This is a genomic window from Massilia sp. UMI-21 (assembly GCA_015277795.1).
In the GTDB taxonomy this organism is placed as follows: domain Bacteria; phylum Pseudomonadota; class Gammaproteobacteria; order Burkholderiales; family Burkholderiaceae_D; genus Telluria.
Genome location: CP063848.1, coordinates 173,015 through 634,387, shown reverse-complemented (window position 1 = coordinate 634,387; position 461,373 = coordinate 173,015). Strand labels below are relative to the sequence as shown.

The window sequence follows — 461,373 nt, the reverse complement described above, 5'->3', positions numbered from 1 at the left end:
CCGGTCATCGGCGGCACGGAAACCATCCTGGTGGTCGAAGACGACCTTGCGGTCCAGGCGACCGTGGTCGACATGCTGCAGGGCCTGGGATACCGCGTGCTGAAGGCCAACGATGGCCAGAGTGCGCTCACCATCCTGCAGAGCGGCATTCCGGTCGACATGCTGTTCACCGACGTCGTGATGCCCGGCCCCGTGCGCAGCATCGAAGTGGCGCGCCAGGCCAAGCAGATGCTGCCGGCGATCGAAGTCCTGTTCACCTCGGGCTATACCCAGAACGCGATCGTCCACGGCGGACGCCTGGACCCAGGCGTCGAACTGATCAGCAAGCCTTACCGCCGTGACGAGCTGGCGCGCAAGATCCGCCAGCTATTTGCGGCGCACAAGGAAGACGCCGCCACCGCCCAGGCGCCGGCGCCGGCACCGGCCCCTGAAGCAGCGCAAGCGCCGCTGTCCATCGCGGCAGCGCCGATGTCGATCCTGGTGGTCGAGGACAACACCGACGCGCGCACTATGCTGTCCGAACTGCTGCTGATTCTCGGTCATGCCGTCGAAGGCGTCGGCAGCGCGGAGGAAGCGCTCGACCTGCTGGCGCACAAGCAGTTCGACATCCTGCTGACCGACCATTCGCTGCCGGGCATGTCCGGGCTGGAACTCGCCCGCAGGGTCCAGGCGCGTGCGGATGGCATGAAGATCATTTTCTCGTCCGGCTACGGCGCCGTGGGTGCGGGCGAGCTCGACATGAAGCCCGCCTTCCTGCCCAAGCCGTTTACCCTGGCCGCGCTGCAGGCGGTGCTGGACGATGTCGTGCACGAAGGCGCGGCCCGGGGCAGGCCGCAGGCCGATCACCAGAGCTGATCAGAAGTGGAAATCCGCCCGCACCATCGGCGTGCTGGCGCGCTGCCCTGCCCCGCCCGTGGTCCCACGTGCGTTGCCGAACTTGTTGTTCCAGAACTGGTAGCCGACGCCGACGCGGATCTTCTTCGGCGCATAGCCGAAGCGCGGGCCGATGTCGTACATGAAGGCCATGTCGAGGTTGGTCTCGGCGCTGGTCGGGGCGCCGGTTTCGTCCAGGCCCTTGGCGGCGATGAAGTTCAGGTAGCCTTCGAAGGACCAGCCTTCGGCCACCGGGATGCCCCAGCTGGCGCCGAACATCGGGTGGGTGTCGTAGGTGTAGCGTCCGCGCACGTTCGAGATCGGCGGGAAGGGGCCGCTCGGGGCGTTCGATTCGCGCAGCCACAGGATGCTGGTGTTCAGGAAGCCCGGCACGTCCCACATCAGCGTCGGGCCCGCCACCAGCATGCGCTTGCGCGAGTTGTAGGCGACGTCGTTCTTGTGGTTGATGTCGAAGCCGAGCGTCAGGCCCAGGCCCTTGACCTTGCCGAAGCGGATCTCCTGGCCGCGCAGCGCGCCGATGTCGAGCGTGTGGCGGTACACCAGGTAGCCTTCCAGCGCGCCGCTGTTGCTGCCGAGCGAGCGCGGGTCATTGCTGTCGGACTTGAGCACATCCAGGTTCAGGTAGTTGCTGCCGTACTTGTAGCCGCTGGCGTGGGTGAAGCCCACCACGTGCTTCTTGATGTGCTCCGGGTTGAACGGTTCGGCGAAGCGGGTGCCGTAGCGGTAGCTGACGGCGTTGTCGCTCCAGTCCAGCGCCATGGCCGGTGCGGCGCAGCACAGCAGGGCCGCGCAGGCCGCGCTCCTCCATGCCAGCGTGGATGTGATCTGTCCTTTGTTCATGTGCTAATCCCTGAATGGTTGTCGTGAGGGCCGGCGCGCGCATCGCCCGGTCCGCGTTCCACATACAGTTCCACTTTGTGTTCGCGCCCATCGTCGACGAGCGCGATCGTGTTCCCCTGCTGCGGCGCCCCGTCGAGCACGAGCAGCGCGCCGACGGTGGCCGGCCGCAATGTTACCCGGTAATCGGTCCTGCCGTAACGGTAACGGAAGCCGATGCTGTCCCAGCCGAGCGGCAACAGCGGCGCCAGCGCCAGGCGGTCGACCGCGCGCCGGATGCCGAGCAGCCCCTCGGTCAGCAAGGCATGGGTCCAGCCCGCCGCCGCTGCCGCCTGCGCGCCAGGCAGCTCGTCCGTCGTGCGGCAAGGCGCGCCGCCACGGCGCAGCGGATTCAGGGTGGCGGCCAGTTCCCAGGCGCGCGTGGCCGCCCCGGCGCCGGCCAGGGCAAGCGCCAGCCAGGCCGCCGTGCGCCCATCCTGTACGCCGGCGCCGTCGAGCGCGCCCAGCACCGCGTCGACCCGCTCCGGGCTGGCGGCGGCCATGGCCGCCCAGGCCTGGGTGGCGGGGTCCGGGTGGCCGCTGCCATGCATGCTTCCAGACAGGCCTCCATACGCGCTGCCATCCCAGCCGTATTCCTCGGCCTGCGCCTTGAGCGCCAGCGCGGCGCCGCGGCAGGTGGTGGCGAAGCCGAAATCGGCGCGGCGGTCGGCCACGTCGGCAAAGCGCTGCAGCACCGTGGCCAGCAGGAAGGCCAGGCCCACGTGTTCGGGGCGAGCCTCCTCGTCCTCTTCCTCGTGCAGGCGGGCATCGTGCAACGGCAGGCCGTGCATCCCGAAGCGCAGGCAGCCGCGCAGGCCGTGCACGCAATACTGGTACAGGTCGTCGCGCGCCAGCCGGGTGCCGCTCGACGGGTCGCCGCCGGCCGGCTCGCGCAGGATGCCGTAGTCGCCGCTGGCGCCGACATAGGCGCACAGCGCGTACGGCAGCCACAGGAAGTCTTCGACCGCGGCGCCGGCGGCGCCGATGTCTGCCCGGGCCGCCCGCAGCAGGGCGGCGCGCAGCAGGTCCGGACTGCCGTGCAGCGCGGCCAGTGCGCCCTGCAGCTGCTCTGCCGGGCTGCCGCCCATGCTGCCGGCCACCGCCGCGTAGGGCAGCCAGCCGTTGGCGAACAGGTCGAACGCGGGCTCGGGGGTGGACACGCGCACGCCGCCGAGCAAGGCGTCCCAGCCGGCGTGCACCTGGCGCAGCGCGCGCGCCGCCGCTTTCGCGCCGCCATGCTGCTGTACCGCGCGGCTCGCGGCCAGCGCGTCCGGGCCGGCCACGCCGAGCAGGAACACCAGTTCGGTCTCCATGCCCGGCTGCAGCTCCACCACGGTTTGCAGGGCCGCGCAGGGGTCCAGCGCGGCGCCGAGCGTGCCCGCCAGGCCCTGGCGCTCCAGCGCGGCCGGCCGCGCCAGGCTACGGTGACGGCCGACGAACTCGCGCCGGTCGGCGGTGTAGGCAGGCTGGGGCGCATCCAGGTGGAAGAAACCGAGCTGGTCGCCGAAGCCGGCGCCGAAGGCGTTGCGGGCCAGCAGTGCGCCGCTGGCGACGTCGATGGCGGTCACGATGTGCGGGCCCGACCTCGCTTCCATGTCATCCATCCACCACTGCACGTAGCCGGTCACCGCCAGGCGGCGCGGCGCGCTGGAGAGATTGCGCAGCTTGAGCACCGCATACTTGAGCGGGTCGCCGGGCGCCACGAAGCAGCGCAGTTCGGAGCCGATGCCGTGCGCCGCGTGCTCGAACAGCGTGTAGCCGAAGCCGTGACGGGTGCGGTAGGGCTCGCCGGAAGGCATCGGCCAGGGGGTCGGCGACCAGGCCGCGCCGCTGTCCTCGTCGCGCAGGTAAAAGGCTTCGCCCTGCGGCGCCGTCAGGCGCAGGCCGCGCCGGCCGCGCCAGGTGCTGCCCGGACCGTCGTGCGGCAGCAAGGCGCCGAATCCGCCGTTGGCCAGTGGATTGTCGGGTAGATGCGCGCAGGGTGCCGGCGTGCCCCCGCTGCTTCGGACCACCGCTTCGCGGCCGTCCTGCGAGAACCCGGCGTCGCCGTCCTCGAACTGCAGCGCTTCGTCTTCGGCCGGCGCGGCCTCCACCGTCCAGGCGGGCGCCTGCTCCGGCGGCGAGAACGGCGGGGGCAGCGCGGCTTGCATCGGCGCCGCGCGGCGCAGCTGGTCGGCCAGGCTGCCACGTTCTTCCAGCAGCAAGACATGCGCCGCCGCGAGCAGCAGGATGCGGTCTTCCTGCGGCAGCTCGGCCAGCAGGTGCAGGTGGATGCCGCCGGGGGTGTCCAGCGCTTCCGGCGCCAGCAGCAGCGCCTGGTCGCGGATCTCGCGGTTCTCGCACAGCAGCACCAGTTCGGCGTCGAAGCCGCGTGCGCGCCAGTAGGCATGCGCCTGCAGGACGTCGTGCGCCAGGCTGCTGTCCGGACCGGGCTGCAGCACCAGCAGCGGGCGGCTGCAGTCCACGCCGTAGGCGGCCAGGGAGGCGCGGCCGCGCACGTTGCGCTCGATGATGCCCGGGTCCGCGCGCAAGCCCGGCCTGGGGTCGAGCAGGCAAGCGGCCAGGCGGTTGTAGCGCTGGGCCTGGGCATCGCCCAGGCCGGCCGCGCGCAGGAAAGCCTGGCCATGCGTCCATGCCGCCTCGACCGCCTGCTGCACCACCTGCGGATCGGCGTGCCGTGCCGCCAGCTGGCGCGCGCCGGCCGGCGTGGTGGCGGCGCCCATGGCCAGGTCGAGCGTGATTTCCTGGCGTGGCGCCAGCGTGATGACGCGGCGGACCGCCAGCGCCGCCACCGCGGGCGTTTCTTCCAGCGGCGCCAGCGGGCCGGCCGGATCGGCGCAGGTGCTGCTGAACAGCGGCGCACTCGCCGCGCCGCTACCCAGCAGCGCCATCTGGAAAAAGACCACCGGCGCGCCCGGTCCCAGCTGGCACAGGATCGACTGCGAGGCCTCGTCAGTGCGCACCGAGATGCCGGGCAGGTTCGGCACGTTCGGCGCTGCGGCCTGCGCCAGCACCACATGGCCGGTTACTTCCAGGGTGCGCGGCTGGTCGAGGGTGTTGCGCAGACGAATGCGCCGCAGCTCGGCGTCGTCCTCGGGCGCCACCACCACTTCGGTCGCGATCGCCATGCCGCGCTCCTCGCGCCGGAAGCTGGCGCGCCCCTCGGCGAAGACCGCCTCGTAGCGGGCCGGCTCGCCAACCACCGGCGCCAGCGTGGCCGACCACAGCTCGCCGGAAGCGACATCGCGCAGCACGCAGGCCAGGCCGCCGTGCGCACCGAGTGGATCCGGCTGCCAGCGGGTCAGCGGTACGCCGTTCCAGCGGCTGTAGCCGGCGCCGTCGCTGTCCACCATCACGTGGTAGCCACCGTTCGACAGCAGCTGCAGTTCCAGGGCGCCGGCGGCCGCGCCGGCGTAGTCGATGACCCGCCCGTGCGCGGGACCGGCGCGCCCGGCCGCGCCCTCGCAGGCGTGCGAGGTCGAGGCGCCGCTGCTTGGTGGCGCTTCCTGCAGCAGCGGCAGCGCCGCGCGCAGTTCGGCGTCGCGGACGAAGCGGCGCTGCATCGGCGCATCGTGCAGCAGCTGCAGCAGCGCCAGCAGGCCCATGCCCTGGTGGCGGGTGGCGACCAGGCGCACCACCTGCCGGTCTTCGCCATGCGGCAGCCGCGCCGGCGTGTGGTCGACCGCATCGACAAAGCCGTAGTCGCCGGCCAGCCCTTCCTGCGCCATGCGCTCCAGGTTGGCCAGCGCGGGGCCTGGCGCCACCGGCAGCGCCAGCAGCGCCGCGTAGGGAGCCGCCACCAGCTCGTCCTCGTTTCCGCGCCCGAGGCTCGCCGCGGGAATGCCGAAACGGCCGAACTGGAAGCGCAGCTGGGCGTCGACCGCGTTGCAGGCCGACTCCGAAAAACCCCAGGGAATGGCATGGCGCTCGCCATGGGCCACCTGGGCGCGCACGGCGGCGCGGCCGGCATGGTCGAGCAGGGTGTCGCGCCAGGACGGCATCAGGAGTTGCGGCGCCAGGTAGTCCGACAGCGCGCCGCTGCGCGACAGCAGCAACTGCTCGCCGCCGGCGATGCGCATCGGCCGCCCGAGCGCCCACCAGTGGCGCTGTGCGAGCTGGCCCTGGGCCACGGCCAGGTAGGCGGCCATGCGCGCTTCCGACGCCAGCAGGTCGCAGCTGCCGGCGTCGAGGCGCCGCTCGCGCACCTGATACCCTGCCGCCAGCAGGCCGGTGCCGCGGTCGAGCAGCGCGCCGAAGTCCATGGCGCCCAGGCTGCGCGCCTGCCCCGCCAGCCGGCCGGCTTCGGCCAGCAGCCCTTGCGCGAGCAGGCGCCCGTCACGCACCAGGCGCGCCAGGTCGTGGTGCGCGCCCTCGGGCGCGTCGAGCGCGGCCAGTTCGCGCAGCGTCGGGATACGCGTCAGGCTGGCGTCGAGCACGTATTCCTGCTCGGCCCGCATCCAGGGCGCCAGCGCCAGCAGGCCATCCTGCAGCGCATGGCATTGCGCGGCCAGGCATGCCGCCCAGTCGCGCAGGGCGGGATCAAGCTGCTCCGGCAGGCCGGATACCAAGCCATCGGCCGCCTCGGCGGCATGGCGCAAGCATTCGCACAATCCCGGCAGCGTGTCGGCCGCGCGGCAGTGCTGGGGGTCGAGCGTGGCCCACACGGCCGCCACCAGCGCACGCACGGCATGCGGCTGGTGCCGGGCCAGTTCGTCCACTACCTGCAGCGCCGCGCGGATGCCGTCCAGGTCTTGCGGCCCGGCGACCGCGGTGTCGGGCAGCTCGTCGAGGCCGGCCGCCAGCAAACGCATGCCGAGCGCCATCCAGCCGCTGTCCGCGGTGGCGACAGCGGCCGGCTCGATCGGCGCCAGCGTGGCGTTGTCGTAGGCGCACAGGAAATGACCGTTCCAGCGTTCCAGCAGCGCCATCGACGCCAGCGCGGCGTCCAGGCGCCGCAGCAGCTCTCCAGGGCCGATAAACCCGAAGTCGCGCGCCGCCAGCGTGGAGAGCAGGTAGATCGCCATGCCGCCCGGCGTGCTGCGCGCGTCCGCCAGCGGATGCGGATGCTCCTGCACGCTTTCGGGCGGCAGCCAGTTGTTGGCCGGACCGGCATGGTCTTCGAAGAAGCGCCAGCTGCGGCGCGCCAGCCGCGCCAGGGTGGCCTGGCGTCCCGCCGGCAGCCGCGGCGCCAGGCCACGCTGGCGTAGCGGCAGGCTGGTCCACCAGGCCAGCAGCGGCGACAGGAACCAGACCAGCAGCACCGGCGCGGCCGTGAACAGCGAATAAGGATTGGCAAAGGTCAGCAGCAGCGCCGTGGACACAGCGATGGTCGGCGCAAACCACATCGTCAGCCAGTTGTTCGCCACCACCCGCGCAGGCCGGGCCAGGCCCTTCGGGCGCCACTCGAGCCGGCGCCGGCGCGAGACCCGGCTGCGCCAGAGCGCGCGCACCAGCGCATCGAGCTGGCACCAGGCCGCGTGCGGCAGGAAGCTGGTGGCCAGCGCGGCGCGCACCAGCGGCGCGCGCGCGCCACGCGCCCAGCTGTCCAGATGCTGGCGCCAGGGCGCGTCGTGCGGACGGTCGGCCAGCGCCACCAGGCTGCCCACGAGGGCCGGCAGGAACAACACCGACAGCACCGCGGCAGTCCAGAAGGCGGGCGCCGTCAGCGCCGTCCAGCACAGCACCAGCAGCGTCACCAGCGCCGGCGCCGCCAGGCTGTCGCGCAGGGCGTCGAACAGTTGCCAGCGCGCGGCGGCCGGCATGGGATTGGTTTCATGGGGCTGGACCCGGCGCCGCACCCAGCCCGCCACCTGCCAGGCCGCGCGCACCGCGCGATGGCGGCGCAGCGCATGTTCGCCGTAACTGCCGGGGATCGCTTCCTCGAGCCTGACCTCGTCGTCACCGGCCGCATGCAGGCAGCCCTCCTCGACCGTGCCCGGCGCCGGCGCCGCGTCCTCCGGCAGGCGGCCGCGCAGCACCCGTTCGTAGGCGTCGACGTCGTAGATGGCCGCCCAGCCGAACATGCCCTTGGCATCGCCGCCGCGCCGGCCCATGCGCGCGGCCCAGGTGCCCCGGCCTTCGCCCCACAGGCGCTGGTAGCGGCCGGCATGCAGGCCCGGCAGCGCGCTCCGGACGTCCGGGCGCAGCATGGCATGGCCTTCGGCGATGTGGGTGCCGCCGGCATCCAGGGCCGGCTGGTTGAGAGGATGCGCCATCGCGCCGGCCAGCAGGCGCGCCGCGTCGCGCGGCAGGTCGGTGGCCGCGTCCAGGGCGATCACGTAGCGCATTTCGGCCAGCCCGGCCGCATTGCCCGCGATGGCGGCGAAGCGCTCGCGCCCGGTCCCTGCCAGCAGGGCGTTGAGGTCGGCCAACTGGCCGCGCCGCCGCCCGTGCCCGATCCAGGCATGCTCGCCCTCGCTCCACGCGCGCGCGCGCTGCAACAAGACGAAGGGCTCGACGCGCTTGCGCTGCGTGACGGGCTGGCCGTCCTCGTCGAGCGTGTCGACGTCGTGCTCGCGCGCATGGCGGCGGTTGAGCGCCTCGATGGCGGCAACGGCATGCGCCACCAGCGCGGCGTCGCCCGGCATCTCTTCGGCCGGCGCATCGTGCAGGTCGGCGAGCAGGCAGAAACGCAGCTGCGGATCGCGATTGGCCAGGTAGCGCACCTCCAGGTCGCGGCACAGTGCATCGACCTGGCCGGCATGCGCCAGGCACGCCGATACCGCCACCAGGGTTTGTGCCTCGCGCGCAATGCCGTCGCCGAAATCCATGCGTGGCGTGGGGGCCGGTGGCGCCAGCCAGGCCGTCATCATGTCGACCAGGGCGCGCGCCAGGCTGCTCCCGCCGAGCAGCGCCAGCAGGCCGACGCCGAGCTGCAAGACCAGGCCGGCGCCCTGCTGGCGGGCGACCAGCACCAGCGCCGCCGCGAACAGCAGGGTGAGCAGCGCCAGCGCGGCGATGTCCGCCGCCAGCGGCGCATGCCGCAGGCGGCGCTTGAGCCGTGTCGCGAACGCGGGCCTGGGCTGCAGCCGCGCTTCGAGCGCCTGCAGGCCCGGGCCGGCCAGGTAGTAGCCGATATGGCGGCGGCGCGCGTCGAGTCCGCCTTCGGCGGGGGCGCGGTGGACCGCGGCCAGCGCCAGCGCCTCTTGCGCCACGTCCGCCTCGAGCCGCCCGCTGCCCAGCGCCAGCGTCTCGACCGCACGGCGGTACAGGTCGCGCGTGGGGCCGTCCATGCGCGGGTAGCTGCCATCCGGATCGGCGCGCAGGATGGCGTCGACGGCGCTGGCCTCCTCGGCCAGCGCGCGCCAGTCGATGCCGCCGAGCAGGCGCAGGCTGGCCAGCATGTTCGCCGCCAGCGTGCCGTCGGCCGCCATGGTGTCGCGCTCGCGCTGGACCTGGCGGCCGATACCGGAGCCTTCGTCCAGCAGGCGCGCATCGATCCAGGCCAGGGCCTGCGCCACGGCGCCGCCCTGGCCTTGCAGGCGGCGCGCCAGTTCGGCCACGAAGCTGCTGCCCAGGGGTTCCACCTCGCGCGCCATGTCCGCCACCAGCAAGACCAGGTCGCCCGAGCGATGGGCGGCGGTGTCGATCATGCGCTTGGCCCAGCCGGCGGCCAGGATGCGTTCTTCGCAGGCGCGGGCGCCGCGCACGGCGATGTGGCGCAAGGCGTCGAGCAGCGCGATGCGCAGCGCCGCCGGGAACAGGCGCAGCTCGGCCAGCTGCAAATGGGCAGCGTCCTGGGACGCGGCAAGCACACGCGCCAGGCCGGCGCGATCGATGCGTCCTTCGTCCTGGGCGACGGCCTCGCACGCCAGCGCCAGGATGCGCGCCTGGCCATTCGGTGCCGCCGGCGGCAGTACGCCGCGATCGTGCAACAGTTGGCCGCGCACCTGGCGCAGCTGGGCGTCGAGCAAAGGCGTGTTGTCCAGGATGGCGTCGGCGGCGGGCGGAAGCTCGCTGCCGCGCCGGCGCGCGCTGTCGAGCGCATCGCATGCGGCGTCGAGGGCGCCGTCCAGTTCGGACAGCAGTGTCCGCAGGCCAGGCGCACCGTCAGCAGCGGCAGCGGCAGTAGCAGCGGCAGCGCCAGGTTCAGCCTTCGGGTTCTTCTCTTGATTCAACAGGGACCTCGACACAGGGGCACGCGCTGTCGACCGCCGGCGCGCGTTGCGCCTGAAGCTGGTCGATGGAAAGGGAAACGCAGGGCGCGCACGGCCACCGCCATGCTAGAAGAAGCCGGCGGCAGCTACTGTGCGGTGACGTACACAGGCGCCAGATGCGTACCTGTGTTGCAAGAACGGATCAGCCGGCCAGCGCCAGCCCGCCGGCGACGTGCCACGCCTGGGCGTGACCCAGGCGGCGCAGCAGGCGTGCGGCGCGTGCGCTGCGGTTGCCGCTGCGGCACAGGAACACCAGCGGTCGCGGCTCGTGCAGCCATTGCGCGGCCCGGCCGGCCAGTTGCGACAGCGGCACGTGCTGCGCCGCGCGTCCGCGCAGCTGGGCGGTGGCGGCGGCATGCTCGGGCAGTTCGCGCACATCGACCAGCAAGGCGTCCGGGTGCGTCGCCAGGTAGGCGGCGGCCGATGTCGCATCGAGGTCGATGCCCTCTTCCGGCCGCGGGTCGACGCCCGGGCGCGAGACCGCCGGTTCGCCGACACGGTGGCAGCATAGGGCGGCACTGAGAGCGGCACTGAGAGCGGCACCAAGGACGGCATCGTCCGGCGCGGCGCCGAACACGAAACGCACGGCCTCCGGGGCCAGCACGCCCTGTTCGGGACGGCCCAGCAGATAGCTGTCGCCGGATCTGGCCAGCACGTCGCCGCCGAGCGCGATGGCGTCGACGGAGTTGCCGGCGAAGCGCAGTTGCAGCCCCCCGGCCGGCCAGCCCGGCGTCGTGCCCAGGATGTCGCACAGCGCATCGGCGCCGCCGGCGCCGTGGCTGGTGTCGAAGCAGGTCAGCAGGCGGCAGCCGCGCGCGCACAGGTCGGCGGCGATGCGCGGCGCCAGGTCGGGCGGAGGGTCGATCGCGATGCAATGGCGGCCGTCGTCGTCGAACAGCAGCCAGCCGCTGGCGCCCTGCGATTCGAGCTGCTGCAGGCGCGCCGCCGGGGGCGCCCCGGCGCCGGCCAGCGCCAGCGCGCGGCCGCAGTGCAGGATGCGTGCGCAGGCGGCGTCGATGAAGGCGTCGTCGGCGAGCGGACCGAACGAAAGACGCACCGCCGACGCGCTGCGTACGGGCGGCACGCCCATCGCATCCAGCACATAGCTCGGCGCCGCCTTGGCGGCCGAGCAGGCCGAACCGGCGCTGACGCGCACGCCGGCGGCGTCGAACAGGTCGAGCAGCTCCTTGCTGCCCAGGCCCGGCACCGAGAAATTCAGCGTGGTCGGCAAGACCTGCTCGAGCGGGGCGTTGAACACCAGTTCCGGGAAGGCGGCGCGCAGCGCCGCGGCAAGCCGGTCGCGGCAGGCCCGCAGCTGGGCGGGTGTGCGGAAGGTGCCGCCTTCTTCCAGCGCGCCGAGCACGGCGCCGAGGGCGGCGATGCCGGCCATGTTCTCCGTGCCGGAACGCTGCCCGGCTTCCTGGCCGCCGCCGCACATCAGCGCCGTGTAGGGCGCCCCTTCGCGCACGTACAGCAGGCCGATGCCCTTCGGCGCATACAGCTTGTGGCCGGAGAACGGCGCGTAGTCGATGCGGGTGGACGCCAGGTCCAGGGGCAGCTTGCCGAGCGCCTGCACGCAATCGACCATCCACAGCGCCGGACTGTCCGACTCGGCCAGCACGCGCGCGATGCCGTCCAGATCGGACACGACACCGGTTTCGTTGTTGGCGGCCATGGTGCACACAAAAGCGGCGCGCGGCGCCAGTTCGCGCAGCACATCCAGGCGGTGGCGGCCGTCGCCGTCGACCGGCAGCATGCGCAGTTCCAGCCCGGTGCCCAGCAGGCGGTTCCAGTGCGCCAGGCTTTCCGGCACCGCCTTGTGTTCGGTGGCGCCGACCAGCAGCAGCTCGCCGCAGGCTTCGCCGCGCCGGCGCCGCTCGCGCAGCGCGCACAGCGCCGACAGGACGGCGGTCTGGATGCCTTCGGTGGCGCCGCTGGTGAACATGATCCTTCCCTTGCCAGCGCCCAGCACGCGGCGCGCCCTGGCGCGCGTACCGTCCAGCAGCGCCCTGGCGCGCAGGCCGGCGGCATGGCTGCTGCTCGGGTTCCCGAAACCGTCGCGCATGGCCGCCATGGCCGCGTCGATCGCGGCCGGCAAGACCGGCGAAGTGGCGTTGGCGTCGAGGTAAAGTTCGTTGTTCATCATCATTAATTACAAAAAGGTAATTCTCGTGTGAGGATCGTGTTATTGTTGATGAGTATGTTACGGAGTCGTGCTGGAGAAGACTTACTCATTTGTGCGCTTTATGGCGCATTAATAGCATATTCATTCTCAATATATTGATATAGGGAAAATGAACTCACTCGACAAGTTTGATTGCGCTATTCTTGCGGCATTGCAGGCAGATGCCACCCTTTCCATTTCCGGCCTCAGCGAGAAGGTCGGCTTATCCAGTACGCCGTGCTGGAAACGCGTCAAGCGCCTCGAGGAAGAGGGCTATATCGAAAGCCGGGTCAGCATCGTCAACCGCGAGAAGGTCGGCTTGCCGGTGACCGTGTTCGTCAGCGTGCGCACCACCGAGCATGACGAAAAGTGGCTGGCGCGCTTCGCCGCGGCCGTGGTGGCGCTGCCGGAAGTGCTCGAATTCCACCGCATGAGCGGCGACGTCGACTACCTGCTCAAGGTGGTCACCACCGACATCGCCGGCTACGACCGCTTCTACAAGAAGCTGATCAAGGCGGCGCGTCTCACCGGCGTGTCGTCGGCGTTCTCGATGGAGCAGATCAAATGCACCACCGCGCTGCCGCTGGAGCTGATCTCGCACGGGGTCCCCGCCTGACTCATTATGGAGCGCCTGAAAAGCCCCCAGGGCGTAGCCATGGGGGTTCTTCAGGCGCTCCATTCGTGCGATGATGGCGTCCGTTCTGAACATAACGGAGACTCAGGGTATGCCATCCAAACTGCACCTGGCGCCGCTCGCGCTGGCCGCGCTGCTCGCGCTTGACACCACCCATGCCAATGCCGCCGAACAGGTCGTGACAATCGGCGTCAGCGGTCCGCTGTCGGGTTCGAATGCCTTTGCCGGCAAGGACAACGAGAACGGCGTGCGCCTCGCCATCGAAGAACTCAACGCCCAGAAAATCCAGGTGGGCGGCAAGCAGCTGCGCTTCGAGCTGCAGTCCGAAGACGACCAGGGCGACCCGAAACAGGGCGTGAACGTGGCCCAGAAGTTCGCCGACGCCAAGGTGAAGTATGTGCTCGGCCCGTACAACTCGGGCGTGGCGATTCCCGCTTCGCGCGTCTACAACGACAACGGCATCCTGATGTCGACCGTCGGCACCAACCCCAAGATCACCCAGTCCGGCTACCCGACCGTGTTCCGGATCGTCGCCAGCGACACCCAGGTGGGCGGCTCGATGGCGGCCTACGCCGCCAAGGAACTGAAGGTCAGGAACGTCGGCGTGATCGACGACCGCACCGCTTTCGGCCAGGGCATCGCGATGGAATTCAAACGCCAGGCGCGCGCCAACGGCTTCAAGGTCGCCGGCCACGAATACACCACCGACAAGGCCACCGACTTCGCCGCCATCCTCACCGCGCTCAAGGCCAAGCGCGTGGATGCGGTGTTCTTCGGCGGCTATGCGCCGCAGGCCGCCCCGATGGCGCGCCAGATGAAGGCGCTCGGCCTGAACGTGCCCCTGCTGGGCGGCGACACCTTGTGCAGCCCCGAGATGGCCAAGCTCGGCGGCCCGGCCGTCGGCGAGAACGTGCGCTGTGCCCAGGCCGGCGCCATCGTCGCCAAGCAGCCGGGCGGCCCGGCCTTCATCGACGCCTACAAGGCCAGGTTCAAGCGCGACCCCGACGTGTACGCGCCTTCGTTCTACGACCAGACCAAGTTCATCGCGCAGGCCATGAAGACGGCCAATTCGGTCGACCCCGCCAAGGTGGGCGCGGCCATGCACAAGATCAGCTACCAGGGCGTGGTGGGCAACTACGGCTATGACCCGAAGGGAAACCTGAAGAAGACCACGGTCACCGTCTACACGTTCAAGAACGGCGTCCTGACGCCGCTCGCCAGCTATTGATTCGCAAGGAAACACCATGAAAGCACGCTTCAAGCTTGCGCGACCGGCGAGCGCGGTCCTGGCCGCGGCCGCGCTGCTGGCCTGCGGGCCGGCAGCCGCCGCCCAGCCGGACGCCCCCAAGCCGGCCGCGGCGGCCGCCACCCGGGAAAGCCGCCAGCTCAACCAGCTGGCCGACGAATACTACGAATCGCTGGCCCGTTTCGAACCGGTCTGGGCCACCGAGAACGGCGACAGCCGCTTCAACGACAAGCTCGGCCTGTCGATCTCGCCGAAAGTGCGCGAGCAGCAGTTCGCGCTGTACCGCAGCTACCTCAAGCGCTTGTCGAACATCCCGCGCGAGCGCCTCGGAGGGCGCGACCAGACCAGCTACGACATCCTGAAATTCGAGCTGGACAGCGCGCTGCGCCTCGCGGCCTTCCCGGAACACCTGCTCCCGATCGACCAGATGGTCAGCATGCCGGTGATCCTGGCGAACTACGCGAGCGGCCAGGGCGCGCAGCCCCTGGCCACGCCACGCGACTACCGCGCCTACCTGAGCCGCCTGGCCCAGCTGGTGCCCCACATCGACCAGTCGATCGCCAACATGCGCGAGGGGATCAAGCGCGGCGTGGTGCAGCCGCGCGAGCCGATGCTCTCAAGCCTGCCCCAGTTCCAGCAGCTGGTGGCGGACAAGGCGCAGGACAGCATCTTCTACACGCCGATCAGGAACATGCCGGAGAAATTCTCCGCCGCCGAGAAGCGCAGCCTGCAGCAGGCCTACCGCAAGACGATCGACAACAAACTCAATCCGGCGCTCAAGCGCCTGGCGCGCTTCCTGGAAAAGGAATACCTGCCCAAGACCCGCGGCAGCGCCGGCTGGAACGCCCTGCCGAACGGCGCCGCCTGGTACGACGCCCGGGTGGCGGCGATGACCACCACAAGCTTGAGCCCGCAGCAGATCCACGAGATCGGTCTGAAGGAAGTGGCGCGCATCCAGGACGAGTATGCCGTCATCGGTCCGAAGATGGGCTACACCGGCCCGGCCGCCGGCCTGCCGCGCTGGGTGTCGGAACAGCCGAAGTTCAAGCCGTTTACCTCCGACCAGCAGGTGATCGAGGTCTACCGCGACCTGGACGCCAAGGTGCGCGCCAAGCTGCCGGCCCTGTTCACGTTGAAGCCGAAGGCGCCGCTCGACCTGCGCCTGGAGCCGGAACTGACGCGCGCCTCCGCCTCGGACCACTACACCCCGCCGGCCGCCGACGGCTCGCGTCCGGGCGTGTTCTGGTCGGTGGTGAACGACCCGAAGCAATACGGCAGCACCGGCATGGTCACGCTGTTCCTGCATGAAGGCCAGCCGGGCCACCACTTCCACATCGCGCTGGTGCAGGAACTGGGCCTGCCGAACTTCCGCAAGTTCGGCGGCAACAACGCCTTCACCGAGGGCTGGGCGCTGTACGCCGAGACCCTGGGCAAGGAGATGGGCCTGTTCGAGAAGCCGGAAGATTATTTCGGCCACCTGAACGACGAAATGCTGCGCGCGGCGCGCCTGGTGGTCGACACCGGCCTGCATGCCAAGGGCTGGAGCCGCGAGAAGGCCATCGCCTATTTCCAGGACACGCTGGGCTACTCGGAAGCCGAGGCGCGCGCGCAGATCGAACGCTACATGGTGTGGCCGGCCCAGGCGCTGGGCTACAAGATCGGCTCGCTCAAGATCCTGGAACTGCGCAAGCGCGCCCAGGATGCGCTGGGCGACAAGTTCAGCCTGCCGGCATTCCACCAGATCGTGCTGGGCGAAGGCACGCTGCCGCTGGCGGTGCTGGAGGCCAAGGTGGATCGCTGGATCGCCGCGACGAAGTAAGCCGTTGTACGCAAACGCAAGGCCGGTATGGCGGGGGCCGCGCCGCGCGCGCCCTGCTCCGTCCCTGTGTTTGCGCCCCCTTCATTCGATACCGACTTAAAAGGAAAACCATGCTGCCATCCCGCCCTCTCGTCAAGACCCTGCTGGCCGCCGCGCTGGCCACTGCACTCGCGCTGCCGGTCGCCGCCGCCGAACCGGCCTGGGTCGCCGAAAGCAACGACAACGCCAAGGTGCTGCTCAAGGTGATGGCGAAATATTCGCCCGAGAGTGCCAGCACCCTGGGCGTGGATGGCTACGACGAGCAGATCACGGATATGTCGCGCGACCAGTTCGAGGCCAGCAACCGCGACCTGCGCGCGGCCGTCGCCGAGCTGGAAAAGCGCCTGCGCGTGGAAACCGATTCGAAGGTGAAGCAGGACCTGCAGATCCTGATCGACAAGGCCAACGACAGCATCAGGACCAGCGCCCTGCAGCGCAAATACTTCATGCCCTTCGACGACCTGACCGGCATGATCTTCGGCGTCGTGCGCGCCACGCTCGATCCGCGCATTCCGAAGGAGCGCCAGCAGACCTTGCTGGTGCGGCTCGACAAGTACGCGGGCCTGGCCAAGGGGTATCGTCCGGTGACGGAACTGGCCCACGAGCGCCTGCAGGAACGCCTGAAGGCGAACAAGAACCTGCTCGGGCCCTACAAGGGTGAAGTCGAGCAGGCGCTGAACGATGGTCCGACGCTGCTCAAGGGCATGCGCGAGCTGCTGGCCAAGAGCGAATTGAAAGGCTGGGAGAGCCGTTTCGACACGCTGGAAAAGCAGCTCACCGCCTACAACGCGCGCCTGAAGACCGAGATGCTGCCGCGCGCCCGCACCGACCACCGCCTGCCGCCCGAGGTCTACGCCGACAACCTCAAGAACTTCGGTGTCGACATCGCGCCGCAGGAGATGATCTCGAAGGCCCTGACCTCGTTCGCGGAAATCCGCAACCAGATGCAGATCACCGCGAACCTGATCGCGAAAGAGCGCGGCTTCAAGGACGCCGACTACCGCGCCGTGATGAACGAACTCAAAAAGCAGCAGATCCCGCTCGAACAGGTGATGCCGCTGTACGCCCAGCGCCTGGCGGCGATCGAATCGGCGGTGCGCGAGCAGGACATCGTGACGCTCCCCGAGCGCAAGGCAGTGATCCGCCTGGCCACGATGGCCGAGAACGCGGCCCAGCCGGCGCCGCACATGAGCCCTCCGCGCCTGATCGGCAATACGGGCGAATACGGCGAGTTCGTGCTCACCACCGGCATGCCGCCCGACGCCAGCGGCAAGCGCCTGGTCTTCGACGACTTCACCCACCAGGCGGGCACCTGGACGATCACGGCGCACGAAGCGCGTCCCGGCCACGAGCTGCAGTTCGCGAAGATGATCGAAACGGGCGTGTCGACCGCACGCGCCGTGTTCGCCTTCAACAGCGTCAACGTCGAAGGCTGGGCCCTGTACGCGGAAGCGGAAATGCAGCCCTACGAGCCGCTCGACGGCCAGCTGTTCGCGCTGCAGGCGCGCGCGATGCGCGCCGCGCGGGCCTTCCTCGATCCGATGGTGAGCCTGGGCGAGATCACGCCGGAAGGCGTGAAAACCTTCCTGATGCGCGACGTCGGCCTGTCCGAAGGCATGGCGACGCAGGAGATGCAGCGCTATACCTTCCGCGCGCCGGGCCAGGCGACTTCCTATTTCTACGGCTACCAGCGCCTGATGGAGACGCGCCAGGCGGCCGAGGTGGCGCTGCGCGGCAAATTCGACCGCCAGAAGTTCAATGACTTCGTGCTGGCCCAGGGCCTGGTGCCGCCGAAGCTGCTGCGCAAGGCGGTGATGGAAGAGTTCGTGCCGGCGCAGGGGAAATAAGCACGTCGCCGGCGGGCTCTCCGCATCCGCGCCGGCGTCACCGGTAAGCCAGCCTGCGCCGGATCGCCACCATCGTCCCCCGTCCGCGCCGTCCGTAGATATGGATGCCGGCGCGGATGCTGGCGGCGCGCTCGCGCATGCCCTTCAGGCCCAGCGACGCCGCATCGTGCAGGCGTTCGCGCGGGATGCCGCCGCCGTTGTCGCAGATCCTGACCAGCAGGGTGGCGTTGCGCATCGCGACCTGGATCAGGACGTGCGTGGCGCCCGCGTGGCGCAAGACGTTGGTCAGGGCCTCCTGGCACATGCGCAGCAGCTCCCCGGCGACAAACGGCGGCTGCTCGACATAATTGGTGGCCTCATGCAGGACGGTACAGGCGATGCCGGTGCGGCGCTGCAGCTCGGCGGCCTGCCAGCGCAGCGCCGCCACCAGGCCGCCTTCCTCGAGTTCGGGCGGGCGCAGCAGGGCCGAGATGTCCTGCACCGATGCAATCGCCAGGTCCACGCTCGACAACACCGCGTCCAGCTCGCCCATGATGTCCGTGGCGGACGGCGGCCGCTCCGCTTGCGCCACCCGGTCCTGCAACAGGCGCAGGTCGATCTTGGCCGCCGTCAGTATCTGCCCGAGCTGGTCGTGCACCTCGCGCGCCAGCCTGCGCCGCTCGTCGTCGCGCACCCGCTGGACCGTGTCGAGCAGGTTGCGCAGCTCCTGTTGCGACTGCCGCAGGCGCAGCAGCTCGCCCTGGCGCCAGACCGCATCGCGCCGCAGCCGCACCAGGCGCACATTGGCTTCGATGCGCGCCACCAGGTCCTTGGCGCTGAACGGCTTGACCACGAAATCGTCGGCCCCCTCCCCCAGCGCCGCGACCCGCGCCGCCTCGTCGGCCTGGCCGGACAGCATGATGACCGGGACGGTGCTGAGCAGCTCGTTCCCGCGCATCATGCGCAGCAGCGTGATGCCGTCCAGGTCCGGCATGACCTTGTCGATCAGGATCACATCGGGCTGGATCGACGTGGCCAGCTCGAAGCCGGCGCGCGCGCTTTGCGCCGCATGGAGGGCGAAGCCGGCCCGTTCCAGGATGCGCTTGACGTGGGCGACCAGCAGCGCCTCGTCGTCGATCAGCAGTACCCGGGTCTTGCCGGCGTCGGCCTCGCCCTGGCCGGCGGCCGGCGCGCTGTCCCGCGTCAAGGCCTGGGCCAGCTTGTGCACGGCCAGTTCCAGCAGCGCCGCCAGCGAGGGCGGATGCTCGGCCTGCCGTAGCGTGAGCAGCGCCAGGCCGCGCGGGGCCTGCGCACCCTGGCCGCCAAACGCCACCGCCGCCAGCGCGGAGGCGCGCGCGCCGATCCAGGCCGGGCGCGCCGGGCCGATGGCGACGATGCGCGCTTCGCCGTCATGGCCGGCATGCTGGCCAGGCTCGACGCCGCAGATCTGCCGCAGATCGGCCGCGCGCTCGGGCGGCGGCTGCCGGCATCCGGCGTGCAGCAGCAGGCCCAGGCTCCGGTCTTCGCGGAGCAGGTAGATGGCAAGCGCCTCGACCTCGTCGCGCAGCGAGGCCAGCAATTCGCTGCCCAGGGCGGACAGGTCGTTCGGGACGGCCAGGTGCTCGACCACGCTGGCAAAGGCCAGCATCCGGCGCGCTACCAGCGCCTGTTCGCGTTTGCCCTCGGCCTCGGAGCTCATGGTGCCTTCCCCAATCCGGCAAGCGCTTCGGACAGCACCTGGGCCAGGACGGTCTTGCCATACGGTTTGTTCAGGAAGCGGGTTTCCGGCCCCAACTCATCCTGGTGTTGCATGGCTTCGAAGGTATAGCCGGAGCTCAGCAAGATACGCAGCCCGGGCCGCATGGCGCGTGCGCGCCGGGCAAGTTCGATGCCGGAAACACCGGGCATCACGACATCCGTGAACAGCAGGTCGAAGGCTGCGCCCTGCGCCAGCAGCGCCAGCGCCTGCTCGGCCCTGGAAGCCTCGGTGACCTCGCATCCCAACTCGCGCAACAGGCCGAAGATATGCGCGCGCACGATCGGATCGTCCTCGACCAGGAGAATGGCGCAGCCGGCCGGCGGCACTGCGCCGGCGCCGGGCGCGGGCACGGGCAGCGCCTCGGGTTCGGCGTGGGCGCGCGGCAGGTACAGCTTGACCTGGGTGCCGATCCCCGGCTCCGAGTAGATCGTCACGTCGCCATTCGACTGCTTGACGAAGCCATACACCATGCTCAGGCCGAGCCCGCTGCCGGAAGCTTCGTCCTTGGTCGTGAAGAAGGGTTCGAACACATGGTCCATCACGTCCTGGGCAATGCCGAGGCCATTGTCCGCGACCGCGATCACGACATACTCGCCGGGCGGCAGCGGCTTGTTCAGCTCGGTCTTCTGTTCTTCCATCTCGACCAGCATCAGCTGGATGGTCAGGTTTCCGCCGTCGGGCATGGCATCGCGCGCATTGATGCACAGGTTCACGATGGCGGCCTCGAGTTGCGCACGGTCGGCATACACGCGCCAGCCGCGCGCCACTTCCAGCAGTTGCAGGTCGATATTCTCGGGCAGGCTGCGCGCGATCAGGGGCCGGATCGACGCGAGCGCTTCGCCGACGTCCAGGATCTGTGGCGTCAGCGGCTGCCTGCGTCCGAATGCCAGCAGTCGGCGGGTCAGCTCGGCCCCGCGCTCGCCGGCCATCTGGATCATGTGGGCGATCTCGCGCAGCTCGGGCTGCGTTGCCAGCGCCTCCATCAGTTCTTCGGCACTGCCCAGGATGACGGTCAGCCAGTTGTTGAAGTCGTGCGCCAGGCCGCCGGTGAGCCGGCCGAGCGATTCGAGCTTCTGGATCTGCAGCAGGCGCTGTTCCAGCGCGATGCGCTCGCTCAGGTCGGTCACCACCGACAGGATGGCGCGCGGCGTGCCGTTCTCGCGGCGCACCAGGATCCAGTGCACGTGGACCACGAACTTGCGGCCATCGGCCGCCGAATGCACCATCCGGCCCGAATAGTCGCCCTGCCGCATCAGCACCTGCAAGGCGTGCTGGAAATCGGACGGCGCGCACTGGGCGTACAGGGTCTCGTCCACCGGGCGGCCGATGACCTCCTCGCTGCTCCAGCCGTAGCGCGCCGCCGCCGCCTGGTTCCAGTACAGCACCCGGTTGTCGAGGTCGCGCACCAGGATGGCATCGGTGGCGTAGTCGAGCATTTCGGCCTGCATGCGCAGGCGCGCCTCCTGCTGTTTCTGCTCGGTGAGGTCGGCGATGCTGCCGACCATCCGCTGCGGCGCGCCCTGCTCGTCGATGACCATGAAGCAGCGATGCAGCACATGGCGCTCGACGCCCCCGGGCAGGCGCAGCCGGTATTCGGCCGCCCAGTTTTCGCGCCCGGCGGCCACGCTGGCGCGCAGGCTGGCGCCGACACGCTCGCGGTCGTCGGGATGGATGCAGGCTTCCCAGTCCGCCAGGCGGGCCATCCGCGCCAGCACGCTGCCGAGCGGCTCGACTGCGCTGCGGCTGCACCACAGGGCATCGTCGGCCATGCTCCAGTCCCAGACCACGTCGTTGGTGGCGCGCGTGACGTAGCGCAGCCGCTGCTCGCTCAGCGCCAGGGAATCGGCCATGGACTTGAGCTCGTACGAGCGCAGCACGATTTCCGCTTCCAGCCGGGTGGTCTTGCCGCGCGAGGGATCGGTGGCGGACGGCTTGTGCTCCAGCACGTAATCGGTCACGTCTTCGACCCGGTGGATGATGAACATGACGCGTCCATCCGAATCGAGGACGGGCGAGTTGATCGGGCTCCAGTAGCGCAGCTCGAATCCTCCGCCCGGCCGGCGGATCGGATAGCGCTGCACCGCCATCACGTCGGGCACCCGGGTCTGCCTGACCCGCTGCAGCGACGCGTTCAGTGCCGCGACCGCGCTGCCCTCCTCGCTCTCGGGATCGTCGGGGAACACGTCGAACATGGCGCGTCCGATGATCTGCTCGCGCGTGACCATGGTCGCCTCGAGATAGGCGTTGCTCGCCGCCACGATCTGGAAGGAGCCGGGCGCCAGCACCAGGTAGAGTCCCGGCGCCGACTCGAACAGCAGGCGGAATTGTTCCTGCGCCTGCCCGGCATCGTTGCGCGGGGCGCCGCCGCCGCCGCCGGCCGGCCCGAACCCGAACATCGCATCGCCGCCGCCGCCGGCGGCCCGGCCGGACGCGGCGGCCACGAGCAGGTCGGCAATCAGGCCAAGTTCGCCGCTGGCGGCCGGGTCGCGCGCCTGCTTGCCGGCGACGGCCAGCACGCAGACAGCCTTGCCGGTCCCGTACGCGAAGCGGCGCCGCAGCGCCCGGTAGCTGCGCAGGCCGGCGCGCTCCGCCAGGTCGCGGCAGCCGGGCGGCAACACGCTGGTGCGCAGGTCGGGCAGGTCGCACTCGTCATCGTTGACCTGGGCTTCGAGCGCTTCGAGCACCGCGCCGACGGCCGCGCAGTCCGCCGTGCAAAAGCGTTGCGGCGCCGCGCCGTCGGGCAGGTGCAGGCTGACCATCGCCCAGTCATCCCCGGATGCGATCAAGGCCAGCCGCGCGGCTTTCTCCATGCTGGCTGCGTCGTTCGCCATGCTTGCCCGCCTTCCTAAAAGCTTTGCGTAATTGTCAACTAATTATCCCAAGATAGCACAAGGCCTCGCGTACGCACGTCCCGACACGATGCGCTCAGGCGCGCACCTTGGCCAGGATGTCGAGCAGCATGCCGGCGCTCACCGGTTTGGTGAGGTAATAGTCCATGCCTGCCTGGGCCGTGGAGGCGCTGAGATCGTCGGCGCAGGCCGTCAAGGCGGCAATGCAGGCCTGCTGTCCCCAGGGCCGTGCGCGCATGCGCAGCGCGGTCTGGCGGCCATCCATGCGCGGCATCATGACGTCGAGGATCACCAACTGCGGACTCAGCAGGTCGCCGAGGGCAAGCGCCTCGATGCCCGAATAGGCGACATGCACGCTGCAGTCGAACAGCGTCAGCAAGGACGCCAGGGTGTCGGCGGCGTCGACATTGTCATCGACCACCAGCACGCGGGGCGTCGGCTCTCGCAGGGTCATGTTATCCAAGATTGTGTGCTGTCAGAACACAGCATGAGGAAAAAAGACCGTGCAGCTTACCGGGGGTCCGGAGACAAGCGAAGTCGGATGGATTGTGACTTTCTTGTCGTAAAAGCAGGCTTCGCCGGCGTCACATGCGAGCGGCGACGGGCGGGACGCATGCGGCATTGTCCTACACGGTGTCACACAAGCTGCGGCACGCTGTCGCTACTTTGCCCATCGCGCACCGCAGTAAAACCCCCTATCATCGCGAGCAGCCGCAGCACCCGGCTCTTCCGTTTCACCGCTTAGTTCACTCAGGCAATTCTGCCGCCGGAACCATCCGCACATCCTTCGTTCAATACCGCCGTCGAACCGGGCGGCATGCACTTCGTTTCAAAATTATGATGAGCTTATGCTTGCTAATATTGTCCAACACGACACTTTTACAAGGCGTCCACCGTCAATGATCCGTGTTGTCATCGCCGACGATCACCAGCTGGTGCGTGAAGGCGTCAAGAAGGTCTTGTCTGTCGACCCGGACATCGTCCTGGTCGGAGAGGCTGCGGACCTGGCATCGACGCTCGCCGTGCTGGACACCCTCGAGGTCGATCTGCTGCTGCTCGATCTTACCCTCAGCCCCGTCCACGAACTGGACGCGCTGCGCACGGTCGTCGAGCGCTTTCCCGGCCTGCGGGTCCTGGTGCTGAGCTCACATAGCGAGGAGCGGTTCGGCATCCCCGTCCTGAAACTCGGCGCGGCAGGCTATATCCCGAAATCACTCACCGTCGACCTGGTATTGAAGGCCATCCATAAAGTACATGGAGGCGGGCGTTACCTGAGCGAGAGCCTGGCGGACATCCTGGCCCAGGAAGTGTCTTCACCCCATCCCCGCTACGCCTACGAGCGCCTGACCGAGCGCGAATTGCAGGTGACGCGCCTGCTGGCGCTGGGCCATCCGGTCAAGCAGGTGGCGGCCAGGCTCGATATCAGCATCAGCTCCGTCAATACCTACCGCAGCCGCATCTTCGACAAGCTGCAGCTCAGGAGCAATGCCGAGCTCATCCGCTATGCCATCCATCACCGCCTGGTGAGCTGAATGTGCCGGGTTCTCCTGCGCGTCCGCCGGCCCGGCAGCGGCAGGCCTTGTCGCACACGCTGCCACGTCCCGGTAGCGATTTGCACGATCAAATGTTCAAGGTGAAAGCGCTAGAATCAACGGTCTTCGCTTCTGCAATGAGCCTCACTTAACCTTCTCTCGGCTGTTGCAATGACCGCACGCACACTAGAACACCCCGCCATCCTCCTCATCGACGACGAGTCATTCTCCGAAGAAATTGTTTCTCACAGCTTAAGAGCCTGCGGGGCGCATACCTTTCGTTTCACGCACGAACCGGCAGTGGCCGTCGACCTGGCCAAGGAAATTGCGGCCACGGTGGTCCTGGTCGACATGCGCATGCCGTCGATGGACGGTTTCGAAGTGACCCGCCGGCTGCGCGCGGACAAGGAAACCGAACATGTCGCCGTGATCATCCTGTCCTCGGACGAGAATCCGGACAGAAAAGCCGAAGCCTTCGATGTCGGCGCCAGCGACTACCTCGTCAAGTGGCCGGACCCGCGCGAACTGATCGCACGGGTACGCTACCACAGCAATTCCTGCCTTGCGCGCCGCCAGCTCGATGCCGCCTTTGCCAGCCTGCGCCAAAGCCAGGAAGACCTGGCAGCCAGTCAGTCGGCCCTGCTCCAGTCGCAAAAAATGGAAGCGATCGGCCAATTGACTGGCGGGGTGGCGCATGACTTCAACAACGTGCTGCAGATCATCGGCGGCAATCTGCAGCTGTTGAAGCTGAGCGACGGACTCAAGGAGGTGGGCAAGATCCGCGTCGACACGGCGCTGACCGGCGTCAGGCGGGGCGCCAAGCTGGCCTCGCACCTGCTGGCGTTCGCGCGCCAGCAGCCGCTCCAGGCCATCGTCACCAATCCCGGGCACCTGCTGCGTGAAATGGATGACATGACGCGCCGGATGTTCGGACCAAGCCCAAGCGTTGTCACGGAGATTGCCCCCGGCCTGGGCAGCATCCTGGTCGACCCGAACCAGCTCCACAATGTCTTGCTGAACCTGGCCATCAACGCGCGCGATGCCATGGCAGGCAGAGGCACCCTGACGATCCGCGCCGCCAACCTGGGGCCGGACGATGATTTGCCGCCCGTCGTCGCCGCCGGAGACTGGGTGATGATCGACGTCGCCGACAATGGCAAGGGCATGGCGCCGGACGTGATGGCGCGCGTCTTCGAGCCGTTTTTCACGACCAAGCCGACCGGCCAGGGCACCGGCCTGGGCTTGTCGATGGCGTATGGCTTCGTCAAGCAGTCGGGTGGCGAAATCGTGTTGTCCAGCGTGCCGGGACAGGGAACCAGCGTCAAGATCTACCTGCCGCGCAGCGACGCCGAGCCGGTCGTGCAAGAGCCGCCGGTCGTCAGCCGGCTGGAGGGCGGGCCGGAAACCATCCTGGTGGTCGAAGACGAAGAGCACGTGCGCAATACCACCTGCGGCAGCCTGTCGATCCTTGGCTACCAGGTGTTGCAAGCGCCCAGCGCCTCGGCGGCGCTCGACATCATCAAGAGCGGCCAGGACATCGACCTGGTGTTCACCGACGTCATCATGCCGGGGCCGGTCAGCAGCCTGCAACTGGGCGAGGCGGTGCGCGCCTACCTGCCGCACGCGCAGATTCTCTACACCTCGGGCTACGCCGAAGGTGTGCTGACCCACGAGGGCAGGCTGCAGCCGAACGTCAGCCTGTTGCCGAAACCGTATGATTTCGGCACCCTCAGCGCGCGCATTCGCCAGCTGCTCCGGGCCCGGACCAGCTGAGCGGGCATCAAGCGATCATGAACACCGGATAGCGCCGCCACTCCGGTTCGCGGTAACGTTCGCAGTTGGCAAAGATAAAGTCCAGCACCGCTTCCTGATTCGACAGCAGTGCCGGATTCGCCTCCTTCCACGCCGCGAACTTCGCCGCCAGCGCCGGCTCGGTATTCAGCAATTCGGATGCATGGTCTTCGAACACGTAGTCCGAATAGGCTTCCTTCTTCTCCAGCACGCTGTTGAAGAAGCCCCAGCGGAAGAAGCTGTCGTGGCCCAGCGGCTCGAGCGTCTCGACGGCGTAGCGCGCATTGTCCTGGTCGAGCGGCACGATGAAGTCGCCCTTGCGCAGCGCTACCTGGCCGCGGCGCCTTTCCAGCACCACCTCGTCGTGGAACATGTGGCCCTCGTAGGCGCTCGGGCGCGAAGCGACCGACACGATGTGGTAGTAGTCCACCTCTTCCATGCGGTCGCTTTCCACCTGCTGCATGCGCACCCCGTTCCACTGCAGGCGCTCGATCGCCTCACGCCACTGCTGCGGCACCACGTAGGCGCGCGGCGCCGCCACGTGGATGTCGGCCGGGAAGCGGTTGTACCAGGCGATGTCGCGCTCCCACGGGCGCGTACGGTCGTAGCACAGGCGCGTGTAGCTCCCCAGCACGCTCGGTTTGTACACGGCTTCGTAGCCCTTGAAGCGGAAGGTGTCGGGATCCGCTTCGTCCATGGCCCAGTGGATCGGCCACTCGGCGCGCGTGCGGCCCGCTTGCCTGGCGGAGCGGCGCAGGGCCTGGATCTGGTCCGCATTGCGCACCGTGAAGTCGAGCGCGGTCTCGACCAGCGCGCGCATCGATGCGTAGCGGTCCTTGAACGGCTTGAGCATGTGGGTCTCGGGCATGAAGCCGATCGTGTGGTGCAGGGCCGCGTAGCCGGTCGAGAAGCGCGCGGTCTCGAGGAAGTCGGCGATGCCGTGGTCCGGGCTGTCCTTGACCGGATTCACATACGGGCAGGTCGGCCAGCCGCGCGCTTCCATGCCCGCGTACATCGCCGGCAGCATGATGTCGCGCAGGAAGGCGCCCAGGTCACCGCCCAGCTTGTCCGGCTGGGTGTGGATCAGGGTCATGGTGTAGCTGTAGTCGGCGCCGTTGGAGGTATGGGTGTCGACCATCACGTCCGGATCCCAGGCCGTGAACAGCTTGTTGAACACCTGCGCGGTGAGGCTGTCGCACTTGACGAAGTCGCGGTTCAGGTCGAGGTGGCGGCTCATGCCGCGGAAACCGAACTGCTCCGGCCCGTCCTGGTTCACCCGCGACGTGTCGGCGCGATTCAGGCTGCCGTCGACGTTGTACAGGGGGACGAACAGGAACACGGTCCGGCCCAGGGCCGCCAGGCGCTCGGGCTGGGTGCAGAAGTCGCGCACCAGCGCCATGCAGCTGTCCACGCCTTCCGGTTCGCCCGGATGGATGCCGTTGTTGTTGAAGAAGACCGGGCGCCCGGCGCGCTTGATCGCATCGATGTCGAACACGCCGTCGCTGCTCACCACGCCCGCGTGGATCGGCACGCCGGCATCGGACACGCCTACCTGTTCAAAGCGCAGCACCTGCGGATAGGCGCGCGCGAGCTGTTCGTACCAGGCGATGCACTGCGCGTGGGTGGTGGTCTGGTTCAGGTTGCCCTTCTCGTAGGGCGTCAGCAATTGGTCAGCCATGTGTACTCGTTTGTGCTCATGTGTGGGTTGTCATTCAAAATCAGGATACCGTGAGCGGCGCATGCAGCGGCAGCGTGATCGCCACCACGGTGCCGCCGCCCGGGCTGGAGCGCACGTCCATCACGCCGTGCACGGCGTAGACGCGCTCGCGCATGCCGATGATGCCGATGCCTTCCGAGGCGCTGGCCGGGTCGAAACCGTTGCCGTCGTCGGCCACCACGATGCGCAGGGTCTGCGCGGCTTCGTCCAGCACCAGGCGCACCTGGGCCGAGGTCGCGCTGGCGTGCTTCATGACGTTCGACAGCGCTTCCTGCACGATGCGGTAGGCGGAGATCGCCAGTTCGTTCGACAGGCGCGAGAAGTCGCCCTCGCTGTGGAACTCGAAGCTGCATCCGGCGCTGCCGTCGTAGTGGCGCACCATCTCTTCCACCGCGCCGTGCAGTCCCAGCATGTCGAGCACCTCCGGGCGCAGGCGCCGCACCAGGCGCCGGCCGTTGGCGTACAGGTCGAGCGCGAGCTTGGTGATGGCCTGTGACTTGCGCCCGATTTCCTCCACTTCCGGGGTCGGCGGCGCCTTGGCGGCCAGCGCGCCGATGGCCTGCGCTTCCAGGCGCGCGGCGATCAGGGACGCGTTCAGTTCGTCGTGGATCTCGACCGCGATGCTCTTGCGCTCGTCTTCGATGATCGAGTTCACCTTCTGGATCAGCTTGCGCTTGTCGGCGTCGGCGCGCAGCGCTTCGTTGCGCGAGGCCAGCAGATCGCGGGTGCGCTCGGCCACCTTGTTCTCGAGGTCGCGCTTGGATTCGTCGAGCGCCAGCGACATCTGGCCGATGGAGGCCTGCAGCTCACCCACCTCGCCGCCCGAATTGACCGGCAGCTGGACGCGGTAGTCGCCGTTGCGGATCCGGCTCAGCGCGCCGATCGCCTCGCGCAGCGGCACCGTGAGCGAGCGCGCCAGCACCCAGGCCAGCACGCCGCTGACCGCCAGCGCCAGCGCCGCCATGCCCAGCTCGAAGCGAAAGCGCCGGGTCTGCTTGGCCATCATGTTCGAGGGCGACATCGTCACCCGCACCCAGCCGACGATCTCGGTGGTGAGCGTGGGCGGACGCAGGTCGCTCGAGGCCGAGACGTGCGGCGTGCCGTTGTCGGTGAACAGGTTGATCCACACCACCTGCTTCTTGATCGGCGCCTCGTAATGGTGCGGCTGGGCGTCGATCGCCGACTCGGAATCGACGCGCACCGCCTGGGTGCCGTCCATGCCGACCACCTCGATGCGGTAGATGCTGCTGTCGGACTGCACCAGGCCGTTGATGGTCAGGCGCAGGTCGGACAGGTTGCCCGAGATGACGTTGTATTCGCTGGTCTCGGCCAGCGCGCGCGCCAGGATGCGCCCGCGTTCGGACAGTTCCTCGGCCACCTGGGCCCGGTGCGAGTAGTACGAGTACCACACGAAGGAGGTGAACAGGAAGGTCACCGGCAGCATGGTGATGAGGGTCATGCGCCGGCCGATGCTCCAGCCGCGCCAGAATCGCAGCTTCATGGCGTGGGTGGCACGGGCGTCGGTGGCGGCGCGGCGGGGCGTGCGGGCTGGGGTGCCGGCGCGCGCGCCGGCTGGCGCGCCGGCAGGTGCGCGAAGTTGCGGGCCTCGCCCGTCACCCGCAGATCGAGCGAACGGGCCACCCCTTCGTTCACCACGGTGCGGAAGTAACGCGGAAACTGCGGCGGCGCCAGCTCGCCGGTGACCACGAAGTTGGCCGCGATCTCGGCCACTTGCGTGTTGATGTCCTCGATCTCGGAATAGGTCGTGGCCAGCGCGCCGACCTTGACCATGTCGGCCGAGAAGCCGATCACGCCCTGCTTGCGGCGATAGGTCGAGAGCAGGATGTTGCGCACGTTCTCCGGGTTGTAGACGTCGCCGTCGGGCAGCGCCAGCAGCACCTCGGCACGCGTCATCTGGTTGAGCGTGTGGTTGATGTCGTCGCCGGGGGCGAAGAACTGCACGTCGACGTCGGCATCCAGGGCCGGCCGCAGGAAAGCCGTCTCGCGGCCCAGGATGGCGCCGACGCGCGGCGGGCGCCCGTACAGCAGCGCGGCCAGGCGCAACTGGTCGGCCGGCGCCGGCTCGGCATACACGGCGGTGTGGCGCAGCGCGCGCCCCGGCGGCAACTTGCTGGTCAGCGCGCGCCACACCTGGCTCGAGGTGAAGGCCGAGATGACCACGCAGTCGCAGCGGCGCGAGATGGCGTCGCGCAGCGCGGCCGGGCCGATCGCGACGTACAGCATGCGGTGGCGCTGGGCCAGTTCGGTGCGGAAGGCCGCGAAGGTCGGCAGCAGGCGCTTGTACAGGTCTTCGGCGATGCGCCGGGTGACTTCGCTGTCGTCGCCGGTGATGATCTGCGAGCGGAAGCCGGTCACCTCCTCGTCCCTGCCTGCCTGGGCCTGGGCCGCGGCGCAGAGGGAAAAGCCGAGCGCGAGCGCGGCCACGGCCGCGCGCAGGGTCCGCGGGTAGCTCATCGAAGGATCAAGGCTCGATCAGGCCGTGCTTCACGGCCAGCAGGGTGATGTTGGCCTGGCGGTGCACGCCCAGTTTTTCCTTGATCGACTGGCTGATGTTGCTGATGGTCTTGGTCGACAGATCGAGTTTCTCGGCGATCTCGGCGTTGGTCAGGCCTTCGGCCATCAGCTTGAAGATCTCGAGCCCGCGCTCGTCGAGCTGCGACTGCGGCGTCACGTCGCCGCGCACCGCCATGCTGGCCAGGCGCGAGGCGATCTGCGGCAGGAAATACAGCTTGCCGTCGTGCGCGTGGCGCACCGCCGTCACCAGGTCGGACGGATCGCAATCCTTGGTGACGAAGGCATGCGCGCCCATGCGGTAGGTTTCCTTGATCAGGCTATCCTGGTCAAACTGGCTCAGGAAGATGATCTTGGCGCGCGGGTCGTCCTTCAGGATGCTCTGCGCGGCGTCCAGGCCGGTCAGCTCGGTCCCGAAGCGCATGTCGAGGATCACGACATCGGGCTGCTGCGCCGCATACAGCGCCACCGCCTCGCTCGGGGTCTTGGCCTGCCCCACCACCTGCATGCCGGCCGCTTCCAGCGACATGGCGAACCCGGTCATGACGATCGGGTGGTCGTCCGCAAGCATCACGCGGATCGGTTTTTTCTGTTCGGACACCAATTTCACTCCTGTAGATCACCCGCCCATGAGAGGCTTCCTCGCCCTTGCGGCGTTCGCTTGCCAATCTCTGGCAGCACGCTATGCCAAGCGACAGAACGCATGCGGGTTGCAAGAGGATTATTTCATACAAAGCGCCATGACGCGAGTACCCATCCATTCCCTGCTTTTCACGCATGGCGACCAGCACGTGGAAGCAGAATTACCAAGAAAGCGCTTTACACATTGCTAGGCTCTAGCATATATTGATTCCATCAGCTGATAGATGCACATCTTTCCTTAAGCACCAAGTTTTGCGACCCCGTCGCCGGACGTCATAAGAAGAGGAGATCGCCATGCACTTCACGCAACTCAACGATGGGACCGGCGGCAAGGCCGGAAAGTTCGCAATCGTGGCCGGCCTGCACGTGCTGGTGGCCATCGGCCTCATCAACGTGATGAACACCAGGAGCATCACCCTGCCGAAGCTGATCGACGACGCCACGGTCTGGATCGAGCCGGAGGCGCCGCCGCCCCCGCCGCCGCCGCAGCCCCCGCAACCCCGTCAGCAGGTGGCCCCGCCCCGGATCGTGGTGCCGCCACTGGAGGTCGAGCTGCCGCCGCCCCCGGTCGAAGCTCCGGTGCAGGCCACCATCGAGCCGGCGCCGGTGCCGGAACAGGCCCTTCCCCTCGCCCCCGAGGCGCCTCCCACGGCGCCGGTCTCCAACAGCAGGCCGGGGCAGATGCACAGCGCGGTCCTGGCCAACGCCGACGGCTGCGCCAAGCCGGACTACCCGATGCACGCGGCGCGCAACGGCGACAGCGGCACCGTGACGCTGGCGCTGCTGGTCGGCGCCGACGGCCGGGTGCGGGATGCGCGGGTCCAGAAGTCGAGCGGCCACCGCGAACTGGACCGCGCCGCGCTCAATGCCCTGAGCCTGTGCCAGTTCAAGCCGGCCATGAACAACGGCGTCGCCGCAGCCGGATGGGGGCAGATCGCCTACGTCTGGACGCTTGAATAAATCATCTCCGTTCCCTTTTTGCCCGCCTTTCATCGCGGGCTTTTTTTCGCCCAACACAAACCACAACAACAACAGGAAACGAGGAGACAAGGAATGCTGATCGCTGGAATACCGACGCCGCCGCGGCGCGTCCGAGGTCCGGCCGCGCTGGCGGCCGGCCTGCTTGCCATGCTTGTGCTGGCGCTGCTGGCCTGGCGCGCCACCGGCGGCGCGCCATCCGCGCCGTCGGTGCCGCCTGCCCCGCCGGCGCTGGACCGGATGCTGCGCCACGCCGCCGTGCTGGCCGCGGCGCCGCGTCCGATCGCCACCGCCGCCAACGCCCGGGCGCGCGACTACATCCTGGCGCAGTTGCGCGGCATCGGCCTGGCGCCGACGGTCCAGACCAGCACCGTCCAGAAGTCCACCATCCGTTACTGGGGCGGCACCGACGTGACGCTCGGCGTGGTGCACAACATCGTGCTGCGCCTGCCCGGCAGCGCGCCCGACCGCCGCAAGCGCCCCGCCCTCCTGCTGGCCACCCATTACGACAGCGGCAAGTTCACGCTGGGCGCGGCGCGCGGCGCGGCGCAGGTGGCGGCCATGATCGAAACCGCCAGGGCGCTGCAGTCCGGTCCGGCCCACGCGAACGACATCGTCATGCTGTTCCTCGACGGCGAGGACGTCGGCGCGCTCGGCGCCAAGGGCTTCGTCGAGCAGCATCCGCTGGCGCAGACCATCGGGCTGACGCTGAAGTTCGATGCGAGCGGCAGCGCCGGACCGCTGGTGCTCCACGACGCCGCCAACGCCGGCAGCAGCACGCTGCGCGGCCGCACGCAGGCGCTGCCCGGCATGGACGGGTCGTCGCTGATGGCGCGGCTGGCCAGGCTGACGCCGGACACGCCGCGCATCGGCCCCCTGTCCGGCATCGAGGCGCCGGTCCTGCTGTTCGTGAACAGCGGCAGGCGCTTCGATGGCGCAGGGACGCTGGACAGTATCGAACGCCTCGATCCGGCCATGCTGGCCCAGCTGGGCGCGAGCATGCTGCGCCTGGCGCGCCACTATGGCGACGCGCCGCTGGCGCGCGGCGCCCGCCAGGCCCATGCCTGGTTCCAGCTGCCCCTGTTGGGCGCGGTCCAGCATCCGGCCATCCTGTGCTGGGGCCTGGCGGCGCTGAGCTGCCTGATGCTGGCGCGCGGCTACCATCAGGCACTGGACGACGCCGGCCCGAGCGTGGCGCCGCTGCTGCAGGGCTTCTTCGGCGTCGCGCTGCTCCTGCTGGGCGCCCGGATGCTGCTGTGGGAACGGCGCGATGAACTGGCCGCGCTGACGCGGATGCAGGACAACGCGGCCGCGATCGTGTTCCTGGTCGCGGGAGGCTGCCTGTTCATCGCCACGCTGTACCTGCTGCGCCGCCTGATCGGCGCCACGCCGGTATTCCTGGGCACGATGGCCTGGCTGAGCCTGGCGCTGGTCGTGGCGCTGCTGGCGGCGCCGGACGCCGCCTGGCTGCTGGCCTGGCCGCTGGCGGCGGCGCTGGCCGCCTTCCACGCCTTGCAGAGGCCGCGCAGTCCGCCGACACGCTTCTTGATCCTCGCGGCCGGCATCACGCCGGCGCTGCTGCTGTTCGTGCCCGCCTTGCGCGCCAGCTGGGCCGCGCTGGCGCCGTACGCCATGTACGTGCCGACGCTGGCGATCGCCCTCATGATGCTGTGCTTCGCCAGCCTGCTCCTGCTGCTGCCGCTCGGGCGCGTGGTCGGCGCGGCCCTGGTACTGGCGCTGGCCGCCTGCGCGGCACTGCCGGGGCAGGCATCCGGGCCGCAGGAACCGGAGCGGCCGCGGGTGGAGCCGAACCGCCTGGTCTATTTCAAGGACATGAACAGCTGGCGCGCCTACTGGCTGCTGCCGCCGCAACCCCTGGACGCGTGGTCGAAGCAGCTGTTCCCGCACCTGGAAAAGCCGGCCATCCATGTCGACGTCTTCGGCTGGCACAGTCCGCGCCAGTGGTATGCGATCGCGCCGCGCGAGGACCGCATCGCCTTTCCCGATGCCCTCATGCTGCGCAATCCCCGCCTGGCCAAGCCCTCGCCGCAGCCCGGGTTGCGGCGGGTGGAATTCACGCTGCGCTCGAAGAACCGCGCGCCGCACATCCGGATGTGGGTGGCCGGCACCAAGCCGCAGCACTCCACCCTCGACGGCCGGGTGCTGACGTCGAAGGAAAGCCCGTGGTCGCTGTCGCTGTACGGGATGGAAGACCAGCTGCTGCGCTTCGCCATCGACGCGCCGGACGACGACCCGCTGGCGGTGATCGTCGAAGAGCGCATGCCCGGCCTGCCGGAGCACCTGCTGCCGCCGGGCGCTCCGCCGCGCATGCCGGGCACGGGCATGACGGTGTCCGCGGATGTGTTGCGGTTCAACTGAACAGTTGGCATACAATGTTTGGCGCGCACCATGCGCCATCCATTCCAACTACCGCAGCAGGAAACCATGCACAAGATCGTCTCCTCCCTGGTCATCACCGCCCTCGCGGGCAGCCTGGCGCTGGCCTACCCGGCCCACGCCGCTGGCGTCCCCACTGCCGGCAAACAGGCCGCCACCGTCAAGGAAGCGCCGCTGCGCGCCCACCTCGCCTTTCTGTCTTCCGACGCCGTCGAAGGACGCGGCACCGGCCAGCGCGGCGGCGAGCTGACCGTCACCTATCTGGAAACCCAGGCCGCCGCGATCGGCCTGCAGCCTGCCAACAAGGGCAGCTTCCGCCAGCCGGTCAAGATCGCCGGCGTGCGCTCGCTGCCGCAGAAGAGCAGCATCGGCCTGTTCGCCGGCGGCCAGCAGCTGCCTGCGCAGTTCGGCGCCGACTGGGTCTGGGGTCCGGGAGATGCCAAGGCCGAGCACACGCTCGACGCCGAACTGGTCTTCGTGGGCTATGGCATCAATGCGCCGGACGAAGGCTGGGACGACTTCAAGGGCCAGGACGTCAAGGGCAAGGTGCTGGTCATGATGGTCAACGATCCGAAACCGACCGCCAGCGAACCGGCACGCTTCAACGGCGACGGCCTGACCTACTACGGCCGCTGGACGTACAAGCTGGAAGAAGCGGCGCGCCAGGGCGCGGCCGGCGTCCTGCTGATCCACACCGACGCCTCGGCCTCCTACGGCTGGAGCGTGGTGCAGAACAGCTGGGCCAATGCCGAACGCTTCCAGCTGGCAGAAGGCGAGCTGGGCACCGGCCTGCAGGGCTGGCTGACCGACGCCACCGCGCGCAAGCTGTTCGCAGCGGGCGGCCAGGACCTCGACCAGCTGCGCGCCGCCGCCGAGGACAAGCACTTCAAGCCGGTGACGCTGAACGCCCGCGTCAAGGGCGAGGCGCGCGCCGACGTGCGTACCCTGAACGAGTTCAACGTGGCCGGCGTGGTGCCGGGCACCGACCCCAAGCTGAAGGATGAAGTCGTCATCTACAGCGCGCACTGGGACCACATGGGCAAGCAGGGTAGCGAGGGCGACACCATCTTCAACGGCGCCGTCGACAATGCGTCCGGCACCGCCGCCCTGCTGGCGATGGCGCAGGAGGCCGTGCGCAACCCGGCCAAGCGCAGCCAGATGTTCCTGTGGGTCGCGGCCGAAGAGCAAGGCCTGCTGGGCAGCGCGGCCTATGCGAGCAAGCCGCTGTGGCCGATCGAGAAGACCGTCGCCAACCTGAACCTGGACAGCCTGAATTTCGTCGGCCTGGTCACGGACGTGAACACCCCGGGCAGCGAACGCACCGACCTGGGCGCGATGGCTGCCGCCACCGCCAAGCGCATGGGCCTGGGCATCGCCCCGCGCAAGCCCGACCTCGGCGGCGGCTACTTCCGCAGCGACCACTTCAGCTTCGCCAAGGCCGGCGTGCCGGCGTTCTCGGTGGGCGCCGGCCACGGCTGGGTGAAGGACGTGGAAGCCAACAATGCCAAGCAGAAGGCCTACCGCGCGCGTTACCACCAGGTGACCGACGAATACGATCCCAACTGGGACCTGTCGGGCATGGTGCAGCAGGCGCAGTTCACGCTGAACCTGGGCCGCGTGGTGGCGGATGCGCCGCAGGCGCCGCAGTGGAAGGCGGGCGACCCGTTCGGCAAGGCGCGTACCGCCGCCAAGTAAGCAGGCCTGCCTGTCGCATGGCGGACGGCGTTTTCGCCGTCCGCTTTTCGCCGCATCTACATCAGGCAGTAATCGACCGGCGCCAGCGCCGGCGGGATGTCCTCGTCGCCCAGCGCGCTGCGCAGGTCGATCTCGATCGTGCGGCAGATGGCGTCGAGCGGCAGGTCGTTGGCTTCCATGCCGAACGGCTCTTCGAGCTCGTCGCCGAGCGCATCGAGGCCGAAGAAGGTATAGGCCACGATCGCCACCACCACCGGCGTCATGAAGCCGATCGTGTCGACCAGGCCGAAAGGCAGCAAAAAGCAGTACAGGTAGGCGGTGCGGTGCAGCAGCACCGAATACGAGAACGGGATCGGCGTGTTCTTGATGCGCTCGCACGCGGCGGCGGCGGCCGTCATCGCGGTGAGGTTGGCGTCGATGTTGGCGGCCAGGCAGGGATCGATGCGGCCCTCCCGCACGCATTGGCCAAGGTCCTGGCCCATCTTCCGCATCAGGTAATCCGGCTGGTTGTGCTGCCGTGCCATCTGTTCGCGCTCGTCGGACACCAGGTAGCGGGCCAGGGCCGGATCGGCTGGGCGCTGGCGCAGCATGTCGCGCAGGGCGTAGCAGAAGGCGATCGCGCGCAGGGTCATGCGGACCCGCACATCCTCCAGGCCATTGCCGGCCAGGGCCGGCCCGTCGCCATGAATCAGGCCCGTGCACTGGCGCGCCAGGCTGCGGCTGCGCAGCACCAGTTCGCCCCACAGCTTGCGCCCTTCCCAGAAGCGGTCGTAGGCCGAATTGTTGCGGAAACCGAGGAAGACCGCGAGCGGCAGGCCGATCAGGGAGAAGGGGATGGCGGTCACCGTGATCTTCAGGCCGCCCAGGACCCCGTGGGTCCAGGTGACCAGGATGGCGATCGCCACGTTGACGGCGAGCGTGGGCAGGATGCGCGGCAGGACCGAGCCGCGCAGCAGCAGGAACAGCTTGAGGCCGGACGGCCTGTCTCGGATGATCACGATCTTGGCGGCTGGATGAACGATGCCGGCACGCGCCGGCACTCGCCTGGTAGTTAGCTAGTATTTAGCTGGTACTTGGTATGCCCCGAGTTAATCATCAGTATGTTGCCCAGTCAAGTCCGCCTGGCTGCGTCAGTCCAGCCAGGACAGTGCTGGCCAGGGAAACACGCCGTAGCGCGGCAGCGGCGTCCCCTTCGGCTTGCCCTGCCGCCGCGTCCAGCCCATCAGCGCCAGGCCGGCGCCCAGCAGGCCGAAGGTGGCCGGCTCGCTGATCGCGGTGGCCGGCGGCGTCAGCGCCTGCACTTCCTGCTGGCTCAGCGCCGTGTCGTAGATGCGCAGGTAGTCGACGGCGCCGGGATTGGCCTCGCCCGAGTGGGCGCCGTTATTGTCGCGGAAGAAGTAGGCGACGTTGCGACCGAAGTCGGCGATGCCGCCGGCGTCGGCCACGCTCAGCACCAGTTCGCCGTTCTGGTACACCTTGAACATCTGGTTGGCATCGCGGGTGAGGGTGACGCGGCTGTCGATGTTCTCGGTCAGGTAGCCGCCGCTGCCGCTGGCGCCGCTGGCGCCGAACAGGCGAAACGCGTGGCCCTGCACATACAGGCCGTTATCGCCGCTCAGGTTCGTGAAATTGACGATCCGGCCGTAGTTGCCGAAGCGGTCGAAGTGGAAGGCCATGTCGATCGTGTACACGCCGCCCAGTTGCGCATCGAGCTTCAGGCCCTGGTTGGCGCCGAACACGTACCGGTTCTGCACCACGCTGCCGCCGAGGGCGGTCAGCGCGGTGCCGGTTACGGAATCGTTCAGTGAACCGTCCAGCTTGAACTCGTGGATCAGCGCCGCATGGCTGCTGGAGGCCGCGCACAGCAGCGCTGCCGCGATCAGGGAGTGAAATTTCATTTCGTTTTAACCTTCTTTTTGAAATTTTATTTCATCCCTGACCACACAGGGATGGCTTTACTGGATCACGCCGCAGGCGATCCGCGCGCCTCCGCCGCCCAAGGGCGCCGGGTGGTCGGCGTGGTTGTCGCCGCCGGCATGGACCATCAGGGCCTTGCCCTTGACGTCCGCCAGCTTCAGGCGCGGCGCCAGCACCGGATTGGTGGCGGCGCCCTTCTCGTTCACCGTCAGCGCCGGCAGGTCGCCGAGGTGGCCTTCGCCCCAGGGCAGCCCGTGCTTGCCGGTCTTGGCCGGGTCGAGGTGGCCGCCGGCGGCGCCCGCAGGGACGGTCTTGCCGTCTTTCTGGTTCGGTCCGCAGCTGCCGTTCTCGTGCACGTGGAAGCCGTGCAGGCCGGCCGGCAGGCCGTTCAGGGCCGGGGTGAACACGAGGCCGTAGCGGGTTTCGCTGATGGTGACGGTGCCGGCATCGGCGCCCTCCCCCTTCTCGGTCGCCATTTTCATGGTGACCTTCATGTCGGCAGCATTGGCAAGGGCGCAGGTGGCGCCCAGCAGGACAGCGCCCATCCATCGAATGTTCATGGCAAAACCTCCTTCGCGATCCGGTTGAGATAATAGAAAACCAGGCAAGTGTATTCCATCCCCCCGGATGGGGGGTGTTCCGTAAGCGCGGCGGGGATGCGGCCGCTGCCGGCGCTACATGCGCGAGATGACGGGACGCAGGATGCCCAGGAGCCCCGCTTCCGAGGTGCAGCCGAACTTCTCGTAGACGGCCTTCACGCAGTCGCGCAGCACGGCGTCGCTGACGTCCATGCGGCTCCTGGCCGCTTCGCGTCCGCCGCCCAGTCCCATCCAGAACGCCACTTCCATCTGCTGCGGCGACAGCTCGACGCTGCCCAGGGCGCGCCAGATCCGCAGCGGCATCGGGACCACGAACTTCAGGAAGATGCCGACCGTGCGGCTGTGGATCGCGTCGCAGGAACCGGCGCTCATCCACTGGGCGCGCGCTTCCAGCACGCCGCCGGCCAGTTCCAGCGTGCCCGCCGGCAGGCGCCAGGGGTAGCGTTCGCCGTACACCACCGATTCCACCAGGCGCAGGCAGAACGGCGGCAGCGTGCGGCGGTCGAACACCTGCTGCTCCTGCGACGCCAGCTGGTCGAGCAGCGCGCCGGCCGAATCGCTCAGGAACAGGATGTCGCCGTTGGTGGTGGCCAGCAGCATGGCCTCGTCCTCGATCACCCCTTGCAGTCCATTGCCGGCGCTGGCCGCGTTGCGCAGCGCATGGTCGAAGTAGTTGGCGACGCGTCCCAGGTCTTCCTGGTCGTCGGTATCGAAGGGAGGGCCGTCGTCGCGCAGCAGGGTCAGCGTGCCGACCGGGCTCGCGGCCGGACCGAGGCAGGTCTCGAGCACGTGGCGGGCGCGTGCCCGCGCCTCGCCCGGGGCCACGCCAAAGTCCTTCGCGTCACCATAGAAGTATCCGTTCGGCGGCGGCAGCACGCCCAGCACGTTCGCCTCGTGCATGTCTTGCGGCGCGCGTTCGGCGTGCAGGAACAGTTGGGACGCGCTGTTGGGGATCAGCTCGCGCACCAGTTCCAGCGCATCGGGGATGAGGGTCATCAGGTGCAGGCCGCCGGAACACAGGATTCGCAGGCGCGCCCACTGGCGGCTGTTTTTTTTACGGGACACGGGGGGACGGATGATGTCGGGAGTTTAACAATATTGCTGATTAGTAGCAATAAAGTCAAGACAACAAAGCCCGCTCCCGATCAGCTGACATCGGCGACAGTCGCGCTATCCGGTTCCTGCGCCACCGCGGGCGGCGTCGCGGCCTCGGCCGGCCGGCACTGCGGCAGCCGGGCCAGGATGTCGGCCAGCGCCCGGAACTCCACCGGCTTTACCAGGTGGTGGTCGAAGCCGGCCTGCTTCGACAAATCGCGGTCGCGCGCCTGGCCGTAGCCGGTGAGCGCGATGAAACTGGCCTGCGGATGGTCGCGGCGCAGGCGGCGCGCGAGTTCGTAGCCGGTCATGTCGGGCAGGCCGATGTCGAGGATGAAGGCATGGGTGCCGGCGATCTCGCCGGCGGCGAGCGTGCGCATGGCGCCGTCGAACACGTGCACGGTATGCCCCTGCTCGCGCAGCAGCACCGCCAGCGACTGGGCCGCATCGACGTTGTCGTCGACGATGGTGAGCGCGCACGGCGCCACCGGCTGCGCGCGTTCCGGCAAGCGCCCCGGCGCGGCCATGCCGCCCTGGCCGGCGATCTCGCCGGCCAGGGGAAGCAGCACCGATACCGACGAGCCGAGGTTGGGCCCGTCGCTGTGCGCCTCGACCTGGCCACCGTGCATCTGGACGATGGTCTTGACCAGCGCCAGGCCGATCCCGAGGCCGCCCTGCGAACGGTCGGGGGTGCGCTCGGCCTGGGTGAACAGGTCGAACACGTGCGGCAGCAGCCTGGCGTCGATGCCGGTGCCGTTGTCGATGACGGTCATGCGCGCCTGCTCAGGGCCGGCCTCCAGGCGCAGCACGATCCGGCCGCCCGGCGGCGTATACTTGGCCGCGTTGTTCAGCAGGTTGACCAGCACCTGCACCAGGCGCGTGCGGTCGCCCGCCACCAGGACCGGCCGCCCCGGCGCTTCCACCGCCAGCGCATGGTTCCTGGCCTCGATGTGCGGGCGCGCCTGCTCGACGGCGGAGCGCAGCACGGCGTTCAGCTCGAGCGTGTCGGTCTCGAGCTTGACCAGGCCGCGCGTGACGCGCGAGACGTCCAGCAGGTCGTCCACCAGTTCGGTCATGTGGCGCACCTGGCGCGCGATGATGTTGCCGGCCTTGAGACGCAGGCTCTCGTCCACGGTGGGCATGCGCAGCAATTGCGCCGCATTGGTGATCGGCGCCAGCGGGTTGCGCAGCTCGTGCGCCAGCATGGCCAGGAACTCGTCCTTCATCTTGCTGTGGCGCTCGGCCTCGGCGCGCGCGGCGCGCTCGCTGGCCAGGATGCCTTCGCGCTCGCTGGCCGCGCGCTGCGCCAGCTCGTACAGGCGCGCGTTGTCGATCGCCACCGCGGCCTGCGCCACGAAGCCGCTGATCAGCTGCTCGGTGCGTTCGTCGAACATCTTCGCCTGCGAGTGGCCGAAGAACAGCCCGCCCAGCACCTCGCCGGAGCGCGAGCTGACCGAGACCGCCAGGTAGCTGCGCACCGGCAGGTGGCCCTTGGGCATGCCGTGGTGCGGCCCCATCCTGCCGTAGCGCGGATCCTTGGTGATGTCGTCGCTGCGCACCGGCGGGCCGCCCTCGAAGGTGGGGCTGAAGATGGCGGTGGGACGCGGATGGCCGAAGTTCTCGAAGGCTTCCCGCGGCGCGCCGCTGAGGGTGTACAGCAGGTAGGCGTCGCCGTTGGCGTCCTTGCCGTTGTAGAAGAAGGCGCCGAACTCGGCCCCGGTCAGTTCGGTGGCGGCGTCGGTGACCGACTGCAGCAGCGTGTCGATGTCGAGGGTGGAAGCGAGCACGCTGCCGGCGCGGTTGAGCAGTTCGAGGATGCGCGTTTCCTCGCGCAGCGCCTCTTCGGCGCGGATGCGGCGCAGCGCTTCCCAGGTGCGGCGCGCCAGGTCTTCGGCCAGGGTGCGCTCGTCGTCGGTCCAGCGGTAGGGATGGTCCTTGTACAGGAAGCCGGCGCCGTGCAGGCGGTCGCCATCCTTCAGGGGGATGACCACCACCGAATGGATGCCGAGCATCACGCAGGGCTTGGCGACGGCCGCGCATTCGGGGTCGCTCGATACGTCGTTGATGCAGATGGTGGCGCCGGCGCGCAGCTGGTCGAGCTGCGCGGGCGACAGCATGTCGATCGGCAGCGTACCCTGCGCGCCGCCGGTCTCGACGCCGTCCTTCCACTCTTCCTTCACCGTGAAGGTGCGCTTCTGCTCGTCGAGCTCGACGTAGGCGACGTTCGAGTTGGCGAAATATTCGCTGGCGAGGCCGATGGTGGCCTTGAGCATCGGCCCGAAGGCGGTTTCGCGGCGCAGGGTGTCGGCCAGCTTGACCTGGTAGGCCCGCCGGCGTTCGCCCAGCACCGCCTTGGTGATTTCGGCGAAGGTCACCAGCACGCCCTCGACCCGGCCGGACTCGCCGTAGATCGGGCTGTGCGAGTCGCTGAAATAGCAGGTCTCGTAGTAGCCGTAGCGGTTGATGGTCAGCGGCAGCGCGTCGGAACCGAGCGAACGGCCCCGGCGTACCTGCTCCCACATCGGGCCGATGCTGGACCAGACCTCGGCCCAGGTGACGCGCGAATCGTTGCCGAGCGCATTCACCCGCTTGTCGCCGAGGATCGGAACATAGGCGTCGTTGTAGAACTGGACGTGGGCATCGCCCCATGCCAGGTAGGCCGGCAGACGCAGGTCGAGCACGGTGCGCACCGCGCTTTTCAGGCTCTGCGGCCAGCCGGCGACCGGACCGACGGCGGTGGCCTCCCAGGGAAAGGCGCGCATTTGTCGCTCCATCTCCGTCATGGGGGCGGAGGCGCTGGAGGCGTCCGGCGTCGCGTCAAATGGCCAAGGCATATTGCTCAGTGGGCAGAAATGTGAAAAGTCCAATAACTCAGCAGTGGATCATAGCAGTCATCGCGGGCGACGGGCGTACGGATGAGTTAACTGAGCAACATAGCGGCGTGGACGAAAAAAAACCGGCCCCTTGCGGGGCCGGTTTCAGGTGCTGCGTTGCGCTGAAGCTCGCCCGATTAGAACGAGTAGCGTGCGCCGACGTACAGGCGGCGCGGGTCGAGGAAGGTGTTCGACTGGCCGAACTTGTACTTGCCGGTCGAGTTGACCAGGGCCTGGGCCGCGGTACCCGACTGCTTGTCCAGCACGTTGAACAGGTCGAGGAAGAGTTCGACCTTCTGGCTGCCGGCCAGCTTGTAGGTGTACTTCAGGCGCATGTCCAAGGTGTAGTACGACGGGCCGGTCTGGCTGCCGATCGAACCCGCCTTGATCCAGGTATCGGTCACGCCGCCAAACACGTACTCGTCGTCCATCTCCGGCAGGTAGCGTCCGGACACCAGCTGCGAACGGGTGTACAGCAGACCGCTGTTCCAGTTGAACACGCCGCTCAGCTCGAGGCCGTTGTCGAAGTAGTAGGTGCCGTAGCCCTTGAACTGGTGTTTGATGTTGCCAGGCTGCGGGCCATAGGCATTCGGCGCACGCGGATCCAGCGCGACCCAGTCGCCCTGGAAGTCGGCATTACTATCCGAGTTGGTGTTGCCCTTGGCTTCGTTCCAGGTGTACGACACCGAACCCATCCAGTTGTTGCGCTTGGCCTTGGTCAGGCTGACCTCGACGCCCTGGTAGTCGCGCTTGCCGCCAGCCAGCGTGCCCAGCACGTAGTTCGAGTTCGGCTTCGACGAGTAACCGAAGTACGAATACGGCAGGTAGAACGGGGAGCCCGGACCGGCATGGCTTGCCACGGTGTTGTCCGGATCCGAGTACAGCGCCAGGTCGTAGTCTTCCAGGATGTCGCGGGTACGGCGCTTGGTGTAGGCGATCGACGCAGTCCAGTCGCGGCCGATGTTGGTCGCGTAGCCGAGCATGAACTCGTCGGTGTACGGCGTCTTGGTGGTCGGCGCGAACACGGCATCCGGCTGCTTCTCGCCGCCGCGGGTGCGGAAGGTCAGCCAGCGGTCGCCCACGTAAACCTGCTCTTCCAGCACCGGACCGGTCAGGTTGCCGGCGAAGTCGGACATGTTGGTGCGGATCGGGTCATAGTAACGGCCCAGGAAGCCCCAGATCTTGCTGCGGCCGTCGCCGGTCGGGTCATACACGACGTTCAGGCGCGGCGCGAGTTTCCACTCGAACTTGGCCGACTCGTTGCCCTTCGAATCCTTGTGGGTCCACTCTTCCGCACGCACGCCGACGCCGATGGTCAGGTCGCCCTTGGTCCAGGTATCCTGCAGGTAGGCAGCCTTGCCGGTCGCTTCCACAGTGTATGGCGAGGCTTGCGCTTCGCGGATGCGGTACAGGTTGACCTGGCCGCCCGGGTTGCCGGTGGTGCTGCCGAACTGCAGCGCGCGGATTTCCGCATCGGTGAGCGCGCCGTCGCGGTTGCTGTCGAGCAGGTTGTAGAAATAGGCGCGGTCGCCGGCCGCGGCGCCGTTGATTGCGCTGATGATACGCGGGACGTCGCCGGCGACGACCGGACGGCTGGTCCAGCCAGAGGCGACGGCGTCGGTGAACGAGACCTTGCCCTGGGCGACGTTCATCGAGGTGTACAGCGCCTTTTCCGCACCCGCATAGCGCGAGTCTTCGAAGTACTCGTTCTTCGAGGTCAGGAAGCCGCCCTTGATGGTGTGGGTGCCCGAGTTGGCGGTCTCCCAGAAGTATTCGGCGTTCAGGCCGATTTCATCGCGGTTGCGCTCCGAGATGAAGTCGGTGCCGTTGCCGCCCAGCTGCACCTGGGACAGCGACGGCGATGGCGGCGGACGGAAGGTGATGGTGTTGCGGATCGCGTCGCTGGCTGCGAAATCCGACAATTCGCCTTCGTGGCGGAACGCGTACGCGGTCACGCGCAGGTTCTCCATGTCGCGCGAGTACTGGAGGTTGTAGTTGTTGCCGCCCTGCTTGCGACGGGTGTCGCGGTTGTTCAGGGTGGTCGCGGTGGTGGTGCCGGTGGTCTCGGTCGGGTCATTGAAGAACGAAGCCACCAGGCGGTCGTTCTCGGTCGCCTGCCAGGTCATCTTGAAGAAGCCCAGGCGGTCGTCGCGGTTGACGGTACGCATGAATTCGCCGGTGTCGGAGTTGACCACATCGGTTTCACGGGCCTTCTTCTGGTACGAACCGAAGAACCACAGCTTGTCCTTGATGATCGGACCGCCCAGGGTCACTGCCGCGTCGTAGGTCGAGAAGCCCGACGAGGTGGTGTTCTTGTAGTCGGCGACCAGGTTGTCGTTCTGGAAGTAGTAGTTGACCGAGCCGTGGTACTCGTTGCTACCCGACTTGGTGATCACTTTCGAGACCAGGCCCGAACCACCTGCGTATTCGGCCGGGATGCCGCCGGTCAGGATCTGCTGTTCCTGGATGATTTCCGAGTTGATGTTCGAACCAAAGGTACCGGTGCTCGGGTCGGTCACGTCGACGCCGTCCAGGATGTAGACGTTGTCCGACGAGGAGCCGGTGGCGCCGCCGATGTCCGAATAGTTCACGCCCGATTTCGACGCCGGGTTGCCGCCCGACGAAGGCTTGACGCCCGGAACCAGCTGCAGGTAGCTCTGGTAGTTACGGCCGGTCGGCAGCGATTCCACCACGCCCAGGTTCAGCACGGTGCCGACAGTAGCCGAGGTGGTGTCGACGCGCACCAGGCGCGAACCGGTCACGACCACTTGCTGGGCGCCCGGCGCGGCAGCATCGCCGCCGATCGAGTAGGTCAGGCTCGGGTTCTGGTTGGATACAACCGCGACGTCGGTGGCGGTATAGGCCGTGTAGCCCGGGGCCAGCACTTCGATCTTGTAGTCGGTTGCCGGATCCAGACCGGCGACGCGGACGGTACCGTCTGCCTCGGTGACAGCCGTCTTGGTGACCAAGCTGCTTGGCGAGCTGATGCGCACGGTGGCGCCGGCGACAGGCTTGCCGCCGTTACCGGTGATGGCAATACGCAGGCCACCGGTTTCTGCCGCCAGGGCAGCGCCCATGAAGCACATGCCGATTGCCACGGAAATGGCGGAACGGCGCAGCATGGTCGCTTTGGACTGTGGTTTTACTGTATGCAACATAAATCTCCCGATTAAATCTAATAATGAATTTTTATAAATCAGAGCAGTGCAACATCAAGACAGCGGTACGTCGGCTGGATTAGCTAACGGACAAGTATTCCAGACAGATGAAAGTTCACCTCTTCTCACATTTGAATCAGTCAAAGTTCAGTAATTCTGACCGTTTTGTCAGGAAAACTTGGCTAACATAAGAACATTCCGAACAGCATTGTGTCAATCGCAAGATTTCCCTGGAGTAGCATGCATACAACACACAGGAACGGGGTTTGCAGTTAGGGAAATGCACTGCTGCTCATGCGTGGCAGGTAGCGATGGCCGGGTGCGCGTCCATCGAAGCAAGCCCCGGGGAGGAAGACGACATCGATCGGCTAACATCCGTGCCTTCCACCATGGTTTCAGCGAACGTAATTTTCCCAAACCCGTGTGTGACGGGCCGAATCTGCAGGATGCAATGATCGTATGGACGGAAGAGTAGGATGGTCCTTTTGAGGTGCACGCAAGGTGGCAAGCTGGCCTGCCGCGCGAAAAAAACAGCACCCCGCAGGGTGCCGCTCTCACCTTTAGCGTAGTGGCGTGGACGATTACTCGTCGTTGTCATGATGTCGTTTGACCGAAGCCGCAGCATTGTGCTGATCTTCCATCGCCTCCGGTTCAGGAAAAAAAAACGGCACCCCTTCGGGTGCCGTTCTCATTTGCAGCTAGCAGCTACAACGATTACTCGTCGTCACCATGATGCTGTTCGACCGAGGCCGCAGCATTCTGCTGGTCTTCCATCGCCTGCAGTTCGGCAGCCATGTTGGCCTTCTCCTGCTGCAGCAGTGCCTGGCGCTCTTCCGCCTCCCACACTTCCTTCTCCTTGCGGGCGCGGTGGAATGCCAGGCCGGTACCGCCAGGGATCAGGCGGCCGACGATGACGTTTTCCTTCAGGCCGCGCAGACCGTCGCGCTTGCCCATGATCGCCGCTTCGGTCAGGACGCGGGTGGTTTCCTGGAACGATGCGGCCGAGATGAACGAGTCGGTCGACAGCGATGCTTTGGTAATACCCAGCAGCACGTTTTCGTAGGTTGCCGGCAGTTTGCCAGCAGCCGTGACCTTGTCGTTCTCTTCCAGCAGCTCCGAACGCTCCACCTGCTCGCCGACGATGTAGTCGGTGTCGCCGGCTTCGACGATCTGCACACGACGCAGCATCTGGCGAACGATCACCTCGATGTGCTTGTCGTTGATCTTCACGCCCTGCAGACGGTACACGTCCTGCACTTCGTCCACGATGTAGCGGGCCAGCGCTTCGATACCCAGCAGGCGCAGGATGTCCTGCGGGTCGGCCGGACCGTCGACGATCATCTCGCCCTTGTTCACGACTTGACCATCGTGGACCAGCACCTGCTTGTCCTTGGTGATCAGGAACTCGTGCTTGTTGCCGTCCATGTCGGTGATTTCCAGGCGCTGCTTGCCCTTGGTCTCTTTACCGAACGCCACGGTACCGGTGACTTCCGCCAGCATGCCGGCGTCTTTCGGCGAACGTGCTTCGAACAGTTCGGCAACGCGCGGCAGACCACCGGTAATGTCGCGGGTCTTCTGCGATTCGGTCGGGATACGTGCCAGCACTTCACCCACGGTTGCCTGCTGGCCGTCCTTGACCATGATCAGCGCGCCGACCTGGAAACCGATCGCCACGGCGTGCTCGGTGCCGGCGATCTTGACTTCCTGGCCTTCTTCGTTCAGCAGCTTGACCTGCGGACGCAGGACCTTGCCCGAACCGCGGCGCTTCGGATCGATCGCGACCAGGGTCGACAGGCCGGTCACTTCGTCGACCTGGCGAGCGACGGTGACGCCCTCTTCCACGTTTTCGAACTTGATGGTACCTGCGTACTCGGTAATGATCGGACGGGTCAGCGGATCCCAGGTCGCCAGGGCGGTGCCGGCTTTCACCAGCTGGCCATCCTTGACGATCAGGGTCGCGCCGTACGGCACCTTGTGGCGCTCGCGCTCACGGCCGTGGTCGTCGGTGATCAGGACTTCGCCCGAACGCGAGATGACGATCTGCGCGCCCTTGCCGTTGGTCACGTAACGCATGGTCGCGGTGAAGCGAACCGTGCCGTTCGACTTGGCTTCGACCGACGATGCCACTGCCGCACGCGACGCCGCACCACCGATGTGGAAGGTACGCATGGTCAGCTGGGTACCCGGCTCACCGATCGACTGTGCCGCCACGACGCCGACTGCTTCGCCGCTGTTGACCAGCATGCCGCGACCCAGGTCACGGCCGTAGCACATTGCGCACAGGCCGAAGCGGGTGTCGCAGTTCAGCGGGGTGCGGACCTTCACTTCGTCGATGCCGAGACGTTCGATCTCTTCGACCATGTCTTCGTCCAGCAGGGTGCCGGCTTCGAACACGGTTTCCTGGGTTTCCGGATTGACGACATCGTTGCCGGTCACGCGGCCGAGGATACGGTCGCGCAGCGGCTCGATGACTTCACCACCTTCGACCATCGCCTTCATGTGCGTGCCGTTGTTGGTGCCGCAATCGTCCTCGGTCACGACCAGATCCTGGGTCACGTCGACCAGGCGGCGGGTCAGGTAACCCGAGTTCGCGGTCTTCAGTGCCGTATCCGCCAGACCCTTACGGGCGCCGTGGGTCGAGATGAAGTACTGCAGAACGTTCAGGCCTTCGCGGAAGTTCGCGGTAATCGGCGTTTCGATAATCGAACCGTCCGGCTTGGCCATCAGGCCTCGCATACCGGCCAGCTGGCGGATCTGGGCTGCCGAACCACGGGCGCCCGAGTCGGCCATCATGTAAATCGCGTTGAACGATTCCTGGGTGCCTTCGGTGCCGTCACGCTTGGTGACCGGCTCCACTTTCAGCTGGTCCATCATCGCCTTGCCGACTTCGTCCGAGGTCTTGCCCCAGATGTCGACCACCTTGTTGTAACGCTCGCCGGCGGTGACCAGACCCGAGGCGTACTGCTGCTCGATCTGCTTCACTTCGGCTTCGGCGGTGGCGATCATGCCCTTCTTGACGTCCGGGATCAGCATGTCGTCGACCGCGATCGAGATGCCGGCGCGGGTCGCCAGGCGGAAGCCCGACTGCATCAGCTTGTCCGCGAAGACGACGGTCGCACGCAGGCCGCACTTGCGGAACGACGTGTTGATCAGCTTCGAGATTTCCTTCTTCTTCAGCGCGCGGTTCAGCACCGAGAACGGCAGGCCTTTCGGCAGGATCTCGGACAGGATCGCACGGCCGACGGTGGTCTCGTAGCGGGTGACGGTGCGCTCGAACTCGTCGCCGCCGGCCACGCGTGGGTATTCCACGATACGCACGGTGATGCGGGTCGCCAGTTCGACTTCCTTGTTGTCGTACGCGCGGATGACTTCCGACACGTCCGGGAACAGCATGCCTTCGCCCTTGGCGTTGATCGCTTCGCGGGTCGCGTAGTACAGACCCAGCACGATATCCTGCGACGGCACGATCGACGGCTCGCCGTTCGACGGGAACAGGATGTTGTTCGATGCCAGCATCAGGGTGCGCGCTTCCATCTGCGCTTCGATCGACAGCGGCACGTGGACTGCCATCTGGTCACCGTCGAAGTCGGCGTTGAACGCCGCGCAGACCAGCGGGTGCAGCTGGATGGCCTTGCCTTCGATCAGGACCGGCTCGAACGCCTGGATACCGAGACGGTGCAGGGTCGGCGCACGGTTCAGCATGACCGGGTGCTCTTTGATGACCTCTTCCAGGATGTCCCAGACCACCGGTTCCTGGATTTCGACCAGCTTCTTGGCTGCCTTGATGGTGGTCGCGAGACCCATCAGTTCGAGCTTGTTGAAGATGAACGGCTTGAACAGTTCCAGGGCCATCAGCTTCGGCAGGCCGCACTGGTGCAGTTTGAGCTGCGGACCGACCACGATGACCGAACGGCCCGAGTAGTCGACGCGCTTGCCCAGCAGGTTCTGACGGAAACGGCCGCCCTTACCCTTGATCATTTCAGCCAGCGACTTCAGCGGACGCTTGTTGGCGCCGGTCATCGCTTTGCCGCGACGGCCGTTGTCCAGCAGCGAGTCCACTGCTTCCTGCAGCATGCGCTTTTCGTTACGCGTAATGATTTCCGGCGCGCGCAGTTCCATCAGGCGCTTCAGGCGGTTATTACGGTTGATGACGCGGCGGTACAGGTCGTTCAGGTCGGAGGTGGCGAAACGGCCGCCATCCAGCGGGACGAGCGGACGCAGCTCCGGCGGCAGGACCGGGAGCACTTCCATGATCATCCACTCGGGCTTGATGCCCGAGCGCTGGAACGCCTCGAGCACCTTCAGGCGCTTGGCGTATTTCTTGATCTTGGCTTCGGACTTCGATTCCTTCAGCTCCACGCGCAGGGCTTCGGCATCGCGGTGGATGTCGATCGAGCGCAGCAGCTCACGGATGCCTTCGGCGCCCATGAATGCGGTGAAGTCGTCGCCGTACTCTTCGTACTTGGCGGCGTAGTCGTCTTCCGACATGATCTGGCACTTCTTCAGCGGGGTCATGCCCGGATCGGTCACGACGTATGCTTCGAAGTACAGCACGCGTTCGATGTCGCGCAGGGTCATGTCCAGGACCATGCCCAGACGCGACGGCAGCGACTTCAGGAACCAGATGTGGGCGGTCGGCGAGGCCAGCTCGATGTGGCCCATGCGCTCACGGCGCACCTTGGCCAGCGTGACTTCGACGCCGCACTTCTCGCAGATGACGCCGCGGTGCTTCAGGCGCTTGTACTTGCCGCACAGGCATTCGTAGTCCTTGATCGGGCCAAAGATCTTGGCGCAGAACAGACCGTCGCGCTCAGGCTTGAAGGTGCGGTAGTTGATGGTTTCCGGCTTCTTGACTTCGCCGAACGACCAGGAACGGATTTTTTCAGGCGAGGCGAGGCCGATCTTGATGGCGTCGAAACTCTCGTTCGTCTGAACTTGCTTGAATAGATCGAGCAGTGCTTTCATGTATCACTCCAGGTGATTGAATTCTTTACTGAGTACTACTGCCGCCGCTTCTCACCGATTTTCGCCGGTGCTTGCTGAACCGTATCCCTTGAAAGCGTCATCCCGGCGCAGGCCGGGATCCAGTTTCTACGGCTGTTTCACCGTAGTGGGCCCCGGCCTGCGCCGGGGCGACGACTTCGCAGTCGCGGACCAGCCCGAAGGCTGGCGGCCATGCTGGCCCTGCTTAGTTGCGCTCGAGATCGATGTCGATACCCAGCGAACGGATTTCCTTCACCAGCACGTTGAACGATTCCGGCATGCCGGCATCGATCACGTGGTCGCCCTTGACCAGGTTCTCGTAGACCTTGGTACGGCCGTTCACGTCGTCCGACTTCACGGTCAGCATTTCCTGCAGCACGTAGGACGCACCGTAGGCTTCCAGTGCCCACACCTCCATCTCACCGAAGCGCTGGCCACCGAACTGGGCTTTACCACCCAGCGGCTGCTGCGTCACCAGCGAGTACGGGCCGGTCGAACGGGCGTGCATCTTGTCGTCGACCAGGTGGTGCAGCTTGAGCATGTGCATGAAGCCGACGGTGACCTTGCGCTCGAACGCTTCGCCGGTACGGCCGTCGAACATGGCGACCTGGTTCTTCGACGGCGTCATGCCCAGGTGGGCAGCGATGTCGTCCGGGAACGCCAGGTCCAGCATGCGGCGGATGTCGTCTTCGTGGGCGCCGTCGAACACCGGGGTCGCGAACGGAACGCCGTTCTTGAGGTTGTGCGCCAGGCTCAGGATTTCTTCATCGCTGAAGCTGTCCAGGTCTTCCTTGCGACCGGTTTCGTTGTAGATCTTGCCCAGGAACACGCGCAGGTCTTGTGCCTTCGCTTGCGCCGCCAGCATCTCGCCGATGCGCCAGCCCAGACCCTTGGCCGCCCAACCGAGGTGGGTTTCCAGGATCTGACCGACGTTCATACGCGACGGAACGCCCAGCGGGTTCAGCACGACGTCGGCCGGACGGCCATCCGCCATGAACGGCATGTCTTCCACCGGCACGATACGCGAGACCACACCCTTGTTACCGTGGCGGCCCGCCATCTTGTCGCCCGACTGCAGGCGGCGCTTGACGGCCAGGTAGACCTTGACCATCTTCTGCACGCCAGGCTGCAGCTCGTCGCCTTGCGTCAGCTTCTTGCGCTTCTCTTCGAAGGCCAGGTCGAACTGGTGGCGCTTCTCGTTGATCGATTCCTTGATCGCTTCGAGTGCGTTGGCGGTGTCGTCGTCGGCCGGGCGGATGTCGAACCAGTGGAACTTGTCCAGGTCCGCCAGGTACTCGGCGGTGATCGCGGCACCCTTGGCCAGCTTCTTCGGACCGCCGTTGACGATCTTACCGATCAGCATGCGCTCCAGACGCTGGAAGGCGTCGCCTTCCACGATACGCATCTGGTCGTTCAGGTCCAGGCGGTAGCGCTTGAGCTCGTCGTCGATGATCTGCTGGGCGCGCTTGTCGCGCTGGATGCCTTCGCGGGTGAACACCTGCACGTCGATGACGGTGCCGACCATGCCCGAAGGCACGCGCAGCGAGGTGTCTTTCACGTCGGACGCTTTTTCGCCGAAGATCGCGCGCAGCAGCTTTTCTTCCGGGGTCAGCTGGGTCTCGCCTTTCGGGGTGACCTTACCGACCAGCACGTCGCCGGCTTGCACTTCGGCGCCGATGTACACGATGCCCGATTCGTCCAGGCGCGCCAGCTGGTTTTCGGCCAGGTTCGAGATGTCGCGGGTGATTTCTTCCGCGCCCAGCTTGGTGTCACGGGCGACCACCGACAGTTCCTCGATGTGGATCGAGGTGTAGCGGTCGTCCTTGACCACGTTTTCCGAGATCAGGATCGAGTCTTCGAAGTTCAGGCCGTTCCACGGCATGAAGGCCACCAGCATGTTCTGGCCCAGAGCCAGTTCGCCCAGGTCGGTCGAGGCGCCGTCGGCGATGACGTCGCCGCGTGCCACGCGATCGCCCACTTGCACGATCGGACGCTGGTTGATGTTGGTGTTCTGGTTCGAACGGGTGTACTTGATCAGGTTGTAGATGTCCACGCCGACTTCGCCGGCTTGCGCCTCGTCGTCGTTCACGCGAATCACCACACGGCCGGCGTCGATGTAGTCGACCACGCCGCCGCGCAGGGCCTGCACGGTGGTGCCCGAGTCGACCGCGACGGTGCGCTCGATGCCGGTGCCGACGACGGCTTTTTCCGGACGCAGGCAAGGCACGGCCTGGCGCTGCATGTTGGCGCCCATCAGTGCACGGTTCGCGTCATCGTGCTCGAGGAACGGAATCAGCGACGCTGCGACCGACACGATCTGGCCCGGGGCCACGTCCATGTACTGGATGCGTTCCGGCGAGACCAGGATCGTTTCGCCTGCTTCACGCGCCGACACCAGTTCGTCGACCAGCTGGCCCTGCTCATTGATCGCGGCGTTCGCCTGCGCAATGATGTAGCGGCCTTCTTCGATCGCCGACAGGTATTCGATCTTGTCGGTAACCTTGCTGTCGTCGACCTTGCGGTACGGGGTTTCCAGGAAGCCGTATTCGTTCAGGCGGGCATACAGTGCCAGCGAGTTGATCAGGCCGATGTTCGGGCCTTCAGGCGTTTCGATCGGGCACACGCGGCCGTAGTGGGTCGGGTGCACGTCGCGCACCTCGAAGCCGGCGCGTTCGCGGGTCAGGCCGCCCGGTCCCAGTGCCGAGACGCGGCGCTTGTGGGTGACTTCCGACAGCGGGTTGGTCTGGTCCATGAACTGCGACAGCTGCGACGAACCGAAGAATTCGCGGATCGCGGCCGAGATCGGCTTGCTGTTGATCAGGTCGTGCGGCATCAGGTTGTCCGCTTCGGCCTGGCCGAGGCGTTCCTTGACGGCGCGTTCCACGCGCACCAGGCCGGCACGGAACTGGTTTTCGGCCAGTTCGCCGACGCAACGCACACGGCGGTTACCCAGGTGATCGATGTCGTCGACTTCGCCGCGGCCATTGCGCAGCTCGACCAGGATCTTGATCACGGCCAGGATGTCTTCGTTCGACAGGGTCATGTCGCCCACGAGTTCGTCACGGCCGATGCGGCGGTTGAACTTCATGCGGCCGACAGCCGACAGGTCGTAGCGTTCCGGCATGTAGAACAGGCCGTTGAACAGGGCTTCCACCGACTCTTCGGTCGGCGGTTCGCCAGGACGCATCATGCGGTAGATCGCCACGCGTGCGGCGGTCTGGTCGGCGGTGTCGTCGGTGCGCAGGGTCTGCGAGATGTAGGCGCCCTGGTCCAGGTCGTTGGTGTACAGCGTCTGGATGTCGGTCACGCTGGCGTCGCGCAGCTTGCCCAGCAGTTCTTCGGTCAGCTCGTCGTTGGCGACGGCGATGACTTCGCCGGTGTCCTGGTCGACGATGTTCTTGGCCAGCACGCGGCCCAGCAGGTAGTCTTCCGGCACCGAGATGCTCTTGATGCCGGCGGCTTCGATGTCACGGACGTGCTTGGCGTTGATACGCTTGTCCTTGGTGACGATGGTCTTGCCCGACTTCGGATCGACGATGTCGAAGCGCGCGACTTCGCCGCGCAGGCGTTCGGACACGAACTCCAGCTCGCCGCCTTCCTGGCGCAGGGTGAAATTGTCGAACACGAAGAAGTTCGCCAGGATCTGCTCCGGCGTCATGCCGATGGCCTTCAGCAGGATCGTGACCGGCATCTTGCGGCGGCGGTCGACGCGGAAGAACAGGATGTCCTTCGGATCGAATTCGAAGTCCAGCCACGAGCCGCGGTAAGGAATGATACGGGCCGAGAACAGCAGCTTGCCCGACGAGTGCGTCTTGCCGCGGTCGTGTTCGAAGAACACGCCCGGCGAGCGGTGCAGCTGGGAGACGATGACGCGTTCGGTACCGTTGATGACGAACGAACCGTTCGTGGTCATCAGCGGCAGTTCGCCCATGTACACTTCCTGCTCTTTCATTTCCTTCACGACCGGCTTGGTCGGCGATTCCTTGTCCAGGATCACCAGACGCACCTTGGCGCGCAGCGGCGACGCGAAGGTCAGGCCGCGCTGCTGGCACTCTTTCACGTCAAACGCAGGGTCGCCCAGCACATAGGAGAGGAACTCGAGGCGCGCAAAACCGTTGTGCGACACGATGGGGAAGATGGAGCTGAAGGCGGACTGCAGGCCTTCGTTCTTGCGCACGGAGGAAACGGCGTCCGCTTGCAGGAAATTCTCGTAGGATTCGAGCTGGGTAGCCAGAAGATAAGGAACGTTGTGAACGTTGGCGCGCTTCGCGAACGACTTGCGAATGCGCTTCTTCTCAGTAAATGAGTAGTGCATGGACACTCCGTGAGTGACAGAAAGGATGAGAATTCAGGAATTGCCAGTGGTGGTCGCACCACACGCAAGGCCTGAAGCCTCTGCTTTCCCGCCAAGTGATTAAGACAGCCGTACTGCTGTGTTACGATATTTCCGACGCTGGTGATGCGGGTACTGCTTTGTTGCCTGCCAGCCCTGGGAAGAAACGTTTGCCGCAGGGACGACAAAAGAGCCAAAGCCGCATCCCCTCCCTTTCGGCAGGTTCCGCAAGCTTTGACTCCCGCGCTGGGCGCTTCTTCAGCGCCCAATGCATATGTATTACTTCAGCTCGGCCTTGGCGCCAGCTTCTTCCAGCTTCTTCTTGGCGGCTTCAGCGTCAGCTTTCGGCAGGGCTTCTTTCACGGTCTTCGGTGCGCCGTCGACGACGTCTTTGGCTTCCTTCAGGCCCAGGCCGGTGATTTCGCGGACTGCCTTGATGACGCCGACCTTGTTGGCGCCGACTTCGGTCAGGACCACGTTGAACTCGGTCTGCTCTTCAGCAGCAGCTGCGCCGCCAGCGGCGCCGCCAGCTGCCGGTGCTGCCATTGCAGCTGCCGACACGCCGAACTTCTCTTCGAAAGCCTTGACCAGGTCGTTCAGTTCCATGACCGACATTGCGCCAACTGCGTCCAGGAACTCTTCTTTGCTAATTGCCATTTGAAACTCCAAATATTGTGTGTGTGTAGTACAGGTTTGGTTCTACTTGAACAGAAAGACGCGAAGCGATTACGCTTCGGCGGCTTCCGCTGCCGGAGCAGCGGCGCCTTCGCCTTTTTGTGCTGCGACTGCAGCCAGAACTCGTGCGAAGCCCGACACCGGTGCCTGCATGACGCCCAGCAGCTGGGCGATGAGGACTTCACGGCTCGGGATGCTTGCCAGCGCGGTCACGCCGGCGACATCCAGTGCCTTACCAGCGTAGTTACCAGCTTTCACGACCAGCTTGTCGTTGGTTTTAGCGAAGTCGTTGATGACTTTCGCTGCTGCAACGGCGTCGTCCGAGATCGAGTAGATCAGCGGACCGGTCATGGAATCAGCCAGCGCGGCAAACTGCGTACCCTCAACCGAGCGACGAGCCAGCGTGTTCTTCAGAACACGCAGGTAGACGCCCTGGGCACGTGCGGTTGCACGGAGTTTGGTCAAGTGAGCAACCTGGATGCCACGGTACTCAGCCACGACGATGGTCTGCGCGCTTGCAACTTTCGCGCTTACCTCTTCGACGACGGCCTTTTTGTCATTCAGATTAAGACCCACGGTCAATCTCCTTAAATGATGCGGACAACATGTCTGCATCGGTTCGAACACGGCGTCCGAAGTTAAGAAGTCAATCTAACGCGGATGAACTCACGCAGCGTGGACTACAAAACTTGTTCGGGTACACCATCTGCGTTGGGTGGCTTATTAACCTCCGGCTCAACCTCTGCCTTCGGCCCAACGGTCTTTGATTGCCTGCCGGAGCGGTGCTTTGCTCCGACAGCCCAAAGATGCGCCTCGCGATGTTCAGCGAGGACTCAATTCAATACTTACTGAGCAGCGGCGATCGAAGCGTGATCGACACGGACGCCAGCGCCCATGGTCGACGACAGGGCGACCTTACGCAGGTACACGCCCTTCGAGGTTGCCGGCTTGGCCTTGTTCAGGGCGTCGATCAGCGCGACCAGGTTGGTCTTGAGCTGTTCGTCCGAGAACGACTTGCGGCCGATGGTAGCGTGGACGATACCCGACTTGTCGGTACGGTACTGGACCTGACCAGCCTTGGCGTTCTTGACGGCGGTAGCGACGTCCGGGGTCACGGTGCCGACCTTCGGGTTCGGCATCAGGCCGCGCGGGCCCAGGATCTGGCCCAGGGTACCGACGATACGCATGGTGTCCGGCGAAGCGATCACGATGTCGAACGGCATGTCGCCGGCCTTGACGCGCTCGGCCAGGTCTTCCATACCGACGATGTCGGCGCCTGCTGCTTTAGCGGCTTCGGCCTTGTCGCCCGAGGCGAACACGGCGACGCGCACGGTCTTGCCGGTGCCTGCTGGCAGCACGACCGAACCGCGGACGACCTGGTCCGACTTCTTCGGGTCCACGCCCAGTTGAACGGCGACGTCGATCGACTCGTTGAACTTGGCGGTGGCGAATTCCTTGATGATCGACACAGCGTTGTCGAACGCGTAGACCTTGTTACGGTCCACTTTTTCTTTCATTGCTTTAACGCGCTTGGACAGCTTAGCCATTACAGACCCTCCACCGTGATGCCCATCGAACGTGCCGAACCGGCGATGATACGCACTGCGGCGTCCATGTCGGCTGCGGTCAGGTCCGGCTGCTTGGTTTTTGCGATTTCTTCAGCCTGGGCACGGGTCAGCGAGCCAACCTTGTCGGTATGTGGCTTCGGCGAACCCTTGGTGATGCCAGCGGCTTTCTTGATCAGGTAGGTTGCCGGCGGGGTCTTCATCACGAAGGTGAAGGACTTGTCGGCGAACGCGGTGATCACGACCGGAATCGGCATGCCCGGCTCGAAACCCTGGGTCTGGGCGTTGAACGCCTTGCAGAATTCCATGATGTTCAGGCCGCGCTGACCCAGTGCTGGGCCGATCGGTGGGGATGGGTTTGCCTTACCGGCTGCGACTTGCAGCTTGATAAAGCCAATAATCTTCTTTGCCATGTCTGGCTCCTAAGTTGGCATTGAGTAGTAGCGCCCCACCGCACCTACTCTCGGCGGGGCTCCTCTTTCCGGATTCCGCCTTGCTGCTGCGACGCTCCGATTCGGCGTTTTAGACTTTCTCTACCTGCCCGAACTCCAGCTCCACCGGAGTCGCGCGGCCGAAGATGGTGACAGAAACACGCACCTTCGATTTTTCGTAGTTGACTTCCTCGACGTTGCCGTTGAAGTCGGTGAACGGGCCTTCCTTGATGCGGACCTGCTCGCCCACTTCGTACAGGACCTTGGGACGCGGCTTCTCGACGCCTTCCTGGACCTGCTGCATGATCTTGTCGATCTCGCGCGCCGGGATCGGCGTCGGCTTGTTCGACTTGCCACCGATGAAACCGGTGACCTTGCTGGTGTTCTTGACCAGGTGCCAGGTCTCGTCGGTCATTTCCATTTCGACCAGGACATAGCCCGGGAAGAAACGGCGCTCGGAGACGGCCTTGGTGCCGTTGCGCATTTCGACGACTTCCTCGGTCGGCACCAGGATCTGGCCGAACTGTTCCTGCATGCCGGCGCGCTCGATGCGCTCGGTCAGAGCGCGCATGACGCTCTTTTCCATGCCGGAGTACACATGGACGACGTACCAGCGCTTGTTGTTAACCGGGACACTCACGGGAGCCGCACCAGCGTCTTGCGCCGGAGCGCCGGCCGCCGGGTCTTGGCCCGGCGCTTCTTGATTGACGTTCTCGCTCATCAGTTTTTCCATCCCAGGACCAGGTCGTACAACAGGAATTCGAGAACCTTATCCGTGCCCCACAGGAAGATTGCCGTCACGACCACGAAGGCAAACACGATGCCGGTGATCTGGGTGGCTTCCCGACGGGTCGGCCAAACAACCTTCTTGGTTTCACGCACCGATTCCTTGGCAAAGCTCAGGAAATCGCGACCGGTTGCGGAAGTCCACAAAAGCAGGACGGCAAAAACTAAACCAGCCACGAGGGCGCCGGCGGCGACCAAGGCTGGTTTGTTCTGGCCTTTCAGGTAAAAGAACCCGACAACGCCTGCAATCGTGGCAACTACCGCCAGTGCGACCTTGAACTTGTCATTCGAGGTGCTGACAGTTTGCACGGATTGATTAGACATCTTCTTTACTTTCGGTGCCTACGCACCAGAATTCGGTGGCAGGGGCGGAGGGAATCGAACCCGCGACCTTCGGTTTTGGAGACCGACGCTCTGCCAATTGAGCTACACCCCTACGAAAACTTCTCGCTGAATCCAGCATTATACGGCATGTAGGCACATGCTGACAATGCTGTTTGAGGGAAACGGAGACTTCCGTCTCCCTCTTGCATCACTGATTAGGCGATGATCTTGGCAACCACGCCGGCGCCGACGGTACGGCCACCTTCGCGGATTGCGAAGCGCAGACCTTCTTCCATCGCGATCGGAGCGATCAGCTTGACGGTGATCGACACGTTGTCGCCTGGCATGACCATTTCTTTGTCGGCCGGCAGCACGATCGAACCGGTCACGTCAGTCGTACGGAAGTAGAACTGCGGACGGTAGTTGTTGAAGAACGGGGTGTGACGGCCGCCTTCGTCTTTCGACAGGACGTACACTTCGCCGGTGAAATCGGTGTGCGGCTTGATCGAGCCCGGCTTGGCCAGGACCTGGCCACGCTGGACGTCTTCACGCTTGGTGCCGCGCAGCAGCAGACCGACGTTGTCGCCAGCTTGACCCTGGTCCAGCAGCTTGCGGAACATTTCCACGCCGGTGCAGGTGGTCTTGACGGTGTCGACGATACCGACGATTTCGATCTCTTCGCCGACCTTGATGATGCCGCGCTCGACACGACCGGTCACCACGGTACCGCGGCCCGAGATCGAGAACACGTCTTCCACCGGCATCAGGAAGGCGCCGTCAACGGCACGTTCCGGGGTCGGGATGTAGGTGTCCAGGGCTTCAGCCAGCTTGATGATGCACTCTTCGCCCATTTCGCCAGCTGCGCCTTCCAGCGCCATACGTGCCGAACCCTTGATGATTGGCAGGTCGTCGCCTGGGAACTCGTACTTCGAGAGGAGCTCGCGGACTTCCATTTCGACCAGTTCCAGCAGTTCTGCGTCGTCGACCAGGTCGCACTTGTTCAGGAACACGATGATGTACGGAACGCCAACCTGACGCGCCAGCAGGATGTGCTCGCGGGTCTGTGGCATCGGGCCGTCAGCGGCCGAGCACACCAGGATCGCGCCGTCCATCTGCGCGGCACCGGTAATCATGTTCTTGATGTAGTCGGCGTGGCCTGGGCAGTCAACGTGTGCGTAGTGACGGTTTTCGGTTTCGTACTCGACGTGCGCGGTGTTGATGGTGATGCCGCGTGCCTTCTCTTCCGGAGCCGCGTCGATCTGGTCGTAGGCCTTGGCTTCGCCGCCGAACTTCTTCGACAGGACGGTTGCGATTGCAGCCGTCAGGGTGGTTTTACCGTGGTCAACGTGACCGATGGTGCCGACGTTGACGTGCGGCTTGGTCCGTTCGAATTTACCTTTTGCCATTTGAGACTCCTAAGATCTAACGATTTTTTTGAGAATTACCAGGCACGACTGACGGACAAGCGCTGCGGACTGCCGTACAAAATTCTGGTGCCCTTGACGTGGATTGAACACGTGGCCTCTCCCTTACCAAGGGAGTGCTCTACCACTGAGCTACAAGGGCTTATTTTTGCGGCTAGAAAAGACACCGCACTTAACTGGAGCGGGTGAAGGGAATCGAACCCTCGTCGTAAGCTTGGAAGGCTTCTGCTCTACCATTGAGCTACACCCGCGAGGTACAACTTCTTTCAATTCGCTTCACGACTCTTCTTTTTGGTGGTGGGGGCTGGATTCGAACCAGCGTACTCAGAGAGGGCAGATTTACAGTCTGCTGCCTTTAACCACTCGGCCACCCCACCGCGAAGAACCGCAGAGTATGAAGCAAGCTCAACGTGTTGTCAACTAAGTTTCTGCAGACTTTGTCTGCTTCGCATAGCAGCGTTGCTTCGGGGCGTGATTGTAACGGGAGGAATGCAAAACCACAAGGGTGATTTTGCGCGAATTGCAGGGAATGGGGAAATCGCGGGTGTTCACGGCGCCAGCGCCGCCAATACTTGCCCCTTGAGCGCCTTGATCAGGGCGGTTTCATCGGGCGGCACGCCTTCCGGCGCCGTCATGCTGCGGTCCGCATAGAACAGCCCCAGCTGCACCTTGCCCACCACCAGCGGCAGCACGATGAAACTGCGCGCGTCCGGCAGCAACTGGCGGTGCCAGTCGGGCAGCAGGTCGCGGATCTTGGGGCTCGACGCGTCCGAGATCATCAGGTCGGCGTCGTTCTCCATGGCCAGGTGGAACAGGTCGCGATTCGATGCCAGCGGAAAAGCGAAGCCGGCCTGGAGTTCGGCGCCGTCCTCGCCCAGCGCCAGGCGCGCACGGTATTGCCCGCTCTTCGCGTCTTTCAGGCAAATGGTGGCGAAGCGGCAGCCCAGCGCGCCGTACAAGGTCTCGAGCACCGCCAGCACCACCTCGTTGACCTTGCTGCCCGAGGCGCGCAGTTGGGTCACGTCCTGCACCCCTGCCAGCAGCAGCTCGCGCGCATTCTTCGGCTTGCCGCTCGGATGGGCCCCCTCCTGCTCCTCCTCGCCGGCATCCAGGGTGGCCAGCAACAAGACGTTCGGCAAGCCCTGGCCTTCGCGCGGCGCGCTCTTGGGCGTGGCCTGCATGTTCATGCTCTCGAGCAGGCCACGCATGCCTTCCTGTACCGATGCCATCAGCTCGTCCATGCGTGCGCGGTCCAGGTCGAGCGCTTCGCCGTAGCGCCCGAGCAGCGCCTGCGCCGCGGGCGTGCCGTCCGGCTCGTGGGTCTCGGCAAGCAGGCGCGCCATATCCAGGCCGAAAGCCGCCACCTGGCGCATCCACTCGCCGCGATTGGCCGCCACCCGCAGGCTGGCGGGCCCCAGCGTAGCCTGGGCGCGCACGATCACGTCCGGGATCTTCCATTCGGTCAGTACCGCCTGCGACAATGCGTCGTAGCTGCAGCCCAGGATCATCTGCGAGGCCTGCCCTACCGTATGCTTGCCGCCCGCAACGAGTGCGCCGATCTCGCGGTAGCGCTCGTGTTCGTGGCTGGCCACGAGCAGCGGGGCCAGGTTCTTGAACAGCGCGCAGATCGCGGCTTCCTCGGCGCCCTGGTAAAAGCTGTGGCGGGCCATCTCGCGTCCCACCAGGCTGGCGCACAGGGCGGCTTCGAGCTCCATGCGCACGCTGCCCGCGTGTTCCGAACTGTCGAGCGCGTCGACCAGCAGCATCGCCAGCGCGGTGGTCTTCACGTTGTCGAAGCCGAGCAGCGAGATCGCGCGCGAGATGGTGGTGACGGGCGTTCCCCCGGCGGTGCGGTAGCGGATGGTGTTGGACAGGCGCAGGATGCGCTGGGTGAGCGCCGGATCCGACACCACGTAGTAGGCCAGGTCGTGGGTGCCCTGGTCCTCGCTCGAGGCCATCTCGACCACGCGCGCGATCGAGGCCCCCAGGGCAAACATCTCGTCGTCGCCGCACACCTTGTGCATCAGGGCCGCGCGCACGCGGCGGGTCGCGCCTTCCGGCGGAATCGAATCAAACATTGCTGCCTTTGCGGATCATCTTGATGGGGCCCTGGCCGGCTTGACCGGACGCCCCTGCGCATTGCGCTCGTATCTTTTCAGTACCTGGTGGTGCAGCGCCGACAGGGCGCCCAGCTTCGGGTTGCCCGGATCGAGCTTGCGCACGTTGTCGATCAGGCCGACCGCCTGCTGGCCGAGCTTGTCGTCCCAGCCCTCGTGCTCGAGGCAGCGCAGGGTCGCCAGCGCCGCGTTGAAGGCCACCGCCGGATTGTTCGGCAGCTTGGCCGCCGCCTCCAGCATCATGCCGACCGCCCCCTTGTAGTCGCCGCTGCGGGCGCGCGCCGCGCCGTCGGCCACCAGGTCGACCACATGCTGGCGGCTTTCCTGCGCCAGCGTGCGCGCCAGGTCGGGAAAACCCGCGCCTTCCAGCACGTTCATGGCGCGCAGCACCCCGGCGTCGTTCTGGGCATTGCGCATCACCTCGCGCACCAGTTCGGCGCCGCCCTCTTCCATGTTGTTTTCCAGGCAGGTGCGCGCCAGCTCCAGCTTGAGGTCGCTGGAGAGCGCCGGCGCATCGGCGGAAGCCGCCAGCGCGGTGCCCAGCGATTCGCTCAGGCGGGCGTCGTTGCCGGTGTATTCGTGCAGCAGGGCCGACGAGATCGCGCTGCACAGCACGGTATTCGGCCGCCCGCCCATCGAGCGGTCGAGGTCGCGGATGACCGAGGCCGCGGCCACCGGGTCGCCCTTTTTCACCAGCGTGCGTACCAGCTTGACATGGTCTTCGGGGTCGCGGAACTCGGAATACTTGGCCTTCGCGACCACCTGCTTGAGCGCTTTTTCGGCGGCCTCGGTGTCGCCGGCCTCGAAAGCGGTCTCGCCCAGCGTGCGCAGGCGCCGCACGGCATGCGGCGACACCGCCACCGCATCGGCCAGCACCGCCTGCGACTTGCCCAGGTCGCCCACCGCCGCATGGGTGCGCGCCAGCCAGTCGTAGGCGTCGACGAAGTTGCGGTTGCTATCGACCAGCTCTTCCAGCATTCCCTTGGCTTCGTCGAACTGCTTGCGCAGGAACAGGGTCTTGGCCAGGCCCAGGCGCGCCCAGGCGATCGCCTTGAGCTCGATGAGCTTGCGGTAGATCGGTTCGGCCTGGTCCGGCTCCCCAAGGAAGACGTGCAGCTCGGCGCGCAGGCGCATGAAGTCGACCGCGTAGCGCGGGTGCAGGCGCTCGCCCTCGGTACAGGCCGCGATCGCCTCGCGCTGGTCGCCCGCTTCCATCAGGGTATAGACCGGCATGAAGGCATGGCGCCGGTCGAGGGCGCGCGCGATCCGGTCCAGCAGGCGGTCGGCGGTGAAGGGCTTGAGGATGTAGTCGGTCGGCGCCAGCTCGGCGGCGCTGACGACCTTGCTGTGGTTGCCTTCGGCGGTGACCATGAAGAACATGGTCGACAGCGGCATGAGCTTGTGGTGGCGCAGGTCCTCGAGCAGCTGCTGGCCGTCCTGGCCGCCCTCGAGGTCGTACTCGCACAACACCATGTCGAAGCTGCGCAGCCCGAGGTGCTTGACCGCCAGGTTCGACGAACCGGCGTGCTCGATACGCGTCAGGCCACACATGTTGAGCATGCTGTGGATGTTGGCACGCATGCCCGAGTGGGGCTCGATGATCAGGGCCGTGAGGCCTTCCAGTTCGTTCATGGGATTCTTGTCTGGCCTGCGTTGGGCGTGGCGCAGCCGCTGCATTGGCGCGCTGCATTGGTCCAGTATATTACGGCTGGGGAACGAAATAGTTAAATTGGGTAGAGAGGCAGCGCAAAAGCGTCAGCCACCGGAGGTTGCTGACGAGAAAAAACCACAACTCAGGAGGCGAAGGCGGCCTGGCGCAGCGGTACGCGGCGGCCGTTGAGGCATTCGGTCTTGCTGTCGCCGACCACGATGTTCTGGTAGCGCACTTCGTACTTGCCCGCGCTGAGCTTGTCGATCAGGAAAGTGGCGCCCGGCTGCACGTAAGCATGACGCACGTTCGAGCGGCGGTCCAGGTCGTAGAGCTTGACGAAAACCGGCGAGGCGTTGGCGCTGTTGTCGATCATGACCTGCATTTCCTCGCCGCTGTTGCCGACCGGATAGCCAGGCAGGTAGCCGGATTCAAGCGGCCAAGGGTCGCCGCTGGGAGCAGTCAGGGTTTGCAGGTCGGTGCCGCAATCGGGCGCGCGTGCCGGCACCACCAGCTGGGTCACGGCCAGCGCCTTGATCTCGGGCGGCGGTGCCTTGCCTTCGCCGCCGAAGCGGCGCGCCCAGCCTTCGGTGCTGGCATCGGTGCCGAGCTCGTCGGGCCGGACGGCCGGCGGCGCATGGTTCGGGATCGGATCGGGCTTGCCGGCCCAGGCCAGGGCCGCCGGCAGCTTGGCGCGCGGCGGTTCCACCAGGTACACGGCGGCGGCCGCGCCGGCCACGAAGCAGGCTGCCAGGCCCAGCCACCAGCGCGGATCGCGCATCAGGCGCGAACGCGGACGCGCATGGGTATCCTGGGCGCGCGGCTCCCAGGCGTCGGGACGGCCCGTGCGGCCAGCATGTCCACTGCTTTCTTCGGCGCCGGTGCTTTCCAGCCATTCCACCTCCCACTCCTCCGACGCGATCCATTCGTCGTGCTCCTTGCGGCGCAGCGGGTCGGACAGGGTGTTGTAGGCGGTATTGACGATCGCCATGATGCGGGCGGCCTTTTCGTCGCCCGGATTCTTGTCGGGATGGTACTTCTGGCTGAGGGCCTTGTACGCCGCACGAATGACTTCCGCCGGCGCGCCGCGCGCGACCTTCAGGTTGTCATAGTGGGTATGGATCTTGGCCATGTTTTCAAGGGTGCGCGCTTGCCAATCGTTAACCCTGCGTCGTCGATCCTGGACACTCCGGGCTGTACAGCTTAGCCGGATTTGTATCCAGAACGCAAGATGTCAAAAATTCTACAGGCGGTGGGTCCGGTCGGCCCGCACGATAGCAATCGGCAAGTCCACGTCCTGTCCCACCACCAGCACCTTGAACAACTCGCCCATCTCGGCGGGCGACAGCAGTTTTTGAACAGCGCGCGACTGGGGCAGGAAGCGCAGCGCATCTTCCGGGCTGGTCTCGAGCAGCAGCTCGCCGATGCCGCAGCCCAGCAGGAAGGACGCCTGGTTCATGTAAGCCAGCACCGGCAGCCCGGCTTCCTGCGCGGCCAGCGCCATCGCCGTGAAATCCACGTGCGCGGTGATGTCCTGCAGGCCCGGCAGGTAGAACGGGTCCGGGTGGGCATGGTGACGATAGTGGCACATCAGGGTGCCGCCCATGCGCTGGTCGAGGTAGTACTCGTGCGCCGGGAAGCCGTAGTCGAACAGGAAGGCGGCCCCGCGCCCGCCCTGCATCATGCCGGCCAGCGAGGCCATGAAGCCTGCGGCCACCGGGTGGATTTCGGTAACGTAACCGTCCGGCAGCGCCTCGGCGTCCGGCACCTGGCGCGCCAGGTGCCGCGCCAGCGCGGGCGGCAGCTCGTGCTGCACGAAGGCGAAGGCGCCGTTTTCCACGGTGACCATCTGGCGCAGCCAGCGGCCGTCGCGGCGGATCACGAGTTCGACCGGCATCGCGTCAAGCACCTCGTTGGCCAGCACCACGCCGCTGAAGGTCTCGGGCATGGCGTCCAGCCAGCGGACCTGCGGCAGGTCGCGCAGGGCTTCCTGCTGGCGCGCGCGCAGCTCGCCCGACAGTTCGATGATGGTGTACGAGCGCAGCTGCACCCCCATCCCCGCCAGCGCGCCGATGACGTCGCGCGCCAGCTTGCCGGTGCCGGCGCCGAATTCGATGATGTCGGGCGCGCTTTGGGCGATAATAGCGGCTGCCGCGCGCGCTACTGCCGCCCCGAACAGGGGCGAGATTTCGGGCGCGGTGGTGAAGTCGCCGCTCGCACCGAGCTTGGACGCGCCGCCGCTGTAGTACCCGAGCCGCGGGGCATACAGCGCCAGTTCCATGAACCGTGAAAACGCCATCGCCCCGCCGAGTGCTTCGATCTCGGCGGCGATCAGGTGTTGCAGGGATTGGGACGCAGCAAGGGCGTCGGGGGTGGGTGCGGGCAGGGACATGCCGGCATTGTAGCGAAACGCTGCACCACCGGTGGGACAGGCGGCACAATCGCGGCACAATCGCAGCACAATCGCAGCACACTCACCGGCACTCGACCAGCACAGCTCCTGAGCATACAACCTAGCCATGACGGATTTTGCCCCTACTTCCCCGAAAGTCGCGCTCGTGACCGGCGCCGGCCGCCGCCTGGGACGCGCGATCGCGCTCGGCCTGGCCGCTGCCGGCTGGGACGTCGCCGTGCACTACCGCCATTCCGAACGCGAGGCGGAAGACACCGCGGCAGCCATTCGCGCCCTCGGCCGGCGCGCCGCGCTGTTCCCTTGCGACCTGCTCGATGAAGCGGCGGTGCGCGCCCTGCCCGGCCGGGTAGCGGCCGAACTGGGCCTGATCAACTGCGTGGTGAATAATGCATCGTTGTTCGAATACGACAGCGCCACCACGTTTTCGCCGGCCTTGCTGGGCAGCCATATGGGGGCGAACCTCACGGCGCCGCTGCTGCTGGCGCAGGCCCTGCATGCCGTCACGCCGGCCGGAAGCCAGTCGGTGGTGATCAACTTGTTGGACCAGAAACTGTACAATCTCAACCCGGATTTTCTGTCGTACACGCTGTCGAAGGCGGCGCTGCACGCGGCCACCACGATGCTGGCACAGGCGCTGGCGCCCACCGTGCGCGTGGTCGGCGTGGCGCCCGGCATCACGATGGTGTCGGGCGAGCAGAGCGAGGAAGGCTTTGCCAAGGCGCACCGGATGACGCCGCTGGGCCGCTCCTCGACCCCGCAGGACATTGCCGACGCGGTGGTGTATGCCGCCGGCGCGCGCGCGCTGACCGGCACCACCCTGCTGGTCGACGGCGGCCAGCACCTGGCGCCCTCGCAGCGCGACGTGATGTTCCTGACCGAACTACCCTAAACCATTCATAAGGCTCTACCCATGTTATCCGCCCTGATCCACCCTAGCTTGCGCGATTGCCGCCGGCTGTTCCTGCGCAACTACGAAGTGATGATCAACATCGGCGTGCATGACTTCGAGAAGCGGGCGGAACAGCGTGTCATGATCAACGTCGACCTCTACATCCCGCTCGAACAGTCCACCCCGAAGGCCGACCAGCTGTCGGAAGTGGTCGACTACGACTTCATGCGCGACACCATCGCCAAGCGCATTTCCAAGGGTCACATCCATCTGCAGGAAACCCTGTGCGACGACGTGGTCAAGGCGATGCTGACCCACCCGCGCGTGCGCGCCGCACGCGTGTCGACCATGAAGCCGGACGTCTATGCGGATTGCGAGGGCGTGGGCGTGGAAGTGTTCCAGGTGAAGGAAGAAGCATGAGCGAAGCGGATCTCGACCAGCTGAACGCGGATGCCGCCAGGAAGGCGGACAAGATCGCGTACGAGAACAACAAGCTGCACAAGCGCCTGTGCCGCCTGGTGGGCCAGGCGATCGGCGACTTCAACATGATCGAGGATGGCGACAAGCTGATGGTCTGCCTGTCGGGCGGCAAGGACAGCTATGCCCTGCTGGACATCCTGATGACCCTGCGCGAGCGCGCGCCGATCCATTTCGACATCGTCGCGGTCAACCTCGACCAGAAACAGCCGAACTTCCCGGCCGACATCCTGCCGGCCTACCTGGAAAAACTCGGCGTGCCGTACCACATCGAGAACCAGGACACCTACAGCATCGTCAAGCGCCTGATCCCGGAAGGCAAGACCACCTGCTCGCTGTGCTCGCGCCTGCGGCGCGGCATCCTGTACCGCGTGGCGGACGAGCTCGGCTGCAACAAGATCGCCCTCGGCCACCACCGCGACGACATCCTCGAAACCTTCTTCCTGAACATGTTCTTCGGCGGGAAGCTGAAGGGCATGCCGGCAAAATTGGTCTCGGACGACGGCAAGCACATGGTGATCCGCCCGCTGGCCTACGTGAAGGAAGCCGACACCGAGCGCTATGCGGAAGTAAAAGGCTTCCCGATCATCCCGTGCGACCTGTGCGGCTCGCAGGAAAACCTGCAGCGCAAGCAGATCAAGGCGATGCTGCGCGACTGGGAAAAGAAGCACCCGGGCCGCGTGGAAAACGTGTTCTCGTCGCTGAGCACCGTGGTGCCCTCGCACCTGCAGGACCGCAACCTGTTCGGTTTCGTCGACCTGAGGACCGACGGCCTGCCGAACCCGCTGGGCGACATCGCTTTCGACGAGGAGCCATGCTCGACCCCCGCAAGCAACACGATCTCGCTGACGCAGCTCTGATCCGGCTTTCCCGAAGCGGCGCAGGCATTGCCCGTACAATGCCCGCATGATCAGCGCTCACGCATCGTTTCGCAGCATGGACCCGGCCGCGCTGGACGCCGCCTTGCAGGATACTCGGCGCCGCACGCTCATCCTGTTCGATGCCTTTGCCGCCGCCGGCTACGCCGAGGCGGCGCGCGTTCCCCGTCTTCCCATCCTGAACCCGCCGCTGTGGGAGCTCGGCCATACCGCCTGGTTCGCCGAGTGGTACGTGCTGCGCGAGGCCTGGGGCAGCGCAGCGGGCGAGGCCCGCGGTGCTTCCCTGTTGGCGCAGGGCGACGCCTGGTTCGATTCGAACACGGTGTCGCACGCCGCGCGCTGGACCCTGGCCCTGCCCGCCCCGGGCGCGCTCAAGGCGTATTGCCGCGCCGTGCTGGACCGCATTCGCGAACGCCTGGCGCGGACCGGCGCCGACGATGGCGCGCTCTACCCCTATCGCTTGGCGCTGGCGCACGAGGACATGCATGGCGAAGCCCTGCTGTACACCCTGCAGACCCTGGGCCTGGCCGCGCCCGCGCCGGCGCCGCCGGTCGAGGCCATGCCTTCCGGCGAACTCGCTTTCGAGGGCGGCAGCTTCCTGCTCGGGGAGAGACAGTCCGGTTTCGCGTTCGACAACGAAGGGCCGCCCTTGCCCTGCCGCGTGGCGCCGTTCGCCATCGATGCGGGCCTGGTGACGAATGCCGCCTACCTGGCCTTCGTGCGCGACGGCGGCTACGTCCAGCCCGCATTCTGGAGCGATGAAGGCCTGGCCTGGCTGCGCTCGACAGGGCGCGCCGCGCCGCGCTACTGGCAGCAGGACGACCAGGACTGGGGCGCCAGTCGCTTCGGCAGCCGGATCGCCCTGGACCCGGGTGAACCGGTGCGCCACGTGAGCCTGCACGAGGCGCAGGCCTATTGCCGCTGGGCCGGCAGGCGCCTGCCGCTGGAGCAGGAATGGGAATGGGCGGCGCGCGCCGGCCAGTCGGGCTTTGCCTGGGGCGGCTTGTGGGAATGGACGGCCTCGCCCTTCCTGCCCCGTCCGGGATTTCGCGCCGATCGCTACCGCGAATACTCGGCGCCCTGGTTCGGCGGCCGCCAGACCCTGCGCGGCGCCTCCTTCGCCACGCCGCCGCGCATGCGCTCGCCGGTCTTCCGCAATTTCTTCCCGCCCGCGCGCGACGACATCTTCGCCGGCTTTCGCACCTGCGCGGCCTGACGCGGCGCCGGCCCAGCCGACCGATGCCCCGACGGCGCGTGCTATTCTGCGCGCATTCGTCAACCACCCACTGCACCGAGAGGATTCCATGAGACTGTCCACCCGCCTGTTCCACTGCCTGTCGCTCAGCATCGCCATGCTCGCCAGCGGCGCCGCGCTGGCCGAACCGAGCGCGGTCTACCTCGTGCGCCACGGCGAAAAGGCAAGCGTGGGCCAGGACCCGGAGCTGACCGCCCAGGGCCAGGCGCGGGCACAGGCGATCGCCACCATCCTGTCGAAGACCGGGATCTCGGCGGTCTTCAGCAGCCCGACCCAACGCACCCGCCAGACCGCCCAGCCGCTGGCCCGGCACATCGGACTCGAGGTGCAGTTGTACGACCCGCGCGCACCGAAGGCGCTGGTGGAGAAGGTGAAGGCCTTGTCCGGACCGGTGCTGGTGGTGGGCCATTCGAACACCCTGCCGGAGCTGGTCCGCCTGTTCGGCGGCGCACCCGGCGCCGACATCGGCGACGACGAATACGACCGCCTGTACCAGCTCAGCCCGGGCGCCGGCGGCGCGGTCCGCACCGTCCTGCTGAGCACCCCAACCGCCCCCTGAGCGGCGCCTCAGCCGCCGTCATGCGTCCGACCATCTTCATCAGCATCGCGTCCTACCAGGACCCGATGCTGTTCTTCACCCTGAACGACGCGCTGGCCAAGGCCGCCCGCCCGGAGCTGCTGGCGCTGGGCGTGGTCGACCAGCATCTCCAGGACCAGCGCACGGAAATCGCGGCCCTGCCCTTCGCGCGCCAGGTACGCTACCTGCACCTGCACCCGCAGGACACGCTGGGCGTGAGCTGGGCACGCAGCATCGCTTGCTCGCTGTATGACGGCGAAGCCTTCCTGCTGCAGGTCGATTCGCACACCCTGTTCGAACCGGGCTGGGACGAGCAGCTGCGCAAGCTGCATGCGAAGCTGGGCGCACGCTCGGCCAAGCCGATCGTCAGCACCTATCCCTACCGCTTCGACATGGTCGACGGCAGGCCCCAGTACAGCCCGGGCGACGGCCGCACGGCGCTGGTGCTGCGTCCGCATCCGGAAAAGGGGCTGGCGCCGGACGACGCGGTGCTGCGCTTCATGGCGCGCCACCTGTTCACCAGCGAACCGGTGCCGGGCTGCCACCTGTCGGCCGGCTTCCTGTTCGCGGCAGGCAGCTTTGTGGAAGAAGTGCCCTACGACCCCTGGCTGTATTTCCATGGCGAGGAGCAGAGCCTGGCGGTGCGCGCGTTTACCCGCGGCTGGGACATCTTCCATCCGCTGACCACGCCGGTCTACCACCTGTACAAGAACGAGGGCACTACCTACGCCACCCACCACTGGCATGGCGAGCACGACGCGCGGCGTGCCTTTGAATCAGGCTACCTGATCGAGCGGGCCAAGCAGCGCCTGAACCGGCTGCTGATGGGCGACGGCCTGCCCGGCGCCTATGGCCTGGGCAGCGTCCGTACGCTGGCGCAGTACCGCGAACTGAGCGGCATCGACTACGCCAACCAGACCATCAGCGACCCGTTCGACGGGCAGCTCCGCTAGGCGAGCCGCCACGGCCAGCGAGCCCTTAGGGAGCGACGTTGGCGCGCAGCACCGGATACAGCCTGAAGCGCTCGTCCCACGACGCGTGGCGCTGGTAGAAGAAATCCAGGCGCGCCTGCGGGTTGGCGGCGAAGGCGGGATCGGTCTCGACGCGGCGCTTGAACGCCGCGGCGAGTGCCGGGTCGGCCGCCATCTGCTCGCGCGCCACGTCCTCGGCCACGTACTCTTCCATGTACTCCTTGCGCTCGAAGGCATTGTTGAAGAAGCCCCAGGCCAGCAGCGAGTCCGGCGCCTGCGGCTCCAGCATCGCCACCACCAGGCGCGCCTTCGGCTGGTTGACCGGCACGAACAGCGATCCCGGCAGCACGGCGCGCGGCTCGGCCTTCCAGGCGCCGTCGACGCTCAAGCGCTGGTGCGATTCGAAGGAGCTGGCGCCGAAGTTCGCCTTGTCGGCGCGGAAGGTTTCCACCGGCGCCTGCGCAATCGCCTTGCCCAGCCTGCGGAAGGCGATGCCGTGCAGCGCCAGCTTGGGCGCCACGATGCCGGCCCAGGCGGCCGGCACGATGTAGCCGGCGCGCGGGGCCGTCACCACCAGGTCCGGCACCACTTCCTCGCGCAGCGGCACGCGCCACACCTGCGGCTTGCTTTCGTCGTAGCGGGTCATCAGGATGCCCGACACGTCGGACGGCGTGCGGGTGTACGCATAGCCCTGGAAGTCGACCATCTCGGTCTTGTCGGTGGTGCGGTAGGTCAGCGCGACCGGGGCGCCCGCCAGTTGCGAGGCGCGCATGTCCGCCGCCTGGGCGGCCTGCTGCCATTGCTTGCCGTTTCGCGCGACCTGTTCCAGGATCGAGATCACGGTGTTGTGGGTCACGCGCACGCGGGTCGGATAGTCCTTCCACGAATGGGTCTCGACCAGCAGCGCCATGCGGTTACGCAGCGGGAAGTAGCCGGTCGAGAAGCGCGGGTCCGAGACGCCGTCGATGAAGCCCGACTGCGGATCGTCGGTCTTGGCGAAGGACATATAGTAGGACTGCGGCATCGACCCCTGCCTGGCGATGTCGGCGATCACCTTGCTGCGCAGGGCCAGGCCGGCCTTGCGGAATTCCGGGTCGCCCGAGTACACCGGCTCGACCTGGATCGAGACGTCGTGCTGGAACTTGGCGCCGTCGGTGACGTGCAGGTCGACATAGGTCAGCGGGTCCCAGGCATCGACCAGCTTGAGCATGGCCTGCATCTCGGGCGCGTCGGCCTTCAGGTAGTCGCGGTTGAGGTTGAAGTTCTGGGCAGTGACACGCCAGCCCATCTCGACCGGGCCGCGCTGGTTCGGGCGGTTCCACTTGCCGAAGCGCTCGTGGCCGTCGACGTTGAACACCGGGACGAACACCAGCACCTGCTTGCCGAGTGCGCCTTTGGCGAGCTTGCCTTGCAAGGTTTCGCGCAGGGCCAGGAAACCGGCGTCCTTGCCGTCGATCTCGCCGGCGTGGATGCCGCCCTGGATCAGGGTCACCGGCAGGCCCTGCTTCCTGGCGAGCTGCGGCGTGACGGCGCCGGTATCCGAGACCACCAGCGCCATCATCGGACGGTTTTCCGGCGTGAGGCCGAACTGGATGCACTTTACCTGCTTCGGATAGGCCTTGGCAAAGTCGCCGCACAGCTGGATGACTTCATCGTAGCGGCCGGTGGCCTGGAAGCCCGAGCGTTCGGACACGGTGGTGAGTTCAGGGGCAGCGTGGGCCAGGGGAACGGCGGCCAGCAGGGCCAGCAGCAAGGCGGAACGGATCATCAGGAAAACTCCGGCAATCGATCGGGTGGCAAAGCCGACGATTATAGTCCCGTTTCCGTAATGAAAAGAGCACGGCGGTAGGCACGGCGGTAGGCACGGCGGTAGGCACGGCGGTAGGGGCGGCCGTGCCCTTCCGATCGCAGGCGCAGCTTAAGGTCGCGGCCTGGTGTAGATCGACACTTCCTGCGCCGGATGACGCACGATCTCCATCGGTACCTGGCGCGCGCGGGTGGCCGGCGGGCAGGCGCCGGTCTCGCGGTAGGTCAGGGCCGCGGCCAGCAGGCCTTCGCTGCGGTCGCCGATCGGACGCGACAGGTCGTCGGCCACCTGGCAGGTCGGCGCCAGGCCGTCCGAGAAGTCGCCGAAGCCCTTGTCGTTCACGCCCTTGAACTCGATCGAGAAATAAGTGGTGCCGCAGTTCGGCACCGGCGTGAAGCCATAGGGCTTGCCGCAGGTCGTGCTGCCGATCACGTCGACCTGGATGTCGGCGCCGCGCAGGCCGTTGATCACCGCTTCGCTGGCCGAGCAGCTGCCCTGGGTGGTGAGCACGGTGACGCGCTTCAGGCCCAGGTAAGGCAGCGCCGTGCCGGCGCGCACCGGGTTCGGCGAGCTGAAGCCGTAAGCCGTGCTGCGGAAAGGAATGGCCGGCTGCTGCGGCGTCTTGTCGTTGAACTGCGGCCGCTCGAAGATCTTGCCGGCGGTCTGCGCCGGGCCGGCGATCATGTAGGACAGCTCGCTGGCGATGTAGAGCAGGCCGCCGCCGTTGTAGCGCATGTCGAGCACCAGGTCGCTGACCGCGGCCTGCTTGAAGGTACTGAAGGCATCCACCAGCTCTTTTTCCGATACCGCATTGTGGGTCTCGAAGCTCAGGTAGCCGACCTTGCCGGTCGGGGTATCGAGCACCTGCACATTCTTGACCGGGTCGATGCTCACGTCCGCCCCCGTCATCGTCACGTCGAAGGTGGTGCCGCCGCGCTGCAGGGTGAACTGGTGCGGCGTGCCCGCGGTGTCCGGGAACAGGCCGTCATTGATTCGCTCGACCTGGCTGGCGCTGCCGCCGTTGACGAAGTCGACACCGTCCACCTTGAGCAGCATGTCGCCACGGCGCAGGCCGGCGGCGTCGGCCGGCGAGCCCGGCTCCACCAGCGTGACCAGCCAGGTACGCGGCACGGTCGCGCTGTTGCGCTTCCAGGTCACGCCATAGCCCAGGTCGATGCCCGAGTTCTGCAGCTTTTCCCACTCCTCGGTGGCGTAGGTGAAGTGGTATTTGTCCTTCGGCTGGCCGGACGCGGTCAGGGCCGGCGTCTTGAGCACGTCGAAGTAGTCGATGGGATTGGTGAAATCCGCCATCCTGTAGGTGTTGGGGATCTCGTTGTACCAGAGGTAGTACTCGTTCGACCACGCGCGCAGGAATTTCAGCTCGTCGAGCAGCGTGCCCTGCCGGTCCGGGAACGGCTGCCCATTGAGATCGAGTCCGGTGCGCGGCTTGGCGCACAGGTTCCAGTAGGTGCCGAAGGCGTCGCCCAGCAGGTTCGGATTGAGGTCTTCCGGCGTCGCCGTGCCGCCCGGCGTGGTGGGCGTGGTGGGCTGCTGCGCGATCTGGCCGGGCCTGGTGCCGGCGCCCGGCGAACCGCCGCCGCCGCCGCAACCGGCGAGGACGAAGGCCGCAGCCAGCAGCGATGCGATCAGGCGGGGGGCGGTCGTTGCACGACCCTGTGCATATGGCGGTTTCATGCGTCCGATTATAGACGCGGCTACCAGGCCCAAGTGCAACCAACTGTAACAGTTGGGTCTGAGGAACAACAAGAAATGCTAGCGAGGTATTATCAAGCTGATACGGCCGAACTGGTGGCCGTATCAGCCTGTCATCAAGCGACGCGTGCGCTGTCGCCGGCGGGATGGTGGAAGGCCGCGAGCAGGGTCGCTTCCTTCTGCCTGGCCGCCTTCAGGTGGCGCTCCTTCACGTGGCCATAGCCGCGGATGTTTTCCGGGATGCTGGCGATCGCCACCGCTTGGGCCAGGTTCTCGGGCGTCAGCTTCGGCAGCAGCGTCTCGACGGTCTGGCGGTATTCCTGGATCAGCCCACGTTCGGTGCGCCGCTCGGCGGTGTAGCCGAACGGGTCGAACGGGGTGCCGCGCAGGCCTTTCAGCTTGGCCAGCACGCCGAACGCGCCCATCATCCACGCGCCGTATTCCTTCTTCAGCGCGCGGCCTTCCTTGTCGTGCTTGGCCAGCAGCGGCGGCGCCAGGTGGAACTTGAGCTTGATGTCGCCCTCAAACATGTTCGCGATCTTGGCTTTGAACGTCGGGTCGGTATGCAGTCGCGCGACTTCATACTCGTCCTTGTAGGCCATCAGCTTGTAGAAGTAGCGCGCCACGGCTTCGGTCAGGCGGGTGCCACGCTTGCCACCGTCGAGTTTCGCCTCGTGGGCGCGCACCTGGTCCACGAAGGCCTTGTACTGCGCGGCATAGGCGGCGTTCTGGTAAGCGGTCAGCAGTTCGACACGGCGGGCGATGACTTCGTCCAGGGTCTGGCTGCGCTTGAACTCGATCACCTGGGCCGGCGTCGTCAACTTCTTCACCGCGGCCAGGTCGTGGGCGGCGCTACGGCCCCAGTGGAAGGCGGCCTTGTTGAACGGCACCGAGACGCCATTCAGTTCGATCGCCTTGAGCAGCGAGGCCTCGGCCAGCGGCACGCGCCCCTTCTGGAAGGCATAGCCCAGCATGAACATATTGGTCGCGATCGCGTCGCCCATCAGGGCGGTGGCGATCTTGCCGGCGTCGACGAAGTCGACATTGTCGGCGCCGCAGGCCTGCAGGATGGCGCCCTTCGACCCCTCGGCCGGGAACTGCCAGTCCGGATTCTTGACGAAAGCCGCGGTCGTGGCGCCGGTCGAATTGACGGCGGCCCAGGTGCGGCCCTCGCCCATGCGGCTCAGGGCATCGCGGGAGGCAGCGACGATCTGGTCGCAACCGATCACCAGGTCGGCGCTACCGGTGCCGACGCGGGTCGAGTGCAGGTCGGCCTGGTGCTCGGCCAGGCGCACGTGCGACATCACCGGACCGCCCTTCTGGGCCAGGCCCGACTGGTCGAGCACGACGGCGCCCTTGCCTTCGACGTGGGCCGCCACCGCCAGGATCTGGCCGACGGTGACGACACCTGTGCCGCCGACGCCGGCGATCAGGATGCCGAAGGGCTCGGCCACCGACGGGATGCTCGGCATCGGCAGGCTGGGAGGCGTGGCGTCGGCGCTCGCGGCTTTCTTGGGCTTCTTCAGGCCGCCGCCTTCGACGGTGACGAAACTCGGGCAGAAGCCGGAGACGCAAGAAAAGTCCTTGTTGCACGAAGACTGGTTGATCTGGCGTTTGCGGCCCAGTTCGGTTTCCAGCGGCTCGACCGACAGGCAGTTCGACTGCACCGAGCAGTCGCCGCAGCCTTCGCACACGGCTTCGTTGATGACGGCGCGCTTGGCCGGGTCGGGGAACTCGCCTTTCTTGCGGCGGCGGCGCTTTTCGGAGGCGCAGGTCTGGTCGTAGATCACGGCCGACACGCCCGGCATCTCGCGCAGTTCCTTCTGCACGTCCATCAGCTCGGAACGGTGGCGCACGGTGACGCCCTCGGCCCAGGCGTAGTCGTCCGGGTATTTTTCGGGCTCGTCGGTGACGACGATGATCGGACGCACGCCTTCGGCGGCGATCTGGCGCGTGATCATGCCCGGATCGAGCGGACCGTCGACGTTCTGGCCGCCGGTCATCGCGACCGCGTCGTTGTACAGGATTTTGTACGTGATGTTGACCTTCGCGGCCACGGCCGCGCGGATCGCCAGGATGCCCGAGTGGAAATAGGTGCCGTCGCCCAGGTTCACGAACACGTGCTTCTCGTCGGTGAACGGCGACTGGCCGATCCAGGTCGTGCCCTCGGCGCCCATGTGGGTGAAGGTGGAGGTTTCGCGGTCCATCCACAGCACCATGTAGTGGCAGCCGATGCCGGCCATGGCGCGCGAGCCCTCCGGCACCTTGGTCGAGCTGTTGTGCGGGCAGCCCGAGCAGAAATAGGGAATGCGGTCGGTTTCCGGATTCGCCTTGGCCGGGATGCTCTTCAGCACCAGCTCCTTGTTCTCCAGGTAGGCGATGCGCTCTTTCACGCGCTGCTCGACCGGGTGGCCGGCGCAGTAGTGCGAGATGCGCGAAGCGATGGCGCGCGCAATCTGCGCCGGGTTCAGCTCGTAGGTGGCCGGCAGCAGCCAGTCGCCGTGGCCCATGCGGTCCTTGTTGCTCCATTCGCCGGTGTCGTCGAACTTGCCGACCACGCGCGGGCGCTCGCCGTCCGGCAGGTTGTACAGGGCTTCCTTGAGCGCGTATTCCATCACCTGGCGCTTTTCTTCGACCACCAGGATCTCGTCCAGGCCACGCGCGAACTCGTGCACGCCTTCGGATTCGAGCGGCCAGGTCATGCCGACCTTGTACAGGCGCAGGCCGATGTCGGCTGCGGCTTGCTCGTCGATGCCGAGGTCGGCCAGGGCCTGGCGGGTATCGACATAGCTCTTGCCCGCAGTGATGATGCCGATCTTCGGCTTCCGGCTGTCCCAGATGATGCGGTTGAGCTTGTTGGCGCGCGCATAGGCCAGCGCGGCGTACCACTTGAAGTTGCTCATGCGGACTTCCTGCTCCAGCACGGCGTCCGGCCAGCGGATGTTCAGGCCGCCAGGGGGCAGCTCGAAGTCGGTCGGCAGCGTGATCTGGACGCGGTCCGGGTCGAGATCGACCACGGCGCCCGACTCGATGATGTCGGTGACGCACTTCATCGACACCCACAGGCCGGTGTAGCGGCTCATGGCCCAGGCGTGCAGGCCGAAATCCAGGTATTCCTGTACCGAGGACGGGTACAGGACCGGGATGCCGCAGTGGGTCAGGATGTGGTCGGACTGGTGCGCCGTCGACGAGGACTTGGCCGCATGGTCGTCGCCGGCCAGCACCAGCACCCCGCCGTGCTGCGAAGAGCCGGCATTGTTGCCGTGCTTGAAGACGTCGCCGCAGCGGTCCACGCCCGGACCCTTGCCGTACCACATGGCAAACACGCCGTCGTACTTGGCGTCCTTATAGAGATTCGTCTGCTGGGTACCCCAGACGGCGGTTGCCGCCAGGTCTTCGTTCATGCCCGGGTGAAACTTGACGTGGTGGGCGTCGAGGTGCTTCTTCGCCTTCATCGCGGTCTGGTCGACGGCGGTGACCGGCGAGCCGCGGTAGCCGGTGATGTAGCCGGCGGTGTTCAGGCCGGCCTTGAGGTCGCGCTCGCGTTGGAGCATCGGCAGGCGCACCAGGGCTTGGGTGCCGGTCATGAACGCGCGGCCGCGGTCCAGAGTCCACTTGTCGTCCAAAGTGATGTCGTGCTGGGGCAGCGCCAGGTTGGCGCGTTCGGTCGGTGCGTTCATGCGGTGTCTCCGTAATCTGTCGCCAGGGATGCACGGGCGCGGGCTCTTGATGGCCGTTGGGGCGCGCAGGGCCGGGTTGGGTCGGCCTGATCCAGTAAGGCGCACAGTATAGTCCCGCCTATCCGGCATTAAATTCCAAACAATTCCCCCCGCCGACGAATTTGCGCAATAAAATTGCCGGGTTCGCGAATCCACTGAGGAAAACATGTCAAAAATCGAGCTCGACAAGACTGACCGCAAGATCCTGGCCGTGCTGCAGACCGACGGCCGGCTGTCGAACCAGGACGTTGCCGAGCGTGTCAACCTGTCCCCTTCCCCTTGCCTGCGCCGCATCAAGCGGCTCGAAGAAGCGGGCGTGATCCGCCAGTACGTGGCCCTGGTCGATCCGGACAAGATCGGGCTGGGTCTGCTGGCCTATGTGAACGTGCGCCTGGAAAAGCACAGTGAAGTGGCAGGCGGGGCGCGTGGCGGCCCGGGGCTGCCGGCCACCTCGCCGCGCAATGACTTCGCGGTGTCGGTGGGCACCTGGCCGGAAGTGGTGGCCTGCTACGCGATGACCGGCGAGATGGATTTTTTGCTGCGCGTGCACGTGGAAGACATGGACCACTTCTCGCGCTTCATGATGGGGACCCTGCTCAAGCACCCGGCGGTGCTGGATGTGAAATCGAGTTTTGCACTGCAGAGGATCAAGGAGACGACGGCGTTGCCCGTTGCCGGATGAGCGTAGGGTGGACGGCTTCGCCGTCCGCGCGTTCAAACCGCACTGCCGTAGCCAGCGCCGTCGTATGCGATGTTTCGTTGAACGCGCGGTCGGCATAGCCGACCACCCTACTTCTTAGGCGTCAGCCACTTCACCGCGGCGCGCGCATTGGCCTTGACGTTGTAATCGATCATGGCCCACTGCTCTTGCAGCGCCTCCGCCATCACGCTCCCGGGACTCGGCGGCGGCAGCCGCAGGTAGGCGTCGGCCTCGCCGTATTCGCGCTTGATCTCCATGCCTGCCTTGCGCGCGATGTGCATCATGGTCTGGTTCGAGGTCAGGCATTGCATGTACAGGGTATCCACGTCCGCATTGCGGCAGTGGATGGCCGCCCGCTGGAACAGGCGCGAGCCGACGCCCATCCCGCGCGCCGACGCCGAGACCGAGACGCCGAACTCGGCCACCCGTTCCTTTTGCGTCGGCTTGCCCTTGTCGGCCTTGGCGAAGGCAAGGTGCCCCACGCCGACCAGCTGGAACACGCGGTTCAGCACGCCGAACACGATGTCGTGCCGGAAATCGATCTTGCCGACGTACGTGGCGATCGCGTCGTCCGGGATGACGCTGCCGAAACGCAGCAGGCGATCCTTGTCGTCCAGCGCCAGGAAATGGCGCAGGATGCGGCGGCGGTCGCGCTCGCCCAATTCCTTGACCAGCACGGTCGGACGGCCGGGCTTGCCATGATCCTTGCCGCCAAGGCCCTTCAGCCAGCGACGCAGCGGGTTGTCCAACATTCTCGCGATCCTTTTGTGCAGTGCAGCAATGGCGGAATTGTAGCGGATTCCGCTATTGCCCGCTGTGCTGCACCGGAACGATCCACTGGCTTGCCGGACTGACCACGAACACGCCCTTGCCCGACTGCTTGGCCTCGTACATCGCCTTGTCGGCCTCGGCCAGCAGTGCCGCCGAGCCGCGCGCCGCGCCCACTTGGCCGCGGGCGCTGGAAATGCCGATGCTGGCCGAGATCGAGACCGGATTGCCGTCCGCCTCGGTCACCGCCTTGATCTGGTCGAGCGCCAGCTGGGCCACCCGCAGCGCGCCTTCGCGCGAGGCGACGTCTTCGAGCATGATGACGAACTCGTCGCCGCCCAGGCGCGCCAGCGCATCCTCGGCGCGCAGCTTTTCCTGGACCCGGCGCGCCACCATCTGCAGCACCAGGTCGCCGGTCGCATGGCCGTAGGTGTCGTTGACGAGCTTGAAGCCGTCCAGGTCGATGAACATGATGACCACCACCGAATCGCGGCGGGTGGCGCGGGCCAGCGCGCGCTCCAGCAGGCGGGTCAGCTGGCGGTAGTTGATCAGGCCGGTCAGGCTGTCGTGCTGGGCCAGGCGCTCGAGCTGCCTGGATTGCGCCTCCAGCTCGGCGGTGCGCTCGGCGACGCGGTGCTCGAGGTTTTCGTTGGCCGCCTGCAGGCGATGGTTGACCTCGCCGATGATGCGGTAGGTACGGCGCAGCCGCATGCCGGCATAGGCCAGCAGCAGCAGCAAGAACACCGAGTAGGCGAGCAGGTAGCCGCGGAAGCGCTCGCGCACCGCCAGCGCGGCGTCGAAAGTACGGTCGAATTCGCGCCCCAGGCGGTCGAGGGCGGCGCCGGTGCCGGCGGCGGCGATCTGCGACTCGAGCCGGTTTTCCAGCGGGCGCTTCTCGAGGATCACACGGGCGGCCTTGATGATGGCATCCATCTTCTCGACCACGGCCGGCGAAAAGGCGATCTCCTGGGCCGCGATATCGCCCAGGATCTCCTCGATGCGCGCCGCCAGCGGCGGGCTGGGCACGACGTTGTAGCGCAGGATCTCGGTGAGCAGCGCATTGAGCGAGGCATCCAGGCGCACCACCAGGCGCGCCGGCGCCAGCGCCCCCTCAATGCCGCCGAGCTCGGTCTTGAGGTCGGCCACCGCCGGCGGCAGGTAGCTCAGCGCCTCGCGCAGCGGCGGGTTCTGGCGCCCGAACTGGATGGTGAGCAACTCCTTGCGCTGCATGGCGTCGCGCAGCTGGGTGAAGGCGGCCCGGACTGCCGGGCCGGAAGCCGGCACCGCCTCGCCGAGGCGGGCGGTGAGCTCGCGCATGCGCGGCAGTTGGGTGGTGAGCTGGGCCGCGGGAGGCGCGCGGCCGATGTGGGCGCGCAGGATATTGGCGTCCCACTCGGCGTCGAGCTTTTCCAGCTCGCGCAGGTTGAGCATCACGTCGTTGCGGACCTCGGGATCGGTTCCTTCCGAGCGAATATAGAAAAAAGCGAGCAGCAAGGCCAGTACCAGCACCACCAGGCCGGCAAGTTGCAGGCGGCGACGCGGTTTCAAGCTCGCTACACGCTGCGCCAGCACGGCAACCATCTTGTCCTCCGATGACATCGATTTCACATTGTTATCTGGCGAAGGATAGCAAATGCTGGCGGAACAGTCGTGCACCGTAGCGGATCCGGCCGGGCGGACCCGGTCACCCTAGGGCTCGCGCAGCGCCGCCTCGACCGCGGCCACCCGCGCCGCGTGCACGGCTTCGGGAATCTGCGCGCGCTGCCCGGCATGGCGCGCCGCGACCTCGCCGGCGTTGACGGCGCGTGCGACCTCCAGCGCGCGCAGCAGGTGGGGCCGCTGCGGATAGTCCTGGAAGCGCATCGGGTGCGTTTCGTGCCCGCGCCCGCGCGCATCGCACTCGCACGCCAGCAGCATCTGCGCGAAACGCTCCGGCTTGCGGAAGGCGTCGCAGCGCTCGAACAGGGTGACGATGGTGTCGGCCCGCAGCGCCAGGGCGCGGCTGACGTTGCCGTGTTCGCGCGCCGTCATCAGGGCCAGGTCGCGGCATTCGTTGGGCAGCTTGAGGCGCTTGCAGAGCTGCGTCACCAGCTGCGTGCCGAGGCATTCGTGGCCGTGCCGGGCCGGCCCGTGCGGGTCGGGCGTAGCGCCCTTGCCCAGGTCGTGCACCAGGGCGGCGAAGCGCACCTCGAGCGGCAGCGCTTGCGTCGCCGCGTAGTCGATCACCAGCATGACGTGCACGCCGGTATCGGTTTCCGGATCGTGCAGCGGCGCCTGCGGCACGCCCCACAGGGCGTCGAGTTCGGGCAGGATGCGCACCAATGCGCCGCAGTCGCGCAGCACGGCGAACATGCGCGAGGGCCGTTCTTCCATCAGCCCGCGCGACAACTCCTGCCAGACGCGCTCGGGCACCAGGGCGTCGACCTCTCCTGCGTCGACCATGCGGCGCATCAGCGCATTGGTCGTGTCGTGGACACGGAAGTCCGGAAAGCGCGCGGCGAAGCGCGCCAGGCGCAGGATGCGCACCGGGTCCTCGGCGAAGGCGCCGGACACGTGGCGGAAAATGCGCGCACGCAGGTCGGCCTGCCCATCGTAGGGGTCGACGATGCTGCCGTCGTCGGCGCGCGCCATCGCATTGATGGTGAGGTCGCGCCGCACCAGGTCGTCTTCCAGCGTCACGTCCGGCGAGGTATGGAAGACGAAGCCGTGGTAGCCCGGCGCGGTCTTGCGCTCGGTGCGGGCGAGCGCGTATTCCTCGTGCGTGTCGGGGTGCAGGAAGACCGGAAAATCCTTGCCGACCGGCCGAAAGCCCAGTGCCAGCATGTGCTCCGGGGTGGCGCCGACCACCACGTGGTCGCGGTCGGCAACGGGACGGCCGAGCAGCTCGTCGCGCACGGCGCCGCCCACCACGTAGCTGCGCATCGCGGGTGCCACGCTGTCCACCCTTACGCCTGCGGCAGGTCGAGGTCGTGCTGCGGGGTCGGATCGTCTTCGCGCATCGCTTCGTCGATCCAGTGCGCCACTGCCGGGTGGGCCAGCACGCGCTCGCAATAGGCTTGCAGGGCCGGGGCCAGGGCCACGCCATAGGTCTTGAAGCGGCACACCACCGGCGCGTAGAAGGCGTCGGCGATGGAGAAGTCGCCGAACAGGAAACCGTGGTGGCCGAAGCGCGACAGGCAGTCTTCCCAGATCTCGCAGACGCGGCCGATGTCGGCCTGGGCGCCCGGGGTGCGGCCGCGGCCCGGCAGCCTGGCCTGGATGTTCATCGACATCGCGCTGCGCAGTTCGCCGAAGCCCGCGTGCATCTCGGCCACGATCGAGCGCGCCAGCGCCCGCGCGGCAACGTCCTGCGGCCACATGTGCTTGTCGGGGAACTGCTCGGCCAGGTATTCGACGATGGCCAGGCTGTCCCAGATCGTCATCTCGCCTGCCAGCAACACCGGCACCCGGCCCGCGTGCGAATAGCGTGCGATGTTGGCGGCGGTCTCGGGCTTGTCGAGCAGGACGCGGATCTCGGTGAACGGGATTCCGAACGCCTTTGCCGCCACCCATGGCCGCATCGACCACGACGACACGTTCTTGTTGCCGATGACGAGGGTCAGGCCCGGCTGGCGGGCCTGCTCGAGGGTGGAAGACAGGGTCGGGTCGAGTTCGATGGTCTGCATGGTGTCCTGTGGTCGAAGGGGTTGGTCCTGACGCTGGGCGGAATCAGCGGCCGGCGTGCTCACGGTAGCGATCGAGGCTGTCGCCCCCTGCCAGATAGTGCGGTGCAACAGCCTCGAGCGACGTCAGCTTGATTCCCAGCGCGTCCGCTGTCAAGGCTTGTGTTTGCGCACTGACGACATTATCCGTCTTCATCGAATCGAGCTGGTCGCGACCGATGACCGGGTCGCCCGGCAACAGCTCGAACAGCCCCGCCTGCAAGCGCGCCGCCCAGTCCGGCAAGCCCAGGATGCGGCGCTCGTGGCCGGTGTAGCGCCCGCTCAGGCGTACCAGCTCGGCCAGGGTATATACCTGCGGACCGGCGAGCTCGATGGTGGCGCCGGCCAGGTGCGGGTCGCGCAGCGCCAGCGAAAAGGCGGCGGCCACGTCTTCGACATAGACCGGCTGGAAGCGCGCGTCCGGGCAGGCCAGCGGCACCACCGGCAGGTGGCGCTGCAGCCTGGCGAACATGGTCAGGAAATGGTCGCCCGGGCCGAACACCACCGAAGGACGGAAAATCGCCGCCTCCACCCGTGGCCGGCTGCGGGCGGCCAGCTCGCCGTCGGCCTTGGAGCGCTGGTACATCGAAGCGCCCAGGGCGCTGGCGCCGAGTGCGCTCATGTGCAGGTAACGCGGCACCCCGAGTTCGTCGCAGGCCTGGACGATCCGGCGCGGCAATTCCACGTGCAGGCGCCGGAAGCCGGGGCCGTAGGGCATGCCATGGCCGCCATGCAGCACGCCGACCAGGTTGATGACCGCATCGCAGCCGTCCAGGAGGCGCCGCAGCGCGGCGTCGTCGTGGATGTCGACCAGTTCCAGGTCGAGGTAGGGCAAGGTATTCAGGTGCTTGGCGGTCTCGTAATGGCGCGCCGCTACCCGCGTGCCGACCCCGTCCGCCGCCAGGCGCGCCAGCACATGGCCGCCGATGAAACCCGTGCCGCCGATGACCACCACGTTCCTGTCGCGCATGGCCGTTCTCCTTCAGGGAGCTCGCTGGGCTCCGTTGTGCTCAACCGGGTTCAGGGCAGGATGGAGGCGCGCTCGCGCGGCTGCACCGGACGCACCCGGGTGCGGATCGACTGCGGCTTGTTCTCGAACACGGCGGCGTAGTTGGTGGCATTGGCCAGCACGTTGCGCACGTAGTTGCGGGTCTCCGAGAACGGAATCGATTCGACGAACACCGCGCCCTCCATCGGCTGCTCGAGCCGCCCGCGCCAGGCGCGGGCGCGCGATGGCCCGGCATTGTAGGCTGCCGTGGCGAGGATTTCGTCGCCGTCGAAGTTCGCCAGCACCATGTTCATGTAGTTGGCGCCGAGCGTGATGTTGGTCCGCAGGTCGTTCAGCATGCTGTGCACGAAGTTGTCCATCCCGATCTTGGCCGCCACCCATTTACCGGTGGCAGGCATCACCTGCATCAGGCCGGAGGCGCCGACGCCGGAACGCGCATCGCTGATGAAGCGCGACTCCTGGCGGATCAGGCCGTAGACCCAGGCCTTGTCGAGGCCCAGGCCCTGCGCGGTCGGGTGCAGGACGTCCAGGTGCGGCGCCGGGAACCGCTGTGCGTAGTCGAGTTCGGTACGCGTGCGCAGCGAGGTCTCGACGGTACGGTCGAGCAGGTCGTTGCGCCGGGCGAGTTCGCCGGCGGCCAGCAACTGACGGTCAGACATGCCGCGCAGCCCCCAGTTCCATTCGCGGTTGCCTTCCGCGCGCAGGCGCAGGCTGTAGAACTTGAGCGCGCGCTGCAGGCTCGGGTTGGCGTTAACCGAAGCCAGCTCTTCCGTGCTGATCGGCGAGGCAGGCGGCGGCGCCACCACTTGCCGGCCGAGTTCGTCCAGCGCGAGCTGGCCGTAGAAGTGGCGCTGGGTGGCGACGCTCTCGAAACCGGCATTGGCTTGCGCCGTGCGGCCATCGTGCTTGTCGGCGCGCGCCAGCCAGTAGACCCAGGCGCTCTCGCCACGCAGGTGGGCCGGCATGGCCTCGATGGTGGCGCGCACGGTTTTCCAGTCACCGTGGCGCAGCGCGATGCGGGTCTTCCACTGCAGCTGATCGTTGGTGAGCGGCACGCCGTCGGCGCGCCGCCAATAGGTAGCGGCGTCCGGCGACAGGGCGATCGAGGCGGCATAGGCGATGCCGGCCCAGCCGGTCGCGCGTTCCTCGGCGCTCAGCCTGGGGCTGTTCTTGCCGAGCGCGACGGTGGCCAGCTTGAGGCTGGTGCGCGCCATGCGGCCGATCGCTACCAGGTAGATGGCGTGCTCGGCACGGGTCTTGCCGACCCCGCGTGCCATCGCGACGGCGGGCACGTCCACGGCCTGGGCCGCGCGGGTATCGGAAGCTCCCAGCAGTAACGCAATGCGGCGCGCCGGGCCGGTGGCGTCGGCTTCGCCGGCCAGGCGCAGCTGCCAGAGCAGGTCCTTTTCCTTGAACTGCCCGGTCTGCGCCAACTGCGTGATCAGGGCCGCGCAGGCTTCCCCGTAACCCTGCGGACTGACCAGCAAGGCCCGCGCCTCATCGCCGACCTGTTCGCCGCGGCTGGCACGCGCCAGCAGGGCATAGCAGCGCACCTGCAGATTGTCGCCGCGCGCCAGTTGGCCCACTTCGCGCTCGAAGCCGGCGAAGTCGCGGCGCCGGCCCAGGTCGAGCAGCCATTCGGTGCGCAACTGCTCGGCGATGGCCGTGTCGGGGTGACGGCGCAGCAGCGCGCCGACCTCTGCAGCCGTGGCGTCGCGCATCCGCGGTTTCAGACGATAATAGTCGACGTAGGACGCCAGCGGATAGTTCGGCGGCAGGCGCGATGCCAGCGCATTGGTACGCGCCGCATCGCTCTGGCGCGCGGCTTCGCGCAGCAGCAGGAAAGTATCGTCATCGGCCTGGGCCTCGGCGACCGGCACGGCGGCGGATGCGCCGGGCACGGTGGGGGCGCCGGCCGGCACCGGCGGCACGATCTGGGAGCTGGGCGCGGTCTGGCCGGAATCCGGGGTCGACCCCGCGGCCGTGGCAGGCGCAGATTTGGCGTGGACTGTCTCGGGTGCCAGCGTCCACAATGCAAACACAAGGGCAAGGGCGGCCGGCAGGGAGCCGGTTGTCAAACTCGATTGAAACATCTACAACTTTCAATGTACGCTGCATTCAAACCATGACCGGCGAATCAAGAATACCATGTGCCCCAGGGGCCCTGCCAGACACTGGCGCAAACGCCATGCTGGATAAACCACAGTTGCGCCGGACACTCAAGGAGCGGCGCCGCGCGATCGACCACGCCACCAAACGCGCCTGGGATGACCGCATCGGCACGCGCATGCTGGCGTGGTGGCGCGCCGATCCAGGGTCGGTATTGGGTGTGTACTGGCCACTCGCGGGCGAACCCGATTTACGTCCAGCCTACGCGGAATTGGCGGAAGCAGGCGTACGGCTGGCCTTGCCTGTCGTGATCGAGCGCGGTGCGGCGCTCGGATTTGCCGAATGGGTGCCGGGCGAAGCGACCGAGGCCGACAGCCTGGGCGTGGCGGTGCCGGTGGAACTGCGGATGCTGCAGCGGCCCGATGCCCTGCTGGTGCCCTGCCTGGGCTTCGATGCGCGTGGCTACCGGCTGGGGTATGGCGGCGGGTTTTACGACAGGACGCTGGCGCCGGAACCGCGTCCGCGCACGCTGGGCATTGCGTATGCGTGCCAGCAGGCGGTATTCGAGATCGGGGAATACGATATTCCGCTCGACGAGATCGTGACCGAAGGCTGACACCGCGTTCAATCGCATCATGGCCGAATCGTAGGGTGGGCGGCTCCGCCCGGCCTTGCGATCGGCCTGCGCGGCGGGCGCCGCCCACGCGTTCAAGCAGCGGGGGAGCAGCCGCACGGGCAACACCACGGTGGGTTGAACGCGTGGGCGGCCCACCCTACGGGCCGCGGCCATTCCAGGCCGCGGCCACAAGGCCAATTACTTCACCAGGCGCTGCCAGATCGCGGTGGTCGCCACCGCCTGGTTCATGCTGTAGAAATGCAGCCCCGGCGCGCCGCCCGCGAGCAGGCGCTCGCACAGGCTGGTGACCACGTCCAGGCCGAAGGCCTTGATCGAGGCGGAGTCGTCGCCGAAGCTTGCCAGCTTGTTGCGCACCCAACGCGGAATCTCGGCGCCGCACATGTCCGAGAAGCGCATCAGCTGGGTGTAGTTGGTGATCGGCATGATGCCCGGCACCACCGGCACGTCCACGCCCAGCTTGCGGGCGTTGTCGACGAAGTCGAAGTAGGCGTCCGCATTATAGAAATACTGGGTGATCGCGGCATTCGCGCCGGCTTGGACCTTGCGCGCGAAGGCTTGCAGGTCGTCCTGCGGCGAACGCGCCTGCGGGTGCATTTCCGGGTAGGCCGCCACTTCGATGTGAAACCAGTCGCCGGTTTCCTTGCGGATGAACTCGACCAGCTCGTTGGCGTAGCGGAACTCGCCGCCACCGCCGTAGCCGCTCGGCAGGTCGCCGCGCAGCGCCACCAGGCGGCGGATGCCCTTGTCCTGGAACTGCTGCAGGATGGCGCGCAGCGAGTCGCGGGTGCCGCCCACGCAGGACAGGTGCGGCGCCGCGTCGATGCCTTCGGACTGGATCTCGAGCACCGTCTGCAAGGTGCCCTGCTGGGTGGTGCCGCCCGCGCCGAAGGTCACCGAAAAATACTTCGGCCGCAGCTCGGCCAGCTTCTGGCGCACCACGCGCAGCTTTTCCGCGCCTTCATCGGTCTTCGGGGGAAAGAACTCGATACTGAAATTAGGAGTTTCCATCTTTGTCTTTGAGGAGCAAGGTAGAAAGCGCCCACGAAATAATGCTGTACAGGATCGCTGCCAGGAAGGCCGATCCGAATCCGGTGACCTCGAAGCCCGCGATCCAGTGCGACACCATCCAGAACAGGAGCGCATTGATGACGAGGATGAACAGGCCCAGCGAGACCACCGTCACCGGCAGGGTCAGGATCACCAGCACTGGACGGATCAGGGTATTGACCAGTCCCAGCACGAGCGCAGCGATCAGCGCGGTCGTGAAATTGGTGACGACGACGGAAGACATCAGGAACGGCAGGGCCATCAGGGCTACGGCATTGATCAGCCAGGTAATGAGCAGGCGCATGAGCATCGACTTTCGTGGTACACGGGCGCATCGGTTGCGCCGAACGCCCGGCTGTTGAAAAAACGGGCGCTGGTTTTGGTTAAACTCAGCGCCCGCAATGACTAGCTATCGATTAATAACGATAGTGGTCCGGTTTGTACGGACCTTCCGTTTTCACCGAGATGTAGGCGGCCTGCTCTTCGGTCAGCGTGGTCAGCTGGGCGTTGAGCTTTTTGAGCTGCAGGCGTGCGACCTTCTCGTCCAGGTGCTTCGGCAGCGTGTACACGCCGACCGGGTACTTGTCGGTGTTGGCGAACAGTTCGATCTGGGCGATGGTCTGGTTCGCGAACGACGAGCTCATCACGTACGACGGGTGGCCGGTACCGCAGCCCAGGTTCACCAGGCGGCCTTCGGCCAGCAGGATGATGCGCTTGCCGTCCGGGAAGATCACGTGATCGACCTGCGGCTTGATGTTTTCCCACTCGTACTTCTTGAGCGCGGCGACTTCGATCTCGTTGTCGAAGTGGCCGATGTTGCAGACGATCGCCTGGTCTTTCATCTTGAGCATGTGCTGCTCGGTGATCACATGGTAGTTGCCGGTGCAGGTAACAAAAATGTCGCCGTGTTCGGCAGCGTAGTCCATGGTCACGACGCGGTAGCCTTCCATCGCGGCCTGCAGGGCGCAAATCGGATCGATCTCGGTGACCCACACTTGCGCCGACAGTGCGCGCATGGCCTGGGCCGAGCCCTTGCCCACGTCGCCGTAGCCGGCGATGACCGCGATCTTGCCGGCGACCATGACGTCGGTCGCGCGCTTGATGCCGTCGACCAGCGATTCACGGCAGCCGTACAGGTTGTCGAACTTCGACTTGGTGACCGAATCGTTGACGTTGATTGCCGGGAAAGCCAGCTTGCCTTCCTGGTGCATCTGGTACAGGCGGTGCACGCCGGTGGTGGTTTCCTCGGTCACGCCCAGGATGCACGGCAGGCGCTTCGAGTACCACGACGGATCACGCGCCAGGCGGCCCTTGATCGCGTTGAACAGGCAGATTTCTTCTTCCGAACCCGGCTTGTCCAGCACCGAGATGTCCTTCTCGGCACGCACGCCCAGGTGCAGCAGCAGGGTGGCGTCGCCACCGTCGTCCAGGATCATGTTGGCCTGTTCGCCCGGCCATTCGAAGATGCGGTGGGTGTATTCCCAGTACTCGTCCAGGGTTTCGCCCTTGACGGCGAACACCGGGGTACCGACCGAGGCGATGGCGGCGGCGGCGTGGTCCTGGGTCGAGTAGATGTTGCACGATGCCCAGCGCACTTGCGCGCCGAGGGCTTCCAGGGTGCGGATCAGGACCGCGGTCTGGATGGTCATGTGCAGCGAACCGGCGATGCGCGCGCCCTTCAGGGGCTGGGCGCTGGCGTATTCCTCGCGGATCGCCATCAGGCCCGGCATTTCGGTTTCTGCAATGCGGATTTCCTTCTCGCCCCAGGATGCCAGGGAGATGTCTGCTACGTGGAAATCGTTGATGTCTTTGAGTACGGCGTTCATCACGCCCTCCTTTCAATGGTTGAAAAAAGTAACGTGAGCGCAGTTGCTGATATCCGAGCCTGGCAAAGAGGAATCTCTTCGTCGCAACGCTCCTCGGAACGGGTGAGTTTACCACGAGTGGCGGCCTGGTGGGCCGCCACCCTTGCTCCCTGCCCCGCCCGGCTTCCGGGCGGGTTGGAGAAAATCAGGACAGTCCGGCTTCGGCGCGCAGCAGCGCCGCCTTGTCGGTGCGCTCCCAGGTGAACTCCGGCTCTTCGCGGCCGAAGTGGCCGTAGGCCGCGGTCTTGGCGTAGATCGGGCGCAGCAGGTCGAGCATCTGCACGATGCCTTTCGGGCGCAGGTCGAAGTGCTCCATCACCAGCTGGGCGATCTTCTCGTCGGAGATGACGCCGGTACCTTCAGTGTACACGGTGATGTTGATCGGACGAGCCACGCCGATCGCGTAGCTGACCTGCACCTGGCACTGGCGCGCCAGGCCGGCGGCTACGACGTTCTTGGCGACGTAGCGCGCGGCGTAGGCTGCCGAACGGTCGACCTTGGAAGGATCCTTGCCCGAGAACGCGCCGCCGCCGTGCGGGGCCGCGCCGCCGTAGGTATCGACGATGATCTTGCGGCCGGTCAGGCCGCAGTCGCCCTGCGGGCCGCCGATGACGAAGCGGCCGGTCGGGTTGACCAGGAACTTGGTGCCCTCCAGCCACTCGCGCGGCAGGATCGGCTTGATGATCTCTTCGATGACCGCTTCTTCGATCTGCGAATGCGAGACTTCCGGCGCGTGCTGGGTCGACAGCACCACGGTGTTGACCGCCACCGGGCGGCCGTCGACGTAGCGCAGGGTGACCTGCGACTTGGCGTCCGGGCGCAGCCATGGCAGGCGGCCGTCCTTGCGCAGCTGCGACTGGCGCTCGACCAGGCGGTGCGCATAGTAGATAGCGGCCGGCATCAGTTCCGGGGTCTCGTCGCAGGCATAGCCGAACATCAGGCCCTGGTCGCCGGCGCCCTGGTCGAGATCCAGGCCCGCGCCTTCGTCCACGCCCTGGGCGATGTCCGGCGACTGCTTGTCGTAGGCGACCAGCACGGCGCAGCCTTTGTAGTCGATGCCGAAATCGGTGTTGTCGTAGCCGATGCGCTTGATGGTATTGCGCGCCACCTGGATGTAGTCGACGTTGGCGTGGGTGGTGATTTCACCCGCCAGCACCACCAGGCCGGTGTTGCACAGGGTTTCGGCTGCGACGCGCGCGTGCGGATCCTGCTCGAAGATGGCGTCGAGGATGCTGTCGGAAATTTGATCGGCGACTTTGTCGGGATGGCCTTCCGAAACCGATTCGGAAGTGAAGAGGTAGTCGTTGGACATGTGGGCTCCAGTTACTGCTGAGTGTTGCGCTGTTGTTGAACAAGATGCCGCAGCAACGGGTGCCTGCGACGCTTTAGCGACATTTATATTCCGCTTCGCAAGTTGTCTATTAACTCGGCGGATCCTGCATAAAGTGGTATTTTACGCTTCCTTCGAGAATTTTGCTCTACCACGACCCCTTCTTTCAACCCTGGTCAATCGCATGTTAGTTTCTTTATTCCGTGCACTATCGGTATTCCCATTGCCGTTTTTGCATGCTCTCGGCGCTGGCCTCGGCTGGCTCGTCTATTTGCTGTCGGGCTCCTATCGCCGCCGCCTGCGCGCCAACCTGGCCCAGGCCGGCTATGAACGGCACCTGAACGCCGCCGTCGCCGAAGCCGGCAAGGCCATCATCGAGCTGGCCTTCGTCTGGTGCGCCGATCCCAGGCGCGTGGCGCGCCACGCCAGCGTCGAGAACTGGGAACTGGTGCAGGCGCGGCTGGACGCCGGCCGCGGCATCGTGTTCCTGACCCCGCACCTGGGCTGCTTCGAGATGACGGCCCAGCAGATCGCGCTGCAGACGGCGCTGACCGTCATGTACCGCCCGCCGCGCAAGAGCGCACTGAAACCCCTGGTCGAGGGTGCTCGTGCGCGCCACAACCTGAAACTGGCGCCGGCCACCCTGTCTGGCGTGCGCATCCTGGCCAAGACGCTCAAAAGCGGCGAGCCGATCGGCCTGCTGCCCGACCAGGTGCCGCAGGAAGGCGAAGGCGTCTGGGCGCCGTGGTTCGGCCGCAGCGCCTACACCATGACCCTGCCCGCCAAGCTGGCGCAGCTGGGCAAGGCCGACATCCTGCTGGTCTACGCCGAGCGCCTGCCGCGCGGCCGCGGCTACGTGGTGCGCTTCGTGCCCTTCGAGGGCAGCCTGGAAGGCAGCGCCGCGGACCAGGCGGCGGCCATCAACCGCGCCATGGAGCAGTTGATCAAGCGCTGCCCGGCGCAGTACTTCTGGAGCTACAACCGCTACAAACAGCCGGAAGGCGTGAGCGGTCCGGAAAGCGAGGCCGCGGCATGAGGCTCCTGCTCGGTATCATGTGGCTGCTGCACTTCCTGCCGCTGCCCATCCTCGGCCGCCTCGGCGAAACGGTCGGCAGCCTGATGTTCCTAATCATGGGCAAACGGCGCCGCATCACCCTGACCAACCTGCGCCTGTGCATGCCCGAGAAGCTCGAGGCCGAGCGCCAGGCCATCGCCAAACAGCATTTCCGCGCCTATGCGCGCAGCATCTTCGAGCGCTCGATCCTGTGGTGGGCGCCGGAAGCGCGCGTGCGCAGCTATATCCAGGTGGAACCGGCGGTGCCGCAGGCCGAGATGGAAGCCGGCCCGACCATCCTGCTGTGCCCGCACTTCGTCTGCCTCGACGTGGCCGGCGTCGCGTCGCGCGTGATCCCAGTGTGCAGCATGTATGTGCCGCAAAAGAACGAAGCGTTCGACAAGCTGCTGCGCCACGGCCGCGAACGCTACGGCCCGGTGCGCCTGGTGACGCGCAAGGAAGGCATCAAGCCGATCCTGCGCGCGCTGCGCGACGGCCTGCCCTACTTCATGCTGCCGGACATGGATTTCGGCGAGAAGGATGCCGAATTCGTTCCCTTCTTCGGCATCCCGGCCGCCACCCTCACCGCCCTGGGCCGGATTGCCGCGACCACCGGCGCCAAGGTGATCCCGGTGGTGGCCACCTACCTGCCGAACTACCGGGGCTGGCGTGTGCGTTTCTATCCGGCGTGGGAGAATTACCCGGGCGACGACATGGTCGAAGCGACCCGCCGCATGAACGCTTTTATCGAAGATCGCGTGCGCGAAGCCCCGGCCGAATACTTCTGGACGCACAAGCGTTTCAAGACCCGGCCGCCGGGCGAACCGTCGTTCTACGATTAAACAATCAGTCAATCAGAGCGCCTGACGACATCCCTGGGGCAAGACGATGCAACGCGGCCATAGGGCGAATTGTCCGGCGCTCCAAGCCAGGCTGAACCAGCCGACACACCATGAAACTGAAATTCACCAAGATGCACGGCGCGGGCAACGACTTCATCGTCGTCGACGCCATCCACCAGGACGTCCACCTGAGCGCGGAACAATGGCGCAGGCTGGCCGACCGCCGCTTCGGCATCGGCGCCGACCAGATCCTGGTGGTGGAGCGCCCCACGAGCCCGGGTGTTGATTTCCGCTACCGCATCTTCAACAGCGACGGCGGCGAAGTCGAGCAATGCGGCAACGGCGCGCGCGCATTCGCGCGTTTTGTGAGCGACAAGGGGCTGTCGGGCGAACGCAGCATTCGCGTCGAGACCATGAAAGGCATCATCGCCCCGCGCCTCGAAGACGACGGCAGCGTCACGGTGGACATGGGCGCGCCACGCCTGGATCCGGCCGACCTACCGTTCGACAATGCGGGCCTGGACGGCCGGGCCGAGGGCGAGGACACCACCTGGCCGCTGCCGGTGGGCGGCCAGACCCAATGCGTGTCGGTGGTCTCGATGGGCAATCCGCACGCGGTGCAGGTGGTCGAGAACGTCGACACCGCAGCGGTGGAGTCGATGGGGCCGGCGATCGAGACCCACCCCCGCTTCCCGAACAAGGTCAACGCCGGCTTCATGCAGGTGGTGGACCGCCACCACATCCGTCTGCGCGTGTTCGAACGCGGCGCCGGTGAAACCCTGGCTTGCGGTACCGGAGCCTGTGCGGCGGTGGTGGCAGGCATTCGCCGCGGCCTGCTCGATTCGCCGGTGCGCGTGTCGGCGCGTGGCGGTGAGCTCAGCGTCGCCTGGGCGGGTGCGGACCAGCCGGTCTACCTCAGCGGGCCGGCAGTCACGGTGTTCGAAGGCGAAGTCGAGATTTAGGCGGAGCGACGGAGCCGGTAATCTTCAGCCGGTAATTTTCAGCAGGTAATCTTCAGCAGGATAGCTGCAGCAGAAAACGTGCGGCAGAAAACCTCAAGCATTGCTACGCATTGCGCGGCCAGGTCTACTGAGATGATCAGGCAGCCAGTCCGATCTCCGCACTTCCCTCGCCATCCTCGTCGCCCCTTGCAGGCGCACCCAGCAGCGTTCGCAAGCGGTACAAGCGCTGCCGGTAATTCCCTTCCGGCCCCGACGGCCCGCAATCGATTCCTTCGAACAAGCGCGTTATACGGTCGAGCGCCTCGCGCTCTTGCGCCGTATCGACCAGCACCAGGCGGCGCTTGCTGCGCCCGTAGCTGGCGCGAATGTCGATCACCAGGCAGTGCCCCTGGTCGGCGGCGGGCACGTCGAGCAGGAGCGCTTCCGCGCGCGACAGGCTGAACAGCGCCGCCAGTTCCAGGCGGCCATGCAGCAGCGGATGCGCGCGCAGCACTTCCTCGTGCCGGCCCAGCAGCTTGCCGGTCTCGACATAGGTTGGCGAAGCCTGGCGCGGGGCGATCTTGTGCAGCAGCGTCACCGCGTCGGCGCTGCCCTGGGCGGCTGCCTTCTGTAACCAGTAGACGGCGGCTACGTCCTTGTTTTCGTTTTCGCGGCGTGCGCGCCAGGCGTTGTGGCCGCATTCGAGCTGGGCGTCGCGGTAACCCATCTCGGCCGCACGCTCGAGGTAGCGCTGGGCATCGGCGACGTTGCGCTGCGAGAACTCGGGCTTGATGTAAATGCGTGACAGGGCATACCAGGCCTGGGCCAGCCCCTGCTCGCCCGCCAGCGTCAGCCAGCGGATCGCCTTCTTGAAGTTGGCGGCGCCGCCGCCGGTCGCGATACGGCGGCCGTCGACGCCCATGCGGGCGCAGCGCAGTCCCATTGCCAGTTGGGCATGGGGGTCGTGTTCGGCAGCCGCGAGCTCCCAGAAGCACAAGGGCTCGCCAGGTTCCGGCGCCGCTCCGTGGCGGGGCAGCCTGTCGCCCTTCCCGTGCCCGGCACCCATGCTCCCGGCTTCATCGAGCAGGCGCCCCACGCGCGACAGCAAGGTGATGTCGCCGGGGGCCAAGCGATACACGCCTTCGTGGCTGGCCGCGGTGCGCACCACCTCGCGCGCCAGCGGCAGTGCGCGTGCCAGGTAGTCGTCCCAACGTCCGGCCTCCCAGGCTTGTCCGAGTACGGCGGACTGGGCCTCGGCCACGCCGCCGTCGGCGGCGCGACGCAGCCATCCCTGGGCCGCGACTGCGGAGCAAGCCTGTACCGCGGCGGCCCCGGCCGGCCGCAAGGATGCCGCATCGCGGCGCCGCGCCAGCAGCCACTGCGCATCGGGAAACCCGGCCCGGGCCGCATCTTCGAGGGCGCGCAAGGCCTTGGCGAACATGGGGTCCCCGGATGTGGCGCCGGCGCTGCCATCGCCCAGCACCAGTTGGGCAAACACGAGCCCGGCATGCACGCTGCCATCGTCGTAGGCACGCTCGTACCACGGCGCGAGCGTGCCGGCGCTGGCTTGCGCAAGCGGAAGGGGGATGTGGTTGCCGATCAGTTGCCAGGCCTGCCGGCACTCCTGGCGCGCGGCGCGCTCGAGCCAGTGCAGCGCCGTCGGCAGGCTCTGCGGCAGGCCGACGCTGCCAAACAGGTAGAGCTTGCCCAACTCGAGCTGGGCAGCGGCCTGCCCGGCGCGCGCATTGCGGATGATCGCCAGTTCTTCGCGGTTAGCCATTGTTGCTTGTGTTCGGGTGGATCGGCCGGTGCGGTCGCGACGGATGGGGGAAACGATGGCAGCAGGCGAGGCCGGCATGGCCCAGGCCGCGATTGCCATATATAAGTATTCCCGAAGTGCCGTCGGCGCGCACCTCTGTGTGACGCAGAGTCTACGGCGTCACCGGCACCGCTCAATTCCAATTCCGGCCTTCCTTGAGGCGGCGCAAATCCCTCTAGCGCGCCCGTCCCTTTGTTTTCTTGAAGCAATTTGTTACATGTTTTTGACACGCGTTTCAAAAATACAACAGCACGATTCGATTTATTGGCTTTCGACCAACTCGGCCCGTCATAATTGACAAAACCGACAATCTTGACGACTCAAGCATTTAAGGTACAGCTATCCGGGCATGCAACTTTCAGAGCGCGATGCCGGGGATCGCTGAGATTCACTTAAGAAAAGGAACACGAATAATGAAACACTCCCTCATGGCCGTCGCACTGCTTGGCGCATTCGCTGCCGGCACCGCGCACGCACAGACCTCGGTACAAATCTACGGCACCATCGACGCTGGCCTCATCAAGCGCAGCGGCCAGAGCCTGAACATCGGCAAGCGTGCCTCGAATACCCTCGGCTTCAAGGGCACCGAAGAGCTGGGCAATGGCCTCAAGGCACTGTTCCAACTGGAAATGCGTTACGAGCCGGATACCGGCACCAATGAAATCGGCGCCAACGGCAGCCAGCGTCCGCTGTTCCAGGGCCAGAGCCGCGTCGGTCTGCAAGGCGACTTCGGCATGGTTCGCATCGGCCGCGGCCTGACCCCGTTCCACGAGACCGTGGGCGCCTTCGAACCCTTCCACGCTACGCCGAGCCCGGTCGGCTTCTGGACCGATATCGCCGTTGCCGGCTACACCTCCCAGCCGCTGGATGCGGCGGGTTCCTCGAATGGCCGCTTCTCGAACGGCGTCTGGTATAACTCGCCGGTCACCAGCGGCTTCCAGCTGAACGCAGCGGTCGCCACCAAGGAGAGCAGCGGCGGCGCAGCCGTCATCGGCCGTGGCACCGCAGCCAATCCGCAGTATCCGGTGGGCGCCGAAGCCTCGGCCAATCCGTTCTCGCTGAGCGCCACCTACACCAACGGTCCGGCAGCCGTCATGGCCGCCTACGAGCGCAACGCCATCGAATCGAAAGTCTGGTCGATCGGCGCATCGTTCGCCGCCACCCCGGAACTGAAGCTGATGGGCCTGTACTCGAAGCAGGACCAGGAGCACAACCGCTTCGCCAGCGCCAACACCAACGCATGGGTGCTGGGCGCCAACTACACCATGGGCCCGGGCAAGTTCCTGGCCGGTTATGGCCAGAAGGACACCGACGGCCTGGAGAAGGTCAAGCAGTTCTCGCTCGGCTACGAATACAGCCTGTCGAAGCGTACCTACCTGTACGTGGATGCGTCGCGCAAGAAGGGCCTGACCATCACGCCATCGACCGTCAACCACTACGACGTCGGCGTCAACCACTCGTTCTAAGCAACATGAACGAAGAGCGGGTCCTGCGACCCGCTCTTCCCGGGGCGGACATGGGCGACCATGCCCGCCCTTTGTTTTGCCGTATTTTGTAGTTTTTAAGCAACGCCAGCCAAGACGCCGCGCAGTCCTGCATGGGGAATCTGTACAGTGCATGGAAGCAATGGCATATTGGCAAGCGTAAGAAAACGCTCGTTCGCATATAACTGGAGACGCAATGAAGAAAAGTATCCTGGCCGCGCTGCTCGGCACCTGTTTCGCAACCTCGGCCTTCGCGCAGACCAGCGTGCAGATCTACGGCATCGCCGATGCCGGTGTCATGTGGCAAAAGGGTGGCCCGACCAAGATCTACAGCGGTGGCGCCGACGGCTCGCGTATCGGTTTCAAGGGCACCGAAGACCTGGGTAACGGTTACAAGGCCATCTTCAATCTCGAGGCACGCGTCGAACTCGACACCGGCACCCAGCAGCCGACCCTGATGAACGACAATCCGGGTGTCTACCTGCTCAAGGGCATGGATGCGATCCCGGCCACGATCCGCGGCCGTCTCCAGTCGCTGCTTCAGCCGCCAGGCGGCCCGGCCGTCAACCAGGAGCGCGCCCTGTTCGACCGCACCGCGATGGTCGGCATGATCACCCCGGTCGGCGCCATCCTGCTCGGCCGCATGTACACCCCGGGCTATGAAGTCTTCAACATGGCCGACACCTTCGAGTCGGGCACGGCCGGTACCTGGGGTCACGTGACCGGCGGCACCGCCGGCTTCACCGCACTGGGCGCGGACATCCGCTCGCAGGAAGCCATCCAGTACCGCATCGCCCTGCCGAACGGCATCGGTGGCTCGCTCATGTACGGTCCGAAGGGCTCGGGCTACCTCGGCCGCTACAACAAGTTCCGCGCCGGCGCCATCACCTACAAGGCCAACGGCTTCGACGTCGGCATTGGCTACAACCACGGCTACGACCAGCAGAACCGTCCGAGCCTGCGCACCACCACCGTGGGCGGCTCCTACACCCTGAACGACACCTGGAAGTTCTTCGCCGGCTTCCACAGCCAGCGCAACACCAACTCGGCCCTGCTGGTCGACTACATCGGCGGCTGGGACGCCGGCGTGGCGCCGGCGCTGGCCCAGATGGGCCTGCCGGCAGCCCAGCAGGCTGGACTGCGCAATATCTTCGTGACCAACATCACCCGCAACACCCAGCAGGACGCCAACAGCTACCAGGCCGGCGCGCACTACAAGCTGGGCAGCGGCCGCATCATGGCTTCCTACGCGCACCAGAACGACCGCCTGGCATCGAACAGCGACGCCGACCTGTTCGCGATCGGCTACGACCACTTCCTGTCGAAGCGCACCGACCTGTACACCGTCGCCGCCTTCATCAAGAACCAGAACGACGGTCAGTACGCGCCGGGCACCGGCGGCAATCCGGGCGGCTTCACCAAGCGTCCGGGCGAAGATGGCCGCGCACTGCAGATCGGCATCCGCCACCGCTTCTAAGCGCAGCTGACGCGCGCGGCTTTGCCAAGCGAGAAGACGCCCTGCGGGGCGTCTTTTTTTATGTCCGTCCCCAGTTGGCTGTCAGGTAAAATGGCGGACAGACTTTTTACGCGATTTCACCTTTCCGACTTCATGACCATCGAACCGCTCGACGCCAACGCCGTTGCCCAATACCTCATCGACCACCCGCAATTCTTCGAAGAGCACGCCGGCCTGCTGGGCGAAGTGAAGCTGTCGAGCCCGCTGACCGGCCGCGCCGTCTCGCTGCAGGAACGCCAGATGGAAGTCATGCGCGACAAGTACCGCAAGCTGGAACTGCGCCTGGCCGAACTGACCCGCCGCGCCGAGGAAAACCACGCGATCGCCAACCGCTTCCACGCCTGGAACCAGGCCCTGCTCAAGTCCGCGGGCGGCGCTGCCATGGCACGCGACCTGGTCGATGCGCTGGGCACCGAGTTCATGGTGCCGCAAGTGACGCTGCGCCTGTGGAACCTGGCGCCCGAGCACGCCGATGCCTGGTTCACGAGTGGGGTGTCGGAAGACGCCCGCTTGTTCGCGTCCAGCCTGCGCGCTCCCTACTGCGGCCTGAACAACGACTTCGAGGCGGTGCGCTGGCTCGACGATCCGGCCGCAGTGCGCTCGACCGTCCTGATGCCGCTGGCCGTCGACGGCAAGACCTTCGGCCTGCTGGTGCTGGGTGCACCGAACGATGACCGCTTCACCGCGACCATGGCGACCGACTTCCTGGTCCACATCGCCACCACTGCCAGCACTGCGCTGGCCTCGCTGCGCCCCTGATCCGGAACAAGCGATGACGGCAACGGACTGGCCCGCGCGCTACCTGGGCGAGCTCTCCACCCAGCGCCAGTTGTCGCCGCATACGGTCGCGGCCTACCGCCGCGACCTGCAGGAACTCGCCTTGCTTGCCGGCCACGAAGACTGGACGGCGCTCACCCACCACGACATCCGCCGCTTCGCGGCCAAGCTGCATGCCGGCGGCCAGTCGGCGCGCTCGATCGCGCGCAAGCTGTCCGGCTGGCGCGGCTTCTACGACTGGCTGTCGCGTCAACTGAGCTTGCCGGCCAATCCGGCCGAAGGCGTGCGCGCGCCGCGCCGTCCGAAGACCCTGCCCAAAGCCTTGTCGGTCGACGATGCTGTGCAACTGATGGAAGCCAATGCTCACGGCCATCCCGAACCGGCCGAGCTGTGCGACCGCGCGATGTTCGAGCTGCTGTACTCGAGCGGCCTGCGGGTATCGGAACTCGTCGGACTCGACATGGTCTATACGGAAGGCGGCGACGGCACTGCCGCCTCGCTCGGCTGGCTGGATCTGCAAGCCGGCGAAGTGGTCGTGACCGGCAAGGGCAAGCGCATGCGGCGCGTGCCCGTCGGCGGGCCGGCGCGCAGCGCGCTGTCGGCCTGGCTGGCCGTGCGGCCCGCCGCCCGCGACGGCAGCACCGCGTTGTTCCTGTCGGCACGCGGCGCGCGCATCACGCCGCGCGTCGTGCAAAGCCGCCTGAAGGCGCATGCGCTGCGCGCAGGCACGCCGGTACACGTTCATCCGCACGTGCTGCGCCATTCGTTCGCCTCGCATGTGCTGCAATCGTCGGGCGACTTGCGTGCGGTACAGGAATTGCTCGGGCACGCCAGCATCACCTCGACTCAAATCTACACGGCACTTGATTTCCAGCATCTGGCAGCGGTCTACGACAAAGCGCATCCGCGGGCGAAGTCCAAATAAGCTCAGCAGGCCGTAACACGTACTGGTATGACCGGTGTCAAGACGCTGCACGGTTGATGGTGATCTTGCACGAAATCCGGCATAATCGCCCGATTCTTTTCCCCGTGATGCGGGCGCAACCGACAGCAAAGCGAACATGGAACCCATCCCAAGCACCATCCTCACCGGCTTTCTCGGCGCAGGCAAGACCACCCTCCTCAAGCGCATCCTGCATGAGGCGCACGGGCTGAAAATCGCGGTCATCGAGAACGAATTCGGCCAGGAAAACATCGACAACGACATCCTGGTGCGCGATACCGGCGAGCAGATCGTCGAGATGAACAACGGCTGCATCTGCTGCACCGTACGTGGCGACCTGATCGTGGCGCTGAACAACCTGGCCCAGAAGCGCGCGGCCGGCGAGATCCATTTCGACCGCGTCGTGATCGAAACCACCGGCCTGGCCAATCCGGGCCCGGTGGCGCAGACCTTCTTCGTGGACGAAGAAGTGGGCGCCAACTACATGCTCGATGCGGTCGTGACCGTGGTCGATGCACGCCATGCGATGGACCAGCTGGACCGCCACGAGGAAGCCCAGCGCCAGGTCGGCTTCGCCGACAAGATTTTGCTGTCCAAGACCGACCTGGTCGACGCCGCCGCCGTGGATGCCCTGAGGTCGCGCCTGCACCGCATCAACCCGCGTGCGCCGATCTCGACCAGCGACTTCGGCCGCGCGCCGATCTCGGAAGTGCTGGACCTGCGCGGCTTCAACCTGAACGACAAGCTGGAACTGGATCCTGACTTCCTGCGTGCCGAAGAAGGCCATGACCACGAGCACGACCATACTCACGAGCATGGCGAACACTGCGGCCATGACCATGCCCACGGCGAGGCCTGCCAGCACCACGACCACCACCATAGCCACCATACCGACGACATCGCCGCCTTTGTCTTCAAGAGCGAGCGCGCCTTCGACCCGGAACGCCTCGACCAGTTCCTGGGCAGCATGGTGCAAGTCTTCGGTCCGCAAATGCTGCGCTACAAGGGTGTGCTGTCGATGCAGGGGGCCGACCGCAAGGTCGTGTTCCAGGGCGTGCATCAAATCATGGGCAGCGACCTGGGCGCAAAGTGGGGCGAAGCCGAAACGCGTGGCAGTAAAATGGTGTTTATTGGTAAAAATTTACCAAAAGACGTATTTATCCGCGGACTCGAACAGTGTTTGGTATAAACTACATCAGTTTTGCGGGCACGTCCGGGCCCGCCTGACGACCTGCCACGACAGTTGGCAGGCCGGGCGCCAGCGCTGCCACGCCGGCGCATCCGGGCAGCGTCCCGCCCGCCGGCTACATGCCGGGCCGGGACAGGCAGTGAAGGACGGCGGTCGCCGTCCGGGCAGCGGCCCTTGCATGCACCTGTTGCAAAGGTGTTAATGCTGAGTTTGCTGCTAAAATGAAAACCTCTGTCGTATCGAAGGCATCATGACTAAAACAACGAAACCGAATACCGCCGCGCAGCTCGAAGAACGCCTTCTGACGGAAGAAGAAATTCGGGCGATGAGCGACGACGACTACATGAATCCGGCACAGCTGGCGTTCTTCCGCAACCGCCTGCAGGAGCTCGAAAAGGAGCTGCTCAAGAATGCCGGCGAGACCACGGAACACCTGCGCGAAACCGTGCTGGTACCCGACCCGGCCGACCGCGCGACCATCGAAGAAGAACACGCGCTGGAACTGCGCACCCGCGACCGCGAACGCAAGCTGCTCAAGAAGGTCCAGCAATCGCTGCAGGCCATCGAAAACGGCGAGTACGGCTGGTGCGAAGAAACCGGCGAGCCGATCGGCATCCCGCGCCTGATCGCCCGCCCTACCGCGACCCTGTCGCTGGAGGCGCAGCAGCGCCGCGAACTGAAGCAGAAGCTGTACGGCGACTGATCGCACCGCCACTCCACCAAAAAAAGCATGCCCCGCCAGGTGCATGCTTTTTTCTTTTGTGCCTGGGAAGCTCTGGGGTGCATATGTTTTATTTCCCTTGGGATACACTAGCATGTCGCACAGACGCGTGCGCGCAGCGCATAAGGCACGCAGCCGTGCTACCGTCATGCTCGTGCTGAAGACTTGTTCATTTATCCATTGGGGACCATGGGGCTGTTCTCCTTCCTGAAGAAAAAGAGTCACGCGCCGGACGGGGATGCGCCTGCAGGCATGTCCATGCCGGACACGCGCCTGCGTGCCGGTGAGCCCTCGCGTCTCGACAGCGAAGCTGAACGCGAGCGCCAGCGCGCCATCGCACGCGCTACCGCCGCCAAGATCGACGAGATCGAACTGGAGATGAGCTCGGCCATCTTCGACGACGAGCCGGCCTGGGGCAGCGCGGCGCGCCGCCCCGCCGCCCTGCCCCTGCCGGACCCGGCGTCCGCCGCCGGCCCCGACGAATTGCCGGATGCCGCAGCCGTGCCGGCCACCGCCCCGGCGGTCGAGGAAAGCGCGATCCTGTTCGCCAACGGCCAGGCCGCCGCCGCCGAGACGTTGCTGCGCGACAGCCTGCCCCAGTTCGGCCAGCACGAACGCCTGCCGTGGTGGATGCTGTTCGACCTGTACCAGGCCACCGGCCAGGAAGCCCAGTTCGAGAGCATCGCCATCGACTACGCCAGCCACTTCGAGACTTCGCCGCCGGCCTGGAAACCGCTGCAGCCGGTCGAGGATGCGCAGCAACTGACCGGGGTGACCGCTACCGAAAGCCTCGGCCCTGTGCTCGACAGCGGCATCGCCCCGCGCCTGCAGCGCCTGCTCGCAGCGCCTGCTCCGCTGGTGCGCGTCGAGCTCGGTGCGGTGCGCAGCGCCACTGCCGAAGGCTGCGCCCTGCTGCTGGAGGCCTTGCAGTCGCTGCGCCAGGAAGGACGCGAACTGGTGCTGGCCGGCGCCGACACCCTGATGGCGACCCTGCGCCCCATGCTGGTGATCGGCGAGCGCGGCGCGGGCGAGGCGCCCTGGCTGCTGCTGCTCGAATTGCTGCTTCTGTCCAGGCGCGAAAAGGACTTCGAGGAATCGGCGATGGACTATTGCGTCACCTTCGAAGTCTCGCCGCCCTCGTTCGACACCCCGAAGCACGTCTCGACCGCCGCCCCTGCCCCGGGCGCGGGCGACCGTTTCCTGCTGCCGGCGCTGGCGCTGGGCGAGTGCGCGGCGCTGCTGGACGCCATCGACGCCTATGCCGAAGGGCGCGAATTGCTGGTGCTGGACTGTTCGCGCCTGGCGCGCATGGACTATGCCTGTGCCACCGCACTGCAGGGCCGGCTGCGCCTGCATACCGGTCAGCAACGGCGGGTCGAGCTGCGCGAGCTGAACCACCTGGTCGCCGCCCTGCTGCGCCTGCTCGGCTACGGCCACGAAGACAGCGCTGTCCGGCTTTATCCGCACCGCTACTGACATGCAGGGCGGTATCCGTCCCTCGGGTCAGCCGATATTGTCCAGGAATGCCTGCATCAGCCGTCTCGCACGCGCGACCGTCCCCGGATAGCCTTTCATCATCTGGACAGTAAACTTGTCCAGGATTCTTTCGCTTGCAAACACTTGCCTGACCTGGGCCAGTACATCCACCGCAATGTCGCGCTGTGCATCGCTCCCGAGCAGTGCGGCTCCAGCGAGTTCGAGCTCGTAATCGTACTGCTCAAGCAGATCCAGCGCTTCGTCGTAGAGCCTGTCGAATTGACCGGCCTGGTGGTAGCTGCGCAGGACAAGAAGAACGTCGGAGGCATGTTTGTCCCGCTCGGGACGGTCGTTCCACGCCAGTATCTTGAGCACGACCATGGCTGGAAGGGACACGATCTTGACCTGCAAATCAGGAGCGATGCCGATGTCGAGCGCACTGGCGTATGCGTCGCCATATCCCGCCACATTCATGACGGATTCACCGCTTGGCGGCCATGCGATTTCGCCTTCTTTTTCAACACCATCGAAAGGCACGAGATCAAGTGGGTACGCGCCCTCATCCGTACCGAACATGAGGCGATGTGCGTTTGCGCTGAGGGTAAATTCTCCGGTGACGGCAAGCGCCGCTTTGAGCCGGTCGTAGTCGGCCCATGAAGAGATGGCGACAGCGAAATCGATATCTCTGGTTGCACGTCCAGTGTCGAGTCCGTACACATGCTCGACGAGGATATCGCGTGCACTTGCGCCGATGACGAAATACGGTATCACCAGTTGTTTCATGACTGCGTCGAGCGTGCGGATCAGCGCCAGCAGCGTATCGGAGAGGGGCTTATCAGGCCTGACTTTCAACATCGAAGCAGATATCCTTCCGCAATTTTTCCGCGACTTCCATGGTTCGTGCATCGCCAATGCCGATTAGGTCTGCATAGATCAGGGCGTCTGGAACAGTCGGGAAACTTAGCAGTTCGTTCGCGTTCCAGAACATGCTGACCAATTCCACTGGCCCCCCGGGATCGCGACGTAGCTTGAGTTCGCGCACGAGCTCTTTCACGACCTGCGGATCCCCAAAGTTGACATACAGACTCAATGTCCCTGGTTTCAGTCCAAAGTGCCGATACGTTGCGGCCACCTCGCCACCCAATGCCACTTCGCGCATCCGCGGATTCACCCGTTCGATCAAAGTCGCGAACGGACTGGCAGAGCTCATCCTGATCGTTTCCAGCTTGGGACGAAGACGGCCCAGATATCCCTCGGTCCAGGCGTCGAGCCATCGCTGGGGCGCTACCAGCATGCGTTGACCCGACCTCGGATTGCTCAGCAATCCCATCTCTTCAAGCGTGGCCAATGCGCCACCGACTGCTCCATGAGAAATGGATGCCATCTCTGCCATCTTTCGGACACTGGTGTTGAGGATGTCGGGCCGTGCCAGGATGGCGAAAACAAGGCGCAGCGCAGCAAGCGTCAATCCCCGCGTTGCTGCCGGATTTTCCCTGGCACTCTCTCTTCGGCCCGACACATACACGTACAAGCCTGGCTGCCGTAAGAAGCAATTTCCTGCCTGGTCAATAAACTGAAGATCGATCTGACGACATTCATTCGCCATGGCATTGCTGACCCATCGTGTAATCAACAAGCTAGCGCCATGCCGCGCCTTGAAGCGCAGCAGTTGGTCGCGACGGTCGATCACAGGTTTGACTCCGAAGGGCAGCTCATGGGTGAGTCCGTGATCGGCATCGACCACCAGCAAGCCGTCATGCGTGAATTCCTGCTCCCTGGCGACACGAGCATGGAGCCCGGTAGCCTGATGGAGGGCCTCCGTCGCTTTGCCCAGGAAAGAGATGTCGCCATGTGATGGCATAGGGGTCATCGAGGCGTCCATCAATGTAGATTGTCCACTTTAGGTGATACATAGATATTTTGGACAACGTCCAGCAAGCTGTCAATGTCCACGTAACGTGGACACACAGATTTTTTGGACGGATACGTGCACCACGAATTCAGGCTGAGCTCATCTTGCAATTCAGTGCACCCACCCCATCTGCGGGTGGCTAGACAACCACGAGGCAAAATATGGAACAATTTCACGGCACCACCATCGTCAGCGTGAGGCGCGGCAACCAGGTTGCGCTGGGCGGCGATGGCCAGGTCACGCTGGGCAACGTCGTCATGAAGGGCTCGGCGCGCAAGGTGCGCAAGCTGTACCAAGGCAAGGTCCTGTGCGGATTCGCCGGCGCCACCGCCGACGCCTTCACCCTGCTCGATCGCTTCGAAGCCAAGCTGGAAAAGCACCAGGGTAACCTGCTGCGCGCCTCGGTCGAGCTGGCCAAGGACTGGCGCACCGACCGCATGCTGAGCAAGCTCGAGGCGATGCTGCTGGTGGCCGACAAGGAGTCGACCCTGATCATCACCGGCAACGGCGACGTGCTCGAACCCGAAGACGGCCTCGGCGCGATCGGCTCGGGCGGCGTGTACGCCCATTCGGCCGCCAAGGCCCTGTACGAAAACACCGAGATGGCGCCAGCCGAGATCATCAAGAAGGCGCTCACCATCGCGGGCGAGCTGTGCATCTACACCAACTTGAACCACATCATCGAGACCCTGGAATGAACCAGTCCCCCATCATGAACATGACGCCGCCCGAGATCGTCTCGGAGCTGGACAAGCACGTGGTCGGCCAGGGCAAGGCCAAGCGCGCGGTCGCGATCGCGCTGCGCAACCGCTGGCGCCTCCAGCAGGTCGCCGAGCCGCTGCGCCACGAGATCACCCCGAAGAACATCCTGATGATCGGCCCGACCGGCGTCGGCAAGACCGAGATCGCGCGCCGCCTGGCCAAACTGGCCGACGCGCCGTTCATCAAGATCGAAGCGACCAAGTTCACCGAGGTCGGCTATGTCGGGCGCGACGTCGACACCATCATCCGCGACCTGATCGACATCGGCGTCAAGCAGACCCGCGCCAGCGAACAGAAGAAGGTGCGCCAGCACGCCGAGGATGCGGCCGAAGACCGCGTCATCGACATCCTGGTGCCGCCGGCGCGCGACTTCGGTTTCAACGTGAACAGTGCCGACAACAAGGAAGGCGACGCCACCCGCCAGACCTTCCGCAAGCGCCTGCGCGAAGGCGCGCTCGACGACCGCGAGATCGAGATCGACGTGGCCGAGCCGGCGCCGCAGATGGAAATCATGGCGCCGCCGGGCATGGAAGAAATGACCGAGCAGATCAAGTCGATGTTCGCCGGCGTCGGCGGCGCACGCAAGAAATCGCGCAAGATGAAGATCAAGGATGCGATGAAGCTGCTGGTCGACGAGGAAGCAGCCAAGCTCGTCAACGAGGACGAGCTGAAGCAGAAGGCAATCGCCAACGTCGAACAGAACGGCATCGTGTTCCTGGACGAGATCGACAAGATCGCGACCCGCTCGGAACACGGCGGCGCCGACGTCTCGCGCGCCGGCGTGCAGCGCGACCTGCTGCCGCTGGTCGAGGGCACGACGGTCAACACCAAGTACGGCATGATCAAGACCGACCACATCCTGTTCATCGCCTCGGGCGCCTTCCATTTGTCGAAACCGTCGGACCTGATCCCGGAGCTGCAGGGCCGCTTCCCGATCCGCGTCGAACTCGAATCTCTGTCGATCGACGACTTCAAGAGCATCCTGACCTCGACCGACGCCAGCCTGACCAAGCAGTACGAAGCGCTGCTGGCCACCGAAGGCGTGCGGGTCGACTTCACCGATGAAGGCATCCACCGCCTGGCCGAGATCGCGTTCTCGGTCAATGAGCGCACCGAGAACATCGGCGCGCGCCGCCTGTACACGGTGATGGAAAAGCTGCTCGAGGAAGTCTCGTTCACGGCCGGCCTCGAGAAGGACCAGACGGTCACCGTCGATGCCGCCTATGTCAACGACCGGCTCGATGCGCTCTCGGTCAACGTCGACCTGTCGCGCTACGTCCTTTAATTTTCTATCAAAAGGAGCAGCGGGGATGGCAAACAAGGCACTGGCGACGCGGCAGAAGATGCGGCTGCGGATAGAGCCGTCCCAGAACTTCGGCAAGCCGCGCAACCCGATCGCGGCCCTGGCCAAGGCCAGGGCCGCCGGGCCGCACGCCAAGCCGCTCTCGAGCGAGCGGCAGGAGGCCAAGCGCATGCTGAAGAAGGCCAGGCTGGTCGCGGACGACGACTGAAGACAGCCCTCCTGACCGATTTCCCCTTGGCGGGCCGCGCAAGCGTGCCCGCCTTTTTTGTGCCCGCGCCTTTTGCCCCCGTTCCTGTAGGGTGGCGCGGCTGCACCGGGGCCGGTGCATTCCCGCTCCCTCAACGCCGCCCACGCGTTCAAACCACGCTTGCGCTGCCCGTCCGTCTGTGCCGCCACTGTTTGAACGCGTGGGCGGCGCACAGGACGCTGGCCGGCCGACTCCAGTGTATAGCCGCGCCACCCTACGGTCTTGCCCGGCGCAGCATTCGCAGGTACATTCACTCGACATACCATTTCGACCACGGGAAGCCCATGAGTTCACCGGAGCTGGTACTCGACGTGCTGCGCGCGGAACTGCGCACCGCCAGCATTACCTACAAGGACCTGGCCGCACGCATCGGCGTGAGCGAATCGAGCGTCAAGCGCATGTTCGGGCAAAAGGACATGGCCCTGTCGCGCCTGGCCCAGATCTGCCAGGTGACCGGCATCGCACTGGAAGACGTGCTGCGCCGCGCCGCCGACGCCCGCCCGCAGGCCGACGCCCTCACCCTGCCGCAGGAAACCTCGCTGGTGGCCAAGCCGCACCTGCTCCTGATGGCGATCTGCTGTCTTGGGCACTGGAGCCTGGAGCAGGTGATCGAGACCTACCGCCTGACCGAACCGGAATGCATCACCCTGCTTGCCGAGCTCGACCGTCTGGGGCTGATCGAACTCAAGCCCCTGAACCGCTACAGCCTGCGCGTGTCGAACGCTTTCCGCTGGCTGCCGGGCGGTCCGGTGCAGCGCTACTTCCGCGAACACGTGGTGGCCGACTATTTCGCCGGCGGCTTCGACCGGCCGGGCGAAGCGCTGATGTGCCTGCCCGCGCGGCTGTCCAGCACCAGCGCGCAGGAACTGGCGCAAAAGATCGAGCAACTGGCGGGCGAACTGGCGCGCCTGCACCGCAACGACCGCCGGCTGCCGCCGCAGGAGCGCGACGGCTACACGCTGCTGGTGGGATTCCGGTCGTGGGAGTTTGCGGCCTTTACCGCCTTGCGGCGAAGCTGAACCTGCGCCGGCGGCCGCTCAGACGGCTAGCGCGACCGCGGATGCGGACGGGGCGCCGTCCGCTACCACGACACGGTTGCGCCCGCCCTTCTTGGCCGCGTACAGCGCACGGTCGGCTGCCTGCAGGAGCTCCTGTTCGCCTTCCGCATCGCCGGGACATTGGGCAACGCCGAACGAGGCCGATACGCCCGCGATGCTTTGGCCCAGGTGCTGGATCGGCAATTCTGCCAGCGAAGCGCGGATCGATTCGGCGCACTGCGCGGCTTCGTCGGCGCCGCAGTCCGGCAGCATCAACACCAGCTCTTCGCCGCCATACCGGCACACCACGTCGCTCGCACGCACCCGCTCGGTGATGACGCGCGCGGCGGCCTTGAGGACCAGGTCGCCGCCGTCGTGCCCGTAGGTGTCGTTGATGCGCTTGAAATGGTCTAGGTCGACCATGACGACCGAACACGGATTGCCGACACGCCGTGCGCGTGCCAGTTCACGCTTGAGCGATTCGTCGAAGAAGCGCCGGTTGTACAGGCCGGTAAGCGGATCGACGGTCGACTGGTGGCGCAGGGTTTCCCTCAGGGTGACGTTGCTGACTGCCAGGCTGAGCTGCTCCGCGAGGCTGGCGACCAGGGCATGGTCGAGTGCGCCGTCATCGCCCCGATCCGCAGCAATGACCAGCACACCGATCACGTCGCCCTGGGAAATCATCGGCACGCAGGTTTGCGTTTCATGGGCGGCGAGCCATGCCTCGCCGTGGTCGCAGCACAGGTCATGGTGCCGGCTGGCGACATGGACTTTGCCGAGCCGCAGCCCCCAGCAGTCGCCCGGCGACAGCGTGGCCGGCACCTCGCCCGGCGTGCCCCAGGATGCTTTCAGCTCGAGGATGTCGCGCGAGTTTCGGTAGAGATAGACTGCACCGGAAGTGGCCGGCAGCAGCTTGCGCAGGAACACCGGCAGGACCCGCGCCAGTTCCGCCGGCGTCTTCACACTGTCCAGCGCCTGCAGCATGTCCGCCGTGATCGCCTGGCGGTCGGCACGCAGCACGCTCTGCTGCGCCAGCAAAGCATTGCTCTCGGCAAGTTGCTGGGATCGCGCCGCGGCTTCCGAGCGTTCGTTCAGGCTTTTCGTCGCGATGAAGATGGCGGAGAGGATCAGGACGAATCCGGCCAGGCTGGCGCCGATGCCCAGCACCGTGTTGTAACGCAAGGTGACGGACAGCTCTTCGCGCAGCTGATTCCGTTGGTCCGCAAGGATGCGCAGCTGGCGGCCGAACAGATCGCGCAACTGGTCCATCAGGTGCTTGCCGCGCTGGCTGGCGACCATGTCCAGCGCAGTCTGGGAATCTCCGCTCTTCTTGATCCGGATCGACTTGTCCATTTCGAGCAGCTTGGCATGGCTCAGCTCGGCTATGCGTGCGACCAGGGCTTGTTCCGGCGCCGACGACGCGTGCGCCTGCAGTTCATCGAGTGCCGCCGGGATACCCGCGACACCGATGTTGTATGGTTCCAGAAAGCCGTCGTCGCCGGCGATCAGGAAACCGCGCTGGCCGGTTTCGGCATCCTTCAGCAGGCTCAGTACCGCACTGTAGGCGCGCTCCTTCGCCGCCCCTTCCTTGAGGGCATCCAGGGTGGTATTGGCCTGCCGGCTGCTCATGTATGGCAGCGTCGAAAGACACACCACGATGACGATGATCAGCGCACCGAAGAGCCGCAAACTGGTGTCGAATCGGGAAAACATGGGTTTGCGAAAATGATGAATTGATGGATCATACCCTAGCTAGTTTCCCTCCAGTAAGTGGAGGCAGGATGCATTGCCCGCTACTCAGTGGATTGCCCGGCTCCAGGCGGCGGACACTGCCTGCGCTATGCCGATTCCCGACCGCGCGCTTCCGGCATCAGCCACAACAACGCCAGCAGCACGTGAATCACCGCGCCAAGCGGCGGGTACCACAGCGACAACCCGATCGCCAGCGCATACAGCAGGATCGACAGCCGGTTCTTGCGGCTCCCCCACGAAACCGGGTGACCGGTTTCCACGTCCAGCCGCCAGGACAGCAGCATGAACGAGACCGAGCACAGCAACAGCACCAGGCCGTACAGCGCCACCGGTACCGGTTCCAGCGGATGTTCGCCGGCCCAGGCCGTCACGTAGGGAATCAAGGACATCCAGAACAGCAGGTGCAGGTTGGCCCAGAGCGCGGCGCCGTCGACCTTCGCCACCCGGTCGAGCAGCGCATGGTGGTTGATCCAGTAGATGCCTACGTACACGAAGCTGAGCGCATAGCGCAGCCAGCCCGGCAGCACGCCCGCCAGGTCGGCAACGGCGGTGCCGTGCGGCGCTTCCAGTTCGAGCACCATGATGGTGATGATGATCGCGATGACGCCGTCGCTGAAGGCCTCCAGGCGGCCTTTGCTCATGGTCTTGCTCATGGTCCGGCTCATGCCGCCTCCGGCTCGGGCAGCGCCAGGTGCAGGCACAGGATCGCGACCGGCACGATCAGCGCCACGAAGCCGACGGCGAGGTAGGCGAAGGCGGCGGCCGCGCAACCCAGCGCGAAAGCCAGCACCGGCCAGAAGAACTTGCCGCAGCGCGCAGCGGTCGCCGCGTCGGCCGCGCCGCGCAGGCGGTCGACCGTATCGATCACGAGCTGGGTGACGTTCCCGGTCATCATCGAGGTCGGCGCCAGGTGGGTCAGCAGCAGCTTGCTGGCCGCGCTGTGGGCGCCCATGGCCGCCGCCCCCAGCAGGCCGGCGGCCATGGCCAGCGCGCCGATGCTGCGGCCGACCGGCTCGGCCAGCATGCCGCAGGCCATGAAGCCGAGCAGCAGCACGAGCTGCAGCGAATAGGCCGGCTTGACCGCGGAGGTGCCGCGGCGCTCGCAGCCGGCCACCAGCAGGCGGCTTGCCGCCACGCCCAGGATGAAGGCCGGGAAGGCCAGCAGCTTGAGCAGGGAAGGCGTCTGCGTCGGGTCGGCCAGCGACACCGCGAGCAGGACGAAGTTGCCGGTGACGTGGGCGGTGAACAGGCCGAACAGGGCGGTGAAGCCGAGCGTGTCGACATAACCGGCCAGGAAGCCCATGCCGATGCCCTGCAGGCGTTGGAAGCGTGCGTGCGTCATGGTCAGAACGCGAAACAGCTGCAGCCGAAGGCGCCCCAGAAGCCGCCGAAGTCCGACACCGGAACAGTCGACTTGCGAGCCTTGTCATGCTGGTGGGCGTGCACGCCGCAGGGACCGCCGCACTGGTGCGGCAGCGCCATATGCGACTGCTGCGCTTGCGGCGCCGCCTTGCGCCAGTGACCCGACACCTTCGCCACCGGCGACCATTCCGGCAGCACCGGGATCGGCGCCGGCCCCAGATCGCTGAATTCGGCGGCGCCGTACACCACCTTGCCGCCGACCACGGTCAGCACCGATTCGATGGCCTTGATCGCTTCCGGTTCCACGGTGAAGAAGTCGCTGGACAAGGCCACCAGGTCGGCCAGCATGCCTTCCTGGATCCGGCCCTTGCGGCCCTGCTCGTTCGAGAACCAGGCGCTGCCCGCGGTCCACAGTTCGAGCGCGACCGCGCGCTCCAGCAAGCCATCCTCGCTGTACAGCGGCAGGCCGCCGACGGTGCGGCCGGTCACCAGCCAGTACAGGGCCGTCCAGGGGTTATAGCTGGCCACGCGGGTGGCGTCGGTGCCGGCGCCAACCGGCACGCCCATCTCCAGCATCTGCCTGACCGGCGGCGTGGCGCGGGCGGCCTCGGCGCCGTAGCGGTCGACGAAATACTCGCCCTGGAAGGCCATGCGGTGCTGGATGGCGATGCCGCCGCCCAGCGCTTTCACGCGCTCGATGTTGGCCTGGCTGATGGTCTCGCAGTGGTCGAACATCCAGTGCAGGCCGCCGAAGGGAATCTCGCGGTCGATCTTCTCGAACACGTCCAGCATGCGCGTGATCGATTCGTCGTAGGTGGCGTGCAGTCGGAACGGCCAGCGTTGGCTCACCAGGTGGCGCACCACCTTTTCCAGTTCGTCTTCCATGCCTTCGGCCAGCTCGGGGCGCGGCTCCAGGAAGTCCTCGAAGTCGGCCGCCGAGAACACCAGCATCTCGCCGGCGCCGTTGTGCCGGTAGTAGTCGCTGCCCTGCCCCGGCGTCACCATGCCGGTCCAGCGCTGGAAGTCTTCCAGCTCCTTGCCCTTGTTCTGGGTGAACAGGTTGTAGGCGATGCGGATGGTGAGCTGCTCCTTGCGGTCGAGTTCCTCGATGACCTGGTAATCCTCGGGGAAGTTCTGGAAGCCGCCGCCGGCGTCGATCGCGCTGGTGATGCCGAGGCGGTTCAGCTCGCGCATGAACTGGCGCGTCGAGTTCACCTGCAGCGCGTAGGGCAGCGCCGGGCCCTTGGCCAGGGTGGCGTACAGGATCATCGCATTGGGACGCGCGATCAGCATGCCGGTCGGGTTGCCGGCCGCATCGCGCACGATCTCGCCGCCCGGCGGGTTCGGCGTGTCTTTCGTGTAACCGACGGCGCGCAGCGCGGCGCGGTTCAGCAGCGCGCGGTCGTACAGGTGCAGGATGAACACCGGGGTGTCGGGCGCGGCGGCGTTGATCTCTTCCAGGGTCGGCATGCGCTTCTCGACGAACTGGAATTCGTTCCAGCCGCCCACCACCCGCACCCACTGCGGGTTCGGAGTGCGCAGCGCCTGTTCCTTCAGCATGCGCAGCGCGTCGTGCAGCGAGGGCACGCCTTCCCAGCGCAATTCCAGGTTGTAGTTCAGGCCACCGCGGATCAGGTGCAGGTGCGAGTCATTCAGGCCGGGGATCACGGTGCGGCCGTTCAGGTCGATGACCTGGCTGCCCGCCTGCCGGTGCCGCATCACGTGCTCCCTGTCGCCAACCGCCAGGAAGCGGCCGTCCTGGATCGCGACCGCGCTGGCCTGCGGCTGCGCACGGTCGAGGGTGGCGAACTTGCCGTTGATGAGGATGAGCGGCGCTGCGCTCGGGTTGGACTGTGCTTGCATGCTGCTGCTCCTGGCTGTTCCTGGCTGTGATTGCGTGACGGTCCGCCCGGGGGGCGGACCGGATGCGGCGTCGCTTAGCGCACCGGGGCGGATGCCTGTGCTGGAACCGGCGCCAGCACCTCGTTCTTGCCCTGGTTCCGCGCCGGCGCCTTGTGCACCATGGTGTAGGCGTAGTCCACGCCCATGCCATAGGCGCCCGAATGCTCGGCGACGATCCTGATCACGGCATCGTAGGTGTCGCGGTGCGCCCAGTCGCGCTGCCATTCCAGCATCACCTGCTGCCAGGTCATCGGCACCACGCCGGCCTGCACCATGCGCTGCATGGCGAAGTCATGGGCGTCCTTCGAGGTGCCGCCCGAGGCGTCGGCCACCATGTAGATCTCGTAGTCGCCTTCCAGCATGGCGCACAGGGCAAAGGTGGTATTGCAGACCTCGGTCCAGAGGCCGGCCACGATGACCTTCTTGCGGCCGTTGGCCGCCAGCGCGTCGCGCACTTTCTGGTCGTCCCAGGAATTCATCGAGGTGCGCTCGAGGATAGGATGGTCCGGGAACACGTCCAGGATCTCCGGATAGGTCTTGCCGGAGAAGGACTCGGTCTCGACGGTGGTGATGATGGTCGGGATGCCGAAGGCTTTTGCTGCCTTGGCCAGGGCGACCACGTTGTTCTTGAGGGTCTGGCGGTCGATCGACTGGACGCCGAAAGCCATCTGCGGCTGGTGGTCGATGATGATCAGCTGCGAGTTTTCCGGGGTCAGGACTTCGAGTTTGGCCTTGTTCATGAAATGCTCCTTCAGGAAATTGTTAAGTAGTCGGTCAGGTACATCGGGAATCAGTGAGCGCACCCACGGCGCAGCCCGGCATCATCGAATGCTTCGATGCTTCAGGAACAGTGTTGATCCACCCGATCCGCGCTGTTCCTTGGTTCGATGGAGACATTATGCGTGGCTAAAAAAGAAATGAAAAACGGATAATTTGCAGCTATACAATCGAAATTTTCGAACCTCGCCGTGCGGCGACGAGCGGAGGCCGATGCCGTCAACCAGGGAATCAGCCGATGGCCAGGTTCCCCGGTGCATGCTGCGCCAGCTGCCCGCGCTTGGCAAGGTGGGGAGAAGAATCGATCACGAAGCAGCGCGGCGTTGCGTGACCAGTACGGGCGCCGGAAAAAGACGCGGGCGCCCGAAGCGCCCGCGACATGGAACATGGACCGGGTCACTCAGGGCCCGTTGCGCTTGACCACCTCCCCGCCCTGGATCACCACGGCCGGGGCTTCCAGCAACTGCACGTTCACGGTCGGGTCGCCCGCCACGGCCACCATGTCGGCGTAGCGGCCGGCCTCGACGATGCCGACGTCGTTTCTACCCAGCGCCTCGGACGCATTGACAGTGGCCGCCTGGATCGCCTGCAGCGGCGTCATGCCGTACTTGACCATCACCGCGAACTGCTTGCCGTTGTTGCCGTGGGGATGGACGCCGGCATCGGTGCCGAACACCATCTTGACGCCGGCCGCGTGCGCCTTCCTGAAATTCTGGCGCTGGATCTCGGTCACTTCGCGGTCCTTGCGCAGGTTGTCTTCCAGCACGCCATTCTTCTTGCCCTCGGCGGCCGTGTAGTCGCCGTTATAGATGTCCATCGACAGCCAGGCGCCGTGTTTCTTCGCCAGCGCGATGCCTTCGTCATCGATCAGGCTGGCGTGCTCGATCGTGGTGACGCCGGCGCGGATCGCGTCCTTGATGCCGGCCGCGCCGTGCGCATGGGCCGCTACCTTCAGGCCCCACTGGGCGGCCTCTTCCACCGCGGCGCGCAGCTCGGCGTAGTTCATCTGCTGCTGGCCGGGCTCGGTATTGCGCGAGAACACGCCGCCGGTGGCGCAGACCTTGATCACCTGGGCGCCATACTTGCGCAGCGCGCGCACCGACTTGCGCACCTCGTCGGGGCCGTCGGCGTTGTACGGGTTCTTCTCTTCCATCGAGGGCGGGAAATAGGTGCTGTCGCAATGGCTGCCGGTCGGCCCGAAGGACCAGGCGGCCGGAATGACGCGCGGGCCGCGCACCTTGCCGGCGGCGATGGCCTGGCTCAGGCCCACGTCGTTCCAGTCGGAGGCGCCGACGTTGCGGACGGTCGTGAAGCCGGCATCCAGGGTCTTGCCGGCATGGGCCACGGCCAGCGCCGACCAGAAGCGGTCGTTGTATTCGAGGTAGCTGTAGCCGCCATAGGTAGGGTCGGAATCGAGGTGGACGTGCATGTCGATCAGGCCCGGTACCAGGGTCATGCCCGGCAGGGAAATGCGGCTGGCGTCGCCGGCCGCAGGCTCCGCGGACGCCGCGGCGCCCGGCTTGACGCTGACGATGCGGCCGTCGCGCACCAGGATCTCGGGGTGCTGGACCATGCGGCCGGTGCGCACATCCAGCAGGCGATCGGCAGTGATGGTGACATCGGCGGCCTGGGCAGTGGACCAGCTCAGCGCGGCCAGGCAGGATATCAGGAGCCGCGACATCCGGGTGGTGACGGTACGATTCAAGGGCTTCCTCCGGCGTAGGTAGTGGATTAACAATATGCAACTTATACCGGGATCTGGAGGGCGCGTCCAGATGCGTGCGGACGCTTGCGGGCAGCGCCATGAAAAACGCCGCATTGCTGCGGCGTTGTCGTGTTACTGCAGTTGGTTGGGCTCCCCGACCGGGCTGTTGACCGCCCGGGTCGGCGGCGGCATCTGCACCTGGTTCGGCGGTGGCGGGACCTGGTCCTGAGGCTGGGTGTCCTGCCCCGGGACGTTGGGGTCCATCGCAGGTTCCGGCACCTGTGCCGGCACCGCATTTTCCGGCGTGATCGGCGTGCCGCCCGGCGGACCACCCGGCGGCGGCACCGATTGCATGTTCGGCGGACCGGCGACGACGCCCGGCGCGGTCTGCGGTTCGACACCCGGGGGCGGCGGCGCGGCCATCGGCTGTGCGACCGGCGGCGCGGCCATGCCGCCCATCTGGTTGGAAGAGCCCGTGTCGGGCGCCAGGTCGACGCGTTTCATGACGCCGCCTTCCGACAGCATGATGTAGCGCGCATGCACTTCGGCCACGGTCACACCCGGCACGATCTCGCGGCCGATCGGCACCGCCTTGGGCGGCGAGCCCTCGGCCACCAGGATCACGGCGCTATTGGGGCCGGCCGAAATGACGCCGGTCAGCGTGTAGTTGGAAATCGCCACCCCCGTCGGCTGGCCGCCGAACAGGTACGCGGCGGCGTCCGGGCTCGGCTCGGCCTGGGCGATCACGGGCGCCGGCGCCAGCGGGCGCTGCTGGGGCTTGTACAGTTGCAGGCCCCAATAGGCGATCGAGGCCACCAGCAGGACCAGCGCGATCAGGGTGAATAGGAGAGGCAAACGCTTGTTCATGGTTTCCTTGTTATTTTTCTCGCTGGCGCCGTTCCGCTTACCTTACCAACTGGTTGATTTCGATAATCGGCATCAGGACCGCCAGCACGATCAGCAGCACGACCAGGCCCATGGCCAGGATCAGCACCGGCTCGAGCAGGCCGGCGATGGTGAGCGTGCGGCGCTCGAGGTCGGCCTGTTGCGAGTTGGCCGCGCGCTCCAGCATCGCGGGCAGCTCGCCGGTGATCTCGCCGGCGCGGATCATGTGCACCAGCATCGGCGGAAAGTGCTTCTGGGCCGACAGCGCACGCGCCAGGCTCACGCCTTCGCGCACGCTGGCGGTCGCCTGTTCGACCAGTTCGCGCATCGCCACGTTCGACAGGGTGTCGCGGCTGGTCTCGAGCGCGCGCAGGATCGGCACGCCGGAACCGGTGGTGATCGCCAGCGTGCTGGCGAAGCGCGCCGTGTTCAGGCTGCGTTCGAACTTGCCGTACACGGGCGCACTGAGCAGCCAGGTATGCCAGCGCCGCTTCAGGTCCGGGTTGCGCAACGCGCGCCGCCACAGCCAGAACGCGCCGACCAGCAGGATGCCGACATAGATGCCGTAGGCCCGCACGAAGTCGGAAATGGCCAGCATCATCACGGTCAGGAAAGGCAGCTTCTGCTTGGTGTTGGCGAACACCGAGACGATCTGCGGCACCACGTAGGTGAGCAGGAAGATGACGATGGCGAAGGCCACCACGGTCACGATGGCGGGATAGGTAAAGGCCAGGCGCACCTTCTGCACCAGCGCGTTGCGGCGCTCGATGTAGTCCGCCAGGCGCGACAGCACGCGCGCGAGCTGGCCGATCTGCTCGCCCGAGGAAACCAGCGCGCGGTAGATTTCGGCGAAGTCGCGCGGATGGCGCGACAGCGCGGTGGAGAAGGCCGAGCCGCCGATGACTTCGGAGCGGATCGAGGCGATCAGGTCGCGCACATACGGCCGTTCGGCCTGTTCCAGCAGGGCCGTGAAGGCCTGCTCGAGCGGCAGGCCGGCTTCCAGCAGGCTGGCCAGCTGGCGCGTGAACAGGGCCAGCTCGACCTGCGACAGGCGCTCGCCCAGTCCGCGCGAGCGGGCGGCGCCGGAGGCGTCGACCTGGGCCGCGATCTGCTCGACGTTCAAGGGCGTCAGGCCCTGGGTGCGCAGGTCGGCGCGCGCGGCGCGCGGACTGTCGGCGTTGACCACGCCTTTCCTGGTCGCGCCGCCCGCGTCGACGGCCTCGTAGCGGAATGCTGGCATGGGTTACGCCCTTAGTCCTTGGTCACGCGCACCAGCTCGGCGCGCGTGGTGGTGCCGTCCGCCAGCCAGCGCTCGCCGTCCTCGCGCATCATCTTCATGCCCGATTTCTGGGCAGCGACGCGGATGTCGGCTTCGGAGGCCTGGTTGTGGATCTGGGCGCGGATTTCCTCGGTGGTCTCGAGCAGCTCGTAGACGCCGACCCGGCCGTGGTAGCCGGTATGGCCGCAGCGCTCGCAGCCCACCGCATGCCAGCCGCCGTTTCCATCCCTTGCATCGCTGACCTTGCAGTGCACGCACAGCTTGCGCACCAGGCGCTGCGCCATCACGCCCAGCAATGAGGACGACAGCAGGAAGGGCTCGATGCCCATGTCCAGCAGGCGCGTTACGGCCGAGGCCGCGTCATTCGTGTGCAGGGTCGCCAGCACCAGGTGGCCGGTGAGCGAGGCCTGCACCGCGATCTGCGCCGTTTCCAGGTCGCGGATCTCGCCGATCATGATCACGTCCGGATCCTGGCGCAGGATCGCGCGCAGGGCCTTGGCGAAGCTCATGTCGATGCGGGCGTTGACCTGGGTCTGGCCGACACCGTTGAGGTCGTATTCGATCGGGTCTTCCACCGTCATGATGTTGGTGGTCGCCGCGTTCAGGCGCGACAGCGCGGCATACAGCGTGGTGGTCTTGCCGGAACCGGTCGGGCCGGTGACCAGCACGATGCCGTGCGGCTGGTTGATCAGGCGGTCGAACTGCGGCAGCATGTCGGGCGCCATGCCCAGGTGGCTCAGGTCGAGGCGGCCGGCTTCCTTGTCGAGCAGACGCAGCACCGCGCGTTCGCCGTGCCCGGTCGGCAGGGTCGAGACGCGCACGTCGACCGGCTTGCCGCCGATCCGCAGGGTGATGCGGCCGTCCTGCGGCAGGCGCTTCTCGGCGATGTCGAGTTGCGACATGATCTTGATACGCGAGATCAGGGAGGCGTGGATCGCCTTCTTGGGGCGCACGATGTCGCGCAGCGCGCCGTCGACGCGGAAGCGCACGACCGAGGTCTGCTCGAAGGGTTCGATGTGGATGTCCGACGCGCCTTCACGCAGCGATTGCGTGAGCAGCGCATTGATCATGCGGATCACCGGCGCATCGTCCGAGGATTCGAGCAGGTCTTCGATGGCCGGCACGTCCTGCAGCAGCCGGGTAAGGTCGAGGTCGGCGTCGAACTCGTCGACCACCTGCGAGGCGTCGCCGCCGGCGCCGGCATAGGCCTTGGCGATGGCGTCGTCGAGCTCGCCGCGGTCGAGGCGGCGCAGGGTGATGCGGCCGAAGCGGCGCGACACTTCCGCGATCGCGCTCGGCGCGGTGCCGCTCGACACCAGCACCTCGACGGCCTGGCCCGGTTCATCCCCGCCGCGCGCCAGCACGCCGTGGTCACGGGCGAAGGCGAAAGGCAACAAATTGTTCATGGTCGGCTTATTTCTGGTTCGATGGCGTCACCGGGCGGAACTGCGAGGTGGGCTGCGAGTTCGACGGTGAGTTCGGCTGCGAGCTCGACGGTGCACCCGGCCGTGCCTGCTGGCGCTGCTGTGTATCCGGCACGGCCTGGCCGATGGCCGCACCGGGGGCGCTGCCGGCCACCGGCGCGGCCTGCACCGGGGCGGTGGCCATGGCGCCGCCCACCGGCGGCTGGCCGTTGGTCAGCGGCGGCAACTGCGGCATACCAAGGTTGCGCATCAGGATCGTGTCCTCCTGGCTCGCCTGGCCGGTGGCGCCGACGGCGCGCATGTATTCGTAACGGTCCATGGCCAGCGAATTCGATGCTTCCTTGCTGCGCACCACAACCGGGCGCAGGAACACCATCAGGTTGGTCTTGACCCGGGTCCGGCTGCGGTACTTGAACAGGTTGCCCAGCAACGGAATATCGCCCAGGCCACGTACTTTCTCTTCACCATCGCCCTCGGTATCCTCGATCAGGCCGCCGAGCACGACGATCTGGCCGTCGTCGGCCAGCACATTGCTTTCGATCGCGCGCACGTTCGTGGTCAGCCCCGATGCCGCGTTGCGGGTGGAAGGATCGACGCTCGAGTTTTCGTGATAGATCGCCATCTTGATGGTACCGCCTTCCGAGATCTGCGGGCGCACCTTGAGCAGCAGGCCGACGTCGCGGCGGTCGACGGTCTGGAACGGGTTGCCCCCGCCGGTCGCAGCCGTGGTCGTGTACGAGCCGGTGATGATCGGGACGTTCTGGCCGACCTTGATCGTGGCCAGCTCGTTGTCCAGGGTGATCATGTTCGGTGTCGACAAGATGTTGGCATTGCCATCGTTTTCAAGGGCGCGCGCCACCGCGCCCAGGCCGAGCTCGCCGCCCACCTGGCGGAACAGGCCGAAGGTCAGGCCGCCCGGCACGTTGGGGATCGCGGTGCCCGACAGGCCGTTGCGTGCAGCCGCGGCCAGGTTCACGATGTTGCTGCCCTGCGCGCCGCCGGTAAAGGACTGGATGCCGCCGACACGGTACTTGCTGTCGTTGTCGCCCGAGGCGCCGATCCACTGCACCCCGAATTCCGAGGCCTTGTTGGAGGTGACTTCGACCACCAGCGCCTCGATGTAGACCTGGGCGCGGCGCACGTCGAGCTGGTCGATGACGCTGCGCAGGTTGCGGTACACCGCGTCCGGTGCAGTGATGATCAGGCTGTTGGTCGAGGCGTCGGCCTGGATGAAGCCCGAACCCTGGCCGCCGCCGCCGCCGGCGGTGAGCTGGCTCTGCTGGCCGTAGGTATTGCCGGTACCGGCCATGCCGGTGCTGCCCTGCTGGCCCTGCTGGCCGCCGAGCCCGCCCGTGCCGGTGCCGCCGGTGGTGCTGCCGGCCTGGATCGAACCGCCCGAGGTGCCCTGCTGCTGCACCGGCACCGCCGAGGCATCCTGCGACACCACGGCGCGCAGGGTCTGGGCCACGCGGCTGGCGTCGGCATTCTTCAGGTACACCACGTGAATATTGCCCTGCGACGAGGTCTGCTGGTCGAGGCGCGCGATCAAGGACTTGGCCAGGTTGGCGCGGGCCTGCGAAGGCGCACGCACCACGACCGAATTGGTGCGCGGATCGGGCAGCACGGTGACGCGGCCGGAGTCGCCGCCGGCGCTTGGCTCCATCAGGCGGGTCACGAGCGCCGCGATGTCGCTGGCGATCGCATTGCGGATCGGAACCACGTCGAGGTCGGCCGCGACCGGCGTATCGAGCGCGGCGATGATCTTGGCCAGGCGGCGCAGGTTGTCGGCGTAGTCGGTAATGACCAGCGTGTTGTTGCCCGGGTTCGCCATGATGGAATTGTTCGGCGAAATCAGGGGCCGCAGCACGGCGGTGAGGTTGGCCGCCGACTCGTACGACAGGTAGAACACCTGGGTGGCGATCTGGTCGCCGGTGGCCTTGCTGGCGCGCACGCCGCCGACCTGGGTCGGGGAAGACTGGGCCTTGGCTTCGGCTTCCGGCACCACCTTGGCATAGCCGTCGCCGCTGGTCACCACGGCATAGCCTTGCAGGCGCAGCGTCGAGGTCAGCAGGCCGAAGGCCTGGGTCTTGCTCAGGGATTTTTCGGACACCAGCGTGATCGTGCCCTTGACGCGCGGATCGATGATGAAGGTCATGCCCGTATAGTGGCCGATCGCCTTGATCACCGATTCGATGTCGGCGTTGACGAAGCTGAGCGCCGCCGCATTCGCGCTCTCCTGGGCCTGGACCGGCGTCGGGAAGAAGGTGCCTGCGGTGGTCGCGGCAAAACAGCACAGCATGGCGCCGGCGGCCAGGCGCCGCAGCGCCGGCAGGCGCAGCGTGGTGTGGGCGACGACCTGAGAGCCGAAGATGGTACGGGGTATGTTATTCATTATCTGAACTCGAGTGCGATTATGTTTTTGCCGTTTACCATGCGACGCTGGCCCAGCAGGTTGAGCATATTGCCCAGCGTCTGTTCGTATCCTTCGGCGGCCGAGGCCTGGCCGGAAAAGCGCAGCCGGCCATTTCGCAGCATACCCGAGCCCGACAGCAGGAGCGCACCGCGCACGGTACGCAGCTTCAGGTCGGCCTGGTTGCCGCGCCAGTCGAACACCATTTCATAGCTGCCCAGCGGCCGGATGGGCGACATGCGCGAACCCATGTCGTTCATGCTTAATACTGTCCTGCCCTGCACCGCCACCGTATTGGCCTGGCGCAGCAGGTCGAGCGTATTCCAGACCAGCCGGATGGTTCCGCTCGGCGCCAGCGTGTTGAGCGGCGCGCCGAGCCCGGCCAGGCCTTCGGCCGGCAGCAGCAATTCGCCGCTGCTCACCTGCCACTGCGACCAGCTGCCGCCGATGCGGACCGGGCGTGCCAGGGCTTGCGGGTTTTCTAGTTCCATGTGGACTTGGCCCAGCAGTACCAGCGGTGACAGGCGCCATGCGAAGCGTCCGGGCAGCAGCGGCGTCACCGCCCCGCCCGCTCCCGGCGCCCCGCCCACGAAAGCTGAGCCGTTCCAGAGCGTACCCTGCGCATCCCCCAGAGTCAAACGGCCGCCGGTCTGCTGTTCCACCAGCGGACCCAGCCAGGAAGCGGGCAGGAAGGCCAGCACCGTGACGAATACGGCCAGCACGACCGGGACCAGCCAGAGCAGGAAGCGCTTCATTGGACCATTGCGCTGGCCTGGCGCAGCGTGAGCGTCGCGTCGACCTGTCCCACCGCGGGCAAGGCGGTAAAGCTGGCTTCCTGCACCTGCACCCGGTTCTCGCTGCGCTGGGCGTCGAGCCAGGACACCAGGTTGGCGAAGGACACGCCGTTGAACTGGAGCTTGGCGTATTCGCCGGTCATGGTGAGCGAACCGGCCTTGAGGCCGCGCTGGGCCATGCTGGCACTGAGCGCCTCGGCGGTCATGGGCGGCACTTGCGGCGCCGGATTCGCGGCCAGGGTTTGCGCTTCGGCAGCCAGGGTCTGCAGCTGGGCGGCCTGCTGGCGCAGCGCGGGCAGCGCGCGCTGCAGCTTGTCGCGTCCTTCGAGGGCCGGCGCCAGCAACAGTGCGTAGACCAGCGCGACCCCGACCACGGCCCCGCCCACGGTCAGGAACTTGCGCTCCTGGTCGGTGCGCGACAGCCACCAGGCCAGCGCGCGCTCGCGATAGGCGCCGACCTTGGCGCGGATGTTTGCGGCGGCGTTCATGGCCTTGCTCCCGAGTTGGCTTCCGTCATGGCGGCCGCGGCGGCCCCGGTACTGCGGATCACCCAGGTGGCGGGCGACGTTTCTTCGAGGCTCAGCTTGCGTGCGCCGAGGACGGCCCGCAACTGGCTGGTAGAAGCGGGGTCGACGGTTTCAGGTTTGACGCGCACGGTCAGGGCCTGGTCCCGGAATTCCATCGACGCAATCCCGGGCGGGCTTCCGAGACCGCGCACCGCCTCGCCGAAGGCGCCGGCGATCCAGCCGAACTCGTCCTGGCTGACCTGGCCGCTGGCGGCCTTGGCGCGCGCGATGTTCTGGCGCATCTGCGCCACCGGGTCGATCACCGGCTGGCCCGGATAGGCGCTGCGGAAAATCTGCGTCATTTCCTGGCGCACGGCGTCGGCTTCGCGCTTCAGGCGCAGCCATTCGATGTTGATGCCGATGATGTTGATGACGATCGCGGCCAGCGCCAGGCGGATCGGCCAGCGCCAGCGGCTCCAGTCGCGCTGGGCCACGCCGGCGGTGCCGAGGCCCGGCACCAGGTCGAGCGTGCTGCTTTTCGCACCCGTGATCCAGTGTTCCCATGCATCGCTTTCCAGCGTGATGCCGGGCCCGGCTTCCGCCAGCAAAACCTGGTATTCGCCGCGCTGCTCCTGCGGCACGTACAGCACCAGGGGCGCATCGCCGGCCAGCGCGCGCGCCGTCTGCAGCGCAAGCGTGGGGTTGCCGTCCAGGGCCAGGCCGAGGCCTTCGTACTGGCCCTGGCGCAGCAGCAATTCGTTATTGCCGATGGCGGCGCTGACGCTGCCCGGCTGCAAGGGCAGGCACAGCTGCGAGGGCATGGCGGCCACCGCCTTCGCGCCCATGCCGAGCAGGGCTTTCACCATCGGCTCGAGCCAGTCGCGCTGGACCACGCCGACCGGTCGGCGGCCGTCCGGCAAGGCGGGCCCGGCCACCAGCACGCAGTCGAGCGGGTCGCCCAGGATATGTTCCTCGACCAGGGCCGGCAGCGCCGCGCGCAGGCGCGCGCCGGTGAGCGGCGGGGCCTGGACCGGCAGCAGGGTGACGTCGGCGCCGGCCAGCAGCAGCACCACGCGGCGGCTGGCGGCGACCACGTCGCCGAGCTGGCGCAGCAGGCCTTCGCCCTGCTGCGCGATGGCGCCGGAATCGAGCACCACCGCAAAGCGGCACAACGCGCCTTCGCCTTCGGCTCTGGCCGGGTGCCGGATATAAAGAGTAGTCAAACTGTCTCGCTTTCTTCTAGTTCTGGCGGGTCCAGATTACTTGGGTGCCGCCGCCGACCATGGGAGCAGGATTACGCCTGATCAGCGACTCCGCATTCAGTGCCGCGCGGTCGAGCCGGATACGGCTCTGTACGATAAACCAGTTGCTCTTGACGTCACTGGTGTCGGCCAGTTGCGGGTCGGCGCCTACCTCGCTGGCAAACGTCGTCGTGTCGCGCCATGGCGCCACCCGCTTGCGCCGCTCCACCAGGCTGTTGGCCTGGGACAGCGACATCCCCGGCACGAGCGCCGCCAGCAACTCGGCCGGCACGGTATTCACGTTCAGCTTCGTCGTCTCGGTACCGGGCAGCACGATCAGGAAAGGCCGCAGCCGCTCCAGGACCTCGGGCGTGATCCCCTGCACCGCCAGCAGGTCCTCCACCCGCAGCACCGGGATCGGCACGCCGTTCGCCGGCGGCACCGGCGTCATTCCCGCGGGCGGCGGCGGTGGCGGCGGCGGCGGCGGGCTGTTCTCATCCACCGGCACCGTCACCACCTGCTGGCCCTGCGCCACGAAATTCGCCACCCGGTCGGCCAGGCGCGCATCGAGGCGCAGGTTGTCGAGCAAGCGGCGGAAGATCTCCAGCTGCTGCGGGTTTTTCTGGCGGTCTCGTGCGAGATTGACGAGATTGTAACGCGAGGTGGCGTCGGTGATGTTGCCGGACAGGGTGGCGTCGAAGGTTTCGCCCTCGACCCGCTCGCGCTCGATGTACTGGTCGAGGCGGGTCTCGGCCAGGGGCGTGGCCCAGACCTGGTCGAGCGAGGTGTACGTCGAGGTGTAGGCATCCTGGCGCAGCACCAGGCTGGCCCAGTCGAGGGCGCCGCGCAGGATCCACTTGGTCTGCAGGTGCAGGCGCTGGTTTTCCATCGAACGGACCTGCACCTGCTGTTGCCAGAACAGGCTGGCGACGATCGAGATGGCCAGCGTGGTCAGCAGCAGCGCGGTGACGACCGCCACGCCGCGCTGGCGGGTTTTCAGTGGAAAGGGCCGCATCAGGTGCCTCCGAGCAGGAAGGATTTCACCATCGGCGCGGCCAGCCCGGCGGCGGTCAGGCCGACCTGGATGCCTTCGGGCCCGGTCGCCTGCTCGCCGTCGGCGGCGGCGACCGGCTCTTTCTGCCAGGCATTGTTCTGCCAGGCCTGGACCTGCATCGCGGCCACGCCGGTCTGCAGCACCACCGGCGGCGCCGATTCGGACGGTGCGTCGCCGGCGATCGACTGCCACAGCGCCTCGAGCTGTGCCAGGTCGCGCGTGCCGGGCGATTCGCGCCGCACCAGGCTGCCGTTCACCACGCGGTAGGACACGACCACCAGCTGCGTGGGTTCGTTTTCGTTATAGACCTTGCGCACCAGCGTCAGGCGGTTGTCGTCCCACAGCAGGTTGGGACGGCGGCCGAGGATCTCGCGCCCGGCCAGGTGCTCGCTGTCGCTCTGCATCTGGGCGAAGGACAGCTGCATGCCGCGCGTGACTTCCATCTGCTCGGTGAGCGCGATGCGGGCACGCACGATGCCGTCCAGCCCGCGCCAGCCGAGCACGGCCAGGATGGCGAGGATGCTGATCGCCACCAGCAGTTCGACCAGGGTGAAACCGCGGCGGCGCTGGTTCAGGCGCAGTTGGATGCTGGTCTTCATGTGCGTGGCGAAGGCCTCAACACGAGCTGGACCAGTTTGACGATGCGGCGGTCCGGACGTTCGCCGTCATACACCGACACTTCGATCCGGCGCAATTGCGGGTTCGGGCTGGTCAGGACTTCTTCCTGGCAGATCAGCTGGAGGTCGCCCTGCGCGCAGGGAAAGTCACGCTTGCCGACTTCGGGGAATTCCCTGCCCAGGCGGATCTGCACCAGCCGGTTCTCGGCCGACCAGGTGGCCATCATGGAGGCGCGCAGGCCGGCGCTGTTGGAGGTCAGGCTGCCGACGGCGCGCAGGCCGGCGCCGAGCGCAGTGCCGACGATGACGAGCGCGACCAGCACTTCGAGCAGGGTGAAACCTCGGGAGGTGAACGGGCCGCGTGCTTGCATCGCTTATTCCACCGTAAAGTGGCCAATGCCGTCGGCGCGGATCGCGACCGCGTTGCCGCGGCTGGCGAGCGTCAGCACGAACGGCTTGTCGACCGGCTCGCGGCCGAAGGTGATGCGCACGTTGCCGGGATCGCTGCTCATGGTCGGCTGCAGCACCAGTTGCAGTGGTGCGCCGCGGAACGTGCGTTCGCGCAGCAGGTCGTCGCGCGTGACCGCCTCCCAGCCGGTGTCGTTGCGCACCACGAAGCGGTAGCGCTCGGGATTGGCCTCGAAAGCCACCAGGCGGTTGCGCACGATGGCTTCGTCACGCGCCAGCTGCAGCAGCAGGGCGATGCGCTGGGCCTCCTGCTGCAGGTCCTGGCGCGGCGAGGGAATGGCGTTGAGCGATGCGAGGCCCAGCGTGATGCCGATGATGACCATCACGACCAATAGCTCCACCAGGGTGAAGCCGGCGCTCGGCAAACGACGGCGCAGGGCGCTCGGGGCCCGCATCGGAAGCCTTATTCCCAGGAACCGACGTCGGCATCCTCACCGGTGCCGCCGGGTTGGCCGTCGGCGCCCAGCGAGAAGATATCCACTTCGCCGTGGATGCCCGGCGACAGGTACTGGTAAGCGTTGCCCCATGGGTCTTTCGGCAGCTTTTCCATGTAGCCGCCGGACTTCCAGCCATTTGCCGCCGGACCCGCGGTCGGCTTGGTGATCAGGGCCTGCAAGCCCTGCTCGGTGCTCGGATAGCGCTGGTTGTCCAGCTTGTAGAGCTTGAGCGCCTGCATCATGGTGGCGATGTCGGTCCGGGCGGCGGTGACGCGCGCCTCGCCGGTACGGCCCAGCAGTTTCGGCACGACCAGGGCGCCGAGGATACCGATGATGACCACGACGACCATGATCTCGACCAGGGTGAAACCGCCGGCGCGGCGCTGCTTGCGTTGCGAATCAATTTGCATGGATTAATCTTTGTAAGGACGTCGGTTGAAGGCTGACAGTATAAGGCCACATGGGGGCAGGAGCTACACATGCACGCGAGCAATTGTAATCTGGAGCGCCCCGTTAACCTTGTCTTAATACGCGCTTGTCGAACTGCTCATTGCGCAGCTAGCGCGCGCTCGGCGCAGACCGGGCAGGCCGGGTTGCGGGCGACCTTGACCGCGGTCCAGTCCATGGCGCGCCCGTCGAGCAGCAGCAGGCGCCCGGCCAGCGGCTCGCCGATGCCCGCCACCAGCTTCATGGCCTCGGCCGCCTGCATGGCGCCGACCACGCCGACCAGGGGCGCGAACACGCCCATGCTGCTGCAGGCCACGTCCTCGACATGACTGTCTGCCGGGAACAGGCAGGCGTAGCAGGGGGCGGCGGGCGCACGGGTATCGAACACCGACAACTGGCCGTCGAAGCGGATCACCGCCCCGGACACCAGCGGCTTGCCCTCTTGCACGCAGGCGCGGTTGACGGCGTGGCGGGTGGCGAAATTGTCGCTGCAGTCGAGTACGACCGTCGCTGCGCGGACGAGTTCCCGGAGGCGCTCGCCGCCGGCCCGTTCGCGCAAGGCGGTCACCGTGATGTCGGGGTTGATGGCCAGCAGGGCCGTGCGGCCGGACTCGACCTTGGGCTGGCCGATGCGGGCCGTGCTGTGCATGACCTGGCGCTGCAGGTTGGTGAGATCGACCTCGTCGTCGTCGACCAGGGTGATGCGGCCGATGCCGCCGGAGGCCAGGTAGAGCGCGGCGGGCGACCCCAGGCCGCCGGCGCCGATCACCAGGGCGTGCGCGTCCAGCAGGCGCTGCTGGCCTTCGATGCCGATCTCGTCGAGCAGGATGTGGCGGGAGTAGCGCAGGAGTTGGGTGTCGTTCATGCAAGCGGTGACGAAGGTGGGGCGGGGTTCGTAGGGTGGGCGGGGTAATTCAGGCCAGTGGCCTGAATTACAAACGCCGCGCGTTCAACCAGCCTGAGAATCGACGAGACGTCTGTTCAAGCCATGTTTGAACGCGCGGGCGGCGAAGCCGCCCACCCTACAACTGCATCATAGAGCCGGCATTCACCTGTTACTTCTTCGGCGGCGCCTTGGTCTCCGCCGGCTTCTCGGCCTCGGGCTCGGCCTTGGCCAGCTGCACCGGCTGCCCCTTGAAGTGATTGATCGCCTGCGCCAGCTGGAAGTCGTCCTTGCTGCCGTAGTCGAGCGGCTTGCGGTCTTTCAGCAGGACGAGCGCGCGCTGCTGTGCCGCGAGCGCCTCTTGCTGGTCCTTGGCGGCGGGCGCCGCCTCCCCTTCCGCGGCCAGGTGGCGCTGCAGGTCGGCTTCGCGCACGCGCAGCACGGCCAGGGCGTCGCCGTCGGCGGTTTCGTCGACCCGCATGTCGGGCGCGATGCCGGTGGCCTGGATCGGGCGGCCCTTCGGGGTGTAGTAGCGCGCCGTGGTCAGCTTGACCGCGGTATCGGGCGACAACTGGCGCAGGGTCTGTACCGAGCCCTTGCCGAAGGTCTGGCTGCCCATGATGATGGCGCGCTTGTAGTCTTGCAGGGCGCCGGCGACGATCTCGGAGGCCGAGGCCGAACCGCCGTTCACCAGCACCACCATCGGCACCGTTTTCAGGCCGGCCGGCAAGCCGGCCAGCGGATCGGCGCCGCGCTGGGCGTAGAACTCGCGGCGGCCGTAGAACTGGTGGTTCGAATCGGGCAACTGGCCCTTGGTCGAGACAATCAGTTGCTCCGGTTGCGGCAGGAAGGCGGCCGACACGCCGACCGCGCCCGGCAGCAGCCCGCCCGGGTCGTTGCGCAGGTCGAGCACCAGGCCCTTGATGTCCGGGTTCTCGGCGTAAAGCAGCTTGGCCTTCTTGGCCAGCTCTTCGACGGTATTCTCCTGGAACTGGCTCACGCGCAGCCAGGCATAGCCCGGCTCGACCATCTTGCCCTTGACGCTGGCGACCACGATTTCCTGGCGCTGCAGGGGCACCACCCAGGGGCGGTCCTCGCCGCGGCGCGCGATGGTGAGCGTGACCTTGCTGCCGGCCTTGCCGCGCATGCGCTTGATCGCTTCGTCGAGCGACATGTTGCGCACCGGGACGTTGTCGATGCGGGTGATCAGGTCGCCGGACTTGATGCCGGCCTTGTGCGCCGGTGTATCCTCGATCGGGGCGACGACCTTGACGTAGCCGTCTTCGCTGGCCACTTCGATGCCGACGCCGACGAACTTGCCCTGCACCGCCTCTTTCATCTCCTTGTAGGCCTTCTGGTCCAGGTAGACGGAATGCGGGTCGAGCGAGGCGACCATGCCGCCGATCGCTTCGGACAGCAGCTTCCTGTCCTCGACCGGCTCGACGTAGTCGGACTTGATCAGCCCATAGACGTCGGCCAGCTGGCGCAGCTCCTCGAGCGGAAGCGGCGAGCCCATGTCTTTCTGCGCGTGGGCCGAGAACTGGAAGGAAGCGGCCACGCCGGCCACCATGCCCAGTCCGATCAGCCCGATGTTCTTTGCCTTACCCATGTAGTGCGCCCCTAGAATTTGACCCAGCCTGCCGGATCGAAGGGCTGGCCGCGATGCCTGAGCTCAAAGTATAGCCCCGATTCCTCGTTACCGCCGGTATTGCCCGCACTGGCGATCACGTCCCCGGCCCGCACCATGTCGTTGACGCGCTTGAGCAGGGCCGAATTGTTTCCGTAGATCGACAGGTACTCGCCGCCATGGTCGATGATGATCACGTTGCCCCAGCCGCGCAGCCAGTCGGCGTGCACCACCCGGCCCGCCGCGGTGGCGCGCACTTCGGCGCCTTCCGGCGCCTTGATGAAGGTACCCTTCCAGCTCGGGCCCTGGCCGCGGCGGGTGCCGTAGCGGGCGGCCACGTTGCCGTTCACCGGCACCGTCAGGCGTCCCTTGAGACTGGCGAAGGCGCCGGGCGGCGCGGGCGGCGCCAGCGCCACTTCCTGCGGTGGGGCGGCCTCCGGTTTCGTTGCCCGCTCGGGCTGCTCGGCTACCCGCGGCGCTTCCGGTTCGGGTTCCGGCCTGGCCGCCGGCTTGCCGCTCTGGCGCGCGATGCGTTCGCGCTCGGCCTTCTCGGCGGCGGCCTTGGCGCGGGCCAGGGCGCGCGCCTTGGCTGCGGCCTCGGCCTTGGCCTTGGCGGCGGCCAGCGCGGCCCGGCGCCGTCGTTCGGCCTCGGCCTGCTCGCGGATCAGGCGCGACAGGCGGTCGACCAGGCCCGACATGCGCTGTTCGTCGCGCTCCAGGCGGTCGACCTGCTTGCGCTGGTCGGCCAGGCGGGTCGACAGGTTCTGCAGCAGCGCGGCGCGCTTGGCCTTTTCCTGTTCCAGCTTTTGTTTCTGCTGCTGCTGCTCGCCTGCGATTTCCTGCAGCTCGAGCTGGGCGTTCTCGACCTTGTCGCGGTTGGCCTCGACCTCGGCCAGGTTGGCGCGCAGCGAGGACAGCAAGCGTGCCTGCGCCTGCGACACGTAGGCCATCATTTGCAGGTCGCGGTTGATGCGGTTCGGGTTGTCGCCGGACAGCAGCAGTTTGATGCGGTCTTCGTTGCCGGCCACGTAGTGCTCGCGCAGCAGCTGTGACAATTGTTTCTTTTGATTAACAATTGTTTGCTGCAGCCGCTCGCCCTCGTTCGCCAGCGCGTGCAGGCGCGTGCTGGTGGCATCCTGTTCCTCGGCCAGCTCGCGCAGCGCGCGGTTGGCGTCGGAGATGGCGTCCTCGGACTCCGCCAGCTCGTCGGCGGCGTCGTCCCGGGCGTCCTCGGTGCGGGCGATGTCGCGCTTGATCGCCTCCAGTTTCTGCTTGATGCCGGCGCGCTGCTTTTCCGCAACGGCCTTCTGGCGGCTGCGGTCGGTCTGGCGCTGGGCAAAGGCGGCATCGGACAGCGCGAGGGCAAGCAGCGCACAGATCAGTGCGCTACCTGCCGACTTCGTGAATGGCAAACGCAAGACTTATTTCGCCTTCCCTTGGTTGGCCACGGCCGCCATGGCGGCGGCGATCGCATCCTGGTCGCCCAGGTAGTAGTGCTTGATCGGCTTCAGGTCGGCGTCGAGTTCGTACACCAGCGGCTGGCCGTTCGGGATGTTCAGGCCGACGATGTCGGTGTCGCTGATGTTGTCCAGCATCTTGATGATGGCGCGCAGGCTGTTGCCGTGGGCCGAGATCAGGATGTTCTTGCCGGCGCGGATGGCCGGGGCGATCTCCTCGTCCCAGGCCGGCATCACGCGGGCCACGGTGTCTTTCAGGCACTCGGTCAGCGGAATCTGCGACTTGTCGAGGCCGGCGTAGCGCGGGTCGTGGAACGAGGTGCGCTCATCGTTTTCTTCCAGGCCAGGGGGCGGGGTGTCGTAGCTGCGGCGCCAGACCAGCACCTGCTCGTCGCCGTACTTGGCGGCGGTTTCGCCCTTGTCCAGGCCCTGCAGGGCGCCATAGTGGCGCTCGTTCAGGCGCCAGTCGTTCTTGATCGGCAGGTACATCATGTCCATCTCGTCCAGCGCCAGCCACAGGGTGCGGATCGCACGCTTGAGCACCGAGGTATAGGCCAGGTCGAAGGTGAAACCGGCGTCCTTGAGGGCGCGGCCGGCCGTCCTGGCTTCGTTGATGCCCTTCTCGGTCAGGTCGACGTCGGTCCAGCCGGTGAAGCGGTTTTCCAGGTTCCAGGTGGATTCGCCGTGGCGCATGAATACGATTTTGTACATAAGCTCTTCTTCAAAGATGGAAAGGTGCGATGTTGCGATGAAATCCGGTCCAGCATCTATTTTATAATGCCCCGATTCACTTCAACCAACGGAACCCTTGTGAATTTCATTCTCGATAATATCTTCGTCGTAGCAATTGCCGTGATTTCGGGCGGCGCCCTGCTCTGGCCGGCCCTGGCCCCGCGCGGCAAGCGCGCCACCCCGCTGCAGGCCACGCAGATGATCAACCGCGGCAAGAGCCTCGTGCTGGACGTGCGGACTGCCGAGGAATTTGCCGCAGGCCACGTGCGCGACGCCAAAAACATTCCGCTGGCAGACTTGGCCAACCGGGTCGGCGAGCTGGAAAAGTCGAAGAACCGCAGCGTCATCGTGGTCTGCCAGAACGGCCCCCGTGCCGACAAGGCGGTACGACTGCTGGCGGCGGCCGGTTTCGAAGACGCGCACGCGCTCGAAGGCGGCCAGGCTGCCTGGATCGCGGCCGGCCTGCCGGTGACCAAATAACGGAAACAAGTATTCAGGAGGAAGCACCATGACCGCACACGTCGTTCTGTACCACACCGCCAGCTGCCCCTACTGCGTCCGCGCCGAGCGCCTGCTCGAAGCCAAGGGCGTGACCGACATCGAACGGATTCGCATCGACCTCGATCCGGAGCAGCGCCAGATCATGATGCAGCGCACCGGCCGCCGCACCGTACCGCAGATCTACGTGGGCGATACCCACGTCGGCGGCTTCGACGACCTGTATGCGCTCGACCAGGCCGGCCGCCTGGAGCCGCTGCTGCAAGGGCAATGACAGTCAGTGAGTACGTAGTCAGTAAGTACGTACTCAGCCTGGATTGACGGGCTTTGGGGGCCGGCTTTGCGGGGGTATTGCATCAGAATTGATTTTGATACAATTACCCTCGCGTTTGACCAAAGTACCGGGACGGCGCGTCCGTCCACCATCATTTAAAACGAAAGCGTTCCATGTCCGACGAAAACCTGCAACCAGTATTCCAAATCCAACGCGTCTACCTGAAAGACATGTCGCTGGAGCAACCGAATTCCCCAGCCATCTTCCTCGAGCAGGAAGCCCCGACCATCGAAGTGTCGCTGGACGTCGGCGCCGAGTCGATCGCCGAAGGCATCTACGAATCGACCGTGACCATCACCGTCACCGCCAAGCTGAAGGACAAGGTTGCGTTCCTGGTCGAAGGCAAGCAGGCTGGCATCTTCGAAGCCCGCAACATCCCGGCCGAGCAGATGGATCCGCTGCTGGGCATCGGCTGCCCGAACATCGTCTACCCTTACCTGCGCGCCAACATCGCTGACGTGATCAGCCGTGCCGGCTTCCCGCCGGTGCACCTGGCCGAGATCAACTTCGAAGCCTTCTACCAGCAACGCCAGCAGGCAATGACGCAGGCTGCCGACGCTCCGGCACAGTAAGCCGTGCTCTTGACGGGTACCGCGACGCGGTGCCCGTACCTCCGGCGTCCCGGTTCATCCGCGGCGGTTCATCCTCCGTCACCCGTCTTCGGCCCGCCATGATTCCATCCCGTCTCCTTGCAAGCGTGCTCCTCCTGGTGGCACCGGCAGCGTCCGCCTACGACTTCAAGAGCGTCGGCGCAGTCCAGGTCATCCTGTACGACACCCCCTCGCTCAAGGGCACGCCGATGTATGTCGCGCCGCCCGGCATGCCCTTGCAGGTAGTATCCAGCTATGGCGACTGGGCCAAGGTGCGCGACGCCAATGGCGACCTGGCCTGGACCCAGGCCAGGGGCTTGAGTGCACGCCGCAACGTGGTCGTGCACACCCCGGGCGCCAAGGTCTTTGCCGGCCCCGACGAGGGTTCGCAGGTCTTGATGACTGCCGACAAGGGGGTCGTGCTGGAACTGGTCGACCCGACCGCCATGGCATGGATCCGGGTGCGCCACCGTGACGGCATTACCGGCTATGTCCGGCCCAACGACGTTTGGGGCCTGTAATTGCAGGTCCGCACGCGTTTCGAGATTATTACTAGCTAAAGCGCATGCAAGAACATACAACTCCCTCCAAGATCACCGTCCTGGGCGCCGGCGCCTGGGGCACCGCCGTGGCCATTGCCCTGGCGGCGCGTCACGACGTGCTGCTGTGGGGCCGCAATCCCGAACAGATCGCCGAGACCCGGCAGGCGCGCGAGAACCTGCACTACCTGCCCGGCCACCCACTGCCCGATGCCTTGAAGCTGAGCGCCGATTTCGACGCCGCCCTGGCGCATGTCATCGAGGCGCGCGAAGACGAGGCGCCGCTCCTGATCCTGGCCTGCCCGGTGGCCGGCCTGCGTCCGCTGCTCGAACGACTGAAAGGCCGCCCGGTACCGAACGTGGTCTGGCTGTGCAAGGGCTTCGAAGCCGGCACCGGCCTGTTGCCGCACCAGGTCAAGGTCGAGGTGCTGGGCGATGCGCTGCCCTGCGCGGCGCTGTCGGGCCCCTCGTTTGCCCAGGAAGTGGCGCGCGGCCTGCCTTGCGCCCTGACCGTGGCCTCGAGCTCGCAAGCCCTGCGCGAGCGCGTGGTGGCGGCAGCGCATGCCGACAACCTGCGCGTCTACTCGTGCGACGACATGATCGGCGTGGAAGTGGGCGGCGCGGTGAAGAACGTGATGGCGATCGCCACCGGCACCGCCGACGGCCTGGGCCTGGGCCTGAACGCGCGCGCGGCCCTGATCACCCGCGGCCTGGCCGAAATCACCCGCCTCGGCGTGCAGCTTGGCGCCCAGCCCGTCACCTTCATGGGACTGACCGGCATGGGCGACCTGATTCTCACCTGCACCGGCGACCTGTCGCGCAACCGCCGCGTGGGCCTGGCGCTGGCCCAGGGCAAGCAGCTCGACACCATCGTGGCCGAACTGGGTCACGTGGCCGAAGGCGTGCCGTGCTCGAAGTCGGTGCGCGCGCTGGCACGCAAGCTGGGCGTGGACATGCCGATCACCGAAGCGGTGGCGGCAGTGCTGTTCGACGGCGCCTCGGCGGCGGAGATGACCCAGCAGTTGCTGGCGCGCGATCCGCGCGACGAGCTGGCCTGATTCCTTGCGCCGGCGCTTGCCGCGGCAAAGCGCTGGCGCAAGGGGGGAGCAATCAGTTCCCCGACCCGCGCGGATGGTTCGTCGGCCCGCCCGTGCGAACCGGCCCCAGCAGGATGGTCATGAGACCCACCGCATCCTTGTTGGCACGAATGGCATGCGGCTCCCCGCCCGCCAGGTACACCATCTCGTTGGGCCGCAGGATGGTGGTGCGTCCGTGCGCATCGAAGGCGATCTCGCCTTCCAGGCACACCAGGGTCATTTCGCCCTCCACCCGGTGCTCGGGCATGGGCTTTTCTTTGGGAACCACCAGCCGGATCAGTTCCATGTGCTCGGTCTTGATGAGCGCAATCGATGTGAAATGGGCGATGTCGTCGTCGCCGCGCTGCAAGGCGATACGTTCGCCCGAAACTGCGTGTTGCAAGGCCATGTCGCCCTCCTCGGTCTGTTAATCCTGTTCTTCGCTTGCTGCCGCCAGCTCGGGTACCGTGCGCAGCCAGCTGACCAGCGCAAACGCATCCTTCATGCCGCTTGCCAGCTGCGGCACCAGCAATTCGGGGGCATTGAGCAGCAGCGGCACCTCGACCCAGACGAAAAAGCTTTTCAGCTTCAGGTATTCCACCAGCGGGTGGTTCGGGTCGGCGCCCTTCGGCGGCCGCTGCAACTTGTCCTCGTCCTGCAGGTCGCCGTAGGTCGCGCGAAGATGCTTATTCTTCAACATTTTATTGAAGCCTGTCGCATCGTTGACGACGTGTTCGCGGATCGCCTTCAGCCGGTGTGACGGCGGCAGGTACTCGCCCGCGCCGAACAGCAGGTTGCCGTTCGCTTCGATGTGGAAGTAATAGGTCGGCCCGCCCGCCGCGCTCGGGCGGCGCTTGTCGAGCGGCGCGATGCCGGCCGAGAAATGGGTTTTATAGGGCCGCTTGTCCTTGGCGAAGCGTACGTCGCGGTGGATGCGGAACAGGGCCTTCTTGGGGTCGCAGCCCGCCACCTGCCTGTCGAACGTGCCCAGTTCCTGGATCAGTTCGGTCACCACCTGCAGGAATTCCGCGCGCAGGATGTCGTAGCGGGGTTTGTTCCAGAGGAACCAGGGGCGGTTGTTGTTCTCGCTGAGCTCGCTTAAAAACTGTGTCAGGTCACGCAGGTGCATGCAGGGGTCCGGATGAAATTTATTGAATCTGGCGCGGGCGCTTGCCGACGGTGACGTCGAGCGTGGACTCGCGGTTCTTGCGCAGGATGCGCAGCGGCGCCTTTTCGCCCGGCTCGAGCGCGGCGATGAGCTTGAGCATCTCGCTGGTATTGGCCACCGTCTTGCCGCCAACCGCCACCAGGATGTCGCCCGGGCGCATGCCGGCGCGGTCGGCCGGTCCGCCGCGCACCACACCGGCGATGATGGCGCCGCTCGAGCGGCCCAGGCCGAAGCTTTCGGCCAGCTCGGGCGTGATGTCCTGCGATTCGATGCCGATCCAGCCGCGCACCACCTGGCCGTGCTTGACGATCGAGTCCAGCACCGTCTTGGCGGTACTGACCGGAATCGCGAAGCCGATGCCGACCGAGCCGCCGGTCTGCGAATAGATGGCAGAATTGATGCCGAGCAGGTGGCCGTTGGTGTCGACCAGCGCCCCGCCCGAGTTGCCGAAGTTGATCGCGGCGTCGGTCTGGATGAAATTCTCGAAGTGGTTGATGTGCAGGTTGTTGCGCCCCAGCGCCGAGATGATGCCGAGGGTGACGGTCTGGCCCACGCCGAAAGGATTGCCGATGGCCAGTACCACGTCGCCCACGCGCGCCCCTTCCGGGTCGCCCAGCACCATCACCGGCAGGTCGCGCGCCGCGATGCGGATCACGGCCAGGTCGGTCTCGGGATCGGTGCCGACGACGCGCGCCGGCGCCTTGCGCCCGTCCGCCAGGCCGACTTCGATGATGTCGGCGCCTTCGACCACGTGGTTGTTGGTCAGGATGTAGCCGTCGGGGCTGACGATCACGCCCGAGCCGAGGCTGGCCATCTGCTCGTCGGGGGGCATGCGCTCGCCGAAGAAGCGGCGGAAGAACGGGTCCTTCAGCAGCGGATGCATCTCGCGCGAGGCCTTGCTGGTGAGGATGTTGACCACCGCCGGCATGGCGCGTGCTGCCGCCTCGCGGTAGCTGCCGCCGGCAGGCAGGCCGGGCGCCTGCAGCACCGGCACCGCCTGGCCCGCCGGGCCGAGCGCGACCCGGGTCGGCGCGCGCTCCAGCCATTCGGGCCGCATGGTGGAGATCACGAAATACAGCGCCAGCGCGACCGTGACGGTTTGCGCGAACAGCAGCCAGAAACGCCGCAAGGCGCCGGGCCGGCGCCGCGGGCCGGTGGCCTGCGGCTTGAGTTGGTGGACGCTGTCGTTCATGTCGATGCCTATTTTTTCAGTGCGTCGCGAATCTCGCGCAGCAGCCGGATTTCTTCCTTCTCCACCGGGGTCGGCGCCTCGACCGGACCGCGCATGCGGTTCACCAGCTTCACCATCTGGAAGATGACAAACGCGAGCAGGATGAAGTTCAGCAGGATGGTTAAAAAGTTACCGTAGGCGAGCACGGCGCCGGCCTTCTGCGCTTCCGCCAGCGGCAAAGTACTGGCCTGGCCGTTCAGCGGCAGGTAGTAATTGGCAAAATCGAGGCCACCAAACAACATACTGATCGGCGGCATGATCACGTCCTTGACCAGTGAATCGACAATCTTGCTGAACGCGCTGCCGATGATGACGCCGACTGCGAGATCGACGACGTTACCGCGCATTGCAAACTTTTTGAACTCCCCTAGCATGGACATGTACGCTCCTTGATTGTTATTGAGTCAAGCGATTTCATGATACCGCAAGCGTCAATGCTGCGGATGCACACGCACGTTCGAGGCCGATCGGCGCGCCAGGGAGGCACGAATATTCCGCTGGATGTGTCCGCCTGATAATTTTTTTCCAATCGATATTGCCCTTCACATATAATTTTGTGTTGCTGATAGCTCTTTATTGATTCTTAGGATTCGTATTTTCACGGAGTGGGGTTGGTATGAGTAATGAAAAGCAGGTCGATTCAGGCCGACGCGGACTGCTCGTTGCGACATGCGCAGCAGGCGGCGTTGTCGGGGTATCCACGGCGGGCGTTCTTGTCAGCACCTTCCAGCCGTCGGAGCGAGCGAAAGCCGCCGGCGCCCCGGTCGAGGTCGACATCTCCGACGTCAAGCCGGGCGAAATGAAAGTGGTCGAATGGCGCGGCAAGCCGGTCTGGATCCTGCGCCGCACGCCGGAGATGATGGCCACGCTGGATGAACACACCGACGAACTGGCCGACCCGAACTCCGACAAGGACTTCCAGCTGCCGACGCCGGAATACGCCAAGAACGTATGGCGTGCGCGCGAAGACCACAAGGAAGTGCTGGTCACGGTGGGCATCTGCTCCCACCTCGGCTGCTCGCCGTCCTCGCGCCTCGCGTCCGGCCCCCAGCCCAACCTGCCCAACGACTGGCCGGGCGGCTTCCTGTGTCCTTGCCACGGGTCGACCTTCGACCTGTCGGCGCGCGTGTTCAAGAACAAGCCGGCGCCGACCAACATGGACATCCCCCCTTACATGTACCTGTCCGACAACATGCTGGTGATCGGCAAAGACGAGAAAGGCGCGGCATAACATGGGCGGTCCATTCAAGGAAACACAGGTTCCGGCGCACGCATCGGCCGGCGAAAAGGCGCTGGCCTGGGTCGACGACCGCTTCCCGCTGTCGAAGCTGTGGAACGACCAGTGGGGCAAGTACTACGCCCCGAAGAACTTCAACGTCTGGTATCTGTTCGGTTCGCTGGCCATGCTGGTGCTGGTGCTGCAGATCGTCACCGGCATCTTCCTGACCATGCACTACAAGCCGGACGCCAACCTGGCCTTCGGCTCGGTCGAATACATCATGCGCGAAGTACCGTGGGGCTGGCTGGTGCGCTACATGCACTCGACCGGCGCCTCGATGTTCTTCATCGTGGTCTACCTGCACATGGCCCGCGGCCTGATGTACGGTTCCTACCGCAAGCCGCGCGAACTGATCTGGCTGTTCGGCTTCGCGATCTTCCTGTGCCTGATGGCCGAAGCCTTCTTCGGCTACCTGCTGCCATGGGGCCAGATGTCGTACTGGGGCGCCCAGGTGATCGTCAACCTGTTCGGCGCGATTCCGGTGATCGGCCCCGACCTGTCGCTGTGGATCCGCGGCGACTACGTCGTCTCCGACGCCACCCTGAACCGCTTCTTCGCCTTCCACGTCATCGCCCTGCCGCTGGTGATCCTGGGCCTGGTGGCGGCGCACCTGATCGCGCTGCACGAAGTCGGCTCGAACAACCCGGACGGCATCGAGATCAAGGACAACCTGGACGCGGACGGCCATCCGGTCGACGGCATCATGTCGCACCCGTACTACTCGACCAAGGACTTCTTCGGCGTCTCGGTGTTCCTGCTGATCTTCTCGGCGATCGTGTTCTTCGCCCCTGAAATGGGCGGCTACTTCCTGGAGTACAACAACTTCATCCCGGCCGATTCGCTCAAGACCCCGCCGCACATCGCGCCGACCTGGTACTTCACCCCGTTCTACTCGGTGCTGCGCGCCACCACGGCCGATTTCATGTACGTCCTGATGGCCGCGATCGCCGCCTACGTGGTGTTCGTCTGGCTCAAGTCGCGCCTGGCCTACAAGACCAAGCTCGCGGTCGCGGTCATCGGCCTGCTCCTGGTCATCGGCATGCTGCCACAGGTGCTGGACGCGAAGTTCTGGGGCGTGGTGCTGTTCGGTTCGTCGGTGGTGATCATTGCCTTCCTGCCGTGGCTCGACCACTCGCCGGCACGCTCGATCCGCTACCGTCCGGACTGGCACAAGTACGTGTACATCCTGTTCGCGGTGTGCTTCGTGGCCCTGGGCTACCTGGGCACCCAGCTGCCGACGCCGGCCTACACCATCATCTCGCAAGTGGCGACCCTGCTGTACTTTGCGTTCTTCCTGTTGATGCCGTGGTGGAGCACGATGGGCCGGTTCAAGCCGGTCCCGACGCGCGTTACCTTCACGCCACACTAATCGCAGACCAGAGCACAAGGACAAGAACATGAAATTTGCGAAGAAACTGATCGCGGTCCTGGCACTGGTGCCGGGACTGGCATTCGCCTCCGAGGGCGGGTTCCCGCTGGAGCGCGCACCGGATCGCCACGACCTGTCGTCGCTGCAAAATGGCGCCAAGCTGTTCGTCAACCACTGCCTGAACTGCCACTCGGCATCGAGCATGCGCTACAACCGCCTGCGCGACCTTGGCCTGACCGAAGATCAGATCAAGAACAATCTGTTGTTTTCACAAGACAAGGTTGGCGGCATGATGACGACCGCCCTGCGCCCGGAAGACGCCAAGGCCTGGTTCGGCGCGGTGCCGCCGGACTTGTCGGTGATCGCGCGCGCCAAGGCCTCGCCTGCGGGCAGCGGCGCGGACTACCTGTACACCTACCTGCGCAGCTTCTACCGGGACGACAGCCGTCCGACCGGCTGGAACAATATGGTGGTGCCGAACGTGGCCATGCCGCACGTGATGTGGCAGCAGCAGGGCGTACGCCAGGCGAAGTTCGAGGAGGTGGCGGACCCGCACGAAGCGGGCAAGACCGTCCACACCTTCGTCGGTTTCGAACAGCTCCAGCCGGGCACGATGAGCCAGCAGGAATTTGACACCGCAACGGCTGACTTGGTTGCCTACCTGAGCTGGATGGCTGAGCCAGCGCAAGGCACGCGCAAGAAGTTGGGCGTTATTGTGTTGCTCTTCCTGTCGATTTTCGCCTTCCTGGCATGGCGGCTGAACGAATCCTACTGGAAAGAAGTGAAGTAAATTCGCTTTCATTGCCCGGTTGGCTATAATACGGGCAATCATTTTTCGGGGTGAATCGCTCGGCGCTTCACCCCATTGTTTCTTAAGGAACTATAAACCATGATGGTTCTCTACTCCGGCACCACGTGCCCGTTCTCCCAACGCTGCCGCCTTGTCCTGTTCGAAAAGGGCATGGACTTCGAGGTACGCGACGTCGACCTGTTCAACAAGCCGGAAGACATCTCGACCATGAACCCGTACGGCCAGGTGCCGATCCTGGTCGAGCGCGAACTGATCCTGTATGAGTCGAACATCATCAACGAATACATCGACGAGCGCTTCCCGCACCCGCAGCTGATGCCGGCCGACCCGCTGATGCGCGCGCGCGCCCGCCTGATGCTGTTCAACTTCGAGAAGGAACTGTTCGTCCACGTGCACACGCTGGAAAGCGAGCGCAACAAGACTAACGACAAGATCCACGACAAGGCCAGGGCCGAAATCCGCGATCGCCTGACCACCCTGGCCCCGCTGTTCCTGAAGAACAAGTACATGCTGGGCGACGAGTTCTCGATGCTGGACGTCGCGATCGCCCCGCTGCTCTGGCGCCTGGACCACTACGGCATCGAGCTGTCCAAGACCGCGGCCCCGCTGATGAAGTACGCCGAGCGCATCTTCTCGCGTCCGGCCTACATCGAAGCGCTGACCCCGTCCGAGAAGGTGATGCGCCGCTGATGCCGGCTGCGGGCGTGCCAGCGCGCCCGCATGCAGCATCGTTTGATTCAGTACGCGCCGGTTTTTCGGACGCCCTCCCGGCGAATCCGCTACACTGGCGCGCACAGGTTTGCTTCTTTTATCACGTCCCATGTCCGAGATCTCCACCAAGCCCTACCTCCTGCGCGCCATCTACGAATGGTGCACGGACAGCGGCTACACGCCCTACCTCGCGGTCAAGGTCGACGCCGCCACCACGGTGCCGATGGAATACGTTCGCAAAGGCGAGATCATCCTGAACATCAGCTACGGCGCCACCTCGGGCCTCAAGATGGACAACGACGCGATCCACTTCCGCGCCCGTTTCAACGGCGTCTCGCGCGAGCTGTACATTCCGGTGCAGAACGTGCTGGCGATCTATGCCAACGAAAACGGCCAGGGCATGGCTTTCGAGGTGAACGCAACGGCGGCCGAGATGGCGCCTGCCGCGTCCGACGCGGCCGCTACGCCGTCGCTGTCGGCGGTGCCGGGCAAGGGAGCGGAATCGCCCGCTGCGGAGCCGGCCGCCACGCCTGGCGACAATGACGAGCCGCCCAAGAAGGGCGGACGCCCGACGTTGACGCGGATCAAATAGCGTATAATCGTTGTTGCAAGATTAAGCCGACTTAGCTCATCAGGTAGAGCAGTTGATTTGTAATCATCAGGTGGCGGGTTCGAGTCCTGCAGTCGGCACCAAATAAATCAAGGGCTTACAGTGATGTAAGCCCTTGTCATTTGTGGCAGTGTCAACGAACTGTCAACCGTCGTCATCAAGAGAATTTCTGGTGCTCTTGGAATTAGAAGTCGCTTGCGTCAATGTTGGTAGATCGATTTCACCATTGATGAAATGGCGAGCACGGTCCTGCGCTTCTTTGGAGGGGCAGAATCCTTCCAGGAACAAAGAGGCATTCGCTTGCTTCACAGCTTCTTCACGACGCCACCGTTCGGTCGCTGAAAGTCCTCCCAAGCTTGGCTCCTCTTCTGCTCCCAAGCGCAACTGATCCACCACGGCATCGATACACCTGCAGAGTTCGTCGTCAGGCGAAACACATTCCTTGTGATCGGCATCAACGGACTCATCATTCGTTTGCTTCGGCATGCAGTCTCCTTTTCATAAGAGTATGTCAGGTGAGGCCGTACAAAGATTGGCGCCCAGCCGAGTCAGCGGATTCAGGTGCCGTGCTTCCTGGAGATGTTCAGGGCTAAGGTGTGCGTAAATCATAGTCGTCTGCAGGGTAGAGTGACCTAGCACTTTTTGCAAAGCTAGGATATTTCCACCGTTCATCATGAAGTGGCTCGCGAACGTATGACGCAGAACATGGGTGAGCTGGCCCGGTAGCAGTTCGATGCCCGATTCCTTTACCGCCATTCTGAACGCGCCAACCGAGCTTTTGAAAATTCGACCAGACACATCTCGCCCACTAGTCTTATAGAAGTCACGAATCTCGTCTGAAAGCGCTTCGTCGATAGGTATTGATCGATTCTTGTCTGTCTTTGTCTGCGTGAAATGAACCATGCCGCTATGAAGCTGCGAAATACGCAAGGACTCGGCTTCATTCCAACGCGCAGCAGTTGCAAGGCATAGTTTGGTGATGAGCAGCGCATCTTTCTCTTTCCGTGCGCTCAGAGACGCCAGCAACGTACGAATCTCTTCGTTGTCGAGATAGGACAGCTCTCGCTCAGCCACTTTGAACTGTCGAAGTCGCATGAGCGGATTTTCGGAATTCCAGAAGCCCAAGCGGATCAATTCGTTGAAAACGGCACGCAAGTAGGCATGCTCTCGATTGATCGTGTTTCGTGAGACCCCATCTGCCAGTCGTTTAGAGCGATACGCTGCAAAGTGCTCCGATTTCAGCTGTTCGGCAATTGGATTTCCGAGCGCTTCGCAAACGCGTAAGAGCGTGCTGTATGTCCTAGTGTGGCGAAGTTGGATTCCGTGGTGGGACTGCCAAAGCTCGATAAGCTCGGAAAGCTTCGTCAGATTTTTCTTCGGTTTTACCCATTTCTCATTCTGCGCAACTTGCGTCTTGGCCCATGCTTCGAACTGCAATGCTTCCGACTTAGTCGGTAGCGTCTTGCGAATGCGTTTGTGACCGCGTCCACCTGGCTGAATGTCTACCAGCCAGCCATTTTCCGCTTTCTTAATCGTCATGCTTCTCTTCGTCTAAAAATGAATGACAGACCTTCAACTTGACCAAGGAAGCAACCAGATCGGCATCTTCGATATTTGCAAGCGCTTGTTGTTCAGCATTCCGACCAATCTCCAGCTCTAGCAGGCTGATAGCATCATTACGCTCCATGACTCCGTCGCTGTCGTCTGCTGCATCTGGATTCGCTTCACAGTGACTCCTCCAAGCACGCATACTCCCAGCTAGTTCCCAGTACTCTTCCGCTTTCTTGCGACGTGCTCGCCGTTTTTCCGGGAAGCTCGCCTCCCCTCGTTCGTTCACATGCCCATATTTCGCGTCCGTAATCCCCGTCGCGATCCAGAACGCATAGTGGGGCCATCGAACGCATATAGCTTCAATCATGTCGCACGTCGGCCGCTGGCGGCCATGCCAGAAGCTCTTCCAACTATTCGCCGACACCTTCGTCAGCTTCTCTAGCTCAGCAAACCGTCCACGCTCATCAGTTGCGGCTTCGATCACAGCACGTAGTCTTGACTGAATCGTATCCATATTTGACTCCCCATCGGCTAAGTATGTCGATCATCGTATCAAAAATACACAGCATCGTATAAAAAATGTTGACACGGAGAATTTTCGTGTTTATATTGCCCTTTAGCAGTCAAATATACACAGCTCTGATAAAGGAATGCACGGTGCTGAGCAATATGGAAGAAATTGGGGCGGTCGGTCACGCTTCGGCGGCAAGTCTGTCTGGTGCCTTCGTAGGCCTTATGACCTTGGAGAAGTTTGCTGAAGCCGTGGGACTCCCTCCTGGTGTAGTGCTGGGTCATCTCAACCGCGGCATTCTTCCCACTGTCACTTTGGGTAGAAGACGGCTGATTAATGTTGTCGCTCTGAATCGCCACGACTATCGTAGACACTTCTGAGCCATAATGTTGGGCACAAGGAGAATGTATGAGCGGTAAGCGGTATCCCGAAGAATTCAAGATTGCGGCGGTCAAGCAAGTGGCGGAGCGCGGTCACCCGGCAAGCGAAGTAGCGGCGCGCCTGGGGGTAAGTATCCATAGCCTTTACACCTGGACAAAACGCTACGGTGTGCCTGAACAGGAGCGCAAGGTGGTTGATGCCCAGGCCGATGAAATGCGCCGCCTGAAGGCCGAGTTGAAGCGCGTCACGGAGGAGCGCGACATCTTGAAAAAAGCCGCGGTGTACTTTGCCAAGACGTCCGGGTAAGGTACACCTTCATTGTTGAGTTACAGGACCAGTTCCCGGTGCGGCGGCTGTGCAAGGTGCTTGGCGTGCATCCTAGTGGTTTCTATGCATGGCGTCTGAACCCCGAAAGCCGCCGCGCCAAGGAAGACAAGCGCTTGCTGGTTCCCATCAAGGAGTCATGGCTCGAAAGCGGCAGTGTGTACGGTTACCGCAAGGTCAGCGATGACTTGCGCGAACTGGGCGAACAATGCGGCATCAATCGCGTTCACCGCCTGATGCGATCGGCCGGGATTCGCTCGCAGACCGGCTACGCCAAGCGCAAGTACAAACGTGGCGGTGTGCCTTCACTTGTGGCGCCAAATCATTTACAGCGCCAGTTCGACGTGCAGGAGCCCAATCGAGTTTGGGTGACGGACATTACGTATATCCGAACGTATGAAGGCTGGCTCTATCTGGCCGTGGTACTCGACCTTTTTTCGCGCCAGGTAGTCGGTTGGTCGATGAGTTCACGTATTGATCGCGAGTTGGCGATGAACGCGCTTCTAATGGCCGTCTGGCGCCGGCAACCCAAGAATATGGTGATGGTGCATTCGGACCAAGGCAGTCAATTTAGCAGTTATGATTGGCGCGATTTCCTGGACGCGCACAATCTGCAGCAAAGCATGAGCCGGCGCGGAAACTGCCATGATAACGCCGTCGCTGAGAGTTTCTTCCAACTGCTCAAGCGGGAGCGAATTCGACGCAAAACATACGGCACCCGTGAAGAAGCAAAGCAGGACGTCTTTGACTATATCGAGATGTTCTACAATCCGAAGCGGCGGCACAGCTTCAGCAATGACTTGTCGCCGGTCGAGTACGAAAAGCAGTATTTTCAACGGCTGTCGAGTGTCTAGAAAACTCGTGGCGATTCAATCAGCGGTCCGTTTCTTTCCGCTACGATGCCCGTAGTGGCGATCTGCGCGCCTTCATTGCCGCGTTCCTCGATTCGCTCGGCTTGGTAGCAATTCGTCGGAGTGGCGTGGATTTCATCGGCAAAAAACCTCCTCCTGCGGAAAAGGCTGCGGAAGTGCGCGATGTGTTCGTGTATGTGCCCCGTCATCGTAACGGCTCTTACCTAGTCGATCTGCTCTCCCCGTTGTTCAAGGGCGAGTTCACCGCTCGTCGGGCTGTGCATGCTTCACCTAGTGACAAATCGGCGCAGTTAGCTGTCGAGTCCCGTTTGATCATAAACGCGTTTAACGAATAACTCCGGCCGCTTTTGTTGCCATTCCTTGAGAGCGAGGATGGGGGTTTTACTGCCGATGGCGCGTTGTGGAATGTGGTGGTTGTACAGCTTCAGATAGTTCAGCAAAGTGGCCTGCAGATCGGCCCGGCTATCGAAACGGGTCTGCTGCAGCAATTCGTTGATGCGCCCGTTGAAGCGCTCGACCATGCCATTGGTTTGCGGATGGCGTGGCGGCGCCAGGCGATGTTCTGCAGGCAGGGCTGCGCAGGCGACGTCGAATGCGTGTTTGCCGCTGGGCTTCTTGTCCTTGGTGGTGAAACGGTCGGTGAATTGCGAGCCGTTGTCGGTCAGGATTTTGCTGATCTTGATCGGCGAAGCCAACTTCAAACGGCGCAGAAAATCGACGCTACTTTTCTCCGTCATGTCGCTGTAGATGTGCATGAAGACCCAGCGCGTGGCGCGATCGATAGCGACGAACAGATAGCGGCGTGAGGTCTCGTCCGGCATCTGCGGCAGGTACTTGATATCGATGTGGATGAAGCCGGGTTCGTAGTCCTTGAAGGTCTTCTTCGGCGTGATCTTCTCTCCCTCTGCCGTCGCAATCAAGTCCGTCAGGCGCGACATGCCTTCACGCTTTAGCAGGCGCGCAATGCCCGCGCGCGAGACGGCCGGATTGATGTACTGCTTGGTAATGAACAGAAGATCGTCGAGCGGCAGGTAGAGTGACTGGCGCAGAGACAGAACAATGGCTTCCTGGGCCTGGCTCAAGGTTGTATGCAGTGTGTGAGCGCGGTGCGAGCGATCGTGTACGTCATCGCGTCCAAGCCACTTCTGTGCAGTGGCTCGCGTGATGTTGAAAACCTTGGCAGCTTCTCTGGAAGACAGGCCCGAATCCTTGATCTCCTGGCGGATCTTCGGTGTGGTACGGGCCTGTGGATGAATGCGTGAACTCATGCTGCCAACTGCTCCTGGTGCGATTGAATGCCGGGACTGCTGAACCCAGCAATCAAGTCGCCCAGCATAGCTTTTGCACGAAACAAAGGCCAGCTACGGCGAGGAATATGATCGCACGATACTGAACAGTTAGCGTCACCTCCCGGATCGGCCGCAGCAAGCATCGACCGCAAGAGCGATATCCTTGTTTTCGCCGGCATACCTGCCGAAGTGACAATGTTAAAAAAGCTATTGTCGCAGGTTGATACCGCCGTTGGTGATGTCCTAGTCCGTGGAGTTTTGTACGAGGTACAAACCACGAACAACGACGGGTCGGCCTTTAGCTTGGCATTAAATCTACTCGGCGGCAAGCTCGGACTGTCTTTTGGTTCGATAGGCAATTCGAACACCAGTCACATCAGTTTTAGAAGCACTACGATTGACGCGGTTTTATCATCGCTCTCGACCGATAGTCGTTTTACTGTAAAGTCCACGCCGACACTTCGCGTCCAGTCAGGACAGAGTGGCCGCTTCACGGTCGGCGAAGATGTTCCGGTTCTAGGAGCTGAATCGTATCCGTCTTCAGGTGCCGCTGTACAGTCCGTGGAGTACCGGTCGAGTGGACTCATCTTTGAGCTGTTGCCAGTGGTACATGAGAATTCCGTCGACTTACAAGTTCTTCAACAGATGTCTAGTTTCGTTAGCACAAACACGGGCGTGAACAATTCTCCTACCCTGATTAAACGGGAGCTGAAAACGTCGCTTTCAGTAGCGGATGGGGAGCTGGTCGTGATTGGTGGCTTAACTGAAGACAAGGCCGCCACTGTCCGTACAAGCCCAGGCTGGCTTCCAAAACTCAGTTTGAACAAGACAAGGGACAAGAACAAAACTGAGATGGTCCTAGTTCTCCAGCTCAACAAGCTCTGAGCTAGTCCTTGGTATTACCAAGAAAATGTACAACACAGCAACGAGGGAGTATGGAAGAGAAAATGAAGCCCTGCCGAGCAAAAATGCTGGCTCAGCGTCGAGAACAGACCAACTCAAAGATGCGGGCATCACGGCACGCTAATGCACCGTGCTTCGTGTACGTGTTTGCCCTGAAAGAGATTGCAGCTGTAAAGCTAGGAATTTCCATTGATCCACTAACACGCATCTGCAATCTTCCTCAACTTCACTTACGAGTTGAGGATGTCTTCGATTTAGAGCGCTCGGTTGCAATACATGCTCTTCATAGACAAGATGCGCGCGAACTGGAGCGCGCAGCACTGCAACATTTAGCTGACTGGAGAGTAGCCGCCCCGTGCAGTGATATTGCGTATGTTGATGGGAAGCCGTCATGCACGGGCCCGATACGGTTCTTCAGCGGGGGGCGCACCGAATGGCTTAACGCGACCGCGTATGATAGCGCAATAGAATTTCTGCTATTTGCCAATCGAAGCTCAGCACGCTCGTCGATTTCTATAGAAACATGGATGCGGGAGCTAAAGAAAGGTTCCCTGCAATGAAGCTGACCGAAGCTGAACGACTTCGCCACGTCCTGCAAATGCAGGCAAATTTTGCACTTGAAGGCTTGGTACCTGACCAGACCGATCTGAAAATGCAAGCAGATTACGTGCTGGGTCACGTAAGCCTTCGCGACATGCTTAGCTACGCCTACGCCTATGCAGCGGCGGCAAAGGCTAACGAGATCGACACTTTGCGCCGTGCGTGATCTTCGCATGTCTTACACCTGTCCTCCTGTGTCACGTCTCTAAGAGAGCTAGTTTGTTGAGAACGCGGACAGGAAGTTGCAGCATGAGAAAGTTCTTAGGAATCAATAGACTAGACATACATTCGTGGGCTACACTGTGGCCCATTGGAGCTCAAATGGAGTAAAACGTGGCCACAAATGTTGTCGTTCGTGCACGAATTGATGAAACTATCAAAGACGAAGCTGCCACTGTATTAGCGGAAATGGGACTAACTATTTCCGACGCTGTCAGAATAATGCTAACGAAAGTTGCGCGAGAGAAGGCTTTGCCTTTCGAAATCAATGTTAAGAATGCGGGTGATTAATGCAGTTGAATAATTACGCCAGACTGGTCATCGAATTCAACATGAGAGGAGCGGTTTAATGGACGCCGTTTCTCTTTTCAGTGGCTGTGGTGGATCAGACTTGGGTCTTCATACGAATGGATTCTCCATGCTCATGGCAAATGATATTTTGCCGAAAGCTGCCGAAACGTATAGGCACAATTTGCCGGACACCGATTTCCGCTTAGGAGATGTTAGCCTCATCAAAAATTTCCCCAAGGCACAGCTCCTTGTTGGTTGCTATCCTTGCCAGGGGTTCAGTCAAGGAGGCGCGAGGCAGACTGACCGCTCTATCAATTTCCTATATCGTGAATTCGACCGCGCGCTACGGCAAATCAAACCAAAAGCATTTATTGTCGAAAATGTGTCAGGAATGACGCACTCGAATTACTCGCACCTTCTAAACAACCAAATTCGACGCTTTCGCTCGGCCGGCTATCTCGTTAATTACTCAGTTCTAAATGCAGCAAATTACGGTGTTGCTCAAGAGCGCAGAAGAATATTTATTGTAGGGATACGCTCGGATTTTGGAATTCGCTACGAGTTTCCCGCACCAACCCACGGGCCGAATGCATTGAATCCCTACGTTTCTCAGGCCGATGCTATTGGGCATCTCCCGGCATGGCCAGTAGGAAAATTTTGGGAAGAAAATTTCCATTGGTATTACATGTCTCGAGATCGCCGACGTGAGTGGAATTTGCCAAGTAAGACTATCGTAAGTAATGCACGGCACATGCCACTTTATCCAGGGTCGCCGGTATTAGAAAAGGTGCAGGAAGATGAATGGCGTTTTAGCTCAAATGAGCCTGCACGCCGTCTCTCTTTTGAAGAAGCGCAGCTTCTACAAGGGTTTCCTCAAACGTTCAGTTTTCCAGAAACCGTAGGATTGCGTGATCGATATAAAGTGATCGGAAATGCCGTTCCTCCGCCGTTGTTCGCTGCGGTTTCTGGCGCGCTTCCTCCAATATGGGATTGACTATGAGTTCGGTAATCGATACTGTTAATTATAAGAAACTTCATCTCGACATAGACAACCCTCGACTGCCCGTTAACGTACCGCGAACGGCGAAGGCGATGCTTACGTGGATTGCAAAATCCACGGCAATTGAAGACTTGATGAATGCTATTGGCACCAATGGGTTCTTTCCTGGCGAGCCATTGGTCGTGTATCCACACCCGAAAAAGAAGGGGGAATACATTGTCATCGAAGGCAATCGTCGGTTAACGGCCGTTAAGCTTCTGCACAATCCATATGATTGTGAAAAGCCGAGTTCGCAAATGCTTGCGATCTCGGAGTCAGCGGCATACTTTCCCGACGAAATTCCAATTGTCGTTCGTGACACGCGAGCGGAAGTTCTTCCATATTTGGGTTATCGCCATATCACGGGCATTAAAGAATGGGACCCGTTAGCAAAGGCTCGTTATCTTAAGCAGCTCTTCGAAGATACGTCTAAAAGGCTGAGTCCGGATCAGCGCTACGCCAAAGTTGCAAGCACAATCGGTAGTCGACGGGATCATATTAAGCGAAGCCTAGACGCTCTTGCTGTCTACGACTTGATCGAAAAGAGAGAATTCTTTGGTATTGAAGGACTTGGCGAAGAATCTATCAAGTTCTCCTTGCTGTCTACGGCGCTCGCTGATGAGCGAATCGGAGAATTTGTAGGAGCAGCAAAGCGCATCAGCAAGGCTAGCGAAGACTTAGAGACGGAACCTACAAATCCCATAGTCAAGCCCAGCGTTTTGAAAACAGCAGCTGTCGAAGACTTGGCTCGCTGGTTATTCGAAAAGAAGAACGGTAAGACTGTTGTTGGTGAGTCGCGAAATCTTCGTACTCTCGGGGCTATTGTTGCTGCTCCCAAGGCCCTCGCTGCACTGCGCAGCAAGAGCTCACTGTCATACGCCTACCGGCTTACTAGCGGTATCAACAACGATTTTGTTGGTTTGATCTACGAAGCTCAGTCGATTTTAGAAGAAGCCGCTTCTTTGGTCGCGAATGTTGACTATGATGAGGAAGCGATGAGTGTTGTCCGCGCATCCAACAACCTCATTAAGCAGATCGGTACATCCCTCAGAAACAAGAAGGCCGGGGACGCTGATGAGTTTTGAAATTGGCGTATTGCATAAATCTCGACCGCACTTGTTGGCTGATTTGGCCGAGCTACTTTTGCTCGTTGGCTATGATAATCTTGATGAGCTGTCCCAGGCTAAATTGGAACTTTTATCTAAGGAGATGCCAGCTGCAAGTGATTCAGAGGATGCTTCTGACGACGACGATGACGACGAACATGCAATCGACAAGATTGAGGAGGTCGATCGTTGCATTGAGGACTGTTGGCAGCTTCTAGAGTATCGCGAGGCCGCTTTTGATGATTTCTATCCATTTAGAGTCATTGGAAATCAACTGGTGTGGAAGGCGGGCGCTAGAACAGAAAAACAATGCGCCTATTTCCTCCTTCTAATTTGCTCTAGATTGCGCTCATTTAGAATTAAGGGATTTCCGCAGAAAGCGGCAAAAGAATTCACTTCTTTTTGCAAGGAAGCGCTGAAGGCGTTAGCACCTCCTGGCGCGACGGTTCGCGTGTTTGATGCTAATTCTGACGACCGTCGAATGCATTATGGAACTAATCTAAGAAATGCAATCAAAGTGCTGGCCAAAGAAATTGGCGCCCATTACATCAATGAAGCTGAGATCGCTAAGATTCCAACCTCAGGAGATATGGGGCTAGACTTGGTTAGCTCAAGAAAATTTGTGGACTTTGCTTGTGGTGCGTATTCCATATTTGGTCAATGCGGAGCTCAAGAGAACGAATGGCCCACGAAAACGCTAGAAGCGCATCCGATCAAGTTCCAAGGGCTCTTCACTCTACTTAATCAGCCTGATAACTTAATGTTCATACCGATTAGCTATCGGGACTCGACTGGAGACTGGGTGGCGGGGTATCGCTCGTCCGGCTGCCTATTGTTGGACAGACAGCGTATATTAGAGTTAGTTAATGAGCGCTGGGCGGATTGCTTAGAAGGCATTAAAGCCCGTTGGGAGAATGTCTTGCCGAGTGTGGTGGACTTGAGTCGCCCAGCCAAAGCGGCGTGAGCGCCTGGAAACGTCAACGAAGTGTCAACGTTAAAGTTAGATGTTGTAGGGGTACAGTTAGATCCGCTTCTCTAAGTGCTTGAATCTGTTGTCTATTGTTACCTGAAGTGATCTTAACAGAAGAATTTGTAATCATCAGGTGGCGGGTTCGAGTCCTGCAGTCGGCACCAGTTCAGAATAGAAGGGCCACGCGTATGCGTGGCCCTTTTGTTTGTGTGCGGCAAAGTCCATCGTTATGCAAAGTTTGTTTAACAGCAAGATCGATGTATTGCAGACTGGCATTATCTGACTCTTTAACACCGACAAAGAGGGTCAAGATGGCAAATCTCAAATTAGAGCTTGGTCACGAAGTCGAAATCGGCAGCATCGACAGCTCGATCATCGTTTCCGATACCGACAACAAGCGCATCGGGAAGCTCGTCTTCAGCAAAGGCTCGCTCGAGTGGTGGCCCAGCAAGAACAAAATCAACTGCAAAACCTATACCTGGGACGAACTCGCCAAACTGCTTGGCGATAATGGCAAGCCCAAGACGGTCAAGGCGAAAGAGAAAAAAGCCACCGTGAAATAAGACCCCATTGCAGTCATGTGCCCGGTCACCCGACCGGGCCTTGGTTTCTCTATCGAACCTGGCCTCCAGCTCCCACGAAGGCTGAAAGAAAATTTTCGAACTGCATGTATCGCTGTGGCGGATAGTGATTCGCTTGTCCTGGTCCCTTCGGCAACGCGGCCCAGATTCTTGCCGCCTTCGGCATGACTTCCACGATCCTGCCCTCTTTGATCAGTTCGATCACACCCAGGCTGCGCAGGATTTCGACCGCGATCAGGTCCTGTGTGCGCGGCGAAAAATCCCGCAAGCCCAGCTTGCCGCCGTGGTGCTCCCAGGTCGGCCGGGTAATCTGGTACATGCCGGCCGCGGTCGTCTTGCCGTCGATGCCCGGGCCCGGGTGGGTCGACATATCGCTAAACCGCCAGCGGTCATTCGCCCTGCCCTTCAGCGCGCCATACTTGAAATCATAGCCACCGCCCTCGGCGCTGGCGATCGCCTTCAGGAAGGCGGCGACATTCGGATGCAGAAGATGTTGCTGGTTGATTGCCAGGAGCGCTGCGCTGCGCGATGACGGCTGGGGTGCCGCATCCGGTGAAGCCCTGCGTTTTACGTCGGACATGATTTCCTCCCAACGAGTGCTGGCGGATGCCGGCGCCGCGTCTGCTCACCGGCTCTCCAGTCCCATCATAGGAAGGCAGGATACTCAGCAGTTGCGCAGGCGCAGACAGCGTCCGATCCGCACGCACATTCCTTGTGCTAACACCTTGCAGCTGAGTATAAAAATGCGGCAGGAAAAACCAGCCGTCCGGCAAGCATGGCTGCGCCAGCATGGCCCTTGGTCCCATCGAAACTGAGCTGTGCAACACGGAAACTGTGCCAAAATCCTGACTGCAATATTGTTTGACCCTGATTTCAGCCGATGCTATAGTCGGGCAAAGCCGATGGTAACGTTTCCAATCTACCAAAAAACGGCGCAAACGGAGACATGATGTTCACACCACGCACCCTGGCGACAGCCTGCGCATGGCTCGGCCTCGCCGTGATGCCTGCCGCGCCAGCGTTGGCTGGGTCGGCGCCCGCGTCTCCAAAAGCGGAAGTCATCCACTGGTGGACGTCCGGCGGCGAATCGGCCGCCGTCAAGCAGGTGGCCCAGGCCTACCGCGATGCCGGCGGCATCTGGATCGACACCGCGATCGCCGGCGGCGACCAGTCGCGCGCGGTGACCATCAACCGCATCATCGGCGGCGACCCGCCCACCGCGGCCCAGTTCAACACCTCCAAGCAGTTCCTCGACGTGATCGAAGCCGGGATGCTCAACAACGTCGACGAGCTCGCGCGCGCCCAGAACTGGGACCAGATGCTGCCCACGCCGATCATCGACGTGATCAAGGTCGACGGCCACTACTACGCGGTGCCGCTGAACATCCACATGCAGACCTGGTTCTGGTATTCGAAGGCCGCCTTCCGCAAGGCCGGCATCACGCAGGAGCCAAGCAGCATGAGTGAGTTCTTCGCCGCGCTCGACAAGCTCAAGGCGGCCGGCATCATCCCGCTCGCCCACGGCGGCCAGTCGTGGCAGGAGACCGTGCTGTTCTCGGCGATCCTGGCCAACATGGGCGGCAAGGAGCTGTACCTGCGCGCCATGCGCGACCGCGACCAGGCCACCCTGCTCTCGCCCGCGTTTCGCCAGGTGCTGCTGGCCTTCAAGCGCCTGAAATCCTATGTCGATGCCGGCGCGCCGGGCCGGAACTGGAACGACGCCACGGCCCTGGTCATCGCCGGGCGCGCCGGTTTCCAGGTGATGGGCGACTGGGCCAAGGGCGAATTCACCAATGCGGGCCAGGTCGCGGGCCAGCACTACGGCTGCATGGCCGGCTTCGGCGCATCGACGCCCTACCTGATCCAGGGCGACGTGTTCGTGTTCCCGCGCACCGACGACGCCCAGGCGGTGCGCGCGCAGCAGCTGCTCGCCAACGTGGTGTCGCAACCAGGCCTGCAGGTGGATTTCAGCAGGCTGAAAGGCTCGATCCCGATCCGCCTCGATGCCGACGCGACGGAACTCGACCTGTGCGCACAGAAGGGCATCGAGATCATGAAGGACCGCACGCGCCAGGCCGGTGTGACCGAGGTGTACCTGAGGCCGGACCAGAACGGCGCCATGCAGGACGTGCTCACCGCCTACTGGAACACGAACATGCCGGTCGAACGCGCCCAGAAGAGCATCGCCAACGCCCTCAAGTACTGACCCATGATCAGCCTGCGCGCCCACAAGATCAGCCCTCACCTCGCCCTGCTGCCGATGGCGTTGACGGCGCTGGTGGCCTACATCGGCGGGGCCCTGTGGACCTTGCGCACCTCGTTCACCGCGTCGCGCACCTTCCCCTCCGACGATTTCATCGGCGCGGCCCAGTACGTGCGCCTGTTCGACAACGAACGCTGGCTGATCTCGCTGCACAACCTGGCCGTGTACGGGGTGCTGTTCATCGTCGCCTGCATGGTGCTGGGCTTCCTGCTGGCCGCCTTCATCGACCAGAACGTGAACGGCGAAGGTTTCCTGCGCACGGTCTTCCTGTATCCCTACGCGATGTCCTTCGTGGCCACCGGCCTGGTGTGGCAATGGTTGCTGGCCCCCGGCGCCGGCATCGAGGGCGCGGTGCGCCGGCTCGGCTTCGAGAATTTCCGCTTCGACTGGATCATCGACCAGGAAATGGTCATCTATACCATCGTCATCGCCGCGGTCTGGCAGGCCTCGGGCCTGGTGATGGCGATGATGCTGGCCGGCCTGCGCGGGGTCGACCCCGAGATCTACAAGGCCGCGCGCCTGGACGGCATCCCGGCCTGGCGCGTGTACCTGCAGATCGTGCTGCCGATGCTGGGGGCAACCAGCGCCACCGTGTTCCTGCTGCTGTGCACCGCCGTCGTGAAACTGTACGACGCGGTGGTGGCGATGACCGGCGGCGGTCCGGGCACGGCCAGCGAGGTGCCGGCCAAGTTCATCATGGACCACCTGTTCCTGCGTTCGAACATCGGGCTGGCCTCGGCCGGCGCCGTCACCCTGCTCATTCCGGTGCTGGCCCTGCTGGCGCCCTATGCCTACGCCCGCAGCCGCAAGAAACGCGCATGAGCCATACCACCCTGCAGCCAATCGCCCCGGCCATGTCCTTCGATACCGCACCCGCCGCGCGCCGCAAACGGTTCAAGCCTGCCCGCATCGGCATCTACGCTTTCCTGTTCAGCGCCGCGCTGTATTTCCTGCTGCCGCTGTACGTCATGATCATCACCTCCTTCAAGTCGATGGACGAGATCAGGAGCGGCAACGTGTTCGCCCTGCCCATGTTCGCCACCGTCGCGCCATGGAAGCATGCCTGGAGCCAGGTCAGCGGCGGCTTCTGGAATTCGGTGGCGATCACGGTGCCGAGCACGATCATCCCGATCCTGGTGGGCGCCATCAACGGTTACGCACTGTCGTTCTGGCGCCCGCGCGGCGCAAATGTTCTGTTCGGCGTGCTGCTGGCCGGCGCTTTCATTCCGGTGCAGGTGATGATCTATCCGCTGGTGTGGATGATGGCGCACGCCGGCGTGTTCGGGTCGCTGCCCGCCATCGTGCTGGTGCACGTCATCTTCGGCATGCCGATCATGACCCTGCTGTTCCGGAACTACTATGCGGCGGTACCGCACGAGCTGTTCCAGGCCGCGCGCGTCGACGGTGGCGGCTTCTGGCGCATCTTCCTGCAGGTGATGCTGCCGATGTCGCTGCCGATCGTGGTGGTCGCCGCCATCATGCAGGTCACCGGCGTGTGGAACGACTACATCCTCGGCCTGGTGTTCGCGGGCCGCGACAACGCGCCGATGACGGTGCAGCTCAATAACGTGATCAACACCACCACCGGCACCCGCCTGTACAACGTCAACATGGCCGCAACCATCCTGACGGCAGCGCTGCCGCTGGCGATCTACTTCATCTCGGGACGCTGGTTCGTGCGCGGCATCGCCGCCGGCGCCGTGAAAGGCTGAAGGAAAGCATATGTCGAACGTCCACCTCCGCAAGCTGTGCATCACCCGCGGCAGCAACCAGGTCATCCGCGACCTCGACCTGCACATCGAGCCGGGCGAATTCCTGGTCTTGCTCGGGCCTTCGGGCTGCGGCAAGTCCACCCTGCTGCACAGCATCGCCGGCCTGATCGACCTGGCCGGCGGCGCGATCGAGATCGGCGGTCGCGACATGAGCGACGCCGATCCGAGCGAACGCGGGATCGGCATGGTGTTCCAGTCCTATGCCCTGTACCCCACCATGACGGTCGAGAAGAACATGTCCTTCGGCCTGCGCATCTCGGGCGCGCCAAAGGCCGAGATCCGGCGCCGCGTGCAGAAGACGGCCGAGATGCTGCAGCTCGAATCGCTGCTGGACCGCAAGCCGGCCCAGCTCTCGGGCGGCCAGCGCCAGCGCGTCGCGATCGGTCGCGCCCTGGTGCGCGAAGCGGGCGTCTACCTGTTCGACGAGCCGCTCTCGAACCTCGACGCCAAGCTGCGCGCCGAGCTGCGCCGCGAGCTCAAGTTGCTGCACCAGACGCTCGGCTCGACCATGATCTACGTGACCCACGACCAGGCCGAGGCAATGACCCTGGCCACCCGCATCGTGGTGATGCAGGGCGGCCGCATCCAGCAGATCGGCACCCCGACGGAAGTGTACGAACGCCCGGCCAACCGCTTCGTGGCCGGTTTCCTGGGCTCGCCATCGATGAATTTCGTGGCCGGCCGGCTGGAAGGCGAACTTGATGAGGCGCGCGACGCGCGACGCCGCTTCAGTGCCGGCGCGCTGGCCCTGGACCTGGGCCCGGACTGCGTGGTTCCAGCGGGTGCGGTCACGCTGGCGGTGCGGCCGGAAGACATCCACATCGGCGCCGACGGCCCCTTGCAGGCCTCGGTGACGCTGGTCGAGCCGATGGGGAATCACCAGGTGGTGTGGCTGGACTGCGGCGGCCAGCAGCTCTCCAGCATCGTGCACGACCCACGGCCGCTGGCAAGCGGGCAGGCGGTGCGTTTCGCCATCGACGCGTCGCGGGTCTCCTTGTTCGACCCCGCATCGGGCAGGCGCCTGTGAAGACCCGTGCCAGTGCCGGACGAATGCAGTATGCTTCAGTGTTTTTCGAATAACCCTTTGATGAACGAGGATCGTTTGTGGCAACCATCAAGGACGTAGCGCGTCTCGCCGGCGTCGGCCTCGGCACCGCATCGCGCGTGGTCAGCGGCAAGGGTTCGGTGTCCCCGGCCACCCTGGCCCGCGTGCGCAAGGCGATCGACGAGCTTGGCTTTCGCCCCTCGCACGCGGCGCGCGCCCTGCTGTCCGGCACCAGCCGGATGGTGGGCGTCTACATCCCGGTCCTGAGCGGCACCTTCTACACCCCGATCCTGCAGATCATCGACACCGAACTGCGCGCCGCCGGCCTGCACATGGTGGTGGCCTTCGGCGTTGGCCTGGGCGATGCGCGCCGCCAGGCCATCGAGGGCATCGAATTCCTGATCGAGCGCGGCTGTGACGGCATCGTCATGATGACCAGCGCCCTCACCGACGACGACCTCGCCTCGCTCGGCGCCAAGCAACAGCAACTGGTGGCGCTGAACCACGAGTTCAGCCAGATCCCGGACCAGTGCTTCACGGTCGACCACGCGCTCGGTGGACGCCTGGCCGCGCGCACCCTGCTCGACTACAAGCACCGCGACATCGCCGTCATCGCCGGTCCGGCGGCGCTGGCCGACAACGTCGCCCGCGTCGGCGGTTTCATGCGCGAACTGGAAGCCGATGGCATCGACACCGGCAAGGTCTGGACGCTGGAAAGCGACTTCTCGCCCCAGGGCGGCTGGTCGGCGGCCAAGGCGCTGATCGATTCCGGCTACAAGTGCAGCGCCCTGTTCTGCGCCAACGACGAGATGGCGGTCGGCGCGCTGGCCTACTTCCAGGAAGCCGGCATCAGCGTGCCGCGCGACCTGTCGGTGATCGGCTACGACGACACGCCGAGCGCCGCGTTCTCGGCGCCGCGCCTGACCTCGGTGCACATGCCCTGGCGCGAAATGACGCTCAACGGCCTGAACGCCCTGCTCAATCGCTGCTACGACCTGCACCGCCCGGTGACGCGCACCTTCCCGGTGAGCGTGACGCTGCGCGCCTCGCTGGCCAAGGGGCCGTGCGACGACACGGCCGGCGAAAAACCTGCGGGCAAGCGCGCGGCCGCGACCCGCAGTAAGAAGAAATAACAGGAAGGGCCGCTCGCCGGCCTTTTTTTTCGATTGCAATTGGAAAGCTTTCCAAATATCCTTGCTACACAAGCCAATACGCGGATCAACATAGACAAGACCATGACAAAAGCTACCGCTTCCGAGCCGACCGCACCATCGCGCGGCGACTTTTCCTCCGACTTCTTGTGGGGCTGCGCCACCTCGTCATACCAGATCGAAGGCGCCGCCCAGGAGGATGGCCGGGTCGAATCGATCTGGGACCGCTTCGCCGCCACGCCGGGCAAGATCAAGGACGGCTCGAACGGGTCGGTCGCCTGCGACCACTACCACCGCTGGCCGGAAGACTTCGACATCGGCCGCGACATGGGCCTGAACGCCTACCGCTTCTCGATCGCCTGGCCGCGCATCTTTTCGGAAGTGGGCGGCAAGCCGAACGAAAAGGGCCTGGACTTCTACTCGCGCCTGGTGGACGGCATGCTGGAGCGCGGCATGCAGCCCTGGGCCACGCTGTATCACTGGGACCTGCCGCAGTACCTCCAGGACCGCGGCGGCTGGAACGAGCGCGCCACGGTCGACGCCTACCTGGCGTTTGTCGATGCCATGACGCGCCGCCTGGGCGACCGCGTGCAGCACTGGATCACGCACAACGAGCCATGGTGCACCGCGATCATCGGTAATTTCGAAGGCTGGCATGCCCCGGGCAATACCGACTTCAAGACCGCGCTGCAGGTGGCGCACCATGTGCTGCTCTCGCACGGCAAGGCGGTGCCGCTGATCCGCGCGAACGTAGCGAACGCCAAGGTCGGCATTGCCCTGAGCCTGCACCCGGTGCGGGCGGCCAGCGACCGACCGGAAGACATCGCCGCCGCCGAGCGCCACGACGGCCTGCGCTATCGCTGGTTCCTCGATCCGCTGCACGGCCGCGGCTACCCGCAGGCGACCGTGGAAGCGGTCGGAGACGCCGCCCCCATCGTCCTGCCGGGCGACCTCGAAGCCATCGCCGTGCCGACCGACTTCCTTGGCGTGAACTATTACTTCCCCGAGACCATCCAGCACGATCCGCAGCAGGCGCCGCTGTCGGCGCGCGTGCTGCCGCCAAGCCCCGGTGTCGAGACCACCTACATGGGCTGGGAAGTGGCGCCCGAGGGCCTGGCCGAACTCCTGGCCCGCATCGAGAACGACTATCACCCGGGCCCGATGTACATTACCGAGAACGGCTCGTGCTACGCCGACGAGGTGGGCGCCGACGGCGAGATCGACGACGTCCAGCGCCGCCACTACCTGATGCGCCACCTGGCCACGCTCAAGTCGGCCATCCAGGACGGCGTGCCGGTGAAGGGCTACTTTGCCTGGAGCCTGCTCGACAACTTCGAATGGGCCGAGGGCTACCGCAAGCGCTTCGGGCTCACCCACATCGATTACGCCAGCCAGCAGCGCCGCCTGAAGGGCAGCGGCAAGTGGTACCGCTCCTTCCTGCGCGGCGAATGAACAACCAGACAATAAATTACCGAGACAATCCATGAAACCCATGCTTCGCAACCCGGTGCTGGCGCTTGCCATCGCACTGACGCTTCCTGTGCCCTTCTCCGCGACGGCGGCCCCCATGAGCGACTGGCCGAAGGTCGACAGCGCCATCGCCCGTGACGCCGCGCTCGAGCAGCGCGTCCGCGACATCCTCGGCAAGATGACGCTGGCGCAGAAAGTCGGCCAGATGACCCAGCCCGAGATCAAGAGCGCCACGCCGGAAGACGTGAAGCGCTACTACCTCGGCTCGGTGCTCAACGGCGGTGGCAGCTGGCCGAACGGGAACAAGCACGCGACGGCGGCCGAATGGCTGGCGCTGGCGCAGCGCTACCACGAGGCCTCGATGGCGACCGACATGGCGGTCAAGGTGCCGGTCGTGTGGGGCACCGACGCCGTCCACGGCCACAACAACGTGTATGGCGCGACGCTCTTCCCGCACAACATCGGCCTGGGCGCGGCGCGCAATCCCAAGCTGCTGGAGGAAATCGGCACGGCAACCGCCAAGGCGACGCGCGCCAGCGGCATCGCCTGGGTGTTCGGCCCGACCCTGGCCGTGGTGCGCGACGACCGCTGGGGACGCACCTACGAGAGCTATTCCGAGAACCCCGACATCGTGAGCAGCTATGCCGGCGCCTATGTGCGCGGCATGCAGGGCATGCTCAAGGACGACGCCAACACCATCGCCACCGCCAAGCACTTCATCGGCGATGGCGGCACAGAGCACGGTAAGGACCGCGGCGTCAACAAGTCGACCAGGTCGCAGATGATCAACATCCACGCCGCCGGCTACTACCCTGCCCTGCAGGCGGGCGTGCAGACGGTGATGTCCTCGTTTAACTCGTGGAACGATGTGGCGGGGGCTACCGACTACGGCAAGATGCACGGCAGCCGCGCCCTGCTCACCGACGTGCTCAAGACGAAGATGGGCTTCGACGGCTTCGTCGTCACCGACTGGAACGGCATCGGCGAGGTGCCGGGCTGCCGCAACGACAGCTGCCCGCAGGCGATCAATGCCGGCAACGACATGATCATGGTGCCGGACGACTGGAAAGCCTTTATTTCCAACACGATCAAGCAGGTGGAAAGCGGCGAGATCCCGATGGCGCGCATCGACGATGCGGTGAGCCGCATCCTTCGCGTCAAGCTGCGCGCCGGCCTGTTCGACAAGAGCCCGGCACAGAACGCCTACGCCGGCAAGGACGAAGTCATGCAATCGCGCGAACTGGCGCGCCGCGCCGTGCGTGAATCGCTGGTGCTGCTCAAGAACGACAGCCCGGTACTGCCGATCGCACGCGGCAAGAAGATCCTGGTGGTCGGCAAGAGCGCGGACGATCTGTCGAACCAGACCGGCGGCTGGTCGATCACCTGGCAAGGCACCGCCAACACCAATGCCGATTTCCCGAACGCCGACACGGTGCTGAGCGGCATTCGCGAAGCGGCCGGCAAGGACAAGGTGAGCTTCAGCGCCGACGCCAAGGGCGTCGACGTGTCGAAGTACGACGTGGTGGTGGCCGTGATCGGCGAGCGTCCGTACGCCGAAGGCGACGGCGACATCGGCCCGAACGGCACCCTGCGCCATTCGAGCCGCTATCCGGAAGACCTGGCGGTGCTGCAGGCCGTCGCCGGCAAGGGCAAACCGGTCGTCACCGTATTCGTGGCGGGCCGACCGCTCTACGTCAACGACCTGCTCAACCTGTCGGACGTGTTCGTGGCCGCCTGGCTGCCGGGCACCGAGGGCAAGGGCGTGTCGGACCTGCTGGTCGCCGGCAGCAAGCCGTATGAGTTCAGCGGCAAGCTGTCCTTCTCGTGGCCGAAATCGGCCTGCCAGACCGACCTGAACGTGGGCGACAAGAACTACGCGCCGCTGTTCGCCTACGGCTACGGCCTGCAGACGAGCGTCCGGTCCAAGGTGGGCAAGCTGGACGCCACCTATCCGGCCGGCGGCTGCGGCGTCAGCAACACCTTCCCGGTGTTCAGCCAGGCCGACCGCGCCAGCTTCCCGCTGACCATCCGCAGCGGACAGCAGGCGCTGGTGCTGGGCGCCGACCTGAACGCGAGCTTCAGCCTGCCGGGCGTGACGGTGCAGACCGCGCAGGTGAATACCCAGCAGGACGCCAAGCTGGTGACCTGGACCGGCCCGGCCACCGTCGAGGCGCGCGGCGCCCGTGCGATGGTGCTGCCGGCCGCCGCCGCCGCCAAGGCCGCGCTGCGCTTCGACACCATCGTGTCCGGTGCGCCGGCGGGCAAGGTGACGATGCGCATGGGCGCCGGCACGCTCGACACCACCGCCCTGTTCAAGCGCCTGGCCGGCAAGGGCAAGCAGACTGTCAAGATCCCGCTGGCCTGCTTCCAGGCCAAGGGCACCGACCTGGCCAAGGTCGAGGCGCCGTTCAGCGTGAGCAGCGACGCGGCCTTTGCCGCGGCCTTCACCAACATCGAGATCGCCGGCGGCGCCGCGGGCGAACCGGATGCCGTGCGCTGCAAGGACCTCAAATGAGCGTCGCAGGGAACCAGGAGCTGCGCCTGCTGGCCGATGTCGGCGGCACCAATGCGCGTTTCGCCCTGCAGTCAGGCGAGGACTTCGTCGATATCGAGGTGCTGGCCGGCGCCGACTACCCGACCCTGGGCGAGGCCATGCAGGCCTACCTGGGCCAGGCCGCCGGCCGCGGGCTCGCGGTGGGCAGCGTGCGCCACGCCGCCATCGCGATCGCCAATCCGGTCGAGGAAGACCGGGTCAGCATGACCAACCACCACTGGAGCTTCTCGATCGAGGAACTGCGCCAGCAGCAGGGCCTCGAGACGCTGCTGGTGGTGAACGACTTCGCCGCGTTGGCGATGTCGCTGCCGCACCTGGCAGCCGATGGACGCGAGCGCATCGGCGGTGGCATCGAGCTGCCGAACCGTCCGATCGGCCTGATCGGACCGGGCACGGGCCTGGGTGTGTCCGGCGTGATCCCGGCGGGAAAGCGCTGGATTCCGCTGGCCGGTGAAGGCGGCCATGTCACGTTCGCGCCGTCCACCAGGGAAGAAGTGGCGATCCTGGAAGCGCTGTGGGCCGATTACGGGCACGTGTCCGCCGAGCGCCTGCTGTCGGGCATGGGCCTGGAACTGATCCACTGGGCCTTGAGCGGCCAGCGCATCGAAGCGCCGCTCATTACCAAGGCCGCGATCGAAGGCAGCTCGGCCGACTGCGCGAAGACGGTCGAGACCTTCTGCGCAGTGCTGGGCAGCGTGGCGGGCAACGTCGCGCTGACCCTGGGCGCGACCGGCGGCATGTACATCGGCGGTGGCATCGTGCCGCGCCTCGGCCGGCTGTTCACGGAATCAAGTTTTCGCGCACGCTTCGAGGACAAGGGGCGCCTCAGCCCCTACCTCGCGCGCATCCCGACCTACCTCATTACCGAGCAGTATCCAGCGTTGCGCGGCGTGTCGGCCATGCTCTCGGATCGGGTTGCGCCAGACCGGGTCGCGCCAGACCGGGTCGCGCCAGACCACATCGCGGCACTGCCATAACAATACGGAGACATCATGCAAAACGCAGCACCCAATCAAGCATCACCGAAGCCGTCGCTGGCGCAACCCGTCGACGAGCACAACCCGCACACCGGCTCCCTCGTCATCGTCACCATCCTGTTCTTCATGTGGGGACTGCTCACGTCGCTCAACGACGTCCTGATCCCGCACCTGAAGTCGATCTACACCCTGACTTACCTGCAGGCGATGCTGGTGCAATTCTGCTTCTTCGGCGCCTATTTCATCGTATCGCTGCCGGCAGGTGCATTGATCCGCCGGATCGGCTACCAGAACGGCGCCGTCACCGGCCTGATGATCGCGGCGGCCGGCTGCGCCCTGTTCTACCCGGCGTCGAAAAGCGGCTACGGCCTGTTCCTGTTCGCCTTCTTCGTGCTGGCGAGCGGCATCACGATCCTGCAGGTGGCGGCCAATCCCTACGTCACCGTGCTCGGTCCGGCGCGCACCGCCTCCAGCCGCCTCACGCTGACCCAGGCCTTCAACTCGCTTGGCACCACCGTGGCGCCGGCACTGGGCGGGCTCCTGATCCTGTCGACCGTGGCGCTGAGCGCGGACCAGCTGGCCGCATTACCGATCGCCGAGCAGGCGGCGCACAAGGCGCAGGAAGCGGCGGCCGTGCAGGGTCCCTACCTGGCCCTGGCGGCGGCGCTGGCAACGCTGGCGGTACTATTCGCGGTGGCCAGGCTGCCGAAGATCAGCCATGCGGACGACGGCAAGCCGGCCGTGGACGGCAAGGGCGGCGCCCTGGCTTACCGCCACCTGGTGCTGGGCGCGGTCGCGATCTTCCTGTACGTGGGCGGCGAAGTCAGCATCGGCAGCTTCCTGATCAACTTCCTCGGCGAGGCCAACATCGCGGGCCTGAGCCATGCGGATGCGGCGCAGTACGTCAGCCTGTACTGGGGCGGCGCGCTGGTCGGCCGCTTCATCGGCTTCGCCGTGATGCGCTACGTCAGCCCGGGCAAGACCCTGGCCTTCAATGCGCTCGGCTCGATCCTGCTGGTGCTGCTGGCGACTTTCACCGAAGGCAAGCTGGCGATGTGGGCGATCCTGGCAGTGGGCCTGTGCAATTCGATCATGTTCCCGACCATCTTCAGCCTCGCGCTGCACGGCCTGGGCAAGTTCACCGGCCAGGGCTCGGGCATCCTGTGCATGGCCATCGTCGGCGGCGCCGTGGTTCCTTTCGTGCAGGGCATGTTCGCCGACACCATCGGCCTGCAGCCGTCCTTCCTGGTGCCGGCCGCGTGCTACCTGTTCATCCTGTACTTCGGCCTGAAGTACGCGAACCTGCACAAGCAGCCGGTGGCCACGGCCTGAATGTGACCATCCGGTAAAAAAATGCCCGCTTTTCGAAGCGGGCATGTTTGTTTGCGGGGCGCCTTATTTCGGCGCCGCGCAGTAGCGCTCCACATAGGACTGGTGCGAGGGCAGCCCGGCCACGGTGCGGTCGATCTGCCCCTTGATGGCGCCGAGGAACTGCGACAACTCCTCGTCGCCCATCAGGTCCGCCGTCTGGTGGTGGCGGTAGGGCATGATGCCCTGACCCAGCATCACCTGGATCCATGAATTCTCGGCGAACAGCTCGTTCGGCACACGGAACACGCGCCCGGTCTCGCGGAACAGGTCGATGCGGTGCTGGAGCGAGGCCGGCACCGCCATGTTGCGGGCGTCGCGCCAATAGGGCGCGTCGATCCGGTTGTTGACCTTGTAGTGCAGGATGATGAAGTCGCGGATGTGTTCGATCTCGGTCGCGGCCTGCCTGTTGAACTCGTCGACGTCGGTCTGGACGATGCCGCTGGTCGGGAACATCTGCATCAGGCGGATGATGCTGCGCTGGATCAGGTGGATGCTGGTCGATTCGATCGGCTCCAGGAAGCCGCTCGAGAGACCCACCGCGACCACGTTGTTCTTCCAGACCTGGCGGCGCTGGCCCGGCGTGAACTTGATGACGCGCGGCTTCGTCAAGGGCTCGCCGGCGATGTTCGCGAGCAGCGCCTGAATGGCCGCGTCTTCCTCGACGTAGCGGCTCGAGAACACGATGCCGTTGCCGACCCGGTGCTGCAGCGGAATGCGCCACTGCCAGCCGAAGGGGTGGGCGATCGAGCGCGTGAGCGGGATCGCGTCGCCATTCGATGCGGTCTGCACCGCTGCCGCGCAATCGTTGAACAGCCACTCCGACCAGTCATCGTAGGGCACGCCCATCGCCTGGCCGATCAGCAGCGCGCGAAAGCCGGTGCAGTCGATGAACAGGTCGCCTTCGATGTCCTGGCCCGAATCGAGCGTGATCGAGCGTACGTTGCCGGTGAGCGCGCTGGTGCTGACGTCGACGATCTTGCCCTCGATGCGCTGCACCCCGAAGCGCTCGCTGAACTTGCGCAGGTAGCGCGCGTAGGCGCTCGCATCCAGGTGGTAGGCGTAGTTCATGCCGGCGCTCCTGGCGTTCTGCGGCAGGTGGGCGAACTTGTTCTCCTGCGAGGCCCGCAGTTCCAGGCAGTAGTCGCCGTACTCCCCCGCCAGGCCGCGCTCGCGGCCCTTGTGCCAGAAGTGCTGGAAGCCGGCGGTCCAGTGGTCGGTGCCGGTCAGGCCGAACGAGTGGATGTAATCCTCGTTCACGTTGCGCCAGTTTTCGAAGCTGATGCCGAGCTTGAAGGTGGCCTTGGTCTCGGCCATGAACTCCTGCTCGTTGATCTCGAGCAGGTGGTGGAAGTTGAGCAGCGTCGGGATGGTGGCCTCGCCTACGCCGACGGTTCCGATCTCGTCGGATTCGACCAGCTTGATGTCGAGGCGCTTGCCCAGTACCTTCGAGATACAGGCCGCCGCCATCCAGCCGGCGGTCCCGCCGCCGGCGATGACCACCCGGCGGATGGGCTTGCCCATGCCGTTCATTTCCTTTCCTGCCAGGTCCATGCTTGTCTCCTCAGCGATTCATTCTTTTCAGTAGTTGGGCGCGGATGCTGCGCACGCTGTCGGCGTCCATCGGCGCCAGCGCACGGCGCGCGGCCTGCGGAATGTGGGCCGCGGTCTGTTCGTCCGCCTCGAACACGTAGTGGCGGAACAGCTCCTGCCAGGCCTTGCGCTGCTCCGGCGGCAGGTCGCGCACGCTCATCAATGCATGCATTAGCGCGTTCATCGGCGTGTCCATGTAGTCGGGCGACTGGCGCCACCAGTAATTGACCAGTACATTAAAATCTTCCAACGCCTGGATGTGGTGCCACCACATGCTGGGGATGAACAGGGCGTCGCCCGGCTCCATGTCGACCGCCAGCGCGTGTTCCATCGCGACCGCGAAGCGCGGGAAGCGCGCCAGGTCGGGTTGCAGGAAGTCGACCAGGCTGATGGCCTGCCCTGCCGGTGTGAGGTCGAGCGGGCCGATATACAGGTTCGCGACCTGCTGCGGCGGGAACAGGGTGAAGCGGCGCCGGCCGGCCACCACGCAGGCCAGGTTGTCGGGCAGGTCGTAGTGGGCGGCGATGCGGGTGCGGTTGCCGATCCAGATCGAGCCCAGCGCGTCGCGTCCGCCGAGGTCGATGCGGTTCTCGTCGTGGAAACCGGGCAGGCAGGCATCGATCGTGGTCGAGCCGACGTAGATCGCCGGTTGTTGCGCCGCGCCGCGGTAACGTCCGAGCTCGTCCAGCACCTTGTCGAGACGCACGCGCACCGGCGCGAAGTTGAAGCCGTCCAGCCGCTCGTTGTAGAAGAAGCGGCCTTCGATCTCGGGCGGGCCGAGCATGGCGTTGACGGTGGCGTCGCGGTAGAAGCGGCGCAGGTAGGCATCGGCCGCGCCGGCCGACTCGCGTGCGGCCTGGACCATCGGCCAGGCCGCGACCAGGCCGCGCAGCACCACCGGCTCGGTGGACGCGAGAATGCCGGGCCCGAGGTCGTGCGGCGTCAGGCCGCTGAGCTCGCGGATGGGCTTAGGCACGGCCAGTTCAGGCGCGGGCGGCACGGCGTGCATTCTTGCGGTCGATCAGCGCGCGGAAATTCGACAGCGACGCGATCTGGAAGTAGATCGCGGACAGCCAGCCGGCCTTGTGCAGGCTGTCGAGCGCCGCGGCGTCGAGTGCGGCCAGGCGTTCTTCGTTGATCGTGTAGAAGCCGGCCAGGCGGTTCTGCGAGCCGTCGTCGAGGGTCACGTCGAGCGAGAAGCCTTCGATCAGTTCGTGCGCCACCAGCGCGTCGATGAAGGCCGCATTCGACTGCATGCCCTCGTGGATCGTGAGCAGCATCGAGTTGACGTTCTCCAGATAGGGCGACATGCCGCCGTGGGGCAGGAAGATCGGCTCGCCTTCGGTCTTGCTGATGCGCGGGCTGTCGAGATCGATGTGGATCATCAGCTCGTCGCCCTCGCGACCGATCAGGAACGGCAGGCGCTCCACCAGCAGCGGCAGGGTGGCGGCATCCCAGCCGTTTTCGCTCAGGAACAGGTTTTCGTCGGACTCGAAGCCGAGCAGGGCGATCGGTTCGAATGGATGGGCCTCGTCCTGCTTGCGGAAGATGATCGGATAGTGGGCCTGCAGCAGGCGGAACTCGGCGTGGAAGGTCTGGATGAAAGCGTGGCTTTCGTCCATGTCGCGGCCGTGGCGGGTGATCACGCGCAGGTCTTTGTGATCGATGTTATTCAGCAGGACGGGATTGGCCATCGGTGTGTCTCTTTCAGTTTGTCGTTTATTAGCTTGGCAGCCCGTGACGCAGGATGTGCGCGATGAGCGTGCGGTTGTCCGGCAGCGCAGGCAGCATCCTGCGCGTCAGCTCGGCGGCCTGGCGCAGGAACGCATCCGCCATGGCGCCGTCGCCCTCCCCGACGCGCTCGCGCCGGGCCAGGCCGGGTTCGGGCTGGAAGCCCATCCCGTACAAAATATACTGGTAACTCGCCGCCGGGAATACCTCCAGGATGCGGTTGAAGTCGTCGCGCGAAGGCGGGCGGTGGCGCCACAGCGCCAGCAGGTCGGACAGGCGCTGCGGAATCGTCTCGCTGCTGCGGTTGTCGCGCCAGTAGCCGCTGCTGTCGTGTTCTGCGCTGCGCCGGCTCAGGACGTAGTGCAGCTTGAGGAAATCGATCACCCGCTCCCAGCGGTAAGTAAACGTGTCGTTGAAGCGCTGGGCGCTGATGTCCATCTGGGCGCGCGTGACCGGCATCTCGTCGGCCAGCATGGTGGCCGACAGCTCGACCAGCGCCAGCGCCGACGCTTCCAGCGGCTCGATGAAGCCGGCGGACAAGCCGATGGCGACGCAGTTGCGGTGCCAGAAGCGTGCGCGGTAGCCGGGTTCGAAGCTCAGCTTGCGCGGCGACGGGATGTCCTGCGGACCGCCGGTGGCGCGGATGTAGGCGCGCAGCGCGCGTTCGGCCGCTTCGTCACTCGTGTGCGCGCTGGAGTACACGTGGCCGATGCCGCGCCGGGTCGGCAGGCCGATGTCCCAGATCCAGCCGGCTTGCTGCGCGGTGGAGCTGGTCTGCGAGGCGATCGGGTCGTTCTCGTTCGCGTACGGTATTTGGACCGCCAGCGCGCTGTCGTTGAACAGGATCCCGCGCTGCGGCAGGAAAGGCACGCCGTAGTGCTTCCCGAGCAGTAGCGACTGCATGCCGGTGCAGTCCACGAACAGGTCGCCCGCCAGTTCGCCGTGCTCCCTGGTCTGGAGGGCGGCGATGTCGTCATTGTCGTGTGACAGGATAGCGGTGACGTGGTCCGGCACATACTGCACGCCGAGCTGCTCGATGCAGTGTTTTTTCAGGAACAGGCCGAACTTGCCGGCGTCGAGGTGGTAGCCGTAATTGGCCACCGCCGCGAATTCGGGCGTGGCGGCCTGCTTCGGCGCGCGGCCATGCACGCACAGGTGCGGCTGGTAGCTGGTCAGGTCGGCGAACGGTACCGACGCATGGCGTTCGAGCCAGCGACCGGCGATGTCGGCCTCGCCCCAGCCCTGGGGCAGCACGAAGGGGTGGAAATAATAGTCGCCCTCAAGGCCGCTGACCCAGCGGTTGAAGCGCGAGCCCTGCTTGAAGGCGGCGTCGCATTCGCGAAAGAAAGCCGATTCGGACAGGCCGCACGCACGCAGGGTATCGCGCATGGTCGGCCAGGTGCCCTCACCCACGCCGATCGCGGGTACGTCGGGCGACTCGATCAGGGTGACGCGCAGGCCGCCACCCTCGGCCGGCTGGAAGCTCGATGCAAGGACGGCGGCGGTCAGCCAACCGGCCGAGCCTCCGCCCACGATGACGACATGCCTGATGGTGGTACTCACCATGTTTGTTTCCAAAAAACTGACGCTGGGCAAGTCTAACCCAAAAAGACGCCAGCGGGCCGTGGCTGAGACCACGGCCCGCTGCTATCCCCTGTTGCGCTCAGGCGCAACAGCTGCGGCTTAGAACTTGTAGCGGGCCGACAGCATGTAGCGCGGACCGGACTGCTCGACGTACAAGGCCTGGCGCTCGTTACGACCATGCACGCGACGGATTTCGTCGGTCAGGTTGATGCCTTCGAACTGGACGCTGATGTTCTTGTTGACGTTGTAGCCGATGCTCAGGTCAAGCTGGCCGTAGGCCTCGACATAGTTCGGGTTCGGGCCCGAGCCGTCGAAGGTCGACGACAGGAACTTGTCGCGCCAGTTGTAGGCCGCACGCAGGTTCCACTTGTCGTTCTCGAAGATACCCACCAGGTTGGCCGAATCGCTCAGCCCCACCAGGGCGAACTGCTCGCCGATGCTGGAGTTGTCGTACTGCAGACCCGAGTCGACCTTGGTGTAGTTCGCCTGGATGCCAAAACCGCTGCTGCCGAACATGTGCTGCACGTTCAGTTCGAGACCGCGCAGGCGCGCTTCCTTCTGGTTCGAGAAGCTGGTGATCTTGAAATTTGCGATCGGATCGTTCGGCTGGCCGACGATGGTGCCGGTGGCGTTGCCCGACGGGTCGTCCGCACCGCGCGTCACGCCCGGCTGGCCGGCGAAATTGCGGAAGATGTAGTTGCGGATGCAGGTGGTGTCCGCATTCGCGCAGCCATTGGCCAGCGCGGCGTTCCAGTAGGCGCCGCCGACCGGCGTACGCAGGTTGAAGGGCTGCGCAATGACCTGCGACTGGCCGGCGTAGTTTTCCAGGCGCTTGCGGAAGTGACCCAGCGAGACAAAGCTCGACTTGCTGTAATACCACTCCCAGGCCAGGTCGATGTTCTTCGACTTGACCGGCAGCAGGCCCGGGTTGCCCTGGCGTCCGGTGCCGCCCTCGACGCGCGCCAGCGTATCGAGCACCTGGCCGCCGGTCAACTGGTCGTAGCGGGCGCGGCCGATGGTTTCGCCGTAGCTGAAGCGGCCCTTCATGTCCGAACGCAGGTCGACGTCGGCATCGAAGCTCGGCAGCACGTGCTTGTACTTGCCGGTAAGGGTGGTGAAGTTCGGCTCGCCGAAGCTCACCGGGAATTCGTTCTGCGACACCCAGCTGATCTGGGTCGCGATCGGCACCAGCGCGGTCGAGGTGACGTCGGTCTTCTCGTAGCGCACGCCGATCGAGGTATGGAGCGGCAGGGCCGTATCCCAGTCGGTGTTGAACTGCAGGTACAGGCTCTTCGACTTTTCGCGGGTGCGCTGGTCGGTGTCGTAGGTGGTCTTCGGCAGGTACAGGCTCGGCTGGCCCGATGCCTTGGCCGCCAGCTGGCGCACCGCGTCGAAGTTGAAGGTGTAGAAGGTGTTGAACAGGTTCGGGTTGTCGCTGCCGTCGATGTTGTCGAAGTACTGGCGCAGGCTCTCCTGGTGGAAGTAGCTGGCCGGGTAGTCCGACGGCACGGTGGCGCCGCCCCAGGTGTCGCGCTGCTGCACCGAGAAGGCCGAACGGTTGCTGACGTCGGTGTGGCCGAGGCCGAACTTCAGTTCGGAGGCTTCCAGCACCTTCCAGCTGGCGTGCGTCTGGACCTGCTTGACTTCGCTCTTCACGTAGCCGTTCTCGAACACCGAGCCGGTCACCTGCTGCGGGGCGCGCGCGAAGTCGGCGCCCTTGATGCTCAGCACCGGGAAGTCTTTCGAGAAGTCGACGCTGGTGTCACCGCGGCTGAAGCTGGCGGTACCCAGGGTATTGGCCGAGCCGAACGGGCTGTCCGGCGTCGATTCGGCGGTCGATTTGTGGGCGTCGAGTTCGAGACGCAGGTCGTTGTTGACGCGCCATGCGGTATTGAAGCCGAGCGACTTGTTCTCGGTCTTGGTGGCGAAGTCGGCGCCGCCCATGGCGATGTCGCTGTTGTTACCCGGGATCAGCTCGGTGTACATCAGCGGTGCGGCCACCGGACCATCGGTCCAGGTGCTGGTGGACGGACCGAAGTTGAACCAGGCCGACACGTCCTGGCGGCGGGTCTGGATCTTGTTTTCCGAATAGGTGTAGTCGAGGGTGGTGGTCAGCGCCTTGCTTGGTGCGAACTGGAATACCAGCTGGCCGTTGGTACGCTGGCGCTGGATGCCGCTCATGGCGTAGTTCAGGTTCTGCGGCACCTGGTACAGGTCGCTCGGATCCGGACGGTTGGTGATGTTTTCGGAGCCCGGGGTGCCCGGCTGGGGAATGGTGCCCCAGTTGTTCTCGTCGCCGCGGAACGGGCCCTTCCAGCCGTTGCTCACCGAGGCCACGTTATAGCCCAGGTTGCGTTCCTGGTAGCTGCCCGACAGGCCGATACCGAAGCGGCCGTCGGCGGAGGTGTTGCTGTAGATGCCCGACACTTCAGGGGTGACCTTGCCGCCGCGCTTGACGTCGCCCGGCAGGTTATCGGCCGATTTGTCGTACACGCCCTTGATGCCGACGCTGGCCTGCAGGCCGGGGCGCGACAGCGGACGCGCGGTCAGGACGTTGATGGTGGCGCCGATGCCGCCGGTCGGGGTCTCGGCACGCGCCGACTTGTACACCTGCAGCTGCGAGATCGCTTCCGACGCGATGTTCGCGAAGTCGTAGGCGCGGCCCGGGCGGTCGCCCAGGTTCGAGGTCGGCATCTGGCGGCCGTTCAGCAGCACCAGGTTGAAGTCGGGGCCGACGCCGCGCACGGTGACCTTGGAGCCTTCGCCGATGCTGCGATCGATCGACACGCCGCTGATGCGTTGCAGCGATTCGGCCAGGTTGGTGTCCGGGAACTTGCCGATGTCTTCGGCGACGATGCCGTCCACGAAGCCCTGCGCGTTGCGCTTGAGGGCCATCGAGGATTCGAGACTGGCGCGCAGGCCGGTCACGACGACGGTCTGGACACCGGCCGGCGACGACGGGGTGCTGGCCTCCTGCGGGGTGACCGCCGCCGGGTCGCTCGATGCAACCGCGTTCGGCGTCGGGGCAACTTCCTGGGCATAAGCCGGCATGAACGCCGTGCACGCGCTGGCTACTGCCAGGCTCATCAATGTCTGTTTAGCCTTGGGGTAATACATGTGCTCTCCTGTTTTTTTTTAAAATGACCGCCGCCCGCTCCAACGGTGTCTCCACTGCCTGTGCCGGCCTGCCGCTCGATCGCTGCGCCGGACTGCAGCGCACTTGTCGTCCTTACTGCCATCCCTACTGCTGTCCTACTGCCGTCTTAGCTCACATCCTTGCCTTCAACCCGCAGCCTGCTGCGCGTGGCGCGTTCCGCCAGACGGCACAGCGAGGACATGCGGCCGGTGCCGATGTCCTCGCTGCCAGGTAGCGGGTAAGGGGTGCGCGTTGCGCTCGTTCTTCCGTCATTGCTCAGGCTCGCATCTTCCAATGCCATGATTTGTTCAAGCCATCTATCAGCAACATGGAAACGTTTCCATGGCTGTTGGCTGAATATTAGGGTTGGAAAAAAAAATTGTCAACGGAATATTCCATCTAGGTACGACTCGGAATGCGGCTGATTTGCAACATCGGCCAGGCCGCGAGGGAGACGGCACATGCCCCGGCGCCACGTGATCCATGAACCAGCAATTGACATTGAAATTTTGCCGGTGCTATAGTCGGACAGCCGTTATGGTAACGTTTCCAATTATTCACCGAAAGGGGCGCATGGCGCGACGAGGGGAGACGACTGCAGTGAGCGCCTGGATGGCCGGTCTCGCCCTGGCGATCGGATTGCAGGCGGGCACGCCAGCCGCCGCGGCCGACCGGCCGGGGCCGGCATTCGCGTGGCCGCACGGGATGCGTGCCGCGGTCAGCCTCGCCTACGACGACGCCCTCGACTCCCAGCTCGACCACGCCCTCCCCGCCCTGGACCGGCATGGCCTCAAGGGCAGTTTCTACTTGCAGCTGTCGAATCCGGCGGTGGCGCGGCGCCTGGAAGACTGGCGCGCGGCCGCGCGGCGTGGTCACGAACTCGGCAATCACAGCCTGTTTCACCAGTGCGCGCGCAGCAAGCCCGGACGCGACTGGGTCGCGCCGCACCGCGATCTCGATACCACCAGCGTGGAACAGATGCGCGACCAGGTCCTGCTGGCCAACGTCATGCTGGCGGCAATCGACGGACGCCGGGAACGCACGTTCACCGTCCCCTGCGGCGACACCCTGGCTGCCGGACGCGATTACCTGCCCGCCGTGCGCGCCGGTTTTGTGGCGATCAAGGCCGGCAGCGGCAGCGGCGTGGTCGCGTCGATGGACACGCTCGATCCGCTCGCGGTGCCGGTGGCGGCCCCCAGCGGCAGCAGCGGCGCGGAACTGATTGCGATCGTCAAGGAGGCAATGCGGCGCGGGACCATGGTCAACTTCACCTTCCACGGCATCGGCGGCGATTACCTCAGCGTGTCCAGGGAGGCGCACGAGGAACTGCTGCGCTTCCTCGCCGCCAATCGACGGCTGGTCTGGACCGACAGCTTCATCCACATCATGCGATACGTCAGGCAAGAGCAGGCGCGCCGACCTGCCCTCCCCCCGACACCACCAGGAGCCCCATGAAACCGATCCGCCTCTTGACTACCGCGCTGTTCGCAATGGCCGCCGTCGGCTGCGCCACGCCGCCAGCCACCCTGCCCGCCAGCGCCGCTTCCGCCGCAGCGGCCAGCAGTTCCCAACTTGCCGGATGGACCCTGGCCTGGAGCGATGAGTTCGACGGCAGCCAGCTCGACCGCACGAAATGGGTGGCCGAGACCGGCGGCCACGGCTGGGGCAACAAGGAGCTGCAGTATTACACCGACCGGCCGGAAAATGTTCGGGTCACGGACGGCATGCTCGTCATCGAGGCCCGGCGCGAACGCCATCAAGGCAGCGAGTACACCTCGGCACGCATCAAGACCGCCGGACTGATGGAACAGATGCACGGCCGCTTCGAGGCGCGCATCAAGATACCGCAGGGCCAGGGCATCTGGCCGGCGTTCTGGATGCTGGGAGCGAACATCGAGAAAGCCGGCTGGCCGCACAGCGGTGAGATCGACATCATGGAAAACATCGGCAAGGAGCCGGCGCTCGTGCACGGCACCGTGCACGGACCGGGCTATTCGGGCGGCAAGGCCTTCGGCAAGCCCTCGCCTTTGGCGAGCGGCATCTATGCCGACGATTTCCACGTGTTCGCGGTGGAATGGGAGCGCGGCGAAATCCGCTGGTATCGCGACGGCATCCTGTACCACACGGCCCGCCCCGAACTGGTCAAGGGCGACTGGGTGTTCGAGCATCCCTTCTTCGTGCTGCTGAACCTGGCCGTCGGCGGCCAGTGGCCCGGTTATCCGGACGGCACGACGGTCCTGCCCCAGCAAATGCTGGTGGACTATGTGCGCGTGTACCGGCGCAGCGCGCCTGCGCAATAAGGCGTCCGGACGGCGTGGCCGGCCCGTGCAAGCCCGGTGGCGCCGGCTTGCCTGGGCGGATCCAGCGTCGTTCCGGCGCGATTGCTCCGGCTTTTCTACGCTCCAGACCGCAGATTGCGCAGTTCATCGCAATCGCTCCGGGTGCGATCCGGCAGCGCCGTATAGTGCTTCCATCGCCACCCTACCGGAGAACAAGCATGAAAAAACTGTTGAGTGCAGCCGCCGTCGCCGCCACGCTCGCACTGGTTGCCAGCCCATCCTTCGCCGATGATGTCGTTCGCGAGAACCGCAGTGTCGATGCCAGGATCACGAAGGTGAAGCTGGACGGCATCGTCGATCTCGTCCTGCGCCAGGGCAATACGCCCTCTCTCGTGGTGTCGGGCGAGCGCCGCTACGTGCAACGCATCACGACCTCGCAGCGCGGCGACACCTTGGAAATCGGTACCGAATCTTTTAATACCCATCGCGGCGACATGCACGAGAAATTACGCGCCGAGCTGACCGTTCCGAACCTGTCCGAATTCACCTCGCAGGGCGTGGGCACGTCGACCGTTAATGGCTTCTCGGGCAACGCAATCCAGGTGGCCCTCGATGGCGCCGGCTCGGTGACGATGAACAGCAATTACCGCAATGTCGACGCACGGCTGGGCGGCGTCGGCGGCCTGGCCCTGAACGGCTTGCGCGCCGAACGCGTCGACCTCAAGCTGCGCGGTGCAGGCCGCATCAGCGTCACGGGCGAGAGCAAACTGTTGCGCGCCAAGCTGGCCGGCGTCGGCAGCCTGGAAGCACAAGGCCTGCGCGCCGAGACGGTCGACCTCGACTTGACCGGTCTCGGTGGCGCGACGGTACACGCAACGCGCGCAGCCGAGGTCGACCTGAGCGGCATGGGTTCGGCCACGGTGTATGGCAACCCGGCCAGCCGCCACGCCAACACCAACGGCATGGGTAAGGTGGCCTGGAAGTAAGCCGCTTAGCGAACGCAGGCCTGAGCGGCGCGGACCTCGCCCTGCACGCTCAGGCGACCCAGGCTGATGCGCCGGAAACGCGCTTGGCCACGAGATCGCGCCCTGCTAGCGGCGCTCTTCCCTGACCACCATGCTGTTCCGCACTTCCTGCACGCCGGGGACGTCGCGGGCGATCTGCGCCGCCCGGGCGGCACTCTCGGCCGAGTCGACGAAGCCGCTGAGCTGAACCGTTCCCTTGAAGGTCTCGACCTGGACCTCGGTTGCCTTGACCTGCGGGTCGGTGGCGAACGCCGTCTTGACACGGGTGGTGATGGCGGCATCGTCGATGTACTGGCCGGTGCCGCGATGCGTGCCGGAAGGCGCGCAAGCGGTGAGAATTGCCAGCACCAGGCCGAGAAGGATGAGATGGAGGCGGTAGGAAAGGTTCATGGAAGACTCCCGAGTGTAGGCAGACCAGCCTATTCTCTCGGGTGCCTTTGATCAGCATTTGATGCTGGACAAACGTGCAAACGGACCTTTTTTTAATCAGGTTTGTTCATTGCCAATACCGGTGCCGCAGCATCTCCGGCCGGCTGCGCAGGCCGCAGCGCGAATCCGCGCCGTGCGATGTCACGCCCGATCACGACACGCAGGTTGGCCGGCGCACAGCTTGCCACTTCCTGCAACTGCGCCTCACCGAAGCGGGCGGCCAGGCGCTCGGCGGCGGCGCGGTGAGCGGCTTCGAATTCGATGCGCGTGCGGCGCACGCCGAAGCCCGGCTGGTTCGACAGCCGGGTCACCTTCAGCCCGCCAGTGCCGACCTGGCGCGACAACATGCGCGCCATCCCCGGCACGCCATTGCCGTTGCGAATTTCAACGAGCGCGAGGAATGGCGGGCTGCCGGCAGGCACCGCCGGGACCGGTGCGCTCGGGCTTGCCGGCACCGGGTCGCGCCGCAGCTCCAGCATGCCGTCGGCGCCAGCATGCAGTCGCACCTGGCCCCAGCCCGGCTCCTGCTGTTCAGGTGTCTTGAGTGCGCGGTCGATGGCCGCCACCGAGGTCTGGCCCCCGGCCGCGACGTAGTCGGCGCGCAGGTCATGGGCGCGCAGGGCCGCTGCCTGGCTCAGCATCTGCTGCGCGCGCTCTTCCTGTCCGAGCTTGCGCAGGGTTTCGCCGAGCAGCTGCCAGGAACGGTGGTTCAATGGATCGAGCAGGCAAGCCTTCTCGAGCGCAACCAGGGAATTGTCATAGTCGCCGCTGAGGAAGTAGGCATGTCCCAGGTTGCTGAACAAATAGGCCTTGCCGGGGCCCGCGGCCAGCGTCAGCGATTCGGTCAGCGCACGCCACAAGGCGATCGCGGCGGTGAAATCGCGCCGTTCGGCGTACAGGGTGGCCAGGCCGTTGCGTGCATTCACGTGACCGGGTGCCGCCTGCAGTGCTACTTCATAGGCGGCCTGTGCTTCGTCGTAGCGGCGCGCCAGATGATGGTTGCGGCCGGCGAGGTAGGCCTCGTCCGCCACCGGCCTGGCGGTATCGAAGGTGGCGCGTCCGCCGATCGGGGCACAGGCGAGCAGGCTCGCACCTGCGCACAGCAGTGCCAGACGGGTAAGAAAGGGTGAGGTTCGCATGACAGGCTCCATCGTGTTCATCGCAAGCCGGACAGGCTGCTCGCGGTCCGCATCAGCTGGATGGCAGCGGGACCGAGCAACACCATCATCAGCGTCGGGAAAATACAGAAGATCAGGGGAAACAGCAGCTTCAGACCAATCTTGGCGGCGCACTCCTCGGCCATCATGCGCCGCTTGTAGCGCAGGTTATCGGAGTGCACACGCAGCGAATCGCCCACGCTGGTGCCGAACCGCTCGGACTGAATCAGCATCGCGACCAGGGTGTCCACGTCCTCGACGCCGGAACGCAGCGCGAAGTTGCGCAAGGCTTTTTCTTTACTGAAGCCGGCCCGCATTTCCATCAGGACGATCTGCAGCTCCTGCGCCAGCACGACGCTCTTGATATGGATCTCGGCGGCGACCTTCACCATCGCGCGCTCGAGGCTCAGGCCGGCTTCGACACACACCGTCAACAGGTCGAGCGCATCGGGAATACTTTCGAAAATCTCGCGTCGGCGCCGGCTGACGATGCGTTCGAGGACGATGTTGGGGAGATAGTAGCCAAGCGATGCCGTGACCAGCAGTAGCGCCATCAGCCGCGCACCGCTGAACGCCGCCGGATAGATCATGGCAAGCGGCGCCACCAGCGCGGGCAGCGCCAGCGCCAGCCCGGTCTTCGATGCGAAATACAGTGTCGGGGCGGACGCGTTTCTCCAGCCGGCGTTCATGAAGCGCGTGCGCAAACTGGATTTTTCCCAGCCTTCTTCAGGAACCGAGAGCTTGCTCAGCGGCTTGGCCACGCTGGCGATCCGTTCGACCCAGCCGCCGCCGGCATCGAGCTGGCTCGGTTCGGCGCTGCCGAGGAAGCGGCGCAGTCGCTCACGCAGTGCCAGCGGCGCGAACAGTGCCAGGCCAAGCCACACGAGGCCGAAGACGACGCACAGGACCACAAGCAGGAACAGCAGCTGGGAAGAGTTCATGATCGCCTCAGATCCGGATACGGATGATCTTGCGCAGCCAGAGGAAGCCGACGACGAGCATGGCGGCTGCGTACCACAGCATGCGTTCGCCAGCCGGATCGGTCCAGAGCATGCTGACGTACTCCGGATTCGTCAGCAGCATCATGGCCGCCACCGCGAACGGCAGCAGCCCGAGGATCCAGGCCGACATCCGTCCTTCGGCCGACAGCACGCGCACGTGTGCCACCAGTTTCAGGCGCGCACGGATGATCTGGCTGATATTGCCTAGTATTTCCGCCAGGTTGCCACCCGAATCGCGCTGGATCAGCACTGCGATGATCAGGTAGCGCAGGTCGGTCAACGGGATGCGCGCGGCCATCGCATGCAAGGCTTCGTTGATCGGCACACCGTAATTGATCTCCTCGCGGGCAATGCGGAATTCCCCGCTGAGCGGCTCGGGAAGTTCGTTGCCGACGATTTGCAAGACGTTGCTGAACGAATGGCCGGCACGCAGGGCGCGCGCGATGAAGTCGGCGGCCTCCGGCAGCTGGCGCTCGATGTGGATCAGTCTGCGCGTGCGGGCGCGGCGCACCAGCAGCCACGGCACACACAGCCCGAGCACGGCGAGGAACAGGCGCGCGGACGCCGGCAATGGCCAGGCAAGCGTCAGCAACACGACGGCCGCCATGCAGGCGATCGACCAGGCCATGAACTGCTGCACCGTGGTGGCGACGCCGGCCTGCACCAGCAATGCATCGATCCGGTTTGCCAGTGCAAACCTTTGCAACAGGCGGTCGAAGGTCGCGTTGTGGCTGTAGGAGCGCTGCTTGAGAATCGAGATCCGCTCGCCGCTGCGCTCGGGCGAACCTGACATGGTCTGCAGGCGGCGCGCGACGCGACGTGCCGCCTTTCCGTGCGTGCCCATCCACCACAGGTAAGCGCCCTCGATCGCGAGGATGACCGCCGCGAACAGGAACACCACAAAAGCGTAGAACAGTGCGTCCATGCCTCCTCCTGTGCTAGAAGATCCGGTCGGGATCGAAGGTGTCCTCAGGCACAGGCACGCCGTACATCTTCAAGCGGTCGGCGAAGCGCGGACGCACCCCGGTCGCGCTGAAGCGGCCCTGCACCTTGCCGTCGCTATCGACGCCGGTTTGCTCGAAGCGGAAGATCTCCTGCATCGAAATGATGTCGCCTTCCATGCCGGTGATCTCCTGCAGGCTGACGACCTTGCGGGTGCCGTCGGTCAGGCGGGTCGCCTGCACCACCACCGTCACCGCCGACACGATCTGCTGGCGAATCGCCCGCGCGGTCAGGCTCACGCCGGCCATGCTGACCATGTTTTCCAGCCGCGCCAGCGCATCGCGCGGGGCGTTCGAGTGAATCGTCGCGAGCGAACCTTCGTGGCCGGTATTCATCGCCTGCAGCATGTCGAGCGCTTCCGCACCACGCACCTCGCCCAGGATGATGCGGTCGGGACGCATGCGCAGCGCATTGCGCACCAGCGCACGCTGGGTCACCTCGCCCTTCCCCTCGATGTTGGGCGGGCGGGTTTCCAGACGCACCACATGCGGCTGGCGCAGCTGCAGTTCGGCGGCGTCCTCGATCGTCACCACCCGCTCGTTGGCCGGAATGAAGCCGGATATGAGGTTGAGCAGCGTGGTCTTGCCGCTGCCGGTACCGCCGGAAATCAGGATGTTCACCTTGGCCACGCCCAGGCTTTCCAGCACCCGGATCATCGGCGGGGTCAGGCTCTTGTAGTCGAGCAGGTTCTGCACCGTCAGCGGGCTGGTGCCGAAGCGCCGAATCGACAGCAGCGGTCCGTCCACCGCCAACGGCGGGATGATCGCATTTACTCGCGAGCCGTCCGGCAGGCGCGCGTCGACCATCGGGCTCGACTCGTCCACGCGCCGTCCTACCCGCGAAACGATCTTCTCGATGATCTTCATCAGGTGGGCATTGTCGTGGAAGCTGATGTCGGTAAGCTCGAGCTTGCCGCGCCGTTCGACGTACACCTTGCTGGCGGTGTTGACCAGGATGTCCGATACGGTCGGGTCGTTCAGTAGCGGCTCGAGCGGTCCGAAGCCGAGCATCTCATGCTGGATGTCGAGCACCAGGTGATGACGCTCGTGCTGGTTCAGCACGATGCGCTCCTCCTCGATGATGCGCTGGATCAGCAGCGCCAGTTCGTGCTTGAACTGCTCGGCGGTGAGGCGTTTCAGGCGCTCGAGGTCGATGCGGTCCAGGATCATCTGGTGCATCAGCTTCTTCAGCTCCTGGTAGGCCTGGTTGCCCGCCTCGGCCGGGGCGGCGCCGGGCTGGCGCTCGTGGACGGGAATTGCAAGGCGTTCGCGTAAGGACATGGATTGCTCCGCTTTATCGATTCGATCGAGTGGTTCCGTCGGCGACCGGGCGCCCGCTCAGTTGTCAGACTCGCCGCGGCCGAACAGCCGGTCGAACAAGCCCCTGCTCTCCTGGACGCGGCGGGTGGTTACCAGGTCGACCATGTCGGCCAGGCTGCGCGCGGCCGCGCTCGCGCGGGACAGTTGCAGCACCGGCACGCCCTGGTTGACCGAATCGGTGACGGCGACGTAATCGTTGGGGAAGGTATGCACCACTTCGCAGCCGAGCGCCGCATGCAGGTCTTGCAGGCGCAGCTTGCCGCCCTTCTCGTAGCGGTTGACGATCAGGCGGATGTGGTCGAGCACGTAGCCGAGCGAGCGGAAGATGTCGAGCAGGCGGCGCGCATCGCGGATGTCGGGAAGCGCCAGCTGCAGCACCGGATAGATGGTATCGGTGACGTCCAACGCCCGCAGCGATACCGCGTCAATCTGGCGGCCGACGTCGAGCAGCACGTAGTCGTAGTACTGGCGCGCGACGCGCAGGATGGTGTCGATATGTTCCGGCTTGGCTTCCTTGCCGTGGGCGGAGTCGTCGGCAGCAGCAAGCACGCCAAAGCCGGGAGTCACGTGCACCAGGCAAGACTCGAGGAATGGCCCATCAACGCGCGCGATCTGGGCACAGACGTCGGACAGCGTCATGGTCGGCTTCTGGTCCGACACATACAATGCGGCATCGCCAAACTGACCGTGCAGGTCGATCAGCAGCACCTTCTTGGCGGCCAGCGTGGCGAGCGCATAGCCGAAATTGGTCGAGATGAAGGTGGCTCCGCTGCCACCCTTGCAGGCGATGAAGGCCAGGATCTTCCCGTCGCGCAGGGCCGACACCCCCGCGGCGGCCGAGATGCGGTCCATCGATTCATGGAAGGCGCGATGCGCCAGGGGCAGCTGCAGCACTTCGCGCACGCCGGCGCGCATGGCGCGGATCAGGAGATCCGGCTGGTGCTGGTCGGTCAACAGCATCAGGTGAGTCTCGGGGTACTGGCGGCCGAGACGTTCGAGCAGCGCGGCTTCGGACGGCTCGATGTCGGTCGCGTCGACAATGACCAGTTGCGGACTGTCGGACTCCGGTCGGTCGAGTGCTTCGCGCAGGCTGGCGCGGACGGCGCCGAGGTTCAGCGGCGGCACGCGCGCGGCGCCCTGCGAGGCGATTTCCGCGTAGAGCTGGCTGTCACGGCTGATGAGTAGCGCTTTCATGGGCGAGCCTCGTGGCGACTCCGTTGGGGCAGGAGAGAAGCGGCGCGCTTAGCGCGCGCCGCCGGCGTTGATGATGAGCGCAGGCGGCGCGCTTTCCGGCTGCGCGAAGCTTTGCTGATAGCGGTCATGGGCACCTTTTGCGGCGCGGCCGTCGATACCGGTAGCCGGATTCGTGTTGGCCGCGGCAGCGGGATCGAGCACCTGGGCGGCCAGGTTGCTGCGTGTGGCCACGCCGAACTGCCGGTCCCACTGCGGTGTCGTCTGCGCGCAGCCTTGCAAGCCGGCGCCAAGGAACGCCAGCCCGAGCGCCAGCGACATCAAGCGGATCGTCTTCACGATAGTCTCCTATTTGAGTTCGAAGCCGGAGCTGGTCTGCGCAGTGGGCGCCGTCGGCTGCAAGGTGGATGCGGCCGCGGTGGTCTGGGCCGGTGCGGCCCCTTCGAGACGGCCGCCGAGCAAGACTCCAGCGCGCGACGGGACGCCCACCTTGTCGGTCGGCAGCGAGTAAGCGGCGCCGGGCAACGGCTTGACCAGGCGGGCCGTGATCACGAACACCAGTTCGGTGCGATCCTGCTGGTAATCGGTGCTGCGGAACAGCGCGCCCAGGATCGGCACTTCACCCAGCATCGGCAGGCCTTCCAGGTTGGCCACCAGGTTATTCCTGACCAAGCCGCCGATGGCGAAGCTCTGGCCGTCATAGAGCTGCACGGTGGTGCTGGCCCGGCGCGTCGTCACCAGCGGCAGGATGGCGGTGCCGGCGATGCCGGTGGCCGATACGCCAATCCCTTCGCGTGACAGTTCGGATACCTCCGGGGCCACTTTCAGGTTGATGCGGCCGCCTGCCAGCACGGTCGGGGTGAAGCGCAGGCCAACGCCGAATTCCTTTTCCTCGAGCGTGATCTTCTTGTCGTCCTGGGCAACCGGAATATAGAACTTGCCGCCGGCCAGGAAGGTGCCTTCCTGGCCGCTGATCGCAAGCACGTTCGGCTCGGCCAGCACGCGCACCAGGCTGTCCTGCTTGTTCGCGTCGCCTACCAGCCGGCCTCCCCTGGTCTGGAGCGACTCTTCGCCGGGGAGCGCGCGGCCGCTCAGGAAGTTCGATACCAGGGTAGTGGTCCAGCTGCCGCCGCCGAAGCTGAAGCGGGCCTTGGCTTCGAGCCGTTCGAGCAGGGTTTTCGACACTTCGGCAATCTTCACTTCGAGCTGCACCTGCTGCGGCGCGCTCACGTTCAGAAGGTTGATCACCCGGGTGCTGGCGCTGGCCGTGCCGCCGCCGGTGTTGTTGGTGGTGTCCAGCACACCGTCGTTGTCCTTGCCGCCCGCAGCCGTCAGCTGGCGCAGCGGACGCTGCACGTAGGCGCCGGCCAGCTCCACGGCACGGGCGATCGCGCTGGTATCGCTGACGGTGCCGCTCAGCACCAGGGAATCGGCGGCGGCGGACACCCGGATGTCCTTCTCTTCAGGCATGAGCGCGGCCAAGGTCCCCTGCAGCCCGGCAGGGTCCATGGCGACCACGATATCGATCACGCTGCACAGGCCGCTTTTACCCTGCACGATCATGTTGGTGCTGCCCACGTCGACGCCGGCAATGTAGAGCGTATCCGGCGCCACCAGCATGGCCTGCACGATGTCGGGATTGCCGACGCTGCGGTGGACCACCTTCTCGGGCAGGCGCAGCATGGTCGACTTGCCCATGTTGAGCGTCATGGCGGCAGGACGTGCGGCCTCGCCACTGCAACCCGCGACCGGCTGGGAGCGCGCAAGCGTCGTCCTGGCGAGCTTGGGTGCGGCGGCCTTGGCCGCTGGTCTGGCGGCGGCAGGCGAGGCGCCCGCTGGTACGGCGGGGGCGGCCGCGTGGGCAGGCACGCTGGCGGCCAGCGCCAGGCCGGCTGCTAGCTGTGTGAAGTTGAGGCGTCTGTTCATGGCATCCATCCCGGTTCAAGAGAAGGTCAGAAGCATTCCTGGGAAGCGTGCAGGCCATTGATGACCTTGACGCATTCGCGTTGCGGCGCCGGCGCCGGGCGCGGGACCTGCACGCGCGGCCGGGATGGCGGAGCCGGCATCGATACCGGCCGCACCGGCGCGGCCACCGGCAACAGGTTCTGCTTGGTGGCGCCGGTCGTCTCCGCCGCGGCCGGATCGATCTGATTGCGCAGTGCCAGCGACAGCGTGCCGACGCTGCGCGCCAGGTCGAGCTTTTCGGCCTGCTCGGGAGTGACTTCGAGCGTGACGGCGTTCACCACCTTGGGCTTGGTCTCGTCGCGATTGACTTCCTGCGCCACGGCCAGCACCAGGATCCGCTCGAGCACGATCTTCGAGATGCTCCGCTCGCGCGAGACAGTGGCCTGGGGCGGCGCCTCTGTTTCGGTACTGACGATGATGTCCACGTAATTGCCCGGTAATGCGAAACCGGCCACGCCGATCACGTCGTTGACGCGCACCGTGATGGCCCGCTTGCCTTCGGTGATCAGCGCAGACAGCCCGCCCAGTGTGCCCTCCGGCGCAAGCTTGGCTTCGCTCACGGGGTCGCCCGTCAGGATGCTGGTCTTGAGTACCCGGCCGCTCAGTTTCTGCGGGTCGTCGAAGGCGCCTTTCGGCACGCTGCGGGATGGCCACTCGACCAGCTTGAGCATGTCGGGCGTCAGGCGCTGCCCCAAGTTGATGTCGGAAGTCGCCACCACGATGCGACTGGCGCTTGCCGCGGGTTGCGTCAGCAGCCAGCGCGAGGCCATCACCACGGCCGCCAATCCAAACAGGATCGCGAGCGTCATCATGATTACTGCACGCTTGTTTTTCATCGCATCTCTCCCAGGTTGCTTGGCTCCAGTGCCGCCCTGGCGCCGAACAGGCTGCTCCAGGCCTGGGCCACGCTGTCCGCGTCGAAACGCGGTTCGCGGCCGGCAAAGCCGGCGAAGTCGGCGATCCGGCCCAACAGCTCATGGGGCCAGGCTGCCAGCAACGGACGCCGGGTGCGGCGGTGCAGTTCGTTGATCAGATAGTCGATCGTGCCTTCGTCGGGATCGATGCCGCGCAGCCGGCACTGGCGCCGTACCAGGGCGCGGTAGGCCGGCTCGGGAAGCGGACCGACCGCGATCCGGTAACCGATGCGGCGCAGGCAGGATTCATCGAGGACCGATTCGGGAGCAAGGCTGGTGGCCAGCACCAGCGACACGTCGAAGGGCAGCGCATGGCTTGCCCCGCCAGGTACTGCGACATGGTCGACACCGCGCTCGAGTGCGCCGAGCCAGCGGTGCAGGACCTCGGCGGCCGGTACGCGTTGGCGGCCGAGGTCGTCGAGCACCAACAGGCCGTTGTTCGCCAACAGGTGCGGCGGTGGGCGCAGCACCCCGCTGGCCGCCTCGGCACGCAGGTCCAGCGTGTCGCGCGCCAGTTCGGCGCCGACATGCACCAGCGGACGCTGGCAAAGTGCCCAGCGTGTGTCGCAACTGCGCCGCTCTTCCATCATGCGCGACTGCAGCGGCGCCGCATGCAGGGCCGGATCGTACAGCTGCACGACCTCGTGATTGACGAGCACCGCGTAGGGCACCGCTATCGGTTCCTGGCGCAGTTGCACCAACTTGCGGGCGAGCGTGGTCTTGCCGCTGCCGGACGGGCCGTACAGCATCATTGGACGGTTCGAATGCAGCGCGGCGCCGATCAGTTCACGCACCGAAGGCTCGATGCCATCCTCGGCAAGCACGGCCTGCAGCTCGGCGGGCGTGACGCGCGGGGCCGCGGGATGGCGCAGCGACTGGCTCTCGACCAGCGCACGGTAAGCGGCCAGCGTCACCGGAGCCGGCCCCACGTAGCGCGATTCAGCCAGGTAGTCGGCTGCGGCGCGCTGCCCGAAGGCGGTCAACTGGTAGTGCACATCGATGTCGGAGTCGCCGCACCACGCCACTTCGATCTGCTGCTCGGCGACCAGCTGCTGCAGCACTTCGCGCACCACGCTGATCGACAGGCGCAGGCGCCCCGTCAGCACAGACAGTGCCGTCTTGCCCCCGGCGTGCAGGGTTTTGATGAGCAGGGCAGTAGCGAAACGCGGGTCGAGGCCGGTGTCGCGCACAGTGCGCGGCTGGCGCGGCAGGATGGGCGCAGGCTCTTCCGTCAACCCGCCGCCAGGCGCAGCCGCAAGCGGTCCTTCGGAGACAGCTGGCAACAAGGGCGCTGATAACACTTCCATGGGGAAACCTCCTGCGGGATGCGGACATTTCTTACATTTGTTAAATTGATTCTAGCCATCAGCTCCCCTTCCCCATTTGAGCCCCAGCAAGGAAGCGGGCTTGGTACAAAGTCAAGCGTAAGCGCTCATGACAACGTAGATCGTGCCGGCCGCAATCGCCACGCCATAGGGCATGGAGCCGGCGCTTTCCGTCACTGTCTGGCTCCCTGCCGGAAGCCGCAGCAGGGCGTTGCGAAGGATGCCTGACAGGTTCTTCAGCGCCAGCCGCAACCGGCCACGGAACACAATGATGGCGAGGGCCATGACGCCACCGGCGCACCAGGCGATGATCGCAATGTGGAAGGCGACGGCCGGACCGGTGAACGCGCCGACCGTGGCCATCATCTTGACGTCCCCTGCGGCCATGCTGCGCAGCAGGTAAAAAGGCAGGAACAACGACAAGCCGAGAACGGCGCCGCCAACACAGGCGAGCAAGGCCGCGCCCGGTTCCGGCGATAACGCGTGCAAGACCAGCGCGCCGATCAGGCCGCTCAGCAGCAGCAGGTTCGGGATGCGGCGGCTTACCAGGTCGTTGATGGCGGCGGCGGCGACCAGGAGCAACAGCAGCGTATCGAGATAAGGTGCAACAAGCATGATTCGCTCCCCGAAAAAAAAAGCCCCCGGGGCCGGATGGCACCGGGGACTTGCGCGACGATCAGGACGGACGTTTCGCGAGCTCGGTACCGATGTAGTTGAAGATACCTTTGAGCTGGGTGCTCATTGCGGTGGCCGCACCTGCGATCGCGACACCGACCAGTGCAGCGATCAGGCCGTATTCGATGGCCGTCACACCGCCCTCATCAGCGACAAAAGCTTTGATGGCAGAGGTAATGGTGTTCATGACAAACTCCTTATGGTGAGGTTGATGACTACAACACGACTTTCTCGATAAACCACGCCTGGCCGCGACTGGCGCCAGGCGTCGGCGTCTATCAAGTGGGACGTTTCGCGAGTTCGGTGCCGATGTAACCGAACATGTTCTTGAGCTCGGTGCTCATCAAGGTGGCCGCGCCTGCGATCGCGACACCGACCAGTGCAGCGATCAGGCCGTATTCGATGGCCGTCACACCGTCTTCATCGGCAACAAACGCTTTGATTGCGGAGCGAATCGTGCTCATGACAACTCCTTTGTGGTGGTTGATAAAGTGGGGAAGACTCACTGACAGACGGGGCCCCGTCTTTTCCTTGCCTTCACTACGTCAGTCAGTGAGTTCACTGTAACGAATAGTGCCGCACGGTAAGTTGACGTCCGGCAAGCTTTCCATGTGGAAATTAAAAAGAACAGCTAGAGGAAGGGATGTGTTCGTCTTCGCCAAACATCCCGCATAAACACGCTCAAAAAGATAAATCTTGTTAAGAATAGTTGCCTCTAATACAAAAAAGGCTTATTCTATTTTCTTGGCCGCTACAAAAAACCGCCAGCCTCCGCAGTACCGACATGCTGTACCTTGCCTGACTCTGTTCCTGTAGAAGACATGGATTCCCTGCTGCGACACATGGTGGACATGACTGGTCACCGCGATCACACGATGCTCGACATCTCCGTGATTTCGGCGGTACAGGAACTGGCGGGTGCCGTTCAGACCCGGGTGCTGACCATCGCCACCGTGTGTGGTCAAAAATTCGTCCGCTCGCGCGCCTGCATCCGTCTCGGCGGCGTGGCCTGCCCGGAAGAATTGCACGACGCCGCCAGCCCGGGCGAACCGATTACCGCATTTCCCGCACTGGCGCACTGCCTCGAACGTCACGATTCGCGTGCGGAAGGCGAGGGCGACGACGGACTGCGCCGCCTGTGGCTACCGGTCTGGTTCGGCGACCAGGCCGATACCTGCCTCGAGATCGCGCACGTCCACAGGTTCACGGCGGACGCGATGCACTTGATCACCGGGATCGTCAGCGTCTACCGCAATTTCCAGAGCCTGCTCGACTACAGCGAGCGCGACTCGCTCACCGGGCTCCTCAACCGCAAGACCTTCGACGACCAGCTGGCGCGCATGCTGCACAGCGCGGACGCCGAGCCCCTGATGCCGGGTCAGCCCGAGCGGCGCCAGCACGGGGCCGAAGAAAAGCAGTGGCTGGCGGTGGTCGACGTCGACCATTTCAAGCTGGTGAACGACCGCTTCGGCCACCTGTACGGCGACGAAGTGCTGATCCTGATCGCCAACCTGCTGCAGTCGTCGTTCCGCGCGCAAGACCGGGTCTTTCGCTTCGGCGGCGAAGAGTTCGTGGTGCTGCTGCGCTCGACCACGCTCGAGAATGCGCGCAAGATCATCGACCGCTTCCGTACCAACGTCGAAGCGCATGTGTTCCCGCAGGTCGGAAAGGTGACGGTGAGTGTCGGCTTCACCAGCATCAGCGCCACCGATTCGCCGGTGGTCACGCTTGGCCACGCCGACCAGGCCCTGTACTTCGCCAAGGCCAACGGGCGCAACCGCGCCTGCCACTACGAGGAACTGGTAGCCAACGGACTGCTGCAGACCATCGCCACCAACGACACCGCCGAATTCTTCTGAAGCGCTTTCACGCCCGGTGGGCCCGGGCGAAGGCGAGCGCATCGTCCAGGTGTTCATCTGCCCGGAACATCTCGCCCTCCACGCTGGAGGTCGGTGCACCGACGATTCCACGCACGTTCGCGCATGCCGGCGCGATGCGCCCGCAATGTCAGGCGATGTTCATGAACCGCAACGGATTGACGTTCCACTTTTCGGCCGACTCGTGGCGCAGGATCTTGTCGCCGCCGCCAAAGCCAAGCGGCTTGGACAGGTCGAGGGTCTGCGGCTTGATATAAGTCTGGTTCCTGGTGCTGAAGAAAACGTTCACTTTCGGCGTCAGCAGGCTGGTTTCGTGCGGTTCGATCACCACGCCCAGGCGGCCGGATTCGAGCAGCACCAGGGTGCCGACCGGGTAGATGCCGACGCAGCGCATGAACTCCTGGACCAGCGTCGGGTTGAAGTGGAACTTGCTCCACTCGTAGATCTTGCGCAGCGCTTCGGCGGCCGGCATGCCCTTGTGGTAGCAGCGGTCCGACGTAATGGCGTCGTAGACGTCGACGATCGCCGCCATCTGCGCCAGTTCGCTGATGCCGCCCTCGGCCTGCCTGTCCGGATAACCGCTGCCGTCGCGCCGTTCGTGGTGGTGCAGCGTGATGTCGAGCGGGATCGCGCCGATTTCCGGCGTCTTGACCAGGATGTCGTAGCCGTCGCGCGGGTGGCGCTTGATGATGTCGAATTCTTCGTCGGTCAGGCGGCCCTGCTTGTTCAGGATGGCGTCCGGCACCAGCGCCTTGCCGGTGTCGTGCAGCAGTCCGCCCAGGCCGGCCTGGTAGATCGTGTTTTCGTCCATCTTGCGTGAACGGCAGAATGCGACCAGCAGCGCGCACACGCTGACCGAGTGCAGGAAGGTGTAGTCGTCCTTGTTCTTGATGCGCAGCAGGCCCAGCAGCGCTCCGGAATTACGCAGGATCGATTCGGTCACGCTCTCGACCACCGGCCCTACCTTGTCCAGTTCGACCGCCTTGCCCAGGCGCGCATCGGCCATCACGGTGCGCACCAGGCCGGCGGCCTGCTTGCGAATGTGGACGGCGCGCTGCAGTTCCTCGCCCAGCGAGACGCGGGTGACGATCACCGGCCTGGCGGCGATCGATGTGATTTCCGCCTCGGTCGCGGCCTCGGCCTGCGCCAGCGTCGGCGCATCGTCCACGTCCAGTCCCTTGCCGCAGTCAATGACGACGCCGCGGATCTTTGCATTGCGAATCTTGTAGATCTCGTCGTCGGTGGTCAGCAGAAAACGGCTGCGCACGAACGGATGGTCCATCCAGCCGCAATCGAGATCATGAATAAACATCCCGATTTTCAACTGCGAGGCATCCACCTTTTTTAACATATTGCTACTCTGCTCTGTAATAATGTCGGCGCCCCAACGGGCAGGATCAAGTATAGCAATCTAGTTGCCAATACTCACCTATTGTTGCTCAACAGATACACCTCTAAAGATGGAATTTCGCCAGCTCCGGTATTTCGTCGCCATCGTCGACCATGGTTCGCTGTCGCGCGCCGCGCTCGTCCTGCATGTGGCGCAGCCGGCCTTGACGCAGCAGCTGCGCCAGCTCGAGGAGGAACTGGGCGCGCAGTTGCTGCACCGCTCCGCCCATGGTGTCGTCAGCACCGACGCCGGCAAGATCTTTTACGAGCATGCGCAGGCCATCCTCAAGCAGGTGGCGGATGCGCGCTCGGCGGTGGTCCAGTCCACCACACGCCCCTCGGGCAGCGTCTCGCTCGGCCTGCCGCACAGCATTTCCGGCGCGCTGGCCCTGCCCCTGCTGACCGCCACGCGCGCCAGCTACCCTGAAATCACGCTGCAGCTGACCGAAGAGATTTCGCGCAGCCTCACCGAACAGCTCAAGTCGGGCCGCCTGAACCTGGCGGTGCTGTTCGACGAAGTCCCGGCCGGGCATTTCACCAGTACCGCGCTGGTCGAGGAAGACCTGATGTTCATCTGCCGCGCCGGCTCCTCCCTCGCCCCCGCGACGGACAGGCTCAGCTTGCAGGAAGCGCTGGCCAGCACCCTGATCCTGCCGGCGCGCCAGCACGGTGTGCGTCCGCTGGTCGAACAGGTGGCGCAGGGCGCGGGCCTGGCGCTCGGTCCGGTGCTGGAGATCAACTCCCTGGCCATCCTGCGCTCGGCGCTGCTGGCCGACCTGGGCGCCACCCTGCTGCCAATGGCGCCGCTGCTGGCCGACATCGAGCGCGGCGCGATGGCCGCCTGGCCGGTCGCCGATCCGGCCGTGACACGCCACGTCACGCTCTGCGCGTCGCGTAACATCCCGCTGACGAATGCCGCCGCGGCGATCGCCAGACTGGTGCGCGAAGTGACCGAAGACCTGTGCGCGCGCGGCGCCTGGCCGGGTGCGCGGCTGATCGTGGCTTGAGCGCATAACGGTCATCAGATTTTCTTATACCCCCATCCGCAATCCCTATTGGCCTCGGCCGGCCCAAGTCCCTACACTCCACGCGGTCAAAAAGCGCCCTCGCCTACCCGGCGGTCAGCGCCATAGCACCGAACCACACAATGGAGACACCCATGCCAGATACCGTCACGCCACAAGCGGTGACGCCGGACTACACGTCCCGCCTTCACACCGTCACCCTCGACGACAAATACACCGCCAGGACCGGCAACATCTTCCTGTCCGGTATCCAGGCCCTGGTGCGCCTGCCGATGATGCAGCGCGAGCGCGATGCCGCCGCCGGCCTGAATACCGCCGGTTTCGTCTCCGGCTACCGCGGCTCGCCGCTCGGCGGCCTCGATGAAACCCTGTGGAAGGCGAAAACGCACCTGGAAGCGAACCACGTGCAGTTCGTCCCGGGCGTGAACGAAGACCTGGCCGCCACCGCCGTTTGGGGTACCCAGACCGTGGACCTGATCGGACCAAGCAAGTACGACGGCGTGTTCGCCATGTGGTACGGCAAGGGCCCCGGCGTGGATCGCTGCGGCGACGTCTTCAAGCACATGAACCACGCCGGCACCGCGCAGCACGGCGGCGTGCTGCTGGTGGCCGGCGACGACCACGGGGCGTACTCCTCGACCCTGCCGCACCAGTCCGACCATATCTTCTCGGCCTGCATGATCCCGGTGCTCTACCCGTGCAACGTGCAGGAATACCTGGACCTGGGCGTGCACGGCTGGGCCATGTCGCGTTACTCGGGCTGCGCGGTCGCCTTCAAGGCGCTGGCCGACACCGTCGAATCAAGCGCCTCGGTCGACGCCAACCCCTTCCGTGTCGAGGTCAAGTATCCAACCGACTTCGTGATGCCTGAAGGTGGCCTGAATACCAGGCTGTCCTCGGTGCCGCTGGGCCAGCAGGCACGCGCCCAGGAAGCGCTGATGCAGGACTACAAGATCTACGCGGCGCTGGCCTATGCGCGCGAGAACAAGCTCAATCGCACCACCATCGACAGCCCGAACGCCAAACTCGGCATCATCGCCTCGGGTAAATCCTACCTGGACGTGCTGGAAGCGCTGGAAGAACTGGGCATCGACGAAGCCATGGCCGGCAGAATCGGCCTGCGCCTGTACAAGGTGGCGATGATCTGGCCACTGGAGCCGGAAGGCGTGCGCGAATTCGCCCAAGGCCTGGAAGAGATCCTGGTGGTCGAAGAAAAGCGCCAGGTGGTCGAGTACCAACTGAAGGAACAGCTGTACAACTGGCGCGACGACGTACGTCCGCACATCGTCGGCAAGTTCGACGACAAGGGCGAATGGGTGGCCCCGCGCGGCGACTGGCTGCTGCCGCCGAAAGCCGACTTCTCGGTGGCGCAGGTGGCGCGCGTCATCGCGGGCCGCATCGCGCGCCTGGTCAAGGACGAGACCACGCGCGACCTGATCAAGGCACGCCTGGCCTTCCTGGAAGCCAAGGACGCAGTGCTGCAGAAGGCGATCACCACGCCCTTCCGCCCGGCCTTCTATTGCTCCGGCTGCCCGCACAATACCTCGACCAAGGTGCCGGAGGGCTCCTTCGCGCTGGCCGGCATCGGCTGCCACGTGATGGCGACCTCGATCTACCCGGAAATGAACAAGCTGACCACCCACATGGGCGGCGAAGGCACGCCCTGGATCGGCCAGGCCGCGTTCTCGAAAGTGCCGCATGTGTTCCAGAACCTGGGCGACGGCACCTATTTCCACTCGGGTTACCTGGCGATCCGCGCGGCGGTAGCGGCCAAGGTCAACATCACCTACAAGATCTTGTACAACGACGCGGTCGCGATGACCGGCGGCCAGCCGGTCGACGGCCAGACCTCGGTACCGATGATCGCCCAGCAGATGGCTGCCGAAGGCGTCAAGCGCATTGCGCTGGTTACCGAAGACCTGTCGCGCTACGCCGACCGTTCGAACCTGCCGGCCATGGTCACCCTGCACGACCGCAAGCACATGGACGACATCCAGCGCGAGCTGCGCGAACTGCCGGGCGTTACGGTCATCATCTACGACCAGACCTGCGCCGCCGAGAAGCGCCGTCGCCGTAAAAAGAAGGAATTCCCGGATCCGAACCAGCGCATGGTGATCAACGAAGCGGTCTGCGAAGGCTGCGGCGACTGCGGCATCCAGTCGAACTGCGTCTCGATCCTGCCGAAGGAGACCGAGTTCGGCCGCAAGCGCCAGATCGACCAGTCCTCGTGCAACAAGGATTATTCGTGCGCCAAGGGCTTCTGCCCGAGCTTCGTCACCGTCGAAGGCGGCACCCTGAAGAAGAGCAAGGCCGGCGTGAGCAAGAATGGCGCGATTGATGCCTGGGGCGCGCTGCCCGAGCCAATCCTGCCGAGCGTCGAGCATCCGTACAACATCCTGATCAACGGCATCGGCGGCACCGGCGTGATCACCGTCGGCGCGCTGATGGGCATGGCTGCCCACCTGGAAGGAAAAGGCGCCTCGGTGCTGGACATGACCGGCATGAGCCAGAAAAACGGCTCGGTGACCTCGCACGTGAAGATCGCCGCGACCCCGGATCGCCTGCGTGCGCAGCGCATCGCCACCGGCGAAGCGGACCTGATCCTGGGTTGCGACATCCTCACCACCGGCGCGGCGGACGCGGTCTCGAAAATGCGCCCGGGCCGCACCCTGGCCATCGTCAACCTGCACGAGCAGCCGACCGGCACCTTCGCCCAGCAGCGCGACTGGGAGTTCCCGCTAGGCGACGTACGTGCGCTGATCCTGGAAGCCGTCGGCGGTGAAGCTGGCGTCGATTTCGTCGACGCCACCAGGCTGGCCACCGCGCTGATGGGCGATTCGATCGCGACCAATCTGTTCCTGATGGGTTACGCGTGGCAGAAGGGACGCGTACCGCTGTCGGAAGCCGCCCTGCTGCGCGCGATCGAGCTCAATGGCGTGGCCGTCGCTTCCAACAAGATGAGCTTCCTGTGGGGCCGCCGCGCCGCGGTGGACTTCAAGCGCGTCGAGAAACAGGCGACGCCAGGCCAGACCGTCGTGATCCAGATGCCGCAAAGCCTGGACAGCGTGATCAGGAAGCGCATCGAGCACCTGACCGGCTACCAGGACGCCGCCTATGCGGAGGTCTACAAGCGCCTGGTGGAGCGCGTGCGCGCCGCGGAATCGGCGCAAGGCCTTGGCAGCAAGCTGTCGATGGCGGTAGCGAAAAACTATGCCAAGCTGATGGCCTACAAGGACGAATACGAAGTCGCGCGCCTGTACACCGACGGCCGCTTCGTCGAGCAGCTCAAGACCCAGTTCGAGGGTGACTTCAGCCTGAAATTCAACCTGGCGCCGCCGCTGTTCGCCAGGAAGGACGCCAAGGGCCACATGGTCAAGGCACAGTACGGCTCCTGGATGTTCGGCGCCTTCAAGCTGCTGGCGAAAATGAAGGGCTTGCGGGGCGGCGCCTTCGACCTGTTCGGCAAGACCGCCGAGCGCAAGATGGAACGCGCGCTGATCGGCGAATACCGCGAGATGGTAGAAATGCTGCTGGCCAGGCTGGATGCGGCCAACCATGCGGACGCCGTCGAACTGGCCTCGCTGCCGGAACAGATCCGCGGCTTCGGCCACGTGAAGGAACAGGCCGTGGCCGAGTTCCGCGCACGCAAGGAGGAGCTGCTTTCCGGCAACATCAAACGTCGTGCTGCTTAATTAATACGCACACTTCATCGACGTCGTCCCGGCGTAGGCCGGGACCCAATTTCTCCGCCGCGAGCCATACGAGCTTGATCGACACGCGGCAAGCTTGGATTCCGGCCTGCGCCGGAATGACGTCCTGGTGCGCGTCGCTGGCTTGACGTTAACGTTAACGTCATATACCGTACCGATCTACCCCTGTCCTCCCGAACTCCAAGGACCCAATCCAATGAACGACATCACCCCCGCCGCGAAACTCGACCTGCCGGAGCAGCCGAAGCTGGCCAACAAGGTGCGCTTCGTCACCGCCGCTTCCCTGTTCGACGGCCATGACGCCTCGATCAACATCATGCGCCGCATCCTGCAGTCGAACGGCGCCGAAGTGATCCACCTCGGCCACAACCGCTCGGTCGACGAAGTCGTCACCGCAGCCCTGGCCGAAGATGCGCAGGGCATCGCCATCTCGAGCTACCAGGGCGGCCACGTCGAATACTTCAAGTACATGATCGACCTGCTGCGCCAGCGCGGCGGCGCCCACATCAAGGTGTTCGGTGGCGGCGGCGGCGTGATCGTCCCGAGCGAGATCGAAGAACTGCACGCCTACGGCGTCACCCGTATCTTCAGCCCGGAAGACGGCCAGCGCATGGGCCTGGTCGGCATGATCCGCTCGATGCTGGAAACCTGCGACGTCGATTTGTCCTCGTACGCGCCGACCTCGATCGAGGCCCTGAAACAGGGCGACATCGCCGCGCGCCACCGTCCGCTGGCCCAGCTGATCACGGCCCTCGAAAACGGCAAGGCCGACGAGGACCTGCGCAAGCAGATCGTCGAAGCCGCCGACAGCATCAAGGCGCCGGTACTGGGCATCACCGGCACCGGCGGCGCCGGCAAGTCCTCGCTGACCGATGAACTGATTCGCCGCATCCGCCTCGACCAGGGCGACCGCCTCAACATCGCCGTGATCTCGATCGACCCGTCGCGCCGCAAGTCGGGCGGCGCCCTGCTGGGCGACCGCATCCGCATGAACGCGATCAACCCCTGGAACGGGCAGGCACGCGTCTTCATGCGTTCGCTCGCCACCCGCGAAGCCGGCTCCGAAATCTCGCAGGCCCTGCCGGACGTCATTGCGGCCTGCAAGGTCGCCGGCTTCGATCTCGTGATCGTCGAAACCTCGGGCATCGGCCAGGGCGACGCCGCCATCGTGCCGCACGTCGACACCTCGATGTACGTGATGACCCCGGAATTCGGCGCCGCCTCGCAGCTCGAGAAGATCGACATGCTCGACTTCGCCGACTTCATCGCCATCAACAAGTTCGATCGCAAGGGCGCCCAGGATGCGCTGCGCGACGTGTCCAAACAGTACCAGCGCAACCGCGAACTGTGGAGCCGCCAGCCGGACGAGATGCCGGTCTACGGCACCCAGGCGTCGCGCTTCAACGACGACGGCGTCACCGCGCTGTACCACGGCCTGCTGCCGAAGCTGGCCGAACTGGGCCTGCAGGTCGAGCCGAGCCGCCTGGCCCCGCCTTCGCAAAAATACTCGAGCGGCAAGAACGTGATCGTGCCCCCAAGCCGCGCGCGCTACCTGGCCGAGATCGCCGATACCGTGCGCGGCTACCACCGCAACGTCAAGAAGCAGGTGCAACTGGCGCGCGAGCGCCAGCAGCTGAGCGAGACCAAGCGCATGCTGGCCGCGGCCAACCGTGATGTGGTGTTGGACGACCTGATCACCGAACGTGAAAACGCCATGGAAGGCGGCGCCAAGAAGCTGCTGGCCATGTGGCCGGACATGCAGGCCGCCTATGCGGGCGACGACTACGTGGTGAAAATCCGCGACAAGGAAATCCGTACCCGCCTGGTGCAAAAGACCCTGTCGGGCAACCCGATCCGCAAGGTCGCGCTGCCGAAATTCGAAGACCACGGCGAAGTCCTGCGCTTCCTGATGCTGGAAAACGTGCCGGGCTCCTTCCCGTACACGGCCGGCGTGTTCGCCTTCAAGCGCGAAGGCGAAGACCCGACCCGCATGTTCGCGGGCGAAGGCGACGCCTTCCGCACGAATAAACGCTTCAAACTGGTGTCGACCGGCATGGACGCCAAGCGCCTGTCCACCGCCTTCGATTCGGTGACCCTGTACGGCGCCGACCCGGCGCTGCGACCGGACATCTACGGCAAGGTCGGCAACTCGGGCGTGTCGATCGCCACCCTGGACGACATGAAGGTGCTGTACGACGGTTTCGATTTGTGCAGCCCCTCGACCTCGGTGTCGATGACCATCAACGGCCCGGCCCCGACCATCCTGGCGATGTTCATGAACACCGCCATCGACCAGCAGGTCGACAAGTTCGTGGCGGATAACGGCCGCCAGCCGACCGACGACGAAGCCCAGAAGATCAAGGACTGGGTCCTGATGAACGTGCGCGGCACCGTGCAGGCCGACATCCTGAAGGAAGACCAGGGCCAGAACACCTGCATCTTCAGCACCGAGTTCTCGCTGAAGGTGATGGGCGACATCCAGGAATACTTTGTCCACCACCAGGTGCGCAACTTCTACTCGGTGTCGATCTCGGGCTACCACATCGCCGAAGCCGGCGCGAACCCGATCTCGCAGCTGGCCTTTACCCTGTCGAACGGCTTCACGTTTGTGGAAGCCTACCTGGCGCGCGGCATGCACATCGATGATTTCGCGCCCAACCTGTCGTTCTTCTTCTCGAACGGCATGGACCCGGAATACACGGTGCTGGGCCGCGTGGCGCGCCGCATCTGGGCCGTCGCCATGCGCGACAAGTACGGCGCCAACGAGCGCAGCCAGAAGCTGAAGTACCACATCCAGACTTCGGGCCGCTCGCTGCACGCGCAGGAGATCGACTTCAACGACATCCGCACCACGCTGCAGGCGCTGATCGCGATCTACGACAACTGCAACTCGCTGCACACCAACGCCTACGATGAGGCGATCACCACGCCGACCGACGAATCGGTCCGCCGCGCGCTGGCGATCCAGCTGATCATCAACCGCGAATGGGGCCTGGCGAAGAACGAGAACCCGAACCAGGGCGCGTTCATCATGGACGAACTGACCGACCTGGTCGAAGAGCAGGTGATGCAGGAGTTCGAGCGCATCGCCGAGCGCGGCGGCGTGCTGGGCGCGATGGAAACCGGCTACCAGCGCGGCAAGATCCAGGAAGAGTCGATGCTGTACGAGCACAAGAAGCACGACGGCTCGCTGCCGATCATCGGCGTGAACACCTTCCGCAATCCGAACGGCGCCGGCGCACCGGCAACGATCGAGCTGGCGCGTTCGACCGACGACGAAAAGCAGTCGCAGCTGACCCGCCTCGAGGACTTCCACCGCCGCAATGCGGGCGAAGCGCCGGCCGCGCTGGCGGCCCTGCAGCAGGCCGCGATCGACAACGAGAACGTGTTCGCCAGGCTGATGGAGGCCGTGCGCGTCTGCTCGCTGGGCCAGATCACGACCGCGCTGTTCGAGGTCGGCGGGCAGTACCGTCGCAATATGTAAGTGTCGCTTCAAGTGCCGAGCAACACACGGCGCTCGCTTCAACAGGCTAGTTCGGTTTCGGACTAGCCTTTTTGTTTGTACTGTCGCGTTTGCTCAACGGGAAGAGGGCAGTGAAGACGAGCCAGGCATTTACTTGTTGAAATAAAACTAAAACGAGCGCAACATAAGTTAGTTCCCATTAGTAATCGTTTCTCAAGCACAAATGTTAGCGAAGGAGCTTTACCGTGGATCTGATGGACCAGCTGCGAACACTTGCTACGCGAATCCAGAGCACTAAATCTCTGATTCAAACAGAAGAGGCGACCAAGAACGCCATGGTCATGCCCTTCATTCAGCTACTCGGCTATAACGTCTTCGACCCAACCGAGGTCACACCCGAGCTCGTTGCCGACATTGGGACGAAGAAGGGTGAAAAGGTCGACTACGCGATTCTTCGCAATGGCGATCCGATTATGCTATTCGAGTGCAAGAAGTGCGGTGCCGATCTTCATATCAACCACGCAGGTCAGCTATTCCGGTATTTCCACGTAACCGAATCACGCTTCGGCGTGCTGACCAACGGCCTGAGGTACAAGTTCTTCACCGATCTCGAACAACCAAACAAGATGGATGACACGCCGTTCTTCGAGTTCGACATCCTCGACTTCAAAGAACGGGATGTAGAGGAACTGAAGAAGTTTGCGAAGACCTCGTTTGATGTCGACACCATCCTCAACACTGCCAGTGACCTGAAGTACACACGCGCCATTCAGGAGCGGCTGGCAGAGTGGGTGTCCAATCCTCCGGACGAATTCGTTCGCTTGCTTGCTAACGACCTGCTCGGCGGCCGACGCTTTACACCGACCATCAAGGACCAGTTCACGCACATCACGAAACGCGCGTTCGAGCAGCTGCTCGCGGAACGAATCAATGTCCGCCTCAAGGGCGCGATGGCGGCAGAATTCCCGCTGGCTGAAGAGAGCGCAGCACCCATCATTCCACGTGTGGACGATGAACCGGAAGTCGTTACGACCGCTGAGGAGATCGAGGGCCTGCACATTGTCCGTTCCATTTTGCGGGACGTCGTCAGCCCGAGGCGAATTGTGATGCGTGACAATCTGAGTTATTGCGCCATTTTGCTAGACGATAACAATCGAAAGCCTGTTTGCCGACTGCGCTTCAACAACTCGCAAAAACTCGCTGTTGGAATCTTTGGCGCTGACAAGGCGGAAGAGAAATTTTCCCTGAATGACATCGATGAGCTCTACGGCTTCGCAGACAAATTGCGCGCGACCGTCGCCATGCATTTACCGCAGGGTGACCAATGAGACGGGAGATGCCTGTCCGCACATCGCCTGCATGAAGACCCTGTCCAATCCCGTGGTCGTCGTTCGGCACCCTGGCCTAGAATAAACTTACCTGACCAGCGGAGTGCATGCATGCCGATCCAGCCCGAACAACTCGCCGCACTGATGCGCGAAGTCGAACAGGAAGACCCGATCGACTTTGCCGACCTCCCCTTTCCTGAAGACGAACTGCGCGAACTGGTCGCGTCCCACTTGTGCGAGATGGCCGGTGCGATGGAAAACTTCAGCACCGAAGACCGCCTGATGACCTTGCTCGCCGTTTCGGCCAAGCTGGTGCTGGAAAACCTCGTCCTCCATGTACAGCTGCTACGTCGACATGGCCTGCCCGTTGGCGACAACGTCGAAGCCCTGCTGAGCCGCTTGCGCAAGGGTTAGCTGCCTCTTCCAGTCAAAGGATGGGGCCACCCGGCGCGCAAGCAGCAACGGGATCCATATAGTTGACAGCCGATCCCCCCTGGCGTGGGGCTGCCATCCGCTGCGAACTGCTGTTATCTTTCCACAAATCAACAGTTACTTCGTCTCAAGCTCGCACAATAGCAACAGTGGTCGGCTATTTGCGTATACGGATGAGCTGATGCCGTTGGCAACGGATTCCTTGGGGTATTATTAACACTCGGGAAACTTCGCTTGCACCCAAACCAATTTTTACGCAAGCGCCTTCATCAAAGGGAAGACAATGCCGGGTACTCTCACCAAGAAACAACTTGCCGTTGCCGTGGTTTCCGGCGCCATCCTGCTCAGCGCGGGCATGGCTGGCTGCAGCCGCTCGCAGACTGCGGAAGAGCTCATCGCGGAAGCGCAACAATATGAAAAAAAAGGCGATCGCAAAGCCGCGCTGATCCAGCTTAAGAATGCCGTGGCGCAAAACCCGGAAAACGCCGATGCGCGCCTGCGCCTGGGTAACCTGTATCTCGAACTCGGCGACGTGGCTTCGGCCGACAAGGAACTGCGCAAGGCTGCCAGCCTGGGGGTTCCTGCAGACAAGACCCTGCCCCAGATCGCCCGTACCCTGCTGTTGCAGGGCAAGTTCAAGGAGATCCTCGACGAAGTCACGCCGGAAAAGGCCAAGGGATCGGCCGAACTGCTGTCGCGCCGCGGCGATGCCTACCTGTTGTTGGGCGATAAGGCCAGCGCGAAGGAAGCCTTCGACGCCGCCCTGGCGCTGGACCCGAACTCGGGCGATGCCCTGGTCGGCCTGGCGCGTCATGCGGTCGTCAGCAACGACCCCGAAAGTGCCAAGCGTTTGATCGAAGAAGCCACGACCCGCGCCCCGAACAACACCGATGCCTGGATGATGCAAGGCGGCATGCTGCGCGGCATGGGCAAGACCAAGGAAGCGCTCGCCGCCTATGACAAGGTCCTGCAGATCAATCCGGGACACCGCAGTGCCCATGTCGAAAAAGCCTATGTCCACATCGGCACCAAGGACCTGGCCGCGGCAAAAGCGGATCTGGATGCCGCCAAGAAGCAATGGAACGGCGACCTGAACGTGACTTATGCGCAGGCCTTGCTCGACTACACGGGCGGAAAGCATGCCGAAGCACGCGATTCGCTGCAAAAAATCCTGAAAGTCGCTCCGGACCACATGCCGAGCCTCCTGCTCGCCGGCGCCGTGCAGCTGAACCTGGGCGCCACCCAGCAGGCCGAGCAGCACCTGCGCAAATACCTTGAATCGGACCCGAAGAACCTCTATGCCCGCAAGCTGCTGGCGCAAGTGTTCCTGAAATCCGGCCAACCCGCCGAAGCAACCGCGGTGCTGGCCCCGGCCCTGAAGGACAGCGGCAAGGACGCCCAGTTGCTGGCCCTGACCGGCCAATCCTACCTGCAATCGCGCGACTTCGCCAAGGCCTCGGCCTACCTGGAACAGGCCAGCGCCCTGGCGCCGGAGGCGGCCGGCATCCGTACCTCGCTCGGCCTGTCCCGGATGGCGCAGGGCGACGTCGACCAGGCCATCGGCGACCTGGAACGCGCTGCCACGCTGGACCCGAAGTCCACCGATGCCGGCTTCGCCCTGGTGCAGGCCGAAGTACGGCGCGGCCAGTTCGACAAGGCGCTGGCGGCGGTGCAGACGCTGGAGAAGACCCAGCCGGACAACCCGGCAGTCCATAACATGAAAGGCGGCGTCTACCTCGGCAAGAAAGACCTCAAGAGCGCGCGTGCCAGCTTCGAGAAAGCAGTCGCGCTGAACCCGACCTTCTTCCCTGCCGTGGCGAACCTGGCGCGGATCGACGTCGCCGAGAAGAACCTCGCCGGCGCCACCAAGCGCTTCGAAGCCGTGCTGGCCAAGGACAAGAAGAACATCCAGGCCATGAACGCACTGGCGGAACTCGAACTGCAGCAGGGCCGTCCCGCCCAGGCCACCGCCTGGCTGGAGAAAGCCCAGGCGGAACATCCGGATGCGATCCCGCCGGCGATCAGCCTCGGTACGCATTACCTGCAAACCAAGCAGGCCGACAAGGCGCTGGCGCTGGCACGCAAGATGCTGTCCCTGCACCCGGCCAGCCCGGACCTGCTGGACCTGACCGGCCAGGCACAGATTGCGACCAAGGACTACGCGGGCGCCCTCGAGTCGTATAGCAAGCTGGCAGCAGCCGCGCCGAAAGCGCCGTTGGCGCAGATGCGCCTGGCAGCGGTGAACACGCTGATGAAGAACGATGCGGCCGCCGACGACAACCTCAAACGGGCGCTGGCGCTCGACCCGACTTTCGTCCCGGCGCGCATCGCCCAGGTCGAACTGGCAATGCGCGGCGGGAAAATGGACGAGGCCCTCGCCTTGGCGCGCCAGATCCAGAAGGATGCGCCGAAATCGCCGGTCGGTTTCCAGATCGAAGGCGATCTCTTGCAAAAACAGCAGAAGCTGGCGCCGGCGCTGGCCGCTTATGAGAAGGCGTATGCCCTGAGCAAGGCACCGGGCCACCTGGTCAAGATCAGCGAAGTGCTCAAGCGCAGCGGCAAGGAAGGCGAAGCCCAGGCGCGCCTGGCGAAATACCAGGCCGCCAACCCGAACGACCAGGTGGTCGGGCTCCTGCTTGCCGATAGCTACCTGGCCAAGCGCCAGTTCAAGCCGGCGATCGCTAGCCTGGAAAGCCTTGTCAAGGTCAATCCATCGAACGCTGCGGCGCTCAACAACCTGGCCTGGGCCTACCAACAGGAAAAAGACGCGCGCGCCCTGCCGACTGCGGAACGCGCCTACAAGCTGGCCGCCCAGACCCCGGCGGTGATGGACACCTTGGGCTGGATCCTGGTGGAAAAAGGCGAAACGGCGCGCGGGCTGGACCTGCTGCGCAAGGCCGTCGCCGCGGCGCCGGAAGCCCAGGACGTCCGCTATCACCTGGCAGCCGCCCTCGCCAAGTCCGGCGACAAGGCTGGCGCCCGCAAGGAACTCGAAAAAACGCTCGCGTCCGGAAAACCGTTTGCGGCCATGGACGATGCCAAAGCACTGATGCTTCAACTGTAACCATGCGCGGCGGCTTCGGCCGCCGCCTTCCTGCAACGATTTTTTTGCCTGACCATGACCTCTATTACCCAACATCAGGAATGCGAACCGGTTCGAAGTGGTTTCTTCGGCCGACTAGTCCAGCGTTTCGGCGGCAAGCGTGACGTATTGGTTCCGTACTTCTCGTTCCAGCAGGTGTTGAAGGGGAATATGGAGTCGTATGTGCTCAAGGAGATCTACAAGCTGCGCTACGAGGTCTACTGCCTCGAGCGGCATTACCTGGAGGCCAGCGAATTCCAGAATGGCCTGGAAACGGACGAGTACGACCCATGCTCGATCCATTTTGCCGCCTATACCCTCGACAAGGACATTGTCGGTACCGTGAGGCTGGTCCAGCCGAACGACGGCCAGCCCTATCCTTTCGAAAGCCATTGCACGCCTTTCCCAGAGTTTTCCTGTCCCCCGCGCGAGGCTGCGGCCGAGATTTCGCGACTGGTCGTCAAGAAGACCTATCGCAGGCGCCGGGGCGACTCGATGGAGGGTATTTCGCAGGACTTCGTGGAAAAAGGCAGCACGAAGACGATTCAACCGAGTTCAACCGTGCGGCGCGACAGGCGCGGCAATAGTCCGCTATTATTGCTCGGCATGTATCGAGAGATGTACCGTTACAGCCGTCAGAACGGGATTCGTTACTGGTACGCGGCGATGGAGCGGTCACTGGCGCGCTCGCTGCAAAAAATGGGATTCAGGTTTGTACCGATTGGACCGCAAGTCGATTATTACGGTCCGGTCACACCCCACATGGTCGACCTGGATGAACTGCTCGGGCGTTTGAGAAGAGAAAACAAGTTCCTGGCTGCCTGGTTCAATGACGAACCAATCCCTTTGTGGATCATGCTGAAAACCATGGTCGGCAATTATCTGGGGAGCCGCTTCAGGAAAAAATAACCAGGGTCCAAGACTGGACAAAAACTACAGATGGACAACGGAAAAGCACGCGTCGATCCTGACGCCTTCCTGTCCCGTGTTGAGTTCGGGGCACACCAGGAAACAATCGATCACGTCAATCGCAAGATTTTCCGGGCTTACCGGGGCGGCCACAGTGGCGTGATCCCCGGTGATATCTTCAGGCTGAGGCACCAGGTGTATTGCCTGGAATGCGCCTTCCTCCAGGCCGAGCAGTACGTGGACGGCATGGAGTTCGACGACTACGACGACGTCTCCACCCATTTCGCCGCCTACACGCTGGACGAGAAACTGGTCGGCGCGGTACGCCTGGTGCAGCCGGATGCACCGAAACCCTATCCGTTCGAACTGCACTGCGAAGTGTTCAGCGATTTCGACATGCCCGACCGCGAACAGTCGGCCGAGATCTCGCGCCTGGTGGTCAAGAAAAGCCACCGTCGCCGGCGCGCCGACAGCGTACTGGGCATTCCCGGCTTCCTGCCGCCCAGTCACCACGACCCTGCCAGCGAATTCGATCCTTCCGTCGACCGTCGCGACCGGACCTCGCCCATGCTCTTGTTGGGGATGTACCGCGAAATGTTCCGCCATAGCCAGGAAAGCGGCATCCGTTACTGGTATGCGGCGATGGAGCGCTCGCTGGCGCATGCACTGAAGAAGATGGGTTTCCGTTTCCTGGCGATCGGCCCGGAAGCCAATTACTACGGCTCGGTCACGCCCTATGTGCTCGACCTGCACGACCTCGGGCGCAAGCTGCGCCACAGCAACCCGACACTGGCGGCCTGGTTCAACGAGAAGGCGCCCGTGGTCGAGCACACCCACCCGTCCCGCGTGCACGTGGTGCGCAGGCAGGAGCTGGGCAAGGTGCCCAAAGACATCAACTAGCGATATTCACCAGTTTCGTGACGTGATTGCGGAAACTGTGGATCACCATGTTCGGCGCTGGCGGCACCTCCATGCCCGCGAGCATGTCGTGCATCATGGCCATGGCCAGCGCTGCCACCGAGAAACTGCCGACCGCGATCTGTGAAGCCGGGCAGGCGGTACCGTCTTCCATGATGGTCAGGGCCTTGGCCACCTCTTCCATCACCTGACGGTCCAGGTGTGCGCCGATGCGTCCCATCACCCGCTGGAACACCGCGGTGTAGCTGAGATTGCCTTCAGCGGCCGCGGCTTCGACGTCGCGCTGCAGGATGGCCGGCAGTGAATTGCCCGAGCCCGGCGGGAAGTACATCACGCCGGCGCCGAAGCCGATGTTCATCGCCGTGAAGATCGGCTTGGCCTGTGCCGCCGCATTGCCGTGCAGCGCCAGCACGGCTTCCAGGTCCACGAAGTCGATGGTGTCGAAGATCAGGTCCACCTGGCTGACCAGGTCGGCTGCATTGTTCTTGTCGAGCATGGCCACATGGGCCTCGACCCTGGCTTCCGGATTGATGCGCAGGATGTGTTTCTTGAGCGCTTCGACCTTGGGCATGCCCACATCCTCGAAATCGAAGAACTGGCGGTTCAGGTTATGCGCATCGACCGTGTCGCCGTCGATCAGCACGAAGTGCTGGAAGCCGGTACGGGCGGCGCAGATCACCGGGCCACTGCCGAGTCCGCAACCGGCGAACAGCACGCGCGCAGTGCGAATCTTGTCCTGGGTGTCCTGGGCAATATAGCCACTATTGCGCGTTACAAAAGTATCGTAGTTGAAGGTCGCCATATCCATCTCGTTTGTCGGTAGTGAAGCAATATCGTAGTGGAATTCTGTTCAGAAAGCGACCCGTATGTTAACTGGCGCACTGTCGATTTTTCTTACAAATATTGCATCAAAAGACACATTCCCAAAATAAACTTTTGCATAAATTCGTTTTATATCAATTGCTTACGTCGTTTTGTGAAAAGCTGGCACAGCTCATGCTTAGTGTTCATTGTCGCTGTCGTGTACAACTACCTTGTGAGGAAATGAACAAATGAACATCAAGAAAATTTCGGGAATCATCGCTGGTGTCGCAATGGCTGCTGGTCTGTCGGCCCCGGCTAGCGCCGTCGTCCTGCAAGCTGGCGACCTGAAAATCACCATCAATGCATTCGACGCCGGCACCGTCGGCTACGGTAACGACTCGGGCACCAAGTGCGAAACCATCGCCGACTGCGATGCCGTTCCCGGCATCATGACCGCGCCGAACGCCGTCGGCAGCGAAGACACCTGGGGCATCTTCTCGGTGCAGAGCATCTCGCGCGTCTCCGACGGCAGCCTGCTGTTCACCGCCGGCCAGAACGGCGAATACCTGACCGGTATGTTCGGCGGCATCGCCGACACCTATGTCGAAACCAACGGCGGCATCTCGCCGACCACGCTGGCACTGGGCACCGGCGGCTGGCTGAACATGTACCTGACCGGCCAGAACTACGACAGCTCGTTCGGCCCTGGTGGCCGCCTCGGCCAGTACGGCTACACCGGCATCACCAACGTCGGCGGCACCCTGGCCCTGTCGGCCAACTTCGGCGCCGGTGCACTGGGCGATTACCCGGAATACACCTACGTGTCGAACTTCGCGAACAACACGATCTCGGGTAACGGCCAGGGCTTCCTGGACGTGACCGGCGGCAGCTGGGCAGACATGTTCGACACCGATGCTCAGATCGATCCGAACGGCAACATGCACGACATGTTCCTGAAGGTCACCTACGGCCAGACCGGCGCGTCGGCAGACGCTGGCTGGACCGTCGACGCCTCGGGCGACGTCCAGGGCGAAATCGGCGAAGTGCCGGAACCAGGCTCGCTGGCCCTGCTGGGCCTGGGCTTCGCCGGCCTGGCAGGCCTGCGCCGCCGCAAGGCTGCCAAGTAATCAGGCATACCCTTCCCGCCGCGGCGGGAAGGCTCCACGCCCAAAAAAAGCCGGCCCCCATCAGGGATCCGGCTTTTTTCATTGGCGCCCGGCCTTGCCGGTCTGCTGGATCGCGCCGCCCAGCTGGCCGATCAGTTCGGTCGCAGCGCTGACGATCTGGCCCGGCGCGAAGCCGGCCCGCGTCATCTCCTTGTAGAACGAGCGCGCCAGGATGCGCGCGACCTCTTCCGGGTTCTGGTAGGCGGTATCGGCGGCAATCGTGCCGCTGTCGTGCGCATTGCGCACCAGGGCCATCTGCGCAAAGCGCGAGGCCAGCAGGCCCTGCAGTTGGATGACCTGGGCCGATTTGCCGATGAAGAGCGCGATCACCTCGAGCAGTTGGAGTTCGGCCTCGCTGAACGCGACACCGCTGACATTGAGCACGCCCACGATGCGGGCATCGATGCGCACCGGCGCCGACATCAGGGCCGGCACCGCCGCGCGCCGACGGCGCGCCAGGCTGGCGAATTCGGAACGGTCGATGTCATCCACCAGCAAGGCCCGGCCGCTGGCCAGTACCCGGCCACAGATGCCCTCGCCGCTGCCGACCAGGGCGTCGGCGGCTTCCGCGGGCATGTCGCCGGCACTGGCACACAGGCGCATGCGCAGGTCGTCCGGCGTTTCGCCATTGAGCAGCATGACCGAGCAACTGGTGGCCCCTACCAGGCGCCGGGCCAGTTCCGCATGGTGCGCCAGGTTGGCGTCGAGTGAGCCACTGGCAAGCAATGCCTGCACGTCCTGCAAGCGCAGCAGGTGCTTCGTTTCGTTCAACATGAGTCGCCTTTCGAAAGGTCAACGCGCCACCGGCCGGCCCCGCCAGTTGATGATAAGTTAATTCACTATTTGCAACAAGCTCTTACATGGCCTGCTGCGGCTCGTCGGTCTGGCGCGGCGAAATGAAGGCTTTATGGAACAGGTGGCGCGCCAGCATCGGCGGCGGCATGCGCAGCCAGTTGCCACGCAGGTAGAGTGCGCCGAGCGCGGCCGGCGTGAGGCGGCCGGCGCAGCTGGGATGCGGCGGCAGCAGCGCGCGCAGGAACAGCGCGTCCATCAGCGCCAGCAGCGCTGCGCCGGGGGTGCCGGCAGCTGCCGCCTCGGCCATCACGACCGGGGGTATTGGCGTGCCGAGCAGGCGTGCGGCGTAGCGCAGCGCATAGAACAGCGGGCGTGCGAGCTCGAGCCGGACGGCGCGCGCCACCAGACCGTCCCAGAAGCCGGGCGCAGCACCGAAATGCAGCAACAGCCGGTGCAGGTCGAGCAGGTCGCGCAGGCCGTGGTGCCACTCGCCTTCCGAGAACAGGTGCACCGCGCTGTGCAGCACCATATCGTGCGGGGCCAGCGTCCACAGGCCGACGGCCGACGCCGCGCCGGCCGGCCCGGCGTCCCGAATCGGCAGCGCGTCCGCGCGCAGCAGCGCCGGATCCGGCCGCACCCTGGCGGTCTCGGGCAGGATCGCGTGGTGCACGTCGATGGTATTGCCACGCCAGACGTGTTCCATCGGCGGCAGCTCGTGCATCCACTCGCGGTAGTAGCGCTGGTCGTAGGCATCCTGGCAAGTGCCGGCCCAGCCGTGCATCAGGAGCGCCGCTTCAACCTCGGGCAGGCGTTCCTTGGGCACCAGGATGTCGACGTCGGAGAACACGCGGCCGGCGGCCGGCGGCAGCCCGGCCATGACATAGGCCGCCCCCTTGAGCAGCAGCAGCGGCAGGCCGAGGCCGTCGAGTGCACGGCGGATCTGGCCGACCTCGAAACGCAGTGCGCGCCGGTGGCGCGCCAGCAGCACGGCGGCCCAGGCAAAATGTTCGCGCGGCGCCGCCGGCACGGCCTCGTGCAGGCCCGCCTCGTCGAGCAGGAGACCGAGGGTCGCGCTCAACTCGGCATGGGCGGCCTGGCGCAGCAGCAGGTCCCAGCCGGCAGGATCGAGCGTGCGTACGCGCTCCGGCGTACGCAACACCTCGACCAGCAGCGGCAAGGCCGGCCGCCTCATGGCGCCCCCGCCAGCGTGTCGAACACGGCAATGGCCTCGTCCAGCCGGCTATAGCAAAAATCGAATCCTGCGCAGGTATCGACCAGGCCGGCGAGCGTGTCGAAGCCGGTCTCGCCCAGCACCGCATAATTGAAGGCATTGTCGGCCACGCGCGTGAACAGGCGCGCCTTCGGCACCGGCGCCAACGAGGTCGCCGCGCCGGCCTGGTAGCGCGGGAACACGATGTGGGTGGCGTGCGCCACCTCAGCCGCGGCGGCCACGCTGGCTGGTGGCGCGCGCATGTGGGCAATGGTGCCCTTGCTGGTTTCCGGTACCGCCGGGCCGAACACGGCCTGCGGATCCCAGGCCCGGATCACGTCGATCGAGGCGTTCTTCAGGCTGACCGGGCGCGGCAGCGGCACCAGGGCCAGGTCCGCCGGGCGCACCAGCGCCAGTTCGTCGGACAGCAGGCGCCAGCCGCGGCACACCAGCGCGGCGCACAGCGTGCTCTTGCCGGAACCCGGCGGCGCCGGCAGGATCAGCGCATGCCCGCCCCGCTCCAGCACCGCGGCATGGATGACCAGGTAGCTGTGCGCCTTGTTCGACACGCACCAGTTCATCACCCATTCGAACATCGGGTAGGCCTGGCCCTGGGGCAGCGGCTTGAACGGTTGCAGGCCGTCCTGGTCGAAGCGCACCTGCGGCCGCAGCCAGCGGCGCCAGCCCCCGGCTGCGCGCAGGTGCAGCTGGAAGTCGGCAAAGCCTTCCTCGTCGACCGGGTAGTCGGCGTACAACAGGGCGATGGTGTCGGCCAGTTGCGGGATGTCGGTACGAATGCGGCTACGGAAGGGCCCCGTGCGCAGGACCAGGCCGGGGCCGGCGAGGCGCCGGCGCAGCGCGTGTCGCGTGAGCGAGGACAGGGTCAGCATGGACAGGGCTCGATCAGGTCGAGCCGCACCAGGTCGTCGAGCAGGATGGCCAGCTCATCGGCCAGTGCGTCCTCGTCGACCTCGAAGGCGTCGCGCAGCGCGGCAGACAGGGACATGGCGTTGCCCGGCGCCGGACGCAGTGCCTCGAGCAGACACAGGGCCGCCGCACCCAGCAGATGGGTCGCGCCCGACACATCGTTGTAGAGCACGGCTTCGTCTTCCCATTGCCGGTAGCGCAGGGACTGCCCGGGAATCACACGCCACATCGGCCGGCGCCGTCCTTAATCGTGGGTGGCTTCGAGATATTTCTTGGTCAGCTCGGCATTCCAGAATACGCCCTTGGCCGGCTGGTAATAACCGGGGCTCTGGAGCTCGCGCCACATCTGCTGCAGAGTCGCGACCGACAGGAAGCCGATGCGGCCCGACAGCACATTCAGATAGGTGGCAACCAGGTGCATGCCAAGATTGTATTTGTCGAAATCGCAGCCCCGCAAAATGTCCAGCAGGGTCTTTTTCCCATACGTGCCGGCGTATCGGCTACCACAACTGAACACCTCGCTGAAGGCCGTGTTCGAGGCGGAAGGCCAGCCACCATGATTTTTCCAGTAGCCGGGAGACTTGCCGTTGCATGCAGTCGGCTTGTCGGCGTAATTACTGCTGAGGCCGCCAGACAGGGCGCCGGACGGCGACACGCACACCATGGTTCGCATCGACGCCCGGCTGTCGAGCGTCCACAGCACGCTGGCCGCGCCTACGCCGGCCTTGGTCAGGCGCCGCCGCGCTGTACCACGCGGCGTCAGGGGCGGCGCACCAGTGGTGCGCGTTGCTTGGTCATCGGTCGACACGGGTTCGATCCTCTTCATTGGTTATGCGGGCTATCGGCAGAAAGCGGCTTGCTTTCGATTAAGCAAGAATTATGCCTTTTTCTCAAGCCTACCGAAAAGCCCTTGAAAAACAAGCGCCTCCAGCAATGCGCCGCCTCCTTACTGCGTCAGTCTAGCCAGTAACTCTACCGTTGTGTAAGAATTTTCGACAGCCGATCAGAAAAAGCTTTCGGGGATCACCAGGATGTCGCCCGGGCGCATCGCCTGGTTAGCCGAAATGTCGCCATCCTTGATCAGATCGTCCAGGCGAACCTGCAGCTTCTGCTGCTTGCCGTCGACCGTACGGATGATGGTGGCGCGGTTGCCTGCGGCGAACTCCGTGACCCCGCCGACGGCGATCAGCACATCCATCAACGACATGTCTTTACGATAAGGCAGGGCTTGCGGCTTGGCGGCCTGGCCGATCACGCGGATCTGCTCGCTATAGTTGCCGACGAAATTGGTCACGACCACGGTCACCACCGGCTGCTGGATGAACTTGGCCAGCGCGCCTTCGATGTCGCGCGCCAGCTGGGTCGAGGTCTTTCCTGCCGCCGGCAGGTCTTCGACCAGCGGGGTGGTGATCTTGCCGTCCGGACGTACCGGCACCGACATCGATACCTCCGGATTACGCCAGACGATAATATTAATATTATCGCCGGGACCGATCAGGTACTCGGGATTGATGGCTGGCGCGGTGGCAACTGGTGCCGGCGCGGTGGCGCAGCCACCCAGTACCAACAGGCAGCTAACGGCGGCAGCCTGGGCTGCGCGCTTGATCTGGTGCGTCATTTTCGTGCTCACGTCAAAGAATCCCCTGGTTTGGCATGGGCCGCAGCCTTCCATTCCGGGGACCGCGGGCGGGCTCGCTATGTGTCGAGCCCTATTTTATACCATAGCACTTAGGCAACCCCATGCACTGCTGAAATACTATGGGCTTCTTTGCAACAGTTCGCGCACGTAGCGCACCGGGATCGCATAGGTAATCCCGCTCGGGTTCGACACCGCACTTTCCTTCAAACCCTTAAGGTAGACCATGTTGATGACGCCGACAACGGCCCCGGTGTCCGGCTCGTACAGGGGGCTGCCGCTATTGCCCGGATAGGCGGTGCCATCCAGCTGGTAGATGCCGAAGGCGTTGCGCTGGAGTTGGGCGATGGCGCGCGCATCCAGTTGCCGCGAGCTGAGCGAGGGCCGTACGGCGGGCGCGATTGCCGCCAGCGTGGCCCGGTGGGTCGCAGCATGCAGGCCCAGCCGCATTCCGAGCGGGTAGCCGGTAAAGGCCAGCAACTGGCCCTCGGCCACGGCATCGTCGGCGCCCAGGCTCATGGCCGGCAGCGGCGTACCGGACAGGCGCAGGTGCGCCAGGTCGTGTTCGCGGTCGAGGCCCACCAGGCGGGCTGCGCGAAAGCCCACCGTTTCCGGCCCGGCGCCGAGCACAATGCCGAGCTCCTCCATCCGCGCGACGTCCAGCCGCTCGGGGATCACGTGGGCATTCGTGATGACGCTCAGTCCGTCGCCGACAACGAAGCCGGTGCCGACGAAGATCGTGGCCGGCTGGCGCGTCTTGAGCAGGGTACCGACCCCGACCACCGAGGGCTTGACACGCGTGACCGTCGCGGGAAGCGGGTCGGCTGCTGCCCGTGCCGGTGCAGGGCCCAGCAAGACAGAGATAATTGCTAAAAATGCAATCAACAGGATACCCGGCAGGGCAAGCGGACGACCGTGAAAACTGTTCCGAATAGAAATCAATTGTGTGGGCACTTTTGCAATCTCGACATTAAAATAGACATTTGATCCAGGGCAATACTTGTTATAGAGGACAGTATGAGGGTCCTGTGCCCACTTTGCTGCGCTTGACTGAAGAAAACATTTTATCCGCCCGGAAGTTGCAATTTTGAAAGCAACTGCGGGTAGATGTTGCAAAGCTTGAACAAAAGTGTTGTTGTTGGGAATTTGTGTTGTACACACCGTTAGATTCGTCGCGTTCGCCGTACATTTTTCCGACCCGCAATTGCAATTGCTCAGTCAACAAGCGATCATGCAGTTTATTTATTGATTGGTGTACTTGCGTTAGCGCAAGTCCTTAAGGCGAGATTCATGACATGGCAGACATCACAGCCGCTATCCTCACATTCCTAAAAGCAATCGGAAAATACCGCTGGCACGCGGTCGTCATTACCTGGGTCGTGGCCATCGTCGGCTGGGCCGTGGTACTGAAGCTGCCCAACCAGTACGAAGCGTCCGCGCGCGTCTATGTCGACACCCAGAGCATCCTCAAGCCGCTGCTGTCGGGCATGACGACGCTGCCGAACGTCGAGCAGCAGGTGATGTTCATGCGCGGCACCCTGATCAGCCGCCCGAACGTCGAGCGGGTCATGCGCATGGTCGACCTCGACGTCCAGGCCACCAATGCCAAGGAACACGACAAGATGGTCGACGAAATGATGTCGAAGATCAAGCTCGGCGGTACCGAACGCGACGACATCTACACCATTACCTATACCGCCACCGACCCGAAGCTGGGCAAGGACGTGGTGCAGGCGCTGCTGACGATCTTTGTCGAGGGTAGCTTCGGCGGCAAGAAGCAGGATTCGGACAAGGCGGTGCAGTTCATCGACGACCAGATCCGCAGTTATGAAGAGAAACTGGCCGCGGCCGAAAACAGCCTGAAGGAATTCAAGATCCTCCACCTCGGCATGCTGCCGTCGCAAGGCGGCGGCGACTATGGCTCGCGCATGGTGGCCGCGAACGATGCGCTCAACAGCGCGCGCCTGGAGCTGGCCGAGGCCGAACAGGCCCGCAATGCGCTGCGTCGCAGGATCTCGGGCGAATCGGCGCCGGGCGACACCGTGGTGGCGCCGGTCAGCAATCCGGAACTGGACGAGCGCATCGCCGCCGTCACCAAGACCCTGGACAGCCTGCGCACCCAGTACACCGAAGCGCACCCCGACATCGTCGCCAACGTGCGCCTGCGCGACCAGCTGATCGCGCGCAAGAAAGAAGAAGCCAAGAACCGCAAGCCCAGCGCCGATCCGGGCGCCGGCTACAGCCCGATGTTCCAGCAACTGAACGTGTCGCTGGCCGATGCCGAAGCGCGCGTGGCATCGTTGCGGGCGCGTGTGTCCGAGTATGCCAACCGCGTGGCCCAGTTGCGCGCCCGCAGCACCCAGGCGCCGGAAGTCGAAGCCCAGCTGGCCCAGCTGAACCGCGACTACGAAGTCAATCGCGAAAACTACCAGAAACTGGTCGAGCGCCGCGAATCGGCCAAGCTGTCGGGCGACCTGTCCTCGGCGACCGACATGCTGACTTTCCGCGTGATCGATCCGCCGACCGCGCCGAACCTGCCTTCCGGCCCGAATCGCCTGCGCCTGTTCTCGCTGGTGTTCGTGGTGGCGCTCGGTGCCGGCCTGGCTGCCGCTTTCCTGATGAGCCAGCTGCGCCCGACCTTCCTCAGCCAGTCCTCGCTGCGCGACGCCACTGACCTGCCGATCCTCGGCTCGATCAGCATGAACTGGACCGGCGAGCAGACCGTCCGCCGCAAGCGCCGCCTGTATGCGCTGGGCACCGCCATGCTGGTGCTGCTCGGCCTCTACGGCGCGGGCGTCGCCGCCATCCTGGTGCGCCCGACCGGCCTGTAACGATCACAAGGAGCAGACGTGAGCATTATCGAAAAAGCGGCGCGCCGCATCGACCTCGAACGCGGCCAGGCGGCCATGCCGGCGCCGGCCACCGATACCGACATCGGGATCCTCGACACCACGGCGGCTGCCGCAGCGCCGGCCGTTCCCCCGCCGGCACCGGCCGCGCCAACCCTGCCCGTGCCCGAGAGGGCCCCGCAGGCATCGGCCGCGGCAAGCGCCGGCGCGACCATGCGCCACGCCCCGCGCAAGGTCGAGCTGGACCTGGCCAAGATGCGCGACGAGGGCATGGTCACCGCCGCCGGTGGACGTACCAGCCTGCTCGAAGACTTCCGCATCATCAAGCGTCCGTTGCTCAAGCGCGCTTTCGACGCGGAAGGCAACAATGGCAAGCCAGGCAACCTGATCATGATGACCAGCTCGCTGCCGGGCGAAGGCAAGACCTATTGCGCGATCAACCTGGCGATGAGCATCGCCATGGAACTCGACCATACCGTGCTGCTGGTGGACGCCGACGTGGCGCGCCCCTCGGTGCTGCGCACGCTCGGACTGCCGGCCCAGCGCGGCCTGATGGACCTGCTGATCGACGACAAGCTCGACGTCTCCGACGTCCTGCTGCGCACCAACGTCGACACCCTGAGCATCCTGGCCGCCGGCACCAGCACGCCGCGCGCCACCGAACTGCTGGCCAGCTCGACGATGGCCTCGCTGGTGAACGAGATCGCCCACCGCTACCCGGACCGGATCGTCATCTTCGATTCGCCTCCGCTGCTGCTCACCAGCGAAGCGCGCGCGCTGGCCTCGCACATGGGCCAGATCGTGGTGGTGGTCGAAGCCCAGACCACGACCCAGCACGCCGTCAAGGAAGCGCTGCACCAGCTCGATGGCTACGACAACGTCAACCTCATCTATAACAAGACCAGGGACATCCCCGGCATCGAAGAAACGTATGACTACCACTATGGCTAAGCTGCCGCGCCTGGCGCCGCTCGCCGCCGCAGCCATGCTGCTGGCAGGCGAATGCCAGGCCGACTGGCGTATCCAGCCGACCATCAGCGTCACCGAAACCTTTACCGACAACGTCAGCCGCCAGGACGACGCGCGCGCGCATTCCCAGTTCGTCACCGACCTCAACCCCGGCCTGACACTGTTCGGCAGGAGCCGCCGCTTCCAGCTGGCGGCCTCCGGCCAGGTGCACCAGTTCGCCTATAGCCGGGGCGGCATGCCAAATACCGCCGATCGCAGCTACGGCTATGCGCTCGACGGCCGCGGCGAGCTGGTCGAGGACTTCCTGTTCGTCGACGCCAGCGCTTCCTCGTCGCCCGAGAGCATCTCGGCCTTCGGCGAGCAGGGCGGCCGCCTCTACTCGCTGGGCAACCGGACCCAGGTCAAGACCTGGCGCATCAGTCCCCGCCTCGAGCAGCGCTTCGGCCATGCCGCGCACCTGTCGGTGCGCTATACGCGCGACTCGGTCGACTCGGATCGCAGCGCCTTCGGCGACAGCTCGAGCGACAATCTCAGCGCCAGCCTTGCCAGCGGCAAGTCTTTCGACACGCTCGGCTGGGGTCTCAGCTACATGCGCCAGGACCTCGACAACGAGGTGAGCGGCGAATCGTCGAGCGAGAACGCGAACGGCAGCCTGCGCTATGCCCTCAACAAGCGTCTCTGGCTGACCGGCCGGATCGGCTACGACCGCTACGATTACCAGTCGATGGGCGGCCGCACCGAAGGACGCAGCTGGTCGGGCGGTTTCGACTGGACCCCTTCCCAGCGCACCCGCCTGAACGCCGAGATCGGCCGCCACTACTATGGCCAGACCGGCAAGCTGCTGGCCTTGCACCGCAGCCGCCACACGGTCTGGAACATCAGCTACGACGATCTGATCACCACCAGCCGCCAGCAGTTCCTGCTGCCGTCCACGATCGACACCGCCGCCCTGCTCGACAGCCTGTTTTCGGCAACGATCACCGACCCGGTGTTGCGGCAGCAGGCAGTGGCCGACTACATCCAGCTGACCGGTTTGCCGCCCAGCCTGGCCGACAGCATCAATTTCCTGAGCAACCGCTACCTGCGCGAAAAGCGCCTGCAGGGCTCGGTGGCCTATGCAAAGGGCCGCAGCCGCGCCGTCCTGAGCGTATACCGCACCGAACGCGTCGCCCTGTCGGACCAGCAAAGCGACAGCGAACTGCTCGGCAGCCAGCTCAGCAGCCTGAACGACAACGTGCGCCAGAAGGGCGTCAGCCTGAACTACGACTACCGCCTGAACTCGCGCACCAGCATCACCGGCGCGGCCGTCATTTCGCGCAGCCTGTCGCTGAGGACGGGCTACGAATCTCCCCACCACGAACTGCGCATGGGCCTCACCCGCCTGCTCGGCAACGACTTGCGCGGAGCCATCGAAGTACGCAGGACGGGCGGTGGCCGCGGCCCGAATGCGGGCGACTACCGCGAAAACGCCATCTCCGCCAGCCTGACCGTGCTGCTTTAAGGAATAGCGAGCCATGTACGAAACCTATTACGGACTGTCCGCCAAGCCCTTCCAGCTGCGTCCCGATCCCCATTTCTTCTTCGGCAGCAAGGGCCACAAGCGCGCCATGGCCTACCTCGAGTACGGCCTGTCGCAGGGCGAAGGCTTCATCGTCATCACCGGTGAAGTCGGCGCCGGCAAGACCACGCTGGTACGCAACCTGCTCAACAAGATCCCGACCGACCAGATCGTCGCCGCCCACATCGTCAACACCAGCCTCGACCCGGAAGACACGCTGCGCATGGTGGTCTCGGCCTTCGGCCTGCCGTTCGAAGGCGCCAGCAAGGCCGAGCTGCTGAACCGCCTGGAACAGTTCCTGCGCGGCGTCGACCGCCAGGGCAAGCGCGCCCTGCTGGTGATCGACGAAGCCCAGAACCTGAATGCGCGCACGGTCGAGGAACTGCGCATGCTGTCGAATTTCCAGACCGACGACCGCTCGCTGCTGCAGACCTTCCTGCTCGGCCAGCCGGAATTCCGCGCCACCCTGCACAGCCCCGGCATGCAGCAGCTGCGCCAGCGCGTGATCGCCAGCTACCACCTGGGCCCGATGGACGCGCAGGAAACCCGCGCCTACGTCGAGCACCGCCTGGCCACGGTCGGCTGGAAGGGCGACCCCGCTTTCGACGACGGCGCCCATGCCGCGGTCTACGGCTACAGCGGCGGCATCCCGCGCAAGACCAATACGCTGATGGACCGGGTGCTCCTGATGGGCTACCTGGAAGAGATGCACGCCTTCAGCGAAGCCGATATCGGCGAAGTGGTGCGCGACATCGCCGAGGAATTCCAGGCGCCCGATGTCCTGGGCACGGCGGACCCCGCAGCCGCTGCCGCCCTCGAGGGGGATGACCTGGGCGCGCTGGACAAGCGTGGCGGCGAGCGGCGCGCGGGCGCCAGCGTGGAAGTGCTCGACGAACGCATGATGCGCCTCGAGAAATCGATCGTCTCGGTACTCTCGATCCTGAAGAAAATCGTCGCCACGCCGCAGGGCGCGGCGGCCCAGCACATGGACAACCAGGAATGAAACTCTACGCCCCTGCCCCGCGCCGCCAGCCTGCTCCGGGCGAGCGCATCAAGAATGCCATGACCTGCGACGTCGAGGATTACTTCCAGGTCTCGGCCTTCGCGCCCTACATCGACCGCGACAGCTGGCCGAGCCGCGAGTGCCGCGTTGAGGCCAATATGGAACGCATCCTGGCGATCTACGAACGGCACGGCGTGAAGGCCACTTTCTTCACCCTCGGCTGGATCGCCGAACGCTATCCCGCCATGGTGCGCAGCATCGTCGCCGCCGGCCACGAACTGGCCAGCCACGGCTACGCCCACCTGCGCGCCTCGGACCAGGACCGCGCCCAGTTCGACAACGATATCCGGTCAAGCAAGGCCCTGCTGGAAGACATCGGCGGCCAGGCGGTGCTCGGGTACCGGGCGCCGAGCTTCTCGATCGGCCACGCCAACCTGTGGGCGCTGGAGGCGCTGCAGGAAGCCGGCTACCGCTACAGCTCGAGCATCTACCCGATCGCGCACGACCACTACGGCATGCCGGACGCGCCGCGCTTCGCGTTCTACCCGCATGGCCCGGACGGCCTGCTGGAAGTGCCGGTCACCACGGTCAACATGCTGGGACGGAACCTGCCGGCCGGTGGCGGCGGCTACTTCCGCCTGCTGCCCTACGCGCTGTCGCGCTGGATGATGCAGAAGGTGAACCGCGAGGATCGCCAGCCGGCCCTGTTCTACTTCCACCCCTGGGAACTCGACCCGGGCCAGCCGCGCCCGGCGGGCCTGGACGCCAAGTCGCGCTTCCGCCACTACGTCAACATCGAGCGCATGGAAGGCCGCCTCGAGCAACTGGCGCGCGACTTCGCATGGGACCGCATGGACCGCATCTTCCTCGACGGTCAATGAACAACGCAGCAACACACTGTACAAGCGCAGCAAACAACAACAAGGCATAGCACGGCATGAACTCGATCATTGAAGCGGCACAGGCCAAACGCGCCGCCCCGGTGCTCGCCACCGGACCGCAAACGCTCCACCTCCTGCAGCCGCACGAACGCGCCCGCTGGGATGCTTTCGTGCGCGCCTGCCCCGACGCCACCTTCTTCCACCTGTCGGGCTGGCAGAAAGTCATCGAAGCCTCGTTCGGCATCAAGACCTGGTTCTACTACGTCCAGCAGGACGGCCAGATCCAGGGCGTCCTGCCGCTGGCGCAGATCAAGAGCCGCCTGTTCGGCCACTCGCTCGGCGCCATGCCCTTCTGCGTCTACGGCGGCGTGGCGGCGATCGACGACGGCGCGCGTTTGCTGCTCGACGAAGCCGCCGACAAGCTGGCGCGCGAACTCGGCGTCGGGCACCTCGAATACCGCGGCATGCAGCGCGCCCACCCGGACGACCCGAGCTGGCACACCAAGGAGCTGTACGTCACCTTCCGCAAGGAGATCAGCGCCGACGATGAAGAAAACCTGAATGCCATTCCGCGCAAGCAGCGCGCGATGGTGCGCAAGGGGATCAAGCTGGGCCTGAAGGGCGTGGTCGAGGACAACGTCGACCGCATGTTCGAGGCCTATGCCAACAGCGTGCTGCGCCTGGGCACCCCGGTGTTCCCGAAAAAATACTTCGCCATGCTGCAGCAGACCTTCGGCGACGAGTGCGAGGTGCGCAGCATCTACACCAGCGACGACCGCCTGGTGGCCTCGGTGCTCTCGTTCTACTGGCGCGACGAGGTAGTGCCCTACTACGGCGGCGGCATGGACCTGGCGCGCGAAGTGGCCGGCAACGACTTCATGTACTGGAACCTGATGCAGGCCGCCGCCGCGCGTGGCTGCAGGATCTTCGACTACGGTCGCAGCAAGCTGGGCACCGGCGCCTACGACTTCAAGAAGAACTGGGGATTCACGGCCACGCCGCTGCCGTATGAATACAAGCTGTACGCGTCAAGCCAGCTGCCGGACAACAATCCGCTGAATCCGAAGTACCAGCTGTTCATCAAGATGTGGAAGAAGCTGCCGCTGCCGGTGGCGAACTTCCTCGGCCCCTACATCGTGCGCAACCTGGGATAAGACGTGGAAGACCTGCTGCTGCTGATCCACCGGATCCCCTACCCGCCCAACAAGGGCGACAAGATCCGCTCCTACCACCTGCTCAAGCACCTGGCGCGCGACTACCGGGTGCACCTGGCGACCTTCGTGGACGATGCCGACGACTGGCAACACGTGCCGACCGTCGAGAAGATGTGCGCGAGCAGCCACTTCGCCAGCCTGAACCCGTTGCTGTCGCGGGTGCGCAGCCTGGGCGCGCTGGTCAAGAACCGCTCGCTCTCGCTCGACTACTACCGCGACGCCAGCATGCAGCGCTGGGTCGACCAGACCGTCGCCGCCCACAAGATCGAGCGCGTGCTGGTGTTCTCCTCGGCGATGGCGCAGTACGCCGACAAGTACCCGAACGCGCGCCGCGTGGTCGACTTCTGCGACGTCGATTCCGACAAGTGGCGCCAGTACGCCGACAAGAAATCCTGGCCGATGAGCTGGCTGTACCGCCACGAGGCGCGCCAGCTGCTGTCCTACGAGCGCCAGGTGGCGCGCGACTACGACGCCTCGCTGTTCGTATCCGCCCCCGAGGCCGACCTGTTCCGCCAGCTCGCGCCGGAAAGCGATGCCCGCATCGGCTTCTTCAGCAACGGCGTCGATACCGACTACTTCTCGCCCGAGGCGGTGCAGTCCAGCCCCTATGCCGAAGGCGAGCGCGCCATCGCGTTCACCGGCGCCATGGATTACTGGCCCAACGTCGACGCGGTGCAATGGTTCGCCGCGGACGTGATGCCGCTGCTGCGTGCGCGCTTCCCCGACCTGCGTTTCTATATCGTCGGCGCGCGCCCGACCCCGGCCGTGCTGGAACTGGCCAAGCAGCAGAACATCGTCGTCACCGGCACCGTGCCCGACGTGCGTCCGTACATCGCCCACGCGCGCGCCGCGGTGGCGCCGCTGCGCATCGCGCGCGGCATCCAGAACAAGGTGCTCGAGGCGATGGCGATGGCCACCCCGGTGGTGGTGTCGCCGCAGGCGCTCGAGGGCATCGAGGCCGAGCCGGGCCGCGAACTGGTGCTGGCGCACGACGCCGCCGGCTTCGCCGACGCGGTCGGCGCCCTGCTGGCCCGCAGCGGCAACGAGATCGGCCTGGCCGCACGCGCCAGGGTCGAACGCAAGTACAGCTGGCCGAGCAACCTGGCCTGCATCGGGGAGCGACTCGAATGCATCTGACCCCTCCACCCGGCGTACTCCAGGCGGGCGTCGACACCCCTGCGCCGCCTGCGCGCGCCAGCCTGCTGCTCCTGGCGCTGGCGCTGCTGGCGCCCTTCCTGCTGTACCTGGGCACCGTGCGCTCGATGGTCGACATCTGGAACAGCTCGGAGACCTTCGCGCACGGCTACGTGATCCTGCCGATCAGCCTGGGCTTGATCTGGCGCGAGCGCGCCTGGTTCGCGCGCCTGCCGGCGCGGCCGTGGTGGCCGGGACTGGTGCTGATGGCCGGCGCCGGCCTGGCCTGGCTGGCCGGGCGCATGGGCGACGTCCAGGTGGTGATGCAATACGCGTTCGTGGCCATGCTTCCGCTGGCGGCGCTCACGCTGCTGGGCCCGCGCCTGGCCTCGAAGTTCACCTTCCCGCTGCTGTTCCTGCTGTTCGCGGTGCCGTTCGGCGAAATCTTCGTCGCTCCCTTGATCAACTACACCGCCGACTTCACGGTGTGGGCGGTGCAGGCCACCGGCATCCCGGTGCTGCGCAACGGCACCCGCTTCGAGCTGCCCACCGGCAGCTGGTCGGTGGTCGAAGCCTGCAGCGGCATCCGCTACCTGATTTCCTCGATCACCCTGGGCTGCCTGTACGCCTACCTCACCTACCGCTCGAACCTGCGCCGCGCGATGTTCATCGGCCTGTCGATCGTGGTGCCGATCGTGGCCAACTGGCTGCGCGCCTACGGCATCGTCATGATCGGCCACATGAGCGGCATGGAGCTGGCCACCGGCGTCGACCACCTGGTCTATGGCTGGCTGTTCTTCGGCATCGTCATGTTCATCATGTTCTGGATCGGCAGCTACTGGCGTGAGGACGACCAGCCCGCGCCGGCCGTCGCGTCCGCCCCTGCAGCCGGCAAGACATCCGATACGGCCGCACCTGCACCAGGCCCGGCGAAATCGCTGCTGCCGATGGCCCTGGCCGTCGTCGCAATGGCCGCCGTCTGGCCAGCCTTTGCCGCCTACAACGAACGCGCCAACCACAATCCGCAGCCGGTCGCGCTGGCCGCGCCGGGCGTGGCCTGGCCGGCGGCTGCCGGCTTCCCGGACTGGGAAGTGGACTACATGGAACCGGACGCGCGCCTGGTCCGCGTCTATCGTGCCCCGGAAGGCCGCCCGGTCCAGCTGCAGCTGCTGTACTACCGCAACCAGAGCAAGCAGAAGGGCTTGATCAGCTCGGTCAACCGCCTGGCGGGGTGGCAGGATGCCTTCCACGAGACCGGCTCGGCGCAACGCAGCGAACAGGCCGCCGGCCGTACGCTGGCGCTGCGCGAAACGGTGCTGTCCGGTCCCGGCGGGCCGCTGCTGGTCTGGCATGTGCTGTGGGTGGACGGCAGCTATATCACGAGCAACGTGACCGGCAAGCTGCGCCAGGCCCAGGGCAAGCTGCTGTTCCGCGGCGACGACGGCGCGCTGGTGGCGATCGCCGCACCTGCCGCCGACAGCAAGGATGCGGCGCGCGCCGCGCTGCGCGCCTTCCTGACCCAGAATTTCGCGGCGGTCGACGCCGCGCTGGCGAGCACCAGGGGTCATTGAGATGAGCGCCGTACACGTTTCCGTGCAAGTGCCACTGGTGGCGCACCTGATCTACCGCCTCGACATCGGCGGCCTGGAGACGTTGCTGGTCGACTCCATCAACCGCATGCCGGCCGGCCGTTACCGCCACGCGGTGATCTGCCTGACCGACTATACCGACTTCGCCCAGCGCATCACGCGCCCCGATGTCGAGCTGTTCGCGCTGCACAAGCCGGCCGGCCTGGCCCTCGGCACCCACCGCGACCTGTTCCGGCTGCTGCGCCGGATGAAGCCGGACGTGCTGCATACCTACAACCTCGGCACCATCGAATACGCCGCCACCGCCTGGGCGGCCGGCGTGCCGGTGCGTGTGCATGCCGAACACGGCCGCGACGCACGCGACCCGCAGGGCATCAATCCGAAGCACAACCTGCTGCGCCGGCTGCTGGCGCCCTTCATCCACCGCTATGTGCCGGTGTCGCGCGACCTGTGCGGCTGGCTCGAACGCGTGGTGCGCATCCCGGCAGCCAAGCTGCAGCTGATCGACAACGGCGTCGACACCGAACGCTTCCGCGCCGATGCCCCCGCCGCCGGCGCCCTCGAGACCTGGCAGGACGATCCGGACGCCTTCGTGATCGGCACCGTCGGCCGCCTGCAGGACGTCAAGGACCAGGCAACGCTGGTCGATGCCTTCGCCCTGCTGCGCACGCTGCTGCAGGCCGAACTGCCCGAGGCGAAGCTGCGCCTGGTGCTGGTCGGCGACGGCCCGCTGCGCGCCCAGCTGGAAGCGCGCGTGCGCGAACACGGCATGCAAGACAGCGTATGCTTCGCCGGCCCGCGCAGCGACGTGGCGCCCGTGATGCGCGGCTTCTCGTTGTTCGCCCTGTCCTCGATCGCCGAAGGCACCCCGGTGACCCTGCTGGAAGCCATGGCGAGCGGCCTGCCGGTGGTGGCCACCGCCGTCGGCGGTATTCCCGACCTGGTCGAGCAGGGCGTCAACGGCGCCCTGGCGCCGCCGCGCGACCCGCAGGCCCTGGCCGCGGCGATCGTCCCTTACGTGCGCGACCGCGCGCTGGCGCGCCGCCACGGCGCCGCCGGCCGCGCGCGCGTCGAACAGCAATACAGCATGCAGGCCATGCTGGCCGCTTACGTCGCCCTGTACGACGAACTGTGCCAGACCAAGACAACACCGAATAAGCCAAATAAGGCGATTACACCATGTGCGGAATAGTAGGAATTTTTGATACCAAGGGCAGCCGCGCCATCGACCGCGACCTGCTGCACCGAATGAACGAGACGCAATTCCACCGCGGACCCGTGGAAGGCGACCTGCACCTGGAACCGGGGCTGGGCTTCGGCCACCGCCGGCTGTCGATCATCGCGTTGGAGGCCGGGCTGCAGCCGCTGTTCAACGAGGACGAGACCATCGCCCTCGTATTCAACGGCGAGATCTACAATTTCCGCGAGCTGCGCGCCGAACTGCAGCGCCTGGGCCACGTGTTCCGCACGCCCTCGGACAGCGAGACCATCGTCCACGCCTACGAGCAGTGGGGCGAAGCCTGCGTGAGCCACCTGCGCGGCATGTTCGCCTTCGCGATCTGGGACCGCCCGAAACAGACCCTGTTCCTGGCGCGCGACCGCATCGGCATCAAGCCGATGCACTACGCGCTGCTGCCGGACGGGATGTTCGCCTTCGGCTCGGAACTGAAGTCGCTCTTGACCCTGCCGAACCTCAGGCGCGAGATCGACCCGCTGGCGGTCGAGGAATATTTCGCCTACGGCTACGTACCGGAACCGCGCACCATTTTCACCGACGCCAAGAAGCTGTTGCCGGGCCACACCCTGACCTTGCGGGTGGGCCAGCCGGTGCCGGCCTCGAAGCAGTACTGGGACGTGCCTTTCACGCCGCATGCCGCCATGAGCGAGCGCGAGATCGAAGCCGAGCTGGTGGTGCGCCTGCGCGAGGCGGTGCAGAGCCACCTGATCTCGGACGTGCCGCTGGGTGCCTTCCTGTCGGGCGGCGTCGATTCGAGCGCGGTGGTGGCGATGATGGCCGGGGTCACCGACGGACCGGTCAACACCTGCTCGATCGCGTTCGACGACCCGGCCTTCGACGAATCCGACTACGCGCGCCAGGTGGCCGAGCAGTACAAGACGACCCACCAGTGCGAAACCGTCGACACGGACGACTACGGCCTGCTCGACACCCTGGCCGCGCTGTACGACGAGCCCTATGCCGACAGCTCGGCGATCCCGACCTACCGGGTCTGCCAGCTGGCCCGCAAGCGCGTCACCGTGGCGCTGTCGGGCGACGGCGGCGACGAGAACTTCGCCGGCTACCGCCGCCATCGCATGACCATGGGCGAGGAACGCGTGCGCTCGATGCTGCCGCTGGCGCTGCGCAAGCCGGTGTTCGGCCTGCTCGGCGCGGCCTATCCGAAAGCCGACTGGGCGCCGCGCATGTTCCGCGCCAAGACCACCTTCGAGTCGCTGGCGCGCGACCTGACCGACGGCTACTTCCACAGCGTGTCGATCAACAACGACCGTATCCGCAACCAGCTGTTCTCCGAATCGTTCAAGGGCAGGCTGCAGGGCTACCGCGCGGTCGAGGTGATGCGCGGCTATGCGGCCAAGGCGCCGACCGACGACCCGCTGTCGCTGATCCAGTATCTCGACATGAAGACCTACCTGCCGGGCGACATCCTGACCAAGGTCGACCGCGCCAGCATGGCGCATGCACTGGAAGTGCGCGTGCCCCTGCTCGACCACCAGTTCGTGGAGTGGGTCTCGGGCCTGCCCTCGAACACCAAGCTGCGCAACGGCGAGGGCAAGCACGTCTTCAAGAAGGCGCTCGAACCCTTCCTCTCGCAGGACATCCTGTACCGCAAGAAGCAGGGCTTCTCGATCCCGCTGGCGGCCTGGCTGCGCGGGCCGCTGGCGGACGCCATGCGGCGCGCGGTGCTCAATCCGGCCCTGCTCGACACCGGGATCTTCAACCCGGCCTTCCTGAAGCAGATGGTGGACGAGCACCAGTCCAGCGCCAAGGACCACAGCACGACCCTGTGGTCGGTGCTGATGTTCGATGCCTTCCTGCGCAAGAACGGCGCCGCCGGCAGCAGCGCCGACAGCAGCACCGCGCTGGCGGCCGCATAAGCGATACAAGCAAAAACAAGTAACCGGAACAACAAGATCATGCGCGTCCTCCACGTCCTCGACCACTCGATCCCGCTGCATAGCGGCTACACCTTCCGCACCCGCTCGATCCTGCGCGAACAGCGCGCGCTCGGCTGGGAAACCTTCCACGTCACCGGCTCCAAGCAGAACTCGGGCGAGCAGCTCGAGGAAACCGTGGACGGCCTGCACTTCTACCGCACCCGGGCCTCGAAGAGCGCGCTGGCCAGGCTGCCGGTGCTGAACCAGAAGGAAGTCATCGACGGCCTTACCAAGCGCCTGCTTGACATCATCCCGCAGGTGAAGCCCGACGTGCTGCACGCCCATTCGCCGAGCCTGAACGCGGTCGCCGCCCTGCGCGCCGGCAAGCGCTTCGGCATTCCGGTCGTGTACGAAGTGCGCGCATTCTGGGAAGACGCGGCGGTCGACCATGGCACCAGCAGCGAGAACGGCCTGCGCTACCGCGCCACCCGCGCGCTGGAAACCTGGGCGCTCAGGCGCGCCGACGCCGTCACCACCATCTGCGAAGGCCTGCGCAAGGACATCGTCGCGCGCGGCATCCCGGCCGACAAGGTGACGGTGATCCCGAACGCGGTGGACATCGACAAGTTCTCGGTGGGCGGCAGCGCCGACCAGGATCTCAAGGCCGAACTGGGCCTGCAGGGCGCGCGCCTGATCGGCTTCATCGGCTCTTTCTACGCCTACGAAGGCCTGGACATCCTGCTGCGCGCCGTGCCGCGCCTGAGCGCCGAACTGCCCGACCTGCGCGTGCTGCTGGTCGGCGGCGGTCCCCAGGACGCCCAGCTGCGCCAGCTGGCCAAGGACCTGGGCATCCTTGATAAGGTGGTGTTCACCGGCCGCGTGCCGCACGACCAGGTGCAGAAGTACTACGACCTGCTCGACGTGCTGGTCTACCCGCGCCTGTCGATGCGCCTGACCGACCTGGTGACCCCGCTCAAGCCGCTCGAGGCGATGGCCCAGGGCCGCATCCTGGCCGCGTCGGACGTCGGCGGCCACCTCGAGCTGATCGCCGACGGCAAGACCGGCGTGCTGTTCAAGGCCGACGACCCGGCCTCGCTGGCCGAGAAGGTCGGCGCCCTGCTGCGCGCCGACGCGCTCTGGCCGGCGCTGCGCGCGGCCGGCCGTTACTACGTCGAAACCGAGCGCAACTGGCCGGTCAGCGTGGCGCGCTACCAGGCCATCTACGGTCGCCTCACTGGCCGCCCGGCGGGCCGTGTCGTGGAATCGCGGGCTGCATGAAGATCCTGACTTTCAGCACGCTGTTCCCCAACACGGAAAAGCCGGGCCACGGCATCTTCGTGGAAACCCGCCTGCGCCACCTGGTCGCGACCGGCCAGGTCGAGGCGCGCGTGGTGGCGCCGGTGGCCTGGTTCCCGTCGACCCATCCACGCTTCGGCAACTACGCGAAGATGGCGAAGGTGCCGCGCACGGAAGTGCGCCACGGGCTGCAGGTGGACCACCCGCGTTATATAACGATCCCGAAGATCGGCATGAACGTCGCGCCACTCCTGCTGGCCCAGGCGGCCAAGCCGGCGATCGCGCGCATCATCGACGAGGGTTACGACTTCGACCTGATCGACGCGCACTACTTTTACCCGGACGGCGTGGCCGCGGCGATGCTGGCGCGCTACTTCAACAAGCCGCTGGTGATCACCGCGCGCGGCTCCGACATCACGCTGCTGCCGCAGTACGCGCTGCCGCGCCGCATGATCAGCTGGGCGGCGCGCCGCGCCGATGCCGTGATCACCGTCTGCAACGCCCTGCGCGACGAAGTCGTGGCGCTGGGCGTGCCGCGCGAGCGCGTGACTTCGCTGCGCAACGGCGTCGACCTGCAGCTGTTCCAGCCGGTCGAGCGCCAGCCGAATCCGCTGTTTACCCTGCTCACCGTCGGCCACCTGGTGCCGGTCAAGGCCCAGGAACTGATCATCGCCGCCCTGCCCCTGCTCCCTAGCGTGCGCCTGGTGGTGGCCGGCGACGGACCCAATCGCGGCATGCTCGAAGCGCTGGCGCGCAGTGCGAACGTGCAGGAGCGCGTGCAGTTCCTGGGCGCCGTGCCGCAGGCGCAGCTGCGTGAACACTATGGCGCCGCCGACGCGCTGGTGCTGGCCTCGTCGCGCGAAGGCTGGGCCAACGTGCTGCTCGAATCGATGGCCTGCGGCACCCCGGTGGTCGCCAGCCGCGTCTACGGCACGCCCGAAGTGGTGGCGGCGCCCGAAGCGGGCGTCCTGATGCGCGAACGCAGCCCGCAAGGGGTGGCCGACGCCGTCAACGCGCTGCGCGCGCACTACCCGGACCGGGCCGCGACGCGCCGTTATGCCGAAGGCTTCAGCTGGGACGACACCAGCGCCGGCCAGCTGCGCGTGTTCGGCGAGGTGCTCGCGCGCGGTGTGGCCTGTCCGACAAGAGCTCTGTCATACTGAGCCGTTTACAGGAAAAAAAATGGAATCATTCGTGTGGGCTCTGGATCTGGTCGCAGTGACCTTCCTGTGCTTCTGGGCATTAAAGCAGGACAATCCGCCGAAGCCGAAAGACAGGAAGCGCAAAAGGTGAAGCATGCGTGATCTATTCCTGTTAATGCTGTTGCCGGTCATGCTCTACGCAATGGCGAAACGCCCCTTCATCGCGCTCGGCATGTGGCTCTGGACGGCGCTGTTCTTCCCGAACGGCTGGGTGTATGGCGCCGCGTCGAACATCCGCTACAACCTGCTGTTCACCGCGGTAGCCGTCATCGCCTACGTTCTCATGAAGAACAAGCCGAAGTTCCCGTCCAGCCCTCTCAGCACGCTGGTCATCGTCTTCTTCGTATGGACCACCTTCAGCACCATCATGGGTGTCGGCAAGCCGGAGGTGCAATGGGATATCTGGAGCCGTTTTGCCAAGATCTTCGTCCTGTTCGTATTCGTACTGCTGATCGTCCAGAAAAAGCTGCACGCCGATTTCATGCTGTGGTGCGTGGTGCTGTCGGTCGGGTTTTATGCCAACCTCGAAGCACTCAAGTTCATTGCGACCGGTGGCGGCCACAAGATCGCTGGCATGGAAGGGCACGTGCTTGGCGACCGCAACGAACTGGCAATCGCGTTCGTCATGACCTTGCCGCTCTGTTTTTACCTGCTGGGTGAATACGGGAAGTCGTCGCGCATCATCAGGGCGGGCTTGCTGGGGACGATCAGCCTGCTGGTAATCGGGGTCATCGGCACCCAGTCGCGCGGCGGTTTCATCGCACTGCTCGCGCTGGGCGGCTACCTGTTCGTGAAGAGCGAGCGCAAGGTCCTGATGGGCATCCTGATCATCGCTCTCGGTATCGCCGTGGCGCATCTCGCCTCGAACGAATGGGTCGACCGCATCAATACGATTGAATCGGCCAGTGAAGACGGATCCTTCATGACCCGGGTCGTTTCCTGGAAGCTCAGCTTCATCATGGCGGTGCGCCACCCGTTCTTCGGTGGCGGTTTCAAGGCATTGGAATACTTGCCGAACTGGGTCGACCTGGCGCGGGACTTCTATTCGTATTCCTGGTTCTATACCGGCGACCGCTTTCCCAGCCTGGACTATGCCCGCGCCGCGCACAGCGTGTATTTCCAGGTGCTGGGCGAGCATGGCTTCGTCGGGCTCGCGCTCTACGTATCGATCCTGATCGGCGCTTTCCGCAAGGCGGGGAAAATATCGCGTGCAGCACGCAAGCAGGGCCTGCCTGGCTGGTTCGCAACGCTGGCAACGATGCTGCAGTTGAGTATCTTCGCCTTTGCTCTTGGAGGCGCGGCGCTCAGCTTCGCCTACTTCGACCTGATTTTCGCGATCATCGGTCTTGTGATTGTGCTCGAATCCCGCATCCTCCCAGCAATTGTGTCCGACATAAGGGCGACGGCCGCCACACCGCTGCACGCGCCCGGAATCTTGCTGAAAACGGGCACGAGATAATGGCAACAAAAAAAATCTCCTACTTTACCGAGCGCTTCATTCGCCTTGCCGGCGATGTGCTGGCGCGGCAGGCCGGCGCCAAGGGCGGGGTCTGCGTCGTCAATTACCACCGGGTGCTGGCAGAACATGATCCGCTACTCGCCTCGGAACCCGACCTGCCGACGTTCCGCTGGCAAATGGAGCTGTTAGCACGCTGCTTCAACGTGCTCCCCCTGTACGATGCGGTGCGCGCGGCGGCGAGCGGGACGCTCCCGCCGCGCGCGGTGTGCATCACCTTCGACGACGGTTACCGCTCCGTGCATGACCTGGCGCTGCCGGTGTTGCGCGAACTCGGCCTGCCAGCCACCGTGTTCGTCACCAGCGGCTACATCGGTCAGGGCAATATGTGGAACGACCGCATCGTCGAAGCAGTACAGACGCTGCCGGCGGGACAACTGGACCTGAGTGAACTCGGCCTCGGCGCCTATTCGCTGCGGACCCTGGACGACAGGAAAATCACACTAGGCGCCCTGATCGAACGGTCCAAGTACCTGCCGCCGCAGGCAAGGCATGGCCTGGTCCAGCGTCTCGAAGCCCTGGTGGGCGACGGCCTGGCGTCGGGCCTGATGCTCACACCCGAGATGGTGCGGAACCTGGACCGCCACGGTATCGAAATCGGTGCGCATACGGTATCGCATCCGATATTGACGAGCCTGGACGATACGGATGCGCAGGCCGAGATCAGGGTCGGCAAGCAGCAACTGGAAGAACTCCTTGGCAAGCCGGTGCGGCTGTTCGCCTATCCGAATGGTAAGGTCCAGAAAGACTTCGACGAACGCCACGTTCGGATGGTGCGCGAGGCCGGCTTCGCGGCCGCGTTCACGACCGCGGTTGGCGTCATTACTCGCGACATGGACTGCTTTCAATTGCCGCGTAGCCGCCCTTGGGACGCCACGCCGTTTCGATTCGGTTTGCGGCTTCTTAGCTGGATGATGCAGCGCCCATCGGTGCAACCGACCGGCTCAACCTATACCTGACCGCCGAGCGGACCGCAACGATAGCGGGCCAATCTGCCTGTATGCATGGAATTACAAAGATGACTAAACGTGCTCTCCTGATCGCATTCCACTTTCCGCCCCAGGCGGCGAGCAGCGGAATCCAGCGCACCCTGAGCTTTTCCAAGAACCTGGGCAACTATGGCTGGGAACCGATGGTGTTGTCGGCCCATCCGCGCGCGTATAGCCAGCAAAATCCCTCACAGCTGGCCAGCGTGCCGGCGGGTCTCGTCGTGCGCCGCGTGTTTGCCCTCGACACCAAACGCCACCTCGGCATCAAGGGGCGCTACCTGGAGGCGCTTGCGCTGCCCGACCGCTGGGTGTCGTGGTCGCTGGGCGCGGTACCGGCCGGGCTGTCGCTCATCCGGCGATACAAGCCGCAAGTCATCTGGTCGACCTTCCCGATCTCGACAGCGCACCTGATCGGGCTGGCCCTGCACCGTCTCACCGGCCTGCCCTGGGTCGCCGATTTCCGCGATCCGATGCTGCAGGCCTCGTATCCGGCATCGGCGATCCAGCGCAAGTTCTATCAGTGGATCGAGCACCAGGCGATCACGCGCTGCCACACCGCCGTCTTCACCACGCACAGCGCGCTGGCCGACTATCAGCGCCGCTTCCCCGCCATCGACCACGCCAAGTTCCGGGTGATCGAAAACGGTTACGACGAAGACGGCTTCGATCCCGGTTCCTTCGTTGCACCGGCGCCAGCGCAACAGCGCCGCCTGACGCTGCTGCACAGCGGTGTGCTGTACTCGACCGGGCGCGATCCCTCTCCGTTCCTGCAGGCGGTGGCGGCGCTCAAGCGCCAGGGACATGCCAGCGCCGCTACCTTGCGGGTCGTGCTGCGCGCCCCCGGCGACATGGAAGCGATCGGCAAGCGCGTGCGCGAGATCGGCGTCGAGGACATCGTCGAAGTGGCGCCGCCGGTGCCCTACCGCGACGCGCTCAAGGAGATGCTGGCGGCCGACGGGCTGATGGTATTCCAGGGCACGCCATTCAATACGCAGGTTCCCGCCAAGATCTATGAGTATTTCCGTGCGCGCAAACCCATCATCGGCCTGGTCGACCCGTCCGGCGAAACGGCCCGCGTGCTTGGCGTGGCGGGTTTCCATGATTTGGCCGACATGAATTCAGCCGTCGCGATCCAGCCCGTGCTGCAGTCCTTCATCGAAAAAATGGCCAAGGGCGACGCCACGATCGCCAGCGACGAACTGATCCAGTCATCGTCCCGCAAATACCGCGCCAGCGAGCTGGCCGGTATTTTCGACGGCGCTACCACAGCCTGAGCACGGAGATCGGCACAGCAATATGGCATCCAAACAAAGCGTAGTTTCCGGCGTCAAGTGGACCTCGGTGTCGACCATGGGCCGGCGCATCATGGCGCTGCTGGCAAATATCGCCTTCGCGCGTTTGCTCGAACCGGGTGACTTCGGCCTGGTGGCAATGGCGGGCGTGATCCTCGGCTTCGTCGACATCTTCAAGGATCTCGGCACCGGCACCGCCCTGGTACGCGAAAAGGACATGCGCGACCAACTGCTGTCGAGCGTGTTCTGGCTCAACCTGGGGTTCGGACTGCTCATCACGACGATCGTCATGCTGAGCGCACCCCTGGTGGCGAAGTTCTATATCGAACCGCGCGTGGAGCCGGTGGTGACCGTGATGGCGGTGTCCTTCGTGCTGTCCTCGCTATCGATCGTCCACACCAGCATGCTGATGCGCCAGATGTCCTTCGCCCTGCTGGCCAAGGTGGAGCTGGCGGCGGCCGTGGTCTCGTATATCGTCGGGATCGGCGCGGCCATCCTCGGGCACGGGGTGTGGAGCCTGGTGTACCAGGTAGTGACCAACACGGCCCTGACCACCGTCCTGATCTGGATCGTCAGCAGGTGGCGTCCGAAATTCGTTTTCCTGTGGGCGGAAGTGCGTTCGATCATGGGCTACAGCCTGAACCTGGCCGGCTACAACATCTTCTACTATTTCGCCCAGAACGTGGACAACCTCTTGATCGGCCGTTTCCTCGGAACCGAGGCGCTGGGCCTGTACGATCTCGCGTACAAGCTGATGGTGTTCCCGATGCAGGCCATCTCCGCCGTTTTCAGCCGGGTCATGACGCCCTACTATGCACAGGCCCAGGATGACCTTGCGCGTTTCCGCCAGGCCTTCCTGCGCGTGGCCACGGCCATCGCCTTCCTGACCTTCCCCCTCATGTTCGGGCTGCTGGCAGTGCGCGAACATTTCGTGTTCACGGTTTTTGGCGCGAACTGGGCCCCGGTCATTCCCCTGCTGGCGCTGTTCGCTCCGCTGGCCGCGATCCGTTCGGTACTGACCACGACCGGCTCGATCTACATCGCCATGGGTCGCACCGACCTCCAGCTGCGCTGGGGCGTGCTGTCGAACCTGGTCATCTTCGCCGGTCTGGCGATCGGGCTGCAATGGGGCATCGTCGGTGTCGCCGCCGGCTTCACCATCACGTCGCTATTGCTCATGTATCACAATTTTGCGATTCCCTTCCGCCTGATCGGGCTGCGGCTCGCGGAACTCCTGCGTGCACTATGGCCGACCGTCATCTGTACCGCGCTCATGCTGGTGACGCTGATGCTGCTCGATGCCGCGCTGAGCCCGCATCTGGGCCATGCCGGCCTGCTGATCCTGCTCGTCGGCGTCGGCGCCGCCAGCTACACATTGTTCACCTGGCTCGCCAACCGCAGCATCCTGCATGAATTCCTTGCCACGGTGGGCCTGCGCAAGGCGGCTACCTGAACTTCCAATCGAATCACCGAGAGACAATAAGACCATGACCATTTTCGCTGGCGTATGTAGCCTCAAACCCGATGCAGCCCTGCCTTCCGCCCTGCTGGACGAGCTGCGCAAGCATGTCTCGCGCCAGGCCGATGACAGGCGCCTGGAGCACGGGGCGCCCGGATTCTTCGTTGTCAGCGTCGATATCGGCGCCTTCGGCGCCGACGGACGCGCCGTCGCAGCCGATGGCAGCGTGACGCTCGTGGCTGGCGAGCCCCTGCTTGCCGCCGGCGAAGCTAAAGCAGAATGGAATCGCCAGGACGACGTACAGCTGCTGCAGCGCCTGTTCACGGAAGACGGCGGGAGCGGATTGCGGCAGGCGCGCGGCACCTTCTGCGGCCTGCACTACGACGCGAGCGGCAAGGCGCTGACGCTGTTCGTCGACAAGGTCGGCGTGCGTCCCCTCTATCTGTGGGTGGGCCCCGACTACGTCGTGTTCGCAAGCGCACTGCGCATCCTGGAAGCGCTGCCGCAAGTCACGCGCCAGTTCGACGTACGCGGGGTCACGGAACTGGCCGCCTTCGCTTACGCGCTGGCGGATCGTACCCCCTACCGCGGTATCTCGATGCTCAAGGCGGGAGAATCGGTGCAGGTAAAGGGCGGCCAGGTCGCGCGCACCCAATACTGGCGCTGGGATGGTGCACTCGACCAGCTTGATTACGCAGCGGGTGTGGATCGCGCCTACAGCGAATTCATGAAAGCCATCGCCCGCCGCCAGCGCGGTCAGCGCATCGCCGCCGCCTTCCTCAGCGGCGGCCTGGATTCGCGCGTGATCGTCGGCGGCCTGGCCGCAAACGGCAACGATGTCTACACGGTCAACTATGCGCCGGACGGCAGCCAGGATCAGGTGTTCGCCAAACTGGTCGCGGACAAACTCGGCAACAACCACACGCAGATTGAAACCAACGCCGACAACGTCGGCCAGGGTTACCGCAAGAACGCCGTCAACGCCTGGATCAAGAGCACGTTCGCCGGCGTCGACACGCGCGTACGCCCGCCGCTGATCTGGTCGGGAGATGGGGGCAGCGTCGGCCTCGGCAACGTGTACATGACGCCGGAGATCGTGCAGGCGATGGAACGCGGTGCGACCGACCAGGCAATCACGCTGTTCACGAAGGGGATCCCGAAGCGGATCATCAAGCGCGACTCGCTCGATACCGTGGTGGATCTGCCATTCCAGGGGGTGAAGGATGAACTCGCCGCGATCGACAGTCCCGACCCTGGCCGGAAATTCCAGTTGTTCCTGATGTTCAACGACCAGCGCCGGCACCTCGCCCAGCACTTCGAAGACATCGATGTCGAGCGCATCGAGTTCCAGCTACCCTTCTTCGACGCCGATTTCCTCGACAGCGTCCTGCGCCTGCCAAACGACTGGTTCATGGCCCACCGCTTCTACATGGACTGGCTGGCGCGTTTTCCGAACGGTCTCGATACGATCCCATGGCAGGCCTATCCCGGCCATATTCCCTGCCTGCTGCCCAGCCCTCCAGGCCTGAAATATCAATGGGATGTCTATTATGATAAGAAAATGTATGCCGAGATGCGGCGTGCGAACGCCAAAAACGGTCGTCAGATGCTGGCGTCGAAACGCTTCCCCGACCATCTCATCAGCCGCGGCACCTTGCGACTGGCCAGCCTGCTGACCAGCAGCGGCGTGCGCGACTACAGCTACCTGATCAAGACCGCCGCGGTCTATCACCGTTACTGGAACGCGAGCCACGACCAAACGGCGCGGGCCTGAAGACCGGGCCCTGCCAACGCGCAGGGCCTTACACCAGCACTTCGCGCGCGTCCGGGTGCCCCAGGAAACCGCTTGGGCTGGCACTCAGGCCGTAGGCCCCCGACTGGAACACGACCACCAGGTCGCCCACGTCGGCGCGCGCCAGTTCCATGCGGTCGGCCAGCAGGTCGAGCGGCGTACACAGCGGCCCCACCACCGACACCGCCTCGGTCTCCGGCACCGACATCCGGTTGCCGATCGCGACCGGGTAGTTCTTGCGGATCACCTGGCCGAAGTTGCCCGATGCCGCCAGGTGGTGGTGCAGGCCGCCGTCGGTGACCAGGAACACCTGGCCGCGCGAGACCTTGCGGTCGATCACGCGCGCCACATACACGCCGGCTTCGCCCACCAGGTAGCGGCCCAGCTCGATCGACAGCTGGGCCTGCGGCAGCGCCGCCTGCACCCGCGGCAGCAGCCCGGCCAGGCCGGCGCCGATCGGCGCCAGGTCGAGCGGCGCCTCGCCGGGAAAATACGGAATGCCGAAGCCGCCCCCGATGTTGAGCATGCGTACCGGGCTGCCGCTCGCATCGGCCAGCCGCAGCGCGAGTTCGACCGTCTGCGCCTGCGCCTCGACGATGGCATCGGCCTTCAGGCTCTGCGAGCCGCTGAAGATATGAAAGCCCAGCACGTCCAGTTCCAGCGACGCCGCCAGCGCCAGCATGCGCGGCGCCTCCTCGGCGTCGATCCCGAACTGCTTGGCGCCGCCGCCCATGCGCATGCCCGAGCCCTTCAGTTCGAAGTCGGGATTGATGCGCAGGACCAGCTGCGGCGCGATCCCGAGCTCATCGCCAAGGCGTGCCACTGTCCGGATCTCGCGTTCCGATTCAGCGTGGATGCAGACGCCGGCGGCAATCGCCTGGCGCAGCTCGGCCTCGGACTTGCCGGGGCCGGCGAAACTGATGCGCTGCGGCGCCATGCCGGTGTCGAGCGCGACCTTCAGCTCGCCGCCGGAGGCGACGTCGAGGCCATCGACCAGGCCGGCCAGGTGCTGCACCAGCGCCGGCATCGGGTTGGCCTTGACCGAATAATGCAGCTCCAGCGCCGGCGGCAGGTGCGCGCGCAGGTGGCGCACCCGCGCGCCGAGCAGGGTGCGGTCGTAGGCGTAGAACGGGGTGCTGCCGACGCGCTGGGCCAGGCGGGTCAGCGGGATGCCGCCGACCTGCAGGCAGCCGTCGACGACCGGAAAGCCGGTTTGCGGGGCATGGACTGGTTTGTTGGTACTCATGGTCTCAGGGTCGGAGGCTGTCGAACAGCGCGATGAATGGTGTGCGCAGCGCCGGACGGTCGAACTTGCCGTTCGGGTTGCGCGGCAGCGGGCCGGAACGCAGTTCGATGTGGGCCGGCACCATCCAGGCAGGCAGGCGGCGCTGGCATTCCTTCTGCAGCGCGGCCGGCGCCAGGGAAGGGTCGCGCGCCACGGCCAGCAGCACGATGCCCTGTCCGAGCACGGGATGGGGCACGCCGAAGGCGACCGTTTCCTCGACCAGGCCGCTCGCATGCAAGGCTTCTTCGACCTCGCTCGGACTGACGCGGTAGCCCGACACCTTGATCATGTCGTCGCTGCGTCCGATGAAATACAGGTAGCCGTCTTCGTCGCGGCGCACGGTATCGCCCGACCACACCGCCAGTTCGGTCAGCGGCAAGGCCGGGTCTTGTCCGGGAGCCGGCCGGAAGCGCTCGGCGGTCTTGGCCGGGTCGTTCCAGTAGCCGAGCGACACCAGGGCGCCGCGGTGCACCAGCTCGCCCGGCTCGTCGGCCTCGCACAGGCTGCCGTCCGGTCGCACCACCAGCACCTCGGCATTCGGGATCGCGCGCCCCATCGAGCCGGGACGGCGCGCCAGTTCCGCAGGCGGCAGGTAGGTCGAGCGGAAGGCTTCGGTCAGGCCGTACATCAAAAACAGTTCGGCGCCCGGCAGCACGGCGCGCAGCGCATCGACGGTCGCGCCGGGCATCGCCCCGCCCGAATTGGTCAGGTAGCGCAGGCTGCAGTCAAGCGGCCAGTCCAGCTGCGCCAGCTGGATCCACAGCGGCGGCACCGCGGCCAGGCCGGTGATGCGCTCGGCCAGCACCGCCTTCAGGACGTCGCGCGGGAACAGGTGGTTGATCAGGACCACGGCGGCGCCGCTGAGGAAGGCGGTGGTCAGCTGGCTCAGTCCGTAGTCGAAGCTGAGCGGCAGCACCGCCAGGATGCGGTCTTGCTCGGTATTGCCGAGGTAGCTCGCGACACTGCGCGCCCCGGCCACGATGTTCCGGTGCGACAGCACCACACCCTTGGGCTTGCCGGTGCTGCCGGAGGTGTACAGGATGGCGGCCATGTCGGCGTCGATCGCGCCGTGCGCCGCAGCGCCCGGCGCGTGCGCGCCGTCGGTCCAGGCCTGCAGCCGGCAGCCCGGCGGCAGGCTCGGCGCCGCGGCGGCCGGCACGGCGCCCACCACGATCACGGTGTGCAGATCGGGACAGTCCGCCAGCACCTCGCCCAGCTGGCGCAGGCGCTCGCTGGAAGTGACCAGCACGCGCGCGGCGCAGTCGGCCAGGATGTGGGCGACCTGCGGCCCTTTCAGCAGCGGGTTGACCGGCACAAACACGGCGCCTGCCGCGGACGCGCCGAACATCGCGGCGACCGCCTCGGGGCGCTTTTCCAGGTAGACCGCGACCCGCTCGCGCGCGCCAATGCCGGCGCCGAGCAGCATCGCCGCCGCCGCGCGCACGGCCCGTTCCAGTGCCGCGTAGTCGAGCCGTTCGTCGCCATGCACCAGCGCTTCGGCGGCGGGAAGCCGGCGCGCCGTCGTGAAAATCAAATCGTGAACCAGGTCGCTCATTCAAACCTTCTTGTGCCGGGCGGCAGGGTGGCAGGGGGCCAAAGCGGCGGGCGCCATCTTACCATTTTCGATTCCAATCAGAACAACAAACCAGGCTTGCAAGCCTTATACTGTGTTGCCTAACTTGACAACTTCTGACATGACGGAGCAGCGCCCCAAGATACCGATCGCCCCCGTGCTATCGCGTGCGTCGTTCAGCGCGCCGCCCGGTAGCACGCGCAGCGCCGGCCGGCCGCCCTCGGTGCTCGATGCCGGACAGGTGCGCCAGGTGACCAGCGGCAGGGTGGCGATCGCGCTGGCCCTGCGCGAGATGGGCCTGCGGGCCGGCGACGAGGTGCTGGTGCCGGCCTATCACAGTCCGTCGATGGTGCCGCCGGTCCTGTGGTGCGGCGCCACCCCGGTATTCTACCGGATCGGTCCCGACGCTTCGGTCGACCTGGACGACCTCGCGGCCAGGATCGGCCCGGCGACGCGGGCGCTCATGGTGACCCATTATTTCGGCTTCCCGCAGGACATGGCGACGATCCGCGCCTGGTGCGACGCGCATGGCCTGCTGTTGCTGGAAGACTGCGCGCATGCTTTCTTCGGCATGCATGCCGGCCGCCCGCTGGGATCCTGGGGCGACTATGCGATCGCCAGCAGCATGAAATTCTTCCCGACCTACGAAGGTGGCTGCCTGGTCTCGAGCCGCCACCGGCTCGACCGCGTGGCGCTGCGTTCGGCCGGCCCCGGCTTCGAGGCCAAGGCGGCGCTGGCGGCGCTGGAAAACAGTTTCGCCCACGGCCGCCTGGCGGCGCTCGCCGCCCTGCTGCGCCTGCCCCTGCGCTTTAAAGACCTGGCCTGGCGCGCCCTCAAGTCGCGCCGCGCCGCCACCACCGGCGCCGCGGCCCCGGCCGCCCTGGCGCCGGCCTCGTCCGACAGCGGCTTCGACTTCGAGCCGCGCTGGCTGGACAAGCGCTCGGCGTGGTTTTCGCGCGCGCTCATGCGGCTGGTCTCGACCCGGCGCATCGCCACCCTGCGCCGCCGCCACTACCTGCTGCTGGAACAGGCGGCGCACGGCCTGCCGGGCTGCCGTCCGCTGTTCGCCAGCCTGCCGGCCGACGTCGTTCCCTGGCAATGCCCGCTGGTGTTCGACGATCCCGAAGCCGTGTTCGAACGCCTGCAGGCGGCCGGGGTGCCGCTGGTGCGCTTCGCCCAGCAGCGCTGGCCCGGTGTCGATGCCGCGACCTGCGCCAACAGCGCCATGCTGGCGCGCCGCGTGCTGGCCCTGCCCTGCCACCAGGAGCTGCGCGCGGACGAGTTGGCCTGGATGGGCGCGCAACTGCGCGCGGCACTGCACCCACGGGAGGAAGCCGCATGAACTGGAGCCTGGTCCCCGCAAGCGGCTTTGCCGCGCACCTGCAGGAATGGACGCGGCTGCACCAGCAAGGCCCAGCCTCGCCGCTGCTGGCCGCCGACTTCGTGCTGCCGCTGCTGGAACACTTCGGCGACGGCAGCGAACTGCTGGCCATCTGCCGCCAAGGCGGCCAGACCCTGGCCATGGCGGTGCTGGCGCCGAACGGACGGGCGCGCTGGCAGACCTTCCAGCCGGCCCAGGCGCCGGTGGGAATCTGGCTGCAGCGTCCCGGCCTGGACCACGCCGCGCTGGGCGTCGCGCTGGTGCGCGCCCTGCCCGGTTTCGCCCTGGTGCTGGGACTGACGCAATGCGATCCCGAACTCTATCCGCGCCCCCTGGACACCGGCTGCGTGCAGACGCTGGACTACATCCTCACTGCCCGCATCAGCGTCCGCGGCGGTTTTGCGCAATACTGGGAAGCGCGCGGCAAGAACCTGCGCGGCAACCTCAAGAAGCAGCGCGCCCGGCTCGAACGCGAGGGCATCGTGCCGCGGCTGGAAGTGCTGCGCGCACCGGAAGCCGTGGCGGCGGCAGTGGCCGACTACGGCAACATGGAAAGCACGGGCTGGAAAGCCGGCAGCGGCACCGCGGTCCACGCCGACAATGCCCAGGGACGCTTCTATCGCGACATGCTGGAAGCTTTCTGCCGGCGCGGCGCCGGCAGCATCTATCGCTACTGGTTCGGCGACCGCCTGGTGGCGAGCGACCTGTGCATCGAAGGGCCGGACTGCATCGTGGTGCTCAAGACCGCCTACGACGAATCGGTGGACAAATCGCTCTCGCCCACCCTCCTGATGCGCGAGGAAGAAACCCGGCAGCTGTTCGAGGAAGCGCGCTTTGCGCGCATCGAGTTCTACGGCAAGGTGATGGAATGGCATCTGCGCTGGACGGATGAGGTGCGCACGCTCTACCATCTCAATACTTATCGCTGGCCCGCGCTGCGCAGCTGGCACCGCCGGCTGCAGGCGCGCGCGGCGGGCACTCATTTGACGGAGCAACAATGTATTTGAACGAAGTCAGGAACATCCTCACCGACGTGCTGAACCTGGGCCCGGCGGGCGAGACCCTCGACGCGGATTCCCCCCTGCTGGGCAGCCTGCCGGAACTCGATTCGATGGCGGTGGTCAGCCTGATCGGCGCGCTCGAAGAGCATTTCGGGATCATGGTCGACGACGACGAAATCAGCGCCAGCACCTTTGCCACCCTGGGCAGCCTGGCGGCCTTCGTGCAGGAAAAGCGCGGCGCATGAACGACGCGCGCGCAGGCACCCCCGAGCCCTTCTTCCTGCGGGTCGAGGACGGGGAGCGCTTCTGCCTGTTCCATCCGCCGCGCGGCGAATGCCGCGGCGCGCTGCTGTACGTGCACCCGTTTGCCGAGGAACTGAACCGTTCGCGGCGCATGGCCGCGCTGCAGGCGCGCGCGCTGGCGGCGAACGGCTACGGCGTGCTGCAGGTCGACCTGCACGGTTGCGGCGACAGCAGCGGTGACTTCCTCGACGCCCGCTGGGATGGCTGGAAGCGCGACCTGGAAGCGGCCGCCGCCTGGCTCGACACGCGCCTCGGCCGGCCGCTGACCCTGCTGGGACTGCGGCTCGGCGCCGCCCTCGCGCTCGACTTTGCCCGCAGCGCCGCCCTGGCGCAGCCGCTGGCCGCGATCGTGCTGTGGCAGCCGGTGCTGGCCGGACAAGGTTTCGTGACGCAGTTCCTGCGCACCCGCATCGCGGCCGACATGCTGGCCGGCGGCGACACCCGAAGCGGCACCGCCGCCCTGCGCGCGACGCTCGCGCGCGGCGAATCCCTGGAAGTGGCCGGCTACGAAGTGCATCCCGAACTGGTGCGGGCGATTGAGGCCCTCGATGCCACCGCCCTGGCGCCGCGCACGGCGCCGCTGCACTGGTTCGAGGTGGCGGCCGGCGCCGACCGGCCCATCGCACCGGCCACCACCAACATCGCGCGCGCCTGGCGCGCCCTGGGCGTGCAGCTGCAATTGAAGCAGGTCGTCGGACAGCAATTCTGGGCCAGCCCGGAAACCGGCGAATGTCCGGACCTGGTCGCGGCCACCTGCGAAGCGCTGAAGGAGCCGGCCAATGCAGCCTGAGTCCATGCGCTACCAGGAAAAGGCGCTCGCCTTCCCCTGCGGCGGCGAGTCGCTGGTGGGCGTGGCCACGCTTCCCGAACGGCCAGGCGCGCGCGGCGTGCTGGTCGTGGTCGGCGGCCCGCAATACCGCGCCGGCAGCCACCGCCAGTTCACCCTGCTCGCCCGCGCCCTGGCCGAACAGGGCATCCCGGCCATGCGCTTCGATGTGCGCGGCATGGGCGACAGCAGTGGCGAAGCGCGCGGCTTCGAAGACCAGAAGGCCGATATCCGCGCCGCCATCGATGCCTTCACGGCCTGCGTGCCGGAGATGCGCGAGGTGGTGCTGTGGGGCCTGTGCGACGGCGCTTCAAGCGCCGCCATGTATGCCGGCGGCGATGCCCGGGTGGCCGGGCTGGTGCTGCTCAATCCGTGGGTGCGCACCGAAGAGAGCCTGGCGAGGGCCACCGTGAAGCATTATTACCGCGAGCGCGTGTTCTCGCCGGAACTGTGGAAAAAGATCTTTGCGGGCCGTTTTGCACTGCGTCCCGCGCTGGCCTCGCTGCTGGGCCAGCTGCGCGCGCTGCGGCCTGCGCCCCGAACGCCAGGCAGGGACGGTGCCGGCTGCGGCCGCACCCTGCCCGAACGCATGCACGACGGCCTGGCGCGCTTCCCCGGCCAGGTGCTGCTGGTGCTGAGCGGCGCCGACCTCACCGCGCGCGAATTCGCCGACCTGTCGGGCGCCTCGCCGCAGTGGCGCCAGCTGCTGGCGGCGCCACGCTTCACCCGGCATGAGCTGGCGCCGGCCGACCACACCTTCTCGCGGCGCGCCTGGCGCGACCAGGTCGCCGCCTGGACCGCCGACTGGCTGCGCGCCTGGTGACACCGGCCCTGCTTGCTCAGTGAGCGGTGCTGTTCGGCGCCGTGCCGGCGGAAGAAACTGCCGTGGGCGCTAGCAGGCAGGCCGCGAAATCCTCGAAGGCGCCGTAGGCCTGCGTCGCCGGACGGCGCGCGCCGCACAAATCCACCGACGATGTACGGGTCGTTCGACGCGGCGGCTCGCCGTCCCAGCGCAAATCGAAGGCATCGGGCGCGGCAAACAGGCCGCGCTGCGGATGCAGGCCCGCATACATGGCCGCCACCGAACTGCTGCGGTTGTCGCCCAGCCTGAGGAGGCCGCCATTGCGGCTCGTCACCGGACCGTCGATCAGATTGCCATCCAGCTCGGCGCTGCTCTCCGGGTAGCGCACCTGCACCCCGGCGGTGTCGAGCAGGGTGTTGTCCACCAGCCGCGAGCCGGCAGCGCTGTTGACGTAGACGCCGGCGTCGGAACACGCGGCGACCAGGTTGGCGCGCATGATGCCCGCTTCGTGCTCGGTGATGCAGCGCCCGTCGCGGCAGTACTGGCGGCCAGTGCCGCCGCCGCCGAACGAGAGCCCGACCCGCTGTCCCGGCATCCCCTGCAGCTTCTGCTCGCACAGCACCACATTGCGTTCGAATACGGTGCGCGCCGCGGCTCCCTTGGCGAAGGCGCCATAGCTGATCCGGTCGCCCTGGGCCTTGACGAAATCGGTGATCAGGTTGGCACGGATGGTCCAGTCGCTGGCCGCCACCAGGTCGATCGGCGTGACCGGATTGCTGGTCCGGCGCGGCGCCGTATTGCTCAGGGTGTTCGCTTCGATCACACCATGGTCGGGAAAGCCGTTGCGGTTGCCGTTGATCTTGAAGTGGGCGTTGAAGTCGAGGATGCGGTTGTTGCGCGCGACGAAGTGGGCGCCCTTGCCGACCACGTGGAAGGCATGCTCGCAGGCCCCCGCCCGGGCGCAGGCGCCGCGGATCTCGAGGTTCTCGAAACGCCAGTAGGGCGCCGCCACCACGATGCCGACGCTGTTCGCGACTTCCAGCACCACGCTGCCCGGGCGCTCGGCGCGCACCACGATCGGCACGCCCGCCACGCCCGGCCGGGTGGCGGCCAAGGGGGCGGTGATCCGGTAGACGCCCGGCGCGAAGCGGATGATGTCGCCGGAGACGGCTTGCGCGAAGGCGCGTTGCGCCTCGGGCACCGAACGCACCAGCTTGACCGCGTCGGCGGTCGCCTCGGCCGCCGGGACCGGCACGGGCTGGGCGCCGACCTTCAGCGCCGGCAGTGCGTAGCGGGTGGGATCGCCGCGGTCCAGCCCGCGCAGCGCGGCGCCGAGCCAGTTGCCGGTGCCCGTGATGATCTCGTTGTGGCCGGCGGCGCGTTTCTCGACGTAGGGTGCGAGCGCGCGCGGCGTGATGCCCTTGTCCTGCAGGTACAGCAAGCCGGCGGCGGCGACTGCCAGGCCAGCCAGCGCCGGCACGGCCGCCAGCAGCAGGCCGCGCCTGACGCCGCGCTTCATGCGCCGGCCTTGATACCGTGCCGCGACAACAGGTCGTACAGGGTCGGGCGGCTCACGCCCAGCACTTCCGAGGCCTTGACGATGTTGCCGTCGACCCGGGCCAGCGCCTTGACGATGGCCTTGTACTCGGCCTCGTCGCGCACCTGGCGCAGGTTGATCGGTTCTTCTTCCGCGCCTTCGCCCGGCAGCCCGAGGTCGTCGGCCACGATGGTATTCCCGTCGGCCATGATGACCGCGCGCTTGATGTAGTTTTCCATTTCGCGCACGTTGCCCGGCCACGGGTAGGCCTCGATCGCGGCGATCGCATCGGGTGCGAAATGCAGCGAGGAGCGCCCTTCCGCGGCACAGAACTTGTTCTTGAAGTGGTGGGCCAGCAGCGCGCTATCGCCCTCGCGCTGGCGCAGCGGCGGAATGGTCACCACGATTTCGGACAGGCGGTAATACAAGTCTTCGCGGAAGCGGCCCTGGGCGCACAGTTCCTTGAGTTTCTGATGGGTCGCGCAGACGATGCGCACGTCCACCGGGATTTCCTCGTGGCCGCCGATGCGCTCGATCACGCGCTCCTGCAGGAAGCGCAGCAGCTTGGCCTGCAGCGCCATCGGCAGGTCGCCCACTTCGTCGAGGAAGAAGGTGCCGCCGTGCGCCAGTTCGACCTTGCCCTTGGTCTGCTTGGCCGCGCCGGTGAAGGCGCCCTTTTCGTAGCCGAACAGTTCGCTCTCGAGCAGGTTCTCGGGAATCGCCGCGCAATTGATCGCCATGAAGCGCTCCTTGGCGCGCGGCGACAACTGGTGCAGGGCGCGCGCCAGCACTTCCTTGCCGGTGCCCGATTCGCCCAGCAGCATCACCGAAGCCGAGGTCGGCGCCACCTTCTCGATGTTGCGGCAGACCTTCGACATGCCCGGATCGCGCGAGATCACGCCGGCCAGCGGCGAGTCGGCCTGGGCCTGCTGCATGCGGCGATTCTCCTGCTGCAGGTTATGCAGGAAGAAAGCGCGCTGGATCACCAGGTTCAGCACTTCCGGGTCGCAAGGCTTGTGGTGGAAGTCGTAGGCGCCCAGGCCGATCGCCTTGACTGCGTTGGTGTGGTCCTGGTTGCCGGTCAGGACGATGACGCGGGTGTCCGGCGCCAGCGCCAGGATCTGCTGCAGCGTCGCCAGGCCTTCGGTCGAGCCGTCCGGGTCGGGCGGCAGGCCGAGGTCCATGGTGCACACGGCCGGCTCGTGGCGCCGGATCTGGGCCAGCGCCGCCTCGCGGTCGCCGGCCACCACCACGTCGTAGGCGTCGAGGCTCCAGCGCAGCTGTTTCTGCACGCCGGGATCGTCCTCGATGATCAAGAGTTTCGGTTTGGTCTGGCTCACGTTGTTTCCTCTGTCAGGCGGCGCGCTGGATGCGCTGGTCCGCCGGCGTTTCTTGTTGGTGAAGCGGCAGCAGCACCCGGAAGGTGGTGCCGGCGCCCGGCGTGCTGCTCACCTCCAGGCTGCCGCCCAGTTCATTGATGTATTCACGGCTCTCGAACACCCCGATGCCCATGCCGGCCGACTTGGTCGACTCGAAGGGCTTGAACAGGCGCTCGCGGATGAAGTCGTCGCTCATGCCTTCGCCGGTGTCGACGATCTCGATCATGGCATGCCCGGCCTCGCGCGCCAGGCGAATCCTGACGCTGCCGGTGCGCGGCGTGGCCTCGATTGCGTTCTGGATCAGGTGCCCCACCACCCGCTCGAGACGCTCGCGGTCGGCCAGCACGCGCAGCGATGCATCCTCGACCGCCATCACCGGGCGCGGCTCGAAGGCGGCCTTCAGCGCCACCGCCTGGCTGACCACCTGGTCCAGCGCCAGCGCCAGCGGCTGCTCCTGGGACTCGGTGCGGCCGAGCTTTTGCAGCATGATCTTCATCTTCTGCACCGAATAGTCGACCGTTTCCAGCATGTCGGCCTGGAACTCGGGGTTGTCCTTGTGCTTGGCGGCGTTGGCGTTCATCAGGGAAAGCTGCAGCACCAGGTTCTTCAGGTCGTGCACGACGAAGGTCGACATGCGGTTGAAGGATTCGAACTGGCGCGCCACCATCAGCGCGCGGGCGGCGTCCTGTTGCGCCAGTTGGCTGGCGGCCTGGCTGCCCGCGATCTCGAGCACGTCGATGACTTCCCAGTTCAGCTTGACGGGGCTGCGCGGGTTCTGCAACAGCACGAAGCCGAACAGGCGCGCGTGCAGCATCAGCGGCACCACCAGCCAGGCGCGCGGATACTCGCCCAGCCATTCGGGCAGCACCAGGGCCTCGTACTTGTCGGGGCTGTGCGCATATTCGTGCAGGTCGATCACCCATTGGCTGGCCTCGAGGAACTGGCAGAACGGCGACGCGGCCGCTTCGCGCGCCGCCAGCGCCGGCACCTGCCAGTGCGCCACCGGTTCGTAGTGGCCCGACTCGCGCCGCTGCCACAACGCGCCGCCCGGGCTCTCGACCAGTGCCGCCACCGCCTCGATGACGCGCTCGCCCAGGTCCGGGCCCGGCTTGGACAGGGTGCGCGTGAAGCGCATCCACTCTTCGCGGTAATCGTAGTTGTAGCGGTAGAAGTGCTTGCTGATGAAGACCTTCAGGCGCGCCCGGAAGCTGCCCGAAAACAGCACCCCGGCCAGCAGGATCACGGCCCCGAACAGGAAGGTCACCTGCATCACCGTGCCCCAGTTGCCGCCGAAATAACGCAAGTAGTAGCCGGCCGAACCCATCGCCAGCAGGTAGAGGGCGGAACCGAACAGCGTGGCCGAATGGAACATGGCGCGGCGCGACACCGCCAGCGGCGAGGACCAAAGCTTGCTGCGCCCGAGCGAGACCGCGATCAGGGGCACGGTCAGCGCGTTGATCAGGCCGCGCGCGGCCCAGATGTCGGTGTCGACGCTGCGGAACAGCAGCGTGTGGCTGTAGAGATAGAAATCATAGGCGAACATGGCGCCGATGCCGAGGCAGGCGAACTTCACGGCCCAGCGTTCGTGCATGGTGCGGTTGCGGTACACCAGTTCGACCAGCAGCATGCCGGTCACCGCCATCGCAACCCGCAGCGCGATCGGCAATGCTCCCGGGCGCTCGGCCAGTCCCAGGCTCAGCCAGCCGCCGGCGGCGGCGGCCAGGCAGGCGAGATAGGCGAACGCGCCCAGCACCAGCACCGGCTGCAGGCGCAGCGGCATCCGGCTGGCGGGATCGGTGAAATGGCCGCGCAGGACCAGCAGGAACACCGACCAGGCGGCGTTGCGCAGCAATTCGGTGCTGTCGGCCAGCGGCGACCAGATGTCGCCGTACGCGGCTTCCCAGGCCAGGGTCGCGCCCCACAGGACGCTCGACAGGCAGGCCAGGCCGAGCGCCACATCGTGCCGGCGCCGCTGGCGCACCGCCAGCGGTGCGCCCAGCACAAGGAAGCACACGGCCACCAGCGCGTAGCTGTAGGCCGCGATACTGGTCAGGGAAACATCGTCCATGGGAGTAGCCTGGCGGCGCCGGAAGGGAGGAACAAGGCTCGCGTCGGCCCGGCGCACCGGTGCGCCGGGCGGGACTGGAGTTCGCCGCTCACTGGCCGCGGCGGAGCAGGACGACCTTGAGCGTGTTGATCAGGACAAGGACGTCGAGGAAGAGGCTGTTGTTCTTGACGTAGTACAGGTCGTACTGCAGCTTCTGCAGCGCATCCTCGGCCGAGGAACCGTAGCCGTAGCGCACCTGGGCCCAGCCGGTGATGCCCGGCTTGACGCTGTGGCGCACGTTGTAATACGGGACCACTTCGATCAGCTGCTCGACAAAATAAGGACGTTCCGGACGCGGGCCGACGAAGGACATCTGGCCCTTGAACACGTTGAGGATCTGCGGCAGTTCGTCGATGCGGGTCTTGCGCATGAAGTTGCCGAAGCGGGTGACGCGCGGGTCGTTCTTGGCGGCCCACTGCGGCTTGCCGCTCTTCTCGGCATCGGCGCGCATGCTGCGGAACTTGTGGACGCGGAAGGTCTTGCCATCCTTGCCCACCCGCTCCTGCGAGTAGAACACCGGGCCGCCGTCTTCGAGCTTCACCAGCAGTGCGGCCAGCAGCATCAGCGGCAGCGTCATGATCAGGATCAGGAGGCTGCACACCAGGTCGAAGCTGCGCTTCATGAAGGTGCGCGCGAAACTCTGGTCGAAGCCGCCGCCGAACACCAGCCAGGAAGGCTGGAGGGAGTCGACGCGGATCTGGCAGGTCTCGCGTTCGAAGAAGGTGGCGGCGTCGGTGACGCGGATGCCTTGCAGCTTGCAGTCGAGCAGTTCCTTGATCGGGAAGCCGCCGCGGCGGTTCTGCACCGACACCACGATTTCCGACACGTTGTGCTGGCGCACCAGCGACACCAGCGAATCGCCGTCGCGCACCTTCAGCAGGTTATCCGACGGTACGCACAGTTCCTCGCCGGCGCTCGGAACGAAACCGGCGATGTTATAGCGGTGATAATTCGAATTCTTCTGCGCCAGCTCGCTGCACTCCTTGGCCAGCGGACCGCTGCCCAGGAACATGATGCGCGACTGCAGGAAGCGCGCCTCGGACGACTTGAAGAAGGCCATCCGCGCCAGGAAGATGCCGGTGCCGGCCAGGATGAAGACCAGGGCCATGGTGCCGCGCCCGAAGGACAGTTCCGGCGCCATGTAGAACACCAGCGCCAGGATCGCGAAGCCCATCAGGAAGGACGGCATCAGCTTCATGAAGAAGGGATGGCGCAGGCCTTCGTCGAAGTCGAGCTGGTACATGCCCATCGCGCTCATGCTGAAGATGATCGCCACCGTGAACGCCACCGCCGACGTGAAGAAATGGTCGAGATGGGCCGCCGCAGCGGCGTCGCCGAACTCGAGCATGCGCACTGCCGCGCCGATGTAGGCTGCCCCCAGCAGCACCAGCACTTCGACGAACAGCAGCAGGAAAACGATCTTCGATACGTAATGGTTAGAGATCCTGAACACAGTAGCCTCCCCGATTCTTATTGCGTACTTGCTTGTGCATGTGTATCCCCCGATGGCGCGAGCGACTGCACGTACCACGCCATTGCCTGTTGCAAGCCCTCGCCGATCTTGTGCGTCGGCTGGTAGCCCAGCAGGCTGGCCGCTTTGCCGATGTCGGCCTGCGAATGCCGTACGTCGCCGCGGCGGAAGTCGACGTACTTCGGCTGGTGCGCGTCGAGGTGCGGGAAACGCTCCCGCAGCAGCGTGCGCATCATGCCGTACAGCTGGTTCAGACTGGTGCGTTCGTTGACCGCGATGTTGTAGACCTGGTTGGCCGCATCGCCTGGCGCCAGCGCCGACAGCAGGTTGGCCTGCACCACGTTATCGATGTAGCAAAAGTCGCGGCTGGTCTCGCCGTCGCCGTTGATGCGCAGCTCGTCGTTGCGGATCAGCGCCGCCACCCATTGCGGGATCACGGCGGCATAGGCGCCGTTCGGGTCCTGGCGCGGGCCGAATACGTTGAAGTAGCGCAGGCCGATCGACTCCATGCCGTAGGTGCGGCCGAACACGTTCGCGTACAGCTCGTTGACGTACTTGGTCACCGCATACGGCGACAGCGGGCTGCCGATGCGGTCCTCGACCTTGGGCAGGGCCGGATGGTCGCCGTAGGTCGAGCTCGACGCAGCGTAGACGAAGCGCTTCACTTTCGCGTCGCGTGCCGCGACCAGCATGTTGAGGAAGCCGGTGACGTTGGTCTCGTTGGTGCCGATCGGGTTGTCGATCGAACGCGAGACCGACCCCAGCGCCGCCTGGTGCAGGACGAAGTCGGTGCCGGCGCAGGCGCGGGCGCAGTCGGCCTCGCTGCGGATATCGCCTTCGATGAAGACGAAACGTTCCCAGGCTTCGGGACCGACCGCCTCACGGACCTGATCGAGATTATGGCGGTGTCCGGTCGCAAAATTATCCAGGCCGGTGACCCGCTGGCCAAGCCGGAGCAGCGCTTCGACCAGATTCGAACCGATGAAGCCGGCCGCACCGGTCACGAGCCAGTGATGGCGTTGCTGCAGCAGGTGTTGCTGGACGTCTTGAAACTTATTCACTTCGAACACTTTCTCGGTCACACCGGGGATGCCGGCGTTGCCGCAGCGCACATGCGCTGCGGCGGGTGCAGGGCGTGTGGATTACAGGCGCCAGACGCAGTAGCCGGCTTCCTGCAGCGCTTTCGGATCGAACTGCGATTTCACGTCGATGAAGCAGCCATTCTCGTTGAGCTTGGACTGGAAGTCAGCCAGAGAAAGCGCCAACACTTCTTTGTGTGGTACGGCGACCACAACAGCATCGGCTTTCGGCAGGCTGTCCCAGCTTTGCAGCGTGATGCCGTATTCGTGCTGCGCTTCCTCGGCCTCGGCCTGCGGGTCGAACACGTGCACTTCGCAGCCGTAGCTCTCGAGTTCGTGGACGATGTCGGCCACTTTCGAGTTGCGCAGGTCGGGGCAGTTTTCCTTGAAGGTCAGGCCGATGACGTTGACCTTGGAGCCCTTGACGTGGAAGCCCGACGAGATCATCGACTTGACGGTCTTCTCGGCCACGAACTTGGCCATGCCGTCGTTGATGCGGCGGCCGGCCAGGATCACCTGCGGGTGGTAGCCGAGCATCTCGGCCTTGTGGGTCAGGTAGTACGGGTCCACGCCGATGCAGTGCCCGCCGACCAGGCCCGGGCGGAACGGCAGGAAGTTCCACTTGGTGCCGGCTGCCTTCAGTACTTCGAGGGTGTCGATGCCGACTTTGTCGAAGATGATGGCCAGTTCGTTCATCAGGGCGATGTTCAGGTCGCGCTGGGTGTTCTCGATGACCTTCGCGGCCTCGGCCACCTTGATGCTGGAGGCGCGGTAGACGCCGGCGGTGATCACCGATTCGTACAGCTGGGCGATGCGCTCGAGGGAGGCGTCGTCGTCGCCCGACACCACCTTCAGGATGGTGGTCAGGGTGTGTTCCTTGTCGCCCGGGTTGATGCGCTCCGGCGAGAAGCCGACGTGGAAGTCTTCTTTCCACTTCAGGCCCGACTGCTGCTCCAGGATCGGGATGCAGACGTCTTCGGTCGCGCCCGGGTACACGGTGGATTCGTAGACGACCACGGCGCCGCGCTTCATATTGGCGCCGACCGACTTGCTGGCGCCGATCAGCGGGGTGAAATCCGGATTATGCGCGATGTCGACCGGGGTCGGGACCGCCACCACGATATAGTCGGCCTGGGCCAGCATGGCTGGGTCGGTGGTCACTTCCAGGTGACGCGACTCCTTCAGCTGCTCGCTCGAGACTTCACCGGTCGGGTCGACGAAACGTTTATAGTTCTCGATCTTGCTCGCGGACAGGTCGAAGCCGATAGTCCGCCCTTTTTTGCCGAATTCAACTGCCAGCGGCAAGCCGACATATCCGAGTCCTACTACTGCGACGACTTCATCTGCTTTCATAATCGGGTTCCGTTCAAGAATTAGATTTTGCTATTATGCTAACTTTACTATAGCACGGAAGCTCAGCCGTGCAAACTCAGCAATTGTGTTTTGTCGAAAAGTAACCACACGAAAGGCAGAATGATAAAAAAATATTACTAAACTACCACGTCGTGCTGGCGGGCTTGTAGAAAATTCATCTGAATGTGTCATGTACCTTTGACACCGCATCTTCACATTCCGTGTACTACAGCGGGTTCGAATGTTGCGTATAGGCACTTTTTCGAGTCTTCATGCTCTACGGCTGTGACTGTTTCACTAGCGCAAGCAAATGAAATTTTATCATTTTCTAAAATTCAAGTTATTTCTCAAATGAATCGTGCGCAGCTCTGCCGGACTCAAAGCTTGCACCTGTGCAAGATCCTTGAACGCTAAAAAGCTGCAATAATTACAATTTCCGATGCATAATCGAGCTGCTGCGCGTTGTGGCAAGCGTCGCGTTCTCTCTAGCGCAGGTCGCCAGTACAATACACTGCACGGGTCCGATTCCTGGCGAAGGGCTGGCCTACCCGGTCAGACGTGCTCAAGCTCGACGGACGCTTCCGGTACACTACCGTCCGCTCGTCGCCCCCATGCGTCGAGCGCGTCAGTGTACGCTTGCCGATCTGGAAGTTGGCACTGAATAGTACAGGGCGTTGCCGGCCGACCACGCGCCAGCTCCCTGCTCACCCAATACCATATTCTCATCGATGCGATATCGGCAAAGATGTGCACATCGGAAATAACATGAATGATGCCGACAATTCTTTAAGCCAGCGTATCGCGCTTCTACGCTTTTTGATGATCTTCGGTATCGTGCTCTTGCATACTCCTCCGTACGTGCCAATCGCGGAAGTTGCAAACAATCCGTTCGACCTGTTCAAGGCATTCTTTCAGCACGCGGTCTTTCGCACGACGGTGCCGGTGTTGACCTGCATCTCTGGTTTCCTGCTATTTCGCGCCGGTCTTGATCTCAACCCGGCAAAGTTGGCACGCAAGAAATTTCGCACCATTGTCGTACCTTTTCTTGTCTTCAATCTAGGGCTGCTGGCCGTGGCGCTGACATTGCAGCAAGGACTGGGGGTAACACTCTCCAACGACATGGTTCCGAAAGACGGCAAAGGCTGGCTGGACGCCGGCTTTGGCTTGACCAGCGCCCCCATCAACTATCCTCTGAACTTCCTGCGCGATCTGGTGGCACTCATGATTGCAGCGCCGCTGCTTGGCTGGCTGCTGCGTCACGCGCCCTACCACGGGTTAGGGATCGTGGTCTTGATCTACCAATTTAATCTGGACGCTTCCTTCGTCCTGCGCGACGTGATGTGGCCAGTGTTTTATGTTGGAGGGCTGGCTGCGGTGCGAGGATGGAATCTGCGCGCGCTCGACCGCTACGCGCCACTGTGCCTGGCGCTGTTCCTGGGGCTATGCGCCTATGTCATCGCCTTCCGCATCGCCAATACAAATATCCTGCGCATGGTTGCGCCGGTGCTGATCTGGCCGGCTGCGTCCTTGCTGCTGCCAACCGCTTTCGGCCGCTGGTTGGGCAAAATGAGCAAATTCAGCTTTTTCGTGTTCCTGGCCCATGCACCAGTGCTGCTGGCGATATCGATCGTTTACAAATCGTTCGCAGCACATGTTCCGTATCCGCTCTATTGGGTGCTGTCCCCGGTGCTGACAACGGCATTGCTTGTGCTCATCCATATGCTGGCCATGCGGACGATGCCAGGTGTGTTCAGCTTCATGATCGGTACCAAGGCAGCGCCCTACCAAAAACAGCCAGCCCCCCTCTTCCAACAAACCTGAGCGGCCTGCCAGGCCAGGAGTTGTCCTGGCGCGTCGCTGCCAGCTCGGCCACCACCTCGAGCTGGAAGCGACGCGGACGCCGCTTTCGCCTGGCGTACTTCGCCAACGCGCGATCGACAGCGCACGGCTGCTCGTAAGCAAGCCCGCAAGCGGCAGGTCTGTTATCTGGACGGGGGAATTACAGGGGGAATCTGGTGGCGCGGCTGGCGGGGATCGAACCCACGACCCTTGGCTTCGGAGGCCAATACTCTATCCACTGAGCTACAGCCGCACTGGAGGCGTAGCGAAGGATACAGTCTTTCTCTGTGCGCGTCCATGGGCAAGCCGTCGTGCGCTCAGGAATTTCGTTACATTTCGGCAGCTTTACGTCTATAATCGGCCGATTATGGGCATTTGCAGAATTGCATCTGGTCGCAAGCGCCGGTAGTGCCAGTTTTTCTGTAGTGGCAGGTTTTTTTAATAGAATTAAGGAAATCATGAGCGACGCACACAACGAACACCAATCCGTGATCCGTACCCCCAAGCAGCTGGTTGCAGCGGTCGCGGGGTTTTTCCTGGTCATCGTCATCGGCATTATCCTCCTCGTGATTTTCGCCACCAATGATCGCCTTACCGGCGCCGGTACCGACAGCCAGAGCGCAGAGGCCGTTGCCGCGCGCCTGCAGCCGGTTGCCGAAGAAGGCTTTACCCTGGTCGATGCCAACGCTCCCAAGGTTCTGCAGGCAGGCAACGCGGTGTACGCCGCCGTGTGTGCAGCCTGCCACGACAGCGGCGCGGCCGGCGCTCCGAAAGTCGGCGACAACGCTGGCTGGGCGCAGCGCATTTCCCAAGGTTATGACACCCTCGTCAAGCATGCGATCGAAGGCATTCGCGCCATGCCGGCCAAGGGCGGCAATCCGGATCTGGACGATCTCGAGGTGGCACGCGCCGTGGTGTTCATGACCAACAAGAGCGGCGCCTCGTTCAAGGAACCGGCAGCACCCGCAGCACCGGCTGAAGCGACTCCCGCCGCCGACACCGCTGCCGCCGCACCAGCCCCGACTGCCGCCGCTCCTGCCGCTCCCGCACCTGCAGCGACGCCTGCCGCAGCTCCGGCCGTCGCAGCCGCCGATACCGGCAAGACCCTGTATAACAGCGCCTGCGTGGCCTGCCACGGTGCCGGCATCGCCGGTGCACCGAAAGTCGGCGACAAGGCAGCCTGGGCACCGCGCCTGGCGCAAGGCAACGCCGTGCTGTACGAGCACGCCATCAAGGGCTTCCAGGGCAAGGCCGGCGTCATGCCGCCCAAGGGCGGTTCGACCGCACCGGATGCTGACGTGAAAGCAGCGGTTGACTTCATGATTGCTTCTGCAAAATAAATCCCCTCCGCAGTTCCCATCCCATCGACCTGCCCGGCTATATGCCGGGCAGTGTTATTTTTTGCCTAAAATTTACAAAAAATAAGGGGAAAAACGATGGTTGCCGAATAATATTCGTTAAACATAGAATAATGTTGTGTTGCATTAGGAAGAGTTTCTGAACGGAATTTGTGATTCCTCTGGGAATTTATTTTTCCTTGGCGTAATCTTTGGGTCTGACAGGGCGTACTCGATACCCCGCATTCCTGAAGAGATACCAAATGAAAAATTCCATCCGACCCCTGAAGCTTCACATCGCAACCAGCGCCCTGGCAGGCGTAGTCCTGGCGGGCTGTGGTGGTAGTTCAACTGTCGAGAATACGCCGGTTGGCAGCATGGAAGGCACCCGCCTCCTGAGCACCAGCAACAGCACCTCGACCTATATTCCTCAGAGCCGCGGCACCACGGCGTCGAACACCAACAACAACACGACCGCGGGCACCGTTACCAGCATCCGCTTCGAAAGCACCGCCTCGGTAACACAGACCAATGTCCCGGTCACCTTCGCCCAGGTCTTCGCACCGGGGCATCTCCTGACCACGGCCTCACTGGTCGGCCGCCTCGACAGTGGCGCCACCGTTCCGCTGCAGCTGGACGTCAAGGCCACACACCCGGACGGTTCGGTGCGCCACGCCGTCATCTCGGCGGTCCTTCCTTCGCTGGGCGCCGGCGAAGTCCATACCATGACGCTCGACCGCAGCGCCGCAGTGGCGAATCCCGCCGGCAACGTTGCCTCGCTGCTCAACGCCGGCTTCACCGCGTCGTTCAATGCCACCATCGACGGCGTCGCCTACAGCGTATCGGCCGACGAGTTGATGAAGGCAGCAAGCCCGGATGCGTGGCTCAATGGCGCCACGGTCAACGAATGGCAGGTCTCCGCTCCACTGAAGAACAGTGCGGGTATCGCCCACCCGCACCTGAGCGCGCGCTTCTCGGTACGCTGGTACGAAACCGCCAAGAAAGCCCGGGTCGATGTCGTCATCGAGAACAACTGGGCTTATGAAACGGCGCCGCAGAATTTCAGCTACGACGCCCAGATCCTGGTGGGCGGCAAGACCGCATATAGCAAACCGGCAATGGAGCACTATCACCATGCACGCTGGCGCAAGATGTTCTGGTGGAACGGCACGGCACCGGAAGTCAACATCAAACACAACACCGGCTACCTGATCGCCAGCCGCGCCCTGCCGAATTACGACCAGGCGCTGAGCATTCCGGAAACGGCACTGAACGCGCTGCAGACCCGCTGGGCCGGTAGCAAGACCGAGCCGATGGGCACTGGTTTGGCAGCGGGCTACATGCCGCAGACTGGCGGCCGCGGCGACATCGGCCTGATGCCCCAGTGGGCAGCCATGTACCTGCTGAGCATGGACCGCCGCGCACGCGACGTCACCCTCGGTACGGCCGAACTGGCGGGCAGCTACTCGGCCCACTACCGCGACAAGCAGACGGGGCAGCCGGTCAGCCTGATCGACTATCCATACATGACCGTGCTGGGCCGCACCGGCGACACCAAGAACCCGGCAACCAAAGTGTATGAAGCCTTCCCGACCTGCGCCACGAGCACTGCCTGTACTTCCCCGTACAAACATGACGTGTCGCACCAGCCGGCATTTGCCTACCTGCCCTATCTCCTGACTGGCGACCATTTCTTCCTGGAAGAACTGCAGTTCTGGGGCATGTACAACGTGTTCAGCTCGAACCCGGGCTACCGCGAAAACATCAAAGGCCTGCTCAAGCCGGATCAGGTCCGCGGCCAGGCCTGGGGGATGCGCACGCTGGCCGAAGCAGCGTACATCACGCCAGACAACGACCGCCTGAAGGAGCACTTCAACCGTATCCTGGACACTAACCTCGACTGGTATAACGAGAACTATCCGAACAATCCCAATGCCAACCAGCTGGGTGTGGTCGTCAACGGCTATGCCATCGTCTATGAGAGCGGACGTGGCCTCGCACCGTGGCAGGATGACTTCTTCACCTCGGCGGTCGGCCATGTACATGAGCTCGGCTTTGCCAAGGCCACGACTTTGCTGAAATACAAGGCAACATTCCCGATCCAGCGCATGGTCGGCCAAGGCGCCTGCTACATCAAAGGCGCCATGTACGAGATGATGGTACGCGATAGCTCGTCAAGCCCGTTCTACACGTCGATCGGCCAGGCATTCAGTGCGAGTAATGAACTCGAGATGGGTGCAGCGTTCAATGAACTCCTGTGCGGCAGCGCGGAAATGGCGACGGCCTTGAAGCTGAAGGTGGGCGAGATGACCGGTTACTCGAGTTCCGCTACTGGTTTCCCATCGAATATGCAACCGGCACTGGCGTATGCGGCCGATGTCGGCGGTACCGATGGCGCCAAGGCGTGGACAGTTTTCATGTCGCGCACGGTCAAGCCGAATTACAGCCTCGACCCGCAGTTCGCCATCGTGCCCCGCTAGACGCCTCGTCGGCCAGCACAAGGCTGACGCACTGCAAGCCCGGTATCCGTACCGGGCTTTTTTTCGTCCCTACCCTCCATGAGCAGGACAGCGCTGTTCATCTATTCTCCAAAATTAATGCCGATGAAATGTTGCTTACCGAAAGTCAACTTTCACTAAGCCAAGCTTAATGGCAAATTCAACAAGATAGCGCAAGTTACCGGGACATTGCGCGCCGATCGGGAAACTTCAAAAAAAATTTCTTCCGCCCTTTCATAGGGAGAACTGCATTGCACGACAAATTTTCTTACGATTGGTTATGTACTTTCCTGTTCGCATCGTATATTCTGCGAAAACTGTGTCCTAATAAATTTCTACAAAGACACAGAAGTGATCCGATGATCAAGAGGTTCTGGGAGCACATCTTGCTCCCGATCTATCAGCGTCGCTGCTCTGGCCCCTGCCGGTCCGGCAGACCGTATGTGATATCCGCTTCCCACTATCAAACGTCCAATGCACTCCATGAAATTCCAGACAGCCACCATCCTGGCCGGCGCGATCCTGCTTGGGTTCGGCGGCAATGCGAAGGCCGAGCAAACGGCAAACACCTCCGGCAGCACCTACATTCCGCAGAGCCGGACTACCGTGCGCACCGGTACGCCTCCTACCGATACCGCATCGACGGCGCCAGCGACGACGAGCCCTGCTTATATTCCGAAAAGCCGGGACGAAGGACCAGTCAGCCCTCCGCCGGTCACGAGCACGGCCACTGTGACCGACGTCCGTTTCGAAAACACCTCGTCATCCACACAAAGCAATGTTCCGGTGACGTTCGGCCAGGTTTTCGCCCCGGGTCATCTCGCGGCGAATGCATCGCTGTCCGGGCGCCTCGGCAGCGGCGTTATCGTGCCCCTGCAGCTCGACGTCAAGGCACGCCATCCGGACGGTTCGGTGCGCCATGCCATCATCTCGGCAGTTCTGCCTTCGCTGGCCGCCAGGCAAGTGCTCACCATGACACTCAACCGCGGCGCGGCGGTCGCCGGCACTGCCGGCAACACAGCCTCGCTGCTCAACGCGGGTTTCAACGCATCGGTCAACGCGACCATCGGCGGGGTGCGCTACAGCGCATCGGCCGATGAGCTGATCCGCAAGACGGTGGCCAAAGCGTGGCTGAGCGGTTCGACCGCCAACGAATGGCATGTGGCGGCGCCCCTCAAGACCAGCACCGGCGCTACCCATCCGCACCTGGCGGCACGCTTTGCCGTGCGCTGGTATGACGCGATCAAGAAAGCCCGTGTCGACGTCGTCATCGAAAACAATTGGGCCTATGAAGCGGCGCCGCGCAACTTTACCTATAACGCGGAGATTCTCGTCGGTGGCAAGGTGATGTACGCCAAACCCTCGATGCAGCACTACCATCACGCCCGCTGGCGCAAGGTCTTCTGGTGGAATGGCGCTGCACCGGAAGTGAATGTCCGGCATAACACCGCCTACCTGCTCGACAGCCGCGCGCTGCCGAACTATGACCGCTCGCTGCAGATTCCGGATGCCGCCCTGAATGCACTCACCCTGGATTGGGCACGCAGTGCGACCGAGCCGATGGGCACCGGTTTGGCGGCGGGCTACATGCCGCAGACTGGCGGCCGCGACGACATCGGCCTGATGCCCCAGTGGGCAGCCATGTACCTGCTGAGCATGGACCGCCGCGCACGCGACGTCACCCTCGGTACGGCCGAACTGGCAGGCAGCTATTCGGCCCACTACCGCGACAAGAAGACCGGCCAGCCGGTCAGCCTGATCGACTATCCGTACATGACCGTGCTGGGCCATCCGGGCGACACCACCAATCCCACCAGCAGGCGCTCGGAAGCATTCCCGACCTGCGCCACGAGCACTGCCTGCACTTCCCCGTACAAGCATGACGTGTCGCACCAGCCGGGATTTGCCTACCTGCCCTATCTCCTGACTGGCGACCATTTCTTCTTGGAAGAACTGCAGTTCTGGGGCATGTACAACGTGTTCAGCTCGAACCCGGGCTACCGCGAAAACATCAAAGGGCTGCTCAAACCGGATCAGGTCCGCGGCCAGGCCTGGGGATTGCGCACGCTGGCCGAAGCGGCGTACATCACGCCAGACAACGACCGCCTGAAGGCGCACTTCAACCGCATCCTGGACAGTAACCTCGACTGGTATAACGAAAACTATTCGAACAATCCCAATGCCAACCAGCTGGGCGTGCTCGTCAACGGCTATGCCATCGTCTATGAGAACGGGCGCGGCATCGCCCCGTGGCAGGATGACTTCTTCACCTCGGCGATCGGTCACGCACACGACCTCGGTTTTACCAAGGCCACGACTTTGCTGAAATACAAGGCGAAGTTCCCGATCCAGCGCATGGTCGGCCAAGGCGCTTGCTACATCAAAGGAGCGATGTACAAGATGATGGTCCGCGATAGCGAAACCAGCCCTATGTACAAGTCGATCGGCCAGGCCTTCGGTGCCAGCAACCAGCTCGAGCTGGGTGCGGCGTTCAACAAGCTGCTGTGCGGCAGCACGGCAATGGCGAGCGCACTGGGCCTGAAAGTAGGCGAGATGACCGGTTACTCCAGTGCGGCCACAGGCTATCCGTCGAACATGCAGCCGGCCCTGGCCTATGCTGCCGATGTCGGCGGTACTGAAGGCGCCCGCGCCTGGTCGGTCTTCATGTCGCGCACCGTCAAACCGAACTACGGCCTCGGCCCACAGTTCGACATCGTTCCGCGCGCCCGCTGAGCACCGTCAGAAATCAGGCTCACCGCCTGCATGCGAAGCCCGGTACTGCCGGGCTTTTTTTCGCCTGTCAGCAACGAGAAAGGGCCGCGTGCGCGGCCCTTTCTTTCATCCGGCAAGCCATGCCTGCCGGAGATGCATCACCAGATGCGCATTACCAGATGCGCATTACCAGATGCGCATTACCAGATGATCACGCGGTCCTTCGGCGCCAGGTACATCTTGTCGCCTTCCTTCACGCCGAAGGCTTCGTAGAAGCCCGGCTGGTTCTTCAGCGTGCCGTTGGCGCGGAACTGGCCCGGCGAGTGCGGATCGGTCTTGACCTGGGCGATCTGGGCCGGCTCGCGCATCTTCGAGCGCCACACCTGGCCCCAGCCCATGTAGAAGCGCTGGTCGCCGGTGAGGCCGTTGATCACCGGGGCCGGCTTGCCGTTCAGCGACAATTTATAGGCCTTGTAGGCGATTGCCAGGCCCGAGTTGTCGCCGATGTTCTCGCCGAGGGTCAGTTCGCCGTTGACCTTGTAGCCCGGCAGCGGGCTGTAGCCGCCGTACTGCTGGATCAGGACCTTGGTCTTCTCGGCAAACTTCTCGCCGTCTTCTTTGGTCCACCAGTTGCGCATGTTGCCGTCGCCGTCGTACTGCGAGCCCTGGTCGTCGAAGCCGTGGCTGATCTCGTGGCCGATCACGGCGCCGATGCCGCCGTAGTTCACCGCGTCGTCGGCCTTGGCGTCGAAGAACGGCGGCTGCAGGATCGCGGCCGGGAACACGATCTCGTTCAGTTCCGGGTTGTAGTAGGCGTTGACGGTCTGCGGCGTCATGCCCCATTCGTCGCGGTCGATCGGCTTGCCCAGCTTGTTCAGCTCGCGCTGGTATTCGACTTCGCGCGCGCGCATCACGTTGCCGACCAGGTCGTCACGCTTGACGTCGAGCGACGCGTAATCCTTCCACTTGTTCGGGTAACCGATCTTCGGGGTGAACTTGGCCAGCTTGGCCTGCGCTTCCTTCTTGGTGGCAGGGCTCATCCAGTCGAGGGTGTCGATCGACTGGCGGTAGGCTTCCAACAGGTTCTTCACCAGGACTTCCATGCGCGCCTTGCGCTCGGCCGGGAAGTGCTCCTTCACGTACAGCTTGCCCACTGCGTCGCCGAGGTTGGCTTCCAGCGTCGAGACGCCGCGCTTCCAGCGCGGTTCCAGCTGCGGGATGCCCGACAGGACGGTACCGTTGAAGGCGAAGCGCTGGTCCACGAATGGTTTCGACAGGTAGCTGGCGTAGCTGTTGACCAGCTGCAGCTGCAGATAGGTCTTCCAGGTCTCGAGCGGCACCCGGTTCAGGACCTCGGCAAAGCCCTTCAGGTAGCTCGGCTGGCTGACGATGACGTAATCGGTCTTGCCCTGCAGGCCGGTGGCGGCCAGCCAGGCGTTCCAGTCGTAGCCCGGGGCCAGCTCGTCCAGCTTCGCCAGCTCGACCTTGTTATAGGTCTTGATCGGGTCGCGGTTCTCGACCTTGGTCCACTGGGCCTTGGCCAGTTCGGTTTCCAGGTCGACGATCGCCTTGGCGCTGGCGGCGGCGTTCTTGCCGCCGGCCATGGCCAGCAGCTTCTCCACATGCTGTTGGTACTTGGCGCGGATGCCGGCCAGCTTGGCGTCGTCCGACTTCAGGTAGTAGTCGCGGTCAGGCATGCCCAGGCCGGCCTGGTACAGGTCGGCCACGTACTTGGTCGAATCCTTGGCGTCCTGGTGGATGTAGAACACAAAGGGCACGTTCACGCCCATCTTGCCCAGGTGCGCGAACATGGCCGGCAACTCGGACTTGTCCTTGACGGCCGCGATCTTCGCCAGCTCGCCCTTCAGCGGCGAGATACCCAGCTTTTCCAGGCGTGCCTCGTCCATGTAGCTGGCGTAGAAATCGCCGATCTTCTGCACTTCCGAGCCGGCGGCCGGATTCTTGGTGGCGGCGGCTTTCTCGATAATCGCACGCAGTTGCGGCAGGGTGTCGTCGCGCAGCTGGTGGAAGGCGCCCCAGGTCGACTTGTCGGCCGGGATCTCGACATTCTTGAGCCATTTGCCGTTCAGGTGCTGGAAGAAGTCGTCCTGCGGGCGCACCGAAGGCTCCACGTATTCCAGCGCGATGCCGGACGACAGCGTGGCCGCCTTGGTACCGCTCTTGGCGGCGCCGGCCGCGTTGCCGGGTTCCGCCTGGGCCAGCGAAGCCACCAGGACGAGCGCCGCAGCGCTCAGCAGATGTCGTTTCATTCGGTCTCTCCGTAATGTGTTGTTGTGTATTGTCTTGATGGTGAACGGGCCGGAAGCTTGCGCTGCCGGCCCGCCGTACTCTACCGCGTAGTTACCAGATGATCACGCGTTCCTGCGGCGCCAGGTACATCTTGTCGCCCGGCTTGACGTCGAAAGCCTCGTAGAACTCGGGCATGTTCATCACGGTGCCGTTGGCGCGGAACTGACCCGGCGAGTGCGGGTCGGTCTTGACCTGGTTGATCTGCTGGGCTTCGCGCATCTTCGAGCGCCACACCTGGCCGAAGCCCATGAAGAAGCGCTGGTCGCCGGTCAGGCCGTCGATCACCGGAGCCGGTTGGCCCTTGAGCGACAGCTTGTAGGCCTTATAGGCGATCGACAGGCCGGCGTTGTCGCCGATGTTCTCGCCGAGGGTCAGCTCGCCGTTGACGTTGTAGCCCGGCAGCGGCGAGAAGCCGTTGAACTGCTTGACCAGCCTGTCGGTGCGGGTCTTGAAGGCCGAGCGGTCCTGTTCGGTCCACCAGTTGCGCAGGTTGCCGTCGCCGTCCGACTGGCTGCCCTTGTCGTCGAAGCCGTGGCCGATCTCGTGGCCGATCACGGCGCCGATGGCGCCGTAGTTGACCGCGTCGTCGGCGCGCATGTCGAAGAACGGCGGCTGCAGGATCGCGGCCGGGAACACGATCTCGTTGGTCGTGCTGCGGTAGTAGGCGTTGACCGTCTGCGGGGTCATGCCCCACTCGGTGCGGTCGACCGGCTTGCCCAGCTTGTTCAGGTTGTAGTTGTACTTGAAATTCGCGGTGCGCATCGCGTTGCCGACCAGGTCGTCACGCTTGATGCTCAGCTTCGCATAGTCGCGCCACTTGTCCGGATAGCCGATCTTCGGCGTGAACTTGGCCAGCTTGGCGCGGGCTTCCTTCTTGGTCTCCGGGCTCATCCACTCCAGGTTGTCGATCGACTGGCCGTAGGCGACAATCAGGTTCTTCACCAGCTCTTCCATGCGCGCCTTGCGCTCGGCCGGGAAGTGCTCTTTCACGTACAGCTTGCCGACCGCCTCGCCCAGCGCGCTCTCGACCGCGCCGACGCCGCGTTTCCACAGCGGCGCCTGCTCCGAGACGCCGCTCAGTGCGGTGCCATAGAAGGAGAAGCTCTGTGCGACGAAGGCTTTCGACAGCAGCGGCGAGAATTCACGCAGCAGCTGCCACTCGAAGTAGGACTTCAGGGTCGACAGCTCGGTCTTGGCCAGCACCTCGTTCAGGCCCTTGAAGTAGCTCGGCTGGTTGACGATGATGGTGTCGAGCTTGTTGCCGACGCCGGCCGCGGCCAGGGCCGCGTTCCAGTCATAGCCCGGCGCCAGCTTGCCCAGCTCGGCCACGCTCATCTTGTTGTAGCGCTTGACCGGGTCACGGTTCTCGACGCGGGTCCACTGCACCTTGGCCAGCTCGGTTTCGAAATCGACGATGGCCTTGGCCTGGGCCGCGGCATCCTTCTCGCCGGCCAGCGCCAGGGTCTGCTCGACGTGCTTCAGATACTTGGCGCGGACCTCGGCCAGCTTGGCGTCATCGAGCTTCAGGTAGTAGTCGCGGTCCGGCATACCGAGGCCGCTTTGCGAGATGTACACGACATGCTCGGTCGAATTGCGCATGTCCTGGCTGACGTAGATGCCATACGGGGTCGATACGCCGATCTTCGACAGGTGGGCCACCAGTTGCGGCAGGCCCTTCTTGTCCTTCAGGGTGCGGATCTTGCGCAGTTCGCCGGCGAGCGGCTTGGTGCCCAGGGCTTCGCGGCGTGCTTCATCCATGTAGCTGGCGTACAGGTCGCCGATCTTCTGGGTTTCGGAGCCAAGCTTGGCCGACTTGTCGGCCTGGGCGGCTTCGATGATGGCCTTGATCTGCGGCGTGGTGTCGTCGCGCAGTTTCATGAAGGTGCCCCAGCTGGCCTTGTCGCTCGGGATCTCGGTCTCTTTCAGCCACTTGCCGTTCAGGTAGGTGAAGAAGTCGTCCTGCGGACGCACACTGGTGTCGATGAACTGGGTGTCGACGCCCGAGATTGGCGCGGCGACCGGCTTGGCGCTGGCGGCGGTCGAATTGTCCGCCGCATTGGCAAAGGCTGCCGCCAGGGACAGCGTCAGGGTGCTCAAAAGGATTCGCTTCACGGATTGGTCCTCGTGCTTGATTGCTTGGAGTGGAAAAAAGCGGCCGGCTTGTGGCCGGTCTTCAGGATGTGCGTCATCAGAGCGTCAGCTCCAGGCGCACGCCGCCAACCGCGTGGGTACGCGGCTGGGTAAAAACAGGCATGGCGGGCTTGCCTGCGCGGGACAGGCGGCGCTGCCTTGCAGAGCGCATCCGCGAGAGGCAAACGGGTCGATATTCTTCATTCTTATCAAGTTCTACCTGGGCTCCCAGTACCGCCCTCGACGGCATGGGGCTCTGCCCATTCTAGCTGGAGCACAAGAGGCAGCAAGCAGACGCAGGACTTTTTTACTTTTCGATACATGCAATCGGGCACATCTGGCATATGCATGTGTTGGTACATCACAACAATATACCAGCCGCTTCAAGTAGCTTTCCCGTGGAAATGTAGAATTCGACGGCAGTGGGACGTAAAAAAGCCCGCGGAGGGGGCCGCGGGCAAGACCACTTCAAAAAGTGGAGAGAGAGAAAAACTGAGATTGAATATAGGCCCGCACTCTTGCGTCCGCTTCGACTCTTACAATTACTTACCAAGCTGAGCAATCTGTAACACGGTGATATCGATCTCAAGCATCGCACGTGCTTTGGCCTGGCAAGGAGCAGTGCCTGGTGTTCGGGTTTATACTGGACTTGTGCTACCTCATGCTTGATAGCGGCGCAAGCGGCGAAGTCAGCTCACACTAGGTGAACCATGGGCTCCACTTTCAAGAATTCCTGTTTCGTCGGCCTGGGCGCCATCGCCGGGGTCGCCATCACCATGCAGTTTTCGGCACTGGCCCAGAAGCCGGTCGAGGCCGGCATGCCGCTGGCCGAACTGCGCCAGCTGGCCGATGTCTACGGTGTCATCAAGTCCACCTATGTCGAGCCGGTCGAGGACAAGGCCCTGCTGTCGCAGGCGATTTCCGGCATGGTGGCCTCGCTCGACCCGCACTCGGCCTACCTCGACCCGCGCGCCTACCGCGAGCTGCGCGAAGGCACCGAAGGGCGGTTCGTGGGCCTGGGCATCGAGATTTCCGAAAGCGAGGACGGCTACATCGAGATCGTCGCCCCCATCGAGGATTCTCCCGCCTGGCATGCCGGCATCAAGGAGGGCGACCTGATCACCCAGATCGACGGCCACCCGGTGCAGGGCCTGCCGATCGACGAAGCGATCAAGCGCATGCGCGGCGAGCCCGGCACCCGGGTCACGCTCACCGTCCTGCGCAAGGCAAGTGCCGCGCCGCTGCGCTTCACCATCGCGCGCAGCGAAATCATCCAGAAGAGCGTCAAGGCCCGGATGGTCGAGCCGGGCTACGCCTGGCTGCGCATCGCGCAGTTCCAGGAACCGACCGTGGACGACATGGCGGCCAAGCTGCAGGCCCTGTACCGCGCCAATCCCGACATGAAAGGCCTGGTGCTCGACCTGCGCAACGACCCGGGCGGCCTGCTGCAGGGTGCGATCGGCGTGGCCGCGGCCTTCCTGCCGAAAGACGCCGAAATCGTCTCGACGCATGGCCAGTTGCTTGAACAGCGCCAGCGCTTCTACGGCCGCCCCGAGTTCTACATGCTGCGCAGCGGCGCCGATCCGCTCGCCAGCCTGCCGCCGGCCTTCAAGAAGCTGCCGATGGTGGTGCTGGTCAACACCGGCTCGGCCTCGGCGTCCGAGATCGTGGCCGGCGCCCTGCAGGACTACAAGCGCGCCACCATCCTGGGCAGCCAGACCTTCGGCAAGGGCTCGGTCCAGACCATCCGCCCGATCGGCCACGACGCCGCCGTCAAGCTGACCACGGCGCGCTACTACACCCCGGCCGGGCGCTCGATCCAGGCGCGCGGCATCGTGCCCGACGTGCCGGTCGACGAAACGCTCGATGGCGACGGCCTGAATGCGCTGCGCATGCGCGAGGCCGACCTCGAACGCCATCTGTCGAACGACCGCGACAAGGAAGCCGCCGCGCGCCAGGAAGACATCGAGGAACAAATGCGCCTGTGGGCCGAGGCGCGCGAGCGCAAGCCGCTCGACTACGGCAGCGCCGACGACTTCCAGCTGGCCCAGGCACTGCGCCACCTCAAGGGCGAGAAGGTGCAGTTGTCGCGCCGCGCCGGTGCGGCCGACACCACCCTGGCCCAGCACGCGCGCTGAGCGGGAGGTCCGCACCGCCAGGGCCTTGCCAATTCCGACAATTCCCAGCCCCGGCATGAGCGTGTAGAATCGGCGCATCTCCCGGCAAAGCTGGCTCCATTTGCCAGTTCGCCTGTTATTTCCTTTGAAAGTCCTTTACATGAAACCTGTCGTGATCAGCGGCACCGGCCTGTTTACGCCGCCGTATTCCATCTCCAACGATGAGCTGGTAACGGCCTACAACGCCTACGTCGAACTGTACAACCAGGAACACGCCGCCGCCATCGCCGCCGGCGAAACCGTCGCGCTGGAGCCGTCCAGCAGTGCCTTCATCGAGAAAGCCTCCGGCATCAAGTCGCGCTACGTGATGGAGAAAGAAGGCATCCTCGACCCGGCCCGCATGACCGCCCGCATCCCGGAACGCGCCGACGAACAGGTCTCGCTGCAGGCCGAGATGTGCGTGGCCGCGGCGCGCGAAGCATTGGCGCGCGCCGGCAAGCAGCCGGGCGACATCGACATGGTGCTGGTGGCCTGCTCCAACATGCAGCGTCCCTACCCGGCCATGGCGGTCGAGGTGCAGGATGCGCTCGGCATCGAGGGCTTCGGCTTCGACATGAACGTGGCTTGCTCCTCGGCCACCTTCGGCATCCAGACCGCGGTCGACGCGGTGCGCAGCGGCCGCGCACGCGCCGTCCTGATGCTGAACCCGGAAATCACCAGCGGCCACCTGAACTTCCGTGACCGCGACAGCCACTTCATCTTCGGCGACGCCTGCACCGCGGTGATCGTGGAAGCAGCCGACACCGCGACCAGCGCCCACCAGTGGGAAATCCTGGACAGCAAGCTGAAGACCAAGTTCTCGAACAACATCCGCAACAATTTCGGTTTCATGAACCGCTTCGACGAAGCCGGCGTCGGCGCCCCGGACAAGCTGTTCCGCCAGCAGGGCCGCAAGGTGTTCAAGGAAGTGTGCCCGATGGCGGCCGAGACGATTGCCGACACGGTCAGGAACGCCGGCCTCGAGGTCAAGGACGTGGCGCGCTACTGGCTGCACCAGGCCAACCTGAACATGAACCTGCTGATCACCCGCACCCTGCTGGGCCGCGACGCCGAACCGAACGAAGCGCCGGTGATCCTCGACACCTATGCGAATACCTCGTCGGCCGGGTCGATCATTGCCTTCCACAAGTACCAGGACGACCTGCCGAGCGGCGCCAATGGCGTGATCTGCTCGTTCGGGGCGGGTTATTCGATCGGCTGCGTGGTGCTGCGCAAGAAGTAACATCACCGCCCCCTCCGACAGGGGGCCCCTGCCTTCCGTCCCGGCGTCCTGCCGGGACCTGTGCGCTTTCCTTGTCCTCCCATCCTGGATCAACGGTGAGCAGAATATCTTCCCGAAATCCTCCCGACACGCTCACAAAAAATATTTAAATTTAGACAAAAATATGTCTTTTCATTAACAGCCGGCGGGTCTATGATCATCGAAAATGACATCAATATGACAAGACTTCGTCGAGTTCATCCCAAGCACGTGCCGTAGGCGTCAGCCACCGCTGCATTGCGCGAGGCAAGGAAGACGAGGCCTGGTCGCCCATACCAGGAGAAAGACCCCATGATCGATACCTCGCCCTCCGTCGTCGAGCCTGTCGCTGTTAACAAGGTGTTAAGCATTGCCGACGCTTTCCGCCTGCACCGCAAGCTGATCGGTATCGGTCTCGCGCTCGTCGTCCTGCACCTGCTGGCGATGGTGATGAAGTACTACTTTGATCGCGACACCGTCTATGGCATCGTGCCCCTGTTCGACTTCTACGAAGAACGCAACGTCCCCACCTATTTTTCCTCGCTCAATCTGTTGCTGACCGCGGGGCTGCTGTTTCTGATCGCGCGCCTGGAGAGCCGCCGTGTCCGAGGCGGCGCGCGGCCCTGGCAGGTGCTGGCCTGCGGCTTCCTGTTCATGTCGATCGACGAGTTCGCGGACCTGAGGATGGTGCTGTCGAATCTGGTCAAGAGCGCCAACAGCGGCGGCGCCGACATGGCGCCCTTCCTGTCGGTCTCGTGGACCCTCCCCGTCGCCATCATCGTGGTGGTCTTGGCGATCTATTTCGTCCCTTTCCTGCTGCGCCTCGAGCGCAGTTACCTGATCCATTTCACCCTGGCCGGCGCCGCCTTCGTATTCGCGGCCATGGGCATGGAAACCTTCGAAGGCAATCACATGCTCATCACCAACGGCAAGCGTGACCTGCTGTTCATGGGGATGGTGACCTTCGAGGAAACACTCGAGATCTTCTCGATCCTGTACTTCCAGCGCTATCTCCTCAAGTACCTGCGCCAGCACTACCTCGGTATCGGACTCAACATCAGGCTTTAAAGCCGGGCGGCCAGCTCGGCCCCCTCGCGGATCGCGCGCTTGGCGTCCAGTTCGGACGCCAGCGCGGCGCCGCCGATCTTGTGGAAGCGCGGCCCGCCTTGAACAGGCGCCGCCGGCATCAGCTCCGCCAGGCTCTCCTGCCCCGCGCAGATCACCACGTTGTCCACTTCCAGCAGGCGCGCCTCGCCCCCGATGCTGATATGCAGGCCGGCGTCGTCGATGCGCTCGTACTGCACCCCCGCCAGCATCTGCACGCCGTTGCGCACCAGGGTCGCGCGGTGTACCCAGCCCGAGGTCTTGCCCAGGCCGGCGCCCGGCCGGGTGCTCTTGCGCTGCAGCAGCCAGACTGCGCGCGGCGGATGCGGTTTTACCGGCGCCATCAGTCCGCCCGGCGTGCTCGATACCGGATCGACACCCCACTCGCTCATCCAGTGCTGCCTCGGCACCGGCAGCGGCACGGCCGGGTCGTGTACCAGGAACTCGCCCATGTCGAAACCGATCCCGCCCGCGCCGATGATGGCCACGCGCCGGCCGACCGGTTTACCGTCGCGCAGCACGTCGAGGTAGCTCAGCACCTTCGGGTGGTCGATGCCGGCGATGGCCGGCTTGCGCGTGGTGATGCCGGTGGCGACGATGACCTCGTCGTAGCCCGCCGCCAGCAGCTCCTCGCGGCTGACGCGCCGGTTCAGCTGCACGTCCACGCCCGTGAGCGCGAGCTTGCGCCCGAAGTAGCGGATGGTCTCGGCGAATTCCTCCTTGCCGGGAACGCGCATGGCGACGTTGAACTGGCCGCCGATGCGGTCCAGGGCATCGAACAGCGTCACCTGGTGGCCGCGTTCGGCCGCCACCGTGGCCGCCGACAGGCCGGCGGGGCCGGCGCCCACCACCGCCACCCGGCGCGCCCGCGTCGTCTTGCGGAACACCAGCTCGGTTTCGTGGCAGGCACGCGGGTTGACCAGGCAGCTGGCGCGCTTGTTCGCAAAGGTGTGATCCAGGCAGGCCTGGTTGCAGGCGATGCAGGTGTTGATCTCGTCGCTGCGTCCGGTGGCCGCCTTGGCGACCCAGTCCGGGTCGGCCAGGAAGGGCCGCGCCATCGACACCAGGTCGGCACTGCCCTGCGCCAGCAACGCTTCGGCGTCCACCGGCATATTGATGCGGTTCGAGGCGACGACCGGAATATTCACTTCATGGCGCAGGCGTCCTGCCACCTCGGCGAAGGCGGCGCGCGGCACCGAGGTGACGATGGTCGGAATGCGCGCCTCGTGCCAGCCATAGCCGGTGTTCAGGATCGTCACGCCGACTGCCTCCAGGGCTTTCGCCACCGCCACCACCTCGTCCCAGGTATTGCCGCCTTCGACCAGGTCGAGCACCGAGTGGCGGTACATCAGGATGAAGTCGGGACCGACGGCCGCGCGGATGCGGCGCACCACCTCGAGCGGCAGGCGCATGCGGTTCTCGATCGGGCCGCCCCATTGGTCGGTGCGCTTGTTGGTGCGCGCGCACAGGAACTGGTTGAGCAGATAGCCTTCGCTGCCCATCACCTCGACGCCGTCGTAGCCGGCCAGCTTGGCCAGCCTGGCGCAGCGCGCATAGGCGGCGATGGTGGCCTCGATGCCGCCGGCATCGAGCGCCTTCGGCTTGAACTTCGAGATCGGCGACTTGATGCCGGAAGCGGAGACCACGAAGGGCTGGTAGCCATAGCGGCCCGCGTGCAGGATCTGCAGCACGATCTTGCCGCCCTCTTCGTGCACGGCGCGGGTGACGCGCCGGTGGTTGGGCACATCGCCGACCCAGTTCAAGGTGCCGCCGAAGGGCAGCAGCCAGCCCTGGCGGTTCGGCGAGATGCCGCCGGTGACGATCAGGCCGACGCCGCCGCGCGCGCGTTCGCGGTAGAACGCGGCCAGCTTGCCGTAGTTGTAGAAGCGGTCTTCGAGCCCGGTGTGCATCGAGCCCATGATTACGCGGTTCTTCAGGCTCGTGAAACCGAGGTCGAGCGGCGCGAGGAGGTGTGGATATGCGGTATCAGTCATCACGGCATTACACCGTGATTTCGTGGAGCGTTGTTACTAAAGTTTTTACTGAACCGCTGTAGGTGGGCTCAGGACAGCTGGGTATCGCGGTCGCGCAGCTCGGCGAATTGCTCGATGCTGCCGATATTGATGACGACCGGATTCAGGCTGGCATTCGGCGACATCGACCGCCAGGCAAACTGCCATTCCTTTTCCTGCGACTGTCCCAGGCTCTTGGAAAATGCCGCGCCCAGCGGCGAGCGCGAACCGTATTCCACCTTCCCGTCGATACCGGCCCAATTCGGCAAGGCGCGCTGCACCGCCCGGTGCACGCGTTCACCGAACAGCTCGGTATTGTGGATCACCAGGCAGCGGTCGGCGGGGCTGAACACATCGAACAGGCGCTTGTCCCATGCGGTCGAGAACGACAGGGCCAAAAAGCCGCCGTCCGGCAAGAGGCGGAACTGTCCGCGCAGCGCGGCTTCGAGTTCGTCTTGCGGTGCATAGCGGTACAGGGTGGGGGGACGTTGATAGTCGTGCATAAATAAAGAAAACCGTTCGAAAAAAAGCGCTAGCGGGACTGCTTGAGCGACAGCGAGTGCTGGACGCGCATGAAGCGCGAGGCGATGAAGATCTCGCGCAGGAAAAAGACGAAGCTGCTGATCAGGCCAAGCATGGCGAGCACGAACAAGGCGGCGATGTACTGGTCCAGCGGCAGGTTGGTGGTGTCGCCGAGGAACAGCAGCGCAATGACGAGGCAGACCATGAGTCCGCACGCGGTGCTGGACGTGATCGCGGTATTGATCAGGTGGGCGCGCACGTACAGCGTCTCGCGCTCGGAGAAGAAGTCGGCGTTGGCGCCTTCCTTGAGGCGTTCGTCGAGCACGCGGGTGCGGTCGATGATGCGCGCCAGCCGGTTGGTCAGCACGGTCAGCTTGGTCCCGACGCCAGTCAGCAGGAACACCGGCGCGATCGCCAGCTGGATGACATGGCCGATGTCGCTGATCTGGATATTCATGGGAAACCGGTGGAAATTGTCAGTATGGCTTTAGTGTAGCAGCCAGTGCCGGGTGCCGGGCGCTAATCGAAACCGCCGTGGCGCTTGAACTGCTCGGTGGCGCTCACCAGTGCGCGGGCGATGCCGGTCTCGAGGGCGCCGTGGCCGCCGTCCGGAATCATGTGCAGCTTGGCGCCGGGCCAGGCCTGGTGCAGGCGCCAGGCCGACAGCGGCGGACAGATCACATCGTAGCGTCCCTGCACGATGGTGGCCGGCAGGTGGGCGATGCGGCCGATGTCGCGCAGCAGCTGGTCTTCTTCAAGAAAGGCGCCGTGCAGCATGTAGTGCGACTCGAGGCGGCCCACGCCAAGGTCGAGCGCGTCGGACGAGGGTTCTTCCGGCTGCGGCAGCAGGAACACGCGGCGGCCCTCGAAGCGGCTCCAGGCGCGCGCGGCCGGCCAGTACACGGCGGGATCGTTGCACAGCAGGCGCTCGCAATAGGCCTTGAGCAGGTCGCCGCGCTCGGCCGAGGGGATCGGCGCCACGAATTCTTCGTACAGCTCGGGATAGAACCATTGGATGCCATTGATGAACCAGTCGACTTCCGCCTTCGTGCACAGGAAGATCCCGCGCAGCACGAAGCCGAGGCAGCGTTCGGGGTGGGCCTGGCCGTAGGCCAGCGCCAGCGTGGAGCCCCAGGAGCCGCCGAACACCAGCCACTGCTTGACGCCGAACATCTGCCGCAGGCGCTCGATGTCGTCGATCAGCAGCTGGGTGGTGTTGTTGCGCCACTCGCCCAGCGGCGTCGACTTGCCGGCGCCGCGCTGGTCGAACAGGATCACCCGGTAGGCGGCCGGGTCGAAGAAGCGCCGGTGCTGCGGCGACAGGCCGGCGCCCGGCCCGCCATGCAGGAAGATTACCGGAATGCCGTTGGGGTTGCCGACTTCTTCCCAGTAGATCGTGTGCAGCTCGTCGACGGCGAGCATGCCGTGGCGGATGGGCTGGATCGGCGGGAACAGGGACGGCGGCGTGGCGGGCATGGACGCGATTCTTTCGGCAAGTGAGAACCGATTGTAGCGTACCAGAGCGCCGTCTCAGAAGAAGGTGTTCAGCGCTTCCTGCACGTTGTATGCGTCGTCCACCGCCAGCAAGACCTGCCACTTGTCGAAGGTGGTGCAGGGGTGCGAGATGCCGCAGCCGACCAGGTCGCCCACCTGCAGCGTGTTGCGAACATCTCCCTCGGGAAGGCGCAGGTAGGCGTGCTGGTCGTTCATCTTGAAGATGGTGCAGCCGGGCGGCAGTTCCGCCGGCACGGTCGCGTCGCTGCCCGGGCGGTGCGAGAACAGCGGCGTCGGCAGCGCCTCGTCGTAAGAGGCGTCGCGCTTGCCCATGGTAAGGATGGCCAGGCCCGGCTCGGGGCGCGACTGCACCGTACTCCAGACTTCCAGCGCCGGCCGCAGGCCTTCTTCCGGCCGCGCTTCGCGCGCGTCGAGCTGGGCCAGCAGGCGCTGGTAGGAACCGTGGTCGCTGGTGAGGTAGCAGCCGCTGCGCAGCACGGGGCGCACCGGGCGCGACAGGCCGTCCATGCCCTGGAAGCCGCGCGCGACCAAGTCGAAATAGGACGAGCCGCCGGCCGAGATCAGGATCTCGGCGGCGCCGAACAGGCCTTCGCCATCCGCCGTTTCCACCAGGTCCACCAGCTCGGCCAGGAAAGCCTTCACTGCGCGGACGTCGGCGTCGCGGTCGGCGCTGACCAGCAGGCCTTCGTAGCCTTCGAAGCCGGCCAGGGCCAGGCCCTCGGCTTGCGCGATGGCGCGCGCCACCGCCAGCGCTTCTTCGGCCGTCCGGCAGCCAGCGCGCTTGCCGGCCAGGCCAAGTTCGACCAGCACCGGCAGGGAACGGCCCAAGCTGCGTGTCGTCACCGCCTGCGACAGGCGCGCTACCCCTTCCAGCGAGTCGGCCAGGACAAAACATTCGAAATCCGGATCGTCGTGCAAGAGCGCCAGCACGGCGTCGATGTCGGCGCGCGCCACCAGCTGGTTGGCCAGCAGTACGCGGCGCACATTGAAACGGTGCGCCACCTGCACCTGCGTGGCGCTGGCCAGCGTGATGCCCCAGGCGCCGTTGGCCAGCTGGGCCGCGAACAGCTGCGGGCTCATGGTGGTCTTGCCGTGCGGGGCCAGCGTGGCGCCGTGGCGTTCGCAGAAGGCCTTCATCCACGCCAGGTTGTGCTGCAGCGCCGAGGCCTTGAGCACGGCGACCGGGAAGGAGGTGTCGCCGCGCAGGACGTTCCAACCCTGGATGCCGACCGCGCCCTGGCGCAGGGGTTCGGTTAGCGGCAAGCCTTTGGTGCCGGGCGGCAGGAGTTGTTCGTCGAGGCTGGACAGGGCGAGGCCGTCGCGAGGCAAGCTGTGCATGGTAAATCTTCCGTTCTGTGAGCGGTGAAGGTGGACGACTGCAAACTGTAGACCAAAACAGCCGGCCGGGACAAACGGGCAAAAAAAAGCACCGCCGCAACGGTGCCTTTCTGCTGCCATAGCGCGGAACTTACTGCATGTGCTGCCCACCATTGATCGCAATGTTGGCGCCGGTCACGAACGCCGCCTCTTCCGACGACAGGTAAGCCACCAGGCCGGCGACTTCTTCCGGCTTGCCCAGGCGGCCCATCGGGATTTGCGGGATGATTTTCGATTCCAGCACTTCGCTCGGGATGTCCATCACCATCTTGGTGCCGATGTAGCCCGGCGAGATGGTGTTGACGGTCACGCCTTTGCGCGCCACTTCCAGGGCCAGGGCCTTGGTGAAGCCGTGCATGCCGGCCTTGGCGGCCGAGTAGTTGGTCTGGCCGAAGGCGCCCTTCTGGCCGTTCACCGACGAGATGTTGATGATGCGGCCCCAGCCGCGCTCGACCATGCCGTCGCAGACCGGCTTGGTCATGTTGAACACGGAATCCAGGTTGGTCTTCATGACCGCGTCCCAGTTCGGCTTGTCCATTTTCTTGAAAGTCATGTCGCGGGTAATGCCGGCGTTGTTCACCAGCACGTCGACCGGACCGACTTCCTGCTCGACCTGGCGCACGCAGGCCTGGGCCGAATCGTAGTCGGCAACGTCGCAGGGATAGGCCTTGAAGTCGAAGCCCTGCTCTTTCATCTGGCCCAGCCAGGCTTCCGCTTTCTTGTTGCCCGGCGAATACGTAGTGACGACCTTGTAACCCAAGGCGGCCAGCTTGATGCACACCGCTTCGCCCAGACCGCCCATGCCGCCCGTCACCAATGCTACTCGTGCCATTGTCTTCTCCAGTTTTATTGTCAATCACTTCCCTACGAACCGGGCAGCCACCCCGGGCTGCCCGACAGCAAAGCTTCCCGAACGCGCTCAGTCGCGCTCGACCGCCAGCGCCACACCCATGCCGCCGCCGATGCACAGGCTGGCCAGGCCGCGCTTGGCGTCGCGGCGCACCATTTCGTGCAGCAGGCTGACCAGCACGCGGCAGCCGGAGGCGCCGATCGGGTGGCCGAGGGCGATCGCGCCGCCGTTCACGTTGATCTTGGCGGTGTCCCAGCCCATTTCCTTGTTGACCGCGATGGCCTGGGCGGCAAACGCCTCGTTGATTTCCATGAGGTCGATGTCTTCGTGGGTCCAGCCGGCCTTCTGCAGGCACAGCTTGGTGGCCGAGACCGGGCCCATGCCCATGATCGACGGGTCCAGGCCGGCCGAGGCATAGGCCTTGATGCGCGCCAGCGGGGTCAGGCCCAGCTCCTTGGCCTTGGAGGCGCTCATCATGATGACGGCCGCGGCGCCGTCGTTGATGCCGGACGCGTTACCGGCGGTGACCGTGCCTTCCTTGTTGAAGGCAGGACGCAGGCTGGACAGGGTCTCGAGGGTCGAGCCGTGCTTCGGGTATTCGTCGGTGTCGAAGATGGTCGGACCCTTCTTGGACGGAATCTCGACCGGCAGGATCTCGTCCTTGAACTTGCCCGCTTTCTGGGCAGCTTCGGCCTTGAGCTGCGACTGCAGCGCGAATTCGTCCTGTTCGGCGCGCGAGACCTCGTACTTGCGTGCGACGTTCTCGGCGGTGACGCCCATGTGGTACTGGTTGTAGACGTCCCACAGGCCGTCGACGATCATGGTGTCGACCAGCTTGGCGTCGCCCATGCGGAAACCGTCGCGCGAGTTGTTCAGCACGTGCGGCGAGGCGCTCATGTTTTCCTGGCCGCCGGCGATGACGATCTGCGCGTCGCCGCACTTGATGGCCTGGGCCGCCAGGTGGGTGGCTTTGAGCCCGCTGCCGCAGACCATGTTGATGGTCTGGGCCGGCACCATGTCGGGCAGCCCGCCCTTGATGACGGCCTGGCGGGCCGGGTTCTGGCCGGTGCCGGCGGTGAGGACCTGGCCCATGATCACCTCGCTGACCGAGGCCGGATCGATGCCGTTTTTGGCCAGCAGCTGGCGAATCACGTGTGCGCCGAGTTCGGCGGCAGGTATCTTGGCCAGCGTGCCCCCGAATTTGCCCACCGGCGTGCGGCCGGCGGCCACGATGACGACATCTTCCATGTTGCTCTCCCTAGTCCCGGTCTGGCCGGATTGTTAAGACGGCTGGGCCGTAAAACCATGCATCTTACGGTTAGCACAAAGCCCATATTTAAGCGAAATCAATCTTATCAGCTTATTCACCAATTACAACCGTGGCGTGCCTCGCCGCTCAGCCTCTTGCGCGCTTATTGAACAGCCATCGCATGCCTGCGGCAACAGTCATTTCTACTAGGAATGATGCGTACGTAAAGCCCTTTTGGTCAAATTTCACAGTAGAATGCACGAGCGCAACGCCAACCAGACTGTTTTATGCTGAAGACCCCATCCTCGCTGCCCATCGAAATCAAGATCTCCACGGTCGTCGCCATCTCGACGATCCTGCGTTCGGCCGATCCGGCCACGATCGACGCGGCACTGCACCAGATGACCGGCGGGGTCGCGGATTTCTTCGAGGATGAGTTCGCGGTGATCGACATCGCCGCCATCGCCCATGAGGCCGCGGCGATCGACTGGAGCGCCCTGGTGGCGCTGCTGAAGAAGTACAGGCTCAATGCGGTGGCCGTACGCGGCGCCGGACCCGACATGGTAGAGGCGATCCGTGCCCACGGCCTGTCGCTGGACGACGGTTCGAGCGGCCTGCGTGCGTCCGACCGCGAAGCGCCGGTGGCCGCCGCGGTTCCGGCAGCGGCCCCGGTAACGACGCCCGCGCCCGAACCGGCGCCGGTCGCGGCACCGGCACCGCCGGCCCCGGTGGCCGCCATGGTCATCGACACCCCGGTGCGCGCCGGCCAGCGCATCTATGCGCGCGGCTGCGACCTGATCATTACCGCGGTCGTCAACAATGGCGCGGAAATCATCGCCGACGGCAGCATTCACGTGTATGCGCCACTCAACGGCCGGGCCCTGGCGGGCGCCTCCGGCAATCCGGACGCGCGCATCTTTGCCCTGTCGATGCAGCCGGAACTGGTGTCGATCGCCGGCGTATACCGCACCTTCGACGACGGCTTTCCGAACGACCTGTCGCGCCAGCCGGCCCAGATCCGTCTGGTGGGCGACCGGCTCGATATTTCATCGCTGGCGCTGGCAGCGCGCATGTAAGCCTGCGCAGATAAACATTGACCCGCAGATACTGCTAGAACTGTAAAGGACCTTTTTGTGGCACGAATTATTGTTGTGACGTCCGGCAAGGGCGGTGTGGGCAAAACCACTTCGAGCGCGAGCTTTTCGAGCGGCCTGGCCCTGCGCGGCCACAAGACCGCGGTCATCGACTTCGACGTCGGCCTGCGCAACCTCGACCTGATCATGGGTTGCGAACGCCGCGTCGTGTATGACCTGATCAACGTGGTCAATGGCGAAGCGACCCTGAACCAGGCGCTGATCAAGGACAAGCACACCGACAACCTGTTCATCCTGCCGGCGTCGCAGACGCGCGACAAGGATGCGCTGAGCGAAGAGGGCGTGGAGCGCGTGCTGAACGACCTGGTGCAGATGGGCTTCGAGTTCATCATCTGCGACTCGCCGGCCGGCATCGAGCACGGCGCCCTGATGGCGCTGACCTTCGCCGACGAGGCAATCATCGTCACCAACCCGGAAGTGTCCTCGGTGCGCGACTCGGACCGCATCCTCGGCATCATCCAGGCCAAGTCGCGTCGCGCCCAGAGCGGTTCGGAGCCGGTCAAGGAGCACCTCCTGATCACCCGCTACTCGCCGAAGCGCGTCGACGCCGACGAAATGCTGTCCTACCAGGACGTGCAGGAAATCCTGCGCATCCCGCTGATCGGCATCATTCCGGAATCGGAATCCGTGCTGCACGCCTCGAACCAGGGCAACCCGGCGATCCATTTCAAGGGCACCGACGTGGCCGAGGCCTATGAAGACGTGATCGCCCGCTTCCTGGGCGAAGACCGCCCGCTGCGCTTCACCAGCTACGAAAAGCCGGGCCTGTTCCAGCGCATCTTTGGAGCCAAGTGATATGGCACTTCTCAACTTCCTGTTCCCGGAAAAAAAGAAGAGCGCCTCAGCTGCCAAGGAACGCCTGCAGATCATCATCGCCCGCGAACGCAGCAGTGTCACCGGTCCGGACTTCCTGCCGGCCCTGCACCGCGAGTTGATCGAAGTAATTTCGAAGTACACCAAGGTCAGCGCAGACGACATCAAGATTTCGCTCGACCGCCAGGGCAACCTGGAAGTGCTCGACGTGAACGTGGTGCTGCCGGACGTTTGATCCGTGCAACCGATAAACAAATGCCCGCTTAAGCGGGCATTTGTTTATCGGCATCGCTGCCTCATGCCGGCGCCGTGCCGGGCTCAAGCACCCGCGCCTTCTGCAACTCGCGCGCCACCTGGGCGCAGGCTTCCACGTGCTGGTAGCCCATCCTGCGAAACAGGGCGAAACCGATCGCCGCCGAGGCGATCTGCCCGGCCACCGGTACGACCTTGGTCGCCGTCTTGACCGCAATCTTGAGGCCGGCGCGCTTGAACAGCGCGAGCACCAGTTTCTGCGTCACTATCTTTCCGACCAGCATGCCGCCGACCGAGGCCGCCGCCTGGTAGGCCAGTACCTGCAGGCGCGGATGCAGGCGTTCGATCTGCTTCTGGCTCAGGCCGAATGCATCGTTGATTTCTTCCACCAGCACCGTGAATGTGGTCAGGTCCGACAGGATATCGACCCCCGGAAGCGGTACCGCCGCCACGCCGGCCGCCACCAGCGCCCGCTTGCGCACCATGTCGCGACAGCGCTCGCGCGCCAGTTCGATCTCGGCGCCGCTCACCGGCTCCAGCTTTGGCTCGGCCTCGACAAGCGCTTTCTTTTTGCGTCGAAACAACATATCGCCTCCCGTTTTCTTCGTAACAACGAGTGTAACGCTCTCCGGCATTCAGCCTTAACACAACAGATCTAATTTCCGGAACGCAAACTCATTATTTCTGTAGCGCTATTTTGTGAAAGTCTGCTATATTCGGTTTAACCCTTGTAGGATGCTTCCTACAAAGGCAACCTTACCAGTAGATGTGATATGAAGATTGCCGTTCTCGAACAAGACCGCAGCCAGGCTGAACTCATTTGTCAGGTGCTGACCGCGGCCGGCCACAACTGCCAGCCCTACGACAGTGCCAAGGAATGCCTTGCGCAATTGCGTAAGGAAAATGCCGACATGCTGGTAATGGACTGGAACCTTCCCGACATGGATGGGGCGGAAATCCTGCGCCGCGCCAAGGAAAAAATGGCGTCGAATGCGCCGATGATCTTCTTGGTGGGTAATAACGCCGAGGACGACATCATCGCCGGCGTCACCGCCGGCGCCGACGACTACCTGGTCAAGCCGCTGCGCCGTGGCGAACTGGTGGCCCGCGTGTCGGCCCTGCTGCGCCGCGCCTACCCGTCGCAGAACAGCGCCGAGCAGCTGCAATTCGGTCCGTTCACCTTCGAAACCCGTCCGGGGCGCCTGCTCAAGGATGGCTCGATCATCGACGTCACCCAGAAGGAATTCTCGCTGGCGCTGCTGTTCTTCCGTAACATCGGTCGGCCCCTGTCGCGCGCCTATATCCATGAATCGGTCTGGGTACGCGATACCGACGTGCCTTCGCGCACCATGGACACCCATGTTTCGCGCGTGCGTAACAAGCTCAGCCTGCGTCCGGAGAACGGTTTCCGCCTGGTGCCGGTGTACAGCTACGGCTATCGCCTCGAAAAGCTCGGCGCCTGAGCCCCGCCTTGGCATTGCGCCAAGACGGCGGCCGGCCCCGGCCGCCCCCTGAAACCCTGCTCGCGTAAGGGTATAATGGGACCATACCCATCGCCCCCCGCCCCACCATGCAACTGCTTGCCGTTGGCCTGAACCACACGACCGCACCGGTCTCGCTGCGTGAGCAGCTGGCGCTCGCGCCCGACCAGCTCGGCAATGCGGTGCAGGCGGCGCGCGGCTGGTTCGCGCGCCAGGCGAGCAATGGCGGCGCGGGCGTCGGCAACGAAGCAGCCATCCTGTCGACCTGCAACCGCACCGAGATGTACGCGGCCAGCGACATCGCCCATCCGCTCGATGCCTCGGCCCAGTTCCTGGCCCACTACCACGCGCTCAACTTCGCCGAATTGCGCCCGCACCTGTATATGCTGCCGCAAGACAGCGCGGTGCGCCACGCCTTCCGTGTCGCCTCCGGGCTCGACTCGATGGTGCTGGGCGAACCGCAGATCCTCGGGCAAATGAAAGACGCGGTGCGCACCGCCGAGGAAGCCGGCGGCCTGGGCACCTACCTGCACCAGCTGTTCCAGCGCAGCTTCGCGGTGGCCAAGGAAGTGCGCAGCACCACCGAGATCGGCGCCCACAGCGTCTCGATGGCGGCTGCCGCGGTGCGCCTGTCGCAGCGCATTTTCGATCGCATCGCCGACCAGCACGTGCTGTTCATCGGCGCCGGCGAAATGATCGAACTGTGCGCCGCCCACTTCGCGGCGCACAACCCGAAATCGGTCACCATCGCCAACCGCAGCATGGAACGCGGCCAGGCGCTGGCGGCGCGCTACAACGGCGAGGCGATCCGCCTGGCCGACCTGCCCGAGCGCCTGCAGCACTTCGACATCGTGATCTCCTGCACCGCCTCGACCTTGCCGCTGATCGGCCTGGGGCTGGTCGAGCGCGCGGTCAAGGCGCGCCGCCACCGCCCGGTGTTCATGGTCGACCTGGCCGTGCCGCGCGACATCGAACCCGAAGTCGCGCGCCTGGACGACGTGTTCCTGTACACCGTGGACGACCTCGCGCAGGTGGTACAAACCGGCATGGAGAGCCGCCAGGCCGCCGTGGCCCAGGCCGAAGCCATCATCGAAACGCGCGTGCAGTCTTTCATGAGCTGGGTCGGCGACCGCGCCATGGTGCCGGTGATCCGCGACCTGCACGAGTCGAGCGAGGCGCTGCGCCTGGCCGAACTCGACCGCGCGCGCAGGCTGCTGGCGCGCGGCGACGATCCCGAGGCCGTGCTCGAAGCGCTGTCCCGGGGGCTCACCGCCAAGTTCCTGCACGGCCCGCAGCAGGCGCTGCACCATGCCCAGGGCGACGAGCGCGCCCGCCTCGCCGGCCTGCTGCCCCAGTTGTTCCGCGGCCGCCGTTAGCGGCCCTTCCCCGTCTGTCCGCGTCCCCTGTGGACGCATCCGGCCGTCCCCGTGCGGCTTCCCGAACCTTACCGAACAAGCCTATGAAACCATCCATGCTGGCCAAGCTGGACCAACTGGCCAACCGACTCGTCGAACTGGACGAACTCCTGATGTCCGAAGGCGCCACCGCGAATATGGACAGCTACCGCAAGATGACGCGCGAGCACGCCGAGCTGTCGCCGCTGGTCGCCCTGTACCGCCAGTACGGCGCGGCCCAGGACGACATCGCCGCAGCCCAGGAGATGGCGCAGGATCCGGAAATGAAGGACTTCGCGCAGGAAGAGATCGAGGCCGCGCGCGCGCGCCTGGCCGCCCTCGAGCTCGATCTTCAAAAAATGCTGCTGCCGAAGGACGCCAACGACGAGCGCAACATCTTCCTCGAGATCCGCGCCGGCACCGGCGGCGACGAGTCGGCGCTGTTCGCCGGCGACCTGCTGCGCATGTACAGCCGTTTCGCGGAGCGCAACCGCTGGCAGGTCGAACTGGTGTCGGAGTCGCCCTCGGACCTGGGCGGCTACCGCGAAGTCATCGTGCGCATCATCGGCAACGGGGTCTATTCGAAACTGAAGTTCGAATCGGGCGGCCATCGCGTGCAGCGCGTTCCCGCCACCGAGACCCAGGGCCGCATCCACACCTCGGCCTGCACGGTCGCCGTGATGCCGGAAGCCGACGAGGTCGAGGACGTCAACATCAACCCGGCCGACCTGCGCATCGACACCTACCGCGCCTCCGGCGCCGGCGGACAGCACATCAACAAGACCGATTCGGCGGTGCGCATCACCCACCTGCCCACGGGCATCGTGGTGGAATGCCAGGACGACCGCAGCCAGCACAAGAACAAGGCGCAAGCGCTGAAGGTGCTGGCCGCGCGCATCAAGGACGTGCAGCTGCGCGAGCAGCAGTCGAAAGAGGCGGCCACCCGCAAGAGCCTGATCGGCTCGGGCGATCGCAGCGAACGGATCCGCACCTACAACTTCCCGCAGGGCCGCCTGACCGACCACCGCATCAACCTGACCTTGTACAAGCTGGACTTCATCATGGACGGCGACCTGCTCGAACTGACCAATGCGCTGGCGGCGGAGCACCAGGCGGAGCTGCTGGCGGCGCTGGGCGACTGATTCTGTAGGGTGGGCGGGGTAATTTCGGCCAATGGCCGGAATTACGAACGCCCGCGCGTTCAAATGCAGCGTGAATGAATGCGGCGCGATTGTTCACGGAATGCTTGAACGCGCGGACGGCAGAGCCGTCCACCCTACCTTAAGCAAAGAGTAAGTAGTTGAGCAGGCTTCATGCGAGAATGCCTCGTTCCAAACAACACCTACAAAACATACCGATGCTGCCCTCCAACCGCCAGATCCTGTTTGCCATCTCGTCGATCTGCTTCGCGCTGATCGCGGTCGCCCTCTACCTGCAGCACATCCTGCAGATGCTGCCCTGCCCGCTGTGCGTGATCCAGCGCTACATGTTCCTGGCGGTCGGCATCGCGAGCCTGGTGTCTGCCGTCAGCGGCAAGGTCCGCGAAGGCACGATGCTGGCCCTGCTGGCGGCCCTGGGCGGCCTGTTCGCGGTCGGCAAGCACCTGTGGGTGATCGCCCACCCGGGCTTCACCTGCGGCATCGATCCGATGGAGACTTTCCTCAACAAGATCCCGACCGCCGAATACCTGCCCTGGCTGTTCCGCGCCGACGGCCTGTGCGAAGGCGCCACCGATTCGCTGCTGGGCCTCGCGATTCCGCAGTGGTCGGCGGTCTGGTTCGTGGTGCTGACCGTGCTGCTGGCCTTTGTCCTGCTGCGCAAGCCACGCGCATGAACGGCGTCGCACAGGCCGGCGCGACGATCCGGCAGCTCCAGGGCACGCTGCCGCTGGAACCGCTGGAAAACCGCATCCTGCTGTGCCATGCGCTGGGACTGTCGCGGGTCGGCCTGATCACCCAGTCCGAGCGCGCCTTGACGGCCGACGAAGCCGCGCGTCTCGATGCGCTGGTGCAGCGCCGCCTGCAGGGCGAACCGATCGCCTACATCGTCGGCGAACGCGAATTCTTCGGCCTGCCGTTCAAGGTCGGCCCCGGCGTCCTGATTCCCCGCCCGGACACCGAACTGCTGGTCGAACTGGCGCTCGAGCGCCTGGCGCCGCACGGCCGCCTGCTCGACATGGGCACCGGCAGCGGCGCCATCGCCGTGGCCTGCGCCCACAGCCGCCAGGACGCCGCCGTCACCGCGCTGGATGTCAGCCAGGACGCCCTCGCCATCGCGCGCGCCAATGCCGCGGCAAATGGCGCCGCGGTGCGCTTCCTGCGCAGCGACTGGTTCGCGGCCCTGGGCGACGGCGGGGACAGTGGTGTGTACAGTGAGCGCTTCGAGATCATCGCCTCCAACCCGCCCTACATCGCGGCCGGCGACGCCCACCTGGCGCAGGGCGACCTGCGTTTCGAGCCGGCCGGCGCCCTCACCGACCACGCCGACGGCCTGTCGGCCCTGCGCGTCATCATCGCCGGCGCGCCCGCCCACCTGGCGCCGGGCGGCTGGCTGCTGCTCGAACACGGCTACGACCAGGCCGCGGCCGTGCGCACCCTGCTGGCCGCGCGCGGCTTCATCGAGGTGCAGAGCTGGCGCGACCTGGCCGGGATCGAACGCGTCAGCGGCGGCCGCCTGTCCTAGGCTGCGCGGCGCCTGCGCCACCATTGTTACAATGACCAGTTCCTGAACGCCGGCCCCGGATGGGCAACTGCATGCGCAAACTGTTCGCCTCGATCGTCCTGCTCGTCCCCCTGGTCTGCGCTGCCGCCGACAGCGCAGCGATCGCCGGCGCCGACAGTGCGCGCCAGTTGTTCGAACGCGAGTGGCAATGGCAGCTGCGCCAGCAGCCCGAATACGCCACCGGCATCGGCGCGCACCGCCACGACGCGCTGCTGGCCGATACCTCGCTGGAGGCGCGTGCCGCCGCCGTCGAACACACCCGCGAGGTGCTGGAAGAAGCGCGCCGGCTCGACCGCAACGAACTCGAAGGCCAGGACCGGCTCTCGCTCGACCTGTTCGTGGCCGCGCACGAGCGCAGGCTGGCGGCCGCCGCCTTCACGCCCTTCGATCCGCAGCCGCTCAGCAACTGGGACGGCCTGCACCTGCGCCTGCCGCGCCTGGTCGCGCAGATGCCCTTCCTCACCGAACAGGACTATCGCACCTATTTTTCGCGCCTGAACGCCTTGCCGGCCCATGTCGACGGCCTGATCGAGCAGATGCGCGCCGGAATGCGCGCCGGCTGGACCGTGCCGAAGGTGGCGATCGCGCTGGTGCCGGAGGCGCTGCGCCGCCTGCGCGAAGACATCGCCGCCGGTCCCCTGAACGCACCGCTGCAGCGCATTCCCGCCTCGATCGAGCCCGAGGTGCGCGAGGATCTGCTCGACGACGGCATCACGGCGCTGGCGGAGGCCGCCGTGGCCCTGTACCGGCTGGAAGACTTCCTGCGCAGCGACTACCTGCCGGCTGCGCGCGAGACCATCGGCGCCGCCAGCCTGCCCGGCGGGGACGCCTGGTATGCCTTCCAGGTGCGCAATGCCACCACCACCAGCTTGAGCCCGGCCGAGGTGCATGCGATCGGCCTGAAGGAAGTCGCGCGCATCCGCGCCGAGATGGCCGCCCTGGTGCCGCGCACCGGTTTTCGCGGAAACCTCGAGCGCTTCCTGGCCTTCGCCCGCACCGACCGGCGCCTGTTCTTCAAGCAGCCCGAAGCCCTGTTGGGGCGCTACCGCAAGGCCGTTGCGCGGGCCCAGGCAAAGCTGCCCAGGGTGGTGACGACGGTGCCGGACGCCGACATCGCCGTCAAGCCGATGCAGCAAATTGCCGGACAAGGCGGCCAGCCGGTGGCCTATTACGAAGCCGGCAGCGAGGAACGCAGCGCGGCGCTAGTGGTCGACGTCGCGCATCTGGACACGCGCCCGATCTGGCAGGTGGACAGCGTGGCGCTGCACGAAGCCCTGCCCGGCCACCACCTGCAGGTGGCGCGCGCGCAGTCGCTGCCGGAGCTGCCGGCATTCCGGCGCCACGGCTGGTACGACGCCTTCGGCGAAGGCTGGGCCACCTATGCCGAGGGGCTTGGCCCCCTGCTGGGCTTCTTCGACGATCCGTTCTCGCGCTTCGGCCAGCTCAACGAAGAGATGCTGCGCGCGGCGCGGCTGGTCGTGGACACCGGCATCCACACAATGGGCTGGTCGCGCAAGCAGGCGGTCGACTACCTGAACGCGCATACCGCCAGTCCGCCGCCGGACAACGAGCTGGAAGTCGACCGCTACATCGCCAGGCCGGCCCAGGCGCTGGCCTACAAGATCGGCCAGCTGCGCATTGCGGCGCTGCGCGACAAGGCCAGGGCGGCGCTGGGCGAGCGCTTCGACCTGCGCCGCTTCCACGACGCGGTGCTCAAGGGCGGCGCGCTGCCGCTGGACCTGCTCCAGCGCCAGGTGGAGCGCTGGATCGCGAGCGAAAAGGAAGCCGCCAAAGCGGCAGTCCTGCCGGCTTCCCCGCCCCCTTCCGCCCCTGCTCCCGAGGGGACCGCCATCCCCACCGGGCAGGAATGAGGGGCCTCCCGGCGCACTTGCCGTTTTTCGGTTACTCTCTGCTCCAACTGAATTTGGCAGTACAAGAAAGGAAACATCCGTGTCCAAGCAACCCGTGTCGAACCAACTCCAGCGCCGCCTGGCCCTGCTCGACGACGACGACCACCGCGCCCTGCTCGGCCAGGGCCTGCGCGGCATCGAACGCGAAACCCTGCGCGTGGACCGGCACGGCCACCTGGCGCGCACCCCGCATCCGATCCAGCTCGGTTCGGCGCTGACCCATCCGCAGATCACCACCGACTACGCCGAAGCCCTGCTGGAGTTCATCACGCCGGCCGAACACGACATCTCGACGGTGCTGCACCACCTCGACGCCATCCACCGCTTCGCCTACGCACGCCTGAAGGACGAGATGCTGTGGAGCGTGTCGATGCCGGGCGAACTGCCGCCCGAGGAAGACATCGAGATCGGCTGGTACGGGACGTCCAACCTCGGGATGCTCAAGCACGTCTACCGCCGCGGCCTGGCGCTGCGCTACGGGAAGGCGATGCAGTGCATCGCGGGCATCCACTACAACTACTCGCTGCCGGAAAAGCTGTGGCAGCTGGTGGCCGCCAGCGAAGGCATCCACGAGGAACGCCGCAATGCGCTGCGCGACTTCCAGTCGGAGAGCTACATTGCGATGATTCGCAACTTCCGCCGCTACAGCTGGCTCCTGATGTACCTGTTCGGCGCCACCCCGGCCGTGGCCACCAGCTTCCTGCACGGCCGCGAGCACCGGCTCGAGACCCTGTCGGACGACACGCTCTACCTGCCCTACGCCACCAGCCTGCGCATGAGCGACCTGGGTTACCAGAACGACGCCCAGGCCGGCCTGCGTCCGCACGAGAACAGCCTGGAAAGCTATGTCACCAGCCTGATGTCGGCGGTGAACACGCCCTATGAACCGTATGCGGCGATCGGCACCAAGAAAGACGGCGAGTGGGTCCAGCTGTCGACCAATGTGCTGCAGATCGAAAACGAGTACTACTCGACGATCCGTCCGAAGCGCGTGATCCGCACCGGCGAGCGTCCGGTGCAGGCCCTGTGCAACCGCGGCGTGCAGTACATCGAGGTGCGCTGCCTCGACGTCGACCCGTTCGAGCCGGTCGGCATCAGCCTCGAGACCGGCCGCTTCCTCGATGCCTTCCTGCTGTTCTGCGCCTTCGAGGAAAGCCCCCTGATCAGCGCCCACGAAAGCCAGGTCCACGCGCGCAACTTCGCGCGTACGGTGAAACAAGGCCGCGACCCGGCCCTCACGCTCACCCGCGATGGCCTCGAGCTGCCGCTCAAGGACTGGGCGCTGGAGCTGGTCGAGCGCATCCGCCCGCTGGCGCAGCTGCTGGACGACCAGCACAACGAGGGCAATGTGCACGAATCCTCGCTCAACCTGCAGAAGGCCAAGATCATCAACCCGGCGCTGACCCCGTCGGCGCGGGTACTCGAAGAGATCCGCGGCCTGGGTTCGGCCAGCGCCTTCGGCCTGCGCCAGAGCGAACTGCATGCGGCCAGCTTCCGCGACAGTCCCCTGATGCCGGCCGAAGAAGCGCTGTTCGACGAGATGGCAAGCAAATCGCTGGCCGAGCAGGCGGCGATCGAGCAGGCCGACAGCGTCAGCTTCGACGACTTCGTCGCCGCCTACAACTGCAGCAAGCTGTGCGACAACCAATAGCCTTGATTCCGGCGCCGGCACCCGCATGCTCACGTTCTACAACGAACACCATGTCCAGCAGGCCGCCTGGCGCGGCGCGGCGCCGTGGGACGGGCAGCCCGACGCGGTCGGCCTGACACTGGGGGAGTTCGAGCGGCGCGGCCTGGGGCGCGTCGTCACCCCGCACGGGGTGCCGCTGGTATCGCTCGAACGCGTGCACACGCCGCGCTACCTGCACTTCCTGCGTACGGCGTGGAGCGCGTGGACCGCGCTCGATCCGGCCAATGCGCAGCAGGACCTCTTGCCCGTCTTCTGGCCGCCGCGCGGCATCACCTCCGAACCGGAACCGGAGGATGTGCTTGCGCGCCTCGGCCTGTTCGCCGCCGACGGCCGCACGCCGCTTCATGGCGGCACCTGGAGCGCGGCCAAGACCGGTGCCGACTGCGCCATCAATGCCGCGCACGCCCTGCGCGTGGGGGAGCGCGGCAGCTTCGCCCTGACCCATCCGCCCGGCCACCATGCGCGCGCCGAGGGTTTCGGCGGCGGCTGCTTCCTGAACAATGCCGCGCTGGCGGCGCAGCACCTGCTGGACGACGGTTTGCAGCGCGTGGCCATCCTGGACATCGCGCGCCACCACGGCGACGGCACCCAGGACATCTTCTACGGGCGCAGCGATGTGCTGTGCGTGTCGATCCACCTCGACCCATGCCATGCCTATCCCTGGTATGCCGGCCATGCCGGCGAACAGGGCACGGGCGCGGGACTCGGCTACAACATGAACCTGCCGCTGGCGCAGGGCTGCGGCAGCGCCGCGTGGCTTGCCGCGCTGGAGACGGCCTGCGTCAAGCTGGCCATGTGCCGTCCCCAAGCGCTGGTGGTGGCGCTGGACGGCGGCATGGCTTGCGCGTTCGGGCTGCAGGGCGGCGACTTCCTGCGCATCGGCGAACGCATCGCCCACCTCGGCCTGCCGGCGGTCTTCCTGTTCGAGGGGGCTGCGCAGGCCGGCTCGATCGGAAACAGCGGAAACAGTGGCGGCACCGCTACAATCAACATCCTCGAAGCATACGAAACCGCCGCGTGAGCCTTGCCACGCGCGTCACCCACATCCCGGCTATTCCCATGATCGACTGGCAGTTCACCCATTTCAAGGACCTCACCCCCGCCGACCTGTACGAGGTGCTGGCCCAGCGCCAGGACGTGTTCATCCTCGAGCAGACCTGCCTCTATCCCGACATCGACGGGCTCGACCCGCAGGCCCACCACCTGCTCGGCTGGCGCATGGTGGAGGGCAGGCGTCAGCTGGCCGCCTACCTGCGCGTGCTCGGTCCCGGCGTGAAATACGACGAGATGTCGCTCGGCCGCGTGATCACGACCAAGGCTGCGCGCGGCAGCGGCGCCGGCCGCGCCCTGCTGCTCGAAGGCATCGCGCGCGCCGAGGCGCTGTATCCGGGCCACCGCATCCGCATCGGCGCCCAGCAGTACCTGGAAAAGTTCTACCAGGGTTTCGGCTTCGACACTGTCTCCGCCCCCTACGACGAAGACGGCATCATGCACGTCGACATGCTGCGCTAGGAAAAGCGTACGTTGTCGCGCCCGCCCGCATGGCGCCGCCCCGCCAGCAGGACCAGCCCGGCCGCCAGCAGCGCAAAGCCGCCCGGTTCGGGCACCGCGGAGACCAGGTCGAGCCGCACCGACAGGCACTCGTCCATCCGGCAGGCGGTACCGAGGATTTGGCGCGCGTCGTTGATATCGACGGCTTCGACCACCCACCAGCCGTCGGCGCCATCGACCAACCGGTTCAGGTTGCGCATCGTGCCGTCCAGGTACAGGAAGGCGGCCCGTTCTTCTTGCCAGTATTGGGACCAGCCGACCGCCATCCCGAGATTGTTGATTGCCCTGGCCTCGCCGGCGACGTAGTCATCACCGTCCAGGGGGCCCAGCGAACGCATCGCACCGCCGCTGTAGAGGAAGGGAACCGTGTCTCCGGTTTCGTCGTGCGACCAGCCGACGACTTGCCCCAGGTCGTTGATATCGTTGGCGGCGCTGTCCCAGCCGCCGAGGCTGCCCAGGTCGTGCATGGCGCCGTCCTGGTACAGGAAAGCGTGCCCGGTCCAGGGCGAGTCGGCCCCCTCGTAGGTCGAGCTGCCCACCACCTGGCCGTGGCGGTTGATCGCCGTCGAGATGGCCCAGGTTTCCCAGCCGCGCAGCGTGCCGAGCATCTGCACGCTGCCGTTCACGTCTACCCAGGCGTGCTGGTCGCCGCCGAAGGTGGCATACTCGCCGGCCACGTGGCCCAGGTCGTTCAGGCCGTTGGCGCGCCCGGTCTGGACCTCGTCGAGCACCGGCCCGGCCTTGCGCAGCGTGCCGGATGTATACAGGAAGGGCTGGCCGTAGCTTCCGTTCAGGGCGCCGGCGACATCGCCACGGTTGTTGATCGCGTAGCCGTAGCTGTTCGCACCCAGGCCCAGATTGACCAGTGCGGCGCCATCCCAGACGCTGACGCCCTCGGCCGTATTGCCGACGATACGGCCCGCATTGTTGATGGCCCTGGCATCAAAGCCCGCCGGCAGGAAAGAGATCGAATAAACCGGCTCCGCCACCGCCACGACCGGGCAGGCCAGCAGCGCCAGCAGGCCAAGCGTGATTTTTCTTGACACCATGATCGCCCTTGATAGTTATCGATATTACAAGCATGCGGCAGGCGGCGCAGGGCGCTCTGCGATAACTCAGGCGGGCACGGGTTCGTCGCTTGATGAAAAACGGGGAGCGCCGACGGCACTCCCCGTTTTGCTGACAATAAGCTGCCTCAGGGTTCTAGCAGCACCGCGCGGCAGTCGCCGAGATCGGTGCACGCATAGGCGGCGATCTGGCGGGCGTCGTTGATGCCGACCGCATCGAGTACGGTCCAGAGGCCGCGCTTGGCGACCAGGTCGTTCAGGTCGTGCATCACGCCGTCACGGTACAGGAAAGCATGCGAGAAACTCTGGCCGGGCACGTCGTTCGCGCGGGTCGAGTAGCCGACCACCATCCCGGCATTGTTCAGGGCGCGCGCTTCGGTGGAGGCGCCGCCCAGGGAACCGATGTCGATCATGGCGCCGCCGCGGTACAGGAAGGCATGCTGGATGTCGGCGTTCACGAAGCTCATGCCGGCCACTTCGCCGCGCTCGTTGACGGCCGCGGCGCTGCTCGAGGGACCGCCGAGGGTGCCGAGATCCTTCATCGCGCCTTTCGCATACACAAACGCGCGCTGGGCCGTGAATCCGCGCAGGAAGGACACGCCGACCACCGTGCCGGCGCCGTTGATCCCGGTGGCGCGCGCGACGCCGCTGCCGAGGCTGCCGATCGCGGTCATCTTGCCGCCGGAATACAGGAAGGCGCGGTCGTTGCCGCTGCGGTCCAGTGCATACCCAGCCACCTGCCCGCTCGCGTTGATGGCCGTGCCGAAGGTCGGCCGGCCATTGAGCGTGCCGAGGTCGCGCAGCGACCTGCCGTTGTACACGAAGGCATGGGAAACCCCATTCCTGGCATCCGCCGAGCCGGTGACCTGGGCGGTCGGGCTGATGGCCGTGGCCATGCTGGAATTGCCGCCAAGCGTGCCCAGGCTGGCCATGGCGCCACGCGACCACACGAAGCCGCGTCCATCGGTGCCGATGCCCACGATGCGCCCGGTGGCGTCGATGGCGTGCGGCGTGGTGTTGGATGGCAGGAAGGTCATTTTGTAGAGGGACTGGCTATGCGCGGCGAGCGGAGCAAGGAGCGAAGAGGACAGCAGAAGGGCGTGCAGAGAATATCGCATGACTAACCTTGATGCTTGAGTGAAGGGGACTTGCAGCATCTCCAAAAGCCGGCTCTGCGGGTTTGAGAAATATCAATGTCCAAAATCTCGTGTGGACTTCTGTCTGCGGCGCACTGAGCGCTGCGGCCGCGTTGCCAGGCGACCTGCCGACCACACGACCAGCCCCGCCAGCAACAACCAGCCGTCGGGCTCGTCATGCATGGGGCGCGCCGGCAGGCAGGCGGCGGTATGCGCCACGGGCGCAGGCACGGCCACGGGTAGGGACGGGCCGGCAAGGAAGAAAACCAGGGCGGGAAGGAAAGGCATGGCGCACAGGCAGAGTCGTCGGGAACAGCAGCATCGTGCATATGACGGGCCCGGCCTGTGCGCCGGCGCAGGCGTGCGCGCAAAAAAAACCGGGGCAGCGCCCCGGTCTCTCTGCATCCGCGGTCTTACTCGACCTTGGTCAGGCTGATTTCGAACACCAGGCCATTGTTGCCCGGAATGCCGTTGGAACCGCGCACACCGTAGCCCAGGCTTGCCGGCACCTCGATGGTGCGCTTGCCACCGACCTTCATGCCGGTCACGCCCTGCTCGAAGCCGGGAATCACGGCATTGGTGCCGAGCTTGAACGAGAAGGAATTCGACTCCAGGCGGGTGCCCTTGTGATCGGTAGCCGAGACGCTGTAGAGCCACAGCGTATAAGTCACGGTGGCAGTCTTGCCGGACACGGCTTCGGCGCCGGTACCGAGCACGTCGTCCTTCTTGACCAGCGCGGTCGGGTTGTTCGGATTGACGACCTCGGCGCCGGAATCGTCCCCGCCGCCGCCGCAGGCGGTCAGGCTGAGGATGGCGACAAAGGCGGCGATCAGGGGAAATTTCAGCTTCATGGGAGGTCCTTGGGTGCAGAGTTTATGTGGCGAAACCCTGAACCTTACCGGAGCCCCAATCAAGCGTCTGTCCCCCGACTGTCCGCAATTTGTATTTTTCTGTGCGCTTTTGTAATCAGATCTCGACCTGGGTCCCGAGTTCGATCACCCGGTTCGGCGGGATCTGGTAGTAGTCCGCGGCTGCGCGGGCATTGCGCGACAATATGGCGAACAGGTGCTCGCGCCATGGCGCCATCCCGCGTCCCGGCGTCGAAATCACGGTCTGGCGCGCGATGAAGAAAGAGGTTTCCATCATCTCGAAGCTCAAGCCGAGGCCGGTGCACTGGCGCAGGATGTCGGGGATGTCCGGCTCGTCCTTGAAACCGTACTGGACGTTGAGCTGGAAGCAGTTATGGCCAAGCTCGACCACCTGCACCTGTTCCGCCACCGGCACCCAGGGTTCCTCGCGGATATGCACTGTCAGGAACACGACGCGTTCGTGCAAGACCTTGTTGTGCGACAGATTGTGCAATAGGGCATGTGGCACGCCATCGCTTTCGCCGCGCAGGAACAGCGCGGTGCCGGGCACCCGCGCCGGCGGCGCCACGAACAGCGATTCCATGAAGGCTTCCAGCGGAATGGCGTGCTTTTCCAGGTTCTCGAACACCAGCTCGCGGCCGCGCTTCCAGGTCAGCATCAGGGTCAGCAGCACGGTGCCGAGCAGCAGCGGGAACCAGCCGCCGTGGAGCAGCTTCAGGCTGGTCGACGCGAACAGCATGACGTCGATCACCAGGAAGAAGCCGGTCGCGCCCAGGCACACGAGCAGCGGCAGGCGCCAGCGGTAGCGCGTCACGAAGAAGGTGAGGATGGTGGTGGCCATCATGGTCGCGGTCACCGCGATACCGTAGGCGCCGGCCAGGTTGTCCGAGGAACCGAAGCCGACCACGGCGACCAGGACGATCGCCAGCTGCAGCCAGTTCACGGCCGGGATGTAGATCTGGCCGATCTCGCTTTCCGAGGTGTGCAGGATGCGCATGCGCGGCAGCAGGCCAAGCGCGATCGCCTGCTTGGTCATCGAATAGGTGCCCGAGATGGTCGCCTGCGAAGCGATCACGGCCGCCATGGTCGACAGGATCACCAGCGGAATCACGCTCCAGGCGCCGAGCTGGTGGAAGAAGGGATTCTCGACCGCATCGGGCTGCATGATCAGGAGGCCGCCCTGGCCGAGGTAGTTCAACGCCAGTGCCGGAAAAGCGATGGCGAACCAGGCCAGGCGGATCGGCTTGCGGCCGAAGTGGCCCATGTCGGCGTACAGCGCCTCGGCCCCGGTAATCGCCAGCACCACTGCCCCCAGGGCGACGAAGGCCAGCAGTTTATTTTCCAGCATGAAGCGCAGTGCGTTCCAGGGATTGAGCGCATGCAGGATGACCGGCGCTTCGATGATGTTGATGATGCCCATGACGGCCAGCGTGATGAACCAGACCAGCATGACGGGACCGAAGAAGCGGCCGATGCCGGCCGTGCCATGGCGCTGCACGCTGTACAGGAGCACCAGCACCACCACCGCCAGCGGCACCACGTAGTGCGCCATGCCGGGCGCCGCCACTTCCAGGCCCTCGATGGCGCCCAGCACCGAGATCGCCGGTGTGATCACGCTGTCGCCGTAGAACATGGTGGTGCCGAGCACGCCGATGACCAGCAAGGGGAAATGCCAGCGCGACGCCTTGGTCACCGAATTGGTGGCCAGCGCCATCAGCGCCATGATGCCGCCTTCGCCGCGGTTGTCGGCACGCAGCACCAGGGTGACGTACTTGAGCGAAACGATAATCGTCAGGCTCCAGAAGATCAGGGAGATGACGCCGATGATGTTGGGAGTGGTGAGGGGGAGGCCGTGCGTATCGTCGAAGATCGCACGCAGGGTGTACAGGGGGCTGGTGCCGATGTCGCCGTAGACGATGCCGACGGCGGCCAGCGTCAGCGCCGCGACGCTGCTCTTCTTATTTTCTGAACTCAAGGTGACACCATTGTTCTGTTCTGGTGCAGCGCACCATAAAATAACGACAAGAAAATTGCAAGAAGATTCGCCTTGGATGATACACCGGCTGGAAAAGCCCTTGTCCCAGCAGAGAAATTGCGCATCAGGGATAATGTCACCCCAGCAATCGCCTCCTTTTCCATGCGCTCCGGTATCCTCTCCGCCGCCCTCGCCTTCCTGGCCTGGGGCCTGTTCCCTATTTATTTCCACGCGCTTGGCGAGGTGCCGCCATCCCAGATCCTGGCGCACCGGGTACTGTGGTCACTCGCGTTTCTGCTGGTGGTGCTGGCCTTGCGCCGCCAGTGGAAGTGGCTGGCCCTGGTCCGCCAGCCGCGTGTGTTCTGGAGTTTCGTCGCCTCCGCCTGCCTGCTGTCGGCCAACTGGCTGGTCTACATCTGGGCGGTCAAGAACGGCCACGTGATCGAGGCCAGCCTGGGCTATTTCATCAACCCGCTGGTGAACATCATGTTCGGGTACCTGATATTGAAGGAGCGCATGCGCCCGGCCCAATGGGCCGCGATTGCCATTGCCGCGCTGGGCGTCGGCTGGCTCACCTGGCAGTCGGGCTCGGTACCCTGGATCGCGCTACTGCTGGCGGCCAGCTTCGGCGCCTACGGCCTGCTGCGCAAGACCGCCGCACTGGGCGCGCTCGAGGGCCTGTCCTTCGAGACCATGGTGCTGTTTCCGTTTGCGCTCGCTTACGTGGGCTGGCTGACCGTGCACGGCGAGAATGCCTTCCTCAACGCGCCTTCCGACGCGACGCGCCTGCTGCTGGCCGCCGCCGGGCCGATCACGGCGATTCCGCTGCTGCTGTTTGCCACCGGCGCGCGCCAGATCCCGCTGTCGATCCTGGGCCTGCTGCAGTACCTGTCGCCCACCATCCAGTTCCTGCTGGGCGTGTGGCTGTTCCACGAAGCCTTCAGCAGCGAGCGCCTGGTCGGCTTCCTGATGATCTGGGCCGCGCTGGCGCTGTTCGCCGGCGAAGGCCTGGCACGCAGTCGGACCCGCAAGAAAGACTGAGCGAACCCGCGCGGGCACAAAAACCTGTGTCCCGCGCGGCGGGTTCTGTCGTATCCTGTGCACCTTAAACAACACCAGAGTAAAGCATGGCCAATTACGTCTATACCATGAACCGCGTGGGCAAAATCGTCCCGCCAAAACGCCAGATCCTGAAAGATATTTCGCTGTCCTTCTTCCCGGGTGCGAAGATCGGCGTGCTCGGCCTGAACGGCTCGGGCAAGTCGACCCTGCTGAAGATCATGGCCGGCATCGACACCGACATCCAGGGCGAAGCGCGCCCGATGCCCGGCCTGAACATCGGCTACCTGCCGCAGGAGCCGCAACTCGACCCGGAAAAAACCGTGCGCCAGGAAGTGGAATCGGGCCTGGGCGAAGCCTTCGAGGCGCAAGCCAAGCTGGAAGCCGTGTACGCCGCCTATGCGGACGAGGACGCCGACTTCGACGCCCTGGCCAAGGAGCAGGAGCGCCTCGAATCGATCATCGCCGCGGCCGATGGCGGCAACCTGAACCTGCAAATGGAAATGGCCGCCGATGCGCTGCGCCTGCCGCCGTGGGACCAGAAGATCGGCGTACTGTCGGGCGGCGAGAAGCGCCGCGTGGCGCTGTGCAAGCTGCTGCTGAGCAAACCGGACATGCTGCTGCTGGACGAGCCGACCAACCACCTGGACGCCGAATCGGTCGAGTGGCTGGAGCAGTTCCTGCTGCGCTTCCCGGGCACCGTGGTGGGCATCACCCACGACCGCTACTTCCTCGACAACGCCGCCGAATGGATCCTGGAACTGGACCGCGGTTCGGGCATCCCATGGAAGGGCAATTACTCGTCCTGGCTGGACCAGAAACAGGCGCGCCTGAAACAGGAAGAAGCGACCGAATCGGCACGCCAGAAAGCCCTGCAGAAAGAACTCGAATGGTCGCGCCAGAACCCGAAGGCGCGCCAGGCCAAGTCGAAGGCCCGTCTGGCCCGCTTCAATGAGCTGAGCGAATACGAATACCAGAAGCGCAACGAGACCCAGGAGATCTTCATCCCCGTGGCCGAGCGCCTGGGCAATGAAGTCATCGAGTTCAAGAACGTCTCGAAAGCGTTTGGTGACCGCCTCCTGATCGACAACCTGTCCTTCACGGTGCCGCCGGGCGCGATCGTCGGCATCATCGGCCCGAACGGCGCCGGTAAGTCGACCCTGTTCAAGATGATCGCCGGCAAGGAACAGCCGGACAGCGGCGAAGTCGCGATCGGCCAGACCGCCAAGGTATCGCTGGTCGACCAGCACCGCGACGAACTGGCCAACGGCAAGACCGTGTTCGAGGACGTGACCGGCGGCGCCGACATGCTCAGCGTGGGCCGCTTCGAGATGCCCTCGCGCGCTTATCTCGGCCGCTTCAACTTCAAGGGTTCGGACCAGCAAAAGGTGGTCGGCAACCTGTCGGGCGGCGAACGCGGCCGCCTGCACCTGGCCAAGACCCTGCTGCAGGGCGGCAACGTGCTGCTGCTGGACGAACCGTCGAACGACCTCGACGTGGAAACCCTGCGCGCACTCGAAGACGCCCTGCTCGAGTTCGCCGGCAGCGTGATGGTGATCTCGCACGACCGCTGGTTCCTGGACCGCATCGCCACCCACATCCTGGCCTTCGAAGGCAATTCGCAGGTGACCTTCTTTGACGGTAACTACCAGGAATACGAAGCCGACAAGAAGAAGCGACTGGGCGAAGAAGGCGCCAAGCCGAAGCGTATTCGCTACAAGCCGCTGACGACCTAAGCTCAGCAGTAAGGTCTTGTTTCATAAAGGAAATCCCCGCCAATGCGGGGATTTTTTTATCGTCGGAAACGAACGCGCTCTGCCAGAAGTCGTGTGTAGAATCTTTCTCGATGAGGCCAGCCGGCCTCGGATGTCCGCTGCTTTTCCGAGGGACGGACTGACGGAGCCCATGACTGATTACCGCGACAACCGCGTCCCGGGCGGGACGTTTTTTTTCACGGTGCGCCTGCTCGAACGGGGCAGCACCCTGCTGACAGACCATATTTCTGCCTTCGGTGAAGCCATGCGGCTGGCGCGCGTGCGCAAGCCCTTCCATGTCGATGCCTGGACCGTCCTGCCGGACCATGCGCATGCGATCTGGACGCTGCCGCCGGGCGACCACGACTGCTCGAGCCGCTGGCGTGCGGTCAAGATCGCCTTTTCCAAGGCGCTGCGCAAGTCGGTGCCGGATGCGAGCGAGGGCGCGATCTGGGAACGCCATTACCAGCACTACCGGGTCGGCGACGAACGCGAGTACGCGGCGCTGGTCGACTATACCCACCTGGATGCGGTACGGCACGGTTTCTGCAGCCATCCCAACGAGTGGCCCTGGTCTTCGCTGCGTCGCTTCGTGCTTGCCGGCCATCCGCTGCCGGCGCCGGGCCCGGCACTGATCGTGCCGCCCTGGGTGCATCGTCCGCAATCGAACGGCTTTGCCAGGTTGTGAGCCAGGTAAGCAAAAAGGCCCCGCAGGGCCTTTTTTTGCTTACAGCAGATGCAAGCTTAGAACGCGTATTTCGCGCCGATGGTGAAGACGTCGGCCTTGGCGCCGAAGTCCTTGCTCTTGCCGTAGCGTTCGTATTCGCCGACCAGCGACACATTCTGGTTCAGCTTGTACTCCGCGCCGAGCGCACCATAGGCTTCGGTTTTGCTACGGCTCATGTTCTGCACTGCGTTCAGGGTTTCCAGTTCGCTCTTGGTGCGCGCCGCGCCGAGCTTGCCGTACACCGAGACCTGCTCGTTGACCGGCCATGTCGCCTTGGCGGCCAGGTAGTAGGCATGGCCATCGGTTTCGCCGCGGTTGTTGACGCCGCCGATCGAGTAGTTGACGTCGGACTTGCGGAAATCGGTGTAGCCGGCTTCGACACCCCAGGTCTGGTCGAACTCATATCCACCGAAGAGCTTGCCGGATGCCTTGTAGCCTTCGGTATCGACGTTCGAGGCGCCGGACATCTTGAAGTCATGGTCGGCACTCGCGATCCCGGCGCCGACATAGGCGCGCGGTGCGCCGGTGGTCTGGGCCTGGGCTGCCGACATGGCGGCGGCAGATGCGATCAGTACAACGAGAAGCTTGTTCATTGCGAATCCTTTTACTTGACTGGTTCGCGATTCCGAACGAATCGCGATATGGCCAAGATAGCATTCGCTCCCCTTGATGAAAGTCCTAAAGCCGTAAGAACTGTAAGCAGATGTAAATTAATGACTGATGCGTTAGATATTTGCCACAGAAGATACGGAAAAAAGCGCGCTCGTTACTCGATGTTTCGGAAAGTTAGGTTCACACGCGGACCCAGCGGCTTTGCGGTTTTATTGATCCCATGCATCCAATTGGCCTGCGTCTTCCCGGCCATGAACAGCAGGCTGCCGTCCGTCAGCGGCAGCTTGACCGTTTCCTTGCTGGCCTTGTGGCGCAGGACGAACGGTCGCGTGGCGCCGAAGCTGACCGAGGCGATCGCCGGCTCCGGTCCCAGTTCCGGTTCGTCGTCGCTGTGCATGCCCATGCTGTCGCGGCCATCACGGTAATAGTTCAGGAGCACGCTGTTGTAGCGCCGCCCGGTGGCTTGCTCGGCCGCCTGGCGGATGGTGTCGAGCAGCGGCGTGAATGGCGCAGGAGCCAGGCTCAAGCCGGAGTAACGGTAGGCCTTGTCGCCGTGCCAGGCCGAGAGGCGCGGCTGCCGGTGGCGCTTGCCGTACACCACGACGGTCTCCTCGCGCCAGTCGGTTTCCGCGATCAGGCGCGCCAGCACCAGCCCGTTCGGCCAGGGCAGCGGCAGCTGGGCGAGGAAGGCCAGTTCGCCATCGCGCAGGGGAATCGGCAGCAAGGCCGGGGTCGAGTCGAATAGATCCATTTGTGCAAGTGGCGACGCAGCTTGACGCTCAGCCGATGGCGCTTGGCGGCCTGGGGCCCTTGTGGGCGCTGTACCACATCGAGGTCATTACAGAGAGCGCCTGACAAACCCCGAGGGCAAGCCATCGGGGAATCGTTGGACGCTCTCAGGCGTAGGCTTCGGCAAGGCTCATCACACGCGGCGTCACGTCGATGCCGACGTTGCCGAACAGCGCTTCGATGGCCGCCAGGTTGGCCTTGCATTCCTCGGCCTTCCAGCCGTTGAACAAGTCGCTGCCATCCTTCTGGAAGTGCAGGTCCAGCACCTTGCCCTTGTCCTTGTGGACATAGGTCTGCTGGTGCGTGTTCTTGAAGCCGAGTTCGGCCAGGCCCGCCAGCACGGTCTGCGGCGGATTGTCCGGATCGGTGGCAAGGAAGACACCGAAGGTCTTGCCGGGCGGCTTGGCTGCGATGTCGACTTCGTAGATGCCCGGGGCCCTGGTGACACTGGTACTCTTCAAGAACAGCATGTTCTCTCCTTCTCCTGTTGCCCGCACGGCGGCACGCGCCGGGTCGGCAGGGCGCAGCGGGCGGATCGGTTTGGTTTCCTCAGCATCCTAGCTTATTGCCCTGCGGGAACTTTGTCGACCACTGTCTGCGGTTTCTTGGCGTTAGCGCAGCAATAGTCCCCAGGCGGTGCCGCAAATTAACAACGCGCAAGCCACCATCCCCGTAATGAAGCCGAGTTCGCGACGCGCCGGATCGCGGTAATAGCCGAGTGCATAGGCAATGCGGCCTGCGCACCACAGCAGGCCGCCGGCCGCCGCCCATGCGTCGCCCAGGTAGAAGGCGCACAGCCACAAGGGCACCAGCAGCAGCGGCAGCTGCTCGAGGGTATTGGCCTGCACCCGCTGGCAGCGCAGGAAGGCCTCCGGACCCTCCATCGAGGGCGCCGGCACCTGGTAGCGGATGCGCGCGCGGCCGGCGTTCACGCCGGTCCAGAAATACACGCCGAGTGCGGCCAGGGTGGCCCAGGCAGTGAAGAACATCGGAACCCCTGTGGATAAAGCTTTGGATAAGAGCATGGGAATGTCTTGGAAAAGCCCGGGAAAAGCGCCGGGATAAACACTGGATAAGTGCTGAACAAGCGCTGAATAAGCCTTGAACAAGCGCTGTATAAGTACTGGATAAGTTCAGGCGTCTCCGCGCTTGCGCCGTGCCAGATCGGCTGTCGGCGGCACCAGCGCCTCGTACAGACGGCCGGTGGCGGGATCCCAGCGCATGACGGCTTCCTGCTGGCGCGCCACGGTGGCGAAGTCGCCGCGTGCGACCGGACCGCTGAGCGCCGCTTCGGGCCCGAGGCGGAACACGTTGGCCAGCGCCTCGGTGGCGAGCGGCCGCGCCAGTTCGCGCGCCACCTGGGCCGGTACACCGGCCGCCTGGTAGGCGCGCAGCGCGGCGTCGACCACGGTCACCAGGTAGTTCGACGCGAACACGGCGGCCGCGTGGTAGACGGTCTTGGCGGCCGGGTCGATGCGCACCAGGCGCGCGCCGATCGCGGCGAAGGCCGGCTCCAGCACGGCCAGCGCCTGTGGGTCGCCCTCGATGCCGCAGAAAGTGCCGGCAAAATCCGCTGCCACCGCTTCCGGGTCCGCGAAACTGCGCACCGGATGCACGCTGGCCACGAAGGCGCCGGCAGCGCGCGCGGCCTGCAGCTCGCTGGAAGCCTTGGCGCCGCTGCAGTGGAACACCACGGCGCCTGCCAGTTGCCCGCTGTGCGCCAGGGCTTCGCAGGCGGGCGCGATCGCGTCATCTCCCACGGCCAGCATCCACACCTGCGCGGCACGCATCTGCGCGCGCGTGGCGCAGGCATGGCCGGCGCCGATGAAGGCCACCGCTTCGTGCGCGCTGGCATCGGAGCGGGTCAGGACATCCTGCAGCGTGAAGGGCCCGCGCGCGGCGAACAGGCGTCCGAGCGCGCGGCCGACGTGGCCGGCGCCGACCAGGTTCAGCGTCGACACGTCAGAAACCGGCGCCGGGCAGTTGCAGGTAGGCCAGCTCTTCCGGGGTCGAGGCGCGTCCGAGGATGGCGTTACGGTGCGGGAAGCGGCCGAAGCGGGCGATCACGCCGCGGTGGCGGTGCGCATAGTCGAGTGCTTCGCCGAAGCCTTCGTGCTGCGCGGCCAGTTCGGTGAACAGGGTCACGGCCTGCTCCTGCATGCGCGCGTCTTCGGCATGCTCGAAGGGCATGTAGACGAACTGGCGCTCGACCGGCGACAGGTTCAGGTGCGCGCCCGAATCGACCAGCTGCCGCGCGGCGGCCAGCGCCAGGATGTCGCCACCGAAGGATTCCGGCTTGCAGCGGAAAGCGTTGCGGGTGAGCTGGTCGAGTACGAGGATGCGCGCCAGCGTACCGCGCGGTCCGATCTCGTCCCACTCGCGCAGCCCGCCCGCCATCGCCTGGTGGATCAGGGCGCCGAAGCGCTCCTGCACCGTGCTGTCGAAGGCATCGTCCTTTTGGAACCACTGCTTGCGCTGCTGGCCATGGCCCTGGCTGCCTTCCGGCAGGAACCAGAAATCGAGAACGTCTTGTGCTTGCATTGATGAACCCCAGTAATGGAAAACAGGCTTATTGTTGTTGATCGCTTTTTTAATTGCGTGCGTGCGAAAGCTGGAAGGCTTCCAGTCCCTCGAACGCGGCCAGTTCGGTGGCCAGCTCCGACAGCGGCGCGCCGCTGCGGTTGGACAGCGCCAGCGCCACGAAGCGCCACTCCTGGCGGCCCTCGTCGCTGCTGATCGTCAGCGAGCTGCCCGCGATCTCGTAGCCGCGCTCGAGCGCGGCCTGGCGCAGCACTTCTTCGCGCGGCAAGACCTGCGGCTTGAAACGCATGCGCACCGCCACCGCATGGCGCGACGGCAAAATCGTCTCCAGGCGGTTCAGGTAGATCATGATCATCCCCGAGAAAAAGGCCAGGCCCATCGCCGCCAGGTAGAAGCCGACGCCCACCAGGATGCCGATCGCGGACGAGGCCCAGATCGAGGCCGCCGTGGTCAGGCCGCTGATGTTGAAACCTTCGCGCATGATCACGCCGGCGCCGAGAAAGCCGATGCCGGTCACCACGCCCTGGATGATGCGGGTAGGGTCGACCGGCGCCAGCACGCCGCCATGGCCGCCGTACCAGAAGTCCGGATAGCCGGCCAGGATGGTCAGCGCCGCCGAGGCCATGCACACCAGGCCGTAGGTGCGCATGCCGGCGGCGCGGCCGTGGTAGGCACGCTCGTAGCCGACCAGCAGCCCCAACGCCAGCGCGCCGGCCAGGTGCAGCAGGATCAGGCCATTCGTGGCGATGCTGGATTCGGACCAGTAAGCGGCAAGCAGGGGGTTGGCGGGCAGGGAAGGCATACGCGGATCGTCAGGCTCCCGGCTTCTTGCGCACCAGTTGCTTCTCGAAAGCCTCGTCATGCTTGCTGATCCGCTTCACCTCCTGCGGGCCGAGGCCGTTCACGAATGCGACGAAGTCGTCCAGCTCGAGCGGCGCATTGAGCGCGGGGGCGCCGGGGGCCTCGGACAAATAAAACAGTCCGTCGCCGGTGCGCGCCATCGAATAGGCGCTGTTCCCGGTGCGCTTCTTGAGGCGCTCGACCGCCGCACTGGCGCGGGTGGAACGTGAGCTGGCCATCAGATCGCCTCCGTGCGCGCGAACAGCCACTCGCGCGCCGCGCCGCGCACGTGCGGTTCCAGGCGCGCGCGCACGGTGGCATGGTAGGCGTTCAGCCACGCGATCTCGTCCTGGCGCAGCAGCGTGCGCTCCAGTGGACGGGTGTCGATCGGGCACAGGGTGAGCGTTTCGAAGCCCAGGAATTCGCCGAACTCGGTGTTGTCCACGACCTGGTTCAGCACCAGGTTCTCGATGCGGATGCCCCAGCGACCCGGCCGGTAGATGCCCGGCTCGATCGAGGTGATCATGCCCGGCTCCATCGCGGTATGCGGGTCCGGCGGCACGCTCGGGGAGATGGTCTGCGGACCTTCGTGCACGTTCAGGAAGTAGCCGACGCCGTGGCCGGTGCCGTGGCCGTAGTCGATGCCGGCGGCCCAGATCGGCGCGCGCGCGACGGCGTCCAGCAGCGGCGCCCGGGTGCCGCGCGGGAAGCGCGTCGCGGACAGGTTGATCAGGCCTTTCAAGACCAGCGTGTAGTCGCACTTCTGCGCGCTGGATGGCGTGCCCACCGGGATCACGCGGGTGATGTCGGTGGTGCCGCCCAGGTACTGACCGCCCGAGTCGATCAGCAGCAGGCCGTCGCCCTCGATGACCGCGCAGCTTTCCTGCGCCGCACGGTAATGCATGATCGCGCCGTTGGCGTTGAAGCCGGCGATTGTCGAGAAACTCGGGCTGATGAAGTTCGGGCGGCGGCTGCGCGCGGCCGTGATGTGGGTGTCGATCGCGACTTCGTCCAATGGCGTGCGGCTGCCGTTGGCCAGCTCGGCTTCGAGCCAGCAGAAGAATTCGCACAGCGCCGCGCCGTCGTGTTCCATCGCGCTGCGCACGTTGACGGCCTCCGCATCGAGCTTGCGCGACTTGGCGAAGGTGGTCGGGTTGATCGCTTCCACCACGTTCACGCCCGGCCCGACGGCGGCGCGCATGCCGGCGGTGACGCGGCGCGGATCGAGCAGCAGGGTGGCGCCGTCCGGCAACGCACCCAGCGCGGTAGCGGTGTTCGCGTACGGCGCCAGGTGCACGCCGTCCGCTTCGAGGCGCGCGCGCAGCTCGGGCGCTACCTTGCCCTCGCCCACGAACAGGGTGGCGTCGGCGCGGCCGACCAGCGCATGCGCCAGGAACACCGGGTTGAAGCTGACGTCGGTGCCGCGCAGGTTGAACAGGTAGGCGATATCGTCGAGCGTCGAGATGAAATGGAAGCCCGCGCCATGCTGCTCCATGGCGGCGCGGGTCGCGGCCAGCTTGTCGAGCCGGGGCATGGTCGCATACGGCGGCAGGTGCTCGAACACCGGGTCGGCCGGCAGTGACGGGCGATCCGACCAGACTTCGTCGAGCAGGTCGACATCGAGGCGCAGCATGACGCCCTTGGCCGCCAGGGCGTCGGCCAGCAGGCGGGCGCCGGCCAGGCCGAGCACGCGCGCGTCGACGGCCGCCGTCTGGCCGGGCGCGAGATTGGCGGCCAGCCAGTCCACGTGCATCTGGCTCGCCGCGCCCGGGATCTTCATGAGCGCGATCTTGCTTTCCCCTTCGCTGCCGGCCAGCTCGGTCTCGGCCTGGGTCCAGTAGCGGCCGTCGGTCCAGACGCCGGCGAAGCTTGCCGTGGCGATGAAGGTGCCGACCGAGCCGGTGAAGCCGGACAGCCACTCCCTGCCCTTCCAGTGGCCGGGCAGGTATTCCGACAGGTGCGGGTCGCTCGACGGCACGATGTAGGCATCGATGCCGGCGCGCGCCATCGCGCTGCGCAGTTGGGCCAGGCGTTGGCTGCGGGCTTGTTCGAATTCTGGGCTGGACATGGCTGGTCGTTTGTTGTTTTCCAAGCCACGTATGATACGCCGCAATGCCCGGACGTGGCGCTCCGGGTTATTGCGCCATGACATCATCCGTTACAATGCGCGGACCGACACGTTGACCGGCAGCAGCCGGCGCAGGAGACAGGATGGATTTCGTAGCGGCATCGGCCCGCAAGCTGCAAGCTGAAATTGCGGCGAGCCGAACAGCCAGCTGATTCCAACGGGAACGCGCCCATGCACCCGATTAGCGCATAATCCGGCACATCATCGGGCATCTGAGCGGCCCGCCATCTTTCCACCAGAAGACAGAATGAGCATGCAAGACTACCACCATGACCGCGCCCGTGCGCTCCTCGCCAACGCCACCCAGATCGTCACGCCCGAAGAAGTCCTGGCCGCGGTGGCGCGTGTCGCCGCCCAACTGAACACACGCTTCGGCCATCCCGAAGACAAGGACTTTCCGCTGGTGCTGGGCGTGATGGGCGGCGCCGTCGTGTTCACCGGCCACCTGCTGCCGCAGCTCGACTTCCCGCTCGAATTCGACTACATCCACGTCAGCCGCTACGGCGACGCCGACCGCGGCGGCCAGATCGTGTGGAAAGTGATTCCGCGCCAGGACGTGGCCGGGCGCACCATCGTCGTGGTCGACGATATCCTCGACGAAGGCGAAACGCTCGCCCACGTCAAGCAGCGCCTGCTCGACATGGGCGCGGCCGAAGTCATCGTCGCCGTGTTCGCCGACAAGGACATCAAGCGCGCCAAGCCGATCAAGGCCGACCTGATCGGCCTGACGCTGCCGAACGAATTCGTGGTCGGCTTCGGCATGGACGTCTACAACTACTGGCGCAACCTGCCGGGCCTGTGGTCGATCCACCCCGACGACCTGAGCGCGGCGAACGAGCCGCCGCCGGCGTTCCCGACGCCGGACGCCAAGCGCCTCGACTGATGTTCGTAGGGTGGGCGGGTCTCCCGCCCACGCGTCCAACGATACGATGAAATAACGCGCATCGTCCATTCGACGGCTGGCTGAACGCGTGGGCGGCAAAGCCGCCCACCCTACACCAGGCTCAGGCGCGCACGCGCCGCCGCATATTCCGCCTTCAGGCGCTCCACCATCTCGGCCACCGTCGGCACGTCTTCCATCAGGCCCACGCCCTGGCCCGCGCCCCAGATGTCGCGCCAGGCCTTGGCGCTGCCCGAGCCGAAGCTCATCTTGCTCTTGTCCGATTCCGGCAGATTGTCCGGATCGAGTCCGGCCGCGACGATCGATTTCTTGAGGTAGTTGCCGTGCACGCCAGTAAACAGGTTGGTGTACACCACGTCGGCCGCGCGCGACTCCACGATCGCGTCGCGGTAGGCGTCGGTGACGTTCGATTCCTTCGTCGCCAGCCAGCGCGAGCCGATGTAGGCGAAGTCGGCGCCCATGGCCTGGGCTGCCAGGATGGCGTCGCCGGTGGCGATCGAACCGGACAGCGCGATCGGCCCCTTGAAGAACTTGCGCACCTCGCCCACCAGCGCGAACGGCGACAGCGCGCCGGCATGGCCGCCGGCGCCGGCCGCGACCAGGATCAGGCCGTCCACGCCGGCCTCCAGCGCCTTTTCGGCGTGGCGGATCGAGACCACGTCGTGCAGCACGATGCCGCCGTAGGCGTGCACGGCGTCCAGCATTTCCTTGGGCGGCGCGCGCAGCGACGAGATGATGATCGGCACCTGGTGCTTCACGCAGACTTCGACGTCGTGCGCCAGGCGGTCGTTCGACTGGTGCACGATCTGGTTGACCGCGATCGGGCCGACCTTCGCGTCCGGATTGGCCTGCTGGTACTCGGCCAGCTCGCGCTGCAGGTCGGTGAGCCAGGTATCGAGCAGCTCGGCCGGGCGCGCGTTCAGCGCCGGGAAGGAGCCGACGATGCCGGCCTTGCACTGGGCCGCCACCAGCGCGGGACCGCTGGCGATGAACATCGGGGAAGCGATGACGGGGAGGGACAGGTCTTGCAGCACGGGAGGCAGCGTCATGGAAGGCTTTCGCTCGTCAGGTTGATGGAGGAACTCCGGGCATTATAGCCCCGAAAAAAGAACGATCGTGCTAGATTCTCGCCTCTAAACGTCGACGAGCAGCGCTCCTTCGACGCGGGCGGCGCCGGCCTTTGCCAGCGCCGCGCCGGCCCAGCGGGCCAGCTCGTCCTGCTCCATCCCCAGGATCCGGGTGCGCACCCGCTCCACCAGGGGGATCGAAGCCAGCAGGCCGGGCAGCGTCTCCAGCGCCAGCGTACGGCGCTCGAGCAGCAGGAATTTCAGCAGCACCTTGACCGCATTGCGCGCATTGCGCACCGGATCGGCGCTCAGGTAGTCCAGGCGCGCGCGGGCACGCGCCAGCGCCCCGGGCACGTCTCCGAACACCGCGCCGTGACCGGGTACGACGACACGGGCGTCGAGCGTGGCGATCAGGTCGAGCGTGGCGCCGACCTCGGCAAACCCCGGTTCGCCCGCCAGCTCCGGGAAGATCACGCCGAAACCATTTTCCCACAGCGCGTCGCCGGCAATCAGGATGCCCTCGGCGGCGCAGAAGAACAGCAGCGCGTGCGGGTCGTGGCCAGGCGCCGCCAGCACCTGCCAGGCCAGGTCGCCCAGCGCGAGCCGGTCGCCCGGCGCCAGCACGGCGTCGAAGCTGAAACGCGGGCACTGCTGGCCGGTGGCGCGGTAACTGAGCGCCGCTTCGTCCCACGCCGCCATCTTGGCCGCCTCCAGGGCCGGAATCGCGGTCCGGCAGCCATAGGCCGCCTGCAGCAGCGCATTGCCGCCGCAGTGGTCGGAGTGCAGGTGGGTGTTGAGCAGGCGGTCCAGCGGACGCCCGCCCAGGGCCTGGCGCACCAGCGCCAGCGTCTGCGGCGCGTGCGTCGCGTAGCCGCTGTCGACCAGCGCGCTCTGCGCGCGGCCGCTGAACAGGACGTTGTTGGACGAGAGCCAGCCGCGCTCGAAGACCTGCATCGATGCCGGCAGGCGCAGGTCCACCTCAGCCCCAGTCGATCTCGGCTTCGCGGCGCCGGATCTCGGCCCAGACCGCGCGCTTGTCGTCATCGCTCGCCTTGCCCCAGGCGACGATTTCGTCGATCGTGCGCAGGCAGCCGCGGCACAGGCCGGTCGCGGGGTCCATCTGGCACAGGTTGATGCAGGGCGATGGGATGGGGGTGTGCAGTTCGGGATTCATGGCAGGCGCTTATTGAAGTAACTGCGTGACATCAGGGCGCCGGCCAGCCGGCTGCCGCGATCATTCAGCGCATACAGTATCGGGTCGTCGTCCATCTCGCCGCGCGCGGTCCGCGGGAAATCCAGCGGAGCGATGTCAGCCGAGTCGATCAACATTTATCAGTAAAAACATGGCAATGCCATCGCGCATTATCCCGCATTCCGGGGTGGCGGCCCTCCTGCCGTATGGGACGAGGGCTGGCTGGCGCGCCACTGTGCCAGCTTGCGCGCCAGCCGGTCCTGGAAGCGCTCCGGATCGATCAGGTGGCGTTCGTGAATTCCTTCACACACTTTTTCAAGGTCGTCCCAGGCCTCCACCCGGAACTGCACGCGCCGGCCGTCGACTTCCAGCACCTCGCCCCGGATGGTGAGCGTCATACCCGGCGGCGTCGGCGCCAGGTGGCGGAAGCTGACCATCGTACCCAGGCTCTGCTCGGCCGGCCAGTCCACGAAGGGCATCAGCCCGTGCAGGCAGGCCAGTTCCATCATGCCGACCAGGTAGCCGGTCGCCAGCACGGGCGGCATGTCGCGACAGAACGGCGTGTCGTGGTAGAGCGCGGGCACGGTGGCCCGTTCAGGAACGGTGTACTGCCATTCGAAGCAATGGCCGAGTTGTATTTCTGCACGCATGTGCGCAGATTAACGCAGCCCGGCACATTTGCCTACGTCCGGTCTTGACGTAGCACACCACAAGCGTACACTCCAAGAACCATCCAGATGGATGGTGAAAGCGTGGCGTAAGGAAGCGGATGGCATCATGAGCAAGGAAATGACGAAAATAGCGTCGAGCGCATTGGCAAAAGCCTCGGCCAAAGACGCGGCGCGGCCGGCGGATTCGGAAAAGATCACCATCAACCTGGGGCCAATCGACCTCGGCCAGATCGATCTCCTGGTGAGCGAAGGCTTTTATGCGAACCGTTCCGACCTGATCCGCACGGCGATCCGCAACCAGTTGCAGACGCATGCCGACGTGGTCCGCCAGACGGTCGCGCGGCGCAGCCTGGTCCTCGGCATGCACCACTACACGCGTGCCGATCTCGAGCGCGCCCACGAGGCCGGCGAACGCTTGCAGATCCAGGTGCTCGGCCTGGCCAGCATCGCCCACGACGTCCCGCCGGAACTGGCGCTGGACACCATCGAATCCATCGTCGTCCTCGGCGCGCTGCATGCCAGCAGCGCGGTCAAGGCGGCACTTGCCGGGCGCATCCAGTGATCGCGCCGGCGGAGGAAACACCATGAAACTGAACATGCACTTGCTTGCGCAGATGCGCAAAGCCACCGACAGCCTGATGAAAAAAGGACCGGTGGACACCACGGCCATCGTTCAGGAAGCGATGAAGCACGCCACGGCCTTCCAGCGCCCGGCGTCCCCCCCTGCTCCCGGTGCGCCGCCGATGCGCGACATCAACCCGCCGCCGGGCGCAACGGCCGCCAACGAGGCCGAACCGGTGCGCGAACACACGGCGCCGCCTCACACGGCACATCACAAGGCACATCACAAGGCACATCAAGCGGCACCGGACCACGCGGCAGCGAATGTCGTTCCCGACATGCTGGCCAACCTCCAGCGCACCATGGAGTCAGTGCGCGAACAGTTCGGCGGCCTGGGCGCCGGGGTCGGCCAGGACGCCACGCCCTGGCCCGGCACCTTCACCAGCGGCAGCTATACCAACGAAGCCGGCACCCGCGACTACAAGCTCTATGTGCCGAGCACGCTGACGGACGCCCCGGCGGCACTGGTGGTCATGCTGCACGGCTGCACCCAGAATCCGGACGATTTCGCGCATGGCACGCAAATGAACGCGCTGGCCGAAGAACTCGGCTGCCTGGTCGTGTATCCGGCGCAATCGCAGGCGGCCAATGCCTCGCGCTGCTGGAACTGGTTCAGCGAAACGGACCAGCAGCGCGACCGCGGCGAACCCTCGATCATTGCCGGCATCACCCGCGACGTCATGGCGCGCCACCCGGTCGACGCGGACCAGGTCTTCGTCGCCGGCCTGTCGGCCGGGGGCGCGATGGCCACCATCATGGGCACGCTGTATCCGGACCTGTACGCGGCCGTCGGCGTCCATTCCGGGCTGCCGTTTGCGGCGGCCAAGGACCTGCCGTCCGCGCTGGCGGCGATGCAGGGCGATTTCCGCCGCAGCCAGGCGCCGGGACGCACCGTGCCGATCATCGTGTTCCACGGCGACCGCGACACCACCGTCCACCCGGCGAATGGCGACGCTGTGGTGGCGCAGGGAAGCGTGCGCGGCGCACGCAGCACGGCCGAGCCAGGCCAGGTGCCGAACGGCCACGCGTACACGCGCACCGTGCACCACCACGACGACGGCAGCGTGCACGCCGAGCACTGGCTGATCCACGGCGCCGGCCACGCCTGGTCGGGCGGCAATGCACGCGGCAGTTATACGGACGACAAGGGGCCGGATGCGAGCCGCGAGATGATGCGCTTCTTCCGCACGCAGCGCTGAGCTACGACCCTGGACGTTTCGCCAGCTCGGCGTCGATATGGGCGCGCAGGCAGGCCGGGCACCAGCAGCCGGCCGCCTCCTGCGGGACGGGCACGGCTGGCGGCAGCGCGGTGCACCAGCAGGGTGCTGGGCTGCCATCGGTCATGGCGCAGCCGAATTCGGCGCCGCAGCGGGTGCAGGTGCTCATCGGGCGCTCCGGGCTGGACAAATAGTCATGGTTCGGTACGGTGTGGATCAGCCCATAAAATACAACAAGACGCCATATAATCAGCACAAGTACTACGCTGTTGCCTTAAAATCTTGCGACCTTTATTTTGGACCCTCCATGAACGCTACCTTGAGCAGCCTGAATTCCGACGACCAACCCAGCGACCTGACCAAGGTGTCGCCGCAGATCAAGGCGCAGATCCTGGCCGAGGCGCTTCCCTACATCCGTAATTTCCACGGCAAGACCATCGTCATCAAGTACGGCGGCAATGCCATGACCGACGAGCGCCTGAAGCACGGCTTCGCGCGCGACGTCATCCTGCTCAAGCTGGTGGGCATGAATCCGGTCGTGGTGCACGGCGGCGGTCCGCAGATCGACAACGCCCTGAAGAAGATCGGCAAGCAGGGGACCTTCGTGCAGGGCATGCGCATCACCGACGAAGAAACCATGGAAGTGGTCGAGTGGGTGCTGGGCGGCGAAGTCCAGCAGGACATCGTCATGTTGATCAACCACTACGGCGGCCAGGCCGTGGGCCTGACCGGCAAGGACGGCGGCCTGATCCGTGCGCGCCGCATGTCGATGCCGGACAAGGAAAAGCCGGGCGAATTCCTCGACATCGGTTTCGTCGGCGAGATCGAAGCGATCAACCCGGCCGTGGTCAAGGCGCTGCAGGACGACGCCTTCATTCCGATCATCTCGCCGATCGGGTTCGGCCAGGACGGCCAGGCCTACAACATCAATGCCGACGTGGTCGCCGGCAAGATCGCCGAGATCCTGAAAGCCGAAAAACTCATCATGATGACCAATATCGCCGGCGTGCAGGACAAGTCGGGCAATCTGGTCACCGACCTGTCGGCACGCGAGATCGACGAGATGTTCGCGGACGGCACGATTTCGGGCGGCATGCTGCCGAAGATCTCGTCGGCCCTGGACGCGGCGAAGTCGGGCGTGAACACCGTCCACATCATCGACGGACGCATCGAGCACAGTTTGTTGCTCGAAGTCTTGACCGAACAGGCGTTTGGCACTATGATCCGGTCTCACTAAATTTTTTGTGGCGGAAATCTCCGCCACCGAAAACGACCTGAATGCCCTTGTAGCTCAGTGGTAGAGCACTCCCTTGGTAAGGGAGAGGCCACGTGTTCAATCCACGTCAAGGGCACCATTCTCCTTCCTGCAGTACCCCTCCTAGTAGATCCGCTCCACCTTGATGCCGCGCTTGCGCAGCAGCTCGGGCACGCCGCGTTTGCCCACCAGGTGCAGCAATCCCACCGCCACCACCGCCTTGTCCTCGCGCGCCAGCAGTGCCGCCACCTTGTCCGCCATCGGTCCGTTGCGTTCATCGATCAGGAGCTCGCGCGTAAACCTGCCGCCCAGGGAATCGTCCTGTTCGATGCGCTGCGCGATGCGTTCCAGCGCCGTCCGGTCGGCTTGCTCGTAGGCGGCGAACAGTTCGCGCGCTTCGCGCAGCTGGCGGCCCGAGGCCGCGTTCTCCAGCGTTTCTTCCAGCAGCTTCCACTGGTCCTCGATCGCGAGCCGGTTCAGCAGTGCGGCCTGGTAGCCGATCGATTCGAGTTCGGCGATGCGGGTCTTGCCGCTCGCGCGCGCCTGCTGCGCCAGGTGCGCGTCCACGCCCAGCCGCGGGTCGTAGCCCATTTTCACGGCGTCGATCACGGCCAGCGTGGTGACGATCATCCAGGGTTTGAACTGCGCCACGGCGGCCGGGTCGAGGCCCTGCTGCTTCAGGGCGGATGCGATGCGGCGGCGGCGTTCGGGCGCCAGGCCGGCCAGGCCGGGCTGCCCGTCCGGGAACATGCCGTGTTCCCGCAGCGCCGCCGCGACCGCGGCAGGGTCGCGCCCGGCATCGATCTCCAGCGCCAGCGTGGGTGCGTCGGCCAGGGCCTGGCGGATACGCGGCTCGAGGGGATAGAAATCGGGACGGCCGGCGTGGATGGTGCCGTACAGGTACAGGGCGTGTCCGCCGCCCGTGACCCGGAACAGTGCGCCGCGTTGTTCGGCAAGCCCGGCCGCCAGTGCCTGGAAGGCCATCAGGAACAGGCTGAAGAAGACCACTATAATCGAACGTCGTCGCATTATTACCCTCGTGTGCAGAACCGTGCCAAATCATACCCTCCCCTCTCCCGTCTGGCTGTTCGACCTCGACAACACCTTGCACGATGCGTCGCACGCCATCTTTCCGGCCATCAGTGCCAACATGAACACCTATATCGGGCGCGTGCTGGGCGATGGATGCACGCCCGCCAGCCAGGCCGCGGTGGACGCGGCGCGCTTGGGTTACTGGAAGCGCTACGGCGCCACCCTGCTCGGCATGATCCGCCACCACGGGGTGTCGGCGGCCGACTTCCTGCACGTCACGCACGATATCGGCGCCCTGGATAAACTGGTGCGCGCCGAAAAAGGCCTGGCCACGCTGCTGCGGCGCCTTCCGGGCCGCAAGATCCTGCTCACCAATGCGCCGACGCGCTATTCAAGCGAGGTGATGCGCCACCTGGGCCTGAGCCGGCATTTCGCGCACCACGTCGCCATCGAGCACATGCACGTGCACCGCCAGCTGCGCCCCAAGCCATCGAGCCTGATGCTGCGCCGTCTGCTGCGCAAGCACGGCGTGGCGGCGCGCCGCTGCATCCTGGTCGAGGACACCCTGGACAACCTGAAAAGCGCCAGCCGCCTCGGCCTGCGCACCGTGTGGGTGACCCAGTACCTGCGCATGAGCGATCCGATCGGCAGGGCCGGGCCGCGCATCGGACCATTGCCGCGGACCCTGAAACGCCCCCGTTACGTCGATGTCAAAGTAAAATCCGTGCGGCAACTTCCGGCGCGTCTGCACCGGCTGCGCTAACACGATAACAATCTACTAGGGATCACATGGCAAGTTCAAAGCCGGGCCAGCGCAAGCTGCAAATCCTCCAGGCCCTGGCCTCGATGCTCGAGCAGCCCAAGGGCGAGAAGATCACCACCGCGGCGCTGGCGGCGCGCCTGTCGGTGTCGGAGGCGGCGCTGTACCGCCACTTCGCCAGCAAGGCGCAGATGTACGAAGGGCTGATCGAATTCATCGAATCGAGCGTCTTCGGCCTGATCAACCAGATCGCCGAGCGCGAGGAAGGCGGCGTGAACCAGGCGCATGCAATCCTGCAGATGCTGCTGTCGTTCGCGGCCAACAATCCCGGCATGACCCGGGTGCTGATCGGCGACGCGCTGGTTGGCGAGGACGAACGCCTGCAGCTGCGCATGAACGGGTTCTACGACCGCATCGAAATGGCGTTCAAGGGCGCCTTGCGGATCGCCGTCACCCAGGGCCACGGCCTCGAGACCGACGTCGCGGCGCGCGCCAGCCTCTTGGTGAGCTACGTGACCGGGCGCTGGCACCGCTTCGCCAAGAGCGGCTTCAAGCAAAACCCGGCCGAGGGCACGGCGCTGCAGCTGTCGCTGCTGCTGGCGGCATAAGGATCGCCCGGAGCATTCAATGGACACCCAGGAAGTCTTCGCGCTGCTGGACGACGCCGGCGCCACCCAGGAGGCCCGTTCGCGCCTGTACAGCCGCCACGCCGGCACGCTGCGCTGCGACCGCCCCGCCGACTGGCCCCCACTGCTGCGCGACATGCAGGACGCCCTGGCACGCGGCCTGTACGCGGTGCCGCTCCTCACCTACGAGCTGGGGGCGCAGCTGCACGGCATCGCGGCGCACCCGGTGCCGGGGGCGCTGGCGCAGGTGCTGCTGTTCGAACAATGCGAGCACCTCGATGCAAGCCAGGTCGCCGCCTGGATCGCCACCCGCGCGCCAGACACCGCACTGGCCGGCGTGGCCGGCATCACACCCAACGTCGACGAAACCGCGTTCACCGCGGCGATCGGGCGCATCCGCGACTACATCGCCGCCGGCGACACCTACCAGGTCAACTACACCTACCGCCTGCGCTTCGACGCCTACGGCCCGCTGGTCAAGCTGTATGCGCGGCTGCGCGCGCGCCAGCGCGTGCCCTACGGCGCCCTGGTAGCCCTGCCCGACGGCAGCGCGCTGCTGTCCTTCTCGCCCGAACTGTTCGTGCGCCACGACGCCGGCGTGCTCACCGCGCGCCCCATGAAGGGCACCGCGCCAGCCAGCGGCATCGACGCGGTGGACGACGAGCGCGCCCAGGCGCTGGCGCAGGACACCAAGAACCGCGCCGAAAACCTGATGATCGTCGACCTGCTGCGCAACGACCTGGGACGGGTGGCCGAGACCGGCAGCGTCGAGGTGCCGGCGCTGTTCGAGGTGCGCCGCTACGGCAGCGTGCTGCAGATGACCTCGACCGTGCAGGCCCGCCTGCGCGCCGACGCCAGCCTGGAGCAGCTGTTCGACGCGCTCTACCCCTGCGGCTCGATCACGGGCGCGCCCAAGCGCCGCACCATGGAGATCATCCACGAACTCGAACCGGGCGCGCGCGGCATCTATACCGGCGCGATCGGCTGGTTCGATCCGCCGCAGGCAGGCCAGGCCTTCGGCGCGGGTTTCGGCAATTTTTGCCTGTCGGTCCCGATCCGCACGCTGGCGCTGGGCAGCCCCGAAGGCGGCGTCCGCAAGGGGGAGCTGGGCGTGGGCGCCGGCATCGTGTACGACAGCGACGCGGCCTCGGAATTCGCCGAATGCCGGCTCAAGGCGGGCTTTCTCACCGGCCTGCCCAACGAGTTCGAGCTCTTCGAGACCCTGCGCGCCAGCCAGGAGCACGGCTGCCGCCACGTCGAGCAGCACCTCGATCGCCTGGCCGCCTCCTGCCGCTACTTCGGCCACCCGTTCGACTACGGCGGCGCGCGCGCGGCGCTCAACGAGGCTTGCCTGGCCCTGCCCCCGGGGCAGCTGCACCGGCTGCGCCTGTCGGTGGTGCCCGGCGGCGAGATCGCGCTGCAGGCGGGTCCGCTGGCGCCGGTAAGCGAACCGGTGCCGCTGCTGCTGGCGAACGAGACCACGCATTCGGGTGACGTCTTCCTGCGCCACAAGACCAGCGTGCGCAGCCGCTACGACGCGGCCTGGCGCGCCGCCGAGGCGCAGGGCGCCTTCGACGCCCTGTTCTTCAACGAGCGGGGGGAATTGACCGAAGGGGGACGCAGCAATGTGTTCGTGCGCTTCGGCACGGAGTGGCTCACGCCGCCGCTGTCCTGCGGGCTGCTGCCCGGCGTGATGCGTGGCGTGATGCTGCAGGCGCCCGCCTGGAACGCAAGCGAACGCGTGATCACCCGCGCCATGCTGGCAAGTGCAGACGACATCGTGGTCTGCAATGCCCTGCGCGGGCCGCTGCGGGCGGTCCTGCTGGACGACCCGCAGAGAAGCTAAGCGTCTGTTTCAGAAGCGGTAGCCGACGCCGACGCCGAACAACACGGGGTCCACCTTCACGTGACTGGCTTTCGCGCCACCCAGCAGCACGTCGCTGCGGATGTTCACTTTTTTCACGTCGAAGTTGAGCGACCAGCGCGCATCCAAGCGGACATCCACGCCGGCCTGCAGCGACAGGCCCCAGCTGTCGTTCTCGAGGTCGGCCGCGCCGTTCAACAGCTTCACGTGCGAGATGCGGGTGTAGTTGACGCCTGCGCCCAGGTAGGGATTGAAGCTCGACTGCGGTGCGAAGTGGTACTGGGCGCTCAGGGTCGGCGGCAGGTGGCGGAAGCTGCCGATGCGCGCGCCGTCCAGGGTGACGTGGTGCTTCTGTGGATACGTCAGGACCAACTCCGCCGCCAGGTTCGGCGTGAAGAAGTAGGAGATATCGACTTCCGGGATGGTCTTGCTGCTGACGTGGATGCGGTCCGCCGCGCCGGTGCCGGCCAGCGGCGCCGATTCGTTCGCCGGGTCGAGGTGGACGGCGCGCGCGCGCACCATCCAGTTGGTGTCTTGTGCCAGGGCCTGGCTGCCGGCGAGCGCAAGGGTGATCGCAAGGGTACTCGCCAGCGCATGCTGCAACATCGTTTTCATTTTTCTTACCTTTCGTCATGTCATCAGTGACGAAGCTAAGAATATTGATGCAGCGCAAAAAAATCGTTGATATGGATCAAATAACCACAATGCCAAAAAGGTTATTCGATCCTGCCATCACATGGTGAGCGCCTGTTCGATCTTGCCGACCAGGGCCGGGTCTTCCGGCGTCACCTTGCTCGGGAAATGCTCGATCACCTTGCCGTCGCGGCCGATCAGGTATTTCGTGAAATTCCATTTCGGCGCCTGGCCGGTGGCCTTGGTCAGACTCGCGTGCAGCGGGTTGGCTTCCGCGCCGGTGACCGCACTCTTGGCGAACATCGGGAACTTGACGCCATAGGTGTTGAAGCAGAAGTCGGCGATCTCTTTCGAATTGCCCGGCTCCTGCTTGCCGAAGTCGTTCGAGGGGAAGCCCAGCACCACCAGGCCGCGGCCGCCGTACTTCGCGTACAGCTTCTCCAGGCCTTCGTACTGCTTGGTAAAGCCGCAGTAGCTGGCCGTGTTCACCACCAGCACCACCTTGCCGGCGTACTGGCACAGGTCCTGCGGCGCATCGTCCTGCAGGCGCTTGAAGTTCTGCTTCAGGATCGCCGGGCAGGCGGCGGGCATACGGCCATCCGGCATGCGCGCGGCCGCCGGCGCGCCCGCTGCGGTGCCGGTTTGGGCGGCGGCCGGCAGGGCGGCGCAGACCGCAAGCACAGCGGCGGCAAGGGAGGCGAACGGCAGAGCGGTGGTCTTGGACATGGCGGGGAGTTCCCTCGGGTTGGAATGCCATGATTGTAACGCAGCCGCCCTTGTCGGGATCACCGGCGTGGCCGGCCCGCGCCGTTCATTAGCTGTTCAGGCTACGGTGCTCGATCTTGATGCAGTGGTTCATGACCACGTCCAGGCCGGCGGCGCGCGCCAGGTCGGCGGCCGCCTGGTTCTCGATGTCGAGCTGCATCCAGAGGCAGCCGGCGCGCACGGCGATCGCATCGCGCGCGATCGGCGCAATGTCTTCCGATTTGCGGAAGCAGTCGACGATGTCGATCTGCTGGCCGCTGCCGGCCAGGGCATCGGCCGCTTCCTGCAGCGTCGGGTACACCTGCTCGCCCAGGATGGTCTGGCCCGCGTAGCTCGGGTTGACCGGGACGATGCGGTAGCCGTTTCCTTGCAAGTAAGCAGCCACTTCGTGGCTGGCACGGTCGGGCTTGTTCGACAGGCCGACGATGGCGATGGTCTTGCTGTCGCTGAGGATCTGGTCAATGCTTCTCATGGTGGTGTCAGTGGGTTCAAAGGCCGGGCTCCAGCTTATCAGATGTGCATCGTTCACGTGGCAGCGCTGGCGCCGCCGGCGCAAACGTGGAAAGATGCGGACTCGTCCCTACTCGAGTATGTCCATGCGCCTGCCCGTCTTCCCTGCCCTCGCTGCCCTGGTCCTGTCGCTGACCACCCTGTCCACCCATGGCGCCGAGCCGCTGGCCGCGGTGGAACGCGCCATCGTTCCGGTGTCCGGCTGGGGTGGCACCCCGGCCGACCCGGCCAAGGCGCGCCGCCACAGCATCCGCCAGATCACCCTGCACCACCAGGGCGAGCCGTTCACACCCGGCACCGATCCGCAAGCCTACCTGCGCCGCCTGCAAAGCTGGTCGCGTGCTACCAAGGGCTGGCTCGACATCCCGTACCACTATGTGATCGACCTCGACGGCCGCATCTACGAAGCGCGCAAGATCGACTTCGCGGGCGACACCAACACCGAGTACGACCCGACCGGCCACGCCCTGATCGAGGTGGTGGGTAATTTCGAGGAAGTCGAACCGAACCAGCGGCAGCTGGACGCGGTGGTCGACCTGATGGCGCTGCTGGCGGCGAAGTACGGGGTGGCGCTGGACGACATCCAGAGCCACCGCGACTATTCGGATAACACCGTATGCCCGGGGGCGAACCTGTACCGCTACGTGAAGGAGGATTATTTCCGGCACAAGGTGGCCTTGCGTTTGGCGGGGGAGCAGGCCGCGCAACGCTAGAACATCTGTAAATTCGGGTGGGCGTTCAACTCCCCGATGAATAGCAGATCAGCTGATCATCAGCTGCTTGAACGCGCGGTCGGCAGAGCCGACCACCCTACGCTCGTCAAATCCGGCGCGCAGTAAAGTTGCGCCCGCCCTGCTTGAACTGCAGGCCTTGCCCCTCGAAGCTGATCTCGGCATCGACATCGCGTCCGAAGAACCGGGTCTCGCTCAGCGGGAAGATCTCCAGTCGGCGCTGGCCGGTCGGCTGCACGAAATAACGGCTGCCTTCGCGCTGGACTTCCAGCACCATCCCGGGCTGCATCTCGTAGTGTCCGACGTGCGCGTCGAAGGCGGCATCGAGAATCTTCGCCGCGATCCGCGGCGGCGGCGCCTCGCCGCTGCGTACATGGGTTTGTTCCCGTCCGTCCTGGTGGTAGGTCACGCCGGTCACCTTGCCGGCGCTCCCTCCCCCTTCGCGCTGGAACACGAACCAGTCCACCGTTTCCGGCACGAAGAATTCGTTGGCCGACATGGCCTTGAGCGTCACCGGTCCGCGCCCTGGACGCTGCAGCGCGAGGAACTCGCCGTCGCGGCGGAACACGCGCTTGGTGTCCTGGTCGAGCGTGTAGACGCCCGCCACCGCATCCAGCGCGGCGGCGTCGAGCCGCACTTCCCTGAATTCCGGCAGCGGCTTGCCGATGGCCGCCGCCGCCGCCCGGCGCGCCACCACGTCCGGCACCACGGTGCCCGAATCGCCATTGGTCAGCACCGCCACATACACGCCCTTGCTGGGGATGCGCAGGCCATAGGAGCGAAAGCCCCGGGTCGAGCCGCTGTGGCCGATGGTCGCTTCGCCCTGGATCAGGGTCATCTCCCAGCCATAGCCATAGTGGCTGTCTTTACCGCCCGTCAGCCGGTAGGAAGTAAAAGCGCGCTGCCAGGTGGCCGGCTTGAGCAGTTTCCTGCCCACCGCCGCGTCCCACTTCGCCAGGTCGTCCACGGTCGAGACCAGCTCTCCCGCAGCGTAGGACTGGTTCTTGCCGAGCGTGCGCGCCGGACCGAACCCTTGCGCGCCCAGGGCGTGGCCAGCGGCGCTCGGCCACGCGTTGCGTTCGTAGCCCTCGTAGGCGGTATGTTCCATCCCGAGCGGCACGAAGATGCGCTCCGCGAGGAACTGGTGGTAGGGCTGGCCGGAGACCTTCTCGATGATGGCGCCGAGCAGGTAGTAGCCGGAGTTGTTGTAGCGCCAGGTGCTGCCCGGCTCGAACTGCATCGGTTCGTTCTTGAAGGTGTCGATCAGGGCCGCCACCGTGGTGTCCTGCGGCGCGCGCTGCGCGAAGCCCGGCATGCCGGTGTAGCTGGCGATGCCCGAGGTATGCGTCAACAGGTGCTCGACGGTGATTTTCTTGCCCTGGGTCGGATAGTCGGGCAAATATTTGGTGATCTCGTCCTCGAGCGCGAGCTTGCGTTCGTCCGCCAGCAGCAGGATGGCGGTCGCGGTGAACTGCTTGGTCATCGAGCCGATGCGCAATGCCATCTCGGGCGTCATCTTGATGCCGCGGGGGGCGTCCGCCATGCCGTAGGCCTTGCGCAGCACCGTCTGGCCGTTCTTGACGACGATGATGGTGGCGCCCGGCGCCTCGGGCGGGAAGTAGGGAACGATGGCCGCCTGCACGCGGAAGGACAGGTCTTCCAGGGCGCGCTTGCCCAGCGGCTGGTCCAGGGTGGTGTCGGCGGCGAAAACCACATGCGGCTGGCACAGCAGCAGCACGGCGGCGCAGAGGGCGGATCGGATCAACATGGTCGGCCTTCCTTTGTTGTTATGGATGCCGCGACTGTACGTACCGGGCGGCGCCTGCCGCAATCGGGAGCCGATCAGTGGTCGTCCGGATGGGCCGAGTGGTCGCCAGCCGGGGGCGAACGAAAGCGCCGCACGATGCTCAGGACAGCTTGGCGTAGGTCAGGAACAGCCAGGTCACGGTCATCACGACGATGCCGGTGACGGTCACGCAGGAGCCGGTGAAGAACACGGCCGACAGCATGGTGGCGGACAGCACCCGCTCGAACAGGAAGCCGAGCGCGAAGTCGAAGGTGGCCAGCACCGACCAGCGCCGCATGTAGACCGGCAGATAGCGGCTCATGCGCCGGTTGTGTTCGCGCGCGGCGTGGCGTTCATATAGGTTGCGGGCCCGGCTCACGTCGCGGAACAGCCAGTCGAAGAACAGGAAGCGGTACAGGGTCTGGCCGAAGCGGGCGTCCGGCGGCAGCGCGCAAGCCGCGTTCTCGGCTTGCTGTTCAGGGTGTTCTGGAGGGATTGCCATGGTCCGGCCCGACGCGTCTCATGCTGGAGAGCCGATACTAAACCGGAACGCGGTGCCCACCCGTGCGCTGGCTAACCGTGCGCTGCTTTCGATGACAGCACCACTTGCAGTCTGCGCTCACCGGTAGGGTGGGCGGCTCTACCCTGCCGGGTGAGCAGCCGGGCCGCGGACGCCGCCCACGCGTCCAATCATCATATGCATTGTCGTCCCATCTGCTCGAGGGGGATGTGAACGCGCGGGCGGCAGCCAGGATCCCGGTATGCCAGGCCGTCGGGTGGAGCCGCCCACCCTACAAACCGTGATCAAGCTGGACAGTGCTAAAAAAAAAGGCAGCCCGCAGGCTGCCTTCTTGTACCGCAGGAGCGGATGCTTAGCGTCCGCGCGTGCGCAGCTTCTGGATCGCCGCCAGCTGCGCGATCGCCGCGGCCATTTCGGCCTGGGCTTTCGCGTAGTCGATCTTCGATTCCTTGTTCAGCATCAGCTCTTCGGCCTGCTTCTTTGCTTCCAGTGCCTTCGCTTCGTCCAGGTCGCCACCGCGGATCGCGGTGTCGGCCAGCACGGTCACGCCGTTCGGCTGCACTTCGAGGATACCGCCTGCGACGAAGACGAACTCTTCGCCGCCGCCGGCGACCTGGATCCGTACAGCACCTGGCCTGATGCGCGTGATGAGGGGGGTGTGCTTCGGGTAGATACCCAGCTCACCCGCTTCACCCGGCAGCGCGACGAATTCGGCCTGGCCGGAGAAGATACTCTCTTCGGCCGAGACCACGTCCACTTGAATCGTATTTGCCATGTCTGTCCTCAGGTTGAAGCCGGCTTAGGCAGCCAGTTTCTTGGCCTTCTCGATCGCTTCCTCGATGGTGCCGACCATGTAGAAGGCCTGCTCCGGCAGGTGGTCCAGTTCGCCCGACGCGATCATCTTGAAGCCCTTGATCGTGTCTTTCAGCGAAACGTACTTGCCTGGTGCGCCGGTGAAGACTTCGGCGACGTGGAACGGCTGCGACAGGAAACGCTGCATCTTACGAGCGCGTGCGACGACCAGCTTGTCTTCCGGCGCCAGTTCGTCCATGCCCAGAATCGCGATGATGTCACGCAGTTCCTTGTAGCGCTGCAGGGTGTTCTGCACGGCGCGCGCGGTGTTGTAGTGCTCTTCACCGACGACCAGCGGGTCCAGCTGGCGCGAGGTCGAGTCGAGCGGATCGACTGCCGGGTAGATACCCAGCGAAGCGATGTCACGCGACAGAACGACGGTCGAGTCCAGGTGGGCGAAGGTGGTGGCCGGCGACGGGTCGGTCAAGTCATCCGCAGGGACGTACACGGCCTGGATCGAGGTGATCGAACCGGTCTTGGTCGAGGTGATGCGCTCTTGCAGGCGGCCCATTTCTTCGGCCAGGGTCGGCTGGTAGCCCACCGCGGACGGCATACGGCCCAGCAGTGCCGACACTTCGGTACCGGCCAGGGTGTAGCGGTAGATGTTGTCGACGAAGAACAGAACGTCCTTGCCTTCATCGCGGAAGGCTTCCGCCATGGTCAGGCCGGTCAGCGCGACGCGCAGACGGTTGCCCGGCGGTTCGTTCATCTGACCGTAGACCATTGCCACTTTCGAGTTGGCAGGGTTTTCCAGGTCGACCACCTTGGCATCGGCCATCTCGTGGTAGAAGTCGTTACCTTCACGGGTACGCTCACCCACGCCGGCGAACACGGACAGACCCGAGTGTGCCTTGGCGATGTTGTTGATCAGTTCCATCATGTTGACGGTCTTGCCGACGCCGGCGCCGCCGAACAGGCCGACTTTACCGCCTTTGGCGAACGGGCAGACCAGGTCGATGACCTTGATGCCGGTTTCCAGCAGGTCGGTCGACGGCGACAGTTCGTCGTAGGCCGGCGCATCGCGGTGGATCGATGCCATGCGCTCGTGGCTGACCGGACCGCATTCGTCGATCGGGTTGCCCAGCACGTCCATGATGCGGCCCAGGGTCGGGGTGCCGACCGGAACCATGATCGGGTTGCCGGTGTTCTGGATGATCATGCCGCGACGCAGGCCTTCCGAGCTGCCCAGTGCAATGGTACGGACCACGCCGTCGCCCAGCTGCTGCTGGACTTCCAGGGTCAGTTCCGAACCTTCCATTTTCAGTGCGTCGTACACTTTCGGCATGGCGTTACGTGGGAATTCCACGTCGACCACTGCGCCGATACACTGAACGATTTTGCCATCAGCCATGTTCGTTCCTTCAGATATATAGTTAAATTCTTTTACTGTTGATCGGTCCGGCGCGCTTAGACAGCTGCTGCGCCCGAGACGATCTCGGAGAGTTCTTTGGTAATCGCCGCCTGGCGGGTCTTGTTGTAGACCAGCTTCAGGTCGCTGATGACACTGCCGGCGTTATCGCTCGCGGCCTTCATCGCGACCATGCGCGCCGATTGCTCGGACGCCAGGTTTTCTGCAACCGCCTGGTACACCAGCGCTTCCACGTAACGCACCAGCAGTTCGTCGATGACGACGGCCGCTTCCGGTTCGTAGATGTAGTCCCAGCTGTGTCCGCCAGCTTCCGCTTCCATGTGCTTTGCGGGCAGCGGCAGCAGTTGCTCGACCATCGGTTCCTGCTTCATCGTGTTGATGAACTTGGTGTAGCACAGGTAGACAGCGTCGAGCTTGCCTTCCTGGTACGCGTCCAGCATCACTTTGACCGGGCCGATCAGCTTGTCCAGGTGCGGGGTGTCGCCCAGCTGGGTCGCTTGCGAGACCAGCTTCATGCCCATGCGGTTCAGGAAACCCAGGCCCTTGTTGCCGATGGCAACTGCCTCGACACGCTTGCCTGCCTGTTCCATTTCGCGCGCCTTCATGGTCACCTGGCGCAGCACGTTGGTGTTCATGCCGCCGCACAGACCCTTGTCGGTCGTGACGACGATGAAGCCGACGGCATTCGCCTTCACATCCTTGGCTTGCGCCATGAACGGGTGGGTGTACTCCGGGTTTGCGCCGGCAAGATTGGCGGTGATGCTACGAACCTTCTCACTGTAGGGACGGGCGGCGCGCATGCGATCCTGCGCCTTGCGCATTTTCGATGCCGCGACCATTTCCATCGCCTTGGTGATCTTCTTCGTATTTTCTACGCTCTTGATCTTGCCACGAATCTCTTTGCCTACTGCCATGAGTCCTTACTCCTTCCGCGCACCGGCGCCGTGCGTACACGGCGCCGGCTTGACGATTAATATGCGCCGGATTTTTTGAAATCAGCAATGGCGGCGGCCAGCGCAGCTTCGCTGTCCTTGTCCAGTTGCTTGGTTTCGTCAATCTTCGACAGCAGGGCAGCGTGGCCCGACTTCAGGAAGTTGTGCAGTCCGTGCTCGAACGGCAGGACTTTCTTGACTTCGATGTCGTCCAGGTAGCCTTTGTTGACGGCGAACAGCGAAGCGGCCATCAGCGAGGTCGACAGCGGCGAGAACTGCGGCTGCTTCAGCAGTTCGGTCACACGGGCGCCGCGGTCCAGCTGCTTGCGGGTCGATTCGTCCAGGTCGGAGGCGAACTGCGCGAACGCAGCCAGCTCACGGTACTGGGCCAGGTCGGTACGGATACCGCCCGACAGGTTCTTGATGACCTTGGTCTGGGCTGCGCCACCGACGCGCGACACCGAGATACCGGCGTTGATCGCAGGACGGATACCGGCGTTGAACAGCGAGGTCTCCAGGAAGATCTGGCCGTCGGTAATCGAAATCACGTTGGTCGGCACGAATGCCGAGACGTCACCTGCCTGGGTTTCGATGATCGGCAGTGCGGTCAGCGAACCGGTCTTGCCGGTGACGGCGCCGCCCGTGAACTTCTCGACGTAGTCGGCGTTCACGCGTGCTGCGCGCTCGAGCAGACGGCTGTGCAGGTAGAACACGTCGCCCGGGTAGGCTTCGCGGCCCGGCGGACGGCGCAGCAGCAGCGAAATCTGGCGGTAAGCGACAGCCTGCTTCGACAGGTCGTCGTACACGATCAGCGCGTCTTCGCCGCGGTCGCGGAAGTATTCGCCCATCGCGCAGCCCGAGTAGGCCGAGATGTACTGCATCGCAGCCGATTCCGACGCCGAAGCGGCGACCACGATGGTGTATTCCATCGCGCCGTGCGTTTCCAGCGAACGCACGATGTTCTTGATGGTCGATGCCTTCTGGCCGATCGCGACGTACACGCAGGTGACGCCCTGGCCCTTCTGGTTGATGATCGCGTCGACTGCGACAGCCGATTTACCGGTCTGGCGGTCGCCAATGATCAGCTCACGCTGGCCGCGGCCGATCGGCACCATCGCGTCGATCGACTTGATGCCGGTCTGCATCGGCTGCGAGACCGATTCACGGGCGATGACGCCCGGTGCGATCTTTTCGATCGGTGCGGTCAGTTGTGCATTGATCGGACCCTTGCCGTCGATCGGCTGGCCCAGTGCGTTGACCACGCGGCCACGCAGTTCCGGACCGATCGGCACTTCCAGGATGCGGCCGGTGGTCTTGACGGTGTCGCCTTCCGAGATGTGCTCGTAGGCACCCAGGATGACCGAGCCGACCGAGTCGCGCTCGAGGTTCATCGCCAGGCCGAAGGTGTTGCCAGGGAATTCCAGCATCTCGCCCTGCATCACGTCCGACAGACCATGGATGCGGCAGATACCGTCGGCCACGGAGATCACCGTGCCTTGATTGCGAACTTCAGCCGAACCTTCCAGACCCTGGATGCGGCTCTTGATCAGTTCGCTGATTTCAGAAGAATTAAGTTGCATGAGTGCTAACTCCAAATGTTTTTGATGCGTAGGGCAAGGGCGCTAGCGCCGGCGCGTGCTGCCAGATATCGATCGATTACGAGGCCAGCGCAACATGCATCTGTTGCAGCTTGGCGCGTACCGAGGTATCGAGCACTTCGTCGCCGACGACCACGCGCACACCACCGATCAGCGAAGGATCCACTGTCACCGTTGGGTTCAGCTTGCGGCCAAATTTCTGTTCCAGCTTGGCGACCAGCTGCGACAGCTGGTCACCCGAGATCTCGAAGGCGCTGAAGATCGCCGCATCGGCGGCACCTTCGTTGGCGTTCTTCAGTGCCGCGAACTGGGCGGCGATTTCGGGCAGCAGGTTGACGCGGCCGTTATCGGCCAGCATCGCGATAAAGTTCTTCGCTTCAGCGTTCAGCGGCGACTTGACCAGGGACGCAATCGTGTCGGCCAGCTGGGCGGTGGTGACCTTCGGGTTGCTGGCGAAAGCCTGCACTTCCGAATTGGCGCCGATCTGGCCCAGCTCGGCGGTGACGGCCGACCAGGCGGCCATGTCGCCCGACTGGGCAACACGGAACAGCGCTTCGGCGTAAGGACGGGCGACGGTTGCGAGTTCAGCCATGATCAGAGCTCGGTCGACAGTTGCGACAGCAGGTCGGCGTGGACCGCTGGGTTCACTTCACGCTTCAGGATCTGCTCGGCGCCTTGCACTGCCAGTGCGGCCACCTGGCCACGCAGTTCTTCGCGGGCGCGGGTCACTTGCTGCTCGGCGTCGGCGTGGGCGGCAGCGACGATACGGGCGGCTTCTTCGGCGGCGGTCGCCTTGGCTGCGTCGATGATCTGGGCAGCGCGCTTTTCGGCGTCGGTGATGCGCTTCTGGACTTCGTCACGGGCGCCGGCCATTTCGGCCTGCACGCGCTTTTCGGCGGCGGCCAGGTCGGCCTTGCCACGGTCGGCGGCTGCCAGGCCATTCGCAATCCTCTCAGCACGCTCGTCGAGTGCTTTCATCAGCGGCGGCCACACGAATTTCATCGTGAAGGCGGCCAGGATGAGGAAGACCACGAGCTGTGCAAACATCGTTGCGTTAAGGTTCACGGTATTTTCCTTATTACAGAAACACGGATGCCGAACCGGAGTCGGTTCGGCTCTTCAATACGTCAAGACGTGTGTCTTAGCCGGTGAACGGGTTCGCGAAGGCGAACAGCATGGCGATACCGACACCGATCAGGAATGCCGCGTCGATCAGACCAGCCAGCAGGAACATCTTGGTCTGCAGGGTGTTCATCAGTTCTGGCTGACGTGCAGAAGCTTCGAGGTATTTACCGCCCATCAGTGCGATACCGATGCAAGCACCGATAGCGCCGAGGCCGATGATCAAACCGCAAGCCAGTGCAACAAAAGAAAGGTCAGTCATGTGTAACTCCAAAAGTTAATTTAAGAACTAGATTAAAAACTACAACTTCTTTACAACCACTATCTGTTCGATGCTTGCGGCGCCGATCAGTGGCCTTCATGGGCCTGACCGAGATACACCAGCGTCAGCATCATGAAGATGAATGCCTGCAGGAACACGATCAGGATGTGGAAGATCGCCCAGATCGAGCCTGCAATTACCTGGCCGACGAAACCGAAGATGGTGGCGGTCGAACCAAGCAAAGCGATCAATAGGAACAGCAGCTCGCCGGCGAACATGTTGCCGAACAGTCGCATACCGAGCGACACCATTTTTGCTGCGTATTCGATGATGTTCAGGAGCAGGTTGAACGGCGCCATCCAGATGCCAAACGGTGCTGCGAACAGTTCGTGGATCCAGCCGCCGAAGCCCTTGATCTTGATGCCGTAGTACAGCATCAGGAGCAGCACGCCGAGCGAAATGCCGATGGTGCCGTTCAGGTCGGCGGTCGGAACCACGCGGTGATACGGGAACAGGTGCTCCACGCCGAAGGCGGCGAAGGCAAACGAGAACATGTCGACCGGCAGGAAGTCCAGCGAGTTCATCAGGGCAACCCAGACAAACACGGTCAGTGCGGCTGGTGCGATGAAGCTGCGGTCGCCATGGACGATCGACTTCGACTGGTCTTCGACCATCTCGACCAGCATCTCGACGGCAGCCTGGAAACGGCCTGGCACGCCCGAGGTGGCTTTACGTGCTGCCATCCACATGATCAGGCAGCCGAGCACGCCCATGGCGATCGACCAGAACAGGGTGTCGTAGTGGATGACCGAAAAATCAACCGGACCGTGCTGATGCTGGTTCGACAGATGGCCCAGGTGGTGCTTGATGTATTCTGAAGCGGTGGGCGCGTGCGCTGCGCCTTCGATTGGAGTCGCCATTTTTCAGTGCCTAAATAATAAGAATATGTAACTTTTCAGCGCCACGATGAACCCGGCAAGTAGCGCCAGCCAGTTCAGATCGTGGTACAGCCACGCGGTAGCACCCAGCAGCACCAGCGTTAGAGCAATCTTTATAAATTCCCAGATGAAGAATGTTGCAGGACTGGCGCCACCGGCCCGTTGGGCGCTGGCGAACAGCCGTACTGCCATGATGCCGTTGGGCACTACACAACACAAACCGCCCAGTACTGCCGAAAACATCGCAGACCATCCCCCCAGCAGTGCGGCGATGGCGCCGGCGACTGCTGTTGCAATCAATTGCAGGGAGACGATGCGCAACATATTGTTCTGGTTTCTCGCCGCGCGATCGGACAGTTACGATGTGGTAATTACATGAATCAGCGGAATTATAAGTGGTTATACGGACGCGAGTCAAACGATTCCGCGCTTATAACTGCTACGTAAAGATGTGATGGGAGCAACATGGGCCCGGATAAAAAGCCCATATTTTCAATTACTTAACTCGTGGGTCAGTAGGATGGCCGAAGGCGCCGGCGGCGCTTGCAAACGCGCTTCGCCTTGAGCGGGCGTGGCATGCATACGTCAGTTGCACGCGGGGCAGGCAAGCCCCGGCCACCCCTGTTCAAGACACAATTCAGGCGCGCAGGCGGGCCAGCACACCATCCAGGATGTCGAGGTCGGCGAAGTCGATGATCAGCTGGCCTTTACCCTTGGCGCCCATCTTGAATACCACCGGCGTCGCCAGCTTGTCCGACAGTTCCTCTTCCAGGCGCACGATGTCGCCCGGCTTGTCCTTGGCGCGCGCCGCAACCGCCGGGCTCGACTGCTCTTCGAGCGCGCGGGCCACCAGCTTTTCGGTTTCGCGTACCGACAGGCGCTTGGCGATCACCTGGGTGGCCAGGGTGATCTGTTCGGCACTGTCGACCGCCAGCAGCGCGCGCGCGTGGCCCATGTCGATGTCGCCGGCCATCAGCATGGTTTGCACCGGCTGGGCCAGGTTAATCAGGCGCAGCAGGTTCGAGACGGCGCTGCGCGAGCGGCCGACCGCGGCGGCGGCCTGCTCGTGGGTAAAGCTGAAGTCGTTGATCAGGCGCTGGATGCCCTGCGCCTCTTCGAGCGGGTTCAGGTCTTCGCGCTGGATGTTCTCGATCAGGGCCATGGCCGCGGCGGACTGGTCGTCGACGTCGCGCACCAGCACCGGGATCTCGTCGAGCCCGGCCATTTGGGCCGCGCGGAAGCGGCGCTCGCCGGCAATGATCTCGTACGGCACCTGGGCGCCCTCCCCCAGCGGACGCACCAGCACCGGCTGCATGATGCCCTGGGTCTTGATCGAGGCGGCCAGTTCGCTGAGCGAGGTTTCGTCCATGCGCGTACGCGGCTGGTACTTGCCGGCCTGGATCTGGTCGATCTTCAAGGAAGAAGGCGCTTTCACCGGGGCCGGCTGGCTGTCGCCGCCGAGCAGCGCGTCGAGGCCGCGTCCGAGGCCCTTGAGTTTTTTGCTTGCCATATCTGTGTCAGCTTTCAGAACTAGTTTTTACGGTCACATCGTCTTGATGCGCTCGACCATCTCCGCGCCGAAGGCGATGTACGCCTGCGCGCCCTTCGAGGACGGATCGAACACCACGCCCGGCATGCCGTAGGACGGCGCTTCGGCCAGACGCACGTTGCGCGGAATGATGGTCTTGAAGACCTTGTCGCCGAAGTGCTGTTCGAGCTGGCTCGACACCTGCTGCGACAAGGTCATGCGCGGATCGAACATCACCCGCAGCAAACCGATGATGCGCAGGTCGGTGTTCAGGTTGGCATGCACCTTCTTGATCGTGTTGACCAGGTCGGACAGTCCTTCGAGCGCGTAGTACTCGCACTGCATCGGGATGATCACGCCGTGCGCCGCGCACAGTCCGTTCAGGGTCAGCAGCGACAGCGCGGGCGGGCAGTCGACCAGGATGAAGTCGTAATCCTGGTCCACCGCCGCCAGCGCTTCCTTGAGACGGCGCTCGCGGTTTTCCAGGGCGACCATCTCGACCTCGGCGCCGGCCAGCTCGCGGTTGGCGGGCAGCACGTCGAAGCGCCCTGCCTCCGAGCGCTGGCGCGCGGCGGTCACGTCGAGCTCGCCCAGCAGTACCTGGTAGATCGAGCCTTCGAGCGCGGCCTTGTTGATGCCCGCGCCCATCGTGGCATTGCCCTGCGGGTCGAGGTCGACCAGCAGCACGCGCTGGTTCAGCTTGGCCAGGCCTGCCGACAGGTTGACGGTGGTGGTGGTCTTCCCGACCCCGCCCTTCTGGTTCGCTACGCAAAAAATCTTCGCCATCTATTCTCGTCCGTATGTATGCAAGGCGCCATACCGTTCATACCATACAAACCGTTTTAACGATTTATATTGAATAAACGGTATAAACTATTTATACGATTTATTTAGTTTATGCCGATCTCTCGACGAAAACCAGGTGTCGTTCCGCTCCCAGCCTTGGCACCTGCAGGGGCTGCAAACCCGTCACTTTCCATTCTGCCGGCACCCGCTCCTGCTCTTCCGCCGGCGCCGTGCCTTTCAGGGCGATGAACTTTCCGTCCGGCGCCAGCAGGTGTCCCGACCACTCCAGGAAATCCGACAGGTCGGCGAAAGCACGAGAGGTGATGACGTCGAATTTGTCGCTCAAGGGCGTAGTCACCCCGAGATCCTGCACTTTCATCGTGTACACGGTGACGTTGGCCAGTTCCAGCTCGGCCTTTACCTGCTTGAGGAAGGCGGTCTTCTTGTGCACGGTGTCGATCATCGACACCCGCATGTCCGGGCGGCTGATCGCCAGCACGATGCCGGGCAAGCCGCCGCCGGCGCCGACGTCCAGCACGTTGCGGGCGGACGCGAAGGCGGGCACCGCGGCCAGCGAATCGAGAACATGGTGGGTCACCATCTGCATCGGGTCGCGTAGCGAGGTGAGGTTGTAGACGCTGTTCCACTTGTTCATCAGTGCCAGGTAATCCAGCAGTTTTTCCTGCTGGGCCGGAGTGACGTCGAGCTTCATGTCGGCGATGCCGTCGGCCAGCACCTGCGCCAACGCGGCGCGGTCGAAAAGCTTCATTCTGCTTGCTCCGCGGGTGCATTGGTAAAGCCCTTGGCGCCCCGTTTTTTCAGGTGTACCAGCAGCAGCGAGATGGCCGCCGGGGTAACGCCCGAAATGCGCGAGGCCTGGCCCAGGGTTTCCGGGCGCTGCTTGTCCAGCTTCTGGCGCACCTCGATCGACAGTGCCGCGATCTCCAGGTAGTTCAGGTTCTCCGGCAGCTTCAGGTTCTCGTAATGGTCGTGCCGCTCCACTTCGCGCGCCTGGCGGTCGATGTAGCCGGCGTACTTGAGCTGGATCTCGATCTGCTCCTTGACCGCCGGATCCTCGACGCCCGGGCCGGCCAGAGGCTGGCCTTCGACGCCGATCATGCTCATCAGCGTGTCGTAGGCAACGCCCGGACGGCGCAGCAGGTCGGCCAGGTTGTATTCGCGCTCGATCGCCTGCCCCACCACCCGCTCCGATTCGCTTGCCGCCAGAATGCGCGGGTTGACCCAGGTCGCGCGCAGGCGCTCGAGTTCGCGGGCCACTGCTTCGCGCTTGGTCTCGAAGGCTGCCCACTGGGCGTCGCCGACAATGCCCAGCTTGCGGCCGATCTCGGTCAGGCGCATGTCGGCATTGTCTTCGCGCAGCGACAGGCGGTACTCGGCGCGGCTGGTGAACATGCGGTACGGCTCGGCCACACCCTGGGTGGTGAGGTCGTCGACCAGCACGCCCAGGTAGGCTTCGGATCGGCCCGGCGTCCAGGCATCCTTGCCCTGAGTCTGCAGTGCGGCGTTCAGGCCGGCCAGCAGGCCCTGGGCTGCGGCTTCTTCGTAGCCCGTGGTGCCGTTGATCTGGCCGGCAAAGAACAGGCCCTTGATCGCCTTGGTTTCCAGCGAGGCTTTCAGGCCGCGCGGGTCATAGTAGTCGTATTCGATCGCATAGCCCGGGCGCAAAATGAAAGCGTTTTCCATGCCGCGCATCGAGCGCACCAGCTCCAGCTGCACGTCGAACGGCAGGCTGGTCGAGATTCCGTTCGGGTAGAACTCGTTGGTGGTCAAGCCTTCCGGCTCCAGGAAGATCTGGTGCGACTCCTTGGAGGCGAAGCGGTGGATCTTGTCTTCGATCGATGGGCAATAGCGCGGCCCCACCCCCTCGATGACGCCGGTGTACATCGGGCTACGGTCGAGGCCGTTGCGAATGATCTCGTGGGTCTTCTCGTTGGTGTGCGTGACCCAGCACGGTACCTGACGCGGGTGCATGGCGGTATTGCCCATGACCGAGAACACCGGCACCGGATCGAGGTCGCCCGGCTGCTCGGACAGCACCGAAAAGTCGATGCTGCGACCGTCGATACGTGGCGGGGTGCCGGTCTTCAGGCGGCCCTGCGGCAGCTTGAGTTCCTTCAGGCGGCTCGACAGCGACACGGCTGGCGGGTCGCCGGCGCGGCCGCCCGAGTAATTCTGCAGGCCGACGTGGATCTTCCCATCGAGGAAAGTGCCGGCGGTGAGCACCACGGCGCGGGCACGGAACTTCAGTCCGACCTGGGTCACGGCGCCGACCACGCGCTCGCCTTCCAGCATCAGGTCTTCCACGGCTTGCTGGAACAGCCACAGGTTCGGCTGGTTTTCCAGGCGCGAACGGATCGCCTGCTTGTACAGCACGCGGTCAGCCTGGGCACGGGTGGCACGCACGGCCGGCCCTTTGGACGAATTCAGGATGCGGAACTGGATGCCGGATTCGTCGGTGGCGATCGCCATGGCGCCGCCGAGGGCATCGACTTCCTTGACCAGATGGCCCTTGCCGATGCCGCCAATGGAGGGGTTGCAGGACATCGCACCGAGGGTTTCGATGTTATGGGTCAGCAGCAGGGTCTTCTGTCCCGTGCGTGCGGACGCGAGCGCGGCCTCGGTACCGGCATGGCCGCCGCCGACGACGATGACGTCGAATTCAGTTGGAAATAGCATGATGGAAGAGTGGGGCGAGGAGTCTAATGCGCGATTATAGATTCTTTTTTCTGGTGGAAGCTTTGGAGGGCCTGAAAACGACAGAAATTGTTTCACGTGGAACGGTCAGCCTTTGCTATCCACGATGTTTCACGTGGAACAAAGAGAAAAGCCGGGCGAGCCCGGCTTTGCTGTTTCACGTGGAACAATCACCATCCGATCCTGGTGGAGGCGTCATACGCGGTCTTCAGGATCAGTCCGGAAACCACTACCAGGAACAGCTGACGTACGAAGCCACTGCCATGCTTGAGCGCCAGCCTGGTGCCAATCAGGGAGCCGGCCACCTGGCAGGCGGCCATCATGAGACCCAGTTGCCAGAGCAAATGACCGCTATACCCAAACCACAACAGAGCCGAAAAATTGCAGGCAACATTCACGATCTTGGCCGCGGCCGAGGCGCTCAGAAAATCGAAGCCGAAAAAACGCACGAACAGGAAGATCAAAAAGCTGCCGGTACCCGGACCGAAAAAACCGTCATAAAAACCGATCGCGGCGCCGATGCCGATGGCCCAGTAGCGCTCGGCCAATCCGCTATGTACCGGCGCGTGGACCGCACCCAGATCCTTCTTCTTGAAGGTGTACACCGCAACGGCAACCAGGATGATCGGTAGCAGCGTACGTACAAAGTCGGCCGGCACCCGCGTTACGGTCCAGGCGCCTGCGAAGGACAAGGCAAATGCGGCCATCGCCGCCGGGGCGGCGGTGCTCCACGCTACCCTCACCCGCCGTGCGTAATTCACTGCGGCAGCACTGGTCCCGAAGATGCTGGCGAACTTGTTGGTTCCCAACAGGGTTGCGGGAACCTCTTTCGGCAGCACGGAAAAAATCGCAGGAATCTGGATCAGGCCGCCGCCACCAACGACGGCGTCGACCAAGCCGGCGGTGAAGGCAGCAGCGCCGAGCCAAGCAAAATCAATCATGGAAACAACACCGGAGAAATGCGGAGGCTGCATTGTACGGCGATGCCTCAGGCTTGTGCGATCACAGTGATGTCGATCTGGCGACACTCGACGGACTGTCACACCCGCTGGTGCCGCCGCATGTCCAGCGCTTCGCCTTGCAGCTGGCCGCCAGCTGGCAGGCGGAACCGGCCGGCGTCGCGGCGACCCAGGTCGGCACGTATGGAGGCGCTCATTGTTGCGACGCAACAACCAGCCAGGACGGCAGGCATCGAACCCAGCCGGTGCAAGGTCGGCCCGACGGAATGGACCTCGATCGCCTGGCGGACGGTGCCATGCTCCAGACCAGGCGGCTCCACACCAATCCGCACATGTTTACTCGCGCGGGTGATGACGGTAAGGGTAATCGCTAGGCGACCAGGAAGTCCAGCAGCAGGGCGTTGAGGCGCTCGGTAGCGGACAGCTGCATCCAGTGCCCCACCCCGCTCAGGCGCTCGTAGCGAAAGCCGGCGCGGCAATGGTGGGCCGAATCGAGCATCTGCTTTTCACCCAGCGCCGGGTCGCGGTCGCTCCACACGCCCATGACCGGCAGCTCGACCGGACGCCAGTGATGGGGGCGACCCAGCTTGATGTTGGCCCGGTAATAGTTGAGCGCGGCGGTCAGGCGCCCTTCGGGTTCCAGCGCCGCGCGCCAGATCGCCAGCTGTTCGGGCCGGCGCGTCATCTGGCGCAGGAAGAACCAGTCGTTGGCCCGGATTGCCGTCTCGGCCACCACCGGCATCAAAAAGCCCAGGATGTACCAGAAGCGCATCTGTTGGGTGACGCCGGCATTGGCGATGGCTGCCGGGTGCCCGGTGGACAGCGCCACGAAGCGCTCGAAGCGCTGCGGCGCGTCCATGCACAGCTGCCAGCCCACCAGCCCGCCCCAGTCGTGGCCGACGATGGACGCTTTTTCCACACCGAGCTGGTCCATCAAGCCGAGGATGTCCGCACACAGGAACTCGATGGCATAAGCGCCAGTACTGGCCGGCGCATCGGTCTTGCCGTAGCCGCGCATGTCCGGCGCGATGACGCGAAACCCCTTGGCCGCCAGCACCGGAATCTGGTGGCGCCAGATCTCATGGGTATCCGGGAAGCCGTGCATCAGGATGACCGCCGGGCCCTCGCCCGCGCTGATGTAATGCATGCGCAGGCCGTGTACGTCGACGAAATGCGATTCGAGGTTCATGCTCGCTCCCATGGCTGCGTGCACCCGCTCACGCGTTCGAGCAGCGCACCTAGTACCCCAACAATACCACGCCGGACCAGGAGTAGGCAGACCGACGCGCCCAGGGTCCGCCCCTCCTCGTGCGCTTTCGCACTAGGCTTTCCCGGCCAGCCCGCCGAGGATGTCTTGCGCAGCTTTCTCGGCAATCATGATGGTCGGCGAATTGGTGTTTCCCGAGGTGATGAAGGGCATGATCGAGGCGTCGACCACCCGTAGCCCGGCGATGCCGCGCACCCGCAAACGGCTGTCGACGACTGCCTGCGGATCGTTTTCTTTTCCCATGCGGCAGGTGCCCACCGGATGAAAAATCGTGGTGCCGACCAGCCCCGCTGCCTGGGCCAGTTCCTCCTCGGTCTGGTAGTGCGGACCCGGCAGGTACTCCTCGGGACGGTAGGGTGCCAGCGCCGGCGCGGCCACGATGCGGCGCGTCAGCGCCAGCGCGGCGGCGGCGGTCTTGCGATCGGCCTCGGTGCTGAGATAGTTCGGCGTGATCTTCGGCGGCGCGTAGCTGTCAGGCGAGGCGATGCCGACCACCCCGCGCGAGGTCGGCTGCAGCTTGCACACGCTGGCGGTAAAGGCCGGAAACCGATGCAGCGGATCGCCGAATTTGTCGAGCGACAGGGGCTGCACGTGGTATTGCAGGTCCGGCGCCGCCAGCGCGGGCGACGTCTTCGCGAAGACGCCGAGCTGGGACGGCGCCATCGACATCGGCCCACTCTGGAACAAGGCGTACTCGAGTCCGATGAGCGCCTTGCCGAACCAATTGGTGGCGCGCGTGTTCAAGGTCGGTACACCCTGGACCCTGAAGATCATGCGCAGTTGCAGGTGGTCTTGCAGGTTGGCGCCGACGCCTGGCAAGTCCGCTACCGGTGCGATGCCGTGGCGCTGGAGTTCGCCTGCATCACCGATGCCGGACAGCTGCAGGATCTGCGGCGAGCCGACCGCCCCTGCCGCCAGCAGGGTTTCGCGATGCGCCGTCGCCGTGTAGGCGCGGCCGCCGCCGGTAAAACGAATGCCGGTGCAGGCCTTGCCTTGCGGCGTATCCTCGACCAGCAGGCGCTCGACGTGGCAACCGGTCATGATCGTCAGGTTCGGCCTTTGCGCCGCCGGTCTCAGGAAGGCTTTCGCCGTATTCAGGCGGATACCGCGCCGCTGGTTGACCTCGAAATACGCCGACCCTGCACCACGGCCGGCATTCAGGTCGTCGATTTTCGGGATGCCCGCCTGCGCCGCAGCCTCGCGAAAGGCGTCCAGGATGGACCACGACAGCCGCTGCTTTTCCACACGCCACTCGCCGCCCGCGCCATGCCATTCGCTCGCGCCCAGGTAATGATCCTCGCTGCGCCTGAAGAGCGGCAAGACCCGCTCCCAGCGCCACGAATCGTCGCCCGACACCTCGGCCCAGCGCGCGTAATCCGCCGGCTGGCCGCGCATGTAGATCATGCCGTTGATCGACGAACTGCCGCCCAGTACCTTGCCGCGCGGGTAGATCAGCGCCCGTCCATGCAGGCCAGGCTCGGCCTCGGTGCGAAACAGCCAGTCGGTGCGTGGATTGCCGATGCAGTGCAGGTAGCCGACCGGGATGTGAATCCACAGGTAATCGTCGCGCCCGCCCGCTTCCACCAGCAGCACCTCGATCCCGGGATCACGCGTCAGCCGATTCGCCAGCACACAGCCGGACGTGCCGCCACCGACGATGATGTAGTCGTATGCGCCGGCCGATTCCACGGGCTGGCGTCAGGAAATGAATCGGATGAACAAAGGACGCAGGCCCGCGCTCCCCGGTACACGCAATTCGGGCTGTCGAAACGTCGCGTCGAGATCCACCAGCCCTCCGTTCCTGATTCGTTGAGGCAAGCTTACCAGATCGTAAACGGAAGTCCATACCCCCTCTGTGGATAAGCCTCTTGATATCCACAGGCCTGATTTGTGCAGAACCGGGGCAATTGCGGGGTCCCCAAAATCTTGTCCAGTTTTTACAAGGCTTCCACGCGCCATTGATGCACTGGCTTATACGGTCGGTAAGTACATGATTACTTGGACGTTAACCCTGTTTTCCACAACTTGGTGCCAGCGTTAACCACTACTACTACCGTTGTATACATACTTAGCTTGTAAACCTTTGGGATGCGCTTCAAAAAAAATTTTGTTCGCGTCGCATCGAGCGGACACATGCAGCTCCAGCCCTCGCTGGCCGCATGTGCCTGCAAGTGAAAGCCTGCAAGCAGGCTGACGACGAAAGGCTGCCGAAAAAGGCTGCGACGATTGACTTCGCCAGGCCGGTAAGACCGCCAACGCCGGCATCTCCACTTGCAAGCCTGGCTGGCGTCGGCAGCGCGCAGACGAGCATTGCCGCCAAGAACAACGTCTTGTGGCTGGCATCTGTGGAAAACCGCTGGGATATCCACAGGAACGAATGTGTAGAACAGCCCGCTAACTTGGTCTGTCAAAATTCTGTCCAAGTTTCCTACACGTCAAACCGAGGTCTTGTACAGCGTGTTAACGCCACCGTAAACCATTGACGTTGTGGAGAAAACTCTTGTTATCCACAAGAACGGGCTCGTTTACTATTACTACCAGTTTGTATACAAACTTGTTTACTACAACAACACTGATAACGCGCATGCCGCGCTTTCACTGCCGTCCCTGCACCAGGTCTGGACAAACTGCCAGCGAAAAAAAAAGGCGCTGTCACCTTTAAATGTTGATGACGCCGATTGCGATGCGTAAGAACTGTTCCGCAGCAATTACCCTTGCGCCGTCGAGCGCCCGGTGCCAACCCAGGTAATTCGGCAGATAGCGCGATGCCACGCCGCGAAAGCGGGCCAGCCAGTCGCGCAGACGCTGATGGAAGGCGTTGACGTTCTGGACGTGGATGGCGATGGCGGCGTGACGGCGCACCCGCACGCCGGCGCGCAGGTTGACCGCCTGGTGGGCAATCCCATGTTTGCGTGAGAAGGCCCGGTAGGCGGCATTGGCGTCGCTGACCAGGAGTGCTTGCCGGTCGAGCCTGGGCAGCAGGTGGCGTTCCAGGTGCACCGCCTTCAAGGCCCCGCGCCCGACCAGTGCGCCGATGGTCTGCCTGGCGCGGTCGCGCGCCACCAGGATGCAGTCGAGCTCGCTCGAGATGCCGCGTTTGCGCGCCGCGCCGCCACGCTTCCTCGGCGCCCGGTCCAGCTTGCGCGCGCCCTTTTGCGATTCCAGGATGAACATTTCATCGGCCTCGACGATGCCGCTCAGTTGTTGCGGCTGGTCGTGCTTGACCCGGTCGACGAAGCGGTGGCGCCAGCGAAACGCGGTGTTGCGGTGCACGTCGACGTCAAGGGCGGCACGCCGCACCGATTTGGCCTCGATCAATGCGTCCAGGTAGTCGAGCCATTTTTCGCGCAGCCGCAACCGCGCAAAAGGCGTGCCGCTCAGGTCGTTGAAGCTGCGGCCACATTCCCGGCAGCGGTAGCGCTGCAGGCCGTTGGCATGGCCGTGCCGATGGCAGCGCGTGCAGGCGCAGCGCGGACACGCGCGTTGGGGTGCGCGGATCTGCTCGATGAGCGCGACGATCCGGTCCAGCCCCGCGGCCGGATGCAATGCCGCCAGTGTTTGTTGGCGCTGCGCCCCGTTCAGCGCGGAAACGCGCGCGAACCACTTCCTGAAGCTGGGTGTTTTCATGGCCGCTTCCTGTCGATGGAGACAGGTGTTCGACCATCGAGGAGCTCAGCAGTTCAGGCCTCATCCATAGTCAACGCTGACAGAGCCAAAAAAAAACGATTGCTGCCAACTCGACTGCATGCGCATCGGAACACCGTCGTGCCTTCGAACTACCGGCGACACGGTCTGCAAGCTGTTCTTGCCGGCTTCTGCCGGCGCCACTGTGGAAAAGTCGATGTATATCCACAGGATCGGATGTGCAGAACGCTGCATTTCCTGGCAACGCCAAAATCTGTCCACCTTCCGTCCCAACACCATGCAGGCTTTGTACAGCCGGTAAACGCATCTGCAAGTTCTTGATCCTGTGGAGTAAACGCAAGTTATCAACAGAAGAGGCCGCGTTTACTATCTACTACCAGTTTGTATACAAACTTTAGTTAACTAATACCGTAAAAGCCCTGCACTGCCAGAAAAGCCGAAAAAGCCGAAAAAGCCTTGAAAACACGGTTTTTGCTGGTCTCACATCCGTAAGACAAGCAAAATGCACGCTCGACACTCAAAAACGGCAGCCTCATGAGCTCGATCAAACCGTGCGCAAGCGTTGAACAAGCCGGCTGGTTGCAGCTGCGCATGGCCTTATGGCCTGCAGATCCAGCGGAGCACCTGCATGAGATGCAGGATCTGTGTGGACAAACCGGCCGTTATGCACAGTTCATTGCCTATTCCGATACTGGAGAGCCCCAGGGACTGGTCGAAGTGGCGCTGCGCAGCGATGCCGTGAACGGGACGGTCTCGTCTCCAGTCGGCTTCCTGGAAGGCCTGTACGTGGATCCGGCGTCTCGCCGGCGGGGCATCGCCGCCCTGCTCGTCAAAACTGCCGAGCAATGGGTAAGGGAACAGGGCTGCACCGAGATGGCATCCGATGCCTTGCTCGAGAATACGGCCAGCCATGCGATGCATCGGGCGCTCGGATTCGTGGAAACCGAGCGTGTAGTGTATTTCTGCAAGCTCTTGGCGTAACAAGAACACAACAAAAACAGGGAAAAACATGCGACTGGGGATCATCAGCGCGCTGCACGAAGAACAGCTGGGGCTCGTAGAAGCCATGAGAGGGCCCGCCAAGCTCATCCATGGCATGCGCGAGTACTGGGCAGGAACACTGTGGGAAATCGACGCTGTGTGCGTTTTATCGCGAATTGGCAAGGTTGCCGCTGCGATGACAGCCACAACGCTTGTGGAAAAGTTCGGAGTTACCCACATCCTCTTCACCGGCGTGGCCGGTGCGGGCGATAAAACGGTGCAGGTCGGCGATATCGTGGTGGCGGAAGCCCTGGTCCAGCACGACATGGATGCGAGTCCGCTGTTTCCGCGTTTCGAGGTGCCGCTCACCGGCCAGACCCACTTCCAGCCCGACCAGGGGCTGTCGATGCGCCTGTCGCGCGCCGCCCACGATTTCCTGGAGCTGGACTTCATGGAGGCGATCGGCGAGAGCGAACGGCGGGCATTTCGCCTGGTGCAGCCGCGCGTGCACCGCGGCCTGGTGGCAAGCGGCGACCAGTTCATGACCGACCGGGAGCGCCTGAACGGGCTCAATGCGGCCCTGCCCGGGCTGGTGGCGGTCGAAATGGAAGGCGCCGCGGTGGCGCAGGTGTGCTACGAGCTGGGCGTGCCCTGCGCGGTGATCCGCACCGTGTCGGATAACGCCAATGAAAACGCGGCGACCGATTTCATGCGTTTCGTGAAATCGGTCGCCGCGCAGTATGCCCTGTACGTCACCCGGCGGGTGTGCCGGGATCTGGCAAGCTCACCGCTTCAGCCGAGCAGGGACTCGGCCGGCACGTAGTCGTAGTCGAGGTCTTTCGCCACCGCCTCGTAGGTCACCTTGCCCTGGCAGACGTTCAGGCCCTTGCGCAGGTGCGGATCGAGCGACAGCGCCTGGCGCCAGCCCTTGGTCGCCAGCGCCACGGCGTGGCCGATGGTGGCGTTGTTCAGGGCAAAGGTCGAGGTGCGGGCGACCGCGCCCGGCATGTTCGCCACGCAGTAGTGGATCACGCCGTCGACGACAAACGTGGGATCGGCATGGGTGGTGGCGTGCGAGGTCTCGAAACAGCCGCCCTGGTCGATCGCCACGTCCACCACCACCGCGCCCTTCTTCATGCGCGCGATCATGTCGCGGGTGACCAGCTTCGGCGCCGCGGCGCCCGGCACCAGCACGCCCCCCACCACCAGGTCGGCCGATAGAACCGCCTCTTCGATCGCATGCGCGTTCGAATACAGCGTGGAGATGCGGTTGCCGTAGACCAGGTCCAGCTGGCGCAGGCGGTCGAAGTTCTTGTCGAGCACCGTCACGCGGGCGCCGGTGCCCACCGCCATCTGCAGCGCATTGGTGCCGACCACGCCGGCGCCGATGATGACCACGTGCCCGGCGGCGACGCCCGGCACGCCGCCCAGCAGCAGGCCCATGCCACCCTTGGATTTTTCCAGGTGGGCGGCGCCGGCCTGGATCGCCATGCGGCCGGCCACTTCGCTCATCGGCGCCAGCAGCGGCAGGCCGCCGCCCGGGCCGGTGATGGTCTCATAAGCGATGCAGACCGCGCCCGACTTCACCAGCGCGGCGGTCTGTTCGGGATCGGGCGCCAGGTGCAGGTAGGTGTACAGGACCTGCCCTTCGCGCAGCATCGCGCACTCGAGCGGCTGCGGTTCCTTGACCTTGACGATCATGTCGGCGCGGCTGAACACCTCCTGCGCCGTGTCCACGATGCTGGCGCCGGCCGCCATGTATTGCTGGTCCGACAGCCCGATCTGCTCGCCGGCGCCCTGCTGCACGATGACGTCGATGCCGCGCGACGTCAGTTCGCGCACCGAGGGCGGGGTCATCCCGACGCGGTACTCGTGGTTCTTGATCTCCTTTGGTACGCCAACAAGCATGTCTACCTCCAAGTTTTATAAGAATGTCTCTTGTACGGCTGCTGCTGCTACGAACATGGTGAAACCGGGCGCGTCGTCCATGCATGCGCTGCTTGAACGCGCGGACGGCGAAGCCGTCCACCCTACGGTACTCCTGTTGCCCTGGTTTGGGTCGAAAAAAAAGGTTCATCGCGCTTTGCCGGGGAACGCATCCTTGATTTTCAGGAAGAAATAAGATGCATCCCGAAATCCGTAGGCCATGCGCTTGATGACCTTGATGCGGTTGTTGACGCCTTCCAGGATCGATGAGCTCATCGGATAGATGGCCGAAGCCAGGATGCCGCGCCGGTATTTGGCCAAACGTTTGGCGAATTGGATTACCGGAGCGATTTGGCTTTGAAGGGCGAGTTTGAGCCAGGTTTTCCATCGACGAGCACCTTCCCGGACCGATGGGGCATACCAGATTTCCTTCAACTCGGTCTTGAGCAGGTAGACCGTCGCCAAAGGCTGGTTGGCAGCCAGCAGCTCCTCCAGTTTGACGGCCTGTTCGGCTTTCAGGTTGTCGCGGTTGCGCAGTAACAGCCAGCGGCTACGCTTGATGACCTTGCGGGCCTTTGATTCGGCACGCAAGGCATTGGCTTGGTCGACGCGAACCCGGTCTACCACTTCGCGGCCGAAGCGGGCCACCACGTGAAACAGGTCGTAGACGACTTCCGCGTTCGGGCATTGCTGGCGAACTTCGAGGTCCATCGCCGTGTTCATGTCCATGGCTACGGCTTCGATTCGCTGACAGCCTTGCTCTCCCAGCAGCTCGAAGAATGGTCGGATCGCTTCCCGGCTATTACCCTCTCCAACCCACAGCACCCGCATTCGCTCGGCATCCAAGGCCACAGTGGCATAGCGGTGGCCTTTGTGCAGCGCGAATTCGTCCATGACCAAGCGCTGAACGCCTTCTGCCGAGAAGTCACCATGCAGGTGTTTCAGCCGCCGATGATCGATGTCCTTGATGGTGTGCCAGTGCAGGCCGGTCAGTCGGGCCACATGGGCTATCGGGAGCAGCTGCGCCAACGCCTCGACCCAAAGGCGCACGCGGTGCGTAATGCGAGCTCCCCGGTCAAGCCAAACAATGTGCTCGGCCACCCGTGCATTGCAGTGATGACAGTCCAGCCGCCGAACCGGCACATCGAGCCAGACGCGCTTGTCCAGAACGTCACGATCGCGCACCTTACGCCTTCGGCGTTCATGCACCAGGGCACAAGGCTGGAGGCACGCTCCGCACACGGCATCACTTGCCGGGCAGGTGTCGAGAACGATTAACAGCGACCCGTCTTCTTGTTCCTGGACGGTGTCGACAATATGGCCTTCCCAAAATGAGACAGACGACATAGCATTGAGCATGGCGGTGGTTTGACAGACTGATTTGTTTGGCGACTATCAATCTACCAACATCAGACCTCCGCCACCACCTCCCGCTCAGCCAGTCAATACCGTCTTCCCCCATTTCCCGCGAAGAACCAAAAAAAAGGGAGCTTGCGCTCCCCGTGATGATTACATTCCCAGCGTCATCAGGCTTGCGTTGCCGCCAGCCGCGGTGGTGTTGACGCAGACCGCCCGTTCCGCCACCAGCCGCCACAGGGCGACCGGTTCGTGGGCGCTGGTGTCGACGATGCCGACGATGGCGCCAGGCCGCGCCGCCAGCCTGGTGCGCAGCGAACCGGCCAGGCCCGCTTCCAGCAGGGCGATCTGGAACTCGCTGGTGTCGATGTCGGCGTCACCCACGAAGCGCACGCGCTCCTTGACCAGAGCCGGCAGGTCGGCCGGGATCAGTTCCGGCGCGGCCAGCACCAGCGCGCGGTTGCCGTTGGCGAGGCTGGCGGCCACCTGGTTGAGCAGGCCGGCCGCGGTCTTCGGCGCGCACAGCACGGTGCCGCGCGGCGTGAAGGCCAGCGTGTTGCGTTCGCCGGTCGGACCCGGCAGGGCGATCTCGACGCCGTTCAGGGCAGTGCGGCCGTAGCCCTGGGCCAGCGTGGCGAGATCAAGCTGGCCCTTGTTGCGCAGCCAGCCCAGCAACGCATCGAGGCCGGCGTCGAAACGACGGCTGTGTTCCATCAAGGGCGCGGCCTGGCGCTGCAGGCGCTTCAGGTAGAGCGGACCGCCCGCCTTCGGGCCGGTGCCCGATTTACCTTCGCCGCCGAAGGGCTGCACGCCCACCACCGCGCCGACGATGTTGCGGTTCACGTAGATGTTGCCGACGTGGGCGCGCGACACGATGAAATCGATGGTTTCGTCGATACGCGAATGCACGCCCAGGGTCAGGCCGTAGCCGGTGGCGTTGATGGTATCGACCACCTTGGCCAGGTCGGCGCGGCGGTAGCGCACGATGTGCAGCACCGGGCCGAAGACTTCGTGCGTGAGTTCCGCCATCGAGCCGATTTCCAGCACGGTCGGCGCAACAAAGGTGCCGGCCTGGTTCACGCTGCTAGGTAGTTCGAGCGCGAAGTAGCTGCGCGCGGTGGCGCGCAGGCGCTCGATGTGCGCCAGCAGGTTGCCCTTGGCCTCGGCATCGATCACCGGGCCGATGTCGATGGCCAGGCGGTCGGGGATACCGACGCGCAGTTCCTGCATCGCGCCCTTGAGCATCCTGATGGTCTTGTCGGCGATGTCTTCCTGCAGGAACAGCACGCGCAGCGCCGAGCAGCGCTGGCCGGCGGAGTCAAACGCCGAGGACAGCACGTCCTGCACCACCTGCTCCGGCAGCGCCGAGGAATCGACGATCAGCGCATTCTGGCCGCCGGTTTCGGCCACCAGCGGAATGTCGATGCCTTCGTGTTCGGCACGCTTGGCGAGCGTGCGGTTGATCAGCTGCGCGACCTCGGTGGAGCCGGTGAAGATCACGCCTTTTACGCGCGCATCGGCGGTCAGGGCGGCGCCCACCACTTCGCCGCGGCCCGGCAGCAGCTGCAGCGCCGCGCGCGGGCAGCCGGCTTCGATGAACAGCTCGACGGCGCGGTAGGCGATCAGCGGGGTCTGCTCGGCCGGCTTGGCCAGCACCACGTTGCCGGCCGCGAGAGCGGCCGCCACCTGGCCGGTGAAGATCGCCAGCGGGAAGTTCCATGGGCTGATGCAGGTCACCGGGCCCAGTGCGCCGTCGGCTTTCGATGCACGCACCTGCACCGCGTAGTAGCGCAGGAAGTCCACCGCCTCGCGCAGTTCGGCGATCGCGTTCGGCAGCGATTTGCCGGCTTCGCGCACGGCCAGCGCCATCAGCTCGGTACTGTTCTGTTCGAACAGGTCGGCGCTGCGTTCCAGCATGGCGGCGCGGGTCTCGGCCGGCGTCGCTTCCCATTCGCCGGCAAAGGCGGCGGCGGCCGCCAGCGCGGTCTCGACGTCCATGCGCGACGCTTCGACGACCTGGCCGACCACGTCGCTGGACAGGGCCGGATTGACGACGTTCGCCGGCGCGCCGCCTTCCACCGGGCCTGCGATCAGCGGCGCCGCACCGTGCTGGCGCTGCAGGGCCAGGCCATCGGCCAGCTTGCCCAGGGTGTTTTCGTTGGCCAGGTCCAGGCCGGCCGAATTCTGGCGCTCGGCGCCGAACAGCTGCAGCGGCAGCGCAATCGCCGGGTGCGGCTTGCCACCGGCCGCGCGCGCCTGCTCGAAAGGATCGGCCAGCAGGGTGTCGATCGCCACCTTCTCGTCCACGATCTGGTTCACGAAGGACGAGTTGGCGCCGTTCTCCAGCAGGCGGCGCACCAGGTAGGCCAGCAGGGTCTCGTGCGAACCGACCGGCGCGTAGATGCGGCAGGCCTTGTCGAGCTTGCGCGGCCCGACCACCTGGTCGTACAGGGTCTCGCCCATGCCGTGCAGGCACTGGAATTCGTAATTGCTGATGCCCTCGGCCTTGGCCCAGGTGTAGATGACGGACAGCGAGTGCGCGTTGTGGGTGGCGAACTGCGGATAGATGATGTCGGAAGCAAGCAGCAGCTTGCGCGCGCAGGTGAGGTAAGACACGTCGGTGTACACCTTGCGGGTGTAGACCGGATAGCCCGGCATGCCGTCCACCTGGGCGCGCTTGATCTCGGCATCCCAGTAGGCGCCCTTCACCAGGCGCACCATGAACTTGCGGCCGCTGCGTTTGGCCAGGTCGACCACGTAGTCGATCACGAAGGGGCAGCGTTTTTGATAGGCCTGCACCACCAGGCCGATGCCGTCGAAGCCCGCCAAGGCGGGATCGAAAGCAAGTGATTCGAGCATGTCGAGCGAGATCTCGAGGCGGTCGGCTTCTTCGGCGTCGATGTTGATGCCGATGTTGTAGCCCTTGGCCAGCAGCACCAGGCTGCGCACGCGCGGCAGCAGCTCGTTCATCACGCGCCAGTACTGCGCGCGGCTGTAGCGCGGGTGCAGGGCCGACAGCTTGATCGAGATGCCCGGGCCGTCCTTGATGCCGCGGCCGTTCGATGCCTTGCCGATTGCGTGGATCGCGGTCTCGTACGAGGCGTAGTAATGCTGCGCGTCGGCGTCGGTGAGCGCCGCTTCGCCCAGCATGTCGTAGGAATAGCGGTAGCCGCGGCTTTCGTTCTCGCGGCTGTTCTTGAGTGCCTCGTCGATGGTCTGGCCGGTGACGAACTGGTTGCCGAGCATGCGCATCGCCATGTCGACGCCCTTGCGGATCAAGGGTTCGCCGCCCTTGGCGATGATGCGGGTGAGCGCCGAGCCCAGGTTCTTGTCGCTGTTGGTCGAGACCAGCTTGCCGGTGATGAGCAGGCCCCAGGTGGCCGCGTTGACAAACAGCGAAGGCGATTCGCCCAGGTGCTTCTTCCAGTCGCCCCTGCTGATCTTGTCGGCGATCAGGCGGTCGGCGGTTGCGCTGTCCGGGATGCGCAGCAGCGCTTCGGCCAGGCACATCAGCGCCACGCCTTCTTCCGACGACAGCGAGAATTCGTGCATCAGCGCGTCCACGCCCGAGGAGCGGGTGCGCTTCTCGCGCACGCTCGAAACCAGGCGGTGGGCCAGCATGTAGGCGTCCGCGTTGGCGCCGGCCCCCTGCGCGAGCAGCCACTGCACGGCGTCGATTTCATCGCGGCGGTAGGCGTCGGTGATGGCCTGGCGTAGCGGGGTCTGGTCGCGCTTGACCTCGAGCTGGAGCGCATCGAAAGGGACGACATGGGGGGCCGTGGTGCTAACCAGGGCGGCGGCAGTCTGCATGGTGACTCTTCTAAAAAGGAAATCGGATTACCTGCGCCACACAGCAAAAAACGCCGTACCGCTCAAAGGCGATCGGCGCGCTGCGCGTTACATGGAATGATTCGATTGTAGAAGGAAATCTTCTGGATTAATTCTGTTTTTACGACAGACTAGCAAAAGATAGTTTTTGATGCGACAATCTGACCGAATAATATTTACATGGCAGGAGACGACCATGCTTGACAAGATCAGTAAGAAGATTCTGGCAGAACTCCAGAACGATGGACGAATCAGCAACGTCGAACTGGCCGCACGAGTCAACCTGTCTCCGGCCGCCTGCCTGGAACGCGTGCGCAAGCTGCACGAGACCGGCTACATCATGGGCTACACCGCCCAGCTCAACCCCCAATTGCTGGACGTATCGCTGCTGGTATTTATCGAAGTGGTGCTCGATCGTACCACTCCCGAGGTGTTTGATGCATTCAAACAGAGTGTCCAGATGATACCGGAAGTGCTGGAATGCCACATGGTGGCCGGCGGTTTCGACTACCTGGTCAAGGCGCGCGTGAAAGACATGGCCGCTTACCGCGAATTCCTCGGCAAGACCCTGCTGCAGAAAGGCGTGCGCGAGACGCACACCTATGCGGTGATGGAAGAGGTCAAGAACACGACCAAGCTGCCGATTCGCTGAGCGGAGCTGCTCATCCGCCGGATTCATGGTTTCGTAGGGTGGGCGGCTTCGCCGTCCGCGCGTTCAACCAGCCGTAGAACAGCCGATTCGGGTCATCTCAACGGGTATTTGAACGCGTGTGCGGCGAAGCCGCACACCCTACAAAAAACGAGCAGATCCGGGCCGCGTATCGCCCAATCCGGTTAGACGACCTTGCGCGCGCCCGTCTTCGGCGCCGCGCTCTCCGCCATGCTTTCCAGGTTCTTGCGCAGCCAGCGGTGCGCCGGGCTGCGGCCGTCACGCTCGTGCCAGAGCATGTCGAGGTGCACCGCCGGCAGCTGCAAGGGCAGCTCGCGCCACACCAGCGCATCGGTCATGCCGGTCGATACCATCAGGTGCTTCGGCAGCACCGTGATCAAGTCCGAATTCGCCACCACCCGGCCCGCCGTGAAGAACTGGTTCACCGTCAGCAGGATGCGGCGCTCGCGGCCGAGCTGGGCCAGCGCTTCGTCGACCAGGCCATGGGCGCGCCCCGAAAAACTCACCAACAGGTGGTTGGCCTTGCAGTAGGTGTCGAGGTCGAGCTTTTCCTTGGCCAGCGGATGGTCCTTGCGCATCACGCACACGTACACGCCGGAATACAGGCGTTCGTGGCGGATCGGCGAGCCCGTCTCATACGACAGCTGGGCCGCCACGCCCGGGAAGAAACCGACCGCCAGGTCGATGTCGCCGCGCAGCAGCATCGGCCGCGGTTCGCGCGTCGTCAGCGGCACCATGCGGATGTTCACGCCCGGCGCTTCGCGTTCGATCGAGCGCATCAGCGAAGGCAGCCACAGGGCGGCGGTGGCGTCCGCCATCGCCATCCGGAAGGTCGCCTGGGCTTTCGACACGTCGAAGGTTTCCGGCATCACGGCCGCTTCCAGCGCGGCCAGGGCCTGGCGCACCGCCGGCCACAGCGCTTCGGCGCGCGGCGTCGGCTTGACGCCGTACGCGGTGCGGATCAGGAGTTCGTCCCCCAGACTTTCGCGCAGGCGCTTGATCGCGTTCGAGACCGCCGGCTGGGTCATCGCGAGGTGTCCGGCGGCGCGGGTCAGGTTTTGCTCGGTCATCACTGCGTCGAATACGCGCAGCAGGTTCAGGTCAAGCGTCAGGAAGCTCATGGGAACTTATTTGGCAGTACAGAAGGTGTTCCCAGTGTACCTCAAGTATTCACAGAATGCATAAGCATCATCAGTGAACAAAATTAGATTTATATGTTGCATCGCACTATATTGCTCACAACTGAACATTTATCCATATCATGTCTGCCGTCATCACCCTCATCCAGACCACCGGCGCTGCCATTGCAGCCGTTCCTGTCGGTCAGGTTCTCCGTACCGCCTCCGGCATCGCGCTGCTGGGCGGCGTTGCCATGGTTTTTCGTCCGCTGCTGGTCGGTATTGGCCGTGCCACCGTGCTGACCCTGCGTCCACGCCCGCCGAAGGCGCACCTGGCCGAGCACCACTGATTGCTTCATTCTCCGTTTGACGCGGCCTCCTGAACGGGACGCGTTTTTTTACGTCCGCTGTTCCGGCGTTGACGTTTGCCTTCCTCGCCCTCCTTCCCCTTCCTCCCTTCATCGATCCGGTTTCGGGTTGACGCAGACCGTTTGGCCCCTTGCCTTGGTGACTCTTCGTTACCCGGCTTTTCGCGTCGGTTTGATTTAACAAAGTTCACGAAGAGTCACTCTCGTCCCTGTGGCGTAGGACGGATGGAAATTAGAAAAGACGGGCGATGGCATCCGAATGACCCCACTTTGCCGCTAGATAGAGAAAATTGGCAGCTATGATTGATTTGGGAATTCGGCTTAATCGAACCTCATCTTTAATAGCTAGTTGCGCGATGTTGGCTGTAAAAAAATACATATACGGTCAATATCTATGCGGTTCAACACAGTTCACGTTCTATGATTTTATATGGATGAGTATTGGTTGCAAGTAAGATGCAAAGACGCCGCTCCCTGCTTTTGGGGCAGATTGCGCCATGTGCAGTCAGTAACTGGCATTTACTGGCGACGAAGATGGGCAGGCCGCGGCGGGGCTTCCAGACGGGGTGCTGGATCGGAGGTTCGAGGTGGCGTCGCATCGGCGCGATGCGGGCAGCGGGGAGGTAGTCGGGCGCACAGCCCCTGCAGCCGCCAGGAAGGCGGCCGCGGCATGTCTGCGTCAGCGGATAGAGAGAAAAGAAGGGCGGAAACAAAAAAGCCGGCATTAGCCGGCTGGGGGAATCAGGTCTGTGCCTTGGGGGCAGTCAGGCGTTCATATTTGGCCTGCAGTTCTTCGGGCGTTTCGCGCCACTCGGGATTGAGGGGAATGCATGCGACCGGGCACAGCACCGCGCAGGTCGGCTCGTCGAAATGGCCGACGCATTCGGTGCACTTGTGCGGGTCGATCTGGTAGAACTCGGCGCCCATGGAGATGGCGTCGTTCGGGCATTCGGGTTCGCAGACGTCGCAGTTGATGCAATCGTCGGTAATCATCAGTGCCATGGTCGTGCTCGTTCCTTGCTGCTGGTGGGCTGCGCGTTCAGGCTGCCGGCGCCGCTTTGATCGCTGCGATCTTCTTCTGCAGCCAGCGGTCCACCGACGGGAACACGAATTTCGATACGTCGCCGCCCAGCATGGCGATCTCGCGCACGATAGTGCCCGAAATGAACTGGTACTGGTCGGACGGGGTCAGGAACAGGGTTTCGACGTCGGGGAGCAGGTAGCGGTTCATGCCGGCCATCTGGAATTCGTATTCGAAGTCGGACACCGCGCGCAGGCCGCGCACGATCACGCGCGCATCGTGGTCGCGCACGAAATCCTTCAGCAGGCCGGAGAAGCTCTCCACCTGCACGTTCGGATAATGGCCAAGCACTTCGTTGGCGATTTCCAGGCGCTCGTCGAGCGAAAAGAAGGGCTTCTTGTTCTTGCTGTCGGCGACGCCCACCACCAGGCGATCGAACAGGCCCGATGCACGGCGCACTAAGTCTTCGTGCCCCCGCGTGAGCGGATCGAACGTACCTGGATAAACGGCTACAACCATTGCGGCTCCCTTGGAGAATCACCCTGTCAGAACGCGCATTATGCCTGAAAATCCGGCACCTGCCCCAGCCTGGGGCGGCGTTTGCCCAATCCTTGTGCAGTTTCGTCGATCAGGCGACGCCGTCGTTCAATTTCAGCAGGTAGTAATAGACCATGCCCGCCTTGTCCTCGCGGATGGCATCCCAGCCGGTGAGCCAGTCGGGGCGTTCTTGTTCCAGCGGCAGCGGCTCGCCGGTTTCGGCATAGACCAGGCCGCCCTCGTTCAGGATGGCCGGGCACAGGGGCAGGATCTGGGTAAGCAGGCCCAGCTGATAGGGCGGATCGAGGAAGATCACGTCGAAGCGCTGGCCGCGGGCGGCCAGGTCGCGTACCAGGGCCAGGGCGTCGGCGCGCAGCACCTTCACGTTGCCGGCCTTGAGCTTGTCGCGGTTGCTTTCCAGCTGGCGTGCCGCCGGGCCATGGCTGTCCACCATGGTCACCGATGCAGCACCGCGGCTGGCCGCTTCGAAGCCGAGCGCACCGGACCCGGCGAACAGGTCGAGGAAGCTGGCGCCATCGAAATCGCCACCGAGTTGATGCCTGATCCAGTTGAACACGGTCTCGCGGACACGGTCCGGGGTCGGGCGCAGGCCCTCGGCGTCCAGGACCGGCAGCAGGGCGCGTTTCCAGGCGCCGCCGATGATGCGTACCTGGCGTGGCGCCAGGCGGGGAGCCCGATGGGGAACACGATTGGCTTGGGGTGTGGAGGACTTCTTTTGCATGGGCGGCACTATAACATGGCCCTTGCGGCGCCCTTTCCTCGCTTATTTCCCTGCCGCCAGGAGCTGGAAATCATTGATCCAGCCTTGCATGCGTTCCTGCGCATGTTTCTTCTGCGCCGGTGTCGCGATGCGGATCGCGGTCAGCATGAATTTGGTGGTCTGGTCGAGATAGTTGTCGTAGAAGGCCTTGCGCTCGGGCGATTCCGTACGGCCGAAGAGTTCGCGCTGCATCGCTGCGATCTGGGCCGCCGCCTGCTCGCGGTTCGGCTTCTCCTGTTGGAACTTGCGCAGCAGGCTGAGGATGCGGCGCTGGCGCCAGACCCGTTCGTCCAGCCAGGTATCGCTGTCGAGCGGGCGCGCATCCGAGGCCTTGCGCAGGATGGCTTCCTGTTCCCTGCTGAAGTTGCCGAACCATAGTTCGAGTTGGTCCATCGCCTTCTTGAAACGGGCGCGCTGGCGCTTCTCGGTACTACCTTCGACAAATTTCTTGCGGTAATCGGCGTTTTTCGAAATGAACTTGCGTTCGATATCGGCGATCTGATCCGGTTTGATGGACAGTGCGAGGGTGGTCAACTCGGGCAGCGCATGGCTGGCCAGGCGCTCGCCGCGGACGCGCACCTCCTTGTACAGGGTGATCAGGTCGGCCTGGGTCGGGTTGCCGGCGAGCTGGCGCTGCATGTTGCCGAGCAAGGCGGCGTAGTCGCGCAGCTGGGTCTGGCGGTGCCAGCGGAACAGTTTATCGATGTCGCGCTTGGCGATATCGGCCTGCTCGCCTTCCAGATCGGCATAGGAATCGAGCCACCAATACAGTAAGGTATCACCCTGGTTGTAAGTGAAACGTACAGAGCTGCAAGCAGCGAGCAGGGCGAACAGCGCCACCATGCAAAGCGCAATAGTGCGCCGGGACAAGGACTCTTGCGTGTTAAACTTTTTCATATTTTCAACTTTTGAGATCGGCTTATGAACGTTGTCATCCTCGCCGCTGGCATGGGAAAACGCATGCAGTCCGCGCTGCCGAAGGTCTTGCATCCGCTGGCGGGGAAACCGCTATTGCGTCATGTTATCGATACCGCACATAGCTTATCGCCGAGTAAATTATGCGTGATTTACGGGCACGGAGGCGCAGCGGTGCCGGAGATGGTCGGCACGTTGGCCGAGCAGACCGGCACCACGATCGACACCGCCCTGCAACAGCCGCAGCTCGGCACCGGCCATGCCGTGATGCAGGCCGTGCCCCAGCTGGATGAGAGCGTATCGACCCTGGTGTTGTACGGCGACGTGCCGCTGACCACCGCCGCATCGCTCGGCCGCCTGGTCGAGGCCGCCGGCACCGACAAGCTCGCCATCCTGACCGTCGAGCAGGCCAATCCCTTCGGCCTGGGCCGCATCGTGCGCGAGGACGGCAAGATCGTGCGCATCGTCGAAGAAAAGGATGCCAGCGAGGCCGAGCGCGCGATCCGCGAAATCAACAGCGGCATCATGTGCGTCCCGACCACCCACCTCAAGAAGTGGCTGGCCGCGTTGTCGAACAACAATGCACAGGGCGAGTACTACCTGACCGACATCGTGGCCCAGGCGGTGCTGGACGGCGTGCCGGTGGTCTCGGCCCAGCCTTCGGCCGAATGGGAAGTGGCCGGCGTCAACAGCAAGGTGCAGTTGGCCGAGCTCGAGCGCCGTCACCAGCTGAACATCGCCAATGCGCTGCTCGAGAAGGGCGTGACCCTGATGGATCCGGCGCGCATCGACGTGCGCGGCGAACTCGTCTGCGGCCGCGATGTCGTGGTCGATGTCGGCTGCGTGTTCGAAGGCCGGGTCGAGCTGGCTGACGGCGTGACCGTCGGTCCGCATTGCGTGCTCGTCAACGCCAAGGTCGGCGCCGGCGCCCAGATCAAGCCCTTCTGCCACATCGAAGACGCGGTGGTGGGCGACAAGTCGCAGATCGGCCCCTACGCACGCCTGCGCCCGGGTACCGAGCTGGGCGAAGACGTCCATGTGGGTAACTTCGTCGAGATCAAGAACAGCCAGGTTGCCGCGCACAGCAAGGCCAACCACCTGGCCTACGTGGGCGACGCCACCGTCGGCTCGCGCGTGAACATCGGCGCCGGCACCATCACCTGCAATTACGATGGTGCCAACAAGTTCCGCACCGTGATCGAGGACGACGCCTTCATCGGCAGCGACAGCCAGCTGGTGGCGCCGGTGACGGTGGGCAAGGGTGCGACCCTGGGCGCCGGCACCACGCTCACCAAGGATGCGCCGGCCGGCAAGCTGACCATCTCGCGCTCGAAGCAGATGAGCATCGAAGGCTGGTCGCGTCCGGTGAAAACGAAGAAATAATCCACCGATACCGACAGGGTAATCACAGGAAAAACACAGGCTAATCACATGCTTATCCGGTGCTTTTCCGGGTGCTTACCCACAAAGTTTTCCACAGGTTTCTTGTTCATCTAAACCACGATCCGGGTGTCGAACTTGGATCGGTGGGTGGAAAAATAGGCTTTGACGTTGCGCACGTTGGCATGCGCCGTAAACAGCCGATGGGCCAGCGCATGGTAGGCCGGCATGTCGGCCACCTGCACCACCAGCACGAAATCCGGGCCCGGGCTGACGCGGTAGCACTGCAGGACGGCGGTATCGGGCGCCACCAGGGTTTCGAACTCGTCCATGCGCTCGGCCGCCTGTACGTCGAGCGTGATCTCGACGATCGCGGTGAGGCGCGCCCCCACCTTGGCCGGATCGACGATCGCCACCTGGCGTTCGATGACGCCGCTGTCGGTGAGTTGTTTTACGCGGCGCAAACAAGTAGGTGGCGAGACGTGTACCAGTTCAGCCAATTCGGCGTTCGTATGCGATGCATCAGTCTGCAAGCTAGTCAGGATGCGACGATCGAGTTCGTCCAGGGGTAGTTGATCTGACATGGCGTGAAATAAACTTTAAAAATAACGATCTAAATGAAATAATATTTCACATCTTACCTCTCGTGAAATAATCTGTCAAAAATAGGCGAACTCTGAAAGCTTATTTCACGCTAGTTGCTCTACGATAGGTTTCATTGCAAATCTTCAAACGAGGTCAACATGTGCGGTATCGTCGGTGCAGTCGCCAAGCGCAACATCACTCCCATCCTGATCGAGGGCCTGAAACGCCTGGAATATCGCGGTTATGACTCCTGCGGCGTCGCCGTCCACCTGGACGGTAAACTGACCCGCTCGCGCAGCACCTCGCGCGTGGCCGAGCTCGAATCGCAGGTGCGCGAAGCCCACCTCGACGGTTTCACCGGCATCGCCCACACCCGCTGGGCCACCCACGGCGCCCCTGCTTCGCACAATGCCCACCCGCACTTCTCGCCGAGCGAAGACAATGCGCGCATCGCACTTGTCCACAACGGCATCATCGAGAACCACGACGAGTTGCGCACCGAGCTGAAGGCGCTCGGCTACGCCTTCACCAGCCAGACCGATACCGAAGTCATCGCCCACCTGGTCGATCACATGTATAACGGCGACCTGTTCGATACCGTCCAGCAGGCCGTCAAGCGCCTGCATGGCGCCTACGCCATCGCCGTGTTCTCGCGTGAAGAACCGCACCGCGTCATCGCTGCCCGCCAGGGCTCGCCGCTGATCGTCGGCGTCGGCGAGAACGAAAACTTCGTCGCCTCGGACGCGATGGCGCTGGCCGGCACCACCAACCGCATCATCTACCTCGAAGAAGGCGATGTGGTCGACCTGCAGCTGGCACGCTACTGGATCGTCGATAGCGAAGGCCGTCCGGTCGAGCGCGAAGTGAAAACCGTGCACGCCCACACCGGCGCGGCCGAGCTCGGCCCGTACCGCCACTACATGCAGAAGGAAATCTTCGAGCAGCCGCGCGTCATCGGCGACACCCTCGAGGGCGTGACCGCGATCATGCCGGAACTGTTCGGCGACGGCGCCTATGGCGTGTTCAAGGAAATCGACCGCGTGCTGATCCTGGCCTGCGGCACCAGCTACTACGCCGGCCTGACCGCGAAGTACTGGATCGAGCGCATCGCCAAGGTGCCGGTCAACGTCGAGATCGCCAGCGAATACCGCTACCGCGACAGCGTGCCGCACCCGCAGACCCTGGTGGTCACCATCTCGCAGAGCGGCGAGACCGCCGACACCCTGGCCGCACTGAAACATGCGCGCAGCCTCGGCATGCCGCATACGCTCACCATCTGCAACGTTGCCACCAGCGCCATGGTGCGCGAGTGCAAGCTGGCCTACATCACCCGCGCCGGCGTCGAAGTGGGCGTGGCCTCGACCAAGGCCTTTACCACCCAGCTGGCCGCGCTGTTCCTCCTGACCTTGACCCTGGCGCAAGTGAACGGCCGCCTGACCGAGGCCGAAGAAGCCGAACACCTGAAAATGATGCGCCACCTGCCGGTCGCGCTGAGCGCGGTGCTGGCGCTGGAGCCGCAGATCATCGCCTGGGCCGAAGAATTCGCGCGCAAGGAAAACGCCCTGTTCCTGGGCCGCGGCATGCACTACCCGATCGCCCTGGAAGGTGCACTGAAGCTGAAGGAAATCTCGTACATCCACGCCGAAGCCTACCCGGCAGGCGAGCTGAAGCACGGCCCGCTGGCGCTGGTAACCGAAGAGATGCCGGTGGTCACGATCGCCCCGAACGACGCGCTGCTGGAAAAACTGAAGTCGAACATGCAGGAAGTACGCGCCCGCGGCGGCGAACTGTACGTGTTCGCCGACGTCGATTCGCGCATCACCTCGGGCGAAGGCCTGCACGTGATCCGCCTGCCGGAGCACTACGGCGAACTGTCGCCGATCCTGCACGTGGCCGCGCTGCAGCTGCTGGCCTACCACACCGCGCTGGCGCGCGGCACCGACGTGGACAAGCCGCGCAACTTGGCGAAGTCGGTGACGGTGGAGTAAGGCGGGCACTGCGCTGAGCAGGTGGTGCACCTGCAAATAAATACGTCACTCCCGCACCAGGTTTGACGTGGCTATGCGGCCTCGACACTTCGTGTCGGGGCCGTTTTACCTTCCACGAAGCCGCCCATAACCGGTAGGCCGTGCCGGCCGGATACATGCCGCTTGTGTTGGTATGCGCCTTCGTGTTTGGTATGCTGTTGCTGACACATCGGCGCATACGCCGCGCCCGGCGTTTCCCACTTGCACCAGACAGGCTTGACTGCTCCATGCTTGCGGCCCTTCCCATCCTGGTGGTCCTGGTATTGATGATCGGCATGCGGGCCTCCGCCGCGCGCGCCGGTAGCGCCGGACTGGCCGCCGCCATCGTTGTTGCCATTTCAGGATTCGGTCTCGGCACGACCGTCATGCCCCAATGGGGCCGGTTCGGCAGTGTCGGCGGTGCGATGGCGGAAGCGGGATTCATCGCGCTCACCGTCCTGTGGATCATTTTTCCTGCGCTGTGCATCCATGAAATGCAGGTGCGCACCGGCAGCATGGACATACTGCGCAAGGCGATGGGGCGCATCACCGGCGATGCGCGTATCCTGGCTTTGTTGATCGCCTGGTTTTTCGTGCTCTTTGTCGAGGGCGCCGCCGGATTCGGCACGCCGGTGGCGCTGGCGGCGCCCTTTCTCGTCAGCGCAGGCTTCGGCAAGGTCGCCGCGGTGAGCATCGCGTTGATCGGCCATGCGGTCGGGGTATCCTTTGGCGCGGTCGGCACGCCGGTGCTTCCGCAAGTGGCAGCCAGCGGCTTGCCCGGTCTCGCACTGGCCGGCGCCACCGCCGCCTACCATGTGCTGCTGGGCTGGATGATGCCGCTGGTCGTCATGCTGCTTGCCGCCCGCGCACTCGGCGGGGAGATCCGCACAGCGCCATTGTGGGGCTGGGCGTTGTTCGCCGCATGTTGCTTCCTGCTTCCTTTCTATCTGCTGGCACGCTATGTTGGCCCTGAACTGCCCACGCTGGGCGGAGCGCTGCTGGGCGCCTTGCTGTTCGTCGGCGTGCTCAAGCTCGGCGGCCGCACCGCTGCGGCGGCGAGCACGCCCGGCATCAGCGCCGTCGCGGTGCTCAGGGCCAGTGCTCCCTACCTGCTGCTGATCTTTCTGGTGCTGGCCACCCGGCTGCTACCGGCACTCAAAGCCACGCTGGGCTCCGTCGCCCTTGCCTGGTCGCTTGGACCGTTCGGCGCCAGCATGCAGGTTCTCTATCACCCGGGGACGATGTTGCTGGCGAGCCTGATTCTGGCGGCACTGCTGAACCGCGTGCCGATCGCCTTGCTGACATCGGTCATGGCGTCGGTCGTCAAGCGCCTGCTGCCGGTGTGCGCCGCGCTGCTGGCCATGCTGGGCCTGTCGCGCGTCATGGTTCACGCCGGCATGATCGATGCGCTGGCCGCGAGCGCCAGTGGCGTCGGCAGCTGGTGGCCCTTGCTCGCCCCGGCCATCGGCGCCCTCGGTACCTTCGTGACTGGCTCGGCAACGGCATCGAATATTCTGTTGACGGAGTTCCAGGTCGCTACTGCACGCCAGCTCGGCTTGTCCGTCCTGGGCCTCAGCGCCGCCCAAGGTTTCGGCGCGGCGGTCGGCAACATTATCTGTCCGCATAACATTGTCGCGGCCAGCGCCACCGTCGATCTGACAGGACGCGAAGCCGAGGTGCTGCGCCGTACCGTCGTGGTTGCGGTTCTGTACTGCGCGCTGGGGGGCGTGGCGGCCCTGCTGCTGTTTGCCTGACTGAACAGACGACCCGTCGACAGGACAGGTCGGTCACGATTTTGCGTGAACAAAATTGTAACAATGTGTGTGTATGACATCTCCATGTCAGATTCATATGCAGCCGCCGCCACGTCGCATGGCCAGCCGCTAAGAAAGCCCACATGGTGCGCTCAGCAGCGCATCGTGACTGCGCCTCCAGAGGGTGAGCCTCACCGAATATCTGTTTGCCTAGGCCCATTAAATACTATTAACAGTAGGCAAAGTGTGTTCTTTTCTCCCCGATCTGTACGCTTCCTGCAGCGTGACACAGACGGGAATTCGGTTGACTTCCCAACTGAACAAACTTATCTTAATTTCATCGATGAGCAGCTTAATCAAATGCTTATTTGATAATTTTCAATTCGTGCGGTGACGCGGAGAGGCACTGTGACCACTGTAACTCCTCCTGGGACGCGGTTGCGCGATTCCATGAGCCTGTTGCCGCCTTGATGAACCCAATGACCGGGCCGCCGCCTAGCGGAACCGGGTACTGACGCGCGCCGCGTCGTGCCGTCCGGCCGGTCCGATGGAGGACGCATGAATGTCTTAATGGTAGGTGCAGGCAATGCAGGATGCGCGCTCGGCGCGATCCTCGCGCAGGACGGGCACCGGGTCGCCTTGCTGAAAACCTCGCACTCGCTGCACGACCAGAACTTCGATACCGTGCGCGACACCCGCACGATCAAGCTCATCAGCAATCCGAAGGGCGGCGAAACCAGCACGGCGCAGATCGCCCTGGCTACGCGCGATCTCAAGGAAGCCTTCGCCGAGACGCCGGACGCGATCATCATCACCACCCAGACGCAGTGCCATGCCGAGATCGCCGAGCTGATCGGTCCCTACCTCAAGGCCCACCAGCTGGTGCTGCTGGCGCCCGGCTATATGGGTTCCTGCTACTTCCTGCCCTATCAGCAAAAGGAAGCCTTCCTGCTGGCAGAAGGCGAAAGCCTGCCCTACGACGCGCGCATCGTCGAGCCGGGTGTGGTTAACGTTTTGTTCCGCAACACCCGCAATGCCCTGGCCTTCCTGCCGCGCGAGCGCGCCGACGAAGGACTGGAACGCGCCGCCTGCCTGTTCCCGACCTATGTCGCGAAACGCAGCAACGTGGTCGAGTCCGCGATGCACAACCCGAACCTGATCGTGCACACCATCGGCACCCTGCTGTCGGCCAGCCGCATCGAGCACGCGGAAGGCGAATTCTGGATGTACCGCGAGGCCTTCACGCCGTCCGTGCTGAACCTGCTGTACAAGCTCGACGCCGAAAAGAACGCCGTCATCGCGGCCACCGGCGGCAAGCCTTCGCCGTACTTCGACGAGTGCAAGTTCCGTAACGAAGAAGACCTGTCGCAACCGTCGATTTCCGTATTCCGCCGCTATGCGGCCGAGGGCGGCCCGAAGGGACCGGCCACCCTGCAGACGCGCTTCATTACCGAAGACGTGCCGATGGGGCTGGCGCTGCTGTCCTCGATCGGCCGCCTGATGGGGGTGCCGACTCCGACTGCCGACGCCTTGATCGTCATCGCCAGCGGCCTACTGGACCGCGACTTCGCAGGTGAAGCCCGCACGCTGGAACGGCTGGGGCTGGGCGACAAATCGCCGGCAGAGTTCAATCGCGTGCTGAATGGGGGATAACGTGAGCATCCACGACCTGCTTGCCAAACCCTATTACGCCTGGCGCCGCTACATTCCGAGCCGCGTCCTGTATCACCCCGACTTCTTCAGCGTGCTGGACATGCTGTCGCAAGACAAGGCGGCGGTCGCGGACCAGGCCAATCTGCGCCTGCGCAAGATCCTCGTCCATGCCCTCGAACACGTGCCCTTCTACCAGCGCAACGTCAGGCTGAGCGTCGAGGAAGCAAACAACGAACCCGTGCACGAGGTGCTGGCTGCCTTCCCGTTCCTGGCCAAGGAAGACGTCATGTCGCAACAGCGCGACTTCCTCGATCGCCGGCTCGATCCGCAAAAACTGATGTACGCCACCAGCGGCGGCTCGTCCGGCCAGGGCATCGGCCTGTGGCGCACCAAGCGCCTGGCCGACATCGAAAAGGCTTTTTTTACGCACGAGTGGGGCAAGCTCGGCTTCTCCTTCGACAAGTCGCGCATCCTGCGCATCGGCGCCGACGCGCGCCGCCTGGCGCACGAAGAACCGGCGCGCGTGGTCGGCAACCGCCTGATGCTCTCGCCCTACCACGTGCACGAGCAACACAAGGCGACCATCGTCGAGGCCATCCGGCGCTTCCAGCCTGAGTATGTGCATGGCTACCCGAGTTCGGTGACGGCGCTGTCCGAACTGGTCCAGTCCGGCGAGCTCGGGGTGCAAGTAAAAGCCGTGCTGCTGGCCTCGGAACCGGCGACCCCGGCGCAGCTGGCGTCGATCCGCCGGCTGTTCGGCGCGCCGGTGTCGCTGAATTACGGCTTGTCCGAGCGTACCAACCTGGCATTCCTGCAGGTGGACGAGCGCGGCATCTCCGATTACCAGTTCCAGCCGCTCTATGGCTGGAACGAAAACCGCATGGACGGCGACCGCCCGGAGATCGTCGGGACCTCGCTGTGGAACGACGTGATGCCCCTGATCCGTTACCGGACCAACGACTACGGTCTGATCGATGCGGATGGCCGCTGCCAGGCCATCGATGGCCGCGGCCACGAATACCTGCTCGACCGCAGCGGCAAGCGCATTCCGGGCCTGTCGATCGTGATCGACGAAGTGACCTGGGACTTCGTGCGCCTGTACCAGGTGCGGCAGAAAAAGGCGGGCGAGATCACGCTGGCGGTGGTGCCGCGCCATGGCCGCCTCAACGACGAGCAGCGCGCCTTCGTGCTGGATGCCCAGCAGAAACGCTGGGGCGGCTTCTTCGACATCTCGCTGCAGGAAGAGACCGATATACCGCTGGCGCCGAACGGCAAGCGCAAGCTGGTGGTCAATTCGCTGAACACCTGAACCTGTGAGGATTCACCGGCGGCTCATGCCGGGGGACGCACCAGCGCGGCGCAGCGCACAAACGGATCCTCGTTGCCGATGCACAGGATCGGCGCCTGGCGCTCCAGCGCGTAGTGGCGGGCCAGCGCCAGTACCGTCAGGAAAGGCACCGCCCCGCAGCTTCCACTGCCGAGACCGATGCGGACGATATCGTCCGCCGCATCGACCTGCGGAATCGCCGGCGTGCTCAGGCCCATCAGTTCAAGGACCCGGTTCGGCCGATGCGCAGTGTCCGCGACGACCATGTCGATCTGCGACAGGTCAACGGCAGCGGCTTGGCTGATCTGCGTTGTCATCTCCATCAGCAGGGTCGAATCGGCCTGGCGGGCCTCATCCGCCGAGCTGTCGCGACGGCGCTCGTCGAAGGGGCCGAGCAGGGCGACATCGGCGCCGCACGATTGCGCCAGCGTCAGGTCCGTCAACAGCAGTCCCGCCGCGCCCTCACCGGGAATCTGGCCGCGCGATTGCGAGGCGGTGAACAGGGCGGACCGGGCAGCCAGGCGGTCGATGCTTTCCTGGCCGATCAGCGAGGCACAGGCGATCACGAGGCCGATCACGGGCGCGTTGGCCGACGACGTTGTCGGCATCAGTTGTGCGAGTACTTTTGCTGGCGTCATGTGCGGCTGTTCCTGTCCCTCCGGGACGGCGATGTCGGCTACCGGCCAGCCATACTGGCCCACCGTGTGGGTCAGCCAGGTCGTCATCGCGTGACGACTGTCGGCAGCCCAGTCATCGGGCAGCAGCAGCCTCAATTGAAGCCGCGGTGGCGTTCCCTCGACCGGCATCAGCTCGCCGGCAGCCTGGCTGGCAAGTTCGGCTGCCACGCCGGTGGCCAGGATCAGCGCGCGCCATTGTTCTTCCGAGAATTCCGGTCGCATGCCCTGGCTGGACAGCCACTCTACAATCTCGTCCTGCAGCATCGCGTCCTGGGCATCGTCGCAACGTGCCGTCATCACCGGGAAACCATTGTCATCGACCAGTTCCTGGTCCAGGTCTGCACAGGCTTCGTTATCGGCGATGGCGCTGGCGAGATCGTCCGCCGAGCTACCGTGCGGCGAGCGTAACGCCGTGCCGACAATCGCCAGCACGGGCGTACTTGCTGCCGTAGTTGTGCTCGGCGCGGAAACGGCGGGTTTCGATGCACTGGTGGGGACAGATGCGGCGCGGGCAGCGATGGCTTTTTGTCCGCTCCAGAAGGCGAGCAGGATGCCCAAAGGCAGGGCGAACAAAGCCAGTCCCAGCTCGCCTATCCCGGGATTGCGATCAGTGAAGTGCCAGTATCCGATCGCGAGCGTCCAGCAGACCACGAAGGTGGTGACGACGATGGCACCCAGTTTGAACCACTCGGCCTTGAAACTTGCCGGTGTTGTTGTCGTTGTTGTCATGGCTGTCGCTCAAATGTTGTCGATCGTTGCTTGTTGCCCGGCGATCAGGGTGGCGCCGCAGGCTGTTTTGTCGCCGTGACGCGCGGCCGGCTTGCCGTCGATGATCAGTGTCGAGTCGCCGCTGATGATGGGGTTGGGGCCGTGTTTGGGGCAACTCGCTTTGTCCCCCACTCGTGCGATCCCTTTGCCACCTGTATCGCTATGGGGAGAGGCTTCGATGACCGCTCCTCCATGAGAAGTTTTATCGCCGAGCGTAATCAAGGCGCCTGCCATATACACTCCTAATTCTGTTGAGTATTAATTGAGAAAACTTGATTTACAAATATAAAATCTCGTGTTGACCCTATGTCGCTAAACTTTGGTAAATAGAATGCTTTGTTATTGAGAGGTATCTTTTATTGGTCATGAAGACTAGGGCCGCACTTCGCTTCCCCAGGCTGTTGCACGGTTTCGATGTTTACCTCATTGGACTGATGTCCTGCGTACTCGACCTTTACGCGATAACAAGCAGAACGTAAGGGCAGCTTCACATAAGCTGCTACATTCAAGTTGAAGTAGCTGCCAAAGGCTTGCTTGCTGGAACGCTTCGGGGAACGCGATTGGGGTTGAGGAATCGTCGGATTAGGATCTTCCTTAATGATCCCGCCTTTGTATGTCTCGCCAGATGCGTTATCAGTAACAACTAGAACCAACGGCCCCGGATGACGAACGGTATCAGCGGCGTTAACAAGATATAGACCACATATTGGCACGACAAACTCCGTGTACTGCGCCAAATTTTCAGGTAATGCAACGTGTGAAGGGGCGCGTAACAATACACCGCGCCAATAAATTCCTGGATCAGCAGGTGAGCAAATATTTTGATCGCTTGTGTCCAACGGCACTTGCTCAAATAAGCTATCGCTAGTCATTGTGCTGCCTCGCTTTGAGGTGGCTGGCGTCGTAGAGTTTGGTGCGTATGACTGAAACTGCCCGGACTGCGCACAACCGCTTGCGACAAGCATCAGACAAGATACGGACACTACGCTTCCAAGAATTGAATTCTGCGGTGTCTTCAAAGCGGCTCCCAACCATTACTAAAGTCCAACTTACGAACTTACTGGGCGTTCAGAATAGCGCAAGCGCAAAAATCCCTTGAAAAACATCAGTGGAGCATTTCCTGCCGATCAGCTAAAGTCTCGAGAATAAAAATGAGATATTCTTAATCGCATGCACCACCGATCTCGTACACTAACCACGAATTTTCGGAATGTCGGAGTTTTACACTTTCAACACATGCTTCGTTCGAGAAATACTGCAGTGTTACTTCATCGTCGCTAAACTGTAGTGTTGTACTCCAAGCCCGGCCCTTTGCCATAATATATTTGGCTATTTCTGTCTTGGCCGTAGCTCTCTCAACGACTTTCTCTTCGCCTGTCCCTTCGTAGATACCTGTTACAACATTATCGATAAAATTGGTGATTTTCCTTGTATTTTGAGGAGTGTCAAATGCACATAAGATGAGATCAATTGCTGTTTGAAGTACGCGACTATCTCGCATGACATTTTTATGAATGCTGTTCATCAATTCTTTCTTTTGTCGGGACGAGCAAGAATTTTCATTGCTGTTTCCATTTTTAGTTACTATCGGAAAAGAAAGAGCTTTTGTTGAGGCAGATGAAATGCCGCTTGTGACCATAAGAAAATAAACAAAATATCTAGCGCAGTGTTGGTAGCTCATGTTTTACTTAATTCTAGCTGCTCTTCTATTCCGGGTATCCGGTTAAAGCATGACACGAGCGTCGCTGAATTGATCGTATCTGCTATACCACTTAAGTGACCTTGGTCTCGCTCTGCATGACAATTCAGCATTGGCCCACACTCAAGCTGGTCTTTTCCCATAGAAAGAACTCGAAAATAGAAATAAAACCCCAAGCGAGATCCCAGCTTGCTGAGTATTTCTCAATTACGGGAAATTTCTAAGGCATAGAAGGTATTAGGAAGATCGTTCGATTTTCGCGCTTGCATCGGTTGTGATTCCACTTTCATTACTACACCAGTTTGTACTTTGTGCGTAAAGTGGTAGACAGTCGGGTTAACGACCTGCGCATTCTCACGGAGTTCTTCTGCAACATTTTCTATAACGTACTCTTCCAAAATCGTCTCTGGCAGCTTGGCCATATATCTTCCATAGGGAAAGTTACGGGGTTGGAAAGTTAATACGGCGTTGCTCCATTCTGATGTTCTATTTTTGCGCTTCAAAGTCAAGGATATTCCTGTTAAACGAAAGTTCTCTTCGTCATAATATCTGATTAGCTCAGTCGAAACTGCAGGATCTTTTGGCCAAAAAAACTTACCTGGCCCTAAGATTCGACGTTCTTCCTGAGCTAGTGAAGCCCTATGTGCAATAAGGTTATTTACGGAAGAAATAACGTCTTCCAAATATTTTTTTTCTTCTTCATTCAGTGAAAGTTGCGCTGGAATACTCTCAATATCATTTTTTTCGTAGAGCGATCTAAATTTTTTGTCTTCTTTCATTGCCTCTCCCGCCTGCGAATTTTTTGAAGATCTTGTTTTCTCATTTAGGTATCCTGCGTCGATTAGAGTTGAAATTCTCAGTGCAGATGAGACCACGATAAGAAGCGCTAGCACAAAAAATAACGTTTTCATTTTTGAATGGTGCCATATATCGGGTCTAACTTGTTTATTAACGGCAGCCATCTCCGAGCAGGCCCTGGATTGAAAATCTTCGCTTTGTATCCGTTTTTAATAAAATTAAAATACCATGCATATGGATTGACAGAATAGGCGATTGAGAATGGCAGAGCCTTGCTGTGCTTGACAGCTCCAGAGCCACTGGGATTATCAATTTCAACTTCGTCTAATATTTCTTTCGCAGTTTCCGCGCAGGTGTCGTTCAAGAAAGCATGGTAACGTAGTTCTCCAGAAATAACCTCAGCACGTATTTTGTTAGTTTCATGGATAAGACGCATTGCTTGAGCAAGAGAAATCCGCAATTGAAATGCCTTTACAGTTTCAGTCACGATGAAGTCCGGGGTTCCGGGGCGGCTGTTGGTGTATCCGTCTTTTAACGGTGCATAACGATTGTATTTATTTGGAGGAAAAGTGCTACCTTTGTCAAACCAGCCAAATTTCCCCGCTCCGTTAGGGCCGAAACTAAAAACGCTAATAATAGTATTATTTTTTACGGTGTAAAAGAAAGCATGGCCGTAGTCAACTGCTAAATCATGTGTTTCGTCAACAAAGGCCTCCGGTTTATTCACTTCGAATCCCACGACAACATAGTAGCTATCAATAACAACTGTTTTTCGAGTAGTCTGCTCAATCGGTGACGTTCTTGAATGACCTGTGCTTGTCCAACGCGCAGGGACTGTAGAGTTGCGGTTCACGACATGACCTCGATATAGATTTCTTCGGATGCTAAAGTCCGTACGAGATGTGTCTGCCCCTCGGCATCGGTTCGACCATATTCAACCCCTCCGCTTGCGTACTTGATTCGGTAATCCGTGTTCGCAAGCGGACTTCCCGTCGATCGGTCTACGAGAACGAAAGCTTCGTCGAACTGTCGTACGGTGGAATCTGGCAACCTTAATAACTCGACTTCAGCTTTACCGCCGCTACCAAAAACATGCTGCCCCCCCTTCACCGAAAACGTCCCCGGACACGCAAACGTGATATCCCCACCCTCCAGCGTGATCGACGACTCCCCCGCCTGCAGCACGATCTTTTCCTTGGCCTTGATCTCGATGCAGTCATTCACCGAGATCACCGTAATCTCCTTGTCCGCCAGGATCTCCAGCCCATCGGTATGCGCCTGCAGCGACACCGACCCGTTCGCCGCGATCGCCTGGATGCCGCCAGCGTGAGTGAACAGGCTGGTCGCGCCGCCGGAGACCGACGAAAACGTGTGCCCCGCCGTCATGTGCAGATCCGACTGCGTGGTCCAGTGCAGGTGCTTCCCGGCGTACAGCACGGTCGATGCCGGCGTGGCCCAGTTGATGCTGGCCGCCGAATCCATCAGCACGATCGGGACGCCAAACTTTTCCACAGGCTGCGCGGAATCAAGTTCGCGCGACCCCGGCTTGGCTTTGAAGGCCGACTGGCCGTTCACCGGCCCCGGATACTTGCCTTTCTCCTGCGGATCGATCTGCGCGATGAATTCCGCCTGCGCCTGCGAGGCGTCCTTGCTGAACAAGGCCTGCTGCCGGGCCGCCGCGTCGCCCAGCCTGGTGGATAAGGCCTGGGCGGACGTGAACTGCGCCAGCGCCTCCGACACATCCATCTGCGTCGAACTGACGCTGCTTCCCAGGGCCGGACGTGCGCGTGTGGATAAGAGCACGCCTTCGCCACCGCGGATCACCGCCCAGGCATCGGTACGTAGCTCGAAACCAGTGCCGCGGTAGGCGCCACGCTGCGCACTGCCGGGCTCCTGGTGGATCAGGTAACCGAGATTGAGCTGGGTGGCGCCGAGGCTGGTCGCCAGGCGCATGCGCAGCTGTCCGGTGGTGTCGTCGATCTGCCACTGGTTGTAGCCGCTGCCGTCGAAGTTGCGGGTGTGGATTCCGGACAGCGCGCCGGCATGGTTGGCGCCCGAATCGACGCCGGCCGAGAACGGCGGCAGGTCGGCGCCGTTATGGAGCTGGGCCACGATGACCGGCCGGTCGATATCGCCTTCGATGAAGTCGACCAGCACTTCGGTCCCGATGCGCGGCGTGAACACCGTGCCCCAGTTGGGCCCGGCCAGCGCCTCGGCCACGCGCACCCAGGTGCCTGAGGTCTCGTTGCCCGGTGCGCAGCCTTTGTGGTCCGTGTTGTGCGCCATGCCCCCCGGATTGGGACGACTGCCCCGCTGCCACGCGAACTGGATGCGCACCTGATGATCGCGATGGGTGGTCGACACCGCATCCGCCAGCCCAACCACCAGCGCGCACTGCGGCCCCGGCGCCGTGATCCGATGCGGCGCCGTGGTCAGGCGCGGCACCAGCGGTACCAGCTCGCGCACGCAAGTGAACACATTGCGATAGCTGCCGTTCTCGACACCCGACGACACGGCGCCCGCAATGCCGGTAGCGAGATTGTTGCGCCCTTCGTGCCGCACCGACAGCAGCTTGAAGGCGTTCTCACCTTGCGGATAGCGCTCGTGCTGGCTCAAGTGAAACGCGTGACCGGCTGCCAGCCGCCGCACCGCCCCGGTTCCTTCGAACAGCTTGATCTCCAACTCGAGCGCTTGCAGCATCAGTTCGGCGTGCGCATCGGCCGCACGGCGCTCGCTGGCGATGCGCTCCCCACTGCCATCGTAGATCTGCAGCGCCGGCAGCTCGCCCGCATCCAGGTGGCTGGCATGCTCGTATCCAGGCGCCAGCAACTGCGCCGGATCCCAGCTGCTGATCGCGACCCCGTTCGCCCGCACCGCGCGGCGCGCGCGAAAGCCGTCGATCGCATCATCGGTCTCGGTCGCCCGCACGCCATGGAAGCGGATCAGGTTTCCGCCCGGCGTCGCGGGCAGCGCCGCCCTGCTGTCGAAGATCACCAGGCGGTGCCTGGCCTGCCCATGCGCGCCGTCATCGCGATCGTCCGCCTGGTCGTGTTCGAAGCGCCAGTTCAGCCCTTCCGACGCCAGCAGGCGCGTGAAGAAATCCAGGTCGCTCTCGCGGTACTGCGTGCACACCGCGCGCGCCGGCAGCGGCTGCGCAATGTCGAACTCGAAGCGCAGCTGTGGATAATCGGCGAGTAATTCACAGACGATCTCGCGGACGTTCTTGTCCTGGAAGATGTAGCTGTCGCGGCGCAGCGCCAGCATGCCCAGGGCCGGTTCCACGCGCAGGCGATAGCGCGCCACGCCGCCGTCCGCTCCCAGCCACGAGGCCGAGGTGCACAGGCCGTGCCACATGCGCCGGCTGCCGTCCGGCTGGAGCAGTCCGACGGTGAGTTCTTCGCCGATGAACAGTGCCAGGTCGAGGTCGGTGGAGGTGCTGAGCGCGTCCACGTCGAAGCCGAACAGTTCGTTGACGGCTTCAAACCCGCTGAAGCCTTCCACCACCAGCGCTTCGGGCAGCGCGCTGTCCTGGCTGCTCGCCAGGGTGATCAGCCGCGCGTGCTGGCTCAGCCCCGTGCCGTAGACGCCCAGGGTCGGGAACTCCGGCGCCGCCTTCATGCCGTGACGGCCAGCAGTTCCAGCCGCAGTTCCTTCATGCCGGCCGGGACATAGATCGAGATGGACTGGGCCTTGAGCATGCGCTCGTACATCGCCCCTTTCGCTTCCAGCACGAAGTAGCAGGTCTCGGGACGCACCGGCACCGCCGCGGGCAGCTGCGGTGCGTACTGCAGGCGCACCCCCGGCAGTGCCGACAGCACGAATTTTTCCACGTCGTCGGGCGCGCCGACCTTGAAGCGCAGCGGCACCACGTCCACCAGTTCCACCGCCGGAATCGCTGCCGACACCGCGATGTAGAAGGTGGTCTTTTCGTCGATCTTGCCCGAGTCGAGCGCGCCGATGTGGTAGGACGGGCGCACCTCGCTGAGTGCGATCGCGAAGTATTTCGAGGAGATCACGGTGTCGAGCAGCTCGCGAATGATGGTGTGCAGCTGGGCGAAGCCCGGTCCCGGGTCGTTGTGCTGGTAGGGCGGCAGGTCGGACAAGGTCCAGCTCTTGGAAAAGGTCATCAGGCCGCCCGCGAGGTCGAGCAACTGCTCGTACAGGCGCTCCGGATGCAGGGCCGGATGGTGGAAGTGATGGGTCAGGGTCGCATACGCGGAGCTGGCCGTGTGCAGCAGCCAGAACGAGGACATGTCGCCCGAGCGGAACTCCACCACGTTGCGGCTCGGCTCGCGCTGGTGGCCGTACAGCGCGGCGGTCTTGGCCTGCAGGGCGTCCAGCAGGCGGCGCAGCTGCTGGAACAGCACCGGGGCAGCGCCCACCGACAGCGTCGGCGGGACGAAGCTGTCGTCGTTCTCGAAGCCGCCGCTCGCTGCACGCCGCAGGCGCAGCAGCGGGAAGTGGATGTAGGAGTCGCGCGGGTCGGCTTCCGACACCAGCCGCACCGCCTTTTTCAGGTAGGCCAGCTGCACCGGCGCGGCCTGGGTGTACAGGTCCGGCGTGTCCTGGTTCGCCTGCACGAAACGCGCCGTGTTGCTGGTTTGGCCGGGCGGCGTGAAATTGCCGGTAAAGGGTTTCAGGCCGGGCAGGGCGACGTAATACGTGATGGTTTGCTGCGACGGCGGCAGCAGGCTCAGGTCCACCGTCTCGGGCAGGGCGTCGATCTCCGGTGCGTCGACCAGTTCGCCGTCCTGGAAGCGCACCGACAGCGCCAGCAGCCGCAGGACGCTGTTGGCCAGGGCCGCGCGGTCGACCTGCAAGGCCTCGACACCCCAGGCATAAGGATGCACCGCCTTGATGCTTTTTTGGAGGCATTGCTCGTGGTAGTGGTCTTGCCGCTGGAAGTGCTGGGGACGCAATAACAGACCTTCGCCCCAGAGAACTTTGCTGGTCATGTCTCTTCCCTCAAGGTGTTGTCAGATGTGGTGCAAGCTATCTCTGATAACCATAACAACTGGAAAGGGTTGCCCATGTGAAGTTGATCAAACGTTGGCACTGCCCGGTATGGCAACATCGAGTCGTTTTTTGCCAACCACACGGCAAGGCAGAGGGGAAGCTCATGAAGGGATACACGCCGGGCCTGTTCGATCGCCTGCTGGGAGTGCCGAACCGCGGGCCGGGATCGGCGTCACCCAGGCATGCCGCGCAACGGCTGACGATCGAAGAGTTGAAGGACACCGTGGCGCGCGACCTCGAGGCCCTGCTCAACACGCGCTCCACCGTCCAGGAGGAGGCGCTCGAGGCGTATCCCGAGTGCAGCCGTTCGATGGTGACCTACGGGCTGGGCGATTTCGCCGACCGCTGCCTGTCCAGCCCCACCGACCGCGCGGCCATCTGCACCAGCATCGAGACCACCATCGCCTGCCACGAGCCGCGCCTGCGCAAGGTGCGTGCCAGCCTGGACTTGCAGGGCGATTCGGTGAACCGCCTGAATTTCTCGATCACGGCGGTGCTGGTGGCGAGCATGTCGGAGGAGCCGGTCAACTTCGACGCGGTGCTCACGCCGTCCACCCTGCAGTATTGCATCAGCAAGGCCGGCAAGCCGGCCCGCGCCGCGCCGCTGGGGGCTTGAGCATGGAACAGATGCTGCCGTATTACGAAAGCGAGCTCGGTTACCTGCGGCGCGACCTGCGCGAATTCGCCGAGCGCTATCCGCGCATCGCCGGGCGGCTCCTGATCAGCGGCGAGGTGTGCGAAGACCCGCATACCGAACGCATGATCGAATCCTTCGCCCTGCTCAACGCGCGCATTGCCAAGCGCCTCGACGACGACTATCCCGAGTTCACCGAGGCGCTGTTCGAGGTGCTGTATCCGCACTACCTGCGACCCTTTCCCTCGTGCTCGATCGCGCGCATGGACTGCGGCGACGCCGCCAACCAGGCCGGGACCAGCGTGATCGCGCGTGGCACCCAGCTCACCACCCGTCCGGTGCGCGGCGGTCCCTGCACCTTCCGCACCGTGTACCCGGTGACGGTGGCGCCGCTGGTGCTGACCCGGGCCGCCTTCTCGGCCATCATCGACGCTCCCGACGCGGTGCGCCTGCCGGGCACCGTCTCGTCCAGCATCAGCTTGCGTATCTGCTGTACCGCCGAGCAGGGTGGGATCGCTCAGCTCGCGCTGCCCAGGCTGCGCGTCTTCATCGACGGCGAACCCTCGTTCTGCGCCGCCCTGCGCGACGCCCTGTTCATGCGCAGCGTGGCGGCCTGGGTCGAAGCCGACGACAGCGGCCGCTGGACCGAACTGCCGACCGTTCCGGTGCAGCCCGCCGGGTTCGACGAAGAGGAATCGCTGATCGACTTCCCGGCGCGTTCGCACGCCGCCTACCGCCTGCTGACCGAATACTTCTGCTTCCCCGAGAAGTTCAACTTCATCGACATCGATCTGCAGGCGCTGGCGGCGCACGCGCCCCCCGGCGCGCGCACACTGAGCCTGCACCTGGGCTTGCGCGGCCTGCGCTCGGATTCGAACCTCGCGCGCATGCTCGGCACGCTGTCGACCAACAACGTGGTGCTGGGCTGCACGCCGGTGATCAACCTGTTCGGCCAGCGCGGCGAGCCGATCCGCGTGACCCACACCAGCGCCAGCTATCCGGTGCTGGCCGACGCACGCCGCGCCTTCGCCTACGAGGTGGTGGCGATCGAGTCGCTGAGCCTGGTCCGCCAGACCCCGCAAGGCGAAACGCTGGTGCAGTTCCGCCCCTTCTACGCGCTGAAGCACGCCCAGACGCCGGAACATGCCGGGCACTACTATGCCGTGCGGCGCGACGAATCGCTGGCCGACAAGAGTCCCGGCTTCGAGACCCAGGTATCGATCGTCGACATCGACTTCGACCCGGCCGAGGTCGAAACCGACACCCTGAACATCGAGCTGACCTGCACCAACCGCGACCTGCCCGCTTCGCTGAGCTACGGGCAGCAGGGCGGCGACCTGTTCCTGGAAGGCGGTTCGAACACGCGCACCATCGCCTTCCTGCGCAAGCCCACGGCTTCCTACCGCTTCGCCAGCGGCCGCGGCGCCCACTGGCGCCTGATCTCGCACCTGGCCCTCAACCACCTGTCGCTGGCCGACGGCGGCGTCGATGCCTTTCGCGAGATGCTGACCCTGTACGACCTGCCGCGCTCACCGTCCTCGCAGCGCCAGATCGGCGGCATCAAGGCGATCGTCCAGCGCCCCACCACCGCCTGGCTGTCCGGGAATCCCTTCAATTGCCTGGTGCGCGGGGTCGAAGTGCGCCTGACGATCGACGAGGAAGCGTTCGTCGGCAGCGGCATCCACGCCTTTGCCCAGATCGTGGAGCGTTTCCTGGCCCTGTACGTGCATGCCAACAGCTTCACCCAGTTGGTGATCGTATCGAGCAAAACCGGAGAAGAAATATTGACATGCCAGCCACGCAGCGGCGATTTGAGCCTGCTGTAATCGAACGCCTGTTCCGCGAGCCCTACCGCTTCGAATGCATGCAGGCGGTGCGCATGCTCGAACTGTGGCTGCGCCGCCGCGGCAAGCCTTCGCGCGACCTGGTGGCGCAGTTCCTGCGCTTCCAGAACTCGGTATCGCTCGGCTTTCCGCCCAGCCAGCTGGAAGCCATCCACGCCGATCCGCGCGCGCTCGACACGGCGCCGGCGGCGCTCGCGGCGGCGCTGCAGGAGGGGGCACTCAAGTACGTGCGCCTGACACCTTCCTTCATGGGCCTGCTGGGGGGGCACGGCGTGCTGCCCCTGCACTATACGGAGCGCATCGCCGAGCACCAGGCCCAGGAAAAGGGAGAACCTGAAGCGGAAGGCGCCCGTGCTTTTCTGGACACCTTTTCGAACCGCTCGCTGGCGCTGTTCTATGCCGCCTGGCGCAAGTACCGGCTGGCGCTGCAATACCAACTGGACGGCCACGACGCCTTCCTGCCCCTGCTCCTGAGCCTGGCCGGACTGGGCAACGGCGCGCTGCGACGGCGCCTGGCCGATTGCGCGGATGGCGCGGTGCTGGACGAGTCGATCGCCTATTTCGCCTCGTCGGTGCGCCAGCGGCCCGCGTCGAGCGTGCAGCTGGCGCGGGTACTGTCGGAATACTTCGGCCAGCCGATCGTGGCCGAGCAGTTCGTCGGCTGCTGGTACGCCGTGCCGCCGGAGCAGCAGACCATCCTGGGCAGCGACAAGGCGGTGCTCGGCGCAAGCGCCATCGCCGGCGCACGCGTCTGGCAGCGCGACCTGCGCTTGCGGCTGGTGGTGGGGCCGCTCGACCGGGCCGGCTTCAACGACTTCCTGCCGGGCGGGCTGGCGGCACGGGCCCTGCGCAGCATGCTGACGATGTTCACCGGCCTGTCGCTCGAGTACGAGGTGGAGCTGGTGCTGCTGGCCGTCGACGTGCGCAACGTGCGGCTGGCGGGTGATGAAGGGCGGCTGGGCTGGGACGCCTACCTGGTCGAGGGCTTGCAGACCGAGGACCGGCGCGACGTGCGCTACGAGCTGACTATCTAGCGCCGGTTCAGTTCGCGTTCCAGGTCGATCCGCAAGGTGGCGGCGGTGGGCGTCAGTCCGCGGTCGCCGGGCGTGTAGAAAATACCCGGCAAGACGCTGTCTTCTTCGAGCTGGGGCAGCAGGTCGCGCATCAGGTCTTCGAGCGTGAAGGCTTGCGGCTCGTAGCCGTCCCATTCGTATTCGGCGCACAGGTCGGCGAATTCGCTGGCCGGCCACATGGCGAAGACCAGGCTGCCGTCGTCGGTCTTGGCCAGCGCCCAGCCGTCGCGGTACAAGCCCCATACCTCATTGGTTTCCACCACCTGCTGGACGAAGCGCGCATAGCGTTGCTTCGCGGGCAGGGTGACCACGTCCGCCAGCTGCTGTGCGCCGAGCTTGATTGCCGAAAGTGTCTGCTCGCTCAAGGTGTCCACCGCCGAAAAAGTGCTCTCACCAGGAGAATACGCCGGATCGCGAATCGGTGGCGCAGACACGGATGATTACCTGGGGATAAGATAGGATCTTTCCACAGCCACGCTCCGCGATGTCCCTTGATCCCTTGTCTTTCGATCCCTTGTCTCTTGGCCGCATGGCCGGCCTGTTCTTCATCACCGCCATCGCCGAGCTGCTTGGCTGCTACCTGCCGCTGCTATGGCTGACCGGTAAGGGTTCCGCCTGGCTGCTGCTGCCGGCGGCCCTCAGCCTGGTCGCCTTCGTTTGGCTCCTGAGCCTGCACCCCGCGGCCAGCGGGCGGGTCTACGCCAGCTACGGTGCGGTCTATATTGCCACCGCGCTGGCCTGGCTGTGGCTGGTGGACGGCGTCAAGCCGGTGTGGAGCGACTTCGCCGGGGTGGCGCTGGCCCTGGCCGGGGCGGCCTGCATTGCACTGGGCCAGCGCCAGGCCTGAAGACTCAGGCGCTGAGTTTCGCCAGCAGATCCTGCACCACGTCCAGTTGCACCGGCTTGGTGAGATGGTGGTTGAAGCCGGCCTCGCTCGACTTGCGGCGGTCGCTTTCCGCGCCCCAGCCGGTCAGCGCCACCAGGCTCATGTCGCCCAGCCCCGCCGTCCGCCGTATCGCGCGGGCGGTGTCGTAGCCGTCCATGCCGGGCATGCCGATGTCGAGGAAGGCCACCTGCGGCCGGAAGGCCTGCACGGCTGCCAGCGCCTCCGCGCCGCTGTGTGCGACCCTGGTGGCGTAGCCGCAGGCCTCCAGGATCATCGACAGCGTGGTGGCCGCATCGACGTTGTCGTCCACCACCAGGATCCGCATCCCTTCCACGGGACGGTCCGGACTGTCCTCAGGCGCGTGCGGCGGCGTGTCCGGCTGTGCGCCGGCCAGCGGCAGGCGCACGGTGAAGACGCTGCCCTGCTGCGCTGCCCCGCTGTCGGCCACCACCGTCCCGCCATGCATCTCCACCAGCCGCCGTACCAGCGACAGGCCGATCCCCAGCCCGCCCTGCGCGTGGTCCAGGTGGTGCCTGACCTGGCTGAACATCTCGAATACCGACAACAGCGCTTCCTCGGGAATGCCGACGCCGTTATCCGAGACCACGATCACCGCCTCCTGCCCGTCCACGCGCAACGACAGGCCGATGCGCCCGCCAGGCGGGGTGTACTTGGCCGCGTTGTTGAGCAGGTTGGCCACCACCTGGGCGATGCGGGTGACGTCGACCTCGGCCGGCACCTCGCGCTCCGGCACGTTCACCGACAGCGCGTGCCGCCCGGTCTCGATCAGCGGCAGGCTGGTCTCGACCGCGCTCGACAGCACGGGGCGCAGGTCGGCGCGCTCCTTCCTGAGTTCCAGCTTGCCGCCGCTGACGCGGGCCACGTCGAGCAGGTCGTCGATCAGGCGCACCATGTGGCTGACCTGGCGCTCCATCATCTCGCGCACCCGTCCCACCGAGGCCGCGTTGTCGCCCTTCAGGCGCATGACCGACAGGCCGCTGCGGATCGGGGCCAGCGGATTGCGCAACTCGTGCGCCAGGGTGGCCAGGAATTCGGTCTTGCGCTGGTCGGTTTCGGCCAGGTCCTTGGCCAGCTTCACCAGGGTTTCCTCGGACTGCTTGCGCGCCGTGATGTCGCTGAACAGCAGCGCTACCCGATGGCTGCCCGGCCCGCCGATCCGGGTGGCATAGACATCGAACCAGCGCCCCAGGGCCGGGGCCTCGTTCTCGAAGTGCACCGGTTCGCCGGTGCGGGCGACCCGGCCATAGGTCTCGAACCAGAAGCCGTCGAGATTTGGGATCAGCTCCCTCGCCGTCTTGCCCACCGCGTCGCGCAGGCCGGTATGGGTCTCGAACATCTTGTTCATTTCCAGGAAGCGGTAGTCCACCGGCCGGTCCTGCTCGTCGAACAGCATCTCGAAGATGCAGAAGCCCTGGTCGACCGACTCGAACAGGGTGCGATAGCGCTCCTCGCTGGCGCGCAGCTTCTCGGCGGCGCGCCTGCTCTCGGTGGTGTCGACCACGATCGCCACCAGGCCCTGGAACTCGCCCTCCGGACCGCGCAAGGCGTTGACGCTGCTGGTGGCCGGCATGCGGGTGCCGTCGCGGCGCAGGTATTCCTTGTCGACGATGACGCTGGCTTCGCCCGCCGCCAGCAGGCGCACCGCATCCACCGTTACCGGGACCGAGTCCGGCGCTGTGAAGTCGAGCACACTGGTGCCGAGCAGCTCCGCCTCCGTGCGCTGCACCATCTCGCAGTACTTCTGGTTGACCAGGGTGATGCGGCCCTCGGTGTCCATCTGGACCACGCCGGTCGCGGCCTGGCTGACGATCTTCTGGAAGCGTTCGCGGCTCTCGTACAACTCGATCTCGGCCAGCTTGCGGTCGGTGACGTCGATGCCGTGCACCAGGATCCCGGTCACCCGGCCGTCGGGGTCGCGCAGCGGCATGTACACCTGGTCGACGAAACGCCGCTCCAGCGCGGCGCCAGGCTGGCGCTGCAGCATCACCGCCACGTCGGCGCCGAACACCGGCTCGCCGCTGCGGTACACCCGGTCCAGCAGCTCGATGAAGCCCTGCCCGGCGATTTCCGGCAGCGCCACCCGCAAGGGCAGGCCGATGGAACTGCGACCGCCGACCAGCTGCAGGTAGCGCTCGTTGACCAGTTCAAACACGTGCTCGGGGCCGGTGAACACGCACATGAAGGCCGGCGCCTGGCGGAACACGTCTTGCATCAGCTGGTTGGCGGTACGCAGTTCGCGCATCAGGCGCTCGCGTTCGAGCTCGGCTGTGACTTGCTCGGTGATGTCGCGCGAAGTCGTCAGCAGGCCGTTCGCGCCCACGCGGCTGATGGTGACATCCCACCACCTGGGCGTGCCGCCCGCGGTCGGGCAGGGCCCGCGCAGGCGGCCGACGCCGCTGGCACGCGCCGCAGCCATCGCATCCGCGACCTGGGCCTGGGCTTCCTCCGGCCACAAATCGGCCCAGGGCCGACCGCGCACGGCCTCGATACCGTCGAGCTCGAGGGCACGCAATCCGTTGCCGTTCATCGTCACGATGCAACCGTTTGCGTCGAGCACTTTCACGCAGTCGGGACTGGCTTCAAAGAGTTGGTGGCCTAGCGTGGCCGGGTCGAGCGCCCGCACGGTGCTGCTGCTGTCCTGCATACTGAAATCCTTGTTGAGTAAAAGCAGTATATCGATATGCATGACCAACCGTCGCCGGGTTCGTTCGTGCCCGCGAATGTCACCAAACTGTTATCGAATGGTCACGAGGCAGTCATGTTGCCTGCCTACCATGCACGAACTCCTCCTCACTACCAACAGGATTACTCGTGAACAAGCCGACCGACCTCGCCCGCATCCCTGTCGACCATGACGACATCGATACGAACGTTTCGTCGAACGAACATTTCAATACCGTCCTCGAAGCCCGCCTGAGCCGTCGCAGCCTGCTGCGCGGCGGCGCCGCGACCGCCGCTTCCGCCCTGCTGGGCGCCATCGGCCTGAGCGGTTGCGGCGGCTCCAGCGACGACACCGTCACTGCGCCGGTCGCCCCGACCCCGCCGGCCGGCGGCACGCCGCCGTCGGACAAGCTGCTCGGCTTCACGGCCGTATCCAAGAGCCTGGCCGATACCGTTGTCGTCCCGGCCGGCTATACGGCGTCGGTCCTGTACGCACTGGGCGACCCGCTCGGCGCCACGACCGCCGCGTACAAGAACGACGGTACCGACGGCGACATGGAAAACCGCGCCGGCGACCACCATGACGGCATGGAATTCTTCCCGCTCTCCGGCAGCGGCGCCGCTTCCACCTCGGCCAACGACCGCGGACTGCTGGCGATGAACCACGAAGCCACCACCGACGAGAAGCTGTCTTCGTTCTTCGTGCACGCCAACGGCGGCACCATGAGCCTGCCGCGTCCGGCCCTTGAGGTGGACAAGGAAATGGCGCTGCACGGCCTGTCGGTGGTCGAGGTGCGCCTGAACGGCGGCAAGTGGGCCTACCAGAAGGAGTCGGGCTTCAACCGCCGCGTCCACCAGCAGACCGAGGTCGAGCTCTCGGGACCGGTGCGCGGCAATGCCCTGGTGGTCACCAGGTATTCGCCGGGCGGCACCAAAATCCGCGGCACCCTGAACAACTGCGGCACCGGCAAGACCCCGTGGAACACCTACCTGTCGGGCGAAGAGAACTGGTCGGGCTATTTCACCCGCGCCGCCCTCGACGATGCCGCGCGTGGCGACAAGAGCGTGGCCTCGCTCAAGCGCTACGGCCGCAACCAGGGCGCGGCATCGCGCCACGGCTGGGAAACCGGCGGCGCCGAGGACAAGTACGCACGCTGGGACATCAGCAAGAAGGGTGCCTCGCGCGACGGCAGCGACGACTACCGCAACGAAATGAACGGTATGGGCTACATCGTCGAGATGGACGCCTACGACAAGACCAGGGCCATCAAGAAGCGCACCGCGCTGGGCCGCTACGCCCACGAGAGCGCCGCCTTCGGCAAGGTGGTGGCCGGCCAGCCGCTGGCCGTGTACATGGGCGACGACTCGCGCAACGAATACATTTATAAATTCGTGTCGAATGCCCTCTGGGCCGCCGCCGACGCGACCCCGGCCGACCGCATCGCCACCGGCGACAAATACCTCGACAGCGGCAAGCTGTACGTCGCCAGATTCGCCGCCGACGGCAGCGGCCAGTGGATCGAACTGTCGATCGCCAACCCGCTGATCGCCGCCTACGCCGACTACCAGTTCGCCGACCAGGCCGACGTGCTGGTCAACGCGCGCCTGGCCGCCGACGCGGTCGGCGCCACCCGGATGGACCGCCCGGAATGGTGCTCGGTGCACCCGACCACCGGCGAGGTCTATTTTTCGCTGACCAACAACAGCAACCGCCGCGCCGAGCCGAGCGGCGCCAGCCAGAGCGCACCGGACGCCGCCAACCCGCGTTCGTACACCGACATGAAGGGAACCAGTGCCCAGCAGGGCAACGTGAACGGCCACATCGTGCGCGTCAAGGAAGGCGCTGCGGGTTCGGCCGCCACCGGCTTCAGCTGGGACGTCTACCTGTTCGGCGCCGAAGCTGGCGCCGACGCCGCCAAGGTCAACCTGTCCGGCCTGGACGCGGACCAGGACTTCTCCAGCCCGGACGGCCTGGCTTTCAGCACCGCCACCGGCATCTGCTGGATCCAGACCGATGACGGCGCCTACACCGACGTCACCAACTGCATGATGCTGGCCGGCGTGCCGGGCCAGGTGGGCGACGGCAAGAAAGTCACCCTGAGCTACCCGCGCGCCGACGGCAGCACCCTGAACGTGGACACCTACGTCGGCAAGGCCGCCACCGCCGACACGCTCAAGCGCTTCCTGGTCGGCCCGGTGGGCAGCGAGATCACCGGCATCGCCGAGACACCGGACGGCAAGGCCCTGTTCGTGAATATCCAGCACCCGGGCGAGAACACCGCGTCCGCCAACCTCGGCGACCCGGCCAAGTACACCAGCCAGTGGCCGAGCAACGCCGGCTACGGCGCCGGCAAGCGTCCGCGCTCGGCGACCATCGTCATCACCAGGAATGACGGCGGCAGGATCGGCACCTGAGGCCCCGGGCCGAACCGCGTTTCATCGTCTCCCGTTGGGCTGGATGCGCAGGCATCCAGCCCTTTTTTCGTCCAATCGCAAGGAGCCCGACGGCAAGCCGTGCCAGCATCGTGGATGCATCATCCAAGCCGCAGGAGCCCGCCATGCCAACCGTCACACTCCCCACCTATCTGCGCATCACGCGCGCCAGCGCCCTGTGCGACATCCTCATCGTGGCGCCCTTCGCCACCCCCTGGACCTTCGCGCTGCTGTACCCGCAGCTCACCAGGCTCAATCTCTGGATGGGCGGCCCGGCGCTCGCGTCCTTTGCCCAGATCCACATCCTGATCACCTGCCTGATGGGCAGCCTGGTCCTGCTGTGGTCCGTGCGGCGCCTGCTGGAACCGAGCCTGGCGCTCGGGCGCTACGACGGCGCCGGACGCTTCCTGTTCGCGACCTGGATGCTGTGGGCGCTGGCGCAGGGCGGGCTGCCCTTGCTGTGGCTGTTCGTGGGAATGGAAGTGCTGTGGGGCGTGGCCCAATGGTGGCCGGTGGCGCCGGCACGCACGGCCGCGCGCACCAATCGCGCCGGGCTGAAACTGGTGCGGGTCTCCTGAGATCACCCAGCCTGGATGCCCGCGACGGGAGCACGAGCAGGCAGCGCTGGCTATACTGGTGCCCGCCCCTTCACTTGCCGGAGCTGCACCATGCCCTACGACCTGTTGTCGACACTGGACATCCGCCACCCCATCATCCAGGCCCCGATGGCGGGCATCTCGACCCCGGCGCTGGCCGCGGCCGTCTCGGAAACCGGCGGGCTGGGCTCGATCGCCATCGGCACCTCGAGCGTGCCGCAGGCGCGCGCCGCCATCGCAGCGGTGCGCGACCAGACCAGCCGCCCATTCAACGTCAACGTGTTCGCCCATGCGCCCGCCCAGTCCGATCCGGCGCGCGAAGCCGCCTGGCTCGATTGGCTGCGGCCGCACTTCGCACGCTTCGGCGCCGAACCGCCCGCCGCACTCAGCGAGATCTACCGCAGCTTCCTGGACGACGAGGCCATGTTCGCGCTGTTGCTGGAGGCGCGCCCGGCCGTGGTCAGCTTCCATTTCGGCCTGCCGCCGCAGGCCTGGATCGATGCGCTGAAAGCGGCCGGCATCACCCTGTTCGCCACCGCCACCTCGCTCGACGAAGCACTGCGCATCGAGGCGGCCGGCATCGACGTGATCGTTGCCCAGGGCATCGAGGCGGGCGGGCACCGCGGCATCTTCGACCCATCCAGCCCCGACCCTGCGCTGCCCACCTTCGACCTGCTGGAGCAGCTGCGCGCAAACCTCGCGTTGCCGCTGGTCGCGGCCGGCGGCATCATGGACGGTCGACATATCCGCAGCGCCTTCCGGCACGGCGCCAGCGCGGTCCAGATGGGCAGCGCCTTCATCGCCTGTCCCGAATCGATGGCCCCGCCGCACCACCGCGCGCTGATTGCCCGGGGCGGCAGCCTGCAGACCGTACTGAGCCCCGTCATCTCCGGACGGCCGGCGCGCGGCATCGTCAACAGGCTGTTCACCGAGGTCGGCGCGGCGGGGCACCCGCCCCTGCCCGACTATCCGATCGCCTACGACGCCGCCAAGGCCCTGCATGCGGCGGCGGCCGGCAAGGGCAGCCAGGAGTATTCCGTCAACTGGGGCGGCGTCAATTTTGCCCAGGCGCGCGCCATGCCGGCGGCAGAGCTGGTGGCCACCCTGGCGGCGGACATGAACGCGTCAGATTAAGCCGGGCGCGCCAGCGGGCGGCAGCGTTCCTCCAGCAGGGCATGCAGCAGCTTCACCGCCGGCGAGAACTGCCTGCGATGCGGGCAGACCAGGTGCAGCGGGGTCGGCTCGCCCGGCATCTCCGGCAGCAGCACTTCCAGGCGCCCCTGCGCCACGTCCTGGCTGACGTCAAGCCAGGATTTATACGCGATGCCTTCGCCGGCCAGTGCCCAGCGCCGCACCACCTCGGCATCGTCGCTCACCAGCCGTCCCGCCACCTGCACCAGCCGCGCGCCTTCCGGCACAGGGAAGGACCAGCGGTCGTAGGCGCGGCCGCGCAGCCGGTATTGCAGGCAGTTGTGGTGCACCAGCTCGTCGAGCGTGGCGGGCCGTCCGTGCCGGGCGATGTAGTCGGGCGAGGCCACCAGCACGCGGCGGTTGCCGGGCGCGACCGGCAGGGCGACGTAGCTGGCATCGTCGATCTGCCCGTAGCGCAGGGCGATGTCGACCGGATCTCGGAACACGTCCGCCACCTGGTCCGATACCAGCAGCTGGATATCGAGCCCTGGATGGGCTCGGCGGAATTCCGAGATCCATGGCAGCAGCAGGTTGCGTCCGAAGTCCGAGGGCGCCGCGATCTGCAGGGTGCCGGTCAGGCAGTTCACATCGCCGCGGATGCCCTCGAAGCCATCGCGCAGGGCCTGCAGCGCATCCTGGGCAAAGGGCAGGTAGCGCTTGCCTTCCTCGGTCAGGCGCAGGCTGCGGGTGGAACGGGCGAACAGGCGGATATCGAGCTCGCGCTCGAGGCGCCCGATGGCCGCGCTGGCCTGGCCGGGCAGCAGGTTGACCTCGCGCGCGGCCCGCGAAAAGCTGCCGAGGGCGGCGGAACGAACGAACAGCGCCAGGTCGTCAATCCGGATCATTTTCTCTCTAGCTGTGAAAGTGAAATCGCTCCAGCCTGGTTTTTCCTTGCTTGAGCGGTCATTAGAATCCTCGGCAAGCCACACTTACCGGAGATTCAACATGAAAGCAGTAGTGTATACCCAGCACGGCATGCCCATCGGCGACCCCCAGTCCCTGCACGAGACCGAGTTGCCGATGCCATTACCGGGTCCGCACGACCTGCTGGTGGAAGTGCGCGCCGTCTCGGTCAACCCGGTGGACACCAAGATCCGCCTTGGCGCGCCCGTGACGGAACCACGCGTGCTGGGCTGGGATGCGAGCGGCATCGTGCGCGCGGTCGGCGGCAGCGTGACCCTGTTCGCGCCCGGCGATGAAGTGTTCTACGCAGGTTCGCTGGTGCGTCCCGGCTCGAACAGCGAATTCCAGGCGGTGGACGAGCGCATCGTCGGCCGCAAGCCGGCCACCCTGGATTTCGTCCAGTCGGCCGCCCTGCCCCTGACCGCGATCACGGCCTGGGAGCTGCTGTTCGATCGCCTCAGGCTGGTCGAGGGCGGCGGCGAAGGCAAGTCTCTGCTGATTATCGGCGCGGCCGGCGGGGTCGGTTCGATCCTGCTGCAGCTGGCGCGCAAGCTCACCGGCTTGACCGTGATCGGCACCGCCTCGCGCGACGAAACGCGCAACTGGGTGCGCGAACTCGGCGCCCACCACGTCGTCGACCATGCGCAGCCGCTGCGTCCGCAGCTGGAGGCGCTCGGCCTTCCCGCAGTGGACATCGTCATCAGCCTGACGCACACCGACCAGCACTACGAGGCCATCGTCGACATATTGGCGCCGCAGGGCCAGTTCGCCCTGATCGACGATCCGGCCACGCTCGACGCCCTGCCGCTCAAGCGCAAGTCGATCTCGCTGCACTGGGAACTGATGTTCACGCGCTCGATGTTCGCCACGCCCGACATGGTGGAGCAGCACCAGCTCCTGAACCGCGTCGCCGGCATGATCGACGACGGGACCTTGCGCACCACGCTGGGCCAACACTTCGGCCGCATCTCGGCCGAGAACCTGCGCCGTGCGCACGCCCTGGTCGAGAGCGGCCGCGCGGTTGGCAAGATCGTGCTCGAAGGTTTTTAAATCACAACAATCAAGGAAGCAAACAGCATGGATATCCTCGCAGCAGCCCGCAAGCGCCACACCGCCAAGGCCTATGACAGCGCACGCCGCGTTCCCGAAGAACTGATGCAGCAGGTGTACGGCCTGCTGCGCCACAGCCCCTCGTCGGTGAATTCGCAGCCCTGGCACTTCATCGTCGCCGGCACGCCGGAAGGCAAGGCGCGCGTGGCCAAGGCGGCGCAGGGCGGCTACGGCTACAACTCGTCCAAAATCCTCGACGCCTCGCACGTGATCGTGTTCTGCTCGCGCATCGACATGGACGACGCCCACCTGGAGCGCCTGCTGGCGCAGGAAGCGCGCGACGGGCGCTTTCGCGACGATGCCGCCCGTGCAGGGCAGGACGCCGGCCGGCGCGGTTATGTGCGCACGCACCGCTACACCACGCGCGACATGCCGCAGTGGCTCGAAAAACAGGTCTACCTGGCGCTCGGCACCGCCCTGCTGGGCGCGGCCTCGCTCGGCATCGACGCCACGCCGATGGAAGGCTTCGACCAGCAGATCCTGGACGAGGAGTTCGGCCTGCACCAGCAAGGCCTGGCCAGCGTGGTGCTGGCCAGCTTCGGCTATCACGCCGAGGCCGACTTCAATGCCGGCCTGCCGAAATCGCGCCTGCCGGAAGCGCTGACCTTTACCTTCGTTTGATCCCGGCTGCCTGCTTGCCCTGCTCGACCGGCGGGGCATAGTGATAATCCGAGGGATGCTGCGGTGGAACCGGACAATGCTGCATCTCCAGCACCATGCGCCTGTAGGCCTCCAGCGGCGCCATTCCGAGCTGCGCGCGGCGCGCCTCGACCTTCGTGCGCTCGTCCATGGGATCGAACGCGAGGGCGCAGTAATGATTTGTCGGGGCCGATAGCTGCGTCCCGTAATGCTGCGGTCGCTTTTCGATGACCGCGATGCGGTCGTACAGATAGGCAAAAGATTGATCAAGGCCGCCGCCGCCGGCGGCAGCGGCTTGCTCGATCAGGGCCAGCACCTGCTTCTGGAAAAGCAGGTCACGGTCCGCATGCTGGACCACCAGCCAGGCATTCTTGACCGCCCGGGCGCCATGCATGGCGGTCGATGGCCAGCCGCAGCGTGCGATCCAGGCTTTCAGGCGTTCGATATTGGTCCGGTCCACCAGCGCGATATGGCTGTCCAGTCTGCGCTGCGCCTTGCTGTCCGGGTCGAGGTAGTCGATGCGCTTGCGCAGGGCCTGGTCCGCCGTGCTCATCACCGCCAGCCCGGCGCCGTACTCGCCGCAGGTGTCGGCGGCTGTGGCAAGGGATGGCAGGGCCAGGCTGGCCGCCAGCAGCGCGACAGGGACGAATGTGCGAAGCATGTTGTCTCCAGGAGTGATCACCGCAGTGTAGCGAGATGCTTGCGCCCGGTCCATGCCGGGCGCATGGAAGCGTCTTGTCCTTGGAGACCGGTCGAGACCAATGCAAGCGCGATCCGCAGCCGTGCGCCCGGCCATGTCCCGCGGCCGGATAATGCCCGCAGGCCGATCCGAGGAGACGCGCATGTTACGACGACGCTTTCTGGCAGCAGGCGCCTTGCTGGCCGGCGCGCCCTTGTGGGCGGCCGACCGCGCGCTGTGGCAGCGCCTGCGGGACGGCGGCCATGTGCTGCTGATCCGCCACGCCGCCACCGATCCCGGCATCGGCGACCCGCCCGGCTTTCGCCTCGCGGCGTGCAGCACCCAGCGCAACCTCTCCGAACAGGGCAAGCGGGATGCGCGTGCGATCGGCGCGTCCTTGCGCAGGCGCGGCATTCCGCTCGGGCCGGTGCTGTCGAGCCGCTGGTGCCGCTGCCTCGACACCGCCCGCCTTGCCTTCGGCCGCGTGGAACTGGCGCCGATGCTCGATTCGATGTTCAGGGACAGCATGCCTGCCGCCGACGCCAAGCGGCGCGCGGTGCTGGCGCGCGTCGGCGTCTTTGGAAATGCAGGCAGCAAGACCAACCTGGTGCTGGTCACGCACGATGTCAACATTCGCTCCCTGGTGAACGAACTCGTCGCGCCGGGCGGGATCGTGGTCGCACGTCCGGGCCCGGACCGGCTGGACGTCCTGGGGCGGCTGCCGGTCGACTTCCAGCCTGCCGGTTGCCAAGCCCGGGCTGCGGCACTATGCTGACCGAATCATGTGCGTGAATTACCATACCCCTACCCGCGAGCAGTTCGGCACGCTCGGCGCCTTCAGCGAGCTGCCGGCCGACTGGCGCTGGCCCGACGAAGTCTGGAAGGACTATAGCGCGCCGATCATCCGCCGCGGCAGCGACGGCAGCCCGTCGGCCTGCCTGGCCAGCTACGGCATGGTGCCGCGCCGCCACATTCCGCCCGGCGTGAAGCCCTTCGACACCATGAACGCGCGCGCCGAAACGCTGGGCGAGCGGCGCTCGTTCGCCCCGGCCTGGCGCCGGCTGCAGCTGTGCGCCGTGCCGATGCGCTGGTTCTACGAACCCTGCTACGAAAGCGGGCGCGCCGTGCGCCACGCGATCGGCATGCACGACGACAGCCCTTTCCTGGTCGCCGGTCTGTGGCGCGAGTGGACCGAGGCCGACGGCCGGGTCGAGTCCGCGTTCACCCAGATCACCATCAACGCCGATACGCATCCCCTGATGTCGCGCATGCACAAGCCCGGCGACGAGAAGCGTTCGCTGGTCGTGATCGCGCCGGAAGAACTCGACGACTGGCTGGCCTGCCGCGACGTCGAGACGGCGCGCACTTTTCTCCGCCACTATCCGGCGGCGCGCATGAAGGACTGGGCTGCGCCGCAGACGGTTCGCAAGGCAGCCGAACCGTCGCCGAACCTGTCCTTGTTTTAACGGAGGGCGGCGCAGCCGGCCGCCCACGAACATGGTACAGTTTCCGCACCATGCTGAAACCACTCGCCACCTTCGCCCTCGCCGTCAGCCTCGCCGGCGCAGCCCAGGCAGCCGTCCCCATCTACGGCTTCGTTGTCAAGAACACCTACCCGCACGATCCGAAAGCCTTTACCCAGGGCCTGTTCTTCCGCGATGGCCACCTGTTCGAGACCACCGGCCGCAACGGCACGTCCTGGGTGCGCCGGGTGGATCTGGCCAGCGGCAAGGTGCTGCAGCAGGCCGACATGCCGGCGGAAGTCTTCGGCGAAGGCGCGACCCCGGTCGGGAACGACATCCTCGCCCTCACCTGGACCTCGCAGGTCGGCTACGTGTTCGACCGCAAGACCTTCAAGCTGAAGAGCACCTTCAAGTACGTCGGCGAAGGCTGGGGCCTGGCCAGCGATGCCAGACATGTGTACATGAGCGACGGCAGCTCCTTCATTCGCATCCTGGAGCCGAAGACCATGAAGGAGCTGCGCCGCATCCAGGTGACGCACCAGGGCAAGCCGATCGCCCAGCTGAACGAGCTCGAGATGGTCGAGGGCGAGCTGTTCGCGAACATCTGGGGCAGCGACCTGATCGTGCGCATCGATCCCCAGGATGGCAGCGTGAAAGGCGTGATCAACCTGGAGGGCCTGCTGCCGCCCGCGCAGCGCGGCACCCTCGATCCGGACGCCGTCCTGAACGGCATCGCCTGGGACAGCAAGGGCAAGCGCCTGTTCGTGACCGGCAAGCTGTGGCCCAAGCTGTACCAGATCGAGCTGGTGCCGCAGAAGCGCTAGTCAGGCCTGGCCGGTCACGTCGATGACCACCTTGCCGAAGTGCGAGCCCGATTCCATGTAGCGGTAGGCGTCCTGCGCCTGTGCAAACGGGAACACGCGGTCGATCACGGGTTTCAGGCCCGTGGTGTCGGCAAGGCGCATGACGTCCTCCAGCATCGCCCGGCTGCCCACGAAAATGCCGACCATGCGCTTGGCGCTCGCCAGCAGCGCAGCCGGATTCACCTCGCCGCCAAAACCGCTGACGCCGCCGATGATCGCCACCGTACCGCCCATCGCGGCCGCCGACACCGAGCGGTTCACGGTGCCCTTGCCGCCGACCTCCAGCACCACGTTCGCGCCCCGGCCCTGCGTCACGGCCAGCACCTCTTCGTGCCACTCGGGAATCGCCTGGTAATTGATCGTATGGTGGGCGCCGAGTTCGCGGGCGCGCTGCAGCTTCTCGTCGCTGGACGAGGTGATGATGGTGCGCAGGCCGGCCGCCCTGGCCAGCTGCATCCCCAGCACCGAGACGCCGCCGGTCCCGAGCAGCAGCACGGTGTCGCCCGGCTTGAGCTGGTTGCTGGACACAAAAATCGCATTCCACGCGGTGACGCCGGCGCAGGGCATGGTGGCCGCCTCGACGAAGCTCAGCGAGGCCGGAATCTTCGCCAGCGCGTCCTCGTGCAGCACCACTTCCTCGGCCAGCATGCCGTCGATGTCGCCGCCCAGCGCATGGCGGATCTTCTCGGGAGATGTTGCGCCGTCCTGCCAGTAGGGAAAGAAGGAGCCCGCCACGCGGTCGCCGACCTGCACCCGCGTCACGCCCGGGCCGACCGCCAGCACTTCGCCGGCGCCGTCCGAGCACGGAATGATGGGATCGTCCACCGTGACCAGGTAGTTGCCGCTGGCAACCATCAGGTCGCGGTAGTTCAGCGAGACGGCGTGCACGCGAATGCGCACCTCGCCGTGGCCGAGATCGCGATCGGGGTAGTCGATGCATTGCAGCCCGTCGATGTTCGCACCGGGAAGAATCTGGTAAGCCCGCATGGGGTTCTCCTTCAATCAAAAAGTTGCGGTTGGCGGGTCAGGTCGGCTTGGCCACCATCAGCCAGAAAATCACGATGAAGGCGATGAAGGCCGGGACGCCGAGCATGACCCAGATACGGAAGTAGCGCCAGTACTGCGCCGCTTCTTCAGGAACAGGATGCCCAGGCCCGGCGCCGGGTCGAAGCTGACGGCGCCGTACCCGCTGCGGCGCGCTGACGAAACGCAGCGCCAGCGGCATGCTGGCCAGGCTGCGCAAGACTTTGCTGCTGGCGCCCGCGCTGCCGTAGACCAGCGAGGACTGGGTGATGCAGGCGCGCGGCGGAAGCGAGGCCAGGTAGTCGTCGACCGCCTTCCTGGACAGTGCTCGCCGCCGCGCTGGCCGCCCTTGAGCCCTTGATGCGCGCCAGCCAGGCCGATTCATCGGTATCTTGGGCGAAGTCCGCATGGATGGTGGCGCAGGGTGTCCCGGCGCCGGCGCCGGATTCGGCTGGCGTTGCGGCCCGGCGCTGCGCGCAGACCACGTGGTGCCCTTCGGCCAGCAATGCCTGCAGCAGGTGCTGGCCGATGAAACCGCTGGCTCCCGTCAGCAAGATCCGCATCCATGCTTCCTTTCACGCCATGCATTCAACAAGAGGATCCAATGGAAAACTGGAACACGGCACTACAGCGCGGCCTCGTCTCCGGCACCGCCTCCAGCCTGCTCTCGACGGTGGCCCTGGCCGCGCTCGGCAAGAAAGAGGTCGGCAGCGCCTTCGCGCCCACCAATGCGGTCAGCCACTGGATCCATGGCGACAAGGCGGCGCGCCACACCGGCCCGTCCATGCAATACACCGTCCCGGGTTACCTGATCCACCATGTGAGCGCCACGTTCTGGTCGGTGCTGTTCGAGCGTTTCGCTGGCAGGTATCTCGACCGCAGTACGCCGGCCGGCTACCTGGGCGCCGCAGCCGCCACTTCGGCTTTCGCCTGCTTCGCCGACTACAAGCTCACGCCCAAACGCCTGCAGCCCGGCTATGAAAAGCACTTGTCCAAGCCGTCGCTGGCGATCGTGTACGCCGGCTTCGCGCTGGGACTGGCGGCAGGCGCCGCGCTAAGCCGCCGCAGCTAGTCTAGAGCAGGCGCGAAAATCGTGCCGCTCCATGCCTGCCCCTTGCTTGACTGCGCTGGCGCCGGGGTGGCTGCAATCAATGGCCCTTCTTGCCGCGCAGGCGCTGCACGACCGTCACCACCGCCAGCACGATGGCGCCGACCACCACGCCGGCCAGCGCATCGACCACCGTCGGGGTGATCGCCGCCAGCACGCCGCCGATGCCCGGCACGCCTGCCGTCACCTCGGCCGCCTGTTCGGCAAAGTGATGCAGCGGCGCCCAGGCGTGGGCGATGATGCCGCCACCGACCATGAACATGGCCGCGGTGCCGACCACCGACAGGAATTTCATCAGCTTGGGTGCGGTGGCGAGCAGCAGCCGGCCGGTGCCGCGTGCCAGGCTGCCGGCCTTCTGGCTCAGGTAAAGCCCGGCATCGTCCATCTTCACAATGGCCGCCACCAGGCCATACACGCCGACCGTCATCACCAGCGCAATCGCGGTCAGGACCATGACCTGCTGGCTGAACGGTGCGTTTTCCACGGTACCGAGGGCGATCACGATGATTTCGGCCGACAGGATGAAATCGGTGCGCACCGCACCATTGATCTTTTCCTTCTCCAGCGCACACATGTCGACTTCGGTGGCGGCCAGGTGGGCGACGTGTTCTGCCTTGCGCTGCGCGTCTTCTTCCTTGCTGTGTAGAAATTTATGCGCCAGCTTCTCGAAACCCTCGTAGCACAGGAAGGCGCCGCCAATCACCAGCAAGGGGGTAATCAGCCAGGGAATGAAGGCCGAGATCGCCAGCGCCGCCGGCACCAGGATGGCCTTGTTCTTGAGCGAGCCCTTGGCCACCGCCCACACCACCGGCAGTTCACGGTCGGCATTCACCCCGGTCACCTGCTGGGCATTGAGCGCCAGGTCGTCGCCGAGCACGCCGGCAGTTTTCTTGGCCGCCACCTTGCTCATCACGGAAACGTCGTCGAGGACCGATGCAATATCGTCCAGTAATGCCAGCAAACTGCCTGCAGCCATTGGTCATACTCCAATCATGTCAAGTTCACCACATCTTACCCGACGCCGCAAAGCCGGTCACACGGTTCAGCGCGGCTTTATGCAGTTCAGTCACGTAAATCTGCATCTCGTCGCTTTTGCCGGGCATGCCAGGTCGCGCGTACGTATAGTGCGTTCTGTTGGCTGCGGTACTGCAGCCTCGCTACCGAAGGAGATCCCATGAATACCGAATCGACCCTGCATGCAGCACCCGCACGCCGCGCCCGTCCGCCGAAGCGCAAGACCCGTATCACGATCTACCTCGACGACGAAGTCCTGAACGAATTCCGCAACCTGTCGGAGCGCTGCGGCACCGGTTACCAGACCCTGATCAACGCCGCCTTGCGTCATCGCCTGGCGGCGCCTGGCGTCGAAAGCAGCCTGGCCTGAGCGGCTGACAATTCCTCCGGTGGCGGCGTTGCATCGCCTCGTCGTACCAGCGTACCGTCTTCGTGGTCCGCCACTGCGGCGAAGCGCCTCGCCCTTGGAGTTTTGTCAGACGCCCTAGGGCTTCCTGGCGTTTCCCTCCGGGACGGGATTACATAGAGCAATTCTTTTGTGCTAATCTTCCCGCTCTTTTAACCCCGGAGGGACTTATGAAAAAAGGCGAACTGATCGCGGAATTCGCGAAGCGCACCGAAATGTCCGGCGCGGCTGCCAACACCGCCGTCAACACGATCATCGAGATCATCACCGAGCGCCTGAAAAAGGGCGATACGGTCGGTATCACCGGCTTCGGTACCTTCTCGGTCACCAAGCGCGCTGCACGCAAGGGCCGCAACCCGGCAACCGGCGATGTCATCAAGATCGCTGCATCGAAGACCCCGCGCTTCGCTGCCGGTGCGACGCTGAAAGCAGCCGTCAACCCAAAGAAGAAGTAAGCAGTACCCAGGCCCCGCGCCGCGCTCCGGTTTTTCCGGACGCGCGCGCCGGTCCGTTTTGCGCTACCCTCCTCTCCTTCCCCTCCTTCTCCTTTTCCCCGCCAGCAGCATGAGCTTCGCCACCTGGATCGCCTTCGTCATCGCCGGTTCGCTGATCGCCATTTCGCCCGGTTCCGGCGCCGTGCTGTCGATGTCGCACGGCCTCGCCTACGGGCTCAAGAAGGCCAGCGCCACCGTGCTGGGCCTGCAGTTCGGCCTGATCCTGGTGCTGGTGATCGCCGGCGCCGGCGTCGGATCCCTGCTGCTGGCATCCTCGCTGGCCTTCACCGTCGTGAAGACCATCGGCGCGCTGTACCTGATCTATCTCGGCATCGCCCAGTGGCGCGCCAGGGCCGAGCCGGCAGTCGACGCCGGCGTGAGCACCGCCGGCCTGCCCGCGCACCCCAGCTTCGGCAAGCGCGTGATGACCGGCTTCCTCACCAATGCCACCAACCCGAAGGGCATCATCTTCATGGTCGCGGTGCTGCCCCAGTTCATCGCCAAGGGCGCGCCCCTGCTGCCGCAGCTGGCGATCCTGGGAGTGACCATGGTGACCATCGATTCGATCGTCATGCACGGCTATGCCGCGATGGCGTCCATGATGCAGCGCTTCTTGCGCGACGTGCGCGCCGTGAAGATCCAGAACCGCCTGTTCGGTGCCGTGCTGGTGCTGATGGGTTCCTTGCTGTTCCTGGTCGAGCCGGGCCGCCGTACCTGAGGCGCTGCCAAGCTGGAAAATTTGTATATTTGTTACTCGGCAGTTGCAAATTTCTGTAAGTTGCATATTCCCTGTGGGCGCAGCTGCGTTGTAATGAGCTTGCCGTCCTTCGTCCACATTTGCGGAGTTCCATGACATGAACAAGCGATTCGCCAAGACCGCCGTGATGCTCGCGCTCACGGCTTTATCCACTGTCGCCCTGGCGCAGGCGCCGCTGCAAACTACGCTGGAGTCCGAGCCTCCCGGCCGGGTCGGCCGGGTCGCGCTGGTGCAGGGCAAGGTCAGCATCAACGGCGGCGTGGGCGAGTCCGCGACCGCTGCCCTGGTCAACTGGCCGATCACCACGCGCAACCTGGTCACCACCGAACCGAACGGCCGCACCGAGCTGCGCGTCGGCTCGACCGCGATCCGCATCGACGGCGACAGTTCGCTCGAAGTGACGGAACTCGACGACGACAGCCTGCGCCTGCGCCTGCACTACGGCAGCGCCAGCATCCGCATCCTGAGCGAGGACGTGCTGCCCGAGTTCGAGCTGAGCACGCCGCAGGGCCGTGTGCGCATGCTCAAACCCGGCCGCCTGCGGGTGGACGCCGAGCGCGTGCGCGATACCAGCGTGGTGAGCGTGTTCGACGGCGAAGCCCAGGTCGATGGCGCCGGCGCCAGCCTGCTGATTCGCGCCGGCCGCAGCGCCGAGCTGCGCGACGACGACGTGCGCACCCTGCAGGCGCGCAGCGACGCCTTCGACGACTGGGCGCTGGCGCGCGACCGCAGCATCGACGGCGCGCGCTCGGCACGCTACCTCACTACCGAGATGACCGGCTACGAGGAACTGGACCGCCATGGCATCTGGCAGGACGACCTCGAGTACGGTCCGCTGTGGATTCCGGCGGTGTCCTCGAGCTGGGCGCCCTACCGTGACGGCCGCTGGACCTGGATCGCGCCATGGGGCTGGACCTGGGTCGACAACGCGCCCTGGGGCTATGCGCCCTCCCACTACGGCCGCTGGGTGCAGGTGCGCAACCGCTGGGCCTGGGCGCCCGGACGGGTCGATCGGCGCCCGGTGTGGTCCCCGGCGCTGGTCGGCTGGGTCGGCGGCAGCGGCTTGAGCTTGAACTTCCACCAGCGTGGCGCGCGTCCGCCCGCCGGCTGGTATCCGCTCGGTCCACGCGACCGGTACGTGCCCCATTACCGCCTGTCCGACGAGCGGCTGCGCCACCTGAACAACTGGAGCGGCCGCCGCGACCGCGACCGCGACGGCATCCCTGATCGCATCGATCGTGACCGCGACGGCGACGGCATTCCGAACCGGGTCGACCGTGACCGGGACAATGACGGTATCCGCAACCGTTTCGACCGCGACCGCGACCGCGATGGCATTCGTGATCGCTTCGACAAGGACCGCGACGGCGACGGCATCCCGAACCGGGTCGACCGCGACGGCGCCGGGCGACACCTCCTCGACCGCGGCCAGCGTTCGCCGGTGCTGCGCACCAACCCGGCGCCGGGCCAGCTGCCTTTCCAGCCCGGTACGATCACGCCGCGGGGCGAGCGCGGCGAGCGGGGCGAGCGTTTCGACGGCCGCCGCGAGCGTCCGCAGCCGATGGTGACGATGCCTCGGCCCACCATGCAGGTCGCGCCGCCCCCGGCCGCGCCGCCGCCGCCGCCGCCGCAGGCGATCGCCCCGCCGCCACGGGTGATGGCGCCGCCCCCGGCAGCGGCCCCGTCCGCACCGTCGGCGGGACGCGCCAGGGTCGAACGCCGGGCCGACGCCCTGGACAACAACCGTTCCAACGAACGCGCGCGCTGACAGTCCAGGACAAGAGCAAGAGCAGGAGCCGGATGCCGCATCCGGCTCTTTCGCATCGCCGCCAGCGGCGCCGCCTGCTTCGCAATCTGCGTCGCCTGTCGCGCCAAACTGCCGTTCGTCACATTCCACTCGCGGCGTGGACATCGGCCCGATACAGTGGCATCACTCGCTCGCCGCCAGCAGCTGCGCCGAGCGACCAGATTGTCCCGCTATTTCTCGGAAAAGAAATAGTTCAGGCCGGCCAGAAGCGCCGGCCTCTTTTTTTCCGCCGCTGCAGCACCATATAGGAGCGGCTACAATGCCGCTTTGCACAGGACAAATATCCATGGACCCCAAAGAATCCCTCATCGAATACCCGAGCGACTTCCCGATCAAGGTGATGGGCGCCACGCACGTCGACTTCGCGGCGACGATCGTCGAGATCATCGTGCAACTGGATCCGACTTTCCATGCTGGCAAGATGCAAAGCCGTCCATCCGCCAAGGGCAACTACACCGGCCTGACCGTGACCGTGCGCGCCACCAGCCGCGAGATGCTGGATGACGTGTACCGCGCCTTGTCCTCGCACCACATGGTGAAAATGGTGCTGTAAGGAATGAGGCATGGGCGACTGGCGGGCATAACGCATCGCGCTGGCTTATAATGGCAGGGCTGTCCATACTTCCTTCCTATACCCTTCATGAACCGTCCCGCCACGCCGCTTGTCCGTGAGCTCGGCCGCGCCGACTACGAACCGACTTTTGCCGCGATGCGTGCCTTCACGGACGCGCGCACGCCCGACACGCGGGACGAACTGTGGATCGTCGAGCATCCCCCCGTTTTCACGCTGGGCCTGGGGGCCGACCGTGGCCACGTTCTGGCGCCGCATGGCGTTCCCGTGGTCCAGACCGACCGCGGCGGCGAGGTGACCTATCACGGTCCCGGCCAGGTCGTGATCTACCTCCTGATGGACCTGCGCCGCAACAAGCCGGGCGGCAAGCTGTATGCGCGCCAGTTTGTGGAAAAAATCGAACAGGCGGTCATCGAGGTGCTGGCGGCGTATAATCTTGCGGGCGAACGCGTGGCCGGCGCCCCCGGCATCTACATGGCGGACGGCTCGATGAAGGGCGCGAAGATCGCCGCCCTCGGCCTCAAGGTGCGCGGAAACGGCTGCACCTACCATGGCGTGTCGCTGAACGTGGCAATGGACCTGGCCCCGTTCACGTGGATCAACCCGTGCGGATATGCGGGCCTGGCCACGGTCGACATGCGCACGATGGGCGTGGAAGCCCCGCTGGCGGATGTCCAGCAGGCGCTGGCGCTTCAGTTGATTCATCAATTGGTGCCCCAACCGGCATCGACCGAAGCGGTCGAGCAGGAACCGAACAACCTCTGAATGGAAGCCCGCCAGGGCTCGAGCCAATGACCACCGATACCAACACCGGCGCTGCCCCAGCAGCCTACGACGCCACCGAAAAGCAGAAGGGCGCCAGCAAGACCTCGCGCATCCCGATTAAGATCGTCCCGATCGCCGACACCGAGCGCCTGAAAAAGCCGGACTGGATCCGCGTGAAGGCCGCCACCGCCTCGTCGCGCTTCTACGAGATCAAGGACATCCTGCGCGCCAACAACCTGGTGACGGTGTGCGAAGAGGCGAGCTGCCCGAACATCGGCGAATGCTTCGGCAAGGGCACCGCGACCTTCATGATCATGGGCGACAAGTGCACCCGCCGCTGCCCGTTCTGCGACGTCGGCCACGGCCGTCCTGACCCGCTCGACGTGAACGAGCCGGGCAACCTGGCCAAGACCATCGCCGACCTGCGCCTGTCCTACGTCGTGATCACCTCGGTGGACCGCGACGACCTGCGTGACGGCGGCGCCGGCCACTTCGTCGAGTGCATCACCAAGACCCGCGCCCTGTCGCCCAGCACCAAGATCGAAGTGCTGGTGCCGGACTTCCGCGGCCGTCTCGAAAAAGCCCTGAACATCTTCGCCGACGGCCTGCCGGACGTGATGAACCACAACCTGGAAACCGTGCCGCGCCTGTACAAGGAAGCGCGCCCGGGCGCCGACTACCAGCATTCGCTGGTGCTGCTGCGCGATTTCAAGAAGATGTACCCGAACGCGGTCACCAAGTCGGGCCTGATGGTGGGCCTGGGCGAGACCGACGAAGAAATCCTGGAAGTCATGCGCGACATGCGCGCGCACGACATCGACATGCTGACCATCGGCCAGTACCTGGCGCCGTCGAACTCGCACCTGCCGGTGCGCCGCTACGTGCACCCTGACACTTTCAAGATGTTTGAAGAGAAGGCCTACGAAATGGGCTTCGTGCACGCCGCCGTGGGCGCGATGGTGCGTTCGTCCTACCATGCCGACCAGCAGGCGCACGAAGCGGGCGTGGCCGCGTAAGCCGATCGACGTTTCCCGAATCCGGCCGGCCCCGCACCATGCGGCGCCGGCCGTTTTGCTAGGGTCAGGGCCGGTCCAGCGCCTCGGTGGGCTTCTCGAGCGCCTGGCGGATTTCCTGCCCCGCGCGCTCGACCCGCTCGATCACCTTCACGTCGGGCCCGGCCGCGTAGGTGGGCACGACGCGCGGCGTGATCAGGACGATGGTTTCGGTCAGGGTGCCGGTATGCTCGTCGTTGGAAAACAGATGCCCCAGCACCGGGACGTCGCCCAGCAGCGGCACGCCGATGCGGCGCTGGCCCGAGCTGGCCTTGATCAGGCCGGCGATCAGGATCGGCTGGCCGTCGTCCGCTACCAGCTGGGTGCTCACCTCGGTCGTCTTCTTCGATGGAATTCCGCCCAGCACCGTGTCGGAGCTGACTTCCGGACGCACCCGCATCACGATCCGGCCGTCCGCACCGACGGCCGAGGTCACGCGCAGGATCACGCCGGTCTCGAGGAATTCGACGGACTCGCTGGTGACGTTGTTGATCGTGGTCGTCAGGCGGTAGCCGAGCTTGTCGCCGATGTTGGTGCTCGCTTCCTGGTTTTCCAGCGTCAAGAGCTTGGGCGTGGCCAGGGTGCGTACCTTGCCCTTGTTGCTCAGCGCGTTCAGGTAGAGTTCGACGTTGTCGTTGACGTAGTTGAAGACCAGTCCCGGCCCGCGCTGCGCGACGCCGGCGGTGCCGATGCGGTTGATGCCGTTCGCGCTGATGATCTTTTGCCAGTCGATGCCGAAATGCTGGTTGTCGTCGAGCGTGATCTCGAGGATCTTTGCCTCGATCATGATCTGGCGCGGCGCCGTGTCGATCTCGCGCAGCAGCGTCTCGATGCGTTTCACGCCCGCGGGCGAGTCTTCCACCACGATCATGCGCCGCGCCGGCATCGCGGTCACCTTGCCGCCCCTGCCGACATGCTTGGACAGGATGTCGGCCGCCTGCTGCGGCTCGGAATACAGCACCTTCAGGGCGCGCACTTCCATGCGCGCCGCCGCCGCTGGGTCGAGCGTCGCGGCCTGCCCCGGATTGACGATCACATAGCCATTGTCGCGCGCCACGACCTGGTAGCCGCCCGCCTCGGCGATGGCATGGATGGCCTGGACCGGGCTCATGTCGTACAGGCTGACCGCCACGTTGCCGGTCACGCCCTTGCCGAGCATGATGTTGATGCGCGCCTGGCGCGCGATCATCTCGAACAGCTCGGCGATCGGGGTGTCGCGGAACATGAAGGAGGTGCCCTGCGTAGTGTCCGCCGGGAGCGTTTGCGGCGCCGCAGCGGCCTGTCCGCAGAGGGCGGCGCACAGCAGCGCCAGGGCTGCACGTTTGTTCACGGTCTGTTTCATTTCCTGCCTGCCTCGTCCAATTCGAGCACGCTCGTCACGCCACGCCTGAGCAGCGTGACGGCGCGCTCCTGTATCCTGATTACCCGATAGTCGCCGAACCAATTGCCCACGGCGAGGATCTGCCCGTCGATGTTCGCCAGCGAGCGGCCGGGCGCGAGCACGATCGCGCGCAGTCGCGGCGGCGTCTCCGGCATGGCGTCCGCAACTGTGCCCTGCTGCGCGGGCGCGGGCAGGGCGGGCCGGACGAACGGATCGCGCAGCGGCTGCGCTTGCGCGGCGGCCGGCGCCGCGGCCGCCACGGCCGCCAGCACGGCAAGGGCCAGGCGCTTCATCGGCCGTCCTCCTGCGCACGGTAGGCCACGACACGCAGCTTCATGTCGACCTGGCCGGGCATCTTCGAGGCGCGCATGTCGAACCCTTCGATGGCCAGGCCGGGGCGCGCATGTTCGACGGCGGCCAGCCACGCGAGCAGGGCGCCGTAGCTGCCGCTCACATCGGCGTCGAAGCCGACCTGGCGGAAGGCCAGCACCGCTGTTTCGGGAGCCGGTTGCGCGCCGTGCAGCGCGACGCCATGCTGCCTGGCCAGGGCGCCGGCTTCGCCGATCAGGTCCATCAACTGCTGCGTGGCGGGCATGGCCGGGCCGAGTCGGCCTGCCAGTGCCTCGGTGTCGGTGGCCAGCGCCGCCAGCTGCGCGTTCAGCTGCGAGTTCAGCTGCGAGTTCAACTGCGGCGGCCCGCCCGCAACCGCGAGCTGCGCCGCCTCCGCGCGCACGGTGCGCAGCGCGGCCAGCGGCGCGCGCAGTCCATAGAACCATAGCGCGGCGGCCGATACCAGCAGCAGGCCGGCGCCGAGCAGGTGCAACTGGCGTTGCGGCAGCGCGGCCGCCTTGCGCAGCAGGGACTCATTCATCATGCTGTTCCTTCTTCACCATCGATGCCGCGACGCCGAAGGACACGGCCCCGCCTTCGTCCGCGCTACCGGCAGTGCTATGCAGGAAGCGCACGTTCGCCAGTGCCGGATCGGCCGCCAGCCTGGCGAGGAAAGCCGTCATCGCCGCATGGTCCAGCGCCTGGCCGGCGATCTCGACGTGGCTGCCGAGCCGCCACGCCTGCGGCGCGCCCGCCGCCGAGTGCGACTGGAACACGCCGGGCGGCGGCGGCGACGACGACGGCGCCTGCAGCAGTTCGCGGGTGCGCGAGAAACGCAGGCTGTCGAACCAGACCCTGTGGTCCAGCGCGCCGTCGAGCGAGCGCGCCAGCGCCGCGACTTCGCCGCTCCCGCGCAGCGCCGCCAGTGCGCCGACATGCGCGGTGAGGGTATCCTTGCGCTGCTGGGCGCTTGCCAGGCTGGCGCGCACTGCATCGGCCCGGATGGCGCCGGCGCGCAGCGCCTCGAGCCGCGGCGTCTCCACGGCGACCCGCCAGCGCAGCAGCGCGGCGCCGGCGCCGCCCGCCGCCAGCAGCAGCGCCAGCGCCGTGCCATAGCCCACGAGGGTGCGGCGCGTGCGCAGCGCTTCCCGGTAGCTGCGCGGGATCATGTCGATGTCAGCCATGTCCTTCTCCTCGCAGGGCCAGTCCGGCGGCCAGGGCGATGCCGTGCAGGTCGCGCGGATCGGCGCCGGGACGCGCGAATGCCGGCCCGGAACGGAACGCCCGCAGCGGATCGAGTACCTCGACCGGCGTGCGCACCACTTCGGCGACGCGCTCGCGCAAGTGGGCATGGCGGGCGATGCTGCCGTTGAGATAGACGCGGCTCAGGGCGCTGCCGCGCGTGCGCGAGGCCACGTAGACCTGGGTGCGCACCAGCTCTTCGGTCAGCGCGGCGAATTCCTGGTACAGGATCTCGCGGATCGTGCGTCCGATGTCGGGTTGCGCGCCGGCTTGGCCGTGCAGCAGGGCGGCCGGGCTGCCGATGCCGTGCTCGCGCAGCAGTCCCTGGGACACCTCGTCGGCCAGGCCGAGGGCGCGCGACAGGCGCTCTACCAGCTGCGTTTCGCCGAAGTCGATTTCGCGGTCGAGCATCAGGCGCCGGCCCCAGATCACCGTGAGGTAGCTCTTGCTGGTGCCAAAGTTGATCAAGAGGACCGCCTGCTCGACGTCCTCCTGCATGGTGGCCAGCAGGCGCGCGATCGCGGCCGGGCCGATGTCGAGTGCGGCCACCTCGAGGCCGGCGCCGCGCAGCGCCTCGAGATAGGCGAGCACGCTGGTGGACGGCGCCACCGCGGCCAGCACCTGCCGCTCGGGACCGTTCATGTCCACGCTGCGCACCCGGTAATAATCGACCACTGAATCGGCCGCGTCGGCGCCGAGCTGGTCGCGCACGGCCCTGGCCACGGCCTGCTGTTCGCTCTGTCCACTGGCGACGTGCATCGTCAAGGGCAGGATCCGCACGTCGCCCGGCGCCAGCGCCGAGACCACCCGCCGGCCCGCGAAGGGGGCGCTGGCCAGCGCCTCGCGCACGAAGGTCTTCAGCAGCCGGCGGTCGCCCAGCAACTGCGCGCGCTCGACCGGATAGGGCAGCGACACGGCGGCGCGCAGCAGCGGCCCGTCGGGCGTGGCCGCGACCTGCAGCAGGTTCAGGCGCTGGGCGGCAAAATCCGCACCGATCGGCGCCGCCTTGCCGCCCGCGCCGGTCCTGGCCAGCAGCGCGCGCAGGCCCTGCAGGAAGGAGGGAGCATGTCGTTTCATGGCGCTTGGTCCGGAATGCATGGCGTGGTCAGCAGCGGGGCAGGTAGCGCAACAGGAGCTGCGGCTGGTTGGCGTTTTCTTCGTGGCTGGCGAAGCGCGCTTCGAGCAGGCCGGTCGGCTTGAGCAGGATCCCGTAGTTGGGCACGGTCTTGTTGACCCAGCCCTCGACCAGCGCATCGATGCGCCAGCTGTACTCGGCATTGCCGGCAATGACGGTACTGGCCGCCGGCCTGGCCACGTAGTCGCCGCCGGCCGTGCTCCACGGAGCGGTCCAGGTGGCGTCGTCTTCCTTCCAGTCGGACGTGACGCGGTGCAGGGCCAGTGCGCGCGCCGGCTGGGCCGACTTGGAATCGACCTGGGTGAGCCTGAAATCTGCCTGCAGCACGACGGCGTCGTTCAGCTCTTTCGGAAAATGGAATTCGACCAGACCGTGGGCCTGGTCATCGGTGGTTTCGAGGTACTTGCCCTTGCCCTGGCCCGGGTAGCCCTCGCGGATGAAGGTGTCATCGATATCCGAGCGCTTGATGGCGAGCTCGGTCGGGTCGTTCACCCGGTGCATGCGCAGCCTGCGGCCGGCAACCTGGTTGACGGCGCCCGTCGCCGTCGTCGCCGTCAGTGAGATGGCGAGCTGGCCGCCGCCCTCGTCCATGGTGCCGGATACGATACGGCCGCCCGGCAGGTCGACCGTGCCGAAACCGCGCTGGCTCTTGCAACCGAGCCGTTCGTTCTGCCACTTCGCCAGCTGCAGCCCGGCCTCGGCCAGGTAGCGGGCCCGTTCGATGTCGTACTCGGCATCGATGGCCGCCAGGTCCATGCCGCCGCCGCGTGTCATGGCATAAGCGAGCGCGCCGACCACGGCAAGCGTGAGCGTCACGGGAAGCAGCAGGATGCCGCGCTGTGCCTGCTCCTTCACTCCACGCTCCCCATGCGCACCGTGGCGGTGGCGGTGGCGCTGGCCTGGCCGCGCTCCAGGTCCAGGCTGATCGTGACCAGCGGTCGGCCGGCGTCCACCGCCGGCGCATCCAGGCTGATGCGCTTCACGGAATCGGCGAGCACGCGATCGGTGTGGTCGTCGTCGTTACGCTCGACGAGATTGCCGTCGACGACCAGGTAGGAATACGGGTCGAACCATTTTTCCTGCGGTTTCGCGGCCAGATCCGGCGAGGGCGCGGCCGCGCGCACACGGGCGGCAATGCGCGCCAGGGCGAAATTGGCGCTGCGCTCGAGGTCGTTGCGCTCGGCCGTGATGCGCGCCGCCGCGTGCGCGGTCTCGAGCATCGGCAGCAGGGGCGCCATCACCAGGCCCGTGATGGCCAGGCCGACCAGCAGCTCGATCAGGCTCAGGCCCTGCTGATCCCGGGAATACCGCAAGCTCATCGGGCGACCAGGGTGGTAAAGGTGTAGCCGCTGTCCGGCGAGGACACCGTCACGTACAGCATGGCGGTTTCGAGCCGGGCGGGCGCGGCGCCGTCATCCAGGAACACCGGCGACTTGCCGTTCTCGTGCTCGTAGCGGGCGATATGGACCTCGCGCGCGATGCAGGCGGCATCGGCCGGGCGCGAGTAGCTCGACGCGACGGCCGTGCCGCGCGCGGCGTTCCACAGGTGCTGGTAGGGCTCGGCCAATACGGTTTCCATCTGTTCCTTCATGCAGCGCAGCTCCTGCGCCTTGGCGACGCCGATGCGCGAGGCGTCGATGCCGTTCTTGACCGCGTCGGCCAGCGGCGCGGCGCATACCGCCAGCACCATCGTCGCCACCAGCACCTCCACATAGGAAAAGCCGCGCGCGCCAGCTGCCGCTTTCACGTGCTCACCCTGCCGGTGACGGGCGCGAGCCGCACGCTGCGCTCGACGGCACCATGCCTGAGCGTGACCAGGCCGTCCTTCCTGAGCGCCTTGGCGTCCTTCGCCTGTTTGCCGTGGATATCGGCCGGGCTGCCGTCGGGGCCGAAGGTGGCATAGGCCGTGATCAGGTTCTTGTCGTAGTCGAAGATCGCGCTCACGATGCGCGCGTGGCTGCTGGCGGTAGCGCCCAGCACGACGCGATACGGGCGGTGGTCGATGGGATGCATGACCGGCTGGGCCGTATCCTCGGCCGCGATGCCCGAGGTCAGGCGGTACACGCGCAGCGTGTCGCCCGCCGTGTCGAAGCGGACCACGTGCCAGGCCCGGGTGCGCATCGCTTCGCCCCGGGCAAAGCGCAGGGCCTGGGCAACCTCGGTCGCGGCGGCGTCGGCCACGGCGGGGCTGATCACGTCCGCCCGCGGGATCGCCACCGACAGTGCGATGGCGAGCACAGCAACGACGACGAGGATTTCTGCCAGCGTCCCGCCGGCTTGCGAACGCGCGGGACGAATCATGTCATGCCCCTGACTGCGATCAGTATTGCCAGTACGGGGTATTGCGACGGCCCACGGCGTTGCTGTTCATCACGAGACGACCAGTACGGTTGTCGAACTGGAAGCCACCGGTTGCAGCGTCAGGCTCCTGGTCGCGGGTACCGGTCGACACGATGACTACCTCACGGCTGGCAGGATTCGAAATCTGTTCTTGCGGAATTTCACGCAGGTATGGGCCATAGATGATGCCCGAAGCTGGCACCGCGATCGAGCAGGTATTGCCAGCGGCATCCGAGAACATCGTCAGCTGCTCTCGGAATGCGACGTCCGTATTGATATCACCGGTGCCGGCAGTACCGCTAGCGCCTGTGCAAGCGGCCGTTGCAGTCGCATCATCGGCCGCGGCGGCTGATGGATACCTGCTGCGGTGCTGCACCCGATACATCTCGATGGCTGAACGCATGGTCTTGAGATTGGCGTCGAGCGCGGCTTCCTGGGCGTCATTCGAGCTGTCGGCAAATTGGGGAATGGCAATCGCCGCCAGGATCGCGATGATGATCACGACGATCAGGAGTTCGACCAGGGTGAACCCTTTCGCGGCCAGGCGGTGAAGCGAGCGGTTGATGGTCATATGAGTTTGTCTGATGGAAATGAAAATTGACGAAAAAAATTTACTGAATGCAAAAGAAGGTTATCACGGAAATTAACGTTTCTTTGAATCATCATGCATTTTTGTTGCGGAATCGGTTTGACTAGTGGACCGCACGCGACATTTTGAAGATCGGCAGGATGATCGAGGTGACGATCGTGCCCACCAGGACGCCCATCACGAGCAGCATGGCCGGCTCGGCCATCTTGGCCAGGGCGTTCAGCTGGCGCGTCAGGTCGCGCTCGTAGAAGTCCGCCACCCTTCCCATGACGCGTCCCAGGTTGCCGGTTTCCTCGCCGGTATCGATCATCTGCTTCAAACTGGCGGGAATCAGGGCGCTGTCGCGAAAACCGGCGGCGATGCCGCGCCCTTCGGTCACCTGGATCTCGAGGGTGCCGATGAAGCGCTGGAATTCGTGGTTGGGAATGACGTTGCGGCAAGCCTCGAGCGTGGCCAGGATGGTGACGCCGCGCTCGAGCGAAATGCCCATCACGCGCATCAGGCGGGTGAGGTAGATCTTGATGAAGATGGTCCTGAACAGGGGCAGGCGCAGCTTCATGCGGTCGAGCCATTCGCGGCTGGCGGGCCGGCGCAGCGCCGCCAGGCCGGCGGCAGCCGCCGCCAGCAGGGCGCAGCCGAGCGCCAGCCCATGGCGCAGGAGGACGTCGCTGGCCGCGATGAAGAAGCGGGTCGTGATCGGCAGCTGGTCGTGGATTTGGGTGAACATGACCGAGAACTTCGGAAACACCACGACCAGGATGAACACCACCACCAGCACCGAAAAGCCGGCCAGGAAACCCGGATACGAGAGCGAGGAAACGATCGTGCTGCGCAGCTGCTGTTCTTTTTCGTCCATGTCGCGCAGTTGCTCCAGCACCTCGGGCAGGAAGCCGCCGGCTTCGCTGGCCCCGATCAGGTTGACGTAGGTCGAGGGGAACAGTTCCGGGTGACGCGCCAGCGCCTCGGAAAATCGCTGGCCCGACACGATGTCCTCGGCCACGTCGCCGATGATCCGGGACAGGCGCGGCTTGGCGCTCTGCAGCTGCAGGGTGTGCAGCGCGTCGTGCAGGGCCACACCGGTTTCCAGCAGCAGGGCCAGCCGTTCGGTGAACTGCATGCGGTCGGCGCTGCCGACGCGTTCCCCCGCGCCCTGCCACTGCCATTGCGGCTTGCGCGCGGCGGGCGCCGGCTTGGCCGCGCCGGCCGGCTGCAGGTCGTCCCATTCAAGCGCCATCGTTCATCCTTCCCATCACAGCGAATGCACCACGCGCGCGATCTCTTCCGGCGTGGTGTCGCCGCCGAAGGCGCGCGCCATGCCGTCCGCGTACAGGTCGCGGTGTCCGAGGCTGGCGACCTGGCGCGCCATCTCGTCCTTGCTCGCATTGGTCACGATCATGCGCTGCAGGTCGGCGCCGACCTCGAGCAGCTCGTAGATGCCGAGCCGACCCTTGTAGCCCGAGTCGTAGCAGGACGGGCAGCCGCGGCCCTTGAGCAGCTTGAGGTTGCCGTCGCCCTTCCAGCCATAGGCGCGGGCGGCGTCCGGCGGCACCAGGTAGCTGGTCTTGCAGCCGGGGCAGACGCGGCGCACCAGGCGCTGCGCCATCACGCCGATCAGGGCCGAGGACAGCAGGTAGGGCTCGACCCCCATCTCGACCAGGCGCGCCACCGCGCCCAGGGTATCGTTGGTGTGCAGGGTGGTGAGCACCAGGTGGCCGGTCAGGGCGGCCTGCACCGCGATCTCGGCGGTCTGGCGGTCGCGCACCTCGCCCACCATGATGATGTCCGGGTCCTGGCGCAGCACGTGCTTGAGGATCTTCGGAAAGCTCAGGCCGATCGCGTCGTTCACCTGGTTCTGGTTGATGATGTCGAGCTGGTACTCGACCGGGTCCTCGATCGTGACGATGTTCTTCTCGATGCTCTTGAGGTAGTTGATCGCCGCGTACAGGCTGGTGGTCTTGCCGCTACCGGTCGGGCCGGTCACCAGGATCAGCCCATGGCTGCGTCCGAGCAGGCGCTTGAAGCTGTCGACCGCGCCCTTGTTCATGCCGAGCTTGTCGACGTCGAGGATCGACTGGTTCTTGTCGAGCACGCGCAGCACCACTTTCTCGCCGTAGATGCCGGGCAGCGAGGAAAAGCGCAGGTCGACCGTGCGGCCCTGCGTCATGACCTGGATCCGTCCGTCCTGCGGCAGGCGGCGCTCGGCGATGTCGAGGTGGGCCATCACTTTCAGGCGCGAGACGATGGCCGGATGCATCTCGACGCCGGGCGACATCACTTCGTACAGGATGCCGTCGATGCGCAGGCGGATGCGCGCCTTGTTGCGCGAGACCTCGATGTGGATATCGCTGGCGTTGTCGTGGATCGCGCGCTGGATCACGGCATTGACCAGGTTGATCACCGGGCTGGCGCCGGCCATCTCGTCGATCTGGGTGTAGTCGTCCGGGATCTGGTCTTCGACCAGTTCCAGGTCGTTCGCCTCGCTGTGGATGAACGTCGGCATGGCGCCGCCGTAGGCATCCTCGCGCACCCGGGCGAGTTCGGCCGGCGCGGCCATCGCCACCCGCACGCGGCAGCCGGTGCGGGCGCGGATTTCGTCGAGCACGTGCACCGCCTGCGGCTCGCTGGTCGCCACCGTCAGGCTGTCCTCGACCACGAACAGCGGCACCACGTTCAGGCGCCGCGCCACGTCGCGTTCGAGCAGGCCCACCGCGGCCGGGTCGTACAGGCCGGCGCGCAGGTTGACGAAAGGCAGGTCGAGCTGTTCGGCCAGGGTCTGGAACAGCGCCGCTTCCGACAGCCACTTCTTCTCGACCATGATGAAGCCCATGCGCTTGCCGGTCTGGTCCTGCAGGCGCGCCGCCTCGCTCACCTGGGCCGCGCTGACCAGGCCGCGCGCGACCAGGATGTCGCCCAGCTTGGCCTGGGCGGCGGGACGCTCCTGGCGGGCCGGGGCGGGCGCCGCGTCGTACAGCGCCACGCGGCCGGCGACGCCGGTAACGGTCAGCACGTCGAGCAGCAAGGGGCTCGGATAGGCGAGCTTGATCCAGCCGCCGAGCGTGTCGAGTCGGTCGGCGCTGCGAATCATCAGTTCCAGCGCGCGGCCCGACAGAAGGGGCACCTTGCCCAGGTCGAGCACGATCGTGACCTGGTGCTGGGCGATGCATTCGTCCAGCGCCGCTCCCAGCGCATCGACGGCATCGACCGCCACCAGCGCCATGGCAGGCGCCAGGTAGGTCATCGATCCGATGCGGCTGCGGGTGACCGGTTCGTTCATTACGCCGCCGTGGCCACCGGATCGCGCTGGATGTTGAAGCGTGCGATCCATTCCGGCTCGAGGGCGCAGACTTCCTCCAGCACGCGCACGATCGCCGGGTCGAGCTGGGTGCCGGCCACGCGCGCGATCTCGGCCATCGCCACTTCGTGGCTGCGGCCGGCGCGGTAGGCGCGCGAACTGGTGATCGAATCGTAGGTGTCGGCCACCGCGATGATGCGCGCATTGAGCGGAATGTCGGCGCCTTTCAGCCCGTGCGGATACCCGGTGCCGTCGAACTTTTCCTGGTGATGGCGCGCTCCCGGCACCGCGCCCTTGAGGCGGTCGATGTGGCGCAGGATCTCGTAGCTGCGCTCCGGGTGCACCATGATGAAGGTGTATTCGTCGCGCGTCAGGCGCCCCGGCTTGCACAGAACGGCATCGGGAATCCCGATCTTGCCGACGTCGTGCAGCAGGGCTCCCCAGAACAGGTCTTCGGTCTCGCGCGTGCCCAGGTTCATGGCCTGGCCGAGCTGCATCGCGATGTGGTGCACGCGCTCGGAATGGCCGCGCGTGTAGGGGTCCTTGGCCTCGACCGCTTCGATCAGGGCATCGGCCATCTGTTCGTTGAACTTGCGGGTCTCGGCCAGCATCCCGTACATGCGCGACAGGCCGGAAAGCTGGTTGGCGAGCAGTTCGCCGAGCTTGCGGTCGCTGTTCGAGAAGTCCGGTTTGGCCAGGTGATTGGCCAGCACCAGGATCGCAACCACGCTGCGGTCCTGGATCACCGGGCAGCACAGCAGCTTGAACGGCAGGTCGGTGAAGATGTAGGCGCGGCGCGGGTCGTCCGTTTCGTTGATGACGATCGGGGCGCGCGAGGAATGCGCGAAGCGGTACAGGTCGCCGCGCATCTCGACCAGCACCAGGTCGAGGTTATGGATCGGCGCCGACAGGTTGGTCGCGTGCACGCACAGGTTCTCGCCCGGCTTCACGAAGGCCGCCACGTCCGCATCCATGTGCTCGGCCCAGCTGTGCAGCAGGCGCTGGAACAGGTCGGCGCCCGGATCGAGCTGCTGCACCTGGCGGTCGATCGCGTAGACCAGGTGCAGTTCCTCGTAGCGCTCGGACAGCTCGAGCGCCATGTGGTCGAGCTCTCCCTTCAGGCGGCATTCGTCGGCGATGCCGGCGGCGATGTCGTCGAGCGTTTCCGCCAGCGCGTCCCAGGACGTGGGCGGCGTGGCGCAGGGGGCCATGCGCACCGCCAGGTAGCCGATAGCGCCGCCTTTGGCTTGGATCGGCTGGTACAGCAGCGTGGCGGCGCCGGCGTCGTGGCGCTGCATGCCTTCGCCCGTGCAGGGCCAGCCGAAGCCGGCCGCGCGCAGGCCGTCGAGCCAGTCGCCGATGCCGCCGTCGGGGCGGGCCGCCCATACCACGGCGCCGCCGGCGTCGCATACGGCAAGGTCGTGCTCGGCGCCGGTGATGCGGCACAGCCAGCGCGCGTAGCGCGCAAAGTCGAGGTCGTTCGTGAGCATCGCTTGCATGTCGGAGTTTTCGCTAGGATCAATGGCTGAAGTGGGCGGCCAGGCGCGCCACCAGCTGGCGCGGGCTCAAGGGTTTTTCGAGAAAATCGATGTGGGCCAGCTCGCGCACCCACTCGCGCTCGCTGGCGGCGGTCATCGAGGTCATGACCAGGATCGGGAAGGTCTCGTCCGGATAGCGTGCGCGGATCGTCCGGCACAGCTCGCGCCCGTCCATGCCTTCCATCTGGATGTCGCTGACCAGGACGTCGGGACGCCGCACGGCCATTTTCTCGAGGGCTTCGTGGCCGTCCGCGGCGCTTTGCACGTCGTAGCCTTCGCGCTCGAGCATGAGCCGCAGGACGCGGATCACGTGTGCTTCGTCGTCGACGATCAGAATCTGTTTCTTCATAAAACTTGGGTGCTGTCGGCCAGTGCCGGCATCTTCTTCAGGTGGATGGAAAACACGCTTCCCTGTCCGAGTTCGCTGTCGATCGTCAGCCGGCCATGGTGCAGCTCGACGATCTGGTTGGCCAGGTACAGGCCCAGGCCATGGCCGCCGCGCTGGGCGTCGCCGGTTTCGCGCACGCGGAAGAATTTTTCCGTCACGCGCGTACGGTCTTCCGGGCTCATGCCGATGCCGCTGTCGCGCACCGCGACGACCACGTCGTGGTCGCCTTCCTCCGCGGAGAGCATCACGCTGCCGCCGGGACGGTTGTACTTGATCGCGTTGTTGAGCAGGTTGTTCAGGGCGATGCGGAACAGGTCCTTGTCGATCGAGACGGCGGCGATCTCGCGCGGCGCCTGCAGCTCGAGCGTGACGCCCTTGCTGCTGGCGCGCGACAGCGCCTGGTTCCAGGCATCGCGCAGCATCTCGTCGAGTTTGACGCGGTGGCGTTCAGGCCGCATGCTGCCGGTTTCCAGCTTGCTGACGTTGAGCAGGTTGTTGACCAGGGAGGCCATGCGCTCGACCTCGTCCTGGATCACGTTGACCGCTTCGACCCGGATCGCCGGGTCGTCCTCGCCACTGTCGGCCAGCATTTCGCCATACATGCCGATCACGTTCAGCGGCGACTTCAGCTCGTGGGCGACGTGGGCGACGAAGTCGTTGCCGGCCTGGCGCGCCAGGTGCTCGCGGGTGACGTCGCGCACGACGACCAGGGTGCCGTAGGCCATCGAGTGGCCGGCCAGCGCCTGCGACGTGGCCAACAGGCGCTTGTCCGGCACGCCGTCCGGCGTGAACTCGATGCTGATCTGGCTGCGGCCGTCGGCGCCGGCGCCGCGGAAACGCGCGAGCAGGTTGCGCAGTTCGGCGTCGCGGCACCAGGCCTCGACCGGACTCGACAGCACGTCGCTCACCGGCACACCCAGCAAGGGCTCGATCTTGCCGTTGGCGAAAGTGACATCGCCGGCCGGATCGAGTACCAGCAGGCCGTCGGGCAGGCAGTGCAGCACGGTCTGCATCTTGTTGCTGCCGTACTCGAGCAAACGGCTGCCGGCCATGCGAGCCACGTTGTCCTGTTCCAGCGCGAGGATGCGCGCGCCGGCATGGTCGATGTAGTGATTGAGCTTGTTGACCAGGGCGTGGACGTCCTGGGCGGCTTCGGCGTCGGCGCTGGACTGCGCCTGGCCGGAAACGGGCGGGATCGCGCGTAGCTGCTCGCTCAAGGCGGCGAGCGGGGCCATCTCGCGCTTGATCACCAGGTAGATGAGGGGCACGAGCAGGAACATCGCCAGCGCGATCAGGGCGTAGAAGGGCAGGTCCTGCAGGCCGATGGGGTGTTCGGGTTCGAAATAGCCGATCCGTACCTGCAGCCTGCCCTGGGCATCGGCCAGCGGACCACGGAATTCCCGGATCGCGCGCTGACCCGGGCGGGCCGGCAGCAGACGTTCGTCGAAAGCGGCCAGGACCAGCGCCGCCGCCGGCGGAACCAGGCTGCCGGGACTGGCGACTTCGGCCAGGTTGCTGCCGCTCTCGGCGCTGACCGCGGCGTAGGCGAAATCGGGGTTATCGCGGTAGGCGAGCACCGACCCGAGCACGCCCGGCCCCTGGCCCGGGGCCAGCATCGACACCGGCAGCGCGGCCAGCGAACGCACCATGCCCAGGCCCTGGACCTTGACCTGGGCCGCATGGGAAGCCTGCTGGCGCTGCAGCAGGAGGGTCACCACCAGCGCGATCACGGCCAGCGACGAGATCACGAGAATCAGGCCGATCCGGTTGTTTTTCATGTGGCGGGGCGACGGCAAACTGTTACGCGGGAAATTACTATAGTTGAAAATTTCTAAGAGGAAAATAAAATTCTTCTTTATCATTGCCTGATTAACCGTTTTCATCCATCCCACAACACTTTTCCGCGCCGATCCGGAACCGGGGCCGCCAGCTTCCGCGTTATAGTGATGACAAGCATCCATCACTTTTTCAGACATGAGCAATTCCCCTAACGACAGCGCCGGGCCCGATACCGCCGACGACGCCTTCCTCGAGCGCGAGCTCGACTTCGCCGAGCGCGGCATCGAACTGGTCAAGATGGAGGGCCGCGTCTTCCTGCGCTTCTCGGGCGAAGTGCGCTACGAAGGCCTGCGCGTGCCCTATCGGCTGGTGCCGGCGCGCGGCGTGCTGGCCAAGCCCAGTAAATGGCGCAAGCTGGACCTGCCGGCGCGGCGCGAGCTGCTCGAAGAACGCGCCACGCCGGACGCCATCGAACAGCTGCAGACCGAGGCCGAGGCCTTCGTGCGCGACATCGCGGAACAAGCCGACGACTTCGGCTGGGACCCGATGCTGTTCCTGCACGTGCTCGACGAGCTGGAAACCTCGGAGCCGGCCGAATACGTGTTCCAGCGCATCGCGCAGCGCCTGACCCACGCGGTCGAGCGCGAGCAGGAAGAGCGCCATGCCGCGCGTACCAAGGAAAGCATCAACCTGGCCGAATACCCGGAATCCTTCGACGTGGCCAGCCGCATGGGGCGCAAGTTCATCGCCCTGCTGGGGCCGACGAATTCAGGCAAGACCCACCGCGCGATGGAAGCGCTGGCCAAGGCCGCGAGCGGGGTCTATCTCGCGCCGCTGCGCCTGCTGGCGCTGGAAAACTACGAGCGCCTGCAGAACGCGCGCCCGCACGGCAAGCCGATCAAGGTCAGCCTGATCACCGGCGAAGAACGCCGCCTCGCCGAGGATGCGACCCACGTCGCCAGCACCGTCGAGATGCTGGATACGAAAACGCCGGTCGAGGTAGCGGTGATCGACGAGATCCAGATGCTGGCCGACCGCGACCGCGGCGCCGCCTGGACCGCCGCCGTGTGCGGCGCCCCTGCATCCACCGTGTTCCTGGTGGGCGCGCCGGAAGCGCGGCGCGCGATCGAGGCACTGGCCGAACGCATGGAAGTGCCGCTCGAAGTCCATGTGTTGAAGCGCATGGCGCCGCTGGCGATGGAACCCGCGCCGGTGCGCAAGCTCGGCAACCTGCGACGCGGCGACGCCGTGATCGCCTTCTCGCGGCGCGAGGTCCTGATGTGGCGCGACATGATCACCGAGAAGGGTTTGTCGGTCGCCACCGTGTACGGCAACCTGTCGCCGGAAGTGCGGCGCGCCCAGGCCGAGCGCTTCCGCGAAGGGCAGGCCGACATCGTGGTCGGCACCGATGCGCTGGCGATGGGCCTGAACATGCCGATCGCGCGCATCGTCATGACGACGACCGTCAAGTACAACGGGGTCGAGGAAGAAGAGATCCCGGCGGCGCTGGCCAAGCAGATCGCGGGACGGGCAGGGCGCTACGGCGTGCACGAAGAGGGTTTCGTGGCCGGCTACGACGACGACACCCACGCCGTGATGCGCGCGCTGATGAAGGAGAAGATCCCGCCGGTGGCCGCCACCGGTTTCGCGGTCGCGCCTTCGCTCGAGCAGCTGCACCGCATCTCGTCGGTGACCGGCGAGACCTCGCTGGTGAAGCTGCTGCGCCGTTTTGTCCACAACATCGACGTGCCGGACGGCTTCTTCTATCCGCGCATCACCGAAGAGCAGAACGGGCGCGCCGAGTGGCTCGACACGCTGCCGCTGTCGGTGGCCGAGAAGTTCATGCTGTCGCTGGTGCCGATCTCCAGCCGGGTGCCGGTGCTGCAGAGCGCGTGGGAGCACTGGGCGCTGTCGCTGGCCAGGAAGAAGGTCTGCAAGCTGACGCCGCATCCGCAGGAGCTGCTCTACATGAACCTGCAGGAGGTCGAGGATACCTGCCGCATGTACTCGGCCTATGCGTGGCTGGGCTACCGCGAGCCGCAGTATTTCCCGAGCATCGGCGAGGCGCAGCAGCTGGCGCGCGAGGCGTCGGAACGGGTGGATGCCCTCTTGCAGCAGCAGAATGCGGCGGCACGGCAGCGCGGCGGGTCGGCGGGCAAGGGCAAGCGCAGGCGCTAGCGGGATGAGTGGGGGCTGGCCTGCACGATCCTCGGGCACGGTGTACGATCGCGCTTTTGTCAACCAAGCGTCAACCGTGAATCCGAAATACACCCCAGCATCCTTCAACGAGTTCGGCAAGGATTACCTGCCCGGCCACCTCGGCATCCAGATCACCGAGGTCGCCGAAGGCCGCGTGTGCGCCGAGCTGCCGGTCCAGCCCCATCTGCTGGCCCCGAACGGCTACCTGCACGCCGGCAGCGTGGTCACGCTGGCCGACACCGCGGCCGGCTACGCCTGCGTCGCCCACCTGCCGGAAGGCGCCACCAGCTTCACCACCATCGAGCTGAAATCGAACCATCTCGGCACCGCACGCCAGGGCACGATCGCAGTAAGGGCGACCGCCGTGCATTTGGGCCGCACCACGCAGGTGTGGGATGCGATCGTCACGGACAAGGACAGCGGCAAGACCATTGCCCTGTTCCGCTGCACCCAGATGATCCTCTATCCCAAGGCGCCCTAGATCAGGTAGCCAGTTCCTTCTCGAGCAGCTTGTGCAGCTCCGGGAAGGACGGCTCGCCCACGTAGCGCTTGATGATCTTGCCGTTCTTGTCGATCACGAACGTGGTCGGGGTCAGGCTGACGTCGCCGAACTGCCGCGCGATGTCGCCGGCCGAATCGATCGCGACCCTGAACGGCAGCTGGCGGGTCTCGGTGAAGTTCAGCACGTAGTTGGGCGGGTCGTACTGCATCGCCACCGCCACGAACTCCAGGCCTTGCCCCTTGTACTTGTTGTAGGTCTCGACCATCTGCGGCATCTCCTTGACGCAAGTGACGCAGGAGGTCGCCCAGAAATTCACCATCACCACCTTGCCGCGCAGGGACTCGGTACTGATCTTGTCGCCGGCGATGCTGATGAAGGTGACGTTCGGCGCGGGCGTGCCGCTGTTGAACGAGGCGTAGCCGATGCCGGCCAGCGCCAGCACCACCGCGCCGATGGCGGCGGGCCTGAACCAGGAACGGGAAGAGGAAGTGGCGGTCATGGCGGAAACGGATGATGGAAAAACGGCAGGACCGCAGTCCTGCCGTTGGCATTAACCCTGGCTAGGCGCGGCCAGATTGGCGCGCGGGTCTTCGTCGGCGATGTACTCGAAGATCTTGACGACCTTGACCACGCCCGGCACGCCCTTGGCGACGTCGGCGGCGATATTGCCTTCACGCGGGGTGACGAGGCCCTGCAGGTAGACCACGCCGCGCTCGGTGGTCACCTTGAAGGCGGTGGCCGAGACGGTCTTCTTGTCGACCAGGCTGGCCTTGACCTTGGTGGTGATCAGGGCGTCGTTGGAACGCGAGGTGTAGCTCGACGGGCCGGCGATCTCCAGCTCGTTGATCACCGAGACCACATTCTCGATCGCGCGCACTTCGCGCTCGGCCGCCTGCTTCATCGCGTCGTCGCGCACTTCGCCGGTCAGCAGCACCTTGCGGTTGTAGCTGGTGACGTTGACGTGGCCGTTCTCCCCGGTGATCTGCTGCATCTTGATCTCGGCCTTGACGTTGATCGCCTTGTCTTCGGTTTGCATGCCGATGGTGCGGCGGTCATTGGCCGACAGGGCGGTCGCCACGGCGCCGCCCACGGCCAGGCCTACGCAGCCAGACAGCGAAGCCGCCAGCGCGGTTCCCAATACGATTTTCGACAGCAGGCCGGCCAGCGGGCGCGTTTTCATCATTCTTCTTCTCCTCCGAACAGTGCGACGTCGATGCCGTCGCAGATGCAGTGAATCGCGCACAGGTGGACTTCCTGGATACGCGCAGTGCGTGCGTGGGGCACGTTGATATGGATGTCGGCGTCGGTCAGCAGCTTCGCCAGCGCGCCGCCGTCCTTGCCGGTGAAGGCGACGATGCGCATCTCGCGCTCCAGCGCGGCCTCGACCGCGGCCAGCACGTTGGCCGAATTGCCCGAGGTCGACATCGCCAGCAGGACGTCGCCGGCCTGGCCGAAGGCCTGCACCTGCTTCGAGAAGATTTCCTTGAAGCTGTAGTCATTGCCGACCGCCGTGATGATGGAGGTATCGGTGGTCAGCGCGATCGCCGGCAGCGGAAAGCGCTCGCGCTCGAAGCGTCCGACGAGCTCGGCAGCGAAGTGCTGGCAGTCGGCGGCGGAACCACCGTTGCCGCAGGCCAGGATCTTGTTGCCGTTGGACAGGGCGCCGAACATCAGTTCGACCGCCTGCGAAATAGGTTGCGCCAGGGCAGCTGCCGACTTCATCTTGAGATCGGCGCTCTCCTGGAAGTGAGCGAGGATGCGTTGAGTATTCATAGCCGGAGATTATAGTGCAGTGGCAACCCGGGCCGGGCAAGCCGCGTAAAAATTGCTTACATTCCGATCAGGAAGGCTTGTTCAGTTAATCACATCTTGCAGCCATTCCAGCCGCTCGCCATCGATGGCGACCACGTCGAAGCGGCAGGGTGGTGTGACGGGAAAGCGCAACAGGTAAACCTGTGCCGCACGCACCAGGCGGCGAATCTTGGCGGGAGTGATGCTGGCGGCCGCACCACCATGGGAGTCGGCAGCGCGCTGGCGCACCTCGACGAACACCAGGGTATCGCCGTCGCGCATGATCAGGTCGATTTCGCCACCCTTGCAGCGAAAATTCTCCTCGACCGGCCGCAAGCCGTGGCGCCGCAGGTGGAGCAGGGCAGCGCGCTCCCAGTCGCGGCCCTGAGCTTGCCGCGGTGACAGGCGCTGCGGCCACATGTCAGCGCCCGAAAGCCACTGCTTCGAAGGCGCCGTCGCGGTACACGGCGCCGGTCTCGACGCGTCGGAACACCGGCGCGCCCGTGCTCATGTCGATCGACAGGCGGCCCGTCACGCCGTCGAGCTCGAACGATCCGTTGGGACGCAGGGCCAGTTCGCGGGCGATGCGGTAGGCGTCGATGCCGAGCGCGTACAGGCGCTTCATGTCGAAGCCGCCGGTGTCGCCGCCCCAGCGCGGATAGCTCGCCACCAGCGGATTGTCCGGCTGCACGGTCCAGGGCAGGTCGAGGATGCGCACGCCGCTCAGCTCGGGCGCGACCATGGCCGGATCGCGGCCCGGGTTGATCGAGGCGGTGCCGTAGGTCGGCAGCGAGGTCCCGATGGCGCTGCGCACCTGGCGCAGCTGGACGGCGTCGAGGGCGGCGAACACCAGCTGCGGCGGATCGACCTGCAGGCGCGCGCGCAAGGCGGCCAGCGCATTGCCGTCGACATAGCCGTCGCTGCTCGGCAGCTCGACGACGGCATTGTTCAGGCCCAGCTGGGACCAGCGCGCCGTGAATGCGCCCGACAGGCGCTGCTGCCAGGCGGTCTTGCCGGTGAGCACCAGGGCGCGGCCGGCGGGCTGTTCCGCCGCGGCCCAGTCGGCTACCTGGCGCGCTTCTTCTTCGAGCGACAGGCCGACCACCAGCATCTGGCGCGGCAGCGGGTCACCGGTCTGCGGGTGATTGAGGGCGACGGTCGGCTTGGTCACGGCGCCGCTGGTGGCCAGCGCCGCCACGGCGGGGCGGGCCAGGGGACCGACCACGATATCGTTCTGCTCGGCCGCACGCGCGTAGGCGTCGAGCGTGGCCTGTGCGGAATCGCCGGTGGGGATCACGTTGACCGTCACCCCCTGGCGCTCGCGCTCGTAACCGGCCATGAAGCCGGCGCGCACCGCTTCGGCGGGCTGCGCGAGCGCGTCGGACTGCAGCGGCAGCAGCAGCGCGATGCGCGTACCCGGGCGGTTCAGGTCGGCAGCGAGCGGGCGGCCGCCGGCGGATGGGGGCAGGTCGACCGGATTGGTGCGGAACTGGCCAGCGGGTGGTGGAGGCGAATAGCTGGGCTCGGCAGGTGGCGGGCTTGCTATCGGCGCGGCGGGCGCGCAAAATCCGCCCGGTACGCCGCAGCCGGTGTCGGGCGGCAAAGGTGTACTTGAGCAAGCCGACAATACGCCAGCGAGCACGCCAGACGCGGCCATCGTCAGCAGCGCCTTGATATTCTTCTTCTTCAGCATCGGAATCCTTATGACAGAACAGCAGACCATCGACATCGCCCAGCTTCCCGTCATGGGCGAAGCGGCCCAGCAGTCCTATCCTACCGCAACGCTGTATGTCGTGGCTACACCGATCGGCAATGTCACCGACATCACGCTGCGCGCACTGCACCTGCTGGCGCTCGCCGATGTCGTGGCTTGCGAAGACACGCGCAAGACCGGCGCACTGCTGCAGCGCTTCGGCCTGAACAAGCAGACCATTGCCGCGCACATGCACAACGAGCGCGAGGTGGCCGACAAGATCGTCGAGCGCCTGGCAGGCGGACAGCGCGTGGCGCTGGTGTCGGACGCCGGCACGCCGGCCGTGTCCGACCCGGGCGCGCGCATCGTCGACGCGGTACGCACCGCCGGGCTGAACGTGGTACCGCTGCCGGGGCCGTCGGCGGCCATCACCGCCCTGTCGGCCAGCGGGCTGGTCAACGACCGGTTTCACTTCGTCGGCTTCCTGCCGGCGAAATCGAAGCAGCGCGAAAGCGCGCTGGCCGAACTGGCGCGCGAGACCTCGACGCTCGTCTTCTACGAAGCGCCGCACCGCATCGTCGATTGCGTCGAAGCCTTGATGTCGACGTTCGAGCCGACCCGCCAGGTGGTGTTCGCGCGCGAGCTGAGCAAGCTGTTCGAGGAAGTGCACCGCTGCCCGCTCGGCGAGGCCCTGGCCTGGGTGAAAGCCGACCAGCACCGCGAGCGCGGCGAGTTCGTGGTGCTGGTGGAAGGGGCGGTCCTCGCCACCGATGCGCAGGATGCGGAAGCGGAACGCATCCTGCAGATCCTGTTGACGGAGTGTTCGGTGAAGCAGGCCGCCAACCTGGCGGCGCAGATTACCGGGCGCAAGAAGAACGCCCTCTACGAGCGGGCCCTGCAGATCAAGGGCGAGTAAGCGCAGCGTTCCGGTGCCGCGGTTGCTGCAGAGCATTGCGGCGAAGACCGGGTAGGCCAAGCTTTACCACTTGCAGCCGCTGTCCTTCTTGTCCATGGCCAGGAACAGCGGCGCCAGCAAGCCGCCCGGAATGCCATCCTTGCAGTTGCGGCGCTTGGCCTTGCTGATGGCTTTCGCGAACTTCGATTCGGTTTCCAGGGGCGGATCGGGGAATTGCGCGTGCGCCGTTCCCTCTCGGCCGAGTTTGGTCTGACCCGCCAGTTGCCGTGCCGTTTGTCTTGCGGCATTCATGTCGAACGCCGGCGTATCGCTGGCGCTGCCCTGCATCGGCTCGGCAGCTTGCTGCACCGCGAACGGATCCCCGGTGCTTTCCGGCGCCGGCGGCACGGCGATGACCGGCGTCGACGTGGAGGGGCGCGCGCGACGCGGCGCTGCAGATGCGGCAGGCGTTGTTGGCGTTGGTGGCGGCAGGGCCGGCGCTGGTGGCCGGATCGTGATCGTGATGGAAGAGGGCGCCTCAGGCTGGAACACCGGCGCGGACGGCCCCGTATGCCGGTAGGCGAACAGCAGCAGCAGATGCATGGCAAGCGACACGCCGACACCCACCAGGAAGCGCCTGTTTCCCGGTGTCCTGCCCTCATGTACGCCGTATTCGGCTGCCAGGTTCGCCATATTGCCTGCTTGGCCATGTTTGAAATAATGCGACAGAGAATACGGCGATCCGCTTATTTGGTCCTTAAGCCTTGACCTGGGCTCGGCAACGCGCTATGATCTTTGTCTTCGGAGTGTAGCGCAGCCCGGTAGCGCACCTGGTTTGGGACCAGGGGGTCCAAGGTTCGAATCCTTGTACTCCGACCAGCTTCAAGAAAAAAGCCGACAGTGAACACTGTCGGCTTTTTTCGTTTCCGACATCGTTTCGCAGGGGGCGAGCCGCCCCCTGCGATTCAGCCCGCGCGCTTGGCCGCGATGGCATTGCCCGCGCGGCTCGCGCCCTTGCGGCCGAGTTGCTGCGAGATGAATTGCCCGGCATCTACCACCTGGTCGAGATCGATGCCGGTCTCGATGCCGAGCCCGTTCATCAGGTAGAGCACGTCCTCGGTGGCGACGTTGCCGGTCGCGCCCTTGGCGTAGGGGCAGCCGCCCAGCCCCGACACCGAGGAATGGAAGATCGCCACGCCGACTTCCATCGCCGCGTAGATGTTGGCCAGTGCCTGGCCATAGGTGTCGTGGAAGTGGCCGGACAGCTGTTGCAGCGGGAATTCCCGGCTTGCTGCCAGCATCACGGCCTGGGTCTTGCGGGCGGTCGCCACGCCGATGGTGTCGGCGATGTCGATTTCGTCGCAGCCGAGATCGCGCATGCGGCGCACCACGTCGGCCACCGCGTCCAGGGGCACCTCGCCCTGGTAGGGACAGCCGAAGGCCGTGCTGATCGAGCCGCGCAGGCGCAGGCCGCTGGCCTTGGCCGCCTTCGCCACCGGCTCGAAGCGCGCGATCGATTCGGCGATCGAGCAGTTGATGTTCTTTTGCGAGAAGGCTTCCGAGGCCGAGCCGAAGATCACGACTTCATCGGCTTTCGCGGCCAGCGCCGCCTCGAAGCCCTGCATGTTCGGCGTGAGCGCCGAGTAGATCGTGCCGGGCAGGCGTTCGATGCCGGCCATCACCTCCGCGCTGGTGGCCATCTGCGGCACCCACTTGGGCGACACGAACGACGCCGCCTCGACGTTGGCGAAGCCGGCGCGCGCGAGGCGGTTCACCAGTTCGATCTTGACGGCGGCGGACAAGGCTTCCTTCTCGTTCTGCAGGCCGTCGCGCGGCCCCACTTCGACAATCCTGACCTTCTCGGGTAACGTGGGTTGCTGGTTCATTCTTTCAGTATCCTAGATCGCGGTCGACGACGTCGTCGACGGGTTGGCCGCTCTCCAGCTTCGCGATCTTCTCGAGAATCTGGAGCACGGCGTCGCGGCGCACGGTAAGCGCCGAGATATGCGGGGTGATGCTGATGCGCGGCTCGTTCCAGAACGGGTGCGGCGCCGGCAGCGGCTCGTGGCGGAACACGTCGAGCGTGGCGCCGGCGATGTGGCCGGAACGGATCAGGGTCATCAGGTCGGGCTCGGCCAGGATGGCGCCGCGCGACACGTTGATCAGATAAGCGCCCGGCTGGAGCTTGCCTAGGTTGTGGCGGTCGAGCAGGTTGGCCGTATCGGGCGTCAATGGCAGCATGCAGACTAGCACCCGGGTGCCGCGCAGGAAGGAATCCAGCCCGTCGGCGCCGTGGAAGCACTCGACGCCGGGGAGATCCTTGGGCGTGCGGCTCCAGCCGCGCACCGGGAAGCCGAACAGGCGCATCGCCTCGACCACCGGCAGGCCGAGCTTGCCGAGACCCATGATCCCGACCGCGAAGTCGGCCTTGGGCGTGAGCGGCAGCGGGTCCCAGACACCTTGGCGGGCCTGCTGTTCGTAATCGTCGAAGTGGCGGTAGTAGCGCAGCACCGCGTGCGCGACGTATTCGGCCATCTGCACGCCCATGCCGGCGTCGCCCAGGCGCACGATCGGCACCGGCGGCAGCGCACTGCCCAGCTTGAGCAGGGCATCGACACCGGCGCCCATCAGGAAGATCGCCCTGACGTGGGCAAGCTGGTCGAGCAGGGCCGGCGCGGGGCTCCACACCACCGCGTAGTCGCACGGCGGCAGGGCCGTGCCTTCTTTCCACGCGACGGTCTCCACCTGCGGCATGGCGGCGGCGAACTCGCGCGCCCATGGCTCGATCACGCCGTCTCCGCGGTACAGGAGTATGCGCATGTCTCCCCTTTCGTTCTGGTCTTGTTGGTGTGACGCCGCCTTGTCAAGCTGCCTTGAAGGCCAGCAGCGGCGCGCCGTCCGCCACCTGGTCGCCGACCTGGTACAGCACTTCTTCCACCAGGCCGTCGCTCGGCGCGGAAATCGTGTGCTCCATCTTCATCGCTTCCATGATCACCAGCGGCTCGCCTTTCTTGACTTCCTTGCCGGACGAGGCCAGCACCGCCACCACTTTACCCGGCATCGGCGCGGTCAGGCGTCCGCCCGCGGCTTCGAGCTCGCCGGCGTGCGCCATCGGGTCATTGTACGCCAGGGTGTAATGACGGCCGCCGGTGAACACGTGGAACAGCTCGCCATCGCGACGCACGCTGCCGTGCAGCGAAGTCTCGCCCAGGCGGATGCTCAGCTCGGCGCCTTCGTGGCGGACCAGTTCGAGGCTCTGGCGCTCGCCGTCGGCATCGATCTCCCAGCCATGGGCGCCATAGGTCAAGCCGACCTGGTAGCCCTGCTCGCCGCTGAATTCGTCGGCGAAGGAGAGCACGCGGCGGTAGGCGCTGTTCATGCGCCAGCCGCGGGCTTGCGCCCACGGATCCGCCGGATTGACCGCGCCGCGCACGGTTTCGCCGCGGCTCAATGCCAGCGCGGCCAGTGCCAGGGCGCCCAGCGGGGCGGCGCAAGGCGGCGGGAACAGCGCCTCGCCGTGGCGGTCGATCAGGCCGGTGTCCAGGTCGGCGCTCGAGAAGGCCTCGCCTTCGACCAGGCGTTTCAGGAAGGCGATGTTGGTGGCCAGGCCGACGATCTGGAACTCTGCCAGGGCCTGCGACAGGCGCGCCAGGGCCTGGGTGCGGTCGGCGCCCCAGACGATCAGCTTGGCGATCATCGGGTCGTAGAAGGGCGAAATCGCGTCGCCTTCGCGCACGCCCGAGTCGACCCGGACTGCCGCCGGGTTGGTGCCCGAATCCGCGCCCATGCCGCCAAGTTCGAACTCGACGGCGCTCGGCGTATCCATGTGGCGCAGCGTGCCGATCGACGGCAGGAAGCCCTTTTCCGGATTCTCGGCGTAGATGCGCGCCTCGATGGCATGGCCGTGGATCGCCAGTTCGTGCTGCTTCTTCGGCAGCGGTTCGCCGAAGGCGACGCGCAGCTGCCACTCCACCAGGTCGGTGCCGGTGATCATCTCGGTGACCGGGTGCTCCACCTGCAGGCGGGTGTTCATCTCCATGAAGTAGAAAGAACCGTCCTGGTTGGCGATGAATTCGACCGTGCCGGCGCCGACGTAGCCGACCGCGCGCGCGGCATTCACGGCCGCTTCGCCCATGGCGGCGCGGCGGTCCCCGGTCATGCCGGGCGCCGGTGCTTCCTCCAGCACCTTCTGGTGGCGGCGCTGCACCGAGCAGTCGCGCTCGTGCAGGTAGACGCAGTTACCAATGGTGTCGGCGAACACCTGGATCTCGATGTGGCGCGGACGAATCAGGTATTTTTCGACCAGCACCTTGTCGTCGCCGAACGAGCTGATCGCTTCGCGCTTGCAGGAAGCCAGCGCGGCTTCGAAGTCTTCCGAGCGCTCGACCACGCGCATGCCCTTGCCGCCGCCGCCGGCGCTGGCCTTGAGCAGCACCGGATAGCCGATGCGGTCGGCCTGCTCGCGCAGGAAGCCCGGTTCCTGGTTGTCGCCGTGGTAGCCCGGCACCAGCGGAACCTTGGCCCCTTCCATCAGTTGCTTGGCGGCCGACTTGGAACCCATCGCGCGCATCGAGGCGCCCGGCGGTCCGATGAAGACCAGGCTGGCGGCCTGCACGGCTTCGGCGAACTCCGCGTTCTCTGACAGGAAGCCGTAGCCGGGGTGGATCGCCTGGGCGCCGGTGGCCTTGGCCACCTCGATGATCTTCTGGCCGCGCAGGTAACTGTCCTTGGCGGCGCTCGGGCCGATCAGCACCGCCTCATCGCAGACCGCCACGTGCTTCGACCCCGCGTCGGCTTCCGAGTAGACGGCGACGGTGCGGATGCCCATGCGGCGGGCGGTGGCGGCGACACGGCAGGCGATTTCGCCACGGTTGGCGATGAGGATTTTGGTGAACATGCGTTTGTCTTTCGCTTCTTGGTTGTTCAAATGGGTTCAAACGCGGCCGTGTCTCCCCGGCCGCACATGCTTAACAGCCGCAGGCAGCCTTCGGCGCCGAATCGAGCGTCGCGGCGCGCGTCTTCAAGCCCAGCTTCTCGAGCAGCACGCGGTCGTCGTCCGCTTCCGGGTTGCCGGTGGTGAGCAGCTTGTCGCCGTAGAAGATGGAATTGGCGCCGGCCATGAAGCACATCGCCTGCACCGCTTCGCCCAGCTCGCGGCGGCCGGCCGACAGGCGCACGCGCGCCTGCGGCATGGTGATGCGGGCCACGGCGATGGTGCGCACGAATTCGATCGGGTCGAGTTTTTCGACGCCGTGCAGCGGGGTGCCTTCGACCTGCACCAGGTGGTTGACCGGCACCGATTCCGGATACGGGTTCAGGTTGGCCAGCTGGGCGATCAGGCCGGCGCGCTGCGCGCGCGTCTCGCCCATGCCCACGATGCCGCCGCAGCAGACCTTCAGGCCGGCGCTGCGCACGCGGCCCAGCGTATCCAGGCGGTCCTGGTACTCGCGGGTCGAAATCACGTTGTCATAAAAATCGGGCGCGGTGTCGATGTTGTGGTTGTAGTAGTCCAGCCCGGCCTTCTTGAGCTGTTCGGCCTGGCCTTCCTCGAGCATGCCGAGGGTGGCGCAGGTTTCCATGCCGAGCGCCTTCACTTCGCGCACCATGGTTTCGACCTTTTCCATGTCGCGCTCCTTCGGGCTGCGCCAGGCGGCGCCCATGCAGAAACGGGTGGCGCCGCTGGCCTTGGCCTGGCGCGCCGCATCCAGCACGGTATCGAGGTCGAGGATCTTCTTGGCTTCGACCCCGGTGTCGTAGCGTGCCGCCTGCGGGCAGTAGCCGCAGTCTTCCTCGCAGCCGCCGGTCTTGATCGACAGCAGGGTGGCCAGCTCGACGTCGCCGTCCGGGAAGTTGGCGCGGTGCGCTTCTTGCGCACGGTGCATCAGTTCATTGAAAGGCAGTTCGAACAGGGCCAGTACGTCGGCCAGCGGCCAGGTCGCATTCTCGGCCTGCTTGATGGCGACGGGACGGTGCAACGCAACGGTATTCGATTGGGACATCTTGGTTTTCCTTAAGTCTGGACACGCGGCGAATGCCAGCCCGGCAGCCCCGCGAGGTCGATGTATTCTGCGGCGGCTTCTGCCGTCGCCTGTTCGAGGCGGGGCACATGGCCCAGCAGCGGCGCCGGAATGCGTTGTTCCAGCGCGTCGATGTTCTCGCGCCCGAAGCGCATGTCAGGGTCGACCGTGTTGGCGACCCAGCCGGCCAGCACCAGGCCGCGCGCCACGATGGCTTCCACCGTCAGGAGGGCGTGGCTGATGCAGCCTAGGCGCAGCCCCACCACCAGGATCACCGGCAGGTTGAGTTGTGCGGCCAGGTCGGCGCTGTCGAAATCGTCGTTGAAGGGCACGCGGAATCCGCCCACGCCTTCCACCACGACCGCATCGGAGGCAGCATGGATTTCGGTGTAGGCCGCCAGGATCGGCACCGGCTCGATGGTCACGCCTTCCAGCGCGGCGGCGATGTGCGGCGCCGCCGGTTCCTTCAGCATGAAAGGCGTCGTGATGCTGCTGGGCAGGTGCACGTTGCCGGCCGCGCGCAGCATGTCGGCGTCTTCGTTGTGCAGTTCGCCGTCACGCAGTTCGGCGCCGGCCGCGACCGGCTTCATGCCGCAGGCACGGCGGCCGCTGGCCGCCAGCTTGTGCAGGATGGCGGCCGAGATGAGCGTCTTGCCGATCTCGGTGTCGGTGCCGGTGACGAAGCAGCTGAAACGCGAGGGCACGGCATCCAGCGGCAGCGCTTCCGGTTGCGGCTCGGCCGGTGCCGCCTCGGCGACCGGGGCGCCGGCGCTGCCGGGCGCGGTGACCACCGGCGTCAGCGCCAGCGGCTGGCGCGGTTCGTTGAGGTTCTTCATGCGCAGGCCCTTTCCAGTTCGTTCAGCGCGCGTGCCAGCAGCGCGACTTCATCGTGAGTGTGCGCCGCCGACAAGGTCACGCGCAGGCGTGCCGTGCCCGGCGCCACGGTCGGCGGACGGATCGCCGGCACCCACAGGCCCTGCTCGTGCAGGCCGGCGGCCGCGCGCAGCGCGTCCTCGTTGCTGCCGATGACGATCGGCTGGATCGCGGTGCTGGATGCCAGCAGTTGCCAGCGTTGCAGGCGCAGGGCGTCCCGCAGGTGGTCGACCAGCGCGGCCAGGTGGGCACGGCGCCGCGCGCCTTCTTCGCCGCCGATGATGGCAAGGCTGGCCTGCAGCGCATGGGCCAGCGCCGGCGGCGCGGCGGTCGTGTAGATGTAGGGGCGGGCACGCTGCACCAGCAGTTCGATCACGCTGGCATGCGCCGCAACAAAGGCGCCGCCCACGCCGGCCGCCTTGCCGAGGGTGCCGATGTACACCAGCTGCGACGACGACAGCCCGAAATGCGCGAGCGCGCCCCGGCCACGCTCGCCCAGCACGCCGAAGCCGTGGGCGTCGTCCACCACCAGCCAGGCGCCGTAGCGCTCGCACAGCGCCAGCAGTTGCGGCAACGGAGCAAGATTGCCGTCCATGCTGAAGACGCTGTCGGTGACGACGATCCTGGTGCCGGCCGTGCTGGTGCGCAGCTGCTGTTCCAGCGCCTCGAGGTCGCCGTGCGGATAAACCGTGACGCCGGCCCTGGCCAGGCGCGCGCCGTCGATCAGCGAGGCGTGGTTGAGCGCTTCCGAGAAGATCATCGCGTCGGCGTCCAGGCCCAGCGCAGTGAGCACCGCGAGGTTGGCCATGTAGCCGGTGCACAGGTACAGGGCGCGTGCCTGGTCGATATGGGGCGACAGCCACTCGCCGAAGCGCTCCTCGAGCAGCGCGTGCGCGCGGCTGTGGCCACTGACCAGGTGCGATGCGCCGCTGCCGGCGCCATAGCGTGCGGCGCCCTCCTGCAGCGCCGCGATCACGGCCGGGTGCGCCGCCAGGCCCAGGTAATCGTTGCTGCAGAAGCCCAGCATGGCGCGGCCGTCCACGACCTGGCGCGGGGCGCAGGGGCTGTCGGCCACGCGCAGGCGGCGCGTCAGGCTTTGCGCGGCGATGGCGTCGAGCTTGCGGTCGATCGTTGCGATCAGGTTCATCTCTAGTCCAGTTCCTAGCCCGCGATGACCGATTCGAAGACCTTGCGGGTGCGCGCCGCCAGGCCGGCGACCTCCTCGTCGTCCAGCACGTAGGGCGGCATCAGGTACACGGTGCGGCCGATCGGGCGCAGCAACAGTTCGTTCTCCACCGCGGTGGTGAAGAAGCGGCGTGCGAAGCTCGCGGCGCGCGCCGCGTCGGGCTCCACCGCATCGAAGGCGAAGATCATGCCGCGCTGGCGGAAATGCCGGGCGCGCTCGTGCTCGGCCAGCGGCGCCAGCGCGATGGTCAGCTTGGTGGCCAGCTCGCGGTTGCGGTTCAGCACGTCGTCTTCCTCGAAGATCGCGAGCGTGGCCAGGGCCGCGCGGCAGGCCAGCGGGTTGCCGGTGTACGAGTGCGAGTGCAGGAAGCCGCGCGTGATGTCTTCGCTGTAGAAGGCCTGGTAGATGGAATCGACGGTGAGCACCAGCGACAGCGGCAGGTAGCCGCCGCTGATGCCTTTCGACAGGCACAGGAAGTCGGGCCAGATCGCCGCCTGTTCGCAGGCGAAGAAGGTGCCGGTGCGGCCGCAGCCGACCGCGATCTCGTCGGCGATCAGGTGCACGTGGTGCTGGTCGCACAACGCGCGCAGCAGTTCCAGGTAGAGCGGGTCGTACATCGCCATGCCGGTGGCGCACTGCACCAGCGGTTCGACGATGATGGCCGCGATCTTGTCGCCGCGCTCCTCGAACAGGGTGCGCACGGCTGAAATAGCACGCCTGGCCACGTCCTGGGCCGATTCACCCTCGTGCGCATTGCGCGCATCCGGCGCCGGCACCACGTGCGAGGCGCGCAGCAGCGGGCCATAGGCGTCCTTGAACAGCGGCACGTCGGTGACCGCCAGGGCGCCGATGGTCTCGCCGTGGTAGCTGCCCTGCAGGCAGACGAATTCCTGCTTGCGGGGGTGGCCGGCATTGCGCCAGGCATGGAAGCTCATCTTCATGGCGATCTCGACCGCCGAGGCGCCGTCCGAGGCGTAGAAGGCGTGGCCGAGCTGGTGGCCGGTGAGGGCGGCCAGCTTTTCCGATAGTTCGATCACCGGTTCGTGGGTGAAGCCGGCCAGCATCGCGTGTTCCAGCTTGTCCAGCTGGTCCTTCAGGGCCGCGTTGATGCGCGGGTTCGCGTGGCCGAACAGGTTCACCCACCAGGAGCTGATGCCGTCCAGGTAGCGGCGGCCTTCGTGGTCGTACAGCCACGGACCCTTGCCGCGGCTGACCGCGATCAGCGGCACCTCTTCGTGGTGCTGCATCTGGGTGCACGGGTGCCACACGCTGCGCAGGCTGCGTGCGATCCAGTCGGAAGAGGTGTGCTGCTTCAAGATGATTCCAATACGTCAGGTACGAGTCAGTTCAGCCAGCCCGGCTTGCGCTTCTCGAGGAAGGAAGCGACGCCTTCGCGGCCTTCCAGGGAAGCGCGGATTTCCGCGATGCGATTCGCGGTATCCGCCAGCAGCGCCTCGTCGACCGGCTGGCCCACGACCTCGCGCACCAGCTTTTTCGCTTGTACCACGGCGTTCGGGCTGTTCGACACCAGGCCTTTCACGATGCCGGCCACGGTGGCGTCGAGCGCGTCAAGCGGCACGACCTCGTGGGCAAAGCCAATGCGGCGGGCCTCCCGGGCATCGAAGCGCTCGGCGGTAAGGAAGTAGCGGCGCGAGGCCTGCTCGCCCATGGCTTTGATCACGTAGGGCGAAATGGTGGCGGGAATCAGGCCCAGCTTCACTTCGGACAGGCAGAAGTGCGCGAGCTCGCTGGCGACCACGATGTCGCAGGCCGCCACCAGGCCCATGCCGCCGGCGTAGCAGTCGCCCTGCACCTTGGCCACGGTCGGCTTCGGGCACAGGTAGATGGTGCGCAGCATGTCGGCCAGGCGCGCGGCGTCCTGCTGGTTCTCGCTGTGCGAGTAGCCGGCCATCTTCTTCATCCAGTTCAGGTCGGCGCCGGCGCAGAAGGCCGGGCCGTTGGCCGCCAGCACGATGGCGCGCACCTGTTCATTGCGCCCGAGTTCGTCGAAGGCCAGCGCCAGTTCGGCGATGGCGTGCTCGTTGAAGGCATTGCGCAGGTCGGGCCGGTTCAGGGTGACGGCGGCCACCTTGTCGTCGATCGAAACGGTGAGAGTCTGGTATTCCATTGTCAAGTTCCCTTTACATCCTGCCGTTACATCCGGAACACGCCGAACTTCGTCTCTTCGATCGGCGCGTTCAGCGCGGCCGAGAGTCCCAGGCCCAGCACGGTGCGGGTGTCGGCCGGATCGATCACGCCGTCGTCCCACAGGCGCGCCGAGGCATAGTAGGGGTGGCCCTGGTGTTCGTACTGCTCCTTGATCGGCTGCTTGAAAGCCGCTTCTTCGTCAGGCGACCACTGGCCGCCCTTGCCTTCGATGCCGTCACGCTTGACGGTGGCCAGCACCGATGCCGCCTGGTCGCCGCCCATCACCGAGATGCGCGCGTTCGGCCACATCCACAGGAAGCGCGGAGAAAACGCGCGGCCGCACATGCCGTAGTTACCGGCGCCAAACGACCCGCCGATGATCACGGTGAACTTCGGCACCGAGGCGGTGGCCACTGCCGTGACCATCTTGGCGCCGTTGCGGGCGATGCCTTCGTTTTCGTACTTGCGGCCGACCATGAAACCGGTGATGTTCTGCAGGAAGACCAGCGGAATCTTGCGTTGGCAGCACAGCTCGATGAAGTGGGCGCCCTTGAGTGCCGATTCCGAGAACAGGATGCCGTTGTTGGCGATGATGCCGACCTTCATGCCGTAGATGTGGGCGAAGCCGCACACCAGCGTGGTGCCATAGCGCGCCTTGAACTCGTCGAATTCGCTGCCGTCCACCACGCGCGCGATCACTTCGCGCACATCGAAAGGCTTGCGGGTATCCACCGGGATCACGCCGTACAGTTCTTCCGGCGCATACTTCGGCTCGGCGCTGTCGCGCAGCGCGCCCTGCGCCGGCTTGACCCGGTTCAGGTTCGAGACAATGGTGCGCGCCAGCGACAGCGCATGCAGGTCGTTCTGGGCCAGGTGGTCGGCCACGCCCGACAGGCGGGTGTGGACGTCGCCGCCGCCCAGGTCTTCGGCGGTGACGACTTCGCCGGTGGCCGCTTTGACCAGGGGCGGGCCGCCCAGGAAGATGGTGCCCTGTTCCTTGACGATGATCGATTCGTCGCTCATCGCCGGCACGTAGGCGCCGCCGGCGGTGCAGGAACCCATCACCACCGCGATCTGCGGAATGCCTTTCGCCGACAAATTGGCCTGGTTGTAGAAGATGCGGCCGAAATGGTCGCGGTCCGGGAACACGTCGTCCTGGTTCGGCAGGTTGGCGCCGCCCGAGTCGACCAGGTAGATGCAGGGCAGGTGGTTCTGCTCGGCGATCTCCTGGGCGCGCAGGTGCTTCTTGACCGTGATCGGATAGTAGGTGCCGCCCTTGACGGTGGCGTCGTTACAGACGATCACGACTTCCTGGCCGGCGACGCGGCCGATGCCGGTAATGATGCCGGCGCTGGGTGCGGCGCCGTCATACATGTCATACGCGGCCAGCTGGGAAAACTCGAGGAAGGGCGTGCCCGGATCGAGCAGCATCTGCACGCGGTCGCGCGGCAGCAGCTTGCCGCGCGCGACATGCTTGGCGCTGGCAGCTTCGCCGCCGCCCTGCGCCACTTGCGCGACTTTCGCACGCAAATCGTCGACGATGGCCTGCATGGCCGCGGTATTGGCCTTGAAGTCTTCACCACGCGGGTTCAGTTTGCTCTCGATCTGGGGCATGCTGTCCTCTAAGTCTCTACTGTATTTATTTTGGAAAACTGCCGTCCAGGTAATACCAGCGCTTCACCCCCGTCTCCGGGTCGGGCTCGCGCAGGAAACGGCTCACTTCGTGCAGCCGGTGCGCCCGTCCTCCCAGCTTGAAGCGGGCGACGAATTCCACGGTATCGCTGTCTGGATCGTCCGGCAAATCTACTTTACGTTGACGTAAACGTAAAGCAGATTTTACCTCAAGTCCGAGCCAGCGAATGGCTTCCTGCTCATCGATGAGGGGTTCGCGCGGGCGCGTCGTGGGATGCCAGGTCGCGCGCAGGTAGGGCTCGTTTTTCTGCGTATACGCGGTATAGCGCGAGCGCATCAGGGCCTCGGCCGTGGGCGGCAGGGCGCGGCTTTCGATGAAAGGACCGCAGCAGGCGGCCAGCGACGGCCCGCCGCAGGGGCAGGCTTCGGGTTTGGTCGTGATGGACATGGCCGTCATTATCCGCCATTTTGCACGACCGGCAGGGATGGCGGGTCAGGCGCGCAGGGTCAGGCCATCCAGTGCGAACGGCGGTGTCTCGCCCTGCATCGCGCCGGCCAGCAGGCTGGCGCTGCCGCAGGCGAAGGTAAAGCCCAGCGGGCCATGGCCGACGTTCAGCCACAGGTTGGCGTAGGGCGTGGCGCCGATGATCGGGGCACTGCTCGGGGTGGCGGGACGCAGGCCGGCCCAGACCGAGATCCTGGAGTAGTCGGCCGCGCGCGGCATGGTTTCCTTCACCTGCCGGGTCAGGCCCTCGACCCGTTTCGGGGTGTGGCTCAGGTCTTCGCCGACCATGTCGACCATGGCGGCCACGCGCAGCTTGTCGCCGATGCGCGCATACAGCACTTTTCTTTCGAAGTCGGTGACGCTGATCTCGGGCGCCACGTCGTCGGTGCGGATCGGCGCCGTCAGGCTGTAGCCCTTGAGCGGATACAGCGGCAGCGAAATGCCGACCGTGTCCGCCAGGGTGCGGCTCTGGATGCCGGCCGCCAGCACGTAGCCGTCGGCCTGGATGGTGCCGGTGTCCAGTTCGATACCGGTGATGCGGCCGCTGCGCCCGTCCTGGGCCAGCAGGCGACGCGCCTCGCCATGGACGAAGCCGTCGAAGCGCGGATGGGCACGCAGGCGCTCGGCCAGCGCCACGCAGAAGGCGTGGCAGTCGGCCACCGCTTCGCCGCTGTTGTAGATGCCGCCGGCCAGCATGGGCTCGGCGGCAGCCAGCGAAGGCTCGCGCGCGGCGCAGTCGGCGGCCGACCAGATCTCGCCGGCGCCGGGCTTGCCGGCCGCTTTCTCGAACACGTCGCGCGAGCGGTACACCACCAGCTTGCCGGCGTCGCGCCACGCGAACTCCTCGGGAGGAATCGTGATTTCGAGCTGCTTCATGCCCTGGCGCGACAGCTCGCCCAGTTCTAGCAGCTTGGCGGTGGTACGGCGGTTGACGTCGGCGCGGCAGTGGGCGAGGAAGCTGGCCAGCCAGCGGTACTGGCGCAGGTCGGCTTCGGGGCGGAAGTGCAGGGGGCCGGTGTCCTGGAACATCCATTGCAGGGCCTTCAGCGGCACGCCTTCGTCGGCCAGCGGCGACACGTAGCGGTAGCTGAGCTGTCCGCCATTGCCGTAGCTGGAGCCGCTGCCGACCTCGGGCGCGCGTTCAAGGAGGCGGACACGGTAGCCGGCTTCCGCCAGCCACCAGGCCGAGGTCAGGCCGACGACACCGCCGCCAATGACTAATACTTGCTGCATCCTGCACTCTTCTTATTGGTGACGAGGGGGGAGCTTAGGCTCCGGGCCCGACAAGGGCCAATGAAAGTGCTGCCGGGCGTCATAACCGCGGTATATGTACGCATTGACATCATGTTGCTGCCGGTTGGCTGACGTCGTTGCCGGCAATGGCATGACGGTACAGCGCCGTCAGGATGCGCTCCTCGTAGCGCGCCAGCGCCGAATAGCGTCCTTTTTGCAGTTCCGGGTCGGCCGCGCTGCCGCCGGCCAGCACGATCATGCCGTTGCCGCGCGCCAGGTCGGCCGCGAACACCGAGCGCAGGCCATAGGCGTCGCCCAGGTGGCCGACCGCGTCGAAGCCGCCGCCTTCGACCAGCGCCATGCCGGGCCGATCCGGAAAGTGGGCATTGCCCAGTCCCCAGGCATTGAACACGCCGCCCAGCGAATCGCCGTTGCCGGCCTTGGCATCGAAGGTCCACTGGCGCGCGAACATGCGCTCGAGCGTGCTGCGCTGGAACAGCCGGGCGCCGTCTCGGCCGTCGCCATGCACGCCGCCGTGCATCAGCATGCGCATGATGACGCCCATGTCGCGCGCGGTGATGCGCAGCCCGCCGGTCGGGCTGAAGGGGGTGGCATTGGTGCCGGGGACGTAGCTTGCGATACCGGCGGGCAGCGCCGGCGGCGTTACCGAAAAGTCGTCCACCTGAGGTATCCAGGGGCCTTCGGCGTTCCAGATCTCGGTGTCGACCGTGCGCTTGCGATACAGGGTGGCCAGCTTGTCCAGCGCCATGGGTGGCAGCGCCGCAGGGAGGAAGCCGGCATCGATGCCGAGCGGCTGCAGCAGCAGGCGCTGCATCAAGAGGTCGAAGCGCTCGCCTGTCACGCGTTCCATCGCCGTGCCGATCACTCCCCAGCCGAGGTTACAGTAGGTGAAGTACTCGCCCGGTCCGGCCCGGTTCGACCACATCTTGCCGTCGCCGTACAGCGGTGCGCCCGGCAGCAGCACGTCCTTCAGCGCGGTGCTCAGCGGCCAGGAATAGCCGCCTTCGTCGCGCAGCGACGAGCGATGCGTGAGCAGGCTGCGCAGGGTGATGGGGCGGTCCGGGAAGTGCGGGTTGCGCAGGCCGAAGCCCAGGTAGGCGGAGACGTCGGCCTCGAGGTCCATGCGGCCCGCCTCGACCAGGCGCATCAGGCCCAGCGTGGTCATCATCTTGGAGATCGAGGCGATCCGGAACAGGGTTGCAGGCGTGGCCGGCCGGTCGGGCAGGCTGCCCTTGCCGATGAAGCGGCGCCCGAACGCCTGTTCATATACCGGCTGGCCGGCGCGGACCGCCACCACCGACAGGCTGGCCAGTTGCATCGCCGGATCGTTGACGACGGCCGCCAGTTCGGCGTCCAGCGCCCGGCGTGCGGCGGCCGGCATGCCAGGTGAGCTCGCGGGCGCGAACGGCGCTGCGAACAGTGGCTCGGCCATGCCCAGCAGCGCCATGCCCAACAGGTTTCGCCTGCGCTCGTTCATCCGGTCTCCTTGTCGGCCTGGCGGCTGCTCATCGATAAAGTACTTGGCAATCTGCGGATGAGGATACGGAGTGACAGGAAGGATTGCCAAATGAATAGCCGTGGCCTTGGCATAACCCATTTATATTGGTATCAAGTGGTATGCTCATAAGCCAGGAGCATGCATATACAAAGCTTTTTCATGGGATGCGCCGTGTCGGAAGCGAATGTTGCCATTACACTGCACGTGACATTCTCACCACGCCGATGACAAGCCAGCCCACCTTCCACGTCGACCTGAACGACAACTCGCCACTGTACATGCAGTTGGCGCGCAAGCTCGCACAAGACGTGCGCGACGGCCGCTACCAGGCCGACCAGGCGCTGCCTTCCGAGCGCACGCTGTCCGAGCAGCTCGACGTGTCGCGCGTGACCGCGCGCAAGGCGATCGACCAACTGGTCGAACAGGGCCTGGTGGTGCGGCGGCGCGGTTCCGGCAATTACATCGCGCCGCGCATCGAGCAGCCGCTGTCGGACCTGTCCAGTTTCTCCGAGCAGTTGCAGCAGCGCGGCTACACGCCCGGCAGCCACTGGCTGCGGCGCGAGGTGATGCTGGCCGACGCCGACGAACAGCTGTCGCTCGGCCTGTCGCCGAACACGCGGGTGGCGCGCCTCGAACGCCTGCGCCTGGCCGACGAGGTGGTGATGGCCTATGAAGTCAGCGTGATTCCGGCCACCGTGCTGCCGCGTCCCGAGAACGTCGGCGGCTCGCTGTACGCGCACCTGGCCAAGACCGGACACATGCCGGTGCGCGCGCTGCAGCACCTGCGCGCCATGAATGCGTCGGCCGAACTGGCGGCGCGCCTGGACGTGCCGGAAGGCCGCGCGGTGCTGTTCATCACGCGGGTCGGCTACCTGGAATCGGGCGAGCCGGTGGAGCTGACGCATTCCTACTGTCTCAGCGACCATTACGATTTCGTTGCCGAATTGCGCCGGCCGAGCGCCTGAGGCTTATCGGGCGCCCTGGCGCAGCATAACTTTTCGGCATGACGACGGCCCCAGCTTTCATGGGCCGTCCAGGGCAATTGGTATTACACTGGTTTTATCGATCACTCCGCACCAGAAGAGACGGCAATGCTGAAAACCGAAACCCCGGCCCAGGACCACGCTTCCCTCGACCAGTACCCGACCGTGGAGCTGGTCAAGGTCCTGGTCGACGACCAGCTCAACGCCGTCAACGCGGTACGCGCCGCCGCGCCGCGCATCGCCGCCGCCGTCACCGCCGCGCTGCCGCGCGTGGAAGCGGGCGGGCGCCTGATCTACGTCGGCGCCGGCACCTCGGGCCGCCTCGGTGTGCTCGACAGCGTCGAGCTGTACCCGACCTTCTCGTGGCCGCACGAGCGCGCGGTCGCGCTGCTGGCCGGCGGCCAGGACGCGATGTTCGTCGCAGTCGAAGGCGCCGAGGACGATTTCGACCAGGGCGCCGCCGACCTGCGCAACGTGAACGTGGGCGCCAACGACGTGGTGCTGCTGATCGCCGCATCCGGTTTCACGCCCTACGTGCTGGGCGCGTTGGACGCCGCACGCACGGCAGGCGCGCTGACGGTCGGTTTCGCCAACAATGCCGACGCCCCGGTGGCCAAGGATGCCGAGATCGGCATCACGCTCGACACCGGGCCGGAAGTCATCTCGGGCTCCACCCGCCTGAAGGCCGGTACCTCGCAGAAGATCGCACTGAACACCTTTTCCAGCGCATTGATGGTCCGCCTGCACAAGGTGTACGGCAACCTGATGGTAGACTTGAAGGCTACCAACGCCAAGCTGGTGCGACGCGCCATCCGCCTGACCGTGTTCGCCACCGGCGCCGACGACGCAGCCGCGCAGGCGGTGCTCGAGCAGTGCGGCTACCACGTCAAGACCGCGGTGGTGGCCCTGATCAAACAAACCAGTGTCGAGCAGGCGCAAGCCCTCCTGGAGGCGGCGCACGGCAGCGTGCGCGAAGCCATCGCGTAAGACGTCCGTACGCCTCAAGTCCTTCGAGGCGTACCGCACCTGACGACCACGAAAGAACTATGCAGACTTCGCAAGCCAAGAGCCCGTGGTTTTGGGTGCCGTCCCTGTACTTCGCCCAGGCCATCCCCTACGTCGTGGTGATGAGCCTCTCGGTCATCATGTACAAGGACATGGGCGTATCGAACTCCGACATCGCCTTCTATACCAGCCTGCTGTACCTGCCGTGGGTGATCAAGCCCCTGTGGTCGCCGATCGTCGACATGTTCGGCACCAAGCGCCGCTGGACCGTGCTGCTGCAGCTGGCGGTCGCGGCCTCGCTGGTCGCGGTGGGCATGTCGCTGCACCTGCCGAACTTCTTCGTCGCCAGCCTGGCCGTGATGTGGCTGATGGCATTCAGCTCCGCCACCCATGACATCTCGGCCGACGGCTTCTACATGCTCGGCCTGCGCCAGCAGCAGCAGGCGGCCTTCGTCGGGGTGCGCTCGACCTTCTACCGCCTGGCGACCCTGGCGGGGCAAGGCCCGCTGGTGGTGCTGGCCGGCTACCTTGCTACCCAGCTGGGCGACGTCAACCAGGCCTGGTCGATCGTGTTCTTCGTGCTGGCCGGTCTGTTCTTCGCGGCCTTCATGTGGCACCAGCTGGTCCTGCCCAAGCCGGACAGCGACCACGCGGTGAAAGGCAGCAGCAATCCGCTGCGCGACTTCTTCGTGACCTTCGCGCTGTTCTTCCGCAAGCGCGACATCTGGCTGATCCTGGGTTTCATCCTGACCTTCCGGCTGGGCGAGGCCCAGCTGCTCAAGCTGGTGGCGCCTTTCCTGAAAGACCCGCTGGCGAATGGCGGCCTGGGCCTCACCACCGAGCAGTACGGCATCGCCTACGGCACCATCGGCATCGCGTTCCTGACCCTGGGCGGACTGGCCGGCGGCTACCTGATCTCGCGCCTGGGCCTGAAGCGCTGCCTGTGGCTGATGGTGTTCGCGGTGCACCTGCCGGACCTGGTGTTCGTCTACCTGTCGCAGGCCCAGCCGACCAGCTTCGCCGTGGTGTGCGCCTCGCTGGCCGTCGAGCAGTTCGGCTACGGCTTCGGCTTCACCGCGATGATGCTGTACATGATCATGGTCTCCGAGGGCGAGCACAAGACCGCCCACTACGCGATCTGCACCGGCCTGATGGCGCTCGGCATGATGGTGCCGGGCATGTGGAGCGGCGAGCTGCAGGAATACCTCGGCTACCAGCACTTCTTCATCTGGGCGTGTTTGTCGACCGTTCCCGCCTTCATCATGGCGGCGCTGGTGAAGATCGACCCCGAGTTCGGTAAAAAGTAGCCATAAGTACGTAGGGTGGGCGGGTCTCCCGCCCACGCGTCCAGCCATCACATGAGCAGATGTATCGTCCATTCATCAGCAGGTTGAACGCGCGGTCGGCCGAGCCGACCACCCTACAGAACAATCACAAGGAGACCATGCAGTAATGCGCGATGTACCCGTGCGCCTGACCTCGCTCGACGCCTTCCGCGGCTTTACCATCGCCGCGATGGTCCTCGTGAACAATCCGGGCGACTGGGGCAACCTGCATGCGCAGCTGGCCCACGCCAAATGGAACGGCTGGACCTTCACCGACTGCATCTTCCCCTTCTTCCTGTTCATCGGCGGCGTCGCCATGACCTTGTCGCTGGGGCGGCTGGCCGCCGCCGGCGCCGACAAGCCACGCCTGCTGATCAAGCTGGCCAGGCGCGCCGCGCTGATTTTCCTGATCGGCTTCCTGCTGAACCTGATCCCGCGCTTCGACTTCGAGACCGTGCGCATTCCGGGCGTGCTGCAGCGCATCGCCCTGTGCACGCTGCTGGCCGCGCCGATCGTCGTCTACCTCGGCTGGCGCGCCCAACTGGCCGTGATCGCCGGCCTGCTGGCGCTGTACTCGGTGCTGATGCTGTGGGTGCCGGTGCCGGGCATCGGGGCCGGCGTGCTGGCGCCGGGCCAGGATTTCGGCGCGTACGTCGATCGCATGCTGCTGGACGGCCACCTGTGGGTGCAATCGAAGACCTGGGATCCGGAAGGCCTGGTCAGCACCATCCCCGCCCTGTGCAGCCAGCTGTTCGGCGTGCTCGCCGGGCGCCTGCTGGCCCTGAAGCTGGCGCGCGTCGAGCAGACCGCGTGGATGCTGTTTGCCGGGCTGGTGCTGCTGGCCCTGGGCTCGAGCCTGGACGCGGTGCTCATGCCGATCAATAAAAGCCTGTGGACGGTATCCTACTGCCTGTGGACCAGCGGCTGGGCGCTGCTCGCCTTCAGCATGTTCTACTGGCTGCTCGACGCCAATCCCTACAAGGTGGTGCGCGAGCGCGCGGCCGCCTGGGCCACGCCGTTCGTCATCTACGGCATGAACGCGCTGTTCATCTTTGCGTTCTCGGGCTTCGTCGCCAAGATGTTCGGTTTTATCAAGCTGGCACAGCCGGACGGCAGCCAGCTGTCGCTCGGCCGCATGCTGTACGGCCCGATCAAGGCGCTGCCGCTGGGCGCCGCCAATACCTCGCTGTTATATGCCATCCTGTTCAACGCCTGCATGTTCGCGATCGCGCTCGGCATGTGGCGCAAGCGGTGGTTCGTCAAAGTCTGAGAATAGAATGAAGGAACGGATTTGAAGCCCAACCTGAAAAAACGTGCGTTCACCCTGGCCGGCATGGCCGGCATGGCCGGTGCCCTGACCCTGGGCAGCTTCCTGACTGCCTGCACCACCCAGCCGACCGTTCCCGAAGCCGGGGCAGGCGACACGCCGCCGCCCGCGCCGCGCGAATTCCGCGCCGCCTGGGTCTCGACGGTCGCCAATATCGACTGGCCGAGCAAGCCGGGCTTGCCTGCCGCGCAACAGCAGGCGGAGGCGATCGCGATCCTGGATCGCGCGGTGAGCCTGAACCTGAACGCGATCGTGCTGCAGGTGCGTCCGGCGGCCGATGCGATCTACCCATCGAAGATCGAGCCCTGGTCCGAGTACCTGACCGGCGCCCAGGGCAAGGCGCCAATGCCCTGGTATGACCCGCTCAAGTTCTGGGTCGCCGAAGCGCATGCGCGCGGCCTCGAGCTGCATGCCTGGTTCAACCCCTACCGCGCGCGCCACGACAATGCGCGCTCGCCAGCCGCGCCGAACCACATCACCAACACCATTCCGCACGCGGTCAAGCGTTACGGGAAGTTCATGTGGATGGACCCGGGCGAAGAGGCTGCGTCGAAGCAGACCATGGACGTCATCCTCGACGTGGTGCGCCGCTACGACATCGACGGCGTACACATCGACGATTACTTCTACCCCTACCCGATTGCCGCGCCGGATGTGGCCGGCAATGCGCAGGCGCTGGACAACAGCGGCAAGCCGTCGGCCAAGGAACTCGACTTCCCCGACGGCCCGGCCTGGGAACGCTATCTGCTGGGTGGCGGCAAGCTCGATCGCCCTTCCTGGCGCCGCGACAACGTCAACCGCCTGATCGAGGCCATGTACAAGGGCATCCACCAGGAAAAGAGCTGGGTGCGCTTCGGCATCAGCCCGTTCGGCATGGGGCGCCCGGACCGCCGCCCGCCGGGCATCTCGGGCTTTTCGCAGTACGACAAGCTGTACGCGGATGCCGAGCTGTGGCTGGAGAAGGGCTGGCTCGACTATTTCACGCCGCAGCTGTACTGGCCGATCGCGCAGACCGCCCAGTCCTACCCGGTGCTGCTCGACTACTGGCTCAGCCAGAACACGCAAGGCCGCCATATCTGGCCGGGCCTGTTCACCAGCCGCATCGGCGCGGCGGCGCCGACCAAGACCTACGAGCCGAAGGAAATCCTGGACCAGATCGCCCTGACGCGCCAGCGTCCACAGTCGAGCGGCCACGTCCACTTCAGCATGGCGGCCCTGAGCCAGAATCGCCAGGGCATCAGCGATCTGCTGCGCGCCGGACCCTACGCCGGCCAGGCGCTGGTGCCGGCCACCCCCTGGCTGAAATCGGACGGCCCGGGAACCCCGCTGGTCACGGCCACGCGCGGCAAGGATGGCGTCGCGCTCAGGCTCAAGGCCGGCAAGGCGAACGCGCTGTACGCGGTCTGGTCCCGCCATGGGGGCGCGTGGCGCTTCGCGGTAGTGCCGGCGCTGCGCGTGGGCTGGACCGTCGCGGATGACGCCAAGCTCGGCGGCGCCGACCTGGTGCTGGTCAGCGCGGTCGACCGCCTCGGCAACGAAAGCGCGCGCGTGCAGGCATGGCGCAAGCCTTGATATATTGAACAAGCCGGGTACATCACCTCGGTTCATGCAAGGACCGCCAGCATGCATGCGCATGCCGGCGGACCGACAACCTACACTCGCGGGCCATGCTTAATCCCGAACAGCAACAGCAGCAACAAGCGCAACAAGCGCAACAAGCGCAACATCTCGGCCTCGGCATCGACGCCGGCGGCACCCAGACACGCTGGGCCCTCGCGGCGCCGGGCGGGCGCATCGTTGCCGAAGGAACGGCGGCCGGGCTGTCGGCCCTGCAAATGGGCAGTGCCGAAGGACGCGATGCCGTCCAGGCGACCTTCGGCGCCATCGCCGACGCCGTACTGCCGCATGGCCGGCCGGCGGCGGTGCGCGCCGGCGTGACCGGTTTCGGCGGCGATGGCGGACCGCTGCAGCGCAGCCTGGGCGAGCTGCTCGGCCTCGACCCGCAGGCGGTCGTGCTCAGCAACGACATCGAAATCGCCTACCTCGCCAGCTTCAAGCCGGGCGAGGGCTATCTGGTGTATGCCGGTACCGGCTCGATCGGCGCCTATATCGACGCCGGCGGGGGTTTCCACCGCGCCGGCGGGCGCGGCGTGGTGCTGGACGACGGCGGTGGCGGCTTCTGGATCGCGCGCGAAGCCCTTCGCCAGATCTGGCGCAGGGAAGACGAGCAGCCGGGCGCCTGGGAAAGCTCGCCGATGGCGCATGCCGTGTTCCAGCACGTGGGCGGCTCGGACTGGTCGTTCTCGCGCCAGTTCATCTATGGTCGTGAGCGCGGCGAAGTCGGCAAGCTGGCGATCGCGGTCGCCGCCACCGCCGAACGCGATCCGGCCGCCGCCGCCATCCTGCGCGAAGCCGGCCGCGAACTGGCCAGGCTGGCGCAGGCGCTGATCAAGCGTTTCGGTGCGCGCCCGGTCGCACTGGCCGGCCGCGCCGCCGAACTGCATCCGGCCATCGTCGAAACCATGCGTGCGGCGCTGCCCCCGGATACCATACTCACCCAGACCGGCATGCGCGCCCACTATGCGGCCGCGCGGCTGGCAGCAGAGCCGGCGCGCTGCGCCCTTTAATCAAACAGGATTCCACCTCGATGAAAAACCTGATCGTCCCCCTCATTCTCGCCTTGCTGGCAGGCTGCGCCACCGGCCCGGTCGGCCCGAAGATCGATACCACCTATAACGCCAAGGGCCAGTCGAGCCGTGCGCGCTTCCTGGTGCTGCACTACACCGTGTCCGACAACCCGAGCTCGATCAAGATCCTGACCGAGAAAGAGGTAAGCGCTCACTACCTCGTCACGAATCATGCCCAGCCGATCATCTACCGCCTGGTCGATGAAAACCGCGCGGCCTGGCATGCCGGCAATTCGAGCTGGAAGAACTATACGCAGCTCAACAACAGCTCGATCGGCATCGAAATCGTCAACCCGGGCTGGACCAGCACCCCGGACGGCGGCCGGATGTTCTACCCCTTCCCGCAGGCCCAGGTGGAGGCCCTGATCCCGCTGCTCAAGGACATCGTCCAGCGCCACGGCATCGCTCCCGAGAACGTGCTCGGCCATAGCGACATCGCGCCCCAACGCAAGCAGGATCCGGGACCGCTGTTCCCGTGGGCGCGCCTGGCCAGCGAAGGCCTGATCCTGTGGCCGGACGCGAACCGCGTCGCCCTCGTGCGCCCGATCTTCGATGCGACGCTGCCGGACATGTTCTGGTTCCAGCGCAAGCTGGCGACCCACGGTTTCGCCATCCAGCAGACCGGGATGCTCGACCCGCAGACCCGCACCGTGCTGCAGGCTTTCCAGATGAAGTACCGTCCGGCGGATTTCTCGGGCAATCCGGATGCGGAAACCGCAGCATTGCTGGAAGTCCTGACCACCCCGGCCAATGCGCCGCTGCCGGTGATCATGCCGCCGCCGGTGATCACCACGCCGGTGCCGCTGCTGCCACCGGCGACGACGCCGGTCCCGGCGGCGCCGGTGCCCATGCCGGCGCAGCCGGTGCCGGTACCGATGCCGATGCCGACGCCGGCCCAGCCCAGCCCGGCGCCGAGCCCGGCCACGCCCCCCGTTCCGATGCCGGCGGCACCGCCCGTACCGGCGGTTCCGGCCAGCCCGGCTGTCGTGATCGCGCCGTGACGGTCGCCCCAGCCGGATTTTCCCTGTATCCTTCGCAAAATCCGCGCCATGCGCGCGGAGTCTCTACTCAAGGATAAAGCGATGCGCCTGCGTCATATCGAAGTTTTCCACGCCATCATGCAGGTCGGCACCATCAGCGGTGCCGCCCAGGTTCTCCACATCTCGCAGCCGGCGGTGACGAAAGTCCTGCAACATGCCGAGCTGCAGCTGGGCATGCCCCTGTTCGAGCGCGTGCGCGGCAAGCTCTATCCGAAGCCCGAGGCGCACCGCCTGTTCGCCGAAACCGAGAAGCTGAACCGCGACCTGCAGGGCATCCGCCGCCTTGCCGCCAGCCTGAAGAGCCGCGCGGTCGAGACCGTGCGCCTGGTGTCGACGCCGACCATCGCGATCGGCGTGCTGCCGCAGGCGATGACGGTATGGCGCCGCGACTTCCCGGAGGCGCGCTGCGAGCTGGCGACCCAGCACACCAGCGAGATCGTGAACGCGCTGCGCCTGGGCGAAGCCGACATGGCGCTGTCGCTGCAAGACCCGCGCCACCCGGGCATCGTGGCCGAGCCGATCGCCCATGGGATGCTGACCGTGATGGCGCCGCGCGGCACCTGGAGCGAGGAAGCGCTGTCCAGGCCTTTCGGCGTCGAAGGATTGACCGGGGAGCTGATCGGCCTGAACGACGGCGACCCGTTGGGCGAGATCGTGGTCGCAGCCTGCGAAGCGCAGGGTGTGCAGCCGGTCTACCACACGGTGGTGCAGACCTACCAGATCGCACGCTCGCTGGTGGAAGCCGGCGCCGGCCTGGCCGTGCTCGACCCCTTCACCGCAGCCTCGGCCGACCCAGCCAAGGTGCAGTGCCGCCAGTGGGTGCCTGCGATGCCGGTGCACCTGTATCTGCTCAGTGCCAGCCACTCTCCCTTGTCGCACGGAGCGCGGGAGCTGGCCAATTGTATCGGCGCGACCGCGCGCGCCTGTCTCGAAAAAGCTGGTGCATCATGAGTGACACTGTGGCCAGCGAAGACATCGCCGGCAGCCCCGAATTCCGCCATCTCACCAGCATCGAAGGGATTGCGATCGACCTGCGCTACGCGACCGGCAACAACTTCGTCGGACGTGACCTGTACTCGCCCTTCGACTGCGCCTGGCTGCACCGCGACGCCGCCGCGGCCCTCGAGCAGCTCGTGGCCTGGCTCAAGGAGCGCCGCCCCGGCTACACCGCCCTGGTGCTGGACGCCCTGCGTCCGCAGCGCGTGCAGCAGCAGTTGTGGGATGCCCTGGCGGGCACCGGCCTGCAGATGTACCTGGCCAACCCGGTGCGCGGCTCGATCCACTCGTACGGCATGGCCCTCGACATCACCCTGCTCGACGAAGCGGGCCGCGAGCTCGACATGGGCACCGGCTTCGACGATATGACCGACCTGTCGCACCCGGCGCTGGAAGAAGGCTTCCTGGCGGCCGGCAAGCTCAGCGAGGCGCAGGTGGCCAACCGTCGCCTGCTGCGTGAAGGGATGCTGCAGGCCGGCTTCTTCGGCATCAATACCGAATGGTGGCACTTCGACTGCGGCGACCGCGAACTGGTGCGCGCCACCTACCGCCGCGTGCTCTGAATCCTCCAGCGGCGCCCGCCCGTGTCGATAATATTTACACGAGCGCCAGCGCGAAAAGATAAGGTTCATCGCGCTTTGCCGGGGAACGCATCCTTGATTTTCAGGAAGAAATAAGATGCATCCCGAAATCCGTAGGCCATGCGCTTGATGACCTTGATGCGGTTGTTGACGCCTTCCAGGATCGATGAGCTCATCGGATAGATGGCCGAAGCCAGGATGCCGCGCCGGTATTTGGCCAAACGTTTGGCGAATTGGATTACCGGAGCGATTTGGCTTTGAAGGGCGAGTTTGAGCCAGGTTTTCCATCGACGAGCACCTTCCCGGACCGATGGGGCATACCAGATTTCCTTCAACTCGGTCTTGAGCAGGTAGACCGTCGCCAAAGGCTGGTTGGCAGCCAGCAGCTCCTCCAGTTTGACGGCCTGTTCGGCTTTCAGGTTGTCGCGGTTGCGCAGTAACAGCCAGCGGCTACGCTTGATGACCTTGCGGGCCTTTGATTCGGCACGCAAGGCATTGGCTTGGTCGACGCGAACCCGGTCTACCACTTCGCGGCCGAAGCGGGCCACCACGTGAAACAGGTCGTAGACGACTTCCGCGTTCGGGCATTGCTGGCGAACTTCGAGGTCCATCGCCGTGTTCATGTCCATGGCTACGGCTTCGATTCGCTGACAGCCTTGCTCTCCCAGCAGCTCGAAGAATGGTCGGATCGCTTCCCGGCTATTACCCTCTCCAACCCACAGCACCCGCATTCGCTCGGCATCCAAGGCCACAGTGGCATAGCGGTGGCCTTTGTGCAGCGCGAATTCGTCCATGACCAAGCGCTGAACGCCTTCTGCCGAGAAGTCACCATGCAGGTGTTTCAGCCGCCGATGATCGATGTCCTTGATGGTGTGCCAGTGCAGGCCGGTCAGTCGGGCCACATGGGCTATCGGGAGCAGCTGCGCCAACGCCTCGACCCAAAGGCGCACGCGGTGCGTAATGCGAGCTCCCCGGTCAAGCCAAACAATGTGCTCGGCCACCCGTGCATTGCAGTGATGACAGTCCAGCCGCCGAACCGGCACATCGAGCCAGACGCGCTTGTCCAGAACGTCACGATCGCGCACCTTACGCCTTCGGCGTTCATGCACCAGGGCACAAGGCTGGAGGCACGCTCCGCACACGGCATCACTTGCCGGGCAGGTGTCGAGAACGATTAACAGCGACCCGTCTTCTTGTTCCTGGACGGTGTCGACAATATGGCCTTCCCAAAATGAGACAGACGACATAGCATTGAGCATGGCGGTGGTTTGACAGACTGATTTGTTTGGCGACTATCAATCTACCAACATCAGACCTCCGCCACCACCTCCCGCTCAGCCAGTCGATACCGTCTTCCCCCATTTCCCGCGAAGAACCAAAGATAAGCCATTGTTTTTAATAAATTTATTTCTCTGGCACATTGATTGCTTAACGTAAGGAATCAAAAATTTATCTGGAGAAATAATGCGATCCTTCCTGAAGACCCTCGTCCTTGCCACCGCGTTCGCCGGTTCGAGCGCGTTCGCTGGTACGCTGACCACGCAGCTGCACGTCGACAATGGCTTCGTCGCTTATCTGTCCACCAGTGACACCGAGACCGGCACTGCTTTCGGGGCAGGGAACAACTGGGGCGCGGGCTATGTCAACACCGCCACGCTGCAAGCCGGCCAGGATTACTACCTGCACATCTTCGCCTACGACCAGGGTGGTATCGCGGGCATGCTGGGTCAGCTCTCGATCGATGACGAGCAGCACGTGTTCGCCAATGGTTCCCAGTTCCTGATGACGAACGCGATCCACTGGAAGGGCAATAACAGCGGTTTCAATGGCGTCTATGGCGATTTGACCGAACTCGGCGGTAATGGCGCAGCGCCATGGGGCTGGCAAAATGTCTCGTCCGACACGCAATGGATCTGGGCCGGTAACGCCGACCTGAACAACCAAGCTTACTTCAGCACCAAGATCAGCGCGGTGCGCCCGGCCGCCGACGTGCCGGAACCGGCATCGCTGGCGCTGCTGGGCCTTGGCTTGGTCGGGCTGGGCCTCAAGCGCCGCCGCAAGGCCTGATCGCAGGCCTGCGGCCTTATGGCATCACTGGCGCCGCCGGTGCCACGGGTGCCACGGGCGCCGGGGCCGGTTGCGGCGCCGTCCCCGACCTGGCCACCCAATCCACCAGCGCATCCAGCACCGCGCGTCCGCGCCCGTTGCCCGCCTGCTCGCTGTTGACCATGGCGACGAATACGTTCTGCTCCCCGTTCGCATCCGGCACATAGCCCGCCAGCGCCACCACGTTGCGCAGCGTGCCGGTCTTCAGGCGCGCGCGGCCCGCGGCCGGGGTTCCCTGCAGGCGGCGCCGCAGGGTGCCGTCGATGCCGGCGATCGGCATGCTGGCCTGGAATTCCGGCATCCAGGCGCTGCGCAGGCCGGCCTGCAGCAGGTGGGCCATCTGCTGCGGCGTGATGCGTTCGATGCGCGACAGGCCCGAGCCGTTTTCCATCACCAGCCCGGTATCGTCGATGCGCTGTCCGCGCATCCATTCGCGCACGGCGGCGTCGGCGCGCGCGAATGTAGTCTCGCCGTTGGCGGGAAGGGCGAAGCTGCCCGCCGCCGGATCCGGCTGCAGGCTGCCCAGGCTCAGGAACAGGGTGCGCGCCAGCAGGTTGTCGGAAGGCTTGTTGGTGTCGCGTACCAGCTCGGGCAGCATGCGCGACGTGTGTTGGGCCAGCAGGGTCGATTCCGACGGCGCGGTGCCTGCCACGACCTTGCCGCTGAATTTGCCGCCCAGTTCCTTCCACTTCTGGCGGAACAGGCGGCCCACGTAGTCGTCGCGGTCCAGCACGTTGATGCTGTAGCTGCGCGCGCAGTCTTTCGGGAAGGTTCCGTGCAGGAGCACCTTGATGCGGCCGTTTTTCTGGCGCACCGCTTCCGGCAGCTTCCAGCCGTCTTCCCAGGTCGCGCAGTCGGCGTCGACCAGTTTCATATCGGAGCCGATACTCACGCGCTCGAGTTGCGGCTGCATGGCCAGCTTCAAGCGCTTGCCGGTGGAACGCATGTCGATCTGCAGCATGTTCTTGTTGACCAGGAGCGGGTCCGGGATGACGTTGTAATACGCCTCGGGGGCCTCGTCGAAAGGCGGCGCGCCGACGTCCGGGCGCGCCGGCTGCCACAGGCTGCGGTCCAGCACCAGATCGCCCTCGATGCGGCGGATGCCCTGGTAGTGCAGGGCGCGCAGCATGTTCTCCAGGCCCTCGCCCGACAGGTCGGCGTCGGCGCCGCCCTTCAGGATCAGGTTCCCGCGCAGCACGCCCTTGTCGATCTCGCCGGTGGTGCGCAGCTCGGTGCGGCCGCGGAAGGCGGGACCGAGGCGCTCCAGGCCCACCATGGTCGTCACCAGCTTCATGGTCGATGCCGGCTGCATCGGCCGGTCGGCCTGGTGCGACAGCAGCACCGAATCGCCCTTGAGCACCAGCACGCCGAGCGCGTCTTCCGGCAGGCCCTGTTGCGCCAGCACCTGCGCGACCGGGGCCGGCAGCTGGGCATGGGCGCTGCATGCAGCGAACAAGAGGGTGGCGAGCGTCAGGCGACGAAACATGGGCTTACTCCTTAACCAAAGAACAGGTAGGCGACGAAGATCGCGCCGATGACGCCGGCCAGGTCGGCCAGCAGGCCGTAGCCGATCGCATAGCGGGTCTTGCGGATGCCGACCGAGCCGAAATACAGCGCCACGACGTAGAAGGTGGTATCGGCCGCGCCCTGCAGGATGCCGGTCAGGCGGCCGACGAAGGAATCGACGCCGTAGGTGGTCATCGCATCGATCATCATGGCGCGCGAACCGCTGCCCGACAGCGGCTTCATGAGCGCGGTCGGCAGCGCGCCGACGAAGTCGGTCGGCAGGCCGAGCGCGCCGAACAGCCAGGCGAAGCCGCTCACGATCATGCCCAGGATGCCCGAGTTGCGCACCACGCTGATCGCCACCAGCATGCCGACCAGGTAGGGAATGATCCGCAATGAGGTCTCGATGCCGCCCTTGGCGCCTTCGATGAAGGCTTCGAACACGTTCACTCGCTTGAGCAGCGCGGCCGTCATGAAGGCGGCGATGATCGAAAACAGGATCAGGTTGGCGGCAACCACCGAGAACTGCTGGATCTGCGACTTGTCGAGGAAGACGGTGATATACCAGACCATCGCGGCGATGAGCGTCGTGATGCCGCCGATCCAGCCGAAGACGGCCGGGTGGAACAGGTTGATGCGCTGGCGCAGGCCGACCGCGATGATGCCGGTGATGGTCGAGCAGTAGGTCGCGATCAGGGTCGGGATGAAGACGTCGGCCGGGTTGGCCGCGCCCAGGATCGCGCGCTGGGCCATGATCGCCAGCGGGATGATGGTCAGGCCCGAGGTCTGGATCACCAGGAACATGATCTGGGCGTCGCTGGCCTCGTCCTTGTGGGGGTTCAGCGTCTGCAGGCTTTCCATGGCCTTCAGGCCGAAGGGCGTGGCGGCATTGTCCAAGCCCAGCATGTTGGCCGAGAAGTTCATCACCATATGACCATTGGCCGGGTGGTTTTGCGGCACGCCCGGGAAGATGCGCGAGAAGAACGGGCCGATGATGCGCGCGAACAGGTTGATGGCGCCGGCTTTCTCGCCGACGTTCATGATCCCGAGCCACAGGGTCATCACACCGGCCAGCGGCAGGGCGATGTCCATCACCGCCATCTTGGCCGACGAGAAGGTGCCGTCGATGATGCGCTTGAAGATTTCGGTATCGCCCAGGAACAGCCACTGCGCGAGTGCCGCTACGAAGCCGATGAGGAAGAAGCCGGACCAGATGTAATTGAGTGCCATGAGTGGAGTCGCTGCGCAGGTACAGCAGATTGTGCAGCGAAGAGTATAGGCCGAGACCAAGCTGCAAGGATGAAAGAATGCACCCGCGCCATGTGAAAAAGTTATGAGCCGCTCAGGATCGGCCGGTATTCGTTGCCTCCACACTTGACCGGGCATATGATACGCAACGCTTTCCACGTCCCTGCCGTCCATGAAACTTCGCCTCACCGCCGTCGCCTTCCTGTTGCCCCTGCTGTGCGCGGGCAGCGCGACAGGGGCCGACTCCCCCGTCCCCGCGCGCACCGAAGAAAAGGTGCTGCGCATGTTCCTGTCGACCAGCGAGACCGGCCTGGATCCGGCCGTCGCCTCCGACAACGCCACCCTGTCGCTGCTGGAAAACCTGTTCGACCCGCTGCTGCGCTACGACTACCTGGCGCGCCCGGCCAGGCTGCGCCCGAACACCGCCGTCGCCATGCCGGAAGTGAGCGCGGACGGCCTGACCTACACCTTTCGCATCCGCCCCGGTATTTATTTCACCGGGGACCCGGCCTTCAAGGGAGTGAAGCGCGAGATGACGGCGCAGGATTATGCGTACAGCCTCGCGCGCCTGCGAGATCCGGCGACCCGGTCGCCCTGGGCCGCCATGTTCGAAGGCGTGGCCGAGCTGCGCGCCCTCGACCGCCATACCCTGCGCATCCGCCTGAAGGCGCCCGACAACAACTTCCTGTTCTACCTGGCGACGCCGGCGTCCGGCGCGGTGGCGCGCGAAGTCATCGAGGCCTATCCGGGCCAGGCCGGCAACCACCCGGTCGGCACCGGCCCCTTCATGGTCGGCGAGTGGAAGCGCAGCGACCGCATCGTATTGCTGGCCAACCCGTATTCGACGGCGGTGTTCCACGCCACCCCGGGCGACAATCCGGAAGACCAGGCGATCGCCGCCGCCCTGGAAGGCAAGCGCCTGCCGCGGGTGGACCGGATCGAGCTGCGCGTCGCCGAGGAATTCCAGGGCCGCATGCTGGGCTTCCTGAACGCCGAATACGACTACCTCGAGCAGATCCCCGAGTCGATGACCGAGATGGTGGTGGAAGACGGCCAGTTGAAACCGGAGCTGGCGGCGCGCGGCATCGTGCTGTCGCGCTTCCCGGTGCTGCAGACCTACTACATGTGGATGAACATGGAAGACCCGGTGCTCGGCGGCTACGGCAAGGACCGGGTGGCGCTGCGCCGCGCGATCTCGATGGCCTACAACAGTGCCGAGGACATCGCGCTGCTGAAGAAGGGCTTCGCGATCAAGGCCGAGTCGCCGCTGCCGCCCAACGTGCTCGGCTACGATCCGGATTACCGCAGCCCGGTGCCCTACGACCCGGCGCTGGCCAATGCGCTGCTGGACCGCCATGGCTATACCCGGCGCGATCCCGACGGGTTTCGCCGCACGCCCGACGACCGGCCGCTGACGCTCACCATGCACAGCGAGGCCACGGTCGGCGGCCGCCTGCGCGACGAGTTATGGCGCAAGTGCCTGAACGCGATCGGCCTGCGCGTCACGTTCAAATCGGACAAGAAGACCGAGATCATCAAGGCTTCGCGCCTGGGCACGGTCCAGATGTTCGAAAGTAACTGGATCGCCGACTTCCCGGATGGCGACAACTTCTACCAGCTGCTGTACGGCCCGAACGCCGGCCGTGCCAACTATGCGCGCTTCAACCTGCCGGCCTATAACGTGCGCTATGAGCAGGCGCGCCGGCTCACCGACGGGCCTGCGCGCCAGAAGCTGTATTTCGAGATGAACCAGCTGATCCACGCGTACAACCCCTGGGTGCCGCTGACCCATGTGCTGTCGGGTGACCTGCGTCATCCGTGGCTGAAAAACTACAAACGGCATCCAGTTGAATTCACGACCTGGCGGTATCTGGATGTTGATGTTGCGCAAAGAGGACGTTCTAGCAGAGGGACACGTTAGTTTTCGTGAGTTTTTCCCAAATAAAACATTCCTGTTAGTTATACTGGCCGCCGGATAATTCATTGGATAGCCGTAAATCACTAGGCTTACCCTGAAATCGAAAATAACGTAATGCCAAGACATTACGAATATGAAGCCCGGCCGGACACCCAGGCCGCCAAGGGAAAACGTTAGGAGAAACGCGTGAAGTTAAAGAAGCTCGCTCAATTGATCGCCCTGATGGGCGCGGTCAGCCCGGCCATCGCACAGAATGTGCAGATTTCCGGCCCCGTCCAGCGTGTCGAAATCACCGGTAGTAGCATCAAGCGCATCGCCAAGGAAGGCGCGCTGCCGGTCGAAGTCATCACGGCCAAGGAACTGGAAGCACAGGGCATCGTCACCGCGGAGCAGCTGATCGCCACGCTGAACGTCAATGGCAACGGCTCGGACAACCTGGCCTCGAACGCCGACGTCACCTCGGGCGCCCAGCGCGGCAACAACGGCGCGTCCTCGGCCAACCTGCGCGGCCAGGGTGCGGATTCGACCCTGGTGCTGCTGAACGGCCGCCGCGTGGCGACCCACGGCATGAAGGGTTCGGCGGTCGACCTGAACTCGATCCCGATGGCGGCAGTCGAGCGTGTCGAAATCCTGAAGGATGGCGCCTCCGCGATTTACGGCACCGACGCGATCGGCGGCGTGATCAACTTCATCCTGAAAAAGAACTACAAGGGCCTGGAAACCCAGGCCTTCGTCGACGTCACCGAAGCCGGCGGCGGCGAGATCGGCCGCGCTTCCATCACCGGCGGCTGGGGCGACCTGCAGACCGACGGCTGGAACGTGCTGGCGACCTTCGCGCACAGCGAAAACAAGGCCCTGCGCGGCAACCAGCGCGACTTCGTCCAGACCTTCCAGCCGGACCGCGGCGTCTCGGTCGATACCCGCGGTGCGCCGCACGCCAACGTGTTCGCCACCAGCCTGGCGCCGACCCTGCTGTCGCCTACCGGCACCGGCCCGATGATCCCGGGCGGCGGCACCACCGCCTATAGCGGCATCAGCATCCTCGACCTGCCGGGCGGCGCGGGCTGCAACAGCATCGACGGCATGGGCCCGTATGACGAAAAGCTGTGGAACAGCGCCGGCGCCGCCTACGGCTGCGCCTGGGACACCGGCCGCGCGGCCGTGCTGCAGCAGCCGGTCAAGAACACCAACGCCCTGGCGCGCGCCACCTTCCAGTCGGGCGACCACCAGTTCTTCATCGAAGGCGTGGGCTCGAACGTCGAAGTGGCCAAGCGCTTCTCGCCGAACCAGATCTCGCCCTCGTCCTCGACCTTCGGTCCGAGCTCGTTCTACCCGAGCACCGGCGCCGCCTACGACACCGTGTACAACGCACTGGTCAAGGTGTTCCCGAGCGTTGCCGCGAACTACGGCCTGCCGATCGCCTACCGCTGGCGCTGCATGGAGTGCGGCAACCGCGAGATCGTGACCGAATCGAAAGCTGCCCGCGTGCTGGTCGGCGCTGACGGCCCGATGAACCTGTTCGGCCGCACCTACGACTACAAGGTCGGCCTGTCGCGCGCCTTCAGCGAGTCGGAGTCGCAACTGGGCACCGGCTACAACTACACCCGCGCCCTGGCCGACGTGCTCGGCTCGGGCATCGTCAATCCCTTCCTGCTGCCGGGCCAGACCCAGTCGCAGGCGGCCATCGACGCGATCCAGGCTACCTCCGCCGCCGGCGTGACCCTGTACGGCGGCAAGACCATCCTGACCCAGCTCGACGGCGCGCTGTCGGGTGAGCTGTTCGCCCTGCCGGCCGGCACCGTGATGGGCGCGGTCGGTTTCGACCTGCGCCGCGAGGAATACAAGTTCAATGGCGACGCCCGCGCCGCAGCCGCCCGTCCGGCGATCCTGAACGCGCCGTTCGACGACGCCAACGCGCTCGACAACGTGCACCGCGACATCAAGGCCGTGTACGCCGAGGTGCTGGTGCCGGTGACCAAGGACCTCGAAGTGACCGTGGCCGTGCGCCGCGACCACTACAGCGGTATCGGCGCCACCACCAATCCGAAGGTCTCGTTCCGCTACCAGCCGATGCCGGAGCTGCTGCTGCGCGGCTCGTACAACGAAGGCTTCCGTGCGCCGTCGTTCAACCAGCTGTTCAACGGCCTGACTGAATCGCCGTACGCCGGCAAGGACCTGGTCGACCCGGCCAAGTGCCCGAGCGGCCTGGTCGACGCCACCAAGCCTGGTTGCGAATCGATCACCCCGGTGACCGTCACCGGCGGCAAGTCGGACCTGGGTCCGGAAACCGCCAAGCAGGGCACCATCGGTATCGTGGTCCAGCCGACCAGCTGGTTCTCGGCCAACGCCGACCTGTGGGAGATCCGCAAGGAAAACACGATCTACTCGTTCTCGACCTCGACGATGGTGGCGAACTACAACCTGTTCCAGGACAAGTTCATTCGTGACGCCGCAGGCGACATCCGCATCATCGACCAGCGCTGGGTCAATGCCGGCGAACGCATCACCCGCGGCCTGGAACTGGGCGCCCGCGCGAACGGCAAGTTCAGTACCGGTTCGCAGTGGAGCCTGGGTATCGACGGTTCGCGCCTGCTCGAGAAGAAGTCGCGCGCCACTACGAACGCCGAATTCGGCGACAGCGAAGTGGGCCGCTTCGTCTTCACCGGCGACCTGGGCCTGAAGTGGAAGCATAGCGCCTATGCGACCTACAAGTTCGGCAACTGGAGCACCATGCTGCAGAACATCTACCGTGCGGGCTATGACGACCAGGTGCTGCCGGGCGTGGCCAACGGCCTGGTGACGCCGTCGAACTACAACCCGAAAGTCGACGCCTACTCGATCTTCCACCTGACGACGACCTACACCGGCTTCAAGAACCTGACCCTGACCGCGGGTATCAAGAACCTGCTGGACGAAGATCCGCCGTTCGCGATCACCTACGACGGCAACACCGGCGCGGGCAGCACCTGGGAACCGCGCGTGGCCGACCCGCGTGGCCGTTCGTTCACCCTGATGGCGACCTACAAGTTCTTCTAAGTTGATCGCCTGAGTTGACTGGACCCTGCGGCCCGCTGTCGAGGGAGGCACATGCCTCCGCGGCGCGGGCCGTTTTTCTTTGTTTGGCGTATTCCGCATGACTCTCAGCCGACGCAGTTTCGGCGCGCTCGCCGCAGCCGGTCTTTCCGCTTCCGCACTCGCGGCCGCCGCGCCCCGGGGCACTACCCAGCGCGCCACCCGGCGCCTCATCAAACCCCCGCGCCTGCGCCCCGGCGACCTGGTCGGCCTGATCGCTCCCGGCGGCGTGGTCAACGAGCGCCTGATCGAGAAATCCGTCCAGAACATCGAAGCGCTGGGCCTGCGCGTCAAACTGGGCAGGTATCTTGGCGCCAGCTTCGGCAACTACGCCGGTTCGGTGCAGCAGCGCCTGGCCGACCTGCACGCCATGTTCGCCGACCCCGACGTTAAAATGATCTGGCCGATCCGCGGCGGCTCGGGTTGCATCTCGCTGCTGTCACAGCTCGACTATGGACTGATCCGCCGCAACCCGAAGATCCTGCTCGGCTACTCCGACATCACCGCGCTGCACCTGGCGATCCACAACAAGACCGGCCTGGTGAGCTTCCACGGCCCGGTGGCCTCGTCCACGCTGGCCGATTACCCGCGCGAGCACATGGTGGCGGTGCTGTGCGATCCGCGCGCCACCTACACGATCCCGATGGCGCCGGAAAACGCGCTGAAGGCGCAGACCATGCCGCACTTCGGCATCCGCACCCTGACGTCGGGCACGGCCAGCGGCCCGCTCCTGGGCGGCAACCTGTCGATAGTGGCGGCCCTGTGCGGCACGCCCTACGCGGCCGACTTCCGCGACAGCCTGCTGTTCCTGGAAGAGGTGGACGAAGCGCCCTACCGCCTCGACCGCTGGATGACCCAGCTCGATTTGTCGGTTGGTTTCGCCAGGGCGGCCGGGATCATGGTCGGCATCTGCGAGGACTGCGCGCCCGGTGAAGGGCGGCATTCCCTGAGCCTCGACCAGACCCTCGACCAGCATCTCAAGCCCCTCGTTGTTCCGGCGGTGACCGGTTATTCGATCGGCCACATCCGCCACCAGTTTACGTTGCCGGTGGGCGTGCGGGCCCGGCTCGACACCGACGCCCAGACCGTGACCCTGCTCGAGCCGGCCGTCGCCTGACATCGGCCGAGCGCGGCCATCCCAGCTCCATGAGCAGGGAGACGGCGATTCACAGTCTGGTTGAACGCGTGGGCGGCGCCCAGGCCGCAGGCTCGCTATCTTGCCGGGTGGAGCCGCCCACCCTACGGGAGCACTGGCGGCTTGCGGTTAAAGCCGCAAGCTCATCGACAACGCGCCAACCGGTGACCGCTCGCGCATCGCCGGCCGTGGCGGTCTGGACAGAGATCACAATGCCCGCGCGATCAGGATCTTCTGGATGTCGCTGGTGCCTTCGTAGATCTGGCATACGCGCACGTCCCGGTAGATGCGCTCGACCGGGAAGTCGGCCACGTAGCCGTAGCCGCCGAACACTTGCATGGCGCTGGAGACCACGCGCTCGGCCATCTCGGAGGCGAACAGCTTGGCCATCGCGGCTTCCTTCAGGCAGGGCAGGCCCGCGTCCTTCATCGAGGCCGCATGCAGGATCAGCTGGCGCGCGGCCTCGATCTGCATCGCCATCTCGGCCAGGCGGAATTGCACCGACTGGTGTTCGAAGATCGGCTTGCCGAAACTCTCGCGCTCTTTCGCATAGGCCAGGGCCGCTTCATACGCCGCGCGCGCCATGCCGACCGACTGCGAGGCGATGCCGATGCGGCCACCCTCCAGGCCCGACAGGGCGATCTTGTAGCCCATGCCTTCTTCGCCGATCAGGTTACTGGCCGGGACGCGGCAGTTGTCGAACACGATCTGGGCGGTGTCCGAAGAATGCTGGCCCATCTTCTGTTCCAGGCCGGCGACGATGTAGCCGGGCATATTGGTCTCTACCCAGAACGCGCTGATGCCCTTCTTGCCGGCCGCCTTGTCCGTGACCGCCATGACGATGGCGACGTCGCCGTATTTGCCGCTGGTGATGAACTGCTTGGTGCCGTTGATGACGTAGTGGTCGCCGTCCTTCACCGCCGTGGTGCGCAGGGCCGCGGCGTCGCTGCCGGTGTGCGGTTCGGTGAGGGCGAAGGCGCCCAGCATCTCGCCCTGGGCCAGCGGACGGAGGTAGCGCTGTTTTTGCTCCTCGTTCGCATACATCATGGCGATCGAGCAGACCGGGCAGTTGTTGACCGAAATGATGGTCGAGGTGCCGCCGTCGCCGGCTGCGATCTCTTCCAGCACCAGCGCCAGCGACACGTAGTCGAGGCCCGCGCCGCCGTACTGCTCCGGCACCGCGACGCCGAAGGCGCCCAGCCCGGCCAGTTCCTTCAGCTCGTCCTTCGGAAAATAGTGCTCGCGGTCCCAGCGTGCGGCTTGCGGGGCCAGGCGCTCCTGCGCGTAGCTGCGGAGGGCGTCGCGGATCATCTGGTGTTCTTCGCTCAGTATCATCGTGTCTCGTATCTTGTCGTGTGTGGTCGGCTTACCAGGGAATCGGGGTGCCGTCGTGGTCCAGGAAGGCGCCGTTGCTGGAGGCATCGAGCCGGTCGAGGGTGGCGCGCAGGTCGCGCACGCTGTGCTCCACCGTGAGGGGGGCGCTGGCACCGCCCATGTCGGTCTGGACCCAGCCCGGATGGAAGGACACGCAGGTGACGCCCTGCGCGCCGTAGGTGATGGAGGCGTCCTTCAGCACCGAGTTGAGCGCGGCCTTGCTGGCGCGGTACAGGCTGCCTTCGGTGGCGCTGCGCGCGCCGATCGAGCCCATTTTGGACGACAGCACCGCCAGCTTGCCGCGGGTATCGGCCAGCAGCGGGCCGACAATGGGAATCAGGCGCATCGCCGCCAGCACGTTGGTGTGCATGACGGTGTCGAACTCGGGGCCGGTCGGGAAGCCGGAGCCGCGCGGACCGTAGACGCCGGCCACCAGCCAGGCCAGGTCGATCTTTTCGTCGTCGAGCCGCCAGCCCAGCGCGGCGATCGAATCGGCGCTGGTGACGTCGAGCTGGTGGGCGGTCGCGCCCATGTGTGCCAGTTCGTCGCAATCTTGCTGCTTGCGGGCGGTGGCGATCACGCGCCAGCCGTCGGCGCGGTATTGGCGCACCATCTCGTGGCCGATGCCGCGCGAGGCGCCGAGGATCAAAGCAGTGGGCATGTCAGTCTCCTCGTAGGGTGGTCGGCTTTGCCGACCGCGCGTTCAACTATACCCGGCATATCGACAACGCATGCGGTGCCTGAACGCGCGGTCGGGAGGACCCGACCACCCTACGTATCCAATTCGTGATTGATGCGGTCAAATAACGCGGTCAAATAACGCGGCCAAAATTACCGGCATTAACCACGGTTTGTATTACACCAATTCGATCGCCATCGCGGTGGCTTCACCGCCGCCGATGCACAGCGAAGCCACGCCGCGCTTGCCGCCGGTGCGCTTGAGCGCGCCCAGCAGGGTCACGATGATGCGCGCGCCCGAAGCGCCGATCGGGTGGCCCAGGGCGCAGGCGCCGCCGTGGATGTTGACCTTGTTGTGCGGGATGTCGAGCTCGCGCATGGCGGCCATCGGCACCGCGGCAAAGGCTTCGTTGATCTCGAACAGGTCGACATCGGAAGGCTGCCAGCCGGTCTTCTTGAACAGCTTCTGCATCGCGCCGATCGGGGCGGTGGTGAACAGGTTCGGTTCCTGTGCGTGGGTGGCGTGGCCGAGCACGCGCGCGATCGGGGTCAAGCCCAGTTCCTTGGCCTTCGATTCGCGCATCATGACCAGGGCCGCGGCGCCGTCGTTGATCGACGAGGACGAGGCGGCGGTCACGGTGCCGTCCTTCTTGAAGGCCGGCCTGAGCGACGGGATCTTGTCGACCTTGGCCTTCATCGGGCCTTCGTCCTTCTCGATCAGCAGCTCGCCGGTGCGGGTGGCGACCGAGACCGGCGCGACTTCCCAGTTGAACCAGCCTTCGTTGTTGGCGGCTTGGGCGCGCTTGACCGATTCGATCGCGAAGTTGTCCTGCTCTTCGCGGGTGAACTGGTAAGTGGCCACGCACTCTTCGGCAAAGGTGCCCATCGAGCGGCCTTCGCCGGTCTTCTCGTTGCGCGAGTAGGCGTCTTCCAGGCCGTCGAGCATCATGTGGTCGAACATGATGCCATGGCCGATGCGGTAGCCGCCGCGCGCCTTCGGGATCAGGTAGGGCGCGTTGGTCATCGACTCCATGCCGCCCGCGACGACGATGTCGGCGCTGCCGGCCACCAGCTGGTCATGCGCGAAGATCGCGGCCTGCATCGCCGAGCCGCACATCTTCGAGAGGGTCACGGCGCCGGTCGACAGCGGCAGGCCGGCCTTGATCAGCGCCTGGCGCGCCGGGGCCTGGCCCTGGCCGGCCATCAGGCAGTTGCCGAAGTAGACGTGCTCGACGCTGTTGGCATCGACGCCGGCGCGCTCCACCGCGGCCTTGATCGCCACCGCGCCGAGGTCGCTCGCCGTCTTCGACGAAAAATCGCCCTGGAAGGCGCCCATCGGGGTACGGGCGGCGCCAACGATAACGACTGGATCATTCATGGTGTAGGTTCTCCAAAGTGGGGGGATGTGCTTGGTGACAGAAACGAATCTGCTGCGGGTAGGGGAAGACGTCGTCGACGACGCCCGCCAGGATGCGGTCCTTGTGGGATTGCCAGTAGGCGCGGGTCAACAGTTCCGCGTGGTATTGCATAAAGTAGCGCCGGATGCTCGGATTTCCAAGGAGGAAGCGGCCGAATTGTTCCGGGAAGACGTCGTGCTTGCCGATCGGGTACCAGGGTTCCGAGGCCATCTCGTCCTCTTCGTTGCGCGCTTCCGGGATGTCGCGGAAGTTGCAGTCGGTGAGGTACTCGATCTCGTCGTAATCATAGAACACCACGCGGCCATGGCGCGTGACGCCGAAATTTTTATACAGCATGTCGCCCGGGAAGATATTCGCGGCCACCAGGTCCTTGATCGCATTGCCGTATTCGATCACGCTGTGCTCGATGCGTTCCTCGTCGCCGGCCGCCTGGGCGTCAAGCAGGTAGATATTCAGCGGCACCATGCGGCGCTCGATGTAGAGGTGGCGCACGATGATGCGCTCGCCTTCGATCTCGACCAGCGAGGGCGCGAACTGCTTCAGCTCGGCCAGCAGTTCCTCGGAAAAGCGCGCCAGCGGGAAGGCGACGTCGGAATACTCGAGCGTGTCGGCCATGCGCCCGACGCGGTCGTGGTGCTTCACCAGCAGGTATTTTTCCTTGACCTGCGCGCGCGTGGTGTCCTTGGGCGGCGGATAGAAGTCCTTGATCACCTTGAATACATACGGGAAGGACGGCAGCTCGAACACCAGCATCACCAGGCCGCGGATGCCGGGCGCCATCCGGAACAGGTCGGAGCTGTGCTTCAGGTGCTGCAGGAAGTCGCGGTAGAACAGGGTCTTGCCCTGCTTCTGCAGGCCCAGCACGGTATAGATCTCGCTGCGCGGCTTGCGCGGCATCAGGCTGCGCAAGAAACCGACGTAGGCCGAGGGTACTTCCATGTCGACCAAAAAGTAGGCACGCGTAAAGCTGAACAACAGGGTGATGTGGTAGACCTCGAGCAGCACCGTGTCCAGCACCAGTCGCCCCTGGCGGTCGTGCAGCACCGGGATCACGAACGGGTAGTCGCGCGGGCCGTTGATGACGCGGCCGACGATGTAGGCGCCCTTGTTGCGAAAGAAGGGGCTGGACAGCACCTGCAATTGCAAATTCGGTTCCGCACGCGCCAGCCCGAAGGCCTCGACCATGCGCGCCTCGACGTGCGCGATGTCGCGGTCGAGGTCGGCGAAGGGGACGGCGAACTGGAAGTTGGTCAGCACGCGGCGCAGGGCGACGCGCAGGCCGTCGGCGGCCGGGTAATAGACGCGGTAGGTCGGCTGCGGCTCGTCGGTCTCGATGTACTCGGTGGAGATCACCGGGCGTACGAAGATGTAGTCGTTATGGTAATAGCTGCGGTGCAGGATGATACAGCTGACCGAGTTGAAGAAGGTCTCGGCCAGTTCCGGCTGCTTGTGGCCCGCCAGCAGCCCGATGTAGTGCAGCTTGGTTTCGCGCCAGACCGGGTCCAGCAGTTCTTCGGGCTGGTAGCTGTCCTGCAGGACGTGGACGCATTCCTGCACGCGCCGGTCGTAGTAGTCGATGCGTTCGCGCGCGGCTTCCTGGGCGGTGGCCCAGTCGGCATTCTCGAAATGGCGCCGTGCTCCCTGGCTGGCCTGGCGGAACAGGCGGTAATGCTTGTCGAAGCCGTCCAGGATGGTGCGCGCGATGTCGAAGGCGATCTGGGAAGACAGCAGTTTGGGGAACGCTTGCTGGGTCATCGTTCGTCTCGCGCGGCCTGGATAAGCAGATATTCTATTGCAAGGTAGGGTGGGCGGGTCTCCCGCCCACGCGTTCAACCAGTGCCAGCCTAAACGGTCTGCTTGCTGTATTTGAACGCGTGGGCGGAGAACCCGCCCACCCTACAAACGGCATCCGCCATTAAGCTGCCTTACATCGTCTCGCCGAACAGCTCGCGGCCGATCAGCATGCGGCGGATTTCGCTGGTGCCGGCGCCGATCTCGTACAGCTTGGCGTCGCGCCACAGGCGGCCGACCGGGTATTCGTTGATGTAGCCGTTGCCGCCCAGGGTCTGGATCGCCTCGCCGGCCATCCAGGTGGCCTTTTCGGCGCTGTACAGGATGGCGCCGGCGGCGTCCTTGCGCAGGGCGCGCACCGCTTCCGGCGTGGTGGCGCGGTCGCAGGCCTGGCCCACGGCGTACACGTAGGCGCGGCACGCCATCATGGTCGAATACATGTCGGCGATCTTGCCCTGCATCAGCTGGAATTCACCGATCGCCTGGCCGAACTGCTTGCGCTCGTGGATGTAGGGGACCACTGCGTCCATGCAGGCCGACATGATGCCCAGCGGACCGCCCGACAGCACGGTGCGCTCGAAGTCCAGGCCCGACATCAGCACATTGACGCCCTTGCCGACGCCGCCCAGCACGTTCTCGAGCGGCACTTCGCAATCCTGGAACACCAGTTCGCCGGTGTGCGAGCCGCGCATGCCCAGCTTGTCGAGCTTCTGCGCGATCGAGAAGCCCTTGAAGCCTTTTTCGATCAGGAAGGCGGTCATGCCGCGCGGGCCGGCCTCGAGGTCGGTCTTGGCGTACACCACCAGGGTGTCGGCGTCCGGGCCGTTGGTGATCC

399 protein-coding genes, 8 tRNA genes, 2 pseudogenes and 1 riboswitch (2 of these 410 only partly in view) are annotated in these 461,373 nt (G+C 65.2%); of the genes and pseudogenes, 174 read left to right on the top strand and 235 right to left on the bottom strand.

The window, feature by feature from the left end; translation table 11 throughout:
• On the top strand, positions 1-855 hold the 3' portion of the coding sequence (locus IM543_02765; protein QOY94842.1) for a response regulator. It extends 1,596 nt beyond the left edge of the window; the window shows 855 of its 2,451 coding nt (coding positions 1,597-2,451); the start codon falls outside the window, past its left edge; the stop codon is at positions 853-855.
• On the opposite strand, the gene IM543_02760 is transcribed toward IM543_02765, so the two are convergent.
• From IM543_02760 to IM543_02750, 3 genes are all read right to left on the bottom strand, one after another.
• The gene (locus IM543_02760) at positions 856-1,734 is read right to left on the bottom strand and encodes an outer envelope protein (GenBank protein ID QOY94841.1); all 879 of its coding nucleotides are present in this window, start codon (positions 1,732-1,734) and stop codon (positions 856-858) included. It lies immediately after the preceding gene.
• Positions 1,731-9,887, bottom strand: coding sequence for a hypothetical protein (locus IM543_02755; GenBank protein ID QOY94840.1), 8,157 nt, complete (start codon positions 9,885-9,887; stop codon positions 1,731-1,733). Before IM543_02755 ends, IM543_02760 begins: the two co-directional genes overlap by 4 nt.
• A gap of 181 nt (positions 9,888-10,068) precedes the next feature.
• Positions 10,069-12,069 carry an aminotransferase class V-fold PLP-dependent enzyme gene (locus tag IM543_02750; GenBank protein ID QOY94839.1) on the bottom strand — a complete coding sequence of 667 codons (2,001 nt, stop codon included), beginning with the start codon at positions 12,067-12,069 and terminating at the stop codon, positions 10,069-10,071.
• Positions 12,070-12,220: 151 nt separating this feature from the next.
• Between IM543_02750 and IM543_02745 the strand changes: the two genes are divergently transcribed.
• The 4 genes from IM543_02745 to IM543_02730 all read left to right on the top strand — a co-directional run bounded on the left by IM543_02745 (position 12,221) and on the right by IM543_02730 (position 17,675).
• Positions 12,221-12,706, top strand: a complete 486-nt coding sequence (locus IM543_02745; protein ID QOY94838.1) for an Lrp/AsnC family transcriptional regulator — start codon at positions 12,221-12,223, stop codon at positions 12,704-12,706.
• Between the two features lie 109 nt (positions 12,707-12,815).
• On the top strand, positions 12,816-13,952 hold the full coding sequence (locus tag IM543_02740; GenBank protein ID QOY94837.1) for a branched-chain amino acid ABC transporter substrate-binding protein: 1,137 nt from the start codon (positions 12,816-12,818) through the stop codon (positions 13,950-13,952).
• A 16-nt stretch (positions 13,953-13,968) separates the two neighbouring features.
• Positions 13,969-15,789 (top strand): DUF885 domain-containing protein, encoded by a 1,821-nt coding sequence (locus IM543_02735; GenBank protein ID QOY94836.1) that lies wholly within the window; start codon positions 13,969-13,971, stop codon positions 15,787-15,789.
• A 110-nt stretch (positions 15,790-15,899) separates the two neighbouring features.
• Positions 15,900-17,675 carry a DUF885 domain-containing protein gene (locus tag IM543_02730; GenBank protein ID QOY94835.1) on the top strand — a complete coding sequence of 592 codons (1,776 nt, stop codon included), beginning with the start codon at positions 15,900-15,902 and terminating at the stop codon, positions 17,673-17,675.
• A gap of 37 nt (positions 17,676-17,712) precedes the next feature.
• Here the strand turns inward: IM543_02730 and IM543_02725 are convergent, their stop codons facing one another.
• From IM543_02725 to IM543_02715, 3 genes are all read right to left on the bottom strand, one after another.
• Positions 17,713-19,353, bottom strand: a complete 1,641-nt coding sequence (locus IM543_02725; protein ID QOY94834.1) for a response regulator — start codon at positions 19,351-19,353, stop codon at positions 17,713-17,715.
• Positions 19,350-22,244 (bottom strand): PAS domain S-box protein, encoded by a 2,895-nt coding sequence (locus IM543_02720; GenBank protein ID QOY94833.1) that lies wholly within the window; start codon positions 22,242-22,244, stop codon positions 19,350-19,352. Before IM543_02720 ends, IM543_02725 begins: the two co-directional genes overlap by 4 nt.
• 94 nt (positions 22,245-22,338) lie before the next feature.
• Positions 22,339-22,716 carry a response regulator gene (locus IM543_02715; protein ID QOY94832.1) on the bottom strand — a complete coding sequence of 126 codons (378 nt, stop codon included), beginning with the start codon at positions 22,714-22,716 and terminating at the stop codon, positions 22,339-22,341.
• A gap of 445 nt (positions 22,717-23,161) precedes the next feature.
• Between IM543_02715 and IM543_02710 the strand changes: the two genes are divergently transcribed.
• Together IM543_02710 and IM543_02705 are read left to right on the top strand one after the other, a co-directional pair.
• Positions 23,162-23,794, top strand: coding sequence for a response regulator transcription factor (locus tag IM543_02710; GenBank protein QOY94831.1), 633 nt, complete (start codon positions 23,162-23,164; stop codon positions 23,792-23,794).
• Between the two features lie 171 nt (positions 23,795-23,965).
• Positions 23,966-25,567, top strand: a complete 1,602-nt coding sequence (locus tag IM543_02705) for a response regulator (protein ID QOY94830.1) — start codon at positions 23,966-23,968, stop codon at positions 25,565-25,567.
• Positions 25,568-25,574: 7 nt separating this feature from the next.
• Here IM543_02705 and IM543_02700 read toward each other — a convergent pair whose 3' ends face one another.
• From IM543_02700 to IM543_02685, 4 genes and pseudogenes are all read right to left on the bottom strand, one after another.
• Positions 25,575-27,263, bottom strand: coding sequence for a peptidase M14 (locus IM543_02700; protein QOY94829.1), 1,689 nt, complete (start codon positions 27,261-27,263; stop codon positions 25,575-25,577).
• A gap of 40 nt (positions 27,264-27,303) precedes the next feature.
• Complete coding sequence (locus tag IM543_02695; protein QOY94828.1) at positions 27,304-28,803, bottom strand: HAMP domain-containing protein; 1,500 nt, start codon at positions 28,801-28,803, stop codon at positions 27,304-27,306.
• An 89-nt stretch (positions 28,804-28,892) separates the two neighbouring features.
• Positions 28,893-29,777 (bottom strand): annotated as a pseudogene (locus tag IM543_02690) (hypothetical protein).
• A 7-nt stretch (positions 29,778-29,784) separates the two neighbouring features.
• Complete coding sequence (locus tag IM543_02685; protein ID QOY96496.1) at positions 29,785-30,405, bottom strand: response regulator transcription factor; 621 nt, start codon at positions 30,403-30,405, stop codon at positions 29,785-29,787.
• A 365-nt stretch (positions 30,406-30,770) separates the two neighbouring features.
• Between IM543_02685 and IM543_02680 the strand changes: the two genes are divergently transcribed.
• The 3 genes from IM543_02680 to IM543_02670 all read left to right on the top strand — a co-directional run bounded on the left by IM543_02680 (position 30,771) and on the right by IM543_02670 (position 35,546).
• Positions 30,771-31,436 (top strand): energy transducer TonB, encoded by a 666-nt coding sequence (locus IM543_02680; GenBank protein QOY94827.1) that lies wholly within the window; start codon positions 30,771-30,773, stop codon positions 31,434-31,436.
• Between the two features lie 93 nt (positions 31,437-31,529).
• Complete coding sequence (locus IM543_02675) at positions 31,530-33,833, top strand: M28 family peptidase (protein QOY94826.1); 2,304 nt, start codon at positions 31,530-31,532, stop codon at positions 33,831-33,833.
• 66 nt (positions 33,834-33,899) lie between these two features.
• Positions 33,900-35,546: a M28 family peptidase gene (locus IM543_02670; GenBank protein ID QOY96495.1), complete on the top strand. Its 1,647-nt coding sequence runs from the start codon at positions 33,900-33,902 to the stop codon at positions 35,544-35,546.
• A gap of 56 nt (positions 35,547-35,602) precedes the next feature.
• Here IM543_02670 and IM543_02665 read toward each other — a convergent pair whose 3' ends face one another.
• The 23 genes from IM543_02665 to IM543_02555 form a co-directional block, all read right to left on the bottom strand.
• A complete protein-coding gene (locus IM543_02665; protein QOY94825.1) occupies positions 35,603-36,544 on the bottom strand; it encodes a bestrophin family protein in 942 nt (313 codons plus the stop codon).
• Positions 36,545-36,676: 132 nt separating this feature from the next.
• Positions 36,677-37,444: a hypothetical protein gene (locus tag IM543_02660; protein ID QOY94824.1), complete on the bottom strand. Its 768-nt coding sequence runs from the start codon at positions 37,442-37,444 to the stop codon at positions 36,677-36,679.
• A gap of 57 nt (positions 37,445-37,501) precedes the next feature.
• Positions 37,502-38,008 carry a superoxide dismutase family protein gene (locus tag IM543_02655; GenBank protein QOY96494.1) on the bottom strand — a complete coding sequence of 169 codons (507 nt, stop codon included), beginning with the start codon at positions 38,006-38,008 and terminating at the stop codon, positions 37,502-37,504.
• Positions 38,009-38,137: 129 nt separating this feature from the next.
• On the bottom strand, positions 38,138-39,127 hold the full coding sequence (locus IM543_02650) for a hypothetical protein (GenBank protein ID QOY94823.1): 990 nt from the start codon (positions 39,125-39,127) through the stop codon (positions 38,138-38,140).
• Between the two features lie 80 nt (positions 39,128-39,207).
• Positions 39,208-41,919 carry a GAF domain-containing protein gene (locus IM543_02645; GenBank protein QOY94822.1) on the bottom strand — a complete coding sequence of 904 codons (2,712 nt, stop codon included), beginning with the start codon at positions 41,917-41,919 and terminating at the stop codon, positions 39,208-39,210.
• 248 nt (positions 41,920-42,167) lie between these two features.
• The gene (locus tag IM543_02640; GenBank protein QOY96493.1) at positions 42,168-45,116 is read right to left on the bottom strand and encodes a TonB-dependent receptor; all 2,949 of its coding nucleotides are present in this window, start codon (positions 45,114-45,116) and stop codon (positions 42,168-42,170) included.
• 786 nt (positions 45,117-45,902) lie between these two features.
• Positions 45,903-50,153: a DNA-directed RNA polymerase subunit beta' gene (gene rpoC, locus IM543_02635; GenBank protein ID QOY94821.1), complete on the bottom strand. Its 4,251-nt coding sequence runs from the start codon at positions 50,151-50,153 to the stop codon at positions 45,903-45,905.
• A 223-nt stretch (positions 50,154-50,376) separates the two neighbouring features.
• Entirely contained in the window at positions 50,377-54,486 is a 4,110-nt protein-coding gene (rpoB, locus tag IM543_02630) for a DNA-directed RNA polymerase subunit beta (protein ID QOY94820.1), read from the bottom strand.
• Between the two features lie 297 nt (positions 54,487-54,783).
• Positions 54,784-55,161: a 50S ribosomal protein L7/L12 gene (rplL, locus tag IM543_02625; GenBank protein QOY94819.1), complete on the bottom strand. Its 378-nt coding sequence runs from the start codon at positions 55,159-55,161 to the stop codon at positions 54,784-54,786.
• A gap of 69 nt (positions 55,162-55,230) precedes the next feature.
• Entirely contained in the window at positions 55,231-55,755 is a 525-nt protein-coding gene (gene rplJ / locus IM543_02620) for a 50S ribosomal protein L10 (protein QOY94818.1), read from the bottom strand.
• 269 nt (positions 55,756-56,024) lie between these two features.
• Positions 56,025-56,726, bottom strand: coding sequence for a 50S ribosomal protein L1 (rplA, locus tag IM543_02615; GenBank protein ID QOY94817.1), 702 nt, complete (start codon positions 56,724-56,726; stop codon positions 56,025-56,027).
• Positions 56,726-57,157, bottom strand: a complete 432-nt coding sequence (gene rplK, locus IM543_02610) for a 50S ribosomal protein L11 (GenBank protein ID QOY94816.1) — start codon at positions 57,155-57,157, stop codon at positions 56,726-56,728. Before rplK ends, rplA begins: the two co-directional genes overlap by 1 nt.
• 109 nt (positions 57,158-57,266) lie before the next feature.
• Positions 57,267-57,815, bottom strand: a complete 549-nt coding sequence (gene nusG, locus IM543_02605) for a transcription termination/antitermination protein NusG (GenBank protein ID QOY96492.1) — start codon at positions 57,813-57,815, stop codon at positions 57,267-57,269.
• 80 nt (positions 57,816-57,895) lie between these two features.
• Positions 57,896-58,285, bottom strand: coding sequence for a preprotein translocase subunit SecE (gene secE, locus IM543_02600; protein ID QOY94815.1), 390 nt, complete (start codon positions 58,283-58,285; stop codon positions 57,896-57,898).
• Between the two features lie 36 nt (positions 58,286-58,321).
• Positions 58,322-58,397: transfer RNA gene (locus tag IM543_02595), tRNA-Trp, on the bottom strand.
• A gap of 103 nt (positions 58,398-58,500) precedes the next feature.
• Positions 58,501-59,691, bottom strand: coding sequence for an elongation factor Tu (gene tuf, locus IM543_02590; GenBank protein ID QOY94814.1), 1,191 nt, complete (start codon positions 59,689-59,691; stop codon positions 58,501-58,503).
• An 85-nt stretch (positions 59,692-59,776) separates the two neighbouring features.
• A tRNA-Thr gene (locus IM543_02585) sits at positions 59,777-59,851 on the bottom strand.
• A 35-nt stretch (positions 59,852-59,886) separates the two neighbouring features.
• Positions 59,887-59,960 (bottom strand) — tRNA-Gly (locus IM543_02580).
• A 41-nt stretch (positions 59,961-60,001) separates the two neighbouring features.
• Positions 60,002-60,086: transfer RNA gene (locus tag IM543_02575), tRNA-Tyr, on the bottom strand.
• Between the two features lie 171 nt (positions 60,087-60,257).
• Entirely contained in the window at positions 60,258-61,787 is a 1,530-nt protein-coding gene (locus IM543_02570) for an HDOD domain-containing protein (protein QOY94813.1), read from the bottom strand.
• A 15-nt stretch (positions 61,788-61,802) separates the two neighbouring features.
• Positions 61,803-63,458 carry a tetratricopeptide repeat protein gene (locus IM543_02565; GenBank protein ID QOY94812.1) on the bottom strand — a complete coding sequence of 552 codons (1,656 nt, stop codon included), beginning with the start codon at positions 63,456-63,458 and terminating at the stop codon, positions 61,803-61,805.
• A gap of 161 nt (positions 63,459-63,619) precedes the next feature.
• Positions 63,620-64,606, bottom strand: a complete 987-nt coding sequence (locus tag IM543_02560) for a DnaJ domain-containing protein (protein QOY94811.1) — start codon at positions 64,604-64,606, stop codon at positions 63,620-63,622.
• Between the two features lie 111 nt (positions 64,607-64,717).
• Complete coding sequence (locus tag IM543_02555) at positions 64,718-65,866, bottom strand: SAM-dependent methyltransferase (GenBank protein ID QOY94810.1); 1,149 nt, start codon at positions 65,864-65,866, stop codon at positions 64,718-64,720.
• A 127-nt stretch (positions 65,867-65,993) separates the two neighbouring features.
• On the opposite strand from IM543_02555, the gene IM543_02550 reads away from it, so the two are divergent.
• From IM543_02550 to IM543_02525, 6 genes are all read left to right on the top strand, one after another.
• Positions 65,994-66,776: an SDR family oxidoreductase gene (locus IM543_02550; GenBank protein ID QOY94809.1), complete on the top strand. Its 783-nt coding sequence runs from the start codon at positions 65,994-65,996 to the stop codon at positions 66,774-66,776.
• A 21-nt stretch (positions 66,777-66,797) separates the two neighbouring features.
• Positions 66,798-67,196, top strand: a complete 399-nt coding sequence (locus tag IM543_02545) for a dihydroneopterin aldolase (GenBank protein QOY94808.1) — start codon at positions 66,798-66,800, stop codon at positions 67,194-67,196.
• Complete coding sequence (gene ttcA / locus IM543_02540) at positions 67,193-68,113, top strand: tRNA 2-thiocytidine(32) synthetase TtcA (GenBank protein QOY94807.1); 921 nt, start codon at positions 67,193-67,195, stop codon at positions 68,111-68,113. The genes IM543_02545 and ttcA overlap by 4 nt, the downstream gene beginning before the upstream one ends.
• Before the next feature lie 46 nt (positions 68,114-68,159).
• Complete coding sequence (egtB, locus tag IM543_02535; GenBank protein ID QOY94806.1) at positions 68,160-69,347, top strand: ergothioneine biosynthesis protein EgtB; 1,188 nt, start codon at positions 68,160-68,162, stop codon at positions 69,345-69,347.
• Positions 69,348-69,435: 88 nt separating this feature from the next.
• Positions 69,436-69,945 (top strand): histidine phosphatase family protein, encoded by a 510-nt coding sequence (locus IM543_02530; protein ID QOY94805.1) that lies wholly within the window; start codon positions 69,436-69,438, stop codon positions 69,943-69,945.
• 20 nt (positions 69,946-69,965) lie between these two features.
• The gene (locus IM543_02525) at positions 69,966-70,916 is read left to right on the top strand and encodes a hypothetical protein (protein QOY94804.1); all 951 of its coding nucleotides are present in this window, start codon (positions 69,966-69,968) and stop codon (positions 70,914-70,916) included.
• Between the two features lie 25 nt (positions 70,917-70,941).
• Here IM543_02525 and IM543_02520 read toward each other — a convergent pair whose 3' ends face one another.
• The 3 genes from IM543_02520 to IM543_02510 form a co-directional block, all read right to left on the bottom strand.
• Positions 70,942-72,702 (bottom strand): M14 family metallopeptidase, encoded by a 1,761-nt coding sequence (locus IM543_02520; protein QOY94803.1) that lies wholly within the window; start codon positions 72,700-72,702, stop codon positions 70,942-70,944.
• A 150-nt stretch (positions 72,703-72,852) separates the two neighbouring features.
• Positions 72,853-74,436 carry a PDZ domain-containing protein gene (locus IM543_02515; GenBank protein QOY94802.1) on the bottom strand — a complete coding sequence of 528 codons (1,584 nt, stop codon included), beginning with the start codon at positions 74,434-74,436 and terminating at the stop codon, positions 72,853-72,855.
• A gap of 134 nt (positions 74,437-74,570) precedes the next feature.
• On the bottom strand, positions 74,571-78,134 hold the full coding sequence (locus IM543_02510) for an indolepyruvate ferredoxin oxidoreductase family protein (GenBank protein ID QOY94801.1): 3,564 nt from the start codon (positions 78,132-78,134) through the stop codon (positions 74,571-74,573).
• A gap of 205 nt (positions 78,135-78,339) precedes the next feature.
• Between IM543_02510 and IM543_02505 the strand changes: the two genes are divergently transcribed.
• Complete coding sequence (locus tag IM543_02505) at positions 78,340-78,855, top strand: Lrp/AsnC family transcriptional regulator (protein QOY94800.1); 516 nt, start codon at positions 78,340-78,342, stop codon at positions 78,853-78,855.
• 107 nt (positions 78,856-78,962) lie between these two features.
• On the opposite strand, the gene IM543_02500 is transcribed toward IM543_02505, so the two are convergent.
• The 6 genes from IM543_02500 to IM543_02475 form a co-directional block, all read right to left on the bottom strand.
• Positions 78,963-79,625: a GNAT family N-acetyltransferase gene (locus tag IM543_02500; GenBank protein QOY94799.1), complete on the bottom strand. Its 663-nt coding sequence runs from the start codon at positions 79,623-79,625 to the stop codon at positions 78,963-78,965.
• 52 nt (positions 79,626-79,677) lie between these two features.
• Complete coding sequence (locus IM543_02495; GenBank protein ID QOY96491.1) at positions 79,678-81,222, bottom strand: diguanylate cyclase; 1,545 nt, start codon at positions 81,220-81,222, stop codon at positions 79,678-79,680.
• 108 nt (positions 81,223-81,330) lie between these two features.
• Entirely contained in the window at positions 81,331-82,563 is a 1,233-nt protein-coding gene (locus IM543_02490) for a multifunctional CCA addition/repair protein (GenBank protein QOY96490.1), read from the bottom strand.
• A gap of 23 nt (positions 82,564-82,586) precedes the next feature.
• Positions 82,587-83,306, bottom strand: a complete 720-nt coding sequence (locus tag IM543_02485) for a glutathione S-transferase family protein (protein ID QOY94798.1) — start codon at positions 83,304-83,306, stop codon at positions 82,587-82,589.
• Positions 83,307-83,349: 43 nt separating this feature from the next.
• Entirely contained in the window at positions 83,350-84,312 is a 963-nt protein-coding gene (locus IM543_02480; GenBank protein QOY94797.1) for a complex I NDUFA9 subunit family protein, read from the bottom strand.
• A gap of 50 nt (positions 84,313-84,362) precedes the next feature.
• The gene (locus tag IM543_02475; GenBank protein QOY94796.1) at positions 84,363-86,444 is read right to left on the bottom strand and encodes a transglycosylase SLT domain-containing protein; all 2,082 of its coding nucleotides are present in this window, start codon (positions 86,442-86,444) and stop codon (positions 84,363-84,365) included.
• A 32-nt stretch (positions 86,445-86,476) separates the two neighbouring features.
• Between IM543_02475 and IM543_02470 the strand changes: the two genes are divergently transcribed.
• Positions 86,477-87,076 carry a 5-formyltetrahydrofolate cyclo-ligase gene (locus IM543_02470; GenBank protein QOY94795.1) on the top strand — a complete coding sequence of 200 codons (600 nt, stop codon included), beginning with the start codon at positions 86,477-86,479 and terminating at the stop codon, positions 87,074-87,076.
• A 198-nt stretch (positions 87,077-87,274) separates the two neighbouring features.
• On the opposite strand, the gene metF is transcribed toward IM543_02470, so the two are convergent.
• The 4 genes from metF to IM543_02450 all read right to left on the bottom strand — a co-directional run bounded on the left by metF (position 87,275) and on the right by IM543_02450 (position 91,321).
• The gene (gene metF, locus IM543_02465) at positions 87,275-88,105 is read right to left on the bottom strand and encodes a methylenetetrahydrofolate reductase [NAD(P)H] (GenBank protein QOY94794.1); all 831 of its coding nucleotides are present in this window, start codon (positions 88,103-88,105) and stop codon (positions 87,275-87,277) included.
• Positions 88,092-88,448, bottom strand: coding sequence for a phage holin family protein (locus IM543_02460; protein ID QOY96489.1), 357 nt, complete (start codon positions 88,446-88,448; stop codon positions 88,092-88,094). The genes metF and IM543_02460 overlap by 14 nt, the downstream gene beginning before the upstream one ends.
• Positions 88,449-88,560: 112 nt before the next feature.
• Complete coding sequence (locus tag IM543_02455) at positions 88,561-89,970, bottom strand: adenosylhomocysteinase (protein QOY94793.1); 1,410 nt, start codon at positions 89,968-89,970, stop codon at positions 88,561-88,563.
• A gap of 28 nt (positions 89,971-89,998) precedes the next feature.
• Positions 89,999-90,071: riboswitch (S-adenosyl-L-homocysteine riboswitch) on the bottom strand.
• 83 nt (positions 90,072-90,154) lie between these two features.
• Positions 90,155-91,321: a methionine adenosyltransferase gene (locus IM543_02450; GenBank protein ID QOY94792.1), complete on the bottom strand. Its 1,167-nt coding sequence runs from the start codon at positions 91,319-91,321 to the stop codon at positions 90,155-90,157.
• 202 nt (positions 91,322-91,523) lie between these two features.
• Here IM543_02450 and IM543_02445 point away from each other — a divergent pair, with 202 nt between their 5' ends.
• From IM543_02445 to dapF, 3 genes are all read left to right on the top strand, one after another.
• The gene (locus IM543_02445; GenBank protein ID QOY94791.1) at positions 91,524-92,375 is read left to right on the top strand and encodes a lysophospholipid acyltransferase family protein; all 852 of its coding nucleotides are present in this window, start codon (positions 91,524-91,526) and stop codon (positions 92,373-92,375) included.
• On the top strand, positions 92,372-93,235 hold the full coding sequence (locus tag IM543_02440; protein ID QOY94790.1) for a lipid A biosynthesis acyltransferase: 864 nt from the start codon (positions 92,372-92,374) through the stop codon (positions 93,233-93,235). The genes IM543_02445 and IM543_02440 overlap by 4 nt, the downstream gene beginning before the upstream one ends.
• Positions 93,236-93,345: 110 nt before the next feature.
• Complete coding sequence (gene dapF / locus IM543_02435) at positions 93,346-94,197, top strand: diaminopimelate epimerase (GenBank protein QOY94789.1); 852 nt, start codon at positions 93,346-93,348, stop codon at positions 94,195-94,197.
• Between the two features lie 136 nt (positions 94,198-94,333).
• Here dapF and IM543_02430 read toward each other — a convergent pair whose 3' ends face one another.
• Complete coding sequence (locus IM543_02430; protein ID QOY94788.1) at positions 94,334-95,956, bottom strand: SEL1-like repeat protein; 1,623 nt, start codon at positions 95,954-95,956, stop codon at positions 94,334-94,336.
• Positions 95,957-96,408: 452 nt separating this feature from the next.
• On the opposite strand from IM543_02430, the gene IM543_02425 reads away from it, so the two are divergent.
• From IM543_02425 to IM543_02395, 7 genes are all read left to right on the top strand, one after another.
• Complete coding sequence (locus IM543_02425) at positions 96,409-97,461, top strand: porin (GenBank protein ID QOY94787.1); 1,053 nt, start codon at positions 96,409-96,411, stop codon at positions 97,459-97,461.
• A 214-nt stretch (positions 97,462-97,675) separates the two neighbouring features.
• Positions 97,676-98,956: a porin gene (locus tag IM543_02420; protein QOY94786.1), complete on the top strand. Its 1,281-nt coding sequence runs from the start codon at positions 97,676-97,678 to the stop codon at positions 98,954-98,956.
• A gap of 132 nt (positions 98,957-99,088) precedes the next feature.
• Positions 99,089-99,754, top strand: coding sequence for a DUF484 family protein (locus IM543_02415; GenBank protein ID QOY94785.1), 666 nt, complete (start codon positions 99,089-99,091; stop codon positions 99,752-99,754).
• 13 nt (positions 99,755-99,767) lie between these two features.
• Positions 99,768-100,697 carry a tyrosine recombinase XerC gene (xerC, locus tag IM543_02410; protein ID QOY94784.1) on the top strand — a complete coding sequence of 310 codons (930 nt, stop codon included), beginning with the start codon at positions 99,768-99,770 and terminating at the stop codon, positions 100,695-100,697.
• Positions 100,698-100,833: 136 nt separating this feature from the next.
• The gene (locus IM543_02405; protein QOY94783.1) at positions 100,834-101,904 is read left to right on the top strand and encodes a GTP-binding protein; all 1,071 of its coding nucleotides are present in this window, start codon (positions 100,834-100,836) and stop codon (positions 101,902-101,904) included.
• Positions 101,905-102,154: 250 nt separating this feature from the next.
• Positions 102,155-102,607, top strand: coding sequence for an RNA polymerase-binding protein DksA (dksA, locus tag IM543_02400; GenBank protein QOY94782.1), 453 nt, complete (start codon positions 102,155-102,157; stop codon positions 102,605-102,607).
• A 276-nt stretch (positions 102,608-102,883) separates the two neighbouring features.
• Positions 102,884-104,101, top strand: a complete 1,218-nt coding sequence (locus IM543_02395) for a hypothetical protein (GenBank protein QOY94781.1) — start codon at positions 102,884-102,886, stop codon at positions 104,099-104,101.
• Between the two features lie 27 nt (positions 104,102-104,128).
• On the opposite strand, the gene IM543_02390 is transcribed toward IM543_02395, so the two are convergent.
• Together IM543_02390 and IM543_02385 are read right to left on the bottom strand one after the other, a co-directional pair.
• Positions 104,129-104,956, bottom strand: coding sequence for a nucleotidyl transferase AbiEii/AbiGii toxin family protein (locus IM543_02390; protein QOY94780.1), 828 nt, complete (start codon positions 104,954-104,956; stop codon positions 104,129-104,131).
• Entirely contained in the window at positions 104,937-105,983 is a 1,047-nt protein-coding gene (locus IM543_02385; protein ID QOY94779.1) for a hypothetical protein, read from the bottom strand. The genes IM543_02390 and IM543_02385 overlap by 20 nt, the downstream gene beginning before the upstream one ends.
• A gap of 191 nt (positions 105,984-106,174) precedes the next feature.
• Here IM543_02385 and hslV point away from each other — a divergent pair, with 191 nt between their 5' ends.
• From hslV to IM543_02365, 4 genes are all read left to right on the top strand, one after another.
• Complete coding sequence (hslV, locus tag IM543_02380; GenBank protein QOY94778.1) at positions 106,175-106,711, top strand: ATP-dependent protease subunit HslV; 537 nt, start codon at positions 106,175-106,177, stop codon at positions 106,709-106,711.
• 14 nt (positions 106,712-106,725) lie between these two features.
• Entirely contained in the window at positions 106,726-108,060 is a 1,335-nt protein-coding gene (gene hslU / locus IM543_02375) for an ATP-dependent protease ATPase subunit HslU (protein QOY96488.1), read from the top strand.
• Between the two features lie 25 nt (positions 108,061-108,085).
• Positions 108,086-108,286, top strand: a complete 201-nt coding sequence (locus IM543_02370; protein ID QOY94777.1) for a hypothetical protein — start codon at positions 108,086-108,088, stop codon at positions 108,284-108,286.
• Positions 108,287-108,609: 323 nt separating this feature from the next.
• The gene (locus tag IM543_02365; GenBank protein ID QOY94776.1) at positions 108,610-109,344 is read left to right on the top strand and encodes a helix-turn-helix transcriptional regulator; all 735 of its coding nucleotides are present in this window, start codon (positions 108,610-108,612) and stop codon (positions 109,342-109,344) included.
• Between the two features lie 18 nt (positions 109,345-109,362).
• Here the strand turns inward: IM543_02365 and IM543_02360 are convergent, their stop codons facing one another.
• The 22 genes from IM543_02360 to gpmA form a co-directional block, all read right to left on the bottom strand.
• Complete coding sequence (locus IM543_02360; GenBank protein ID QOY94775.1) at positions 109,363-111,075, bottom strand: diguanylate cyclase; 1,713 nt, start codon at positions 111,073-111,075, stop codon at positions 109,363-109,365.
• Positions 111,076-111,200: 125 nt separating this feature from the next.
• Positions 111,201-111,755: a DUF1211 domain-containing protein gene (locus IM543_02355; protein ID QOY96487.1), complete on the bottom strand. Its 555-nt coding sequence runs from the start codon at positions 111,753-111,755 to the stop codon at positions 111,201-111,203.
• 20 nt (positions 111,756-111,775) lie between these two features.
• On the bottom strand, positions 111,776-112,456 hold the full coding sequence (locus IM543_02350) for a DUF1275 domain-containing protein (protein ID QOY94774.1): 681 nt from the start codon (positions 112,454-112,456) through the stop codon (positions 111,776-111,778).
• A gap of 2 nt (positions 112,457-112,458) precedes the next feature.
• Positions 112,459-114,339, bottom strand: coding sequence for an amidohydrolase (locus tag IM543_02345; protein ID QOY94773.1), 1,881 nt, complete (start codon positions 114,337-114,339; stop codon positions 112,459-112,461).
• A 74-nt stretch (positions 114,340-114,413) separates the two neighbouring features.
• Complete coding sequence (locus IM543_02340) at positions 114,414-115,118, bottom strand: hydrolase (protein QOY94772.1); 705 nt, start codon at positions 115,116-115,118, stop codon at positions 114,414-114,416.
• Positions 115,119-115,555: 437 nt separating this feature from the next.
• Entirely contained in the window at positions 115,556-116,836 is a 1,281-nt protein-coding gene (locus IM543_02335; protein QOY96486.1) for an amidohydrolase family protein, read from the bottom strand.
• Between the two features lie 156 nt (positions 116,837-116,992).
• Complete coding sequence (locus tag IM543_02330) at positions 116,993-117,727, bottom strand: hypothetical protein (GenBank protein ID QOY94771.1); 735 nt, start codon at positions 117,725-117,727, stop codon at positions 116,993-116,995.
• Positions 117,728-117,764: 37 nt separating this feature from the next.
• The gene (gene gspF, locus IM543_02325; GenBank protein QOY94770.1) at positions 117,765-118,985 is read right to left on the bottom strand and encodes a type II secretion system inner membrane protein GspF; all 1,221 of its coding nucleotides are present in this window, start codon (positions 118,983-118,985) and stop codon (positions 117,765-117,767) included.
• A gap of 11 nt (positions 118,986-118,996) precedes the next feature.
• Positions 118,997-120,430: a type II secretion system ATPase GspE gene (gspE, locus tag IM543_02320; protein QOY94769.1), complete on the bottom strand. Its 1,434-nt coding sequence runs from the start codon at positions 120,428-120,430 to the stop codon at positions 118,997-118,999.
• 7 nt (positions 120,431-120,437) lie between these two features.
• Positions 120,438-122,840 carry a type II secretion system secretin GspD gene (gspD, locus tag IM543_02315; GenBank protein ID QOY94768.1) on the bottom strand — a complete coding sequence of 801 codons (2,403 nt, stop codon included), beginning with the start codon at positions 122,838-122,840 and terminating at the stop codon, positions 120,438-120,440.
• Positions 122,840-123,613, bottom strand: a complete 774-nt coding sequence (gspN, locus tag IM543_02310; protein QOY94767.1) for a type II secretion system protein N — start codon at positions 123,611-123,613, stop codon at positions 122,840-122,842. Before gspN ends, gspD begins: the two co-directional genes overlap by 1 nt.
• A complete protein-coding gene (locus tag IM543_02305; protein QOY94766.1) occupies positions 123,610-124,140 on the bottom strand; it encodes a type II secretion system protein M in 531 nt (176 codons plus the stop codon). The genes gspN and IM543_02305 overlap by 4 nt, the downstream gene beginning before the upstream one ends.
• Entirely contained in the window at positions 124,137-125,381 is a 1,245-nt protein-coding gene (locus IM543_02300) for a general secretion pathway protein GspL (protein QOY94765.1), read from the bottom strand. Before IM543_02300 ends, IM543_02305 begins: the two co-directional genes overlap by 4 nt.
• Before the next feature lie 16 nt (positions 125,382-125,397).
• Positions 125,398-126,414 (bottom strand): type II secretion system minor pseudopilin GspK, encoded by a 1,017-nt coding sequence (gene gspK / locus IM543_02295; GenBank protein QOY94764.1) that lies wholly within the window; start codon positions 126,412-126,414, stop codon positions 125,398-125,400.
• Positions 126,414-127,052 (bottom strand): prepilin-type N-terminal cleavage/methylation domain-containing protein, encoded by a 639-nt coding sequence (locus tag IM543_02290; GenBank protein QOY94763.1) that lies wholly within the window; start codon positions 127,050-127,052, stop codon positions 126,414-126,416. The genes gspK and IM543_02290 overlap by 1 nt, the downstream gene beginning before the upstream one ends.
• Entirely contained in the window at positions 127,049-127,441 is a 393-nt protein-coding gene (gene gspI, locus IM543_02285; GenBank protein ID QOY94762.1) for a type II secretion system minor pseudopilin GspI, read from the bottom strand. The genes IM543_02290 and gspI overlap by 4 nt, the downstream gene beginning before the upstream one ends.
• Positions 127,442-127,444: 3 nt before the next feature.
• On the bottom strand, positions 127,445-127,933 hold the full coding sequence (locus tag IM543_02280; protein ID QOY94761.1) for a GspH/FimT family pseudopilin: 489 nt from the start codon (positions 127,931-127,933) through the stop codon (positions 127,445-127,447).
• Positions 127,934-127,941: 8 nt separating this feature from the next.
• Positions 127,942-128,385: a type II secretion system major pseudopilin GspG gene (gene gspG, locus IM543_02275; GenBank protein QOY94760.1), complete on the bottom strand. Its 444-nt coding sequence runs from the start codon at positions 128,383-128,385 to the stop codon at positions 127,942-127,944.
• A gap of 137 nt (positions 128,386-128,522) precedes the next feature.
• On the bottom strand, positions 128,523-129,287 hold the full coding sequence (moeB, locus tag IM543_02270) for a molybdopterin-synthase adenylyltransferase MoeB (GenBank protein QOY94759.1): 765 nt from the start codon (positions 129,285-129,287) through the stop codon (positions 128,523-128,525).
• Between the two features lie 190 nt (positions 129,288-129,477).
• On the bottom strand, positions 129,478-130,914 hold the full coding sequence (locus tag IM543_02265) for a S41 family peptidase (protein QOY94758.1): 1,437 nt from the start codon (positions 130,912-130,914) through the stop codon (positions 129,478-129,480).
• An 11-nt stretch (positions 130,915-130,925) separates the two neighbouring features.
• The gene (locus tag IM543_02260) at positions 130,926-132,344 is read right to left on the bottom strand and encodes a peptidoglycan DD-metalloendopeptidase family protein (protein QOY96485.1); all 1,419 of its coding nucleotides are present in this window, start codon (positions 132,342-132,344) and stop codon (positions 130,926-130,928) included.
• Positions 132,345-132,353: 9 nt separating this feature from the next.
• Complete coding sequence (gene gpmA, locus IM543_02255) at positions 132,354-133,100, bottom strand: 2,3-diphosphoglycerate-dependent phosphoglycerate mutase (GenBank protein ID QOY94757.1); 747 nt, start codon at positions 133,098-133,100, stop codon at positions 132,354-132,356.
• A gap of 99 nt (positions 133,101-133,199) precedes the next feature.
• Between gpmA and IM543_02250 the strand changes: the two genes are divergently transcribed.
• From IM543_02250 to IM543_02230, 5 genes are all read left to right on the top strand, one after another.
• The gene (locus tag IM543_02250; protein ID QOY94756.1) at positions 133,200-133,601 is read left to right on the top strand and encodes a rhodanese-like domain-containing protein; all 402 of its coding nucleotides are present in this window, start codon (positions 133,200-133,202) and stop codon (positions 133,599-133,601) included.
• Between the two features lie 28 nt (positions 133,602-133,629).
• The gene (gene grxC / locus IM543_02245) at positions 133,630-133,893 is read left to right on the top strand and encodes a glutaredoxin 3 (GenBank protein QOY94755.1); all 264 of its coding nucleotides are present in this window, start codon (positions 133,630-133,632) and stop codon (positions 133,891-133,893) included.
• Positions 133,894-134,066: 173 nt separating this feature from the next.
• The gene (gene secB, locus IM543_02240; protein ID QOY94754.1) at positions 134,067-134,525 is read left to right on the top strand and encodes a protein-export chaperone SecB; all 459 of its coding nucleotides are present in this window, start codon (positions 134,067-134,069) and stop codon (positions 134,523-134,525) included.
• A gap of 98 nt (positions 134,526-134,623) precedes the next feature.
• Positions 134,624-135,064, top strand: a complete 441-nt coding sequence (locus IM543_02235; GenBank protein ID QOY94753.1) for an SH3 domain-containing protein — start codon at positions 134,624-134,626, stop codon at positions 135,062-135,064.
• Positions 135,065-135,108: 44 nt separating this feature from the next.
• Entirely contained in the window at positions 135,109-136,140 is a 1,032-nt protein-coding gene (locus IM543_02230; GenBank protein ID QOY94752.1) for an NAD(P)-dependent glycerol-3-phosphate dehydrogenase, read from the top strand.
• A gap of 52 nt (positions 136,141-136,192) precedes the next feature.
• On the opposite strand, the gene IM543_02225 is transcribed toward IM543_02230, so the two are convergent.
• From IM543_02225 to mscL, 4 genes are all read right to left on the bottom strand, one after another.
• Positions 136,193-136,567, bottom strand: a complete 375-nt coding sequence (locus IM543_02225; protein QOY94751.1) for a cupin domain-containing protein — start codon at positions 136,565-136,567, stop codon at positions 136,193-136,195.
• Between the two features lie 18 nt (positions 136,568-136,585).
• The gene (locus tag IM543_02220; GenBank protein ID QOY94750.1) at positions 136,586-137,287 is read right to left on the bottom strand and encodes a DUF2461 domain-containing protein; all 702 of its coding nucleotides are present in this window, start codon (positions 137,285-137,287) and stop codon (positions 136,586-136,588) included.
• Positions 137,288-137,306: 19 nt separating this feature from the next.
• Positions 137,307-138,455, bottom strand: coding sequence for a Do family serine endopeptidase (locus IM543_02215; GenBank protein QOY96484.1), 1,149 nt, complete (start codon positions 138,453-138,455; stop codon positions 137,307-137,309).
• Between the two features lie 71 nt (positions 138,456-138,526).
• Entirely contained in the window at positions 138,527-138,931 is a 405-nt protein-coding gene (mscL, locus tag IM543_02210) for a large conductance mechanosensitive channel protein MscL (protein QOY96483.1), read from the bottom strand.
• 242 nt (positions 138,932-139,173) lie between these two features.
• Between mscL and petA the strand changes: the two genes are divergently transcribed.
• From petA to IM543_02180, 6 genes are all read left to right on the top strand, one after another.
• Positions 139,174-139,788 carry a ubiquinol-cytochrome c reductase iron-sulfur subunit gene (gene petA, locus IM543_02205; GenBank protein QOY94749.1) on the top strand — a complete coding sequence of 205 codons (615 nt, stop codon included), beginning with the start codon at positions 139,174-139,176 and terminating at the stop codon, positions 139,786-139,788.
• A 1-nt stretch (position 139,789) separates the two neighbouring features.
• A complete protein-coding gene (locus tag IM543_02200) occupies positions 139,790-141,205 on the top strand; it encodes a cytochrome b N-terminal domain-containing protein (GenBank protein ID QOY94748.1) in 1,416 nt (471 codons plus the stop codon).
• A 28-nt stretch (positions 141,206-141,233) separates the two neighbouring features.
• Complete coding sequence (locus IM543_02195; protein QOY94747.1) at positions 141,234-141,995, top strand: cytochrome c1; 762 nt, start codon at positions 141,234-141,236, stop codon at positions 141,993-141,995.
• A gap of 99 nt (positions 141,996-142,094) precedes the next feature.
• A complete protein-coding gene (locus tag IM543_02190; GenBank protein QOY94746.1) occupies positions 142,095-142,706 on the top strand; it encodes a glutathione S-transferase N-terminal domain-containing protein in 612 nt (203 codons plus the stop codon).
• A 130-nt stretch (positions 142,707-142,836) separates the two neighbouring features.
• Positions 142,837-143,319, top strand: a complete 483-nt coding sequence (locus tag IM543_02185; GenBank protein QOY94745.1) for a ClpXP protease specificity-enhancing factor — start codon at positions 142,837-142,839, stop codon at positions 143,317-143,319.
• Positions 143,320-143,344: 25 nt separating this feature from the next.
• Positions 143,345-143,420, top strand: a tRNA-Thr gene (locus IM543_02180).
• Between the two features lie 61 nt (positions 143,421-143,481).
• On the opposite strand, the gene IM543_02175 is transcribed toward IM543_02180, so the two are convergent.
• From IM543_02175 to IM543_02165, 3 genes are read right to left on the bottom strand one after another with little or no spacing between them, the layout of a single operon-like run.
• Entirely contained in the window at positions 143,482-143,823 is a 342-nt protein-coding gene (locus IM543_02175; GenBank protein ID QOY94744.1) for an antitoxin VbhA family protein, read from the bottom strand.
• A 12-nt stretch (positions 143,824-143,835) separates the two neighbouring features.
• Positions 143,836-144,876, bottom strand: a complete 1,041-nt coding sequence (locus IM543_02170) for a tyrosine-type recombinase/integrase (GenBank protein QOY94743.1) — start codon at positions 144,874-144,876, stop codon at positions 143,836-143,838.
• Complete coding sequence (locus tag IM543_02165; protein ID QOY94742.1) at positions 144,866-145,402, bottom strand: hypothetical protein; 537 nt, start codon at positions 145,400-145,402, stop codon at positions 144,866-144,868. The genes IM543_02170 and IM543_02165 overlap by 11 nt, the downstream gene beginning before the upstream one ends.
• 405 nt (positions 145,403-145,807) lie before the next feature.
• Here IM543_02165 and IM543_02160 point away from each other — a divergent pair.
• Positions 145,808-146,958, top strand: a protein-coding gene (locus tag IM543_02160) for an IS3 family transposase (protein ID QOY94741.1) whose coding sequence is annotated in 2 segments (ribosomal slippage) — positions 145,808-146,054 and positions 146,054-146,958 — 1,152 coding nt in all. Because the reading frame shifts where the segments join, the coding sequence is not laid out codon by codon here.
• A gap of 308 nt (positions 146,959-147,266) precedes the next feature.
• Here IM543_02160 and IM543_02155 read toward each other — a convergent pair.
• Entirely contained in the window at positions 147,267-148,244 is a 978-nt protein-coding gene (locus IM543_02155; GenBank protein QOY94740.1) for an IS481 family transposase, read from the bottom strand.
• Between the two features lie 216 nt (positions 148,245-148,460).
• Between IM543_02155 and IM543_02150 the strand changes: the two genes are divergently transcribed.
• The 8 genes from IM543_02150 to IM543_02115 all read left to right on the top strand — a co-directional run bounded on the left by IM543_02150 (position 148,461) and on the right by IM543_02115 (position 153,956).
• Positions 148,461-149,150: a hypothetical protein gene (locus IM543_02150; protein ID QOY94739.1), complete on the top strand. Its 690-nt coding sequence runs from the start codon at positions 148,461-148,463 to the stop codon at positions 149,148-149,150.
• Positions 149,151-149,200: 50 nt separating this feature from the next.
• Complete coding sequence (locus tag IM543_02145; GenBank protein QOY94738.1) at positions 149,201-149,728, top strand: hypothetical protein; 528 nt, start codon at positions 149,201-149,203, stop codon at positions 149,726-149,728.
• Entirely contained in the window at positions 149,725-149,934 is a 210-nt protein-coding gene (locus IM543_02140; protein QOY94737.1) for a hypothetical protein, read from the top strand. Before IM543_02145 ends, IM543_02140 begins: the two co-directional genes overlap by 4 nt.
• Before the next feature lie 167 nt (positions 149,935-150,101).
• Positions 150,102-150,278, top strand: coding sequence for a type II toxin-antitoxin system RelB/DinJ family antitoxin (locus tag IM543_02135; GenBank protein QOY94736.1), 177 nt, complete (start codon positions 150,102-150,104; stop codon positions 150,276-150,278).
• Positions 150,279-150,336: 58 nt separating this feature from the next.
• Positions 150,337-151,272 carry a DNA (cytosine-5-)-methyltransferase gene (gene dcm / locus IM543_02130; protein ID QOY94735.1) on the top strand — a complete coding sequence of 312 codons (936 nt, stop codon included), beginning with the start codon at positions 150,337-150,339 and terminating at the stop codon, positions 151,270-151,272.
• A 2-nt stretch (positions 151,273-151,274) separates the two neighbouring features.
• A complete protein-coding gene (locus IM543_02125) occupies positions 151,275-152,402 on the top strand; it encodes a ParB N-terminal domain-containing protein (protein ID QOY94734.1) in 1,128 nt (375 codons plus the stop codon).
• Positions 152,392-153,387 (top strand): hypothetical protein, encoded by a 996-nt coding sequence (locus IM543_02120; GenBank protein QOY94733.1) that lies wholly within the window; start codon positions 152,392-152,394, stop codon positions 153,385-153,387. The genes IM543_02125 and IM543_02120 overlap by 11 nt, the downstream gene beginning before the upstream one ends.
• Before the next feature lie 317 nt (positions 153,388-153,704).
• A complete protein-coding gene (locus tag IM543_02115; protein ID QOY94732.1) occupies positions 153,705-153,956 on the top strand; it encodes a hypothetical protein in 252 nt (83 codons plus the stop codon).
• A gap of 49 nt (positions 153,957-154,005) precedes the next feature.
• On the opposite strand, the gene IM543_02110 is transcribed toward IM543_02115, so the two are convergent.
• On the bottom strand, positions 154,006-154,485 hold the full coding sequence (locus IM543_02110; protein QOY96482.1) for a glycoside hydrolase family 104 protein: 480 nt from the start codon (positions 154,483-154,485) through the stop codon (positions 154,006-154,008).
• A gap of 438 nt (positions 154,486-154,923) precedes the next feature.
• Here IM543_02110 and IM543_02105 point away from each other — a divergent pair, with 438 nt between their 5' ends.
• The 9 genes from IM543_02105 to IM543_02065 all read left to right on the top strand — a co-directional run bounded on the left by IM543_02105 (position 154,924) and on the right by IM543_02065 (position 166,538).
• Positions 154,924-156,180: a carbohydrate ABC transporter substrate-binding protein gene (locus tag IM543_02105; GenBank protein ID QOY94731.1), complete on the top strand. Its 1,257-nt coding sequence runs from the start codon at positions 154,924-154,926 to the stop codon at positions 156,178-156,180.
• 3 nt (positions 156,181-156,183) lie between these two features.
• Complete coding sequence (locus IM543_02100) at positions 156,184-157,059, top strand: sugar ABC transporter permease (GenBank protein QOY94730.1); 876 nt, start codon at positions 156,184-156,186, stop codon at positions 157,057-157,059.
• A complete protein-coding gene (locus IM543_02095) occupies positions 157,056-157,949 on the top strand; it encodes a carbohydrate ABC transporter permease (GenBank protein ID QOY94729.1) in 894 nt (297 codons plus the stop codon). The genes IM543_02100 and IM543_02095 overlap by 4 nt, the downstream gene beginning before the upstream one ends.
• Positions 157,950-157,959: 10 nt before the next feature.
• Entirely contained in the window at positions 157,960-159,036 is a 1,077-nt protein-coding gene (locus IM543_02090; GenBank protein QOY94728.1) for an ABC transporter ATP-binding protein, read from the top strand.
• Between the two features lie 77 nt (positions 159,037-159,113).
• On the top strand, positions 159,114-160,187 hold the full coding sequence (locus IM543_02085; protein QOY94727.1) for a LacI family DNA-binding transcriptional regulator: 1,074 nt from the start codon (positions 159,114-159,116) through the stop codon (positions 160,185-160,187).
• Between the two features lie 102 nt (positions 160,188-160,289).
• A complete protein-coding gene (locus tag IM543_02080) occupies positions 160,290-161,657 on the top strand; it encodes a beta-glucosidase (GenBank protein ID QOY94726.1) in 1,368 nt (455 codons plus the stop codon).
• Positions 161,658-161,688: 31 nt separating this feature from the next.
• Positions 161,689-164,190, top strand: a complete 2,502-nt coding sequence (locus tag IM543_02075) for a glycoside hydrolase family 3 C-terminal domain-containing protein (protein QOY94725.1) — start codon at positions 161,689-161,691, stop codon at positions 164,188-164,190.
• A complete protein-coding gene (locus IM543_02070) occupies positions 164,187-165,206 on the top strand; it encodes a glucokinase (GenBank protein ID QOY94724.1) in 1,020 nt (339 codons plus the stop codon). Before IM543_02075 ends, IM543_02070 begins: the two co-directional genes overlap by 4 nt.
• Positions 165,207-165,221: 15 nt before the next feature.
• Positions 165,222-166,538: a sugar MFS transporter gene (locus tag IM543_02065; protein QOY94723.1), complete on the top strand. Its 1,317-nt coding sequence runs from the start codon at positions 165,222-165,224 to the stop codon at positions 166,536-166,538.
• A 63-nt stretch (positions 166,539-166,601) separates the two neighbouring features.
• On the opposite strand, the gene IM543_02060 is transcribed toward IM543_02065, so the two are convergent.
• The 6 genes from IM543_02060 to IM543_02035 all read right to left on the bottom strand — a co-directional run bounded on the left by IM543_02060 (position 166,602) and on the right by IM543_02035 (position 174,919).
• The gene (locus tag IM543_02060; GenBank protein ID QOY96481.1) at positions 166,602-168,107 is read right to left on the bottom strand and encodes a tryptophan 7-halogenase; all 1,506 of its coding nucleotides are present in this window, start codon (positions 168,105-168,107) and stop codon (positions 166,602-166,604) included.
• Positions 168,108-168,138: 31 nt separating this feature from the next.
• Complete coding sequence (locus IM543_02055) at positions 168,139-169,176, bottom strand: cupin-like domain-containing protein (protein ID QOY94722.1); 1,038 nt, start codon at positions 169,174-169,176, stop codon at positions 168,139-168,141.
• A complete protein-coding gene (locus IM543_02050; GenBank protein QOY94721.1) occupies positions 169,151-169,861 on the bottom strand; it encodes a SapC family protein in 711 nt (236 codons plus the stop codon). The genes IM543_02055 and IM543_02050 overlap by 26 nt, the downstream gene beginning before the upstream one ends.
• 28 nt (positions 169,862-169,889) lie before the next feature.
• Positions 169,890-171,464: a tryptophan 7-halogenase gene (locus IM543_02045; GenBank protein ID QOY94720.1), complete on the bottom strand. Its 1,575-nt coding sequence runs from the start codon at positions 171,462-171,464 to the stop codon at positions 169,890-169,892.
• A 117-nt stretch (positions 171,465-171,581) separates the two neighbouring features.
• A complete protein-coding gene (locus tag IM543_02040) occupies positions 171,582-174,599 on the bottom strand; it encodes a TonB-dependent receptor (protein QOY94719.1) in 3,018 nt (1,005 codons plus the stop codon).
• Between the two features lie 146 nt (positions 174,600-174,745).
• The gene (locus IM543_02035) at positions 174,746-174,919 is read right to left on the bottom strand and encodes a hypothetical protein (protein ID QOY94718.1); all 174 of its coding nucleotides are present in this window, start codon (positions 174,917-174,919) and stop codon (positions 174,746-174,748) included.
• 311 nt (positions 174,920-175,230) lie between these two features.
• Here IM543_02035 and IM543_02030 point away from each other — a divergent pair, with 311 nt between their 5' ends.
• The 3 genes from IM543_02030 to IM543_02020 all read left to right on the top strand — a co-directional run bounded on the left by IM543_02030 (position 175,231) and on the right by IM543_02020 (position 177,883).
• Positions 175,231-176,073, top strand: a complete 843-nt coding sequence (locus IM543_02030; GenBank protein ID QOY96480.1) for a polysaccharide deacetylase family protein — start codon at positions 175,231-175,233, stop codon at positions 176,071-176,073.
• A 35-nt stretch (positions 176,074-176,108) separates the two neighbouring features.
• A complete protein-coding gene (locus IM543_02025; protein QOY96479.1) occupies positions 176,109-176,918 on the top strand; it encodes a glycoside hydrolase family 16 protein in 810 nt (269 codons plus the stop codon).
• A 209-nt stretch (positions 176,919-177,127) separates the two neighbouring features.
• Positions 177,128-177,883 (top strand): DUF2807 domain-containing protein, encoded by a 756-nt coding sequence (locus tag IM543_02020; protein ID QOY96478.1) that lies wholly within the window; start codon positions 177,128-177,130, stop codon positions 177,881-177,883.
• Positions 177,884-177,988: 105 nt separating this feature from the next.
• On the opposite strand, the gene IM543_02015 is transcribed toward IM543_02020, so the two are convergent.
• The 13 genes from IM543_02015 to IM543_01955 all read right to left on the bottom strand — a co-directional run bounded on the left by IM543_02015 (position 177,989) and on the right by IM543_01955 (position 189,364).
• Positions 177,989-178,312, bottom strand: coding sequence for a BON domain-containing protein (locus tag IM543_02015; GenBank protein QOY94717.1), 324 nt, complete (start codon positions 178,310-178,312; stop codon positions 177,989-177,991).
• Between the two features lie 92 nt (positions 178,313-178,404).
• Positions 178,405-179,490: a tetratricopeptide repeat protein gene (locus IM543_02010; protein ID QOY94716.1), complete on the bottom strand. Its 1,086-nt coding sequence runs from the start codon at positions 179,488-179,490 to the stop codon at positions 178,405-178,407.
• 17 nt (positions 179,491-179,507) lie between these two features.
• Positions 179,508-180,449: a type II secretion system F family protein gene (locus IM543_02005; protein QOY94715.1), complete on the bottom strand. Its 942-nt coding sequence runs from the start codon at positions 180,447-180,449 to the stop codon at positions 179,508-179,510.
• Positions 180,450-180,456: 7 nt separating this feature from the next.
• Complete coding sequence (locus IM543_02000; protein QOY94714.1) at positions 180,457-181,434, bottom strand: type II secretion system F family protein; 978 nt, start codon at positions 181,432-181,434, stop codon at positions 180,457-180,459.
• Positions 181,435-181,447: 13 nt separating this feature from the next.
• A complete protein-coding gene (locus IM543_01995) occupies positions 181,448-182,791 on the bottom strand; it encodes a CpaF family protein (protein ID QOY94713.1) in 1,344 nt (447 codons plus the stop codon).
• Positions 182,792-182,848: 57 nt separating this feature from the next.
• On the bottom strand, positions 182,849-184,024 hold the full coding sequence (locus tag IM543_01990; protein QOY94712.1) for an AAA family ATPase: 1,176 nt from the start codon (positions 184,022-184,024) through the stop codon (positions 182,849-182,851).
• 48 nt (positions 184,025-184,072) lie between these two features.
• The gene (locus tag IM543_01985; protein QOY96477.1) at positions 184,073-184,342 is read right to left on the bottom strand and encodes a hypothetical protein; all 270 of its coding nucleotides are present in this window, start codon (positions 184,340-184,342) and stop codon (positions 184,073-184,075) included.
• Between the two features lie 27 nt (positions 184,343-184,369).
• The gene (locus IM543_01980) at positions 184,370-185,947 is read right to left on the bottom strand and encodes a type II and III secretion system protein family protein (GenBank protein ID QOY94711.1); all 1,578 of its coding nucleotides are present in this window, start codon (positions 185,945-185,947) and stop codon (positions 184,370-184,372) included.
• Between the two features lie 26 nt (positions 185,948-185,973).
• Positions 185,974-186,822, bottom strand: coding sequence for a Flp pilus assembly protein CpaB (cpaB, locus tag IM543_01975; protein QOY94710.1), 849 nt, complete (start codon positions 186,820-186,822; stop codon positions 185,974-185,976).
• On the bottom strand, positions 186,819-188,207 hold the full coding sequence (locus IM543_01970; GenBank protein QOY94709.1) for an ATP-binding protein: 1,389 nt from the start codon (positions 188,205-188,207) through the stop codon (positions 186,819-186,821). Before IM543_01970 ends, cpaB begins: the two co-directional genes overlap by 4 nt.
• 111 nt (positions 188,208-188,318) lie before the next feature.
• On the bottom strand, positions 188,319-188,840 hold the full coding sequence (locus IM543_01965; protein ID QOY94708.1) for a prepilin peptidase: 522 nt from the start codon (positions 188,838-188,840) through the stop codon (positions 188,319-188,321).
• A 61-nt stretch (positions 188,841-188,901) separates the two neighbouring features.
• On the bottom strand, positions 188,902-189,087 hold the full coding sequence (locus IM543_01960; GenBank protein QOY94707.1) for a Flp family type IVb pilin: 186 nt from the start codon (positions 189,085-189,087) through the stop codon (positions 188,902-188,904).
• 91 nt (positions 189,088-189,178) lie between these two features.
• Positions 189,179-189,364: a Flp family type IVb pilin gene (locus tag IM543_01955; protein ID QOY94706.1), complete on the bottom strand. Its 186-nt coding sequence runs from the start codon at positions 189,362-189,364 to the stop codon at positions 189,179-189,181.
• Between the two features lie 357 nt (positions 189,365-189,721).
• On the opposite strand from IM543_01955, the gene IM543_01950 reads away from it, so the two are divergent.
• Positions 189,722-190,759, top strand: coding sequence for a GGDEF domain-containing protein (locus tag IM543_01950; protein QOY94705.1), 1,038 nt, complete (start codon positions 189,722-189,724; stop codon positions 190,757-190,759).
• 148 nt (positions 190,760-190,907) lie between these two features.
• Here IM543_01950 and IM543_01945 read toward each other — a convergent pair whose 3' ends face one another.
• Positions 190,908-192,128: an HD-GYP domain-containing protein gene (locus IM543_01945; protein QOY94704.1), complete on the bottom strand. Its 1,221-nt coding sequence runs from the start codon at positions 192,126-192,128 to the stop codon at positions 190,908-190,910.
• A 109-nt stretch (positions 192,129-192,237) separates the two neighbouring features.
• Here IM543_01945 and IM543_01940 point away from each other — a divergent pair, with 109 nt between their 5' ends.
• The 8 genes from IM543_01940 (at position 192,238) to IM543_01905 (ending at position 207,015) form a co-directional block, all read left to right on the top strand.
• The gene (locus tag IM543_01940; protein QOY94703.1) at positions 192,238-193,173 is read left to right on the top strand and encodes a LysR family transcriptional regulator; all 936 of its coding nucleotides are present in this window, start codon (positions 192,238-192,240) and stop codon (positions 193,171-193,173) included.
• Positions 193,174-193,325: 152 nt separating this feature from the next.
• Positions 193,326-196,883 carry an indolepyruvate ferredoxin oxidoreductase family protein gene (locus IM543_01935; GenBank protein ID QOY94702.1) on the top strand — a complete coding sequence of 1,186 codons (3,558 nt, stop codon included), beginning with the start codon at positions 193,326-193,328 and terminating at the stop codon, positions 196,881-196,883.
• Between the two features lie 214 nt (positions 196,884-197,097).
• A complete protein-coding gene (locus tag IM543_01930) occupies positions 197,098-200,385 on the top strand; it encodes a cobalamin-dependent protein (protein QOY94701.1) in 3,288 nt (1,095 codons plus the stop codon).
• Between the two features lie 224 nt (positions 200,386-200,609).
• Positions 200,610-201,692 carry a type I restriction enzyme HsdR N-terminal domain-containing protein gene (locus IM543_01925; GenBank protein QOY94700.1) on the top strand — a complete coding sequence of 361 codons (1,083 nt, stop codon included), beginning with the start codon at positions 200,610-200,612 and terminating at the stop codon, positions 201,690-201,692.
• A 111-nt stretch (positions 201,693-201,803) separates the two neighbouring features.
• A complete protein-coding gene (locus tag IM543_01920; protein QOY94699.1) occupies positions 201,804-202,106 on the top strand; it encodes a hypothetical protein in 303 nt (100 codons plus the stop codon).
• A 301-nt stretch (positions 202,107-202,407) separates the two neighbouring features.
• Complete coding sequence (gene prsT / locus IM543_01915) at positions 202,408-205,188, top strand: PEP-CTERM system TPR-repeat protein PrsT (protein QOY94698.1); 2,781 nt, start codon at positions 202,408-202,410, stop codon at positions 205,186-205,188.
• A 54-nt stretch (positions 205,189-205,242) separates the two neighbouring features.
• Positions 205,243-206,115, top strand: coding sequence for a PEP-CTERM/exosortase system-associated acyltransferase (locus tag IM543_01910; GenBank protein QOY94697.1), 873 nt, complete (start codon positions 205,243-205,245; stop codon positions 206,113-206,115).
• A 30-nt stretch (positions 206,116-206,145) separates the two neighbouring features.
• Positions 206,146-207,015, top strand: coding sequence for a PEP-CTERM/exosortase system-associated acyltransferase (locus IM543_01905; GenBank protein ID QOY94696.1), 870 nt, complete (start codon positions 206,146-206,148; stop codon positions 207,013-207,015).
• On the opposite strand, the gene IM543_01900 is transcribed toward IM543_01905, so the two are convergent.
• Positions 207,008-207,835, bottom strand: coding sequence for a ThiF family adenylyltransferase (locus tag IM543_01900; GenBank protein ID QOY94695.1), 828 nt, complete (start codon positions 207,833-207,835; stop codon positions 207,008-207,010). The genes IM543_01905 and IM543_01900 overlap by 8 nt on opposite strands.
• Positions 207,836-208,085: 250 nt before the next feature.
• On the opposite strand from IM543_01900, the gene IM543_01895 reads away from it, so the two are divergent.
• Complete coding sequence (locus tag IM543_01895) at positions 208,086-208,964, top strand: PEP-CTERM sorting domain-containing protein (GenBank protein ID QOY94694.1); 879 nt, start codon at positions 208,086-208,088, stop codon at positions 208,962-208,964.
• 78 nt (positions 208,965-209,042) lie between these two features.
• Here IM543_01895 and IM543_01890 read toward each other — a convergent pair whose 3' ends face one another.
• The 7 genes from IM543_01890 to IM543_01860 all read right to left on the bottom strand — a co-directional run bounded on the left by IM543_01890 (position 209,043) and on the right by IM543_01860 (position 214,462).
• A complete protein-coding gene (locus IM543_01890; GenBank protein ID QOY94693.1) occupies positions 209,043-209,777 on the bottom strand; it encodes a GAF domain-containing protein in 735 nt (244 codons plus the stop codon).
• Between the two features lie 82 nt (positions 209,778-209,859).
• Complete coding sequence (locus IM543_01885) at positions 209,860-210,990, bottom strand: nucleotidyltransferase family protein (GenBank protein ID QOY94692.1); 1,131 nt, start codon at positions 210,988-210,990, stop codon at positions 209,860-209,862.
• Complete coding sequence (locus IM543_01880) at positions 210,987-211,898, bottom strand: HprK-related kinase A (protein QOY94691.1); 912 nt, start codon at positions 211,896-211,898, stop codon at positions 210,987-210,989. The genes IM543_01885 and IM543_01880 overlap by 4 nt, the downstream gene beginning before the upstream one ends.
• A complete protein-coding gene (locus IM543_01875; protein QOY94690.1) occupies positions 211,892-212,164 on the bottom strand; it encodes an HPr-rel-A system PqqD family peptide chaperone in 273 nt (90 codons plus the stop codon). Before IM543_01875 ends, IM543_01880 begins: the two co-directional genes overlap by 7 nt.
• Before the next feature lie 15 nt (positions 212,165-212,179).
• Entirely contained in the window at positions 212,180-212,761 is a 582-nt protein-coding gene (locus IM543_01870) for a hypothetical protein (protein QOY94689.1), read from the bottom strand.
• A gap of 177 nt (positions 212,762-212,938) precedes the next feature.
• Positions 212,939-213,553, bottom strand: a complete 615-nt coding sequence (locus IM543_01865) for a polysaccharide biosynthesis/export family protein (GenBank protein QOY96476.1) — start codon at positions 213,551-213,553, stop codon at positions 212,939-212,941.
• Positions 213,554-213,691: 138 nt separating this feature from the next.
• Positions 213,692-214,462: a trypsin-like peptidase domain-containing protein gene (locus IM543_01860; GenBank protein ID QOY96475.1), complete on the bottom strand. Its 771-nt coding sequence runs from the start codon at positions 214,460-214,462 to the stop codon at positions 213,692-213,694.
• Positions 214,463-214,866: 404 nt separating this feature from the next.
• Here IM543_01860 and IM543_01855 point away from each other — a divergent pair, with 404 nt between their 5' ends.
• The 17 genes from IM543_01855 (at position 214,867) to IM543_01775 (ending at position 237,410) form a co-directional block, all read left to right on the top strand.
• Positions 214,867-216,402, top strand: a complete 1,536-nt coding sequence (locus tag IM543_01855) for a chain length-determining protein (protein ID QOY94688.1) — start codon at positions 214,867-214,869, stop codon at positions 216,400-216,402.
• A gap of 75 nt (positions 216,403-216,477) precedes the next feature.
• The gene (locus tag IM543_01850) at positions 216,478-217,371 is read left to right on the top strand and encodes a tyrosine-protein kinase family protein (protein ID QOY96474.1); all 894 of its coding nucleotides are present in this window, start codon (positions 216,478-216,480) and stop codon (positions 217,369-217,371) included.
• On the top strand, positions 217,352-218,890 hold the full coding sequence (locus tag IM543_01845; GenBank protein QOY94687.1) for a TIGR03016 family PEP-CTERM system-associated outer membrane protein: 1,539 nt from the start codon (positions 217,352-217,354) through the stop codon (positions 218,888-218,890). The genes IM543_01850 and IM543_01845 overlap by 20 nt, the downstream gene beginning before the upstream one ends.
• Positions 218,891-218,903: 13 nt before the next feature.
• Positions 218,904-219,950 carry an AAA family ATPase gene (locus tag IM543_01840; GenBank protein QOY94686.1) on the top strand — a complete coding sequence of 349 codons (1,047 nt, stop codon included), beginning with the start codon at positions 218,904-218,906 and terminating at the stop codon, positions 219,948-219,950.
• Positions 219,947-220,831, top strand: a complete 885-nt coding sequence (locus IM543_01835) for a DUF3473 domain-containing protein (protein QOY94685.1) — start codon at positions 219,947-219,949, stop codon at positions 220,829-220,831. Before IM543_01840 ends, IM543_01835 begins: the two co-directional genes overlap by 4 nt.
• 56 nt (positions 220,832-220,887) lie before the next feature.
• Positions 220,888-221,985 (top strand): FemAB family PEP-CTERM system-associated protein, encoded by a 1,098-nt coding sequence (locus IM543_01830; GenBank protein ID QOY94684.1) that lies wholly within the window; start codon positions 220,888-220,890, stop codon positions 221,983-221,985.
• Between the two features lie 3 nt (positions 221,986-221,988).
• Positions 221,989-223,182 (top strand): TIGR03087 family PEP-CTERM/XrtA system glycosyltransferase, encoded by a 1,194-nt coding sequence (locus IM543_01825; protein ID QOY94683.1) that lies wholly within the window; start codon positions 221,989-221,991, stop codon positions 223,180-223,182.
• On the top strand, positions 223,173-224,750 hold the full coding sequence (gene xrtA, locus IM543_01820) for an exosortase A (GenBank protein QOY94682.1): 1,578 nt from the start codon (positions 223,173-223,175) through the stop codon (positions 224,748-224,750). Before IM543_01825 ends, xrtA begins: the two co-directional genes overlap by 10 nt.
• A 1-nt stretch (position 224,751) precedes the next feature.
• Entirely contained in the window at positions 224,752-225,960 is a 1,209-nt protein-coding gene (locus IM543_01815; protein ID QOY94681.1) for a TIGR03088 family PEP-CTERM/XrtA system glycosyltransferase, read from the top strand.
• The gene (locus tag IM543_01810; GenBank protein QOY94680.1) at positions 225,948-227,882 is read left to right on the top strand and encodes an amidotransferase 1, exosortase A system-associated; all 1,935 of its coding nucleotides are present in this window, start codon (positions 225,948-225,950) and stop codon (positions 227,880-227,882) included. Before IM543_01815 ends, IM543_01810 begins: the two co-directional genes overlap by 13 nt.
• Positions 227,883-227,921: 39 nt before the next feature.
• Positions 227,922-229,160 (top strand): glycosyltransferase, exosortase A system-associated, encoded by a 1,239-nt coding sequence (locus tag IM543_01805; GenBank protein QOY94679.1) that lies wholly within the window; start codon positions 227,922-227,924, stop codon positions 229,158-229,160.
• Complete coding sequence (locus IM543_01800; GenBank protein ID QOY94678.1) at positions 229,157-230,341, top strand: glycosyltransferase family 4 protein; 1,185 nt, start codon at positions 229,157-229,159, stop codon at positions 230,339-230,341. Before IM543_01805 ends, IM543_01800 begins: the two co-directional genes overlap by 4 nt.
• 133 nt (positions 230,342-230,474) lie before the next feature.
• Positions 230,475-231,839, top strand: a complete 1,365-nt coding sequence (locus IM543_01795) for a putative O-glycosylation ligase, exosortase A system-associated (GenBank protein QOY94677.1) — start codon at positions 230,475-230,477, stop codon at positions 231,837-231,839.
• On the top strand, positions 231,839-232,855 hold the full coding sequence (locus IM543_01790; GenBank protein ID QOY94676.1) for a polysaccharide deacetylase family protein: 1,017 nt from the start codon (positions 231,839-231,841) through the stop codon (positions 232,853-232,855). Before IM543_01795 ends, IM543_01790 begins: the two co-directional genes overlap by 1 nt.
• A 59-nt stretch (positions 232,856-232,914) precedes the next feature.
• On the top strand, positions 232,915-234,159 hold the full coding sequence (locus IM543_01785) for a glycosyltransferase (protein QOY94675.1): 1,245 nt from the start codon (positions 232,915-232,917) through the stop codon (positions 234,157-234,159).
• Between the two features lie 22 nt (positions 234,160-234,181).
• Entirely contained in the window at positions 234,182-235,630 is a 1,449-nt protein-coding gene (locus IM543_01780; GenBank protein QOY94674.1) for an MOP flippase family protein, read from the top strand.
• 34 nt (positions 235,631-235,664) lie between these two features.
• Positions 235,665-237,410 (top strand): hypothetical protein, encoded by a 1,746-nt coding sequence (locus IM543_01775; GenBank protein QOY94673.1) that lies wholly within the window; start codon positions 235,665-235,667, stop codon positions 237,408-237,410.
• Between the two features lie 28 nt (positions 237,411-237,438).
• Here the strand turns inward: IM543_01775 and IM543_01770 are convergent, their stop codons facing one another.
• Together IM543_01770 and IM543_01765 are read right to left on the bottom strand one after the other, a co-directional pair.
• On the bottom strand, positions 237,439-238,674 hold the full coding sequence (locus tag IM543_01770) for a pyridoxal-dependent decarboxylase, exosortase A system-associated (protein ID QOY94672.1): 1,236 nt from the start codon (positions 238,672-238,674) through the stop codon (positions 237,439-237,441).
• Positions 238,675-238,678: 4 nt separating this feature from the next.
• Entirely contained in the window at positions 238,679-240,268 is a 1,590-nt protein-coding gene (locus IM543_01765) for an acyl-CoA ligase (AMP-forming), exosortase A system-associated (GenBank protein ID QOY94671.1), read from the bottom strand.
• A 139-nt stretch (positions 240,269-240,407) separates the two neighbouring features.
• Here IM543_01765 and IM543_01760 point away from each other — a divergent pair, with 139 nt between their 5' ends.
• Genes IM543_01760 through IM543_01740 form a run of 5 tightly spaced genes read left to right on the top strand, consistent with a single transcriptional unit; the run spans position 240,408 to position 244,620 of the window.
• Positions 240,408-241,628: an aminotransferase class I/II-fold pyridoxal phosphate-dependent enzyme gene (locus tag IM543_01760; protein QOY94670.1), complete on the top strand. Its 1,221-nt coding sequence runs from the start codon at positions 240,408-240,410 to the stop codon at positions 241,626-241,628.
• On the top strand, positions 241,625-242,674 hold the full coding sequence (locus IM543_01755) for a GNAT family N-acetyltransferase (protein ID QOY94669.1): 1,050 nt from the start codon (positions 241,625-241,627) through the stop codon (positions 242,672-242,674). The genes IM543_01760 and IM543_01755 overlap by 4 nt, the downstream gene beginning before the upstream one ends.
• Positions 242,665-242,913: an acyl carrier protein gene (locus IM543_01750; GenBank protein ID QOY94668.1), complete on the top strand. Its 249-nt coding sequence runs from the start codon at positions 242,665-242,667 to the stop codon at positions 242,911-242,913. Before IM543_01755 ends, IM543_01750 begins: the two co-directional genes overlap by 10 nt.
• The gene (locus tag IM543_01745; protein ID QOY94667.1) at positions 242,910-243,761 is read left to right on the top strand and encodes a hydrolase 2, exosortase A system-associated; all 852 of its coding nucleotides are present in this window, start codon (positions 242,910-242,912) and stop codon (positions 243,759-243,761) included. The genes IM543_01750 and IM543_01745 overlap by 4 nt, the downstream gene beginning before the upstream one ends.
• 4 nt (positions 243,762-243,765) lie before the next feature.
• Complete coding sequence (locus tag IM543_01740; protein ID QOY96473.1) at positions 243,766-244,620, top strand: hydrolase 1, exosortase A system-associated; 855 nt, start codon at positions 243,766-243,768, stop codon at positions 244,618-244,620.
• Positions 244,621-244,636: 16 nt separating this feature from the next.
• Here the strand turns inward: IM543_01740 and IM543_01735 are convergent, their stop codons facing one another.
• The 6 genes from IM543_01735 to IM543_01710 all read right to left on the bottom strand — a co-directional run bounded on the left by IM543_01735 (position 244,637) and on the right by IM543_01710 (position 253,525).
• On the bottom strand, positions 244,637-246,118 hold the full coding sequence (locus IM543_01735; protein QOY94666.1) for a right-handed parallel beta-helix repeat-containing protein: 1,482 nt from the start codon (positions 246,116-246,118) through the stop codon (positions 244,637-244,639).
• Positions 246,115-247,476 carry a PEP-CTERM-box response regulator transcription factor gene (gene prsR / locus IM543_01730; protein QOY94665.1) on the bottom strand — a complete coding sequence of 454 codons (1,362 nt, stop codon included), beginning with the start codon at positions 247,474-247,476 and terminating at the stop codon, positions 246,115-246,117. Before prsR ends, IM543_01735 begins: the two co-directional genes overlap by 4 nt.
• Positions 247,477-247,489: 13 nt before the next feature.
• Positions 247,490-249,583, bottom strand: coding sequence for a PEP-CTERM system histidine kinase PrsK (prsK, locus tag IM543_01725; GenBank protein QOY94664.1), 2,094 nt, complete (start codon positions 249,581-249,583; stop codon positions 247,490-247,492).
• Between the two features lie 88 nt (positions 249,584-249,671).
• Positions 249,672-251,075: a TIGR03013 family PEP-CTERM/XrtA system glycosyltransferase gene (locus IM543_01720; protein ID QOY94663.1), complete on the bottom strand. Its 1,404-nt coding sequence runs from the start codon at positions 251,073-251,075 to the stop codon at positions 249,672-249,674.
• 17 nt (positions 251,076-251,092) lie between these two features.
• Positions 251,093-252,154 carry an SDR family oxidoreductase gene (locus IM543_01715; GenBank protein QOY94662.1) on the bottom strand — a complete coding sequence of 354 codons (1,062 nt, stop codon included), beginning with the start codon at positions 252,152-252,154 and terminating at the stop codon, positions 251,093-251,095.
• A gap of 81 nt (positions 252,155-252,235) precedes the next feature.
• Positions 252,236-253,525 (bottom strand): nucleotide sugar dehydrogenase, encoded by a 1,290-nt coding sequence (locus tag IM543_01710; GenBank protein QOY94661.1) that lies wholly within the window; start codon positions 253,523-253,525, stop codon positions 252,236-252,238.
• 765 nt (positions 253,526-254,290) lie between these two features.
• On the opposite strand from IM543_01710, the gene IM543_01705 reads away from it, so the two are divergent.
• The gene (locus IM543_01705; GenBank protein ID QOY94660.1) at positions 254,291-255,346 is read left to right on the top strand and encodes an acyltransferase; all 1,056 of its coding nucleotides are present in this window, start codon (positions 254,291-254,293) and stop codon (positions 255,344-255,346) included.
• A 195-nt stretch (positions 255,347-255,541) separates the two neighbouring features.
• Here IM543_01705 and IM543_01700 read toward each other — a convergent pair.
• Positions 255,542-255,617: transfer RNA gene (locus IM543_01700), tRNA-Arg, on the bottom strand.
• Between the two features lie 205 nt (positions 255,618-255,822).
• On the opposite strand from IM543_01700, the gene IM543_01695 reads away from it, so the two are divergent.
• From IM543_01695 to IM543_01685, 3 genes are all read left to right on the top strand, one after another.
• Positions 255,823-256,704 carry a cytochrome c5 family protein gene (locus IM543_01695; protein QOY94659.1) on the top strand — a complete coding sequence of 294 codons (882 nt, stop codon included), beginning with the start codon at positions 255,823-255,825 and terminating at the stop codon, positions 256,702-256,704.
• 491 nt (positions 256,705-257,195) lie between these two features.
• A complete protein-coding gene (locus IM543_01690) occupies positions 257,196-259,181 on the top strand; it encodes a hypothetical protein (protein ID QOY96472.1) in 1,986 nt (661 codons plus the stop codon).
• Positions 259,182-259,931: 750 nt separating this feature from the next.
• A complete protein-coding gene (locus tag IM543_01685) occupies positions 259,932-261,932 on the top strand; it encodes a hypothetical protein (GenBank protein ID QOY96471.1) in 2,001 nt (666 codons plus the stop codon).
• A gap of 179 nt (positions 261,933-262,111) precedes the next feature.
• Here IM543_01685 and IM543_01680 read toward each other — a convergent pair whose 3' ends face one another.
• Positions 262,112-264,181 (bottom strand): M13 family peptidase, encoded by a 2,070-nt coding sequence (locus tag IM543_01680; protein QOY94658.1) that lies wholly within the window; start codon positions 264,179-264,181, stop codon positions 262,112-262,114.
• A gap of 91 nt (positions 264,182-264,272) precedes the next feature.
• Positions 264,273-266,333 carry a M13 family peptidase gene (locus tag IM543_01675; protein ID QOY94657.1) on the bottom strand — a complete coding sequence of 687 codons (2,061 nt, stop codon included), beginning with the start codon at positions 266,331-266,333 and terminating at the stop codon, positions 264,273-264,275.
• Positions 266,334-267,061: 728 nt separating this feature from the next.
• Here IM543_01675 and IM543_01670 point away from each other — a divergent pair.
• The 3 genes from IM543_01670 to IM543_01660 all read left to right on the top strand — a co-directional run bounded on the left by IM543_01670 (position 267,062) and on the right by IM543_01660 (position 270,836).
• Positions 267,062-268,489 (top strand): S41 family peptidase, encoded by a 1,428-nt coding sequence (locus IM543_01670; protein ID QOY94656.1) that lies wholly within the window; start codon positions 267,062-267,064, stop codon positions 268,487-268,489.
• A 139-nt stretch (positions 268,490-268,628) separates the two neighbouring features.
• Positions 268,629-269,750 (top strand): beta-ketoacyl-ACP synthase III, encoded by a 1,122-nt coding sequence (locus tag IM543_01665; GenBank protein QOY94655.1) that lies wholly within the window; start codon positions 268,629-268,631, stop codon positions 269,748-269,750.
• A 330-nt stretch (positions 269,751-270,080) separates the two neighbouring features.
• Positions 270,081-270,836, top strand: coding sequence for a hypothetical protein (locus IM543_01660; GenBank protein QOY94654.1), 756 nt, complete (start codon positions 270,081-270,083; stop codon positions 270,834-270,836).
• Here the strand turns inward: IM543_01660 and IM543_01655 are convergent.
• From IM543_01655 to IM543_01625, 7 genes are all read right to left on the bottom strand, one after another.
• Positions 270,833-272,866, bottom strand: coding sequence for an NADPH-dependent 2,4-dienoyl-CoA reductase (locus tag IM543_01655; protein ID QOY94653.1), 2,034 nt, complete (start codon positions 272,864-272,866; stop codon positions 270,833-270,835). The genes IM543_01660 and IM543_01655 overlap by 4 nt on opposite strands.
• Before the next feature lie 68 nt (positions 272,867-272,934).
• Complete coding sequence (locus IM543_01650; protein ID QOY94652.1) at positions 272,935-273,387, bottom strand: hypothetical protein; 453 nt, start codon at positions 273,385-273,387, stop codon at positions 272,935-272,937.
• A gap of 29 nt (positions 273,388-273,416) precedes the next feature.
• Positions 273,417-273,863, bottom strand: coding sequence for a DUF2721 domain-containing protein (locus IM543_01645; GenBank protein QOY94651.1), 447 nt, complete (start codon positions 273,861-273,863; stop codon positions 273,417-273,419).
• Between the two features lie 62 nt (positions 273,864-273,925).
• Positions 273,926-274,882 carry a prolyl aminopeptidase gene (pip, locus tag IM543_01640; protein QOY94650.1) on the bottom strand — a complete coding sequence of 319 codons (957 nt, stop codon included), beginning with the start codon at positions 274,880-274,882 and terminating at the stop codon, positions 273,926-273,928.
• Between the two features lie 54 nt (positions 274,883-274,936).
• Positions 274,937-276,259, bottom strand: a complete 1,323-nt coding sequence (locus tag IM543_01635; protein QOY94649.1) for an amino acid deaminase — start codon at positions 276,257-276,259, stop codon at positions 274,937-274,939.
• A gap of 130 nt (positions 276,260-276,389) precedes the next feature.
• Entirely contained in the window at positions 276,390-277,130 is a 741-nt protein-coding gene (locus IM543_01630; protein ID QOY94648.1) for a beta-ketoacyl-ACP reductase, read from the bottom strand.
• An 87-nt stretch (positions 277,131-277,217) separates the two neighbouring features.
• Complete coding sequence (locus IM543_01625) at positions 277,218-278,396, bottom strand: acetyl-CoA C-acetyltransferase (protein ID QOY94647.1); 1,179 nt, start codon at positions 278,394-278,396, stop codon at positions 277,218-277,220.
• 288 nt (positions 278,397-278,684) lie between these two features.
• Here IM543_01625 and minC point away from each other — a divergent pair, with 288 nt between their 5' ends.
• From minC to minE, 3 genes are read left to right on the top strand one after another with little or no spacing between them, the layout of a single operon-like run.
• Positions 278,685-279,473 carry a septum site-determining protein MinC gene (minC, locus tag IM543_01620; GenBank protein QOY94646.1) on the top strand — a complete coding sequence of 263 codons (789 nt, stop codon included), beginning with the start codon at positions 278,685-278,687 and terminating at the stop codon, positions 279,471-279,473.
• Between the two features lie 57 nt (positions 279,474-279,530).
• The gene (gene minD / locus IM543_01615; GenBank protein QOY94645.1) at positions 279,531-280,346 is read left to right on the top strand and encodes a septum site-determining protein MinD; all 816 of its coding nucleotides are present in this window, start codon (positions 279,531-279,533) and stop codon (positions 280,344-280,346) included.
• Position 280,347: 1 nt separating this feature from the next.
• The gene (gene minE, locus IM543_01610; protein QOY94644.1) at positions 280,348-280,599 is read left to right on the top strand and encodes a cell division topological specificity factor MinE; all 252 of its coding nucleotides are present in this window, start codon (positions 280,348-280,350) and stop codon (positions 280,597-280,599) included.
• Positions 280,600-280,660: 61 nt separating this feature from the next.
• Here the strand turns inward: minE and IM543_01605 are convergent, their stop codons facing one another.
• Positions 280,661-281,155, bottom strand: coding sequence for a DUF697 domain-containing protein (locus IM543_01605; protein ID QOY96470.1), 495 nt, complete (start codon positions 281,153-281,155; stop codon positions 280,661-280,663).
• 234 nt (positions 281,156-281,389) lie between these two features.
• Here IM543_01605 and IM543_01600 point away from each other — a divergent pair, with 234 nt between their 5' ends.
• The 9 genes from IM543_01600 to IM543_01560 all read left to right on the top strand — a co-directional run bounded on the left by IM543_01600 (position 281,390) and on the right by IM543_01560 (position 291,324).
• The gene (locus IM543_01600) at positions 281,390-282,079 is read left to right on the top strand and encodes a response regulator transcription factor (GenBank protein QOY94643.1); all 690 of its coding nucleotides are present in this window, start codon (positions 281,390-281,392) and stop codon (positions 282,077-282,079) included.
• A 107-nt stretch (positions 282,080-282,186) separates the two neighbouring features.
• Positions 282,187-283,473 (top strand): glutamyl-tRNA reductase, encoded by a 1,287-nt coding sequence (locus IM543_01595; GenBank protein QOY94642.1) that lies wholly within the window; start codon positions 282,187-282,189, stop codon positions 283,471-283,473.
• A gap of 83 nt (positions 283,474-283,556) precedes the next feature.
• A complete protein-coding gene (gene prfA / locus IM543_01590) occupies positions 283,557-284,633 on the top strand; it encodes a peptide chain release factor 1 (GenBank protein ID QOY94641.1) in 1,077 nt (358 codons plus the stop codon).
• 218 nt (positions 284,634-284,851) lie between these two features.
• Complete coding sequence (locus IM543_01585) at positions 284,852-285,325, top strand: disulfide bond formation protein B (GenBank protein QOY96469.1); 474 nt, start codon at positions 284,852-284,854, stop codon at positions 285,323-285,325.
• Entirely contained in the window at positions 285,322-286,173 is an 852-nt protein-coding gene (prmC, locus tag IM543_01580; GenBank protein QOY94640.1) for a peptide chain release factor N(5)-glutamine methyltransferase, read from the top strand. The genes IM543_01585 and prmC overlap by 4 nt, the downstream gene beginning before the upstream one ends.
• Positions 286,174-286,244: 71 nt before the next feature.
• Complete coding sequence (locus IM543_01575) at positions 286,245-288,083, top strand: DUF885 domain-containing protein (protein ID QOY94639.1); 1,839 nt, start codon at positions 286,245-286,247, stop codon at positions 288,081-288,083.
• Between the two features lie 94 nt (positions 288,084-288,177).
• A complete protein-coding gene (locus tag IM543_01570) occupies positions 288,178-289,773 on the top strand; it encodes a glutamate--cysteine ligase (protein ID QOY96468.1) in 1,596 nt (531 codons plus the stop codon).
• 25 nt (positions 289,774-289,798) lie between these two features.
• Complete coding sequence (locus IM543_01565; protein QOY94638.1) at positions 289,799-290,833, top strand: histone deacetylase family protein; 1,035 nt, start codon at positions 289,799-289,801, stop codon at positions 290,831-290,833.
• A 38-nt stretch (positions 290,834-290,871) separates the two neighbouring features.
• Positions 290,872-291,324: a GNAT family N-acetyltransferase gene (locus tag IM543_01560; GenBank protein ID QOY96467.1), complete on the top strand. Its 453-nt coding sequence runs from the start codon at positions 290,872-290,874 to the stop codon at positions 291,322-291,324.
• Here IM543_01560 and IM543_01555 read toward each other — a convergent pair.
• The 4 genes from IM543_01555 to IM543_01540 all read right to left on the bottom strand — a co-directional run bounded on the left by IM543_01555 (position 291,321) and on the right by IM543_01540 (position 296,410).
• Positions 291,321-292,412: a DUF3466 family protein gene (locus tag IM543_01555; protein ID QOY94637.1), complete on the bottom strand. Its 1,092-nt coding sequence runs from the start codon at positions 292,410-292,412 to the stop codon at positions 291,321-291,323. The genes IM543_01560 and IM543_01555 overlap by 4 nt on opposite strands.
• 146 nt (positions 292,413-292,558) lie before the next feature.
• A complete protein-coding gene (locus tag IM543_01550; GenBank protein QOY94636.1) occupies positions 292,559-293,548 on the bottom strand; it encodes a hypothetical protein in 990 nt (329 codons plus the stop codon).
• Positions 293,549-293,979: 431 nt separating this feature from the next.
• The gene (locus tag IM543_01545) at positions 293,980-294,417 is read right to left on the bottom strand and encodes an FKBP-type peptidyl-prolyl cis-trans isomerase (GenBank protein ID QOY94635.1); all 438 of its coding nucleotides are present in this window, start codon (positions 294,415-294,417) and stop codon (positions 293,980-293,982) included.
• Between the two features lie 115 nt (positions 294,418-294,532).
• The gene (locus IM543_01540; GenBank protein QOY94634.1) at positions 294,533-296,410 is read right to left on the bottom strand and encodes a potassium transporter Kup; all 1,878 of its coding nucleotides are present in this window, start codon (positions 296,408-296,410) and stop codon (positions 294,533-294,535) included.
• Between the two features lie 162 nt (positions 296,411-296,572).
• Between IM543_01540 and rarD the strand changes: the two genes are divergently transcribed.
• From rarD to IM543_01525, 3 genes are all read left to right on the top strand, one after another.
• The gene (gene rarD, locus IM543_01535) at positions 296,573-297,451 is read left to right on the top strand and encodes an EamA family transporter RarD (GenBank protein ID QOY94633.1); all 879 of its coding nucleotides are present in this window, start codon (positions 296,573-296,575) and stop codon (positions 297,449-297,451) included.
• 86 nt (positions 297,452-297,537) lie between these two features.
• On the top strand, positions 297,538-299,205 hold the full coding sequence (gene ettA / locus IM543_01530) for an energy-dependent translational throttle protein EttA (protein ID QOY94632.1): 1,668 nt from the start codon (positions 297,538-297,540) through the stop codon (positions 299,203-299,205).
• A 130-nt stretch (positions 299,206-299,335) separates the two neighbouring features.
• Complete coding sequence (locus IM543_01525) at positions 299,336-299,911, top strand: transposase (GenBank protein ID QOY94631.1); 576 nt, start codon at positions 299,336-299,338, stop codon at positions 299,909-299,911.
• Between the two features lie 56 nt (positions 299,912-299,967).
• Here IM543_01525 and IM543_01520 read toward each other — a convergent pair whose 3' ends face one another.
• From IM543_01520 to IM543_01480, 9 genes are all read right to left on the bottom strand, one after another.
• Positions 299,968-300,543 carry a porin family protein gene (locus tag IM543_01520; GenBank protein QOY94630.1) on the bottom strand — a complete coding sequence of 192 codons (576 nt, stop codon included), beginning with the start codon at positions 300,541-300,543 and terminating at the stop codon, positions 299,968-299,970.
• A gap of 173 nt (positions 300,544-300,716) precedes the next feature.
• Positions 300,717-301,313 carry an alpha-ketoglutarate-dependent dioxygenase AlkB gene (locus IM543_01515; GenBank protein ID QOY94629.1) on the bottom strand — a complete coding sequence of 199 codons (597 nt, stop codon included), beginning with the start codon at positions 301,311-301,313 and terminating at the stop codon, positions 300,717-300,719.
• Between the two features lie 145 nt (positions 301,314-301,458).
• Positions 301,459-301,821 (bottom strand): hypothetical protein, encoded by a 363-nt coding sequence (locus tag IM543_01510; protein QOY94628.1) that lies wholly within the window; start codon positions 301,819-301,821, stop codon positions 301,459-301,461.
• Between the two features lie 141 nt (positions 301,822-301,962).
• The gene (locus IM543_01505) at positions 301,963-302,340 is read right to left on the bottom strand and encodes an MAPEG family protein (GenBank protein ID QOY94627.1); all 378 of its coding nucleotides are present in this window, start codon (positions 302,338-302,340) and stop codon (positions 301,963-301,965) included.
• Between the two features lie 144 nt (positions 302,341-302,484).
• Positions 302,485-303,312, bottom strand: a complete 828-nt coding sequence (locus IM543_01500) for a DUF2520 domain-containing protein (protein ID QOY94626.1) — start codon at positions 303,310-303,312, stop codon at positions 302,485-302,487.
• Between the two features lies 1 nt (position 303,313).
• Entirely contained in the window at positions 303,314-303,892 is a 579-nt protein-coding gene (locus tag IM543_01495) for a DUF924 domain-containing protein (protein QOY94625.1), read from the bottom strand.
• Between the two features lie 49 nt (positions 303,893-303,941).
• Positions 303,942-304,694, bottom strand: coding sequence for an MgtC/SapB family protein (locus IM543_01490; protein QOY94624.1), 753 nt, complete (start codon positions 304,692-304,694; stop codon positions 303,942-303,944).
• 10 nt (positions 304,695-304,704) lie between these two features.
• Complete coding sequence (locus tag IM543_01485) at positions 304,705-304,971, bottom strand: hypothetical protein (protein QOY94623.1); 267 nt, start codon at positions 304,969-304,971, stop codon at positions 304,705-304,707.
• Positions 304,971-306,800 carry an aminopeptidase P family protein gene (locus tag IM543_01480; protein QOY94622.1) on the bottom strand — a complete coding sequence of 610 codons (1,830 nt, stop codon included), beginning with the start codon at positions 306,798-306,800 and terminating at the stop codon, positions 304,971-304,973. The genes IM543_01485 and IM543_01480 overlap by 1 nt, the downstream gene beginning before the upstream one ends.
• Before the next feature lie 313 nt (positions 306,801-307,113).
• On the opposite strand from IM543_01480, the gene IM543_01475 reads away from it, so the two are divergent.
• A complete protein-coding gene (locus IM543_01475; protein QOY96466.1) occupies positions 307,114-307,743 on the top strand; it encodes a hypoxanthine-guanine phosphoribosyltransferase in 630 nt (209 codons plus the stop codon).
• 110 nt (positions 307,744-307,853) lie between these two features.
• Here the strand turns inward: IM543_01475 and IM543_01470 are convergent, their stop codons facing one another.
• From IM543_01470 to IM543_01450, 5 genes are all read right to left on the bottom strand, one after another.
• Complete coding sequence (locus IM543_01470; protein QOY94621.1) at positions 307,854-308,810, bottom strand: nitronate monooxygenase; 957 nt, start codon at positions 308,808-308,810, stop codon at positions 307,854-307,856.
• 84 nt (positions 308,811-308,894) lie between these two features.
• Positions 308,895-309,782, bottom strand: coding sequence for an MBL fold metallo-hydrolase (locus IM543_01465; GenBank protein QOY96465.1), 888 nt, complete (start codon positions 309,780-309,782; stop codon positions 308,895-308,897).
• A gap of 25 nt (positions 309,783-309,807) precedes the next feature.
• Complete coding sequence (locus IM543_01460; GenBank protein ID QOY94620.1) at positions 309,808-310,002, bottom strand: DUF1289 domain-containing protein; 195 nt, start codon at positions 310,000-310,002, stop codon at positions 309,808-309,810.
• On the bottom strand, positions 309,999-310,157 hold the full coding sequence (locus IM543_01455) for a hypothetical protein (GenBank protein ID QOY94619.1): 159 nt from the start codon (positions 310,155-310,157) through the stop codon (positions 309,999-310,001). Before IM543_01455 ends, IM543_01460 begins: the two co-directional genes overlap by 4 nt.
• Positions 310,158-310,190: 33 nt before the next feature.
• A complete protein-coding gene (locus IM543_01450) occupies positions 310,191-310,670 on the bottom strand; it encodes a thioesterase family protein (GenBank protein ID QOY94618.1) in 480 nt (159 codons plus the stop codon).
• 139 nt (positions 310,671-310,809) lie between these two features.
• Between IM543_01450 and IM543_01445 the strand changes: the two genes are divergently transcribed.
• Both IM543_01445 and IM543_01440 read left to right on the top strand, forming a co-directional pair.
• Complete coding sequence (locus IM543_01445; protein QOY96464.1) at positions 310,810-311,253, top strand: CopG family transcriptional regulator; 444 nt, start codon at positions 310,810-310,812, stop codon at positions 311,251-311,253.
• Positions 311,254-311,305: 52 nt separating this feature from the next.
• Positions 311,306-312,511, top strand: a complete 1,206-nt coding sequence (locus IM543_01440; GenBank protein ID QOY96463.1) for a PHB depolymerase family esterase — start codon at positions 311,306-311,308, stop codon at positions 312,509-312,511.
• Position 312,512: 1 nt separating this feature from the next.
• Here the strand turns inward: IM543_01440 and IM543_01435 are convergent, their stop codons facing one another.
• Positions 312,513-312,698, bottom strand: coding sequence for a cysteine-rich CWC family protein (locus IM543_01435; GenBank protein ID QOY94617.1), 186 nt, complete (start codon positions 312,696-312,698; stop codon positions 312,513-312,515).
• 138 nt (positions 312,699-312,836) lie between these two features.
• Here IM543_01435 and argB point away from each other — a divergent pair, with 138 nt between their 5' ends.
• Positions 312,837-313,766, top strand: a complete 930-nt coding sequence (gene argB / locus IM543_01430) for an acetylglutamate kinase (GenBank protein ID QOY94616.1) — start codon at positions 312,837-312,839, stop codon at positions 313,764-313,766.
• Positions 313,767-313,809: 43 nt separating this feature from the next.
• Positions 313,810-313,884, top strand: a tRNA-Thr gene (locus IM543_01425).
• 23 nt (positions 313,885-313,907) lie between these two features.
• Here the strand turns inward: IM543_01425 and IM543_01420 are convergent.
• Positions 313,908-314,813, bottom strand: coding sequence for a TraB/GumN family protein (locus IM543_01420; GenBank protein QOY94615.1), 906 nt, complete (start codon positions 314,811-314,813; stop codon positions 313,908-313,910).
• Between the two features lie 22 nt (positions 314,814-314,835).
• Here IM543_01420 and IM543_01415 point away from each other — a divergent pair, with 22 nt between their 5' ends.
• Genes IM543_01415 through IM543_01405 form a run of 3 tightly spaced genes read left to right on the top strand, consistent with a single transcriptional unit; the run spans position 314,836 to position 318,048 of the window.
• Entirely contained in the window at positions 314,836-315,579 is a 744-nt protein-coding gene (locus IM543_01415) for a pyrimidine 5'-nucleotidase (protein QOY94614.1), read from the top strand.
• 26 nt (positions 315,580-315,605) lie between these two features.
• Positions 315,606-316,184 (top strand): nucleoid occlusion factor SlmA, encoded by a 579-nt coding sequence (gene slmA / locus IM543_01410; GenBank protein QOY94613.1) that lies wholly within the window; start codon positions 315,606-315,608, stop codon positions 316,182-316,184.
• Between the two features lie 19 nt (positions 316,185-316,203).
• A complete protein-coding gene (locus IM543_01405) occupies positions 316,204-318,048 on the top strand; it encodes a chorismate-binding protein (protein QOY94612.1) in 1,845 nt (614 codons plus the stop codon).
• 9 nt (positions 318,049-318,057) lie between these two features.
• On the opposite strand, the gene IM543_01400 is transcribed toward IM543_01405, so the two are convergent.
• From IM543_01400 to IM543_01390, 3 genes are all read right to left on the bottom strand, one after another.
• Entirely contained in the window at positions 318,058-318,681 is a 624-nt protein-coding gene (locus tag IM543_01400; GenBank protein QOY94611.1) for an OmpW family protein, read from the bottom strand.
• 117 nt (positions 318,682-318,798) lie between these two features.
• The gene (locus IM543_01395; protein QOY96462.1) at positions 318,799-319,290 is read right to left on the bottom strand and encodes a glutathione peroxidase; all 492 of its coding nucleotides are present in this window, start codon (positions 319,288-319,290) and stop codon (positions 318,799-318,801) included.
• Between the two features lie 223 nt (positions 319,291-319,513).
• On the bottom strand, positions 319,514-319,936 hold the full coding sequence (locus tag IM543_01390) for a CoA-binding protein (protein ID QOY94610.1): 423 nt from the start codon (positions 319,934-319,936) through the stop codon (positions 319,514-319,516).
• A gap of 124 nt (positions 319,937-320,060) precedes the next feature.
• On the opposite strand from IM543_01390, the gene IM543_01385 reads away from it, so the two are divergent.
• A complete protein-coding gene (locus IM543_01385) occupies positions 320,061-320,687 on the top strand; it encodes an N-acetylmuramoyl-L-alanine amidase (protein ID QOY94609.1) in 627 nt (208 codons plus the stop codon).
• Between the two features lie 106 nt (positions 320,688-320,793).
• Here the strand turns inward: IM543_01385 and IM543_01380 are convergent, their stop codons facing one another.
• From IM543_01380 to IM543_01305, 16 genes are all read right to left on the bottom strand, one after another.
• Positions 320,794-322,473, bottom strand: coding sequence for a beta-lactamase family protein (locus tag IM543_01380; GenBank protein ID QOY94608.1), 1,680 nt, complete (start codon positions 322,471-322,473; stop codon positions 320,794-320,796).
• 139 nt (positions 322,474-322,612) lie between these two features.
• Positions 322,613-322,993, bottom strand: a complete 381-nt coding sequence (locus IM543_01375; GenBank protein QOY94607.1) for a hypothetical protein — start codon at positions 322,991-322,993, stop codon at positions 322,613-322,615.
• A 370-nt stretch (positions 322,994-323,363) separates the two neighbouring features.
• The gene (locus IM543_01370; GenBank protein ID QOY94606.1) at positions 323,364-323,786 is read right to left on the bottom strand and encodes a F0F1 ATP synthase subunit epsilon; all 423 of its coding nucleotides are present in this window, start codon (positions 323,784-323,786) and stop codon (positions 323,364-323,366) included.
• Positions 323,787-323,810: 24 nt separating this feature from the next.
• Positions 323,811-325,214 (bottom strand): F0F1 ATP synthase subunit beta, encoded by a 1,404-nt coding sequence (atpD, locus tag IM543_01365; GenBank protein QOY94605.1) that lies wholly within the window; start codon positions 325,212-325,214, stop codon positions 323,811-323,813.
• A gap of 56 nt (positions 325,215-325,270) precedes the next feature.
• A complete protein-coding gene (gene atpG, locus IM543_01360; protein QOY94604.1) occupies positions 325,271-326,146 on the bottom strand; it encodes a F0F1 ATP synthase subunit gamma in 876 nt (291 codons plus the stop codon).
• Positions 326,147-326,202: 56 nt separating this feature from the next.
• Entirely contained in the window at positions 326,203-327,744 is a 1,542-nt protein-coding gene (locus tag IM543_01355) for a F0F1 ATP synthase subunit alpha (GenBank protein QOY94603.1), read from the bottom strand.
• 76 nt (positions 327,745-327,820) lie between these two features.
• Complete coding sequence (locus tag IM543_01350) at positions 327,821-328,354, bottom strand: F0F1 ATP synthase subunit delta (GenBank protein ID QOY94602.1); 534 nt, start codon at positions 328,352-328,354, stop codon at positions 327,821-327,823.
• Between the two features lie 2 nt (positions 328,355-328,356).
• Positions 328,357-328,827, bottom strand: a complete 471-nt coding sequence (locus IM543_01345) for a F0F1 ATP synthase subunit B (GenBank protein QOY94601.1) — start codon at positions 328,825-328,827, stop codon at positions 328,357-328,359.
• Between the two features lie 76 nt (positions 328,828-328,903).
• Positions 328,904-329,146, bottom strand: coding sequence for a F0F1 ATP synthase subunit C (gene atpE / locus IM543_01340; protein QOY94600.1), 243 nt, complete (start codon positions 329,144-329,146; stop codon positions 328,904-328,906).
• Positions 329,147-329,232: 86 nt separating this feature from the next.
• Positions 329,233-330,066 carry a F0F1 ATP synthase subunit A gene (gene atpB, locus IM543_01335; GenBank protein ID QOY94599.1) on the bottom strand — a complete coding sequence of 278 codons (834 nt, stop codon included), beginning with the start codon at positions 330,064-330,066 and terminating at the stop codon, positions 329,233-329,235.
• 3 nt (positions 330,067-330,069) lie between these two features.
• Positions 330,070-330,408: an ATP synthase subunit I gene (locus IM543_01330; GenBank protein ID QOY94598.1), complete on the bottom strand. Its 339-nt coding sequence runs from the start codon at positions 330,406-330,408 to the stop codon at positions 330,070-330,072.
• Positions 330,409-330,721: 313 nt separating this feature from the next.
• Positions 330,722-331,594: a ParB/RepB/Spo0J family partition protein gene (locus tag IM543_01325; protein ID QOY94597.1), complete on the bottom strand. Its 873-nt coding sequence runs from the start codon at positions 331,592-331,594 to the stop codon at positions 330,722-330,724.
• A gap of 33 nt (positions 331,595-331,627) precedes the next feature.
• A complete protein-coding gene (locus IM543_01320; GenBank protein ID QOY94596.1) occupies positions 331,628-332,398 on the bottom strand; it encodes a ParA family protein in 771 nt (256 codons plus the stop codon).
• A gap of 109 nt (positions 332,399-332,507) precedes the next feature.
• Positions 332,508-333,167, bottom strand: coding sequence for a 16S rRNA (guanine(527)-N(7))-methyltransferase RsmG (gene rsmG / locus IM543_01315; protein QOY94595.1), 660 nt, complete (start codon positions 333,165-333,167; stop codon positions 332,508-332,510).
• Positions 333,164-335,095, bottom strand: a complete 1,932-nt coding sequence (mnmG, locus tag IM543_01310; GenBank protein ID QOY94594.1) for a tRNA uridine-5-carboxymethylaminomethyl(34) synthesis enzyme MnmG — start codon at positions 335,093-335,095, stop codon at positions 333,164-333,166. Before mnmG ends, rsmG begins: the two co-directional genes overlap by 4 nt.
• Before the next feature lie 188 nt (positions 335,096-335,283).
• Complete coding sequence (locus tag IM543_01305) at positions 335,284-336,054, bottom strand: TSUP family transporter (protein ID QOY96461.1); 771 nt, start codon at positions 336,052-336,054, stop codon at positions 335,284-335,286.
• A gap of 32 nt (positions 336,055-336,086) precedes the next feature.
• On the opposite strand from IM543_01305, the gene IM543_01300 reads away from it, so the two are divergent.
• Positions 336,087-336,446 (top strand): hypothetical protein, encoded by a 360-nt coding sequence (locus tag IM543_01300; GenBank protein QOY94593.1) that lies wholly within the window; start codon positions 336,087-336,089, stop codon positions 336,444-336,446.
• Here IM543_01300 and IM543_01295 read toward each other — a convergent pair.
• The 3 genes from IM543_01295 to IM543_01285 form a co-directional block, all read right to left on the bottom strand.
• Entirely contained in the window at positions 336,443-337,261 is an 819-nt protein-coding gene (locus tag IM543_01295) for an alpha/beta fold hydrolase (protein QOY94592.1), read from the bottom strand. The two genes, IM543_01300 and IM543_01295, sit on opposite strands and share 4 nt — an antisense overlap.
• Positions 337,262-337,393: 132 nt before the next feature.
• A complete protein-coding gene (locus tag IM543_01290; protein ID QOY94591.1) occupies positions 337,394-339,028 on the bottom strand; it encodes a GMC family oxidoreductase N-terminal domain-containing protein in 1,635 nt (544 codons plus the stop codon).
• Between the two features lie 969 nt (positions 339,029-339,997).
• Positions 339,998-340,966 (bottom strand): IS1595 family transposase, encoded by a 969-nt coding sequence (locus tag IM543_01285; protein ID QOY94590.1) that lies wholly within the window; start codon positions 340,964-340,966, stop codon positions 339,998-340,000.
• A gap of 552 nt (positions 340,967-341,518) precedes the next feature.
• On the opposite strand from IM543_01285, the gene IM543_01280 reads away from it, so the two are divergent.
• Both IM543_01280 and IM543_01275 read left to right on the top strand, forming a co-directional pair.
• Positions 341,519-341,965 (top strand): GNAT family N-acetyltransferase, encoded by a 447-nt coding sequence (locus IM543_01280; protein ID QOY94589.1) that lies wholly within the window; start codon positions 341,519-341,521, stop codon positions 341,963-341,965.
• 28 nt (positions 341,966-341,993) lie between these two features.
• Complete coding sequence (locus tag IM543_01275; protein ID QOY94588.1) at positions 341,994-342,788, top strand: 5'-methylthioadenosine/adenosylhomocysteine nucleosidase; 795 nt, start codon at positions 341,994-341,996, stop codon at positions 342,786-342,788.
• Here IM543_01275 and ald read toward each other — a convergent pair.
• The 3 genes from ald to putA form a co-directional block, all read right to left on the bottom strand.
• Positions 342,758-343,873, bottom strand: coding sequence for an alanine dehydrogenase (gene ald, locus IM543_01270; GenBank protein ID QOY94587.1), 1,116 nt, complete (start codon positions 343,871-343,873; stop codon positions 342,758-342,760). The two genes, IM543_01275 and ald, sit on opposite strands and share 31 nt — an antisense overlap.
• 165 nt (positions 343,874-344,038) lie before the next feature.
• Complete coding sequence (locus tag IM543_01265) at positions 344,039-345,250, bottom strand: ISL3 family transposase (protein QOY94586.1); 1,212 nt, start codon at positions 345,248-345,250, stop codon at positions 344,039-344,041.
• 150 nt (positions 345,251-345,400) lie between these two features.
• A complete protein-coding gene (gene putA, locus IM543_01260; GenBank protein QOY94585.1) occupies positions 345,401-349,057 on the bottom strand; it encodes a trifunctional transcriptional regulator/proline dehydrogenase/L-glutamate gamma-semialdehyde dehydrogenase in 3,657 nt (1,218 codons plus the stop codon).
• 214 nt (positions 349,058-349,271) lie between these two features.
• Between putA and IM543_01255 the strand changes: the two genes are divergently transcribed.
• Positions 349,272-349,727, top strand: a complete 456-nt coding sequence (locus IM543_01255) for an Lrp/AsnC ligand binding domain-containing protein (protein QOY94584.1) — start codon at positions 349,272-349,274, stop codon at positions 349,725-349,727.
• 182 nt (positions 349,728-349,909) lie between these two features.
• On the opposite strand, the gene IM543_01250 is transcribed toward IM543_01255, so the two are convergent.
• On the bottom strand, positions 349,910-350,866 hold the full coding sequence (locus IM543_01250; protein ID QOY94583.1) for a LysR family transcriptional regulator: 957 nt from the start codon (positions 350,864-350,866) through the stop codon (positions 349,910-349,912).
• Between the two features lie 140 nt (positions 350,867-351,006).
• On the opposite strand from IM543_01250, the gene IM543_01245 reads away from it, so the two are divergent.
• On the top strand, positions 351,007-351,213 hold the full coding sequence (locus IM543_01245; GenBank protein ID QOY94582.1) for a hypothetical protein: 207 nt from the start codon (positions 351,007-351,009) through the stop codon (positions 351,211-351,213).
• A 759-nt stretch (positions 351,214-351,972) separates the two neighbouring features.
• On the opposite strand, the gene IM543_01240 is transcribed toward IM543_01245, so the two are convergent.
• The 4 genes from IM543_01240 to IM543_01225 all read right to left on the bottom strand — a co-directional run bounded on the left by IM543_01240 (position 351,973) and on the right by IM543_01225 (position 354,467).
• On the bottom strand, positions 351,973-352,233 hold the full coding sequence (locus tag IM543_01240) for a YfhL family 4Fe-4S dicluster ferredoxin (GenBank protein ID QOY94581.1): 261 nt from the start codon (positions 352,231-352,233) through the stop codon (positions 351,973-351,975).
• Positions 352,234-352,270: 37 nt separating this feature from the next.
• Positions 352,271-352,771, bottom strand: a complete 501-nt coding sequence (gene coaD, locus IM543_01235; GenBank protein ID QOY94580.1) for a pantetheine-phosphate adenylyltransferase — start codon at positions 352,769-352,771, stop codon at positions 352,271-352,273.
• A 109-nt stretch (positions 352,772-352,880) separates the two neighbouring features.
• Positions 352,881-353,531 carry a 16S rRNA (guanine(966)-N(2))-methyltransferase RsmD gene (gene rsmD / locus IM543_01230; GenBank protein ID QOY94579.1) on the bottom strand — a complete coding sequence of 217 codons (651 nt, stop codon included), beginning with the start codon at positions 353,529-353,531 and terminating at the stop codon, positions 352,881-352,883.
• Between the two features lie 42 nt (positions 353,532-353,573).
• The gene (locus IM543_01225) at positions 353,574-354,467 is read right to left on the bottom strand and encodes a hypothetical protein (protein QOY94578.1); all 894 of its coding nucleotides are present in this window, start codon (positions 354,465-354,467) and stop codon (positions 353,574-353,576) included.
• A 24-nt stretch (positions 354,468-354,491) separates the two neighbouring features.
• Between IM543_01225 and glmU the strand changes: the two genes are divergently transcribed.
• Positions 354,492-355,868, top strand: a complete 1,377-nt coding sequence (glmU, locus tag IM543_01220; GenBank protein ID QOY94577.1) for a bifunctional UDP-N-acetylglucosamine diphosphorylase/glucosamine-1-phosphate N-acetyltransferase GlmU — start codon at positions 354,492-354,494, stop codon at positions 355,866-355,868.
• Positions 355,869-355,978: 110 nt separating this feature from the next.
• Here the strand turns inward: glmU and IM543_01215 are convergent, their stop codons facing one another.
• Positions 355,979-356,449 (bottom strand): Lrp/AsnC family transcriptional regulator, encoded by a 471-nt coding sequence (locus tag IM543_01215; GenBank protein QOY94576.1) that lies wholly within the window; start codon positions 356,447-356,449, stop codon positions 355,979-355,981.
• A gap of 159 nt (positions 356,450-356,608) precedes the next feature.
• On the opposite strand from IM543_01215, the gene glmS reads away from it, so the two are divergent.
• The 4 genes from glmS (at position 356,609) to IM543_01195 (ending at position 363,172) form a co-directional block, all read left to right on the top strand.
• The gene (glmS, locus tag IM543_01210; GenBank protein ID QOY94575.1) at positions 356,609-358,438 is read left to right on the top strand and encodes a glutamine--fructose-6-phosphate transaminase (isomerizing); all 1,830 of its coding nucleotides are present in this window, start codon (positions 356,609-356,611) and stop codon (positions 358,436-358,438) included.
• Between the two features lie 266 nt (positions 358,439-358,704).
• Positions 358,705-360,210 (top strand): L-lactate permease, encoded by a 1,506-nt coding sequence (locus IM543_01205; GenBank protein ID QOY94574.1) that lies wholly within the window; start codon positions 358,705-358,707, stop codon positions 360,208-360,210.
• 558 nt (positions 360,211-360,768) lie between these two features.
• Positions 360,769-361,863, top strand: a complete 1,095-nt coding sequence (locus IM543_01200) for an NAD/NADP octopine/nopaline dehydrogenase family protein (GenBank protein QOY94573.1) — start codon at positions 360,769-360,771, stop codon at positions 361,861-361,863.
• A 1-nt stretch (position 361,864) separates the two neighbouring features.
• The gene (locus tag IM543_01195; GenBank protein ID QOY94572.1) at positions 361,865-363,172 is read left to right on the top strand and encodes a hypothetical protein; all 1,308 of its coding nucleotides are present in this window, start codon (positions 361,865-361,867) and stop codon (positions 363,170-363,172) included.
• A gap of 23 nt (positions 363,173-363,195) precedes the next feature.
• On the opposite strand, the gene IM543_01190 is transcribed toward IM543_01195, so the two are convergent.
• The 8 genes from IM543_01190 to tssK all read right to left on the bottom strand — a co-directional run bounded on the left by IM543_01190 (position 363,196) and on the right by tssK (position 372,087).
• Positions 363,196-364,596, bottom strand: a complete 1,401-nt coding sequence (locus IM543_01190) for a hypothetical protein (protein QOY94571.1) — start codon at positions 364,594-364,596, stop codon at positions 363,196-363,198.
• Positions 364,597-364,605: 9 nt separating this feature from the next.
• Positions 364,606-364,869, bottom strand: a complete 264-nt coding sequence (locus tag IM543_01185; GenBank protein ID QOY94570.1) for a PAAR domain-containing protein — start codon at positions 364,867-364,869, stop codon at positions 364,606-364,608.
• A gap of 122 nt (positions 364,870-364,991) precedes the next feature.
• Complete coding sequence (locus IM543_01180) at positions 364,992-365,507, bottom strand: hypothetical protein (GenBank protein ID QOY94569.1); 516 nt, start codon at positions 365,505-365,507, stop codon at positions 364,992-364,994.
• Between the two features lie 290 nt (positions 365,508-365,797).
• Positions 365,798-366,316 carry a hypothetical protein gene (locus IM543_01175; protein QOY94568.1) on the bottom strand — a complete coding sequence of 173 codons (519 nt, stop codon included), beginning with the start codon at positions 366,314-366,316 and terminating at the stop codon, positions 365,798-365,800.
• A gap of 221 nt (positions 366,317-366,537) precedes the next feature.
• Entirely contained in the window at positions 366,538-367,113 is a 576-nt protein-coding gene (locus IM543_01170; protein ID QOY94567.1) for a hypothetical protein, read from the bottom strand.
• A 128-nt stretch (positions 367,114-367,241) separates the two neighbouring features.
• Positions 367,242-367,985: a hypothetical protein gene (locus tag IM543_01165; GenBank protein ID QOY94566.1), complete on the bottom strand. Its 744-nt coding sequence runs from the start codon at positions 367,983-367,985 to the stop codon at positions 367,242-367,244.
• On the bottom strand, positions 367,982-370,750 hold the full coding sequence (locus tag IM543_01160) for a type VI secretion system tip protein VgrG (GenBank protein ID QOY94565.1): 2,769 nt from the start codon (positions 370,748-370,750) through the stop codon (positions 367,982-367,984). The genes IM543_01165 and IM543_01160 overlap by 4 nt, the downstream gene beginning before the upstream one ends.
• Positions 370,747-372,087: a type VI secretion system baseplate subunit TssK gene (tssK, locus tag IM543_01155; protein ID QOY94564.1), complete on the bottom strand. Its 1,341-nt coding sequence runs from the start codon at positions 372,085-372,087 to the stop codon at positions 370,747-370,749. The genes IM543_01160 and tssK overlap by 4 nt, the downstream gene beginning before the upstream one ends.
• A gap of 164 nt (positions 372,088-372,251) precedes the next feature.
• Between tssK and tssE the strand changes: the two genes are divergently transcribed.
• The 3 genes from tssE to tssG are packed head-to-tail and all read left to right on the top strand — an operon-like array spanning position 372,252 to position 375,660.
• A complete protein-coding gene (tssE, locus tag IM543_01150) occupies positions 372,252-372,764 on the top strand; it encodes a type VI secretion system baseplate subunit TssE (protein QOY94563.1) in 513 nt (170 codons plus the stop codon).
• A gap of 2 nt (positions 372,765-372,766) precedes the next feature.
• Positions 372,767-374,608: a type VI secretion system baseplate subunit TssF gene (tssF, locus tag IM543_01145; protein ID QOY94562.1), complete on the top strand. Its 1,842-nt coding sequence runs from the start codon at positions 372,767-372,769 to the stop codon at positions 374,606-374,608.
• Positions 374,572-375,660, top strand: a complete 1,089-nt coding sequence (gene tssG / locus IM543_01140) for a type VI secretion system baseplate subunit TssG (protein QOY94561.1) — start codon at positions 374,572-374,574, stop codon at positions 375,658-375,660. The genes tssF and tssG overlap by 37 nt, the downstream gene beginning before the upstream one ends.
• Here the strand turns inward: tssG and IM543_01135 are convergent.
• A complete protein-coding gene (locus IM543_01135) occupies positions 375,657-376,040 on the bottom strand; it encodes a DUF2750 domain-containing protein (protein QOY96460.1) in 384 nt (127 codons plus the stop codon). The two genes, tssG and IM543_01135, sit on opposite strands and share 4 nt — an antisense overlap.
• Before the next feature lie 188 nt (positions 376,041-376,228).
• On the opposite strand from IM543_01135, the gene IM543_01130 reads away from it, so the two are divergent.
• Positions 376,229-376,546: a YnfA family protein gene (locus tag IM543_01130; GenBank protein ID QOY96459.1), complete on the top strand. Its 318-nt coding sequence runs from the start codon at positions 376,229-376,231 to the stop codon at positions 376,544-376,546.
• A gap of 4 nt (positions 376,547-376,550) precedes the next feature.
• Here IM543_01130 and IM543_01125 read toward each other — a convergent pair whose 3' ends face one another.
• The gene (locus IM543_01125; GenBank protein ID QOY94560.1) at positions 376,551-379,250 is read right to left on the bottom strand and encodes a PAS domain-containing protein; all 2,700 of its coding nucleotides are present in this window, start codon (positions 379,248-379,250) and stop codon (positions 376,551-376,553) included.
• Positions 379,251-379,417: 167 nt separating this feature from the next.
• Between IM543_01125 and IM543_01120 the strand changes: the two genes are divergently transcribed.
• The 3 genes from IM543_01120 (at position 379,418) to IM543_01110 (ending at position 383,430) form a co-directional block, all read left to right on the top strand.
• Positions 379,418-381,682 carry a PhoX family phosphatase gene (locus IM543_01120; protein ID QOY94559.1) on the top strand — a complete coding sequence of 755 codons (2,265 nt, stop codon included), beginning with the start codon at positions 379,418-379,420 and terminating at the stop codon, positions 381,680-381,682.
• Positions 381,683-381,825: 143 nt separating this feature from the next.
• Positions 381,826-382,278, top strand: coding sequence for a hypothetical protein (locus tag IM543_01115; protein QOY94558.1), 453 nt, complete (start codon positions 381,826-381,828; stop codon positions 382,276-382,278).
• 90 nt (positions 382,279-382,368) lie between these two features.
• The gene (locus IM543_01110; protein ID QOY94557.1) at positions 382,369-383,430 is read left to right on the top strand and encodes a nitronate monooxygenase; all 1,062 of its coding nucleotides are present in this window, start codon (positions 382,369-382,371) and stop codon (positions 383,428-383,430) included.
• Here IM543_01110 and IM543_01105 read toward each other — a convergent pair.
• Positions 383,427-384,332 carry a LysR family transcriptional regulator gene (locus IM543_01105; GenBank protein QOY94556.1) on the bottom strand — a complete coding sequence of 302 codons (906 nt, stop codon included), beginning with the start codon at positions 384,330-384,332 and terminating at the stop codon, positions 383,427-383,429. The two genes, IM543_01110 and IM543_01105, sit on opposite strands and share 4 nt — an antisense overlap.
• Before the next feature lie 100 nt (positions 384,333-384,432).
• Between IM543_01105 and IM543_01100 the strand changes: the two genes are divergently transcribed.
• Together IM543_01100 and nfsB are read left to right on the top strand one after the other, a co-directional pair.
• Positions 384,433-385,440 (top strand): zinc-binding alcohol dehydrogenase family protein, encoded by a 1,008-nt coding sequence (locus IM543_01100; GenBank protein QOY94555.1) that lies wholly within the window; start codon positions 384,433-384,435, stop codon positions 385,438-385,440.
• A 27-nt stretch (positions 385,441-385,467) separates the two neighbouring features.
• The gene (gene nfsB, locus IM543_01095) at positions 385,468-386,121 is read left to right on the top strand and encodes an oxygen-insensitive NAD(P)H nitroreductase (protein ID QOY94554.1); all 654 of its coding nucleotides are present in this window, start codon (positions 385,468-385,470) and stop codon (positions 386,119-386,121) included.
• Here the strand turns inward: nfsB and IM543_01090 are convergent.
• Entirely contained in the window at positions 386,108-386,800 is a 693-nt protein-coding gene (locus tag IM543_01090) for a hypothetical protein (GenBank protein QOY94553.1), read from the bottom strand. The two genes, nfsB and IM543_01090, sit on opposite strands and share 14 nt — an antisense overlap.
• Positions 386,801-386,981: 181 nt before the next feature.
• Between IM543_01090 and IM543_01085 the strand changes: the two genes are divergently transcribed.
• Genes IM543_01085 through IM543_01075 form a run of 3 tightly spaced genes read left to right on the top strand, consistent with a single transcriptional unit; the run spans position 386,982 to position 389,105 of the window.
• A complete protein-coding gene (locus tag IM543_01085) occupies positions 386,982-387,593 on the top strand; it encodes a histidine phosphatase family protein (GenBank protein QOY94552.1) in 612 nt (203 codons plus the stop codon).
• A 7-nt stretch (positions 387,594-387,600) separates the two neighbouring features.
• Positions 387,601-388,284, top strand: coding sequence for an SOS response-associated peptidase family protein (locus IM543_01080; GenBank protein QOY94551.1), 684 nt, complete (start codon positions 387,601-387,603; stop codon positions 388,282-388,284).
• Positions 388,285-388,334: 50 nt separating this feature from the next.
• Positions 388,335-389,105 (top strand): glutaminyl-peptide cyclotransferase, encoded by a 771-nt coding sequence (locus tag IM543_01075; GenBank protein ID QOY94550.1) that lies wholly within the window; start codon positions 388,335-388,337, stop codon positions 389,103-389,105.
• Here the strand turns inward: IM543_01075 and IM543_01070 are convergent, their stop codons facing one another.
• The 3 genes and pseudogenes from IM543_01070 to IM543_01060 all read right to left on the bottom strand — a co-directional run bounded on the left by IM543_01070 (position 389,106) and on the right by IM543_01060 (position 390,730).
• On the bottom strand, positions 389,106-390,131 hold the full coding sequence (locus tag IM543_01070; protein QOY94549.1) for an NAD(P)-dependent alcohol dehydrogenase: 1,026 nt from the start codon (positions 390,129-390,131) through the stop codon (positions 389,106-389,108).
• Positions 390,132-390,168: 37 nt separating this feature from the next.
• A pseudogene (locus tag IM543_01065) lies at positions 390,169-390,270 on the bottom strand (DUF2269 family protein).
• A gap of 7 nt (positions 390,271-390,277) precedes the next feature.
• Positions 390,278-390,730, bottom strand: coding sequence for an NAD-dependent epimerase/dehydratase family protein (locus IM543_01060; protein QOY94548.1), 453 nt, complete (start codon positions 390,728-390,730; stop codon positions 390,278-390,280).
• A 41-nt stretch (positions 390,731-390,771) separates the two neighbouring features.
• Between IM543_01060 and IM543_01055 the strand changes: the two genes are divergently transcribed.
• Complete coding sequence (locus tag IM543_01055) at positions 390,772-391,239, top strand: hypothetical protein (protein QOY94547.1); 468 nt, start codon at positions 390,772-390,774, stop codon at positions 391,237-391,239.
• Between the two features lie 76 nt (positions 391,240-391,315).
• Here the strand turns inward: IM543_01055 and IM543_01050 are convergent, their stop codons facing one another.
• Positions 391,316-392,251 (bottom strand): DUF808 domain-containing protein, encoded by a 936-nt coding sequence (locus IM543_01050; GenBank protein ID QOY94546.1) that lies wholly within the window; start codon positions 392,249-392,251, stop codon positions 391,316-391,318.
• A gap of 198 nt (positions 392,252-392,449) precedes the next feature.
• Here IM543_01050 and IM543_01045 point away from each other — a divergent pair, with 198 nt between their 5' ends.
• The 7 genes from IM543_01045 (at position 392,450) to lipA (ending at position 398,105) form a co-directional block, all read left to right on the top strand.
• Positions 392,450-392,659, top strand: coding sequence for a BrnA antitoxin family protein (locus IM543_01045; protein QOY94545.1), 210 nt, complete (start codon positions 392,450-392,452; stop codon positions 392,657-392,659).
• 206 nt (positions 392,660-392,865) lie between these two features.
• A complete protein-coding gene (locus IM543_01040) occupies positions 392,866-393,150 on the top strand; it encodes an HU family DNA-binding protein (GenBank protein ID QOY94544.1) in 285 nt (94 codons plus the stop codon).
• A gap of 109 nt (positions 393,151-393,259) precedes the next feature.
• Positions 393,260-393,907 carry a LysE family transporter gene (locus tag IM543_01035; protein QOY94543.1) on the top strand — a complete coding sequence of 216 codons (648 nt, stop codon included), beginning with the start codon at positions 393,260-393,262 and terminating at the stop codon, positions 393,905-393,907.
• Between the two features lie 136 nt (positions 393,908-394,043).
• Positions 394,044-395,714 (top strand): thrombospondin type 3 repeat-containing protein, encoded by a 1,671-nt coding sequence (locus IM543_01030; protein QOY94542.1) that lies wholly within the window; start codon positions 394,044-394,046, stop codon positions 395,712-395,714.
• A 325-nt stretch (positions 395,715-396,039) separates the two neighbouring features.
• Positions 396,040-396,306, top strand: a complete 267-nt coding sequence (locus IM543_01025; protein ID QOY94541.1) for a DUF493 family protein — start codon at positions 396,040-396,042, stop codon at positions 396,304-396,306.
• 87 nt (positions 396,307-396,393) lie between these two features.
• Positions 396,394-397,089, top strand: a complete 696-nt coding sequence (gene lipB / locus IM543_01020; GenBank protein QOY94540.1) for a lipoyl(octanoyl) transferase LipB — start codon at positions 396,394-396,396, stop codon at positions 397,087-397,089.
• Between the two features lie 26 nt (positions 397,090-397,115).
• Positions 397,116-398,105, top strand: coding sequence for a lipoyl synthase (gene lipA, locus IM543_01015; protein QOY94539.1), 990 nt, complete (start codon positions 397,116-397,118; stop codon positions 398,103-398,105).
• Positions 398,106-398,169: 64 nt separating this feature from the next.
• Here the strand turns inward: lipA and IM543_01010 are convergent, their stop codons facing one another.
• From IM543_01010 to IM543_00940, 15 genes are all read right to left on the bottom strand, one after another.
• Positions 398,170-399,471, bottom strand: a complete 1,302-nt coding sequence (locus IM543_01010; protein ID QOY94538.1) for a type II secretion system protein GspD — start codon at positions 399,469-399,471, stop codon at positions 398,170-398,172.
• A gap of 8 nt (positions 399,472-399,479) precedes the next feature.
• Positions 399,480-399,815, bottom strand: a complete 336-nt coding sequence (locus tag IM543_01005) for a hypothetical protein (protein QOY94537.1) — start codon at positions 399,813-399,815, stop codon at positions 399,480-399,482.
• Complete coding sequence (locus IM543_01000) at positions 399,812-400,396, bottom strand: hypothetical protein (protein QOY94536.1); 585 nt, start codon at positions 400,394-400,396, stop codon at positions 399,812-399,814. Before IM543_01000 ends, IM543_01005 begins: the two co-directional genes overlap by 4 nt.
• Positions 400,386-401,036, bottom strand: coding sequence for a PilN domain-containing protein (locus IM543_00995; GenBank protein QOY94535.1), 651 nt, complete (start codon positions 401,034-401,036; stop codon positions 400,386-400,388). The genes IM543_01000 and IM543_00995 overlap by 11 nt, the downstream gene beginning before the upstream one ends.
• Complete coding sequence (gene pilM / locus IM543_00990) at positions 401,029-402,171, bottom strand: pilus assembly protein PilM (GenBank protein QOY94534.1); 1,143 nt, start codon at positions 402,169-402,171, stop codon at positions 401,029-401,031. Before pilM ends, IM543_00995 begins: the two co-directional genes overlap by 8 nt.
• 28 nt (positions 402,172-402,199) lie before the next feature.
• Positions 402,200-403,084 (bottom strand): DNRLRE domain-containing protein, encoded by an 885-nt coding sequence (locus tag IM543_00985; protein ID QOY94533.1) that lies wholly within the window; start codon positions 403,082-403,084, stop codon positions 402,200-402,202.
• Positions 403,081-403,548, bottom strand: coding sequence for a prepilin-type N-terminal cleavage/methylation domain-containing protein (locus IM543_00980; protein QOY94532.1), 468 nt, complete (start codon positions 403,546-403,548; stop codon positions 403,081-403,083). The genes IM543_00985 and IM543_00980 overlap by 4 nt, the downstream gene beginning before the upstream one ends.
• Positions 403,545-403,976 (bottom strand): hypothetical protein, encoded by a 432-nt coding sequence (locus IM543_00975; protein QOY94531.1) that lies wholly within the window; start codon positions 403,974-403,976, stop codon positions 403,545-403,547. Before IM543_00975 ends, IM543_00980 begins: the two co-directional genes overlap by 4 nt.
• Complete coding sequence (locus IM543_00970; GenBank protein ID QOY94530.1) at positions 403,973-404,467, bottom strand: hypothetical protein; 495 nt, start codon at positions 404,465-404,467, stop codon at positions 403,973-403,975. The genes IM543_00975 and IM543_00970 overlap by 4 nt, the downstream gene beginning before the upstream one ends.
• Before the next feature lie 82 nt (positions 404,468-404,549).
• On the bottom strand, positions 404,550-405,140 hold the full coding sequence (locus IM543_00965) for a prepilin-type N-terminal cleavage/methylation domain-containing protein (GenBank protein ID QOY94529.1): 591 nt from the start codon (positions 405,138-405,140) through the stop codon (positions 404,550-404,552).
• 121 nt (positions 405,141-405,261) lie between these two features.
• Positions 405,262-406,392 (bottom strand): type II secretion system F family protein, encoded by a 1,131-nt coding sequence (locus IM543_00960; GenBank protein ID QOY94528.1) that lies wholly within the window; start codon positions 406,390-406,392, stop codon positions 405,262-405,264.
• Between the two features lie 15 nt (positions 406,393-406,407).
• On the bottom strand, positions 406,408-408,432 hold the full coding sequence (gene tadA, locus IM543_00955; protein ID QOY94527.1) for a Flp pilus assembly complex ATPase component TadA: 2,025 nt from the start codon (positions 408,430-408,432) through the stop codon (positions 406,408-406,410).
• Positions 408,432-409,949, bottom strand: a complete 1,518-nt coding sequence (locus IM543_00950; protein QOY94526.1) for an HD domain-containing protein — start codon at positions 409,947-409,949, stop codon at positions 408,432-408,434. Before IM543_00950 ends, tadA begins: the two co-directional genes overlap by 1 nt.
• A gap of 19 nt (positions 409,950-409,968) precedes the next feature.
• Positions 409,969-410,337, bottom strand: coding sequence for a response regulator (locus tag IM543_00945; protein QOY94525.1), 369 nt, complete (start codon positions 410,335-410,337; stop codon positions 409,969-409,971).
• Entirely contained in the window at positions 410,334-412,154 is a 1,821-nt protein-coding gene (locus IM543_00940) for a PAS domain-containing protein (protein QOY94524.1), read from the bottom strand. Before IM543_00940 ends, IM543_00945 begins: the two co-directional genes overlap by 4 nt.
• 196 nt (positions 412,155-412,350) lie before the next feature.
• Here IM543_00940 and IM543_00935 point away from each other — a divergent pair, with 196 nt between their 5' ends.
• The gene (locus IM543_00935) at positions 412,351-414,333 is read left to right on the top strand and encodes an RNA helicase (GenBank protein ID QOY94523.1); all 1,983 of its coding nucleotides are present in this window, start codon (positions 412,351-412,353) and stop codon (positions 414,331-414,333) included.
• A 4-nt stretch (positions 414,334-414,337) separates the two neighbouring features.
• Positions 414,338-414,835: a PaaI family thioesterase gene (locus IM543_00930; GenBank protein QOY94522.1), complete on the top strand. Its 498-nt coding sequence runs from the start codon at positions 414,338-414,340 to the stop codon at positions 414,833-414,835.
• A 1-nt stretch (position 414,836) separates the two neighbouring features.
• On the opposite strand, the gene IM543_00925 is transcribed toward IM543_00930, so the two are convergent.
• From IM543_00925 to IM543_00905, 5 genes are all read right to left on the bottom strand, one after another.
• A complete protein-coding gene (locus tag IM543_00925) occupies positions 414,837-415,355 on the bottom strand; it encodes a TlpA family protein disulfide reductase (GenBank protein ID QOY94521.1) in 519 nt (172 codons plus the stop codon).
• A gap of 51 nt (positions 415,356-415,406) precedes the next feature.
• Complete coding sequence (locus tag IM543_00920) at positions 415,407-416,039, bottom strand: BON domain-containing protein (protein ID QOY94520.1); 633 nt, start codon at positions 416,037-416,039, stop codon at positions 415,407-415,409.
• Positions 416,036-416,629, bottom strand: a complete 594-nt coding sequence (locus IM543_00915; GenBank protein ID QOY94519.1) for a phosphoheptose isomerase — start codon at positions 416,627-416,629, stop codon at positions 416,036-416,038. Before IM543_00915 ends, IM543_00920 begins: the two co-directional genes overlap by 4 nt.
• 81 nt (positions 416,630-416,710) lie before the next feature.
• On the bottom strand, positions 416,711-417,067 hold the full coding sequence (locus IM543_00910; GenBank protein ID QOY94518.1) for a YraN family protein: 357 nt from the start codon (positions 417,065-417,067) through the stop codon (positions 416,711-416,713).
• A 1-nt stretch (position 417,068) separates the two neighbouring features.
• Positions 417,069-418,340 (bottom strand): penicillin-binding protein activator, encoded by a 1,272-nt coding sequence (locus IM543_00905; protein QOY94517.1) that lies wholly within the window; start codon positions 418,338-418,340, stop codon positions 417,069-417,071.
• Positions 418,341-418,350: 10 nt separating this feature from the next.
• Here IM543_00905 and rsmI point away from each other — a divergent pair, with 10 nt between their 5' ends.
• Positions 418,351-419,256, top strand: coding sequence for a 16S rRNA (cytidine(1402)-2'-O)-methyltransferase (gene rsmI / locus IM543_00900; protein ID QOY94516.1), 906 nt, complete (start codon positions 418,351-418,353; stop codon positions 419,254-419,256).
• 63 nt (positions 419,257-419,319) lie between these two features.
• Here rsmI and IM543_00895 read toward each other — a convergent pair whose 3' ends face one another.
• Complete coding sequence (locus IM543_00895) at positions 419,320-419,928, bottom strand: hypothetical protein (protein ID QOY94515.1); 609 nt, start codon at positions 419,926-419,928, stop codon at positions 419,320-419,322.
• 109 nt (positions 419,929-420,037) lie between these two features.
• On the opposite strand from IM543_00895, the gene IM543_00890 reads away from it, so the two are divergent.
• Positions 420,038-420,114 (top strand) — tRNA-Pro (locus IM543_00890).
• An 86-nt stretch (positions 420,115-420,200) separates the two neighbouring features.
• Here the strand turns inward: IM543_00890 and IM543_00885 are convergent.
• The 12 genes from IM543_00885 to IM543_00830 form a co-directional block, all read right to left on the bottom strand.
• Positions 420,201-421,121 carry a hydroxymethylglutaryl-CoA lyase gene (locus tag IM543_00885; protein QOY94514.1) on the bottom strand — a complete coding sequence of 307 codons (921 nt, stop codon included), beginning with the start codon at positions 421,119-421,121 and terminating at the stop codon, positions 420,201-420,203.
• 4 nt (positions 421,122-421,125) lie between these two features.
• Positions 421,126-422,055: a glyoxylate/hydroxypyruvate reductase A gene (locus IM543_00880; GenBank protein QOY94513.1), complete on the bottom strand. Its 930-nt coding sequence runs from the start codon at positions 422,053-422,055 to the stop codon at positions 421,126-421,128.
• A gap of 43 nt (positions 422,056-422,098) precedes the next feature.
• The gene (locus IM543_00875) at positions 422,099-424,132 is read right to left on the bottom strand and encodes an acetyl/propionyl/methylcrotonyl-CoA carboxylase subunit alpha (protein ID QOY94512.1); all 2,034 of its coding nucleotides are present in this window, start codon (positions 424,130-424,132) and stop codon (positions 422,099-422,101) included.
• 70 nt (positions 424,133-424,202) lie between these two features.
• Positions 424,203-425,210, bottom strand: coding sequence for a biotin synthase BioB (gene bioB, locus IM543_00870; GenBank protein QOY96458.1), 1,008 nt, complete (start codon positions 425,208-425,210; stop codon positions 424,203-424,205).
• 35 nt (positions 425,211-425,245) lie between these two features.
• Positions 425,246-426,088, bottom strand: coding sequence for a dethiobiotin synthase (gene bioD, locus IM543_00865; protein ID QOY94511.1), 843 nt, complete (start codon positions 426,086-426,088; stop codon positions 425,246-425,248).
• Positions 426,085-427,272, bottom strand: a complete 1,188-nt coding sequence (gene bioF / locus IM543_00860) for an 8-amino-7-oxononanoate synthase (protein ID QOY94510.1) — start codon at positions 427,270-427,272, stop codon at positions 426,085-426,087. The genes bioD and bioF overlap by 4 nt, the downstream gene beginning before the upstream one ends.
• A gap of 14 nt (positions 427,273-427,286) precedes the next feature.
• A complete protein-coding gene (locus tag IM543_00855) occupies positions 427,287-428,627 on the bottom strand; it encodes an adenosylmethionine--8-amino-7-oxononanoate transaminase (GenBank protein QOY94509.1) in 1,341 nt (446 codons plus the stop codon).
• Between the two features lie 26 nt (positions 428,628-428,653).
• Entirely contained in the window at positions 428,654-429,439 is a 786-nt protein-coding gene (locus IM543_00850; protein QOY94508.1) for an enoyl-CoA hydratase/isomerase family protein, read from the bottom strand.
• A 26-nt stretch (positions 429,440-429,465) separates the two neighbouring features.
• Complete coding sequence (locus tag IM543_00845; GenBank protein QOY94507.1) at positions 429,466-431,073, bottom strand: methylcrotonoyl-CoA carboxylase; 1,608 nt, start codon at positions 431,071-431,073, stop codon at positions 429,466-429,468.
• A gap of 25 nt (positions 431,074-431,098) precedes the next feature.
• On the bottom strand, positions 431,099-431,428 hold the full coding sequence (locus tag IM543_00840; protein ID QOY96457.1) for a hypothetical protein: 330 nt from the start codon (positions 431,426-431,428) through the stop codon (positions 431,099-431,101).
• Positions 431,429-431,584: 156 nt separating this feature from the next.
• A complete protein-coding gene (locus IM543_00835) occupies positions 431,585-432,829 on the bottom strand; it encodes a D-amino acid dehydrogenase (GenBank protein ID QOY94506.1) in 1,245 nt (414 codons plus the stop codon).
• A 109-nt stretch (positions 432,830-432,938) separates the two neighbouring features.
• The gene (locus tag IM543_00830) at positions 432,939-434,297 is read right to left on the bottom strand and encodes a serine hydrolase (GenBank protein QOY96456.1); all 1,359 of its coding nucleotides are present in this window, start codon (positions 434,295-434,297) and stop codon (positions 432,939-432,941) included.
• Between the two features lie 275 nt (positions 434,298-434,572).
• Here IM543_00830 and IM543_00825 point away from each other — a divergent pair, with 275 nt between their 5' ends.
• The 9 genes from IM543_00825 (at position 434,573) to IM543_00785 (ending at position 444,274) form a co-directional block, all read left to right on the top strand.
• Positions 434,573-435,313 carry a GntR family transcriptional regulator gene (locus IM543_00825; protein ID QOY94505.1) on the top strand — a complete coding sequence of 247 codons (741 nt, stop codon included), beginning with the start codon at positions 434,573-434,575 and terminating at the stop codon, positions 435,311-435,313.
• A gap of 126 nt (positions 435,314-435,439) precedes the next feature.
• Positions 435,440-436,318, top strand: coding sequence for an N-acetylmuramic acid 6-phosphate etherase (gene murQ, locus IM543_00820; protein ID QOY94504.1), 879 nt, complete (start codon positions 435,440-435,442; stop codon positions 436,316-436,318).
• 59 nt (positions 436,319-436,377) lie between these two features.
• On the top strand, positions 436,378-437,643 hold the full coding sequence (locus IM543_00815) for an MFS transporter (protein QOY94503.1): 1,266 nt from the start codon (positions 436,378-436,380) through the stop codon (positions 437,641-437,643).
• 145 nt (positions 437,644-437,788) lie between these two features.
• Positions 437,789-438,931 carry a DUF5009 domain-containing protein gene (locus IM543_00810; GenBank protein QOY94502.1) on the top strand — a complete coding sequence of 381 codons (1,143 nt, stop codon included), beginning with the start codon at positions 437,789-437,791 and terminating at the stop codon, positions 438,929-438,931.
• A gap of 63 nt (positions 438,932-438,994) precedes the next feature.
• Entirely contained in the window at positions 438,995-440,560 is a 1,566-nt protein-coding gene (locus IM543_00805; protein QOY96455.1) for a family 10 glycosylhydrolase, read from the top strand.
• A gap of 95 nt (positions 440,561-440,655) precedes the next feature.
• Positions 440,656-441,615, top strand: coding sequence for an ATPase (locus IM543_00800; GenBank protein QOY94501.1), 960 nt, complete (start codon positions 440,656-440,658; stop codon positions 441,613-441,615).
• A 20-nt stretch (positions 441,616-441,635) separates the two neighbouring features.
• Entirely contained in the window at positions 441,636-442,676 is a 1,041-nt protein-coding gene (locus IM543_00795) for an N-acetylmuramoyl-L-alanine amidase (protein ID QOY94500.1), read from the top strand.
• 81 nt (positions 442,677-442,757) lie between these two features.
• Complete coding sequence (locus IM543_00790; protein ID QOY94499.1) at positions 442,758-443,666, top strand: LysR family transcriptional regulator; 909 nt, start codon at positions 442,758-442,760, stop codon at positions 443,664-443,666.
• Positions 443,663-444,274 carry a M15 family metallopeptidase gene (locus IM543_00785; GenBank protein QOY94498.1) on the top strand — a complete coding sequence of 204 codons (612 nt, stop codon included), beginning with the start codon at positions 443,663-443,665 and terminating at the stop codon, positions 444,272-444,274. Before IM543_00790 ends, IM543_00785 begins: the two co-directional genes overlap by 4 nt.
• Before the next feature lie 65 nt (positions 444,275-444,339).
• Here the strand turns inward: IM543_00785 and IM543_00780 are convergent, their stop codons facing one another.
• Complete coding sequence (locus IM543_00780; protein QOY94497.1) at positions 444,340-445,551, bottom strand: ISL3 family transposase; 1,212 nt, start codon at positions 445,549-445,551, stop codon at positions 444,340-444,342.
• A 205-nt stretch (positions 445,552-445,756) separates the two neighbouring features.
• On the opposite strand from IM543_00780, the gene IM543_00775 reads away from it, so the two are divergent.
• Positions 445,757-446,359, top strand: a complete 603-nt coding sequence (locus IM543_00775; GenBank protein QOY94496.1) for a PEP-CTERM sorting domain-containing protein — start codon at positions 445,757-445,759, stop codon at positions 446,357-446,359.
• A gap of 16 nt (positions 446,360-446,375) precedes the next feature.
• On the opposite strand, the gene dacB is transcribed toward IM543_00775, so the two are convergent.
• Together dacB and IM543_00765 are read right to left on the bottom strand one after the other, a co-directional pair.
• Positions 446,376-447,884 carry a D-alanyl-D-alanine carboxypeptidase/D-alanyl-D-alanine-endopeptidase gene (dacB, locus tag IM543_00770; protein ID QOY94495.1) on the bottom strand — a complete coding sequence of 503 codons (1,509 nt, stop codon included), beginning with the start codon at positions 447,882-447,884 and terminating at the stop codon, positions 446,376-446,378.
• A gap of 11 nt (positions 447,885-447,895) precedes the next feature.
• Positions 447,896-449,134 (bottom strand): hypothetical protein, encoded by a 1,239-nt coding sequence (locus IM543_00765; protein ID QOY94494.1) that lies wholly within the window; start codon positions 449,132-449,134, stop codon positions 447,896-447,898.
• 190 nt (positions 449,135-449,324) lie between these two features.
• On the opposite strand from IM543_00765, the gene IM543_00760 reads away from it, so the two are divergent.
• From IM543_00760 to IM543_00750, 3 genes are all read left to right on the top strand, one after another.
• Positions 449,325-451,073, top strand: a complete 1,749-nt coding sequence (locus tag IM543_00760; protein ID QOY94493.1) for a heme-binding protein — start codon at positions 449,325-449,327, stop codon at positions 451,071-451,073.
• A 183-nt stretch (positions 451,074-451,256) separates the two neighbouring features.
• Positions 451,257-454,106, top strand: a complete 2,850-nt coding sequence (locus IM543_00755) for a TonB-dependent receptor (GenBank protein QOY94492.1) — start codon at positions 451,257-451,259, stop codon at positions 454,104-454,106.
• A 97-nt stretch (positions 454,107-454,203) separates the two neighbouring features.
• On the top strand, positions 454,204-455,259 hold the full coding sequence (locus IM543_00750) for an LD-carboxypeptidase (protein ID QOY94491.1): 1,056 nt from the start codon (positions 454,204-454,206) through the stop codon (positions 455,257-455,259).
• A gap of 225 nt (positions 455,260-455,484) precedes the next feature.
• Here the strand turns inward: IM543_00750 and IM543_00745 are convergent, their stop codons facing one another.
• From IM543_00745 to IM543_00725, 5 genes are all read right to left on the bottom strand, one after another.
• Positions 455,485-456,612, bottom strand: a complete 1,128-nt coding sequence (locus IM543_00745) for an acyl-CoA dehydrogenase family protein (GenBank protein QOY94490.1) — start codon at positions 456,610-456,612, stop codon at positions 455,485-455,487.
• Positions 456,613-456,643: 31 nt separating this feature from the next.
• Positions 456,644-457,312: an SDR family oxidoreductase gene (locus IM543_00740; GenBank protein QOY94489.1), complete on the bottom strand. Its 669-nt coding sequence runs from the start codon at positions 457,310-457,312 to the stop codon at positions 456,644-456,646.
• Positions 457,313-457,507: 195 nt separating this feature from the next.
• Positions 457,508-458,707 (bottom strand): acetyl-CoA C-acyltransferase, encoded by a 1,200-nt coding sequence (locus IM543_00735; GenBank protein QOY94488.1) that lies wholly within the window; start codon positions 458,705-458,707, stop codon positions 457,508-457,510.
• On the bottom strand, positions 458,700-460,502 hold the full coding sequence (gene aceK, locus IM543_00730; GenBank protein ID QOY94487.1) for a bifunctional isocitrate dehydrogenase kinase/phosphatase: 1,803 nt from the start codon (positions 460,500-460,502) through the stop codon (positions 458,700-458,702). The genes IM543_00735 and aceK overlap by 8 nt, the downstream gene beginning before the upstream one ends.
• A 170-nt stretch (positions 460,503-460,672) precedes the next feature.
• Positions 460,673-461,373, bottom strand: partial view of an isovaleryl-CoA dehydrogenase gene (locus tag IM543_00725; protein QOY94486.1) — the 3' portion only. It continues 484 nt past the right edge of the window; only the last 701 of its 1,185 coding nucleotides appear in the window; its start codon lies off the right edge, out of view — the gene reads right to left on this strand; it ends in the stop codon at positions 460,673-460,675.

Coding starts and splice junctions, on each gene's coding strand:
- cpaB (QOY94710.1), bottom strand. CDS start 186,822: ATGAAAAACAAGCGTGCAGTAATCATGATGACGCTCGCGATCCTGTTT.
- IM543_01250 (QOY94583.1), bottom strand. CDS start 350,866: ATGAGCTTCCTGACGCTTGACCTGAACCTGCTGCGCGTATTCGACGCA.
- IM543_01875 (QOY94690.1), bottom strand. CDS start 212,164: ATGTGGCGTGTGATTCCCGGGCAGTCCCTGCGCTACCGGCAATGGGAA.
- IM543_02760 (QOY94841.1), bottom strand. CDS start 1,734: ATGAACAAAGGACAGATCACATCCACGCTGGCATGGAGGAGCGCGGCC.
- atpG (QOY94604.1), bottom strand. CDS start 326,146: ATGGCAGTAGGCAAAGAGATTCGTGGCAAGATCAAGAGCGTAGAAAAT.
- IM543_00935 (QOY94523.1), top strand. CDS start 412,351: ATGAGCAATTCCCCTAACGACAGCGCCGGGCCCGATACCGCCGACGAC.
- IM543_01895 (QOY94694.1), top strand. CDS start 208,086: ATGAACATCAAGAAAATTTCGGGAATCATCGCTGGTGTCGCAATGGCT.
- IM543_02640 (QOY96493.1), bottom strand. CDS start 45,116: ATGTGCTTCATGGGCGCTGCCCTGGCGGCAGAAACCGGTGGCCTGCGT.
- IM543_01485 (QOY94623.1), bottom strand. CDS start 304,971: ATGGCCAGCTCACGTTCCACCCGCGCCAGTGCGGCGGTCGAGCGCCTC.
- IM543_01005 (QOY94537.1), bottom strand. CDS start 399,815: ATGAAGCGCCTGGCCCTTGCCGTGCTGGCGGCCGTGGCGGCCGCGGCG.
- gspN (QOY94767.1), bottom strand. CDS start 123,613: ATGAAGCGCTTCCTGCTCTGGCTGGTCCCGGTCGTGCTGGCCGTATTC.
- rsmG (QOY94595.1), bottom strand. CDS start 333,167: ATGAAGCTTTTCGACCGCGCCGCGTTGGCGCAGGTGCTGGCCGACGGC.
- rarD (QOY94633.1), top strand. CDS start 296,573: ATGCGCTCCGGTATCCTCTCCGCCGCCCTCGCCTTCCTGGCCTGGGGC.
- IM543_01545 (QOY94635.1), bottom strand. CDS start 294,417: ATGAAGCTGAAATTTCCCCTGATCGCCGCCTTTGTCGCCATCCTCAGC.
- IM543_00795 (QOY94500.1), top strand. CDS start 441,636: ATGAAAAACCTGATCGTCCCCCTCATTCTCGCCTTGCTGGCAGGCTGC.
- IM543_01835 (QOY94685.1), top strand. CDS start 219,947: ATGAAACTCTACGCCCCTGCCCCGCGCCGCCAGCCTGCTCCGGGCGAG.
- IM543_00740 (QOY94489.1), bottom strand. CDS start 457,312: ATGCCCACTGCTTTGATCCTCGGCGCCTCGCGCGGCATCGGCCACGAG.
- IM543_02430 (QOY94788.1), bottom strand. CDS start 95,956: ATGGCTAACCGCGAAGAACTGGCGATCATCCGCAATGCGCGCGCCGGG.
- IM543_01980 (QOY94711.1), bottom strand. CDS start 185,947: ATGAACAGACGCCTCAACTTCACACAGCTAGCAGCCGGCCTGGCGCTG.
- IM543_00735 (QOY94488.1), bottom strand. CDS start 458,707: ATGAATGATCCAGTCGTTATCGTTGGCGCCGCCCGTACCCCGATGGGC.
- IM543_01810 (QOY94680.1), top strand. CDS start 225,948: ATGTGCGGAATAGTAGGAATTTTTGATACCAAGGGCAGCCGCGCCATC.
- IM543_02305 (QOY94766.1), bottom strand. CDS start 124,140: ATGAACGCCGCCGCAAACATCCGCGCCAAGGTCGGCGCCTATCGCGAG.
- IM543_01110 (QOY94557.1), top strand. CDS start 382,369: ATGCCCTACGACCTGTTGTCGACACTGGACATCCGCCACCCCATCATC.
- prsT (QOY94698.1), top strand. CDS start 202,408: ATGCCGGGTACTCTCACCAAGAAACAACTTGCCGTTGCCGTGGTTTCC.
- nfsB (QOY94554.1), top strand. CDS start 385,468: ATGGATATCCTCGCAGCAGCCCGCAAGCGCCACACCGCCAAGGCCTAT.
- IM543_00920 (QOY94520.1), bottom strand. CDS start 416,039: ATGATGAAAACGCGCCCGCTGGCCGGCCTGCTGTCGAAAATCGTATTG.
- IM543_00995 (QOY94535.1), bottom strand. CDS start 401,036: ATGGCTGACATCGACATGATCCCGCGCAGCTACCGGGAAGCGCTGCGC.
- IM543_02720 (QOY94833.1), bottom strand. CDS start 22,244: ATGGCGAACGACGCAGCCAGCATGGAGAAAGCCGCGCGGCTGGCCTTG.
- IM543_01970 (QOY94709.1), bottom strand. CDS start 188,207: ATGGAAGTGTTATCAGCGCCCTTGTTGCCAGCTGTCTCCGAAGGACCG.
- dksA (QOY94782.1), top strand. CDS start 102,155: ATGACTAAAACAACGAAACCGAATACCGCCGCGCAGCTCGAAGAACGC.
- IM543_02455 (QOY94793.1), bottom strand. CDS start 89,970: ATGAACGCCGTACTCAAAGACATCAACGATTTCCACGTAGCAGACATC.
- IM543_02120 (QOY94733.1), top strand. CDS start 152,392: ATGAGTTTTGAAATTGGCGTATTGCATAAATCTCGACCGCACTTGTTG.
- IM543_01125 (QOY94560.1), bottom strand. CDS start 379,250: ATGCAGGACAGCAGCAGCACCGTGCGGGCGCTCGACCCGGCCACGCTA.
- IM543_00940 (QOY94524.1), bottom strand. CDS start 412,154: ATGAAAAACAACCGGATCGGCCTGATTCTCGTGATCTCGTCGCTGGCC.
- IM543_02190 (QOY94746.1), top strand. CDS start 142,095: ATGATGGTTCTCTACTCCGGCACCACGTGCCCGTTCTCCCAACGCTGC.
- IM543_02485 (QOY94798.1), bottom strand. CDS start 83,306: ATGCAGACCATCGAACTCGACCCGACCCTGTCTTCCACCCTCGAGCAG.
- IM543_01035 (QOY94543.1), top strand. CDS start 393,260: ATGAGCTTCGCCACCTGGATCGCCTTCGTCATCGCCGGTTCGCTGATC.
- IM543_01960 (QOY94707.1), bottom strand. CDS start 189,087: ATGAACACCATTACCTCTGCCATCAAAGCTTTTGTCGCTGATGAGGGC.
- IM543_01325 (QOY94597.1), bottom strand. CDS start 331,594: ATGGCAAGCAAAAAACTCAAGGGCCTCGGACGCGGCCTCGACGCGCTG.
- IM543_01555 (QOY94637.1), bottom strand. CDS start 292,412: ATGGTGTCAAGAAAAATCACGCTTGGCCTGCTGGCGCTGCTGGCCTGC.
- IM543_02515 (QOY94802.1), bottom strand. CDS start 74,436: ATGAAACCGCCATATGCACAGGGTCGTGCAACGACCGCCCCCCGCCTG.
- IM543_02415 (QOY94785.1), top strand. CDS start 99,089: ATGACCATCGAACCGCTCGACGCCAACGCCGTTGCCCAATACCTCATC.
- IM543_01945 (QOY94704.1), bottom strand. CDS start 192,128: ATGTTAAAAAAGGTGGATGCCTCGCAGTTGAAAATCGGGATGTTTATT.
- IM543_02480 (QOY94797.1), bottom strand. CDS start 84,312: ATGCGCGACAGGAACGTGGTGGTCATCGGCGGCACGGGTTTCATCGGC.
- atpB (QOY94599.1), bottom strand. CDS start 330,066: ATGGCGACTCCAATCGAAGGCGCAGCGCACGCGCCCACCGCTTCAGAA.
- IM543_01770 (QOY94672.1), bottom strand. CDS start 238,674: ATGAGTACCAACAAACCAGTCCATGCCCCGCAAACCGGCTTTCCGGTC.
- IM543_00750 (QOY94491.1), top strand. CDS start 454,204: ATGACTCTCAGCCGACGCAGTTTCGGCGCGCTCGCCGCAGCCGGTCTT.
- IM543_01330 (QOY94598.1), bottom strand. CDS start 330,408: ATGTTGCGCATCGTCTCCCTGCAATTGATTGCAACAGCAGTCGCCGGC.
- IM543_02470 (QOY94795.1), top strand. CDS start 86,477: ATGACCGGCGAATCAAGAATACCATGTGCCCCAGGGGCCCTGCCAGAC.
- moeB (QOY94759.1), bottom strand. CDS start 129,287: ATGAACGACACCCAACTCCTGCGCTACTCCCGCCACATCCTGCTCGAC.
- IM543_01185 (QOY94570.1), bottom strand. CDS start 364,869: ATGGCAGGCGCCTTGATTACGCTCGGCGATAAAACTTCTCATGGAGGA.
- IM543_02225 (QOY94751.1), bottom strand. CDS start 136,567: ATGGCCTTGCAACACGCAGTTTCGGGCGAACGTATCGCCTTGCAGCGC.
- IM543_02125 (QOY94734.1), top strand. CDS start 151,275: ATGAGTTCGGTAATCGATACTGTTAATTATAAGAAACTTCATCTCGAC.
- IM543_01735 (QOY94666.1), bottom strand. CDS start 246,118: ATGAAGCGCGGCGTCAGGCGCGGCCTGCTGCTGGCGGCCGTGCCGGCG.
- IM543_02680 (QOY94827.1), top strand. CDS start 30,771: ATGCACTTCACGCAACTCAACGATGGGACCGGCGGCAAGGCCGGAAAG.
- IM543_00765 (QOY94494.1), bottom strand. CDS start 449,134: ATGGCACTCAATTACATCTGGTCCGGCTTCTTCCTCATCGGCTTCGTA.
- IM543_02740 (QOY94837.1), top strand. CDS start 12,816: ATGCCATCCAAACTGCACCTGGCGCCGCTCGCGCTGGCCGCGCTGCTC.
- IM543_02495 (QOY96491.1), bottom strand. CDS start 81,222: ATGGTTGCCGTGCTGGCGCAGCGTGTAGCGAGCTTGAAACCGCGTCGC.
- IM543_01045 (QOY94545.1), top strand. CDS start 392,450: ATGAATACCGAATCGACCCTGCATGCAGCACCCGCACGCCGCGCCCGT.
- prmC (QOY94640.1), top strand. CDS start 285,322: ATGAACGGCGTCGCACAGGCCGGCGCGACGATCCGGCAGCTCCAGGGC.
- murQ (QOY94504.1), top strand. CDS start 435,440: ATGCTGAAAACCGAAACCCCGGCCCAGGACCACGCTTCCCTCGACCAG.
- dcm (QOY94735.1), top strand. CDS start 150,337: ATGGACGCCGTTTCTCTTTTCAGTGGCTGTGGTGGATCAGACTTGGGT.
- rplA (QOY94817.1), bottom strand. CDS start 56,726: ATGGCTAAGCTGTCCAAGCGCGTTAAAGCAATGAAAGAAAAAGTGGAC.
- IM543_01645 (QOY94651.1), bottom strand. CDS start 273,863: ATGAATATCCAGATCAGCGACATCGGCCATGTCATCCAGCTGGCGATC.
- ttcA (QOY94807.1), top strand. CDS start 67,193: ATGAGCGAAGCGGATCTCGACCAGCTGAACGCGGATGCCGCCAGGAAG.
- IM543_01910 (QOY94697.1), top strand. CDS start 205,243: ATGACCTCTATTACCCAACATCAGGAATGCGAACCGGTTCGAAGTGGT.
- IM543_01600 (QOY94643.1), top strand. CDS start 281,390: ATGAAGATTGCCGTTCTCGAACAAGACCGCAGCCAGGCTGAACTCATT.
- IM543_02025 (QOY96479.1), top strand. CDS start 176,109: ATGGCCGCCGTCGGCTGCGCCACGCCGCCAGCCACCCTGCCCGCCAGC.
- IM543_01520 (QOY94630.1), bottom strand. CDS start 300,543: ATGAACAAGCTTCTCGTTGTACTGATCGCATCTGCCGCCGCCATGTCG.
- secE (QOY94815.1), bottom strand. CDS start 58,285: ATGTCTAATCAATCCGTGCAAACTGTCAGCACCTCGAATGACAAGTTC.
- IM543_02010 (QOY94716.1), bottom strand. CDS start 179,490: ATGCGAACCTCACCCTTTCTTACCCGTCTGGCACTGCTGTGCGCAGGT.
- rsmD (QOY94579.1), bottom strand. CDS start 353,531: ATGCAAAAGAAGTCCTCCACACCCCAAGCCAATCGTGTTCCCCATCGG.
- IM543_01525 (QOY94631.1), top strand. CDS start 299,336: ATGTCCGCTGCTTTTCCGAGGGACGGACTGACGGAGCCCATGACTGAT.
- IM543_01180 (QOY94569.1), bottom strand. CDS start 365,507: ATGACTAGCGATAGCTTATTTGAGCAAGTGCCGTTGGACACAAGCGAT.
- IM543_01625 (QOY94647.1), bottom strand. CDS start 278,396: ATGGAAGATGTCGTCATCGTGGCCGCCGGCCGCACGCCGGTGGGCAAA.
- IM543_01550 (QOY94636.1), bottom strand. CDS start 293,548: ATGCGATATTCTCTGCACGCCCTTCTGCTGTCCTCTTCGCTCCTTGCT.
- IM543_01445 (QOY96464.1), top strand. CDS start 310,810: ATGACGAAAATAGCGTCGAGCGCATTGGCAAAAGCCTCGGCCAAAGAC.
- IM543_01660 (QOY94654.1), top strand. CDS start 270,081: ATGATCGATACCTCGCCCTCCGTCGTCGAGCCTGTCGCTGTTAACAAG.
- IM543_01160 (QOY94565.1), bottom strand. CDS start 370,750: ATGAAGGCGGCGCCGGAGTTCCCGACCCTGGGCGTCTACGGCACGGGG.
- IM543_01275 (QOY94588.1), top strand. CDS start 341,994: ATGCGACTGGGGATCATCAGCGCGCTGCACGAAGAACAGCTGGGGCTC.
- IM543_01695 (QOY94659.1), top strand. CDS start 255,823: ATGAGCGACGCACACAACGAACACCAATCCGTGATCCGTACCCCCAAG.
- IM543_01635 (QOY94649.1), bottom strand. CDS start 276,259: ATGCACAGCTTGCCTCGCGACGGCCTCGCCCTGTCCAGCCTCGACGAA.
- IM543_01655 (QOY94653.1), bottom strand. CDS start 272,866: ATGACTGATACCGCATATCCACACCTCCTCGCGCCGCTCGACCTCGGT.
- IM543_01930 (QOY94701.1), top strand. CDS start 197,098: ATGAACGACATCACCCCCGCCGCGAAACTCGACCTGCCGGAGCAGCCG.
- IM543_01900 (QOY94695.1), bottom strand. CDS start 207,835: ATGGCGACCTTCAACTACGATACTTTTGTAACGCGCAATAGTGGCTAT.
- IM543_01475 (QOY96466.1), top strand. CDS start 307,114: ATGCAAGACTACCACCATGACCGCGCCCGTGCGCTCCTCGCCAACGCC.
- IM543_01955 (QOY94706.1), bottom strand. CDS start 189,364: ATGAGCACGATTCGCTCCGCAATCAAAGCGTTTGTTGCCGATGAAGAC.
- IM543_01055 (QOY94547.1), top strand. CDS start 390,772: ATGGAAAACTGGAACACGGCACTACAGCGCGGCCTCGTCTCCGGCACC.
- IM543_00910 (QOY94518.1), bottom strand. CDS start 417,067: ATGTGGCCGCAGCGCCTGTCACCGCGGCAAGCTCAGGGCCGCGACTGG.
- bioF (QOY94510.1), bottom strand. CDS start 427,272: ATGAACCTGATCGCAACGATCGACCGCAAGCTCGACGCCATCGCCGCG.
- IM543_02345 (QOY94773.1), bottom strand. CDS start 114,339: ATGCAAGCACAGTCCAACCCGAGCGCAGCGCCGCTCATCCTCATCAAC.
- IM543_02045 (QOY94720.1), bottom strand. CDS start 171,464: ATGGTGAGTACCACCATCAGGCATGTCGTCATCGTGGGCGGAGGCTCG.
- IM543_02405 (QOY94783.1), top strand. CDS start 100,834: ATGGAACCCATCCCAAGCACCATCCTCACCGGCTTTCTCGGCGCAGGC.
- IM543_02745 (QOY94838.1), top strand. CDS start 12,221: ATGAACTCACTCGACAAGTTTGATTGCGCTATTCTTGCGGCATTGCAG.
- IM543_01745 (QOY94667.1), top strand. CDS start 242,910: ATGAACGACGCGCGCGCAGGCACCCCCGAGCCCTTCTTCCTGCGGGTC.
- IM543_00965 (QOY94529.1), bottom strand. CDS start 405,140: ATGACCATCAACCGCTCGCTTCACCGCCTGGCCGCGAAAGGGTTCACC.
- IM543_02475 (QOY94796.1), bottom strand. CDS start 86,444: ATGTTTCAATCGAGTTTGACAACCGGCTCCCTGCCGGCCGCCCTTGCC.
- gspK (QOY94764.1), bottom strand. CDS start 126,414: ATGCGGCCCTTTCCACTGAAAACCCGCCAGCGCGGCGTGGCGGTCGTC.
- IM543_00835 (QOY94506.1), bottom strand. CDS start 432,829: ATGCAGCAAGTATTAGTCATTGGCGGCGGTGTCGTCGGCCTGACCTCG.
- IM543_01940 (QOY94703.1), top strand. CDS start 192,238: ATGGAATTTCGCCAGCTCCGGTATTTCGTCGCCATCGTCGACCATGGT.
- IM543_02220 (QOY94750.1), bottom strand. CDS start 137,287: ATGCACCTGCGTGACCTGACACAGTTTTTAAGCGAGCTCAGCGAGAAC.
- IM543_02005 (QOY94715.1), bottom strand. CDS start 180,449: ATGAACTCTTCCCAGCTGCTGTTCCTGCTTGTGGTCCTGTGCGTCGTC.
- IM543_02060 (QOY96481.1), bottom strand. CDS start 168,107: ATGAACGGCATGGGCAAGCCCATCCGCCGGGTGGTCATCGCCGGCGGC.
- IM543_01190 (QOY94571.1), bottom strand. CDS start 364,596: ATGACAACAACGACAACAACACCGGCAAGTTTCAAGGCCGAGTGGTTC.
- IM543_01075 (QOY94550.1), top strand. CDS start 388,335: ATGCTGAAACCACTCGCCACCTTCGCCCTCGCCGTCAGCCTCGCCGGC.
- ettA (QOY94632.1), top strand. CDS start 297,538: ATGGCCAATTACGTCTATACCATGAACCGCGTGGGCAAAATCGTCCCG.
- egtB (QOY94806.1), top strand. CDS start 68,160: ATGATCAGCGCTCACGCATCGTTTCGCAGCATGGACCCGGCCGCGCTG.
- IM543_02660 (QOY94824.1), bottom strand. CDS start 37,444: ATGAAATTTCACTCCCTGATCGCGGCAGCGCTGCTGTGCGCGGCCTCC.
- IM543_01490 (QOY94624.1), bottom strand. CDS start 304,694: ATGCCTTCCCTGCCCGCCAACCCCCTGCTTGCCGCTTACTGGTCCGAA.
- IM543_02330 (QOY94771.1), bottom strand. CDS start 117,727: ATGAACAAGCGTTTGCCTCTCCTATTCACCCTGATCGCGCTGGTCCTG.
- IM543_02525 (QOY94804.1), top strand. CDS start 69,966: ATGCGTCCGACCATCTTCATCAGCATCGCGTCCTACCAGGACCCGATG.
- IM543_00915 (QOY94519.1), bottom strand. CDS start 416,629: ATGAATACTCAACGCATCCTCGCTCACTTCCAGGAGAGCGCCGATCTC.
- IM543_01245 (QOY94582.1), top strand. CDS start 351,007: ATGTCTGCCGTCATCACCCTCATCCAGACCACCGGCGCTGCCATTGCA.
- rsmI (QOY94516.1), top strand. CDS start 418,351: ATGACAGAACAGCAGACCATCGACATCGCCCAGCTTCCCGTCATGGGC.
- atpD (QOY94605.1), bottom strand. CDS start 325,214: ATGGCTGATGGCAAAATCGTTCAGTGTATCGGCGCAGTGGTCGACGTG.
- IM543_02280 (QOY94761.1), bottom strand. CDS start 127,933: ATGCGGGCCCCGAGCGCCCTGCGCCGTCGTTTGCCGAGCGCCGGCTTC.
- IM543_01705 (QOY94660.1), top strand. CDS start 254,291: ATGAATGATGCCGACAATTCTTTAAGCCAGCGTATCGCGCTTCTACGC.
- IM543_01090 (QOY94553.1), bottom strand. CDS start 386,800: ATGCTTCGCACATTCGTCCCTGTCGCGCTGCTGGCGGCCAGCCTGGCC.
- IM543_00885 (QOY94514.1), bottom strand. CDS start 421,121: ATGAACCAGCAACCCACGTTACCCGAGAAGGTCAGGATTGTCGAAGTG.
- xerC (QOY94784.1), top strand. CDS start 99,768: ATGACGGCAACGGACTGGCCCGCGCGCTACCTGGGCGAGCTCTCCACC.
- mscL (QOY96483.1), bottom strand. CDS start 138,931: ATGCTAGGGGAGTTCAAAAAGTTTGCAATGCGCGGTAACGTCGTCGAT.
- IM543_02080 (QOY94726.1), top strand. CDS start 160,290: ATGACAAAAGCTACCGCTTCCGAGCCGACCGCACCATCGCGCGGCGAC.
- IM543_02550 (QOY94809.1), top strand. CDS start 65,994: ATGACGGATTTTGCCCCTACTTCCCCGAAAGTCGCGCTCGTGACCGGC.
- IM543_02230 (QOY94752.1), top strand. CDS start 135,109: ATGCAAGAACATACAACTCCCTCCAAGATCACCGTCCTGGGCGCCGGC.
- IM543_01420 (QOY94615.1), bottom strand. CDS start 314,813: ATGCGACGACGTTCGATTATAGTGGTCTTCTTCAGCCTGTTCCTGATG.
- coaD (QOY94580.1), bottom strand. CDS start 352,771: ATGGTTGTAGCCGTTTATCCAGGTACGTTCGATCCGCTCACGCGGGGG.
- gspD (QOY94768.1), bottom strand. CDS start 122,840: ATGAATAACATACCCCGTACCATCTTCGGCTCTCAGGTCGTCGCCCAC.
- IM543_01355 (QOY94603.1), bottom strand. CDS start 327,744: ATGCAACTTAATTCTTCTGAAATCAGCGAACTGATCAAGAGCCGCATC.
- pilM (QOY94534.1), bottom strand. CDS start 402,171: ATGAAACGACATGCTCCCTCCTTCCTGCAGGGCCTGCGCGCGCTGCTG.
- IM543_01845 (QOY94687.1), top strand. CDS start 217,352: ATGACTACCACTATGGCTAAGCTGCCGCGCCTGGCGCCGCTCGCCGCC.
- IM543_01465 (QOY96465.1), bottom strand. CDS start 309,782: ATGCAGGTCTTCGAGCGCGGCTGGCTCTCGTCCAACAACGTCCTGTTC.
- slmA (QOY94613.1), top strand. CDS start 315,606: ATGGCAAGTTCAAAGCCGGGCCAGCGCAAGCTGCAAATCCTCCAGGCC.
- lipA (QOY94539.1), top strand. CDS start 397,116: ATGACCACCGATACCAACACCGGCGCTGCCCCAGCAGCCTACGACGCC.
- xrtA (QOY94682.1), top strand. CDS start 223,173: ATGCATCTGACCCCTCCACCCGGCGTACTCCAGGCGGGCGTCGACACC.
- IM543_01285 (QOY94590.1), bottom strand. CDS start 340,966: ATGAAAACACCCAGCTTCAGGAAGTGGTTCGCGCGCGTTTCCGCGCTG.
- IM543_01100 (QOY94555.1), top strand. CDS start 384,433: ATGAAAGCAGTAGTGTATACCCAGCACGGCATGCCCATCGGCGACCCC.
- IM543_01480 (QOY94622.1), bottom strand. CDS start 306,800: ATGTCCAGCCCAGAATTCGAACAAGCCCGCAGCCAACGCCTGGCCCAA.
- IM543_01740 (QOY96473.1), top strand. CDS start 243,766: ATGCGCTACCAGGAAAAGGCGCTCGCCTTCCCCTGCGGCGGCGAGTCG.
- IM543_01920 (QOY94699.1), top strand. CDS start 201,804: ATGCCGATCCAGCCCGAACAACTCGCCGCACTGATGCGCGAAGTCGAA.
- IM543_00880 (QOY94513.1), bottom strand. CDS start 422,055: ATGCGCATACTCCTGTACCGCGGAGACGGCGTGATCGAGCCATGGGCG.
- IM543_00845 (QOY94507.1), bottom strand. CDS start 431,073: ATGCCCCAGATCGAGAGCAAACTGAACCCGCGTGGTGAAGACTTCAAG.
- IM543_02490 (QOY96490.1), bottom strand. CDS start 82,563: ATGCGCAGCTACGTGGTGGGCGGCGCCGTGCGCGACGAGCTGCTCGGC.
- IM543_01865 (QOY96476.1), bottom strand. CDS start 213,553: ATGACGCACCAGATCAAGCGCGCAGCCCAGGCTGCCGCCGTTAGCTGC.
- IM543_02555 (QOY94810.1), bottom strand. CDS start 65,866: ATGTCCCTGCCCGCACCCACCCCCGACGCCCTTGCTGCGTCCCAATCC.
- IM543_01215 (QOY94576.1), bottom strand. CDS start 356,449: ATGTCAGATCAACTACCCCTGGACGAACTCGATCGTCGCATCCTGACT.
- IM543_02340 (QOY94772.1), bottom strand. CDS start 115,118: ATGAACAAGGCCAAACTCGAAGTCCTGACCCCGGAAAACTCGCAGCTG.
- tadA (QOY94527.1), bottom strand. CDS start 408,432: ATGAACGAACCGGTCACCCGCAGCCGCATCGGATCGATGACCTACCTG.
- IM543_02155 (QOY94740.1), bottom strand. CDS start 148,244: ATGAGTTCACGCATTCATCCACAGGCCCGTACCACACCGAAGATCCGC.
- tssK (QOY94564.1), bottom strand. CDS start 372,087: ATGACCAGCAAAGTTCTCTGGGGCGAAGGTCTGTTATTGCGTCCCCAG.
- IM543_02350 (QOY94774.1), bottom strand. CDS start 112,456: ATGACGCACGCACGCTTCCAACGCCTGCAGGGCATCGGCATGGGCTTC.
- IM543_02140 (QOY94737.1), top strand. CDS start 149,725: ATGAAGCTGACCGAAGCTGAACGACTTCGCCACGTCCTGCAAATGCAG.
- rplL (QOY94819.1), bottom strand. CDS start 55,161: ATGGCAATTAGCAAAGAAGAGTTCCTGGACGCAGTTGGCGCAATGTCG.
- IM543_00950 (QOY94526.1), bottom strand. CDS start 409,949: ATGCAAGCGATGCTCACGAACGACCTCGACTTTGCGCGCTACGCGCGC.
- IM543_02030 (QOY96480.1), top strand. CDS start 175,231: ATGGCCGGTCTCGCCCTGGCGATCGGATTGCAGGCGGGCACGCCAGCC.
- IM543_01395 (QOY96462.1), bottom strand. CDS start 319,290: ATGCCCGCCGCCTGCCCGGCGATCCTGAAGCAGAACTTCAAGCGCCTG.
- IM543_02150 (QOY94739.1), top strand. CDS start 148,461: ATGTTAAAAAAGCTATTGTCGCAGGTTGATACCGCCGTTGGTGATGTC.
- IM543_01890 (QOY94693.1), bottom strand. CDS start 209,777: ATGTTGAACGAAACGAAGCACCTGCTGCGCTTGCAGGACGTGCAGGCA.
- IM543_02355 (QOY96487.1), bottom strand. CDS start 111,755: ATGAGCAAAGGCCGCCTGGAGGCCTTCAGCGACGGCGTCATCGCGATC.
- IM543_00895 (QOY94515.1), bottom strand. CDS start 419,928: ATGGCGAACCTGGCAGCCGAATACGGCGTACATGAGGGCAGGACACCG.
- IM543_02675 (QOY94826.1), top strand. CDS start 31,530: ATGCTGATCGCTGGAATACCGACGCCGCCGCGGCGCGTCCGAGGTCCG.
- gspE (QOY94769.1), bottom strand. CDS start 120,430: ATGAACAATTTGTTGCCTTTCGCCTTCGCCCGTGACCACGGCGTGCTG.
- IM543_02100 (QOY94730.1), top strand. CDS start 156,184: ATGATCAGCCTGCGCGCCCACAAGATCAGCCCTCACCTCGCCCTGCTG.
- IM543_01375 (QOY94607.1), bottom strand. CDS start 322,993: ATGGCAATCCCTCCAGAACACCCTGAACAGCAAGCCGAGAACGCGGCT.
- IM543_02710 (QOY94831.1), top strand. CDS start 23,162: ATGATCCGTGTTGTCATCGCCGACGATCACCAGCTGGTGCGTGAAGGC.
- IM543_01495 (QOY94625.1), bottom strand. CDS start 303,892: ATGCAAGCACAAGACGTTCTCGATTTCTGGTTCCTGCCGGAAGGCAGC.
- IM543_00905 (QOY94517.1), bottom strand. CDS start 418,340: ATGCTGAAGAAGAAGAATATCAAGGCGCTGCTGACGATGGCCGCGTCT.
- IM543_01505 (QOY94627.1), bottom strand. CDS start 302,340: ATGTTCTTCACTGCCTGGGCCACCCTGGCCGCACTCGGCGTGTATTTC.
- IM543_01040 (QOY94544.1), top strand. CDS start 392,866: ATGAAAAAAGGCGAACTGATCGCGGAATTCGCGAAGCGCACCGAAATG.
- IM543_02670 (QOY96495.1), top strand. CDS start 33,900: ATGCACAAGATCGTCTCCTCCCTGGTCATCACCGCCCTCGCGGGCAGC.
- IM543_01455 (QOY94619.1), bottom strand. CDS start 310,157: ATGTTGATCGACTCGGCTGACATCGCTCCGCTGGATTTCCCGCGGACC.
- IM543_01830 (QOY94684.1), top strand. CDS start 220,888: ATGAACTCGATCATTGAAGCGGCACAGGCCAAACGCGCCGCCCCGGTG.
- tssE (QOY94563.1), top strand. CDS start 372,252: ATGAAGGGATACACGCCGGGCCTGTTCGATCGCCTGCTGGGAGTGCCG.
- IM543_01390 (QOY94610.1), bottom strand. CDS start 319,936: ATGAGAAGCATTGACCAGATCCTCAGCGACAGCAAGACCATCGCCATC.
- IM543_02565 (QOY94812.1), bottom strand. CDS start 63,458: ATGAACGAACTGGAAGGCCTCACGGCCCTGATCATCGAGCCCCACTCG.
- IM543_01760 (QOY94670.1), top strand. CDS start 240,408: ATGACGGAGCAGCGCCCCAAGATACCGATCGCCCCCGTGCTATCGCGT.
- argB (QOY94616.1), top strand. CDS start 312,837: ATGAACGCTACCTTGAGCAGCCTGAATTCCGACGACCAACCCAGCGAC.
- IM543_02420 (QOY94786.1), top strand. CDS start 97,676: ATGAAGAAAAGTATCCTGGCCGCGCTGCTCGGCACCTGTTTCGCAACC.
- IM543_00960 (QOY94528.1), bottom strand. CDS start 406,392: ATGGCGCTTGAATGGGACGACCTGCAGCCGGCCGGCGCGGCCAAGCCG.
- IM543_00925 (QOY94521.1), bottom strand. CDS start 415,355: ATGACCGCCACTTCCTCTTCCCGTTCCTGGTTCAGGCCCGCCGCCATC.
- IM543_01905 (QOY94696.1), top strand. CDS start 206,146: ATGGACAACGGAAAAGCACGCGTCGATCCTGACGCCTTCCTGTCCCGT.
- IM543_02175 (QOY94744.1), bottom strand. CDS start 143,823: ATGCCGAAGCAAACGAATGATGAGTCCGTTGATGCCGATCACAAGGAA.
- IM543_01205 (QOY94574.1), top strand. CDS start 358,705: ATGCTTGCGGCCCTTCCCATCCTGGTGGTCCTGGTATTGATGATCGGC.
- IM543_01305 (QOY96461.1), bottom strand. CDS start 336,054: ATGATTGATTTTGCTTGGCTCGGCGCTGCTGCCTTCACCGCCGGCTTG.
- IM543_01815 (QOY94681.1), top strand. CDS start 224,752: ATGAGCGCCGTACACGTTTCCGTGCAAGTGCCACTGGTGGCGCACCTG.
- IM543_01850 (QOY96474.1), top strand. CDS start 216,478: ATGCCGGCGCCGGCCACCGATACCGACATCGGGATCCTCGACACCACG.
- IM543_02450 (QOY94792.1), bottom strand. CDS start 91,321: ATGTCCAACGACTACCTCTTCACTTCCGAATCGGTTTCGGAAGGCCAT.
- IM543_01840 (QOY94686.1), top strand. CDS start 218,904: ATGTACGAAACCTATTACGGACTGTCCGCCAAGCCCTTCCAGCTGCGT.
- IM543_01650 (QOY94652.1), bottom strand. CDS start 273,387: ATGCACGACTATCAACGTCCCCCCACCCTGTACCGCTATGCACCGCAA.
- IM543_01400 (QOY94611.1), bottom strand. CDS start 318,681: ATGAAAACGATGTTGCAGCATGCGCTGGCGAGTACCCTTGCGATCACC.
- IM543_01510 (QOY94628.1), bottom strand. CDS start 301,821: ATGCTGTTCTTGAAGAGTACCAGTGTCACCAGGGCCCCGGGCATCTAC.
- hslV (QOY94778.1), top strand. CDS start 106,175: ATGGAACAATTTCACGGCACCACCATCGTCAGCGTGAGGCGCGGCAAC.
- rplK (QOY94816.1), bottom strand. CDS start 57,157: ATGGCAAAGAAGATTATTGGCTTTATCAAGCTGCAAGTCGCAGCCGGT.
- secB (QOY94754.1), top strand. CDS start 134,067: ATGTCCGACGAAAACCTGCAACCAGTATTCCAAATCCAACGCGTCTAC.
- IM543_02645 (QOY94822.1), bottom strand. CDS start 41,919: ATGCGCGCCTTTCCCTGGGAGGCCACCGCCGTCGGTCCGGTCGCCGGC.
- IM543_01440 (QOY96463.1), top strand. CDS start 311,306: ATGCGCAAAGCCACCGACAGCCTGATGAAAAAAGGACCGGTGGACACC.
- IM543_02075 (QOY94725.1), top strand. CDS start 161,689: ATGAAACCCATGCTTCGCAACCCGGTGCTGGCGCTTGCCATCGCACTG.
- IM543_02545 (QOY94808.1), top strand. CDS start 66,798: ATGTTATCCGCCCTGATCCACCCTAGCTTGCGCGATTGCCGCCGGCTG.
- IM543_00840 (QOY96457.1), bottom strand. CDS start 431,428: ATGCGCTCGCGCTATACCGCGTATACGCAGAAAAACGAGCCCTACCTG.
- IM543_00745 (QOY94490.1), bottom strand. CDS start 456,612: ATGATACTGAGCGAAGAACACCAGATGATCCGCGACGCCCTCCGCAGC.
- IM543_02000 (QOY94714.1), bottom strand. CDS start 181,434: ATGGACGCACTGTTCTACGCTTTTGTGGTGTTCCTGTTCGCGGCGGTC.
- IM543_01790 (QOY94676.1), top strand. CDS start 231,839: ATGGCAACAAAAAAAATCTCCTACTTTACCGAGCGCTTCATTCGCCTT.
- IM543_01405 (QOY94612.1), top strand. CDS start 316,204: ATGGACACCCAGGAAGTCTTCGCGCTGCTGGACGACGCCGGCGCCACC.
- metF (QOY94794.1), bottom strand. CDS start 88,105: ATGGAAACTCCTAATTTCAGTATCGAGTTCTTTCCCCCGAAGACCGAT.
- IM543_01950 (QOY94705.1), top strand. CDS start 189,722: ATGGATTCCCTGCTGCGACACATGGTGGACATGACTGGTCACCGCGAT.
- aceK (QOY94487.1), bottom strand. CDS start 460,502: ATGACCCAGCAAGCGTTCCCCAAACTGCTGTCTTCCCAGATCGCCTTC.
- IM543_02015 (QOY94717.1), bottom strand. CDS start 178,312: ATGAACCTTTCCTACCGCCTCCATCTCATCCTTCTCGGCCTGGTGCTG.
- IM543_01805 (QOY94679.1), top strand. CDS start 227,922: ATGCGCGTCCTCCACGTCCTCGACCACTCGATCCCGCTGCATAGCGGC.
- IM543_02440 (QOY94790.1), top strand. CDS start 92,372: ATGAGGCTCCTGCTCGGTATCATGTGGCTGCTGCACTTCCTGCCGCTG.
- IM543_01225 (QOY94578.1), bottom strand. CDS start 354,467: ATGAAAAAGTTTAACACGCAAGAGTCCTTGTCCCGGCGCACTATTGCG.
- IM543_01880 (QOY94691.1), bottom strand. CDS start 211,898: ATGCTGACCCTGTCCTCGCTCACGCGACACGCGCTGCGCCGGCGCCTC.
- IM543_00875 (QOY94512.1), bottom strand. CDS start 424,132: ATGTTCACCAAAATCCTCATCGCCAACCGTGGCGAAATCGCCTGCCGT.
- IM543_02725 (QOY94834.1), bottom strand. CDS start 19,353: ATGAGCTCCGAGGCCGAGGGCAAACGCGAACAGGCGCTGGTAGCGCGC.
- prfA (QOY94641.1), top strand. CDS start 283,557: ATGAAACCATCCATGCTGGCCAAGCTGGACCAACTGGCCAACCGACTC.
- IM543_02090 (QOY94728.1), top strand. CDS start 157,960: ATGTCGAACGTCCACCTCCGCAAGCTGTGCATCACCCGCGGCAGCAAC.
- mnmG (QOY94594.1), bottom strand. CDS start 335,095: ATGCTATTTCCAACTGAATTCGACGTCATCGTCGTCGGCGGCGGCCAT.
- IM543_00800 (QOY94501.1), top strand. CDS start 440,656: ATGCTTAATCCCGAACAGCAACAGCAGCAACAAGCGCAACAAGCGCAA.
- IM543_01460 (QOY94620.1), bottom strand. CDS start 310,002: ATGAATCCCGAACTGCACACCCCCATCCCATCGCCCTGCATCAACCTG.
- IM543_02530 (QOY94805.1), top strand. CDS start 69,436: ATGAGACTGTCCACCCGCCTGTTCCACTGCCTGTCGCTCAGCATCGCC.
- IM543_01030 (QOY94542.1), top strand. CDS start 394,044: ATGAACAAGCGATTCGCCAAGACCGCCGTGATGCTCGCGCTCACGGCT.
- IM543_02105 (QOY94731.1), top strand. CDS start 154,924: ATGTTCACACCACGCACCCTGGCGACAGCCTGCGCATGGCTCGGCCTC.
- IM543_01785 (QOY94675.1), top strand. CDS start 232,915: ATGACTAAACGTGCTCTCCTGATCGCATTCCACTTTCCGCCCCAGGCG.
- dacB (QOY94495.1), bottom strand. CDS start 447,884: ATGTTTCGTCGCCTGACGCTCGCCACCCTCTTGTTCGCTGCATGCAGC.
- IM543_01385 (QOY94609.1), top strand. CDS start 320,061: ATGCGCCTGCCCGTCTTCCCTGCCCTCGCTGCCCTGGTCCTGTCGCTG.
- pip (QOY94650.1), bottom strand. CDS start 274,882: ATGCCCGCCACGCCGCCGTCCCTGTTCCCGCCGATCCAGCCCATCCGC.
- IM543_02425 (QOY94787.1), top strand. CDS start 96,409: ATGAAACACTCCCTCATGGCCGTCGCACTGCTTGGCGCATTCGCTGCC.
- IM543_01670 (QOY94656.1), top strand. CDS start 267,062: ATGGGCTCCACTTTCAAGAATTCCTGTTTCGTCGGCCTGGGCGCCATC.
- lipB (QOY94540.1), top strand. CDS start 396,394: ATGAACCGTCCCGCCACGCCGCTTGTCCGTGAGCTCGGCCGCGCCGAC.
- IM543_02040 (QOY94719.1), bottom strand. CDS start 174,599: ATGTATTACCCCAAGGCTAAACAGACATTGATGAGCCTGGCAGTAGCC.
- IM543_01370 (QOY94606.1), bottom strand. CDS start 323,786: ATGGCAAATACGATTCAAGTGGACGTGGTCTCGGCCGAAGAGAGTATC.
- IM543_02070 (QOY94724.1), top strand. CDS start 164,187: ATGAGCGTCGCAGGGAACCAGGAGCTGCGCCTGCTGGCCGATGTCGGC.
- IM543_01630 (QOY94648.1), bottom strand. CDS start 277,130: ATGGCACGAGTAGCATTGGTGACGGGCGGCATGGGCGGTCTGGGCGAA.
- IM543_01240 (QOY94581.1), bottom strand. CDS start 352,233: ATGGCACTGATGATTACCGACGATTGCATCAACTGCGACGTCTGCGAA.
- IM543_02050 (QOY94721.1), bottom strand. CDS start 169,861: ATGGCCAATCCCGTCCTGCTGAATAACATCGATCACAAAGACCTGCGC.
- IM543_02185 (QOY94745.1), top strand. CDS start 142,837: ATGTCCGAGATCTCCACCAAGCCCTACCTCCTGCGCGCCATCTACGAA.
- IM543_01435 (QOY94617.1), bottom strand. CDS start 312,698: ATGAGCACCTGCACCCGCTGCGGCGCCGAATTCGGCTGCGCCATGACC.
- IM543_02365 (QOY94776.1), top strand. CDS start 108,610: ATGAGTTCACCGGAGCTGGTACTCGACGTGCTGCGCGCGGAACTGCGC.
- IM543_02265 (QOY94758.1), bottom strand. CDS start 130,914: ATGGGTAAGGCAAAGAACATCGGGCTGATCGGACTGGGCATGGTGGCC.
- IM543_02560 (QOY94811.1), bottom strand. CDS start 64,606: ATGGCCAAGATCCATACCCACTATGACAACCTGAAGGTCGCGCGCGGC.
- IM543_01130 (QOY96459.1), top strand. CDS start 376,229: ATGGCCGGCCTGTTCTTCATCACCGCCATCGCCGAGCTGCTTGGCTGC.
- IM543_01380 (QOY94608.1), bottom strand. CDS start 322,473: ATGTTGATCCGATCCGCCCTCTGCGCCGCCGTGCTGCTGCTGTGCCAG.
- IM543_01795 (QOY94677.1), top strand. CDS start 230,475: ATGCGTGATCTATTCCTGTTAATGCTGTTGCCGGTCATGCTCTACGCA.
- grxC (QOY94755.1), top strand. CDS start 133,630: ATGACCGCACACGTCGTTCTGTACCACACCGCCAGCTGCCCCTACTGC.
- IM543_01350 (QOY94602.1), bottom strand. CDS start 328,354: ATGGCTGAACTCGCAACCGTCGCCCGTCCTTACGCCGAAGCGCTGTTC.
- IM543_02235 (QOY94753.1), top strand. CDS start 134,624: ATGATTCCATCCCGTCTCCTTGCAAGCGTGCTCCTCCTGGTGGCACCG.
- IM543_00775 (QOY94496.1), top strand. CDS start 445,757: ATGCGATCCTTCCTGAAGACCCTCGTCCTTGCCACCGCGTTCGCCGGT.
- IM543_01575 (QOY94639.1), top strand. CDS start 286,245: ATGCGCAAACTGTTCGCCTCGATCGTCCTGCTCGTCCCCCTGGTCTGC.
- IM543_01200 (QOY94573.1), top strand. CDS start 360,769: ATGAATGTCTTAATGGTAGGTGCAGGCAATGCAGGATGCGCGCTCGGC.
- gpmA (QOY94757.1), bottom strand. CDS start 133,100: ATGTACAAAATCGTATTCATGCGCCACGGCGAATCCACCTGGAACCTG.
- IM543_01255 (QOY94584.1), top strand. CDS start 349,272: ATGCTTGACAAGATCAGTAAGAAGATTCTGGCAGAACTCCAGAACGAT.
- IM543_01990 (QOY94712.1), bottom strand. CDS start 184,024: ATGAAAGCGCTACTCATCAGCCGTGACAGCCAGCTCTACGCGGAAATC.
- IM543_01800 (QOY94678.1), top strand. CDS start 229,157: ATGAAGATCCTGACTTTCAGCACGCTGTTCCCCAACACGGAAAAGCCG.
- IM543_01515 (QOY94629.1), bottom strand. CDS start 301,313: ATGGATCTATTCGACTCGACCCCGGCCTTGCTGCCGATTCCCCTGCGC.
- IM543_01470 (QOY94621.1), bottom strand. CDS start 308,810: ATGACGCTGCCTCCCGTGCTGCAAGACCTGTCCCTCCCCGTCATCGCT.
- IM543_01105 (QOY94556.1), bottom strand. CDS start 384,332: ATGATCCGGATTGACGACCTGGCGCTGTTCGTTCGTTCCGCCGCCCTC.
- gspG (QOY94760.1), bottom strand. CDS start 128,385: ATGCAAATTGATTCGCAACGCAAGCAGCGCCGCGCCGGCGGTTTCACC.
- IM543_02290 (QOY94763.1), bottom strand. CDS start 127,052: ATGAAGACCAGCATCCAACTGCGCCTGAACCAGCGCCGCCGCGGTTTC.
- IM543_01855 (QOY94688.1), top strand. CDS start 214,867: ATGGCAGACATCACAGCCGCTATCCTCACATTCCTAAAAGCAATCGGA.
- IM543_01765 (QOY94671.1), bottom strand. CDS start 240,268: ATGAGCGACCTGGTTCACGATTTGATTTTCACGACGGCGCGCCGGCTT.
- IM543_01710 (QOY94661.1), bottom strand. CDS start 253,525: ATGAAAGCAGATGAAGTCGTCGCAGTAGTAGGACTCGGATATGTCGGC.
- IM543_01060 (QOY94548.1), bottom strand. CDS start 390,730: ATGCGGATCTTGCTGACGGGAGCCAGCGGTTTCATCGGCCAGCACCTG.
- IM543_01175 (QOY94568.1), bottom strand. CDS start 366,316: ATGAGCTACCAACACTGCGCTAGATATTTTGTTTATTTTCTTATGGTC.
- IM543_01780 (QOY94674.1), top strand. CDS start 234,182: ATGGCATCCAAACAAAGCGTAGTTTCCGGCGTCAAGTGGACCTCGGTG.
- putA (QOY94585.1), bottom strand. CDS start 349,057: ATGCAGACTGCCGCCGCCCTGGTTAGCACCACGGCCCCCCATGTCGTC.
- tssG (QOY94561.1), top strand. CDS start 374,572: ATGCCAGCCACGCAGCGGCGATTTGAGCCTGCTGTAATCGAACGCCTG.
- IM543_01680 (QOY94658.1), bottom strand. CDS start 264,181: ATGAAACGACATCTGCTGAGCGCTGCGGCGCTCGTCCTGGTGGCTTCG.
- IM543_00825 (QOY94505.1), top strand. CDS start 434,573: ATGACAAGCCAGCCCACCTTCCACGTCGACCTGAACGACAACTCGCCA.
- IM543_00805 (QOY96455.1), top strand. CDS start 438,995: ATGGCCGGCATGGCCGGTGCCCTGACCCTGGGCAGCTTCCTGACTGCC.
- IM543_00780 (QOY94497.1), bottom strand. CDS start 445,551: ATGCTCAATGCTATGTCGTCTGTCTCATTTTGGGAAGGCCATATTGTC.
- prsK (QOY94664.1), bottom strand. CDS start 249,583: ATGGACGATGTTTCCCTGACCAGTATCGCGGCCTACAGCTACGCGCTG.
- IM543_01750 (QOY94668.1), top strand. CDS start 242,665: ATGTATTTGAACGAAGTCAGGAACATCCTCACCGACGTGCTGAACCTG.
- IM543_01565 (QOY94638.1), top strand. CDS start 289,799: ATGCTCACGTTCTACAACGAACACCATGTCCAGCAGGCCGCCTGGCGC.
- IM543_01665 (QOY94655.1), top strand. CDS start 268,629: ATGAAACCTGTCGTGATCAGCGGCACCGGCCTGTTTACGCCGCCGTAT.
- IM543_01885 (QOY94692.1), bottom strand. CDS start 210,990: ATGAGGCGGCCGGCCTTGCCGCTGCTGGTCGAGGTGTTGCGTACGCCG.
- IM543_01755 (QOY94669.1), top strand. CDS start 241,625: ATGAACTGGAGCCTGGTCCCCGCAAGCGGCTTTGCCGCGCACCTGCAG.
- IM543_02655 (QOY96494.1), bottom strand. CDS start 38,008: ATGGGCGCTGTCCTGCTGGGCGCCACCTGCGCCCTTGCCAATGCTGCC.
- atpE (QOY94600.1), bottom strand. CDS start 329,146: ATGACTGACCTTTCTTTTGTTGCACTGGCTTGCGGTTTGATCATCGGC.
- IM543_01870 (QOY94689.1), bottom strand. CDS start 212,761: ATGAAGAGGATCGAACCCGTGTCGACCGATGACCAAGCAACGCGCACC.
- IM543_02500 (QOY94799.1), bottom strand. CDS start 79,625: ATGTTGGACAACCCGCTGCGTCGCTGGCTGAAGGGCCTTGGCGGCAAG.
- IM543_02385 (QOY94779.1), bottom strand. CDS start 105,983: ATGGACGCCTCGATGACCCCTATGCCATCACATGGCGACATCTCTTTC.
- rpoB (QOY94820.1), bottom strand. CDS start 54,486: ATGCACTACTCATTTACTGAGAAGAAGCGCATTCGCAAGTCGTTCGCG.
- bioD (QOY94511.1), bottom strand. CDS start 426,088: ATGAAGAACCTCAACGAACCGCGCCAGCCGCTGGCGCTGACGCCGGTG.
- IM543_00790 (QOY94499.1), top strand. CDS start 442,758: ATGCGCCTGCGTCATATCGAAGTTTTCCACGCCATCATGCAGGTCGGC.
- IM543_02115 (QOY94732.1), top strand. CDS start 153,705: ATGGCAAATCTCAAATTAGAGCTTGGTCACGAAGTCGAAATCGGCAGC.
- IM543_02520 (QOY94803.1), bottom strand. CDS start 72,702: ATGATCCGTTCCGCCTTGCTGCTGGCCCTGCTGGCCGCCGTTCCCCTG.
- hslU (QOY96488.1), top strand. CDS start 106,726: ATGAACATGACGCCGCCCGAGATCGTCTCGGAGCTGGACAAGCACGTG.
- gspF (QOY94770.1), bottom strand. CDS start 118,985: ATGCCAGCATTCCGCTACGAGGCCGTCGACGCGGGCGGCGCGACCAGG.
- IM543_00930 (QOY94522.1), top strand. CDS start 414,338: ATGAGTGGGGGCTGGCCTGCACGATCCTCGGGCACGGTGTACGATCGC.
- ald (QOY94587.1), bottom strand. CDS start 343,873: ATGCTTGTTGGCGTACCAAAGGAGATCAAGAACCACGAGTACCGCGTC.
- IM543_02445 (QOY94791.1), top strand. CDS start 91,524: ATGTTAGTTTCTTTATTCCGTGCACTATCGGTATTCCCATTGCCGTTT.
- IM543_02200 (QOY94748.1), top strand. CDS start 139,790: ATGGGCGGTCCATTCAAGGAAACACAGGTTCCGGCGCACGCATCGGCC.
- IM543_02395 (QOY94781.1), top strand. CDS start 102,884: ATGCCGGACACGCGCCTGCGTGCCGGTGAGCCCTCGCGTCTCGACAGC.
- IM543_01450 (QOY94618.1), bottom strand. CDS start 310,670: ATGCGTGCAGAAATACAACTCGGCCATTGCTTCGAATGGCAGTACACC.
- IM543_01085 (QOY94552.1), top strand. CDS start 386,982: ATGTTACGACGACGCTTTCTGGCAGCAGGCGCCTTGCTGGCCGGCGCG.
- IM543_02700 (QOY94829.1), bottom strand. CDS start 27,263: ATGGCTGACCAATTGCTGACGCCCTACGAGAAGGGCAACCTGAACCAG.
- IM543_01070 (QOY94549.1), bottom strand. CDS start 390,131: ATGCGGGCTTACCAGATTCTTCCCGGTGCGAACATCGACGGGCTGCAA.
- IM543_02055 (QOY94722.1), bottom strand. CDS start 169,176: ATGCACGCCGTGCCGCCCGCGCCTGAACTGGCCGTGCCTAAGCCCATC.
- IM543_01295 (QOY94592.1), bottom strand. CDS start 337,261: ATGAACCTCGAATCGCATTTCGTCGACGTACACGGCCTGCGCATGCAT.
- IM543_00980 (QOY94532.1), bottom strand. CDS start 403,548: ATGAGCTTGCGGTATTCCCGGGATCAGCAGGGCCTGAGCCTGATCGAG.
- IM543_02195 (QOY94747.1), top strand. CDS start 141,234: ATGAAATTTGCGAAGAAACTGATCGCGGTCCTGGCACTGGTGCCGGGA.
- IM543_00815 (QOY94503.1), top strand. CDS start 436,378: ATGCAGACTTCGCAAGCCAAGAGCCCGTGGTTTTGGGTGCCGTCCCTG.
- IM543_02360 (QOY94775.1), bottom strand. CDS start 111,075: ATGTTTTCCCGATTCGACACCAGTTTGCGGCTCTTCGGTGCGCTGATC.
- IM543_01025 (QOY94541.1), top strand. CDS start 396,040: ATGGACCCCAAAGAATCCCTCATCGAATACCCGAGCGACTTCCCGATC.
- IM543_02370 (QOY94777.1), top strand. CDS start 108,086: ATGGCAAACAAGGCACTGGCGACGCGGCAGAAGATGCGGCTGCGGATA.
- IM543_01965 (QOY94708.1), bottom strand. CDS start 188,840: ATGCTTGTTGCACCTTATCTCGATACGCTGCTGTTGCTCCTGGTCGCC.
- IM543_01170 (QOY94567.1), bottom strand. CDS start 367,113: ATGAAAGAAGACAAAAAATTTAGATCGCTCTACGAAAAAAATGATATT.
- IM543_02685 (QOY96496.1), bottom strand. CDS start 30,405: ATGCTTGCGGACGACCACCCGATCGTCATGACCGGGTTCGCCATGTCG.
- IM543_02750 (QOY94839.1), bottom strand. CDS start 12,069: ATGAACAACGAACTTTACCTCGACGCCAACGCCACTTCGCCGGTCTTG.
- IM543_02165 (QOY94742.1), bottom strand. CDS start 145,402: ATGGATACGATTCAGTCAAGACTACGTGCTGTGATCGAAGCCGCAACT.
- IM543_02335 (QOY96486.1), bottom strand. CDS start 116,836: ATGTCGCGGCTCCTGATATCCTGCCTGGCCGCGCTGAGCTGGTCCACT.
- IM543_02145 (QOY94738.1), top strand. CDS start 149,201: ATGGAAGAGAAAATGAAGCCCTGCCGAGCAAAAATGCTGGCTCAGCGT.
- IM543_00810 (QOY94502.1), top strand. CDS start 437,789: ATGCGCGATGTACCCGTGCGCCTGACCTCGCTCGACGCCTTCCGCGGC.
- IM543_01775 (QOY94673.1), top strand. CDS start 235,665: ATGACCATTTTCGCTGGCGTATGTAGCCTCAAACCCGATGCAGCCCTG.
- IM543_02510 (QOY94801.1), bottom strand. CDS start 78,134: ATGAACGCACCGACCGAACGCGCCAACCTGGCGCTGCCCCAGCACGAC.
- IM543_00850 (QOY94508.1), bottom strand. CDS start 429,439: ATGGAATACCAGACTCTCACCGTTTCGATCGACGACAAGGTGGCCGCC.
- IM543_01050 (QOY94546.1), bottom strand. CDS start 392,251: ATGGCTGCAGGCAGTTTGCTGGCATTACTGGACGATATTGCATCGGTC.
- IM543_01080 (QOY94551.1), top strand. CDS start 387,601: ATGTGCGTGAATTACCATACCCCTACCCGCGAGCAGTTCGGCACGCTC.
- IM543_01320 (QOY94596.1), bottom strand. CDS start 332,398: ATGGCGAAGATTTTTTGCGTAGCGAACCAGAAGGGCGGGGTCGGGAAG.
- gspI (QOY94762.1), bottom strand. CDS start 127,441: ATGCAAGCACGCGGCCCGTTCACCTCCCGAGGTTTCACCCTGCTCGAA.
- IM543_00830 (QOY96456.1), bottom strand. CDS start 434,297: ATGGCGCTGCTGGGCATGGCCGAGCCACTGTTCGCAGCGCCGTTCGCG.
- IM543_02730 (QOY94835.1), top strand. CDS start 15,900: ATGCTGCCATCCCGCCCTCTCGTCAAGACCCTGCTGGCCGCCGCGCTG.
- IM543_02735 (QOY94836.1), top strand. CDS start 13,969: ATGAAAGCACGCTTCAAGCTTGCGCGACCGGCGAGCGCGGTCCTGGCC.
- IM543_02065 (QOY94723.1), top strand. CDS start 165,222: ATGCAAAACGCAGCACCCAATCAAGCATCACCGAAGCCGTCGCTGGCG.
- tuf (QOY94814.1), bottom strand. CDS start 59,691: ATGGCAAAAGGTAAATTCGAACGGACCAAGCCGCACGTCAACGTCGGC.
- IM543_00945 (QOY94525.1), bottom strand. CDS start 410,337: ATGAAGAAACAGATTCTGATCGTCGACGACGAAGCACACGTGATCCGC.
- IM543_02505 (QOY94800.1), top strand. CDS start 78,340: ATGTCAAAAATCGAGCTCGACAAGACTGACCGCAAGATCCTGGCCGTG.
- IM543_02170 (QOY94743.1), bottom strand. CDS start 144,876: ATGACGATTAAGAAAGCGGAAAATGGCTGGCTGGTAGACATTCAGCCA.
- IM543_02705 (QOY94830.1), top strand. CDS start 23,966: ATGACCGCACGCACACTAGAACACCCCGCCATCCTCCTCATCGACGAC.
- IM543_01280 (QOY94589.1), top strand. CDS start 341,519: ATGAGCTCGATCAAACCGTGCGCAAGCGTTGAACAAGCCGGCTGGTTG.
- IM543_02095 (QOY94729.1), top strand. CDS start 157,056: ATGAGCCATACCACCCTGCAGCCAATCGCCCCGGCCATGTCCTTCGAT.
- tssF (QOY94562.1), top strand. CDS start 372,767: ATGGAACAGATGCTGCCGTATTACGAAAGCGAGCTCGGTTACCTGCGG.
- dapF (QOY94789.1), top strand. CDS start 93,346: ATGAAACTGAAATTCACCAAGATGCACGGCGCGGGCAACGACTTCATC.
- glmS (QOY94575.1), top strand. CDS start 356,609: ATGTGCGGTATCGTCGGTGCAGTCGCCAAGCGCAACATCACTCCCATC.
- IM543_01265 (QOY94586.1), bottom strand. CDS start 345,250: ATGCTCAATGCTATGTCGTCTGTCTCATTTTGGGAAGGCCATATTGTC.
- IM543_02715 (QOY94832.1), bottom strand. CDS start 22,716: ATGACCCTGCGAGAGCCGACGCCCCGCGTGCTGGTGGTCGATGACAAT.
- IM543_01560 (QOY96467.1), top strand. CDS start 290,872: ATGATCGACTGGCAGTTCACCCATTTCAAGGACCTCACCCCCGCCGAC.
- IM543_02460 (QOY96489.1), bottom strand. CDS start 88,448: ATGCGCCTGCTCATTACCTGGCTGATCAATGCCGTAGCCCTGATGGCC.
- IM543_01595 (QOY94642.1), top strand. CDS start 282,187: ATGCAACTGCTTGCCGTTGGCCTGAACCACACGACCGCACCGGTCTCG.
- glmU (QOY94577.1), top strand. CDS start 354,492: ATGAACGTTGTCATCCTCGCCGCTGGCATGGGAAAACGCATGCAGTCC.
- IM543_01115 (QOY94558.1), top strand. CDS start 381,826: ATGCCAACCGTCACACTCCCCACCTATCTGCGCATCACGCGCGCCAGC.
- IM543_00785 (QOY94498.1), top strand. CDS start 443,663: ATGAGTGACACTGTGGCCAGCGAAGACATCGCCGGCAGCCCCGAATTC.
- IM543_02390 (QOY94780.1), bottom strand. CDS start 104,956: ATGTTGAAAGTCAGGCCTGATAAGCCCCTCTCCGATACGCTGCTGGCG.
- IM543_01995 (QOY94713.1), bottom strand. CDS start 182,791: ATGTCCTTACGCGAACGCCTTGCAATTCCCGTCCACGAGCGCCAGCCC.
- IM543_02695 (QOY94828.1), bottom strand. CDS start 28,803: ATGAAGCTGCGATTCTGGCGCGGCTGGAGCATCGGCCGGCGCATGACC.
- minE (QOY94644.1), top strand. CDS start 280,348: ATGGCACTTCTCAACTTCCTGTTCCCGGAAAAAAAGAAGAGCGCCTCA.
- IM543_00760 (QOY94493.1), top strand. CDS start 449,325: ATGAAACTTCGCCTCACCGCCGTCGCCTTCCTGTTGCCCCTGCTGTGC.
- IM543_02570 (QOY94813.1), bottom strand. CDS start 61,787: ATGTTTGATTCGATTCCGCCGGAAGGCGCGACCCGCCGCGTGCGCGCG.
- IM543_02035 (QOY94718.1), bottom strand. CDS start 174,919: ATGGCATTGGAAGATGCGAGCCTGAGCAATGACGGAAGAACGAGCGCA.
- minC (QOY94646.1), top strand. CDS start 278,685: ATGCTGAAGACCCCATCCTCGCTGCCCATCGAAATCAAGATCTCCACG.
- IM543_01935 (QOY94702.1), top strand. CDS start 193,326: ATGCCAGATACCGTCACGCCACAAGCGGTGACGCCGGACTACACGTCC.
- rpoC (QOY94821.1), bottom strand. CDS start 50,153: ATGAAAGCACTGCTCGATCTATTCAAGCAAGTTCAGACGAACGAGAGT.
- petA (QOY94749.1), top strand. CDS start 139,174: ATGAGTAATGAAAAGCAGGTCGATTCAGGCCGACGCGGACTGCTCGTT.
- IM543_01000 (QOY94536.1), bottom strand. CDS start 400,396: ATGATGAATGAGTCCCTGCTGCGCAAGGCGGCCGCGCTGCCGCAACGC.
- IM543_01985 (QOY96477.1), bottom strand. CDS start 184,342: ATGTCGCTGGCGCTCGGGCTGGCGTTCCTTGGCGCCGGCTTGCAAGGC.